At 41.0% G+C, this 461373-nt stretch carries 411 protein-coding genes, 2 tRNA genes, 1 pseudogene and 2 riboswitches (2 of these 416 running past the window's edge); of the genes and pseudogenes, 209 read left to right on the top strand and 205 right to left on the bottom strand.

The genetic code is table 11. From position 1 onward, the window contains the following. The 4 genes from GSQ84_RS07370 to GSQ84_RS07355 form a co-directional block, all read left to right on the top strand. Positions 1-1918: the 3' portion of a TonB-dependent receptor plug domain-containing protein gene (locus GSQ84_RS07370; RefSeq protein ID WP_158796609.1), read on the top strand. It extends 794 nt beyond the left edge of the window; 1918 of the gene's 2712 nt are visible here — the last part of the coding sequence; the start codon falls outside the window, past its left edge; the stop codon is at positions 1916-1918. Between the two features lie 5 nt (positions 1919-1923). Continuing rightward, complete coding sequence (locus GSQ84_RS07365) at positions 1924-2685, top strand: enoyl-CoA hydratase/isomerase family protein (RefSeq protein WP_158796608.1); 762 nt, start codon at positions 1924-1926, stop codon at positions 2683-2685. 2 nt (positions 2686-2687) lie between these two features. Beyond that, positions 2688-3563 (top strand): SDR family oxidoreductase, encoded by an 876-nt coding sequence (locus GSQ84_RS07360; RefSeq protein WP_158796607.1) that lies wholly within the window; start codon positions 2688-2690, stop codon positions 3561-3563. 67 nt (positions 3564-3630) lie between these two features. Further along, entirely contained in the window at positions 3631-3912 is a 282-nt protein-coding gene (locus GSQ84_RS07355) for an ATP-dependent Clp protease adaptor ClpS (RefSeq protein ID WP_158796606.1), read from the top strand. Here the strand turns inward: GSQ84_RS07355 and GSQ84_RS07350 are convergent. Continuing rightward, on the bottom strand, positions 3909-4514 hold the full coding sequence (locus GSQ84_RS07350) for a thioredoxin family protein (protein WP_158796605.1): 606 nt from the start codon (positions 4512-4514) through the stop codon (positions 3909-3911). The genes GSQ84_RS07355 and GSQ84_RS07350 overlap by 4 nt on opposite strands. 96 nt (positions 4515-4610) lie before the next feature. Between GSQ84_RS07350 and GSQ84_RS07345 the strand changes: the two genes are divergently transcribed. The 3 genes from GSQ84_RS07345 (at position 4611) to GSQ84_RS07335 (ending at position 8590) form a co-directional block, all read left to right on the top strand. Further along, positions 4611-7169 (top strand): outer membrane beta-barrel family protein, encoded by a 2559-nt coding sequence (locus tag GSQ84_RS07345; protein WP_158796604.1) that lies wholly within the window; start codon positions 4611-4613, stop codon positions 7167-7169. Positions 7170-7281: 112 nt separating this feature from the next. Then, positions 7282-7836 carry an NUDIX hydrolase gene (locus GSQ84_RS07340; RefSeq protein WP_158796603.1) on the top strand — a complete coding sequence of 185 codons (555 nt, stop codon included), beginning with the start codon at positions 7282-7284 and terminating at the stop codon, positions 7834-7836. Between the two features lie 7 nt (positions 7837-7843). Next, positions 7844-8590 (top strand): 1-acyl-sn-glycerol-3-phosphate acyltransferase, encoded by a 747-nt coding sequence (locus GSQ84_RS07335; RefSeq protein WP_158796602.1) that lies wholly within the window; start codon positions 7844-7846, stop codon positions 8588-8590. Here the strand turns inward: GSQ84_RS07335 and GSQ84_RS07330 are convergent. Together GSQ84_RS07330 and GSQ84_RS07325 are read right to left on the bottom strand one after the other, a co-directional pair. After that, entirely contained in the window at positions 8587-9339 is a 753-nt protein-coding gene (locus GSQ84_RS07330; RefSeq protein ID WP_158796601.1) for a LytTR family DNA-binding domain-containing protein, read from the bottom strand. The genes GSQ84_RS07335 and GSQ84_RS07330 overlap by 4 nt on opposite strands. Before the next feature lie 27 nt (positions 9340-9366). After that, on the bottom strand, positions 9367-10392 hold the full coding sequence (locus GSQ84_RS07325; RefSeq protein ID WP_158796600.1) for a sensor histidine kinase: 1026 nt from the start codon (positions 10390-10392) through the stop codon (positions 9367-9369). Positions 10393-10636: 244 nt separating this feature from the next. Between GSQ84_RS07325 and GSQ84_RS07320 the strand changes: the two genes are divergently transcribed. The 3 genes from GSQ84_RS07320 to GSQ84_RS07310 all read left to right on the top strand — a co-directional run bounded on the left by GSQ84_RS07320 (position 10637) and on the right by GSQ84_RS07310 (position 13397). Further along, positions 10637-10825, top strand: coding sequence for a hypothetical protein (locus tag GSQ84_RS07320; RefSeq protein ID WP_158796599.1), 189 nt, complete (start codon positions 10637-10639; stop codon positions 10823-10825). Positions 10826-11046: 221 nt separating this feature from the next. Beyond that, positions 11047-11424, top strand: a complete 378-nt coding sequence (locus GSQ84_RS07315) for a BlaI/MecI/CopY family transcriptional regulator (RefSeq protein ID WP_158796598.1) — start codon at positions 11047-11049, stop codon at positions 11422-11424. Continuing rightward, positions 11421-13397, top strand: coding sequence for a TonB family protein (locus GSQ84_RS07310; RefSeq protein ID WP_158796597.1), 1977 nt, complete (start codon positions 11421-11423; stop codon positions 13395-13397). Before GSQ84_RS07315 ends, GSQ84_RS07310 begins: the two co-directional genes overlap by 4 nt. Before the next feature lie 84 nt (positions 13398-13481). Here the strand turns inward: GSQ84_RS07310 and GSQ84_RS07305 are convergent, their stop codons facing one another. The 4 genes from GSQ84_RS07305 to GSQ84_RS07290 all read right to left on the bottom strand — a co-directional run bounded on the left by GSQ84_RS07305 (position 13482) and on the right by GSQ84_RS07290 (position 18712). Beyond that, positions 13482-14252 carry a succinate dehydrogenase/fumarate reductase iron-sulfur subunit gene (locus GSQ84_RS07305; protein ID WP_158796596.1) on the bottom strand — a complete coding sequence of 257 codons (771 nt, stop codon included), beginning with the start codon at positions 14250-14252 and terminating at the stop codon, positions 13482-13484. A gap of 23 nt (positions 14253-14275) precedes the next feature. Continuing rightward, positions 14276-16255 (bottom strand): fumarate reductase/succinate dehydrogenase flavoprotein subunit, encoded by a 1980-nt coding sequence (locus tag GSQ84_RS07300; protein WP_158796595.1) that lies wholly within the window; start codon positions 16253-16255, stop codon positions 14276-14278. 25 nt (positions 16256-16280) lie between these two features. Then, positions 16281-16961 (bottom strand): succinate dehydrogenase cytochrome b subunit, encoded by a 681-nt coding sequence (locus GSQ84_RS07295; RefSeq protein ID WP_158796594.1) that lies wholly within the window; start codon positions 16959-16961, stop codon positions 16281-16283. A gap of 218 nt (positions 16962-17179) precedes the next feature. Continuing rightward, positions 17180-18712, bottom strand: coding sequence for a trypsin-like peptidase domain-containing protein (locus GSQ84_RS07290; protein WP_158796593.1), 1533 nt, complete (start codon positions 18710-18712; stop codon positions 17180-17182). Positions 18713-18806: 94 nt separating this feature from the next. On the opposite strand from GSQ84_RS07290, the gene dapF reads away from it, so the two are divergent. After that, positions 18807-19619 (top strand): diaminopimelate epimerase, encoded by an 813-nt coding sequence (dapF, locus tag GSQ84_RS07285; RefSeq protein WP_158796592.1) that lies wholly within the window; start codon positions 18807-18809, stop codon positions 19617-19619. On the opposite strand, the gene GSQ84_RS07280 is transcribed toward dapF, so the two are convergent. The 4 genes from GSQ84_RS07280 to GSQ84_RS07265 all read right to left on the bottom strand — a co-directional run bounded on the left by GSQ84_RS07280 (position 19616) and on the right by GSQ84_RS07265 (position 25484). Beyond that, the gene (locus GSQ84_RS07280; RefSeq protein ID WP_158796591.1) at positions 19616-21874 is read right to left on the bottom strand and encodes a helix-turn-helix domain-containing protein; all 2259 of its coding nucleotides are present in this window, start codon (positions 21872-21874) and stop codon (positions 19616-19618) included. The genes dapF and GSQ84_RS07280 overlap by 4 nt on opposite strands. 103 nt (positions 21875-21977) lie before the next feature. Next, positions 21978-22676 (bottom strand): response regulator transcription factor, encoded by a 699-nt coding sequence (locus tag GSQ84_RS07275; RefSeq protein ID WP_158796590.1) that lies wholly within the window; start codon positions 22674-22676, stop codon positions 21978-21980. A 185-nt stretch (positions 22677-22861) separates the two neighbouring features. Further along, entirely contained in the window at positions 22862-24688 is a 1827-nt protein-coding gene (locus tag GSQ84_RS07270) for a sensor histidine kinase KdpD (RefSeq protein WP_158796589.1), read from the bottom strand. Between the two features lie 424 nt (positions 24689-25112). Further along, on the bottom strand, positions 25113-25484 hold the full coding sequence (locus GSQ84_RS07265; protein WP_158796588.1) for a DUF3127 domain-containing protein: 372 nt from the start codon (positions 25482-25484) through the stop codon (positions 25113-25115). Between the two features lie 71 nt (positions 25485-25555). On the opposite strand from GSQ84_RS07265, the gene GSQ84_RS07260 reads away from it, so the two are divergent. Then, the gene (locus tag GSQ84_RS07260; protein WP_158796587.1) at positions 25556-26761 is read left to right on the top strand and encodes a class I SAM-dependent RNA methyltransferase; all 1206 of its coding nucleotides are present in this window, start codon (positions 25556-25558) and stop codon (positions 26759-26761) included. A gap of 32 nt (positions 26762-26793) precedes the next feature. Here the strand turns inward: GSQ84_RS07260 and GSQ84_RS07255 are convergent, their stop codons facing one another. The 4 genes from GSQ84_RS07255 to GSQ84_RS07240 form a co-directional block, all read right to left on the bottom strand. Continuing rightward, positions 26794-27186, bottom strand: coding sequence for a helix-turn-helix transcriptional regulator (locus tag GSQ84_RS07255; protein WP_158796586.1), 393 nt, complete (start codon positions 27184-27186; stop codon positions 26794-26796). A gap of 63 nt (positions 27187-27249) precedes the next feature. Continuing rightward, a complete protein-coding gene (locus tag GSQ84_RS07250; protein WP_158796585.1) occupies positions 27250-29436 on the bottom strand; it encodes a peptidase domain-containing ABC transporter in 2187 nt (728 codons plus the stop codon). Further along, positions 29433-30632 (bottom strand): HlyD family secretion protein, encoded by a 1200-nt coding sequence (locus GSQ84_RS07245; RefSeq protein ID WP_158796584.1) that lies wholly within the window; start codon positions 30630-30632, stop codon positions 29433-29435. Before GSQ84_RS07245 ends, GSQ84_RS07250 begins: the two co-directional genes overlap by 4 nt. 80 nt (positions 30633-30712) lie before the next feature. Then, the gene (locus GSQ84_RS07240; RefSeq protein WP_158796583.1) at positions 30713-30967 is read right to left on the bottom strand and encodes a hypothetical protein; all 255 of its coding nucleotides are present in this window, start codon (positions 30965-30967) and stop codon (positions 30713-30715) included. 337 nt (positions 30968-31304) lie between these two features. Here GSQ84_RS07240 and GSQ84_RS07235 point away from each other — a divergent pair, with 337 nt between their 5' ends. The 7 genes from GSQ84_RS07235 to GSQ84_RS07205 all read left to right on the top strand — a co-directional run bounded on the left by GSQ84_RS07235 (position 31305) and on the right by GSQ84_RS07205 (position 37205). After that, positions 31305-31586, top strand: a complete 282-nt coding sequence (locus GSQ84_RS07235; protein WP_158796582.1) for a helix-turn-helix domain-containing protein — start codon at positions 31305-31307, stop codon at positions 31584-31586. A 29-nt stretch (positions 31587-31615) separates the two neighbouring features. Then, on the top strand, positions 31616-32269 hold the full coding sequence (locus GSQ84_RS07230; RefSeq protein ID WP_158797365.1) for an HD domain-containing protein: 654 nt from the start codon (positions 31616-31618) through the stop codon (positions 32267-32269). A gap of 77 nt (positions 32270-32346) precedes the next feature. After that, complete coding sequence (locus GSQ84_RS07225; RefSeq protein WP_158796581.1) at positions 32347-33603, top strand: putative DNA modification/repair radical SAM protein; 1257 nt, start codon at positions 32347-32349, stop codon at positions 33601-33603. After that, on the top strand, positions 33604-34368 hold the full coding sequence (locus GSQ84_RS07220) for a TIGR03915 family putative DNA repair protein (protein WP_158796580.1): 765 nt from the start codon (positions 33604-33606) through the stop codon (positions 34366-34368). A gap of 61 nt (positions 34369-34429) precedes the next feature. After that, entirely contained in the window at positions 34430-35455 is a 1026-nt protein-coding gene (locus GSQ84_RS07215) for a cell wall metabolism sensor histidine kinase WalK (RefSeq protein WP_158796579.1), read from the top strand. Positions 35456-35541: 86 nt separating this feature from the next. Beyond that, entirely contained in the window at positions 35542-36183 is a 642-nt protein-coding gene (locus GSQ84_RS07210; RefSeq protein ID WP_158796578.1) for a DUF47 domain-containing protein, read from the top strand. 11 nt (positions 36184-36194) lie between these two features. Beyond that, positions 36195-37205 (top strand): inorganic phosphate transporter, encoded by a 1011-nt coding sequence (locus GSQ84_RS07205; RefSeq protein WP_158796577.1) that lies wholly within the window; start codon positions 36195-36197, stop codon positions 37203-37205. A 72-nt stretch (positions 37206-37277) separates the two neighbouring features. On the opposite strand, the gene GSQ84_RS07200 is transcribed toward GSQ84_RS07205, so the two are convergent. Together GSQ84_RS07200 and GSQ84_RS07195 are read right to left on the bottom strand one after the other, a co-directional pair. Beyond that, on the bottom strand, positions 37278-38162 hold the full coding sequence (locus GSQ84_RS07200; protein ID WP_158796576.1) for an energy transducer TonB: 885 nt from the start codon (positions 38160-38162) through the stop codon (positions 37278-37280). After that, positions 38155-38733, bottom strand: coding sequence for an RNA polymerase sigma factor (locus GSQ84_RS07195; RefSeq protein ID WP_158796575.1), 579 nt, complete (start codon positions 38731-38733; stop codon positions 38155-38157). Before GSQ84_RS07195 ends, GSQ84_RS07200 begins: the two co-directional genes overlap by 8 nt. Before the next feature lie 135 nt (positions 38734-38868). On the opposite strand from GSQ84_RS07195, the gene GSQ84_RS07190 reads away from it, so the two are divergent. From GSQ84_RS07190 to GSQ84_RS07165, 6 genes are all read left to right on the top strand, one after another. Beyond that, positions 38869-39603: a DUF4197 domain-containing protein gene (locus GSQ84_RS07190; RefSeq protein WP_158796574.1), complete on the top strand. Its 735-nt coding sequence runs from the start codon at positions 38869-38871 to the stop codon at positions 39601-39603. A gap of 134 nt (positions 39604-39737) precedes the next feature. Then, positions 39738-40985 carry a DEAD/DEAH box helicase gene (locus tag GSQ84_RS07185; protein WP_174238634.1) on the top strand — a complete coding sequence of 416 codons (1248 nt, stop codon included), beginning with the start codon at positions 39738-39740 and terminating at the stop codon, positions 40983-40985. Positions 40986-41037: 52 nt separating this feature from the next. Further along, complete coding sequence (locus tag GSQ84_RS07180; RefSeq protein WP_158796573.1) at positions 41038-42318, top strand: replication-associated recombination protein A; 1281 nt, start codon at positions 41038-41040, stop codon at positions 42316-42318. 3 nt (positions 42319-42321) lie between these two features. Beyond that, on the top strand, positions 42322-43797 hold the full coding sequence (locus tag GSQ84_RS07175; RefSeq protein WP_158796572.1) for a DUF5687 family protein: 1476 nt from the start codon (positions 42322-42324) through the stop codon (positions 43795-43797). Then, positions 43794-44489 carry an ABC transporter ATP-binding protein gene (locus GSQ84_RS07170; RefSeq protein WP_158796571.1) on the top strand — a complete coding sequence of 232 codons (696 nt, stop codon included), beginning with the start codon at positions 43794-43796 and terminating at the stop codon, positions 44487-44489. Before GSQ84_RS07175 ends, GSQ84_RS07170 begins: the two co-directional genes overlap by 4 nt. A gap of 177 nt (positions 44490-44666) precedes the next feature. Then, positions 44667-45350, top strand: a complete 684-nt coding sequence (locus GSQ84_RS07165; protein WP_158796570.1) for an OmpA family protein — start codon at positions 44667-44669, stop codon at positions 45348-45350. 54 nt (positions 45351-45404) lie between these two features. Here the strand turns inward: GSQ84_RS07165 and GSQ84_RS07160 are convergent, their stop codons facing one another. Further along, positions 45405-45758 (bottom strand): hypothetical protein, encoded by a 354-nt coding sequence (locus GSQ84_RS07160; protein ID WP_158796569.1) that lies wholly within the window; start codon positions 45756-45758, stop codon positions 45405-45407. A 94-nt stretch (positions 45759-45852) separates the two neighbouring features. On the opposite strand from GSQ84_RS07160, the gene GSQ84_RS07155 reads away from it, so the two are divergent. Continuing rightward, positions 45853-46866: a Gfo/Idh/MocA family oxidoreductase gene (locus GSQ84_RS07155; protein ID WP_158796568.1), complete on the top strand. Its 1014-nt coding sequence runs from the start codon at positions 45853-45855 to the stop codon at positions 46864-46866. Beyond that, positions 46863-47651 carry a zinc-dependent peptidase gene (locus GSQ84_RS07150; protein ID WP_158796567.1) on the top strand — a complete coding sequence of 263 codons (789 nt, stop codon included), beginning with the start codon at positions 46863-46865 and terminating at the stop codon, positions 47649-47651. The genes GSQ84_RS07155 and GSQ84_RS07150 overlap by 4 nt, the downstream gene beginning before the upstream one ends. Here GSQ84_RS07150 and GSQ84_RS07145 read toward each other — a convergent pair. Together GSQ84_RS07145 and GSQ84_RS07140 are read right to left on the bottom strand one after the other, a co-directional pair. Then, on the bottom strand, positions 47646-48635 hold the full coding sequence (locus tag GSQ84_RS07145; RefSeq protein WP_158796566.1) for an alpha/beta fold hydrolase: 990 nt from the start codon (positions 48633-48635) through the stop codon (positions 47646-47648). The genes GSQ84_RS07150 and GSQ84_RS07145 overlap by 6 nt on opposite strands. Before the next feature lie 117 nt (positions 48636-48752). Then, positions 48753-51065, bottom strand: coding sequence for a TonB-dependent receptor (locus tag GSQ84_RS07140; RefSeq protein WP_158796565.1), 2313 nt, complete (start codon positions 51063-51065; stop codon positions 48753-48755). A 197-nt stretch (positions 51066-51262) separates the two neighbouring features. On the opposite strand from GSQ84_RS07140, the gene GSQ84_RS07135 reads away from it, so the two are divergent. The 4 genes from GSQ84_RS07135 to GSQ84_RS07120 all read left to right on the top strand — a co-directional run bounded on the left by GSQ84_RS07135 (position 51263) and on the right by GSQ84_RS07120 (position 55487). Next, positions 51263-51970: a TetR family transcriptional regulator C-terminal domain-containing protein gene (locus tag GSQ84_RS07135; protein WP_371416353.1), complete on the top strand. Its 708-nt coding sequence runs from the start codon at positions 51263-51265 to the stop codon at positions 51968-51970. A gap of 3 nt (positions 51971-51973) precedes the next feature. Further along, entirely contained in the window at positions 51974-53275 is a 1302-nt protein-coding gene (locus GSQ84_RS07130) for an AarF/ABC1/UbiB kinase family protein (protein ID WP_158796564.1), read from the top strand. Between the two features lie 144 nt (positions 53276-53419). Then, on the top strand, positions 53420-54874 hold the full coding sequence (locus tag GSQ84_RS07125) for an SDR family oxidoreductase (protein ID WP_158796563.1): 1455 nt from the start codon (positions 53420-53422) through the stop codon (positions 54872-54874). 220 nt (positions 54875-55094) lie between these two features. Then, entirely contained in the window at positions 55095-55487 is a 393-nt protein-coding gene (locus GSQ84_RS07120; protein ID WP_158796562.1) for a response regulator transcription factor, read from the top strand. Here the strand turns inward: GSQ84_RS07120 and GSQ84_RS07115 are convergent. Next, positions 55484-56254 carry a Ku protein gene (locus GSQ84_RS07115; protein WP_158796561.1) on the bottom strand — a complete coding sequence of 257 codons (771 nt, stop codon included), beginning with the start codon at positions 56252-56254 and terminating at the stop codon, positions 55484-55486. The two genes, GSQ84_RS07120 and GSQ84_RS07115, sit on opposite strands and share 4 nt — an antisense overlap. A gap of 140 nt (positions 56255-56394) precedes the next feature. Between GSQ84_RS07115 and GSQ84_RS07110 the strand changes: the two genes are divergently transcribed. Next, entirely contained in the window at positions 56395-57162 is a 768-nt protein-coding gene (locus GSQ84_RS07110) for a dienelactone hydrolase family protein (RefSeq protein WP_158796560.1), read from the top strand. Positions 57163-57186: 24 nt separating this feature from the next. Here GSQ84_RS07110 and hisS read toward each other — a convergent pair whose 3' ends face one another. From hisS to pdhA, 3 genes are all read right to left on the bottom strand, one after another. Further along, complete coding sequence (gene hisS / locus GSQ84_RS07105; RefSeq protein ID WP_158796559.1) at positions 57187-58593, bottom strand: histidine--tRNA ligase; 1407 nt, start codon at positions 58591-58593, stop codon at positions 57187-57189. Positions 58594-58664: 71 nt separating this feature from the next. After that, entirely contained in the window at positions 58665-60350 is a 1686-nt protein-coding gene (locus GSQ84_RS07100) for a pyruvate dehydrogenase complex dihydrolipoamide acetyltransferase (RefSeq protein ID WP_158796558.1), read from the bottom strand. 32 nt (positions 60351-60382) lie between these two features. Then, on the bottom strand, positions 60383-61378 hold the full coding sequence (gene pdhA, locus GSQ84_RS07095; RefSeq protein ID WP_158796557.1) for a pyruvate dehydrogenase (acetyl-transferring) E1 component subunit alpha: 996 nt from the start codon (positions 61376-61378) through the stop codon (positions 60383-60385). Positions 61379-61611: 233 nt separating this feature from the next. Here pdhA and GSQ84_RS07090 point away from each other — a divergent pair, with 233 nt between their 5' ends. Beyond that, on the top strand, positions 61612-62169 hold the full coding sequence (locus GSQ84_RS07090) for a C40 family peptidase (RefSeq protein WP_158796556.1): 558 nt from the start codon (positions 61612-61614) through the stop codon (positions 62167-62169). A 54-nt stretch (positions 62170-62223) separates the two neighbouring features. On the opposite strand, the gene GSQ84_RS07085 is transcribed toward GSQ84_RS07090, so the two are convergent. Then, the gene (locus tag GSQ84_RS07085) at positions 62224-62409 is read right to left on the bottom strand and encodes a hypothetical protein (RefSeq protein ID WP_158796555.1); all 186 of its coding nucleotides are present in this window, start codon (positions 62407-62409) and stop codon (positions 62224-62226) included. 113 nt (positions 62410-62522) lie between these two features. On the opposite strand from GSQ84_RS07085, the gene GSQ84_RS07080 reads away from it, so the two are divergent. Then, the gene (locus tag GSQ84_RS07080; RefSeq protein WP_254070800.1) at positions 62523-63452 is read left to right on the top strand and encodes an SPFH domain-containing protein; all 930 of its coding nucleotides are present in this window, start codon (positions 62523-62525) and stop codon (positions 63450-63452) included. Between the two features lie 91 nt (positions 63453-63543). On the opposite strand, the gene GSQ84_RS07075 is transcribed toward GSQ84_RS07080, so the two are convergent. From GSQ84_RS07075 to GSQ84_RS07060, 4 genes are all read right to left on the bottom strand, one after another. Next, positions 63544-65697: a carboxy terminal-processing peptidase gene (locus tag GSQ84_RS07075; RefSeq protein WP_158796553.1), complete on the bottom strand. Its 2154-nt coding sequence runs from the start codon at positions 65695-65697 to the stop codon at positions 63544-63546. A gap of 188 nt (positions 65698-65885) precedes the next feature. Then, positions 65886-66569 (bottom strand): hypothetical protein, encoded by a 684-nt coding sequence (locus GSQ84_RS07070; RefSeq protein ID WP_158796552.1) that lies wholly within the window; start codon positions 66567-66569, stop codon positions 65886-65888. 37 nt (positions 66570-66606) lie between these two features. Next, entirely contained in the window at positions 66607-67449 is an 843-nt protein-coding gene (locus GSQ84_RS07065; protein ID WP_158796551.1) for an isoaspartyl peptidase/L-asparaginase, read from the bottom strand. A gap of 5 nt (positions 67450-67454) precedes the next feature. Next, positions 67455-68330 carry a cyanophycinase gene (locus tag GSQ84_RS07060; RefSeq protein WP_158796550.1) on the bottom strand — a complete coding sequence of 292 codons (876 nt, stop codon included), beginning with the start codon at positions 68328-68330 and terminating at the stop codon, positions 67455-67457. 327 nt (positions 68331-68657) lie between these two features. Between GSQ84_RS07060 and cphA the strand changes: the two genes are divergently transcribed. Then, positions 68658-71288: a cyanophycin synthetase gene (gene cphA / locus GSQ84_RS07055; RefSeq protein ID WP_158796549.1), complete on the top strand. Its 2631-nt coding sequence runs from the start codon at positions 68658-68660 to the stop codon at positions 71286-71288. Between the two features lie 52 nt (positions 71289-71340). Here the strand turns inward: cphA and GSQ84_RS07050 are convergent, their stop codons facing one another. From GSQ84_RS07050 to fumC, 6 genes are read right to left on the bottom strand one after another with little or no spacing between them, the layout of a single operon-like run. Then, positions 71341-71799 (bottom strand): PA2169 family four-helix-bundle protein, encoded by a 459-nt coding sequence (locus GSQ84_RS07050; RefSeq protein WP_158796548.1) that lies wholly within the window; start codon positions 71797-71799, stop codon positions 71341-71343. A gap of 53 nt (positions 71800-71852) precedes the next feature. Continuing rightward, positions 71853-72401 (bottom strand): DUF1543 domain-containing protein, encoded by a 549-nt coding sequence (locus GSQ84_RS07045; RefSeq protein ID WP_216848887.1) that lies wholly within the window; start codon positions 72399-72401, stop codon positions 71853-71855. A 4-nt stretch (positions 72402-72405) separates the two neighbouring features. Further along, positions 72406-72846 (bottom strand): low molecular weight protein-tyrosine-phosphatase, encoded by a 441-nt coding sequence (locus GSQ84_RS07040; RefSeq protein WP_158796547.1) that lies wholly within the window; start codon positions 72844-72846, stop codon positions 72406-72408. Position 72847: 1 nt separating this feature from the next. Then, positions 72848-73648, bottom strand: a complete 801-nt coding sequence (locus GSQ84_RS07035) for a S1/P1 nuclease (protein WP_158796546.1) — start codon at positions 73646-73648, stop codon at positions 72848-72850. A gap of 11 nt (positions 73649-73659) precedes the next feature. Next, positions 73660-74157, bottom strand: coding sequence for a fumarate hydratase (locus tag GSQ84_RS07030; RefSeq protein WP_254070799.1), 498 nt, complete (start codon positions 74155-74157; stop codon positions 73660-73662). A gap of 1 nt (position 74158) precedes the next feature. Then, complete coding sequence (gene fumC / locus GSQ84_RS07025; RefSeq protein WP_158796545.1) at positions 74159-75556, bottom strand: class II fumarate hydratase; 1398 nt, start codon at positions 75554-75556, stop codon at positions 74159-74161. 138 nt (positions 75557-75694) lie between these two features. On the opposite strand from fumC, the gene GSQ84_RS07020 reads away from it, so the two are divergent. Further along, positions 75695-76906 carry a serine hydrolase gene (locus tag GSQ84_RS07020; RefSeq protein ID WP_158796544.1) on the top strand — a complete coding sequence of 404 codons (1212 nt, stop codon included), beginning with the start codon at positions 75695-75697 and terminating at the stop codon, positions 76904-76906. Here GSQ84_RS07020 and recG read toward each other — a convergent pair. The 4 genes from recG to GSQ84_RS07005 all read right to left on the bottom strand — a co-directional run bounded on the left by recG (position 76903) and on the right by GSQ84_RS07005 (position 81006). Then, positions 76903-79008, bottom strand: a complete 2106-nt coding sequence (recG, locus tag GSQ84_RS07015; protein ID WP_158796543.1) for an ATP-dependent DNA helicase RecG — start codon at positions 79006-79008, stop codon at positions 76903-76905. The two genes, GSQ84_RS07020 and recG, sit on opposite strands and share 4 nt — an antisense overlap. A gap of 14 nt (positions 79009-79022) precedes the next feature. Next, positions 79023-79403: a RidA family protein gene (locus tag GSQ84_RS07010; RefSeq protein ID WP_158796542.1), complete on the bottom strand. Its 381-nt coding sequence runs from the start codon at positions 79401-79403 to the stop codon at positions 79023-79025. Next, entirely contained in the window at positions 79403-79534 is a 132-nt protein-coding gene (locus GSQ84_RS28345; protein ID WP_371416352.1) for a DUF6728 family protein, read from the bottom strand. Before GSQ84_RS28345 ends, GSQ84_RS07010 begins: the two co-directional genes overlap by 1 nt. Before the next feature lie 131 nt (positions 79535-79665). Continuing rightward, complete coding sequence (locus tag GSQ84_RS07005; protein ID WP_158796541.1) at positions 79666-81006, bottom strand: OmpA family protein; 1341 nt, start codon at positions 81004-81006, stop codon at positions 79666-79668. 169 nt (positions 81007-81175) lie between these two features. Between GSQ84_RS07005 and GSQ84_RS07000 the strand changes: the two genes are divergently transcribed. Together GSQ84_RS07000 and GSQ84_RS06995 are read left to right on the top strand one after the other, a co-directional pair. After that, positions 81176-82471, top strand: a complete 1296-nt coding sequence (locus tag GSQ84_RS07000) for an aminopeptidase P family protein (RefSeq protein WP_158796540.1) — start codon at positions 81176-81178, stop codon at positions 82469-82471. A gap of 5 nt (positions 82472-82476) precedes the next feature. Continuing rightward, positions 82477-83136, top strand: a complete 660-nt coding sequence (locus GSQ84_RS06995; RefSeq protein ID WP_158796539.1) for a glycosyltransferase family 32 protein — start codon at positions 82477-82479, stop codon at positions 83134-83136. Between the two features lies 1 nt (position 83137). Here GSQ84_RS06995 and meaB read toward each other — a convergent pair whose 3' ends face one another. Then, positions 83138-84034, bottom strand: a complete 897-nt coding sequence (meaB, locus tag GSQ84_RS06990) for a methylmalonyl Co-A mutase-associated GTPase MeaB (protein WP_158796538.1) — start codon at positions 84032-84034, stop codon at positions 83138-83140. A gap of 176 nt (positions 84035-84210) precedes the next feature. Between meaB and GSQ84_RS06985 the strand changes: the two genes are divergently transcribed. The 3 genes from GSQ84_RS06985 (at position 84211) to GSQ84_RS06975 (ending at position 88080) form a co-directional block, all read left to right on the top strand. After that, positions 84211-85113: a glycosyltransferase gene (locus GSQ84_RS06985; protein WP_158796537.1), complete on the top strand. Its 903-nt coding sequence runs from the start codon at positions 84211-84213 to the stop codon at positions 85111-85113. Between the two features lie 57 nt (positions 85114-85170). Then, positions 85171-86991 carry an ABC transporter ATP-binding protein gene (locus GSQ84_RS06980; RefSeq protein ID WP_158796536.1) on the top strand — a complete coding sequence of 607 codons (1821 nt, stop codon included), beginning with the start codon at positions 85171-85173 and terminating at the stop codon, positions 86989-86991. A gap of 66 nt (positions 86992-87057) precedes the next feature. Then, positions 87058-88080: a glycosyltransferase family 1 protein gene (locus GSQ84_RS06975; protein ID WP_158796535.1), complete on the top strand. Its 1023-nt coding sequence runs from the start codon at positions 87058-87060 to the stop codon at positions 88078-88080. 10 nt (positions 88081-88090) lie between these two features. Here the strand turns inward: GSQ84_RS06975 and GSQ84_RS06970 are convergent, their stop codons facing one another. Next, complete coding sequence (locus GSQ84_RS06970; RefSeq protein WP_158796534.1) at positions 88091-89323, bottom strand: glycosyltransferase family 4 protein; 1233 nt, start codon at positions 89321-89323, stop codon at positions 88091-88093. Between the two features lie 179 nt (positions 89324-89502). On the opposite strand from GSQ84_RS06970, the gene GSQ84_RS06965 reads away from it, so the two are divergent. Continuing rightward, on the top strand, positions 89503-90345 hold the full coding sequence (locus GSQ84_RS06965; protein WP_158796533.1) for a glycosyltransferase family 2 protein: 843 nt from the start codon (positions 89503-89505) through the stop codon (positions 90343-90345). A 155-nt stretch (positions 90346-90500) separates the two neighbouring features. Further along, the gene (locus tag GSQ84_RS06960) at positions 90501-91490 is read left to right on the top strand and encodes a glycosyltransferase family A protein (RefSeq protein WP_158796532.1); all 990 of its coding nucleotides are present in this window, start codon (positions 90501-90503) and stop codon (positions 91488-91490) included. Positions 91491-91534: 44 nt separating this feature from the next. Here the strand turns inward: GSQ84_RS06960 and GSQ84_RS06955 are convergent, their stop codons facing one another. Beyond that, entirely contained in the window at positions 91535-92548 is a 1014-nt protein-coding gene (locus tag GSQ84_RS06955) for a glycosyltransferase (RefSeq protein ID WP_158796531.1), read from the bottom strand. A 146-nt stretch (positions 92549-92694) separates the two neighbouring features. Here GSQ84_RS06955 and GSQ84_RS06950 point away from each other — a divergent pair, with 146 nt between their 5' ends. Continuing rightward, positions 92695-93603 (top strand): glycosyltransferase, encoded by a 909-nt coding sequence (locus GSQ84_RS06950; RefSeq protein WP_158796530.1) that lies wholly within the window; start codon positions 92695-92697, stop codon positions 93601-93603. Between the two features lie 73 nt (positions 93604-93676). Here the strand turns inward: GSQ84_RS06950 and infB are convergent, their stop codons facing one another. The 3 genes from infB to rimP all read right to left on the bottom strand — a co-directional run bounded on the left by infB (position 93677) and on the right by rimP (position 98598). Next, a complete protein-coding gene (gene infB, locus GSQ84_RS06945) occupies positions 93677-96742 on the bottom strand; it encodes a translation initiation factor IF-2 (RefSeq protein WP_158796529.1) in 3066 nt (1021 codons plus the stop codon). A 152-nt stretch (positions 96743-96894) separates the two neighbouring features. Further along, complete coding sequence (gene nusA, locus GSQ84_RS06940) at positions 96895-98130, bottom strand: transcription termination factor NusA (RefSeq protein WP_090555589.1); 1236 nt, start codon at positions 98128-98130, stop codon at positions 96895-96897. Between the two features lie 3 nt (positions 98131-98133). After that, entirely contained in the window at positions 98134-98598 is a 465-nt protein-coding gene (gene rimP / locus GSQ84_RS06935; RefSeq protein ID WP_158796528.1) for a ribosome assembly cofactor RimP, read from the bottom strand. Positions 98599-98874: 276 nt separating this feature from the next. Between rimP and GSQ84_RS06930 the strand changes: the two genes are divergently transcribed. From GSQ84_RS06930 to GSQ84_RS06915, 4 genes are all read left to right on the top strand, one after another. Continuing rightward, entirely contained in the window at positions 98875-99717 is an 843-nt protein-coding gene (locus GSQ84_RS06930) for an Rpn family recombination-promoting nuclease/putative transposase (RefSeq protein ID WP_158796527.1), read from the top strand. 8 nt (positions 99718-99725) lie between these two features. Beyond that, a complete protein-coding gene (locus GSQ84_RS06925; protein ID WP_158796526.1) occupies positions 99726-99935 on the top strand; it encodes a hypothetical protein in 210 nt (69 codons plus the stop codon). Between the two features lie 121 nt (positions 99936-100056). Continuing rightward, a riboswitch (cobalamin riboswitch) is annotated at positions 100057-100255 on the top strand. Between the two features lie 104 nt (positions 100256-100359). Continuing rightward, entirely contained in the window at positions 100360-101169 is an 810-nt protein-coding gene (locus tag GSQ84_RS06920; RefSeq protein WP_158796525.1) for an NAD+ synthetase, read from the top strand. Further along, entirely contained in the window at positions 101166-103451 is a 2286-nt protein-coding gene (locus tag GSQ84_RS06915) for a TonB-dependent receptor (RefSeq protein WP_158796524.1), read from the top strand. Before GSQ84_RS06920 ends, GSQ84_RS06915 begins: the two co-directional genes overlap by 4 nt. 15 nt (positions 103452-103466) lie before the next feature. Here the strand turns inward: GSQ84_RS06915 and GSQ84_RS06910 are convergent, their stop codons facing one another. Continuing rightward, positions 103467-103901, bottom strand: coding sequence for a hypothetical protein (locus GSQ84_RS06910; RefSeq protein ID WP_158796523.1), 435 nt, complete (start codon positions 103899-103901; stop codon positions 103467-103469). A gap of 18 nt (positions 103902-103919) precedes the next feature. On the opposite strand from GSQ84_RS06910, the gene GSQ84_RS06905 reads away from it, so the two are divergent. Beyond that, positions 103920-104258, top strand: a complete 339-nt coding sequence (locus GSQ84_RS06905) for a phage holin family protein (protein ID WP_158796522.1) — start codon at positions 103920-103922, stop codon at positions 104256-104258. 92 nt (positions 104259-104350) lie between these two features. On the opposite strand, the gene GSQ84_RS06900 is transcribed toward GSQ84_RS06905, so the two are convergent. The 5 genes from GSQ84_RS06900 to panC all read right to left on the bottom strand — a co-directional run bounded on the left by GSQ84_RS06900 (position 104351) and on the right by panC (position 109002). Continuing rightward, positions 104351-105298, bottom strand: a complete 948-nt coding sequence (locus tag GSQ84_RS06900; protein WP_158796521.1) for a hypothetical protein — start codon at positions 105296-105298, stop codon at positions 104351-104353. Between the two features lie 10 nt (positions 105299-105308). Continuing rightward, on the bottom strand, positions 105309-105620 hold the full coding sequence (locus GSQ84_RS06895; RefSeq protein WP_158796520.1) for a hypothetical protein: 312 nt from the start codon (positions 105618-105620) through the stop codon (positions 105309-105311). Positions 105621-106369: 749 nt separating this feature from the next. Continuing rightward, positions 106370-107509, bottom strand: a complete 1140-nt coding sequence (locus tag GSQ84_RS06890; protein ID WP_158796519.1) for an acyl-CoA dehydrogenase — start codon at positions 107507-107509, stop codon at positions 106370-106372. 258 nt (positions 107510-107767) lie between these two features. Then, complete coding sequence (gene panD / locus GSQ84_RS06885) at positions 107768-108118, bottom strand: aspartate 1-decarboxylase (protein WP_158796518.1); 351 nt, start codon at positions 108116-108118, stop codon at positions 107768-107770. 44 nt (positions 108119-108162) lie between these two features. Next, complete coding sequence (gene panC / locus GSQ84_RS06880) at positions 108163-109002, bottom strand: pantoate--beta-alanine ligase (RefSeq protein ID WP_158796517.1); 840 nt, start codon at positions 109000-109002, stop codon at positions 108163-108165. A 149-nt stretch (positions 109003-109151) separates the two neighbouring features. Between panC and GSQ84_RS06875 the strand changes: the two genes are divergently transcribed. Both GSQ84_RS06875 and GSQ84_RS06870 read left to right on the top strand, forming a co-directional pair. Further along, complete coding sequence (locus GSQ84_RS06875) at positions 109152-109976, top strand: glycogen/starch synthase (protein WP_254070797.1); 825 nt, start codon at positions 109152-109154, stop codon at positions 109974-109976. A gap of 22 nt (positions 109977-109998) precedes the next feature. Further along, a complete protein-coding gene (locus GSQ84_RS06870; RefSeq protein WP_158796515.1) occupies positions 109999-111456 on the top strand; it encodes a DUF4270 domain-containing protein in 1458 nt (485 codons plus the stop codon). 71 nt (positions 111457-111527) lie between these two features. Here GSQ84_RS06870 and GSQ84_RS06865 read toward each other — a convergent pair whose 3' ends face one another. Together GSQ84_RS06865 and mutY are read right to left on the bottom strand one after the other, a co-directional pair. Beyond that, positions 111528-111956 carry a single-stranded DNA-binding protein gene (locus GSQ84_RS06865; RefSeq protein ID WP_158796514.1) on the bottom strand — a complete coding sequence of 143 codons (429 nt, stop codon included), beginning with the start codon at positions 111954-111956 and terminating at the stop codon, positions 111528-111530. 13 nt (positions 111957-111969) lie between these two features. Next, positions 111970-113019 carry an A/G-specific adenine glycosylase gene (gene mutY / locus GSQ84_RS06860; protein ID WP_158796513.1) on the bottom strand — a complete coding sequence of 350 codons (1050 nt, stop codon included), beginning with the start codon at positions 113017-113019 and terminating at the stop codon, positions 111970-111972. 215 nt (positions 113020-113234) lie between these two features. On the opposite strand from mutY, the gene GSQ84_RS06855 reads away from it, so the two are divergent. The 4 genes from GSQ84_RS06855 to radA all read left to right on the top strand — a co-directional run bounded on the left by GSQ84_RS06855 (position 113235) and on the right by radA (position 117709). After that, on the top strand, positions 113235-113537 hold the full coding sequence (locus tag GSQ84_RS06855) for an HU family DNA-binding protein (protein ID WP_041883022.1): 303 nt from the start codon (positions 113235-113237) through the stop codon (positions 113535-113537). 7 nt (positions 113538-113544) lie between these two features. Continuing rightward, on the top strand, positions 113545-114408 hold the full coding sequence (locus tag GSQ84_RS06850) for a M48 family metallopeptidase (protein WP_158796512.1): 864 nt from the start codon (positions 113545-113547) through the stop codon (positions 114406-114408). A gap of 252 nt (positions 114409-114660) precedes the next feature. Then, on the top strand, positions 114661-116211 hold the full coding sequence (locus tag GSQ84_RS06845) for an Rne/Rng family ribonuclease (RefSeq protein ID WP_158796511.1): 1551 nt from the start codon (positions 114661-114663) through the stop codon (positions 116209-116211). Positions 116212-116332: 121 nt separating this feature from the next. Continuing rightward, positions 116333-117709 (top strand): DNA repair protein RadA, encoded by a 1377-nt coding sequence (gene radA, locus GSQ84_RS06840; RefSeq protein WP_158796510.1) that lies wholly within the window; start codon positions 116333-116335, stop codon positions 117707-117709. Positions 117710-117732: 23 nt separating this feature from the next. On the opposite strand, the gene GSQ84_RS06835 is transcribed toward radA, so the two are convergent. After that, positions 117733-119706 carry a KUP/HAK/KT family potassium transporter gene (locus GSQ84_RS06835; RefSeq protein ID WP_158796509.1) on the bottom strand — a complete coding sequence of 658 codons (1974 nt, stop codon included), beginning with the start codon at positions 119704-119706 and terminating at the stop codon, positions 117733-117735. A gap of 410 nt (positions 119707-120116) precedes the next feature. Next, positions 120117-122933: a carbamoyl-phosphate synthase large subunit gene (gene carB / locus GSQ84_RS06830; RefSeq protein ID WP_158796508.1), complete on the bottom strand. Its 2817-nt coding sequence runs from the start codon at positions 122931-122933 to the stop codon at positions 120117-120119. A gap of 284 nt (positions 122934-123217) precedes the next feature. Here carB and GSQ84_RS06825 point away from each other — a divergent pair, with 284 nt between their 5' ends. The 6 genes from GSQ84_RS06825 (at position 123218) to GSQ84_RS06800 (ending at position 129882) form a co-directional block, all read left to right on the top strand. After that, positions 123218-123739 carry a hypothetical protein gene (locus GSQ84_RS06825; protein ID WP_158796507.1) on the top strand — a complete coding sequence of 174 codons (522 nt, stop codon included), beginning with the start codon at positions 123218-123220 and terminating at the stop codon, positions 123737-123739. A 108-nt stretch (positions 123740-123847) separates the two neighbouring features. Beyond that, positions 123848-124471 carry a nicotinamide riboside transporter PnuC gene (gene pnuC, locus GSQ84_RS06820; RefSeq protein ID WP_158796506.1) on the top strand — a complete coding sequence of 208 codons (624 nt, stop codon included), beginning with the start codon at positions 123848-123850 and terminating at the stop codon, positions 124469-124471. Then, complete coding sequence (locus GSQ84_RS06815) at positions 124468-124992, top strand: AAA family ATPase (protein WP_158796505.1); 525 nt, start codon at positions 124468-124470, stop codon at positions 124990-124992. Before pnuC ends, GSQ84_RS06815 begins: the two co-directional genes overlap by 4 nt. Before the next feature lie 49 nt (positions 124993-125041). Then, positions 125042-125188, top strand: a riboswitch (TPP riboswitch). A gap of 54 nt (positions 125189-125242) precedes the next feature. After that, positions 125243-127693, top strand: a complete 2451-nt coding sequence (locus GSQ84_RS06810) for a TonB-dependent receptor (RefSeq protein WP_158796504.1) — start codon at positions 125243-125245, stop codon at positions 127691-127693. A gap of 209 nt (positions 127694-127902) precedes the next feature. Next, complete coding sequence (locus tag GSQ84_RS06805) at positions 127903-128535, top strand: thiamine phosphate synthase (protein ID WP_158796503.1); 633 nt, start codon at positions 127903-127905, stop codon at positions 128533-128535. Positions 128536-128604: 69 nt separating this feature from the next. Next, a complete protein-coding gene (locus tag GSQ84_RS06800) occupies positions 128605-129882 on the top strand; it encodes an MFS transporter (RefSeq protein WP_158796502.1) in 1278 nt (425 codons plus the stop codon). A gap of 84 nt (positions 129883-129966) precedes the next feature. On the opposite strand, the gene GSQ84_RS06795 is transcribed toward GSQ84_RS06800, so the two are convergent. From GSQ84_RS06795 to GSQ84_RS06745, 12 genes are all read right to left on the bottom strand, one after another. Continuing rightward, positions 129967-131943: an alpha-L-arabinofuranosidase C-terminal domain-containing protein gene (locus tag GSQ84_RS06795; RefSeq protein WP_158796501.1), complete on the bottom strand. Its 1977-nt coding sequence runs from the start codon at positions 131941-131943 to the stop codon at positions 129967-129969. A 21-nt stretch (positions 131944-131964) separates the two neighbouring features. Then, complete coding sequence (locus tag GSQ84_RS27800) at positions 131965-132216, bottom strand: hypothetical protein (RefSeq protein ID WP_216848886.1); 252 nt, start codon at positions 132214-132216, stop codon at positions 131965-131967. 88 nt (positions 132217-132304) lie between these two features. Further along, positions 132305-133906, bottom strand: a complete 1602-nt coding sequence (locus tag GSQ84_RS06790; protein WP_254070796.1) for an alpha-N-arabinofuranosidase — start codon at positions 133904-133906, stop codon at positions 132305-132307. Between the two features lie 261 nt (positions 133907-134167). Beyond that, entirely contained in the window at positions 134168-135907 is a 1740-nt protein-coding gene (locus GSQ84_RS06785; protein WP_158796500.1) for an ABC transporter ATP-binding protein, read from the bottom strand. 90 nt (positions 135908-135997) lie between these two features. Further along, the gene (gene frr, locus GSQ84_RS06780; RefSeq protein ID WP_158796499.1) at positions 135998-136561 is read right to left on the bottom strand and encodes a ribosome recycling factor; all 564 of its coding nucleotides are present in this window, start codon (positions 136559-136561) and stop codon (positions 135998-136000) included. Between the two features lie 27 nt (positions 136562-136588). Further along, positions 136589-137296 carry a UMP kinase gene (pyrH, locus tag GSQ84_RS06775; RefSeq protein WP_158796498.1) on the bottom strand — a complete coding sequence of 236 codons (708 nt, stop codon included), beginning with the start codon at positions 137294-137296 and terminating at the stop codon, positions 136589-136591. A 38-nt stretch (positions 137297-137334) separates the two neighbouring features. Next, a complete protein-coding gene (gene nagA, locus GSQ84_RS06770) occupies positions 137335-138441 on the bottom strand; it encodes an N-acetylglucosamine-6-phosphate deacetylase (RefSeq protein WP_158796497.1) in 1107 nt (368 codons plus the stop codon). A 77-nt stretch (positions 138442-138518) separates the two neighbouring features. Continuing rightward, complete coding sequence (gene tsf, locus GSQ84_RS06765) at positions 138519-139355, bottom strand: translation elongation factor Ts (protein WP_158796496.1); 837 nt, start codon at positions 139353-139355, stop codon at positions 138519-138521. A 101-nt stretch (positions 139356-139456) separates the two neighbouring features. Next, the gene (gene rpsB, locus GSQ84_RS06760) at positions 139457-140281 is read right to left on the bottom strand and encodes a 30S ribosomal protein S2 (protein WP_158796495.1); all 825 of its coding nucleotides are present in this window, start codon (positions 140279-140281) and stop codon (positions 139457-139459) included. A gap of 18 nt (positions 140282-140299) precedes the next feature. Then, positions 140300-140686 carry a 30S ribosomal protein S9 gene (gene rpsI / locus GSQ84_RS06755; protein ID WP_090555613.1) on the bottom strand — a complete coding sequence of 129 codons (387 nt, stop codon included), beginning with the start codon at positions 140684-140686 and terminating at the stop codon, positions 140300-140302. Between the two features lie 16 nt (positions 140687-140702). Beyond that, on the bottom strand, positions 140703-141146 hold the full coding sequence (gene rplM, locus GSQ84_RS06750; RefSeq protein WP_158796494.1) for a 50S ribosomal protein L13: 444 nt from the start codon (positions 141144-141146) through the stop codon (positions 140703-140705). Between the two features lie 104 nt (positions 141147-141250). After that, entirely contained in the window at positions 141251-141607 is a 357-nt protein-coding gene (locus GSQ84_RS06745; RefSeq protein ID WP_158796493.1) for a hypothetical protein, read from the bottom strand. A gap of 105 nt (positions 141608-141712) precedes the next feature. Here GSQ84_RS06745 and GSQ84_RS06740 point away from each other — a divergent pair, with 105 nt between their 5' ends. The 4 genes from GSQ84_RS06740 (at position 141713) to GSQ84_RS06725 (ending at position 145214) form a co-directional block, all read left to right on the top strand. After that, on the top strand, positions 141713-141919 hold the full coding sequence (locus GSQ84_RS06740) for a YtxH domain-containing protein (protein WP_158796492.1): 207 nt from the start codon (positions 141713-141715) through the stop codon (positions 141917-141919). A 65-nt stretch (positions 141920-141984) separates the two neighbouring features. Next, a complete protein-coding gene (locus GSQ84_RS06735; RefSeq protein ID WP_158796491.1) occupies positions 141985-143406 on the top strand; it encodes an MBL fold metallo-hydrolase RNA specificity domain-containing protein in 1422 nt (473 codons plus the stop codon). Then, on the top strand, positions 143394-144497 hold the full coding sequence (locus tag GSQ84_RS06730) for a mechanosensitive ion channel family protein (RefSeq protein ID WP_158796490.1): 1104 nt from the start codon (positions 143394-143396) through the stop codon (positions 144495-144497). Before GSQ84_RS06735 ends, GSQ84_RS06730 begins: the two co-directional genes overlap by 13 nt. Before the next feature lie 18 nt (positions 144498-144515). Next, entirely contained in the window at positions 144516-145214 is a 699-nt protein-coding gene (locus tag GSQ84_RS06725) for a bifunctional 2-polyprenyl-6-hydroxyphenol methylase/3-demethylubiquinol 3-O-methyltransferase UbiG (protein WP_158796489.1), read from the top strand. Between the two features lie 3 nt (positions 145215-145217). Here GSQ84_RS06725 and pepT read toward each other — a convergent pair whose 3' ends face one another. Further along, on the bottom strand, positions 145218-146474 hold the full coding sequence (gene pepT / locus GSQ84_RS06720; RefSeq protein ID WP_158796488.1) for a peptidase T: 1257 nt from the start codon (positions 146472-146474) through the stop codon (positions 145218-145220). Between the two features lie 58 nt (positions 146475-146532). Here pepT and GSQ84_RS06715 point away from each other — a divergent pair, with 58 nt between their 5' ends. The 3 genes from GSQ84_RS06715 to GSQ84_RS06705 are packed head-to-tail and all read left to right on the top strand — an operon-like array spanning position 146533 to position 149636. Continuing rightward, positions 146533-147240, top strand: coding sequence for a hypothetical protein (locus GSQ84_RS06715; RefSeq protein WP_254070795.1), 708 nt, complete (start codon positions 146533-146535; stop codon positions 147238-147240). A 34-nt stretch (positions 147241-147274) separates the two neighbouring features. After that, a complete protein-coding gene (locus tag GSQ84_RS06710; protein ID WP_158796487.1) occupies positions 147275-149014 on the top strand; it encodes a M14 family metallopeptidase in 1740 nt (579 codons plus the stop codon). 1 nt (position 149015) lies between these two features. Next, positions 149016-149636, top strand: a complete 621-nt coding sequence (locus GSQ84_RS06705; RefSeq protein ID WP_158796486.1) for a rhomboid family intramembrane serine protease — start codon at positions 149016-149018, stop codon at positions 149634-149636. On the opposite strand, the gene GSQ84_RS06700 is transcribed toward GSQ84_RS06705, so the two are convergent. Further along, positions 149633-150601: a hypothetical protein gene (locus GSQ84_RS06700; protein ID WP_158796485.1), complete on the bottom strand. Its 969-nt coding sequence runs from the start codon at positions 150599-150601 to the stop codon at positions 149633-149635. The two genes, GSQ84_RS06705 and GSQ84_RS06700, sit on opposite strands and share 4 nt — an antisense overlap. A gap of 88 nt (positions 150602-150689) precedes the next feature. On the opposite strand from GSQ84_RS06700, the gene GSQ84_RS06695 reads away from it, so the two are divergent. Then, positions 150690-151724 carry a dipeptide epimerase gene (locus GSQ84_RS06695; RefSeq protein ID WP_158796484.1) on the top strand — a complete coding sequence of 345 codons (1035 nt, stop codon included), beginning with the start codon at positions 150690-150692 and terminating at the stop codon, positions 151722-151724. Here GSQ84_RS06695 and GSQ84_RS06690 read toward each other — a convergent pair. Together GSQ84_RS06690 and GSQ84_RS06685 are read right to left on the bottom strand one after the other, a co-directional pair. Next, positions 151705-151938: a DUF6358 family protein gene (locus GSQ84_RS06690; protein WP_158796483.1), complete on the bottom strand. Its 234-nt coding sequence runs from the start codon at positions 151936-151938 to the stop codon at positions 151705-151707. The two genes, GSQ84_RS06695 and GSQ84_RS06690, sit on opposite strands and share 20 nt — an antisense overlap. Position 151939: 1 nt before the next feature. Then, on the bottom strand, positions 151940-152254 hold the full coding sequence (locus tag GSQ84_RS06685; protein WP_158796482.1) for a rhodanese-like domain-containing protein: 315 nt from the start codon (positions 152252-152254) through the stop codon (positions 151940-151942). A gap of 167 nt (positions 152255-152421) precedes the next feature. On the opposite strand from GSQ84_RS06685, the gene GSQ84_RS06680 reads away from it, so the two are divergent. Together GSQ84_RS06680 and GSQ84_RS06675 are read left to right on the top strand one after the other, a co-directional pair. Beyond that, on the top strand, positions 152422-153552 hold the full coding sequence (locus tag GSQ84_RS06680) for a DUF4407 domain-containing protein (RefSeq protein ID WP_158796481.1): 1131 nt from the start codon (positions 152422-152424) through the stop codon (positions 153550-153552). 12 nt (positions 153553-153564) lie between these two features. Next, the gene (locus GSQ84_RS06675; protein ID WP_158796480.1) at positions 153565-154878 is read left to right on the top strand and encodes a M28 family metallopeptidase; all 1314 of its coding nucleotides are present in this window, start codon (positions 153565-153567) and stop codon (positions 154876-154878) included. On the opposite strand, the gene GSQ84_RS06670 is transcribed toward GSQ84_RS06675, so the two are convergent. The 7 genes from GSQ84_RS06670 to GSQ84_RS06640 form a co-directional block, all read right to left on the bottom strand. Then, positions 154875-155378 carry a GNAT family N-acetyltransferase gene (locus GSQ84_RS06670; RefSeq protein WP_158796479.1) on the bottom strand — a complete coding sequence of 168 codons (504 nt, stop codon included), beginning with the start codon at positions 155376-155378 and terminating at the stop codon, positions 154875-154877. The two genes, GSQ84_RS06675 and GSQ84_RS06670, sit on opposite strands and share 4 nt — an antisense overlap. Then, positions 155375-155938 carry a thiamine pyrophosphokinase gene (locus tag GSQ84_RS06665; RefSeq protein WP_158796478.1) on the bottom strand — a complete coding sequence of 188 codons (564 nt, stop codon included), beginning with the start codon at positions 155936-155938 and terminating at the stop codon, positions 155375-155377. The genes GSQ84_RS06670 and GSQ84_RS06665 overlap by 4 nt, the downstream gene beginning before the upstream one ends. Positions 155939-155975: 37 nt before the next feature. Next, a complete protein-coding gene (locus tag GSQ84_RS06660; RefSeq protein WP_158796477.1) occupies positions 155976-157805 on the bottom strand; it encodes a beta-galactosidase family protein in 1830 nt (609 codons plus the stop codon). Between the two features lie 8 nt (positions 157806-157813). Continuing rightward, entirely contained in the window at positions 157814-159664 is a 1851-nt protein-coding gene (locus GSQ84_RS06655) for a glycoside hydrolase family 2 protein (protein ID WP_158796476.1), read from the bottom strand. After that, entirely contained in the window at positions 159665-161902 is a 2238-nt protein-coding gene (locus tag GSQ84_RS28340) for a family 43 glycosylhydrolase (protein WP_371416351.1), read from the bottom strand. Beyond that, positions 161899-162084, bottom strand: a complete 186-nt coding sequence (locus GSQ84_RS06645) for a hypothetical protein (RefSeq protein WP_158796475.1) — start codon at positions 162082-162084, stop codon at positions 161899-161901. Before GSQ84_RS06645 ends, GSQ84_RS28340 begins: the two co-directional genes overlap by 4 nt. Positions 162085-162174: 90 nt before the next feature. Further along, positions 162175-163737, bottom strand: coding sequence for a glycoside hydrolase (locus GSQ84_RS06640; protein WP_158796474.1), 1563 nt, complete (start codon positions 163735-163737; stop codon positions 162175-162177). A 337-nt stretch (positions 163738-164074) separates the two neighbouring features. Here GSQ84_RS06640 and GSQ84_RS06635 point away from each other — a divergent pair, with 337 nt between their 5' ends. The 9 genes from GSQ84_RS06635 (at position 164075) to GSQ84_RS06595 (ending at position 174467) form a co-directional block, all read left to right on the top strand. Continuing rightward, complete coding sequence (locus GSQ84_RS06635) at positions 164075-166294, top strand: S9 family peptidase (protein WP_158796473.1); 2220 nt, start codon at positions 164075-164077, stop codon at positions 166292-166294. Positions 166295-166428: 134 nt separating this feature from the next. Then, complete coding sequence (locus GSQ84_RS06630; protein ID WP_158796472.1) at positions 166429-167652, top strand: polysaccharide deacetylase family protein; 1224 nt, start codon at positions 166429-166431, stop codon at positions 167650-167652. A 24-nt stretch (positions 167653-167676) separates the two neighbouring features. Next, complete coding sequence (locus GSQ84_RS06625) at positions 167677-168051, top strand: transmembrane 220 family protein (protein WP_371416360.1); 375 nt, start codon at positions 167677-167679, stop codon at positions 168049-168051. Between the two features lie 65 nt (positions 168052-168116). Next, entirely contained in the window at positions 168117-168812 is a 696-nt protein-coding gene (locus tag GSQ84_RS06620) for an EboA domain-containing protein (protein WP_158796471.1), read from the top strand. Between the two features lie 27 nt (positions 168813-168839). After that, positions 168840-169808, top strand: a complete 969-nt coding sequence (locus GSQ84_RS06615) for a TatD family hydrolase (RefSeq protein ID WP_254070793.1) — start codon at positions 168840-168842, stop codon at positions 169806-169808. 7 nt (positions 169809-169815) lie between these two features. After that, positions 169816-170700 (top strand): UbiA-like protein EboC, encoded by an 885-nt coding sequence (eboC, locus tag GSQ84_RS06610; RefSeq protein ID WP_254070792.1) that lies wholly within the window; start codon positions 169816-169818, stop codon positions 170698-170700. A 31-nt stretch (positions 170701-170731) separates the two neighbouring features. Continuing rightward, the gene (locus GSQ84_RS06605) at positions 170732-171892 is read left to right on the top strand and encodes a 3-dehydroquinate synthase (protein ID WP_158796469.1); all 1161 of its coding nucleotides are present in this window, start codon (positions 170732-170734) and stop codon (positions 171890-171892) included. A 12-nt stretch (positions 171893-171904) separates the two neighbouring features. Beyond that, positions 171905-173116 (top strand): metabolite traffic protein EboE, encoded by a 1212-nt coding sequence (gene eboE, locus GSQ84_RS06600; RefSeq protein WP_158796468.1) that lies wholly within the window; start codon positions 171905-171907, stop codon positions 173114-173116. Between the two features lies 1 nt (position 173117). Then, entirely contained in the window at positions 173118-174467 is a 1350-nt protein-coding gene (locus GSQ84_RS06595) for an alkaline phosphatase family protein (RefSeq protein ID WP_158796467.1), read from the top strand. Between the two features lie 562 nt (positions 174468-175029). Here the strand turns inward: GSQ84_RS06595 and GSQ84_RS06590 are convergent. Next, positions 175030-176148 (bottom strand): Fic family protein, encoded by a 1119-nt coding sequence (locus tag GSQ84_RS06590; protein WP_158796466.1) that lies wholly within the window; start codon positions 176146-176148, stop codon positions 175030-175032. Positions 176149-176779: 631 nt separating this feature from the next. Here GSQ84_RS06590 and GSQ84_RS06585 point away from each other — a divergent pair. Together GSQ84_RS06585 and GSQ84_RS06580 are read left to right on the top strand one after the other, a co-directional pair. Further along, positions 176780-177334, top strand: a complete 555-nt coding sequence (locus tag GSQ84_RS06585) for an RNA polymerase sigma factor (protein WP_158796465.1) — start codon at positions 176780-176782, stop codon at positions 177332-177334. Positions 177335-177493: 159 nt separating this feature from the next. Next, a complete protein-coding gene (locus tag GSQ84_RS06580) occupies positions 177494-178027 on the top strand; it encodes a redoxin domain-containing protein (protein ID WP_158796464.1) in 534 nt (177 codons plus the stop codon). Between the two features lie 41 nt (positions 178028-178068). Here GSQ84_RS06580 and GSQ84_RS06575 read toward each other — a convergent pair whose 3' ends face one another. Together GSQ84_RS06575 and GSQ84_RS06570 are read right to left on the bottom strand one after the other, a co-directional pair. Continuing rightward, positions 178069-178989 carry an AraC family transcriptional regulator gene (locus GSQ84_RS06575; protein ID WP_158796463.1) on the bottom strand — a complete coding sequence of 307 codons (921 nt, stop codon included), beginning with the start codon at positions 178987-178989 and terminating at the stop codon, positions 178069-178071. Positions 178990-179001: 12 nt separating this feature from the next. Then, positions 179002-179907 (bottom strand): NAD(P)H-binding protein, encoded by a 906-nt coding sequence (locus GSQ84_RS06570; protein ID WP_158796462.1) that lies wholly within the window; start codon positions 179905-179907, stop codon positions 179002-179004. Between the two features lie 385 nt (positions 179908-180292). On the opposite strand from GSQ84_RS06570, the gene GSQ84_RS06565 reads away from it, so the two are divergent. Both GSQ84_RS06565 and GSQ84_RS06560 read left to right on the top strand, forming a co-directional pair. Next, a complete protein-coding gene (locus GSQ84_RS06565) occupies positions 180293-183793 on the top strand; it encodes a glycosyl hydrolase (protein ID WP_158796461.1) in 3501 nt (1166 codons plus the stop codon). Continuing rightward, the gene (locus GSQ84_RS06560; protein WP_158796460.1) at positions 183790-184998 is read left to right on the top strand and encodes a glycoside hydrolase family 99-like domain-containing protein; all 1209 of its coding nucleotides are present in this window, start codon (positions 183790-183792) and stop codon (positions 184996-184998) included. The genes GSQ84_RS06565 and GSQ84_RS06560 overlap by 4 nt, the downstream gene beginning before the upstream one ends. Positions 184999-185001: 3 nt before the next feature. Here the strand turns inward: GSQ84_RS06560 and GSQ84_RS06555 are convergent, their stop codons facing one another. Then, a complete protein-coding gene (locus GSQ84_RS06555; RefSeq protein ID WP_158796459.1) occupies positions 185002-185295 on the bottom strand; it encodes an AraC family transcriptional regulator in 294 nt (97 codons plus the stop codon). Positions 185296-185396: 101 nt separating this feature from the next. Here GSQ84_RS06555 and GSQ84_RS06550 point away from each other — a divergent pair, with 101 nt between their 5' ends. Continuing rightward, complete coding sequence (locus GSQ84_RS06550) at positions 185397-185804, top strand: TolC family protein (RefSeq protein WP_158796458.1); 408 nt, start codon at positions 185397-185399, stop codon at positions 185802-185804. A gap of 93 nt (positions 185805-185897) precedes the next feature. Here GSQ84_RS06550 and galB read toward each other — a convergent pair whose 3' ends face one another. From galB to GSQ84_RS06485, 13 genes are all read right to left on the bottom strand, one after another. Beyond that, positions 185898-188333 (bottom strand): beta-galactosidase GalB, encoded by a 2436-nt coding sequence (gene galB / locus GSQ84_RS06545; RefSeq protein WP_158796457.1) that lies wholly within the window; start codon positions 188331-188333, stop codon positions 185898-185900. 9 nt (positions 188334-188342) lie between these two features. Next, the gene (locus GSQ84_RS06540; RefSeq protein ID WP_158796456.1) at positions 188343-190301 is read right to left on the bottom strand and encodes a hypothetical protein; all 1959 of its coding nucleotides are present in this window, start codon (positions 190299-190301) and stop codon (positions 188343-188345) included. A gap of 368 nt (positions 190302-190669) precedes the next feature. Continuing rightward, positions 190670-192484, bottom strand: a complete 1815-nt coding sequence (locus GSQ84_RS06535) for a glycoside hydrolase family 2 protein (protein ID WP_158796455.1) — start codon at positions 192482-192484, stop codon at positions 190670-190672. 67 nt (positions 192485-192551) lie between these two features. Beyond that, the gene (locus GSQ84_RS06530; RefSeq protein ID WP_158796454.1) at positions 192552-194501 is read right to left on the bottom strand and encodes a hypothetical protein; all 1950 of its coding nucleotides are present in this window, start codon (positions 194499-194501) and stop codon (positions 192552-192554) included. 123 nt (positions 194502-194624) lie between these two features. Next, a complete protein-coding gene (locus GSQ84_RS06525; protein WP_158796453.1) occupies positions 194625-197351 on the bottom strand; it encodes a sugar-binding domain-containing protein in 2727 nt (908 codons plus the stop codon). A 145-nt stretch (positions 197352-197496) separates the two neighbouring features. Next, positions 197497-200832 (bottom strand): DUF5107 domain-containing protein, encoded by a 3336-nt coding sequence (locus GSQ84_RS06520; RefSeq protein WP_158796452.1) that lies wholly within the window; start codon positions 200830-200832, stop codon positions 197497-197499. A gap of 16 nt (positions 200833-200848) precedes the next feature. Then, positions 200849-202207 (bottom strand): sugar porter family MFS transporter, encoded by a 1359-nt coding sequence (locus tag GSQ84_RS06515; protein ID WP_158796451.1) that lies wholly within the window; start codon positions 202205-202207, stop codon positions 200849-200851. A 212-nt stretch (positions 202208-202419) separates the two neighbouring features. Further along, the gene (locus GSQ84_RS06510) at positions 202420-203229 is read right to left on the bottom strand and encodes a GDSL-type esterase/lipase family protein (protein WP_158796450.1); all 810 of its coding nucleotides are present in this window, start codon (positions 203227-203229) and stop codon (positions 202420-202422) included. A gap of 271 nt (positions 203230-203500) precedes the next feature. Then, on the bottom strand, positions 203501-204391 hold the full coding sequence (locus GSQ84_RS06505; RefSeq protein WP_158796449.1) for an AraC family transcriptional regulator: 891 nt from the start codon (positions 204389-204391) through the stop codon (positions 203501-203503). A gap of 339 nt (positions 204392-204730) precedes the next feature. Further along, the gene (locus tag GSQ84_RS06500; protein ID WP_158796448.1) at positions 204731-205213 is read right to left on the bottom strand and encodes a hypothetical protein; all 483 of its coding nucleotides are present in this window, start codon (positions 205211-205213) and stop codon (positions 204731-204733) included. Positions 205214-205477: 264 nt separating this feature from the next. Further along, positions 205478-206155 carry a hypothetical protein gene (locus GSQ84_RS06495; protein WP_158796447.1) on the bottom strand — a complete coding sequence of 226 codons (678 nt, stop codon included), beginning with the start codon at positions 206153-206155 and terminating at the stop codon, positions 205478-205480. A 76-nt stretch (positions 206156-206231) separates the two neighbouring features. Continuing rightward, the gene (locus GSQ84_RS06490; RefSeq protein ID WP_158796446.1) at positions 206232-207086 is read right to left on the bottom strand and encodes an AraC family transcriptional regulator; all 855 of its coding nucleotides are present in this window, start codon (positions 207084-207086) and stop codon (positions 206232-206234) included. A gap of 231 nt (positions 207087-207317) precedes the next feature. After that, the gene (locus GSQ84_RS06485; RefSeq protein ID WP_158796445.1) at positions 207318-210050 is read right to left on the bottom strand and encodes a sugar-binding domain-containing protein; all 2733 of its coding nucleotides are present in this window, start codon (positions 210048-210050) and stop codon (positions 207318-207320) included. Positions 210051-210337: 287 nt separating this feature from the next. On the opposite strand from GSQ84_RS06485, the gene GSQ84_RS28195 reads away from it, so the two are divergent. The 4 genes from GSQ84_RS28195 to GSQ84_RS06470 are packed head-to-tail and all read left to right on the top strand — an operon-like array spanning position 210338 to position 215140. After that, a complete protein-coding gene (locus tag GSQ84_RS28195) occupies positions 210338-210463 on the top strand; it encodes a hypothetical protein (protein ID WP_256377522.1) in 126 nt (41 codons plus the stop codon). Then, positions 210414-210668 (top strand): hypothetical protein, encoded by a 255-nt coding sequence (locus GSQ84_RS28335; protein ID WP_371416359.1) that lies wholly within the window; start codon positions 210414-210416, stop codon positions 210666-210668. The genes GSQ84_RS28195 and GSQ84_RS28335 overlap by 50 nt, the downstream gene beginning before the upstream one ends. 10 nt (positions 210669-210678) lie before the next feature. Beyond that, on the top strand, positions 210679-212913 hold the full coding sequence (locus GSQ84_RS06475) for an alpha-N-acetylglucosaminidase (protein WP_158796443.1): 2235 nt from the start codon (positions 210679-210681) through the stop codon (positions 212911-212913). Beyond that, a complete protein-coding gene (locus tag GSQ84_RS06470; protein ID WP_158796442.1) occupies positions 212894-215140 on the top strand; it encodes a GH92 family glycosyl hydrolase in 2247 nt (748 codons plus the stop codon). Before GSQ84_RS06475 ends, GSQ84_RS06470 begins: the two co-directional genes overlap by 20 nt. Before the next feature lie 393 nt (positions 215141-215533). Here the strand turns inward: GSQ84_RS06470 and GSQ84_RS06465 are convergent, their stop codons facing one another. After that, entirely contained in the window at positions 215534-216220 is a 687-nt protein-coding gene (locus GSQ84_RS06465; protein ID WP_158796441.1) for a restriction endonuclease, read from the bottom strand. Positions 216221-216787: 567 nt separating this feature from the next. On the opposite strand from GSQ84_RS06465, the gene GSQ84_RS06460 reads away from it, so the two are divergent. The 5 genes from GSQ84_RS06460 to GSQ84_RS06440 all read left to right on the top strand — a co-directional run bounded on the left by GSQ84_RS06460 (position 216788) and on the right by GSQ84_RS06440 (position 221662). Next, positions 216788-217102, top strand: coding sequence for a transposase (locus GSQ84_RS06460; RefSeq protein ID WP_158796440.1), 315 nt, complete (start codon positions 216788-216790; stop codon positions 217100-217102). After that, the gene (locus GSQ84_RS06455) at positions 217087-217860 is read left to right on the top strand and encodes an IS3 family transposase (RefSeq protein WP_158797356.1); all 774 of its coding nucleotides are present in this window, start codon (positions 217087-217089) and stop codon (positions 217858-217860) included. The genes GSQ84_RS06460 and GSQ84_RS06455 overlap by 16 nt, the downstream gene beginning before the upstream one ends. 540 nt (positions 217861-218400) lie before the next feature. After that, entirely contained in the window at positions 218401-220113 is a 1713-nt protein-coding gene (gene ltrA, locus GSQ84_RS06450; protein WP_158796439.1) for a group II intron reverse transcriptase/maturase, read from the top strand. Positions 220114-220120: 7 nt separating this feature from the next. Then, positions 220121-220363 (top strand): IS3 family transposase, encoded by a 243-nt coding sequence (locus tag GSQ84_RS28190; protein WP_256377527.1) that lies wholly within the window; start codon positions 220121-220123, stop codon positions 220361-220363. A gap of 510 nt (positions 220364-220873) precedes the next feature. Further along, positions 220874-221662 carry a hypothetical protein gene (locus GSQ84_RS06440; protein ID WP_158796438.1) on the top strand — a complete coding sequence of 263 codons (789 nt, stop codon included), beginning with the start codon at positions 220874-220876 and terminating at the stop codon, positions 221660-221662. 384 nt (positions 221663-222046) lie between these two features. Here GSQ84_RS06440 and GSQ84_RS06435 read toward each other — a convergent pair whose 3' ends face one another. The 4 genes from GSQ84_RS06435 to GSQ84_RS06420 form a co-directional block, all read right to left on the bottom strand. Then, entirely contained in the window at positions 222047-222217 is a 171-nt protein-coding gene (locus GSQ84_RS06435; RefSeq protein WP_158796437.1) for a hypothetical protein, read from the bottom strand. A gap of 116 nt (positions 222218-222333) precedes the next feature. Then, on the bottom strand, positions 222334-222612 hold the full coding sequence (locus tag GSQ84_RS06430) for a GNAT family N-acetyltransferase (protein WP_158796436.1): 279 nt from the start codon (positions 222610-222612) through the stop codon (positions 222334-222336). Positions 222613-222855: 243 nt separating this feature from the next. Continuing rightward, positions 222856-223059, bottom strand: a complete 204-nt coding sequence (locus tag GSQ84_RS06425) for an aldehyde dehydrogenase family protein (protein WP_158796435.1) — start codon at positions 223057-223059, stop codon at positions 222856-222858. 404 nt (positions 223060-223463) lie between these two features. Then, positions 223464-224303 (bottom strand): AraC family transcriptional regulator, encoded by an 840-nt coding sequence (locus GSQ84_RS06420; RefSeq protein WP_158796434.1) that lies wholly within the window; start codon positions 224301-224303, stop codon positions 223464-223466. A gap of 88 nt (positions 224304-224391) precedes the next feature. On the opposite strand from GSQ84_RS06420, the gene GSQ84_RS06415 reads away from it, so the two are divergent. Then, positions 224392-225327: an NADP-dependent oxidoreductase gene (locus tag GSQ84_RS06415; RefSeq protein ID WP_158796433.1), complete on the top strand. Its 936-nt coding sequence runs from the start codon at positions 224392-224394 to the stop codon at positions 225325-225327. A gap of 11 nt (positions 225328-225338) precedes the next feature. After that, positions 225339-226439 (top strand): L-dopachrome tautomerase-related protein, encoded by a 1101-nt coding sequence (locus tag GSQ84_RS06410; RefSeq protein WP_158796432.1) that lies wholly within the window; start codon positions 225339-225341, stop codon positions 226437-226439. 60 nt (positions 226440-226499) lie between these two features. On the opposite strand, the gene GSQ84_RS06405 is transcribed toward GSQ84_RS06410, so the two are convergent. The 5 genes from GSQ84_RS06405 to GSQ84_RS06385 form a co-directional block, all read right to left on the bottom strand. Continuing rightward, positions 226500-227960 carry an aldehyde dehydrogenase gene (locus tag GSQ84_RS06405; RefSeq protein WP_158796431.1) on the bottom strand — a complete coding sequence of 487 codons (1461 nt, stop codon included), beginning with the start codon at positions 227958-227960 and terminating at the stop codon, positions 226500-226502. A gap of 42 nt (positions 227961-228002) precedes the next feature. Further along, positions 228003-229025, bottom strand: a complete 1023-nt coding sequence (locus GSQ84_RS06400) for an alpha/beta hydrolase (protein WP_158796430.1) — start codon at positions 229023-229025, stop codon at positions 228003-228005. 236 nt (positions 229026-229261) lie between these two features. Then, positions 229262-229939, bottom strand: coding sequence for an epimerase (locus GSQ84_RS06395; protein ID WP_158796429.1), 678 nt, complete (start codon positions 229937-229939; stop codon positions 229262-229264). Between the two features lies 1 nt (position 229940). Next, positions 229941-230504 (bottom strand): TetR/AcrR family transcriptional regulator, encoded by a 564-nt coding sequence (locus GSQ84_RS06390; RefSeq protein ID WP_158796428.1) that lies wholly within the window; start codon positions 230502-230504, stop codon positions 229941-229943. 153 nt (positions 230505-230657) lie between these two features. Continuing rightward, complete coding sequence (locus tag GSQ84_RS06385; protein WP_158796427.1) at positions 230658-231443, bottom strand: alpha/beta hydrolase; 786 nt, start codon at positions 231441-231443, stop codon at positions 230658-230660. Between the two features lie 340 nt (positions 231444-231783). Here GSQ84_RS06385 and GSQ84_RS06380 point away from each other — a divergent pair, with 340 nt between their 5' ends. The 4 genes from GSQ84_RS06380 to GSQ84_RS06365 all read left to right on the top strand — a co-directional run bounded on the left by GSQ84_RS06380 (position 231784) and on the right by GSQ84_RS06365 (position 234359). Further along, on the top strand, positions 231784-232752 hold the full coding sequence (locus GSQ84_RS06380) for a polysaccharide deacetylase family protein (protein ID WP_158796426.1): 969 nt from the start codon (positions 231784-231786) through the stop codon (positions 232750-232752). A gap of 10 nt (positions 232753-232762) precedes the next feature. Next, complete coding sequence (locus GSQ84_RS06375; RefSeq protein ID WP_158796425.1) at positions 232763-233314, top strand: ester cyclase; 552 nt, start codon at positions 232763-232765, stop codon at positions 233312-233314. A gap of 92 nt (positions 233315-233406) precedes the next feature. Beyond that, positions 233407-233880: an aromatic acid exporter family protein gene (locus GSQ84_RS06370; RefSeq protein ID WP_158796424.1), complete on the top strand. Its 474-nt coding sequence runs from the start codon at positions 233407-233409 to the stop codon at positions 233878-233880. 29 nt (positions 233881-233909) lie between these two features. Next, the gene (locus GSQ84_RS06365; RefSeq protein ID WP_158796423.1) at positions 233910-234359 is read left to right on the top strand and encodes a cupin domain-containing protein; all 450 of its coding nucleotides are present in this window, start codon (positions 233910-233912) and stop codon (positions 234357-234359) included. A gap of 108 nt (positions 234360-234467) precedes the next feature. Here the strand turns inward: GSQ84_RS06365 and GSQ84_RS06360 are convergent, their stop codons facing one another. Together GSQ84_RS06360 and GSQ84_RS06355 are read right to left on the bottom strand one after the other, a co-directional pair. After that, positions 234468-235934 carry a sigma-54 dependent transcriptional regulator gene (locus GSQ84_RS06360; RefSeq protein ID WP_158796422.1) on the bottom strand — a complete coding sequence of 489 codons (1467 nt, stop codon included), beginning with the start codon at positions 235932-235934 and terminating at the stop codon, positions 234468-234470. A gap of 1 nt (position 235935) precedes the next feature. Further along, complete coding sequence (locus GSQ84_RS06355) at positions 235936-238215, bottom strand: sensor histidine kinase (protein ID WP_158796421.1); 2280 nt, start codon at positions 238213-238215, stop codon at positions 235936-235938. Positions 238216-238614: 399 nt separating this feature from the next. Here GSQ84_RS06355 and GSQ84_RS06350 point away from each other — a divergent pair, with 399 nt between their 5' ends. The 4 genes from GSQ84_RS06350 (at position 238615) to GSQ84_RS06335 (ending at position 242039) form a co-directional block, all read left to right on the top strand. After that, the gene (locus GSQ84_RS06350; protein ID WP_158796420.1) at positions 238615-239355 is read left to right on the top strand and encodes a LytTR family DNA-binding domain-containing protein; all 741 of its coding nucleotides are present in this window, start codon (positions 238615-238617) and stop codon (positions 239353-239355) included. A gap of 511 nt (positions 239356-239866) precedes the next feature. Next, the gene (locus GSQ84_RS06345; RefSeq protein WP_158796419.1) at positions 239867-240886 is read left to right on the top strand and encodes a hypothetical protein; all 1020 of its coding nucleotides are present in this window, start codon (positions 239867-239869) and stop codon (positions 240884-240886) included. Between the two features lie 481 nt (positions 240887-241367). Beyond that, positions 241368-241631, top strand: a complete 264-nt coding sequence (locus GSQ84_RS06340) for a hypothetical protein (protein ID WP_158796418.1) — start codon at positions 241368-241370, stop codon at positions 241629-241631. A 3-nt stretch (positions 241632-241634) separates the two neighbouring features. Then, on the top strand, positions 241635-242039 hold the full coding sequence (locus GSQ84_RS06335) for a hypothetical protein (protein ID WP_158796417.1): 405 nt from the start codon (positions 241635-241637) through the stop codon (positions 242037-242039). 41 nt (positions 242040-242080) lie between these two features. Here GSQ84_RS06335 and GSQ84_RS06330 read toward each other — a convergent pair whose 3' ends face one another. The 4 genes from GSQ84_RS06330 to GSQ84_RS06315 all read right to left on the bottom strand — a co-directional run bounded on the left by GSQ84_RS06330 (position 242081) and on the right by GSQ84_RS06315 (position 246982). Further along, positions 242081-243217 carry an MBL fold metallo-hydrolase gene (locus tag GSQ84_RS06330; protein ID WP_216848885.1) on the bottom strand — a complete coding sequence of 379 codons (1137 nt, stop codon included), beginning with the start codon at positions 243215-243217 and terminating at the stop codon, positions 242081-242083. A gap of 170 nt (positions 243218-243387) precedes the next feature. Then, positions 243388-245004, bottom strand: coding sequence for a hypothetical protein (locus GSQ84_RS06325; protein ID WP_216848884.1), 1617 nt, complete (start codon positions 245002-245004; stop codon positions 243388-243390). Between the two features lie 173 nt (positions 245005-245177). Beyond that, a complete protein-coding gene (locus GSQ84_RS06320) occupies positions 245178-245891 on the bottom strand; it encodes a TlpA disulfide reductase family protein (protein WP_158796415.1) in 714 nt (237 codons plus the stop codon). A gap of 233 nt (positions 245892-246124) precedes the next feature. Next, positions 246125-246982: an AraC family transcriptional regulator gene (locus tag GSQ84_RS06315; RefSeq protein WP_216848883.1), complete on the bottom strand. Its 858-nt coding sequence runs from the start codon at positions 246980-246982 to the stop codon at positions 246125-246127. A gap of 69 nt (positions 246983-247051) precedes the next feature. On the opposite strand from GSQ84_RS06315, the gene GSQ84_RS06310 reads away from it, so the two are divergent. The 5 genes from GSQ84_RS06310 to GSQ84_RS06290 are packed head-to-tail and all read left to right on the top strand — an operon-like array spanning position 247052 to position 250675. Further along, positions 247052-247444: a DoxX family membrane protein gene (locus tag GSQ84_RS06310; RefSeq protein WP_158796414.1), complete on the top strand. Its 393-nt coding sequence runs from the start codon at positions 247052-247054 to the stop codon at positions 247442-247444. 8 nt (positions 247445-247452) lie between these two features. Next, positions 247453-248415 (top strand): polysaccharide deacetylase family protein, encoded by a 963-nt coding sequence (locus GSQ84_RS06305; protein WP_158796413.1) that lies wholly within the window; start codon positions 247453-247455, stop codon positions 248413-248415. A gap of 10 nt (positions 248416-248425) precedes the next feature. Then, positions 248426-248977: an ester cyclase gene (locus GSQ84_RS06300; protein ID WP_158796412.1), complete on the top strand. Its 552-nt coding sequence runs from the start codon at positions 248426-248428 to the stop codon at positions 248975-248977. Between the two features lie 11 nt (positions 248978-248988). Next, positions 248989-249606 (top strand): short chain dehydrogenase, encoded by a 618-nt coding sequence (locus GSQ84_RS06295; RefSeq protein WP_158796411.1) that lies wholly within the window; start codon positions 248989-248991, stop codon positions 249604-249606. 13 nt (positions 249607-249619) lie between these two features. Continuing rightward, positions 249620-250675: an SDR family oxidoreductase gene (locus GSQ84_RS06290; protein WP_158796410.1), complete on the top strand. Its 1056-nt coding sequence runs from the start codon at positions 249620-249622 to the stop codon at positions 250673-250675. Positions 250676-250754: 79 nt separating this feature from the next. On the opposite strand, the gene GSQ84_RS06285 is transcribed toward GSQ84_RS06290, so the two are convergent. Genes GSQ84_RS06285 through GSQ84_RS06275 form a run of 3 tightly spaced genes read right to left on the bottom strand, consistent with a single transcriptional unit; the run spans position 250755 to position 253611 of the window. After that, the gene (locus GSQ84_RS06285) at positions 250755-251453 is read right to left on the bottom strand and encodes a response regulator transcription factor (RefSeq protein ID WP_158796409.1); all 699 of its coding nucleotides are present in this window, start codon (positions 251451-251453) and stop codon (positions 250755-250757) included. Beyond that, positions 251450-252814, bottom strand: a complete 1365-nt coding sequence (locus GSQ84_RS06280; protein ID WP_158796408.1) for a sensor histidine kinase KdpD — start codon at positions 252812-252814, stop codon at positions 251450-251452. Before GSQ84_RS06280 ends, GSQ84_RS06285 begins: the two co-directional genes overlap by 4 nt. A gap of 35 nt (positions 252815-252849) precedes the next feature. Further along, the gene (locus GSQ84_RS06275) at positions 252850-253611 is read right to left on the bottom strand and encodes a peroxiredoxin (protein ID WP_158796407.1); all 762 of its coding nucleotides are present in this window, start codon (positions 253609-253611) and stop codon (positions 252850-252852) included. A 663-nt stretch (positions 253612-254274) separates the two neighbouring features. Between GSQ84_RS06275 and GSQ84_RS06270 the strand changes: the two genes are divergently transcribed. Both GSQ84_RS06270 and GSQ84_RS06265 read left to right on the top strand, forming a co-directional pair. Further along, positions 254275-254424 carry a hypothetical protein gene (locus tag GSQ84_RS06270; protein ID WP_158796406.1) on the top strand — a complete coding sequence of 50 codons (150 nt, stop codon included), beginning with the start codon at positions 254275-254277 and terminating at the stop codon, positions 254422-254424. A 248-nt stretch (positions 254425-254672) separates the two neighbouring features. Next, complete coding sequence (locus GSQ84_RS06265; protein WP_158796405.1) at positions 254673-254906, top strand: hypothetical protein; 234 nt, start codon at positions 254673-254675, stop codon at positions 254904-254906. A gap of 12 nt (positions 254907-254918) precedes the next feature. On the opposite strand, the gene GSQ84_RS06260 is transcribed toward GSQ84_RS06265, so the two are convergent. The 6 genes from GSQ84_RS06260 to metG form a co-directional block, all read right to left on the bottom strand. After that, positions 254919-255341 carry a helix-turn-helix transcriptional regulator gene (locus tag GSQ84_RS06260; protein WP_216848882.1) on the bottom strand — a complete coding sequence of 141 codons (423 nt, stop codon included), beginning with the start codon at positions 255339-255341 and terminating at the stop codon, positions 254919-254921. Between the two features lie 429 nt (positions 255342-255770). Further along, entirely contained in the window at positions 255771-256031 is a 261-nt protein-coding gene (locus tag GSQ84_RS06255; protein ID WP_158796404.1) for a helix-turn-helix domain-containing protein, read from the bottom strand. Positions 256032-256140: 109 nt separating this feature from the next. Continuing rightward, the gene (locus tag GSQ84_RS06250) at positions 256141-256875 is read right to left on the bottom strand and encodes a hypothetical protein (protein ID WP_158796403.1); all 735 of its coding nucleotides are present in this window, start codon (positions 256873-256875) and stop codon (positions 256141-256143) included. Positions 256876-257007: 132 nt separating this feature from the next. Beyond that, positions 257008-258279 (bottom strand): site-specific integrase, encoded by a 1272-nt coding sequence (locus GSQ84_RS06245; RefSeq protein ID WP_158796402.1) that lies wholly within the window; start codon positions 258277-258279, stop codon positions 257008-257010. Between the two features lie 247 nt (positions 258280-258526). Then, a tRNA-Arg gene (locus GSQ84_RS06240) sits at positions 258527-258598 on the bottom strand. A gap of 5 nt (positions 258599-258603) precedes the next feature. Further along, positions 258604-260712: a methionine--tRNA ligase gene (gene metG, locus GSQ84_RS06235; protein WP_158796401.1), complete on the bottom strand. Its 2109-nt coding sequence runs from the start codon at positions 260710-260712 to the stop codon at positions 258604-258606. Positions 260713-260752: 40 nt separating this feature from the next. Between metG and GSQ84_RS06230 the strand changes: the two genes are divergently transcribed. Beyond that, entirely contained in the window at positions 260753-261649 is an 897-nt protein-coding gene (locus GSQ84_RS06230; protein WP_158796400.1) for an LD-carboxypeptidase, read from the top strand. Positions 261650-261723: 74 nt separating this feature from the next. Here GSQ84_RS06230 and GSQ84_RS06225 read toward each other — a convergent pair whose 3' ends face one another. From GSQ84_RS06225 to GSQ84_RS06205, 5 genes are all read right to left on the bottom strand, one after another. Then, positions 261724-263202 (bottom strand): RagB/SusD family nutrient uptake outer membrane protein, encoded by a 1479-nt coding sequence (locus GSQ84_RS06225; RefSeq protein ID WP_158796399.1) that lies wholly within the window; start codon positions 263200-263202, stop codon positions 261724-261726. Between the two features lie 19 nt (positions 263203-263221). Beyond that, positions 263222-266374: a SusC/RagA family TonB-linked outer membrane protein gene (locus GSQ84_RS06220; protein WP_158796398.1), complete on the bottom strand. Its 3153-nt coding sequence runs from the start codon at positions 266372-266374 to the stop codon at positions 263222-263224. Positions 266375-267560: 1186 nt separating this feature from the next. Further along, positions 267561-268973: a RagB/SusD family nutrient uptake outer membrane protein gene (locus GSQ84_RS06215; protein ID WP_158796397.1), complete on the bottom strand. Its 1413-nt coding sequence runs from the start codon at positions 268971-268973 to the stop codon at positions 267561-267563. Positions 268974-268990: 17 nt separating this feature from the next. Continuing rightward, positions 268991-272017: a TonB-dependent receptor gene (locus GSQ84_RS06210; protein WP_158796396.1), complete on the bottom strand. Its 3027-nt coding sequence runs from the start codon at positions 272015-272017 to the stop codon at positions 268991-268993. A 401-nt stretch (positions 272018-272418) separates the two neighbouring features. Then, positions 272419-274902 (bottom strand): M14 metallopeptidase family protein, encoded by a 2484-nt coding sequence (locus GSQ84_RS06205; RefSeq protein ID WP_158796395.1) that lies wholly within the window; start codon positions 274900-274902, stop codon positions 272419-272421. Between the two features lie 98 nt (positions 274903-275000). Between GSQ84_RS06205 and murF the strand changes: the two genes are divergently transcribed. Then, a complete protein-coding gene (gene murF / locus GSQ84_RS06200) occupies positions 275001-276305 on the top strand; it encodes a UDP-N-acetylmuramoyl-tripeptide--D-alanyl-D-alanine ligase (RefSeq protein ID WP_158796394.1) in 1305 nt (434 codons plus the stop codon). 4 nt (positions 276306-276309) lie between these two features. Here murF and GSQ84_RS06195 read toward each other — a convergent pair whose 3' ends face one another. The 3 genes from GSQ84_RS06195 to GSQ84_RS06185 are packed head-to-tail and all read right to left on the bottom strand — an operon-like array spanning position 276310 to position 279378. Continuing rightward, positions 276310-276795 carry a gliding motility lipoprotein GldH gene (locus GSQ84_RS06195; RefSeq protein ID WP_158796393.1) on the bottom strand — a complete coding sequence of 162 codons (486 nt, stop codon included), beginning with the start codon at positions 276793-276795 and terminating at the stop codon, positions 276310-276312. Beyond that, positions 276782-278227 carry a regulatory iron-sulfur-containing complex subunit RicT gene (locus GSQ84_RS06190; protein WP_158796392.1) on the bottom strand — a complete coding sequence of 482 codons (1446 nt, stop codon included), beginning with the start codon at positions 278225-278227 and terminating at the stop codon, positions 276782-276784. Before GSQ84_RS06190 ends, GSQ84_RS06195 begins: the two co-directional genes overlap by 14 nt. Positions 278228-278229: 2 nt before the next feature. Beyond that, a complete protein-coding gene (locus GSQ84_RS06185; RefSeq protein ID WP_158796391.1) occupies positions 278230-279378 on the bottom strand; it encodes a hypothetical protein in 1149 nt (382 codons plus the stop codon). Positions 279379-279417: 39 nt separating this feature from the next. Here GSQ84_RS06185 and ruvX point away from each other — a divergent pair, with 39 nt between their 5' ends. The 8 genes from ruvX to GSQ84_RS06145 all read left to right on the top strand — a co-directional run bounded on the left by ruvX (position 279418) and on the right by GSQ84_RS06145 (position 287045). Then, positions 279418-279834, top strand: coding sequence for a Holliday junction resolvase RuvX (ruvX, locus tag GSQ84_RS06180; RefSeq protein ID WP_158796390.1), 417 nt, complete (start codon positions 279418-279420; stop codon positions 279832-279834). Between the two features lie 8 nt (positions 279835-279842). Next, complete coding sequence (locus tag GSQ84_RS06175; RefSeq protein WP_158796389.1) at positions 279843-280478, top strand: O-methyltransferase; 636 nt, start codon at positions 279843-279845, stop codon at positions 280476-280478. 3 nt (positions 280479-280481) lie between these two features. Next, a complete protein-coding gene (locus GSQ84_RS06170) occupies positions 280482-281195 on the top strand; it encodes a glucosaminidase domain-containing protein (protein ID WP_158796388.1) in 714 nt (237 codons plus the stop codon). Further along, positions 281195-282031, top strand: a complete 837-nt coding sequence (locus GSQ84_RS06165; RefSeq protein WP_158796387.1) for a glucosaminidase domain-containing protein — start codon at positions 281195-281197, stop codon at positions 282029-282031. Before GSQ84_RS06170 ends, GSQ84_RS06165 begins: the two co-directional genes overlap by 1 nt. 48 nt (positions 282032-282079) lie before the next feature. After that, on the top strand, positions 282080-282832 hold the full coding sequence (locus GSQ84_RS06160; RefSeq protein ID WP_158796386.1) for a hypothetical protein: 753 nt from the start codon (positions 282080-282082) through the stop codon (positions 282830-282832). 96 nt (positions 282833-282928) lie between these two features. After that, positions 282929-283933 (top strand): DUF3078 domain-containing protein, encoded by a 1005-nt coding sequence (locus GSQ84_RS06155; protein WP_158796385.1) that lies wholly within the window; start codon positions 282929-282931, stop codon positions 283931-283933. 101 nt (positions 283934-284034) lie between these two features. Then, complete coding sequence (ffh, locus tag GSQ84_RS06150; RefSeq protein ID WP_158796384.1) at positions 284035-285375, top strand: signal recognition particle protein; 1341 nt, start codon at positions 284035-284037, stop codon at positions 285373-285375. Between the two features lie 131 nt (positions 285376-285506). Beyond that, positions 285507-287045 (top strand): YifB family Mg chelatase-like AAA ATPase, encoded by a 1539-nt coding sequence (locus GSQ84_RS06145; RefSeq protein ID WP_158796383.1) that lies wholly within the window; start codon positions 285507-285509, stop codon positions 287043-287045. Between the two features lie 36 nt (positions 287046-287081). Here GSQ84_RS06145 and GSQ84_RS06140 read toward each other — a convergent pair whose 3' ends face one another. From GSQ84_RS06140 to GSQ84_RS06130, 3 genes are all read right to left on the bottom strand, one after another. After that, on the bottom strand, positions 287082-287261 hold the full coding sequence (locus GSQ84_RS06140) for a hypothetical protein (protein WP_158796382.1): 180 nt from the start codon (positions 287259-287261) through the stop codon (positions 287082-287084). A 95-nt stretch (positions 287262-287356) separates the two neighbouring features. Beyond that, the gene (locus GSQ84_RS06135; RefSeq protein WP_174238633.1) at positions 287357-287629 is read right to left on the bottom strand and encodes a hypothetical protein; all 273 of its coding nucleotides are present in this window, start codon (positions 287627-287629) and stop codon (positions 287357-287359) included. Between the two features lie 49 nt (positions 287630-287678). Next, positions 287679-288269 carry a TlpA disulfide reductase family protein gene (locus GSQ84_RS06130; protein ID WP_158796381.1) on the bottom strand — a complete coding sequence of 197 codons (591 nt, stop codon included), beginning with the start codon at positions 288267-288269 and terminating at the stop codon, positions 287679-287681. Positions 288270-288358: 89 nt separating this feature from the next. Here GSQ84_RS06130 and GSQ84_RS06125 point away from each other — a divergent pair, with 89 nt between their 5' ends. Further along, entirely contained in the window at positions 288359-290503 is a 2145-nt protein-coding gene (locus GSQ84_RS06125) for a S9 family peptidase (RefSeq protein ID WP_158796380.1), read from the top strand. Positions 290504-290896: 393 nt separating this feature from the next. Here GSQ84_RS06125 and htpG read toward each other — a convergent pair whose 3' ends face one another. Further along, complete coding sequence (gene htpG / locus GSQ84_RS06120; RefSeq protein ID WP_216848881.1) at positions 290897-292786, bottom strand: molecular chaperone HtpG; 1890 nt, start codon at positions 292784-292786, stop codon at positions 290897-290899. A gap of 157 nt (positions 292787-292943) precedes the next feature. Between htpG and GSQ84_RS06115 the strand changes: the two genes are divergently transcribed. Both GSQ84_RS06115 and def read left to right on the top strand, forming a co-directional pair. Next, positions 292944-294173: a pitrilysin family protein gene (locus GSQ84_RS06115; protein ID WP_158796379.1), complete on the top strand. Its 1230-nt coding sequence runs from the start codon at positions 292944-292946 to the stop codon at positions 294171-294173. A gap of 95 nt (positions 294174-294268) precedes the next feature. Beyond that, positions 294269-294829, top strand: a complete 561-nt coding sequence (gene def, locus GSQ84_RS06110) for a peptide deformylase (protein ID WP_158796378.1) — start codon at positions 294269-294271, stop codon at positions 294827-294829. Here def and GSQ84_RS06105 read toward each other — a convergent pair. From GSQ84_RS06105 to GSQ84_RS06095, 3 genes are read right to left on the bottom strand one after another with little or no spacing between them, the layout of a single operon-like run. Further along, a complete protein-coding gene (locus GSQ84_RS06105; protein WP_158796377.1) occupies positions 294826-295482 on the bottom strand; it encodes a hypothetical protein in 657 nt (218 codons plus the stop codon). The genes def and GSQ84_RS06105 overlap by 4 nt on opposite strands. 54 nt (positions 295483-295536) lie before the next feature. Then, the gene (locus GSQ84_RS06100; RefSeq protein ID WP_158796376.1) at positions 295537-295782 is read right to left on the bottom strand and encodes a NifU family protein; all 246 of its coding nucleotides are present in this window, start codon (positions 295780-295782) and stop codon (positions 295537-295539) included. Between the two features lie 32 nt (positions 295783-295814). Continuing rightward, positions 295815-296891 (bottom strand): Mrp/NBP35 family ATP-binding protein, encoded by a 1077-nt coding sequence (locus GSQ84_RS06095; RefSeq protein ID WP_158796375.1) that lies wholly within the window; start codon positions 296889-296891, stop codon positions 295815-295817. A gap of 117 nt (positions 296892-297008) precedes the next feature. Between GSQ84_RS06095 and GSQ84_RS06090 the strand changes: the two genes are divergently transcribed. Genes GSQ84_RS06090 through GSQ84_RS06080 form a run of 3 tightly spaced genes read left to right on the top strand, consistent with a single transcriptional unit; the run spans position 297009 to position 300446 of the window. Next, on the top strand, positions 297009-299150 hold the full coding sequence (locus tag GSQ84_RS06090; protein ID WP_158796374.1) for a transglycosylase domain-containing protein: 2142 nt from the start codon (positions 297009-297011) through the stop codon (positions 299148-299150). An 8-nt stretch (positions 299151-299158) separates the two neighbouring features. After that, on the top strand, positions 299159-299716 hold the full coding sequence (gene hpt / locus GSQ84_RS06085; RefSeq protein WP_158796373.1) for a hypoxanthine phosphoribosyltransferase: 558 nt from the start codon (positions 299159-299161) through the stop codon (positions 299714-299716). 43 nt (positions 299717-299759) lie between these two features. Beyond that, entirely contained in the window at positions 299760-300446 is a 687-nt protein-coding gene (locus tag GSQ84_RS06080) for a phosphatidylserine decarboxylase family protein (RefSeq protein ID WP_158796372.1), read from the top strand. Positions 300447-300807: 361 nt separating this feature from the next. On the opposite strand, the gene rplS is transcribed toward GSQ84_RS06080, so the two are convergent. The 5 genes from rplS to GSQ84_RS06055 form a co-directional block, all read right to left on the bottom strand. Then, positions 300808-301155 carry a 50S ribosomal protein L19 gene (rplS, locus tag GSQ84_RS06075; protein ID WP_158796371.1) on the bottom strand — a complete coding sequence of 116 codons (348 nt, stop codon included), beginning with the start codon at positions 301153-301155 and terminating at the stop codon, positions 300808-300810. Between the two features lie 164 nt (positions 301156-301319). Then, on the bottom strand, positions 301320-301592 hold the full coding sequence (locus tag GSQ84_RS06070) for a hypothetical protein (RefSeq protein ID WP_158796370.1): 273 nt from the start codon (positions 301590-301592) through the stop codon (positions 301320-301322). A 177-nt stretch (positions 301593-301769) separates the two neighbouring features. Next, positions 301770-302447, bottom strand: a complete 678-nt coding sequence (gene trmD / locus GSQ84_RS06065) for a tRNA (guanosine(37)-N1)-methyltransferase TrmD (protein ID WP_158796369.1) — start codon at positions 302445-302447, stop codon at positions 301770-301772. 10 nt (positions 302448-302457) lie between these two features. Then, positions 302458-302985 (bottom strand): ribosome maturation factor RimM, encoded by a 528-nt coding sequence (gene rimM / locus GSQ84_RS06060; protein ID WP_158796368.1) that lies wholly within the window; start codon positions 302983-302985, stop codon positions 302458-302460. Positions 302986-303074: 89 nt separating this feature from the next. After that, a complete protein-coding gene (locus tag GSQ84_RS06055; RefSeq protein ID WP_158796367.1) occupies positions 303075-303638 on the bottom strand; it encodes a 30S ribosomal protein S16 in 564 nt (187 codons plus the stop codon). Between the two features lie 160 nt (positions 303639-303798). On the opposite strand from GSQ84_RS06055, the gene GSQ84_RS06050 reads away from it, so the two are divergent. Continuing rightward, positions 303799-304317, top strand: a complete 519-nt coding sequence (locus GSQ84_RS06050) for a 5'(3')-deoxyribonucleotidase (protein ID WP_254070791.1) — start codon at positions 303799-303801, stop codon at positions 304315-304317. 379 nt (positions 304318-304696) lie between these two features. Here GSQ84_RS06050 and pfkA read toward each other — a convergent pair whose 3' ends face one another. The 4 genes from pfkA to GSQ84_RS06030 form a co-directional block, all read right to left on the bottom strand. Beyond that, positions 304697-305680 (bottom strand): 6-phosphofructokinase, encoded by a 984-nt coding sequence (gene pfkA / locus GSQ84_RS06045; RefSeq protein ID WP_158796366.1) that lies wholly within the window; start codon positions 305678-305680, stop codon positions 304697-304699. Positions 305681-305688: 8 nt separating this feature from the next. Further along, positions 305689-307401 carry a protein-disulfide reductase DsbD gene (locus tag GSQ84_RS06040; RefSeq protein ID WP_158796365.1) on the bottom strand — a complete coding sequence of 571 codons (1713 nt, stop codon included), beginning with the start codon at positions 307399-307401 and terminating at the stop codon, positions 305689-305691. A 332-nt stretch (positions 307402-307733) separates the two neighbouring features. After that, the gene (locus GSQ84_RS06035) at positions 307734-308183 is read right to left on the bottom strand and encodes a protein-disulfide reductase DsbD domain-containing protein (protein ID WP_158796364.1); all 450 of its coding nucleotides are present in this window, start codon (positions 308181-308183) and stop codon (positions 307734-307736) included. Between the two features lie 38 nt (positions 308184-308221). Next, positions 308222-308995, bottom strand: coding sequence for a biotin--[acetyl-CoA-carboxylase] ligase (locus GSQ84_RS06030; RefSeq protein ID WP_158796363.1), 774 nt, complete (start codon positions 308993-308995; stop codon positions 308222-308224). Between the two features lie 44 nt (positions 308996-309039). On the opposite strand from GSQ84_RS06030, the gene rsfS reads away from it, so the two are divergent. The 4 genes from rsfS to GSQ84_RS06010 all read left to right on the top strand — a co-directional run bounded on the left by rsfS (position 309040) and on the right by GSQ84_RS06010 (position 313391). After that, positions 309040-309414, top strand: a complete 375-nt coding sequence (rsfS, locus tag GSQ84_RS06025) for a ribosome silencing factor (protein ID WP_158796362.1) — start codon at positions 309040-309042, stop codon at positions 309412-309414. Between the two features lie 35 nt (positions 309415-309449). Continuing rightward, a complete protein-coding gene (gene ftsH / locus GSQ84_RS06020) occupies positions 309450-311540 on the top strand; it encodes an ATP-dependent zinc metalloprotease FtsH (protein ID WP_158797349.1) in 2091 nt (696 codons plus the stop codon). A gap of 58 nt (positions 311541-311598) precedes the next feature. Further along, complete coding sequence (locus GSQ84_RS06015) at positions 311599-312243, top strand: LUD domain-containing protein (protein WP_158796361.1); 645 nt, start codon at positions 311599-311601, stop codon at positions 312241-312243. Positions 312244-312308: 65 nt separating this feature from the next. After that, positions 312309-313391, top strand: a complete 1083-nt coding sequence (locus GSQ84_RS06010; RefSeq protein WP_158796360.1) for a 3-oxoacyl-ACP synthase III family protein — start codon at positions 312309-312311, stop codon at positions 313389-313391. A gap of 8 nt (positions 313392-313399) precedes the next feature. Here the strand turns inward: GSQ84_RS06010 and GSQ84_RS06005 are convergent, their stop codons facing one another. From GSQ84_RS06005 to GSQ84_RS05985, 5 genes are all read right to left on the bottom strand, one after another. Then, complete coding sequence (locus GSQ84_RS06005; RefSeq protein WP_254070790.1) at positions 313400-314905, bottom strand: tetratricopeptide repeat protein; 1506 nt, start codon at positions 314903-314905, stop codon at positions 313400-313402. 160 nt (positions 314906-315065) lie between these two features. After that, positions 315066-315809 (bottom strand): zinc ribbon domain-containing protein, encoded by a 744-nt coding sequence (locus GSQ84_RS06000; RefSeq protein WP_158796359.1) that lies wholly within the window; start codon positions 315807-315809, stop codon positions 315066-315068. Beyond that, positions 315809-316906, bottom strand: a complete 1098-nt coding sequence (locus GSQ84_RS05995; protein WP_158796358.1) for a Nif3-like dinuclear metal center hexameric protein — start codon at positions 316904-316906, stop codon at positions 315809-315811. The genes GSQ84_RS06000 and GSQ84_RS05995 overlap by 1 nt, the downstream gene beginning before the upstream one ends. Before the next feature lie 26 nt (positions 316907-316932). After that, the gene (locus tag GSQ84_RS05990; RefSeq protein WP_158796357.1) at positions 316933-317295 is read right to left on the bottom strand and encodes a TM2 domain-containing protein; all 363 of its coding nucleotides are present in this window, start codon (positions 317293-317295) and stop codon (positions 316933-316935) included. A 21-nt stretch (positions 317296-317316) separates the two neighbouring features. Continuing rightward, positions 317317-317616, bottom strand: coding sequence for a DUF2752 domain-containing protein (locus tag GSQ84_RS05985; protein WP_158796356.1), 300 nt, complete (start codon positions 317614-317616; stop codon positions 317317-317319). 78 nt (positions 317617-317694) lie between these two features. On the opposite strand from GSQ84_RS05985, the gene mfd reads away from it, so the two are divergent. Continuing rightward, positions 317695-321036, top strand: a complete 3342-nt coding sequence (gene mfd / locus GSQ84_RS05980; protein ID WP_158796355.1) for a transcription-repair coupling factor — start codon at positions 317695-317697, stop codon at positions 321034-321036. A gap of 7 nt (positions 321037-321043) precedes the next feature. Continuing rightward, positions 321044-321259: a DUF3820 family protein gene (locus GSQ84_RS05975; RefSeq protein WP_158796354.1), complete on the top strand. Its 216-nt coding sequence runs from the start codon at positions 321044-321046 to the stop codon at positions 321257-321259. Positions 321260-321270: 11 nt separating this feature from the next. On the opposite strand, the gene GSQ84_RS05970 is transcribed toward GSQ84_RS05975, so the two are convergent. From GSQ84_RS05970 to GSQ84_RS05960, 3 genes are read right to left on the bottom strand one after another with little or no spacing between them, the layout of a single operon-like run. Beyond that, positions 321271-322080, bottom strand: coding sequence for a phosphatidate cytidylyltransferase (locus tag GSQ84_RS05970; protein ID WP_158796353.1), 810 nt, complete (start codon positions 322078-322080; stop codon positions 321271-321273). Next, a complete protein-coding gene (locus tag GSQ84_RS05965) occupies positions 322077-322286 on the bottom strand; it encodes a DUF2007 domain-containing protein (protein ID WP_158796352.1) in 210 nt (69 codons plus the stop codon). The genes GSQ84_RS05970 and GSQ84_RS05965 overlap by 4 nt, the downstream gene beginning before the upstream one ends. Further along, complete coding sequence (locus GSQ84_RS05960) at positions 322267-323199, bottom strand: CPBP family intramembrane glutamic endopeptidase (protein WP_158796351.1); 933 nt, start codon at positions 323197-323199, stop codon at positions 322267-322269. The genes GSQ84_RS05965 and GSQ84_RS05960 overlap by 20 nt, the downstream gene beginning before the upstream one ends. A gap of 52 nt (positions 323200-323251) precedes the next feature. On the opposite strand from GSQ84_RS05960, the gene dusB reads away from it, so the two are divergent. Together dusB and apaG are read left to right on the top strand one after the other, a co-directional pair. Then, a complete protein-coding gene (gene dusB / locus GSQ84_RS05955) occupies positions 323252-324259 on the top strand; it encodes a tRNA dihydrouridine synthase DusB (protein ID WP_158796350.1) in 1008 nt (335 codons plus the stop codon). 31 nt (positions 324260-324290) lie between these two features. Beyond that, on the top strand, positions 324291-324677 hold the full coding sequence (apaG, locus tag GSQ84_RS05950; RefSeq protein ID WP_158796349.1) for a Co2+/Mg2+ efflux protein ApaG: 387 nt from the start codon (positions 324291-324293) through the stop codon (positions 324675-324677). Here the strand turns inward: apaG and GSQ84_RS05945 are convergent. After that, positions 324674-325369 (bottom strand): zinc metallopeptidase, encoded by a 696-nt coding sequence (locus tag GSQ84_RS05945; protein ID WP_158797347.1) that lies wholly within the window; start codon positions 325367-325369, stop codon positions 324674-324676. The genes apaG and GSQ84_RS05945 overlap by 4 nt on opposite strands. A 238-nt stretch (positions 325370-325607) precedes the next feature. Between GSQ84_RS05945 and GSQ84_RS05940 the strand changes: the two genes are divergently transcribed. Beyond that, positions 325608-326930 (top strand): DNA recombination protein RmuC, encoded by a 1323-nt coding sequence (locus tag GSQ84_RS05940; protein WP_158796348.1) that lies wholly within the window; start codon positions 325608-325610, stop codon positions 326928-326930. Here the strand turns inward: GSQ84_RS05940 and thiL are convergent. Continuing rightward, positions 326925-327965, bottom strand: coding sequence for a thiamine-phosphate kinase (gene thiL / locus GSQ84_RS05935; RefSeq protein WP_158796347.1), 1041 nt, complete (start codon positions 327963-327965; stop codon positions 326925-326927). The genes GSQ84_RS05940 and thiL overlap by 6 nt on opposite strands. Before the next feature lie 36 nt (positions 327966-328001). Next, positions 328002-328994, bottom strand: coding sequence for a quinolinate synthase NadA (gene nadA / locus GSQ84_RS05930; protein ID WP_158796346.1), 993 nt, complete (start codon positions 328992-328994; stop codon positions 328002-328004). 398 nt (positions 328995-329392) lie between these two features. Between nadA and nadB the strand changes: the two genes are divergently transcribed. Together nadB and GSQ84_RS05920 are read left to right on the top strand one after the other, a co-directional pair. Then, on the top strand, positions 329393-330979 hold the full coding sequence (nadB, locus tag GSQ84_RS05925; protein ID WP_158796345.1) for an L-aspartate oxidase: 1587 nt from the start codon (positions 329393-329395) through the stop codon (positions 330977-330979). A 9-nt stretch (positions 330980-330988) separates the two neighbouring features. Next, positions 330989-331498, top strand: a complete 510-nt coding sequence (locus GSQ84_RS05920) for a gamma carbonic anhydrase family protein (RefSeq protein WP_158796344.1) — start codon at positions 330989-330991, stop codon at positions 331496-331498. On the opposite strand, the gene GSQ84_RS05915 is transcribed toward GSQ84_RS05920, so the two are convergent. From GSQ84_RS05915 to GSQ84_RS05880, 8 genes are all read right to left on the bottom strand, one after another. Next, positions 331499-333133: an Ig-like domain-containing protein gene (locus tag GSQ84_RS05915; protein WP_158796343.1), complete on the bottom strand. Its 1635-nt coding sequence runs from the start codon at positions 333131-333133 to the stop codon at positions 331499-331501. A 143-nt stretch (positions 333134-333276) separates the two neighbouring features. Beyond that, a complete protein-coding gene (gene mnmG, locus GSQ84_RS05910; protein ID WP_158796342.1) occupies positions 333277-335139 on the bottom strand; it encodes a tRNA uridine-5-carboxymethylaminomethyl(34) synthesis enzyme MnmG in 1863 nt (620 codons plus the stop codon). Between the two features lie 140 nt (positions 335140-335279). After that, positions 335280-337148 carry an ABC-F family ATP-binding cassette domain-containing protein gene (locus GSQ84_RS05905; protein ID WP_158796341.1) on the bottom strand — a complete coding sequence of 623 codons (1869 nt, stop codon included), beginning with the start codon at positions 337146-337148 and terminating at the stop codon, positions 335280-335282. 200 nt (positions 337149-337348) lie between these two features. Continuing rightward, positions 337349-337798, bottom strand: coding sequence for an rRNA maturation RNase YbeY (gene ybeY / locus GSQ84_RS05900; RefSeq protein ID WP_158796340.1), 450 nt, complete (start codon positions 337796-337798; stop codon positions 337349-337351). Positions 337799-337808: 10 nt separating this feature from the next. Next, positions 337809-341123 (bottom strand): hypothetical protein, encoded by a 3315-nt coding sequence (locus GSQ84_RS05895; protein ID WP_158796339.1) that lies wholly within the window; start codon positions 341121-341123, stop codon positions 337809-337811. Positions 341124-341241: 118 nt separating this feature from the next. Beyond that, positions 341242-341433, bottom strand: coding sequence for a cold-shock protein (locus GSQ84_RS05890; RefSeq protein WP_037441187.1), 192 nt, complete (start codon positions 341431-341433; stop codon positions 341242-341244). 95 nt (positions 341434-341528) lie between these two features. Further along, positions 341529-342470 carry a hypothetical protein gene (locus GSQ84_RS05885; RefSeq protein WP_158796338.1) on the bottom strand — a complete coding sequence of 314 codons (942 nt, stop codon included), beginning with the start codon at positions 342468-342470 and terminating at the stop codon, positions 341529-341531. A gap of 274 nt (positions 342471-342744) precedes the next feature. Beyond that, positions 342745-345258: a zinc-dependent metalloprotease gene (locus GSQ84_RS05880; RefSeq protein WP_158796337.1), complete on the bottom strand. Its 2514-nt coding sequence runs from the start codon at positions 345256-345258 to the stop codon at positions 342745-342747. Between the two features lie 134 nt (positions 345259-345392). Here GSQ84_RS05880 and GSQ84_RS05875 point away from each other — a divergent pair, with 134 nt between their 5' ends. Both GSQ84_RS05875 and GSQ84_RS05870 read left to right on the top strand, forming a co-directional pair. Then, positions 345393-346724 (top strand): D-alanyl-D-alanine carboxypeptidase/D-alanyl-D-alanine-endopeptidase, encoded by a 1332-nt coding sequence (locus GSQ84_RS05875; protein ID WP_158796336.1) that lies wholly within the window; start codon positions 345393-345395, stop codon positions 346722-346724. Positions 346725-346761: 37 nt separating this feature from the next. Beyond that, entirely contained in the window at positions 346762-347949 is a 1188-nt protein-coding gene (locus GSQ84_RS05870; RefSeq protein WP_158796335.1) for an MFS transporter, read from the top strand. Here the strand turns inward: GSQ84_RS05870 and GSQ84_RS05865 are convergent. The 3 genes from GSQ84_RS05865 to GSQ84_RS05855 all read right to left on the bottom strand — a co-directional run bounded on the left by GSQ84_RS05865 (position 347939) and on the right by GSQ84_RS05855 (position 351216). After that, entirely contained in the window at positions 347939-349165 is a 1227-nt protein-coding gene (locus GSQ84_RS05865; RefSeq protein ID WP_158796334.1) for an alanine dehydrogenase, read from the bottom strand. The two genes, GSQ84_RS05870 and GSQ84_RS05865, sit on opposite strands and share 11 nt — an antisense overlap. A 69-nt stretch (positions 349166-349234) precedes the next feature. Beyond that, entirely contained in the window at positions 349235-349654 is a 420-nt protein-coding gene (gene tsaE / locus GSQ84_RS05860) for a tRNA (adenosine(37)-N6)-threonylcarbamoyltransferase complex ATPase subunit type 1 TsaE (protein ID WP_158796333.1), read from the bottom strand. A gap of 8 nt (positions 349655-349662) precedes the next feature. Further along, on the bottom strand, positions 349663-351216 hold the full coding sequence (locus GSQ84_RS05855) for a bifunctional response regulator/alkaline phosphatase family protein (RefSeq protein ID WP_158796332.1): 1554 nt from the start codon (positions 351214-351216) through the stop codon (positions 349663-349665). A gap of 104 nt (positions 351217-351320) precedes the next feature. Between GSQ84_RS05855 and GSQ84_RS05850 the strand changes: the two genes are divergently transcribed. From GSQ84_RS05850 to GSQ84_RS05820, 7 genes are all read left to right on the top strand, one after another. Further along, complete coding sequence (locus GSQ84_RS05850; protein WP_158796331.1) at positions 351321-352550, top strand: HD domain-containing protein; 1230 nt, start codon at positions 351321-351323, stop codon at positions 352548-352550. Between the two features lie 120 nt (positions 352551-352670). Further along, on the top strand, positions 352671-353750 hold the full coding sequence (gene lpxD, locus GSQ84_RS05845; protein ID WP_158796330.1) for a UDP-3-O-(3-hydroxymyristoyl)glucosamine N-acyltransferase: 1080 nt from the start codon (positions 352671-352673) through the stop codon (positions 353748-353750). Next, positions 353740-355152 (top strand): bifunctional UDP-3-O-[3-hydroxymyristoyl] N-acetylglucosamine deacetylase/3-hydroxyacyl-ACP dehydratase, encoded by a 1413-nt coding sequence (locus GSQ84_RS05840; RefSeq protein WP_158796329.1) that lies wholly within the window; start codon positions 353740-353742, stop codon positions 355150-355152. Before lpxD ends, GSQ84_RS05840 begins: the two co-directional genes overlap by 11 nt. Next, on the top strand, positions 355149-355934 hold the full coding sequence (gene lpxA / locus GSQ84_RS05835) for an acyl-ACP--UDP-N-acetylglucosamine O-acyltransferase (RefSeq protein WP_158796328.1): 786 nt from the start codon (positions 355149-355151) through the stop codon (positions 355932-355934). The genes GSQ84_RS05840 and lpxA overlap by 4 nt, the downstream gene beginning before the upstream one ends. Positions 355935-355942: 8 nt before the next feature. Continuing rightward, positions 355943-356560, top strand: coding sequence for an ATP-binding cassette domain-containing protein (locus GSQ84_RS05830; protein ID WP_158796327.1), 618 nt, complete (start codon positions 355943-355945; stop codon positions 356558-356560). Between the two features lie 151 nt (positions 356561-356711). After that, on the top strand, positions 356712-357272 hold the full coding sequence (gene efp / locus GSQ84_RS05825; RefSeq protein WP_158796326.1) for an elongation factor P: 561 nt from the start codon (positions 356712-356714) through the stop codon (positions 357270-357272). A gap of 234 nt (positions 357273-357506) precedes the next feature. Next, the gene (locus GSQ84_RS05820; RefSeq protein WP_158797346.1) at positions 357507-358073 is read left to right on the top strand and encodes a 5-formyltetrahydrofolate cyclo-ligase; all 567 of its coding nucleotides are present in this window, start codon (positions 357507-357509) and stop codon (positions 358071-358073) included. A gap of 3 nt (positions 358074-358076) precedes the next feature. Here the strand turns inward: GSQ84_RS05820 and GSQ84_RS05815 are convergent, their stop codons facing one another. Then, positions 358077-358847 (bottom strand): exodeoxyribonuclease III, encoded by a 771-nt coding sequence (locus GSQ84_RS05815; RefSeq protein WP_158796325.1) that lies wholly within the window; start codon positions 358845-358847, stop codon positions 358077-358079. Positions 358848-358868: 21 nt separating this feature from the next. After that, positions 358869-359588: a peptidylprolyl isomerase gene (locus tag GSQ84_RS05810; protein ID WP_158796324.1), complete on the bottom strand. Its 720-nt coding sequence runs from the start codon at positions 359586-359588 to the stop codon at positions 358869-358871. 91 nt (positions 359589-359679) lie between these two features. On the opposite strand from GSQ84_RS05810, the gene GSQ84_RS05805 reads away from it, so the two are divergent. The 7 genes from GSQ84_RS05805 (at position 359680) to GSQ84_RS05775 (ending at position 366239) form a co-directional block, all read left to right on the top strand. Then, positions 359680-360075, top strand: a complete 396-nt coding sequence (locus GSQ84_RS05805; RefSeq protein WP_158796323.1) for a hypothetical protein — start codon at positions 359680-359682, stop codon at positions 360073-360075. 80 nt (positions 360076-360155) lie between these two features. After that, positions 360156-360689 carry a heavy-metal-associated domain-containing protein gene (locus tag GSQ84_RS05800; RefSeq protein ID WP_158796322.1) on the top strand — a complete coding sequence of 178 codons (534 nt, stop codon included), beginning with the start codon at positions 360156-360158 and terminating at the stop codon, positions 360687-360689. Between the two features lie 9 nt (positions 360690-360698). Further along, entirely contained in the window at positions 360699-361508 is an 810-nt protein-coding gene (locus GSQ84_RS05795) for a hypothetical protein (protein ID WP_158796321.1), read from the top strand. A 118-nt stretch (positions 361509-361626) separates the two neighbouring features. Then, positions 361627-362454: a 4,5-DOPA dioxygenase extradiol gene (gene ygiD / locus GSQ84_RS05790; RefSeq protein WP_158796320.1), complete on the top strand. Its 828-nt coding sequence runs from the start codon at positions 361627-361629 to the stop codon at positions 362452-362454. Between the two features lie 100 nt (positions 362455-362554). Next, complete coding sequence (locus GSQ84_RS05785) at positions 362555-364897, top strand: prolyl oligopeptidase family serine peptidase (RefSeq protein ID WP_158796319.1); 2343 nt, start codon at positions 362555-362557, stop codon at positions 364895-364897. A 138-nt stretch (positions 364898-365035) separates the two neighbouring features. Beyond that, a complete protein-coding gene (locus GSQ84_RS05780) occupies positions 365036-365581 on the top strand; it encodes a peroxiredoxin (protein WP_090557719.1) in 546 nt (181 codons plus the stop codon). Positions 365582-365654: 73 nt separating this feature from the next. After that, entirely contained in the window at positions 365655-366239 is a 585-nt protein-coding gene (locus tag GSQ84_RS05775) for a carboxymuconolactone decarboxylase family protein (protein ID WP_158796318.1), read from the top strand. 94 nt (positions 366240-366333) lie between these two features. On the opposite strand, the gene GSQ84_RS05770 is transcribed toward GSQ84_RS05775, so the two are convergent. The 7 genes and pseudogenes from GSQ84_RS05770 to GSQ84_RS05735 all read right to left on the bottom strand — a co-directional run bounded on the left by GSQ84_RS05770 (position 366334) and on the right by GSQ84_RS05735 (position 375622). Next, positions 366334-367368, bottom strand: coding sequence for a macro domain-containing protein (locus GSQ84_RS05770; protein WP_158796317.1), 1035 nt, complete (start codon positions 367366-367368; stop codon positions 366334-366336). A gap of 2 nt (positions 367369-367370) precedes the next feature. After that, positions 367371-367961, bottom strand: a pseudogene (locus GSQ84_RS28000) (DUF4433 domain-containing protein). A gap of 198 nt (positions 367962-368159) precedes the next feature. Continuing rightward, positions 368160-370748, bottom strand: coding sequence for a phosphoenolpyruvate carboxylase (locus GSQ84_RS05755; protein ID WP_158796314.1), 2589 nt, complete (start codon positions 370746-370748; stop codon positions 368160-368162). Between the two features lie 306 nt (positions 370749-371054). Then, positions 371055-372602: a DHA2 family efflux MFS transporter permease subunit gene (locus GSQ84_RS05750; RefSeq protein WP_158796313.1), complete on the bottom strand. Its 1548-nt coding sequence runs from the start codon at positions 372600-372602 to the stop codon at positions 371055-371057. Between the two features lie 4 nt (positions 372603-372606). Further along, complete coding sequence (locus GSQ84_RS05745) at positions 372607-373671, bottom strand: HlyD family secretion protein (RefSeq protein WP_158796312.1); 1065 nt, start codon at positions 373669-373671, stop codon at positions 372607-372609. Between the two features lie 20 nt (positions 373672-373691). Then, complete coding sequence (locus GSQ84_RS05740) at positions 373692-375008, bottom strand: TolC family protein (protein WP_158796311.1); 1317 nt, start codon at positions 375006-375008, stop codon at positions 373692-373694. Beyond that, positions 375005-375622: a TetR/AcrR family transcriptional regulator gene (locus GSQ84_RS05735; protein WP_158796310.1), complete on the bottom strand. Its 618-nt coding sequence runs from the start codon at positions 375620-375622 to the stop codon at positions 375005-375007. Before GSQ84_RS05735 ends, GSQ84_RS05740 begins: the two co-directional genes overlap by 4 nt. Positions 375623-375869: 247 nt before the next feature. Between GSQ84_RS05735 and GSQ84_RS05730 the strand changes: the two genes are divergently transcribed. Both GSQ84_RS05730 and GSQ84_RS05725 read left to right on the top strand, forming a co-directional pair. Beyond that, entirely contained in the window at positions 375870-376052 is a 183-nt protein-coding gene (locus GSQ84_RS05730) for a hypothetical protein (protein WP_158796309.1), read from the top strand. Positions 376053-376065: 13 nt separating this feature from the next. Next, positions 376066-376623 (top strand): DUF2911 domain-containing protein, encoded by a 558-nt coding sequence (locus GSQ84_RS05725; RefSeq protein WP_158796308.1) that lies wholly within the window; start codon positions 376066-376068, stop codon positions 376621-376623. Between the two features lie 260 nt (positions 376624-376883). Here GSQ84_RS05725 and GSQ84_RS05720 read toward each other — a convergent pair whose 3' ends face one another. Continuing rightward, on the bottom strand, positions 376884-377354 hold the full coding sequence (locus tag GSQ84_RS05720) for a hypothetical protein (RefSeq protein ID WP_158796307.1): 471 nt from the start codon (positions 377352-377354) through the stop codon (positions 376884-376886). Beyond that, entirely contained in the window at positions 377351-377932 is a 582-nt protein-coding gene (locus tag GSQ84_RS05715; RefSeq protein WP_158796306.1) for an RNA polymerase sigma factor, read from the bottom strand. The genes GSQ84_RS05720 and GSQ84_RS05715 overlap by 4 nt, the downstream gene beginning before the upstream one ends. A gap of 188 nt (positions 377933-378120) precedes the next feature. Between GSQ84_RS05715 and GSQ84_RS05710 the strand changes: the two genes are divergently transcribed. Then, entirely contained in the window at positions 378121-378489 is a 369-nt protein-coding gene (locus GSQ84_RS05710) for a DUF6249 domain-containing protein (protein WP_158796305.1), read from the top strand. Between the two features lie 32 nt (positions 378490-378521). Here the strand turns inward: GSQ84_RS05710 and GSQ84_RS05705 are convergent, their stop codons facing one another. From GSQ84_RS05705 to GSQ84_RS05695, 3 genes are read right to left on the bottom strand one after another with little or no spacing between them, the layout of a single operon-like run. Next, positions 378522-378947 (bottom strand): hotdog fold thioesterase, encoded by a 426-nt coding sequence (locus GSQ84_RS05705; RefSeq protein WP_158796304.1) that lies wholly within the window; start codon positions 378945-378947, stop codon positions 378522-378524. Beyond that, the gene (locus GSQ84_RS05700; RefSeq protein ID WP_158796303.1) at positions 378944-379447 is read right to left on the bottom strand and encodes a DinB family protein; all 504 of its coding nucleotides are present in this window, start codon (positions 379445-379447) and stop codon (positions 378944-378946) included. The genes GSQ84_RS05705 and GSQ84_RS05700 overlap by 4 nt, the downstream gene beginning before the upstream one ends. Beyond that, entirely contained in the window at positions 379428-380642 is a 1215-nt protein-coding gene (locus tag GSQ84_RS05695; protein ID WP_158796302.1) for a HAMP domain-containing sensor histidine kinase, read from the bottom strand. Before GSQ84_RS05695 ends, GSQ84_RS05700 begins: the two co-directional genes overlap by 20 nt. 89 nt (positions 380643-380731) lie before the next feature. On the opposite strand from GSQ84_RS05695, the gene gltX reads away from it, so the two are divergent. From gltX to GSQ84_RS05660, 7 genes are all read left to right on the top strand, one after another. Then, a complete protein-coding gene (gene gltX / locus GSQ84_RS05690) occupies positions 380732-382240 on the top strand; it encodes a glutamate--tRNA ligase (protein WP_158796301.1) in 1509 nt (502 codons plus the stop codon). A gap of 243 nt (positions 382241-382483) precedes the next feature. Next, complete coding sequence (locus GSQ84_RS05685; RefSeq protein ID WP_158796300.1) at positions 382484-383608, top strand: hybrid sensor histidine kinase/response regulator; 1125 nt, start codon at positions 382484-382486, stop codon at positions 383606-383608. A gap of 17 nt (positions 383609-383625) precedes the next feature. After that, entirely contained in the window at positions 383626-387210 is a 3585-nt protein-coding gene (locus GSQ84_RS05680) for a response regulator (protein ID WP_158796299.1), read from the top strand. 24 nt (positions 387211-387234) lie between these two features. Next, complete coding sequence (locus GSQ84_RS05675; protein ID WP_158796298.1) at positions 387235-387606, top strand: two-component system response regulator; 372 nt, start codon at positions 387235-387237, stop codon at positions 387604-387606. Continuing rightward, positions 387607-388434, top strand: coding sequence for a protein-glutamate O-methyltransferase CheR (locus tag GSQ84_RS05670; protein WP_158796297.1), 828 nt, complete (start codon positions 387607-387609; stop codon positions 388432-388434). It abuts the gene before it with no gap. Next, positions 388416-388997: a chemotaxis protein CheB gene (locus GSQ84_RS05665; RefSeq protein ID WP_174238632.1), complete on the top strand. Its 582-nt coding sequence runs from the start codon at positions 388416-388418 to the stop codon at positions 388995-388997. Before GSQ84_RS05670 ends, GSQ84_RS05665 begins: the two co-directional genes overlap by 19 nt. A gap of 11 nt (positions 388998-389008) precedes the next feature. Further along, positions 389009-389377 carry a response regulator gene (locus GSQ84_RS05660; RefSeq protein ID WP_158796296.1) on the top strand — a complete coding sequence of 123 codons (369 nt, stop codon included), beginning with the start codon at positions 389009-389011 and terminating at the stop codon, positions 389375-389377. Positions 389378-389390: 13 nt separating this feature from the next. Here GSQ84_RS05660 and GSQ84_RS05655 read toward each other — a convergent pair whose 3' ends face one another. Continuing rightward, positions 389391-391070, bottom strand: a complete 1680-nt coding sequence (locus GSQ84_RS05655) for a Zn-dependent hydrolase (protein ID WP_158796295.1) — start codon at positions 391068-391070, stop codon at positions 389391-389393. Positions 391071-391185: 115 nt separating this feature from the next. Here GSQ84_RS05655 and GSQ84_RS05650 point away from each other — a divergent pair, with 115 nt between their 5' ends. Next, positions 391186-392019 (top strand): N-acetylmuramoyl-L-alanine amidase, encoded by an 834-nt coding sequence (locus GSQ84_RS05650; protein WP_158796294.1) that lies wholly within the window; start codon positions 391186-391188, stop codon positions 392017-392019. Positions 392020-393027: 1008 nt separating this feature from the next. On the opposite strand, the gene GSQ84_RS05645 is transcribed toward GSQ84_RS05650, so the two are convergent. Beyond that, positions 393028-394689, bottom strand: coding sequence for a glutamine--tRNA ligase/YqeY domain fusion protein (locus GSQ84_RS05645; protein WP_158796293.1), 1662 nt, complete (start codon positions 394687-394689; stop codon positions 393028-393030). Between the two features lie 79 nt (positions 394690-394768). Here GSQ84_RS05645 and GSQ84_RS05640 point away from each other — a divergent pair, with 79 nt between their 5' ends. The 7 genes from GSQ84_RS05640 to GSQ84_RS05610 all read left to right on the top strand — a co-directional run bounded on the left by GSQ84_RS05640 (position 394769) and on the right by GSQ84_RS05610 (position 399797). Further along, entirely contained in the window at positions 394769-395188 is a 420-nt protein-coding gene (locus tag GSQ84_RS05640) for a cobalamin B12-binding domain-containing protein (RefSeq protein WP_158796292.1), read from the top strand. A 2-nt stretch (positions 395189-395190) separates the two neighbouring features. Then, positions 395191-395967 (top strand): enoyl-CoA hydratase/isomerase family protein, encoded by a 777-nt coding sequence (locus tag GSQ84_RS05635; RefSeq protein ID WP_158796291.1) that lies wholly within the window; start codon positions 395191-395193, stop codon positions 395965-395967. Positions 395968-396142: 175 nt separating this feature from the next. Beyond that, positions 396143-397549 (top strand): sigma-54 dependent transcriptional regulator, encoded by a 1407-nt coding sequence (locus GSQ84_RS05630; protein WP_158796290.1) that lies wholly within the window; start codon positions 396143-396145, stop codon positions 397547-397549. Positions 397550-397559: 10 nt separating this feature from the next. After that, on the top strand, positions 397560-398606 hold the full coding sequence (locus GSQ84_RS05625) for an AI-2E family transporter (RefSeq protein ID WP_158796289.1): 1047 nt from the start codon (positions 397560-397562) through the stop codon (positions 398604-398606). Positions 398607-398678: 72 nt separating this feature from the next. Beyond that, positions 398679-398942, top strand: coding sequence for a YtxH domain-containing protein (locus GSQ84_RS05620; RefSeq protein ID WP_158796288.1), 264 nt, complete (start codon positions 398679-398681; stop codon positions 398940-398942). Positions 398943-398992: 50 nt separating this feature from the next. Then, positions 398993-399373, top strand: coding sequence for a phage holin family protein (locus tag GSQ84_RS05615; protein ID WP_158796287.1), 381 nt, complete (start codon positions 398993-398995; stop codon positions 399371-399373). Then, a complete protein-coding gene (locus GSQ84_RS05610) occupies positions 399357-399797 on the top strand; it encodes a hypothetical protein (RefSeq protein WP_158796286.1) in 441 nt (146 codons plus the stop codon). The genes GSQ84_RS05615 and GSQ84_RS05610 overlap by 17 nt, the downstream gene beginning before the upstream one ends. Before the next feature lie 43 nt (positions 399798-399840). Here the strand turns inward: GSQ84_RS05610 and aspS are convergent, their stop codons facing one another. Beyond that, on the bottom strand, positions 399841-401586 hold the full coding sequence (aspS, locus tag GSQ84_RS05605; RefSeq protein WP_158796285.1) for an aspartate--tRNA ligase: 1746 nt from the start codon (positions 401584-401586) through the stop codon (positions 399841-399843). A gap of 148 nt (positions 401587-401734) precedes the next feature. On the opposite strand from aspS, the gene GSQ84_RS05600 reads away from it, so the two are divergent. The 5 genes from GSQ84_RS05600 (at position 401735) to GSQ84_RS05580 (ending at position 406026) form a co-directional block, all read left to right on the top strand. Next, positions 401735-402298, top strand: a complete 564-nt coding sequence (locus GSQ84_RS05600; protein ID WP_158796284.1) for an RNA polymerase sigma factor — start codon at positions 401735-401737, stop codon at positions 402296-402298. Beyond that, on the top strand, positions 402282-402809 hold the full coding sequence (locus GSQ84_RS05595; RefSeq protein ID WP_158796283.1) for a hypothetical protein: 528 nt from the start codon (positions 402282-402284) through the stop codon (positions 402807-402809). Before GSQ84_RS05600 ends, GSQ84_RS05595 begins: the two co-directional genes overlap by 17 nt. Continuing rightward, the gene (locus GSQ84_RS05590) at positions 402806-404062 is read left to right on the top strand and encodes a hypothetical protein (RefSeq protein ID WP_158796282.1); all 1257 of its coding nucleotides are present in this window, start codon (positions 402806-402808) and stop codon (positions 404060-404062) included. The genes GSQ84_RS05595 and GSQ84_RS05590 overlap by 4 nt, the downstream gene beginning before the upstream one ends. 83 nt (positions 404063-404145) lie before the next feature. After that, on the top strand, positions 404146-404931 hold the full coding sequence (locus GSQ84_RS05585; protein ID WP_158796281.1) for a TerC family protein: 786 nt from the start codon (positions 404146-404148) through the stop codon (positions 404929-404931). Positions 404932-404970: 39 nt separating this feature from the next. After that, positions 404971-406026, top strand: coding sequence for a nucleoid-associated protein (locus GSQ84_RS05580; RefSeq protein ID WP_158796280.1), 1056 nt, complete (start codon positions 404971-404973; stop codon positions 406024-406026). Between the two features lie 19 nt (positions 406027-406045). Here GSQ84_RS05580 and GSQ84_RS05575 read toward each other — a convergent pair whose 3' ends face one another. Beyond that, positions 406046-407233 carry a class I SAM-dependent rRNA methyltransferase gene (locus tag GSQ84_RS05575; RefSeq protein ID WP_158796279.1) on the bottom strand — a complete coding sequence of 396 codons (1188 nt, stop codon included), beginning with the start codon at positions 407231-407233 and terminating at the stop codon, positions 406046-406048. A gap of 90 nt (positions 407234-407323) precedes the next feature. Here GSQ84_RS05575 and GSQ84_RS05570 point away from each other — a divergent pair, with 90 nt between their 5' ends. From GSQ84_RS05570 to GSQ84_RS05560, 3 genes are all read left to right on the top strand, one after another. Further along, complete coding sequence (locus tag GSQ84_RS05570; protein WP_158796278.1) at positions 407324-407659, top strand: tRNA-binding protein; 336 nt, start codon at positions 407324-407326, stop codon at positions 407657-407659. Beyond that, positions 407660-408133, top strand: a complete 474-nt coding sequence (locus GSQ84_RS05565; protein ID WP_158796277.1) for a nucleoside deaminase — start codon at positions 407660-407662, stop codon at positions 408131-408133. Between the two features lie 105 nt (positions 408134-408238). Then, positions 408239-408850: a superoxide dismutase gene (locus GSQ84_RS05560; RefSeq protein WP_158796276.1), complete on the top strand. Its 612-nt coding sequence runs from the start codon at positions 408239-408241 to the stop codon at positions 408848-408850. A gap of 174 nt (positions 408851-409024) precedes the next feature. Here GSQ84_RS05560 and GSQ84_RS05555 read toward each other — a convergent pair whose 3' ends face one another. After that, positions 409025-409957, bottom strand: coding sequence for a hydrogen peroxide-inducible genes activator (locus GSQ84_RS05555; RefSeq protein ID WP_158796275.1), 933 nt, complete (start codon positions 409955-409957; stop codon positions 409025-409027). Between the two features lie 57 nt (positions 409958-410014). Then, complete coding sequence (locus tag GSQ84_RS05550; RefSeq protein WP_158796274.1) at positions 410015-410944, bottom strand: GDP-L-fucose synthase; 930 nt, start codon at positions 410942-410944, stop codon at positions 410015-410017. Positions 410945-411087: 143 nt separating this feature from the next. Here GSQ84_RS05550 and trmB point away from each other — a divergent pair, with 143 nt between their 5' ends. From trmB to polA, 6 genes are all read left to right on the top strand, one after another. Then, a complete protein-coding gene (gene trmB / locus GSQ84_RS05545; RefSeq protein ID WP_158797344.1) occupies positions 411088-411738 on the top strand; it encodes a tRNA (guanosine(46)-N7)-methyltransferase TrmB in 651 nt (216 codons plus the stop codon). Continuing rightward, on the top strand, positions 411738-412064 hold the full coding sequence (locus GSQ84_RS05540) for an MGMT family protein (protein WP_158796273.1): 327 nt from the start codon (positions 411738-411740) through the stop codon (positions 412062-412064). The genes trmB and GSQ84_RS05540 overlap by 1 nt, the downstream gene beginning before the upstream one ends. A gap of 20 nt (positions 412065-412084) precedes the next feature. Further along, the gene (locus GSQ84_RS05535) at positions 412085-412426 is read left to right on the top strand and encodes a carboxymuconolactone decarboxylase family protein (RefSeq protein ID WP_158796272.1); all 342 of its coding nucleotides are present in this window, start codon (positions 412085-412087) and stop codon (positions 412424-412426) included. 5 nt (positions 412427-412431) lie between these two features. Then, complete coding sequence (locus GSQ84_RS05530; RefSeq protein WP_158796271.1) at positions 412432-412995, top strand: DNA-3-methyladenine glycosylase I; 564 nt, start codon at positions 412432-412434, stop codon at positions 412993-412995. A 1-nt stretch (position 412996) separates the two neighbouring features. After that, positions 412997-413692: a type II CAAX prenyl endopeptidase Rce1 family protein gene (locus GSQ84_RS05525; protein WP_158796270.1), complete on the top strand. Its 696-nt coding sequence runs from the start codon at positions 412997-412999 to the stop codon at positions 413690-413692. 103 nt (positions 413693-413795) lie between these two features. Beyond that, positions 413796-416609 carry a DNA polymerase I gene (gene polA, locus GSQ84_RS05520; RefSeq protein ID WP_158796269.1) on the top strand — a complete coding sequence of 938 codons (2814 nt, stop codon included), beginning with the start codon at positions 413796-413798 and terminating at the stop codon, positions 416607-416609. Between the two features lie 765 nt (positions 416610-417374). Here polA and GSQ84_RS05515 read toward each other — a convergent pair. From GSQ84_RS05515 to GSQ84_RS05500, 4 genes are all read right to left on the bottom strand, one after another. After that, positions 417375-418052 carry a metal-dependent hydrolase gene (locus GSQ84_RS05515; protein WP_158796268.1) on the bottom strand — a complete coding sequence of 226 codons (678 nt, stop codon included), beginning with the start codon at positions 418050-418052 and terminating at the stop codon, positions 417375-417377. Between the two features lie 26 nt (positions 418053-418078). Further along, on the bottom strand, positions 418079-418384 hold the full coding sequence (locus tag GSQ84_RS05510) for a YbaB/EbfC family nucleoid-associated protein (protein WP_158796267.1): 306 nt from the start codon (positions 418382-418384) through the stop codon (positions 418079-418081). 54 nt (positions 418385-418438) lie between these two features. Further along, positions 418439-419515 (bottom strand): NADH:flavin oxidoreductase/NADH oxidase, encoded by a 1077-nt coding sequence (locus GSQ84_RS05505; protein ID WP_158796266.1) that lies wholly within the window; start codon positions 419513-419515, stop codon positions 418439-418441. Between the two features lie 95 nt (positions 419516-419610). Beyond that, on the bottom strand, positions 419611-420759 hold the full coding sequence (locus tag GSQ84_RS05500; protein WP_158796265.1) for a M28 family metallopeptidase: 1149 nt from the start codon (positions 420757-420759) through the stop codon (positions 419611-419613). 490 nt (positions 420760-421249) lie between these two features. Here GSQ84_RS05500 and GSQ84_RS05495 point away from each other — a divergent pair, with 490 nt between their 5' ends. From GSQ84_RS05495 to GSQ84_RS05450, 10 genes are all read left to right on the top strand, one after another. Next, positions 421250-421954, top strand: a complete 705-nt coding sequence (locus GSQ84_RS05495) for a GNAT family N-acetyltransferase (RefSeq protein WP_158796264.1) — start codon at positions 421250-421252, stop codon at positions 421952-421954. 280 nt (positions 421955-422234) lie between these two features. Further along, entirely contained in the window at positions 422235-423455 is a 1221-nt protein-coding gene (locus GSQ84_RS05490; protein ID WP_158796263.1) for an argininosuccinate synthase, read from the top strand. Continuing rightward, positions 423445-424416 (top strand): N-acetyl-gamma-glutamyl-phosphate reductase, encoded by a 972-nt coding sequence (gene argC / locus GSQ84_RS05485; protein ID WP_158796262.1) that lies wholly within the window; start codon positions 423445-423447, stop codon positions 424414-424416. Before GSQ84_RS05490 ends, argC begins: the two co-directional genes overlap by 11 nt. Positions 424417-424488: 72 nt before the next feature. Then, positions 424489-425622, top strand: coding sequence for an aspartate aminotransferase family protein (locus GSQ84_RS05480; RefSeq protein WP_158796261.1), 1134 nt, complete (start codon positions 424489-424491; stop codon positions 425620-425622). Further along, a complete protein-coding gene (locus GSQ84_RS05475) occupies positions 425619-426584 on the top strand; it encodes an acetylornithine carbamoyltransferase (RefSeq protein ID WP_158796260.1) in 966 nt (321 codons plus the stop codon). Before GSQ84_RS05480 ends, GSQ84_RS05475 begins: the two co-directional genes overlap by 4 nt. Before the next feature lie 103 nt (positions 426585-426687). Then, the gene (argB, locus tag GSQ84_RS05470; protein ID WP_158796259.1) at positions 426688-427476 is read left to right on the top strand and encodes an acetylglutamate kinase; all 789 of its coding nucleotides are present in this window, start codon (positions 426688-426690) and stop codon (positions 427474-427476) included. A gap of 2 nt (positions 427477-427478) precedes the next feature. Continuing rightward, positions 427479-428297, top strand: coding sequence for a pyrroline-5-carboxylate reductase (gene proC / locus GSQ84_RS05465; protein WP_158796258.1), 819 nt, complete (start codon positions 427479-427481; stop codon positions 428295-428297). A 2-nt stretch (positions 428298-428299) separates the two neighbouring features. Beyond that, entirely contained in the window at positions 428300-429367 is a 1068-nt protein-coding gene (locus GSQ84_RS05460; RefSeq protein WP_158796257.1) for a M20 family metallo-hydrolase, read from the top strand. Positions 429368-429450: 83 nt separating this feature from the next. Next, the gene (gene argH, locus GSQ84_RS05455; RefSeq protein WP_158796256.1) at positions 429451-430782 is read left to right on the top strand and encodes an argininosuccinate lyase; all 1332 of its coding nucleotides are present in this window, start codon (positions 429451-429453) and stop codon (positions 430780-430782) included. Between the two features lie 24 nt (positions 430783-430806). Then, positions 430807-432060, top strand: a complete 1254-nt coding sequence (locus tag GSQ84_RS05450) for a pyridoxal phosphate-dependent aminotransferase (RefSeq protein WP_158796255.1) — start codon at positions 430807-430809, stop codon at positions 432058-432060. A gap of 63 nt (positions 432061-432123) precedes the next feature. Here the strand turns inward: GSQ84_RS05450 and GSQ84_RS05445 are convergent, their stop codons facing one another. Together GSQ84_RS05445 and GSQ84_RS05440 are read right to left on the bottom strand one after the other, a co-directional pair. Next, positions 432124-433704, bottom strand: coding sequence for a peptide chain release factor 3 (locus tag GSQ84_RS05445; RefSeq protein ID WP_158796254.1), 1581 nt, complete (start codon positions 433702-433704; stop codon positions 432124-432126). Positions 433705-433808: 104 nt separating this feature from the next. Continuing rightward, on the bottom strand, positions 433809-435356 hold the full coding sequence (locus tag GSQ84_RS05440) for a DUF6600 domain-containing protein (protein WP_158796253.1): 1548 nt from the start codon (positions 435354-435356) through the stop codon (positions 433809-433811). 410 nt (positions 435357-435766) lie between these two features. On the opposite strand from GSQ84_RS05440, the gene GSQ84_RS05435 reads away from it, so the two are divergent. Next, positions 435767-436474 carry an SAM-dependent methyltransferase gene (locus tag GSQ84_RS05435; RefSeq protein ID WP_158796252.1) on the top strand — a complete coding sequence of 236 codons (708 nt, stop codon included), beginning with the start codon at positions 435767-435769 and terminating at the stop codon, positions 436472-436474. 2 nt (positions 436475-436476) lie between these two features. Here the strand turns inward: GSQ84_RS05435 and nadD are convergent, their stop codons facing one another. Genes nadD through GSQ84_RS05420 form a run of 3 tightly spaced genes read right to left on the bottom strand, consistent with a single transcriptional unit; the run spans position 436477 to position 438516 of the window. Beyond that, positions 436477-437052 carry a nicotinate (nicotinamide) nucleotide adenylyltransferase gene (gene nadD, locus GSQ84_RS05430; protein WP_158796251.1) on the bottom strand — a complete coding sequence of 192 codons (576 nt, stop codon included), beginning with the start codon at positions 437050-437052 and terminating at the stop codon, positions 436477-436479. 15 nt (positions 437053-437067) lie between these two features. Next, positions 437068-437637 carry a guanylate kinase gene (gmk, locus tag GSQ84_RS05425; protein ID WP_158796250.1) on the bottom strand — a complete coding sequence of 190 codons (570 nt, stop codon included), beginning with the start codon at positions 437635-437637 and terminating at the stop codon, positions 437068-437070. Between the two features lie 15 nt (positions 437638-437652). Beyond that, positions 437653-438516: a YicC/YloC family endoribonuclease gene (locus GSQ84_RS05420; protein WP_158797343.1), complete on the bottom strand. Its 864-nt coding sequence runs from the start codon at positions 438514-438516 to the stop codon at positions 437653-437655. Positions 438517-438621: 105 nt separating this feature from the next. Here GSQ84_RS05420 and GSQ84_RS05415 point away from each other — a divergent pair, with 105 nt between their 5' ends. Then, positions 438622-439332, top strand: a complete 711-nt coding sequence (locus GSQ84_RS05415; RefSeq protein WP_158796249.1) for a hypothetical protein — start codon at positions 438622-438624, stop codon at positions 439330-439332. Positions 439333-439337: 5 nt separating this feature from the next. On the opposite strand, the gene rnc is transcribed toward GSQ84_RS05415, so the two are convergent. Genes rnc through GSQ84_RS05400 form a run of 3 tightly spaced genes read right to left on the bottom strand, consistent with a single transcriptional unit; the run spans position 439338 to position 441609 of the window. Beyond that, entirely contained in the window at positions 439338-440066 is a 729-nt protein-coding gene (gene rnc, locus GSQ84_RS05410) for a ribonuclease III (RefSeq protein WP_174238631.1), read from the bottom strand. A 23-nt stretch (positions 440067-440089) separates the two neighbouring features. Further along, positions 440090-441343, bottom strand: a complete 1254-nt coding sequence (fabF, locus tag GSQ84_RS05405; RefSeq protein ID WP_158796248.1) for a beta-ketoacyl-ACP synthase II — start codon at positions 441341-441343, stop codon at positions 440090-440092. Between the two features lie 29 nt (positions 441344-441372). Then, entirely contained in the window at positions 441373-441609 is a 237-nt protein-coding gene (locus GSQ84_RS05400; RefSeq protein WP_008508386.1) for an acyl carrier protein, read from the bottom strand. Positions 441610-441771: 162 nt separating this feature from the next. On the opposite strand from GSQ84_RS05400, the gene GSQ84_RS05395 reads away from it, so the two are divergent. The 3 genes from GSQ84_RS05395 to GSQ84_RS05385 all read left to right on the top strand — a co-directional run bounded on the left by GSQ84_RS05395 (position 441772) and on the right by GSQ84_RS05385 (position 443893). Continuing rightward, positions 441772-442191: an IPExxxVDY family protein gene (locus GSQ84_RS05395; protein WP_158796247.1), complete on the top strand. Its 420-nt coding sequence runs from the start codon at positions 441772-441774 to the stop codon at positions 442189-442191. 140 nt (positions 442192-442331) lie between these two features. After that, on the top strand, positions 442332-443762 hold the full coding sequence (gene pyk / locus GSQ84_RS05390) for a pyruvate kinase (RefSeq protein WP_158796246.1): 1431 nt from the start codon (positions 442332-442334) through the stop codon (positions 443760-443762). A gap of 43 nt (positions 443763-443805) precedes the next feature. Next, positions 443806-443893, top strand: a tRNA-Ser gene (locus tag GSQ84_RS05385). Positions 443894-444195: 302 nt separating this feature from the next. On the opposite strand, the gene GSQ84_RS05380 is transcribed toward GSQ84_RS05385, so the two are convergent. The 6 genes from GSQ84_RS05380 to GSQ84_RS05355 all read right to left on the bottom strand — a co-directional run bounded on the left by GSQ84_RS05380 (position 444196) and on the right by GSQ84_RS05355 (position 450175). Continuing rightward, the gene (locus tag GSQ84_RS05380; protein ID WP_216848880.1) at positions 444196-445038 is read right to left on the bottom strand and encodes an oxidoreductase; all 843 of its coding nucleotides are present in this window, start codon (positions 445036-445038) and stop codon (positions 444196-444198) included. A gap of 27 nt (positions 445039-445065) precedes the next feature. After that, positions 445066-445245: a PQQ-dependent sugar dehydrogenase gene (locus tag GSQ84_RS27995; RefSeq protein WP_254070789.1), complete on the bottom strand. Its 180-nt coding sequence runs from the start codon at positions 445243-445245 to the stop codon at positions 445066-445068. A 576-nt stretch (positions 445246-445821) separates the two neighbouring features. Beyond that, a complete protein-coding gene (locus GSQ84_RS05370; protein ID WP_254070788.1) occupies positions 445822-446973 on the bottom strand; it encodes a glycoside hydrolase family 76 protein in 1152 nt (383 codons plus the stop codon). A 255-nt stretch (positions 446974-447228) separates the two neighbouring features. Then, positions 447229-448698 (bottom strand): glycoside hydrolase family 30 beta sandwich domain-containing protein, encoded by a 1470-nt coding sequence (locus GSQ84_RS05365; protein ID WP_158796245.1) that lies wholly within the window; start codon positions 448696-448698, stop codon positions 447229-447231. 16 nt (positions 448699-448714) lie between these two features. Continuing rightward, a complete protein-coding gene (gene mgrA, locus GSQ84_RS05360) occupies positions 448715-449710 on the bottom strand; it encodes an L-glyceraldehyde 3-phosphate reductase (RefSeq protein ID WP_158796244.1) in 996 nt (331 codons plus the stop codon). 18 nt (positions 449711-449728) lie between these two features. After that, the gene (locus GSQ84_RS05355) at positions 449729-450175 is read right to left on the bottom strand and encodes a hypothetical protein (RefSeq protein WP_158796243.1); all 447 of its coding nucleotides are present in this window, start codon (positions 450173-450175) and stop codon (positions 449729-449731) included. 151 nt (positions 450176-450326) lie between these two features. Between GSQ84_RS05355 and GSQ84_RS05350 the strand changes: the two genes are divergently transcribed. From GSQ84_RS05350 to GSQ84_RS05320, 7 genes are all read left to right on the top strand, one after another. Then, a complete protein-coding gene (locus GSQ84_RS05350) occupies positions 450327-450932 on the top strand; it encodes a Crp/Fnr family transcriptional regulator (RefSeq protein ID WP_158796242.1) in 606 nt (201 codons plus the stop codon). Positions 450933-451072: 140 nt separating this feature from the next. Then, entirely contained in the window at positions 451073-451654 is a 582-nt protein-coding gene (locus GSQ84_RS05345; protein WP_158796241.1) for an RNA polymerase sigma factor, read from the top strand. A 94-nt stretch (positions 451655-451748) separates the two neighbouring features. Further along, the gene (locus GSQ84_RS05340; RefSeq protein ID WP_158796240.1) at positions 451749-452948 is read left to right on the top strand and encodes a FecR family protein; all 1200 of its coding nucleotides are present in this window, start codon (positions 451749-451751) and stop codon (positions 452946-452948) included. Positions 452949-453153: 205 nt separating this feature from the next. Further along, complete coding sequence (locus GSQ84_RS05335) at positions 453154-456483, top strand: TonB-dependent receptor (RefSeq protein WP_254070787.1); 3330 nt, start codon at positions 453154-453156, stop codon at positions 456481-456483. A gap of 17 nt (positions 456484-456500) precedes the next feature. Continuing rightward, on the top strand, positions 456501-458123 hold the full coding sequence (locus GSQ84_RS05330; protein WP_158796239.1) for a RagB/SusD family nutrient uptake outer membrane protein: 1623 nt from the start codon (positions 456501-456503) through the stop codon (positions 458121-458123). 24 nt (positions 458124-458147) lie between these two features. Next, positions 458148-459284: a SusE domain-containing protein gene (locus tag GSQ84_RS05325; protein ID WP_158796238.1), complete on the top strand. Its 1137-nt coding sequence runs from the start codon at positions 458148-458150 to the stop codon at positions 459282-459284. 56 nt (positions 459285-459340) lie between these two features. Next, a complete protein-coding gene (locus GSQ84_RS05320) occupies positions 459341-460513 on the top strand; it encodes a glycoside hydrolase family 76 protein (RefSeq protein ID WP_158796237.1) in 1173 nt (390 codons plus the stop codon). A gap of 105 nt (positions 460514-460618) precedes the next feature. On the opposite strand, the gene GSQ84_RS05315 is transcribed toward GSQ84_RS05320, so the two are convergent. Beyond that, a protein-coding gene (locus GSQ84_RS05315; protein ID WP_158796236.1) for a RagB/SusD family nutrient uptake outer membrane protein crosses the window boundary here: on the bottom strand, positions 460619-461373 show its final stretch. 868 nt of this gene lie beyond the right edge of the window; only the last 755 of its 1623 coding nucleotides appear in the window; its start codon lies off the right edge, out of view; its stop codon occupies positions 460619-460621.

The following is a 461373-nucleotide window of genomic DNA, read 5'->3' as shown; positions in this document are numbered from 1 at the left end:
AAACCTGGTGGAAAACCTGCCCTCAAAAGTTGGGATCAAAGCAGTCAACACATCCGGCCTCGGCGAAGAAGTGAGTGGTACCGTTACAGACAGCGAGGGCACTGAACTGAGCAGTTTTACCACCGATCATTTGGGGATGGGCAGTTTAATGATGAACCCGGAACCTGGAAAAACCTATACCGTTAAAGTAAAACTAAAAGATGGCACAGTACAGCAGGTACCTGTACCAAAAGCATTAACAGCAGGTTATACCTTTATGCTAAACAATACTGACACTACAAAAATAAGCGCCAGGATAATGATCAGTGAAAAACTGCTTGGTGAAGGAGAGATCAAATTGGTGATTACACAGAACAATACCGTGTATGCGGTGCTGAAAACAAAATCTACCAAACAGGTGACCACTTTTTCTGTGGCTAAAAAAGAACTCCCTTCAGGAATTCTTCATTTTACATTGTTCAATACAGAAAACCTGCCAGTGGCAGAAAGATTGGTTTTCGTGGAGAACCCTGCTGACCAGATTGAGACAGGCTTCTCCAATTTAAAAGCGGTTTATGGCAAAAGAGAAAACGTATCCCTTGATCTTTTAGCAAAAGACAATCATCAGCCCACACAGGGAAGCTTTTCCGTAGCCGTTACCAATATGTCTATCGTAACACCTGACGAGAATAATGAAAGTAATATCTTTAGTACTTTACTCCTTACCTCCGACCTGAAAGGATATATTGAAAAGCCGAATTATTACTTTCTTCCTGCCAACAAACAGCGCTTAGAAGATCTGGATAACCTGATGTTAACACAGGGCTGGACCCGATTCTTATGGAAAGAGCTGGATGGCGACCTAAGTAAATCTCCTGTTTACCCCGCTGAAAAAGAAATGAAAGTAAGCGGAACCATCACTTCCTTCGGCGGCAAACCTATAGCCAAGGGCAAGGTTTCTTTATTTTCCAGCTCACATGGATTGTTTATGGTAGATACCCTGACGGATGATAATGGACACTTTAGTTTTAACAATCTCTCTTTTGGCGACAGCATCAAGTTTGTTGTCCAGGCACGAAATGTGAAAAACAAGAAAAACGTGGAGATCAAACTGGATATTATCCCGGGACAGGTGATCACAAAAAACAAAAACACGGGAGATATAGAGGTCAATGTAAATGAAGCCATTCAAAGTTATATCCATCAGACCGAAGGTTATTTTAACCAGCTGACAAGCCGCGGTCTGCTACAGCATAGTCATCAGCTCAAAGAGGTAAATATTACAGAGAAGAAAAAGAAACAAGATTATTCTTCTAATATGAACGGGCCGGGAAGTGCAGATGCTGTAATCACAGCTAAAGATTTAAACAGCGGACCCGACTTCGAAAATAATCTGCAGGGTAGGGTTGCAGGATTGATGCTCAACAATGGCCGCGCTTCTCTTTCACGATATGGAGGAAGAAGAACAATGGAAGTTATACTCGACGGCGTACCAATGGCAGATCCCGATCAACGCTTGCCTGGTCCGCTGAAAGATATTAATACCGCTGATGTAGAGACTGTGGAAATATTGAAAAGTACAGCATATACTGCTATTTATGGTTCACAGGGTGGCGCTGGTGTAATAATCATCACCACAAAAAGAGGAGGAGACACCAGTTATTCCAAAGATGCGCCTGGAATTATCAGTTATAGACCTAAAGGTTATTATGCGATCAGGCAATTCTATTCGCCTCAATATACACCAGAGAACAAAGACCAGGGCACAGACCAGAGGTCTACAGTTTACTGGAACCCGCATATTTCTACGGCAGCAGACGGTACGGCGAAGTTCAATTTTTACAATACCGACCAGACAGGAACTTACAGAATTGTAATAGAGGGTATAAATAATGAAGGCCATCTGGCCAGAAATGTATATACTTACGAAGTAAAATAACCCATATGAATACCATCAACGTAACGATAAAAGACCGTCTGGCATTGATTACCCTTAACCGTGGCAAGTCTAATGCGCTGAACAGGGAAATGATCACTGAAATCACGGATATGCTATATAACATAGAAAACGATGCCAACATCGGTGGCGTGATCATCACCGGCAGGGAAAATTTCTTTTCTGCGGGATTGGACCTGATAGAACTTTACCGCTATAATGAGGAAGAGATCAAATCGTTCTGGCACCTCTTCCTGAATTTTACAGCGAAGATCACTGCTTTCAAAAAACCATTGGTTGCGGCCATTAACGGGCATTCCCCCGCCGGAGGATGTGTAATTGCCCTGGCCTGCGATGCACGCGTAATGTCCGAAGGAAAATATATTATCGGATTAAATGAAGTTCCGGTGGGGATCATCGTGACGGACAGTATTTTCCACTTATATGCCTTCTGGCTGGGCAAAGCCAATGCCAGCCGCAGTTTGCTGGAAGGAAAATTATTCAGTCCGGAAGAAGCTTTACAAATAGGTTTGGTGGATGAACTGGTTAACCCGGCAAGCATCATGACCGTTGCAGAACGCAGGATCAGGAAATATATGGCATTGGAGCCCAACACCTGGCAGCAGAGTAAACTGAACATCAGGAAAGAACTGATTGCGGCTACCTCGGTTGATCAGGAAGAAACTTTAAAAGCCGTACTTACCCAATGGTGGGCACCTTCTACCAGGAACCTGCTGAAAATGATTATTGATAACCTTCAAAAGAAATAAACATGTATAATCAACCCATGTTAAGAGACGATGCACTGCAGGGCAAAACCATTGTGGTGACAGGTGGCGGCACAGGTTTGGGCAAAGCTATGGGCACCTATTTTTTAAAGTTGGGTGCCAATCTGGTGATCACCAGCCGCAAGGCGGATGTATTGGAGAAAACTGCGGCGGAGATGGAAAAAGAGACCGGCGGAAAAGTACTTGCCCTGAGCTGCGACGTGCGCGACTATGCACAGGTAGAACATGTACTGGCAGAAACGATCAAGACCTTCGGACAGGTAGACTGCCTGCTGAACAATGCCGCCGGGAATTTCATTTCACCTACAGAACGTTTATCGGCCAATGCCTTTTCTACGATCATAGATATCGTTTTAAAAGGATCGGTAAACTGCAGCCTGGCATTCGGCAAACACTGGATCAAAGAAAAGCAGGCGGGTAATATTTTAAATATCGTTACCACCTATGCTTTTACGGGTTCGGCCTATGTTGTTCCTTCAGCCTGTGCGAAAGGCGGTGTGCTGGCCATGACACGTTCCCTGGCAGCAGAATGGGGGAAATATGGTATCCGCACCAATGCCATTGCACCAGGGCCTTTCCCTACAAAAGGCGCATGGGACCGATTACTTCCCGGCGATCTGGCAGAAAAGTTTGACTTCAAAAAAAGGGTGCCGCTCAAACGTATCGGTGAACACCAGGAACTCGCTAATCTGGCTGCATTTTTAGTCAGTGATTTCTCCAGTTACATTAACGGAGAGATAATTACGATTGATGGTGGGGAATGGTTACAGGGAGCAGGACAATTTAACGGCCTGGAAGCAATACCTGATGAGCTATGGGACAGCTTTGAACAAATGACCAGGTCGGCCAAAGGTAGCTAAACCGTTACCTCTGAAGCAAAAAATTTTTTAAAGCATTTTATTTTTGAAATTAGCTTATTTTTGTATCATGTCAACAGAAACAAAAGAAGAAACATTTACACTGGAAGAGATTTTAACGTCCCTTAAGACCTCTCATCGTTTGATTTTATGGAACGATGAGATCAATACCTTTGAACATGTGATTCACTGTATGACCAAATACCTGGATTATACAGAAACTCAGGCAGAAAAGATTGCCTGGGAAGTGCATAATAAAGGAAAATGCGCTGTACTGGAAGGGTCGTTTACAGAAATGGAAGTTTACCGCAAGATCCTTCAGCAGGAAGGCCTGACTGTAACGGTAGATTAAGACTGCTCCAGGTTTTCTACCAGTGCCGTTAGTTCCAGCTGTGTGGTATGTGTTCTGTCACGGGCATACCATAGGTGTAGCTTTTCCGACCATACATCATGTTCAGGGGTTGTTATCCGCCAGCCTTGCAGCAATTGCTGTAATATTGCCGGTCGTGGTCCCCATTTGCAGATCACTTCACCTTCAGTATCCATCACCAGCAATACCGGGATAGCCCTTCCTCCATTAGTGAGGTATTGATCCATCAAAGAAAGATGTTCATCCCTCAATATAAATCTTAAATCAAACTTTTTTGGCTCAATTTCAGCCATCTTTTTGAACAAAGGAACAATTTGTGCCGCATCTCCGCACCATCCTTCGGAAATTACCAGTAAAAGGTAGTTTTTTCTCAATTTTTGAATAGCTTCAACCAGCACTTCACTGAGTACAACAGACTTCTCTATTCTGTTCATCCTCTGCACATTCAGACTCGTATATTGTAGCATAGAGTCGCTATGATCAGTACCTGTGGTTTTGCCCTCTTTTAGCAGAAAGTCTATTAAATCTCTGTAATTTGCATAACTTAGCGCTTCATTCACAAAAATATTACTGTAATTGGCCATAATTCCGTTGTAATAAAATGGTTACCCCTCTGTTTTTAAATTTTATGGCCGTTACTTTGCACCCGTCAACTAGAAAACTAAAACGATAAACGCTACATGAAGAATTCAATTTATAAATTTATATTTATAACGCTCACATTTTGTACACTAGTCACGGGAAGCACAGTACACGCACAAACTCCAGGAACAGGCGCCGCCAGTGGAGCAAGTGTTACCCCAGGTACTGGTAAAATTACAGGAAAAGCCTTAGACGCCCAAACAAATGAAACGATTCCTTTTGCATCTATACTCATTATAGACAGAAAAACTAAAACAACAGTAAAAACTGGTCAGACAGACGTTAACGGAAACCTGGTTATTGGAGGCATTCCTGACGGCGTATTTTCCATCAAAATTAGTTATGTAGGTTATCAGAGTTTATCCAGAGATTCTATCTCAATCTCTAAAACACATCAGCTGATTAACCTGGGCACCATTAAAATGAAAGCTTCAAAAGGAAATGCCTTAAATGAAGTTAATGTTACTGCCAAAAAAGCACCTATCCAGCTGGGTATCGACAAAAAAACATTTGCTGTAGACCAGAGTTTGGTGAGTCAGGGCGGAGATGCCTCAGATCTGTTATCTAACGTACCATCTGTATCGATTGATCAGGATGGTAACGTAAGTTTAAGAGGATCTACCGGGGTTAAAGTATTGATCGACGGGAAACCTTCGCTGATCGCAGGTGGCGATATCGCTTCTATCCTGGCATCCATTCCTGCAAGTTCTATTGAAAGTGTGGAAGTGATCACTAATCCTTCTTCAAAATATGATTCTGAAGGAGATTCAGGGATTATCAATATCATCCTAAAGAAAAACTCTATCAGAGGTTTCAACGGTAACGTATCGGGATCTGCTGGTAACAGGGATAATTACAATGCAACGGCAGCATTGAGCTACCAGAATAATAATGTCAACGTGTACGGAAATTACAGCTACCGCTACGGAAGACGTGTGGGCGGAGGTTTCAACAATATTACTTATCTCAACCCTATCAACGATCTGGCTTACGCAGATCAGCTGACTAACTCTATCAGCATCGATAAAACACATAATTTTAAATTTGGTATTGATTATACCCTGGATAAAAAAGATGTCATCAGTCTTTCAGCAGGTTTCAACATCAGGGATAACGAAAGAAATGACCAGCTGAACATCAATGAATATGCTCCGGGAAGAGTTCCTCTGGAGTTCGATGACAGAACAAATGATAACAATGGAAGCGGTAACAGTCACGACTTTAACCTGGACTACAGCCATAAATTTAAAAAAGACCAGGAGCTGACCTTTAATTTTGGTTACTCCGGAGGAACAAACAATAACTTCCAACAGTACAATACCAATATCGCCAGCTTAAATGGTGTTCCTTACAATGATGCTGACCCATTAATGCAAACCAATGCAAATGATGGAACCAATACCAATTATAACATTCAGGCAGATTACAATATGCCCCTGGGTAAATTAGGTAAACTGGAAACAGGATACCGCAGTCAGATCAGGTTGTCAAACAGCAATATCGTTGCAGAAACTTTTGACAACCCATCAGGAGCTTATGTTCAGGATTATCAGTTGTCAAACAGGTTTAAAAGTAACGACCAGGTACATGCACTTTATGTCAATTACTCTAATCAGATTAAAAACTTTGGTTACCAGATTGGATTCAGAGGTGAAGATGCAAAGCTGAACACAACTTCTACAGCCTTTGATCAAAATGGTGTAGGAACACCTGAACCAGGACGTGTAGCCTATAACAGACTTTATCCAAGTATCTTCCTGACACAGAAATTTACGGGCGACCAGTCTTTACAATTAAGCTATACCAGAAGGGTAAACAGACCGAGACCATGGGATACCAATCCATATACCGATATTTCAGATCCTTTAACCTGGCGCAGGGGTAATCCAAACCTGCTTCCTGAAGATGTACACTCTTATGAATTAAGTTACAGCAGGTTCTGGCCTAAAGTAACGCTGATTGCATCTGCCTACATCCGTCAGACCAATGACCTGATCCAGAGAATACGCTCTACACCTGATAGTGCTGGTATAATCATTATTGTACCGGAAAACTTAGGTAAAAGCACCAACAGCGGATTCGAATTAATTGCTAAAGTAGATCTACTGAAAGCATGGAACTTTACAGCAAACGTAAACGGTTATCATAGCAGTATTGGTGCTATTGATGCAGGTACTGTTGAAGGTGTTAATTTCGAAGCGCTTGAGGCCGTTTCGGGTTATAGCTGGAATGCCAATTTAACGAATAACTTTACCCTGTCACGTAGCGTCACCCTGCAGTTGAGAGGCGATTACCAATCTTCTCAGGTACAATCACAAGGTACACAGAAAGCCAGATATGGTGTAGACGGAGGAGCGAAATACGACTTCCCGGGTAAAAAAGCATCCCTGAGCTTTAACGTAAGGGATATCTTTAATACCAGGAAATTTGGAGCAACGATACAGGATAGCAATTCCATCACAGACTTCCAGCGTTACCAGAAAGGCCCAATGGGTACCATTACCTTTGCTTATCGCTTTGGAAACACAAGTTTCACCAAGAAACCTAAAAAACAAGAAAAACAGGATGATCAAAAACCTGATGAAGGTTCATTCTAATCTGATATCAAAAGACAAACAACGGCTGCCCCTAAAGGCGGCCGTTCTTGTTTAACAATTGTTTTTTAATCAGCGCCTTTTTTTCCGGATCAGGAATTTCGTATCTTGCCGCATGGAAGAAATCAATCCCTGGACTATTGTTGACAGCCGGAAAATTTATGAAAACAACTGGATTGGCCTTACAGAACATCAGGTAATCAATCCTTCAGGTGGAAAAGGGATTTACGGAGAAGTTCATTTCAGGAATCATGCAATTGGTATTCTGCCACTGGATGAAGAAATGAATACCTGGCTGGTAGGACAGTACCGCTTCCCGCTAAAGGCATATAGCTGGGAAATCCCTGAAGGAGGTGGCCCGTTAGGACTGGAGCCTTTAGACAGCGCTAAAAGGGAGCTGCTGGAAGAAACAGGACTAACAGCCACAGACTGGAAGGAGCTTTTACAAATGCACTTATCAAATTCTGTGAGTGATGAGTTGGCTACCGTTTACATTGCCCGCGGCTTAACCATGGGAACTGCAGAACCGGAAGAAACTGAAGAGCTCGTATTACGTAAATTACCTTTTGAAGAGGCTTACCAAATGGCCATGGACGGAAGGATCACTGACAGTGTGAGTGTAGCTGCACTGCTGAAAGCAAAAATTCTATTACTGGAAGGCCGATTATAAAAACCCTATGAATAAATTTTTGGGATATATCTTTACTCCCGTATTTTACTTTTTCTTTTTACTGACATTGGTGGTATTTCAACCCATTCAATGGATCTGTTATCGCTTGTTTGGCTACAAAGCACATAAGGTATCCGTAGATTACCTGAACTTCTTTCTCACCTATTCCCATATATTTTTAGGATCATCAACTACTTTTATCAATGAGCAGCACCTGCCCGCTGGTCAGCCTATCATATTTATTGCCAATCACCAGAGCATGTATGACATTCCCGGGATGATCTGGTTCCTGAAAAAACACCATGTAAAATTCATTTCCAAAATTGAACTCACAAAAGGCATTCCTTCCATCTCCTTTAACCTGAAATATGGCGGCGGCGCCAATATTAACCGTAAAGACAGTAAACAGGCCGTATCTGAAATCATTAAACTAGGCCGCAGGATGAAAGAAAATAACTGGTCGGCTTTAATCTTTGCAGAAGGTACCCGGGCCAAAGACGGGCAAATAAAGCCCTTTCAGGTAGGCGGCATTGCAACATTACTAAAGGTAGTGCCCAATGCCCTCATCGTACCTATAGCCATAGAAAACTCGTGGAAAACTGTACGTTATGGCACCTATCCGCTAAGCTTTGGAGAAAAGCTGAGATGGACGGTGCTAACGCCTATTCCAACGGAAGGTAAAAATGCAGAGGAACTTACCGGACTAGCCGAAAGTGCGATCAGAAAAGCCCTGAAACAGGAAAAAACAGTTTAAATATTCTTATTCTCTATGCGTTTGAAAAACTCGTCCCGGTAGGTATCCCCAATAGGGATGATCTTACCGCAGATCGTGATCCTGCTTCTTTCAATACTCTCTATTTTATCCAGTGCAATGATATAGGATTTATGTACCCTGATAAATTGGGAGAAAGGCAATGTTTCTTCCATTTTTTTCATGTTTTGCAGGGTAATTACCCGTTCCGCCTTAGTAAAAATGGAGATATAATCTTTTAGTCCTTCAATATACAGGATATCATTCAGTTCAACTTTCTGGATCTTGTGTTCTGTTTTCACAAAGATGAAATCCTGAACGGATTGCTGCTGTTGCACAACGGGCGCTGCAGGGGCGGGTACGGGAGCAGCTACAACTTGTGGTTCGGCATGTGTTTTATGCTGCTGATGCACTTTTTCTACTGCTTTATAAAACCTGTCGAATGCAATAGGTTTCAGCAGATAATCAGAAACATTCAGGTCGTAACTTTCCAGCGCATACTGTGAATAGGCAGTGGTCAAAATATAACTCGCTTTATTATTAGCAATTTTAAGAAATTGTATACCCGTCAAATCCGGCATTTGAATATCCAGGAAGACCAGATCAATCCCTCCTGCCTGTACCAGCTGGAGGGCCTCAATTGCATTTTCTGTCCTCTTTACCAGTTCAAGAAAGGGAACTTTAGATACATAATCTTCAATAATATCGAGCGCAAGAGGCTCATCATCTACGGCAATACATTTTAGGGTCATGGTACGATTTTATTGATGGAGGCTAATTTATATATCAAGCATTAATTCACTGGTATAATGAGTAGCCGAATTTACAATATTTAACTTATATCTTTCAGGATAAAGTAACTGCAGCCGGCGTTCCACATTATTTAGCCCTATCCCACCCATTTGGTCTTTATTGGCATTGCTCTTTTTATTGGTGATACTAAAATGCAGTATTTTCTGGTTGGCAATGATATTGATCCTGATTGGATCTGAATGATCATTGGCCACGCCATGTTTAAAAGCATTTTCTACGAAAGCAATCAGGAGCAGCGGCAGGATCTGCTGGTTATCGATCTCGCCATTCAGGGTCATCTCTACTGCAGCGCCGTCCTTAAACCTTAACTTTTGCAGCTCAATATAACTCTGTACATATTCGATCTCCTTGCTTAAGGACACCCAGCTGTCGTTACTTTCATAAATCATATAACGCATGATCTCAGAGAGCTTCAATATGGCATCTGCTGTTTTATCCGATTTCTGATAGGCCAGTGAATAGATATTATTTAAAGAATTAAACAGGAAGTGCGGATTAAGCTGCGATTTTAAAAACTGCAGCTCCATATCCTTTTTCTCTGTTTCCAGGCTGCGGTGGATACGGATATTGCTAAACCAGTCGAGGGTAAATTTAATCAGACAGCTGGAGATAATAAAAAAACCAGAAATAAAAACAGACCACAGTACATAAGGGCCAAGCTCTTCATCTACCACAGTCCCTGTTTTAACATCCGTATGCTGCAGAAGCACATCTCTGTTCAATACGGCAAGAATGGTCTTTGCTACCGTCATTACCGCTATCAGCGCTATAATCGATAAAATATAGAGCCAATACTTTTTTAACAGCTGAGGAATAAACAGCGTATAATTGATATAGAATATAGAGATATTGATGATAGAAAAATAACCAACAGAAACAATCAGTTCATGGGCACTCAGCTTTTTGCCACTGAAGAATATGGCCAGACATATTATCGCTCCAAGAAATAGCCAATAGACCAGGTGTGCTATTAACTCTCTTTTATCTTTCATATAAACCTATCCTAACCATGCTGTAAAAATACTCGTTTGCTGCTGAACCAAAGTAATGAAAATACTATTTTTCACCGGTCACTTTCGACCAACTGGCATTTTTTTTCTACCAACGCTTAAAAATGTTATAATCTTCATTTTTCCGGTAATTAAGCTGTTGATCTATAATTATATCCCATTCGTATAAAACATTTTAGCAAGCCTGTTTTAATGATTCTATTTGTTTCATCAAAACGAAACGATTATGAAAACTGCATCTGTTAACTACCTCCATACGCTTATCAATAACAGGATATATGCCTCTCATCAAATTGAATTTAAAAAAATGAACAGCATTGGTACCGCTATTCAAAATAAATTATCTGCGGTATCTCCTTTTCTACTTCTTTTGGCGCCCGTGTTTGTCATGATCGCTGTTACCCTTTTCAAATAAATCAGGAGTTTTTATTGGCTCCTTAAAGAAACTTTAGCCTCGTAGAATTGGCTAAAGGATGTTTAACATCATATATTTAGTTTTTAGTTAATAGCAAAAGTAACGTCCGGATGGTCGTTACTTTTTTTTTGATAAAATATTTTGAAACTAAATAATTAGTTCATACATTTATAACTACATACTTAGTTAAACACACCAATAGAATATAACAACTTGTTAACATGGAAATTAAAGACCTGACAAAAGCCGAAGAACAAATCATGCAGATCATCTGGCAGATAGAGAAAGGCTTCGTAAAAGAAGTAATGGACTTCTTACCGATACCAAAACCAGCATACAATACAGTTTCTACGATTATCAGAATACTGGAAGTGAAAGGTTTTATCGGTCACGAAGCTTTTGGAAAAGCACACCAGTATTATCCGCTCATATCGAGGGAAGATTATAAGCGCCATGCAACCGAAAAACTGCTCGGCAATTATTTCGAAAACTCTGTAGAAAGCATGTTTTCCTTTTTTGTGAAGGAAGATAAAATGGATGTAAGTGATGTGGATGAAATTCTTAAAATGATTAATAAACTCAAAAACAAATCAAAATGACCTGGGCCTACTACCTCCTGCAAGTAAATATATACCTGGTTATATTTTACGCATTTTACAAGTTATTACTGGATAGAGAGACTTACTTTATACTGAACAGGGTTTACCTGATTGCATCTGGGATCCTTTCACTGGCCATTCCTTTTTTAAGACCGGAGTGGTTTGTGAAGCATGCGCAAAGCCCGCAGATCAGGATTAGTGTAGATCAGTTAAACATGATCATGTCCAGAGTAACCATAGCCGACGAAGCAGAACAGTTTAACTGGGGGCACCTGGTGGCGGGAATTTACATTCTCGGAACGGTGTTTTTTGCTCTCCGGTTTATTCTGCGACTGAGGGATGTAAGGAGGATGATTAAAATGAAACCTGAGGGCGTGGCTTTTTCCTTTTTCCGCAAAAAGGTAATTGACAGCCAGCTTCCGGGGCTGGAAACGATTGATAAACATGAAGATCTCCATGTGAGGCAGTTCCATACACTGGATGTATTGTTTTATGAGTTGATGGCTATTCTGGTATGGTGTAATCCAATAATCTATTTATATAAAGTAACCGTAAAGAATATCCATGAGTACCTGGCCGATGAAGAAGCGGCCCTTTACCAGGGAGACAAAGAGTCTTATGCGCTATTGTTATTGAGCAGGGCTTTTGGAATAGACCAGAATGTACTGACTAATACCTTTTATCATAAATCACTTATTAAAAAACGAATCTTTATGCTGAATAAACAACGTTCCAGAAAAACCGCCATATTGAAATATGGCCTGTTTTTACCTCTCTTTGCAGTGACTTTACTATTGTCATCTGCCACCATCAGGAAAAATGAAGAGATCAAAGCGGTAGCAGAAAAAATTGCCTCCCCGCTGCAGCTGACCGACCTGGTCGCGTCAAACGGAAATACGGTCTATCATCAAAATCAAACCGATGGATGGAGTAACTTTTATAAACATATCAGTAATACTGTCCAATACCCCGCACTGGCGCGCTATCATAAACTTCAGGGCAATAGTATAATTCAATTTACCGTTAGAAATGGACAAGTAAGCGGATTGGGTGAAGTTAGCGCATTAGGCCAGGGCTGTGAAGCTCAGGTAATGAAAGCGATCCTTGACTTTGATGACTTCAAACATATAGCGGATGGTAAATACAGTCTTAAGGTGGCTTTCCGCTTAAATGATTCAAAAGCTCCAATCGTCAATGCCGCTGACAGTTCCCCTAAAGGATATACCGCACTGAAAGAGATACACGTGAGTTCAAATGTTTCAACGGCTTTGGCTGAAGATGAAAAAAACAAGGTATATGATTTTACTGGTATTACTATCCAGCCTGGTTTCCCCGGAGGGATGGATAAATTTTATCTGTACCTGTCAAAAAACTGCAAATATCCTAAGGAAGCCCAGAACAACAATGTACAGGGTAAAGTATTCTTATCTTTTATCGTAGAAGAGGACGGGAAACTGAGTAACATCAAAGTTGAAAAAGGATTAGGCAGTGGAACGGATGAAGAAGCTTTAAGGCTAATGCAAGAAAGTCCAAAATGGACACCTGGGTATGATGGAAATGTGCCGGTAAGGGTTAAATACAATATTCCAATCCACTTTACGCTGTCGGTCGATGTACCCAAGAAAACAGAAAATATGATTAACCAAAAACCATCCGGCAATCCTGAGATCAATAGAATAGGAACGACTGATAGCCAGACTCAAAAGGCATACGCTGCAGTCCTGGATACAAAATCTACCTCAGAATTTAATGCCAGCTCAGCGCTGTGGGTTATAAATGGTGTAGTAGTAGACAGGTCAAAACTCGGTACAGTCGACCCGGCTTTAATCGAATCGATGACTATTCTTAAAGGTGAAAATGCCATGAACAACTACGGAAATGACGGTAAAAACGGGGTGGTAGAGATTAAATTGAGAAAAGAAAGAGTAATATACAAAGACCCGGTGATAAATGGCGATGTAATCAAAAATTAAATGACAACCAATAAAAGCACAAAAGCCCAGCTAAATTAGCCGGGCTTTTTGTGTTAAATCCTTGTCTCGTCGACTATAAATCTATTAAACTTCTTCCTCAGAAACAAATTTTGCTGAATAAAAATCTCTATTCATCCTTGCAATGTTCTCCAAAGAGATTCCTTTAGGACATTCAGCTTCACAGGCACCTGTATTGGTACAGTTACCAAAGCCTTCAGCATCCATTTGAGCCACCATACTTTGCGCACGACGGTATCTTTCCGGCTGACCCTGAGGCAGTAATGCCAGTTGAGAGATCTTAGCAGAAGTAAATAACATCGCAGAAGCATTCTTGCAGGTAGCCACGCAAGCACCACAACCAATACAAGCCGCAGCTTCGAAAGCAGCGTCTGCCTGGATCTTAGGGATCGGCAAGTTGTTCGCATCCTGTGCACTACCCGTATTCACCGAAATAAAGCCTCCTGAGGCAATAATCCTGTCAAAGGCAGTACGATCTACCGTTAAGTCTTTAATTACCGGGAAAGCCGCTGCTCTCCATGGCTCTACAACAATAGTATCGCCATCCTTAAAAGAACGCATGTGCAGCTGACAAGTGGTTACCTTATCTTTCGGGCCGTGCGGTCTTCCATTGATAAACATTGAACAAGAACCGCAGATACCTTCCCTGCAATCGTGGTCAAACACTACCGGTTCATCCCCTTTAGTGATCAGCTGTTCGTTTAACACATCGAACATCTCTAAAAAAGACATATCAGGAGAGATTTCTGATAATTTATAATCAACCAAATTACCTTTGGCTTTGCTATCCTTCTGACGCCAAACTTTCAGCGTTAAATTCATATTTCCTGTACTCATGGTATGGATATTTTGGTACTAGATTATTTATAACTTCTTTGTGCGATCTTGATGTTCTCAAATTTCAGCTGCTCTTTATGCAGTTCAAATTTCACACCTTCTTTAAATTCCCATGCAGCTACGTAAGCGTAGTTTTCATCGTCCCTTAAAGCTTCGCCTTCTTCTGTCTGATATTCTTCCCTGAAGTGACCGCCGCAAGATTCATTTCTGTTTAAAGCGTCAATACACATCAGTTCTCCCAGCTCAATAAAATCAGCCACACGGCCTGCTTTCTCCAACTCAGGATTAAACTCATTCGCTACACCTGGAACACGAACATCACTCCAGAAATCTTTACGCAATTGCTGAATTTCTGCAATGGCTTCGGTTAATCCTTTTTCATTACGTGCCATTCCGCATTTCTCCCACATAATCAAACCTAATTTCTTGTGGAAGAAGTCGACAGATTTAGTTCCTTTAATAGCGATAAACTTATCTAAAATGCCTCTCACACTTGCTTCAGCCTCAACAAAAGCAGGATGATCCAAAGGAATTGGTTTAGTAGCAATTTCTTTGGACAAATAAGAACCAATAGTGTAAGGGATAACAAAATAACCATCAGCCAGTCCCTGCATCAGTGCAGAAGCACCTAAACGGTTTGCACCGTGATCAGAGAAGTTAGCCTCACCTAAGGCATATAAGCCCGGTATAGTGGTCATTAAATTATAATCAACCCATAAACCACCCATGGTATAGTGAACCGCAGGATAGATACGCATTGGCAATGCATAAGGATCTTCACCTGTGATCTGTGCATACATATCAAACAGGTTACCATATTTCTCTTTTACCACATCATGTCCTAAACGCATACAGGTTTCATGATCCGGATTATGAATGTTGTGTTTGGTTGCTTCAATACGTCCGTAACGTTCTGTATTGGCCGCGAAATCAAGATATACAGCCAGTTTAGACTTACCTACACCATAACCTGCATCACAACGTTCTTTAGCAGCCCTGGAAGCCACATCACGCGGAACAAGGTTACCGAAAGCAGGGTAACGGCGTTCTAAATAATAATCTCTTTCATCTTCAGGAATGTCTGAAGCGATACGCTGATCATCTTTTTTCTTAGGTACCCAGATCCGTCCGTCATTACGTAGAGACTCAGACATCAAAGTTAATTTCGACTGATGATCTCCGGAAACAGGGATACAGGTTGGGTGGATCTGTGTGAAACAAGGGTTACCGAAAAATGCACCTTTTTTGTGTGCTTTCCAGGCCGCTGTAACATTACTTCCCATTGCATTGGTAGACAGGTAAAATACGTTTCCGTAACCACCACTGCCTAATAATACTGCGTGGCCAAAATGACGTTCCAGTTCACCAGTAATTAAGTTACGGGCAATGATACCACGTGCTTTATTTTCAATGACTACCACATCCAGCATTTCGTGACGGGTGTACATCTCTACTTTACCCATACCAATCTGACGCTCCAGGGCACTGTAAGCACCTAAAAGCAATTGCTGGCCAGTTTGTCCGGCAGCATAAAATGTACGCTGAACCTGTGTACCACCAAAAGAGCGGTTATCCAGTAATCCACCGTATTCTCTTGCCAGAGGAACACCCTGCGCCACACACTGATCGATAATACTTGTACTCACTTCAGCCAAACGGTGAACGTTAGCTTCACGGGAGCGGTAATCACCTCCTTTTATGGTATCATAGAATAAACGGTAAACGCTGTCACCATCATTCTGGTAATTTTTTGCTGCATTGATACCACCCTGAGCCGCGATAGAGTGGGCCCTTCTTGGTGAATCCTGGAAGCAAAAACATTTAACTTTATATCCCATTTCGGCCAGGGTAGCTGCTGCAGAAGCACCTGCCAATCCTGAACCTATTACTATAATCTCTATACTTCTTTTATTCGCCGGGTTAACCAGGGGCATTGAAGACCTTAGCTTAGTCCATTTTACGGTTAGTTCCCCTTCCGGTATATTTGAATTAAAATCTGCCATTTTTTTAGCGTTATACGTTCGAAATTTATTTAATAAGACCTGTATAAATTGCGACAGGCATAGCTGCAAAAAGCAAGGCTATGATGATAGAATACCATATTCCAACCTTTTTAATTACGGGAGAATATTTTCTGTGGTTCCATCCCAGCGTTTGAAATGCAGAGGCAAAACCATGTAATAAATGGTAAGCCAGGGATATCATGGCCAATACATATAAAACAACCACCCAAATATTCTGGAATGCTTCTTTCATAACGCCATAAAGATCATGGTGCCCATTGATATCTTCATTAGGAATACCGGTAAAACGTGATTTTACCCAAAACTGAGATAAATGTACAATCAGGAAGATCAGCAATAAGGTACCCAATAAACCCATTGAACGGGAATACCATTTACTATTTGCATTGCCATTGTTTACCGCATACTTGATTGGACGTGCTGCCTGATTTTGCAGCGTCAGGCGTAATCCCTGAACAATATGCAGCAATAATCCCAGCATCAGGATCACTTCAGATCCCCTGATCAGCCAGTTAGTAGCCATGAAATTTGCACCCAGGTTGAATGTTAAACCACCGTCATTCAAAAATATCAATGAATTGATAAAACAATGCACGATAAGGAATAAGATGAGGAACAGGCCGGTGATACCCATTATTAGTTTTTTTCCTATAGAAGAGGAAAAAGCGTTTCCGAAACTAGCCATTAGATTTTTATATTTGTGTCTATTCCTGCAAAAGTATTTAATAAATGACTTAATTTAAACACGATTGGGATTAAATAATGATAAATAAACTATTTAGAAACGTTCTACGTGCAGGGATCACTTAAATACGTATTTGTTTTAAAATGAATCGGATAAGTGCAAAAAAAAGCGGGAAGCAGTTTAAACCGCCTCCCGCTTCAGGGTCATAAATCAGCTACTTAATTAAAGCTGATCGTATAATTTCCGTTCGGTCCTACGCCCGAAATTGTGGTTTTACCATTTCTTGAAGTAGGCAGGGCTGCTTCTACATCCCTGGCACTGTTAACAGGCCTGCCGTTAACGGTAGTAACCAACCTTCCTTTTTCCATATCAAATGAATCGAACAGTTTACCTGGTTCAACAGCAGTTACTACTACCCCATATTTAGCTCCATAACGGGCTTTCAATGCAGGGGAAGCCGGTGCAAATGCAGCACCCAGTTTATCAATGGTAGTACCGGTTGTTTTTGCAGCCAGCACCGCTTTAGGCCTGCCGATACTAGCATCACCTCTCAGTGTTACAGCTACGTTCTGTTCCTTGTTATCCCTGGAGATCGTTAACTGAACTTTATCACCAGGACTTAAACGGCCTATCTTTTCCTGCAGGTCTGGAGAAGCAAATACTTCTTTACCATCAACTTTTTTAATGATATCACCTTTTCTGATTCCTGCAGCGGCACCGCCGCCGTTAGGCAATACATCATTTACGTATAATCCGCTTACGTCATTAATTTTCAGGTCTTCAGCCACGTCAGCATTCAGTTCCTGGAATGTAACGCCTACATAACCACGTTTTACCGCACCATATTTTTTGAAATCTTCCAGGATCTTTTTGGCCAGGTTTACTGGAATCGCAAAACCGTATCCTTCATTGGTACCTGATTGAGAAGCAATAGCAGAGTTGATACCGATCAATTCGCCGCTGGCATTTACAAGCGCACCGCCGCTGTTTCCCGGATTGATAGCAGCATCGGTTTGAATATAAGACTCAATGGCACTATTGGTTTTCGGCGTATACTTACCTGTACGCTGATATTCTTCATATTCTTCTTCAGTAGGCTGCTGTTGCTCCCTGCCCAGAATACCGATCTGACGGGATTTGGCACTCACGATACCTGCTGTAACTGTAGTTTGCAAGTCAAGTGGAAATCCTACGGCCAATACCCATTCTCCAACCTGAACATTATCTGAATTACCCATTTTTACGATAGGCAGGTCTGTAGCATCAACTTTAATTAAAGCAAGATCGGTATTGGGGTCCCTGCCGATCACCTTTGCTTCTACCTTACGTCTGTCAGATAAGATCACCTGTATTTTTTCTGCGTTCTCTACCACGTGGTTATTGGTAACAATATAACCATCGGGCGTTAAGATCACACCAGATCCTGAAGCAGCTTTTGGTGTACGGCGTGCTTTACCACGGCCGGCGCCACCGAAAAACTCTTCCATCATATCCATTGGGGAGCCACTGTCGCTGCTTTCAGAATTAAATGTGGTCCTGATATGAACTACTGCGGGTGAAACCGCTGCTGCTGCCTGAACAAAATCGACAGCGCCTGTGGAGGATATATTTGTTGGATTACTGGCAAAAAGAACATTTTGCTTTTCAGCCAGTGTTAGATTATTGTTTCCATGCTCCAACATTTTATAACCGCCAATTGCTGCTGCACCACCTATAAATGCAGCTAAAACTAATAATGCTAATCTTTTCATTTGTGCTATGCGTTTATTTTTTATGATTATACTCAAATTTAATACCATTACACCGATATTTGTATCAGCACAACATCACATAATTTGTTAAAAAATGTTAAATAACAAACCAGCAGATCAACTGAAAATCCACTTCTATAAATACCAGGGCGCAGGCAATGATTTCGTCCTGATTGACAACCGTTCACAAAGTTTTCAATATAAAGATAGTGATATCGTTTTAGAATTATGCCACAGGCGTTTTGGTATTGGCGGAGATGGTTTAATGTTATTGCAAAACCATCCTGATTATGATTTTGAGATGCTTTATTTTAACGCCGACGGCAAGCCGGGCAGCATGTGCGGCAATGGTGGAAGGTGTATTGTTGCTTTCGCAAAATACCTGGGGATCATTGACGGGGAAACTAACTTTTTGGCAGTAGACGGACCGCATTATGCCAAAATTTCAGCAACAGGTAACTGGGTTGACCTGCAGATGATTGATGTTGAAGATATCGCCATGGATGGTAGTGCTTATGTATTAAATACCGGCTCCCCGCATTATGTAGATCAGGTAACCGGCCTGAAAGAAATGGATGTATTTTCTTTAGGATCATCCATACGCAACAATGCGACTTACAAAGCACAGGGAATTAACGTAAACTTTGTTGAAGATAAAGGCGACCACCTGTTTGTGCGCACCTTTGAACGTGGTGTGGAGGATGAAACCTATGCCTGCGGAACAGGTGTTACAGCAGTGGCGCTGGCAATGGCCAAAGATCAGTCGCGCACCGGAAGCCAGAAAACAGAGATCAAAGTATTAGGCGGCAACCTGCGTATTGAGTTTGACTATGACGGAAAAAACTTCAGCAATATCTTTCTATGCGGACCTGCAGAACTGGTTTTTGAAGGAGATCTGAAAGCTTAATCCCTTTCGGCCAGATGTGCTGCAATACCGATTTTGATCTCCCCGAACGTATAACTGTTTCCTAGATGCGCCCTGATAGGCGCCAGGTTTAATGTTTGCAGCGTTTTGATCGCTTCCAGGATCTTATCCAGTTTTTTACTGCCTAAGATATCTTTCGCAGAAATCTCCTGTCTGGCCACATAATGGGCCAGGTGACCTTCTATGGTACCTACCACCATTTTTCTCTCTGTGGCAATTTCAGCAATACTTTTCCCTTTATTGAAAAGCTCCAGGGAAACCACCTTGGTATCTTCCCTGGGTTCTTTAACTACTGCCGGTTTTTTACTTCTTTCTTTTTTTGCAGTAAAGTCAAGCTTATTGGGCATTGCATATACCGTTTTCATTTGTGCTTCGCGTTCTGACTGGTTAAGGAGCAAACCCACATCTGTTTTGGTAAACTCTGTTCCATTAAGTGTAGACTGCAGCAAACCTGTAGCCTTTCTTATTTTCTTGAACTGCTCATAAAAAAGGGATTCCATTTCCAGCAGCTCCGTAAGGAATGCCGTCACTTGTTTATCCTGTTTAACCAGTTCCATCCGTTCAAAGATACGTCTGGAAAGATCCAGCAATAAAGGATTAAAATAATTTTCAGCAGCAAGGGTCCTGGCCAGCAAAGTTGCTAAGCCTTCTTCTGTACGATCGTGGCTTAGCCGCTGGATCTGCGCAAGGAACTTATTGGCATTCGCCTTAATCTCACTCAGGTCTTTTAACAGTTGTTGCGCCCATTTAACATGTTTCTGCTTCGCCGATTTATTGATATCCTTACTATAAGAATGGACATGTTCATAAACGTAATTGTCCAGCGGGGTCAGGTCAAAACATTGCAGCAGATAATTTCTCAGAAAAGCTTCGCTTTCCTGTTTGATCTGTATGTCCAGTTCTTCCTGTTTCTGTTTATTCTTAGAAAAGTGCGATACATTCTGATCCTGGCGAATACCCGTTTTAGAAATCTGTGAAGTAAGCACTAGTCCTTCCAGAGAGCGGAGACGCGACAGGGCTACATAAATTTGCCCCGGGGCAAAGGCATTGCCTATATCAATGATTGCTTTATCAAAGGTTAAACCCTGGCTTTTGTGTACCGTTATTGCCCAGGCTAGTTTGATTGGATATTGAATGAACTTGCCAATTACTTCTTCCTCGATCTCATTGGTTACCTTATGGTTGCTATACCGGATATTTTTCCAGGTATATTTTTCCAGAATAATCCGCTCCCCTTCACCTTCTGTTTCTACTTCGATGCTATCCGGTTTAAGATTGATCACGGTAGCAATCTTTCCATTAAAAAAACGGCGGTCGCCACTCTGGTCGTTTTTAATAAACATGATTTGCGCACCCAGCTTTAACTCCAGGATACGTTCTGCTGGATAGGAGTTTTCTGGAAATTCATCTTCTATCTTAGCCATGAAGAGGTAGGAAACACCTTCCAGTTCATCCAGACTTTTTCTGTTTAAGGTATCAGCACGCTGATTATGTGTGGTCAGTGTGATATATTTATCTTCCTTTGCGGGCAAAAAATCTGCCTTGTAATATCTTTCCAGCAGAGTGACATCTGCTTCTGTGATCTCATTGTTGCGCAGATTATTGAGCAGGTTAATGAATACGGAATCTGCCTGGCGGTAAATTTTTTCCAGTTCAATATAAACCGGGGGACTTTGCTGCAGGGCATGGGCATCAAAAAAGTAAGCGCTGTTATAAAATTCACCCAGAAGCTGCCATTCGTTAGTTTTTACTACCGGGGGCAGCTGATGAAGATCGCCAATAAACAATACCTGTACCCCGCCAAAACTGGCGTTATTTTTTCTGATGTAACGCAGCACCATATCAATGGCATCCAGCAGGTCTGCCCGCAGCATGCTGACTTCATCAATGATCAGCAACTCCAGGTCCTGGAATATCCTTCTCTTGGTGGTGGTCATCTGTAAATGACGGACAATAGACCGGGGTGTATTGTATTGCTGATTAAAAGGCTCTACCGAGGGCTGCTTCGGCAGGTAAGTCCCAAAAGGGAGCTGAAACAGGGAATGGATAGTTACACCCGCAGCATTGATGGCTGCGATGCCTGTAGGTGCGGCAATAACCGCTTTTTTATGGGTCAGTTCAATTAAATTCCTTAAAAAGGTAGTTTTCCCGGTACCAGCCTTCCCTGTAAGGAAGATGTGCCTGGAAGTATAATTGATAAATTTGGCCGCAATTTCTGCAGGGTTGTATTCGGACATAGCTGTGCACCGGTTTTACAGCAAAGGTACTAAAGATTAGAACAAATTAATTAATCATATAATTAATTACCTGTAAATAAACTATAAGTAAGGGTGTAATTTTTTAATTGACCAACAATTTATATCCTTTACCATGTACATTTAAAATCTCCACCTTAGGATCTTCGCGTAAATACTTGCGCAGTTTACTTAAAAACACATCCATACTTCTGCCGTTAAAATAATTGTCATCATGCCAGATGCTTAGCAACGCTTCCTCACGGGTCAGCACAGCATTCTGCTTTAAACAAAGCAGCTGCAGCAACTCAGCTTCCTTGGTAGATAATTTTTGCTGCTGTCCATTGTGCTGAATCAGTTGCGTTGTATAATCAAATGTGTAATTACCGATCTGGAACTGGGATTGAACCGGTTCGGCCGTTTTAGTTTCTTTGGAAGATGATACACGCTTAAGCAGCGCATTGATCCTTAACAGCAATTCTTCTATGCGAAAAGGTTTGGTGATATAATCATCCCCGCCTAAATCATAGGCTGAAGCCTTATCTTCCATCATGGCTTTTGCCGTGGCAAAAATAATAGGAACGCTTTCATTCATTTTGCGGATTTCCTTACCCAGGGCAAAGCCATCTTTTTTAGGCATCATGACATCAAGGATACACAGGTCAAAAGTATGTTTGTTAAACGCGCGCAGGCCTTCTTCACCATCAACACATAATACAATATCAAATTTACCCTTCAACTGTAAATAATCCTGCAACAACATCCCAAGATTAGGATCATCTTCAACCAATAGAATTTTTTTCATCAGAATATAATTGTTTTAGAAAAGTACTTATTGTTTTATCAGTAGTTCTTATTATTTTTAATTGCCTTCCATCTTCTTCTGGCGGATTTAATCGCTTTCTAGCTACCTACAGCGGTTTAACGGTAATGAAGCTTGCATTAGATATTTTATTAATATTATAGGAGGTAATCTAATACAGGACTCATTTAGTTTAAGGGTATAATAATTTCAAACACTGTTCCTTTATCTTTTTCACTATGGACTTTGATTGAACCACCTATCTGCGTAACAATATCCAGCACATAGTTCAGTCCCAGCCCAAAACCTTTTACATCATGCAAATTTCCTGTAGGGACGCGGTAGAACTGATCAAAGGCTCTTTTACTTTGTTCTTTAGTCATTCCAATTCCTTTATCTTCTACTTCTATCAGCAGGTTTTTACCGGAGGTCCTGGTACTGACTTTTATAAAAGGTAAACCTATGCTGTATTTATTTGCATTATCAATCAGGTTATAAATCACATTGGAAAGATGTAATTCATCACCTCTAACCACCGCACAATCGGCAGTTAGGTTTAAGCTCAGCTCTGCTCCTTTTTTCTGCAATTGCAGGCTCATGCTGTCCGCCACGGCACTGATCAGGTCATTCATATCAACGGCTTCTTCTTCCAGCTTCAGTTCTTTTTTCTCCAGCCGCGCAATGCTCAGTACCCGTTCAATATGATTCCCCAAACGTACATTTTCATCAAAGATGATCCCTGCCAAACGACTGATCCTGCTTTTATCTTCCAGAATTTCCGGATCTTTCAGTGCTTCACTGGCAATCATAATCGTAGAGACGGGAGTTTTAAACTCATGGGTCATATTATTGATAAAATCCGTCTTCATTTCAGAGATCTTCTTCTGTTTCAATATCGCGTACAGCGTATAGGAGAAAATGGAGATCAGCACCAGCAGTAAACTTGCTGAAGAAGCCATCGTTACCTTTAAATTACTGAAGATCACTGATTTTCTATCCGGGAAATTGATGTATAACATCCCGGGGTCCCTGATCACGTCGTTACTGAACAATATAGTTTTAAAAGTATTAGCAGGAAGGATATCTTCACTTTCTGAAGACACCTTACGGTAAAGGACAGAATCATGGGTTACGCTTTTTAGCCAGAAATCGTAATTCAGCTGAATATTTTTGTTACTGAGTTCTGCATGCAGCAAGGTATCGAGCATCCCTTTGGAAACACGTTCGCTCAGGGGAACATCCTGCTGACTAATTTCCCTTGCCGCTTCCTCTACTACATTAAAGTCGCCGTCATTGATCAGCCTTACGGTATCAGCCTGCAATTCCTTTAAAGCATTGTCGCGTCTTCTGTTGGCAATTTCATCTTCGATCCTGAACTTGACCCGCATATCGCCATTGATACTGGCCAGTGAAACCCGCAGCGGTTTTCCATCGTAGCGGCTGTAAACCAGGTAACGGATACTGTCAGGCAGCTTTTGCGGCTCAACGTCAAAAGTTTTAGCAGAACCAGCTCTGAAAGTTTTCCTGACATTACTGCCGATCATATTCAGGTCGGCATCGAAACCTACGTTCACATCCACATCGAGAGGAGTGGTAGCCTGATTGGCCAGCGCATTAAAATCAGTCTCTGAAATAATGGTTGGGCTCAGGTACATTTTCCTGATAATTCCATCCTGATAATTGAGTTCATCAATCATCTGTTTCTGCTGGTTATATTTTCTGGTACGGTCTTCTTCTTTATACTTCTGATCCAGGTCCATTAACCGACGTGTTCTGTCGCGGCGCTGGTTCTCGAGTTTTATCCGCCATTCAAAATCTTTTTTGGTGATGTGGTTAACCGCATTTAACCGTTGAACTTTACCGGCCACAGCACTTAAAGCCTGGTTTACCTGCTGTTCAAAAAGCTGTGATTTAAGTCGATATGCTTCCCTGATGTAATACAGCTGCATTACAAACACACCAAGCAAAGCTATGGTCATGAGGCCGGTAATCACCCAAAGGCTCTTTGTCTTCATTCTCTCTGGTCAAAAATAAGGAAGAGTGGGGGGATAACTTCTATTTTAACAATTTTTAACACTGTATTTTTCAAATAGTTGCGTGGATTACCAATAGACAGCCTCTCCGTAGCAACCAGGAATAATAAATAGCTAACCGCTAGTTCAGACTGAGTTTGTTTTGAGATTGTTTTGTTATAGTCCACGCATGGTCCACTCATAGTCCACTCATCTACCACTAATTGGGTGTATTGCGTGGACTATGAGTGGACCATGCGTGGATTAAGAGTGGTAGAAAACAGAATTATATCAAACTACTGACTGGTTTAGGAATCACCAAACCCACCACTAGCGCGAGAAATCAATACAAAATCCAGCGCATAAAAAAAGTGCCGGAAATCAATTCCCGGCACTCACAGTACAATTTGTTTTCCTAAAAAAGGTCTTAAAATGGCAAATCATCTTCCTCACCCGGCGCGCTGTTTAAATCAGCAGGCGGAGCATATTGTGGTGTAGATGGAGCACCAGCAGCACTATTTGTTAAGGCATTGATACGCCAAACTACTAAACTGTTGAAGTAAGAAACTTTTCCTGTTTTGTCTGTCCATGGACGACCGCGAAGATTGAAGGAAACTTCTACATCATCACCGGTTTTCAGGCTGTCAAACAAAGCAGTCTTATCTTGCAAAGCTTCAAATCTAATATATTCAGGATAAGTTGGGTTTTCCGCGTACTCAATAATGAGATCACGTTTTTTAAAAGTCTCGCTTACCTGTTGTAATGCACCGATCTCGTGCACTTTTCCTTTTAATTCCATAACAATACTCTTTTATTCTACTTACTAGTCCAAATCTCTATATTTTTATTGATAACTTTGCACAATAAATTATGCAAGTTTTCCACAACAAAAGTAAGGTTATTTTAACCTGTAATAAAAGGCTCTCTTCCTATCTGGTAGAAGAGGTTAAAGCACTTGGTTACGAAATCGTTAGAGATTTTCCTACAGGGGTAGAGCTCAATATCACTTTAACAGAGTGTATTAAACTGAACCTCAATTTAAGATGTGCCAGTCAGATCTTATATTGTATCAGCAGTTTTAAAGCGAATAACCCTGAAGAACTGTACCGCGAGGTAGTTGATATTGCCTGGGAAGACCTGATTGATTTTTCTGGTTATTTCTCCGTTACTTCTAATGTGGATAATCCAACGATCACCACCCCTCTTTTCACTAACCTGAAAGTGAAGGATGCTATTGTTGACCGGATTAAGGATAAAAAAGGCATTCGTCCAAATTCAGGATCTGATGCCAATAAAACCGTTGTTCACCTGTACTGGAAAGATGACGAAGCAGATATTTTCCTGGATACTTCGGGAGAGACACTAGCTAAACACGGTTACCGCAAGATTCCCGGAAAAGCACCTATGCTGGAAGCGCTTGCTGCAAGCGTAGTGATGAGCACTAAGTGGGACCAGAAATCTCCTTTCATCAATCCAATGTGCGGATCAGGAACGCTGGCGATTGAAGCTGCCCTGATGGCAACGAACCGCAGACCAGGTCTTTTCCGTATGAATTATGGATTTATGCATATCATAGGTTATGACGAACAAGTGTTTTTCGCAGAGCGACGTATCCTTAAGGATCAGGTGATTAAAAATATTGATCTGAAGATCGTGGCAACAGATATATCTGAAGATGCCGTAGATATCAGCCGTAAGAATGCACAAACCGCTGGTGTAGATACACTGATTACTTTTGAAGTGTGCGATTTTGCAGATACACAAGTACCGGAAGGTGGCCAGGGTGTAGTGGTTTTCAACCCGGAATATGGAGAGCGCCTGGGTGTTCATTCACAACTGGAGCTTACCTATAAACGTATCGGCGATTTCATGAAAAAGGATTGTAAAGGATATAACGGTTATATTTTTACAGGTAATCCTGATCTGGCAAAAAAAATCGGCTTAAAAGCTTCGCGCAAAATTGAATTTTACAATGGTAAGTTAGATTGCCGTATGATGGAGTATGAGTTGTACGACGGATCTAAAAGAGCAGACGAAGAACGTCCTCAGCCTAAAGAATACAAGCCGGAGAATTAAATTCCGGCTTGCATATTTTCTTATTGATGTTCTTATAAGAAGAATTGGATGGAAACCAACTCTCTACCGACTTGCCGAACGCCTTTTAAAATACGCTGTGTTTGACTGGCTGAAGGCTTTTTAGTTCCATTAATATACTGAGCTAGTAGGCTTTGGTTCATTCCAATTCTTTCACTCAATGCTTTCGCATTAATGACTTTGTAGAACTCAAAAAAGCTAGCTAAATCTGGCTTTAAATGAATTTCCTCAGTAGTATATGTGATGTTTTTATCTTCAAATGTTAGATTCACAGCATCGACTATGCCTTTTTTCAATTCATCTATATCCTGCCCCTCAGTAGCAATAAAATTTTGTCCAATAGAAGTGTAAGCACTAAAACCTTTATCTTCCTTGATAACTGTCATTGTGATTTTGGGCTTTTTCATTTGAATATATTTATCAAAAGCAACAAATAAACTAAATTTTATACTTAAAAGAAAATATAAGCTTTATTTATTAGATAGAGTCCCGGCTTGCTCAAAAGAAGGAAATTGTTTTTGCCACATCGCAGCATAAGCTGCTTTGTGCTTAATCAATTCACTATGGATTCCTTCCTCTACTAATTTTCCCTGATGTAATACCACTATTTTATCTGCATTCACCACTGTACTTAAACGGTGGGCAATTAAAATAATGGTTTTTCCTTTTGACCGCAGATAAGCGATGGTCTTAAAGATATACTCTTCTGCTGTAGAATCCAGTGAGGAAGTTGCTTCGTCCAGGATCAGGATCTCCGGTTCGCGGTATAAAGCCCGGGCTATAGCTAAACGCTGGCGTTGCCCTCCGGAAAGGTTTCCGCCGTTTTCCCCAAGGTAAGTATCAAATCCATTGGGCAGCTGCTCAATAAACTCCAGGATATTGATTTCCCCGCAAATGCGGATGATCTTTTTCATATCGGGCTCCATATCGCCAATGGCGATATTTTCTATGACATTTCCGGCAAATAAATGCATATCCTGCGGAACGACACCAACTATCCGGCGAAGACTTTCATTCGTAATATATTTAATGTCATAATCGCCAATCAGAATACTACCAGACTGCAAGGGGTAAATGTGCTGAAGCAGCGACAACAAGGTAGTTTTTCCTGATCCGCTTTCACCCACTACAGCTGTAATCTTCCCCTTTGGGATCATCAGGCTAAAATCTTCAAAAACGGTAACCCGGGTACCATAACGGAAGTTCACATTTTTAAACACAATATCCCCAATCATATCAGCGGTTAGCGCAGCCCTGTTCTCTGTAGTTTCCCTTTCCAGATCCATGATCTCAAAAAGCCTGTCGGCCGCAATCCTGGCATCCTGCAAAACCTTGTTCATCCCGATCAGGCTGACTACCGGACCTGTAAAATAACCGATGATCGCGTAAAAAGACAACAGTTCACCCGCTGTGATCAGGTTTGATATCACAAAAGCCGCTCCGGCCCATAACAGGATTACTGCAAACAGGCTGGATACAAACCCACTCGCATTGCCTGCCCATAAAGAATTGATGCCCGATGTATAAATGGTCCGCAATAAACTGACAAACCGGAGTTCCGTTTTTAGATTGGCAAAGCTTTCCAGCCCAAACCGTTTAATGGTACTTACTGCGGTTACCGACTCTACAAATTGGTTTTCCAGCTCAGCGGTTTTTTCCATTAGTTTCCGCTGTGTGCTTTTATTCACCTTGTTCGAGAAATAATAGATCACTGCATACAGCGGCACCACGATCAGCATGATCAGCGCCAGCTTCCAGTAATAAGTGAACATCAAGGCAAAGGAGAAAAAGAGAATAAATACGTTGACCACGAAACCTACCAGCACATCATTGATAAACGCCCTGATCTTAACGGCATCATTCATCCTGGAGATGATCTCCCCTACTCTCATCGTATCAAAAAACTGCTGAGGGAGCCTTAATAAGTGTTTATAATAACCTAAAATCAGCCTGGCATCTATCTGCTGCCCGGTCTTAATAGTCAGCAGTGTCTTCGCATGATTAATAAAAATCTGCAGGAAAATAATAGCGATCATCACCGTTCCCATCAGGTTCAGCAAATTCATATTACCATCGGGCAACACATTATCAACGATCTTCTGCAGAAAAATAGAAGTAGACAGTCCCAGAATCGTATAAAAAACAGAGCCAACAAGTACCTGCAGTAAAATAGAGCGATGTGGTTTCAGCAGGTAAAAAAATCTTTGTTCTATGCTAACCCTTTCAGAACCTGTGGTGAAATTATCCCGTGGCAGTAACAGGACCAGTACACTTGTCCATTTTTGTTTAAAATCTTCATGGCTCACCTTTTGAATTTCACCATAAGCCGGATCCATAATTTCCAGGTGTCTCTGTGTAATTTTATAGATCACCACATAATGCGCCATGTTATTCTGATTGACATGGGCAATTACCGGAAGAGGAACACTGGGCAGGTTTTCAAATGTTCCGCGTACCCCTTTTGCGGTAAATCCAATCCGCCCGGAAGCCTCTATCAGCCCCAGTATATTAGTCCCTTTTGAATCTGTAGACGCAAACTGCCTGATTCGGGCAATGGGCAGGTCGAGGTCATAAAACGCAGCTATTGAAGCGATACAAGCCGCTCCGCAGTCGGTCGCATCATGTTGTTTGATCTTAATCAGTTTCTTCTTTCTCATATCGAATTTCCCTGTGCGGATGCCGCCGTTTCATTTGGATTCAGCCAGTCATCAGCCTGATCATACAAGAGTTGGAACAGCGTACGGCGGGTTACAAAAAATCTTGCCTGTAAGCTCATTCCCTTTTTTATCTTACCGATATAACCATTCTTAAGTTCCAGCTGGTAATGATCAAGCATACATCTTACTTTAAAATAAGGCTGTCTGCCATTGTCTGAAAAGATATCACTGGAAATAGAAATTACCTTACCATCTACCATACCCCACTGATTATAATTATAGGCATCTACCTGAAACTTCGCCTTTGTGCCTACACGGAGTAAACCAATATCTTTTGGTAAAACATACGTTTCGGCAATCATTTTTGAATCTGGAGAGATCACCCCCAATAATTCATTTGCACTAACAAGACTACCGGGCTGTATACCCTTTAATTGCTGAACGGAACCAGTTAACGCAGCCCTCAGGGTATAAAACTCTTTTTGTTCCGAATATTGTTTACTTTCTGAATGTAACTCACGGGTTTGAATGCGAAGCGCATTTAGTTCCGTTTGCCATTTGCTGCCCTGATCTTCTCCAATCAGGGAGATCTCATTCTGAATGTTCATCAACTTAAGCTTCACCTCATCAAATTCAGCAGCAGAAATAGCATTGCGGTTAAACAGGTACAAATAGCGGTCGTAATTTATTTTTGCTGAGGCATAACGCGATCTTGCTTCTGCAATGCGCTGCATAAAAAAAGTATACTGCTGATGGTATATCCCCGAGCTAAGCTGCAACCGCTTCGACCAGTTATTTTTTTTAAAGGCTTCAATCAGCACCTTCAGATCTTCCACCTGGGCAAAAATATCTTTTTGCTGCAGTTTTACCTGGTCGTTCTTTCCTTCGAGTGATTCCCTCTTAATAGTGAGTAAAACCTGCCCCGCTTTGACATGTTTATTTTCGTTGACGAATACAGAATCTATCCGGCCGGAAACCAGTGGTTTAATATCATTACGCTCTTCTACAGAACGAAACAGGCCTGTGCTTTTTACATTTACATCTACCTTGATAAAAAACAACCCAAGAAAAACTATAATCAATACGAGCAGCAGGGTTTGGTAGATAACTTTGGTTCCGGAATTATGCGTGTGAAAGTGAAATTCCGCAGTATTTTCAATGAACTCCTGCGGAAAGATATATTTATCATGGTCCATGATTATAATTAAAAGCAAAAGGGAGAAATGTGAGTTTCTCCCTTAGCCGGTTTATGATTAAACAATAAAACCTGTTTGTCTTAAAGACCGCTTAAAAGACCAGTTAAACCACCTAAATTTAAACCGCCTAAATTTAAACCTGAACCTAAAAGGCTTGAAAGGTTACCTGTAACAGCTGAAATCGCTAACCCGCCAGTAGCTGTGTTAGAGATACCTAAAGATAACAGACCACCGATAGATAATCCGCCAGATAAACTACCTGAAATAGGAAGGCCTAATAATGAACCGCCATTAATTTCTGTTAATTCGTTTTGATTTAGTTCCTGAAGTTTCATACTTTAATAAGTTAATATATTTGTTTAATGCCTGATTTTCCCAGGTTCCGGCAATTCCTGTACAACTCCAAAATTTAATTTTTGAGCCCGTTCAATGAATAAAACGAGAAGAATGTTCCCCGGGATTTTTTTCCCCACCACTATCATACAACCACAGAGAATACATTAACCCTTTACGTTGTGCTGTTTTTATCAACCTTGAAGACGAAAAATACGTAAGCAAAACAACTTATAAAATGATGACTAACTGGCAATTAATTAATAATTGGCTAAACACAAATCCGTCAACTATGATATTTCGTTAGTTCAGTTTTAGTATAAAAGAAATTGTGATTATATGAAAGACCCAGTGGAGTTGAAACCGAAAATAGTAGCAGGTAACATCAGAAAAATCAGGGAATATAGAAACTATACTCAGGACTATCTGGCAGCGAAGCTGTCTATCTCTCAAAATGCGTATAGTAAAATTGAGTTGGGATACAGCAAGATAACGCTGGACAGATTGTTTCAGATTGCTATAATTTTGGAAATCGAAGTGATGCAGTTAATTTGTATAGACCACAGGACTACAGTAAAATTAGACCCTCCTTCTTCTGACGCTTCTTCTGCTGCGATGTAAGCTGTTTATAATATCTTTGCACCATGCAAATGGACGTAGAGAATATTATAAAAAGAACGATCAGTTTTGTTAAAGAAATGCTTGCAGGTGCAGAAGCCGGGCACGACTGGTTTCATATAGAACGTGTGTACCGAAATGCTTTATATATCAATGCGGAAGAACAGGGTCATCTGCTTACTGTTTCGCTGGCAGCTTTGCTGCACGATATTGCCGATAGCAAGTTCAATAATGGAGATGAGGAAGTAGGGCCGCAAATAGCTAAAGAATTTATGCAGCGCCTTGAAATCCCCGAGGAAGTGATTCTGCATGTTTGCGGAATTATCAAGAACATGAGTTATAAAGCCAGCCTTGGAGCGGTAACCTTCAGTTCTAAAGAACTGGATATTGTACAGGATGCAGACCGGCTGGATGCCATCGGAGCTATTGGAATAGCCCGGGCATTTACTTATGGCGGGTATAAAAACCGGCTGATGTATGATCCGGCGATTGCCCCCGACCTGAGCATGGATAAAGAAGTTTACAAAAATTCCACGGCCCCTACCATAAATCATTTTTACGAAAAACTGCTCCGTTTAAAAAACCTCATGAAAACTGATGTAGGATTAAAAATGGCAGCGGCAAGACATGAGTTTATGCTGGTTTACCTCGATCAATTTTACAGCGAGTGGGAGGGAAAAAGCTAAATAACATTCCTCAGAAGAATACTATTAACTAATATTATTAGTATAGTTATACTATATTTGTTAGCAAATCATGTATAATGTCTGAGCGTATTAGAGAAAAGCTGAATATCCTCGCCGATGCTGCAAAATATGATGTTTCCTGTTCGTCCAGCGGGGGCACCAGGAAAAATGATAATAAAGGACTGGGAGACAGTCATACTTCCGGCATTTGTCATACTTATACAGAAGATGGCAGGTGTGTTTCGCTGTTAAAAATACTGCTAACCAATCATTGTATTTTTGACTGTGCTTATTGCGTATCGCGCAAAAGTAATGACATTGAACGTGCTGCCTTTACGGTAGAAGAAGTGGTGGAGCTAACCATGAATTTTTACCGCAGAAATTATATAGAAGGGCTTTTTCTGAGTTCCGGCATTTTTAAAAATGCGGATTTTACAATGGAACGCCTGTTAAGGGTAGTGAAAAAATTAAGACTGGAAGAACGTTTCAACGGTTATATACACTTAAAAACTATTCCTGGTGCCAGTGACGAACTGATCAGGGAAGCGGGAATGTATGCCGACAGAATGAGCATTAACCTTGAAATGCCTACCGAAAGCGGATTAAAGTTATTGGCACCGGATAAAAGTCATCAGGATGTGATCAAACCCCTGGGATACGTTCAGCAACAGATCGTCCAGTTTAAAGAAGAACGCAAACTGATTAAAAGCGTTCCTAAATTTGTTCCGGCAGGACAAAGTACACAAATGGTAATTGGCGCTACTCCTGAAACAGATAAAGAAATCATGCATACTGCCGATGCTTTTTACAGGAACTTTTCGCTCAAAAGGGTATATTATTCTGGTTATATTCCCATCAGCAATGACAGCAGAATGCCTTTATTAGGAACCCAGCCGCCCCTGATCAGGGAAAACCGCCTCTACCAAACAGACTGGCTAATGCGCTTTTACGGGTTCCATGTGAATGAGTTGTTAAACGATGCAAACCCCCACCTGGATATAGATATCGATCCAAAATTGAGCTGGGCATTGCGCAACCTGCAAAATTTTCCAATAGATATCAATGTGGCATCTTATAATCAGATATTACGCATTCCGGGCATCGGTGTGGGTTCTGCCAAGAAAATTGTTCAGGCCAGAAAGTTTGGTAAACTCCGTATCGATCAGCTGAAAAAAATAGGCGTTTCATACAATCGTGCAAAACATTTTATCAAATGTGCAGACACTCCCTATCAGCTAAAAGATTACCAGGGCACACAGATTAAATCTTTTATTTTGGCGGAAAGCCAGAGTAAATACCTGAAACATGATGTAAACCAGCTTATTCTTTTTTAGATGGAAATCTATGTTTTTGACGGGAGCTTTGAAGGATTGCTTTGTGCAGTGTTCGACTGGTTTGAACGTAAGCCCGGAAAAATACAGCTAAAAACCGAAGCGGCTTACCAGCCCGATGCTTTTACTTCAGCCCTTTTTATACACAACGACCAGAAAAAGGCAGATAGGGTATGGAAGGGGATACAGGCAAAATTGCCTAAAGAATGGCTCCGTCGCTTTTATTGCGCTTATTTATCAGAATTGGATGAAGCTTATACTGCCCTGTTCGAATTTACCTGTTATCTTTTTACCAATGGGCCCGGAGCAGAGAAAAACTATGGCAATCCCTATGTACTTGATATCAGTCAGCTTGCCCGAAAAGTGGAGCGCGAGAAACACCGGATGGAAGCTTTCATACGTTTTCAGCATACGGCTGATGGCATTTTCTATTGCGGTATAGATCCCGATTTTAATGTGCTCCCTTTGATCATGACGCATTTCAAAAATCGCTATGCCGATCAGCAATGGATTATTTATGATATCAAAAGACACTACGGAATATTTTATGATCTGGAAAAAGTAGAAGAAATAAAAATGGATTTCAATGCCCAAAATAACCTGTTGAAATCCTCTTCTCCGGCACTCTCCGCTAAGGAAGGATTATATGCCGTGTTATGGAAAGACTATTTCCATAGCGTAAATATTCCCGCCAGGAAAAACACAAAACTCCATGTTCAGCATGTGCCAAAAAGGTACTGGAAATATCTAACGGAGAAACAACTTTAAGAACCGAATATTGAGTTTAGAATTAACATTAAATTGTAAATTTATCTCGTAAATTGCCTTCATGAAGTTAAGTGTCCTTGTTTTAATCACTGCTTTAGGAGTCGGCCTCTCTATAGCTCTAGTCAATTTTCACTTCCAGCAAAGCTGGTATTTTATGCTGGTATCCTTCGGAATCTCCTTCGTTACCAGTTTTATTCTGTTTTACTACCTGCTGGAGAAGTATATCTATTCCAAAATCAAGCTGATTTACAAACTGATACATAATCTTAAATTAGGTAAAGACCTGAAAGATGCCCTGGGAGAATATGTGAGTTCTGACCCGATCAATGATGTGGAACATGAAGTAAAAGAATGGGCCGGCGCTAAAAAACTGGAGATAGACCTGCTTAAAAAACAAGAGCAATTCAGGAAAGAATTTTTGTCGAATGTCTCTCATGAATTTAAAACACCTCTTTTTGCGATTCAGGGTTATATTGAAACCTTACAGGATTGCTTGCTTGATGATCCTGAAATGGCTGTTAAGTTTTTACAAAAGGCGGAAAAAAATGTGGAACGCCTTAGCTATCTGATCAATGATCTGGATTCTATATCTAAACTGGAATCAGGTGAAATACCAATTGATTATCAAAAATTCGACTTCGTTCTGCTGGCTAAAGAGGTAATAGAAGGCCTGGAAGACAAAGCGAAAAAAAGAAATGTCACCCTTTTCTTTAAGGAAAAGTATATGCACCCCGCGTTTGTAAATGCAGACCGCGAAAAGATAAGGCAGGTAATGATTAACCTGATCTCTAATTCCATCAAATATGGTAAAGAACAAGGATCAACAGCGATTAAGATCTTTGAACTGCATGATCAGTACCTTATAGAGGTAACAGATGATGGCATTGGAATTGATGAAAAACACCTGTCGAGGTTATTCGAACGTTTTTACCGTGTAGACACCCACCGTTCAAGAGAGGTTGGCGGCACCGGGCTTGGGTTAGCCATTGTTAAACATATATTAGAAGCCCACGAACAGATTATATCCGTAAGAAGCACTTTACAGATCGGAACTACTTTTGCATTTACGCTGCAGAAAATGGGATAGATTTAAATGCATATTGATTTAATGTTAACACTTAACACTAACTTAACATTGTAGTGCTACTTTTGTAACCATATTTAATAGTTAACATGAATAACATTTTTAAGTTCTTTACGCCCAAAGACAAAAAATTCCAACCACTCTTTGAACAGGCCGGAAGTAATATATTAAAAATCTCAGAAGTACTTTTCCTGGCTTTAAGCACAAAAGACCTTGAAAAGAGAAAAGAACATATCAAAGAAATAGAGCGACTGGAGCATGTTGGAGACGATATTACCCATTCTATTTTCCTGGAATTAAGCAAGAACTTTATTACTCCATTTGACAGGGAAGATATCCATGCCCTGGCCAGCGCCGTTGATGATATTGCTGATTATATCCATGCCTCTGCTACGAATATAGAATTATACAATATTAAAAATATTGGTGACGCCATGATCAAACTGGCGGAACTGCTGGTAGAGATGTGTACCGATTTAGACAAGGCTATCCGGGAATTAAGAAGCTTTAAGAACATCAGGGTGATTGCTGATGCTTGTGTACGTATCAATAGCGGGGAAAATCAGGCTGATTATGTTTGTAATCTGGCCATTGCAAGATTATTTGAATTTGAAACGAATGCGATTGAACTGATCAAGCAAAAAGAAGTTCTGCAAACACTCGAAATGGCAACAGATAAATGTGAAGATGCCGCGAATGTGCTGGAATCTATATTGGTTAAGAACGCATAAAATTATAAAAAATGGGCAATACCTTATTGGTTGTTGTAGTTATTCTGGCCATTGGTTTTGACTATATCAATGGTTTTCACGATGCGGCCAACTCAATTGCTACGGTCGTATCCACAAAAGTCCTTACGCCTTTTCAGGCGGTACTATGGGCGGCGCTTTTTAATTTTGCCGCTTATTTTTATTTTACAGATCATAAAGTGGCAAATACAATTGCCAAAACAGTTTTAGAGCAATATATCACACTCGAGGTAATCCTCGCGGGGCTAATCGCGGCGATTATCTGGAATTTATTTACCTGGTGGTATGGGATTCCTTCCAGTTCATCACATACTTTACTTGGCGGTTTTGCCGGTGCCGGTATGGCAAAAGCATTTAGCATGGGTGCCAGTGCAATGGATGCCATTAACCTCGCCCCCATTTTAAAAGTAGTTGCCTTTATTGTACTCGCCCCGGTGATCGGGATGTTTATCTCAGTTATCATTTCCATCATATTATTACACCTGGCCAAGAATGCCAGGCCATCTGTGGCAGAAAAGTGGTTCAAAAAACTGCAGCTGGTTTCTTCCGCAGCGCTAAGTTTTACCCATGGAGGTAATGATGCCCAAAAAGTAATGGGTATTATTTATGTATCCATGGTTGCTGCAAACGTATTGAAAACCGGGGATGCGATGCCGGAATGGATTCCTATCTGCTGTTATGCAGCGATATCTTTAGGCACCATGAGCGGCGGATGGAAAATTGTAAAAACCATGGGTTCGAAGATCACCAAAGTAAATGCTTTTGAAGGCGTAGCCGCAGAAACTGCTGGTGCAGTGACTTTAGGATTAACAGAACATTTTGGTATTCCCGTTTCTACTACACATACCATTACAGGATCTATTGTAGGTGTAGGGCTCTTAAAACGAGTATCTGCTGTAAGATGGGGAGTAACGGTAAATCTGCTTTGGGCATGGATATTAACTATTCCTGTGTCAGCTACATTAGCCGCCATCATTTTTAGCATTCTGCGCCTGTTTTTTTAAATCACAGCCGGTTTTAAACCGATAGTTACGATATTATCAATCCCTCTGAGTAATTATTCAGGGGGATTTTTGTTAAAAGGCTATGGTATAGCTAACCCGTGCATCAGCCGATTTTGGCTGCTCCCATTTAGGCCCTTCTTTGATCAGCCTTACAGCTTCTGCATCAAATTCAGGACTTGCGCTTTTCTCAACCTTAATCGCTGAGGGTTTTCCCTCTGCATCAATCAGGAAACTGAGCGCTACAAATTTCCCGGACTTGTCATCCTTACCAAATTTATTATTGTCACTCAGATAACTATCCAGATTTGCCCAGCCACCCACAGGAGTAGAAACAGCAGGGGCAATTGTAGCTACACGGGCATTTTTAACAACAACCTCATTTAAAACGTCTGCTGGTTTTGATACTGCTGTATCAGCAACATCATCTTTTTGTATATCGGCTGACTGAACAGCATTTGCAGCCATAGTATTATTTAAAACTTCTTTTTTCGGACGGATAATACCAGCAGATACAGGTTCCTGAGCTACAGCAGGTGTATTTGCAGCATAACTATCGCTCTTAGCAGAATCGACTGCCGCAGGAGTGGGTGTAAGGTTTACCTCTACGCTATGGGGTTTATTTTTAGACAACTGCTCACGGTTCTCACTGGCACGCATAAAGAAAAATATACTCACAGAGATAAACATCACCGCCGCCGCAGAAGCTACACTTAAGCGCTGCCAGGTAAAGACACTTTCTTTCTTGATGATCTGCTGCTGGGCAATACGCTCATACAATTGTTTTTGCAGCAGGGAAATAGATTGCTTGCGGCTGCGGGATTCTGTTAATCCGGCCAATGCCTGCGCAACAAAAGGATCTTCCAGTGCCTGCTTCTCCAGCTGGTGCATAGCCTGGTTATCAAGCTTGCCATCCAGGTAATCTTCCAGTAATTCTATATCTAACCAATTGTTATTCACTGCTCTTTTTCTCTATACAAATTTTGAGGTTCCGTTTTCCGTTTTGAATATAACTCTTTACTTTGAGCATTTCATAACCGGTGATCTCTGCGACTTCTTTATAACACTTCTCCTGCAGATAAAATAAGTCTACACTTATCTTTTGTTCTTCCGGCAGTGTTTCCATACACTTTTCCATTACTGTAAGCTGCCTCTCTTTTGTATCTTCAATATCCAGATGCACAAAATCGCCATTTTCCACAAAAGCATCTTCTAAAGATACCGTATTATGTTTTGCAGATTTACGTAATGCCATTAAACAATGGTTTCTTGTTAATACATGCAGCCAGCTTTTAAAATTCTGCACTTCATGAACCTTCAGCTTGGTGACCAGCTCCTCAAAGATCTGCATGACAGCATCTTTGCTGGCTTCTTCCTCTTTGAAATAATTGAGGCAAACCCCATAAACCAGGTGCATATATCTGTTATAAAGTATGCCCAATACATCCAAACTCCCGGTATGTCTATACTGGGAGATTAGAGCAGCATCGTCCTGTTCCTTGTTACCGGTTAAATTCTTTATAAATTTCAATAAGTAAAGATAAATCTTTCCAAGTATAAAAATATTTTTCCACTCTCTTATAGAACTCCCAAATTTTGACAATCATTCAGCAGACAGCAATTTTAGGCAGTTTTTGTGTAATATTGATTCGTATATAACACAACAATGAAGAAACTTAAATTATTACTCCTTGCTTTTTCTTTGCTCATTTGCAGTACCTACGCTGCGCACAGCCAATCCCAGCTGGGTAGCCTGTTAAATAAAATCCCAAAAGGCAACCCTTCATCTTCAGAAATGGGAACGGGCATCAAGCAGGCCCTGGAAGCCGGGATCTCCAGGGGAGCAGATCAGCTTTCCGCTAAAGATGGCTTTCTTGGAAATCCAGCAGTAAAGATCCTGTTTCCACCGGAAGCACAAAAAATTGAAAAAACCTTAAGAAGCATTGGGCTGGGTTCACTGGCCGACAATGTAATTACCAGTTTAAACAGGGCTGCAGAAGACGCCGCAAAAGATGCAAAACCTATTTTCCTTTCGGCCATTAAACAAATGACCATTGCAGACGCCACAAATATTGTCCTCGGAGATCAGAATTCCGCAACCGAATACTTCAGAAGGGTAACCACAGCACAACTGCTGGCCGCATTTACACCAGTGATTGCCGCAAGCCTGAATAAAGTTGGCGCTACTAAATACTGGAGCGATGCAACACATGAATACAATAAATTGCCTTTGGTAAAAAAGGTAAACACAGACCTTCCTGCTTACACTACGCAAAAAGCAATTGATGGTATGTTTGTACAGGTAGCAGTGGAAGAACTAAAGATCAGGAATAATCTGGGTGCCCGTACTACGCCTGTTCTTCAGAAAGTTTTCGGCTATGCTGATAAGAACAGAAACTAAGGAATAATTCATCATCTTAAAATCCTAATCAGGCATTCCGCTCTGATTCAATTATAACCAGAAAAAAAATATAGCTACTAATAGAAATAAAAGCTACTTTTATACAGAACAATTACGAATAACTTACAGGTATATTGGATTTTAAAGATTTTAATTTTAACCCTGATCTATTAGAGGGTTTATTAGCGATGGGTTTCAGAAATGCAACTCCTATACAACAGGAAGCAATTCCACTCATCCTTGCGAAAAAAGACTTAATTGCATGTGCCCAAACGGGTACAGGTAAAACAGGAGCTTACCTGCTGCCGGTCATGAATATGATCAGCCAGACGGAGAACCGCCATAACAATACACTGATACTTGCACCTACGCGCGAATTAGCGCAACAAATAGACTTGCAAGTAGAAGCACTTTCCTATTTCACCAATATCAGTTCTTTAACTGTTTACGGTGGAGGGGATGGTATTGCTTACGAACAGCAAAAACGCAGCATGCGTGAAGGGGTTGACATTATTATCGCTACCCCGGGAAGACTGATCTCTCATCTTTCTTCAGGATTACTGAAGCTGGATCAACTGCAGCACCTGGTGCTGGATGAAGCAGACAGAATGCTGGATATGGGATTCTATGACGACATCATGCGTATTGTAAGCTTTCTTCCGGAAAAAAGGCAGACGGTATTATTCTCTGCAACGATGCCGCCAAAGATCAGGAAACTGGCAGGCAGCCTTTTACATAATCCGGAACAAATCAGCATTGCGATATCAAAACCCGCAGCAGGAATCAATCAGCAGGCCTACATTGTGCATGATGCACAAAAAGTTAAACTGCTGACTGAACTGATGAAAAACGTAGAATATCCAAGTATTTTAATTTTTGCTTCCACAAAGGAAAAAGTTAAAAATCTGGGTAAGGTTTTCCGCGGACTGGGTTTCAAAGCTGAAGCTTTCCATTCAGACCTTGACCAAAAAGAAAGAGAAGGCATCTTATCAGAATTTAAGAATAAACGTGTGCCTGTACTGATTGGTACCGATGTATTGTCGCGCGGTATTGATGTGGAAGGTATTTCACTGGTGATCAATTTTGATGTACCGCATGATCCTGAAGATTATATCCACCGGATTGGACGTACAGCAAGGGCTGCAACAACAGGAACGGCAATCACTTTAGTTAACGACAAAGACAAACGTAAGTTTGCCAATATAGAAAAGCTGATCGACAAAAAGATCGACAGGATGCCTTTACCAGAACACCTGGGAGAAGCGCCTTCAGAAACAGTCGACAGTGCTCCACGAACAGATAGGCCCGATCATCAAAAGCCCAAGCGTAAGTTCTGGAAGAAAAAGCCAAAGGCTGCCGGAAGCACATCCGGATCAGAATAAGATTTCAGCAGGAGCAACAATATTGCTCCTGTTTTTTTTTATCTTTATTGCTATGCAAAACCTACCCCCATTAGCAGAACGTATGCGTCCGAAAAATCTGGATGAATATGTTGGCCAGAAACATCTGGTAGGGCCTGATGCAGTTTTGCGTAAGGCTATCCAAAGCGGGCAACTGCCTTCTATGATCTTCTGGGGACCTCCCGGAGTAGGAAAAACTACTTTAGCTTATATCATATCCCAGACGTTAGACCGTCCTTTTTTTAATTTGAGTGCCATTAACTCAGGCGTAAAAGATATACGTGAAGTAATCGATAAAGCCGCATTACTTAAAGACAGCCTTTTAGGATTGCCTATTCTCTTTATTGATGAGATTCACCGCTTTAGTAAATCGCAGCAGGATAGCCTGCTAGGCGCTGTAGAGCGGGGACTGGTTACGCTGATCGGTGCCACAACAGAAAACCCCTCTTTTGAAGTCATCTCCGCTTTGCTTTCCCGCTGTCAGGTATATATCCTGAAGTCGCTGGATGAAGATGAACTATCCGGATTGCTGCATACAGCCATTCGCGAAGATGTGCTGCTAAAAGATAAAAAAATTACTATCCAGGATCATGAAGCGCTGATCCGTTTGTCGGGCGGCGATGCCAGGAAATTATTGAATGTACTGGAAATTGCGGTGAACGGCATAGGCGGTAACAGCGTGGTGCTGACCAATGAAAATGTATTACAGCATGCACAGCAGAACCTTGCCCTTTATGATAAGGCCGGAGAACAGCATTATGATATTATCTCTGCCTTTATCAAATCGATCAGGGGAAGTGATCCAAATGCCGCTGTTTACTGGCTCGCCAGGATGATTGAAGGCGGTGAAGATCCCTTGTTCATTGCCCGGAGATTATTGATACTCGCTTCCGAAGATATAGGAAATGCCAATCCCAATGCCTTGCTGCTGGCCAACAACTGTTTCCAGGCTGTTAATGTGATCGGTTATCCTGAAGCCAGGATCATCCTGTCACAGGCGGTTACCTATCTGGCCTCCTCTGCCAAAAGTAATGCCTCTTATGAAGCGATTAACAAGGCACAACAGCTGGTTAAACAAACAGGAAACCTGCCCGTTCCCCTGCATATCAGGAATGCGCCAACTAAGCTGATGAAAAACATCGGCTATGGAAAGGACTATAAATACTCACATGGTTATGAAGGCAATTTTGCTGCCCAGGAATACCTGCCCGACCAGATCAGCGGTACAAAATTATATGATCCCGGCAGCAATCCCGCAGAAGATAAATTAAGAGAGAAATTGAAACAAAACTGGAAAGACAAATACAACTATTAAACTATGCTCTCAACATTCTTAAATCATCAATGGCTTGCCTTTTGGCGGTCCAGAGGTAAAGCCGGTACCATTGCAGCACAGCTCATTTTGGGTTTTGTACTGCTTTATATCATAGGGGTATCCATTTTGGTGGGCCTGGAGATGCAGGAAATTATTGAAAAATTGCTGCCGGGTAAAAGTGTGATGCTGGTATTTAACGGAATGATCTTATATTATTTCGCCATTGAGCTGATCATACGTCTGCAGATGCAGGAACTGCCAACGTTAGCTGTTGTCCCTTACCTGCATTTGAATATCCACAAAAGAAAGCTTGTTAATTTTCTTAACCTGAGGGCTCTTTTTTCAGCATTTAACATCCTGCCCCTCTTTGTATTCTTTCCTTTTTGTATCCTGCATATCGGCAGTAACGAAGGAAGTTTAGTCTGCTGCATGTACCTGCTGACTATATTGTCATTTACAATATTTAATAACTATGCGGCACTTTATTTTAAAAGGATATCTGCACAAAATATATGGGTTGTACTGCCCGGGTTGGCTATTATAGTCGCTATTGGCTTGCTGGAATACTTAAAGGTCTTTTCTATAGCTGCATTTTCAAATATCATTTTTCACGAAATAACAGTTTTACCGCCAGTCGCTATCGTTTTTCCCATCCTGGCGGGAATCATGTTTTTCATCAACGCACGGTTTTTAAGAAATAACCTTTATATCGAAGAACTAAAATCCGGCGAACAAAAGAAATCAAGTACCGATTATCCTTTTCTGGATAGGTTTGGTACAGCAGGTACATTGGCGGCAATGGAAATTAAATTGATCCTGCGTAACAAACGCCCGCGGGCAACTGTAGCTAAAGGACTTATATTCCTGATTTACGGTTTTATGTTCTACAAGCCACGTTTTATCGCATCCGCTCAGTTCCACATGATGCTTTTTCCGGCAATCTTCATGTCTGGAAGCACGATTCTCCTTTACGGCCAGTTTATGTTTGGATGGCAGGGAGCGGAATTTGATGGATTGTTATCAAATAAAGTCAGCATCAAAACATTTTTTAAAGCTAAATTTCTGCTGCTTACTATTTCTGCTACCCTGCTTACAATTTTGATCAGCTTTTATGGCTTGATGAGCTGGAAAATCCTGGCGGTACAATTTGCCGCCTATTTTTATAATATAGGCGCAGGCACAGTAATCGTGTTATATTTCGCAACATCAAACTATAAATTTGTAGACCTCAGCAAGGGTACCAGTTTCAACTGGCAGGGTGTAGGTGCATCTACCATGATTATGGCACTTCCCTTATTAATTGCCCCCTATGTCATCTATTACCCGTTTTCTTTAATTAGTCCTTATTTGGGTTTAGCCGCCCTTGGCTTAATTGGGATTGTGGGAATCTTTACCCGTAACTTCTGGACAGACTTTTTAGTCAGAGAATTTAATAAAAGAAAATATAAAATTGCCGCCGGCTTTAGAGAAAGATCATGATCATAGAAATAAACAACCTGAAAAAAATATATGCAGGCCGTACTGTTGTAGATATCGAAAAACTCAGCATTAACCCTGGCGAAACGGTCGGTGTGGTGGGTAATAACGGAGCCGGAAAAACAACTTTGTTTAGAATGCTGCTCGACCTGATCCGACCCGATTCCGGAGAAATATTGTCCAAAGGGATTAATGTAGCCAGCGATGATCAATGGAAAAGTTATACAGCCTCATACCTGGATGAAGGTTTCCTAATAGACTATCTTACACCAGAGGAATACTTTGTATTTGTTGGCAGCCTGCACCAGCTGAGTGTAAAAGACGTTACTGCTTATTTGAGCCAATACCAGGACTTTTTTAATGGAGAGATTCTGGAAAGAGGCAAATACATCAGGGATTTTTCAAAAGGAAATCAGAATAAGATCGGTATCAGCGCTGCTTTGATGCAGGACCCCGAATTACTGATACTGGACGAACCTTTTGCTAATCTTGATCCTACTACTCAAATGCGGCTCATCACACATTTAAAATCACTGAAATCAGGTAAGCTCACTACCCTGATCTCCAGTCATGACCTGAACCATGTTACAGATGTATGCGACCGCATCATTTTATTCGAAAAAGGAAAAGTGATCAAAGATTTGTATACAAATGAAAACACCTTAAAAGAATTGGAAGAATATTTTTCGCATTAACAGATGTACAGAATTTTGGTCGATAGTTCTTCATTATAGGTTAATCACACAAAATTTAACCAGATTAAAATTGCATTAAAAACGATTAACCTTGTGTAACAAGAATATATCATTTATACTTGCAGTTGGCATCAGCTTTGATTTGAAGCCTGTATTAACTTATAAATTAACATCATCATGACTTCAAAATTTAGAATAGCAGTATTCAGTATAGCTTTATCCATTGGTGCAATGGCATTTCAGGGCTGCGATAGTTTAACAAAAACACAAAAAGGGGCCGGAATCGGCGCTGCGGCCGGTGGCGTGCTCGGAGCCCTTATTGGAAATAAAGCAGGAAATACTGCTGTTGGCGCTATCTTAGGTGGCGCAGTAGGCGGTGTAGCCGGCGGATTGATTGGTAAAAGAATGGATAAACAGGCGGCAGAGATTCAAAATACGATCCCAAATGCACAGGTTGTACGTGAAGGTGAAGGTATCATCGTAAAATTTGACAGTGGTATTTTGTTCGATTTTGCGAGTGCAAATCTGAAAGATGCAGCTAAACAGAATATTAAATCGTTAGCCGGATCAATTAACGAATATCCAAATACGGATATTAAAGTTATTGGCCATACAGACAATAAAGGAACAGAAGACTATAATTTAGGTCTTTCAGAACAAAGGGCAGCATCGGTTAAAGCTTATGCAGTTGCACAAGGCGTTCCTGCATCAAGGATGACCACTGTAGGTAAAGGTTTCTCTGAGCCTATTGCAGATAACTCAACTGATGCAGGCAGAGCGGCCAACCGAAGGGTGGAAATCGTTATTGTTGCCAATGACCAATTGAAACAACAAGCGGCACAAGGTCAGTTACAAAACTAAATTGTCCAAAACACAACACGAAAAAGGCCGGAGCAAATGTTCCGGCCTTTTTGTTTAGATATCCTCTCTATATATATCATCAAAATAATTGATGGTTAGTGATTTCAGGAGCAGCTCCTGTTCCATCATCGCAAAAGATGGTACAGGTTTAACCAGCTTCCAGTGTGGCCAGCCGTCCTGGTCCAGTCCTTCCAGCTCATAAAATCCCATCTCACTCATTAAACGGCAGGTAGCAATATGCATCAGCTCTTCTTTCTGGCGTTTGCTGTACTTGCCTGGTCCCTTGCCTAATTCCTGAACGCCTATTAAGAATAACATTACCTTTAAATCGGGTATATCTGAATCAAATTCCTGTGCAATTTTTTGCTGCAGGATCTTCCACTTTGCATTAATTTCTGCTGGCTTCATGCACAAAGATAAAACTATAGGGTACTTTATGACAATATAATTCATACATAAGTTTTTGGATTCGCTATTTTTAACCCTTTAAACAGATCAGTTAATGGATACAATAATTTCAGCCGGCCTCATGGCCTACGGTATGTCAGGCAAAATATTTCATGCTCCTTTTATCAGCGCCCACCCGGGTTTTAAACTTCATGCTGTTACCGAGAGGCACCAGAAAAATGCAGATAAGGATTTTCCCGGTATCATTAGTTATGACTCTACAGATGAATTGATTGCTGATGAAAACATCAACCTGATCGTTATTAATTCGCCCAATTATACCCATTATGAATACGCTAAGCAGGCGCTGAATGCAGGTAAACATATCCTCGTAGAAAAACCTTTTACAGCCAGCGTTGCAGAAGCTGAAGAAATATTTAAACTGGCCGAAAGCCTGGGCAAAAAGGTATTTGTATACCAGAGCCGCAGATGGGACAGTGACTTTAATGCCGTGAAAAAAATTGTTGATGGCGGCAGGCTGGGCAAACTTTCAGAAGTACATTTCAGGTACGACCGCTACCGGGTAGAAATAGGCGCAAAAAAGTTTAAAGAAGAGCCTATGGCAGCAAGCGGCCTGCAGTATGATCTCGGCCCGCATTTGCTGGACCAGGCGATCAGCCTTTTTGAAAAGCCGGATGCTTTTCAGAAGATCTTAGGAAAAAACAGACCGGGTACCAAGATGGACGATTATTTTTCTATTCATCTCAGCTATCCGAATGATGTTAACGTATTTGTACATGCCAGTATGCTGATTGTTGATATACAACCCTCCTTTGTAGTACATGGGCAGCATGGAAGTTTTATCAAAGAAAGAGCCGACGTACAGGAAGAACAGCTGCTTAAAGGTATAAAACCTAACGATCCGGGTTTTGGCGTAGAAGCCAGAGGCAAAGAAGGAAAGCTAACATTAATCGATAAAAATGGCGATAGAACACAGGAACTGATCTCTTCAGAAACAGCGAACTATATAGACTTTTTTGAAGCCGTTTACCAGTCACTGCTAAACAATGCACCTTTCCCTGTAGAACAGCAGCAGATCCTCACACAATTAGCTATATTGGAATCATGATCCCCTATATCATCTTAGCCGCAGCATTTTTGGTTGCCTTATATTTCATCTTCAGGAAACCTAAGGCCAAACAACCTGTAGATGCAGCAACTGTGGCATCCGACAGACAGCTGTTACTGGAACATGTGGCCTATTATCAAAAACTAGAGCCGGATGCACGTCTTAAATTTGAAGCCCTGCTGCAGGATTTCCTCAGTTATGTACGTATTGAAGGCGTTGGGCTTACGCCAGATCCGCTGGATAGGTTACTGGTAGCCTGCAGTGCGATCATTCCCGTATTTGGATTTGGACACTGGAAATACCAGAACTTAAGTAGTGTTGTGTTATATCCGGATACCTTTAATCAGGAATTCCAGTTTGAAGGCGGGGAACGCAATATCTTAGGAATGGTGGGGACAGGTTATATGAACGGCCAGATGGTCTTATCACATTCTGCATTGCTGCAGGGATTTTCAGTGAGTGCAGGGAAAGAAAATACGGCCATCCATGAATTTGTGCACCTGCTGGATAAATCGGATGGTGCTACAGATGGCATTCCTGAAAACCTGATGCCCCATCAGTATATTATCCCCTGGGTAAAAATGATCCATCAGGAGATCAGCAAAATTGAACATGGTCATTCAGACATTAACCCATACGCAGTGACCAATGAAGCTGAATTCTTTGCCGTAGTTTCGGAATATTTCTTTGAAAAACCGGATCAGTTTAAAGAAAAACACCCCGAGCTTTACCAGATTCTGGCCGAAACATTCTTGCAAGACCCTGTAAAAAAGGAAGTTTTATAAGGCAGCCAACAGCGCATTCATAAATTCTGTGGGCACTTCCATATGCGGGATATGCCCACAGCCTTCAAATTCAATCAGTTTGGCCTTAGGTATCCTGGCAGCAGTTTGTTTGCCCAATACCTTATACTGTCCGTGCCGGGCCTGCTCCTGTGGGCTCAATAAACCTTTACCTACAATCGTTTTATCTTCCTTTCCAATAAACAACACTGTAGGCACTTTAATATCCTGAAATTCGTGTACTACCGGCTGCTCATAGATCATGGTAAAAGTCATTGCCGCAACTTTGGCATAACGTGGAAAATCAGCACTAAAGGTTACACCTGCACCAATATTTACAAGTTCATCATAGGCTGGTTTCCATGACGTGAAATAAGAGCTTTGGTAATACTTTTTTATACTGGCCGCGGTACCTTTTAACTCTGTTTTATATTCTTCTTCTGTAGTCACATAAGGAACAAACTCGCGGTAATCTTCCAGTCCGATAGGGTCTTCCAGTAATAATTTCTCTATAGTTTGAGGATATAACAGCGCAAACCTGGTGGCCAGCATTCCTCCCATAGAATGACCCAGGATATTGGCCTTTTGAATGCCGAGTGTGTCTAACAGTGCTTTATTCCAGCGGGCCAGCTGGTGAAAGCTGTAGTGGATAAATGCCTTGGACGATTTTCCGAAACCAATCTGATCAGGAACAATAACCCTAAAACCATGTTCCGTTAATCCCTTGATCACATTGCCCCAGTAATAACCTCCAAAGTTTTTACCATGAAATAAAACTACCGTTCTTCCATTTGCATTTTGCGTAGGTGCCACATCCATATAGGCCATCCGGATATCCTGCCCTTCCGTATGGATAGGAAAGTATTTTACAGGATAAGGATACGTAACCCCCTCTAAAGTAATAGAAAGTGTATCTGTCTTTTGGGCAGACAGGGAGAAGGATAAACAAAGCAAAAAAGCAGCTGGGACAAATAGTTTCCTGAACATATCAATTCAATTTCCTTGTTATAACATCCTTAAATAGCTAAAAGTTCTTCCATGTCCATAATTCATAAAAAAGCCCCGCTCCTGTATGGATGCGGGGCTGATATCACAATTTCTTGTTTACTTTTTAAGCGTGAAGGGAATGTTTACTCCAAAGGTGACGTTACGTCCCATATTATAAATTCCTAACGTAGGATCTTCTTCGCTTAACCTTCCTGGCTTGAAACGGCTTAAATGATCATAATAGGCCTTATCCAGCAAGTTTTTACCAGCCACATAAATCGTGATGTCCTGGCTTTTGCTCAACTTCAATGTAGTGCCAACCGATGCATTTAACAGGGTATAACCTGCACTGGGCGTTTCAAAACTATCAATCTTGGTCTGTTTAAAGAAGTTGTCTATACCTACAGAAACATAAGAATGTGAAGTTCCATTGATCTTAGGTTCAAAGCGCAGTTCATTTCGTAAGGTGGCTGCAGGAATAAAAGGCAATGATCCATGTGTAGTGGTATTGGTTGCCCTGGTATAGGAGAAACTATTTTCAAAATGGATAAAGCTAAGCGGGTGTAAAGTTAAGGAAGCTTCGATACCCCGTAAAAAAGCATTGTCCTGAACAAAATTATACACCGGATATTCGGTTCCGTTAACCAGTTTACTCTGTCCGTCTGTACTGTAGTAAATATAATTATTAATGATATTTGCAAAACCGCCCAGGCTGGTACTTACATACTGGTTCTGGTATTCAAACGAAGCATCCAGCTGATAACTTTGTTCCGGTTTTAGATTTGGATTACCGATCTCATAACGGAATGCGCCTTCATGTACTCCATTGGCGGATAGTTCAGCAATATTAGGGGCCCTGAAAGCACTTCCCAAATTGCTCTTAAAGCTAAAAGCATCATTAAATTCATGGGTATAACCAACGGCACCTGTTACGTGAGAAAATTTATTGGTAAAACCATTAAACTGCGACTCGCCATCAAATGCCTTGCCAGTCATCCCTCTATAGTCAAAACGTGCACCGGCATTAAATGTATCTTCTTTCCATGTCTTTTTAACATAAGCAAAAGCGCCAAATGCCTGAGAATCGTAATCCGGTATCAGTTGCTCCAGACCGGAAGTATTCAGACTGTGCATATATTCACCAGACACGCCAAATACGGGTGCCCATCCATGCTCCTCTTTCAGCGAATACTTGATATCATAACTGTAGGTATAACTGTTCAGGAACAAATTGGGTGCTTCACCCTCTGTATCCAGTTCCCTGCGCAGGTTATGCTGATAACCCAAAGTAGCCTTGATGCTGCCATTACCCAATAAAATATTACTGTTCATCGCTAATTTGTAATGACGAACATCCTGTTTAGGATAAGCCAAAGTCCTGTCCTTATCCTGTGCATTAGAAAAAGTATTCCCGTTTTCATCTACCAGCTGGCCGGCATCGTTCCTTACCGGGTCGTAGAAACCCAGATTAGTACGAAAGCTGGAAGCATCTAAATGTGCATAACCCCAGCTTTTATTCAGCCCTATCTGGCCTTCATAATCTGTTTCGTTGTATCCCGAATTCGGAACATATTCTGTAGGAGTTTTATAAGAATAAGCATTTTTATAAGAACCCCGAACTTTATAAGTAAGGCCGTTTTCATTGCCCTGGAGCATCAGCGAACTTCCTGTCTGCCCGTTATTGCTTGCATAATTGGTTAGAAACTCACCTCTTAGCGTGCCATCGGGAGCAGGTAATCCGTCAAGAATGTTAATCACACCTCCCAGCGCATCAGAACCATACATCAAACTCGCCGGGCCTTTTAACACCTCTACATGGTCGGCACTATACTGGTCAATTTCAATCCCATGCTCATCTCCCCATTGCTGCCCTTCCTGTTTTACGCCATCACTTACCGTAACCACGCGGTTATAACTTAACCCACGGATCACCGGCTTTGATATTCCCGGGCCTGTTGTGATTTGTGCAACGCCCGGTACACGGGAGATCGCATCAATTAAATTGGTGGAAGGATGGTCCAGCAGATCGGCTTTGCTCACCGAAGAAACTGAAGTACTGTTTTTACGGTTATCAGAACTGCCTCCGGTGCCCGTGATTACTACTTCCCTGCCTTCAATTACACTGGGCTGCAAAGCAAAAGCCAGCGAACCCGGATTAGCCAGGTCTATAGATTGTGTAAATGTCCTGTAACCGATATAACTTACCTGAACCAGGAAACGCCCTTTTGCAGGAAGGTTTTTAATAACAAATTCACCTTTACTATTGGTAATTGCGGAAGCACGCAGATCAGGAATGGATATCGTAGCCCCCGGAAGCGGATATTTAGTATCGGCATCGACAATTGTGCCCCTAAATTCCGTCACACTGGCAGCATAAAGCCCCGTGAATGCAAATAGCAACACAAATAAAAGTAAGTAGATTTTTCTCATTAGGGCATATTTTAGTAAAGGCAGAATAAAGGGATAACGGCAAACCCAAAATAGGAATAAATCAAAGATTTAACAGATAGATAAGCGCTTGTATTTCAGTTAAGCAGCAAAAGTAATTAAATATGTTTCAATCATGTAATTATAAAGTAACAAAGCTTTTATAATACCCCGGTTAGCTATAAAACGAATAATATGGCATGGTAACTGTGCTGTTACAAATGATCTTCTTTACCAAAATTCCAACACCTATGGCAACTGCTCAGCAAATAAAAAACAGCTATATAGATTACGTGCTCACACATGACGAGCAGCCTAAATCTGTTTACACTTTCGTTAAAAAATTAAAGATCACCGAAGCCGAATTTTATGAATTCTATGCGTCCTTCGAAAGCATAGAGAAAATGATATGGGTTGAGCTCACCGCAGAAACGATTGATACCATCCGCCAGCAGGAAGTATGGGCCCAGTACTCTTCAAGAGACCGGATGCTTTCTTTCTTTTACAGTTACATAGAATTGCTGAAAAGACAAAGGAGCTTTATTATTTACAGTCTTAAAAAACAAAGTACCCGCTTTTCCACTCCAGATGTATTATCTGGTGTAAAACCCATTTTCGAGAACTTTGCCGATGAATTAATTAACGAGGGATTGGAAAGCGGCGAACTGGCCGACCGTAAGTTTTTAACAAAAAGATATAAAGATGCGCTCTGGATACAGTTTGCATTTATCATTAATTTCTGGATTAACGATGACAGTGCCGGCTTTGAGAAAACCGACGAAGCGATTGAAAAAGGTATTAATGTAACATTCGACCTGTTTCAGCGCTCCCCGCTTGATAATCTATTTGAGTATGGGAAGTTCTTATCCAGGAATGGAAAGTTTGCAGATAAAATGAGGAATCAATAACACATGGACGAACAGAACAGTATTCCTGTCACTAAAGTAGAGCGCTCTGCCAAATTTGTAAAAACAGGATTTCAGATTGGCGGAAATTATATTAAACATTATTCTAAAAAACTTTTCAATCCAGACTTAGGTAGGGATGAGCTGAATGAGGACAATGCTACTGATATTTACAAATCACTAAGCGAGCTGAAAGGAAGTGCTTTAAAAATTGCACAGATGCTCAGTATGGATAAGAACATCTTGCCAAAATCTTATGTCGATAAATTTAGCCAGTCGCAATACAATGCGCCTCCCCTTTCAGGGCCACTCATTGTAAGAACTTTTACCAAAAACTTTGGTAAAACACCAGAGGCGATTTATGATAAATTCAATATCGTTTCTACCAATGCCGCTTCAATCGGACAGGTACATCAGGCAGAGCTGAAAGGAAAAAAGTTAGCCGTAAAGATCCAGTATCCTGGTGTGGGCGACAGCATCTCCTCCGACTTAAAACTGGTGAAACCTTTCGCCTTCCGCTTATTGGGGATGAGTGAAAAAGAATTGAATATCTACATTAAGGAAGTAGAGGAAAGATTGCTGGAAGAAACCGACTATGAGCTGGAGGTCCGCAGGTCTATTGAGATCACCAATGCCTGTAAAGATTTAAAAAATGTAGTTTTCCCAACCTATTATCCTGAACTTTCGGGTAAGCGGATCATTACGATGGACTGGATCAATGGACTTCATTTAAAAGAATTCCTTCAAACCAACCCTTCACAGGAATTGCGTAATAAAATTGGCCAGGCTTTATGGGATTTTTATAATTTCCAGCAGCATGAACTGCGTGCCGTACATGCAGATCCGCATCCCGGCAATTTTATGATTACCCCCGACGAAAAGTTGGGCGTGATAGATTTTGGCTGTATAAAGGAATTACCTGATGATTTTTATGTGCCTTTCTTTTCACTGATCTCTTCTGATGTGGTGAGCGACAAAGCTAAAACCATTGAGGCTTTCAGAAAGCTGGACATGATCCATGCAAGCGACAATGCCACACAGGTAGAATTTTATTACAAAGCCTACCTGGAAATGATACAGCTTTTTGCCAAACCTTACCTTAGCAGCACCTTTGATTTCAGTCAGCCTGAATTCTTTGAAAAACTATATGCTTACGGAGAAAAGATTGCTAAAATGCCCGAATTTAAACAGGCCCGGGGGGTAAAGCATTTTATCTACGTAAACAGGACTAATTTTGGCCTGTATCAAATCCTGCAAGAATTAAAAGCCGTAGTACATACTGATACTTATCAACCTCATATCAAATAATAATTTCTGTGCCTGTACTGATAAAAATTACAGGCACTTGCTCTTCAATTTACTAAATATAATGAAACCTGCATCAGCTTACGGTTTACAAAAGTCATGAAGAAGCTGATGCAAGCTTCATAACCATAAACCAAATATCCAACCATGAAAATACTCCTGACGGGTGCCAACGGTTATATAGGAACAAGATTATTACCCGTACTCTTAGAACAGGGGCATGATGTGGTCTGCATGGTACGCGATAAGCGCCGCTTTGCAGAAGAATCTGATTTTGGTGACAAGGTTAAAATTATTACCGGCGACCTGCTGAAACCCGAAACATTAAGCAGCATTCCCGAAGATATCCATGCCGCCTATTACCTGGTACACTCGATGTCATCCGGCGGAGAGCAGTTTTCCGAACAGGAATTTGAATCGGCACTGCATTTCGTAAAGGCAATCAAAAAAACTTCCTGCCGTCAGATCATTTACCTCACAGGGATTGTAAACGATGATGACCTCTCCAAACACTTAAGTTCAAGACTGGCTGTTGAAAAAGAGTTGAAAACTGCCGGTATAGCCTATACCATCCTGCGTGCGGCCATTATCATTGGATCTGGAAGTGCTTCTTTTGAAATCATCCGCGACCTGACAGAAAAGCTACCCGTAATGGTTACCCCAAAATGGGTGAACACCTTATGTCAGCCCATTGCTATACGCGATGTATTAGGTTACCTGAGCGGGATATTAATGGAAGAAAAAGCTTTTAACCAAACCTTTGATATTGGTGGCCCGGATATATTGACTTATAAAGAAATGATGCTCCAGTATGCCGCATCACGGGGATTGAAGCGCTGGATATTTACTCTGCCTGTATTAACACCAAGGTTATCATCTTTATGGCTTAACCTGGTTACTGCTGTTCCCTATTCTCTGGCAAGGAGCCTGGTAGACAGTATGAAAAATGAGGTAATATGTAAAGACGATCGTATTTCGGCGATCATTCCGAGAGCGTGTTTCAGTTATAAAAAAGCTTTAAAACTAGCCTTTGAAAAGATAGAGCAGCATTCCATTGTTTCCAGCTGGAAAGACGCTTTAAACAGGGGATATCTGGATACCTCTTTTATGGATCAGGTTAAGGTACCGCAAAAAGGAACCGTTGAATATAAAGTAAAAATGCCCTTTGAGCGTAAAGCCGAAGAAGTATTTGAAAACATATGGGGAATTGGCGGAACGAGAGGATGGTATTATCTCGACTGGCTATGGAACCTGAGAGGCTTTCTGGATAAATTATTTGGCGGTGTAGGTACCAGAAGAGGCCGTACCAGCAATACGTCATTACATGCCGGCGATGTACTCGATTTCTGGCGGGTACTGCTGGCCGATAAGAAAAATACAAGATTGCTGTTATACGCAGAAATGAAAGTACCGGGCGAGGCCTGGCTGGAATTTAAGATCATCCATTTTCATGGCAGGTCATATCTTTATCAGGTGGCTACCTTTCGTCCGAGTGGTTTATGGGGACGGATATACTGGTATTCCATGTATCCTTTTCATCTGGTGCTGTTTAAAGGTATGGCCAAACAGATTACCACTTATGTACCAAAGGAAAAGGTATAGTCGCCACAACCATACCTTTCTCTAACCTAAAAACTTATCTATAAGACAGTTTATATTTAAAAAGGTTTGAATCAGGAAGCAATTATTTTATCTCAATCAGATAAGTTCAGGGTTTAAATAGTAGAACTATGGCTAAGAAAGTCTTTTGTTTATAATATTTTTGAAACAACTAAACATAATCATTGTAGTTGGATATATTTGTATATAAACTGTTACTACTTTGGACAAACTTCCACCATCCTGTAAAAATGTACTTGTTATTGAAGATAATCATGCTATTCTGGATGTGATTACTTTAGTTCTGCAAAGTGAATCTTATAAAGTGACGGGTCTGAATAAGAGCGCCGATATGATGGTACATATCGAACAATTTAAACCCGACCTGGTAATTCTTGATATTATGCTGCCTGATGCCGACGGGAGGGATCTTTTAAAAGTCCTTCGTTCTGATCCTACTACAGCAGATATCCCTGTTCTGATGATCTCTGCAAGATATACGGAGCAGAATATTCAGCATGGGGAATTTAAGCCAAACGGCTTTCTGGCTAAACCGTTTGACATTGACGACCTCCTTGACAGAATAGAAGGTATCCTGGCAGGAAAAATCTATTAAGCTCCTTTTTTATGGTTTAAACTTTGCATCAGCTGTGTATACAGGTCATCGCTGGTTTCTTCACGGGGTTTTAGCTTTTTAACGGTAGCACGTTTACCTTTAGCTTTCGCCTTGATGATCTTTAGCAGTTCTCCTGTATATTCATCTTTAAAGCTTTCAATATCAAATTCTCCCGCATACTGCTTAATCAGCGCCAGTCCCATATCCAATTCTTTTTTAGTTACCGAAGCTGCTTTTGGAACTTCCAGATCTTCTGGTGAGCGGATTTCCTCCTGGAAGCGTATTTTAGTAACCACCAGGATATCATCTAAAGGATGAATGACACACAGATTTTCTGTACTCCTCAATACGAACCTGGCCACACCTGCTTTCTTTGATTTGGTCAGGGCATTCAGCAATAAAGCATAAGCTTTCTGTCCTTGTTTTTCAGGTTCTACATAATAAGATGTTTCGTAGTAAATAGGATTGATATCTTCGATATCTACAAAATTCTCCAGTTCTATCATTTTTGTTTTCTCCGGGCTGGCATCTTCGAAATCCTGGTCGTCAAGAATAACATAATTGTCATTGATCAGGTAACCCTTCACAATCTTTTCATAAGGCACTACCTTATTTGTATTTTCATTGATCCGCTGAAACTTAATCCTGGAATGGTCTTTACTGTCCAGCATATCCAGATCAAGATGGCTGTTCTGAACAGCAGAATATAGTTTCACAGGAATATTTACCAATCCGAATCCAATAGATCCTCTCCATAGCGTTCTCATAATCAATCAATTTATACTCTTGTAACAACGTCCGGTTTTTTTTGTTTTTGAGCCTTTAATCTTAAAAACCACATCAGGTCATCCTTCAGGCATCCAATTAAACATTGCTCACGTATCTTTGTTATACAAAAAAAGATCACATGAAGAAATTACTTACTCTTGCCCTAATGTTATTGGTTTCTGCCACTTACGCGCAGTTAAAACCCGTTGCTTATACAGATGGAGCACAAAAATTAAATGGCTTTTCTGCTGCACCCGGAAAATCTGACAAAAGAAAAGCAGGTGTTTTGGTGTTGCCTGCTTGGAAAGGAATTGACAAACATTCCAAAGATGTAGCTGAAGAGCTGTCTAAAATGGGCTATTATGCATTTGTAGCAGATATTTATGGAGAAGGTCATTATCCAACAGATACCAAGAGCGCTGGGCAGATGGCCGGATATTATAAAAAGAATGTAGCTGAATACCAAAAACGTATCAAACTGGCCATGCAGGAACTGATTAAATCGGGAGCTGATGCCTCACGCATTGTAGTAATAGGTTACTGTTTTGGTGGTACCGGCGCTATCGAAGCAGCCAGGGAGAACTTCCCTGTTAAAGGTATTGTTTCTTTTCATGGTGGTTTGGGCAGGGATAGTGCCAGGACCATCAATCCTATCGTACCAAAAATGCTGATCTTACATGGTGCTGATGATCCAAATGAGCCGCTTCCGCAGATACTGGCTTTTCAGCAGGAAATGAGAACGGCTAAGGCCGACTGGCAAATGATCTATTATGCCAACTCGGTACATTCTTTTACTGATCCTGATGCAGGTACTGACAATTCTACAGGAGCAGCTTATAACGAGCTCGCTGCAAAAAGATCATGGAAACACATGACGATGTTCTTTAATGAAATATTAGCCAATTAACCGGCTAATATTTCATCGTTATTGTTAGTTTTTATCTATAGCTTCCTGTTTAAAGAAAGCAACAATTGCATCCGCGGTCAGTTTCTGCTGATCGCCGGATTGCATATTTTTCAGTGTTAATATCCCGCTTTCCATTTCATCACTTCCAATCAGGACTACATAAGGGATAGATTTATCATCTGCATAGCTCATTTGCTTTTTAAGCTTCGCTGAGGAAGGATAAAGTTCCGCAGCCACATGAGCTTCACGCAGATGCTGTAAGAGCGGCAGCGCGTATAATTCAGCTGCAGCATCAAAATTACTGATCAGTACCTTGGTGCCAGCTGCTGCTGATTCCGGAAACAGGTCCAGTTCCTCCAGTACATCATATATCCTGTCGGCACCAAAAGAGATCCCTACACCGGTTAAGCCCTTCAGGCCAAACATACCCGTCAGGTCATCATAACGGCCACCGCCGCCAATACTGCCCATCGCTGCTTCATTGGTCTTCACCTCAAAAATACAGCCTGTATAATAATTTAAACCACGGGCGAGCGTAATATCCAGTTCAAGGTCGGGCTGCCTTTCCAGCGCACTATGGATCAGCAGACTATATACATAATTAAATACTGCTTCAATTTCAGCTATACCTTTCAGTCCCGTTGCAGATTTTGAAAGTACTTTCTTTAAACTTTTCAGCTTTTCCTCATTGGTACCTTCCAGCAAGATCACCGGTTTCAGCTGTTCCACATCGCTTTCTGTGAATCCCCTTTCCAGTAATTCTTTAGTAACCCCATCCAAACCAATTTTATCCAGTTTATCGATGGCTACGGTCATGTCTACAATCAGCTCCGGCTTGCCAATGATCTCGGCAATGCCCGACAAGATTTTACGGTTATTGATTTTTATCGTGAAGTCCGTCATACCCAGGTTACTTAAAGCTTCCTGATAGATCAGTACAAATTCTGCTTCATTCAGCAGGCTTTCAGAACCTACCACATCTACATCACACTGGTAAAACTCCCGGTAACGCCCTTTTTGAGGACGGTCTGCACGCCATACCGGCTGCACCTGGAAACGCTTAAAAGGTAAAGTAATGTCATTCTGGTGCATCACTACATACCGGGCAAAAGGAACGGTGAGGTCATAACGCAATGCTTTTTCGCTGATCGAAGAGATCAGGGCATTGGAGTTCATGGTGGCGAGGTAAGTAGCATTGGCTTTCGACAGGTAATCTCCAGAATTTAAGATCTTAAAGATCAGCTTATCACCTTCATCTCCGTATTTACCGGTAAGGGTAGATAGATTTTCCATCGAAGGAGTTTGTATTTCAGCATAACCATATTTTTTAAATACTTTTTTAATGGTATCAAAGATATAATTACGTTTCACCATCTCCTGAGGTGAAAAATCACGGGTTCCTTTAGCTAATGAAGGTTTAATAGTAGACATAGGCGCAAAAGTACAAAAAGTAAAAGGCATAAAAAAAGCTGCCGAAGCAGCTTTTTAATTATTTAGGGTGATTAAACCAATAATCTTACCGGTTCTTCCATCAATGCTTTAAAGGTTTGCAGGAATGCAGAACCTGTAGCACCATCAACGGTACGGTGATCACAGCTTAATGTTACTTTCATTATGTTACCCGGAACTACAGCACCATTTTTAACAACCGGTACCTGCGAGATACCGCCGATAGCCAGAATACAAGAATCTGGTGTGTTGATAATAGCAGTAAATTCATCAATACCGAACATACCTAAGTTAGATACGGTAAAGGTAGAACCTTCCCATTCTGAAGGCTGCAGTTTTTTAGCTTTTGCACGCTGTGCGAAATCTTTAACTTCAGCAGAGATACGGGATAATGATTTTCCATCAGCAAAACGCACTACCGGAACCAATAGTCCATCTTCGATGGCAATGGCTACACCAATGTTTACATGCTCATTGTAACGGATCACCTCTCCTCTGTAAGAAGAGTTCACATTTGGATGTTGTTTTAAGGCAACAGCCACTGCTTTGATCACTAAATCATTAAATGATAATTTAACCGGAGAAAATTCATTCATTTTGGTACGTGCAAGAATTGCAGCGTCCATATCAATGCTCATGGTTAAATAGAAGTGAGGAGCGGTAAACAAGCTTTCAGATAATCTTTTGGAGATTACTTTACGCATTTGAGATACCGGTTTCTCTGTATATTTTTCTTCTCCTACAAATGCAGGAAGAGCAGCAGGTGCTTGTTTATCTGCAGGTGCCGAAGCTTTTTCTTCTGATTTTGCAGGAGCAGCAGCAGGTTTGAAGTTTTCTACGTCTTTTTTAATGATACGGCCACCATCTGCACTACCAGAAACCTGGCTCAGATCGATACCTTTATCTTTAGCAATTTTCTTTGCCAGTGGAGAAGCTTTTAAGCGTCCGCCATCAGCAGCAACAGGCTCAGCAGTTTCTGCTGGTGCTACCTGAGTATCAACAGCGGCAGAATTTGTTTCTTTCACTGGTGCATCAGATTTGTCTGCTGCCGGTTTTGCCGGAGCATCACCCTGGCTTAATATTCCGCTGATGTCAGTTCCTTCAGGGCCAACAATAGCAATGATGCCGTTTACTTTTGCGGCAGCACCTTTTTCTACACCAATATGCAGTAAAGTTCCTTCCGCATAACCCATTACTTCCATCGTCGCCTTATCGGTTTCAACATCGGCAAGAATATCATCGTTTTTAACTTTATCACCAACTTTTTTATGCCATTCAGCGATAACGCCTTCAGTCATGGTATCACTTAACAAAGGCATGCGGACAACGGTTACACCCATTTTTTCCAGATCTGCATCTGTTAATGCGGCACCTTTTGCTTCAGCCTTTGGCGCTTCTTTTTCTTCAGCCGGTTGTGCAGCAGCATCCTTTGCAGGAGCAGCTTCTTCCTTTGCAGGGGCAGCAGTACCTTCAGCATCCAGAGCAGCTTTATAATCTTCTCCTTCTTTACCTATCACAGCAATTACTGCATCTACAGGAACAGCTTTACCTTCTTCTACACCGATATACAGCATAGTGCCATCCCAGTAAGATTCCAGGTCCATAGTTGCCTTATCGGTTTCTACTTCTGCCAGTACATCGCCACTTTTAACTTTATCGCCAACTTTTTTATGCCACTTAGCCATTACCCCTTCGGTCATGGTATCGCTCATTTTGGGCATTTTAACTACTTCAGCCATTCTATAATATCAATTGAAAATGCGTTCTAAAATTAATCGTGAATAAACGGATAGTCAGGTTGCATATATACATCAGTATATAATTCCTCTGCTTCCGGCCATGGAGATTCTTCAGCAAATTTAACAGCGTCATCAACAATCTGTTTCACTTTAGCATCAATCTCTTCAAACCATGCCTCATCAGCATATTTTTCTGTAACTATCGTATCCCTAACCAGCTCAATAGGATCTTTAGCTTTATATTCTTCTAATTCTTCCTTGCTACGGTATTTTGCCGGATCAGACATTGAATGTCCGCGGTAACGGTAAGTTCTCATTTCTAAGAATGTTGGTCCTTCACCGTTACGTGCACGCTGAGCGGCTTCATCCATTGCATTATGAACCGCAACAGGATCCATTCCATCAACAGGAGAACATGGCATATCAAAACCTAAACCGATTTTGTAGATCTCCGTCATATTTGTTGTACGCTCAACAGAAGTTCCCATGGCATAACCATTGTTCTCGCAAACAAAGATTACGGGAAGTTTCCATAACATCGCCATATTAAAGGTTTCATTTAATGCGCCCTGACGAACAGCACCATCACCCATATAACAAACGTTTAAATTTGTTGTGCCTTTATATTTTTCAGCAAATGCAATACCTGCACCTAATGGAATTTGTCCGCCAACGATAGCATGTCCGCCATAAAAGTTATGTTCTTTGCTAAACATGTGCATTGAACCACCTTTACCTTTTGAACAGCCAGTTGCCTTGCCGTACATTTCTGCCATAATACTATCAGCACTTACTCCTAAGGCCAATGCGTGTGCATGGTCGCGATAAGTGGTAATCATAGAATCTCCAGGTTGCAAAGCAGAAATTGCTCCGGCTATAACAGCCTCCTGACCAATATATAGATGACAAAAACCACGGATTTTTTGTTGTCCGTAAAGTTGACCAGTTTTCTCTTCGAATTTACGCATCAGCAACATAGACTCAAACCACTTCAGATAGGTATCCTTATTAATTTCTACTGCACTCATTTTTGGCGATTGATTTTTATTTATGAGAGCAAATCTACTTTTTTATTGTAATATATCGAAGAAATAGTACAAAATGCATGAGATCATTACATAGAAATGTTAACAAATGTTTTTTTTCCACAAATTACATTTGGATAACATACGTAAATTACATAGTTTTGAAAACGGACAAAAAGCCCTAAGTGGTGTACGTTTAAGTGTAAGTACGTTTTACCCAAACTTAAAAGTGTAATATGATAAAAAAGTTTTTGTTTTCTACCCTTATTGCCTTGTGCTCAATAACAGCTTTAAATGCACAAACAAAGCCTACAGAAACCAATAAGTTAGAAGCCGACCCTGATAATTTAGCTTCCCAGTATTTCTCCCAGGTAATGGGTGTTGCAGTAGATGCAACTTCGAACATCAAATTGTACAAATTCATTTATGAATGGATAGGTACCCCTTACCGCTTCGGTGGAAACACAAAAAAAGGAATTGACTGCTCTGCTTTTACAAAAGCGATCTACGATAAAGTTTTTAATACTACCCTTTTAAGAAACTCCCGCGATATCTTCAGCATGGTGAGCCCCCTTCAGAAAGAGGAACTAAAAGAAGGAGACCTGGTTTTCTTTAAGATCAGAAGCAACAGGATCACTCATATCGGTATTTACTTAGGAGATAACCGCTTTGCACATGCTTCTACTACACATGGTGTGGTAATCAGTAACCTCAACGAACCTTATTATTCCCGCTTCTTTTATAAAGGAGGAAGAATCCTGGAATCAGCGAAGAAAGACCTGCTCGAAGAATAATCTCTTCATCAGCACAAACCATACAGATCCTTCTAAAAATTTAGAAGGATTTTTTTATGCCTCATCTTTTGTGTTTTTTACCAGTCCTATACCAGAGAAAAAGAAGATGATACTGATGAGTCCTGTAACAAACAATCCTCTCCCCTGTATGCTATGGTTTACATAACCATAACCGGCATAGATTAAACCGATGATACCCAATATCGTTAAGACAGTTCCAAAAGTACGTTTTACGTTCATAGTTGATTAGTTAATTCAATGCTGTAATACAATATCTATGCCCGAGTTATTAATTTACAGGGAATATAGCTGCAGGATTGCGTATATTGATTGCGTTTAATCTAAATCATATAATGATGAGTTACGCTTTATTAATTTTTGTATTTATTGTAATTGTTGTTTTGTCCAGTTCTTTTGTGACGGTAAAACAGGGAACCATTGCGGTTGTAACCGTTTTTGGAAAATATAAACGTCAGTTACCCCCGGGGTTGAATTTTAAAATCCCCCTGATAGAAGTTATCCAGTCCCGGATCTCCATCCAGAACCGCTCTGTGGAACTTTCCTTCCAGGCCGTAACGCAGGATCAGGCGAATGTTTATTTTAAAGCCATGCTGCTTTATTCTGTGCTGAACCAGGAAGAAGAAACCATTAAAAATGTAGCCTTTAAGTTTGTGGATGCCACGAACCTGATGCAGGCGCTGATTCGTACCATTGAAGGCTCTATCCGGGCTTATGTAGCTACGCAAAATCAGGCCAACGTATTGGCGCAGCGGAATGAAATCGTAAAACATGTAAAGGAACAGATCGATAAGGTACTCGAAACATGGGGATACCACCTGCAGGACCTTCAGCTGAACGATATTACCTTTGATGAAGAGATCATGCGTTCCATGAGCCGGGTAGTAGCATCAAACAACCTTAAAGCCGCCGCAGAGAACGAAGGACAGGCGTTGCTGATCACCAAAACCAAAGGTGCAGAAGCAGAAGGTAACGCAATAAAAATTGCCGCAGCTGCCGAACGTGAAGCTGCACAGCTACGCGGGCAGGGTATTGCCTTATTCCGTGCAGAAGTTGCGCATGGGATGACAAAGGCCGCCCAGGAAATGGAACAGGCTAACCTGGATATTTCCGTAATCCTGTTTACTATGTGGACCGAATCTATCAAACACTTTGCAGAAAACAGCGATGGCAATGTGATTTTCTTAGATGGTTCTACAGAAGGGATGAACAAAACGATGAAGGAGATGATGTCTCTGCAGCTGAACAAAACCAGTAAAGGATAAATCCTTAGGAGGCAAAAAAGAAAAAGGCTACAGTGCATGATGCACTGTAGCCTTTTTTATACAATCAGATCTGATTTATTACTCCTTTCGATTAAATGCCTTTCTTCATTTCCATCCAGTCTGCCATTACATGCATGCTTTCATCCTCAAACAAATCATAGTTTTCATCTTTTTTGATCTTATCACCTTTTTTAACAGCTTTTAATCCTCTCGATTCTCTCAGCCTGTTTATTTTTTCCAGTGATTTTGTTTCCAGACTATCTCTTTCTGCTTTCAGTTTATTTTCATTCAGCGTAACTGAAGTTTCCTGATCGCGTTTTTTCATCTCTGCGATATCTTCAACCAGACCTTTATAATCTGCAGATTTTGCCATCCTTTCATCATGCAGTTTAACCAGTTCAGATTTAACTGAAGACAGGTCTGCTACAGGGATAAAGTTAGATTTTTCAATGGTATCCCAAGGCAAAGCAGATGGCTCTGTATCTTCACCAATTTTATCCATTGGATAATAAGATGGCATTACGATATCAGGCATTACCCCTTTATGCTGGGTGCTGCTTCCATTAACACGGTAGAACTTAGCCATAGTTAAATTGATCTGCCCAAGTTGCGGAACTCCCGACTGATCTCCTCTTACCGTTACGCCACCGGCAGGCCCTTTAACCAGGCTCGCTAAACGCTGTAACACCGATGGGTTAACCAGCTTATTCAGGTCGATAGACGATTGAACAGTACCTTTACCATAAGTTTGTGTACCGATAATTAATCCTCTTCCATAATCCTGTATTGCTCCGGCAAAGATCTCAGAAGCAGAAGCACTCAACCTGTCTACCATCACACCAAAAGGACCATCCCAGGCAACACCAGGGTGTTCATCCTGACTTACCTCTACATTTCCTTTGATATCTTTCACCTGAACCACCGGTCCTTTATCGATGAACAAACCTGTTAAATCAATCGCTTCTACCAGTGAACCGCCGCCATTTGCACGTAAGTCCATTACAATTGCATCAACTTTATCTTTGGTTTTCAATGTATCGATCAATAATCTTACATCACGTGTGGTACTTTTGTAATTCGGGTCACCTGCATTGGCTGCTTTAAAGTCAGCATAGAAACCAGGTACAGTGATGATTCCAATTTTAAAAGTTTTACCGTTCGACTGAATAGTTTTTACTTCTTTTTTAGCCGACTGATCTTCCATGATGATCTTATCCCTGGTCAGCTCGATAATTACCGGCTTGGCAGACATATCTTTCCCTACCGGAATAATTTTCAATCTTACTTTAGTTCCTTTAGGCCCTTTGATCTTGGCTACCGCTGCATCTATTCTCCATCCAACGATGTCTTCAAAATCACCCATTCCCTGGGCAACACCAATGATCCTGTCGCCAGAATTTAGCAGTTTACTTTTAAAAGCAGGTCCGCCGGGAAGGATCTCATCAATTTTCAGGATGTCATTCTCCATTTTCAAACGGGCACCAATTCCTTCAAAAGAACGGGCCATATCTTCATTGAACTGTTGTGCGTTAGTTGGGTTAAAATAACTGGTGTGCGGGTCGATGGTTTCTGTGAAAGCATCCATCACCATTTGAAACACGTCCTGGTTATTCAATTTAGCCGACTGTGATTTAAGGTTCTGATATCTTTTAGTTAAGGTTTCAACATTCTTAGCCTCAGCGGTACCAGCAATCTTTAAATTCTCCAGTTCGTATTTAACGCGTTTTCTCCAGATGTCATTTAACTCAGCTGTTGAAGCCACCCATGGCATCTTCTCACGGTCAAATACGTAAGTATCATTCTCGTTGAAATTATATTTATCCTTGATATGCGCCATGGCATAATCAATGGTTTCATTATATCTTTTGGAATAAACATTAAAAATATAAAATGGGGCGCTCAGGTCTCCATTCCTGAAATTGTCATCCAGTGTTTTTCTGAACTGCTCAAAATCCTTGATATCAGAAGCCAGAAAATAACTTCTGTAAGGGTCGAGCGCTTTGATATACTTATCTAAAACCAGGGAAGAAATGGAATCATTTAAAGTTAATTTCTTGTAATTGTAATTCTCAATCAGGGCCACAATTTCTTTAATCACCAAACTCTGCTGTTCATCGGGTTTAATATTAGGGATACCTTCAACCAGCCTTTGCGGTTTTGGAGAGGCATGGCAAGCTAACACAGCTGCAGTGAAGGTGACCAGTAATATTCTTTTTAACATCTCTTTAAATAATTTAAAATCCATTTTTATATTAACAACCAATATGATACCAATTTGTAAAATAAACAGAAAAGAGACAGGAATAATACTGTCTCTTTTCTGTAATCTTTACCAAAGATAAGTAAATAATCAAAAGACAGTGGCCATTTGAGCGTAAAAAAGCCACTTAACCCTCAGTTAAACAGCTTTTTCCGCAATAAAAAGAAGTGATTTTATAAATTCGCCCTGTTCTTTCTTTCGGCAATAGAATTTTTAGCCTGCTGAATCTGCCCCTTGTACTGGCTGATTTTTGATGCCCGGGCAAATAACTCGGCCCTGTTGATGTCTTTCATTGCCAAAGCATATTCCTTTTTCCTGATCTTTACCTGGGCCAATCCCAGAATAGAATCTATATAAGAGGCATTATTATTATTCTGGCGGGCTAAAATACCCTGCTGGGTATAAAACCACATAGATTGTGTCAGTTTATTTGCTGCAAGATAGATCTTGCCCAGCTGACCGTAAGAGGCCATCTGCCCGGTCCTGTTTCCAAAACGGGAATAACTTTTTAAGGCTACGTTCAAAATCACCTGTTCTGCTTCAGCATAATGCTCCAGTAAATAATGGATATTGCTTAAACGCAGCAGGGAAGCTCCATAACGTGAAAAATTCCCTGTATTGTTGTACTCAAATGCAGCCTTTCCAAATAAGGTTAAGGCATCATATAACTGACCGTTTTTTTCGTTCTTTTCAGCTTCATGGAAATAGTTATCTCCGTTAGCATCATCAGTACCAGAAACTGCTATACTAATTGATCCGCTCCCGAAATTCGGGTCTTGCTGAACAAAAGAAGTCGTCTGCGACATTGCCGGATAAGAAAAAATGAGGCATACGGCTGCGAAACAGAGTTTATACATATTACAAATATAAATCTTTTTTAAAGATTTACATCTTTTAGTTAAATACCTGTAAGTTACCATCAAAAGAAGCCCAAACCATGTAGGGATGAGAGTCGGTATGATAAACCTGTCCATCGGCAGTAATTCCGATCACACCTGCAAAACCATCTATAGTTTTAAGCTCGGTAAAAGATTTATCGCATGCTGCTTTTAAGGTAAAACCGTCAGTAACGCGGGTAACGATCCTGGCTGCTAAAGCTACACTGACAATGTCTTCACCCACCCCTGTACAGGAGATTCCGGCAAAATCATTTGCGAAGTTACCCGCTACCGTAGCAGAATCACTTACCCTGCACGGGATTTCAAAACCTTTACCTCCGGTAGAGGTACCTGCTGCCAGATGTCCCGATGCATCGAGCGCTACACAACCTACTGTTCCCAATTTATTTTGCTGGTTGAGTTTTAGTTCGTACTCTGACTGGCGCTGTGCCGTAATAGGGTTAAAATATTCGTATTTATTTTTCCTCGCAAAATCAATGGCACCTTCACCGCTTAAAACGCTATCTTCATAATTCAACAGCAGTGAAGCTACCTGGATAGGATGCTCCACATCCTGGATATTGATCACACCGCCAAATTTTTGCGTTTTGCCATTCATGATGGAAGCGCTTAACCTCACTTTGCCATCACTCTGGATCTGCGAGCCCAGTCCTGCGTTAAAAAGCACATTGCTTTCCAGTAAACTGATCGCATAGGATACAGTTTCCAGTGCGTTATGGCTTTGCAGATAGGTATAGGAAAGGGTAGCAATTTCCGCTAAAGCATCCTGTTTTGCCTTTTTTGTTACCTGGTTTGTAGCAGATTCACTAAAAAACCCTCCGTGAATAATTAACTTCATGATTTCTAAGCTGTAGGTATAACTTTAGGGTGATGGATCGTTAACTGATGTCCTGTAAGGTCATATATATCCCCATCGCACATTACATGTACCACCATATTCTTGATAGAAACAGGCTGCCCCATCTCTACATCGGTTAAATTGGTATCCAGCATATTTCGGCCATCAACCAGGATAACCATTCCGGAACCTATGGCTTCCATGGTATTTCCATTTGAAATATAGAGCCCTGTATCCTCTCCCAGGCCTATGCCCAGAATGCCAGGGCTGCTTGCCGTGGCATACAGTAACCTGCCTATACGGCCGCGCTGCACAAAATGGGTATCAACAATAACACCATCTATAAAACCTAATCCGGCAGTGATCTTCACTTCTCCTTTTAATAAGGCATCTTTACTACTGCCCTGATAGATCATATTTTTAGAACTTGCAGCGGCGCCTGCAGAAGTGCCGGCAATTACGATTTCTTCATTTTGATATTTGTCCAGCATGATCTGATGGATAGCCGTACCACCGAAAATAGAAGACAACCTCAGCTGATCGCCACCGGTAAAGATCAGTACATCCGCATCCTTTACACGTTCACAATTCAACACATCATTAGCCTGTTCCCTATTATTGATATTGAGGACACCAACGTTGTGCACATCCAACTGTGCAAAAGCCTTAATATATTCTTCGCCAACTTTTTCAGGAATCAGGGAAGCTGTAGTGATAATTTCAAAACGTGATGTTGTATTCTTTACAGATTCCGTAGTGATACGTTTTAAAATCCCCCGTTCAAAAAAATTCATATTCTGAGGCAGGCCGAATTGTGTTTCCGTAAAACTTCCGGTATTGATTGCACCACCTATAATAATGAGTTTGCCTTTAGGAGCCATTTTTCTGTTTTCTAATGCTAAAATTTCAAATATATGCTCCTTAGACCAAATATTACCATAATTTCATCAGAATCTACACCTCTCTGAACATTTTGATGCTTAAATCACAACATTTTTGACTGTAAATTATTCATTTTTATGAGATTATATTTTTATATTATACCTGCGTTAGAGGTCGTCTCACAGATCAAAATTAAAGACAAAAACTTAGCAGGATATAACATATCAACTATTTGAATTATCTTGTTCCTCATTCTGGTAAGTTGACAATATTTATTCAACTGAAGAACACAATTAACAGATCACGAAAAAACAATACGATATTATATGAAAATACTCGGCATTCAAGTGCTAAGGGGACCAAACATCTGGTCGATCAACAGAAAAAAGTTAATACAAATGAGACTGGACCTGGAGGATATGGAACAGCGTCCCACCAACTCAATTGACGGATTTGGTGATCGCCTGGAAAAAATGCTTCCAACTTTATTTACCCACAGGTGCTCAAAAGGTGTTCCGGGCGGATTTTTCGCCCGCGTGAAGGAAGGTACCTGGATGGGGCATGTGATAGAGCATATTGCCCTTGAAATCCAAACCCTGGCGGGTATGGATACTGGTTTTGGAAGAACAAGGCAAACCAAAACAGCAGGTATTTATAATGTGGTATTCAGCTATCTGGAAGAGAAAGCCGGTATTTATGCCGCTGAAGCCAGTGTGAGGATTGCAGAAGCGTTGATCGACAACCAGGAATATGACCTCGAAGCGGATATCTTCCGTTTAAGGGAATTGAGACAAATGGAAAGGCTCGGCCCAAGTACAGGCTCTATCGTGGATGAAGCCATCGCGAGGGATATTCCATGGATCAGGCTGAATAAAAGTTCCCTGATCCAATTGGGCTATGGCAAAAACCAGGTAAGGTTTAGGGCTACCATGACAGAAAGGACAAACAGTATTGCCGTAGATATTGCCGGCAATAAGGATGAAACCAAACGCATGTTAAAGGATTCGGCCATTCCTGTAGCCAAAGGTGTTACCATTTCTGAGATAGAAGACCTGGAGGATGCCATTAAAACGGTAGGATTCCCATTGGTATTTAAACCACTTGATGGTAACCATGGAAAAGGAGCTTCCATTAATGTAAAAACCACGGAAGCTGCCGTACTGGCTTTTGAATATGCAAAACAGTATTCCAGGAGGATCATCATCGAAAGTTTTATCACCGGTTATGACTTCAGGATTCTGGTGATTGACAATAAAATGGTAGCTGCTGCTTTGCGCGTACCTGCACATGTAACAGGAAACGGCATCAGCACCGTTCAACAGCTGATCGACAAGGAAAATGAAGATCCGCGCCGCGGTTACGGACATGAAAATGTTTTAACAGAAATCATTGTAGACCGTGATACGCTGGACCTGCTGGCCAAAAAGAATTATACGCTGGAAACGGTAGTACCTAACGGAGAGTTGGTTTATCTGAAATCGACAGCCAATTTAAGTACCGGCGGTACTTCAATTGATGTAACTGACCTGGTACACCCGCAAAATATTTTTATCAGTGAGCGCATATCCAGGATCATAGGCCTTGATATCTGCGGAATTGATGTGATGGCACAAAACCTGACACAACCGCTAACAGAAAATGGCGGCGTGGTACTGGAAGTTAATGCTGCTCCGGGATTCCGGATGCACCTGGCGCCAAGTGAAGGACTGCCAAGAAATGTTGCAGCCCCGGTAATTGATATGTTGTATCCTCCCGGTAAATCGGCAAGGATACCGATCATCGCCGTTACAGGTACCAATGGAAAAACTACCACGACAAGGTTAATTGCCCACATTGTTAAAAGCAATGGCACCAGGGTTGGATTTACTACATCAGACGGTATCTATGTACAGAACACCATGCTGATGAAAGGTGATACTACCGGACCGGTGAGTACGGAATTTATCCTGAGAGATCCAACGGTAGAATTTGCCGTGCTGGAAACGGCCAGAGGCGGTATTTTAAGGGCTGGACTTGGATTTAACCGTTGTGATATTGGCGTTGTGACCAATATTCAGGAAGATCACCTTGGACTTTCAGATATCCATACATTATCAGACCTGGCAAGGGTAAAAGGAGTAGTAGTTGGTGCCATTAAAAGAGATGGCTGGGCAGTATTAAATGCCGACAACGAGTATTGTGTTAAAATAGCGGAGAGTGCAGATTGCAAAATAGCTTATTTTAGTATGAATGAGAACAATCCTGTGATTGTTGAACATTGCAAAAAAGGCCGTACCGCAGCAATTTATGAGAATGGTTATATCACGATCAAAAAAGGCGACTGGAAAATACGGGTAGAGAAAGTTACCCATATTCCTTTAACCTTTGGCGGAAGCGTAGAGTTCATGATACAGAATGTACTGGCTGCTACTTTAGCTACCTTTTTATGCGGTTATAAAATTGAAGATATCCGCATGTCCCTCGAAACCTTCATTCCTTCAGCTGCACAAACTCCTGGAAGGATGAACATTTTCAAGTTCAAGGAATTTAAGGTCCTGGTAGATTTTGCACATAATCCAGACGGCTTTAACGGTATCAAGGATTACCTTAAAACCGTAGAAGCAACCGAGCATATTGGCGTGATTTCCGGAACGGGCGACAGGCGTGATGAGGATATTAAAGAAACTGCGCGGATTGCTGCAAGGATGTTTGATAAGATCATCATCTGTCAGGAAAAATACCTGCGTGGCAGACAACAGCAGGAAATTATTGATCTGCTGATCTCGGGCATACATGAAGTAAAACCTGATATAGAGATCATCATCAATAATAACGGGGCAGATGCACTGCAGTTCCTGGTGGCTACGGCAAAATCGGGTTCTTTTATTACTATTTTAAGTAACACGATAGACAATGCCATTGAAAAGGTAACCGAACACCTGGACAAGGAATTTGGCATTTACAATTCAAAAAATTAAGTCATAAAAAAACCGCAGCGTTCACTGCGGTTTTTTTTATTTTAAAAAGAGATTATGCTTTATTGGCGTCTCTTAAAGCTTTGATTTCATCATGTGAAGCTCTCAGCTCAGTCTTTTGCTCGGTGATCAATGCTCTTGTATCAGCAGATAATCCTTCTTCTTCCAAAGCAGATTTATAAGCTCTTTGTGCAGCATCTTCACCTGCTTCGCAGTTATTTAAGATAGTCTGACGATCGTGACCAGTAAAAACTGCTTTCACGTCCATCCATGCACGGTAAATTTTACCTGATGTGGTTGTACCTGTTTCCAGTTCAGTTCCAGTTCCCTGAACAGCAGTGGCCAAAGCCAGTTTATATTTATGGCTTTCACCAATCATTCTTACAAATAATGCTTTCAGATCGCTGTCCTCTGGTTGTAATTCTTCAATAGCTTTTTCATAACCAGCTACTCTGTCATTATTAATTTGGATCAGGTCGTTTAATGTTTCGGGGTTAATTGCAATATTTTCCATTTTTATAGTTTTTATAGATGTATGGAAACAACACTATACCTATAAAAATGTTTTTACATTTTTTGCAGGGGAAGATACCCTAAATGAAATTCATCACTTTCGGCTCCTTCCGCCGGGAATATGGAAAGTGAGAATTTTTCTTTGAGTGCTGGCGACAGTACATCTTCGATTTCAAAAACGTCATCTACGTCTACGCCATATTTATCATCAACATGAGATGGCGCCCCTTCAAAACCAGTATGTTGATAAAAAGCGGTTTCCTTAGCCCTTTTTATCGCCGCTGATTTTTCTTTTTCTATGACCAGCATCTTGTAATGCGGTTCTTCAAACTCACCAGGTTTGTAGCCGCCCAGATTAAGGAAAAACAGCTTATCACCACTATTATAGTCGCTATCTTTTTCTACTACTTCTATCCTGTATCCATCAACGCTCGTAACTTCCCGCCAGGCATCTACATGGATCTTTCCATCGGCTTCAGGCCAGAAATTCAGCACATCAGGAACAATACTATTTAAATCCTCTCCTATGGTAAACAGCACATCATGCTGTTCAGTATATCGTCCGGGTGGGGTGCAGCCCACTAAAAGCATATATAATTTCATTGCGTTAACGGCTTAGTTCTTCTATTAGTTTTTTTGCTCTTTCTTCAATGGTGAGGAATACCGGGTCAAATAACTGATCGTCATAATAAGGATCGGTTACTTCCAGGTCGTCTGTTAAAAATAGCCTTACCTTTTTGCGTTGCTCCTCATTTGCTGCCAGCTTTAGTACATCGCGCAAATTGTTCCTGTCCATCACCAGGATATGGTCGTACTCTTCCAGCATCTGCCTGTTAAAATGCTGCGCCCGCTGTTTGGAGATATCGTAACCATAACCTTTAGCCACAGCAATACTCCTTTTATCTGCCGGCTGCCCAACATGCCAGTTTCCTGTTCCGGCAGAAGCTACCGTCCAGCCTAGCTTTTTTTCCTCGGCTAAATGACGCACGATACCTTCCGCCAGTGGCGAACGGCATATATTACCTAGGCAAACCATCAGTATCTTCATCCTATCCGTAAATTGTATTCAGTATCTGGGCCAAACGTATACCACCTTTTAAAAGTTGCTCATTCATCAGATCTACAAACTCAAAATTATAGCGGTAGCTCAATTTATCATCAACTTTTGTTGCAGCATATATTTTGTTGGCCGCCAGATAAGATTCGTATACACAATCTTTCAAGGGCGTATGTTGCCATTGAGCCAATTGCTCTTTTGTAGGATGATTAATTGCTGCTGCATACTCTGTATAACTCAACTGCTGGTAATCAACCAGTCCCTCATCCCAAACGCGGTGCAGATTTGACTTCTGCCCAAACCAGGTCACGCTGATTTTATTACCGCCCAAATCATCTTTTCTTCCGGTATGCAGCGGCTGATGAATATCTCCAAGGAAATGGATCAATAAACGCATAGCCATTTTTTGCTGCCCGGCAGTCTGCTTTTTATCTTTAAGCTGGGCAATCAGTTCAGGAATCTTATTGTAAACATTAGCCTGTTTATCAGTATCCAGAAAATTAAACACCCCATGCTGATCCAGATCGGCAGGAAGGTTCACATAATGCCAGCTGCTCAGGTAATTGTAAGTACTGTCAGATTTAATGAAATCCGGCCAGTTACTGGCCATCGCAGGACTTTGGTTACCTAAAACCTCATACACCGCTTTACGTGCTTTTGCTGTTAAATAATAATCCGCAATCTGCCCTACTATTCTATGTCCCGTCATCCCCCATGCACCGGCATTCAATGGCAAATAAGCGATCAAAACAATCGCTATAAAAAGTTTCTTTACTAGGTTGATTTGAATCATTTGGTCAATTTTTATAAATCCTGGGGTATACACGTTATTTTTTGTTTCAGCACAAGGTCTACATCTCTCAAGTCACTCAGACTTTGCAGAAAAAGGTGTTTGGCATCTTTAGATTTTACAATAAAACTCTTTCTGTAGATACCGATATTAAAACATCCGGAAACTTTTTGTTTGTAATTCGATTTGGTGTAAGTCCCTTCCAGGAACAGGCTATCCTTCCTTACCTCATAAACTCCTTTGGCATATTCTTTCCAAACCCCGTTATTGTAACAGGGATCTTCATAGTAATTCACTTTAGAATGTGTGGTCATATCCACATAAAAAGAATCACAGGTAAACTTGAACTTCTGCTGCGTATAGTTTAACAGTTTTGCCGAATTGGCAATGCTGTCCTGGTTCCATACACCTTGCATAAATGTCTGTCCATTACCCTGAACGTTTGGGCGTCTCTCACAACCGAGAAACGCCATCAAACCAATCAGCATAATGAGATAATGGTATTTATTCATCTTATTTTAAACTACCTACCATATCTTCTGGTTTTACCCATTCTGTAAACTGCTCGCTGGTCAGCAAGCCCAGTTCTACAGCTGCTTCACGCAGTGTTTTATTTTCTTTATGTGCTTTTTTGGCAATCTTAGCCGCATTCTCGTAACCGATATGCGGGTTTAATGCCGTTACCAGCATCAGTGAATTTTCAAGGTGTTTTTTAATTTCCGGTAAATTAGGTAAAATGCCTACCGCACAGTTGTCATTAAATGATACACAGGCATCACCTATTAACCTGCCCGACTGTAATACATTAGCCGCAATAACTGGTTTGAAAACGTTCAGTTCAAAATGTCCGTTACTTCCGCCTATGCCTACAGTTACGTCATTTCCCATTACCTGTGCACAAACCATGGTCAATGCTTCCGGCTGTGTAGGGTTTACTTTTCCCGGCATAATAGATGATCCCGGTTCATTATCAGGAATAATGATCTCTCCTATTCCTGAACGTGGTCCTGAGCTCAGCATTCTCACGTCGTTGGCAATTTTCATCAACGCTACTGCGGTACGTTTGTAAGCTGCAGAAAGTTCTACCATCGCATCATGTGCTGCCAGTGCTTCAAATTTATTTGGTGCAGTCACAAAAGGAAGTCCGGTTAAGTCGGCAATTTTCTGTGCTACCAGTACATCATACCCTTTTGGGGTATTTAATCCTGTTCCAACAGCGGTACCACCTAAAGCTAGTTCAGTGATCATTTCCAGTGCATTTTTTACTGCCCTGATGCTATTGGTGATCTGTTGTGCGTAACCAGAAAACTCCTGTCCCAGGGTTAATGGCGTAGCATCCATAAAATGGGTCCTGCCGGTTTTTACGATATCTTTAAATTCTGTGGCTTTTGCCTGCAGTGTGTGCTGTAATTTTTCTAATCCCGGAAGCGTGATCTCTACAGCCTGTTTGTAGGCCGCAATGTGCATCGCTGTAGGATAGGTATCATTTGACGACTGTGATTTATTTACATCATCATTTGGATGCAGAATTTTCTTTTCATCAGCCAGGTCGCCTCCATTCAGTACATGTGCACGGTAGGCAATCACCTCATTTGCATTCATGTTACTTTGCGTTCCTGAACCCGTTTGCCAGATTACCAGTGGAAACTGATCATCTAATTTTCCTGCAATCACTTCATCACAGGCTGTCGCAATCCATTGCGCTTTATCGGCTGCCAATACGCCCAACTCCTGGTTAGCCAGTGCTGCGGCTTTTTTCAAATAGCCAAAAGCATGTATAATTTCCTTCGGCATCGACGCTTCCGGACCAATTTTAAAATTATTACGTGAACGTTCAGTCTGTGCTCCCCAATATTTATCAGCAGGCACCTGCACTTCGCCCATGGTGTCGTGTTCGGTTCTAAAATTCATTTTTTTATATTTTGTCTCAAAAATAAGCTTTATATGTATACGTGAATGTAACGACTCTCATAATCTTTAAAATTCTTTTTCGTTTAAAGCGTTAATATTGTTTATTTTTCCGGCTTCAAAAAACACATCTATCTATTCATGAATTATCGTACCATTCTACCCGTGGCTTTCCTGGCCACATTTCTTTTTAGTGCCTGTTCCCATGCCGAAAAAAAACTGCCGGCACCTACACTTGTCCGAACTCCAAATGATGATAAGGCCGACGAAAAGCTGCTTGCTTATAATCCTGCCAAAGGCGATAAATGGATTGCCGAGTTTGTACAGAACCTGCACAAAAAATATGGTTTTAATGGAAATATGCTGGTTGCCAAAGACAATAAGATCCTCTACGAAAAGGCAATTGGATGGGCCGATTACCTGCACCGCGATAGTTTAAAGATCAGTTCTGAATTTGAACTGGCCTCTATTACCAAAACCTTTACCAGTGTTGCCATTATGCAGCTGGTGGAAAAAGGAAAAATAAATCTGACCGACAATGTAAAAAAGTTCTTCCCTAACTTTCCCTATGAGGGGATTACCGTTAAGTTATTGCTTTCGCACCGTAGTGGGATGATGAACTACGTGTATTTTACAGATGGCATCTGGAAAGACAAGAAAAAACCAATGAGCAACATGGATGTGATGGACCTGATCGCTCAATATAAACCAGCACGGTATATCGCTCCCGATGTGAAATTCCATTATAACAATTCCAATTTTATGGTGCTGGGTTCAATTATTGAAAAAGTAACCGGAAAAAAATATGCGGATTACATGATGGAGAATGTTTTTAAACCTGCCGGAATGAAACATACCCATGTATATTCTACCACAGTTTATAAAAAAATACCGGTAGACGTAGTAGGGCACGACCGCACCTTTAAGTATTCTGTAGTGCAGAATTTCTTAGACGGACCTGTTGGTGATAAAGGAATCTATAGTACAGTGAATGATTTGGTCTTGTATGATAAGGCTTTAAAAAATGGCAGATTGCTGAAACAGTCAAGCCTGGATTCTGCTTATACCGGTCACAATAAAGCCGTGAACGGTCACTTTAACTATGGTTATGGCTGGAGAATGTTTGATGGTGAGAACGGACGTAAAGTGGTTTACCACACCGGCTGGTGGCACGGTTTCAGACATATTTATGTGCGCGACATACAGAAGAACATTGTTATCGTTTTCCTTGGAAACCTAACCAACGGCAGCTTGCTGCATTTGGATGAATTATACAAACACTTAGGTGTTCCCGTGATAAGAAAAGGTGCATATACAGGCACAGGTTCTATGCCTGGAACAGACGAAGATTAAGATATTTTATCTAAGGCAATACCCCTGCTTTTTTTATCTACGAAACGTTTGAGTAAAGCATTTTGAGGTAAAGAAAGCAGCGGGTCTTCCTGAAAGATTTCAATGACCGTATTTCTGGCTTCCAGCAGGATCTGCTGATCCTTCACCAGGTTGGCCAGTTTAAGGTCCATTACCCCGCTTTGCATCGTTCCTGATAAATCACCAGGCCCCCGCAGTTCAAGATCAATCTCTGAGATCTCAAACCCATTGTTGGTCATCACCATGGTTTCCAATCGCTTCCGGCCTTCTTTACTTAACTTTTGTCCTGACATCAGGATACAATAAGATTGTTCGGCACCCCTGCCTACACGCCCCCGCAGCTGATGTAATTGTGACAGGCCAAATCTTTCCGCATTCTCGATGATCATCACCGAAGCGTTCGGTACATTTACACCTACCTCTATCACAGTAGTAGCCACCATAATTTGTGTTTTACCTTCTACAAACCGCTGCATTTCAAACTGCTTATCCACGTTTTTCATTTTTCCATGAACAATACTGATCTGTAAATCTGGCAGGGGAAACTGATAGCGCATTTGCTCGATGCCCGCTTCCAGATGGAGCAGGTCTAATTTTTCGCTCTCTTTGATCAGCGGATAGACTACATAAACCTGCCGGCCTTTGGCAATCTCGGTTTTCATAAAGCCAAACATCCGCAGCCGCTGTCCCTCAAAAAAATGTTTGGTTTCAATAGGCTTCCTTCCCACAGGCAGTTCGTCGATCATGGATACATCCAGGTCCCCGTAAACAGTCATTGCCAGCGTTCTTGGAATAGGTGTGGCAGTCATCACCAGAATATGGGGCGGAATATTATTTTTGCGCCATAATTTAGCCCGCTGTTCTACGCCAAAACGGTGCTGCTCATCAATTACTACCAGTCCAAGGTTTTTGAAGATTACTTTATCTTCTATCAGCGCATGGGTACCCACCAGAATATCAATCTCTCCGGATTCCAGCTGCTGATGTAACATTACCCTTTGTTTTTTTGTACTGTTGCCGGTAAGGATATCCACACGGGCTACCTTTCCATCCAGCAGGGAAGCTATCGAATGGTAATGCTGACGGGCCAGAATTTCCGTAGGTGCCATGATACAAGCCTGGAATCCGTTGTCGTTAGCCAGCAGCATGCTCATCAGGGCAACTACGGTTTTACCACTTCCTACGTCTCCCTGTACCAGGCGGTTCATTTGTATGCCACGCTGTGTATCGATCCTTATTTCCTTGATTACCCTTTTCTGCGCTCCTGTCAGTTCAAAAGGCAAAATATCTTTATAAAAAGTATTTACCCTTTTCCCCACAGTACTAAACAGGTGTCCTTTGAACTTCAGTTCCCTGAATTGTTTACTGCTCAGCAACTGCAGCTGGATAAAGAACAGCTCTTCAAACTTTAGCCTGCGTTCGGCATGCTGTAAAGCCCCGCTGTCTTTCGGAAAATGAATATTTAACAGTGCTTCCCTGCGGTTAACCAGCTGATATTTTTCAAGGATATAGGAAGGGAGTGTTTCTTTTACTTCGGCCAGACACTGTTCTATAACCAGTGCCTGCATCTTCTGTATTCCCTTACTGTCCAGCGAAAACTTCTTCAGCTTTTCTGTAGAGTTATATACAGGCTGTAAGGTAAGGTTGCCCGTAACCGTAGTTGGACGAGGATAAGTTTCGAGTTCGGGATGGGAAATGCTGAAGGAGCCGTTAAATACCGCAGGCTTGCCAAATGCAATGTATACCTTACCACGCATCACATTTTCCTCCACCCATTTCAGGCTTTGGAACCAAACCAGCTCTATCGTGCCCGTCTCATCGGTGAGGCGGGCAACAATTCTCTTTTTATGTTTCTCACCGATCGTTTCCTTGCCGGTGATCCTTCCCAGGATCTGCACGTAAGGAAGATCTGGCGTTAGCTCAGAGACCTTATAGAACCGTGTTCTATCGATATAACGGAAGGGGTAATAACTCAGCAGATCAGCATAAGTAAATATACCCAATTCCTTCTGTAAGATTTCGGCGCGTTTAGGCCCTACACCTTTCAGAAATTCTATCGTGGTATCTAGATCAGAAGCAAACAAAATATTGGTTGGGATTATCCCTTATAAGCAATTACAGATATCTCCACATTTACTCCTTTTGGAAGTCCTTTTACAGCTACTGTTTCTCTTGCCGGGAAATCAGCTGTAAAATATGATCCGTAAATTTCATTTACCTCTGCAAACAAAGCCATATCAGATAAGAATATAGTGGATTTCAGCACGTGCGAAAATTCAAATCCGGCCTCTAATAATACGGCATTCAGGTTACGCATTACCTGTTCAGTTTCATCTTTAATAGATTCCTGTGTCAATTCTCCTGTTGCAGGATTGGTAGGGATTTGTCCCGATACATATAAAAATCCATTCGCTAATACAGCCTGACTGTAAGGACCTATTGGAGCTGGCGCATCTGTGGTATTGATTATTGTTTTCATTATATGACGTGAGTAAGTTTTAAAATAATGCCAATCAGAAAAATAGATATCGCCAGCACATTGATCACATGCATGATTTTGATATCTATACTGGTGGGCCTGGCGGGATCTCTCTTTCTGAAAAAGTACATATCACAAATGTATAAAATAAAGTCTCATTTGGCTATGTATCCCCGGCCTATACGATAGATAATCAAAAAAAAGGGCATAAAAAAAGGCCCCGATAAATCGGGGCCCGTTTTTGTATGTTGTTTAAGAAATATTAGTTTCTTGAAGTTTCAACACGACGATTTTGGATACGACCTTCTTCAGTATCGTTAGAAGCGATTGGATTAGCTTCACCAAAACCTTTTGTAGTCACTTGACTAGCGTTAACTCCAGAGTTAACTAAGTAAGTTTTTACAGAGTTTGCTCTATCTTTTGACAATTTCAAGTTATATGCAGCAGTACCTTCGCTTGAAGCGTAACCTTTTACTAAGGCTTTACCACCGTTTTCACGTAACACTGAAGACAATTTGTCTAAAGTAGGGTAAGAATCAGTTTTTAAAACTGAAGAGTTGAATTCAAATTGGATAGTTTCGAAACCAGTTAAGTTGCTAACAGGAGCAGCAGCTACTGGTACTGGAAGTGGACATCCTGAACCATCAACAGCAGTACCTGCAGGAGTTCCTGGGCATTTGTCGAATTGATCAGAAACACCGTCTCCGTCACTATCTTTTTTCAAATCTTCAACAGATTTTTCAACGTTAGTAACACGAGTTTTCAATGCTTCAACTTCTTGACGTAATGAAGGGTCTTTCAACTCATCATACATGATCGCCAATGGGTTAACCCATTCCAAATCCGGTTTGTTTTTCGAACCTAATGAGAATTCTAATCCAGCATAACCGTATGAGAATTTATCTTTAGTTGTTCCTTTTGCATAAACTCCATCAAAGTTATCACTGTCAATGAAGTGCATAGTGTAACCTAAGTTAAAAGCAACACGGTCAGAAACTTTGAATTTCACACCAGCACCAACTGGGATATAAGCTTCTTTAACGTATTTGTTGTTTCTGTCATCACCAGCGTGACCTTTCCAATCAACAACGCTTCCGTCTGCATAAGTAACTTTAGGAGCATAAGCAACTAAACCGTAACCAGCAGTAATGAAGAAGTTAACTGAATTTGCACGACGTAAGAAATCTACAGTAGCAACGTTAACAACACCACTAATGTCAGCTGCATAACCGATTGAAGTTTTGAAAGATGTAGTTCCAAACTGAGTTCCGTTTGGCTCATCTTTGTTAGTACCAGAAACTTTTCCGCGGAATAAGTTAGCCTGGATACCAAAAGCGTTTCCTAATTGTTTCTTAACAAAAACACCGTAACCTAAGTTAACGTCTTCGTTTGAGAAATCATTAGAACCACCGATGGCTAAGAACGGAGATAAAACACCACCGTTAACACCAACTGACCAAGTTCTGAACTGGCCTCTTCCACCAAACGTTTTGGCTGAAGACGAAGTAGCTGTAGAATCTGTTTGTGCAGACGCAAGAGTCGTAACTCCAATCGCTGCTACAAAAGAAACTGCTAAGCCCTTCTTTAAAGTAGAATAATTCATAATTTTTCTTTTTTAAGGTTAAACAAATTTAAACTGTATAATTTTTTTGTGTAGCAAAATTAAACAAAATTTTAATTCTCACAACAGCTATACAAACTCCGTTCCAAATTTAACACATTTTAAGATTTCGATATTATTGACTTTATTTGCCAATATAGTCAATCATTACATGAAGTACCAGGATATAGAAAACAGATTGTTCGTTGAAAACAGAATTAAGTTCCGGAAACTCCTAAAGAACAACTCTTTAGCTATCTTTCAATCCAATGATGAATTTCCTAAAAGTGGTGATCAGGACTTCCCTTTTAAGCAGAATGCCGACCTGTTTTACCTCTCTGGCATCGATCAGGAGCGAACAATTTTGTTGATTTACCCCGATTGTCCTAATCCTTTGTATCAGGAAGTCCTTTTTTTAAGACAGACAAATGAGCATATAAAAGTGTGGGAAGGGCATAAATACACCAAATTAATGGCGCAGGAAGCCTCTGGTATACAGAATGTTCAGTGGCTGGAAGATTTTGACGGCATTTTGAACAGTATCATCCAGTATTCAGAACATATATATCTGAATATCAATGAAAATGTTACATCCACCTATAGTATTGCTGACCGTAATATCCGCTTTATTGAGCAAATGCGGACAAAATATCCTTTACATCACTACGAAAGGGCCGCACCTTTGATGCGTCAGCTCCGCGATTGTAAGTCGCCGGAGGAGATTAAACTCATTCAAAAGGCATGTGACATTACCAAAGATGCCTTTATACGCGTGCTCCGGTTTACCCGCCCTGAGGTAGCGGAATATGAAATTGAAGCAGAAATTATTCATGAATTTATCAGGCAGCGGGCTACAGGACATGCCTATCCGCCCATTATAGCTTCGGGTGTAAATGCCAACATTCTTCACTACAGCAGCAACAATCAAGCGTGTAAAGAAGGCGACCTGATCCTGATGGATTTCGGCGCCGAATATGCAAATTACAACGCCGATTTGTCACGCACCATCCCTGTTAACGGCAGGTTTAGCACCAGACAAAAAGAAGTATACAACGCAGTTTTATCCATCATGAAGGAAGCGAAAAAACTGATGTTACCCGGCACTTCCGTGAAAGATTACAACCTGCGCGTAGGCGAGATCGTAACGGAACAACTGATCAGACTGGGACTATTAACTACCGATCAGGTGAAACAACAAACCCCTGCTTTCCCCCTGTATAGAAAATATTTTATGCACGGAATCAGTCATCATTTAGGCCTGGATGTGCACGATTTTGCCAATCGTTATACGCCCTTTAGCGAAGGAAATGTACTCACCTGCGAACCGGGGATATATATTCCTGAAGAAGGATTTGGCATCAGGCTGGAGAACGACATCCTGCTTACCGAAAATGGCAATATCGATCTGATGGCAACTGTCCCTATTGAAGCCGAAGAAATTGAAGAAATCATGAATACTAAAGCTTAATCCTGATGTCCATACCAAAAATCATACACCAGACCTTTAAGACTTCCAGTCTTCCTTTTATTACCCGCTGGCACATTGCAGGCTTCAGAAAAAAGAGCCCCGATTATGCTTATGAATTTTATGACGACGAAAGGATCGACCGTTTTCTTCTGGAAGAATTTGGCAAAGAAATCCTATCCTTATATAAAAGATTAAATATTGGTGCTGCCAAAGCAGATTTCTTCCGCTATGCAGTACTCTATAAAAAGGGAGGGATTTATGTAGATATTGACAGTGGTATTAACGGAAGTCTTGATGATTTTATCCGGCCGGATGATACTGCTATCATTACCCATGAAGGAGATCCTTCACTATTTGCACAATGGGCATTGATCTACAGTCCCGGCCATCCTTTCCTGGAAAAAACAATGCAGCTGGTCATGGAAAATATCCGCCAGAATAAGTATCCTCATGATGTACACAGCATGACAGGCCCTTTTGCTTATACAGAAGCCATCAATAACTGTCTAAAAAACAATCCTGACATTCCTCACCGCGTATTGGGTACAGATTACAATGGATTTTTGAAAGTGAAATATAAACTAGGGAAGTTCTTTCTTTATCAAAAAGGTGATCACTGGAAAAAGAAACAACTGACTACGCCTGTACTTAAGCCATTGGTTTAAATTACTGCCGGGTATATGCTGTTATAAAACGGTACAAATTAAAATCATTCTGCTCATAAGCCTCAGCCAGTTTTTGCTGCAAGTCTTTTTTAGAAATGTCTTTCATCCTGTTATTTTGTATCAGTCTGAAGGCTTTCTCTGCATAAAGAAATAGTTTTTTTTCGTTTTTCTGTTTCCCGGAAAGGCTAAGCCAATGCATTAATTCTGTTATCCCCTCCTGTTTATCCGCAGTAGTTTTAAATACCGGCACACTGTGAGTACGCTGATGAAGCATTTTTTTTAATTGATTAGCGAAAGTATCAGCCCCTTCACGGTCGCTCTTATTCACTATAAAAGCATCTCCGATTTCCATCAAACCAGATTTGATATGCTGGATCTCATCCCCGGCTTCGGGAACCAAAACAATAAGGGTAAGATCTGCCAGGCCTGCAATTTCAATTTCCGATTGCCCTACCCCAACAGTTTCTACAAAGATATAATCGAATGCCCCGCCTTTTAATACATCGGTCATCTCTATAATTTTAGCAGAAAGGCCGCCTACAGAACCACGTGCAGCAACAGAACGGATAAATACATTTGGTTTATTAAAATGCGCAGCCATCCGCACCCTATCGCCCAGTAAAGAACCCAGGTTAAAAGGAGAGGTTGGATCTACCGCCAGAACAGCAATCTTTTTATCCTGCCGGCTCAGCTGTTCAATCATGGCATTCACCAGTGTACTTTTCCCTGCTCCAGGTGGGCCGGTTATACCGATAACAGGGATATACTGATCAATTTCTATCGTGTTCAGTAATTCGATACTGCCCGGCAATTCATTTTCAACTAATGTTAAAGCCCTGGCCAGAGAAAGATAATCACCCTTTTTTATTTCAGATAAAAATTGCGGTATGGTATTCATTGATAAATCTATCTTTGTTGCAAAGAACCAGAATATATATGCTCCGGCAAAATAAATTTATTCATAGATCTTTATAAAAACAATATACACTGATGAAACCTGCATTAGCTTACAGCTTACAAAAAATGATGAACAAGCTGATGCAAGCTTCATAAACGATAAAAAAATACATACCCATGAAAGTAAGCGGCTTCACTTATATGCGGAATAGTTTCAAGTACGGATATCCCGTGATTGAGTCTATTAAATCTATACTTCCTATATGCGATGAGTTTATAGCTGTAGTTGGCAAATCAGACGACGGAACCCGTGAGGCCATCGTAGCTATTGGGTCTGACAAAATAAGGATTATAGATACCGAATGGGATGATGAACTGATTAAAGGAGGGAAAGTTTTTGCGCAGCAAGCTAACATTGGGCTAAAAGCTGTAACAGGCGACTGGGCATTTCATATCCAGTCGGACGAGGTTTTCCATGAAAATGACCTTGCTGAAATAAAAAAAGCCATGGAAGATAACCTGGAAGACAAAAAAGTAGAAGGTTTTCTTTTCAATTTCATCCACTTTATTGGCGACTACAAACATATTGGTACTACCCGAAAATGGCACCGACGGGAAATCAGGATCATTAGAAACGACCCCACCTATTATTCTTATAAAGATTCGCAGGGATTTAGGAGTTATCCCTCATTAACCGACTACCAGAACGAAACCAACAGCAGGAAGCTCCGTGTGAAATTACTGAATGCCCGTATATTTCATTATTCTTATTGCAGAAATCCCGATCTTTTGCTGGGAAAAGCCAAACGCTTCAGCAATTATTACCAGTCTGAAGAAAAAACAGCAGAGCGTTTCGCCGCTTATGATACCTTCGATTTTGAAACTGTAGCTGATATCCTGGCCCCTTTTAATGAACCGCATCCGGCAACTATGCAGCAAACGATTAAGAAGCAGGACTGGGTGTTTAAACATAATCCCAATAAGGTAGACCTCTCTCCAAGAAGGATGATGTTACACCGGATTGAAATGATCACGGGATGGAGAATAGGGGAATATAAAAACTATAAGTTGTTAAAATAAGCGCTTGACTGCTATACCAGTACAAAATTTGTACCTTCGCTAAATTTTCTCATTTTCATGAAGACTTATTTCCGATTACTTTCCTTTGCAAAACCTATAGAAAAGTTTGCTATACCTTATATACTGGCAACCTTACTAGCTATATTTTTCAATACATTTAACTTTGCACTGTTATCCCCTTTACTGAGTACACTTTTTTCTACCGGTAAACCATCTACAGAGACATTGGCTGTTGTTGGCAAATTAGATCTTTATGGTCAGTTTAAAAACTACATCGCCCTTACCATTGCCGACGTAGGAAAATTAGGTGCATTAAGAATTGTGTGCGCAGTTATTCTCTCCTCCGTATTACTATCTAATTTCTTCAGGTATCTATCACAGCGTTTTATGGAAGATTTAAGGGTACACACCTTACTCAATCTCCGCAAAACAGTATTTAGCAATGTGATGGACCTTCACCTTGGTTTTTTCAACAACGAGCGTAAAGGAGATATTATATCCAAGGTATCTTCTGATGTTCAGGTGGTACAATTTACAGTAACGAATACCCTGCAGGTGGTGTTTAAAGAACCTGTTCAGCTAATCTTTTATGTATTTGTACTCTTCAGTATTTCTTTAAAACTCACCTTGTTTTCCCTGTTGATTATCCCTGTTTCAGGGTTTATCATCAGCAAAATTGTTAAAAGATTGAAACAGCAGGCAACAGCAGCACACGAGTCTTTTGCGAAGATGATTGGATTTTTAGATGAAGCGTTGAGCGGGGTTAAAATTATCAAAGCCTTTAACTCTACTAACAGGATAAAAGAAAAATTTGATGCAGAGAACCGTTTTTATTCCAATTTAAACAGGAAAATGGCAAGGAGGCAGCAATTGGCCTCTCCCGTTTCCCAGGCACTAGGAATCTTAGTGGTAGTGATCATTGTGCTTTATGGAGGTGGATTAGTAATCAGCGGCAGTAAAGAATTTTCCGCTTCAGATTTTATTACTTACATCGCTATCTTTTCACAGGTAATGCAGCCCGTAAAAGCTATCAGTGACTCTTTTAGTGGTATCCATTCTGGTATTGCAGCAGGCGAAAGGGTGCTGGCGCTGATTGATACCAAACCCGAGATGGTGAATAAACCGGACGCAAAGCCAGTAACAGCATTCAACGAATCACTCGTTTTTGAAAATGTATCATTTAGCTACGGAGACAAAGAGGTATTGAGCCATCTTAATTTAGTGGTTCCAAAAGGAAAAACTATAGCGCTGGTAGGCCCTTCCGGAGGTGGAAAAAGTACATTTATGGATTTAATACCCCGGTTTCATGATCCAAAAAGTGGTGTGATAAAAATAGACGGAGTGGATTACAGAGATCTTACCGTTGAAAGTATTCGGGAAAAAATGGGTACTGTAAACCAGGAGTCCTTCCTTTTCAACGATACGATATTTAATAATATAGCCTTTGCAAAACCTGAAGCTTCAGAAGAAGAAGTGGTTGCAGCGGCTAAAATTGCCAATGCGCATGAATTCATCCTGCAATCTGCCAATGGCTATCAGACTTTTGTAGGCGACAGAGGAAACAGGCTTTCCGGTGGACAGCGCCAGAGGATCTGCATCGCCAGGGCGGTACTGGCAAACCCACCGATTATGCTGCTGGATGAAGCCACCTCAGCATTGGATACGGAATCAGAAAAACTGGTTCAGGACGCCCTGAATAAACTGATGCAAAACAGGACCTCTATTGTAATTGCCCACCGTTTAAGCACTATTCAGCATGCGGATACCATTGTAGTTATTGAAAAAGGTGAAATTGCCGAAACAGGAAGCCATATAGAACTAATGGCTAAAAATGGCCTGTACAGAAGATTAATTGATATGCAGTCGTTTGCAGATTAAAATAGTTTCCGTTACGATAAATTTCAAGACAACAGGCTCATGAACATCGCTTTTGACTGTGAACGGATGAAATATCCTCACACCGGTTTATTCGAATACTGTCATCACCTGGGCCTTGCATTAAAGGACTCTGCGGCGCTGCACGACCATATCAAGTACTATCTCCGCGACGGTGACCAGCAATATTTTGATCCTGCCAGTGAGTTCCTGGTCAGGAAGGTACTCCATAAGTTTATCTTTCCCAATTACAGTAAGGTCGATCTCTGGCATATCACGCATCAAACCTCAGTATACGTTCCTAAAAGCGATAAAATAAAGAAAGTACTCACTATCCACGATCTTAATTTTCTATACGAAGAAAAACCCGCCTGGAAGCAAAAGAACTATTTGCAAAAGCACCAGCGGAATATTGACAGGGCCGATCATATTGTTGCGATATCCAACTTTACAAAAAACGATATTCTTAAATACCTTCATACCGATGGAAAGCCTATCACAGTGATCTATAATGGCTGTGCCGATGTACCTGTGTTAAAAGACCTTAAACCTTCCTACCAGCCTTCCGCACCTTTTCTTTTTGCATTAGGTACAGTAAATGCTAAAAAAAACTTTCATGTTTTAATTCCTCTCCTGGTGAACAATGATATGGAATTAATTATCTCGGGAAGGATAGATCCTGCCTATCAGCAGAAGATCATGGACGAAGCGCAGAAATATAACGTAACCAGCCGGGTAAAAGTCACAGGACCTGTTTCTGATCAGGATAAAGCATGGTATTTTAAAAATTGCGAAGCCTTTTTATTTCCATCCCTGGCCGAAGGTTTCGGTATTCCTCCTATAGAGGCTATGAGATTTGGGAAACCAACTTTTTTATCCAGGACTACATCTTTACCTGAAATTGGCGGAACTGCTGCCTATTATTTCGATAATTATGATCCTGAACACATGCAGAAAGTATTTCGCGATGGAATGAACGATTACCAGCAAAAACAACCAGCAGCAGACATTATTAAACATGCGAGCCAGTTTAACTGGGAAACCAGTGCAGCGGCTTACTGGAAAGTGTACAAAGAAACCCTCACCAAATAAAGGACATTCATCATTTCTTTTGTGACGTAATATAATTTACAGCCTGTGTAAACTTCCGGAGCACCACATTCCAGTTATATTTATCAGTTACATATCTTTCTGCATTTCTTTTTAGCGATACCAGGTCGGTTTTATTTTCTATTAGCGCATCCAATGCCAGCCTGAAGCCCGAAAAATCCTCAAAGGTAAACCCACCCATACTTTCTTCAATATGGTCTTTAAGAACCGCAGAATGGCCATTGGCCACAACAGGAATTCCTTCAAGCATGCTTTCCAAAGTAACGAGAGATAAGCTTTCAAAAAGAGAAGGGATGATCAATGCGATAGCATCTTTTAAAAGAGCCTGTTTAATGTCTTCGCTTACAAAACCCAGACTGATGATCGCATCGTTTTCAGGAACATTCATGAATGCTTTCCCAACCAGTACCAATTTTACCTGATGACCTGTCAATTTTTTATACTTTAAAAAATAATCAATCATCATTTGACATCCCTTGCCCTTGTCAATTCTTCCGATATAAATAAAATAAGGTGCCTCAGATTTCAAAATATCACTGGATTGATATTCCTTTTCAGGATGGTACCGCTCAATGCCTACACCAGCGATGTCAGTATAAATATCACCGTTATCGAATAATTGATTAACAAAATTCTTTTCAGCTTTGGTATTGTACAGGATCACCTTAGGCAATTTAAAAAAACTTCTAAATCCAGGCAGATAGATTGCAGATTCATCATGTGCCGTAGGGATGAGTATCGATTTTTCAGGAGCTACCCTTAACCCGTATAACGTGGGAAAATATAAATAAGTAAAAAAAATAAGTGCGGTGTATTCTTCCTGATGTTGCTCCAGGTAATTAATCAGACCGGGAACAAAGGGCCCCTGTGCTTTGGCCAGGGCATAACTTTCCTTTTCCAGATCAGCGGGGCTCAATTGCTGGTCTACTTTTTCCAGCAAACCAAAAAATCTCAATATTTTATGCCAGGCAGACCTTTTACCTAATTTTTTGCTCAGGCGGCGAATTTCACGCTGGTCCCTTTCCTGAAGTGCAGGAAACCTCCTTACTGTAATGTCATTAACCAGGGTTTCCCCCTCCGGATATTCGTTAGCCCAGGTAGAATGGCTTTTAGCGCAGGAGGTCAGAATTTCGATTTCAAATAAGGGGGTCAGCTTTTCTGCCAGTATTCTGCAATGGTACTCGGCCCCGCCGTTTACCTCCAAACCATATCGCTGAACAATCATTGCGACCCTTTTTTTACTCACCATTTTATCCAAAAAAATTGACCTACAATAATACGCATTGGGTCATGACAATTGTCATCTCCATCCCAATAATCGTGATTTAACAAAAATTAACTTAAAATAGCCTTACCTTGGGCATTATTCAGGTAATAAAAGCTAAATGTCCCTAATAATAAGTTATGAATGACAAAGTTTCGATAATTACTATAAATTATAACAATAAAACAGGTTTACAGAAAACAATAAACAGCGTTTTTGAACAGTCGTCTACAAACTTTGAATTTATAGTTGTGGATGGAAATAGTACCGATGGAAGTAAAGAATTATTAGCACTTCACAGTGATCAATTTACAAAATGGGTAAGTGAACCTGACAGTGGCATTTATAATGCGATGAATAAGGGGATTAGTTTGTCAACCGGCGATTATTTACTGTTTCTGAATAGTGGTGATTATCTGGCGGGTAAAGATGTGATTGAAAAGGTAATTGGCATGATTGATGGAAGTTATGGCATATATTATGGGGATATTATTTTTGAAGAACTAAAGCAGAAAAAAAAGGTAGTGTTCCCGGAGCAGCTAACCTTCAATTTTTTCTTCGCTGCTAATTTATCACACCAGGCCAGTTTTATCAAAAGAAAGCTATTTGATGAGCTGTTTTATTACAATGAAAAATTCAAAATAGCGTCTGACTGGGAGTTTTTCATCTATGCCATTTGTAAGCAGAATGTTCCTTACAAACATTTACCGCTATTAACTACAATTTATGATGGTACGGGACTATCGTCAAATGCAGTTAACTACGAAGTCATGTACCAGGAAAGGAGAATTTCCCTTCAAAAGTACTTCCCGGCATTTGTTGAAGACTATACCCAAATTTCACAATTTCAGGACCGGAGAGTGAAACAGCTGCTTTTCATCAAAAAACATTCGGTAGCCTGGAAAGTACTTAAAGCACTGATCAAAGGAATATTGCTGTTTCTTCCGAAAATGACTGTCCCGGAAGAAGAAGACAAAAATTAAACACACAATAAAATGTAAAAATATAATCTTTTCTATACAAATACGTTAACTAGGAATACAAAATAAATTAAATTAATATATTTGCAACCTGCTTATCTGATTGGGGTTCATCTTGTAAATGTTCCGGATTAATGCCGGAAATAAACATGGTTATAATGAATAAAGGGATTTCTATAATTGTTTGTACTTATAATGGGGCATTGAGACTACCTGAAACAATTAAACATCTTGCAATGCAGTCGGCCATTCAACAGCAAATGATGGAAATCATCATTGTTGATAATGCGTCTACTGATAATTCTGCTGCAGTTGCCATAAAGGAGTGGAAGAAATACGACTTAAATAAAGCCCGCTTTGTGATCGCCACAGAAGCGAGGCCAGGAAAGATCAATGCGCTGGAATTAGGGGTTTCCATAGCTTCTTATGAATATTTTATCATCTGTGACGATGATAACTGGCTAAGCCCTCAGTATGCAGAAAAAATGCAGGCTATCCTGGAAAACAACCCGAATATTGGTGCCGCAGGCGGAACAGGAATTGCCGTGGCAGAATCAGGTAAACTACCCCACTGGTTTAAAGATTTTGAAGAAGGTTATGCCACAGGGAAACAAGGTCCCACCACCGGCGACGTAACAGCCAGGGGACATTTATGGGGCGCAGGATTGGGATCCCGTACAGCCCTTTACAAAGACACCTACAAGAACTTTCCCTCATTTTTAACCGGACGCTTTGAAAAGTCCCTGACAGCCGGAGAGGATGCCGAATATTGCCAGCGTTTAATATTACAGGGATACAGCCTTTATTATAGTGAGGATCTTATTTTCCAGCACTTTATGCCATCAGCGAGATTAACTAAAGAGTATACAAGAGCCCTTTTTAAGGGTTTTGCAGACAGCAACCAGGTACTCGATAAATATTATCTGGCTAACAAGCTCATTGCAAAGTGCAAGAAAAATAAGTTTGCCAGCATATGGATGCGCTTTACAGCTTACCTCAATGCAACGGTACTAAACCCATTTCAATATAAAGAAAAGCAGAAGGATATTCTTATCTTTTTATCCGGTGTTCAACCGAAAACAGATTCTATCATGGGAAAAATCAGGAAATTATACGAAGATAAATCGCGTACCAGTCTGAGACTTTAATTGAACTATGAACCCTGGCAGAATAGCATTAACATAAAAAAAGATTAAATAGCCTTTAGCTTTTTCAATACCCACTTTACCAAAAAAGGCTCCTGCAGATTTAAGACTTTATAATCACCGGAAACCATTCCAATATAGCTTACTAAGCGAAATGTTTTTTTAGGATTGCCCGCAAAAAAAAGCAATATATATCGTCTAAGCGTTTTAATGACAAAACTCCTCTCACTAACGCGTTTTTTTTCCAACTCCAAAATATACTCCGGAAAAACCTCTGCAACACAAGTACTGTAACAAACAGTTGTTCCATATGTCCATCTTTTCAGATAGTCGAAAGTTGTACGTTTGGCAGGTACAACATGAATTATCTTCAAATCAGGGGCAACACCGGCCGCAGCCCCCTTACTTATACAAAAAAGAATCATTTGTGTATCCTCACCACTACTCGTTTGTTCACCCTTTCTGCCAGTTAAAGAAAATTTATTCTGCTTTGCAAGTGACAGGTATTCCTCTAAATAAACCTTTTGAATACTTAATCCGGTACCATAAGGATAACAAGGCTGCCATAAGCGTTGATTGGAATAAGTAATGGCCCTTTCATGCCGATCCTGAAATGCTGTAAGAGCATAAGTCTCGAGTGATGGATCGATCCCACCAATAAAATTTACATCGACAGAACCAGGCCCCCAGGCCCCAACGTTAGGATAATTCTTATTGAGCCCGGCCAGCACCTGAATATAATTACGATCAGGAACATTGTCATCATCAAAAAAAACGATACATTCCCCGGCAGACTCCTCTATACCGGCCATCCTCGCATAGTTGAGCCCCTGTTCTTTAACTAAGAGAAGTTTTGTTTCCGGAACCCTGCTTAAAAAATCCCTGACATATTTCAGTTCAGTTATAGCTATTGTACTGTTATTATCTACGAGAATGATTTCCAGCTGTAATGCAGTACTGTCAAGTGTAGAAATGGCATCTAAACATCGGGAGAAAACTTTCTCATCAGGGTTATAAGTACAGATTATTATTGAATAATCAACTTTATAAGCTAAGGGCATACACAACAATTTAAAAATAGCACGATATAGGATAAGTTCAAAAATAAGGAGCAGAGCAGCTTTACTTTTGTTTATATTTGATCAAATATCGCCATTATATTATAAATATGGCCACATTAACATTCATTAACTAAACATCAACGTTGATGCCCAAAGTATCCGTCATCCTGCCAAATTATAACCATGCTGTTTATCTGACACAACGTATCGATAGCATTTTATCACAATCTTACCAGGATTTCGAATTGATTATATTGGATGACAACTCTAAAGACGATAGCACAAAAGTTATCGATACGTATAGAGGACACCCAAAAATCACTCATATTATATATAATGATGAAAATAGTGGAAGTACATTCAAACAATGGGAGAAAGGAATTGAGGTAGCCAATGGAGAATTCATCTGGATTGCAGAAAGTGATGATTGGAGCGAGAAGAACCTGCTTGAAGAACTTGTAACTGGGATAGAAAAAGATCAAAATTGTGTAATCAGTTATTGCCAGTCTTATTGTGTTTACGAAACAAATGTGATCAGCTGGGTATCACAGCACCCCTATCTTTCTGAACTAATGGAAGGCAGTGCTTTTATTAAGCAATACATGCTCATGAACAACACCATTTTTAATGCCAGCATGGTATTATGGAAGCGGGACCTATTTCCAAAAATCACAAAAGAATTTAAAAACTACAAGTTAAGTGGTGACTGGATATTCTGGATAGAATTAGCCAATCTGGGTAAGGTACATATCAGTGGCAGGGTGCTTAATTACTTCCGGAAACACGATAAGGATATAAGCGGAAAAGCTTTTAAAAGTGGCCTCAATTTTTTAGAAGCGCTAAAGATCATCAATTCACTTTATGAGCGCAATCTAGTCTCAAAAAAAGATTATCACGCTGCTTTTAAGATGCAGTTCAGAAATTACTATCCCATTAAAAACAGCCTGCCCCCGGAATTTAAGAAAGAAATAGATCTGTTATTCAAGCATCCGCTGACTGCAAAATCGTTGTATTATAAAATTCTGCTGAGTGCAGTATGGAGAAATATTAAATAATAACAGGCATAAAAAAACCCCGCTCATTCTTCTGTTTACAGATTCATGAGCAGGGTTATATTTGAATAGCTAATTACAGCTTCCTTTTTACTTCTACTTGTTCGTAAGCTTCAACGATGTCACCTACTTCAATGTTATTGAAATTGTGGATGTTCAGACCACACTCGTAACCTCTTGCTACCTCTTTAACGTCATCTTTATAACGTTTCAATGAAGCCAGTTCACCAGTGTAAACTACAACTCCATCTCTTACAATACGGATCTTGCTATTACGTGTAATCGTTCCGTCCAATACCATACAACCTGCAATGGTACCCACTTTAGTGATTTTAAACGTATCTCTGATCTCCACGTTGGCAGTAATTTTCTCCTGGAATTCTGGAGCAAGCATACCTTCCATCGCAGCTTTGATCTCATTGATCGCATCATAGATGATAGAATACAAACGGATATCGATTTGCTCAGCTTCAGCAAGTTTTCTTGCACCTGAAGATGGACGAACCTGGAAACCAATGATGATCGCATCAGAAGCAGAAGCTAACAATACATCAGATTCTGAGATCTGACCTACCGCTTTGCTAATGATATTGATCTGGATCTCTTCAGTTGACAGTTTCAGTAATGAATCCGCTAAGGCTTCAATTGATCCATCCACGTCACCCTTAACAATCAGGTTCAGCTCTTTAAAGTTACCTATCGCTAAACGACGGCCAATCTCATCCAGTGTAATATGTTTCTGCGTCCTTAAGCCCTGCTCACGCATCAATTGTAAACGTTTATTTGCAATCTCTCTCGCTTCAGACTCATTCTCTACAGCATTGAACTTATCACCAGCAGTAGGCGCACCCTGCATACCCAATACCTGTACCGGTACCGATGGGCCTGCCTGGTCTACTTTCTGACCGCGTTCGTTAAACAATGCTTTAACACGACCGCTATAACTACCAGCTAATATCGGATCACCTACTTTTAAAGTACCAGCCTGTACCAGTACTGTAGTTACAATACCGCGGCCTTTATCTAAAGTAGCTTCAATTACACTACCTGTAGCACGTTTGTTAGGGTTAGCTGTTAATTCTAACAGTTCAGCCTCTAATAATACTTTATCTAACAGCACATCTACGTTTAATCCGCTTTTACCCGAAATTTCCTGTGACTGGAATTTACCACCCCAATCTTCAACAAGGATATTCATGATCGATAATTGCTCACGGATCTTATCAGAATTTGCTCCTGGTTTATCAATTTTTGTGAAGGCAAATACCAAAGGAACTCCGGCTGCCTGCGCATGGCTGATTGCTTCCTTAGTTTGAGGCATCACTGCATCGTCTGCCGCAATAACGATAATCGCAATATCTGCAACTTTCGCACCACGTGCACGCATTGCAGTAAAGGCTTCGTGACCTGGTGTATCCAGGAAGGTTACTTTTTTACCTGTTGCCGTGGTTACCATATAGGCACCAATATGCTGGGTAATACCCCCGGCTTCACCAGCTACCACATTTGCTTTTCTGATATAATCCAGCAATGAGGTCTTACCATGATCCACGTGACCCATGATCGTAACTACCGGTGCTCTTGGCACTAAATCTTCCGGCTCATCTGCTTCTTCAATGATACTGTCACTTTCATCATCCGGTTTAACGAATTGTATTTCGTAACCAAACTCATCAGCAACGATCGTTAACGTTTCAGCATCTAAACGCTGATTGATCGATACGAACATACCCAGACTCATACAGGTACCAATAATTTTGGTAACCGGTACATCCATCATGCTCGCCAGTTCATTTGCCGTAACAAACTCTGTTACTTTTAACACTTTGGATTGTGATTCCAGTTCCATTGCAGCTTCTTCAGCTGAAAGGGCTACATCATCACGTTTGCCACGGCGCAGTTTTGCGCGTTGTGCAAACTTACCAGACTTACCGGCTCCGCTTAAACGTGCAAGCGTAGCTTTGATCTGATCTTGTATTTCTTTTTCCGTAGGTTCTTCTTTAGGACCTCCAGGCGCGCCTGGTTTGCTGTTTCTAAAGTTAGGCCTGTTGGCTGTATTGTTTGTATTGTTCCTGAAATCAGGTCTGTTGGTAAATGTCGGTGCTCCGGCAGGTCTTGCAGGGGCTGCCGCAGCAGGATGACCAGCTTGTTGTCCTGCAGGTGCCTGATGGCCTCCCGTTGACGGCTGATGTTGTCCTGGTGCACCAGGCGCTTTTTTACGCTTACGTTTCCTTTTCGCATCATTACTGTCAGCCGATGAGGCAACAGGTTGTGATTTACGCTCAGGCGTTGTCGGCAAGACAATTTTACCAATAATGTTTGGTCCGGAAAGTTTCACCGAACGTGCTTTGATCACCTCAACTTCGTCGGGTTTATCAGCTTTTGGTGTTACTATATCTTTAACCGGTTCTGCTTTAACAACTGGTGACTCCACAGGTTTAGGTTTTTCTTCTACTTTTACTTCTTCCGCTGGTTGAGCGACCTCAGCTTTAACTTCAGCAGGAGCTTCCACAGGTTTCTCAACCGGTTTAACTTCTTCCTGAACAGCTTTAGGTGCCTCCGGAATAACTTCTGCGGGTTTTTCTGCAGGAATAACCGGAGCGGCCACGTTTACGGGTGCTTCAGTTTTCACAGGTTCTACAGGAAGTTCTTCTTTTTTAGCAGGGCGGTGTTTTGAGTTCAGATCGTCAAGGTTTATTTTCCCTACGATTTTAACACCCTTTAATGTTCCTTCGTCAGCCTTTTCCGGCTCCTTCTCTGCTTCAGCTTCAACTTTAGGCTGTGCAGGCACTTCTTCCTTCGGTTTCTCAACAGGAGGAGGAGTATAAGAATGAAGGTTTTTGATTAAAATACCTTCGTTTTCAAATTCAACATTTTTTCTAGGTGCTTCAGCAACTTTTTCAGTTACTTCCGGCTCATCACGACGAATTTTACCAATGACAATTTGATTGGCTTCTTCCTTTACGATTTTATCACCCTGAAACTCCTTCAATAATGCATTATACATATCTCTGGAGAGTTTAGTAGTGGGTTTATTCTCAACAGAAAAGCCTTTCTTTTCTAAAAACTCAACGGCCGTAGCTATTCCTACGTTAAGTTCCTTAACTGCTTTGAATAAAATTATTGGTTTGTCGTCTGACATTGATCTCCTATTTTTTCTTAATTCTTATACAAAAGTAACGTTTATTCTTGTTTTTTCATTAGTACAAATTGTTTTTTATCGGTATAAAGATTGGGTCGGCTGACCCAATCTTTATCCGTATGTATTTGCTTTTTAATTGACCAAGTCAACGTTTACTCAAATTCTGACTGCAGAATACTGATGACTTCTTTAATTGTCTCTTCTTCCAGGTCAGTTCTTTTTACTAATTCATCTACTGATAAAGCCAGTACACTTCTTGCCGTATCACAACCAATCGCTTTCAATTCGTCAATGATCCAGCTATCGATTTCATCCGAGAATTCTTCGATATCCACATCCTCATCTTCTTCACCTGCTTCACGGTAAACATCAATCTCATATCCCGTTAATTTACCAGCCAGTTTAATGTTATGTCCTCCACGGCCAATAGCCAAGGAAACCTGATCAGGCTTCAGGTAAACCGAAGCATGTTTAGTTACATCATCCAGTTTTATGGAAGTGATCTTAGCAGGACTTAAAGCCCTGGTGATATACAATGATATATTATTGGTAAAATTGATAACGTCAATGTTCTCATTTTTCAGCTCTCTTACGATACCGTGAATACGGGATCCTTTCATACCAACACAGGCACCTACCGGATCAATTCTGTCATCATAAGATTCTACTGCAACTTTAGCACGTTCTCCTGGTTCACGAACAATCTTTTTAATGGTAATCAAACCATCAAAGATCTCAGGAACTTCGATTTCAAACAAGCGCTGTAAGAACTCAGGTGCGATCCTCGAAATAATGATCTTTGGTGTACTATTCATCATATCCACCTTTAAGATCACCGCACGTACAGTATCACCTTTTTTGAAATAATCTGCCGGTATCTGTTCAGTTTTAGGCATCATTAACTCATTGCCTTCATCATCCAGTACCAGTGTTTCTTTTTTCCAAACCTGATAAACTTCACCTGTTACGATCTCTCCAACTCTGTCTTTATATTTCTTAAAGATTTCATCTTTCTCTAACTCCAGTACTTTAGATACCAGTGTTTGACGAGCGGCTAAAATAGCCCTTCTTCCAAAGCTCTCTAAAGTAATCTGCTCAATGTAGTCGTCGCCAACTTCCATATCTGCATCTAACTGTTTCACCTCTGCCAGTTCAATCTCCAGGTCATCATCCTCAGAAAAGCCGTCTTCCATTACTTTTCTTGTGCGCCAGATCTCTAAATCACCATTGTCAGGGTTAACAATTACATCACAATTCTCATCAGTACCATATTTTTTACGCAGCATACTGCGAAATACCTCTTCCAGCACACTGATCACCGTAGGACGGTCGATGTTCTTGAATTCTTTAAATTCTTGAAATGAATCGATTAAATTAATATTGCTCATTTTTTATTTAAATGAAATTAAAACCTTTGTTTCTATTATATTATCAAAGTCAACACCAGTTTCAACCAGCTGTGCTTTTTTACCTTTTTCTTTTACTTTAGCTTCTATAGTAATGGATTTTTCATCCACAGCCAATAGCTTGCCTTCTTTAATCTCTCCACCAGCCAGCTTTACACTCAGGTCTCGTCCAATATTCTTTTGATATTGTCTTTTTAGCTTTAAGGGCTCACCTACACCAGGAGAAGAAACCTCCAGGTTATAAGCCTTTTCTATCGTGTTCTCTTCTTCGAGATGAAAACCAACATGTCTGCTGATCGCAGCGCAGTCCTGTATACTAATTCCTTCATCGCCGTCCACATGAATGATAAGCTTGTGGTTTGGCAACATCTTTACCTCAACCAAAAATAACTCCGGTCTGTCCGAAATTTTTTCCTCTACTAACTCTATGACTCTCTTCTCTACTTGCATAAACCAATTTGTGGATAAAAGAAAAGAGGGGACTCCTGTCCCCTCTCGCTCCTCTATAACAGCGCAAATGTAAGAATTTTATTTCAAAAATAAAAACAAATGCCTTATCTAAATCCGTAGGGTGGAATGCTGTATCTAATTTAAAAAATCTATAATGAAATTTAGAAAAAAAATAAAAAAATTCTACAGGTGACAAAAAGCTATAAAAACGTTCAAATATTAATTTTTAAGATATTATATTAATCTTTTATATTTGTGTTTGATTTTAAATAAACAATGAAACAGTTGGCCAGCCGCTTTATTGATCCGCTCAGTGATTTTGGGTTTAAGCATTTATTTGGGAATGAACCAAATAAGGATATCCTTATTAATTTTTTGAATGAACTATTCAAGGGAGAGAAAGTAATCACTAACCTGATCTACAGCCCGACAGAACATTCCGGGGATAATAAGGATTTAAAGAAGGCAGTGTTTGACATGCTCTGCACAGGGGAAAACGGGGAGAAATTCATTATAGAAATGCAAAGAGGGGAACAGCAGAATTTTAAAGACCGGGCCGTGTTTTATACCTCAAGATTAATCAACGAACAATTTAACAAAGGGAAAGAACACTCGAACTACGAGTTGAATGAAGTCTATCTGATTGCGATATTGGAATTCAATTTTGATCGTCGTTTACCTCTTCGTCACCTGCACAATGCAGCCATAACCAATATTGATACAGGAGAAATTTTTTATCCTAAATTAAGTTATAAATTTTTAGAATTGGCTAATTTTGTAAAGACAGAAGAAGAATTGGAAACGGATCTTGACCGCTGGTTCTACCTGTTAAAACATATGAATCAATTGGAAAAAATACCGGCTGTCCTGAACAAACGGATTTTTCAGAAAGTATTTAAAATCGCCGAAATAAGTAATTTAACTAAAAAGGAGAAAGCAATGTACGATTCAGATATAAAAGCAAAATGGGATTATGAAAATGTAATGGCCTTTGCAGAAAAGAAAGCAGAAAAAAAAGGAAAGCAAGAAGTAGCTCTTAAATTGAAACAGTTGAACTTCCCGATTGACAAGATATCGGAAGTCACTAATCTAACTGTCACTGAAATAGAAACATTATAATTAAAGCAATGTACGATTCAGGTATAAAAGCAAAATGGGATTATGAAAATGTAATGGCTTTTGCAGAGGAGAAAGCAGAAACAAGAGGGATTCAAAAAGGAGAACATAATAAAGCCCTAGATATTGCTATTAGGATGAAACTAGCGAATTTCCCTATTGATCAAATATCGGAATTCACTAAGCTTACAATTACTGAAATAGAAACTATCCAGCTGTAGCCATTATTCTGGGACATAACATTACATCAACCGTTACCACCAAAAAACGGTTGATTGTCCTTTGGAAAAATTCCAACAGAAAAATCACACAGCTACTTTAATCAATTCAATAAATTTAATTAGGTTTACTGCGTTATTTGGTTTTTACTGCATTCAGGTGCAGTTAAGATTAAAAGGGAATCTGGTGAAAGTCCAGAACAGTTCCCGCTGCTGTAAGTTCTATCCATACTTTAACATTCTTTGCCACTGTCTGCTTAAGCAGATGGGAAGGCGTTAAAGCAGAACGAGTCAGAAGACCTGCCAGACAACATAATCCAAATGCTTTCGGGAGAAAGGCTATAGGACGTAACTGGTTTTGTTTTACTCGTTCCATCTTGATGTGGCCCCCTGTTTCTTTGGATAATTATTTACAATAATTAAAAAAATGGATATATTTCAACAAAATCTGACAGGTTTTATCATTCTGCTGGTACTCGGGTTACGACATGGCCTTGATCCCGACCACATCACTGTAATCGATGGTTACACCTACCGCCTTCATGAAAAAAAGAGCCTCTGGTCGCGCTGGGTAGGTACGCTGTTTGCTCTTGGACATGGGGCGATGGTCATTGTCATTGCACTTTCATTGAGCATCCTTAAAAGTAAATTTAATATGCCTGTCTGGTTGGATATTTTGGTAGAGTGGCTTCCCCTGGTCATGTTACTAATGATAGGGATTTCAAATTTCATCTCATTAACCCAAAAAAAGCAGGTAAAGGTCACCAGTTTCAGGAAGATGTTACTGCCGAAATACTTCAATACACATCTAAATCCTTTTACGGTGATTCTAACAGGTATCATCTTCGGATTTATTTTTGATACTTCCTCCCAAATTGCCGCCTTTGGTTATGCTGTTTCGGCTTCAAACCAACTGATGTATGCCGTATTAGGCGGAGTTGTATTTTCAGTAGGATTGATCATGACCGGCACCTGCGACTCCTTTTTACTCAGCAAATTATTAAAAACCTTCGATCAGAAGAAAATACAAACACACCGGTTTAAACTCAACGTACTGATTACCATCATGTGTTTTGCTTTACCCATTTATAAAGTGATCAGTTATTTTTACCCTAAATTAGAATTAAATACTTTGCAAAATAATATAGTAGGCTTAAGTTTTATCGCCATCATCATGTCGCTCTACCTTGACCTGTACATTCGTTATAGGCGCAGTGTTAAAGCAGAAGTCATATGAAAAAATTGTTACTCCTGATCCTTTTATTGTCAGCCGTAAATGTATTATTCGCCCAGCAAAAGATTAAAGGAAAAGTACTGGATACACTGACCCGTGAACCTATTGAATCTGCCGTAATAACCGACATCAAAACACACAGCAAAGCAGGTACAGATAAAAACGGAAATTTCGTTTTAGAGACTTTTAAAGGGGATAGCATAGCTGTCTCCTATATCGGCTATCAGCCAAAGATGGTAAAAGCTGAACATGGAAAACTTATGCTGATCACGCTGGCCAGGGGAATGATTTCCCTTAAAGATGTCAATATCACCAATAGCAGTACTACTTTCGACACCTATAAAACCTTAACCAGCCTTGATTTAAATATGCAGCCGGTTAAGTCGGCACAAGACCTGCTGCGATTGGTGCCGGGCTTGTTCATTGCGCAGCATATGGGCGGAGGAAAAGCAGAGCAGATATTTCTGCGTGGTTTCGACGCAGATCATGGTACTGATGTAAATATTACTGTAGATGGTATGCCCGTGAATATGGTTACCCACGCACACGGACAGGGCTATGCAGATATGCATTTTCTTATTCCCGAAACGGTAGCGAACTATGATTTCGGCAAAGGTCCCTATTATACCGATAAAGGAGATTTTACCACTGCAGGTTATGTATCCTATAATACGAAAAACGTACTTAGCCAGGATATGGTAAAAGTTGAAGTAGGACAATTCAATACCTACCGTGCGGTGGCAATGATCAACCTGCTGAGTGAAAAGGCAAAAGAAAAAGGTCAGAGTGCCTATATAGCTGGCGAGAGTTTATTTTCAGACGGCGGCCCTTTCTCGCTCGCTGAGCATTTCACTCGCTACAACGTATTTGGTAAATTTAACACCAAAATAGGTTCTGACAGCAAACTAACAGCTATCGTATCGACCTTAAAATCAGATTGGCGTGCGTCCGGTGAAATCCCCGACAGGGCAGTTTCAGAAGGTTATATCGCAAACCGTTTTGGAGTAATAGATAGTGCGCAAGGCGGCCATACAGCCAGAACAAATGCGAGCCTTAAACTCATCACTGACCTCGGAAATAACTGGACCCTGGAAAATCAATTGTGGTACTCTCATTACTATTTTAACCTGCTAAGCAATTTCACTTTTAACTACTATTTTCCTGCAACCGGTGATGAGTTCCGCCAACGGGAAAGAAGGGATATGGGCGGTTATAATGGTAAGATCTCAAAAACTACCATAGTTAACAACACCACTTTTACCTCTACGGCTGGCGCTAATTTCCGTTACGACAATATTTCTCCTATTGAACTGGACCATACTGAAAACGGGCAGTTTTTGGATTACCTTCAATATGGGCGCGCTAAAGAACTCAATGTGGACGGGTATTTTGACGAAACAATACGTAATGGCAAATGGCTGTTTAATGCCGGCGTAAGGTTCGATTATTTCCATTTCAACTACCAGAATATGGTACCCGCTACAGATACCATTGCTTCCTCGCTTTTTAATAACGCCAGCCCAAATGCGCACAAGGTTGCTATCAGTCCGAAAGTCAATGTAGAATATACCTTTAACAATCAATTTCAACTGTATTTCAAAGCAGGTAAAGGCTTACATTCTAATGATGCCAGGGTAGTCATCGCCAACCAGGGTGTTCAGGATTTACCCTCAGCTTATGGATCTGACCTGGGGCTAAACTGGAAACCAATTCCCGATCTTTTTATCAATGCCACTGTCTGGTATTTATATCTTCAGCAGGAGTTTGTCTTTGGGCAAGACCTGGTAGACCAGCCAGCAGGACCTGTAAGGCCAAGCGGCAGAACAGTTAGGGAAGGAATCGATTTTTCCGCCCGTTACCAGCTTACCAAATGGTTGTTTGCAAACTTGAATATCAATCCTGCTAAACCTAAATACCTGGATAGTGCAAAAGGGCATAATTATGTAGAACTAGCACCCACGCTCACCAGTACTGCCGGATTAGACTTCAGGTTTAAAAATGGAATAAATGGCGGCATCAGTTACAGGTACCTTCACGACAGGGCTGCCAACAGCGATTACAGTTTAACGGCAAGGGGATACTTCATTACCGATCTTTCTGTAAATTACACACAAAAAAGATATGAATTTGGGGTTTCAGTAGAAAATCTACTGGACCGTAAATGGGATGAATCGCAGTTTGAATATGTATCGCAGCTAAAGGGGGAAACAGCCCCGGTTGACCAGGTAAGTTACACCCCGGGAGTTCCATTTTTTGCGAAACTTAAGGTCACGGTTTTTTTCTGATGATCAGCTCAGCTATCAGCGTTTAAGAATTGCCTGTTCCGGTTTAACACGGTGATTTAACTTCCCACTGAACAGCATCACAGCATTGTTGAATTTTGCATTCAGATAGGATACAACCTCATAACTTCTGCCTTTTACAAAAGGGGTCGATGGTTTAAAGACAACGGTGCTGTCTGTAAGACTAAGCTTACCAGGGAAGGGTAGTTCCATAGCGGATGAGTCATTTTCAGCCGGTTGTTGTACGATGGAAATCAGTGCTGAATATGCAGTATCGATATGCGGGATATTTCGCACCTGCAATAAGCCGGCAGGATCAATACCAGAAAACACAATGGCCGAGCTATCGGGAGAAAACTTGATCAAAAGTGGCTTATTATTTGCAGATGAACAGGAAACCAAACTGATCACGCAAAGCAACAGTAGCGGCGATAGAACAAAACATTTAAACATTTTATAAAACTAAACATAATGAGGATTATTATCGAAATTTTACTGATGGGGCTTGCTTTGCTGATTGGCGCCCATATCGTTCCGGGAGTTCACGTCGCCAGTTATGGAACAGCGATCATTGCCGCACTGCTGATTGCACTGGCAAATGCAACGATCGGGTTTGTTTTAAGAATACTCACTTTCCCCATTAATTTCCTCACCCTGGGGTTAATGTCATTCGTTATCACTGTATTGATGATTCTTTTGGTAGCCCACAATATGTCGGGATTTGCCGTTTCAGGATTTATTGCTGCAGCTATATTAGCTATTGTGGTGGCACTGATTAAAGCGATTTTTGGAGCCATCACTGGCGATTGATGACAAAACTACTTGTTCTATAAAATCAGAAAGGGTCCAAATATACTTATTACATATTTAGACCCTTTTTATAAATAAGTAAATAATGACTTTTAAGGACTTAACTTTCCGTTATGAGTACTGACCCCGGTATTTGTTCCGGTTTCCCCTAAAACATAACACCAATTTATGCCCGTTGCTGCCTGCACCAATGTAAAATAGAAAACTAAATTACCATCGTCCTGCAAGGCATAAAATGCATTATTCTGCAAGCTGGTCTGCCCACTACTATCGTATCTACCACTCGCCCAGTTTGAAGGACCACCATCTGAAAGTCCCTGATAAAGGACAAGATTACCATCGGGCTGAAAATAAAGCGTCTTTGATTTTATCGAATTTGCCTGTGTCTGACTATTCCATAACGCATTACCATCACCAACTTTATACAACACAAGATTTCCATCTGTCTGCAAAGTGAGCCGGTATAAATTATTAGGAGAATAAATTGATTGACCAACTGAAAGAGCAGGAGTGGTACTACTTGGATAAAACTTTGTACTTGGCACATTTGGATAAGCATAGCTATGAAGAACCATACTGTTAAGCCCACTTGGAAAACCAGCGCTAGGTACAGTTACAACGCCATATGACATACTGCTGTAAGTGATCGTAGTTCCCTGTTGAACTTTTAGATAAACGGGGCCATAAGTAGCCTGAGCTGGGATAGTTGCAAATAACGAAAAAGCTGGTAAATAATAGTCTTCCCCATGCCAATCTGCATCAGCAATACTCAATGGAGAAGAAATATTTTGATATGCACCGCTTACCTTCATAACCAAAGTAACTATACAGCTACCATCTTCTAAATTAGTTGTATTAGGAACAAATCCCCTTGCAAGACGATAGCTATAACCAACTTGTCCACCGGTACTTGGATTGATATAAAATGTCCCATCGGTCAACTCATTCGTTACAACAAAAGAAACGGTGGAAATACTCGCCTTTAAAACAGTAGTGGAAAAAAAACTGATTGCCACAAAAAAGAATATTATTTTTTTCATATTTGACGTTTTATTTCTTTTCAAAATTAAGTTTATATTCATTAGCTCTACTATACTGGCTATACACAGTATCTTTATTTAATTTTAACCCTCTTACAACATAATCATTGTCCGATGGATCAAATTTAATCTCACTAGGCGAAACACCTAATGTGATTGATAAATACTTAAGCACATTTTGTTCATTCACCTGGCCTACGGATGAAACAGGCACAACAGCTTTATTATCCGTTGCACCATCTTTTTTACAGCTATACAAACCCATTGACACAGCAAAGAGAAGGAGAGTAAATTTAGTTAATTTGATAGTTTTATATTTCATAAATTATTTAATTTTCACAAAAATACTACTATAGATAAATAATGAGAATATTATTTCGTAACAATATTGATAAAAAACAATTAAAGAAAACAAAACTCAAAAAACAACGCCTACACCCTTTTGTATTCATAATACCAGAATTAACAATCAATTAACTAAAGCATTATTTCTCCATAATCAACTACATCATATACTGACCTTATTATCAAGAAAATATTAACCTATACTATTCACATAAAAGCCTATTATGCATATTCCGTCAAGAGCAGTATATTAGAGATTATTAATAGCCAGATAAGTATGACTGATAAATTAGATACTATTTTCTACTTAAATTCAGAAACTAAGAATTTTCATAATTTCAAGACGAAGCTCCGGAATATATCGGCAGGGTCATGCCTGAGCACCGTTCGGGAACGCATTTGTATAAAGCCTTAAAGAATTCCTGTTGTACCCTTATTGAAGCCCATGCAACTCTACCCTAAGTATACTCAAAAAGTACCCTAACTATACCCTATGTATACCCCTGGGGGTATACATAGGGTATAGTTAGGGTACGGATCAGGTATAGATGGGGTACACATGATAGGGCTTCAATAAGACTACTAATGGGGAACATTAAAGCTCCTTACAAACGCGTTCCCAAACAAATCCAGGGCAACATCTAACCAGTAGCTATTGCGGGATTTGTCTGTTTACTGAAATTTCTATTTAAATGGGAGTTATCAGGATAGAAGCGTGGGTATTCACTATCTTAGTATTTCCCTGGAGATCACCAGTTGCTGGATCTCTGATGTTCCTTCGTAGATCTGAGTGATCTTTGCATCGCGCATTAAGCGCTCCACGTGATATTCTTTCACAAAGCCATAACCGCCATGCACCTGTACTGCTTCGGTAGTCACATCCATCGCTACTTTTGAAGCATATAACTTTGCCATAGAGCCGGCAAGCGTATAAGATAAACCCTGGTCTTTTAGCCAGGCTGCTTTGTACACCAGTAATCTCGCTGCTTCTATTTGTGTTGCCATATCTGCTAACTTAAAAGCTATTGCCTGATGATCAGAAATAGGCTTACCAAAAGACTTACGCTGTTTGGAATACTCCAGTGCCAGTTCGTAAGCTCCGGCTGCAATACCTAATGCCTGGGCAGCAATACCTATCCGGCCACCTTCCAGGGTTTTCATAGCAAATTTAAAGCCAAATCCATCCTCTCCAATTCTATTTTCTTTGGGTACTTTTACATCACTGAACATTAAAGAATGTGTATCTGAACCACGGATACCCATTTTATTTTCTTTAGGCCCTAACGTAAATCCTTCCATTCCTTTCTCTACAATAAAAGCATTGATTCCTTTATGTTTTAATTCAGGATGGGTCTGTGCAATAACCAGGTAAGTAGAGGCTGTACTACCATTGGTGATCCAGTTTTTTGTTCCGTTTAACAAATAGTGATCGCCTTTATCTTCTGCTGTAGTATGCTGTGAAGTGGCATCAGAACCAGCTTCGGGTTCTGAAAGGCAAAATGCACCGATCTGCTGACCGGAAGCTAAGGGTACCAAATATTTTTTCTTTTGAAATTCGGAGCCATAGGCTTCGAGCCCGTAACAAACTAAAGAATTATTGACTGACACGACCACAGAAGCAGAAGCATCTACCTTTGAAAGCTCCTCCATCACTAACACATAGGAAAGTGCATCTAATCCGCTTCCGCCAAATTCTTCTGACACCATCATTCCCAGAAAACCAAGTTCTCCTAGTTTCTTTACCTGCTCTGCCGGAAATTTCTGATGTTCATCCCTTTCGATTACCCCAGGCTTTAGCTCCTGCTGTGCAAAATCACGCGCAGCTTGCTGGATCATCAATTGTTCTTCATTGAGTTGAAATAGCATAATCTTTATATTTAAAAAAATACGTTTCACCAAATTTAGTATTTCCAATTGGGAAATACTATGGCTGCATAGCATTTTTAATAAAAGCTTGTTGCTAAAACGAAATCAATGACGAAATCTGCATAAGATTATAGCTTAAAAAACCGATAACTATCTTATCCAAGCTTCATTACCAGCAAAGCCGGCCGAAGGCAACTAGAAGAAATTCAAAAAACACTTCCGATAAACCAGCAAATGCCCTAATGAAAATATTTTGATTTACTTTAAAAGATGGTTGTTATCATCCGGAAATACGAGTATCGGATGGTACATTTTAGCTTCTTCAATTGGCAGAGATCCGTAAGACATGATAATTAAAATATCCCCTACCTGCACCAATCTGGCTGTCGCACCATTTAAACATACTGTTCCTGTACCCCGTTCACCTTTAATCACATAGGTCTCAAACCTGGCGCCATTGTTATTGTTAACGATCTGCACCTTTTCATTGGCAATGATCTGAGCGGCATCCATCAGATCTTCATCGATAGTGATACTGCCAACATAATTTAATTCTGCCTGTGTTACCCTAACACGGTGTATTTTCGATTTTAATATCTCGATAATCATAGAGCAAAGTTAGATAAAGTTTAATTGATTTGTTACACCTGTTGTCAGTCCAGCATCATGTTATCGATGAGTCTGGTCTCTCCAACCTTAGCCGCAACCAATGCAATCAACTGTTTGGCCCCCTTATTATACTCAGGAAGAAGAGTATCTGTATTGGCAATGGTAAAATAATCAAGCTCCACTCCGGTCGTACTATTGATGATATCAATTGCTTTTTGCAGCAGCTCTTCTATACTATAATCATTGAAATGATCTTTTACATACTGAAGTGCTTTGTTTAGCACTAATGCATTTTTTCTGTCTTCTGCCGACAGATGGATATTTCTGGAACTCATCGCTAGCCCATCGTCTTCCCTGATGATTGGGCAGGATATGATCTCCAGTGTCAGCCCAAAGTGAGCCACCATCTGGCGGATCATTAAGATCTGCTGGAAATCCTTTTGTCCGAAAAAAGCAAGGTCGGGATCTACCGCATCAAAAAGTTTTTTAACAATCTGCGTTACTCCCTGGTAATGCCCTTTTCTAAACTCCCCCTCCAGTAAAAATTCTGCATTCCCTAAATCGATGTGCCACTGCTCAGGAGCGGGGTACATTTCTTTCACTAAAGGCATAAAAACAAAATCACAGCCTGCTTCCTGTAACATTTCGATATCGTGTTCCAACGGACGAGGATATTTCTCCAGATCTTTGGGGTCGGTAAATTGTGTGGGATTTACAAAAATACTGCATACAACGATGTCTGCGTATTGCTGAGCAATCTTAATTAGAGAGACGTGTCCTTTGTGCAAAGCGCCCATAGTAGGTACCAATGCAATTTTTTGTTGAGCCAATTTGCGTGGCTCCAGCAGCATTTTTAATGCTGTTATTGTATGTATAACTTCCAAACCAGGTTTTATATTTCGGGTGCAATTTGGTTATTTAAATATTCCCAACAAAACATAGGGCCAAGATATTGATAAATTTGAATAAATTGCTTACCTTTGCCCCTTGATTATCTTTTCTTTAACATAAATATTTATTCACAAATATGGAGATGGCAAAAACGAAGCTACTGATTGTTACACACGAGATGTCGCCTTTCCTCGAACTCACCAAAATTTCAGAGATCACCCGTCAGTTACCACAGGCAATGCAGGAAAAAGGATTTGAAATCCGTATTCTGATGCCAAGGTTCGGAAACATCAATGAAAGAAGGAACAGATTACACGAAGTAATTCGTTTATCGGGGATGAACATCATGATTGATGATAATGACAATCCACTGATTATCAAGGTCGCCTCAATCCCGGCAGCCCGTATGCAGGTGTATTTTCTCGACAATGAAGATTACTTCCAGCGTAAGCATGTTTTCAGAGATAAGGAGAATAAGTTTTATGCAGATAACGACGAAAGAACGATCTTCTTCTGTAAAGGTGCATTGGAAACGGTTAAAAAATTAGGCTGGGCCCCTGACATTGTTCACTGCCATGGCTGGATGACTGCACTGGTTCCTGCGTATATCAAAACTTCTTACAAGAACGATCCGACTTTTAAAAATTCTAAAGTTGTTTATTCCGTGTATGAAAACTGCTTTACAGAAACTTTGAATGCAGACCTGCATAAAAAAGCAATCATGAACAACATGACTACAGACGACACTAAAGTGTTTGAAAATGCAGACGCCAATACATTACATATTGGCGCGATAACTTACTCTGACGCAGTGGTATTAGCAGATGAAAAGATTGATGAGAATGTGTTAAAATTTGTTAAAGATTCAAATAAACCAACTTTAGCCTTTAATTTAACCGAGAATTTCGAAAACTTCTATTCATTATATGAGGAAATTTCGACTGAAGAATTGGTTTCAATCGCATAACACAGGAATTATTAAATTAAATATGAAATTTTCAAAACTAGACTTATTGACCCTGTTGATAAGTCTTTTTCTTTTATCGTCTTGTAAAGACGCCAGTACAATTGGTTTAAATTTGGATGGTACCAGTAAGATTACAGGGACCCTTCTGGATACGGTTACAGTTACCTCGAATACGGTTACAGAAATTCCGGCATCAACTTATTCCTCTGCCGTAGCAATTGCCCGATACCCATTAGGTTATTTGAATGATCCGGTATTTGGTATCACAACTTCCAGTTTAGCTTTAGCTGTTAATTTACCTGCATCAGCGGCTTATAGTTTTGGTAAACTTCCCGTAATTGACTCTGTAGTACTGGTTATGCCTTTTTCTACAGACAGTGCAATGGTCAAGAACCGTGAGTTTTATGGTGACAGTACATCTGTATTTAATATCACAGTAAGCCAGCTGACTACCAGTTTAAAAACATACAGTACTTTCCTTGATAATCAGGTCTACCCTTCAGGCGACGTATTAGGTACTTTCACTGGTGCTGTTAAACCAAATACAAAATTTAAAGTAATCAGTGTTATTACCGGCGCACCAGATACAGCAGTAGTGGTAGAACCACAGCTCCGGATTAAATTGAACCCAGCTCTAATCCAAAGTAAAATCCTGGGTCTCGATTCTTTACTGCTGACCAGTGATTATAAATTTAACATGGCCTTTAAAGGATTAAAAGTTACTGCGACGACAACAAATGCGCACGGTGCCATGATGTTCCTGGATTTTACTACTACTGTTTCGAATTTGCAGATCTACTACAAGAACCAGGATGCAACGACAGCTACAAAAAGAGATACAGTAGTAGCTGATTTTCCAATTATCGGTACAAGTAACCCAATTGCTGCATCCGTAACGCATAATTATACCGGTACACCCGTAGCTACTCAGTTAGCTAACCCAGGTGTCTACCAAACAACCTACATGCAGGCAATGGGTGGCGTAAGAACTAAAATCTCATTCCCTTACTTAAGTAAGCTGAAAGCACAGATAGGTTCTAACATTGTAATCAATAAAGCAGAATTGGTTATCGACACTGCTGATCCTACCGATTCTATTCCTTTCAAATTCCCGGCGCGTATGTCTTTATACAGATACGACATAGCAGGTCAGCGGATAAATTTACCTGATAACAATCCTTATTCCAGCACCAATACTTCAGGAGATTTACGTCCTGTTACTTCCGGAATTCCATTTGGCGGGATGTTTTACCCTAGTAAAACTTATACGTTTACCGTAACGGATTATGTACAGGACATTATAGATGGAAAACAGATTGATTACGGCACATATCTGGCCCCTACTGCTTTTAGTGAGTTTGATATATACCCTACACCCAATACTGCGGGCAGAGTTGTAATTGGAGCAGGCTCCAATACCAATAACAGAAAAATTAGATTAAATATCTACTACGTTAAAACCGGTACGACTACCAAGTAGAAATCAAAACCCTTATAAACGAGAAAGGCTGCCTGGATGGGGCAGCCTTTCTCGTTTATAAATAATCTGAACTAAAAAGGCAGATCGCCTGATATACCTTCCTCATCAATATATTCGTTTTCGCTTTTAGGCGTAGAATTACTGTTGGTTACCGGTGTATTTTCAAAATCACTTTTGCGTCCCAGGATCGTGAAATTTTCGGCCACTACCTCGGTCACGTATTTTTTTATCTTTTCCCGGTCTTCAAATGAGCGGGTGCGCAGTTTTCCTTCTATGTAAACGAGCTTCCCCTTTTGCAGATATTTAGAGGCCACTTCGGCTAATCCTCTCCACAGCACAATGTTATGCCATTCCGTTTGCTCAATCCGTTTGCCTTCCTTATTATAGGTTTCTGATGTAGCCAATGGAAAGCTGGCAACGGTTACACCACCATCTAAGTGACGAACTTCAGGATCCTTGCCTAAATGTCCTACTAAAATTACTTTGTTAATACCTGACATGATTTGGAGTTTACTATTTGTTAAAATAGAAGTTAATAAATTTGGTTAGAATTTTTGGTTGGGGCAGTTCGTCAAAATCAGTCCAGGAGACCCATTTTGCTTCTGCGTTAATATTAAAGTTAATGATATAATTATCTAAAGCAAAAAACTGAACGTATATAATTTGGTGAGTGAGCAAATGTTTCATTTCCAGCAAAGGAAGCAGGGTTACAGCCTCACCAAAATTTTGTTTAACCTCTTCGATGAACGCTCCATTGAACATATCCGCCGGTTCAGTAGTCTCGATCCTGGGGAAATCATATAAGTGCTGCCAGATATCTTCCTTAATCCTTTTATTCACTAAAATTTCATCTCCCTGGCGGCAAATGAAATAATTGATAAAACGGGTTTTTACGGTTAGCTTTTTTAACTTCACAGGAAGCATGCCTATCAAATCGTTGTTTCTTGCATAACAGGAAAGCTGCAGCGGGCAGGAAGGACAATCCGGCGATTTGGGCTTACATTGCAATGCACCAAACTCCATGATCGACTGGTTATACAGGGCTGCATCTGCAGGTGGGATTAACGATTGTGCCAGTTCAGAAAACTGTTTCTTCCCTGGGGTACTATTTATTGGCGCTGTAATGCCAAAATACCTCGACAATAAGCGAAAAACATTCCCATCAAGTACAGCTTTTGCTTCACCGGAAGAAAAAGAAGAGATGGCAGCGGCGGTATATTCGCCTATTCCCTTCAACTTGATCAGCTCATCATAAGCCACGGGGAAAATACCACCGTGCAATTCTTCAATCTGCCTTGCGGTGAAAAGCATATTTCTGCCACGGGAATAATAGCCCAATCCCTGCCACAACTTTAGGATCTGCGTTTCGGTAGCAGCGGCAAAATCAGACACTGTAGGATAAGCTTCCAGAAAACGGTTAAAGTAAGGCAGCCCCTGCTCCACCCTTGTTTGCTGCAATATAATCTCCGAGAGCCATATCACATATGCTTCTTGTGTATCTCTCCATGGGAGGCTTCTTTTGTTGGTCAGATACCAACTGATGATCTCTTCCTGAAATGCCATAACCCCAAAAATACAGTCAAATCCATCAATTTATTCATTTATAATTTATTATTTATCTTCGGGAAAATAGAGTTACCAATAAAACTTGCAGTTCTCTGATACAAATTGAGATAAATAATTGATCTTTTATTTTCCTATCTCATTAAAAAGCAATACTTTTGCAACCCCAAATCACTTATAATATTTAAACACACAACAATTAATAATAGAAAAATATGACTAAGGCAGATATTATTTCCGAGATATCAACAAAAACAGGAATTGAAAAAGTAGACGTACAAGAAACCGTTGAGGCGTTTTTCAAAGTGATCAAAAGTAGCATGATCGGTGGCGAAAATGTTTACGTAAGAGGTTTTGGAAGCTTTGTTGTTAAAAAGAGAGCGCAGAAAACTGCTAGAAACATTTCTAAAAACACTGCAATTATTATTCCTGAGCATTTTGTTCCAAGTTTTAAACCAGCAAAAGTATTTGTTGATAAAGTGAAAAACAACTCAAAAAAACTAAGCGTAGAAGCTTAATCTGCTCATGATGAACTCTATCCGGTCTAAACAAACAATTATTATCAGTGTAGTTATTCTACTTGCAGTATTTTTGTTTACGAGAGATATTAAGGGTTTAGTGAAGCCAAAGAAGCAAGCAAGTGGTATGCCCGCGGGTGGCCAGCTCACTTCGGCGGGGAGTACAATTAATTTGACGGAGGTTTCTACCGCTGCCAAAAATTCAATTAATGCAAATCTGGCTGCAGAAATCACTACATTGGAAAATGCATATAAAACTGCATCTGATGATGAGCAGTTAGGCGATGCGAAGGTTCTTGCCCAAAAATGGGATGACGTTGAGCAAGCCACCCCAAGTGCATTGTATCTTGAAATCGTTGCCAACAAACAGCGAAACCTGACAAACTGGTTAGCTGCTGGCGGTGGATTGCTGAAAGCATTTGACAATACACAGGACAGTTTAATCGGTCCTGTATTGTTGCAGAAAGCCAACACAGCGTATACCAATGCTGTTGCGCTGGACTCAGCAAATCTGGAAGCCAGAACAGGACTGGGAATTACCATTGTTAACGGAATGGGTGCCCCAATGTCAGGAATAGCGATGTTACTGGACGTAGTTAAAAAAGATCCGAAGAACATGAAAGCAAACATGAGTCTAGGAACTTTTGCAATCAAATCCGGACAGTTTGATAAAGCTATTACCAGGTTTAACAGCATCATTGCCATTAAGCCTTCACCAGATGCTTATTTTTATCTGGGTACTGCTTATGAGAACCTGGGTAAAAACAAGGAAGCTGTTGAAGCTTACCTGAATAGCAAGAAGCTGGCGGCCAATCCAACTTTATCAACTTTCATTGATAAAAAGGTAGCCGAGTTGAAAAACAAAAACTAATAAACAAATTTTAAAAATATTTAAACCTCACAATTATGCCAAGCGGTAAAAAAAGAAAAAGACATAAAATGGCCACCCACAAACGTAAAAAGCGTTTAAGAAAAAACAGGCATAAGAAAAAATAGGTTTTTTTCTTCATGATCAACGAGTAAGAGATACCAGATTTGCTTTTGGTATCTCTTACTCGTTGATCTGTTTTTTTATATTCAGTCCATGTTTAATAAGGGATTTACCCTTTAAAATGTACAGCTTTTGGTAAAGGAATTAATTATCGATTCAACTCCCTCGGGGGTGACCATAGCTTTGATTGAAGATAAGCAGCTTGTAGAACTTCACAAGGAACTCATTAATACAAATTACGCCGTTGGCGACATCTATTTAGGCCGCATTAAGAAAATAATGCCGGGGCTAAATGCTGCGTTTGTAGATGTGGGTTATGAAAAAGATGCCTTTTTGCATTATTTCGATCTTGGTCCGCAAGTTCAATCTCTATTAAAGCTTACAAAAATTAAGCGGAATGGCACTGTTAGTGGAACATTATTAGACAATTTAAAGCTTGAAGCCGATATCAACAAGGCTGGCAAAATATCTGAGGTTGTCTCCAAAAACATGCTTATACCTGTTCAAATAGCTAAAGAGCCTATTTCAACAAAAGGACCGCGTTTAAGCTCTGATCTTTCTATTGCAGGACGGTACATCGTATTGGTCCCGTTTTCCAATGTAATTTCAATTTCCAAAAAAATTAAGAGCAATACCGAACGTAATCGTTTAAAAAAGATTATCGAAAGTATTAAGCCTAAGAATTTTGGAGTGATCATCAGAACGGTTTCTGAGGGCAAAGGTGTAGAAGAACTACAAAAGGATTTACTGGATTCAGTATCCAAATGGGAAACCTTTATTAAAAAGCTGCCTGATGCAGAACCTTCCAAACGTGTTTGGGGAGAAATGGACAGGACATCTACACTGATCCGTGATATCTTAAGTTCGGATTTCACCAATGTGTATGTGAACGATGCAGGTTTGTATGAAGATATCCGTTCTTATGTGCATGAGATCTCTCCTGAAATGGAGAAAATCGTAAAGCCTTACAAACACAAAGAACCCATCTTTGAGCATTTCGGTATCGAAAAGCAGATTAAGAATGGATTTGGTAAAACGGTGAACCTTGCAGGCGGTGCTTATCTGGTTGTTGAACATACGGAAGCGCTCCATGTTGTTGACGTAAACAGCGGGAACAGAACGGCCAACAAAGAGAACCAGGAAGACAATGCTTTGCAGGTAAATAAAGAAGCCGCAAAAGAAATTGCCCGTCAGCTCAGGCTGCGTGATATGGGCGGAATTGTAGTGATCGATTTTATCGACATGCACAAACCGGTAAACCGTAAAATGCTTTTTGATTACCTGAGAGAATTGATGACACTGGATCGTGCTAAACACACTATTCTGCCACCAAGTAAATTCGGCCTGGTACAAATTACACGTCAGCGTGTCCGCCCTGAAATGAATATTGTAACCAGTGAAGTTTGTCCAATGTGCCACGGCACCGGGGAAATTAAAGCCAGTATCGTTTTAATGGATGATATTGAAAGCAACATGAATTACATCCTGAGGGAGCAAAACGAAAAGAATATTACGCTTTGTGTACATCCATACATTGAAGCTTTCATTAAAAAAGGTATTTACTCCTTACAATGGAAATGGTTCTTTAAATTCGGACAAAAAATTAAAGTAAAGTCGGTTCCGTCTTACTTATTAACAGAGTTCCATTTTATCTCCTCTAAAGACGAAGAAATAAAATTGTAGATCTCGTGTTCAAAACATAATGACTAAGCCTGATTGCTGAAAAGTAGTCAGGCTTAGTCATGTTATGACAATTCTTTTATGATTAATTTAATACCTTTAAATTCGTTTAAAATCAAATCCATTGGCTAAAACTAAATCAGCATATTTTTGTCAGAGTTGTGGTTATGAATCTGCCAAATGGCTTGGCAAATGCCCTTCCTGTAATTCCTGGAATACTTTTGTAGAAGAGATCGTTGAAAAACCTGGCGCTAAGGTTCCGGCGTGGGAAACCACCGGATCTACCAAAAGATCCAATAAACCTAATAAGATTAACGATATCGTATCTTCTTCAGAGCAGAAGATCTCTACCAGCGACCTTGAGCTTGACCGTGTACTGGGCGGTGGCCTGGTGGCCGGATCGGTGATCCTGATTGGTGGAGAACCCGGTATAGGTAAATCCACGCTGATGCTTCAGCTTGCCCTGAATATTGCCGGAAAAAAGGTATTGTATATTTCCGGTGAGGAGAGCGAACAGCAGATCAAAATGCGCGCAGAACGGATTACCGACAGCCCTACAGCAGATTGTTATATTCTCACAGAAACCTCTACACAAAATATATTCAAACAGATCGAACAACTTGAACCGGATATCATTATCGTTGATTCCATACAAACCTTACATTCTGCCCATATCGAATCTACACCGGGAAGCGTATCACAGGTAAGGGAATGTACCGCAGAACTTTTACGTTTTGCCAAGGAGACAGATACACCTGTATTCCTGATTGGCCATATCACCAAAGACGGAGCAATTGCAGGGCCTAAAATCCTGGAACATATGGTTGACACCGTATTACAGTTTGAAGGCGACAGACATCATGTTTACCGTATTTTACGGTCGGTAAAAAACAGATTTGGTGCAGCTGCAGAGCTGGGTATCTATGCCATGCACAGTGGCGGATTAAGACAGGTATCCAATCCCTCAGAAATTCTATTGTCCCAGAGGGATGAAGAGCTAAGCGGTATCGCAATAGCAGCCACTTTAGAAGGCGCAAGGCCGATGTTAATTGAAACGCAGGCATTGGTGAGCACCGCGGCATTTGGAACGCCTCAGCGTTCTGCTACGGGTTTTGATACCCGAAGGATGAATATGCTGCTGGCCGTACTGGAAAAACGTTGTGGTTTCAAATTAAGCTTAAGGGATGTATTCCTGAATCTTGCCGGCGGTATTAAAGTAGAAGACCCGGCGATTGACCTGGCGATACTGGCTGCCATTATTTCTTCCCATGAAGATATCTTCATTTCATCCAAGATCTGTTTTGCCGCAGAAGTAGGTCTGTCAGGAGAGATCAGGGCGGTAAACCGTATTGAGCAGCGGATATCTGAAGCAGATAAACTGGGCTTTGAAAGGATATTTGTTTCTAATTATAACCTGAAGGGATTGATTACCGACCGGTACAATATTGAAATTACAGGTGTGAGTAAAATTGAAGATGTATTTGCATTGTTATTTGGATAACAATGCAAATACATCGTTTATGATTATCCCTGGGGTGCAGGAATGCGTTTTAAATGGATATTCGCTACCGGATAAACTACCAAGGGGATTTTCTCCAGAACAGTTTCACTGGTGTCCAAACCAAAAGCTTTGGTATCAGTCTGGGCAAGTTTCTTGATCGTAAAATAACTTCTCAGGATAAACCCATCTTTTAAGCTGAATTCATTTTCATAAGAAAGGAATTTTTCCATGATCACAAAGCGAAAATCTGCCGCCAGGTTAAACCTGTTCAGGGAATCGTATTTACTGGTAATGTCAATCTCTTTGTTGGCCACCATTTCCTGTACCACTTTCCTGAACAGCACATTGATCCTTGGATGGATACGGAAACCTAGGCGGAATTCAACACGGATAATCTTATCGTCATCCAGGTGCTGAACCATATATTCCATCGTATAGGGTTCATCCGTACGTTCAATATGAACAAACCAATAGACATCCGCCCGTTTTGGATTACGGCTGAAAATGGAGTACAGGATCTTCTGCTCTATCTGTTTCTCGTTATTGGCTTTGGTCAGATAAATTAAGTGTGTACAATATTTAGCGATGGATTGATCGTTACTTAACGCATTCAGCATCGGGATCTGCTCATTCAAATCAATGAAAGTTAAGAAACGATTGGTGATCTTACGGGCTTTGAACCAGACAAACATGGTAAAGATCAGGCCTACTTCAAATACCAGAAAGAATAACCTTTTTACAATTTTCACAGAGTTTGCTGTGAAGAACGACAGCTCTACAATACCAAAGATGCAAACGATGATCACCACCAGCCAAACCGGCCAGTGTTTCACATAACGCATAAAATAATACATCAGAATGGTGGTCATGAGCATGGCAATCGTGATGGAGAATCCATAAGCGGCCGTCATATTCTCTGATGTCCTGAAATAAAGGGATACCGCGATACAGCCAAAGCACAATAACCAGTTGATACTGGGGATGTAGATCTGACCACGTACATCGGTAGGGTATTTGATGGTAATCTTTGGCCAAAAGTTCATACTTACCGCTTCACTGATCAGGGTAAATGAACCGGATATCAGCGCCTGGCTGGCAATAATCGTAGCCATAGTTGCAATGGCAACTACAGGGATCAGGTATAAATGGGGAACGATCTGGAAGAATGGATTAATTCCGGTAAAATCCATGTTTGGTTTTTGCATTAAAACCCATGCACCTTGTCCAAGATAATTTAATACCAACGCCGTTTTAACAAAGATCCAGCTTACCTGGATGTTTTTACGTCCGCAATGGCCAAGGTCAGAATATAAAGCTTCTGCTCCGGTAGTACATAAAAATACCGCACCCAATAACCAGAACCCATTTGGATGTTCTACCAGCAGTTTGATGCCATAATAAGGACTTAAAGCTTTAAATATTCCAGGATATTGTATCACCTGGATAAAGCCTAAAACAGCGATCATTAAAAACCAGCATAACATAATCGGCCCGAAAGACGCACCGATCACCTTAGTTCCAAATTGCTGGAAAAAGAATAACAATACAATAATCGTGATAACGATCAGCAGGATCAGGTGATTGCCCGGAACAATAATATGAGAAAGCGCCGGTACGAGGCTCAATCCTTCGATAGCAGAGGTAACAGAGATTGGGGGGGTGATGATCCCATCGGCCAGCAGCGTACCAGCCCCGATAATTGCAGGAATAGCCAGCCATTTTCCATACCGTTTCACCAGAGCATAGAGTGAAAAGATTCCTCCTTCGCCTTTATTATCTGCCTGAAGCGTGATAAAAATGTACTTAAAAGTGGTTTGAAGCGTTAAGGTCCAGAATACACAGGAGATAGCACCCAATACTAAAGCCTGATTAACCTGCCCGCCTTCTTTTAATAAAACCTGAAAAGTGTAGAGTGGTGATGTTCCTATGTCACCGAAGATGATACCCAGCGTAACTAACATGCCAGCGGCAGATAGTTTTTTAAGATTGATGTTCATTGTTGAATTTTAGCAACTGTTATGTATAAAAGGAAGGGTCAAAATCTTAGGTAAAATGTAAAATAAGTGACACTTGATTTTGCTGCACCATATCCAATTCAAATGCCATAAAATAAATATACATTTAACTAACTAACAATCAGTCAATAAAAATTTAAAATCATTGAGTGTAACTTTTACACCCTTCCAAAATGGAAGGGTTGTTTTTCATTTTGGAAGGGAAAAGTATCACGCTTTGGCTTTCTGGGTGATATAAAAACATAAAATGTTGTGAAATTTTCAAAATGGCAGGGTAAATTCCAAAATAGCACGCTTGGGTAATGCCAAAATAGCCGACAGAATCCATTTAAAAACCGCTATACATAAAAAAGGCCCGCTTCATCAGCAGGCCTCTAATAAAAATATGATGATTACTTAGATAAGTACATCGATTTGTCTTTGTATAACTTTAAGAAGTAAGGATCTTCCAGATCTTTAATGAAACGGATAGACTCTCCTGTAGATTTCATTTCCGGGCCTAATTCTTTAGGTACTTCAGGAAATTTATCATAAGAGAAAACAGGTTCTTTAATTGCATAACCTACCAGCTTACGCTCAATAGTAAAGTCTTTCAATTTATTTACCCCTAACATGATCTTAGCAGCGATATTGATATAAGGAACATCGTAAGCCTTGGCAATAAAAGGAACTGTCCTGGAAGCTCTTGGATTTGCTTCTATCACATAAACTTTCTCATTTTTAACAGCAAACTGAATGTTCAGCAGTCCGATTACATTCAAAGCCCTGGCGATTTTCTTAGAGTAGGTCTCCATATCGTTCATTACTTTTTCAGAAAGACCAAATGGAGGCAATACTGCAAATGAATCTCCGGAGTGGATTCCCGCAGGCTCGATGTGTTCCATTAAACCTACAATATGAACGTCCTCACCATCGCTGATCGAATCAGATTCTGTTTCTTCAGCTCTGTCTAAGAAATGATCAATCAGTACCCTGTTACCAGGAAGGTCGCCCAATAATTTAACTACTGCTTTTTCCAGGTCTTCATCATTGATCACAATGCTCATTCCCTGTCCGCCTAATACATAACTAGGACGAACCAGTACCGGGTAACCAACTTCATTAGCTACAACGATAGCTTCTTCGGCATTTTCGGCAACACCATACTTAGGATATGGAATATCCAATTCTTTTAACAAGTCAGAGAAACGTCCGCGGTCTTCTGCTACGTCCATGTCATTGTAAGAAGTACCGATGATCTTTATGCCCATGCCATCCAGTTTCTCTGCCATTTTCAAAGCAGTCTGTCCGCCTAATTGTACGATCACTCCTACCGGGTTTTCCAGCTCAATGATCTCACGTACATGCTCCCAGAATACCGGCTCAAAGTATAACTTATCTGCCATATTGAAATCGGTAGAAACCGTTTCAGGATTACAGTTGATCATGATCGCTTCAAATCCGCTTTCTTTTGCTGCCAGTAAACCGTGCACGCAAGAGTAGTCAAACTCAATACCCTGACCTATACGGTTAGGGCCTGATCCCAATACAATCACTTTCTTTTTATCGGATGATATAGATTCGTTTTCGTCTTCAAAAGTAGAGTAATAATATGGGGTTTGTGCATTAAACTCAGCAGCACAGGTATCCACCATCTTATACACACGTTTGATGCCTAAAGATTTTCTGCGGTCATACACCTCATCTTCCGTTACGTTACCTAACAGGTAAGCGATCTGGATATCAGAGAATCCTTTTTGTTTCAGGGTAAAGAAGAAATCCTTTGGAATATTATTTAAAGAATAACGTTTCAGTTCAGTTTCCAGGAAAACCAGTTCCTGAATCTGTGACAAGAACCATTTGTCAATTCTGGTTACTTTACGAATAGATTCCAATGGAACGCCCATCGTCATCGCATCTTTGATCAGGAACAGGCGGTTCCAGCTTGGATGCTCCAAACCGTGCATGATGTCTTCTATGTTACGTACATGTTTGCCATCAGCGCCTAAACCTGCGCGACCGATCTCCAGACTCTGACAAGCTTTTTGCAGGGCTTCAATGAAAGTACGGCCGATGGCCATTACCTCACCAACAGATTTCATCTGCAGGCCAAGCTCCATATTAGCACCTTTAAATTTATCAAAGTTCCATCTTGGAACTTTTACGATCACGTAATCCAGCGTAGGCTCAAAATAAGCAGAGGTAGTTTTGGTGATCTGGTTCTCCAGTTCATCCAGGTTATAACCGATAGCCAGTTTAGAAGCTATTTTAGCAATAGGATAACCTGTAGCTTTACTTGCTAATGCAGATGAGCGGGAAACCCTTGGGTTAATTTCAATAGCAATGATATCGTCGTTATCAGGATTAACCGAGAACTGTACGTTACATCCGCCGGCAAAATTACCTATGGCGCGCATCATTTTTATCGCCTGGTTACGCATATCCTGGTAACACCTGTCGGATAAGGTCATCGCAGGAGCAACCGTGATCGAATCACCGGTATGGATACCCATTGGGTCGAAGTTTTCAATAGAGCAAATGATGATTACATTATCATTGCTATCTCTTAATAACTCCAGCTCATATTCTTTCCAGCCTAAAACCGCTTTTTCTACCAGCACTTCATGTGTTGGAGAGGCTTCTAAACCACGTTTAAGGGCGGCGTCAAATTCTTCTTTTTTGTGGACAAAACCACCACCTGATCCGCCTAAGGTATAAGAAGGACGAATAACCAGTGGATAACCTATTTCCTGAGCCGCTTCTTTACCTTCAAGGAAGGAGTTCGCGATTTTTGAAGGTGCAACACCTACGCCTATATCTACCATTAATTGGCGGAAGGCTTCCCTGTTCTCAGTTTTCTCAATTGCAGCAGTATCAACACCAATGATCCTGACACCATATTTTTCCCAGATGCCGCGCTCTTCTGCTTCGATACAAAGATTTAAGGCTGTCTGACCACCCATAGTAGGTAATACAGCGTCAATTTTACGTTCTATCAGAATTTCTTCGATAGAAGCCACTGTTAATGGTCTGAGATAAACGTGGTCTGCAATTACCTTATCAGTCATGATAGTAGCCGGATTGGAGTTTATAATAGAAACTTCAATTCCTTCATCTTTTAAGGATAATGCAGCCTGGGATCCTGCGTAGTCAAACTCACAGGCTTGGCCAATGATAATAGGTCCAGATCCGATGATCAATACTGAACGTATGGAGGTGTCTTTAGGCATAAGGCTTTAAAAAAGTCTAAAGTATTTATAAATAAATGCTGGTCTTGTAAGACCTGATAGCTGGCGAGATTTTCTGTGCTATAGTATAAAGAATCCCGACTCTTCTGTCGGGATGCAAAGATACAGTTTTAGGCGACATAAGTTTCAGATTTTAAAAAAAAGAAATGATTAAGCAATTCTGTTAAAAAAACGCACTCATATGACGCTAAACTAGTTATTTTTGCAGCGTGCAATTCACCCTTGTTTTGCACGTTATTATTCATTATTCTCTATAATCATATCAAATGAAAAAATTATTATTCACAGTTTGCGCAGCAGTTATTCTATTCAGCGGATGCGGAACTGTTCAGTCTATTATTAAATCCAGTTTTCCTTATACCACTAACCTGATCATCCCTGCCACAGTAGTAAAAGACAAAGTTACTTCCGCTTCCAGTATTGCAGGAAGCTTTGATGAATCTGTTGGTAATATCAATGGCAATAAATATATTAAAGAAGTAAGAATGGCCTCCGCAAGGTTAATTTCTACCAATCCGAGAGACAAAAGCATGGGTATGTTCAAGTCGGTAAAAATATTCCTTTCTACCGGAAATAGCGGCGAGGTCATGGTAGCGTCACGAAATGATATTTCTGAACATATTGGCTCAGAACTGGTACTAGACATAGATAATTCACGTTTTCTAGACAAATACGTAAAAGGCAATGTAATTAAAGTACGTATGGAATATGTGCTGAGAGACGGCCTTGATCAGGACGTAAGTGTTAAAACCTCTTTAGGTTTCAGCGCTGCGCCAAAAAACAAATAAAAGCATCCTCTGCAATTTATTGCATTGAGGGTATTCTTCATAAATAGTTTGTTTGGTTTATTATCCGGTAGGGACGTTCATCCCTGCCGGATTTTTTATATTTAGCGCATGGTATCATTGATTGACGCGGTCAGGCAGAGTTTGACAACTTTTTTTACCCAGACCAGCCCCCTGGAATGGTGCGGCGTAATCACCGGAATATTATGTGTGTGGCTGGCTGCAAAAAACAATATCCTGAACTGGCCTATTGCCCTGGTGAGCGTGATCATTTATATTTTTATTTTTTATAAAAGTAAACTGTATGCTGACATGGGCCTTCAGTTCTACTTTTTAGCCATGAGCAGTTATGGCTGGTATTTCTGGACTAAAAATAAAAACAATGCGGAGGCCGATACACCGGTATTGATGATCACGAAAAAGGAAATCGCTTTATCAGTGGTCAGTATCATTGCTTTTACAGCGATCCTGGGTTTTGTACTACGGCAAAATACCGATGCGGCCTTTCCTTTTATAGATAGCTTTTGTACAGCCTGTAGCCTGGTAGCACAATTATTGCTGGCAAGGAAAGTATTGCAGAACTGGCTGATCTGGATATTTGTGGACATCATCTATGTGGCGGTATATATCTCCAAAGGATTGTATGCTACATCGATTATGTATGCCCTGTATGTTTATATCGCCTGGGTAGGTTATAAAGGCTGGAAGAAAATTTATGTGGAAGAACTAAAATGATAAAGAAGATCGCTATTGTAGGCCCGGAAAGCACGGGTAAATCTACACTGACCAAAAGCCTGGCCAAACATTATCAAACGCTTTGGGTAGCAGAATTTGCGCGTTATTATTGTGCTGCACTGACAGGTCCTTGTACCATGCAGGATGAGACCAATATGTTCCACGGGCAGGTAGCCCTGGAAGAATCTGTGCTGGCCATGGCAGAAAAAGACTTCATCTTTTGCGATACCACCTTTTTAACCGTAAAAATATGGAGTGATGAAATGCTGGGTGAAACCCCGCAAATTGTACTGGATGCGCTAACAGAAAGAACTTACGACCTTTACCTATTACTTGACATCGACCTGCCCTGGGAAGAAGATCCGCTGCGCGATTTTCCGCATATGCGTGAACATTTCATGGCTACCTGGTATAAAGAACTGGATAACCTGGGTGCCAATTATGTATTGATCAGAGGTATTGAAGATCGGCTGGATAACGCCATCACAGCCATAGATGTCTTTCTATCGCAACAAAAATAGCTTAAAGAGCAGGCTGAATTGATTTTCCTAAATTAATTTATACATTTGCCGATATCAAAAGGGGTGCCTTGTTTTGTAAAAAACACAAAGACAGGCTGAGAACATACCCATTATCTGCGAGCAGCGTTAAATCCTGCTGAGCAGATATGCACCTGATCCGGGTAATGCCGGCGGAGGGATTGGAGTTATGGAGTTTAACTAAACTGTAAGTACCCCTACTTACAGCAGGTTTTACTAAAAACATTAAAAGTTGAAAAAATTATTACTCTCAGCAATAGCCGTATTGCTCTTGCCTTTGTTAACCAAAGCGCAATTCACTATTTCCGGATCCGTGACCGAAAAAACGAGTCAGGCTTTTTTACCCGGAGCCAGCATTATCATCAAAGGTATAGCTAAAGGCACTACTACCGATAACCATGGAAAATTCCAGCTGAACACGATTAAAGCGGGCAAATATACCCTCAGCGTAAGTTACGTCGGTTATGAAACACAGGAAAAAACTATTGACGTCAGCAGTGACCAAACGGTAGATTTTAGTCTTGTTCCTTCTGCTTTTTTAGCGGATGAAGTAGTGGTGATGGCCACCAGAGCAACGGAAAAATCAGGTACAACCTATAAAAACGTCAGTAAATCTGAGATTGAAGCCAACAACTTTGGTCAGGATCTTCCTTTTATCATTAATAATACCCCGGGAGTGGTGGTTACTTCAGATGCAGGAGCGGGTGTGGGTTATACAGGAATCCGTATCAGGGGAAGTGATGCAACCCGGGTAAATGTCACCGTAAACGGTATCCCTGTAAACGATTCTGAAAGTCAGGGTTCCTTTTGGGTAGATATGCCCGATTTTGCTTCTTCGGTTGAAAGTATCCAGATCCAGCGCGGTGTAGGAACATCTACCAATGGGGCAGGTGCTTTTGGCGGTAGTTTAAATATACAGACTGCTGCGCCGGAACTGACACCTTATGCAGAGGTGAATAACACTTACGGATCTTTCAATACGCTAAAGAATACAATCAAATTAGGAACAGGACTGATTGATAACAAATTCAGTTTTGATGGTCGTTTATCCAGGATACAGTCCGACGGTTATGTAGACCGCGGGGCCTCCCTGCTCAAATCTTATTTCCTATCGGGTGCTTATCATGGAAAAACCGACCTGCTGCGCTTTGTGGTCTTCTCCGGAACGGAGAAAACATACCAGTCCTGGAATGGTGTACCACAGTCGCGCCTTGACGGAGATGTACCAGGAATGGAAGCCTATATTGCAAGAAACGGTCTGGATGCAGCAGACGCCGCTAACCTGTTAAATTCTAACAGCAGAACTTATAATTCTTTCACCTATAAAGATCAGAATGATAATTATGCGCAGGACAATTACCAGATGCTCTATGCCAAACAGTTCAATGATAAGTTCTCTTTTAACGGGGCACTCCATTATACTTACGGTAGAGGGTATTATGAAGAGTATATGAAAGACCAGAATTTTTCAGATTACGGATTACCCAACCCGATTATAAATGGAGCACCGGTAACAGCCACAGACCTGGTACGCCGGCGCTGGCTGAACAATGATTTTTACGGGGCTACGTATAACTTTAATTATAAAGCTGCTTCCAATTTAAACTTTACTGTAGGCGGTGCTTATAATCAATACCGCGGCAGACATTACGGACAGATCGTTTGGGAGCAGGTAGCTTCTACATTGAATAATTCCGATCATTATTATGACGGTGACGGTGATAAAAATGACTTTAACATTTTTGCAAAAGCTACTTATACGCCTGTAGAAAAGCTGACTATTTTCGCTGATATGCAATACAGGGCAATCAAATATGATATTACAGGGGATGACAATGACCTGCTGCCTTTCAATATCCACGATAAAAAGAATTTCTTTAATCCTAAATTAGGCGCAACTTATACCATCAACCCGGGAAGTAATTTTTATTCTTCTTTCAGCATTGCCAATAAAGAAGGCGACCGCGACGATTATGTAGATGCAAATCCGGGTACGCTGCCTAAGCCAGAGCGTTTATACGATGCCGAAGCAGGATACCGTATCAAAGGCACAGGTTTCAGTGCCGGCTTAAATGTGTATGGCATGTTCTACAAAGATCAGCTGGTGATTACCGGTAAACTGAGTGATGTAGGGGCCAGTATTCGTCAGAATGTTCCAAAAAGTTCAAGAATAGGCGTAGAATTTGACGGCTCTTATACGTTAAGCAGGTTTTTCCAGTTGAATGGTAATGCCGCTTTCAGCAGAAACAAAATAGAGAACTTCACGGAATACCTTTCCAACTATGACAATAACACGGTGATTGAAAACAATTATAAAAATCCTGACATCTCTTTTTCTCCTGATGCAGTAGTATTTGGCGAAGTAGTGTATAAACCAGCAAAGGGATTTGCTATCGCCCTGCAGAGCAAATATGTGAGCAAGCAATACATGGACAATACACAAAGTGAGAGCAGAAAGCTGAACGGATATGTTGTTGAGAATGCACGTTTGGGATATGACTTTAGTTTCAAAGGCGTGAAGAATATGAATATTGGTTTACTAGCCAATAATATTTTGAACAAAAAATATGAAAGCAACGGTTATACTTACGGATATCAAAGCGGTGGCAGCCGTACAGACGAGAATTTTTACTTTCCGCAGGCAGGAACTAACTTCCTGCTGTCACTGAATGTTAAATTCTAACATCTATCTTTACCCGATGAACCTGTTATAGTTTTTAAAATACTATGCCAGGTTCATTATGTGAAATTATACAATGAAATTATCATAAGCAGTCAGCTTACAAACCGCAATGAATAAGCTTATGATAGCTTCATAACTATTAAATCGCCGGAGGCAGCCAGAAGGCAATAACAAACTATAAATACTACTGATAAAACAGATATATTCTAATGAAAAAATTCATCGAAAAGCTACACTTTATTACACACGATATCGCTCAGCATACTCACATCGAACAGGCACAAATTGCCTGCGAAGCAGGAGCAAAATGGGTTCAATACCGCTGTTTAACCAAAGATGATGAATCCCTTTTGAAAGATATTCATGCAATTGCGGAAATCTGTGACGATTGGGGAGCTACCCTTATCGTAACCAACCACATCCACCTGAACAGAAAAGCAGATATACAGGGTTTTCATATTGAAGATATGGATGCCGACTTTGTTGCCCTCAGAGAGCAACTCGGAGAAGACATCACCATTGGTGGTTCTTCTAACACGGTTGAAGGTTTGATCAGACTGGCTGCTGAAGGAGCTGACTATGCAGGCTGTGGCCCTTTTAGTATTACCACTACCAAACCTAATAATTCACCTTTACTAGGATTGTCCGGTTATGAGACTATCATCTCTATATTAAAAGAAAAAGGAATTGACCTGCCGGTACTGGCAGTTGGCGGGGTAAAACTGGAAGATGTAGCAAAACTGATGGAAACAGGCATATTTGGTATTGCTGCTTCGTCTGCAATCAATCAGGCACCGGACATGAAAACCGCTTATGAGGATTTCTATAACGAAATCATGTAGCATTATTTTTATACTAAAAAGCCTTAGCTCTAACAGTTAAACCTTACCTTTACTGCAAATCATTCGCCCTTGGACAGCCCCAAAATCGTAGAAAAAAAAGATCCATATGCGGCCCTGCGTTTCAGGGAATTCAGATCATACCTTGGTATGCGTTTCTTCTTCACCTTCGCTTATCAAATGCAGGCCGTAATTATCGGTTTCCATATTTATCATTTAACAAAAGACCCACTTTCACTAGGATTAATAGGGCTTTGCGAAGCGATCCCAGCTATAGGTATTGCCCTTTATGGTGGATATATAGCCGATAAATCGGAAAAAAGAGGACTGCTCTTAAAAATCTTCTGCTGTGTTTTCCTGAGTTCGTTTATTATGCTGATCGCCACATCAGCAAAAATGAGCCCCTATATTCCGGTCGGCTATATCATTCCGATCATGTATATCTGTGTTTTCTTTATCGGAATTGCCCGCGGATTTTTTAATCCCGCTACTTTTTCCCTGATGGCGCAAATTATTCCTAAGGAATTGTATCCCAATTCCACCACCTGGAACAGCTCTACCTATATGACCGCCTCTATTGTCGGGCCGGCGGCAGGTGGATTAATTTATGGTTTCTTTGGTATTACCGCTACTTATGTGGTTATCCTGCTGTTCATCGCCATTGCTTTAGTTTGTATCTTCTTCCTGAAAAAACACCCCGCAACTTATATCCCTAAAGAGAGCATTATGAAAAGCCTCAATGAAGGTGTTCAGTTTGTCTTTAAAAATAAAATTATGCTGGGTGCAATGAGTTTAGACCTCTTCTCTGTATTTTTTGGCGGTGCCGTGGCCTTATTACCGGTATTTGCCAATGATATTTTAAAAGTAGGATCTGAAGGATTAGGCCTGATGCGCGCTGCATCATCGGCTGGATCTGTTTTAACCATGCTGGCTATGGCCAGAATCTCTCCAATGAACAGACCATGGAGAAACCTGCTGATCGCCGTAGTTGGTTTTGCTACCAGTATCATCTGTTATGGATTATCAAAAAATTTCTATCTGACCCTGGTATTCCTGTTTTTGGAAGGTGCATTTGATAGTGTAAGTGTATTGATCAGGTCTACCATAATGCAACTGCTTACCCCCGATCAAATGCGGGGCAGGGTATCTGCAGTAAACAGCATGTTTATTGGCTCTTCCAATGAGATTGGCGCGTTTGAGTCGGGCTTAACGGCAAGATTGATGAGAACTGTTCCTGCAGTAGTATTTGGCGGTTGTATGACCATTGTAGTTGCTGGTATCACTTACACCAAAACCAAAAGCCTTTTGGGCCTGACGCTGGATGAAATTAATGCGAAACCGGTTAACTAAATTTATAATTTTACCGCCGGCCAGCCATTTATCCAATTGAATTCCTAAAACATACAAATAACAGGGCGGTGATAGTTTTCATAATTATTTCATTGGTATACGTACAATATTGAACGAATAAGGCTGTAAACTAAGGGCAACTCCATTGTTCTTAACGGCTAGAGTTTGTTCCTTAGGGCTAAGGTTAATAGCATTGCTGAATGAGTTTACCGCATTCAGGTTTGCATTTTGCATCAACGTCAATTTACCTTTTGAAGCGAGTTTTTTGCCATCTACTTTGATATCCCTGGTTACAGGAGATGAGGAAGTATTAATCACTTTAACAATCAGTTCATTGGTTTTCCGTTCTATCACTGCAGAAGCATAGATGCTATCCTGTCCTTCTATTAACTTTCCGTCTTCCAGAATGCTCACTACATCAGTTCCTTTATTCAAAGAATATAATTTCTGCACATAATAATTAGGGGTACCATATACTTTCAGATTGTCTACCCAGATCATATCTGGTGTCCATTGCCAGCCATCTATCTGTGCAAACAGAGGAGCGTAAGAAGCCATATGTACCACATCAGCATTTCTTTCCAGCCCGGTCATAAAAGCAGCTTCTGCCATTCCGCATTGCCAGGCATTCCTGTTTGTTGGAAGTGCGATACCTACACTTTGGGCTGCATATTCTCCGGCAAATACTTTGGAGCCATTTTTATCATAATTGTCATAACGGTTTGCATTTTTCAGAAACCATTCCGGTGAACGGTAATAATGTTCATCAATGATGTCTGCTTTCATTTTCCGCAGGGAGGTATTGAGCAGATCAAAGCGCTCGCCATTCGGATCTGTCCCTGAACTGTTCACCAGCTTAATTTCAGGATACCTGCTTTTCAAAGCTTTTGTAAATAAAGCCAGGCGCTCTAAATATTGCGGGCCCCAGTTTTCATTACCTATACCCATCATCTTTAAATGGAAAGGTGCAGGATGCCCCATATCAGCCCTGATCTTACCAAATGGTGTAGTTATGTTCCCATTGGCAAACTCTATCAGGTCGAGCGCATCCTGTATATAAGGCTCCAGTTCATCCAGCGGAACTAGTTCTGCAGTGTTAAACTGACAGGCCATTCCGCAGTTTAGAATAGGCAAAGGCTCTGCGCCTATATCCTCAGACAACTGGAAGTATTCGTAAAAGCCTAAACCAAAAGTTTGGTAATAATCTGGCGCAGGGCGGTGTTTAAATTCAGTATTCCAGCGGTTGATGATCAGCTTGCGGTCTTCTACCGGCCCTATGGTTTTTTTCCATTGGTAACGGGTAGATAAATCGCGGCCTTCAACAATACATCCACCGGGAAAACGGATAAATCCAGGTCTCATATCTGCCAGCATTTGAACCATATCGCCACGAAGACCACCTTTTCTGTGTTTCCAGGTATCTCCGGGAAACAGGGAGATCATATCCAGATCAATCTGTCCTGTACCTTCAAACCAAAGGTTAAAGCTGGCTTTCTCTACAGTTTCATTTGCAATGAAGCTTACCGACTGGCGCTTCCACTGGTTATCACTTCCTTCTGGGTTCAGCACGCCGCTTCCCAATACTTTACCGGTACTGTCTATCAGTTCCGCATGCAATTTTACTCCCGGAGAAGTCTGCCTGTAGAAAACAGAGAAATCATAAGACAAGCCCTTTTTAACACCTATTCCCTTAAAACCTTCGTTTGTTATACTTAGATCTCCCTTGTTCACTGCCGTAGATTTTACACGCAGAAAACGGGGGTTATTGACATCCTTTTCCTGCCTGTTTAAAATCAGCAGGTCGCCTTCTTTTAATTGAGTGCCCTGGGTAGTCCAGCCCATCAGCGGAGCAGCAAACTCAAAAGACCTGTTTTTAATTAACTCTGCATAGATACCGCCATCTGCACCCATGTTGATGTCTTCAAAAAACACGCCCCACATTTCAGGCTGCACCTGTGCAGTGATCTGGCTGGGATTAACAGTGATTATCTTTTTTTGTGCCCTTACATTCAGTAAACTGAATACGGCTAAAGCTGTAATAACAATTGGTTTAAAGTTCATCTGTATTGATTTTATATCAGCTTAGTTCAAAGCTTTTAATCCTTCTGTGGTCATTCTTATGCGCTGCATGGTGCCATCTGTGTTATAATTCAGCCGGTCTATACAGACAGACCTTCTGAAGCTTCCCCCGTTTGTTGGGATAGACCCGTTATGATAAATGAAGTAGGACTTCCCTTTAAAATCGATGATCGCCTGGTGATTGGTATTGGAATTTCCTGCTATTTCATTCAGGATCCCTTTAAAAACCCAGGGGCCTGTCACCTTACGGCTCATGGCGTAAGCGATCTTTTCCGGGAACTGGTAGGAATAGGAAAGATGATATCCGTTGTTTATTCATGCTGTCTCTTAAAAAATTGATCAATTAGTTTAAATCCAGCGTGGCCAATGAAAACGGAGGAAGTTTTACTTTCAGTTTTCCGTCTTTCAGGGCTGCTCCTTTAAAAATAGCTGGTTTAATCAGATCAGGTTTTTCAAATGTATTGTGATCATCTATTTTAGCCGAAGTCAGTATTCTGCCTTTTACTGATTTATACTGCCGCCCGGTAATATCAATTTCTATTTCCTCACTTTTACTGCTGTTGATATTCACAACCGATACGTGTATTACTCCTTTGGCATCTTTAGAAGCCGATACAGAAACGGAAGGTAGTTTCTCCCCACCAAATACATAGTCATCTGTTTTAACTTCTACAGGAAGTAAAATTGCATCCTGATGCACCTTGTACATTTCCATCACATAATAAGTAGGCGTAAGGATCATCTTTTCCTTACGGGTTAATATGACTGCCTGTAAAACATTTACACATTGCGCCAGGTTGGCCACCTTCACACGATCACTGTGGTTATTAAAAATATTCAGTGTGGAACCTGCAATCATAGCATCACGCATGGTATTCTGCTGATATAAAAATCCCGGATTTGTACCCGGCTCTACATCATACCATCCTCCCCATTCATCAACCACCAAAGCAATTTTTTTAGACGGATCGTATTGATCCATAATAGCCGTATGTTTCCTGATCAGTTCATCCATCCGCAAAGCAGTTTTCATGGTTTCGAAATAATTCTGCTCAGTAAATCCCGTTGCGGGACCTTTCTTCTCCCAGCTGGGGAAGGAATAAGAATGCAGGGCGATGCCGTTCATCATATTCAATGGAATACCTTTCATCAGGGTTTCCGTCCAGTGGTAATCATCCACATTGGCACCTGAGGCAATTTTAAATAAATTATTTCCCGACATGAAAGTCGAGTACTTGCGGTATTCACCTACGTAATACTCCGGTGTCATATTTCCACCGCATCCCCAAGCCTCGTTCCCTACGCCCCAGAATTTAACATTCCATGGTTTCTCCTGTCCATTTTTAACACGCAGATCAGACATCGGGCTTTTGCCGTCAAAATTTACATATTGCACCCAGTCGGCCAGCTCCTGTACCGTCCCGCTTCCGGTATTACCTGCCAGATAAGGCTCTGCTCCCAACAATTTACACAGATTCAGGAAATCATGCGTTCCAAAACTATTGTCCTCGGTTACGCCTCCCCACATGGTATTAACTACAGTAGGGCGTAGACCTTTTGGCCCTACACCATCTTTCCAATGATAACGGTCGGCAAAACAGCCGCCCGGCCAGCGGAGGTTCGGAATATTAAGATTTTTTAAAGCCGCAATAATATCATTTCTTACCCCCGCAGTATTTGGAATGGAAGAACTGTCCCCAACAAAAAAACCGTCATAAATAGACCTGCCCAGATGTTCTGCAAAATGCCCATAGATATTTTTACTGATAGTGCCAGACGGCCGATCTGCATGTAAAATAACCGTCGTTTGCTGTGCAAAAAGCACGTTGATACTGCCAGCTGTTAAAGCGGCCAGACAGCTAAGCCGGAGGAGAGTTTTTTTGAAGATCATAATCCCTTTAATTTCATCATTCAAGGTTTCGCCGTATAATCCTGGCTTTGACATCCTGTAACAGGATAGCTTTTAATTATCTGGGCTAATTTATATTTGGTATTTTTTTGAATTGATTGCTCAATTATAAGCCTAATGTAGGAAAAAATCATTAATCGTCAACTTAACATTTAAAAAATAATAAATGTAACATTCCAATCAGCTGAATCCTTTTAAATACGAACTAATAAGCGATGATAAAAAGTTTACATACACAAAAAAGGGGCTGATCATAATGAATGAACAGCCCCTTCTTAAACGGATATTACTCCTGGTTTATCTTTCTCCTACCTGCTGGCGCCACATGGCATAATACAGGCCTTTCTCTGCAAGGAGTTCTGTATGTTCTCCCTGCTCAATGATATGCCCTTTTTCCAGCACATAAATCCTGTCAGCATGGCGTATCGTAGATAACCTGTGTGCAATAAGGATAGTAATATGATTGGTATGATCAGATACTTCCCTGATCGTACCTGTAATTTCTTCTTCTGTTAATGAATCCAGTGACGAAGTGGCTTCATCAAAAACCAGGATATCTGGTCTGCGAAGTAAAGCGCGGGCAATAGAAAGCCTCTGTTTTTCACCTCCGGATACTTTAACCCCTCCTTCACCGATCACCGTATCCAATCCTTTGTCCGCACGTGACAGCAGACTTTGACAGGCAGCCTGTTCCAATACATTCAGACATTCCTCATCGGTAGCCCCCGGACGAACAAACTGAAGATTTTCCCGGATTGTTCCAGAAAACAGTTGTGTATCCTGTGTTACAAAACCTATTTTCTCTCTTAACAGATCAAGATCGATTTCCTTACTGGTGATGTTATTGTATAACACTTCCCCCACAACCGGCTGATACAAACCAACCAACAGCTTAACCAGCGTAGTTTTTCCTGATCCTGAAGGACCAACAAAAGCGATGGTCTCTCCATCTTTTACCTTAAAACTGATCTCATTCAGGGCATTTGTTTTACCTGTAAGGTGCCTGAAACTCAAATCAGAAAATTCAAGGGATTCAATTTTATTCAGTTTTTTAGGATTTAATGGTTTCTGGTCAATCGGCGTACTCAGGATATTCTTAAAGTTACCAAGGGAAACTTCAGCCTCCCTCCAGGAGAGGATTACATTGCCCAGTTCCTGTAAAGGACCAAAAAGGAAAAATGAATAAAACAGAAACGAGAAATACTGTCCTGCGGAGATCGTATTTTCAAAGATGAGGATCAATAACACGACAACCATAATACTTCGTACCAGGTTAACGGTAGTGCCCTGTACAAAGGCCATGCTTCTTACATACTTTACCTTTCTCAATTCCAATCCCAGGATCTTGTAAGTTGTTTTATTTAAACGCTCTATTTCCTGACTCGCCAGGCCTAAACTCTTTACCAGCTCGATGTTTCTCAGTGACTCAGTAGTAGAACCCGCCAGCGCTGTGGTTTCAGCCACAATCTTTAGCTGTATAGTCTTTATTTTTCTGCTCAGGAACCAGCTTACAAAGCTGATAATCGGAATAGCCGTAAAATAAATTAACGTTACTTTATAACTTACGGCTACAGAATAGACGATAACGAAAACCATCCCGATCAGACTTACAAACAGGATACTGATAAAAGCGGTGATAAATTTTTCACTGTCGAGTCTTACTTTTTGAAGAATACCCAGTGTTTCACCGCTGCGCTGATCTTCAAAAACCTGGTAAGGTAATTCCAGTGAATGTTTAAGTCCGTCGGCATACATCTGTGCGCCCACTTTCTGCACCACGATACTGGTAAAATAATCCTGAAAGTTTTTCGCGATCCTGGATACCATGGCAGCGCCCACGCCGAGGCCCACTAAACCCAATACACCCAATACAAACTCATGATGGCTCAGGACATTTTTCTTTTCTATAAAACGGTCGACAATACGACCAGTGATGTAAGGATCGAGCAGGGAAAACCCGATGTTGATAGCTGCCAGCAGGAGTGCAAGGCAAACTATCCATTTATAATTCTTAAGATACTGTACTAATAGATTCATTTGGAGATAATAAAAGCACGAAAATAAACAAAGGGAATCTAGCAAAAGCTACATTCCCTTTAAATTACGATTACATTATATTTCTGGTTGTTAAACCGTCATTACATCTTTTTCTTTTGCTTCAGCATGTTTATCTACTTTCACAATATAAAGATCTGTGATTTTCTGAACTTCTGCCTCACCAGCTTTGATGTCATCATCAGATACGCCTTCACCTTTGAGTTTTTTAATTTTCTCATTGGCATCCTTACGGATATTACGAACCGTAATACGACCACGCTCTGCTTCTTCTTTAACCTTTTTTACCAGGTCTCTTCTGCGTTCTTCAGTCAGCGGAGGTACACCTAAACGAATAACGATACCGTCATTCTGCGGGTTGATCCCGATGTTTGCTTCCATAATAGCACGCTCAATAGGAATGAGCATGTTTTTTTCCCATGGCTGAACTAATATAGTTCGTGCATCGGGTGTATTGATACTTGCTACCTGGCCCAAACCTGTTGCACTGCCATAATAGTCTACCATAATTCCATCCAGCATACCTGCTGAAGCCTTACCTGCACGTATTTTGGTCAGTTCAGATTCACAGTGAATAATTGCTTTATCCATTGTTGCCTGAGCATCCTGTAATTGTTTTTTTATGAGGTCATTCATAATTTAGTTTTCAAAAATATATTTTTATTAAACTTTAACCAGGGTACCGATTTCTTCTCCCTGTGCAATTTTCATAAAGTTTCCTGTTTTGTTCATATCAAAAACGATAATCGGCAATTCATTCTCCTCGCAAAGTGTAAAAGCGGTCATATCCATTACGTTTAATCCCTTTGCATATACCTCTTTGAATGAGATTTCGGAGTAACGTGTTGCATTAGGGTCTTTTTCAGGATCGGCAGTATAGATACCATCTACACGGGTTCCTTTAAGTACCACATCAGCTTTAATTTCAATAGCGCGCAAAGCTGCTGCAGAGTCTGTAGTGAAGTAAGGATTACCGGTTCCGGCACCGAAAATAACCACACGGCCCTTTTCCAAATGTCTTACTGCTCTTCTGCGAATAAAAGGTTCACAGATCTGTTCCATTTTAATGGCTGTAAGTAATCTGGTTTTTAATCCTACTTTCTCTAGTGCATCCTGCAAAGCCATACTATTGATCACTGTGGCCAGCATTCCCATATAATCTGCCTGAGCACGATCCATACCTGATTTTTCTGCACTCAGGCCTCTGAAAATATTACCGCCGCCAATAACAATAGCAACTTCCAGGCCCTGGGCATGAACAGCTTTGATTTCTTCAGCGTATTGTTTTACAACTGCATTATCAATACCATATTGCTTTTCGCCCATCAGCGATTCTCCGCTTAACTTTAGTAGGATCCTTTTATACTTCATGACTCCAAAAATAACTATTTGTTTTAATTAATTAAGATCTATTGTTCAACTCCTTCCAGAAATACCTTTTGCAGGGCCAAATCATCTGATAACAGCAATAAAGTGGCAGCCTTTCCGGCCTCCAATGCTCCCAGACGATCCTCCAGATGGAGAACACGTGCCGGATACAATGAAGCCATATTTAAGGCATCATAAAGAGGTATGCCGCAAAACTGTACACAATTCTTCACGGCGTCATTTAAAGTAATGTTAGAGCCTGATATCGTACCCTCACCCGTTACATATCTACCACCTTCTAATCGGTGTTCATAGGGGCCTATATTACAGGCAGTAACCGCATCCGTGATCAGGAACAATCTTTCCTTCATCAGCGTGTAGCTCATTTTGACGATCTCAAAATCAACATGGGAACCATCGGCAATAATACTTGCCATAGCCAAAGGGTGATTGAACACAGCAGCTGGCAGGTTTGGATTTCTATGGTGTATAGAAGGCATGGCATTAAAGAGATGCGTGGTGGTTGTAAAACCAGCGCTGAAAGCCTGATTGGCCTGCTCGAAATTTGCATCACTATGTCCCAGGGAGAGAACGATCCCCTGATCAAGCAGGTAATTAATTACCTCATCATCCTGCAGTTCGTGGGCAATGGTCATCATTTTAACTACACCATCTGCCTCTTCGACTATTCTTTTCACCTCATCGAGGGTAGCCTTATGCACGTATTTTTCAGGATGGGCACCCAATCTTTTAGGGTTCAGATAAGGACCTTCCAGATGGAGGCCTAAAAAACCTTTGGCATTTGGACGATAAGCTTTAGCAGCAGCAATGGCCTCATAAACAATGTCCATGGTATTGGTAGCTACACAGGCCAGGAAACCAATTGTACCTTTACTGATCAGATCAGCATCCATCTGCTCCAGCGTTTCAGCTACCGGGTAAGCGGAGAAAAGGTTTCCGCCGCTTCCGTATAACTGCAGGTCGATAAACCCGGGCGAAACGTAACATCCTTTTGCATCAATAATTTCATAACCTGAAGGTACCGGACCAGTGATCAATTCCCTGATCAGTCCGTCGGCTATCAAAATAGAAGAACCTGTATCCAGTTGTGTACCGCGAAAAAATTTACAATTTGTAATTGCTATCATATGCATTGGGATTTGCTAAATATAGCGCAAAAAAAAGTCCCTTAAAATAAGGGACCTTTTTAATTATCATGAAGGAACTATGATCCTAATTGAACACGTTTAAATGCTGTAACCGTTAAACCGTTAGCAGTATCATTTAAAAATTTACGAACATCTTTAGAAGAATCCTTAACAAATTCCTGGTTTAATAAAGTGCTGTCTTTGTAGAATTTATTCAATTTACCAGCAGCAATTTTTTCAACCATTTCTTCAGGTTTACCTTCAGCACGGATTTGCTCTTTAGCAATTTCCATTTCACGTTCGATCGTGTGTGTATCTACGTCAGCTTTATCTAAAGCTACCGGGTTCATTGCAGCAATTTGCATCGCTACATCTCTACCTGCTTCAGCAGCACCGTCTACAGCCTGGTTTAAAGCAACCAAAACACCTAAACGATAGTTACCGTGGATATAAGGAACAACTTTATCACCTGATACAGTTTCAAATTTAGAGATACCTAATTTCTCTCCCATTTTACCTGTGTTTTCGATGATGATATCAGAAACTTTCTGACCATCAACTTCAAGAGATAATAATTCTTCCAGGGAAGCAGGATTTTTTTCAACTGCTAAATCAGTGAATTTATTTGCCAGGGCAATGAATTCAGCATTTTTAGCTACGAAATCTGTTTCACAGTTTAATTCAACTACAACACCGCGTTTTCCATCAGTGGTAGCTTTTGCAATTACAACGCCTTCGTTAGAATCACGATCCTGACGACTTGCTGCAACTTTAGCACCTTTTTTACGTAAGTAATCAACCGCAGCTTCGAATTCGCCATTGGCCTCTATTAATGCTTTTTTGCAATCCATCATACCGGCACCGGTTTGTTGGCGTAATTTGTTTACATCTGCTGCAGAAATTTGTACTGACATTTTATTTTCTTTTTAAGTTTTTATCTAAAAAATTATGGGTTGTATATTGTTGTTGTAAGTATAACCCGCAACGCACAACATACAACCCAAGAATATATTAATTAAGCTTCGCTTGTTCCTTCTTCAGTTTCAGCGTTTTCTTTTCTAGCTCTTCTTGCGCCTGGTGCAGCAGCTTCAGGAGCGTCAGCAGCAGTTTTAGCAGCTACAGCTTCTTTTTCAGCTTCATCATCTTTTTCACGTTTGCGCTCATCTAAACCTTCTTCAATTGCTTTGATGATTACATCGGTAATTAAAGAGATAGATTTAGTTGCATCATCATTCGCCGGAATAGGGAAATCGATGTTAGACGGATCAGAGTTAGTATCTACCATTGCAAAAGTTGGAATGTTTAATTTCAACGCTTCGCTAACAGCGATATGTTCTTTTTTAACGTCAATTAAAAAGATAGCAGCTGGTAAACGGTTTAAATCCGCGATACCACCTAATAAGCTTTCCAATTTGATACGCTCACGCTGAATCATCAAACGCTCTTTCTTAGACAGAATAGAGTAAGTACCGTCTTTAGTCATCTTGTCGATGTTAGACATCTTTTTGATGGACTTACGTACAGTCTGGAAGTTAGTTAACATACCACCTAACCAACGTTCAGTTACGAAAGGCATGTTTACTTTTTTCGCTTGTTCAGCAACAATTTCTTTAGCTTGTTTCTTAGTTGCTACGAATAAGATCTTACGACCTGATTTTACAATCTGTTTGATTGCTGAAGCAGCTTCTTCAGTTTTAGTTAAAGTTTTGTTTAAATCTATGATGTGAATACCATTGCGTTCCATAAAAATATATGGGGCCATTTTGGGATTCCATTTGCGGGTAAGGTGACCAAAATGTACACCTGCATCCAATAAGTCTTGATATGTAGTTCTTGCCATTGTGTTTGTCTCTTAGGATTAACGTTTACTGAATTGGAACTTCTTACGTGCTTTCTTGCGACCTGGTTTCTTACGTTCAACCATACGCATATCACGGGTCATTAACCCTTTAGCACGTAATGCTGGTTTTTTCTCAGCATCTAATTCGACAATAGCTTTAGCGATCGCTAAACGAACAGCTTCTGCCTGGCCTTTAATACCGCCACCTGCTACGTTTACTTTTACGTCATATTGACCGATCAGTTCTGAAACTTCAAAACTCTGGTTAACGATGTATTGTAAAGGTAGTGTTGGGAAATATACTTTGTGATCTTTACTGTTTACAGTAATGGTACCGTTGCCTTCTTTCATGTAGATTCGCGCAACAGCAGTTTTTCTTCTTCCTGAAGTATTAGTAACTGACATTTCTTTCTTCCTTTAATTAAAGTGTAATGGTTGTTGGTGATTGTGCTGAATGAGGATGCTCAGAACCTGCATAAACAAAAAGATTGGTGTATAATTTAGCACCAAGTTTTGTTTTAGGGAGCATACCTTTAACGGCTTTCTCGATAACACGTGTAGGATGTTTCGCCAATAACTCTTTTGGAGAAATGAAACGCTGACCACCTGGATATCCAGTATACGAAGTATACGTTTTATCGGTTAGTTTATTTCCGGTCAACTTAATCTTGTCTGCATTGATAACGATCACATTATCGCCGCAGTCTACGTGTGGGGTGTACTCAGGCTTGTTTTTACCACGGATGATCATTGCGATCTTCGATGACAAGCGCCCCAAAATCTCGCCTTGTGCATCAACAACAACCCACTGTTTGTTAACAGTTTTAGCATTGGCAGAGACAGTTTTGTAACTTAACGTATTCACTTGCTTGTATTTAATTTGTTAAACAATTATTTATTCTCCCTAAGATTTAGGGACTGCAAAGATAGATTAAAATGTGTAATTATCAAATGGTTACTCATCTTTTTTTACTCTTTTTTTGCCCTGCTCAAAAAGAGATGGAAAAGTAATAGCAGCGTAAAGAGTATTCCAGCAGCGACCAGCCCTACCGTAGCCCCCGGATAATAGCTGTGTTCAACCGCATCCAACAGCAGCTGAAGCGCACTATAACCTATATATAAAGCAAACAACAGCGTTATCGCACCAAAAAACCATTGAAAGACAAACCATTTAATTTGTTCCCGATCCAGGCTAAGCAATGTGAGCCAGTTAAAAACGATGACTGAAAGCAGTCCGGAAACTACCCAGTAACCAGCATTCTGCAGATAGCTCAGGAAATAAACAACTGATAAAATCAGGTTGAGATAGGATAAATTCTTCAGCATAACTTTATCATTGACGCAAATACCGCCCCAAAACTGAATAATTTCCAATAAATGAAGAACTATTTTATAACGGCATTGTTATACTCACACTAAAAGACAGTTATTATGACAAAAGAAACAAAAATTGTTGCAGGTATACTGGCAGGAGCTGCCCTGGGTGCCGCGGTAGCTTTAATCTTATCTTCTGATAAAAGCGATGACGTAAAAGATAAATTAGCAGACTGGTTCTCTGATCTGCTGGATGCTTCTAAAGACAAATTAGCAGATGCTGCTGATTCTGTAAAAGACAAAATCTCTAAAGTAAGAGCTTAATTATAAATAATGCCGGTGAAAGCCGGCATTATTATGATACCTTCCTCCCTTACTCATTATAAAGAATGAAAATCACTTTTCATGGTGCTGCGCGTGCAGTAACCGGTAGCAAACACCTGGTTACCTTAAAAAACAACACACAAATATTATTGGACTGCGGCCTGTTTCAGGGTATGGGGGATAGTACAGAAAAACTGAACAGCTATTTTGGGTTTAACCCAAAGGCCGTAACATATGTTATTCTTTCCCACGCCCATATTGATCACTGCGGATTATTGCCACGTTTAGTAGCAGAAGGATTTAAAGGGACCATTTACTGTACCCCGGCAACAATGGACCTCACCAGGATATTGTTAATGGATTCGGCAAAGATCCAAACCCAGGATACCGAATATGCAAACAGGCACCTTGCCCATGGAGAAGAAATCGAAGATCCCCTGTATACAGAAGAAGATGTCGTAAAAACCTTAAGCCAGTTTAAGATCGTAGACTATAATCAGGATTATAAAATTAGTCCGGAGGTTACGGTAAGGTTTACCGACGCCGGCCATATTGTAGGCAGTGCGGCAGTACACCTTGTACTGAAAGAAGGAAAGGAAATTTCCAGACTTACTTTTAGCGGCGACGTAGGCAGGTATGGAGACCTTTTATTGAAAAGCCCTCAGACATTCCCGCAGGCTGATTATATCATTATGGAATCTACCTATGGCGATTCGCTGCATAAAGACCTGGAGCCTATAGAGAATATGCTGCTGGAGATCATCAGGGAAACCTGCCTGACAAAAAAAGGCAAAGTAGTTATTCCTGCATTCAGCGTAGGCCGTACACAGGAATTGTTATATGCACTTAACGGTCTCGAACTGAAAAATAAACTGCCGGATATTCCTTTTTATGTAGATAGCCCTTTGTCTATTCAGGCAACACAGGTTTTAAAGAACCATCCTGAAGTTTACAACAATGGCGTAAAGGAAGTGCTGAAAGTAGATGAAGATGTATTCAGCTTTAAAGGACTGAAATTTATTGAAAGCGTAGAAGAATCAAAGGCACTGAATAATGATCCCCGTCCCTGCGTAATTATCTCCGCATCAGGCATGGCAGAAGGAGGCAGGATCAGGCACCACATCCGTAATACCGTTGGCAATGCTAAAAATACCATTTTAATGGTTGGTTATGCTTCACCCGATTCACTTGCAGGCAAATTGATGGCAGGCGATAAAAATATCTATCTGTTTAGAGAGCATCTCCAGGTAAAAGCGGAAATAAGGTCTATCAAATCGATGAGTGCACATGGCGATTATGAAGACCTGCTTCACTTCCTTTCCTGTCAGGATCCTGCCTTAGTGCAACAACTGTTTTTGGTACATGGGGAATATGAAGTGCAGCAAAAATTTGCACAACGTATCAAAGAACATGGTTTTAAACATGTGACCATTCCTGAATACCACCAGGAATTTGATTGTAAAAAAGAAACTGAATGGAGTATTTAGATACTTTTTTTGGATACCCTGTTCCTCAGTTCCTCCAGAATATCATACTGGGGGTTTTTGCTATCGCTATAGGCCTTATCCTGAAATTTATCATCCTTAAAATATTCAAATTCTTTTCCAGATACTGGGCCGCCTTCCAGATAGATCTGATCATTAAATACCTCAACGGGCCAGCAGAAATTTTCATCCCCTTGTTGTTGTTAAATATATCGCTGAGCCTGATGACCATGAATAAGGTTATTAGTGCCCAGCTGAGCAGAGTCCTGGAGATATCCCTGACCGTATCTTTCGCCCTGATCCTGATCCGTACCATTACGGTGCTTGAACAGCTCTTTTATCATAAATATGATCTGAACAAGGAAGACAATCTTAAGGAGCGGAAGATCAGGACGCAATTACAGTTTATCAGAAAATTTGTGATCTCCCTCATTGTCCTGATCACTATTGCTATGGTATTGCTGAGTTTTGAAAGCATGCGAAAAATTGGCACTGGTCTGTTGACAGGAGTTGGTGTAGGCGGTATTATAATCGGTTTTGCCGCACAAAAATCATTAGGAAACCTACTTGCCGGCTTTCAGATTGCTTTTACACAGCCTATTCGTATGGATGATGTGCTGATTGTAGAAGGAGAATGGGGGCGCGTTGAAGAAATCACCTTAACCTATGTGGTGGTAAATATCTGGGACCAGCGCAGGCTGATCCTTCCCATTACCTATTTTATAGAAAAGCCTTTCCAGAACTGGACACGTGTATCGGCACAATTGTTGGGAACAGTTTTCCTTTATCTGGATTATACCACCCCTATCCCTCCTTTAAGAGAAGAACTCACTAAAGTACTTATCGTGCATCCGCTATGGGATAAACGGGTAAACGTGGTACAGGTAACCGACAACAAGGACCATACCATAGAAGTGCGTTTTCTAATGAGTGCAAGAAACTCTTCGCAGGCATTTGACCTGCGATGTGATGTCCGCGAACACATGATCGCTTTTATCAGGGACAACTACCCGGGTAGCCTGCCTAAAACCAGACTGGAATACAAGGGCCAGCCCGATGAAATCCAGCCCTCCCATCCACTGCCTGAAAATTAATTTTGGTATATTTGCCCTATGGATGTTTTTGGAAGCGCATTACAGGATCAGTTTACCAATCAGACCACGGAAACCCTGTGGCTAAATAATTCCTATGATGAACCGGAGGAAATGCCGGTAGATATTTTTTTCCGTACGGAAGATGAGATGCCCGATATTGAACTGGAAGCACTGGATATGTGTGAAGGAAAGGTACTCGATGTAGGCGGAGGCGCAGGAAGTCATGCGCTGATCCTTCAGGAAAGGGGATATGAAATCACAGCACTCGATATTTCGACGGTGGCTGTAGACATCATGAAAAAGCGTGGCGTAGTAAATGTCATTGAGGGCGACATCTTTAACTATACGACTGAAAAATTCGACACTTTACTTTTCCTGATGAATGGCATAGGCCTGACTGGAACACTGGAAGGATTCAAAAAATTCCTGAATCATGCAAAGTCGTTGCTGAACGAAGGTGGTCAGCTGTTGTTTGACAGTTCTGATATTACCTATCTATATGAAGACATGGAGATGCCTGCCGATAAATATTATGGCGAAGTATCTTACCAGTACGAATACAAAAACGAAAAAGGAGAATGGTTCAACTGGCTGTATATTGATCCGCAGCTCTTAAAAAAGATAGCCAGGGAATCTGGCTGGGAATGTCATTTATTATTTGACGATGGCCAGGACCAGTACCTGGCAGAAATGCGGTTAGCTGGTCCTGAGCAATAATCTTTAATTAGTTTTCTCTTCCCAGATCTGCGCCAGGTTCACGATAGTCTGAACGGCTTTCTCCATATCCTGTACCGAGGCCCATTCCTGCCTTCCATGAAAGGCATGTTCGCCAGCAAATATATTAGGACAAGGTAAACCCATTAGGGACAACCTTGATCCGTCTGTTCCGCCCCTTATACTTTGTTTTTTAACCGGAATACCAGCCCTTTCAATCGCAAGAACCCCATATTCTAGCACCTGCGGATACTGGTCGAGCACCTTTTTCATGTTCCGGTACTGTGCTTTGATCTTCAGTTCATAACTGGCACCGGGGTAAGCGGTCATAACCTGTTTAATCAAACTTTCCAGTGTACGCCCATGTTCAGCCAGCAAATCGTCATCAAAATCACGAATAATAAACTGTGCTTCTGCCTGCTCTACACTTCCCTGTACACTTACCGGATGTAAAAAGCCCTCTTTATTAGCTGTAGCTTCTGGCGTAAGCCTGTCTTTTGGCAAGGCGCTGATCACATCACCCAGAATTTTAATGGCACTTTGCATTTTACCCTTTGCAAAACCTGGATGTGAGCTGATCCCATGGATGGTTAAAACAGCGCCATCAGCAGAAAACGTTTCATCTTCAATAGAACCGCAGGTTTCACCATCAATCGTATAAGCGAAATCGGCCCCCAGTTTTTTTAGATCTGCTTTATCCACACCGCGGCCAATCTCTTCGTCGGGCGTAAACAATATTTTAATAGTTCCATGTTTTAATTCAGGGTGCTGTACCAGGAAAGCCGCTGCTTCCATGATCTCTGCCAAACCAGCTTTATTATCTGCACCTAAAAGTGTAATTCCGCTGGCCGTGATGATATCATTTCCTATCTGTGCCTTCAGGTCGGGATGTTCGGTCATCTTTAAAACTACCGAATGATCGTCTGGAAGAACCAGGTCTTCTCCCTGATAATTGGTATGAATAATAGGTTTAACGTCCTTACCGCTGCAATCCGGAGATGTATCCATATGAGAGCAGAAACAGATTACAGGAACATTTTTTTCTGAATTAGAAGGGATAGTAGCGTATACATATCCATATTCATCCAAATGTGCGTCAGCAATTCCGATTTCCAGTAATTGGGCCACCAATACTCTCCCCAAGTTTTTTTGTTTATCTGTAGAAGGGATACTTGATGATGCCGGATCTGACTGCGTATCAATTTTTACATATTCAATAAATCTATTTTCTAAAGCGCTATTATTATTCTGATATTTTAGCATATTTTTAAAACGTAATTTCTTCAAATATCATATTTTACTTTTTAACAATCTCAATAACTTGAAAAGGATCATTTTAATAACGCTTTTACTCGGATCTACAGTTGCTTCCTTTGCCCAGTCTAATTTTTACCAGTTTGCCATAGGCGGAGGGGCAGGCGTTACACAATCTTTTACAGAAGTGCCAAAACATGCTACCGGTATTGCAGGATACGGCACCATTGATTACCTGTTTACACCTTTTACCAGCCTGGGACTGGAGTTTCAAAAGGGGGAAATCAATGGCGGAAACGTGCAGACCGATCCACTCAACAGGCAGTTTATCAATTCCTATCAATCCTTTTCCATCAATGGCAAAGTATCTATGGGCGAATTTATGCAGGATCATTACAGGGGCAGCAATAACTGGATCAGAGGAATATATGTAGGGGCCGGAATCGGGGTCATTAAAAACAGTCCTGTTTATACGGTGCATTCGGTTGAAGATCCTGATTACGTTTATTCTATGCAGGCAAGCTCCAGTGAAGTTTATTTTCCGCTGAATATAGGGATCAACTTTTTCTTCCCCGACCATGAAGGTTTTTACCGCTATGTGCTTAATGTTAACTATCAGGGCAATCTTACCCTGGGTGAGGGCCTCGATGGTTATGACGATTCGAAGGTTACTTTTCAGGGTGGTAAACCAGATATTTACACCTATTTCTCTGTGGGCGTAAAATATAATTTGGGGCGAATGGGCTTGTCAAAAAAGACCTTCAGACAATATTAATATAGTAAATTTGCCCATCAAATTAAATATGCAGATGAAGCTTTATTTACTATTCTTATTTTTTCTCCTTCCCCTTGAAATATTTGCACAGCAGACTCCTTATGAGCTTGGCGATAAAAACCAGACTGCTACCTATGATCAGGCGATCAGCTTTTACCAAACGCTGGCCAAAACCTATCCCCAGGCAAAACTCCTTTCTTATGGAAGTACAGATTTTGGTAAACCACTCCATTTACTGGTTCTGTCGAAAAATAAAGATTTTGATCCTGCTTCCATCAGAAAAAGCAACAAAAGGATATTATTAATTAATAACGGTATTCACCCTGGCGAACCGGAAGGCATAGACGCTTCCATGATGCTGGCCAGGGACATGCTAAAAGGCAATCATTTACCTGACAATGTGGTCATTTGTATTATCCCTATTTACAATATTGGCGGTGCACATAACCGCAGCAGCACATCAAGGGCTAACCAGAATGGTCCCGAGAGTTATGGCTTTAGGGGAAACAGCAAAAATTATGACCTGAACAGGGATTTCATCAAAACTGACTCTAAAAATTCTGCTGCCTTTCAGCAGATCTTTAACCTGTGGCAGCCTGAAGTTTTTGTAGATACGCATACCAGCGATGGCGCCGATTATCAGTATACCATGACGCTGATCCCTACACAGAAAGATAAATTGAACCCTATCCTGGCAGCTTACCTGACGCAAACAATGGTACCCGCCCTTTACAGGGATATGAAAAAAAAGGGAATTGAACTGATCCCCTATATCAACTCTGTAAAAGAAACCCCTGAAGCAGGCATCACCGGCTTTCTGGAGTCCGCACGTTATTCTACCGGTTATGCTGCCCTGCATAATGTGATTGGTTTTATGCCTGAAGCCCATATGCTCAAAGCTTTTGATAAAAGGGTTGAGGCTACTTACCAGCTGCTTCAAACTTATGTTGAACTGGTGAGCAGGGATGCCGTGATTATCGGAGAAAACAAACGCAAAGCGGATGAAGCCGTAGCCAAACAAAAAGAATTCCCTCTGAGCTGGAAATTGAATGAGGACGCTTACGATTCGATTACCTTTAAAGGATTTGCAGCTAAGTATAAACCAAGTAAAGTAAGCGGAGCAGACAGGTTATATTACGACAGAAATGAGCCTTATACCAAAACCATCAAATACTGGAATAAATTTGAACCACAGGTCACTGTAGAAAAACCGGTTGCTTATATTATTCCTAAAGCCTGGGACAGGGTGATTGAACTGCTAAAATTAAATGGGGTAAAAATCAAACAGCTGGCCAATGATACACAGCTGGCGGTAGACAGCTATTACATTGCAGATTACAAAACCTCTCCAAGACCTTACGAAGGTCATTACCTGCATAGTGCCATCCAGCTTGACACCAAAGAACAGACCTTACAGTATTATCAGGGAGATTATATTGTATACACGGATCAGCCGCAAAACCGCTACATCATGGAAACGCTGGAACCACAGGCAACAGACTCTTTCTTTACCTGGAATTTTTTTGACTCTATTCTGGATCAGAAGGAATATTACTCTTCTTATGTATTTGAAGATACCGCAACGGGATTATTGCAGAACAATCCCGATTTGCAGCGCAAACTGGATCAGGAAAAGTTAAAAAACCCGTCCCTTGCGAAAGATCCGGCAGCACAGCTGAATTTTGTATACAAGAATTCAAATTATTACGAAAACACACATTTGCGCTATCCAATTGCTAGATTGCGCAACAATATTAATATCAAGACAAACTAACATGATAGAATATCTTCACAATACCCCGGTTGCCTCCATCATCTTCATTTTTACACTGGTGACCAGTATTTATGCCCTGAACGACCCTACCCTTTATGGCAAATTCATGCTCCATCCCTATAGTGTTTACCGCAAAAAGAATGTATATACCTTAATCACCAGCGGTTTAATCCACGGCAGCTGGATGCACCTGATCTTTAATATGTTTACTTTTTATTTTTTCGCTTTTACACTGGAATCTACAATTGGTAGCGTACAATTTGGCCTGGTATATTTTATTGGATTGGTTTTAAGTGATATCCCTTCGGTCTTTAAACACAAAAACGATTTCCACTACCATAGCCTGGGCGCTTCGGGTGCAATTTCGTCCGTACTGTTTAGTTATATCCTGTTCTATCCGTTAAATACCCTGATGATCTTTCCTTTACCGATCCCTATCTGGGCAGCACTATTTGGCGTGTTATACCTGGTATACAGCTATTACATGTCAAAAAGTTCAAGGGATAACATCAACCATGACGCACATTTATTTGGCGCCATCGCAGGTGTCGTTGTAACAATTATCCTGGTACCCGGTATCGTACCTCATTTCCTTTCGGCCATTACCGGAGGAAGAGGTTAACCCGCTACAGGAAGGGAAGGCGGATTAAAATAACTGGTGGGCGCATTGGGATCTTTCCTGATCTCCATCAGCAGGTTACCCCAGGGTTTCCAGAAATTCTCCAGTACTTGGGCATAGGTTTTATGCTGCCAAACATCAAATAAAGGTTTGTTGGTAGTTCCTCTAAGCGGCATGGCATCAATATAGATAGAGCCTTCAACAGGCATGATAGTATACTCCGGTAAACGGTTAAATAGGTAAGCAGAATAAAAGAAACGGGCACAAAGTTCTTCAAACTGTTGTTCGGTTAGCGGCTGTTTGCCAATCTGGTCTAAGATTTCCTGATGGTATCTTTTATTGGTACCATTATCCTGCAGGCAGGCGATGATCCCAAAGTCTTTGAGTTTCAAGGAAAAAGTAAGGGTATTGATTTCATCCCTGAAACTAAAAGGGATATCATCTTTTTCCAGTGGAACGATCACCAGCGACCAGGGCGAAAAATCTTCAAATTCTACATTCAGGTAAATACTCTGGATCATCGTATGAAGGTTCCCGAATTTATGCATCAGCCCCTGCGACATATTCAATCCGTCGCTGCTCAATTGCTGTTGCCCTACAGCCGCATGCATCTCAATATAAACCAGGCTGTACAAAAACTTACCTATCCATTGAAAAAGCTCAACTTCTTTTAATTTGGATACTTCGGCATATCCTCCTGCAAAGGCAGCTGAAATCTTATCCTCCAGCGGAGTAATAAAATGAGTAAGCAGCTCCTCGTTTACAGGTACTTTTAGCTCATTATAAGACCTGATGGTTTCGTCGAGCAGCATGATCTGTTCCTCTCCGCTAAAATTAGCCACTTTAAGCAGCCATCCCGGCAATACGGTAGTCTGTACGATAGGTGTTTTAAAAGTATCCCCGCTCAGAAAGCAGTTTTCATATTTAAAATCAAAGTTTTTAAACGGTTGATAGATTGAGCTGACCATATGAAGAGCAATATTAGGGATATTATTTTTACATTAGGTGTGGCGCTTACTTTTTTAACTTTCCTATTACCAAAAGCTATTTACACCCATGCAGGCATCCCATATCGCATTCAACCTTGAACTGAAACATCCTTTTGCCATATCCAAATTTTCCAGGACCAGCACGCCGCTGCTGCTGTTGAAGTTGACCTACGAAAATATAAACGGTTATGGCGAAGCATCCATGGTTCCTTATCTGGGTGAAAGTTATAGCACTGCAGAAAGTTTCCTGGCAAAAGTAGAGTGGAACCGTTTTGTCTATCCTTTCTCATTTCAGGAAATTGTTGATTACCTGGACAGTCTGGAATCAGGTAATCCGGCAATCAAGGCGGCGATAGAAATTGCACTGAATGATATCAATGGGAAGATCCTGCAAAAGCCATGTTACAAGATCTATGGTGCCGACCCTGCAAAGATGCCGGTAACGTCTTATACCATTGGGATTGATCAGCCAGAAGTAGTGAAAGAAAAAGTAGCCGATGCAGAAGGTTTTAAGGTGCTTAAAATTAAACTGGGCACAGAGAATGACAGGGAATTGATACGTACCATCAGAAGTTTAAGCAGCCTGCCCCTTTATGTAGATGCCAATCAGGGATGGACAGACCGGAAAAAAGCCATTGAACTGATCTATTGGTTACACGACCAGGACGTAGTGGTGATTGAACAACCCATGGATAAAAAGGATCTGGATGGAAATGCCTGGTTAACCGCCCGCAGCCCTATTCCTATCCTTGCGGATGAGGCCGCACAGCGCCTGGCAGATATAGATGGCCTAAGGGGAGCTTACCATGGTATTAATGTGAAACTGATGAAGAGCGGAGGGATGTTTGAGGCGCATCAGATGATACTTAAAGCAAGATCTTACGGCATGAAAGTAATGATTGGCTGTATGAGTGAAACCTCTATCGCTACACAGGCAGGAATAGCCCTGGCACCCTTATGTAATTGGGCAGATCTTGACGGGCCTTATTTGACTAAGAATAACCCTTTTGAAACACCGAAATTGGAAAATGGCAGGTATATACTAGAAGACCTTCCAGGTTTAGGGCTGAAAGGTCTTTCTTCTAATTTGTTTCTTCCTTAACAGGAAGGTTAGCATTGATGCTCTTTTCTTTATTTCTTATGCCGGTTCTTACTTCTTTGACAATTTTAACTTTCAAATACAGGAAAAACAAAGCTGTAACGATCAGCAATCCTACGATAGGAAAATTGTGCGCTGTGTAGGCCCATTTCAAACCAATTACAGATATCACTATACCAATGGTATAGAAGGTATTTAAAGCAATTTTTCCTTTCATCTTAGTAAACAGGCATGCTTGGATCAAATTCCTGTCTCCAGGCAAGTATACCACCTTTTAAGTTATATACATTGGTAAATCCGCGTTGTTCCAGTTGCATTACTGCTGCTGCACTGCGCTGACCACTTCTGCATTGCATAATTACAGGTTTATCTGTAGCAATTTTATCGATTTCGATCAATAATCCTCCTAAAGGAATATTTTCACCATCAAGGTTAGAAGTTTCATATTCGAAAGTTTCTCTGACATCGATCAGTTGAAAATCTTCGTTATTGTCTATTTTTTCTTTCAGTTCTTGTACAGTAACTTCTTTCATAAGTATATATTTTTTTATGGATTATTCATGACCCATATTAATCCGCCAAATATAAAACTTATCTCTAACTTAAATGCCAAGCAGAGGTCAAATTTATTGTTCTCTTAAAAACTGTAACAACTCGGCGTCCCCGTAGTTTAATAGTATTCTTTCTTACATTTGTTATTATGGATTCCTTGACCAAGTTCTTCTGGTTTTGTTCTGGCATACACCAGTCTACCTTAGAAAAACACCCTACTGAACACAACAAATACGTCGGCATTGGCGCGACGATATTCTTTACCGGTTTATTTGCTGCATTATCCGGCGGTTACGCCATGTACTTCGTTTTTAAAGGAGATACCGCGGCGGCAGTATTTGCCATATTTTTTGGCTTGCTCTGGGGACTGGCCATTTTTAATATGGACCGCTATATTGTTTCCAGCATTGATAAAAACTCCTCCTCTACAAAGCAGATTGCTCAGGCCACACCGCGTATATTACTGGCCATCATGATTGGTATGGTGATCTCCCGTCCTTTGGAGCTCAAAATATTTGATAAGGAAATCAGGGAACGCCTTAAGGTGAGTTACCTGAACAACCAGCGTTCAAAGATCGATACACTCAATAAAGCTTTTACCAATAAGTATACCATAGAGCTGGGCAAACTGAAAGATTCCAAAACACAAAGGGATTCGTTAGCCAGCGGAATCAGATCCGACCGTCAGAAACTCAATTTTGAAGTATTTGGCACCAAAACAGAAGAAACATCTGGTGTAATGGGTTATGGCCCCTATGCAAAAAGAAAAGAGGAAGAACTGAAGCAGCGGCAGCAGAACCTGGATTCCCTCAATTCAGAAGTAAAAAAGCTGGATGATTTTGTGGACAGCAGAAAACAGTTTGACGGGCTTTTATCAGAAAGATTATATACGGGAAAAGAACTGGACAGCCTGACCAATATTGCCGGTTTTGCCGATCGTAACTGGGCACTGGGCCAGCTCAGCTTTAATACCAATGGCACCAGGGATACCACCACGGCACTGGCAGTTAGCTTTATCGGCCTCTTGTTTATCTTCTTTGAATGTCTTCCTGTATTTGTAAAGATGATGGCCTCCAGAGGAGTTTACGACAGATCTGTTGAAAACATAGAAACCAGTCAGATCCATACTTCAGAAAAAGATAAAGATTATGAAATTGCTGTTACCGATGGCGTGCATGATACCAGGGTTTCCTCAGAAATTGAGAGACAGAAAAGGATATTACGCCGCTCAGTACAATCTGATTTGACTAACCCGGATAAAGAAAACGATGAAACTTAAATATAAAAAACGATGAAATACTTTTACTACCTCTTGATTTTACTTTTTATCACACGGGCAGCCTCAGCCCAGGATATTGATAAAATCATCACGAAACCTTATGTAGATAATCTGATTAAAACCCTCAGCAGTGATGATATGCAGGGCAGGGCTACCTTCAGCCCCGGAATTGATAAAGCGGCAACTTTTATTGAAAGTGAGTTTAAAAAAATCGGGCTGCAGCCTTTAAGCGGCGCAAGCGGTTACCGTCAGACATTTTACAAATACCAATTGGTACCTTCAAGTTCGGAAGTAAGCCTGAATGGAAAAGCTGTTGATCATTCAGACATCCTGGTGCTCAGCAACAACTCAGAAAATGTAAGTTTTAATGCCACCAACAGTGACGGCTGGATAAAACTGGATACCACAAAAAAATTTAAGGCGCAGTTGCGTCCATTGTTGAATAGTAAAAAACGTCAGTTGATTTTAGTGGACAGGAAGTTTGCCGCAGACTTCAACCAGGTCAAGGAATATTTTGCTAAAGGCGCTGCAATGGATGAAAAAGACCTGCACCAGGCTAATCCTTCTGCTGTGGTTATGGTATTAGCTTCAGATACTGTGGCAAAGGAGTTTAATGTTTCCCTGAAATATAATCTCAAAAAACTAGCCCTGTTTAATGTGGCGGGAATCATACCCGGCAAATCAAAAGCTAAAGAACTGGTTGTTTTCTCCGGTCACTATGATCACCTGGGCTTCCTTAAACCGGTAGGTCAGGACAGTATCGCTAACGGTGCTGACGATGATGCTTCGGGCACTACAGCCATGATCTCCCTGGCAAAGTATTACAAGAAATTAAATAATAACGAGCGTACCCTAATTTTTGTGGCATTTACGGCTGAAGAAATTGGTGGTTATGGCTCACAATATTTCTCGAGACAGTTGAACCCGGACGATGTAGTTGCCATGTTTAATATTGAGATGATCGGTAAAGAAAGTAAATTCGGTAAGAATACAGCCTTCATCACCGGTTATGAGAAATCTGACTTTGGAAAGATCCTGCAAAAGAACCTTGAAGGAACGGCCTTCACTTTCCATCCTGATCCCTATACGGAACAGAATTTATTCTACAGAAGTGATAATGCAACCCTGGCTGCTTTGGGCGTACCTGCTCATACCATTAGTACAGATCAGATCGATATTGATAAATTGTACCATAGTGTTAAAGATGAATACAGCACGCTGGATACGGAGAACATTTTAGCCACGATCAGGGCGATTGCCAAAAGCGCGATCAGCATTGTTAATGGAGTGGATACCCCAACAAGAATCCCAAAACTGCCTAACTAAATTAATACAGGCAGTTCCATTACATAATCATTCATAAAGAAACCGTTGCCAATTTCTACGTCGACGGTTTCTTTTATAGTAAAACCCGCCCGCTCATAAAAATCTTTAGCTTTGTTATAGCGGTTTACATTGAGCTGTAAACTTTTAGCACCGGCATCCTTAGCCTTATCCCTTACTTCGTTGATTAAAAACTTACCCAATCCCCTTCCATGGGCTTCCGGTAAGACGTATAACTTGTGCAGTTTAACAATCCGCTCTTTTTCTTTTTCTATGATCCCGTAAGAAGCAAAAGCCAGGTCTTTAGATCCTTCCGAAGCAATTAAAAACAAATGCCCTTCAATGAATTGCTCCGTTAAAGCCGCCACGGAATAAAACTTACCCAGCATATAATCTATCTGCTCCTTCCCTAAGATGTGCAAATAAGTAGGCCCGTAAGTAGTGGTGCCTATGGCCTGAATGGATAAGATATCTTTTTCGGTTCCTTTTCTTAAACTGATCATAACTGTTCGCTTAAAAACACATAGTCAGTAATGAAGGTAAATTCTACAAATCCATCCTTCACCACTTCAAACTCCCGTTCATCCTTTTGCATCAGATTTGTTGCCTCAAAATAAGAAACTACATCGATCAGAAAAACACTCCCGGCCGGTTTCCATACGCTAAAGCCCGTTTTGACAGCATAGGACTTCTCCGTAGGGCTGAAAAGTACAATATTGATCTTTGGCAGATAAAACGACAGATCTGCCAGCTTTTTCTGATCATCGATAATATTTACAGCAGGATATAATTCCGAGATCAGGTAATTTAATACCGTATTGTACTCATCTCCGGGGCCCATAATAGATTTCGTGTTCTCCTGCGGACTAATACCTTCTACAGGATTCAGGACTACATCTACTTTTAAGCCCAGGCTGATCACCTTTTCATAAATGGCACTATTGACAATCAGGGTAGGACTCCATTCCAGAATCTGACCCAGATATTCTTCATCAAAACTACCCAGATCATGGATATATAAAGCAGGCTCTTGTTTTTCTCTTACGATGTGATGCGATGACATCCTGCTAAGGTATTAATGTTTAACGAACCGATAATAATTATTTTTTAACAGCATCCAATATAGGATGTTCCAGACTATGCAGTTCCTGCTGTTCCGGCTGCAGCAGCTCTGCTACTATGATTTCATTATTCCCAATCTTAAGCCATTCTGCCGGCATATAGAGGGTTTGCTGAGGGCCAATACCCCAATAGCGGCCCAAGTTATGCCCATTTAGCCAAACCACGCCTTTGCCCCAGCTGCTCATATCCAGATAGGTGTCGGCCACCTGACCCAGTTTAAAAATTCCTTTTTTGAGCATAGGCGTATTGCCGGGCTGCACAACTGGCTTAAACTGAACCTTTGAAATATCAGTAAAAGGAAGGCTGTACATTTCCCAGTTTTTCACTTCATTACCTGCAAAAACCACTTTTTCTGTTATTCCTTTTTTATTCTGCAGCAGGAATTTTCCGAAGTTAATTCTTCCCAGATTTTCCACCAGGATATCCAGGGTGATCTTTCCTTTAGGCAAGGTAAGCATCAGGCTATCCTGATTTAATCTTCTGTCAAGCGTCCCCACACGTTTTCCATTGAGCATAACCATGGCATAATCCCTCAGGTCTTTCAATTTCAGCATCCCTGCTTTTCCGCCTGTTAACGTAGTACGGTACCATACAAATCCGTAATCCTGTTTCAGGTCTTCAAAGGTTAAGGGCGAAATATTTTTTACAGGCGCCGTTAGCAGGTCACCTATTTTAACTGATGAAGAAAGGCTGATAGAAGGTATCGCCATTACAGGTTTTGCGGTAGGTACATCTGGCAATACCTCTCCGGCAGGCAGGTGTTTTTGAATTACGTTTCTAAACTCCATGAACTTACTGGTGGCATTACCAGCTTCATCCAGCGGTGCATCATAATCGTAACTGCTGGTTTGCGGCTCATAAGGACTGGTTGTTTTATAATTTGCCCCGTTCATAAACCCCCGGGTTGTACCCCCATGGAACATATACATGTTAATGGAAATACCCGCAGCCAGAACTGAATCCAGCTTCCCGCTATATTCAGCGGCGGGAACAGTATGGTGAGGTGCTCCCCACCAGTCAAACCAGGCAGGATACCATTCTGCAATAAAGAATGGGCCTTTCCCGTCATTTAATCCTTTGATCAGTTTTTTCACCTTTCCGGGATCATCCAGGCCATTTACAGCCGGCAATAATCCTGCTAAATGATCATTGGCAATATCACCAGCGGGATCACAGGTGTACAGCAGGCCATCAAAACCCGCTTCCCTGAAGAACTTTTCATTGATCGCCAGGTATTCTTTATCACTGCCATAAGAGCCATACTCATTTTCTACCTGTACCATCAATATATTTCCGCCATGATTAACCTGCATCGGTGCCAGCTGTTTTCCAACCTCTTTAATATAATCCTGGTATTCCTTCAGGTATTGGCTTTCCTTACTCCTAACGATTAAATCTTTTTCATTTTGAAGCCAGTAAGGATAACCGCCAAACTCCCACTCTGCACAAACATAGGGGCTGGGCCTGAGGATTACCCAGAGGCCCTCCTCTTTCGCCATTTTTACAAATTCAACGACATCATTATTTCCGGTAAAATCAAATTTCCCTTTCTGAGGTTCATGTAAATTCCAGAATACATAGGTTCCAATCGTATTTAAGCCCATTGCTTTAGCCATTTTCATCCGCTGACGCCATGCTTCTCTTGGAACACGCGGATAGTGCATCTCACCAGAAATGATCACAAATGGTTTTCCATCCAATACAAAGGAAGAATCGCTTAACGCAAAAATATGTTTCGCCTGCTGGGCAAAGCTTTGCTGAAAGCTAAAAAATAGTATTGCCAATAATATATATCCTTTGAATCTCATCGATTATTTTAATGCTGCTGTTCCTTTTTAATTTGTTCATACCAGGCTTTCATGATATAAAATGCTTTCTTCTTATTCCCTTTGTCATCATAAAGGCCCTTTCTGTTCCAGCCATCCTGGTATAAAGGGTTATTACGTTTGGGCGACCTGAAATCTGCCAGTATCCATGGCGATATCCCTACAAATTTTGCTGGCATACGTTTAAACATGGCTACCTGCTCTTTAAAATACCATTCCTGATATTCTTCGCTAAAACGGGTGAGCGAATCTGCATGAAAGCCGCCTTTAGCATCTCCTCCGGTTTCACTTACAAAAAGTGGTTTGTTATAAGGCGTATCCCAATTGGTGGTCCTGCATTTATCGGGCAAGCCGCCATACCATCCCAGGTATTCATTGAAAGCTACCAAATCTACAAACTCCCCTAGCGGATCATCTACTATATTCTTGTCCTTTAAAGCACTATAATTAACTTCCAGCGCGGCTGAAACCATGCGGGTATTGTCCAGTTCCCTGGCCCTGGTAAGCAGGTTATGCATAAAATTAGTCCTTACCGGGCTGATGGGTGTTTCGTTTCCTACCGACCAGATAATCACACTCGCCCTGTTATGATCGCGGGTGATCATTTCTTCCAGCTGAGCTTTGGCTTTGCCCAGCACTTCGGGATTTCCAAAATCTATAGTCCAATAAACAGGAATCTCCGACCAGACCAATATCCCTAAAGAATCTGCCAGTCGGGTCATGGTTTCATCATGCGGATAATGTGCCAGCCTGACCATATTACAGCCTAGCTCACGCGCCTGGCCTAATAACTGCGCCGCATCCGCAGCACTATATGCACGTCTTACTTCCTGCGGGATCTCCCCGTGAATACTGATACCGCGCATAAATATGGGTTTGCCATTGAGCAATACCTGTGTACCGTGAGCAGCGATGGTCCTGAAGCCAATTTTATCTTTTGTCTGATCATTTTTAGTTTTTATGATCACAGTATATAGTTTCGGCGTTTCCGGCGACCATAACTGGAGTTTTGGCAGTTTAAAATGTAGGGCAGTAAGCTGTCCTTCTGCTGCAAACACTTTTTTATATTTTAGTTCCGGCAATTCAATTGTGATCAGCTCTCCTTTAGCAGGGGCACGGTTTAATTTCACCCAGCCTTCCACTTCGGGGGTTTTATCCGGTGCTTTACCCGAGGTGTCTTTTTTCAGTTGCACTACAAAATCCTGAATAAAATCTGTAGGCACTTCCATCAGTTTCACTTCCCGGGTAATCCCCCCATAGTTCCACCAGTCGGTATTGAGCGTAGGTACCTCATCGGCATACCTTTTATTATCAACTTTCACCACCAGGAAATTCCCCTTTTCCTTTAACAGGCTTTCGGGCACTTCAAAATTAAAGGGCGTAAAACCGCCTTTATGCATACCCAGTTTTTTACCGTTCAGGTATACATCTGCGCGATAATTCACTGCTCCGAAATACAAAAAGAATTTATGTTCTCCGAAAGCTTTTTCAAGGTCAAACGACTTTTTATACCATACTGTTCCCTCATAAAACAGGAATTGTGGCTCCTGATGGTTCCAGTCGCCGGGTACCTCAAGGCTGTATTTTTCTACATAACCATGTTCTTTTTTTTCTGTTTTATTGACCTGAACATCGGTATTCCAGTAGGCATCAGGATTGTTCTCTTTCAGCTCTTTATACCGGTAATCATAAAACCCGGTTTCATAAGGATCAACAATGTATTCCCATTTCCCATTTAGGCTCAATGATTTTCTTGCCCCTGTATTGCTGATCAGATTAGATTGTGCGAGCGTGATCAGGCTCCAAAACGATACGAATATGATTAAGGATAGCTTCTTCATTTATTTATGGTTTAGTTCATCAAATACAGTTAAATCCCAGTCTGAAGACCAGTTGATGGTGATATCATCACCCTTAAAGCGAATTGGCAGCCACAGGTACCTTCCGTCAATTGCATTTTTTGGAGTCCATTTATCTGCCATAAAAATAAAGGCATCTTTTTTTCCTGCAACCGGTAAAACACAAGTACTCTGCCCGCCAAAGGTTAGTTTCGCTCCAGCACCTTCACAAGGGTTACCATGATAAGTCCAGGGACCCCAGATAGAAGTTGCGGTAAACCATCTTGCCTCATTAGGCTTCCAGCCAGTGCAGGCAGAGCCTATCATATAATAAAGGCCGTTTCTTTTAAAAAGGGCAGGTGCTTCAGTTTGTTCTCCAATATAGATCCTTACAAATTTTCCGGTATGGCCGGTATAATCTGGTGTAAGTTCTGCCAGCTGCAAAGTGAGGTTCTCTTCAGAAGAGAAAACATGGTAAGCTTTTCCGTCATCGTCAACAAAAACTGTCATGTCCCTTGCCATTTGGCCCCCGGGCTGGTCGCGACAAAAGATGGTATCGGTCTCTGTTAAGAGTTTATTGCAATTCACCTGATTCTTTAAGGCTGTACCAACAGGATAAAAAGGCATTTTTCCGGCGTTAGGCCGATAGCTTTTGATGAAAGTATAAGGTCCTGTCACGTGATCGCTGGTCGCTACGCCGGCGCGTGCCGCAGCATAACCTTTACCGGCCAGCTCCAGGTGGAACCACATCACATATTTTTTAGTCAGTTTGTTATAAACAACTTTCGGCCGTTCCAGCACGCATCCTCTCGTGATATCACTCTTTGGATCTGCTGAAACTTTCAGTGAAATGCCTTCGTCTTTCCAGTTAACCAGATCTTTGGACGAATAACAGTGCACGCCTACCTGGGCACTATTTCCCAGATCTCCGGCAACTTTGTGTTCACCAAACCAATAATATACGCCTTTATCATATAACATACCGCCGCCATGTGCATTGATGTGTACGCCATTGTTATCGGGCCAGATCTGTCCTGGCTTAAACGAATTGATCGTTTCATACCGCTTCATAGCTTCTACATAATAATAATCGGCATACGTAAGCGGCTGATCAACCTCCGTATGCTGAGGAAAATGACCCACGCTATGCTGCAGCAGGAAACCTTCATTAGTACCCGGCAAAGACTGATATGGCGCGCCAGAAAGGCTTTCCAGCATTTTTTCTGCTGCTTTAAAATAGACCTTTCCCTCTTTCTGATCCGTATAACGGGAAAGTTCCAGCAGGGCAGACGATAGTACTGCACCGGCAGAGGCATCACGCAAAGCGTTTGGAATATTCGGTGCATTAAAATCCCAGTAAGGGATCTTGTCTTTAGGCAAATTCGGATGGTTCAGGATAAAGGAGGCAATATGATTGGCCTGATCCAGGTATTTCCGGTCTTTGGTTTCACGGTACATTAAGGTATAACCATATAAACCCCAGGCCTGTCCCCTTGCCCATGCAGATTCATCAGCATACCCCTGGGCCGTTTGTCTTTTTTGTACAGCTCCTGTTTCCGGATTATAATTCACCACGTGATACGAACTATAATCAGGTCGGAAATGATTTTTCATCGTGGTATTGGCATGGGTAACCGCAATTTTATAATAACTGGAATCTCCCGTTTCACGGGTAGCCCAGAACAGCAGTTCCAGGTTCATCATGTTATCAATGATGACGATAAAATCACTTTTTTTACTGTTCCAGGATCTGATACAGCCTACTTTAGGATCAAAACGTGTAGCCAGTGATTTGGCACTATTGAGCATAATCTGTTTGTACTCAGGTTTAGGATCAATTTTCAGGGCTGTGCCGAAACTGCAATACATCATAAAACCAAGGTCGTGCGTGCCGGTATTGTATTGTTCTTTTGCCAGCAGGCCAAGCATACGGTTGGCTTCTGTCAGCAAAGCAGGGTCTTTTGTTTTTTCATACAAGGCAAGCAGTGTTCCGGGGTAAAATCCACTGCACCACCAGCCGGAATTGCTGGTTTCCAGTTTCCCGCTTTTGGTGTTAAAGGTTTTAGGAAACTTGTCTGGCTCCAGCTCTTTCATCATGATCTTATACTGCGCTGTGCCAGCCAGATAATTGGCATCGACCTGTTTTACCAGTTGTTCATTGGGCTTAAAGACCTGCGCCATCCCTGAAATACTAAATAATAGCAGTCCTAATACAGTCAGTACCGTGTTTCGTTTCCTCATTTGTTATTGAATTGATTAATTGATAATTCCAGCACCTGTACAGGTGTGGGTTTAACATTGGCTTTTCCAGTGGTGAGATCATTGACGGCAAAACCGTCATCCACAGTGATGATCTGTTCACTTGTCTGCAGGCATGCCAGCATGAACAATCCTAAAAAAATACCCTTTACACTAAATTTCATATCTGGTTATGACATTATTAACTAAAGTACTAAATAGATTTATAAAGGCGAAAAATGATGTTGACTCTCAACAAACAACCAGCATAACGCTTAGTCCATTACAATCGTAGCAATAGAGCGTGCAGGAAGAGAAATGTCTTTTAAATAAGATTGCACAGGCATCGCTTTCATATTCAGCTCATCTCCATCGGCAGTCAGATAAATCAATACTTTTTTATACTTTTTCTTTCCTTTTTTTAAATCCAGCTTCAGCTTAACCGGGGTAATACCTTCATTGACACTCACCACCACTAACTTATTATTTTTATCTGTAAAGGCAGAAACAAGTAAGTTCTTGTCAGACTTCGTTTCAATCCGCTGCATACCCGGACGTACAAACAGGCTGTAATGACCCATTGCCCATAAGTTTTTAGTAGCCTTAAATTCGCCGTCTTTAAAATCAGGATTTGGATGAAGCGCAATCAGGTAATAGCGGGTATCAAAGTTGGCATCACCGGGTTCATAAGCATTCCAGAACTGCCAGGCTGTGGCATTCCCAATAGTTAGATCTGCATGGATTACTTTAGATAAAAACAAGGCGCAATCCATCGCACTGCGTTTTCCCTTAGCTCCTTCCCTGAATCCATCGGCAAGCATGGAATATTCAGACTCCCAATACTCCACACCATAACGTTTAGCCGTATCGGCCAATTTTTTTCTGGTAGCCAGCAAAGTACTGTCATTGGATTCAGTAAAATAACTGTGCCCTGCAATTACCCGGGGTACATGGGGAAGTCCGCCCAGATTTAATGGGCTTTTCGCCTCAAAAAACTGCTGTATCTGATGGGATGCTCCTTTTGATCCTCCATATAAATAATTGAGCATTCCGGCTTCAGCTATTAAGATCTTACTATCCAGCTTCTCTTTACTTAAAGCGAGGTCCAGTTGCTGTGTGATTTTATAAATATCTTCATTTTTCCAGGGCGAACCTTCCTGATCGGCTTCCATATATTTATGCGACCAGTCCCACTGCGGTTCATTCACAGGACTTACATATTGAAAATGTAAACCCTGCTGATCAAAATGTTTGATCACCTGAGCCAGGAAATCAGCGTAAGCGGCATACTGATCTGTTTTCAGATTAGCAGTATAATTCTTTTCTGTTTTATAGCCCAATCCATTTTTTGTAAACTGTACCGGAGGCGAATTAGAAAATGCGATCAGCGTTTCTACCCCATAATCATGTGCCTTTTTGAGGAAAAACTGATATCCAGATTGTTTGTTCCAGTCGTAAGTTCCATCAGGCTTTAAAAAACTTTCCGTCCGTTTTCTGAAATCCTTTATACCACTGCTCTCCCCCTGTTCGCTGGTACCAGCTCCAATGTTAAACCGCCAGGATGAGAGGCCTATTCCTTCCGGATTTCCATTTTTATCCAGCTTTTTGCTAAACAATAGTGACGCAATTTTCTCCTTTTTCTCAGCAGGCCAGAATTTACCTATCCCTTCAGAGAACCAGCAGCCCGAAGCCCCAATATTATTGATGGTCTGCGCCGACCGGCTGAAGTCTATCCTTACATGTATGACGGTATCCGCAGGCTGATCTGCTTTTACCAATATAGCTGCTGAGCACAGCAGTACAATCAATCCTGTTAGTTTTTTGTAGCAAATCTTCATGTTCTTTTTAAAATGATATTATACTGCAGTGGCTAAGTATCAGTAAAGCTTTCGTCGGCAAGTGCTGCAAGCGACGATTAAAATCAGCTGAGCACAATGATTGTAATTATACTTATATTTTTTTCAGCAAAAAAGCTGGAAATTAGCTAACTGTAACCTTCAATTAGGATCTAAAGAACCGCCTGAGGAGCATCTTAAACAATTGTCTTTTTTAGCAACAAAATTTTAATACTTTCACCGTGTTATTGTAATAAAACGACTACCTGCTCAATTTGCCTGATGATATCAAAAAGTCGGTATTTTTTTTAATTTCAATCTCCTTATACTAGAATGTCACATGGCGATAAGGCTTAACCTCTATCAAATTGCAGTTGCAATTGTTTTTTTATTCATTTTTCAACCTGCAGATTTGCAGGCACAGTCAGATGGCCCCGTACGCTGGACCAAAGATGGCAATCACTTTTACCAGATCGCTGAAGGTGCTATCGTGGAGATTGACGCGCAAAATCCAGCCAGTAAAACAGTGATCATCAGTAAAGAAATGCTTACTCCATCAGGAAAAGAACCTTTGGTGATCAAGCATTTTTCATTTTCAGGCGATGGCCATAAAGTATTGATCATGACGAACACCAAAAAAGTATGGCGTTATGAAACCCGCGGCGATTATTGGATATACGATATGGCTGCTAAAACTTTAAACCAGGTAGGAAAAGATCAGCCGGCTTCGTCATTGATGTTTGCCAAATTCTCCCCCGACGGCGAGAAAGTAGCTTTTGTAAGTGAACACAATATTTATGTAGAAATCATATCCACCGCAGCAGTTAAACCGCTAACTACTGATGGCACTAAAAAACTGATCAACGGTACTTTCGACTGGGCATATGAAGAAGAATTTTTCTGCCGTGATGGTTTTAGATGGAGTCCGGATAGCAAGCATATCGCTTATTGGCAGATTGATGCCAGTAAAACCAAAAACTACCTGATGATCAACAATACGGATTCCATTTATCCATTTGTAACACCTGTTGAATATCCTGTTGCCGGTGAACCTCCATCTCCATATAAAATTGGCGTGGTGAGTGTTTCAGGAGGAGCTACCCAGTGGATGGATATTCCAACTGATCCTGTTTTACATTCTTACGTTCCACGAATGGAATGGGCCGCCAATAATACTGAATTGATCATACAGCATTTAAACCGTCAGCAAAATCAAAGCAGGCTGATGCGCTGTACGGTTTCAAACGGAAAATCAACTACCATTTATATGGAAAGTGATCCGGCCTGGATCGATATTTTACCCTTGTGGGATGATGATTATAGCAATGGAGGATGGGATTGGCTCAACAACGGATCTGAATTTCTCTGGGCGAGTGAAAAAGACGGCTGGCGTCATCTATATCGGATCAGCCGCGATGGAAAAAAAGAAAAGCTGATCACTTCAGGAACATACGATGTGATGAACATCAGGGCTATTGATGAAAAATCAGGTTATATCTATTTCCTGGCTTCACCAGTAAATGCCACTCAAAAATACCTATACCGCACTAAATTAGATGGCAGCGGTAAAGCGGAACGTCTTTCTCCGGCAAATGAAAGCGGTACACATGAATATGATGTTTCTCCAAATGGCAAACTGGCACTGCATGCTTTCTCTAATTATTATACGGAGCCGGTTTCGGAAGTGGTTTCCCTGCCCGACCATAAAGCGTTGAATGGTGCCGAAAATGTAAATAATGCTTTGGCTAAAGCAGATCCATCTAAATCTAACGTTGAATTTTTCAAAGTAAAAACCCAGGATGGTGTTGAAATGGATGGCTGGATGCAAAAGCCAGATCATTTTGATCCATCCAAAAAATATCCTGTTGTTTTTTATGTCTACGGAGAGCCCTGGGGACAGGAAGTAAGGGATGAATATGGGGTTAACTACAATTATTTATACCAGGGAGATATGGCCAAAGATGGTTATATCTATGTTTCTATAGATAACCGGGGCACTCCTGTGCCTAAAGGCCGCGAATGGCGAAAAGCTATTTATCGCAATATTGGCTTATTAAACATTCGCGACCAGGCTATGGCTGCAAAAGAGGTTTTAAAACGCCCTTACATCGATACCAGCAGGGTAGCTGTTTGGGGCTGGAGTGGCGGGGGCTCTTCTACCCTCAACCTGATGTTTCAATATCCAGAAATCTATAAAACCGGAATAGCCATAGCAGCGGTAGGCAACCAGCTTTCTTATGATAATATTTATCAGGAACGTTATATGGGAGTACCCATCAGCGAAGAAAGCCGTTCCTATTTTATCAAAGGTTCTCCTGTTACTTACGCTAAAAATTTACGCGGTAACCTGTTATATATTCATGGTACAGGGGATGATAATGTACATTATCAAAACGCCGAACTCCTGATCAATGAGCTGATCAGGTACAATAAGCAATTCCAGATGATGTCTTATCCCAACCGTACCCATGCCATCTCAGAAGGAGAAGGTACAAGTTTACACTTGGCTACTTTGTTTACCAATTATTTAAAAGAACACTGCCCTCCGGGAGCCAGATAATATTAATTAATAACAATGGAATATTCAAAAAAGTATACTGTAAAATTTGCCTGATACCATTACAGATAAAATAATTGATGCCCCGATACTGGATGTAGAGGTTTAATTCGAAAAAAAATCAAATTCTGATGAACATGAAAAGCGATAGTCTTAAAGTAGTGATGTTATGCAGTCTATGCCTGCTTTATTTATTTAAGACTCCCGCTTTTGCGCTGACCGACAGTATTCCTCGAAAGGCCGCAGGAGAAAAGGTAGTTTACCTGAAGCTGAAACTTAGCTCCATGGCTGCTGTAACAGTTTCTAAAGCTCCATTAAAGTACAACAAACACCTGGCCCTGAGTTTTACACTGGACGACGGTTACCGGTCGGCCTTTTTAACTGCCTATCCGCTGTTACATGGCGGCCGCATTAGCCCTCCATTTCCTGATGAATGGAAAAATGATGAAGGCGGAGACGGAAGTTATTCTGCCGGGCTGTTTTTCTCGGATGGCTGTGCCCATGCAATACCTTTTCGCCTGGGCATTGCCATCAATGCTGCTGGTATTGGGGAGTTGCCAGTAAATAGGGGGCATTTATCCTGGCCGGAAGTACATACACTCTATCAGTCCGGATGGGATATCCTTAACCACGGTTATCATCATGCCACCAAACATGGGACAGATTATGAGAATGAAGTGCTGCAAAACGTTTCCCTGGTTAAAAACAAGCTGGGGTTTACAATGACACAGTTTATTGTACCAGGTGGGGAAGGTGATAAAGATTATCAAAAAGCATATGAACAGGCAGCACTCAAAAACGGATCTTTTTCCGTTGCTTCTGTTAATGGGGCCGAACCGCTCATTCCGGTTAAAGATACCGTTAACCTAACCTCCCTGATTTACAAACGCGATTTCATGAGCAGCGGAAATATTCCCCTGGCTACAGCCAAACAACGCTTAAGCCTGTTAGATTCGCTGATGCGGTTAACTGAACCGGCATGGCTTCATGAATTTACCCATGGCGTGGGGAACAGTAACCTTTGGTCACTAAGTGTGGTTTTCCCTGAATTTAAATATTACATGACCACCATTGCCGGGAAGTATGGTCAAAAAGGAACAGATAAGTTATGGATGGCCCCATGGCAGGAGGTTTATGAATATATCTGGCTTAGAGACCGTGTAAAAATAGAAACTACTCAAAAAGGTCAGGAGCTGATCATTAAAATGATTTTACCCGAAATACCAGATACGTTCAGGCATACCGCAATTTCTTTAAACATTCAAACGACATCCTCATTCGACCTGATTTCACAAAGCTCTAACCTTAGTGTTTCTTACCATGGAAAAGGGGATAAAAAGCTGATCAATATTAATTTATAAAACTTATCATTGTATAACTACTCAATGTTGCCTATGTTATTGATGATTATAAATATTATTTTCTGCCTGTCATTTGTGGTTTTTGCCTATTTAAATTTAAACGACATTGATCCCTGGCTTTGGGTGCCGATCTATCTCAGCGCAGCCGTTTGCTGTGGAGAGGCTGTTTTTGGCCATTTTTACCCAATGATATATCTATTCTTGATTGCCTTTTACCTGATCTATGCTATTATCCTCTTTTTTGCAGAAGATGGCGTTCGCGATTGGATCACAAAATATAAGCGGCCGAGTATTGTTGAAAGCATGCAGGCTACCAAACCTTATATTGAGAAAACAAGAGAGTTCTTCGGGTTATTGATTATCACCGGAGCATTGCTGATCAATTATTTCTCCTCCTGATTTCATTTTTCTGACAAAATCTACTGTTAACTAGTTATAACCGCTATTATATTTTATAATTGTGTATGTTTCATTATGATGTAGAAAAGCTAAAAGCTTCCATTGAGGAGATAATCATAGAAAATATTACTGATGAAGCCAGGATATGGCTTCAAATGAAAGTTGCGTCACATCAAACCAGTGTTGATTTCAATGGTACTTTTGCAGCCATCCCAAGACGGACAGGTAAACAGGCAATCATCCTCAATAATGATCAGCAGAAAACCCTCTCCGCATGTAGAAACAACTTCTCTATTGAAAACTGGACTGTAGACAGATTAACCAGAATATGGCTGTTGCTGGAATTAAATAGCACCGATCAGGATCAATACCACCGCAGCATTGAAAGTCTGTTTATGGCTGCAGAGATGAATGAGCTGGTTGCCTTATATTCATCCTTACCTTTACTGGCCTATCCCGAAATTTGGGCACAAAGATGTTCAGAGGGTATAAGAAGTAATATCGGCAATGTTTTAGAGGCCATTATGTATAACAATCCATATCCTTCCGAAAACCTATCACAGCCTGCCTGGAACCAGCTGGTGTTAAAAGCCTTTTTTACCGAAAAACAACTGGATCAAATCATAGGACTTTACGATCGTGCAAACGAGGAATTGGCTTATACTTTAGTCGATTATGCAAAAGAAAGAGAAGCCGCAGGACGTGAAGTAAATCCTGAGTTGTGGCTTCTGGTAGATAAATTTATAGATATACCCAAATAATTTTAAGATATGTGTTGCAGTAATTCAGTGGAAAACAGAAATGAAGAACCGGCCGAGCCTGTGTTTTTTGATATCAGCGCAGTAAAAGGAATGCGGTTTTTTGATCCTCATGTGCACATGACTTCAAGGACCACAGACGATTATCAGGCAATGGCAGATGCTGGCGTGGTGGCGCTGATAGAGCCTGCTTTCTGGCTTGGACAGCCGAGAACCGGCATTGATAGCTTCAGGGATTATTACAGCAGCCTGATAGGCTGGGAAAGGTTCCGTTCTTCTCAATTTGGCATCAAACATTATTGTACCATCGGGTTAAATTCCCGGGAAGCCAATAACGAAGCCCTGGCCGAACAGGTGATGGAAATTCTGCCCTTGTTCGTTTACAAAGAAGGTGTAGTAGGCATTGGGGAGATCGGGTTTGACGACCAGACACCTGCCGAGGAAAAGTATTACCGGCTGCAGCTTGAACTGGCCAAAGAGGCTGGTTTACCCGTACAGATACATACCCCTCACCGGGATAAGAAAAAAGGGACACAGCGTAGTATGGACATTGCTTTAGAGCATGGTCTTGATCCGAAGATGATCATCATCGACCATAATAACGAGGAGACTGTAAAAGAAGTGCTGGATAGAGGCTTCTGGGCAGCTTTTACCATTTATCCTTTTACTAAAATGGGCAATGAACGCATGGTTGATATCGCGAAACAGTATGGTCCGGAGCGCATCATGATTAATTCTGCTGCCGACTGGGGAATCAGCGATCCCCTGGCTGTGCCTAAAACCGCAGCATTAATGAAGGTACGTGGATTAAGCGACCAGGACATTGAACTGATCACTTATCGCAATGCGATCACTGCCTTTGCACAGAGCGGGCAGATTGATGAGGCCGATTTTGCCGCAGTAAAAAATATAGACCAAAGCGTGAAGTTTGAAGGTAATTCTATTCTGCGCGGAGGTCAGCAACCCCGAATTGATAAATCATCCATTATTATTAGCTGATCGCCTTTTGAAAAAAGTATTTATCTATTTACAACTGATGAGGCCAGCCAACATCATTACCGCTGTGGCCGACATCTTAGCCGGAATTGCCATTACCACTGTGTTTAACGGCACTTTTTTGCAGTCATGGTCTTCGATCCTGCTCCTGTGTGTTTCAACGGCCTGTTTATACGGTGGGGGAATAGTTTTTAATGACGTTTTTGATGCTGACCTCGACAAAATAGAACGTCCTGAACGTGCGATACCTTCCGGAGCGATTTCTATAAAAGAAGCCGCTATTTTAGGTACAGTATTGTTAAGCCTCGGTATCATTTTAGCTTTTTTAACGAATGCTAATGCCGGGTTAGTCGCTTTAGCTATTGCTTTTTGTGCGTTGGTATATGATCAGTGGGCCAAACATCATCATTTTTTTGGCCCATTAAATATGGGTTTATGCCGCGGCCTGAATCTTTTGTTAGGGATCAGTATTGTTCCTGCGGCAATAAACAACTGGTATATACTGGCTATCGCTCCTGTTGTTTATATCTTTTCCATTACTATGACCAGTCGCGGAGAGGTGCATGGCGGCAATAAGACTAATTTATACATCGCAGCATTTTTGTATGCCGCAGTGATAGGCTTTATCGCCTATTTCTCTTATACCAACGGCCGCCTACTCTGGTCGCTTGTTTTTTTATTGCCCTTTGCCTGGATGATTTTCAAACCTCTTACTAAAGCAATAGCGGAACCCATTGGTAAAAATATAGGACTGGCGGTTAAAGCCGGGGTTTTATCCTTAATTTTAATGGATGCATCCTGGGCAGCGACTTTCAGTTCTTTATATCCTGCACTGGTTATCTGCTGTTTACTACCCTTATCCATTTGGCTCTCAAAGTTTTTTGCAGTTACTTAATTTTCAACACAACCTACCATTTTTTGTATCCATGGAACATTTGCAACAGTCTTTTACGATAAAATACAGCTATAACGTCTTCTTTACTTCCTCAATGTTTGCGATTGACAATGAGCTATTGAGTGATTTTTTATCGGCCTCACCTATTTCAGCTACGACAAAAAAAATCCTTTTCGTTATTGACCAGGGTGTAATAGATTATCATCCCGCTTTAATAGGCAAGATTAAGGAATATTTTATCAGGTATAATAGGGTACAGTTAGTCCAGCACCTGCTGATTATTCCAGGTGGTGAACTGGTAAAAAATAACACCCGCTATTTTGATGAGGTGCTGGAAGCCGTCGACAAATACGGAATAGACCGCCATTCCTATATCGCTGGCATTGGTGGTGGCGCTCTGCTGGATATGGTTGGTTATGCGGCAACCGTAGCGCACAGAGGCGTAAAACATATCCGGATACCTACTACCGTTCTTTCCCAGAATGATTCTGGCATTGGTGTAAAAAACAGCGTCAATTATTTCAATAAAAAAAACTTCCTGGGCACTTTTTCTACGCCGGATGCTGTTTTTAATGACGCTGCATTTTTAACCACTTTAACAGACCGCGACTGGCGTTCTGGAATTGCAGAAGCTATTAAAGTTGCGCTGATCAAAGATGCCGTATTTTTTGAATGGATAGAAGCGCATGCCCATGATATGGCGAGTCGCAAGCTGGAGATAATGAATTACCTGGTATGGAGGTGTGCACAGTTACACATGGAACATATCGCAGGGGATGACCCTTTTGAAAGAGGCTCTTCACGGCCGCTTGATTTTGGCCACTGGAGTGCACATAAACTGGAATACCTCACCAATTTTAAAGTGAAACATGGCGAAGCAGTAGCCATGGGTATCGCACTGGATACCGTGTATTCAAATCTTTCCGGACGGTTATCTTTTGATGCGCGTGAAAGGGTAATTCACTTGTTACTCCTTTTAGGTTTCGAAATTACACATGACCTTTTGCAGGTTAGCGGTGATAATAGTCCTATCCTGCTAGGCTTGCAGGAGTTCCGTGAACATTTAGGCGGAGAACTGACCATTATGCTGCTAACCGCTATTGGAAGAGGTGAGGAAGTGCATGAAATTAACACAGAAATATTGAAACAGGCTGCAAAAATTTTAAAAGACATACAGAATGATCCACACTAAAATAATGAGCTTATGAATCTGGGCACAGCACATCTAACTTATTGTACAAATATCCATGCAGGAGAAACCTGGCCTGATACTTTTTCAGCTTTGCAGTTTAATTTCCCTGTGATCAAAGCACAACTATCTCCGGATAAACCCATGGGAATTGGTCTGCGCCTTTCCAATATTGGCAGTATCGATCTGCTGAATGATGAGATTTACTTTCAGGAGTTTCAGCAATGGCTAACAGCCCACAACGCTTATGTATTTACTATGAACGGATTCCCTTACGGCAATTTTCATCATGCCCATGTTAAGGACCAGGTTCATGCACCAGACTGGACTACAAACGACCGGTTAACATATACGTTACGCCTGTTTGATATACTGGCTAAATTGCTGCCTGAAGGAATGGAAGGGGGAATTTCTACCTCTCCCTTAAGTTATAAACCCTGGCATACGGCAAGCGATGAAAGAAAAAAAGTAAAGGAGATGGCTACAGCAAATATTTTAAAAGTAGCCGCAGCGCTCTATCGTATGTTTGAATCGACCGGTGTTATCCTGCATCTGGATATTGAACCTGAACCAGATGGCTTTTTAGAATCCGGAGAAGGGTTTATCAACTGGTTTGAAAATGACTTACTGGCTATTGGGGTTCCAGTTCTTTCGGAGCAGTTAAATTTAACTGCTGAAGAAACAACTACAGCCATTAAACAGCATATACGTCTGTGTTACGATGTGTGTCATTTTGCGATTGGCTATGAGCCACATGCTGAAGTTATTGATCAGTTAGCAGAGAAAGGTATAAAAGTGGGCAAGATACAGATCAGTGCAGCTTTAAAAGCCGCTTTACCATCGTCTCCCGATGACAGGGAACCTATTGTACATGCACTTTCAAAGTTTACAGAAGCTACTTATTTACATCAGGTGATTGCTAAAACCAACAGCGGAAGCCTGATCAGATATCCCGACCTGCCGGAAGCGCTGGCAGATAACCGCAATCCGGGGGTAATTGAATGGCGCGCACATTTCCACGTTCCCATTTTTGCTGAAGATATGGGCCTGGTAAAATCTACCCAGGCAGATATTGTCGAAGTACTGAACAAGTTCAAAGAAAATCCTTTTACACAGCATCTGGAGGTAGAAACCTACACCTGGGAAGTTTTACCGGAAGACTTGAAAGTTCCATTAACGCAATCTATTACCAGGGAACTGGATTGGGTAATCAAAAGATTAGTATAACATGAATAAAACGGTTGTAATAGATGTGGTGGGCTTATCTTCATCAGTCATTGGACAGTACACCCCATTCCTTCAGCAATATTGCAGTGAAAGACACCTTAATTTTATACAGCCAGCTTTGCCGGCACTAACGACATCAATGCAATCAGCTTATCTCACAGGAAAATTCCCCTCAGAGACAGGCATAGTTGGTAACGGATGGTATGACCGGGTAGATTGCGAGGTCAAATTCTGGAAACAGTCTAATAAGTTAGTGGAAGGGGAAAAGATCTGGGATAAAGCAAAAAGAGAAGATCCGTCTTTTACCAGTGCGATGTTGTTTTGGTGGTACAATATGTATTCTACCGCAGATTATTCTATTACACCGCGTCCTAATTACCTTGCTGACGGCCGTAAGCTGCCCGATTGTTATTCGCACCCTGCTGATTTAAGAGACCAATTACAGGATAAACTCGGGCGATTCCCTTTGTTTCAGTTCTGGGGTCCCGGAGCAAATATCAAATCCACACAGTGGATCGCTGATGCGGCAAAGATGACGGACGATCTCCATGACCCAACGCTCTCGCTGATCTATCTTCCTCACCTTGATTATTGCCTCCAAAAGTTTGGGCCAGATCTTCCTCTTATTGCCAAAGAACTTCTGGAGATTGACAGGGTGGTGGAGCAGCTGGTTAATTTTTACCAGCAGAAAGGCGCACGTGTTATCCTGCTTTCAGAATATGGCATAACTCCCGTTAATAACCCAATCCATTTAAACCGCTTGTTCAGACAGCACGGTTTGTTACAAATCCGGATGGAAAGAGGGCTTGAGTTGCTTGATCCGGGTGCATCCAAAGCTTTTGTTGTAGCAGATCATCAGATCGCCCACGTGTATATCAATGATAAAAGTGTAACGGAACAGGTAAAAGCACTTCTGAAATCAGTGTCGTCAGTTGAACTGGTGCTAGACAGGGAGGAACAGGTTAAACATAACATCAACCATGAAAGAGCAGGAGACCTGGTTTTAATGGCTGATGAGAAAAGCTGGTTTACTTATTATTTCTGGCTGGACGATGCTTTGGCACCTGATTATGCCCGTGTGGTAGATATCCATAAAAAACCAGGTTATGATCCCGTTGAGATGTTCATGACCTCAAAGGCAAGAGCCGCTTATAAATTATTAAGAAAGAAAGCTGGATTGAGGTATGTGATGGATGTGATTCCGCTTGATGCTACTTTAATCAAAGGTTCACATGGAAGGATAGGTTTTTCAAAAGAGTATCAACCGGTTATCATCACAGATCATCAAATTGACCATCCACTCATTGCTACTGATGTATTTGATATCATCTGGCAGCATTTAACCTCCTAAATACATGTCAACATTTTTAATTGTTTTAAAAATCAGGAGGATTGTTTGAACCATACTCTTAAAAATCAACATCATTCCATTAACTTATAACGTCCTGACAGATGGGTTTGCTGAAGAAGTATTAAAAATCACGACCAATAGAATTGACCAGGCAGATCACATCAAATTATATTGCGGGGAGCAAACCGTCTTCTACCGATATCGGCGGGATGAAAAAGCAGATTTAACCCTGAGAAAACCCAGTGAAAACGCACTCAGAATGCAAACACCGAGTGTGTTTTCACTGGGTTTTCTATTGTCCGTCTCCACGCGGAGAAAGGATCTGCATCATTGGCTATCCGGAATTTGAATTAAGATTATTTACTTCTATAAAACCTAGTCTCATGCATTCGATAATCAAGCGGCTCTTATTATACCTGTTTATTGCTTTATAAATACAGAAGATTATGATCAATATTTCTGTTGTTGGTATCAACCTCCGGGATATTGGATTCGTAAACAATTATCATTTTATGCCTACCCAATCGTCGGCAAACGATCCAAGTAATATAACGCTATCAAATTATTCTGAGAGAATGCGATAAAGTTCCAGGTTTAAATAGTAGCTATTTCCTTGTATTATTCTTTTTTCCAAAACTCCCATTTCTGATAATTTGTCCAGATATTTTCGGGCCGTGTTTTCTGCAAATAACTTTCGGTCAGTAAGATGCTTTACTTTAGTATATGGTTGACTGAACAATGCATCTACGAGACTTTCCGGTCTGCTAATTTCATTGTCATCCTTAATTGCTTCAAGAATTGCGTCTTTAGCAGATATAATATCATTTATCTTATAATAAGTAATATTAGCTGTTACCTCTAATGCCTTTAGCATATACAGTAGCCATTTCTTCCAACTCCCTCTTTGGGTTATACCGGATAAACCTCCATAATATTCTTCCTTATTGTCAATAATATAGCGACTTAGAAATAATATGGGATAATCCAACAGCCCTTTTTTAGTTAAGTAATGAATATTAAAGATCCGTCCGGTTCTTCCATTCCCATCCCGGAAAGGATGTATGGCCTCAAACTGAAAATGTCCTATTGCCATTTTTAAAAGAGGATCTAAGGGATATTTTTTATCATCGTTTAAAAATTCCAGCAGGTTTTGAAGCTTTGCCTCAATAATTCCTTTACCTCTGGGCGGCGTAAAAAAAACAGTTCCCGCGTTAGGCCCACTACCCCCTTCTTTGATGTAGACCTGTGCAATTGGATTTCTTATTCCGTCACTGAATTGACTTACAATTCTATACATTTTTACAAAGTAGTTCTCGTCGAAATCATTCTGTTTGAGATGATCATAACCTATCCACAAGGCCTTTCTATAATTTAGGATTTCCTTTGTAGGTCCCTGTGGTTCTTTAGCGAGATTTTCACTATAAGCTTTATATAACTCGTCATCGGTTGTAAAAATATTCTCCACAGCACTTGATGCTTTCGCCTCCTGTAAGCTTATTGAATTGATTAGCATAGCCTGATTTGGGATCGCTATACTTCGTCCCTGTAATCTCGCTAAAGCCGCTTTAGAGTCACCTAGCTGACGATAAATATCTAAATCTTCATATAATTTCTTATCGATTGGCAATTCAGGAAGATCATTCCAGGGTTTACTTCTATCGGGATTTATTATATAAGGCATATACAAATATACTAAAAAGCTGGCCTTAAAAAATCTACTTTTTAAGGCCAGTTTCGTTTTTGACCTTAAAATAAGGTCGGAAGTATAGTCTAACCTTAAATTTAAACATATTTTAAGGTTAGCTCACATTTTCACCTTAAAATTTATTCAAAATGCCTAAAGAATTAAGCCCCTTGTATTTGGGCCAATTAGTCCATAATTAAGTAGGAATTTATTCCTGTTTACCATTACAGTATCCTAAGTTAATCGATTATCATGATGTTTTACAATTTCCTAAATAAATCCCGGCTTACTGTAAAGGAAAAAACACAATAAATTCAGGTTAGTAATAGTAAAGGGCATGTGAATCTTCCTGGGCTTATTATTGGACTAGCTGCCGTATTTTACGGATTTCAAGAGCTTTATTTAAAATTATTTACTCACCAGGGAGTGTTCAGCAAAGGCGTTATATTGTTATTAATTGGACCTTCATTTCTATTATTTACATATTTTCAATATACAATAGAAAGACATCAGTATGAAAAGAACGCAGGCTTTCGAGCCTATAAATTTGAAAACGGCTATTTTGTAAAATATCTTTTTTGGGTGATTATTTAACGAAATTGGTATAAAGCAACTAAAGAATAATTGGATGCAAATCGTAACAGACACTATTTTACTGGAGATGCTAAAAAAGGAGGAAGATATTTCCTTCAAAATGCTTTATAATTTAAGTTTTGATTCCGTTTCAAACTTCATCAGGCTGAACTCAGGAACCAAAGAAGATGCTGAAGATGTTTTTCAGGAAACAATAGTGATCTTGCTTGAAAAGTTACGGACCACGGAATTTAAACTAAGCGCCGGCTTGAAAACCTATTTGTTCGCTATTGCTAAAAATATTTGGTTCAAGCGTTTACGGGAAAGAAAAATTAGCCTGGTGCATAGCGTTGTGGAGCAGGAAATGATTGTGGAAAGTTTTGAAACTGAGATTTATCCCGAGCAAACCAATGAACAAAAAATGGAAGTTTACCTGCAAAATATTACCACCCACTGCAGGTGGATTATTCGGTCCCTTTTCTACCTGCAGTTCCCTATCGAGTCGCTGATGGAAACGATGGGCTGGAAAAATAAGCACACTGCCAATAATCAAAAGTACAAATGTGTTCAGATGATTCGTAAAGAAATGCTAAAGCAGGAAAAGGCGTAATTGTATGCCAACGGATGTGAAAAGCCGTTGCTAAATGTACCATATATCTTGTTCATTAATTTTTTATTCGACGGGTGATTTTGTTGTGATTTTGATATTAATGTATGAAAGCTTTACTAAAAGTCTTTCTGTCTATTATTTCAATTTAAATAAAAAATCATGAGTATTCAACTTTCACAAGTAGCCCCATTATTTAATATTCCGGATGTGGATGGCAAGATCGTTAGCCTGGATCGATATAAAGGTCAAAAAGTATTGTTGACTTTTTACCGTAACGTCGGTTGCCCGATATGCAATTTGCGATTTCATGAGCTGGAAAAACAGTCCGCTTTTTTCAGGTCGAAAAAATTGGCGCTCATTTCTATTTATGAGAGTACAAGTGAGAATATGAGAAAATTTCTTGAAGGGGAAAGTTATTATTCAGTAATGATACCAAATCCCGACCTCAGCCTTTATAACAGGTATCAGGTAGAAAAAAGCACAGGCAAGTTTTTTAAAAGCATGCTCCATGGTATAGCCGGAAAAGTTAAAGCCGGGAAAGCACTCTTTAAGGAAAAAATTGCCATAGACGGTAGTTTCAACAGAGTTGGTGCGAGTTTCATTATTGACGAACAGGGAAAGGTTCTGTTATCTTACTACGGCAAATATGTAGGTGATGAACTTCCCCTAAGCGAAATAAAAAAAGTAATATAATGAATAATCTGCTCGGAATAATAAAGGTGATTATTACGCCGTCAATTAAAAGAGAGTCTGAATTCCAGAGGGGCAAGATTGGTTTTTGTCTTGAATAACTTATTGAAAGATTGCGGATGTTCAAACCCCAGTTCATAAGCAATTTCGCTTACTGAAAGATCGGTGGTGGATAATTTTTCTTTGGCTTTCCCGATCAATTTTTCATGAATGTGCTGCTGTGTATTCTTACCTGTCAGATCTTTAAGCAGTCTTCTTAAATAATTAGGTGACAGGTTTAATTTTTCTGATATGAATTGAACAGTTGGAAGCCCTTTCATAATTAAGTTTTCATGCTCAAAATAATCGTTTAGCAGACTTTCTAAGCGCTCCAGAATTTGATGATGCATTATTTTACGGGTGATAAACTGACGTTGATAAAATCTTTCGGAATAATTCAGCAATACTTCCAGTTGGGAAATAATAATGCTTTGACTTAATTTATCAATATTTGATTGGTACTCTTGCTGGATATTCTCTATAATACCTTTTAAGGTCGTTTCTTCTTTTTCTGAAAGGAACAAGGCTTTATGTACCGAATAATCAAAGTATTCGTATTGTTTAATGGTTTTGGCCAACGGTGTGTTCCAAAAACAATCAGGATGAATGAGTAACATCCATCCTGATTGTTTTATTATTTTATTTTTCTCCGGCTCAATTCCGAATACCTGATTGGGTGAAATAAAAAACATTACACCATTGTCAAAATCATAATCCAACTGACCGTATTTCAATTTTGCATTCAAGCCTCTTCTGATAGCAATATAATAAAAATCACATACATAATTTTCCATTCGGGTTTCTGATGAACATTCTACGGAACTGTAATCTATTATGCTTATTAACGGATGCTGAGGTTGTGGAAAACCCTTTAACCTGTGAAACTCGCTAATAGTTTTTACGCTGCGTGTTTGCTTGCCTGCCATATTACAAGATAGTTATTGTTGATCAAATACTTTCGCAAAATCTTTTGCAAAGTCCTTAAATTTTACTTTACCCAAAACCGGCTTATGGCGGTAATAATCTTCAAACACTATACCGCCGCGGTGAGATGCGTACATCTCTGCCAGACCTTTACAGATTTCTGTATTATAACCGGCACCCAACATTCCATTTAGTAATTGTTCATCCGAAATAATAAGCCATTTCAAATCTGGTTTACCAATGGCCTCGCCAATCGTTTTTGCTATCTCATTGGGTGAAATTTCTTCGCTGGCTATATAACGGATTTCTTTTCCGTTAAAGGGCAATTTCATTTCTTCTGCAATGGTAGCGGCAATATCTAATGGTGATACCCATGGTTCTTTCTTGTCACCTCCATAACTTGAAACAAATGCAGATCTTTCTTTGATATGATGAATTGACATGAAAAGATTGGTGTAAAAAGATGCAGGACGCATAAATTTAATAGACACCTCATCAGGAAGTTGCCTTAAAATATGCTCCACATCATGATGAACAACAAGAGAGCCGAATCCTTTTGGCGCATGTGCGCCGAAACTGCTTAAATGTACAATACGCTTTAGCCCCGACCGCTCAATAGCTTCTTTATAATTATAGCCAATTTGCCGCATACCGGCATTAAAGTCAATGGTGTTATCTGATAAACTGCCTATACTTTCCCATGCTTCCATCAAATAAACAATATCCGCTCCTTTAAAAGCTGCTGATAAGAAATCTATATCCTGCATGCTCCCGATCGCCGCCTTTGCACCTAATGCTTCGATAGCTCCCTGCCGATCAGCCTTGCTGCTGATAACGGTTACCAAATGACCTTCCCGTACTAATTCCTGTGTAAGCGGTTTTCCGATGTTACCTATAGAACCTGTTATTACAATTTTCATATCTCTATTTTTTTTAATGCAAATTTCTGCATCCGTTATCAAGTGTAAGTAGCCAAAAAGTGCTTTATTGTAGCTTAAACGTTCCTGTTTATTACCTGAAAAACGTTTCACGTCTATATTTCCGAATTAATATATTGATGTTCTAATTCCAGAACAATTCGACCATATCAATTCTCTGATTATTAATTAAACATTTTTAAAAATGATAACACTAAACGATGCTCTAAATCATATGGAATCGTTTGGTGAAGGCCATCCTGAAAATCGGATTTAGGTTAGTATAATGCAATATTTTTCAATAAAAGCCAGGGAATGTTGTAATTCTTTAGTTTTATTCGAATATTGAATATAACCAAATCTGATTTTCAGTTTAGAATGATCCAGTATGATGAAAATTCTCTTTGCCTTTACATTTTTGCTACTCATCAGCATTTCAACGCCCTCAATTGCTCAATCCGAATTAAAAGCAGGCTTTTCGAACCCACCTGCCTCAGCAAAAGCCGAAACATGGTGGCATTGGCTTGATGGCAATGTTTCAAAAACTGGCATCACTTCAGATCTCGAGGCTATGAAACGTGTCGGAATAGAAAAGGCAGAAATATTTAATGTTTCTTCAGATTATCCACAAGGCCCGTGCCTTTATATGAGCAAAGAATGGTTAGACATGGTTTATTTTGCAGCCATTGAGGCAAAGCGATTAAACATGCACCTGGGCTTTCATAACAGCGCCGGATGGTCGTCAAGCGGCGGCCCGTGGATTAAGCCAGAATTTGCGATGCAAACTGTGGTATATAGCCAGACTCAATTGAAAACCGGAATAAAGTTTGATCACCGGCTGCCACAGCCTTTAACAAAATTCAATTATTACAAAGATATCGCTGTCCTTGCGTTTCCAACCCCAAAAGGAAACTTTCGGATTCATGATCTGGAGCTTAAATCACTATCAGGTAACCTGTTCAAAACAAATGTCGAGCCCGAGAAAAGACATGTTCCGGATTCGGCTTCAATTGCAAGATCAACAATTATTGACCTGACGTCAAAACTTTCTGCCAATGGAGAATTAAACTGGAACCCGCCAGCCGGAGAATGGACGATACTAAGAATAGGCCATACGCCAAATGGAACAGAAAATCATCCCGCAGTAGCAGGTGGAAAAGGATTAGAATGTGATAAAATGAGCAGCACAGCACTTGACGCTTATTGGGCAGGCGGAGTTAAACCAATACTGGACAAACTTGGCCCCCTTGCAGGTCTCGTAGTGACGGATTGTTTAGTTGATAGTTATGAAGTAGGCTGCAATAATTGGACGTCCGCTTTTCGGGAAGAGTTTAAAAAAAGACGCGGGTACGATTGCTTAACCGATTTACCAACGTTAGCAGGGTATTATGTGGAAAGCAACGATGCTACCGAACGGTTTCTCTGGGATTTTAGAAAAACAATAGGGGATCTTATTGCTGATAAATATTATGGACACTTTAGTGAGTTATGCCACGCAAACAAATTGAATTTTTGCGTAGAACCGTATGGAGGGCCATTTGACTCGCATGCATCAGGCTCGCGGGCCGATGTGGTAATGGGTGAATTCTGGCTGACTAAACAGTTGTTTTTAGAATCTCCACGGATGGCAGCATCTATAGCACATATCTATGGAATTCCAGTTGCGGGGGCAGAATCATTTACGGGCTTCGGCGGCTGGACCAATTTCCCCGCTACAATGAAACCTGTAGGAGATAAAGTATGGGCCGAAGGTATTAACCGCTTTATTTTTCACTCTTATGTACATCAGCCCTGGAACTATGCGCCTGGTTTAACAATGGGCGGTTATGGCATTGAATTAAACCGGATGAATACCTGGTGGGAACAAAGTAAGCCCTACTTCGCTTATGTAGCACGTTCACAATTTTTATTACAGCAAGGGCATAGTGTGGCAGACGTCCTTGTGTTTACCGGAGAGTCTGAGCCAAATAATGGAATTATCAGAACAGACATAAAAAACACTGGTTATGATTATGATCAGATTGGTGCAGATGCATTTTATTCACTGAAGGTGATAAATGGCCAATTATTTACACCACATAGCGGGCCATACAAGATGCTCGTTTTGCCGGATACAAAGTGGGCCACCCCCGAATTATTGCTTAAAGTGAAATCACTTGTTGATGCGGGCGCCATGGTGGCGGGTTCCCAGCCGGAGAAATCTCCGAGCCTATTGGGTTATCCGCAATGTGACAGTCAGGTATCAAAACTCGCATCAGAGCTGTGGACGGAGAAAATTAAATCTAAAACATCGGCTGCCGATATCGCTCATTTTTTGTCGGATGCACATGTTCCGCCTGATTTCGGGGCGAGTGGAACGGGTAGCGACCTGATCTTCATTCACCGCATTTACGACAACAAGGATATTTACTTTGTGGCAAACCCACAAAATTTCGCCAGGACTGAATCTTGCCGGTTCAGAATATCCGGCAAAGTCCCTGAGCTTTGGGATCCCGAAACCGGTTTGATTACCGATATTCCTGTTTGGAAGCAATTGCCCGGCAATATTATTGAAATACCTGTTTCCTTTTCATCCCATGAATCTGTCTTTGTTGTTTTCAATAAATCCGCTGACTTGAATACCCATTTCACCCAAGTCAGCTATAAAATTGAATCCCAAAAGGCGAAACCTTTACCCGGACTTCGAATTGTTAAAGCAGAATATGGAAAATTCCTTCCCGAAGGTATAGTTGACGTTACCCCAGTAGTAAACAATAAGATTTCGAAAAACGGATTACATTTTTCTGCCGGAAATTGGCTGTCGGCCTCTGATCCGGCTCCCGGCTCGTTAAAGGAATTGAGACTATTATACTACATTAACGGTCAGACTCACACCGCAACATTGCTGGAAAATGAAGAGTCAAATTTAAGCGAGGATACCACCGGTTTTAAGCTTGTTCGTGCTCTATATGGAAAATTTGGTTCGGATTTTAATGAAATACCGGTTGACAATCCGGTTTATAATGTTAAAGACAAAATTAAGGAATTGGTGAAATCAGGAAGATATACCTTTATCGTAACAGATAGCTTATTTAATGAAACATCGAATGTTAAAGATAAAGAAAATGAACTGCACCTGACTTACGAGACTGATAATGAATCTTTTGACCTGGAAGCTGGAAATGGTCATAAGGTAATTCTGGAAGAACAACAGCCTAAACCAAAACTATCATATGCGAATAATACCATAACGTTACTAACCCCATCACCAGTAAAATTTACTTACCTCACAAATCTGGGTGAAAGAAAATCTGTTGCTGTACAAAAGGTATCAGGCCCGATAAACATCACCGGGCCGTGGAATGTGACTTTTTCACGCATTAGGGAGCAACGCATTGATACTACCTTTAAACGGTTAACGTCTTGGTCGTTATGCTCTTCTGGATATATTCGGTATTTTTCCGGTACGGCGACTTATAAAAAGGATATAGTTCTCCAAAAAGATCTGCTTAGGCCAGACAATTTAGTGGAGCTTGATCTTGGCAGTGTAAGAGAAATGGCTCAAGTATTTTTAAATGGAAAGGATCTGGGGATTTTATGGAAAGCACCGTTCACCATGGAAATAGGCAAATACCTGCATGCGGGGACTAACCATTTGGAGATCAAAGTGACAAACTTATGGAAGAACCGCCTTATCGGAGATGAACGCTTTCCTGATGATCAACGCACAAATAACGAAAACAAATGGCCAGACTGGATTTTGGATTCAACAATTCATCGTAATTCGAAAAGAATGGCGTTTACTTCACATAAATATTATAACAAAGATTCTGAATTACAATTATCCGGGCTACTGGGACCGGTCGTGTTAAGATCTTATAAACGTATAAAAATTACAAATACAAGATGAGAACAAAAAACAAACAGTTTTTTCTAGGGCTTTTTGCCACAAGTGTTGTATTAATTACAGGAATAATTCCAATATATGCACAGCAACCTGTAAACCATTACGATGTTGCAGCTTACGTGTGGCCTGCTTATCAGCCTGATCCGAGATTTAAAGACATCGGCGTATTTAAGGACGGAAAAGGAGAATGGGAAAGTATATACAGTGCCAAGCCGAAATTTGCAGGCGATAAGCAACCGGAAGTACCGCTATGGGGTTACGTTAATGAGGCCGACCCAAAAGTGATGGAAAAAAAGATTGACGCGGCTGTATCCCATGGCGTAAACGTGTTTATTTACGACTGGTATTGGTATGATGGAAAACCATTTTTAGAAAACGGGATAGACAAGGGGTTTTTAGGTGCGAAAAACAGGAATAAAATGAAATTTTATTTAATGTGGGCCAATCATGATCATTCCAGTTACCTGGATAATACAACTGACGACAAAAGTAAAATATATTGGCATGGCGGGATTGACAGACCTACCTTTAACATAATGATAGCGCATATCATTAAAGATTATTTCAGCCAGCCAAACTATTATAAAATCAATGGGGAGCCGGTTATCAGTATTTATGAACTGGCAACATTCATTAACGGGATGGGCGGCATACAACCAGCTAAAGACGCGCTGGCGTATTTTACACAAAAAACAAAAGAAGCAGGTTTCCCTGGTTTGCATTTACAAGGTGTTTTATGGGGGGCAATACCCAAAGGCATTTCGGCAGTGCCGGGTGATTCAAGTGTCACACAAAATAATACAGTGTTAGAGCTGGGCTTTAAAAGTCTCACAAATTATCAATGGTGCCATTACGTGCCACTTGACAGATATGATAGATGGGGCACTAAAGCAATAGAAGGCTGGGCTAAGTTTAGCAAAGAGTTTACCGTACCGTTTTTCCCGCATGTATCCATAAGCTGGAATAATAACCCGCGCTTTCCGAAAGCTTTACAAGGTATGGTTACTGATGCTAACCCTGCAGATTTTAAACGCTTCTTATTACAGGCTAAAGAGTATGTAGACAGCCATCCAAATCAGCCAAAGTTAATAACTATTAATGCCTGGAATGAATGGGCGGAGGGTAGTTATCTTGAACCGGATAAGGAACATGGTTATGGTTATCTTGACGCAGTGAAGGAAGTGTTTGGAAGTGGCAAATCCAAATAATTTTTAAAAATGTACTTTATATTGACTTGGGTTCATGCCCGTATGCCGCTTAAAAAATTTACTAAAAAAAAACTGGTCGCTAAAATTAAGGTACTCAGCTACTTTTGCAACGGATTGCCCCATGTCTTCTAACAAAATCTTGGCTTCGGTAATTACCAACTCATCAATCAATTCGCTACAGGTTTTATTGGTAATTTCCTTTAACGTTTTGCTTAAGTGTTTAGGTGTAATAAACAAAGTGTCTGCATAAAACTGAACCCCTCTTTCTTCCCTGAAATGAGAATAAACCAATTTCACGAAAGATATTACAATATTTTCCTTACGGCTAAGTTTTGCAGATTCACCTGGCCGGTGCTTTCTTAGAATGCCTGCCCGCTCAACATCAGACCTATTGTAAAATGGCTCGACCGAACATATTTGCAAATGTAGTTGGCGGTTTAACACAGCCTATTTTTAACAATGGGCTTAACAAGCAACGGTTGCGGGTAGCTAAAGCTCAATATGAACAATATGTGCTCACCTTTCAGCAAACAGTTTTAGGTGCCGGTCAAGAGGTTTCAAACGCACTCTACAACTATCAATCTGCAAAGAATAAAATTATTACCCGTAACCAGCAACTGGATGCATGGAAAAGGGCTGTTGATTATAACAGGCTGCTTCTAAGAGGCGGATATGTTACTTATACTGACGTGCTCACTTCCGAACAAGGCTATCTCTCCGCTCAGTTGAGCGGCATTGGTGATAAATTACAGCAATTAACATCTATAGTAACCCTCTATCAGAGCCTGGGCGGTGGATGGAAATAAAACAGATGATGTAAGTAATCGCCATCGAGGTGCAATTGGTAGTTATTACCGGAATTTATTTCGCACAGTAATTACACGTGAGTAAGCTAAATATTACATCTCTTTTATAATTATCATGGCCTTTTTCAATCCATCAGCGGTAGCGGTAAAAATAACATTGCCGGGTTTTTCTTTAGATTGTATAATAGCCAATGCCAAACCGTTAAACGCCTTACGATAATTAGCTTTAAAAGGGTCATGGCTAACCGGGTCACCGTTATCAACACTAGCTATGGCTGCGTTTCCGCTAATTTTGAAGTTTACCAGGTTATTTGCGTCAGGTACAAGGTTGCCATACTTATCTAAAATTTTCACAGTAATAAACGATAGATCTTTGCCATCGGCATTAATGATACCCCTGTCTGCAAGCAGTTCAATTTTTGCAGGTTTGCCTGCAGTATGTATTTCGCGGGTTAATACTATTTTCCCGTTTTTGCGGGAGACAGCCTTTAACGTACCCGGCTCAAATTTTAAACGCCACATTACATGCAGGTCATCACCGGTTTTCTTTTTTATGCCTACGGACTTTCCATTAACATACAATTCCACTTCATCCGCATTGTTATAGTAACACTTGATATCAGCTGTTTGGCCCGGCCTCCAGCTCCAATGCGGAAAAATGTGTAATACCGGTTTGCTGGTCCACTCGCTTTGATACATGTAATACACATCCTTAGGGAAACCAGCCAAGTCGATAATACCAAAATATGAGCTGCGTGAAGGCCATGAATAAGGTGTTGGCTCGCCCAGGTAATCAAACCCTGTCCAAATGAACATTCCCGAAAGGAAATCATATTTCTTTATTATGTTCCAGGTTCCTTCTTGTGTTGTGCCCCAAAACGGGCGAACATTGTCATAAGCAGATACGGTATTATCTGCATTGAACTTCCAGGGCATATTTTCCTGCGGCCAAACCCTTATACTGTCTGACGGCGTTTCATAATACCCGCGTGTGGCTAATCCCGAAGTTGTTTCGGATGCAATAAATTTTTTGCCGGGATAACGGTCATGAAATGTCGCATAGTCGATAGCATGGTAATTATAACCGATCAGGTCGACAGCACCTGATTTAATGATTTTATTAGAAGTATCCGGCTTATCATTTGCAGAGGTTATAGGTCTTGTTTCATCCAGATTATGTATGATCGCTGCTAGCTCGGGTGCTATACGCAGGGCGCTGCTATCGCATTCTTCCGGTATTTCATTGCCAATGCTCCAGATCATCACGCTTGGATGGTTACGATCACGCAAAACATGGTCATGCATGTCGCGTTTATGCCATTCTTTAAAATAAAGATGGTAGTCATATCGGTTTTTTGCCACTTCCCAGCAATCAAACGCCTCATCCATCACTATAAAACCCATTTTATCGGTAAGTTCCAACAGTTCAGGTGCCGGCGGGTTATGCGAGGTGCGTATGGCGTTGCAACCCATAGCTTTTAACAATTGTAGTTGGCGTTCCAATGCACGGTAGTTGACCGCCGAGCCTAAACTGCCCAGGTCATGGTGATTGCATACGCCTAATATTTTTAAATGCTTGCCATTTAGGGAGAATCCTTTATCCGCATCGAAGTTGAAATAGCGAATCCCAAGTGGGGTAGTATAACTGTCAACTACCAGATTATTGGCAATCACCTGTGTTACCGCTTTATACAAATAAGGATGATCAACCGACCAAAGAACAGGGGTTTTTACAGTCATAGATTGACCGGCATCAATAATAGAATCTTTTAGTTTGTCTTTTGCTACAATAAGCAAGCTATTGGCAACTGCTTTTCCGGCGACATCATAAATAAATGTTTTTAAAGTGACGGCTGATGCGCTGCCACTATTTTTCAAACGGATTTTTAAATTAACTTTTGCCAATTGCCCGTTGACTTCGGGAGTAGTGATGTAAGTCCCCCAATGATCTACAGCTATTTTATTAGTGGTAACCAGCCAAACATTGCGGTAAATACCTGACCCGGAATACCAGCGACAACTACGCTGAAAAGAATTATCAACCTTTACAGCTATGGTATTTTTACCACCGAAATTGAGGTAAGGGGTTAAATCGTATTGGAAGGAGATAAAGCCGTTGGGCCTGAAACCGAGTTGATGCCCATTGATCCATACGGTGCTATTTTGATAAACACCATCAAAATCAATATAGATCAATTTACTTTTTGCCGATACCGGCACAGTAAAGGTTTTACGGTACCAGCCTAAGCCCGCTGGCAAGGCACCACTTTCGGCAGTTGCCGGATTATTCTTGCTGAATGTGCCTTCTATGCTCCAATCATGTGGTAAATTAAGCACACGCCAATTAGCATCGGTAAATCCGGGCTGCTGTGCGCGTGGAATATCTCCCAGATGAAAACGCCAGTCTTTGTCAAAATCAACAACTGTCCTCGCATTTTGGCCAAAGCCATTCAATGTAAATAACAAGGCAATAATAAACAGGCAAAATGATTTGCACACATGGGCCTTTGGAGAAAAAGTTAATAACATTGCAGTGATTTAATGACTAGTGATAGGATCCACCTTAATATTGTCGAACAAATTACGGTTGTATGTACTTGCAATAAATGCCATTCCTATTGAATGTGAAGTGTCTGAAACGGTGGTCAATTTTTTACCATCTATAAGACCAACAATTTGGTTTCCTTTCATTTCCAGGCGAAGATGGTGCCAGGCACCAGGGTCAAACAGCTCAATTTGCCCGGATGTTAGGGTGGTGTGTTGCCAGTTAAGTTGCCACCTGCCATCGCTTGTTAAAATCCAGCGATAGCCAAGCATTCCTTTGGTATATTGCATGCCACCATAACGTCCGCCTATTTCAACATCACCGCCATCAATCAATACATCTCCTTCAATGGCATAATCTTTCCAGTTTATATCACCAAATATTGAAAATGGTTTCAACGCCCAATTGTATTGGCCAAACCACATAATTCCCTGTTTAGGAACGATCTGGGCTAAGCAGATGCCACCTTTTGGTGATTGACAAGTTTCAAAAGTACCTTTCTGATCAGAAATATACCTTGGTGTTTCTCCCGCTGAGTACGATTCAAAATTCTCTTTATAGGGGAATGGAAACGGCTTAGCCTCCGGCGGAGTGCCATGCGAGCCTTTTCTTTGCCCTGTAGTGCTGGTTAATGTATAAATCGCGTCCCCTTCCAGTTCAACTTCCACCGAGCTTTTAGTTAAACGCAATGGCTTTTGTTGAATAAATTGCTCTTTTGCAGTTGACTTCCATAAATAAACCGGCCCTTTCTTTAGCCCTTCACCGATATTGAGTCTTACTTTCTTCTTGTCCCCAGTTACTATAATAACCGACCAATCGCCGGTTTTTGGGTTCTGCAAAGCCACATGGCTGCCACGCCAGGTAGCAGTGTCAAGTTGTCCGCAGGCGCTGTCCATATATACCCATCCTGGTTCAGCAAATTGAGTGGTATGGGCCACGGCCCATATTGAGGGCCAAACCGTATAGTGGCCGCTCCATGGCTGATCGGCTTGCATGGCGCCCGTACTATACTCGGCCATTGCGTCGTACATTCCATCAATAGGGGCCCAAATTTCGTATTTGGTGATACGGTCAAGGGCATATAATTTGTTCATTAACCTCGCAAGGTATAGGCCCCCCGGTCCTCCCCATTCTTTCCCGGAATTACTCCATTCCTCGGTCGCCCACAAAGGCTTGCCCGACTGTTTTGCCTTTTCTGTTGTATTATGACTGTCTTTACGTTTTTGATCGATGTTCCAGGGCCCATGTCCGTCTACATAGTGATAGCCAATTGCGCTAAACACATTCTTGTAATCAGGATTTTTTTCAAGCTCATCAAATATTTGCCAATCACCGTTATCATCAGGGCCAATCAGCTTTACCTTTGAAAAGCCGTGGGCATCTAATGTGGGCCGCAAGGTTTTGGCCACCCAATTTAAATCGGTTCCCATTTCGTTTTGAGACGCAGACACCCAGTCTACCTCCATATGATAGTCTTTTCGGGCAACCTCCAAAAAGGAAACAAACCAGTCTGCAGAAGCTTGAGAAAAACGATCTCCAACCCAATTGGGATACGCCCAGGGAAGGCCATTCAATATGATGTTCGGGTTGCGTTTACGAGCTTCCGACATCAGCCAAAACTCATAACCCCTGGGTTTGGGGTTGGTCAATTCTTCGCGTGTGATAGCATGAGAAGGCTCACTTCCGGCTGTGGAATTCTCGCCACCGCCTATTTCAACTTTAAGGTGCTGAAAACCTGCGCCAAATTTCGGCTTAAATAAATAATCAAGAATTTCGGAACGTTGCTTTTCGGGATAATCGACTGTATTGCGGGTAGATGCGCCCGCACTCACAGCCCCAATCCCCTCAAAAACCCTTCCCTCATCAGTTGCCTTTAATGAAATGGTTGTTTGTGCCTTAAGATCCAACGTAGCAGCGAACATCAGCGCAAAGCAGAAAACTATTTTTTTCATTCGTATAAATTGTTTTTTACGTGGTATAATTTGTTTTCAACAAACAGTCAGGAAAGCTACACCGTTTTTGATGTTGAAGTTATCCTAAACTGGCTTATTCAGTCTCGTTTGTGAGCGTAGCTCATGATCGTTTCATATAAAAAAATAAGATAAAAAGATTGTTAATCGATTTTATTTACCTCAAACTTGGCTAACAAATCAATGTAAAAAAATAGACATTCTTCCGTTAAAGATGGACTTTAATACAGCCATTTTGATATCTAAAATTTAACGGTTACACCTGAATTAACTACATAATCCGCAAAACCTGCATCACCATTTGTATCAATAGCTGTAAAATCTGTCTGCCTTATATCAGAAACGCTTTCTTATTGAGACATCTTGTAGCTTTCTTTGATAACAGCTTCATTTACTGCTTTTACCTGCTCTATCTCCATTTTTTCAACAGCCCGGTCATATGTTAAAACACCGTTTATTTCATGCTCCACATCGGTTGTTTGAGTATAAACAGCCACGCTCAGTCCTTTATATTTCATCAGCTGTTCAACTTCGTCCAGCAGAAATACATATTTCTCAGTTAATCTTGCTTTGGTCGGTTCATAAGCATAAGCATTGTTAGCCACCGGCCACATGTGCCCCCGCACAAATAAACCCACACCTCCAAACTCACCCAATGATGCTGCCCGGTGTTCTTCGGGTTCCGAAGCGCCGTAAGGGCCGATATAAATATGGGTATCCACATAATCGCCATTCTTAGGGTCGCCATAAGCTTCCTGATAGGGCGGATTATTATTAAAACCCGAATTGCCGTTAACCAGTCTTGAGGGGTCATACTGCTTAACCCAATTGGTTATGTTTTTAACATCAAAAGCGCCCCAGTTTTCATTAAAAGGCACCCAGGTAATGATGGATGGCGAGTTATAATGTTCATCTATAACTGCTTTCAATTCTTTTCTAAACTCCTTTCTCGTTTTTAAAGTATCTTCATTTTGGTACCAAATTGCGGGCATATCCTGCCATACTAAAAGGCCAAGCTTATCGGCCCAATAGTAGAAACGTTGCGGTTCAGTTTTCATGTGTTTCCTAATGAGGTTGAATCCCGCATTTTTCGTAAATTCAATATCAAATTTAAGTGCCTCTTCAGTGGGGGCAGTTAAAACGCCATCCGGCCAATACCCCTGGTCAAGCAGACCAAGCTGCATGATGAACTTTCCATTGATCAGAGGTCTGGTAACACCATTAACTTTGCCTAACTTAATATCACGCATCCCGAAATAGCTTTTAACTTCGTCAGTTATCTCTCCCTGGGCATTTGTTAAGCTGATCTTCAGATCATATAAAAAAGGCTTATCGGGCGACCAAAGTTTTGGATCTTTAATGGGCAGGTAAAAGTAAGTGTCGGTTACTGATTCTGCTTGCGAAACTACTTTACTCCCATCAAGTGCTACTGCAGCAACCTTTCCTCCGCCTTCGGTTTTTACCAGCACTTTTAAACGGCTGTTGGTTAGGTCGGGGAGCAAACGGATGTTATCAATGTGAGTTTTATTTACCGGCTCTAACCATACGGATTGCCATATTCCGGAGCAGAAGGCATAATCGCCCCGCGGGCCACTTTTTCCCGACGGTACCCTGCCATCATTCAAATCCTTTGCGGCAACTACCAATGTGTTTTTGCCGGTTGTTAAAAATGGGGTAATATTAAAACTGAAAGCATCATAATTCCCGGCATGTGCGCCTACTTTATGTCCGTTTACAAATAAGGCAGCATGGTGGGCTACAGCATCAAAATGGATGATTACCTGTTTATTTTTCCAATCGGAAGGTATCTCAAAACTACGCCGATACCACATATTGATCTCTTGTTTACGCTGGATGCCGGAAAGTAAAGATTCGGGACAATAGGGAACCCTTATTTTTTCTGTTTTATCACCAAAAAAAACAGGTTTAGCCGGATCTGATGCATCAGCTGCATCTTTTCCTCCCAGGTAATCCCACTTGCCGTTGAGGCTCAGCCAATCGCTGCGCTGCAACTGTGGCCTTGGGTACTCCGGAAACGGAACAGCAGCGTCCTGGGCCGCTTTTGTCCATCGCGTTGGCAATATAGCTTGTTGGGCAAATGAACTATTAAAGCAATTAATGGAAAAGAAAAAAAAAGATAAAATGAAAATCTGGGCTTTATTCATAAGTATTATAGTTATGCGCTTTTTAAGTATAGTCAACTTAATTTTATATCTCAATGTCTGCCAAGGATTAATGATCAACCGGCTCTACCCGAATGTTGTCGAACAAATTATGATCATAAGTGCTGGCTATAAATGCCATACCTTTAACATGTGAAGTATCTGAAACTGTGGTCAATTTTTTACTGTCTATTAAGCCGGTAATTTGGTTGCCTTTCATTTCCAGGCGAAGATGGTGCCAGGCGTTAGGATCAAACTGATCGATTTGCCCGGAAGTTATCGTGGTGTGTTGCCAGTTGAGTTGCCATCGGCCGTCACTTGTTAAGATCCAACGATAACCGAGCATCCCTTTTTCATAAAGCCTGCCACCATAGCGCCCTCCTATTTCAACATCGCCGCCGTTAATCAATACATCACCTTCAATAGCGTAATCCTGCCAATTAATATCACCAAACACAGAGAATGGCTTTAGTGCCCAATTCATAAAAGCAAACCACATAATTCCCTGTTTTGGTACAATCTGCGTCAGGCAGATACCGCCTTTTGGTGATGGACAAGTTTCAAATGTGCCTTTTTGGTCAGAAAAATAACGGGGCGTGACCCCAGGCGAATAGGATTCAAAATTTTCGGTATATGGAAATGGGAATGGTTTAATTTCCGGAGGCGTACCATAAGAGCCTTTTGTTTGCCCGGTAGTACTTGTTAAGGTATAAATTGCATCTCCTTCCAATTCAACTTCTACCGAGTTCTTATTTAAGCGCAAAGGCTTTTGTTTGATAAACTGCTCTTTTGCAGTCGATTTCCATAAATAAACCGGCCCCTTCTTTAACCCTTCACCAATATTGAGTTTCACTTTTTTCTTATCTCCTGTGACTATAATGACCGACCAATCCCCTGTTTTCGGATTACGCAATGCTACATGGCTACCACGCCAGGTGGCAGTGTCAATCTGTCCGCAGGCACCGTCCATATATACCCATCCCGGTTCAGCGAACTGAGTGGTGTGGGCCAGCGCCCAAATAGCAGGCCAAACCTCGTAGTGACCACTCCAGGGCTGATCAGCCTGCATCGCGCCGGTACTTGGCTCAATAATTTCATCATAAATCCCATCAATGGGGCACCAGATCTCGTATTTTGTGATAAGGTCACGGGTATATAATTTGTTCATTAACCTTGCCAGGTAAAGCGCGCCCTTTCCTCCCCATTCTCTTCCGGAATTACTCCATTCCTCGCTGGCCCACAAAAGTTTCTCTGACTGTTTGGCTTTTTCTGTTGTATGATGGTTGGCTTTCTGATCAATGTTCCAAGGTTCACGTGCATCTACATAGTGATAGCCAATTGCACTGAATACATCCTTATATTCAGGTTTTTTTTCCAGTTCATCGAATATTTGCCAGTCACCATTGTCATCCGGGCCAATCAGCTTTACCTTTGAAAAGCCATGGGCATCTAATGTTGGGCGCAAGGTTTTAGCCACCCAGTTTAAATCGGTTCCCATTTCGTTTTGAGAGGCAGAAAGCCAGTCTATCTCCATATGATAGTTTTTCCGGGCAACCTCCAAAAAAGAAACAAACCAGTCAGCAGATGCCTGGGAAAAACGATCTCCGACCCAATTAGGAAAAGCCCAGGGAAGACCGTTCAGGATGATGTTCGGGTTACGTTTACGGGCCTCAGACATCAGCCAAAACTCATAACCCCGGGGTTTCGGGCTTGCCAATTCTTCACGCGAGATTGCATGAGATGGCTCACTGCCGCAGGTAGAATTTTCGCCACCACCTATCTCTACCTTAAGATGCTGAAGACTTGCCCCAAACTTTGGCTTAAATAAATAATCAAGAATTTCAGAACGTTGTTTTTCAGGGTAATCGACCATATTCCGTGTGGAGGCTCCGGCGCTCACAGCCCCAATCCCCTCAAAAACCCTTCCCTTGTCATTTGCTTTTAAAGAGATGATTGTTTGTGCTTTAAGATTTAACATTGTGGCGCCGATTGCCACAAAGAAGAAAATTATTTTTTTCATGTTGAAAAAATATCTAACATCAGATGATTTATAGTTGATTCTATTAATATCAAATATGGAAAAGAATTTATTATAAAAAATAGACATTGTTCTGTTAAAGATGGACTATATTATTATTAATAGTTAAAACAATGCAACCAAATCATCAGCTGTTATTTTTTGCCCCGGATGAAACTGATCGGATGATACATAAGCCAGCAGACTGGAATATAGCTGCTTGGCCTCTGGTTTGTCTATTATTCTAAGGTCGCTCATACAAATCAACAACTTACCTTTACCCAAAGCAAATTCAAATATCAACCCCAACTTGTGGTTGCGGTTGATATTATCTATTACCTGTACAATTGGACGATAATTTTTATCGGTTTTATCCAGTATGAGCGGATTACTCGAATTAATAATGCTCCACCATTGCCAATCCGTGTGAAAATCAGTAGGGAAGTACTTAAATAAAGCATGGTTGGGATTAGTTAGAATGCCCATTGTACCGGGAGATAACTTTTCCTTATCCCGATTAGCCCCTCCGTTGAACATCTCGTAATTCCAAAAGTCCGGAGTAAATAAGCCGCCGACAGAACGATCGATAATGTCCCTCTTTTGAGGAAAGAGCACTACGTTTGCACCATTTTCAATAGCTTTTATACTGGTTGAATCTAAAGAACTTCTTACCAAAACGCCATTCGGAACAGAAACATCTACTTTTGCAGGATAGACCCACAGACTATAGGTATTTTCATAATTCGTTCCCGGTAACGCAATTCTCAAAGTAAGTTTTTGAGCAGTATGTAAAATAGAAAGGTTAATATCCAAAGCATTAATACTGGCAAGTTCTCCCTGATTAATATCTTTATGTGTTTTTCCCTGCGAAATAATTTGCTCCCGGCCATCAGTAAGCTTCCATTCAACCGCTTGATTTTTTAGTAAAGCGGCGCCATAATTGGAAACTTTGATCATCGCTGTTAAATGCTCGTCATTTTTCCAGCAGTATTTTCTTGTAACCAGTAAAGGCACCACGGCATTGTTGAATTTTCTGAAATCTTCCGGGGTTATCAATCCCTTTGAATCCATAAAAGCGTCCAGTATTCCTATCAAAGCGGTACCCTGACCGGGATAATCCTGAAGATCTAACATCTGGAAGCCACCGAAGCCCTTGGTTCTTAAGGACATTTCAATGTCTGCTTTATAACAAATTACACTTAAAGACCCGGATGCACGTGAAAACTCTTTATCCAATTGACCCATCCCAGTCATATTTAACCGTTTATGAAATATTTCAAGATTGGTTGGTTTTAATACCCCGGTATATTTGCTGATTTCGTCAAAATTGGGATATACCTGATACTGGCCAATTTCGTGCCCAATAACAGGAATAGGAGATTTAGAGATGGCCGTTTCGTAGTTTTCATGAAGCGAAGGATACAACGCATTGACTGCCCCTCCTTTCCTCATGTCGGCGTAAGAAAAAGATCCCCGCACCGGTGTCGTAAATGCAGTATCAGGGTTTTTCCCTACCTGCATCGTTACCGTAAAATCCTCTCCGGGAATGTAGCCTTTTTCACCTATATAGATATTCGAGCCGAAAGCATATAAATGACGGTTATCTTTCGATTTAAAATTGTTCAACCAAACTTTCATCAATTCGGTATCACCGGTCAGCTCGTTACCTGAAGAAAGCATGACAAAACTGGGGTGGTTGCCAAATTCCTTCAAAATGTGGTTGCCTTCTTTCAATAAAAAAGTATTTAAAACAGTGTTCTTTTTATCGACATTTCCCCAAAAGGGCAATTCAACCTGCATATAGATTCCTTCCAGGTCGGCCGCCTCAAATGCTGCTTCGGGAGGCGTCCAGCTATGAAACCGGAAATGATTGATCCCATAGGATTTTGCAATGCGAAATTCCCTGAGCCACCCGGCAAGTTCCATCGGTGGATAGCCGGTTAAAGGAAAAATACAATTGTCTATGTTGCCCCGTAAGAACGTAGTGAGATTATTAATTGAAAATTGGGTACCTTTTGTCTGAAAACTCCGCATACCGAAGCGAGTTGTCCTTTCTTCTGGCGAGGCCACTTTCAGTAATTCAGCCTTTAAGCTATAAACGTTTGGTGTAAACTCACTCCATAACTGCATTTTATTGCCTAAATAATAATCAAAATGAAGTTGGTTAGCACCTGGTTTCAAGGCTATTTTAAATACTTTGCCGGGGAATCTGCCTGCACCTGCAGTGGTAGAAGCAACACTTAATTTCAGTTCACTATTTATTAAACCTGATGTTGAATTATAGAAGCTGATTTGCACCCCTACTTTTTTTTGTTTTATGTTTGGATAGGTTTGCAAATCCTTAACTTGTATTTTATTCAGCGACTGAAGAAAAACTTTACCGATTATACCATTCCAATTGGTCTGTGTGTTATCAGTCCATGCATGAGAAGATTGGATCGCGCCAGGAACAGCCCGGTTGCTGTTATCTATCAAAATATTTATGTTATGCTTTCCTGGTGTAAGCAACATCGGCAATTGATATTGTTGGCTGGTCATTAAGTTATCTGAAGCGCCCACAAATACACCGTCAATCCACACTTTAGATGGTTTCGTCCTTTCCAGATAAAGCAAGGTGCTTCTGCCTTTCCACGACGGAGGTATGATAACTTGCCTTTGATACCATGCCCATCCCTCAAAAAGGTAGGCTGACGATAACCGGTCTGTATTCGTTGTGTTGTGGTTAACAAAGCCTTTTTTGTTTTCATCAAGTGTCCCGGGCAGGAAAACGTGATCATTATAAGCAACAACAGGATGATTGTCTTTGATGCCATGCATGCCGGTATCCAGGGCTAAATCCCATTGACCAGCCAAATTAATTTGGTAGGGTGCTGATGTTTTTTTGTTTTGAGAATAACTTTTAGTAAATAACAAAAAAGAAAACAAGAACACAACGTGTGCTGTAAATATCCGTATAGTCATTGTATACACTATGTTTGATCAAATGAATTCTTATTGATTAACCGACCTCTAAAACTTGTTTGAATTTATGAATGAGGACCAAATAAATTTTAGCTCCAATATGTGAAGAGTTCTCTTTCAAAATTGAAGCTAAAACTGTAGCAGCCATCTCAAAATTCTTAAGTCCTAAATAGCCAAGCGCCCCGATAAACCGGAAATGTAAATTATTCCGTTTTTTTAAATCGTCATCAAATATGAGCAGGTCGGGAAGTGAAACGGCAAAGTAATCCAGCCTAATTTCTTCATCTTGATGAAGGTTTGAATAATCGACCAACTTATTAAAGATCTTATCCGCCTTATCGAGCTGTCCTAACTTTTCCCAGGATAGCCCTTGATAGAGTATCTTATCCGGTTGCTGATCATTATAAAACATTGCCGCACTCGGTTCCGACAGGCCATGGGTAGCCATTTGCCAATATAGCGTTGATTCTTCCTTATTATTTAACCCCTGGTACGCGCAACCCAGCCAATAAAAAATATCATTTTCCTGTGCGCCGTAAAGTTTTCCTTCACCCAGGTTTGCCGGGTAACTTTGGGCCATTTGTAATTTTAATATGGCTTCATCATACCGGTTGTTAAGAATGTCGACCTTAGCCATTTCTATCAGGGAAAAGACATATTGACCAGTTACTTTTCCTTCACCGCCTTCCCATGGGTGAAAGCTTCGGCTATTGAGTAAATTAAAAGCCTTTTCATAATCGCCTAAAAAATTGTGCAAAGCGATTACCTCTAAATAAAGGTCATCTCGCCTTAGAACAACCTCCGGATACTTTTCGAGATGCGAAAGGCGGTACTCCTGAGCGTAATTCAAGCGTTTATATAGTTGATCTAATTCCATTAAAATCCTTCCGTCAGTTGGATCAAGTTCAAAAGCTTTTTTAAATAAGGACAATGCTTTCTCAAAATCTTTTTCCTTATTAAAAGCCGCAATCGCCAGATTTCTTAATACGGTAGGAAAGGAACCATCCAACTCATACGATTTTTCCCAGGCAGATATCGCCTCGCCATATTGCCTTTTGTCATACCAAAGATTCCCTAAATAATAGCCAGCCTTTGCATCTTTTAAATTTTGTTTTTGTGCAAATTGCAATATACTTATATCTTCCAACCTATTTGGAAAACACGTTCCGGGATCTGCACCGGCGGCATGCTCAAGAAAAGAAAAGCTTATATCTGCATCCCCATTTTTAAACCAATAATAGGCTAAATAATAATTGACCATCGGGTCTGAACCATTGCCATCACCCCTATGTTTAAGGAGCGCTATCGCTTCTTCAAATAATCCTAAGGCTGCAAATTCAATGGCATATTCGATCAGATTATGCTGATTCCTTCGGCTGACTAGCAATAACCTGTCGATAATTTCTTTTGCTTTAACATCTTCATTTGTTTCGTAGTAGCAATAGTGTAATTCAAACAGAACACTGATATTAAAATGATCCCTCTTTAGGGCATACAGGGCCATATCTATGGCTTCCGCCAACCTATTCAATTTACGAAGTGTGTGTACTTTTAATAAGTAGCCTTTACCATTTCGTGCGTTTTTATCCAGCGACCAATTGATATGTTCAAGCGCGGGTTCATAGTTTTTATTAATGATGTCAATCTGTGCAATATAAAAATAAGCACTATCCTGCCACGCACCTGACCAGGTTGCTTTAAAAAATGCATCATAAGCCGCGGCCGTTTTCTGCTGATACATTAATGCTACGCCGAGGTTATAAAATGGCTCCGTATCATACGGATTTGGATTTAGGCGTGTAGCTGTTTCGATAGCGGTATGAAAATACTTTTCGCTTTTTTGGAACTGGCCTCTTCTAAGATGAAATCTGCCAAGCGCGTTATTATTTCTTGTATCTCCGGGGGCTCTTCTCAACGCTTCCTCATAGTAAGGAACAGGGCTGTACGTTGCATGGCGATATTGTTCAAGGTGAGTTCCTGTGAGGAAAAGTTCCTCTATACTATCTATTTCATCTGGTAGTAAAGCCGGTTTAGCCGGAGATGGAATTTCGTCCTGACTGTTCAGTTCTTGCTGATAACGGACGATTTCCCTGCCATCCGATTCAGTAACGGTTAATAATAAGCCGGTACTGGTGATGCCAGTGTTATCTATGATTTTGCGATATCCCTTTTCAGGCGAAATACTTAATGTTTCCCTGAGTAGCTCTATGCCCTCATGCACCAATATCACCTCAAGGTTGTTTTTAACCGAGGTCGCGAAGACGTCAATCTGTATGTTTGAGTTGGTTACGTCCAAGCCTATCAGAATATCTTTAGTCGCATTTTTTAGCATGCCTACGTTACGGTAAGGCAAAAAATATTGGGTAAATGTTTTTTCCTCAAATGGCATTATCCAGGAAAAATCCGGTTGATTATCGGTGTAAACACCCGTCATCAATTCAATGTAAGGGCCATCTTCATCTGTCAGGTTCCTGTCCCAGGCTATTCCAAAATCGCCATTCCCCCAGGTCCATTGTTTTTTACCGGGGCTTATATGGTGATCTGCAATGTGAAGCATCCCGGCTTTTTTTTCATGATCATAACCACCAACAAAGTCATAAACCGAATTAACGGCCATATAAGAAGTGGGGACCGGGATGTTTTTATAACGTGATATATCGGTACCGGGCGAATAATCAACTTTATAGTAAGTTCCGGTTGCGATGGGAAAATCAGAAACATCTCTCCTCCCATGGTCAAACACCGCATTCACATCAGGCGGAAATATAGACTGATAATAATCGTTTACGCTAAGTGCAGGGTTAGCCCACCATAAAAATGTTTGCGGAAGACTTGTCCTGTTAAAAAGTTGTGCTTTAATTTCAAGGTAGGCTTTGTCCGGGTAAAGCGTAAAGCCTGCCATACCTTTCGTATGAAACATTTTTTCAACCTCGCTAACCCACACTGTTTTACTGCCGTCCTCATTTTCTTCAACTACATAATCAATAGGATCAAAAGTACTGGGCCTGTGGTGTTGCGGCCAGTTAAACTCAATACCGCCAGATATCCAGGGCCCGCATAAACCAACCAATGCAGGTTTAATTACCTGGTTATAATAAATAAAGTGGCGCGCTGCTATTTTATCATAGGCCATGTGCACTCTTCCGCCCAATTCGGGCAAAATCATAATTTTTAGATATTTATTTTCTAAAAACAGTGCTTTATATTCCTGATCTATTTTTTCGTCGGATATTGTTTCAATAATTGGATTGGGATACACTACACCGCTGCTACCCTGATAAACCCGGTTTTCAAAAAACATCGGATTTTTATCAGCAACCCCCGTTTTATACGTAGGTATCAATATTTGCTCTTGCCAAATATCTACATTCATAATTTGCTTGTTCTTATTAATGTCCTATAAAGTTTTGCTCTAATTGTTCTAAAGTTTGGCCTTTGGTTTCTTGAACTTTTATCTTGATAAATAAAAATCCGAGGAAACAAATACCTGCGTACAGGTAGAATACATTGTAGGTTCCCAATTTTTCTGCTAAGGTTGGGAATGTGAAAACCAAAATAAAATAAGCTATCCAAAGGCTTACTATAGCTAGTGAAGAAGCTTTTCCCCGAATAGAATTAGGAAATATCTCTGAAATCACAACCCAGGTAACCGGTGCAAGCGAAATGGCATACATGCCAATTGCGAGCAACACGAAAATGGAGATTAAGCCAGTTGCCGCATGTTCTTTAAGTAAAAAAGCCAATACAACGTAAATGACGGATAAACTCAACGACCCGATCATTAAGAGCGGCCGCCGGCCTAACCTGTCAACCTGCCACATCGCTAGTAATGTAAAAACGGTATTTACTATACCGATAACAACCGTTTCAAACAACTGCCTGTCCAGGTTGGCGCCTACCGATTCAAAAATGGTTGAGGTGTAATTGAAAATTACGTTAATGCCGCAGAACTGCTGAAAAACAGCCAGCGTGATCCCTACCAATACCGCCGGTCGCACCGCTTTGGCAAAAACAGAATGACTAGTAGAACTGCCTGATAAATTTTTCGTTTTAGCGAAGTCGCTTAATGTAGCATCGACAAAATTCTGCGACCCGATTTTTATTAGAATTTTAGATGCCGCCTCTATTTTTCCGTTATTTATTAACCATCGGGGACTTTCGGGTAAAAACAAAACCCCAAGTAAAAAAAGCGTAGATGGTATTACCCCTAAACCGAACATCCACCGCCAGACATCGGGGCCTTTATCGGCCAGCATATAGTTAACCAAATTGGTTATCAATATTCCTAGAACGATTGTTAATTGGTTGATAGCAACGTTTCTGCCCCTTACGCTTGCCGGCGAAGTTTCGGCTATGTAAAGGGGGCTAAGCATAGAGGCCATACCCACCCCGATCCCCGCAGCAAAGCGCATGATAACAAACTCAGTCAGGTAATTAGAAAATGCCAAGCCTATCGATGAAATGGCAAAAATGGAAGCAGCCATTATTAAACCAGGTTTACGCCCGTATTTATCAGCAAGTTTGCCAGCTATTACACACCCAACTATACATCCTAGCGCCAATGAACCGGTTAAAAACCCCTCCCACCAGGATGACAAATGAAATTGCGCCTTTAAAAATGGCAGTGCTCCTGAGATCACTGCGAAATCAAAACCGAAAAGATAGCCTCCGAGCGCTGAAATAAATGATATCCTGAGTATATACGAATGGTTGAATTTTGGGAGCTGGTTAGTAATATTTGCGGGCATATTGCTATAGAAATTAAACGCAAAATCTCATCTGCGATTTTTTAGGTTCTGTTTTATAAAAATAGAGAATACTGAAAGGGCTGACAATGGATTATTTAAGGCTAAAACTGGACAATATTATTTACGGCTTCGTTCCTGAACTACGCTAATAAAGGGAGGGTATGAAAATGGGCGGGACAATTGAAAGGCTGGATTATCTTAAGCCCCGCATATTAATTGGTTGTCGGTATTCCGAATAGTTCACCAATCAAAGCTGCTACGATCATGTGCCCTTCTTTATTGATATGATTACTTTGCGCCATAAAAGAAGTAAGACTTTTACCTTGCTGTTTAATTTCTTTAAATTTTTTATAGGGGTTTACCACAGGCACCCCAAATTCGCGTCCCAACTCAAGAATTTGCCTGGTGTGTTGTGCTAAAGGTGCATTTTCATCTAAAATATCTTCCGAAATATCAGGAGTTGGGGTCATTAAAACTACCTTAATATTTCTTTTCAGAGCCATCCGGATCATAAATTCCCAGGCTTTTTTTGCCTTTTTTAACCCGATTGGCCGGTCATTTAAAGCGTAGTCAATAAATATCAGATTGGGCTTATGGGATAGTACGTCCCTTTTAAATCGCTTTGCGCCTTGTACAGCGTTCTCCCCGCCGATAGATGTTTTGATAACATTGACAACTGCGGTTGGATAGCTCGCCGCGATCTTCTTTAATATTAGTAATGGATACGAATCAAATGTATTTACCTCAGGCGTTTTAAAGTATCCGCTGGGTACACTATGACCGTGAAAAACTATATTTATAGTATGGTTGTTCGGCCATTTCTTTTCCAGTTCTTTGATCAGCTCCTTTAAATAAGATGAATCAATATTGGATACTGTATCCTTACTTTCTGATATGGTTATAGTGCGCAAATTTTTCTTCAAGAAGTTACCTGCTGAACATTTTCCATACAGAGGAAGTAAAACTAATCCAAAGTTAACCAGGTAAATAAAAAATGTTGATTTGAATACTGATTTAATCATTACAAAAAATTTATTAACTTATTTTCATATCTTCTTGGTCTACCACGCTTTATTTTTCATTATTTCAAACTTTAAACGATAATGTAATTTTCGTAAAAACACTATGGACTAAAATGGATAGAATAATGAAATCAATGGACAATATCATGATGAATCAACCATCTGAAATCAAACTTTTTAAATATTCAAAGAAACTCAATATGCAGCATTCGGATTGACAGCAAAGTAAAATTGATAATCTCAGATCAAAATTATTTTTTGAGATGATATACTATTTGACAGCTTTTCGCGACTCTCGGTATTCTTTAGGCGAAAAACCCATCGTTTTCCCAAAAAGCCTCGTAAAATAATAAGGATCGCTAATGCCGATTTTTGATGCAATCTCCTTTACCCGAAAATCTGTAAACTGCAAATACTGACAGGCCTTTTGAATTTTTAATTGGTTAAAGTACTCTATCGGGGAAAATCCGGTCCGATGTCTAAATCTGGCAGAGTAATGGCTTGCAGAATAATTAACATTGGTTGCAAGATCTGAAAGCGTAAGGTTTCGGTTTATATTTTCTTGCATATACACGATGGAGTTTTCTAAAAAATTATCCGTCTTCTCTACCAGATTTATTGAAAATTTATCATTGAAAAGAAAAGTAGCCAAAAACTGAAGAAATAAAATATTGACATAGGTCAGGTTATCTAAGCTATATCCTTTTTCAAGATTGGCATATAACTGATCAAAAAACGCAATTCTTTCTTCTAAAAATTCAATCTTATTTTTAAACGAAGATTCTTTTGTGACAATATATTGTACAATGGCATCCGCCTGCTCCCCTTTAAAATGACACCAGTAAATTGTCCAGGGATCTTTTTCGTCACTTTTATAATAATGGGAAACGTTACAGGGTATTACAAAAAAATCGCCTGGAACCACAGTGTAATTTGTCTTATCGATAGTTACTTTTCCTTTTCCTTCTACACAATAAATCAAAATATTCTGATCTGTTCCCAATGGTCTTTTACGGTAATGGAACTTGGCATTTGGATAATAGCCTATATCGGTGATATATGCTTTATTTATAATGGTATTAAAAAGACAAAATTTATGGATAATCAATTTGGGAATTACAATAGCCCGCTGTCCATCAAAACCATCTTTCTTATAATTCATCGTATATGAGTATGTAAAATTGGAGTACCTTACATTTTAGTAAAGTTACTTTGGTCATCTCATGTCATTGTTTAAAATTAGATGCCGTTTCGGTGTAGTCTTTTTTGATATTTCAAATTTATCCGATACAGCTATTGGGAAAATATATCTTCTGATATAACGTATGTATTTTTTGATACAAGCCGACCTACCGATACTTATGTTTGCCTGCCAGTAAATGTGCCAACAGCTGCAGGCAAAGACTGCCCTTGCGCTTTAAAAGAAAAACAGCATAAAAAAATAAAGAAAGTGTTGCTTATTCGTTAGGTTTTTCCGGTAGATTACTGATGATAGTTTGTTTTATCTTTTTATCTCAATAAGTAAAACCCAGGCGTCAAATACGGATTTAATGAAGGAAATCATGATTGAGGGAACAATCAGGTATACACCTTTTTCAAGCCCGAGCAACATTAATATTCCAGCGCCGACATAAGGTAATACAGCAAGCTGGTCAATAAATAAGTTAAGCAAATGATGCTTTTTATAGTCCTTTATCGTTTTTGTGTAGATCCGGAGATCAGCTTTGGTGACTAATCCCCAAACTATCATCCCTAAAACTGTAAATTCAATACCAGTAAGTTTAAAAGAGGTTTGGGGCACCAGGAGCAAAATTGAAAAGATCAGTATCGATAGCAATAGAATAAGCGATACTGACGCCTTGACCGTTAATATTGGTGTTTCCAATATGTCTTTCAGATTGATGGAAATGCCTACAAAGATAAGGCCGGTGAGGGCAGCTGCCGCACCTGTTACAGCAACATAAAAATCATTCCACTCTTTCATAAAAATACAGTTTACTTGATATAAAGAAGTCTTTTTGTTTTTAAATCTCGTTCATTACAGCCAGTAGGCTTAAGTTAGTTTCCCGATTTTGTCAATGTGAGTCCGGCAGGTCAACTTTAACAGTTTTAATTTCTTTCCTATTTTTGATTGTAATTAGTACCAGCGGGATACAACAGGCATTTAAGATGCTTAAAGAATTTATTTGATTGAGAACAGAATTGCAGCTTCAGCAAATAAGGAGCGTCTATTTCATAACCAAAAGCCCTATAAATTGACCTGGCTATAACCTAAGCTTTTTAATAGTTTTCGCATTTCAACTTTGAACTGGTGGTTTCCTGTAAGATAAAACGAAGTATGCGAAACGCAATAGCCCCGATTCATTAACCAGTTGACCATTTCATTTTGGTCCGGCACTATCGTTAAAGGTGTTGTGAAATACTCTTTAAACAATTTACTTGTGCTTAGGCAACTGATCAATGCCGCACCATCAAAACGGCTATCAGGCAGGGTCAGTTGCTGCAATGCGAGCAGGTGAGCCAAACTGGTGGCATCTCCAAGTCCGACAATTAAGTTTGCCGGATGCGGTGACGTATGCGTTCCGTCTGTCATTAGGTAATTCAGATGATCGCCTGCTTTCATGTGTTTGGCCCAATTACTGTCTGTGCCTTCCTGAGTAATTTCGATAAATAATGAACAGGTAGCAGTTTCCGCGTCCCAACCAAATGGTATGTAATCGCGAAAAAAGAGATCACCCGGGGCTAATTTTATATAGGGTACCTCACCCCATTCTGTCATATCAGTTTCTGGCAGATGCAGATCGATCTCTATGGTTGCACCATCTTCCCAGCGGCGTATGTCGAGCACTATTCCGCTTTTAAGCAACTGCGGTTTGATGATTCTTTCTGCCGTTTTGCTGATCTGTTTTAAAATAGACGTTTTCATGTAAGTCAATTTGATGATTACAAAGAAACTGGCTTTCAAGGACTAAAGAAATAGCCGGATCGGTGTAATGATAGGACTATTTTCGGTATTGATCCCGAAAGGCAACGGCAGATAATCCCGTTATTTTGCGAAATGAACGTGAAAAGTAAGAGTGATCGGAATAGCCTAAATGGTGAGCAATTTCCTTTACCGTTTGTTGGCTGTAATACAATAATCGCTTGGCTTCCATCATAACTTCCTGGTGTATCCAATAACTTACCGGGAAACCGGTTGTCTTTTTAAGCGCCTCACTCAGGTAGGCCTCAGAGACATTGAGCATTGCCGCGTAGTCTGACGGACTTTTTTTCAGGCACAGGTTTTTGACCAGCAAAGCTTTGAACTGACTTGTCAATTGTGTCAGCCTCGAAGCTTTTATATTCACGCCAGAATAGCCAACATAACAGCCTGCTGCGGTTGCCAAAAACGATTGTAAAAGAGCGTGAATAGATGAAATTTGAAAAACATCCTCATCGATTTGCAAATATTTTTCCTGGATCAGTATCATCAGATCGTTACACTGCTTGCTTTGCATCTCGCTTAAGGTATATGGCTGCTGGAGTAACAAGCTGCTTTCAAATACATTTCTGCATTCAGCCGTAATCAGCGCAGTATCTACTGCAATGAACCAACCGTTGACAACATCTTTTAAGATACGGTGATGAACCTGTAACGGAAGAATATAGTATAATTGATTCCCTGTTAATCTAACTTCATTAAAATCGACCATCATTAGGTCCGAACCATTTTCCTGTATAAAAAAATTATAATGGTCATCCCGGTGTGCCTTAAGTATTTCAGCATAGTCCTTAATGATTTCGCCCTGATTTAATCGCTTTAAGTGAAAACCAAGATTGGTTCTTTCTTTTAATAGATGTACCGGAATCTTACTCATTAATCAAAAATATGAATTTCAAATTTATATTTCGATCCTATAATGCCAATGCTTTATTTCGTTTTCTATTGCCTTTACTATTTTTACGCGAAACCCGGGCTTGTTGGCAAATTGTTCTGACACATTCCGTTGCCTCTAATCAATTTTCTAATATCACCCAGACCTTCGGAATTTAAGATAGCTATTGATAATTAAATAAACCTGATTATAATGATGATGATACTATTGTAGTCATTTTTTCGATGTTGATTGAGATAGAATCTCCCCTAATGTTGAGATGTTTAAACTTTGGGTAGGTTTGAATGAATCCGAACTCACATATCGATAGAGGCTTTTAAGGAACGCACGCGTTTCAGGCAAATTCTCGTCCCTGAGGTTTAGCGTACAAACCAGCAGAGTACCCTTTCCTACCCTGGCCTCAAAGACATTCCCCAATTTGTTATTACGGGCAAAATTATCAATCACCTGGATTAGCGGACGGAAACTTGCAGAAGTATTGTTCAGTATCATAGTCTGTGATCCCTGGATCAATTTCCACCATTGCCAGTTACTATATTCATCAGTAGGGAACAGAGAAAACAGAGGATTTTTGGGGTCGCACAAAATACCCATTGTATTGGGATTATTATGAAACCAGATAGGGCTCCAAAACACGGGCAAAAAGGACCCTTTTAGAGATCGTGCTGAATCAATACTGGGTAATAAAACTACTCTTTTGCCTTCAGCCAACGCCATACGGGTGCCCTCGTCCCAGCTATGTCTTAATATGACGTTATTTGGCAACGTCGCTGGTTGGGTGTCCGGGTACACCCAAATGTCCCAGGTATTAACGATGGAAGTATTCTTCAGTGAAACCGTCACTTTGAACTTACCCGGCGCAGTTATTTTGTTGAGGGCAGCATTGATTTTGCCCAGTTCCGTTAGTTTACCCGTTACGACATTAATGCCTACAAACGACCCGTTCGCGATAATTTTGCCTTGCTGGTCACTGATCATCCATTCAGGTTTTGCGCCGATCAAATCGTGCGACCCAAAATGGGCTAGTTCGGCACTGGCCGAAAAAGTTTCGGTATTGGTATAAGTTCTTTTGGGCATACGAAGAAGCGGAACAGTGGGACCGCAATAACGCTTATGCTCCTCGGGTGTAACAAATCCCTTGGAATCCCAGAACGGATCAAGCAATCCTACCAAAGCTGTACCTTGTCCGGGATAATCGTGAAGATCAAGGAGTGAAAAGCCGCCATAGCCGGGGGTACGCAGCAAATTTTCAATCTCTTCCTTATAAAGCAAAACAGCTTGAGAACCGGTAGATTGTAAAAATTGATCTGCTTCGTCCAACATTCCATTAGCTTGAAGTTGGTCCCGGACAAGTTTGAAGTTGTCCGCTCTTAATACTCCCGTGTATTTACTTATTTCGTGGAAATCAGGATAAAATGTCCACTGGCCGATTTCATGCCCAATCATCGGAGTATCTGGATGGATGGCTTCTTTAGCATCATGCATTGTGTTTGGCCCATAAATTCCCCTGCCAGTTACGTCTTCCGTCCACTGTCGGTTAGATGTAACCTGAGCACATGCAGCTGAACTATATAAATGACGGGAATCACTTTTAATAAGCGTATCAACCCATTCTTTCAAGATCTTGTCAGGCCCACCAAATTCATTCCCAATCGTCATCAAACAAAAGGAAGGGTGATTTCCATAGGTATGGACAATATTTAATAATTCTTTCTTAACAAAATCATCTTTTCGAGGATCTTCGCCAACATTAATATCGGCTAAAGGACCTTCAGTCTGAATCATCAAACCCTCCTGATCCGCTGCTGTGAAGGCGGCCTCGGGCGGAGTCCATGAGTGAAACCGGATAAAATTTAATCCGTAAGATTTTTCAATCTTAAAAATCCGCCGCCATGAAACAACGTCTGTTGGTGGATAGCCCGTTAACGGATAAATAGCGCAATCCAGGGTACCGCGCATCATAAGAGGACGCCCGTTCATAGCGAACTGAGTGCCCTTAATATTTAGTTTGCGCATGCCGAAGGAATTATTTTTTTCGCATTGAGCTCCGCCTGTTTTCGTAGAAAGAGTGGTTTTCAGCATATAAAGGTTGGGAGAAAATTCATCCCATAACATCGGGTGACTTCCCATAGGAACTTCCGACTTGACGACAAACTCCCCCTTGGGAGCTAAAACAGACACAGAAACAGGCTTACCGATCATTGCTCCATCTGCGCCTGTAACAGAAAAACGTATATCACCCTTTCTTATTGAGCCTGTGATATTGCTGATGTGAGCCTCAACTTTGATCAACTTGTGATCCACGTCCGGATAAATCTCAACGTCGCTCAGGGTAACCAAATCGGTGGCACACAACTTAATCGCGCCTACGATGCCATTCCAATTGGTCTGGGTTCCTTCGTAATTAATTGAAACGAAAGGGCCAAGATCAAATTTTAGGGAATTATCCACGCAAATTGTCAGCCGGTGCTTACCTGGCTTGATATTAATGCCCAGATCATAAATTTGAGGGGCAGTCAAATTATCGTGCGTACCATAATCCTGTCCATCCAGCCAAACGTGTGTTACCCAGTGGTTTCGCTCAAGGAAAACTGTAACATGTTTGCCTTTCCATGAACCGGGTATTTCGATCTCACGTTGGTACCATGCAGGCCCAATGTAGACATTCGGTTGATAAAGTCCTTCAAGCGTGGGCTTCCTAGAATTGGGAAGTCCAGCTTTTGCCTCCGCTGTTGTGCCGGGCAGAGCAATTTCTGACGGGCCGCTGCCCATTGGTTTCAATTTATCTCCGTACCATTTTTCAATTAATCCGGCCTTCGCTTCGTCGCGGCTAAATAGCCACTTTCCTGAAAGATTTATTTCTGGTTGTAGGATGCTCTGACCATTTACGCTAGTTGCAAAAATAAATAATACAATATGCGATAGAAGAATGCAAATTTTTTTCATTCGTTATTTTGATAAAATAATATTTTTAGTCACACACCGAACAGAACAACCAATTCATCATTTAAATTGTGGATGCTCATTCCTTAATTTATCTACATTAAAGTTGAGATGGTAAAATAATATACGAATCTAGGAATGAAATGGCCTGCGCAAATGGACGAAACAGTTGTAATAATGGATTATATTATGATCCATAAGTGTACCAGGTAACGACATCGCCGTAAAATGGATAGAATAACGAAATAAATGAATAATTTTATGGGAACATTAAATAATCTTACAATTTCATGGATACGCTGCCCACACAAGGCCTAAAAGATGCCAGTATTATTTACTGCGCACAGCAGTCCGATGGATCTGCTGATGCATTTGTTTCCGGATGCAAACATACCGGTATTTCAAATGAGCATTAATTATTATGCCTCAGGCGATTATCACTTTCAGCTTGGCCGGCAGCTTAGATCCTTACGGGACAAAGGCATTTTGATCATTAGCAGCGGCGCGTTAATTCATAACCAGCAGTTAGCAAGACCAAGGGATTTTTCAACGGAAAAAAATTTTGCCTCCAGCGGATTCAATTTATTATCATTATCGTACTTTAGTGATCATACGATTTAAATTATACAGTTTGATTAATAAAAGCGCAAAGTCCCTTATTTGTTCTACTATTTTAGCCGTTTCTATAATTAGCACTTCAGGCGTCTTTGCTGCATCTGAAGAAGTTAAAACTACGGAAACCACTACCCCAGCCACAAGATCAGCACACGATCTAGTGGTTAGAATTCTTCCGGAACATGTACACGATTTTGTCTTCGAAGAACTTAAATCAAATAAAGATATATTTGAGATAGAGCCCGGTAATCACCATGTAACCATCAGGGGAAATAATGCCAATTCTATGGCAGTGGGTCTTAATTATTATCTCAAATACAACTGCCATACTTTTGTGAGCTGGAGCAAAGGCGACCGGATTAACGCCCCGGCGCAACTTCCGTTTCAATTTGAAAAAATAAGAAAAGAAGCCCGGGTAAAAAACCGGTTTTTCCTCAATTATTGCACTTATGGCTACACTATGCCCTGGTGGACCTGGAAAGATTGGGAACGGCTCATCGACTGGATGTCGCTGAATGGGATCAACATGCCACTGGCTATCACAGGACAAGAAGCGGTTTGGTACAAGGTATGGAAAAAATTAGGTTTAACAGATGACCAGATCCAAAGTTATTTCACGGGCCCGGCTTATCTGCCCTGGCACCGTATGGCCAATATCGATGGATGGCACGGCCCGTTACCGATGAGTTGGATAAACGGACAGGCATCGTTACAAAAAAAGATACTTGCCCGCGAAAGGGAAATGAACATGACACCGGTATTGCCCGCTTTTGCAGGGCATGTTCCGCTTGCCCTGAAGGATAAATACCCGCAAATCAAAATAACCAGCTTAGGTTCATGGGGAGGATTTAATAGTAAATTCAGCAGCTATTTTCTTGATCCTTTCGATCCTCTTTTTAAAGAAATTCAGCATGCTTATATTGAAGAACAGACCAAAGAGTTTGGAACAGATCATATTTATGGGGCCGACCCTTTTAATGAGGTAACTCCGCCAAGCTGGGAACCCAAATACCTGGCCGATGTATCCCGTAATATTTTTGAGTCGATGGTAGAAGCAGATCCGAGGGCATCGTGGTTTCAAATGTCGTGGCTGTTTTATGTGGACCGTAAGAACTGGACAGACGAAAGGATCAAAGCATACCTGGAGGCAGTACCTACCGGTAAACTGACCATGCTGGATTACGTTTGTGAGGAACAGGAAGTATGGAAGTTTACCAATTCCTTTTATCAGCAGCCCTACCTATGGTGTTACCTTGGTAATTTTGGTGGCAATACTATGCTTACCGGCAATTTAAAAGAGGTAGAAAAACGCATGGAGAATGCCATGAATAACGGAGGTGCTAACCTTACCGGGATCGGATCGACCCTGGAAGGTTTTGATGTGAATGCCGTTATGTACGATTATGTATTTGAAAAAGCCTGGTCGGACGGCCCGGTTTCAGTAAATAAATGGGCAGATCATTGGGCAGCAATGCGGGGAAGTGCCATAAACCCTCAGGTACGCACCGCCTGGCAGCAACTGGCTGACTCGGTTTATATCAGCAATGCCGGCAGTTTAGGTACATTGACAAACGCATTCCCGTGCCTAACCGGATCAGGCAACTGGACAACCAAATCGGTTATCAAATACAAAAATGCCGAACTGTTAAATATATGGCAAAAATTACTTGATAAAAATGCAGCCGGCAATGACTTCTATGCATACGACATTACCAATATCGGCAGACAGGTGCTCGGTAATTACTTCACCGTAATCCGTGATCAATTCAATAAAAGCTACGAGCAAAAAGACATTAAAGGCTTAAAGCAGCACGAGCAGGAAATGATGACCCTGTTTGATGAGCTTGATGCACTGCTGGCCACCCAATCCTCTTTCCTGTTTGGAAAATGGGTAAATGACGCTATGCAGCTTGGCGCAACATTGCCGGAGAAAAAATATTACGAAAGAGACGCACGCACTATCGTCACGGTGTGGGGCGGCGAGACACATGACCTTAATGATTATGCCAGTAAATCATGGTCGGGCCTTATGAAAGGCTATTACAAACAACGCTGGAAGATCTTCTGTAAAGACGTGATTGGTGCTGTAGCGCACAACCAAGCTTTCGAACCCAAATTAAACATAGAAAAAATTCATGCCTTTGAAAACGAATGGGTTAAAAAGGAAGAAAAATATCAAACCAAGCCTGTCGGAGACGGCTATACCATTAGCAAACGCTTAATTAATAAATATGCAGCAAAGATCAAATAAAAAATATAAAGCGATAATCAGCTCATTTCTTGTAGGCATGCTAATAATCGCCGGTCATAGCTACGGACAAAATAAAACCAGCTATGTTGATCCTTTGATCGGCTCAGGAGGACATGGGCACGTTTTTGTGGGCGCCAGTGTGCCCTTTGGCGCGGTACAGGTTGGGCCGGACAACAGGTACCAGGGCTGGGACTGGTGTTCAGGTTATAATTATGGCGACAGTGTGCTGATCGGCTTTTCTCAAACACATTTAAGCGGAACTGGTGTAGGAGATCTGGGCGATGTACTGATCATGCCTTATACCGGCCCCGTTAGATTGGACAAAGGCACGAAAGGGAATCCGCTGGCAGGTTATGCCTCGCGGTATAGTCACAAAAAGGAAACAGTGCACCCCGGATATTACTCCGTGAAGCTCATGGATCATGATATTGATGTAGAATTGACGGCATCGGAACGTGTAGGCTTTCACCATTATTATTTCCCGGAAAACAAGGATAAGCATATTATTATTGATTTAAAGGAAGGAATCGCCGACTCCACGCTTACTTCCTCCATTCAGCAAACAGATCCCTATACTTTTGTAGGTTACCGCATTAGCACAGGCTGGGCGATCAAACGAAAAGTATTTTTTGCCATAAAGAGTTCCGTGCCTATAACCAGCTTTTCTGTTTATAATGAAAGCAGCCTTTTACCTGGCAAAAGTGGGACAGGAAATGCGATAAAAGGCCTGATCAACCTGTCAGCGAATAGTTCGGCGGAGGTACAATTAAAAATAGGCATATCTCCGGTAAGTACAGAGAACGCACTGGCTAACATCGTTGCGGAAGTGCCAGGCTGGAATTTTAAACAGGTGGCAGATGCAGCAAAGGCGAAATGGGAAGCGCAGTTAAGCAAGATCGATTTTCAAACTAAGGATGAAACCGCAAAGAAAATATTCTACACCGCGCTTTTCCATACTATGATAGATCCTTCATTGTATAACGATCATAATGGGGATTATCGCGGAACAGATGATCAAATTTATCACCATGCTTCCTATGCTAACTACAGCATTTTCTCGCTATGGGATACTTACCGGGCAACAAACCCGTTGTATACTATCATACAGCCCGAACGGGTGGGTGATATGGTGAATTCGATGATCAACATTTCCAAGCAGCAGGGCTTTCTACCCATTTGGCCTTTAATGGGTAACGAAACATTCTGCATGTCGGGAATCAGTAGTTTACAGGTAGTAGCCGAGGCTTATTTGAAAGGAATCAAAGGCTTTGATCCAGAGGAGGCCTATGCAGAAATAAAAAGGACTACGCAATTGGATAGCCTTGGAATGAATTATGTACGCAACAAACAATTTATCCCGGCAGATAAGTTAGTACGTTCGGTTTCCAAAGGATTGGAATTTGCCATCAGCGATGGCAGTATCGCATTAATGGCAAAAAAAATGGGTCATACTGCTGATACAAAATATTTCAGTGAACTGGCTCAAAATTACAAGCTCTACTATCATCCCCAATCAAAATTCTTCCGCGGTAAAAATGCTGATGGCGCCTGGGAAACGGGTTTTTCAGCCATGAATACCTTGACTACTGATTATTCCGAAGGAAATGCCTGGGAGTATTTGTGGCTAGTTCCCCAGGATGTAAAAGGACTCATTAAATTATTAGGAGGCGAGGATGTATTTAGGAACAAGCTTGATTCTACATTTACCCTCCCTATGGATGAGCAGGCTGAAAAACTGGGCGATATAACCGGACTGGTAGGGCAATATGCTCATGGAAACGAACCAGGGCACCATATTCCATACCTGTATGCCTATATCGGTGATCAGTGGAAAACCGCAAACAGGGTGCGGCAGATTATGAAGGACTTTTATACCGACCAACCAGACGGCATTATTGGAAATGAAGATTGCGGACAAATGTCGGCATGGTTCATCCTTTCTTCCATGGGTTTTTATCCTGTATTTCCAGCTGGTGGAAATTACGTTTTAGGCAGTCCTGTAGCAGACAGGGTTTCCATGAATTTGCCCGGAGGAAAGGTTTTTAGCTTAATTGCACACAACAACAGTGCAGTAAACAAGTATATACAAAGTGCCAGGCTCAATGGAAAGCCTTATACTAAAAGTTATATCATGCATGCCGATATTATTGCAGGCGGTGTACTGGAATTAAATATGGGTGATAAACCCAATAAGGCATTTGGCAAATTGATGGCAGACAGGCCTTGAATAAACGATATATTGCTTTCACAAATGTCTCGAAACTGCATATCCAAACTATAATGAGGATGGCCAAAATTGGCATATAGATTCGATCAAAAAGAAAAAAGTTCAGTAGTTTTAGGTAATACATAGCTTTTGTGGTTGCGGAGGCTCAGGTTTCATCCTATTTTGTTGAAGATTTGCAGATGGTTTATTGAGGTTATTGATCGTGGAGGGGCATTTTAAAATGGTGGTGAACGGATTTCAAACCAATCTGATAATATTCAATAAACCCAGACTTTAAAGTTCTAACAATTTTTTCAAAGGGCTTATCCTAATCTCGCCGTATTTTAAGACGGGGGGAAGCATATCTATACTAAGTTGAATAAAATAAATTCATCTAAATTTAACAATATATACCTATAAGCTATTCATATGACAGGATCCTGTATAATATAACCTGCTGTTAATAATTCTCTTTGGAGAAAAATCTATATTTGATTGGATAAGCTGGGCCTCCTTCAGCCGTTGATAAAAGTCCTTACCGTTTACTAATTCGATACCAAACCTCTTTGATAATGAGTGGCAACCCGCTTGATATTCACCTGTACTGATAAATATTCCCTGATTTATGTTATTTACTAGTAATGCCCCTAAAAATGCTCTAATTTGCTCGATTTTAATTTTATTACGATACCGCTTCACCTGTACTCCAATAATATTCTTATCCTTTATTAGAAAAACGTCAATGCCAGCATCTCTAGAATAAGCAGTACAGACTGCGGAATAACCAAAATCCCTAAACACATCTGCAATAAGTTGCTCAAACTTGTATGGATGAATACTCCATCGCTCCTCATAACGTGCGACGAGGTATGATCGCAATACTGACATCGGAGTAGAGAGGTCAGCAACATCAAGATTTTTGATAACACCACAGCATTCGTAAAAATTCTGCCAGAGTTGCCAATCAGAGTCTGTATAATACAATTGTGATATCTTCCACCAGCCACAGATCATACACTGCCCAAGATAAGCGTTTTCCTTTTCAAATGAATTTTGTCTTAGTGCAAAGTATTCATCATCAAGCCCGTGAACAGACTGCATATTTCGCACGTACGATCTAAAATCCAATTTTAGTTCTTCAAATGATATATTGAATGTGGAATCTATATAATTAAAGGTTAGTGCATTTCCACAGTAGATACACTCTTGATTGTGTGGATGGTCAGTAGAATATTTTGGATTCTTATAAGTGTTATATATCGTCTTTTGCATTCTAAGAACAAGCTGTATTTAATCTTATTGAAGATACAAAAATTTGGAATTATATGAAGTCAATGCTACGACTAATTATAGGGCGTGAAGGGGGATTTTGAAATGAAGGTAAACGGATTTCAAACTTTTCTAATGATATTGGATGAATCTTAAAATTTACATAACATCCAATGCTTTGGCAAAAAAAGGCTTACCCTAAGCGCACTGTTCTATAGGAATCGCAGAACGTATTATTAATTCAAATATAATAATTTATTTTAAAAATAAATAAAAAACTATTTGATTGCTTTTGATGTAATTTCGCCAGTACTTATTTTAATATTTAACTTTATGCCCTGGACTTGCTATATTTGAGTAGACACGGAGTTAAGGGATTTACATACCTTAACAGAAATTATGTCACGAGAGAGAAAAGCATACCCGAAGGAGTTCAAACTGATGAGTGTTGAACTGAGTTACACCCGCCCAGATCTAACGACCCTTGCAAAGGAATTGGATATCAACGTCACCTTATTATATAGATGGCGGAAGGAATTTTCAAGTAAGCAAGGCAGTAGTTTCCCTGGTAATGGGAAAGTTATCCTCAGCGCAGCCGAGCAAGAAGTGGCTAATTTGAAAAAAGAACTGCGTGAAACGCAAATGGAGCGTGATATCCTAAAAAAGGCTATCAGCATTTTCTCCAAGGGCGACAACAAATATTCAGGTTCATAAAGGATCACAGTAGGATATTTTTAGTTGAGAAGATGTGTTCAGTATTAAAAGTTAGCAGAGGGGGATTTTATAAATGGACAGTAAGTAGACCTTCCAAAAGAAGTATTGAAAATCAAAAACTCGAAGCAGAAGTACTGCAGGCTTTTGAAAACAGTAAAAAAATATACGGCAGTCCCAGGATCACCCTAGAGCTCCACAAAAAAGACATTAAAATTTCCAGACCACGAGTGGCCCGAATAATGCAAAAAGCTGAACTCAGAAGTATTGTGAGAAAAAAATTCAAGATCACCACCGATTCCAGTCATAAATTTCCCGTCCCGGAAAATGTACTTGATCGAGATTTTAAACCTGGAGTGTTAGGAGCAGTTTGGGTATCTGATATTACTTATATCAGAACAAAAAAAGGATGGCTCTATCTAACCACGGTAATTGATCTTGGGGATCGAAAAATAATAGGCTGGGCCTTAAGTATGACAATGAAAGCTATTGATACAGTGATACCTGCCTTTAAAATGGCACAAGCCAGACGACCGATTACTGGGGAACTTATTTTTCATTCTGATCGTGGAGTTCAGTACGCTTGCAATGAGTTCAGTTGTTTACTGGAAAAAAATCCATTCATCATCAGGAGCATGAGTAGGAAAGGAAATTGCTGGGATAATGCAGTCGCTGAGAGCTTCTTTAAGGTGCGACCTGCAAAGGGTCGGATTGGATTGTTACACGCTGTGAAGTGTTGTAACCTACCTTTCTACAGGTAGTTGCCTAGTCGGCAAGCGTCACGAGTAATTGAGACGTTTGGGCACAGATGACAACGTAACAAATTGCGAAAAGCAAACCTCTGACACCGCAAGGCTACGGAGGTGCGGAGAGTTCTACATTCCGTATAGTGCAAGGCAAGGACGGTATGGTTAAATTAATTGAACAAGTGATAAATGCCGTTAAGGTCAACAAGCCAAATAGGACTGATAGGCTTCAGCCAAAAGGCAAAGAAGTGAGGTCAAGAGTTTTTTGAATGCTCTTGCGTAGACAAATGAAACTTCCGGCGAATAGCTTGAACCTAACCCGTCAAAAGTCAATCCGATCAACAGGGAAACCCCGTCGTTCGCCTTAAAAGGCAAGGTAACCGTAAGGAAGCCCTATGGATAGCGGGCATAGGAGGAGACAAGAAGCGAATGATAGCCTGTAATGGGTTATATAAGGGATGCAAAGATCGCCCTATGATGAAAGTCAGCTGACGTGTCTCTGGTAATTACTGGTAATAAAACATGTGAGAACTTACAATTTAAGAAGCAAAGCAAATGACTGCGAACATAAACATAGCGGGTGCGGCTCCTACACAGTTGAAATGGCAAGGCCTTAATTGGCCAAAACATTGCGCGGTGGTCAAAAAGCTCCAGGTTAGAATTGCCAAGGCAGTACAGGAAAATAGATATGGCAAGGTGAAAGCCTTACAACGTCTGTTAACCACTTCTTTATCAGCTAAAGTATTGGCTGTAAAGAAAGTTACACAAAATAAGGGCAGAAATACTCCGGGGGTCGACGGGATCATCATAAAGAGCCCCGGTGAAAAATCAGCATTAGTACGACAGCTGAAACGACGTGACTACAAGCCAAAGCCATTAAGAAGGGTTTATATTAAAAAAAAAGACGGAAAAAAGTTACGGCCTCTATCGATTCCCACAATACTGGATCGATGTCAGCAGCAACTATATTATTTTTCTGTTAACCCTGTGTCCGAAACCATATCAGATGCTAATAGTTACGGCTTCCGACCAGAACGCAATTGTGCTGATGCGATAGAACAATGTTTCATTGTATTATCACAGAAACACTCTTCACGTTGGATACTGGAAGGTGATATCAAAGGCTGTTTCGACAATATTAGCCACGAATGGATGCTCAAAAATATCTGTATGGATAAGAGTATCTTGAAAAAATGGCTTGAAGCAGGTTACATTGAAACGAATAAACTGTTTCCTACCTCCTCAGGCACTCCTCAAGGTGGTATAATTTCACCATGCCTATCCAACTTTGTTTTGGATGGAATTGAACAACTTTTGGATAATGTTTTTGGCTCAAGAAGACCCGGAATAAATGTGGTCCGCTATGCGGACGACTTTATTATAACGGCAAGCACGAAGGAGATACTAGAAGAAAAGATTAAGCCGTTATTGGTAAAATTCCTTCACGAGAGGGGATTGGAGCTTTCAAGCGAGAAGACAAAAATCACCCCTATCAATGAAGGGTTTGACTTTTTAGGACAGAATATTCGCAAATATCCATCAGGCAAGGGTAGGGAAAAACTCCTCATCAAGCCATCAAAGGAGAGTGTGAAAACATTTCTTAAGAAAGTAAGGACGATAATAAGTAAAAGCGGATCTATGAACCAATTATCACTTATTGGAATCCTCAACCCAATTATCCTTGGATGGGCAAACTATCATCGGTCAATCGTAGCCAAGGCCACGTTCGATAAAGTTGATCATGAAATCTGGTTAAAACTTTGGCGGTGGGCCAAGAGAAGGCACTCTAAAAAGGGAAGTAAATGGGTTCTTAGGAAGTACTTTACCACAAAGGATCTTAGGAGATATCGTTTTAGTGTGAAAGATAAAAGTAAAAAAGCCATTGTAGAACGTTCCCTAATTAAAACTTCCGACACCTCAATCATTCGTCATATCAAGATCAGAAGTGAAGCGAACGTTTTTTCTAAACAGTATGATGAATACTTCGAAGTAAAACGCTCCGCAAAACTAATGAACAGCAAAACAGGTATAAAAATGGTAATCTCGCTTTTTAAAAAGCAAGGCAATCGATGTGTTTGTTGTGGTGAACTGATTACAATGAGGCATAAATGGATAGTGCACCTCTTAACCAGCAGGTTAAATGGTGGAGATTACAATATTAAGAATCTCAGTATTATCCATTACAAATGTCACCGAATGGGGTTCAAAACGAAGTTTGTGTATAAACTACCGGTCACTTTGAACAAAAGTGATTTGATAATTGCCTGAGCCGGATGTGCTGAAAGGTGCAAGTCCGGTTCTTAAGGGGGAAAGGGGCAGTAATGCCCCCTACCTACCTGCCACACTTAAAGCTGAGTGTGTATATCAGCATAAGTTCACTGACAAAGAGCAGGCAGCACTTATCGTATTTGAATATATCGAGACTTGGTACAACCGTAAAAGACTACATTCTGCACTGGGGTACTTGTCCCCAGAAGAATTTGGGAGAAACTTAAATAAACAAAATATTGCCGCTTAACTAAATGTCAACTTTAATGTTGCAATTCCAGCCTCCGCCTGCAACGATTTAACACACAACTTCTAATACTTTTTCTAATAACGAAAATGATCCGGTACGACAGACCGGATCATTTTGTTTGTGAAATTTCGTTAAACACTATTGCTTGTAGATTGAGGTTAACCATGACCACCTTTTGCGATGTCCAATTGCCGCTTTGCGGCAGTTCTTCTTTTGGTGATAATGCTGTTTGGCGCTTGCGCCGAAATAGTGTAGTCTCATTTGTCATAATCTCCAAGCTATTGTCACTATAACACTATTTGTTGAGGTACTTGAAAATTAAAATCTGCTATTGCTTTTCAGAAAAAATCAATTTACTTTTGGGTGTGCTTGTTGGTAAGCCTGCTCGTCCGTGCAAAGATTTCATCATCCATCGGTTAGATAATATAACTTATACCAGGCTTATTATAGAACAACAGATTACGGACGCAAATTTTCAGATAATCGGCTTGGTTAACATAAGGATATATTATGAACCACATCGATTTTTTTAAACTTCAAGCAAAAAATCTCCATCGAGATTACAAAACCCAAAAAACTGTTTTAGATCAGAATGGCCATTCATATTTGGAATATGAACCAAAATTCTTTGACATCGATGCCATTTTCGAGGACTACGAAATCGACAACGAAAATTTCGGTCTGATGAGTGCCCAACACCTCGTAGCAAAAATGCTTAGGTTTAATAAATGGCCGGATTTAATAAACGCAACCAAGCCTGAACTGGAATTAGCAAAGCTGAAATTTATTAACCAAAATAAAATTCCTTTAGTGGAATGGGACATTCAAGTCGCGGGTGTCGAACGCGAGCATGATATAGTTTTCGACCCTTATGATGAATTAGATTACTATAAACATTGTCTTAGTCATTACGATGAATCAGTCGTATTTTATCCCACCTATCTTTTAGAAAAGAGTTTAGCCGAAATGGCTGATAATGAAAACGGCGAACCGCCGATAATCTATGACCCTGAAACAAGCATAAAAATTACATACCTTCCGTTGAGCGATGATGATCGTGCCGAATTTATTGCGGAAGCAAATAGCGAATTTGACCGAATCGCAGAACGTATGGAGCCGCAAAATCCGAAACAAACCCGTAAACTCTGGGATGCCGATAGTTATGTAAACGAATTGTTTAACGAAATAACTTTGCCGATTGACCGCGATTATGCATTATCATTGATTGGTGCTTTCCTGGTCGGGCACGTTGCCAACTTAGCTGCACAAGCAGATGAAATGGTTGCCGGGATGAATTAGCATAAGCTATCTTGTAGTTGCTTACTGGAATAAGCTTAATCACCCTCAATATAATATTAATGTTGAGGGTGATTAAGCTATTGAAACAATTTAGACAACGGTTCAACAGCAATGCAAATGGTTCTTTATAGTTAACTATTTGTACTCATTACTCATGCAATATTTTCGCAATCTGTATGGCAGATAGAATTTGTTCCTTGTTTTTCTCCCAAAGCTCGTATAATAATAGGCTGATAGAATCGCCGAACTTAACGATATCGTCCACCAATTCCCGATCAGGAGTATCGATCGCCTTTTTTAATTCCATCCGCTCGGGTATCTTGGTATTAGGATTTTTGAGATCTCGCTCAATATTCAGCGTATCACATACCCTATTCAGATAATCTAGAAGCCGGCTTTAAACGCTGCGACCACCGCTGGGTTATTAATTGCAATCACATTTTCACGCTGAAACTGGTAGCCGTCGTCAGATAGGCATTTGATATCCTGTTTCAGATAAATCTGGTAAATTTGCTCATTATAAGAAGCATTAATTACATCAATAGCTTCGCTCATGTTTCAGTGGCTTACGGTTTGGTTAATCTACCATTTTTGTAGATAATGAATATAAAGCATTTTTGAGGAATTAGCTATCCCCATATACCACCTGTTAAAGCAAATCTATTGGTGAATTAATCATTACGGATTATGGATGCATCAGTTTGAAAAAGGTCTTTAGTTCTATCAAATTGACCTTTGACGGCAAATCCAGATCTCTCCAAAACTTTCCGGGCAGCAAAATTTTCCCTATCTGCCACTGCAGCAATCACATCAATATCCTGCTTATTAATAAGTTTAAGAACCTCCGGCAAAATTTTGCTCATCAGGGAACCTCCCTGATATTCGCGTTTTATATAAAACTCAACGAAATAGGGGTATGAATTTAACTGATAATATTCCCGAACGAGCATTGGTTTTGGGAAGAATGGTTGCAGAATAATGGAATTACCTCTGTTTTCAATTATCACGAAGTTGGATTGCGCAAACTTATTGCTTTCCTTGAAAATGAATTAAAGATTTGGAATATAACCGAAAATTCAAATAAGCTTGAATTTGCTCCAAATGAATGGAGAATATTAGCTTACGAAGCCAAATAAATTACTCATTACTCATCTAACAGTGCATTAACGGCATCATAAAGTTGTTGAAGATACTTAGCCGCGCTCAGCCAGGTTTGTTTTTGAAAAAGCCTTAAAGCTGGTTTTTGCCGCCTGAATAGCGTCATTGATATCCTCTACGTTTCCTAATGCAAGCCGTCCGATAACTTCCTTATTAGATGGATTGATCAGATCTGCAAACTCTTTCCCTTTCGATTCAACGAATTTTCCATTGATATAATGGGTGCTTATGGTTTTCATAATATTGATGTTTAATAGATGAATTCTTTAGTAATAATTTTCAGCGACTGTTAGTGCTTGAATAATTACTTTACAAAAGTACCCTTAAGCAACTTTGCAAGGTTTCATAGAAAGCTCATGTTCACTTTCATAAAAAGTTCATTTATCAATCCTGGAGATGGATGATGATATATACAGGTCTTAGAGTGCCTGTTAAGGGCCTTTAAAAAATGCCCTTAACAATTCAGGCGCCAGATTTCCGCATTCATGGCATCAGTTGTCCGTGTCAGCTCATAAGTTTTTGAGCGTGATTGAAATTAATCTTTCTTTAAAAAAAATATTTGCGTACAGGAACTCAATGCCGCTTAACTATCGGGTATGGATTTAAATAAGGAGGGAAAATGAAAATTTGAGCTGCTCAAAAACTAAGAAGCGTACTGCCTCCTGTAAACAGAAGGACTTAATCCCTTGTACTTTTTGAAGATGCGGTGAAGGTGACTTTCATCTGTAAAAGAAAACTCGCGAGCGATTTCGCCAATCCTCAGGTCACTGTGTAAAAGCCTGTTTTCTATCAGCCGGAGTTTATAACGGGTGATATAATCCTGCATGGTTTCGTTGGTATGTGTTTTAAAATACCGCCCAAGATAGGATACGGAGATTCCGAAATGATTACTGATCGATTCTGCCTTTATTTTATCGGGTTCATAGATATTGGTTTGAAGATACTGGATGATATTCAAGGCCTTCTCAGCAGAATGTTCGGTCATTTGATCAGGCAGCGACTTGGTAATATTCCTGGCAACAATGACGATCAGCGTATTAACAAGCTGGTGGATCAGTTCCCTGTTATAAATATCATGACTCAGGTGTTCCCGGATAATTGCGTGTACAACAGGGTTTACGAATTCCTTATCAGATTGGGTTTTGAGGATACAGCCCGGCGTATGATTTGCATTGAGCAGAATGTATTCGAGGCGCTTTACATTGTCACCATGCAGAATATGGTTTTTAATGTAAATGTTGTTAAATCTCAGGAAGAAAAATTTGGTAGTAGTTTCCACATCAAACGAATGGCAATCCTCTGGGGTGATTAAAAACATATGGCCTGCACGGTAAGCAAATTTGTTCTTATTAATGCATTGCATCCCAGTTCCCGAAACGATGTAAACCAATTCGAAAAAGTTATGCTCATGCTCTTTTTTCGGGCACTCGTCCAGTTCTTTAACAACAATTTCAAACGGTTCGTAGAGATTTTCCCTGATCATGAAGCAAAAGTACAAAACTATAGAAAACAAGTACAAAGGATCGTGTAATACCTATGTATAATTTTGCATTATCAAGATAACAATAAAAATGAAAGCAATCATATTAAAAGAATTTGGCGGGGTAGAAAACCTGCAGATCGCTGAAATAGCAGCACCGGAAATAAAAGAAAACGAAGTATTGATCAGGGTAAAAGCCATCAGCATTAACCCGGTTGATGCTAAATCGCGCGCAGGAAAAGGCGTAGCTAAAATATTAAAGGATGAAGATCCAATCATCCTGGGTTGGGATATCAGCGGGGTCGTTGTGGGATCGAACTCAGCAAAATTCAAAGAACAAGACGAAGTGTTTGGAATGGTCAATTTTCCCGGTCATGGAAAGGCATATGCAGAATACGTAGCCGTCCCTGCCGAACAACTTGCCATCAAACCAGCAAACGTTTCTCATGAAGATGCGGCTGCCGCAACGCTTGCTGCACTTACTGCCTGGCAGAACCTGACAAAGTTTTACGAGGTTAAAAAGGGTGACCGCATATTAATACATGCAGCATCCGGTGGTGTAGGACACTATGCGGTACAAATGGCAAAACATTTAGGAGCCTACGTGATCGGCACATCATCAGCCTACAACAAAGACTTCGCAATGAGCCTCGGCCTTGATGAATTTATTGATTATAAATCACAAAAATTTCAGGAAATGGTCAGTAATATCGATATGGTACTGGATACCATCGGTGGGGATAACATTGACCCATCGCTGGACGTCACCAAAAAAGGTGGTACGGTGATCAGTATACCATCCGGACTGAATGAGGCAGTGAAAGAGAAAGCGAAAGAAAAAGGGATCAATGGTATCAACACGATGGTGGTGTCCAGCGGAACTGATATGGAAGCAATTGCCCGCTTATTAGCCGATGGTTCTGTAAAGTCTCACGTAACCGGTATTTATACCTTTGATGAAATGGACAAGGCGCACCTTCAGATAGAAAGTGGCTCAACCAGGGGTAAAGTTGTTGTATTAGTTTAAAAATCATTAACATGAAAAAAACAGCATTGATAACCCTTGCATTTTTGGGCTTAGGTACTTATAATTCCGCAGCGCAATCAACTTCGAAAACTTCCGGCAAACTTATCGATGTTTTCCAGTCAGCAAAAGTTTGGAACGGGGTAACTGTATCTGACGATGGCCGCACATTTGTATGTTATCCTGATATTGAAGGCGAAGGTGGTTTAAAAATAGCCGAATTAAAAAAAGATGGCACGCCGGTTCCTTACCCGGATGCCGGATGGAACAGCTGGAAAACAGGCGACAGAACCGAACATAAAATAGTAAGGGCAAATTCGGTACGGATCGGTCCGGATGGAAATCTATGGATAGTCGACACCGGCCAGCCCGGAATGGGTGACCGTTTCCTGCCCAGAGGCAGTAAGTTAATTGCGGTTGATCTTCATACCAATAAAGTTGTCCAGATGATCCCGCTCGATGCTGTATTAAAGCCGAAAAGTATGGCAGATGACCTGAGAATATATGGTTCGCACATTTATGTGACTGATGCGGGCGAGCCTGCGCTGATCATACTGGATAAGGTAACCGGAAAAGGCAGGCGGGTTTTGGAAGATGAAGTATCTACAACGGACAATATTCCGATGAAAGCAGAAGGCCAGATCATGACGGAAAAGAGCGGTAAGCGGGTGCATATAAACGCCGACCAGTTAGAGATCTCACCTAACGGGAAGTATATGTACTTTCAAGCGGCTTCCGGTCAATTATATAGGGTCGAAATGCAGTTCCTCAATAATCCGGAATTAAGTAAAGCGGAATTGTCTGCCAGAGTTAAAAAATGGTATGATACCCCATCCACCGGCGGTACAGCAATCGACTCAAAGGGGAACATCTATATTTCTGATGTGGATCATTCGAAGCTGTTTAAATTAACGCCGGATGGTAAAAGGGAAGAAATCCTTTCCGATTCCCGTTTGATCTGGTGTGATGCATTATGGATAGACAATAAGGGCTATTTATGGTTGCCGGTTGGCCAATTAAACAGGCTGGCTGTTTTCCAAAACGGCCATGCCACTACTAAATTTCCGGTGCATATTTATAAGTTAAAAATAAATGCTAAACCATTCAGGATTTAAGAACATAAAAAAGGCTGCTTGTAAATTTAACAAGCAGCCTTTTTTATGCTAATTAATGTTTTACATCGCTATTGCCTTTGTTTCTGTAAACGCGGCGAGTCCTGCTCCGCCAAATTCACGGCCGACACCACTTTGTTTGTATCCGCCAAAAGGGCTGTTGAAATCAGTGGCTGCACCATTGATACTGAAAGTACCGGTACGGATCTGTTTGGCGATCTCCAAACCTTTTTCCTTGTTACTGGTCCAGACAGAACCGGCCAGACCGTAAGGTGAATCATTAGCTATACGGATGGCATCTGCTTCCGTTTCATAAGGGATGATCACGATCACAGGGCCGAAGATCTCTTCACGGGCAATGCGCATTTCGTTGTTTGCATTGGTAAAAACGGTCGGTTTAATGTACCAGCCTTTTTCATATTGAGCGCCTTCTGGCTTGCCTAATCCACCGGTAGTAATCGTTGCGCCTTCCTGCACCCCAAGTTCAAGGTAAGAGTTTACGCGGTCGTACTGTGCCTTATTAAAGATCGGGCCCTGGAAAGTTTCCATGTTATTTGGATCGCCTACCGGAATCGAAGCAACCATGGCGGTCAACGCTTCGCTAATTTCCGCATAGCGGCTTTTCGGAGCAAGGATACGGGTTTGTCCTACGCAAGCCTGGCCGTTGTTGCCAAATGAATAGTATTTCAACATACCGGCGGTCATTGCTATATCCGCATCTTCCAGAATGATTGCAGCTGATTTACCGCCCAATTCGAGGCTGTAACGTTTCATTTGCTTACCTGCGATAGATGCAATCTGCTGTCCGGCACGGGTAGAACCTGTAAATGCGATCTTATCAACGCCCGCATGACTTACCAGGTATTCGCTTACTTCGCGGCCCGCAGGTACGATGCTCAGCACGCCGTCAGGTAAACCTGCCTGTTTGAATAATTCGCCTAAAGCGATGCCGTCAAGTGAGGTTTCAGGGGTAGGTTTGAACACAACCGTACAGCCGGCCAAAAGCGCCGGGATGATTTTTACCAGGGCTGATTGTTGTGGCGCATTCCAGGGAATAATAGCGGCGACAACACCTACCGGTTCCCGGCGGATAACATTGGTGCCACCTGATGCTGCGGGCTGGGTTGATTCCCATTCAAATGCTTTGGCAGCGCGTAAATAAGCGTTTGTTTGTTCGGCAAGCGCTTGCTGCAGCATGCCGGTAAACCAGATCGGTGAACCATTTTCCGCAGTAGTCAACGCGGCGAGTTCCGCTGTATGCGTACTATGTATCTCATTAAATTTTGTAATCAATGCCTGTCTTTCTTCAGGTGTAGTTTTAGGCCATGGGCCTTGGTCAAACGCTTTTCGCGCTGCGGCTACAGCCAGGTCAATATCTGCCTGCTCAGCCAGTACTGTGTAGCCGGTTATGCTTTGATCATGAGGTGACACGATGTCGACCTTGTGATCTGTTGATGGGTTAATCCATTCGCCGCCGATGAATAGCTGGTCGTATTTACGGCCGATTACTGTTGTAGTTTCCATTGTATTTATTTTTAGATGTTTTTTGGTTATGATGTAGTTGTTTTATTGTTTTTCAGTAAATTGTTTCTCAACGAATTTGGATACCGCTTTCATAGTCGCGATAGATTCCGGCATATTCCACTCCCAGTGGAAACCATGCCACATACCTTCCTGTACCAGTAATTCTGATTCTATACCTGCATTTTGTAATTTCCAGTACATCCGGATACTGTTACTTTCCAAAAGGTCACGGGTACCAGTGGTAAATACAGTTGCCGGGAAGTTTGCAGGAATGGCTGCGTAGATGGGTGATACCAAGGGGTCTTTTGCATCAGCGCCACCCAGGTAAAAGTCTTTGGCAGACCTTATAGCCAAGTCCCTGGTCACCACATCTCTTGTGTCATTCGCTACCGGGCTGTCGCCATTGCCGGATATATCAGCAGCTGGTGTAAAACAGATCTGGGCTTTCATCATCGGCAGGTGTTCCTGGTTGATCCGCTGGATCATCGAAAGGATCATTTCGCCGCCGGCAGAGCTGCTAACACCCAGCATTTTTTTCGGATCGAACTGCTTGATCAGCTCTTTGTATACGGCCAGGCTTTGGTTGATCGCCACCGGATATTTAGCTTCAGGGGCAACGGAATAGTCTATGGAATATACTTTCATCCCCAGTTTAGCCGCAACCAACAGGGCAGAACGGTCACGGGCCGTGCCCAGTGTAAATCCTCCACCGTGGATATTAAAGGCGATAACGTCTTTATAGATCGGGTTGATAACCGGTGGAGTAACGATCAGTACCGGAACGCCTGCGATCTTGGTGCTGTCTATCTTCAGATTGAACTGTTTGATCATTTTGGCTTCCTGGATCATTTCACCGGCTTCAAATTTATTTCTGCCTTCTATGATCTGCTTATCGCTGATCGGGAACCACGATGGGATAGTGTAATAGGTTGTTTTCTTCAAAAAGGCTACGGCTTCCGGACTTATGGAGGTTTCCTGGCCCGGGGTTAACTGGACCTTGTGGCTGCAGCTGCTGGCAACCAGCAATGCGGCTGCTGACATAGAATATAAGATTGCTTTTTTCATGATATTTGTTGTTTTAAATGTTAATTATTAATTGACCAGTCACTCTAATGTTGTTTCCAAAAAAATGCTTTTCAACCGTTTACCTTATTTCCTTTTTTAGTATTTAAAAGTAGTAAGATGTATTTTCAGGTCATTCATTTATTTAGGTGAATGACCCAAAACGGCCGTTAAGCTTTATATATTTCCGTTTAAATCAATTCCCCATTTTTCTTAAAACCGGGAAATGGATTGATTATTTATTTTGCCAGGATCGCAATGTCTGTTCCTTCGATAATATTTTTTTTATACCCCCACTGGGTAATATGGATCATCGCTAAGCCCACTTCCTCCAGCGTGTTAAATCCCTTGGGATAAATCAGCCTCCCGATTGGATATAACCAGTTGATATACTTATAGTAAGCATGGCTGTGTTTTAAGCCCTTCATGGGTTTGATGAATCCGGGCCTGAAGGCAAATGCCTCTTTAAATGGCAATTTCATCAGGTCGTTTTCGGTTTTCCCTTTAGTCCTAGCCCAGCTGCTTTTCCCTTGTTCGGTACTGTCTGTTCCTCCTCCTGAAACATAGCAAAAGGTCATACCGCTATTTAGCTTGCTAAGCGTTTCCCCCATTTTCATGGTCAGTGTGTAAGTGTACTTATAGTACTCCGCATCACTTTTACCTACTGAAGTAACACCCAAACAAAAAAAGCAGGCATTATAGCCGATCAGCTGATCTTCTACAGCAGACAGATCAAAAAAGTCTGCATGTATTATCTCTTTTAATTTAGGATGGCTGACACCCAGTGCTTTTCTATTGATGACCAATACAGAAGCTACATTGGGATCTTGCAGGCAAACCTGCAGAACGCCTTCACCAACCATGCCGCTTGCACCGGTAATGATCGCATTCACTTTATTATTGGTTATATTTTCCATTTTAAATGAAGATCATCGTTAATAAAAGCTCCAGGGCTTCATCCACATTATTTTGCAATTCTGCCGGGGTAAGCTTAGCTTCCAGCAGGTATTGATGCAGACCGTAAATCTGGCTGCCAACCAATTGAATGATCAGTTCCACAGGCAGGGGCTTAAGTAACTTGGCATCTATTGCTTCCTGCAGCAGGCCCAGGTGTAATTGCGTCTGACGTTCCAGCTCTTCCTTGCTTACCAGCGATAAATGCGGGGAAAAATGAAATTGCTGGATGTAATAAAACTCCTTATAATTTTGAAGTGACCATTTGATGGAATCGGCAAAGAGATATTTAAAACGGGTGCGGATATCCTTGGTTTTTTGCTGGCGTAAGGCTAAAGCATTGTTCAGGTCATTTTTTACATGAACATATAAGGCAACCGTTAATTCATCCTTGGTTTTAAAATAATGGAACAGGGTACCATTGGAAACGCCGGCCTCAGCTGCTATCTTGCTGGTAGGTGTTCCGTGGAAACCATATTCAACAAATAGCTTCAGTGCTGCGGATAATATTACTTCTGATTTTTCCATTTAATTAACTGACTGATCACTCTACAAAAATAAATATTTTATATACTGCTCCAAAATTATTTTGTCAATTTAAGGTCATTTCAAATTGAATGCTTCGCTTTTAAAATTAAGTAATTATTAGTCAACCACTTATTGATATCGTATACGTACAGTTTATTTTACTGGACTGTGAATAGCAGCATCAATAATCAACTTGGCCACTTCTTCAGGGTGAGATTCGTATACCGAGTGACTGGCCCCATCCACTTCAACTGTGGTGCTTTTCGCGCGTTTGGCATACATCCGTTCCAGGTCAGGATTGATGATACGGTCTGACTTGGCAACCATATACCAACTTGGCTTTGTTTTCCAGGCGGGGTTCTGGATGATGGCATGAAACACAACATCTGCTGCAGGCATCTGTGCGTTGGCTGCAAAATCCGCTGCGCTCTTGGAAAGGTCGGCAGCAAAGTCGGCGGCAAAATTATCAGGTGCGATGTAGTCAAAACCATCTGTGCCTTTTTGCAGTGATTTGTAGGCGGAAGGATAAAGCTTACCATTTCCGCCCTCGCTTTCCCCGCTATCGGGTGCATGGGCGGCTATATAAACCAGGCCGGCTACATGCGCATCATTACCCGCAACAGTGATAATTGCGCCGCCATAGCTATGGCCAACTAAAATGCAGGGGCCGTCCTGCATCGCGAGTATGCGTTTTACGGCTGCCACGTCCCCGTCGAAGGATGTAAGCGGTTGTTGGGTGATGCTGACTTGATAGCCTTTCTTTTTAAGGATCTCGTACACCGGCTTCCAACCGGAACCATCTACAAAAGCGCCGTGTACCAGCACGATATTTTTAATTCCGACAGGTTGCTGGGCCGCGGCATGCTGATAGCTGAAGATGCAGACGATAGACAAGCTTAATAACAGGTAATTCCTGAGTTTAAAGATCGGGTTTTTCATGGTAATGCGTTTTGAACTTTAAAGGAATGATATGCAAATCAATACACAAAAAATAAGTTCCCGAGGTGTACATATTCCCGGGGCAATCAAAGTAAATAAGATTTAAACACGTCCGTACAAGTTCATGCTCAATGGATTTCCCGTTGCTTTAGGTTTGAGGTTTACAAGCAACGCCGATTCAAAATCGATCTTAAATCCAGACAATTAATTCCCGACTGGTTTTGTACCGTTCAGGTTCCGTTTTGTCCAGCTGGGCTTGTTTCGCAAATCTTTTTCTCCGATCGCGTGGTTGTCCGCATCAAATAAGCCATAGAAGAATTCAATAATAAATTACAGCCTTATGCAAACCAGAAAAGATTTTATCAAGAACGCGGCAATAGCCGGGGCAGGCGCTTTAATGCTGCCCAACCTGCTTTCTGCCCAACCAACAACGCAAACAACTAAAGAACAACCTATGAAAAATTCAAAATGGCCGGATGGCACCCGCTTAGTAATTTCAGCTACAATGATCATGGAGGCCGGTGGCCAGCCTGACGTTGGTTTTGACAGCCCGTTCCCGAAGAACCTGGAAAACGGCTTCAAAGATCTTCCGGCTACCACCTGGTTCAATTATGGCTACAAAGAAGGTATCCCAAGATTACTGGATCTTTGGGACAAACACGGCGTTAAAGTAACCAGTCACGTGATCGGCCAGGCAGCTTTAAAAAGTCCTGATCTGGTTCGTGAAATCGTTAAACGTGGTCATGAAGTATCGGGACACGGCCAGACCTGGAGCCCGCAATACACCCTAAGCTACGATGAAGAAAAGGCCTTCATGAAGAAAGCGCAGGATACCATTAAAGAAGTTTGCGGGGTAACAACCGTAGGTTATAACTGTAACTGGCTCCGCCGCAGCCCGAACACGGCTCCGATTGTGCAGGAATTAGGCGGCTATTACCACACGGATGACCTGAGCCGCGATGAGCCGTTCCTGATCCCGATCAATGGCAAAAATTTCGCGGTAGTGCCTTACACGCTACGTTGTAACGATATTCAATTGATCGCCGGTCAATTCTTCACTTCAACACAATTTTTGGAGACCTTGAAACTGGAGTTTGATCAAATGTATAAAGAGAGTGCCAATCGTAAACTGATGATGTCATTCAGTGCGCATGACCGCATTAGCGGAACACCTCAGCAGATCAATGTGATCGATCAGTTCATCACTTATGCGCTGCAACATGAAGGAGTGAAATTTATGCGTAAGGACGATATCGCGAAAATGACGCTGGCCGATAAAAATGCATTGGTAGATACTGACTTTGTTTAATAACAGCCTCATGGAAAATTATAAAATATACGCACAATTGGCCTTCGCAGGCCTGTTGTCGCTTACCATCATCCGTTCTTCAGCACAGGAAGCCCCCGGGGACGTCCCTGTGCCAAAATCAATTACAGTTGATAAAAGCCTGTCAAAAGCCGAGGCTGACCAGCTGATCCATACCGGCAGGATGTTATATGCCTTCTGGAACACAGGTAAAGAATATTATCTTAAACAAGCGGTCTCTGAGGATTTTAAAGACAATACCCTGCCTAAGGGAAGACCGCAGGGCTACCAGGGAATTCCTTTCGCGTCGAAGAATTTCCGGAAATCAGTTCCCGATCTGAAATGCAGCATTGAAGACCTGATCATTACTAAAGACAAGATCGTTTGCCGCCAGATTTACACCGGGCACAATACCGGCCCGACAAACGGGCATCCCGCAACCGGGAATGCCATCCGTTTTTTTGCCATTGATATTTTGCATGTCCGCAACGGAAAAGTTTATGAAGACTGGCACCTGGAAGACAATGTAGCCTTCCTGGTCCAGGCGGGTGTTATTAAACTTTAACTATCTGCCAACCTGGGCAGGATACAATTCTTGTGCGGGTTGGCCTATTTTTTTATTACAGCAAATCGCCCATGTTTTACCCAACAGGAGCCATGTCAAAGCGGGACTCGATTTACCTGGTCAAATGTCTCATCGGGGCTGCAATATGCTGCGGATTATCATTCTATTTCCCGCAATACCCGCTATACTGGGCGGTGATCTCTGTGGTATTGGTTATATCTCCAAACAGGAGTAACCAGTTCGCATTTAATTATATGAAAGCAAACCTGCTTGGTGCCGTAACCGGGCTTGGTTTATTTTTCTTAAATCTGCCTGATCTGGTTACCATCCTGTTAGGCGTAACCATAGTGATCTTTCTCGGCATTGTATTAAAGATGATGAACAGTATGCGGATGGCATTGACAGGTTTTGTTATCGTAGCCATACAGGGCCAGCAAACCAGGCATTGGTATATCGCCCTCGAAAGGGTTTCCTGCGTCGTCAGTGGCTGCCTGATTGCGGTGCTGATCACGATGCTTTTTAACCTGCGAATTAAAAAAAGAGATAGCGGACGGAAGCCCGGCTGATCTGCCTGAACCTATTTTAAACGATAACTATGAAAAACACCTTCTGGCTTTTAGGAGCAAAATTAACCATAACCCTGGATGATATTTTAACTGGTTCCGGCTATGATGTGATCACCGGAATATTTGCGCCCTGCAGTGAAGTGCCGCTGCACCTGCACACGGCCTATTCAGAAACCATAATTGTACTCGAAGGGGAACAAACTATTTACACCCCGGGCAGTGAAGCCGTTTTGAAACCGGGCGATCACCTATTCATTCCTGCAGGAACGCCGCATGCCATCGTTTCATCGGGTCTGCAGCAATCCAAAGCGCTGACTATCGCCTCACCGGGTGGCTTTGCAAAACTGATCAGGACAGCCGGCATACCGGTAAATACCGATGGCAGTACGCCGGACAAGCCATTTGATATGCCTTTGTTTATGAAAGTGTCCGCTGAATTAGGTGATCAACTGCTCGGCCCGCCAGTTACACGCCCATGATACTCATGATCGCATTGAAATTGGTTCAGCTGGTTATGGTCATTTTGATCTTCACCTGCAGGGCTAAAGAAACGGACCTATATTAAACCGGAGCCGTAACAGTTGCTGTTACGGCTTTACAATGCCTAACTTTTTGATCCTGGAGTTGAGGGTCGAAACGTGGATGTCGAGCAGCTCAGCAGCCCCCCCGCCTCCGGATATTTTCCAGTTGCAGCTTTGCAGTACGGCCAGAATGTGATCTCTTTCGTTTTCAACCATCGTCTTTACTTTACTTTCGGGGACACCGTTTCTCATTCCCGGCAGATCAACTTTTTCCATGCAGCTTTGCAGTACGGCCAGAATGTGATCTCTTTCGTTTTCAACCATCGTCTTTACTTTACTTTCGGGGACACCGTTTCTCATTCCCGGCAGATCAACTTTTTCCAGTTTAGGTCCGGGCGAAACCAGGATGGTGCGAAAAATGATATTTTCCAGCTCCCTGACATTTCCGGGCCAGCCATAGTCTTCGAGGCTTTTTAAAACCGTATCCGAAACACCGGTTATATTTTTCCCGGTCTGTTTATTATAAATTGCGATAAAATGTTTGACCAGCAAAGGAATATCCGAACGGCGTTCCCGCAGTGGCGGCGGCGTGATCTGGAAAAGATTCAAACGGTAAAAAAGGTCCATCCGGAATCTCCCGGCAGCGATCTCATCTTCCAGGTTACGGTTTGTAGCAGCGATCACGCGAACGTTCACCCTTTTAATTTTCCCGCCGATGGGTTCCACTTCTTTTTCCTGCAGTACCCTTAAAAACCTGACCTGCATTTCCAGGGGCAATTCTCCGATCTCATCTAAAAAGATCGAACCGCCGTCCGCCTGCTCGAATTTACCTGTCCTTTTTTCAACAGCGCCGGTAAAGGCCCCTTTTTCATGACCGAATAATTCGGACTCTACCAGGGTAGGCGGAAGTGCGGAACAGTTAACCACAACAAAAGGACCTGACGCACGGTTACTTAACTGGTGAATATCTTTGGCAATCAGTTCCTTTCCCGTACCGCTTTCCCCACAGATCAGGACAGAAATATCGGAGCCGGAAACAATGTTGATCATCTCATACAATTCCTGCATCACTTTACTTTTCCCGACCATGCTTTTCAGTTCCGAAGAATTCGGCACAAAAGGTGATATGCCAGCTTTTCCCTGTTTGATCACCGGGTCCTGGTTTTGCCGGTGTACATAAAGGGCTACGTCGATCATCACCAGCACATCTTTTTCGCGGAAAGGTTTGACTAAAAACCCATAGGGCCTGGTCGATTTGGCCTCCTGCAGTACCTGCTTGTTGGAGTTAGCCGAAAGATAAACGAATGGAATATTTCTTTGACTTAAAGACCTGGCCAGGTCAATGCCGGTCAGGTTTCCCTGCAGGTGGATGTCCAGTAATACCAGGTCGGGCGTATCTTTTTCAATGGACTTTAAAGCAATGGCTACCGATCTGGCTATGGAGCTTACGATATAATTCGCCCGGATCAATATCCTTTCCAGGCTGTGCGCTTCTATAAACTGGTCTTCTACGATAAGTATCTTGGCCTTCATGTTAGCCCTCTCTTTCTTTAAAAATGGATGGTTCGGCATAATTCTCCTCTGTCAGGTCGTATGGAAAAATGATCCGGATATGGGTGCCGCTTTGTGATAAAAAGGTCAGCTCCGCATTGATATCATCGCTTAACCCCTGCATGAGTTTTAAGCCCAACGAACTTTGTTTTTCTAACTCTTCGTCCCGGCGGAAGCCAATGCCATCGTCTGAGATCAGCAGCATAACGTTGTCGCCCTCGCACAGCAGCGAAATACTGATCTTCCCGTTCTGTTGCCTCGGAAAAGCATATTTGATCGCATTGGTCACCGCTTCATTCACAATAAGCCCTAAAGGCATGGCCTGCAAAATATTCAGCATAACCGGTTCAATATTCAAGTCAAAATGCACACGGGTTTCATCCAGGAAACTATCTTTCAAATATGTAACCAGTTCAGGGAGGTATTCAGCCATATTTACGGACTTCACATCTTCTGCCATATAAAGTTTCTGATGGATCAGTGACATGGCGTAGATGCGGTGCTGACTGTTTTCGATCGCTTTCAGTGCGTCATCCTTTAAAAATTCAGCCTGTATTTCAAGCAGGCAGATCACTGTATGAAGATTATTCTTCACCCGGTGATGAACTTCTTTTAATAACCATTCCTTTTCGGAAAGTAAACGTTCCAGCTGCTCGTTTTTATGGGTAATAATTCTCGCTGCCAATTGCCTTTGCCGGCTTTGACGATAAAAAATCAGGCCTATGGCGATGGAGATTACGATACCTCCGATAGTGACATCCCGAATGACATTGGCTTGTTTTAATTTTGCCTCCTGCAGCTGGCCTTGCTGTTCCAGGATCATGATCCGCTGGTTTTTTTGGCCGGACTCATATTGAACGAGCAGTTTTTGTGTTGCGGCTACCTTTTTTTGCTTGTACAGCGTATCATCATAAAGTTTGTTTTTGCTCAGGTGCCGTATGGCCGACAGGTAATTGCCTGCGGCAGAATCTGCCAAAAAAGCAATATACTCGGTATAGCCTTTTGTACTTATTTCCGTAAAGCCATTTTGAAGTTTTAAAGCCTGTTCAATCAAAGGCCGGGCCTTTGCATAATTTTTACTTTCAATATAAAAAAACGCCAGTCTGCGGTAAGCATACTCTGTCAAGGCGTTCCGTGATTTATAAAGATTGAACTCTTTTAAAAAACACGCCTCCGCTTCAGGGAACATTTTTAGTTTTAAATAACAATCAGCGAATGAACTGGTGATAACCACTTCATCATTGTCCTTCGGTGCCGGGAATCGCCTGAGGGTATTTTGTAAATAAGAGAGGGCGTTTACAAACTGGTGCTTGTTAATGTAAACATCGGCAATTGCCGCGATACTGTAATAAACGCTTCCGAAACCACCGTTTATACTAAAGGAATTGAGGGAACGTTCGAAAAATTCCCGGCTTTTATCATACTGTCCCTGGTCTTTAAAGGCCGTAGCCAAAGCATAATAGAAATCTCCCGCCATCAGGGTATCACGTGTAGCGTTCATCGTATTTACAGCCTTTAACGCGTATTCGAGGTATTTGTCCGCATTACCGTTGATCATATACAAGATCCGGTACTGCCTGTAAACATAATGGAGTTTGGCGTACCCGATGGCCCGGTATTTACCAACCAGGTCATTTAATTCTTGCTGGGCAAGAATATACTTCCCCTCCATAATATGCACCTCAGCCGTGTAAAGATCCGTTTGCAGGATGGCTTGTTTGTTACCAAGTTTGATGGCCAGTTCCCTGGCCTTTGCAACATAAAGCATCGAATTTTCAGCGTTTTCCAGATCCGCCCCCACACTGGTATTGGCATAGGAAAAACTGAGTTGTAAAAGCAAGTTTAAACGGCTGGTATCGCTCAGGGCTGGTAATAACACGACAGCATCTTTAAAATTATTTTGCCACAGGTAAACATCTGCCGCCCGGCATGCTGCATCGCTAAAACCTTTGATATCATGGTATTTAAGGCTCAGTTTTTGGGCTTGTAACGCATATACCAAACTGCGGCTCAGGTCTGCCTTGATCTTATAAGGTTTATTAAAATATAAATTACTGAGGTCGATCAGGATTTTGATCTTCGATGGGGCAAGCGGCGATTCGGCAAGGTTGTTCAGCAGCAGCGTTTCCTGTGACGCCATTATTCGTGGCGGTTCAGGATAAAATTGGGCCGCCGCCGTCAGCGGGCCGACAAATATTAACACCCAAAATACGGCATGCAAAACTGCTTTAAAATGACTATGTTTTTTTGTTTGCTGATCCATTCACTAAAGCTTGTGCTTCATTGATTTTACATAATGATAAGAAAAATTTGCCCAATACCCGAGCTAATTATATCAGTCCTTTTTACCTTCCTTTTTTCATCGGGACTACTGGTTCTTTTTATTTAAATATCAATACCAGAAACTGGAAAATTGTCGATATATCAATAGTTTCAAAGATAGCGATTTTGTATTTATCTGAAATTCAATAATTTATAGAGTGGTATACTTCTTGGAATACGCCGTTCGTCATAATTACAATTTCATGACGATTGTTTTTTCAAAGACAGGCGCCCGCGTCCCCTGATTAGCTGTCCGGACCTGTCCGATCGTCGTTAACTGTAATGAGTTGCGCTGTTGAATTAATTGTACCATTTACCATCTATCTTTAATAACAGAATTATGAACGACATGATCGAATTAACATCTTCCAAAAGATTTCAAGGCATCGAAAGCAGCCTCCTGAATACACTTCAGGGAAATGGTTATACCCATGATTTCAGGCTTCAAAAGAATAACAAGTTGCTTTGCCTTCAAAATAATAAGATCTTTACTGGGGAGAAAGTTAAAGTGGGTCTTGCCGACCTTTGCTATGACTACAATACCCATGACTGTAAATATGTGCATACCATAGATTCCGCATGCGGCATAAAAGGTTTGTTGGTAGCCGAAAAAATATACCTGCCCGACCGGGAGATCATTGGCAAAGTCATTGAAAAATATAATGCATTAACCAAAGTCCCGGATATGGATAATATCTTCCCGGGATTTAACTTGCTGGCCAGAAAGAACCCTGCCGAGGACCGGATCCTCGTTCGTTTTAAAGATAAGATCATTCCTGTTTTACATAATGACATCGCCTTGTTTTTTTTAGAACATGAATTGGTGCAGCTTGTAACCTTTGATGGCCGGTCTTACTTTGTTCAGCGCAGCCTGGAAGACCTTGAAAAGCACTTGGGCATTAATTTCTACCGGGTCAACCGTCAGTCGCTGATCAATAAAGCTGCTATTAAAGACCTTTCCACAAGCTTTACCAGGACGATAACCATTAACTTAAAATGCCAATGCCCGCATAAGATCGTGGTTAGTAAACTTAAATCCAGCAATTTCCTGGACTGGCTGACCCTGAATCCGGCTGCTTAACATTATCCGGCACCTTTTCGTTAATGACACCTGATGATCCTGTAACCGGGGACAAATTTGACTCCCTTACGTATAACCTGCAATTATTTTACGGTGAAGTATCCATAATAGCCGTTGATTTCTATAAAATTCCTGTTGAGCAATGCCTCAGGTTTACTGCCGGCCGGGATGTTGACCGGCTGGATTGACCCCCGGTTTAGTTCCCGCCTAATTTTCAGGATGTCCCCTGCGGTTTTGTCCGCTTGACCCAAGTAAAGTTTTTTTTGAAATGCTTAGTATAGAATTTTAGTCTTTGAAATCTGCTTGAAGAATTTAAATAACTGCCTTAATCAGAACAATAACTATAAAAGATACCATGTCTTGATAGCTATAGACAGCCGAATCTGTAAGCAAATGAATTAGCCATTTTACCCCAATAAAATCGACAGCTCATTCGTCCGTGCAGAAAAATATACTGTACGGAAAATGGGATTTTAAACAGAAGCGATAAAACGCTTAATATTCTCCAACTATGAAAAACACAACTTTATTGATCTGCATAACGGCCCTTATCCAAACCAGCGCTATAGCACAGACCTTACCAAAAACGAAAGAAGAAAAAGCAGACTCCGTTAAATCCGTTTACCTGGATGATATTGCCACCCGGTACCCGATACTCAGGCAGGGAGCCATTTCTACAGAAGTACTCGCAACCGGAAATTCAAACTCCGAACTTTATGGAAATCCTTTATATAAAGGAAAGATTCAAATCGTCAGGGAAAGAGCGAATTTTAATGTACCTATCAGTAAATGGGTAAAAAACTCTTTGCTGGGTTCAGTGAACTACCTCGAACAGCATTTCGAAATCAACCATGTACAGGATTTTAACCCACAGGTTCCTATCTATAATCAAAGCTTTAACAAGCGGACAGTTGGTGTTTCGCTGACCTATTCGCGGAATGACTCGCTTTTCAATACACCGGTAATCTACAGCGGAACCATTGCTGGTTATACCGATCAGTTTTCCTCGGTCCAGCGATTAAATTATGCCGGAACGATTACTTTCCCGTTAAAGCATACGGCAACTACCAGTTATTCCCTGGGTCTGGTCGTTATCATCGATCCATCCACGCCAAGCCCGGTATTGCCGATATTCAGCTACTGGCATAAATTCCAAACCGATGATCTGGAACTTTATATTGACCTGCCTACACGGGCTTTGATCCGCAAACAGCTTTCAGCAAGAGCCTGGGCAACCTTTGGTACAGAACTCAGCGGCAGCTTTGCGTTTTTTAAACTTGATCAGCCGCAGGTTCCGCACGATGATACTTATTCCACCCTGGAACTAAAAACCGGGCCATCTTTCGAATACAAGATCTCGCAAAAAGTGATCATCGGCGTAAACGGCGGCTTATTTTCAACCCTGACTGCCAGGATGTTTGAGCGTAACACTAACCCCAATGATTATTTTATCAGGAACAGGAATAACAGTGTCCCTTATGCCAATATCACGCTGTCTTTTCTGCCGTTTTTAAGGACCAGTAAAATATAACTGAGATCTGGCAAATGCTTAAGGCCAGCGATAAGGAAAATTCTCAGCGGCCCGCAGCCAAATTCGCTACAGGCCGCTTATCCGGCTAAATCCGATTTTTTTATTTGTAAAACAGACACATCAAGTCTATCAACTATACAGTTATGCTGATTGATTTTGCTTTTAAAACATCTATCCGGGCACGGTAACCGGAATCTGCAAAAATTAACCTGATCTTACAAAGAACACTCTCATAGAGATGTTAACCTAAGTTAAATAAAGTTAAGCCATAGGCACTAACTCCCTGAATGAGAGCTATTAAAATAACGACTGTATTCAGCGGAGTAAATAGAATGGTCAGCTTTGATTTTGTCCGCCTGGGGCAGGTTTAATCGTTTTTAAAAAGCTTATTCCTGAGATTTAAAAGTAAGCAGTTAGCGGCTGCGAGCCGGCGAATGAACAGCCTGCAGGCAACTGGGTTAGTAATAAGTGATCAGACCATATGAAATTACACTCCGCAAGCATGACGCAAAGGATCATCGAGCTGCACCATTCCGGCTATGACCTGGATTTTCAACTCGATGGGGATGATTTCATCTGCCTCCAAAGCAATGAGCGCTTTAATTTTTTGCAGGTAAACGTTTGCTGGTCAGGGACGGATATCGATATGAACGGCAAAGTGGTCCGGTTTATTCATTCCATCGCCTGCATAACCGGCCAGAAAGGGATCTTTTTATGCACCGAGATCTTTAAAAGAAATGTATAAAGTATGAACGAGGCAAATGTGAATGACCACCAGTTAAATGAGGGCCACCGCGACCTGGTCAGTTTTGTACTGGTAGGACACCTCAACAGTAAACTTAAAAACCTGAGCAAGGATAATGGTTATCATCGATACATAGTGGAAGAAGATTACACTATGCACTACCATTCAATTGATAATTTTGTCATGTCCACTTGCAGCCATAGTAGTCTGACCAGTTTTCTTAATCTTAAAAAAGCCCTGAAAACCTGGACGGCCTTACCCGCCCCCTACAGGCTGGAAGTCATGTTGAATTTCAGGGAACATATGGTTGAGCTTTATCCGGCCAAAAAGCGGCATTTTAAAATGATAGTTTTTTGCCGGGTGTTTATGCACGAATTCTTACCCATCCTGTCCACTGGCAATAATTAAAAAGGGCGTACCATTTTCCGGTACGCCCTTTTGGCTGTTACTTAGTTGATCCCCCGCCACCATTCCGGGAAGCTGAGCGGAATATGATCAAGATCCACGGCCTGGCCAATCATGGGTGTGACCAATAACAGGTGGTGCTGCCTGGCTAACGCCGTAATGCGCTTAATCGGTTCATCCCAGGCATGATTACTTTCGGTGAACTTCGCCCAGTGAACCGGTACCATCCTTACCGTTTTCAGATCGATCGCAGCCTGCATACTTTGCTCCGGCTGCATGTGGGTATATTTATAGTTCTGATCATACTGCCCGCATTCGATCAGTGACAGGTCAAACGGGCCATAGGCCTGGCCGATCGCTTTGAAATGTTTATCATAGCCGCTGTCACCGCTGTAATAAATATTGAAAGAGGTGCTCCTGATTACAAAGGAGGCCCATAAACTGCGCCTGATCTTGGTGCCCCTACCTGAATTATGATGGGCCGGGGTAACCGTAATTTTCAGGGAACTGTCGATCACGACCAATTGGTTCCAGTCCTTTTCAACGATCTGGTCTTCCCGGTATCCCCAGCGCCTGAAATGTTCACCGGTCCCGAGCCCGCAGATCACCTTTTTAACTCTCGGCTGCAAGGCTTTCACGGTAGGGTAATCCAGGTGGTCCCAATGATCATGGGAGATCAGCAGGACATCAATGTCCGGAAAATCTGCCGGCTGGTAAATACTGGTGCCTTTGTAGGCTTTATTGATAAAACTTACCGGGGAACCGTTCTTGCTCAGCACCGGGTCGATCAGGATACGCTTGCCATCCAGTTGGAGGTAAGACGAAGAATGTCCCAGCCAAACTAATACGTTTTCCCGTGGATTCAATCCCCTGAGGTCAGTTTTCATGGTGGGGATGCTGTCCTTCGGCGTACTTCTTTTATCCTTTTTGGTCATCGAATCCCAGAAAGCTTTCCAATAGCTAACCCCTTCACTCAAATCGGGGCGGTTTGTTTGGTTCTGGAACTTGCCGTCCCTGAAATTTGGGGACCGCTTGATAGAGTCGAGTCGCGCACCCTCCGGGATCTGTCCGAAAGGCTTGGTATTCATGATCAGACAACCGGAAACAACGGCAAGAAGAACCACGCAAAGAATAATGAGTAAAATCAAACTGATTCTGGAATGCATAATAATGCTTTTCATTAGGGTTATAATTTCGATGTTACTGATAATGGTGATGCCCTAATTATAGCTGCCCTTTTTTATGATGACAATTAAATTCATTTATATTTCCATAACAACAAATTATCATGCAAACGCCTCGGAAAAAAAGCTTGAGGCGCTTGCATGGTGCAGGGAAATTTTAAACAGGGTTATTCTATCGTAAATTTCTCCCAGATACTTGCTGTAGAACGGTCACAGATCATCGGTTTAGTGCCATCTTCCTGGGTTACAAATTTGCCATTATTCCCCCTGAGTGAAACAGAGCCGTCGCTGTTGGTAATGTAGTCAAACTGTTCCCAGGGGCCAACGCTCGCCCGGTTGCAGGTCAACGCAGCTACACCATTTTCGGAGGAAACATATTTTCCCATACTTTGCAGCGCTACTTTACCATTCCCGGCATCTACAACGGTGAATGTTTCCCAAATATCTGCCCTGGCCGTATTGCAATACATCGCGCCGTTGCCATTTTCTCCGCTAACGTAAAGTTGGTTATATCCTTTAATATGAAGGGACTGCCCGATAGGCGGCAGGTGCGCACCGCCGCCGCCGATTACCGGCTCGGTAGGACGCAGCGACGTTAGCGGGATCAATCCTTTCAGCATATTGCCGCCGTCTTTGGTCAGGCGCAGGTAGTAATCCGAAGAGCAGTGGATACCATCTTCATCAAGGCCTAAAATACCGGAACCGGCAGGAACCATCGAAGCATCTTCGCCCGCTTTGGCGATTTGGTTACCTTCCCCGTATTCGTCGAACATGGAAATGTAGATACCCTGCGCGCCCACTCGGATCATGTTATAAAACTGCCGCCACATAAAATCACCATGCACCCGCTGGCGTGCGGAAAGATCACCCGGCTCCACACAGGGTTGATAAGCAATGCCATTAGCCTTACAGTAGGCCATATCAGGTGTGTTGACATTGGTGTAATAACTATCTGATTCCTGGATCGTACCGATCGCACCGATCATCCATGGGGAGATCATGTTCAGGGCCTTGAAAACAGCATCGAAGTTCTTTGGGCCTGCAACCGTATAGTCACGCCATTCATGCGGTACCCCGCCGATCACGTAACATCCATGGCTTTTAAACCAGTTGATCACATCAACTTCTGCCGCCGCCGTCATCGTCCGGTCGGGGAATCCCAAACCCCAGATGCAAACCACCGGTTTGCCGCCCTGGCGGGCGTAAGCCGAAGAAGTGATATAAGCAGACATTTTCGAGGTCCAGTCCGTTTTGATCTCTGTTTGGAAATTGTCCCAGCCGCTGATATCATACATAATATAGAATTTGCGGCCGTGCGCCTCGGCAGCGGTTTTTACTTTGGCCGTAATGCCGTCCCTGATCGGCCCTTCACTGCCGTTCGGGTTAAAACGCTGCAGGGCTGCCACGTCAATGTTGTTTTCCTGCATCCAGCGGAAGTGGGTATCTACGGTCTGCTGGTCCCAGGAAGAAAATAATTTTGCCGGGCTGCCATTACCTAAATTAGCATAAGCCGTTTGATAGGTATTCGTGTATTCACGTACATCCGGCCAGGATTTATTGGCTGTGTTGTTATTGCCGGGCAGGCCGTTGTCCTTTGACCAGTGCCACCAAAAAGTAGAAAATGGAGAACCGTCGTTGGCGCAGCTGAACCAGCCCTGGTAGCCAACGGTAACCTTACCCACCACATCGCCTGTGGTGAGTAAGCTTAATGCGTTATTACTTATTGCCAGATTACCGGCTGTTAAAGATGGTTGTACCAGGCTTTGCTTCGAACAGGCCGTCAAAAAGAGGAGTGCGATGAATAGTTGTTTTTTCATGTTAGCATATGTTATGCACCCTTATACGTTTGAAAGCCTGATGCTGACACACTGCACATCGCGCAACCAAGCCGAAGCGGACAATTCCGGGTCGGAAGCGGACATATTGTTTCCGGAGGCGGACAAAATTGAACGGAGGCTCATTTTACATTTTTCAACGCGCCGATAACGCCGTCCAGCTGCGCTACATTCGTCCCGTCATAAGTGGTCAGGGAATAAGCGATATTACCGGTCTTGTCAATCACCATACTGGTGGGATACCCGCTGATGCCGTACTCCTTAATAATGTCGGCGCGGCCGGCCAGGATATTGAATTTAAAATCCTTCCGTTTCAGGAACGCTTTTACCTCATCAGGGCTGTTATAGGTCACCGCTACAAAAAAAACGCTGTTATCATCCTTATATTTGGCTACCATGTCATTCATTTCCGGCATTTCCGATATACAGGGGGCGCAGCTGGTGAACCAGAAATTCAGGACCACCATTTTACCTTTCAGCGCTTTCAGGTCGATCGGATGGCCGTTAATATCCGTACCTGCGAAAACCGGGGCCATCGAGCCCATGGTTACTTTTAGTTCTGAAGCTGTTAATTTAATACTGATCACCTTACCATTTTTCATATCCGGAACAAAAGTAAATTTCCCGGATTTCATACTCTCCATAAATAGCTTGGGATCTATTTTTTTACCGGCCGTATCCAGATAAACGGTATTGGAATCCGGGTGCAGCATGGTATGGCTGGTCGTATCTTTTGCGGTTGTGGGCGGAGCTATTTTAGTAACTGAAGCGTGGCAGCTTGAAAAAATGATGCAGGCTATCAGCGCTGCGGCGATAAGGGTAATGCTGGTTTTCATGATTCTCTGATTTGATGGTAAAGTTACCGGGAGACCGTGCACGCTTTTGTTAATCCAAAATGAATTAGTGTTAAACAGTGTTAAAAGCATATGCCTGTCAAAAATAACGGAACGCCGTTTTGACACAACTTTATTGAGCTGAAGCGGACAATATTAAGGCTGAAATGGATAATAGTTCACCGGGAAATTACCAGTGATTTTTTGAAATGGAATAAGGAAGCTATAACAGTTGATTATTCGGCTATCGCCCTTTGCTTTCTAAAAGCGGTCGGGCTCAGGTCCTTATATTTCTTAAAGATCCGGTTCAGGTGGCTTTCATCTGTGAACCCAAATTCATCGGCGATCTCGTTGATCCGCATATCGGTATACAACAGCCGTGTTTCCATCAGTTTCAGTTTGTAGTTAATAATGTACTGCTGCAGGTTCTCGCCGGAATGTTTACGGAAATATTCGCTGATATAGGTCGGGGAAATATTAAAATGCGCGGCGATCTTTTCTGCCTTCAGATTTTCCGGCTGGTAAATATGCTCCTGTACATAAGTGACTAAAGACATGGAGGTATTGGAACTTGGCCCGCTTGCGGGCACACTGTCCTGCAGGGTAATATTTCTTGCGGCTACTGTAATGATCGTATTAATAAGTTGGGTAATAACCTCATCATGGTTCGCATTATTATTGATGACCTCCCGGTTAAGCGCCTCCACCAGTGATCGGATCAGCGGCTTGTCGGTCACATTCTTTAAGATGCAGCCCGGCAAATGGTTATGTACATGAAAGATAAATTCCATTTTTTTGATCCATTCCTTACCCTGCGTTCTCAGGTAACTATCGTTGAAACGGATAAAGAAAAATTTGGTGGTTTCCTGCACCTCAAAGCCATGGCTATCCTCCGGGAAGATCAGGAAAAGCTTATTAGGCGCATACGGCAATTTGTTCTGATTAATGATCTGTACCCCTGTCCCCTCCAGGATGAATACCATCTCGAAAAAAGTCTTTTTATGTTCACGGGCAATGTAATTATCTGTTTCCCTGAGTTCTAAGGCAAATGGCTCGTAAAGATTCCTGATCTCCATACCTGTAAAGTTACACATCAAACCCATGATTGTACAATTTTTTAGTTCAGAATCGGCGGACCTTTGATTTATCAAAACGAAAACAAAATGAACAAATCAGCATACCTCATCACCCGCATCGCCATTGGCACCAGCTTGTTGGGCCACGGCCTGGTACGCCTGCCAAAGCTTAACACCTTCAGTAACTGGATGACCGGGTCATTTAAAGCTTCCCTGCTGCCGCAGGTGATCGTACTGCCTTTCAGCTATGTGTTACCATTTGCCGAGTTCGGTATCGGGCTGTTAATCATTACCGGTTTGTTTTACCGCCAGGCACTGATCGCCGGGGCTGCAGTGATGACGCTGCTGATCTTCGGCTCCTGCCTGATAGAAAACTGGGACGCCATCCCATCGCAGCTGATCCACATCGCGTTTTTGGCGTTACTGCTGCAATTTCTGCCTGATAATACCAACACACAACATAATCACCTATCTAAATAAACAATCCAATGACCACACGTAAAGATTTCCTGAAAAGCACTGCCCTGTTAGGTGCAGGAACGCTTTTGATCCCAAAAACAATTTTTTCACAAACACCAAAATCAACACCTATGAACACAGAAAATTCTAAATGGAGCGATGGCACCAGGTTGGCCATTTCCATATCGATGCAATTTGAAGCAGGCGGCGAACCCGAAACCGGTTTTGACAGCCCGTTCCCGCCAAACCTGGAAAAAGGATATACCGATCTTCCGGCAAAAACATGGTTCCACTATGGCTACAAAGAAGGCATACCTCGTATGTTGGATCTTTGGGATAAACATAATGTAAAAGTAACCAGCCATACTATTGCCAGCGCCGCCCAGAAAAGCCCCGATCTGGCTAATGAGATCGTAAAAAGAGGCCATGAGATCTCAGGCCACGGATTTTACTGGAGCCCGGAATATACCATGGGCTATGAGGAAGAAAAGAAATTCATCAAGGATAGCGTGGACCTGATCAAAAAGATCACCGGCCAGACTACGGTAGGTTACAACTGCAACTGGCTGAGAAGAAGTCCGAATACCATCAAAATCCTACAGGAATTGGGCTTTATCTATCATATCGACGATCTGAGCCATGACGAACCTTTTTTGATCCCGGTTGAAGGCAAAAAATTTGCGGTAGTCCCTTATACACTGCGTTGCAACGATATCCAATTACTGGAAGGCCGTTATTTTTCATCGGCGCAATTTTTGGAAACGCTGAAACTGGAATTTGACCAGTTGTACAAAGAAGGTGCAACTAAAAAAAGGATGATGTCCTTCAGCGCGCACGACCGCATCAGCGGCACACCCGCTCAAGTAAATGTAATGGATCAGTTTCTGACCTATGCTTTGCAGCATGAAGGCGTAAAATTTATGCGCAAGGACGAAATCGCCCGCATGACCCTGAATGATAAATCTTCATTGGTAGATCCTGATTACCGTTAATATGAAAATCATGAAAGCATCAAAATTGATACGTGTGATAGGTGGTGTGCTATTCCTGACGATGCTGGCTGCCCCGGCGGCCAGGGCACAGGAAAACGCCGATATACCTGTTCCGAAATCCGTCACCATCGACAAAAGCCTGTCCAAAGCCGAAGCGGCGCAACTGCTAAAAACCGGTAAACTGCTTTACGCCTTTTGGAATACGGGTAAGGAGGTATACCTGAGCCAGGCCGTTTCGCCCGAATTTTTCGACAACACCCTACCGGTAGGACGCCCGCAAGGTTACCAGGGTATTTTATTTGCCTCTAAAAATTTCCGCACCGCGGTGCCGGATCTGCAATGTAGTGTGGAAGATCTGATCATTACCAAGGGCAAGATTGTTTGTCGCCAGATCTACACCGGGCATAACACCGGACCGGTAAACGGCCACCTTGCCAGTGGAAATGCCATTAAATTCTTTGCCATTGATATCCTGCATGTTAAAAATGGCAAGGTTTATGAAGACTGGCACCTGGAAGACAATTTAACTTTCCTGCAGCAGGCAGGAGTTGTAAAACTATAATCAAAATAAAAATGAAAATCATTTTAGTAGGTGCCAACGGCACCATAGGACAAGCCATCACCAAATCGTTATCCGATTTAAATGCCGAGATCATTGCAGTAGGCCAAAACTCGGGCGAGCTACAGGTAAACATCACTTCAGAAGAATCCATAAAAGCGCTTTTTGAAAAAGTAGGTCCCTTTGACGGTTTGATATCCGCGGCAGGTTCGGGCTACTACGGCCCGCTGGAAAAAATGAGTGCAGGCGAAGCCATTAAAGGCCTTGGTAATAAACTAATGGGACAGGTTAACCTTGTACTGATCGGCAAAGACTACATTAATGCCGGCGGCTTTTTTACCCTGACCTCGGGCAATCTTGCGGAAGAAGGCAATGTCAACAGTGCCAACCTCGGCATGATCAATGGCGCCCTGAACGGCTTTGTTGTAAACGCGGCACTGGAAATGCCAAAAAATATCCGGCTGAACGTGGTGAGCCCATCAGTATTAACCGAAAGTGTTGCCAAATATGGTGAACCCGAAAACAGGGAGTCCATTCCGGGTGAGGAAGTGGCGGCCGCCTATAAGCAAACCGTTACGGAAAAGATCAACGGGCAGGTACTGAAAGCCTACGGTAAATTAAAAACTGTTTAATTACAATTCTATCATGAAAAACACAGCATTGATCAGCGGCGGTAACGGCATTGTTGGCCGTAACCTGGCTACTTACCTGGCCGCCACAGGTGAATGGAAAGTGATCGTCACTTCCCATTCACCGTTAAGCTATTCCGGCGATTTCGAGTTCCTGCGCCTCGATCTGACCGACCCGGCGGCAGTGGAACAGCAAAAGGATAAATTAAAGGACGTAACGCACGTTTTTTTCGGTGCCTATATCGAAAAACACACCCTGAAGGAGCAGACCAAAGTAAATACCGAATTACTGGAAAACCTGGTCATTGGTATCGAACAGATAGCCCCCGGCTTTAAACACGTTACCTTCATTCAGGGCGGTAAAGCCTATGGCGCACACCTGGGCAAATACAAAACACCGGCCAAAGAAACTGATGCCCGTCATTTTCCGCCTAACTTTTACTATGACCAGGAAGACTTCCTGAGGAAACAAGCTGAAGCTAAATCCTGGAGCTGGACCGCCTTAAGGCCCGACATCATCATTGGCCTGGCTATTGGCAACCCGATGAACCTGGGTACATTAATCGCGGTTTATGCGACTATGTGCAAGGAGTTGAACGTGCCGATGCGTTTCCCGGGCTCGGAAAAAGCTTATGATGTATTAGTGAATGTAACCGATGCGGAACTATTGGCTAAGGGAATGGAATATGTGGCGGTCAATAAATCGGCACATGGTGAAATCTTCAATCTGACCAACGGTGATATATTTCGCTGGAAAGAACTATGGCCCAAATTCGGTGCCTATTTTGGTGTACCGGTAGATGAGCCGCAGACATTTTCCCTTGCGACCTATATGGGTGATAAAGATGAATTGTGGCGTCAGATGAATGCCAAATACCAATTAGCCGGACATGAACTCGGTAAACTGGTACAATGGCCTTTCGGTGATTTTATTTTCAATAACCTGCACGATGCCTTCTTTGACGTAAGTAAACTTCGCCGGAACGGCTTTCAGGAAATGCAGATGGACAGCTTTGAATCCTTCAAAAGGGTATTTGATCAGCTCCGCGAAAACCGGATCATACCGGCGTAAATTTTTGTTTTCATGATTGGGCCGCCGGCGAGAGATTTCCGGCGGCTTTGTTGATGGATAGAATCTTTACTTGGAGTTGTTAATCAATCAGTTTATAGCCAAATCCGCGAATATTCTGTATCTGGATAGCGGGGTCACCTGATAAATACTTTCGCAGGCGTGTGATATAAACATCCATATTACGTGCATTAAATAAAGTGTCATCACCCCATATCGTGATCAGCGCGGTTCTGCGTTCCAACAGCGCGTTTTTATGATCGATCAGCAATTTTAAAAGGTCTGCCTCCCGCTGTGATAAACTGATGGCTCGTCCCGCACCGGACAGTTCCAGCCGGTGATAGTCAAAATGGTATTGTCCTATCTGTCGGGTATGGTCAGGCAGCCCGGCGTCACCATCGTCGCCCTGAACCGTTGCACGGCGGTGGAGGGCCTTCAATCTTAAGATCAGTTCCTCCATGACGAATGGTTTTTTGATATAGTCATCGGCACCGATCTCCAATCCACGGATCACATCCGCTGATGTTGATTTGGCGGTTAAAAAGATCAGTGGTATCGTTTGATCTACCTTACGAACATCCTCCGCCAAGGAAAATCCGTCTTTTCGGGGCATCATTACATCTACCACCATCACGTCAGGTTTATCGGACTTGAAAAAACTCCACCCCTCTACGCCATTTTTAGCAATGGTGATCTCAAATCCCCGGCTATCCAGGGTTTCTTTAACAATAGAAGCCAGCACGATCTCGTCTTCAACCAATAATACCCTGATCTTGCTCATAGGAAAGGAAAGTGAATGGTAAATGTAGTCCCTGTTTTCAGTTTGCTTTTAACCGAAATAACGCCGTTCAGGTTACTGACCAATTGCTTCACGTAGCTCAGGCCGATGCCGTAACCCTTAACCTCGTGCAGGTTGCCTGAAGGTACGCGGTAAAACTTATCAAAAATAAATGGTAGGTATTGAGGCTCTATCCCCGGGCCGTTATCTGTCACTTCCAGTTCCCAGCCCACCTCCGACGAGGTCAACCTGATGGTGACCTTCATTTTGTCATCCCCGTATTTTAAAGCGTTGTCCAGCAAATTGGAAAGGATCGTATCGATGATATGACTGTCGGTAACGACGTTCCTGATCGCTGAAAGACGAAAAAGATCTATCGTAGGACCGTCATCGCTGCGGAACCTTTCGATGACCACCCGGAGCAATTCAGGCAGATCCACCGTTTCCGGGCTTACCGGCTTGTCGCCACTCTCGTAGCGCGCGATATCCAGAATCCGGTCAACATTATGTTCCAGTTTAACCAGGATCTCCGTATTGATTTTGAGGTAACGTTCCGCCTTTTCAGGTTCATGGATATCGCCATAGCGGTACAAAGCCTCATGGGTCGATTTTAGAATGGAGATTGGTGTCCGCAGTTCATGCGTCATATTGCTGATAAAGTCATTTTTAATATGATCCAGTTGCATCTGCCGGCGGATAATGATCCACATATAGCAAAGGCTTCCCGCTGAAAAGAGGATCAGGATCAGGGAGATCATCGCCGGGATGATGTTTTGCTTCAGCACCAGTTCGTTGGTATGACCGATCAGCGCTTCGACCATCGGGCTGTTATTTGAGAAATTGATAAAAGCGGCGATCTTACCGGGAGGAATGGTTTGCTGGTTCTTCAGTAAAACCAGTACAAAAGGCAGGTCGATATTGCGCCTGTGCAGCTCCGCTTTAAAAACACGGGTTAGTTCCTTCAGGTCCATCGAATTCATCAGCGCAGCGGACATGAACTGTGTTTCTGCCAGCATCACTTTCACCCGGTCCAGGCTCGATAGCTTTAAAGGAATAGCCTGTACCTTTGCCATATAGCGCTGGTCGTTTTGATCCCCCTGGTGAACTTTCAGGTGTGTTCCGGTATCTGCCGGAATGGATTCGAGCATTGCGATATAAGGCGCGCCGGACTTTAAAGTTGCGGGGAGCTCACTGCGCCCCACCTGGTAATTCTCAATGCTTTTCTGCAGGGCGTCCTGTAGCAGCTTATTCAGGTTACTTTCCCCGGTTTGATAGGTATTATAGACCCAGTAGCCCTGAAAAAGCAGGATACCTCCGGCCGTAAGGGCGGCGATAAGCAATAAAAATGTGAGCCTTTTTTTCATTCCGGTATCTTTACAAATATAACGCTAAACAGTGATTAAAGGTCGGCCTCAATAGCCGCGGAAAGATCTGCCTTGATATCATCTTTCATATTGACCGCGTGCGTGATCAGCCCGGCTTTATTCACTACCAAACTGGTCGGCCAGCCGCTGATCCGGTATTTCTGATCCGTAGGCTTGGTACCGGCGATGATATGGTAAGCGAATTCATGACTTTCCAGGTAAGTTTTGACCTTTTGCGCATCGTTAAAGGTTAGCGCGAGGAAAACCACTTTTGCAGGATCATATTTTTTAGTCAGTTCATTTAAGTCCGGCATTTCTGCGTTGCAGGGTGGGCATGAGGTATACCAGAAATTAAGCACTATTACCTTTCCCCGCAGCTGAACTGTTGACCATTGTCGGCCACCGATATCCGTTAATTGAAATTCAGGTGCCATTTTACCAACCAGCACTTTAACCGCCGAATCAGCCTTCGCATTCTGGGCCGCGATCTGTTTCATATTTTCCTCGCTTAAACGGAAGATATGTATTACGCCCTGTGCCTGGTCTTTGGCGTCATGTCCGAGCATCAGCGCGCCGTTCCAGGATCTGTCTACGCTGTCAATCTTATCTTTGGCAATCAAACTGCCATCCGGCATCATGTAAGTGACCGGGGCCGTTACGGCTGGTTTCTTCTGGTTGACCTTGGTATCAACTTGTGCTTCAACATTAGTAAAGAGCAGGCTCAAAACTGCTGAAAATAATATGCCTTTGATTGGATTGGTACCGCCTTTTCGGGCGGCTAAACTGTTGGTGATCATGTCCTTTATTTATGGAAGCGGTCTGATTGTTCGTTTGCTTCAGGGGACAAAGTTACCGGGCGGGAAGGTTTTGAATGTTAAAATAAGAATAGGGAGTGTTAATGATTGTTAATGGTTTTAATTGCTCCCAAAACTTTGCGATATTTTGTGTTGTTTAGTTTTCTTTAGTTCCTTTTTGTTACTCGTAGTTACAATCGAAATAAACGAGGAACAAAACACACTTTAAGGAACAAATGAGCAAAAAAAAGCCCCAAATATTAGGTTAATATAAAATATACCAATGGGCTTATTTTCGCAAGTAACTGATAATTTGAAAGTTAATTAAAATGATTTAAATTTTGTTCAAATATTTCATAACTAATTTAAAATCAATTAATTATGCTCGGCTATTTTCCGATACATATTATGAAGCTAATTAACTGATAGATAGTTAGCTAAAACTGGAGACAAACGAGTAACAAAAAAATCAAAACAACACAAAGCATTGATAAACAAACAGATAACAAACCTTGTATTTCAGCCAAATTTGCACGTTTTTAAATTAAAAAAAGAATTTAAAAAAACATACTTGCATAATGCGAGAAACAAAAGAGTCGGAAATACGATACCTTCAACCACACAGTTGAAGAACTGGAAAATTCAAAAGCTAAACTGATTGAATCCGTGAAATTACAGCTTACAGCAAATTATCAGAAGGAGATAGACAACCTGAATGAAAGACTAAAAGCTAATGAAGAACTTCGTTTGCAAACCGCTAAAGACCTTGAAAAAGTTTATAAAGAGAAAACGGAGTTGCTAAATGGCCAGTTATAACTGCTAAAAATCATCGTGCCTATTACTTTTTATTGGCAGGCACAAAAAGAGCAATAAAAATCGCTGTTCTGAAATTTAAAACAGGTCAATTAAAAACCTTATGATCTGCTCATCTGACCAAAACTCCTTCTATAATTATTAAAACACAGTTTATAAGGCTATAGCAATTCAAGGCACTTGCACCACGAATTTCTACAGCCCTTTTAATAATTTATACCGAGGGATCGACTGCTATTGAGAGAAAAAAAATGAGTTATGTTAGTAAAAACAATAATGATCCAATTGTTAAAAAAGATGGATACGAGGTCAATATTGAGCATCCCAAATCAAACGAAATCTTTAAAGAGAAAATAAAATCACCCTGTAAAAAATCGCAAAAAACCTATACCGTTACCGTGACTTACATACAATTAACTGATGAAGAAGCTAAAATCAAGCGGGCTATAATTGAAAGTATTTTAAAGAAAGGGTTTAGAAAATAAGATCATCATTATTTATACTCTCTTACTTAATAACTTTTCCAACACCTTTACTTTCCTTTGTGAAGGCAATTTCTCTCCTTTCTCCCAGACGCCTATAGTCGTTCCATCTACTCCTAGAATCCTTCCCAATCGTTTATAGCTAAACCCATTCCTCCATCGATAGGCCATTAAGCGTCCTGATAGCGTACTTTCATCAAATTCAATTGGACAATACCCTAGAAATTCAATAATTTGAGGGATGAAGTTTACTTGCGGCGTACTTCTATTATTTTCCCAATACGTAATACAATCAGTGCTTATATTGAAAATTATTGCTACTTCACTTTGCAATAACTTTAGTTCCATTCGTTTTTTCTTAATATGTTCGCCAATTGTAATTGGATTCTGTGGAAATGATTTTGGCTTGGGTTTATCATGCTCTTTCTCATAACGCAAACAAGGCAACGCATGTATGAAGTTGCGTTGCCCTGTTTCATGGGCTTTGTATCAAGCACGACGCGGTTATTCAAAGATGTACATCTTTTTGTAAGGAGGACAATTTCAAAGATCCAGATTATACCTATCCTCGTTATTATTCTTTCAAGAAGTATATCAAACTACCTGATGTCTTATAAAACGGCTCATACCTAATGTACCCTATCTCATGTAGCTCTTTAATACACTTGTGGTAGGTGGCAAATGAAGATATCTTTGATAATTTCATTAACTCCCTTCGTTTGACAGGGACAGGATGAATGCATCCGCAGTTTTTCCAACATTGACAAATAGCTGCAAATAGGCTTATATGTGAGATAATAATTCTGCGGTCATCAACTGCTTTTTTAAAGAACTGACTCATTGGTGCTTCCTGTTTCATAACAATCATTAAGATTTACCCTCCAGCATTCTGACAATATCTTCAAATTTATAGTACATGGTACCGCCAATTTTTGTGTAAGGAAGAGTATTGTTGACGCGAAGCATTTGAAGTTTTCCAGAGGATATCGATAACATTTTGCGTACTTCAGAATTTTTAAGCCACCTTTTACTTTCACCAGGTGTGGCTGACAACATTTGTTTAATCTCCTTTAGTAGGTCTACCTTGAACCGATCAAGATCTTCCTTCGTGATAATTTCCACAGACATAAATTTCCCTTCTTTTAAGTGATAGCACAATTGCTACTTCAAAATTGAGTTAGAATGCCCGAATTTGAGTGACCAGCGGAATTGTTTGGTCATGATTAGGGAGGATAAGTTAAGATATATGATCTTTTCGGATAATCTCAAAGATTTGGTTTTCTTCTGAAATCTCTGACCCCTTAATCAACTTACCATCTTTGGTTGCCGGAAAATAGTTTCTTAAAGTATCCAGCGATATTTCCTTTCCTCCATGGTGAAAGTATTTACCTATCATTTTGTACCATGGACTTTGAGATTGGGCTTTAGCAAGTTTCTGCCCGGATGGAAGCTCCAGTTGCTGAATGAGCTTAATCAAATAAATAAATGCCGGTAAAGCGCCTTCAGGAATATTGATCTTTTCAATTGCATCAAATTTAGTTGCCAATTTAATCTTATCTTTTAATTGAGAATTGAGCAGTTCTTGCGCTAATAATTTTTCTTTTATACCTTTTTCTATATCCCAATTACCTTTTCGCATCAGGACCTCTCTGAAAGATTTTAGGATATCCAGGTTATTTAAGGTTCGTACCGCATTAGTATAGAAATCTTTACGATCGTAGTTCTCAATTCTCTTATCTAGCAGATCCAGTACATATAATAAGAATTGGTATCCCTCAGCGGGAAACTGTTTTATAAAAAAATGCTGGTGGTAAGAAAAATAGGCATCATACTCGCTCTCTTCAATTTCATTTAGCTTTTTAAAAAAGAAATTATTTTCTAACCTTTTATTTTGGATAACAGGATTGCCTATTTCATAACGATGGGGGTTAAAATCAAAACGCCCTCTAAATTTAAAGTAAGACTTTTTCATATATCGCTTTTTTACTTAACGACTTACCAACCCAAATAATACTTTGAATAATTAATTTCTTAATAATTTACTCAATCTGTAATGATAAAAAGCCAGTTGGAAATAAACACATAAGATAATTTAGAGTAGGGATCAATTATATAGTTTGATAATCTTTACATGGCTCAGAGTCTCTATCTTGTCTAACTCTACCTTATCTAGTTTATTTTTCAATATAGCCATGTCTTTTGCAATTTTACTATCTAAAACTTTTGCATAATGTTCTGTTGTTTTAATACTGTTGTGTCCAAGCATTTTGGAAACAGTTTCGATAGGAACTCCATTTGAGAGCGTAACAGTAGTAGCAAACGTATGTCTGGCCATGTGGAAGGTCAATACTTTAGCAATCCCGCATAAATCAGCTATTTCTTTCAAATAGCTATTCATCCGTTGATTAGTATAAACCGGAAGTAATATAGATTTATTTTGACATAAGGGATGATCTCTATAACAATCAATAATATCAATAGCAGATTTTAATAAGGGAATGTGAAATGGTGTTTCGGTTTTCTGTCTGCTTGAAAATATCCAAAGTTCGCCATCATCTCCAACTTTAATTTCAGAAGGTTTAAGTTTTTGAACATCTGCGTAAGCCAGCCCTGTATAACAACAGAAAATGAAAATATCTCGTACATTCTTTAATCGTTCGATAGCGAGTTCTTTATTCTCAATAAGACCTAGTTCCGCTTTTGTTAAAAAAGTGCGGGGACTGGGTTTTGCCGTTGATTTATAATGCTGAAATGGATTCATTGTAATCCATCCGTTTGCCATTGACAACAATATCATTTTTTTCAAATGTTTAACATACTTATCAGCAGAGATAGGAATACATTTACATTGAATTCTGAGATACAAATCATAATTTTTTATAAAGTTAAAATCCACTTTTTTAATGCTGATATCGGGATGATTGAACTTCCATTGTAAAAATTCACGCAGATGCTTCAAGGAACTTTTGAATGTTCTAATGGTATTAATTCCGAAACCATGTCCTATTAAACTTTCAGCATTCTCATTATGCTCCTGGAAAATTTCCAATAACATTCTCGAAGTAGCACCTTTCCCATCAAATTCATTTCTCAGGAGATCAGCTGTGAGCTCCATATTGACATCAATCATGTGGGTGTGAATACGTTTGATCTTTGAAAGCACACTATCTAAGTGGGCATTTAGCTGCCTGGCTTCCTCTTTTGTTCCCCGTGCTCGGCCACGCCTTGAATCCCAGGATCCGGGTTCAATTTCTCTTCCAAGAGAGGATTCAGATCGTTTTCCGTTTAATGTTATCCTTAGATAAACAGGCAATGTACCTGATTCATAGTTCCGTGGCTTCTTTAGATAAAAAAGCAGATTGAAATTGCTACTCATAATTTAAATCAAAGATGTTTACAAATTTACATTTGTGCCTCTTGATTATCAACATGTTCAACCACTGAACATATTGACTAACAGCAACTTACAAGGTTCCTGGTGAGTCAGACTTAAGATTTGATTTTACTCACCGATTTACTCACCAGAATACTGGAAAAAGTTGACCAAATCGGTTGTTTTTCAAAAAATAAAAGCCCGCAAAATGCATTTTGCGGGCTTTTGGTGAATTTTATTAGTTATCAAGTGGTCCCGACGAGAATCGAACTCATATCTAAAGTTTAGGAAACTTCTATTCTATCCGTTGAACTACGGGACCATGTACTACCTGATTACGCTTCCATTGCTATGATTTTGTAAAGGTGCCACAAAAGTAAGTTTTCCATCTGAATTTTCAGACATTAAAATCATTCCCTGTGATAAAATTCCTTTAATTTCTCTCGGAGCCAGGTTAACGAGCAAACTTACCTGCTGTCCAATCACCTCATCTGGTGAGAAATACTCAGCAATTCCTGAAACGACCGTCCTTTGATCTATTCCGGTATCTAAGGTTAATTTGAGCAGCTTTTTAGTTTTGGCTACCTTTTCCGCAGCAATTATCGTGGCTACACGGATATCCATAGTACTAAACTGATCAAAATCAATGTTTTCTTTAACCGGTGCAACTACTATATTGGCTAATATATTATCTGCTTTACTCTGATTGAGTTTATCAATCTGAGCCTGCACTTCCGCATCTTCAATTTTCTCAAACAATAAAGCAGGTTCGTTTAATTGATGACCATGGCTTAATAGATGCATTTTACCTGCATCTTCCCATGAATGTCCGCCATAATTTAGCATTTTCATGAGTTTATCAGCTGTAAACGGCAGAAAAGGTTCAATTAAAATTTCCAGGTTAGCCACGATCTGCAAACCAATATTTAAGATGGTACGCACCCTGTCTTCATCAGTTTTGATCACTTTCCAGGGTTCGGTATCGGCCAGGTATTTATTGCCTAAACGCGCTACGTTCATCACTTCGGTTAATGCTTCCCTGAACCTGTAATTCTCGATTGAAGCACTGATCTTAGCCGGGTAGGTAGCCAATTCATCGATCACCTGCTGATCCTGTTCAGTAACCCCCATTAACATCGGTACCTTACCACCAAAATATTTTTGTGTAAGCACTACTACCCTGTTGATGAAATTACCCAAAACAGCAACAAGCTCATTGTTATTTCTAGCTTGGAAATCTTTCCAGGTAAAATCATTATCCTTGGTTTCTGGTGCTGTTGCCGTTAAAACATAACGCAATACATCCTGTTTATCTTTAAAATCAACAAGGTATTCATTTAACCATACGGCCCAGTTTTTAGAGGTAGAAATCTTATTTCCCTCTAAATTCAGGAACTCATTAGCAGGAACATTATCAGCCAGGATATATCCACCATGTGCCATGAGCATAGCAGGGAAAATAACACAATGAAATACAATATTATCCTTACCAATAAAATGTACCAGCTTGGTGCTTTCATCTTTCCAGTAATCTTCCCAGTTACCTTGCTCTACCCCATTAGGGTTAATATAATACTCTTCCGCCCTCGGGTTCCATACATCCAGCGTAGCATAGTCGAACAATTCCTTTGTAGCAGAAATATAACCGATAGGTGCATCAAACCAAACATACAACACTTTACCCGCAGCATCCTTTAAAGGAACTTTCACTCCCCAGTCCAGATCGCGCGTCATTGCCCTTGGTTGCAGGCCGGCATTCAGCCAGCTCAAACACTGCCCGTAAACATTTGGTTTCCACTCTTTGTGGCCTTCTATATATGCTCTTAAACGTTCCTCATAATTTTCTAAGGGAAGAAACCAGTTTTTAGTTTCTTTTCTTACAGGTGGTTCTCCTGATAATGTTGACTTCGGATTGATCAGGTCGGTCGCATTCAATGTACTTCCGCAATTCTCGCACTGATCTCCATAAGCATGCTCAAATCCGCATACAGGACATGTGCCTGTAATATATCTGTCGGCTAAGAACGATTGTGCTTTTTCATCATAGTATTGTTCCGTTACTTCTTCTGTAAAAAGCCCCTTTTCATAAAGCGTTTCAAAGAAATCAGATGCTGTCTGATGATGCATCTGAGATGATGTACGGTGATAAATATCAAAAGAAACACCAAACTCCTTAAAGGAATCACCTATAATTTTATGGTATTTATCTACAACAACCTGAGGGGTTACCCCCTCTTTTTTAGCTTTCAGTGTGATAGGAACACCGTTCTCATCAGACCCGCAAATAAACTTCACATCCCTTTTATTTGAACGAAGGTAACGTACATAAGTATCTGCAGGTAAATAAACACCTGCTAAATGCCCGATATGCACCGGGCCATTCGTATAGGGCAATGCCGCCGTAACGGTATATCTTTTTATTTTACTGTTATCCAAAACTATTTTTATTATTTTGCCAAAGATAAGTGTTTTACCAATGATTAAACAGCCAGCCTACTTAAAAAAAGGAGACAAAGTTGCTATTGTCTGTCCTGCGAAAAAACTGAAAAAGGATATTGGTCCTTCAATCAGCGTACTGGAGGACTGGGGGCTGAAAGTGGTTGTAGGAAAAAGCGTTCATGCGGAATACCACCAATTTGCCGGTGATGATCAATTGAGAACTGAAGATTTTCAGGCTGCACTGGATGATACCGGTATTAAAGCCATTATTGCTGCCCGCGGCGGATATGGTACGGTACGTATTATCGACGAACTGGATTTTTCCATATACAATCAGCATCCTAAATGGATCATCGGATTTAGCGATATCACCGTATTGCTTTCTCACAGTACGACGTTAAATACCCAAAGTATTCATGGACAGATGCCAGGCGTTTTTGAGGGAGCCAGTATGGAATCTTTGGAAACACTCAGAAAAGCATTATTCGGTGAAGCCCTTGATTATACTTATCAAAGCGATCATCTCCAACGCCCAGGGGAAGCCGAGGGAATATTGATAGGAGGAAACCTCAGCATCCTGATATCGCTGGAAGGTTCCGTTTCACAAATGGATTACCAGGATAAAATACTTTTCCTAGAAGATGTAGGTGAACACGAATATGCTATTGACAGAATGTTTCGCACGCTGAAGCGCTGCGGAAAACTGGCGGGATTAAAAGGATTGGTAATCGGTGCTTTTAATGGCATTCAACCAGAAGATATTCCTTTTGGACAAAGTCCGGAACAGATTATCATGGAGATTGTCCGGGAATATGATTACCCCGTATGTTTTGGCTTTCCGGTAGGACATATCCAGGATAACAGGGCATTGGTTTTAGGAAAAACAGCAAAACTGGTAGTTGAAAAAAACACAGTAACCTTAAACTATCTGTAACCACAACAAGCAGCTAAAAACAAACCCGAAGAGCCTTTTAGCAACTCCGGGTTTAATCATCTAAATAGCTTAATTTAATTATTTGTCATCAGGTTATTATACAGCAGTTCATCTCCTGATATCGGCCAGATGTATCTAGGATCAGTAGTAGGTATTGCAGGCACACTGCCTTTAGCCGGAATAGGCGAAAGCGTCCGCATCAGATCAATATTGCGTAATCCTTCACCCAAAAACTCTATGTTTCTTTCCTGCAAAATAGCACTGACCAAGGCATCGCTACTGGCAAAACTGCCTGCTGTATAGGTTGTTGAGGCATCCGAGCGGTTACGCACAGCATTGAGTAAAGCAACGGCCTGTGGGTCTACACCACTTACATGTGCTTTAGCCTCGGCCAGGTTAAGCAGCACTTCTGCATAACGGATAACCGGTGCATAATCAGCATAGGGGTCAGGCTGGGTATATTTAGCCGTATAGGTCCTGTTTGTACTGGTATTGGTAAAAAGCAATTCGGTTCTTCTTTTGTCTGTAGCTTTCCAGTTAGGATCTGCAATTACCCCGGTTGGGTTAAGATAAAATTCTGCCAGCCCTGGCGTACCGCCATTCTGATAAAAGTAATACCCCAATCCATTTTGAGTACCAGGTCCTTCTGTAGCGCTAAATGGCATAGAAAAGATAGATTCAGTTGTGGTATAAGGCGTGCGGAAAACACTGGCCACATCAGCGGCAAGGGCGTGATCGACCCCTCCGGTGGAAGAACCACCGGCAGCAGTAAACGGAGCCGTTGCACTAACAATTTTATTGGCTTCTGTAATGACGTCGCTGTAACGCGCCATCGTCAGGTAAACACGCGTTTTTAAAGCAATCGCAGTATTACGGTGTGCCCTGACCACGTTATTTACATTGGTGCTATAACTCAGCGGCAAAGCGGCTTCAGCATCATTCAGGTCTAAGATAATCTGATCATAGATCTGGCTAACTGTACTTCTTGCTAAATTCAGGTTACCATAAGATGATATCCCGTTTAGGCGCAAAGGTAAGCCCGGGTGACTGCCATTCCCATCAACATACGGACGCGCATATAACTGCAGCAGGCAATAATAACTTATCGCCCTGACAAACTTTGCTTCACCAACATATTGCTTTCCTGTAGCATCCCCTACTACCGAAGTTCCTTTCGCGGCCATACCATCGATAAACAAATTGGCATTATTAATCGCAGCATATCCAGCCGCCCACAAACCTGTCACTTCCTGACTGGTAGTGTTTACGTTCTCGCTCCATGTATTTGAAGCAGTAACCTGGTTATTGGAAAAGTTGATCCAGTTATCGGCTTTCACATCATTGTATACCTGAAATCTGCCACCCAAAAGACGGCCATCCCTTAAACTATTATATAAGCCCAGTACCTGGCTTTGTATACGATCTGACGTAGAGAAAGGCTGATAATTCTGGTCGGAAACCTGGGTTTGCGACACCGGATACAATAAATCCTTTTTGCAGGAGCAGTTCAATAGTACTCCAAAGCCTAGTATTAATAGATATTTCTTTTTCATTGTCTTCGAAAATTAATGGTTAAAACTTAACAGACAAACCTGCTGTAACAGTCCTTTGGTTACCTGCAGTATTCCTGTCTATCCCCTGTCCGGTGCTGCTGCCGGCGCCATTAGATGAAACTTCAGGATCAGGACCCGGATAACCTGTAATCGTGAATAAATTATACCCGGTTAAGTACACTCGCAGATTAGACAGCCCAATACTATTTGAAATGCGCTTAGGAAGGGTATAGCCCACATTAATGCTCTTCACTTTCAGAAAATCACTTCTAAACACATTTGATGAAAGTGGTAGTGATGATCCATTTGAAACGTTATCTCCCGCTACTACCCTTGGAATATCAGTTACCTGCCCTGGAGTGGTCCATCTGTCTAATATATCTACAGAGTTATTCCAGAAACGCTGATCCAGCAAACCGGCATTAGTACCATAATAAGTCCAACCGCCTAACTGATAGGTTAGCATAACATTTAAATCGAAGCTTTTGTACCTGAATGTATTGCTGAATCCTCCGTATATTTTTGGCGCAGACTGTTTGTAGTTAACTGCATCTGCACTTTGTGTAATTGCAGGTGCCTGGGTACCATCTGTATATTCCCATTGAAATCCGTTTGCCGGCGGAACTTTCTGGTACAAGACTTCACGTCCGGCCTGATTCAGAAATATTCTGCGGCCAGTAGCAGGATCAACACCTACAGTACGGACAATGTATAAGTCACCAATAGGATGCCCAATCTCTGTAATATTTGTAGTTTCTAACCCACCTGTTGACGTAGTTAGCCTGGTAATTCCGTTTGCCAGAGCAGTAACTTCATTGTGGTTAAAGGCCAGGTTAAAAGATGGTGTCCAGGAGAAATCCCTGCTCTGGATAGCCGCAGCACTCAGCGTTAACTCCCATCCGCGGTTATACATTGAACCAATGTTTACAGAGGGATTGCTTGGTAAACCTGATGAAGGTGCTACAGGAACCTGCAGGATCAGATCGTCAATATTCTTTTTATAATAGGTGACATCGGCAGTAATCCGGTCATTTAAAACACCAAAACTAGCGCCTACATCCAGTGTTTTAATGTTCTCCCATTTTAAAGCAGAATTACCTGTCTGGTTAAACACTAATGTCCCCGCTCCATTATAAAGAGATGTGCTATACAGACCATAGGAATCATAGGAACCTAAACCATTATTTCCCACCTTACCGTAACTGGATCTCAGTTTAAAGCTGCTGAATATTTTGTCTGCATCGATATCGTTCCAGAATTTTTCACGGGCAACCTGCCATGCAACCGCTCCTCCAGGGAAATATCCCCTTTTATTGTTTAATCCAAATTGAGAAGCTTCATCTCTTCTTAAAGTAGCACTTAAATAATATTTCTTGTCAAAATCGTAATTCAGACGCCCGAAGAAGGAAGATATATAATTTTCCTCGTAAACCATATTTGTGGGGGCATTTGTACTATATCCCGCCTGTACAACGTCAAAAGCAGGATCTGAAATCACTGTACGGTCAATACCAAAACCCTTGCTTGTAAAACGGTTTTGCTCATTCCCCAGCAAGAGACTAAAATTATGCTTTTCAGCAAAAGTATGATCAAACTGCAGAGTATTGTCCCAAACCCAACTCTGATTTTTTGTATATCCCGCAATAGCTTCACCATTGGGATTGGCATCACCTTGAATTGGATTTTGATAGATATCCATATCGTTGTCCAAATAATCAATACCATATTGAGTCTTAAAGGTAATCCATGACACGGGCTTTACCTGCAAATAAACGTTGGAAGATACCTGGCTCAACTCATTGTTTGACCGGTTAAGATCTACGATCGGTAAAATATTATAATAACTGATACCTATGCCTTTATTGGCACCCAATCCGACAGCATTACCATTCAGATTATAACTTCCATCTACGTTTTTTGGACTAACATTTGGCGGCAGCACCAGACCAATACGTCCCAGCCCCGCTGTACTGAAGGCATCCCCCATAGATCCCGATCCGATAGCAGAAAGATTCCGGCTGTCCGCGAAATTAATTTTAGCGCCAACAGTTACATACTTATTAATTTTATGGTCTACATTGGCCAGCATTACCTTCCGTTGAAATTCATTTCTGACCAGCAAACCTTCCTGATCGCTGTAATTCGCAGAGAAATAGTAACTGGTATTTTCATTAGCCCCGGATATACTGGCTGACGTGTTATAGGATGTTCCGGTTCTATAAATATAATCCAGCCAGTTGGTATTGATCACATTCCCGCTGGCATCCTTTGAAGTCGCATAATAAACATTTGCTGAGGGATTAGCAGGATCATTATTAAAAGTTCCTGCATTCTTTAATCCTTCATTTTTAATCATGGTGTATTGTTCCGCATCGAGCATTTTTGGCAGGTTGAAATTCTTGCTTACACCCACCCAGCTTTCCAGCGTTACTACCGGCTTTCCAAGTTTACCTTTTTTGGTCGTAATAAATACAACGCCATTAGCTGCGCGGCTACCATAAATAGCAGTAGCTGATGCATCTTTTGCAATATCAACACTCTCAATATCATCCGGATTGATGCTGCTTAGCGGACTTGCTGCAGCCGCAGTTCCACTGCTGACGTCTGCACTATAACTTGGTACACCATCTACTACAAATAAAGGCTGTGAACTATAGGAAATAGAATTTGTACCCCTGATACGAATAACCGGCGTAGCATTTAATAATCCGCTGGGTAAACTTACCTGGGCACCAGATACACGCCCGCCTAGTGACTGCTGTATATTTTGAACGGGCTGTTGTGCAACGTCGCTGCCTTTTACAGAACCTATACTCCCTATGTTGTCCCTCCTTACCTGCGTTCCGTAACCAATTACGACAACATCGTTCAGCAGGCTTGCCGATCCCTCTAGTACCACATCAAGATATCCTCTCTCAGGAATCAAAGTCTGGCTGGTAAAGCCGATAAAACTAAAAACCAGTGATTGTCCGCGGGGAATTTTAATGGTGTATGTACCATCAGCTCCCGTTTGCGCTACTGTTTTGGTTCCTTTAACGGCTACACTTACGCCTGGCAGCGGAAGCCCATCTTCTTTTCCGGTCACTTTACCGGTAATGGTTCGGGTTTGAGCATAAGTATATGAACCTATGAACATCAAAACGCATAAAAAAGCAAGTAATTTTCTTTTCATCTTTGGAATTAATTAATAAAAACATAAAATAACATCGTTTTAAAACACAATACTTTCCTCTATTGAATGCGATCCGCATTCCGTGCTGTGATAGACGTATTCAAAAAAATGGTTTGTTTAAACGAGGGCCAGACTAAATACCGCTCTAAATAGCATTAAACTATACCTGACAAGGATAATTTAAATAATGTCTGACCGTAAATGTTGAAATTTTGTGCACGAGACGCACTTCCCCCTTTAGATGCCCGAAAATGAGATACTCTAATTTTTTCGAATACCAACATCACGAACAAACTTTGCAGAATTTTTTTCATAACATGTTTGTTTATATTTTATAAATAGTTAATATTTCTAATATAATAATTTCTATACAGTACAATAATAACCAAAGTGCACAAAAATAATTTATGACAATAAAATGACTTATACAACACAATATAAAGATATTTTAGAATAAAAATCCTTATCTCTCTATAAATAAAAGTTTTACTTACTATCTCATATGGCGTTATTTTGAGAAGATCACGCAAAAAGTAACCAATCCATCAAAAAAACCACTTTCCTAACTGGAAGCGCTGTTTCTATTATTGCGAAAAAAAATAATCAGGATTAATATTCTGGTTCTGTTCTGCAGCTAAATTTGGGTTTGAGTTAGTTTTCAGATGTTGGTACAGACCTTAAGGATATGTAATCAGAATAAGGAATAACAGCTATTCTAAGCACTATCACGCTAATTCCGTCAAATACGTTAGTACCTAATAATCCGGGAAGCTTTAGTCTTTGCAGGAATACCATCTTTACCATAACTAGCATCTAGCGCTAAACGGTGAAGATCGGGGCACTTACGGTCCTCAGCTGCAAATTCAATCACACTTTCATTCAGGATCGCTTAAAGCAAGCCTGCAGGAGCCGCAGTATATTAACTGTATATTGGTATGGATCTGTTATGTATACCATCTAATAAGTAATGCCATTGTTGTACTTCCAGGTTTTTATGCTGCTTGCGCCACATTTGGTAAAACTTCAGCATTTCTATCTCAGAGATAAACTTTACAAAACACATGGGTAATAAAAAAGCCATCAAGTAAAAATGATTTTTTTACTTGATGGCTTGAATCTCCATCATTGAAGAGTTATTTTTTCAGTGGCTTACTTTGGAAACCCACTTTTTGCAGCTGCTGATCTACTAGTATCCTGGATTTTGGGCTACGTTAGGATTCACATTGAGTTCACTTTGCGGAATTGGTAATACCCTTCTGGTATCGCCATATTTAATCACGCCAGTACTGTACTCAGCACCTCTGTTGATATCCAATTTCAAACGGTTAAGGTCATAGAACCTATCGCCTTCAAAGGCCAGTTCTTTTCTTCTTTCCGTTATGATATCGGTCAACTGCTGCGCTCCGGTAGAAGCATAAACCAGGGATGGGTCTCTTTGTGCTACCAGTGTATTCAGATAAGTAGTCGCATCACCAGATCCCAGTCTGTTTGCAGCCTCAGCAGCAACCAGGTACACATCAGATAAACGTAGAACCTTTTTATCATTAAAATCACCGGTAACCACGGGATATTTATTGACGATATAAGCCGGGTTTTCACCACCTGTTTTCTGACGAACGCCAATTAAGATCAAAGCTTTACGCACATCTGTCGCGCTGTAAAGATCATATACCGATTTAGTGGTCAAAAGGTCTCCATAAGAGGTTCCGCCCTGCACGTAAATATTTGACAGCTCATCATAACTGTTGTTATTTACCGCATCAGATACCACTTCAAACAACGTTTCCTGTTTGGTACCTGAATCATGAGGAGTTGCAGCAGCCCAGTATCCGGCAAGATCGGCAGCACCAACCAGGCTAAAGCCGCTGGCGGTAATTACATCTTTTGCCTCGTCCAGTGCTTTTTGGTAATCTCCTTTGTTTAAATTCACTTTAGCAGCTAATCCACGTGCTGCGTACTTTGAAAATGTACCTGAACCATTATAAGCAGTCATTAAGCTATAAGCCTGATCCAGATCTGAAAGGATCTGTGTGTAAGCCTCAGCTACCGTATTTCTTGTTGGCAAAGCTTTTGGATCGTAATGTAATACGATCGGAACACCTGGTGAATTAGGATCATCAGTATAGGGTTTACCATAGGCACGAACCAGGTCAAAATAAACCAGCGCCCTGATGGCATAGGCCTCACCTTTGATCTGATTTACCGTAGCACCGCCAGTCAGCGCGGCATCTATGATGTTATTGGCCCTTAAGATCGTGCTGTAAGCATCTGTCCATACGCCGGCCACATCCCCGTCGTTGATCACAACGGTATACGTGTTTTCTGAAATATACCTGCCTGAATTGGCAGAAGATACAAAAACGTTATCGGCCAGCAGGTCACCAAACACAGGTAATGTCCTGCCATATAAATTGGAACTTCTTAAATTTGCGTAGGCCCCTGTTAAAGCTAATTGCAGATCTGCCTCAGTCTTTACTGCATCGCCTGCCGCAACACTGGTATATGGTTTTTGATCCAGGAAATCCTTTTTGCAGGACCCCAATAATAGGGAAGCAATAATGCCCCCGGTGATGATATAGTTGTTTCTAAAATTTTTCATTGCCGAATTGCTTTTAATTAAAATCCTACGTTTAGGCCCACTGTAAATACTTTTGGTATGGCAATATTGAAGTTACCCTGGCTGATCACCCCTTGTTCAGGATCAAAAGGTAAATTTTTATCACGTACCCACGTCAACAGGTTAGTACCTCTAACATACACCCTCAAACTTGACAGTTTGGTTTTAGTTAGGATCTCTTTAGGAAACTGATAAGCAGCTGTTAACTCTCTCAGGCGTACATAGTCGCCTTTGTATAAAAAGCGGCTCGAAGCCCTGCTGGAGTTGTTGGTATTATTGTAAATATAGATTGGCGTGTTGGTGATATCGCCGGGTTTTGACCAGGCATCCAGTTGGCTTGCCACCCTGTTGAAAGAGGTATTGGCACCATCACTCTGGGTATATCTTGCCCAGGCATCCTGTACATAATTACCAAAATTGTAATACAGCATACCATCAAGGCTAAATCCTTTATAGCTAAAGCTGGACGTAAAACTACCAAACACTTTTGGCGAGGCAGATTTATTGGCCACTAAAGCAGCGGCATTGTAATTAGAGGTAGTAGTTGTCCTGCTGGCATCGGTATACCACAACGGGCTTCCATTAGCTGGATTTACACCCGCCCATTGGCGAAGGTAAAAGGTTTGTACATCCAGGCCTACCCGATTGATATATGCACCGCTGATGATATCTTTTCCATCTACCAGCGACAATACTTTGTTGACGTTGTGGGCAATATTAAAACCTGCCTGCCATTTGAAATCACCTGCAATCACTGGGGTTCCTGAAACAGAGAACTCTGTACCGCGGTTTCTCATCGATCCAACATTGTTGGTGAAAGAGCTAAACCCGGTCGTCAGGGAAGTAGGCTGGTTCAACAATAAATTGGTGGCATCCCTGTTGTAATAATCAAAAGTAAATGATAAACGGTCTTTCAATACCGAGAGGTCCAGACCAAGGTCCAATTGTTTATTGGTTTCCCAGGTTAAGTTGTTGTTACCTACCGAAGTTGGTGCGGTTCCACCCAATCCATTGTAGTTATAACCATAACTGTATAACTGACGCCAGTTGTAATTACCAATATTGGCATTACCGGTTAAACCATAAGAAGCACGCACTTTAAGGGTATTGATCCAGGTCAGCTGTTTGATAAAATCTTCCTGCTGGGCATTCCATGAACCACCAACCGACCAGAAGTCGCCATATCTGTTTGCAGCGCCGAAACGTGACGAGCCATCCCTACGGAAACTTCCTGAGATCACATATTTTCCTTTGTAAGAGAAATCTGCCAGGGACAGCAAAGAAGCTACGGTATAGTCTTCATTCGAACCCGATGCTTCCAGAGGTGTAGCCCCGCCCGAAGGAACGTTGATGGCAGTGTTTGCAGGGAAACCTGTTGCGGTTACACTGGAATAATAATATTGTGATTTTTGAGCTTCGTAACCTGCTTTAACATTGGCTACCCAAGTATTATCATGGTTAACATCCAGGTGATAATCTGCTAAGTTACTCCATGTCCAGTTGAAATAACGGGTATAATAACGGGATGATAATCCCCCATAACCCTGACCATCACCATAAGTAGGGTTCCAGTAATTATTTTCTTCCAGATTGTTATAGTCAACCCCTATTCTTGAGGTAAATTTCAGGTTATCCAATATTTTATATTCACCTGAAACCGTTCCTAATCCTTTTAGCTGATTTAATGCACTGGTGTTGTTCGCTGCATTGTACAGCGGATTATAATTATTTGCAGGGAACGTTACCGGATCTATATTATAAGAGCCATCTGCATTGTAAGGATTAAGGAAAGGCAATAAAAACTGGCTTGCGCTGATCGGGTTAGAGAAAGCGCTACCGCCCGAAGGTGAATGCTGCCCTGTTGCGCCAATGATTAACGTCGTAGAAAAGGACAGCTGGTCATTGACTTTAGTTTTCACATCCATATTCAGGGAATACCTGTTAAAATCAGATGCAATGATTGTTCCCTGCTGTTTGAAGTAACCGCCAGAGATATGGAACTGCGTATTATCGGTTCCCCCGCTGATCCCCAGGTTATACTGTTCCTGTCTGCCGTTACGTTGAACCACATCCAGCCAGTTGGTGTTTACTCCTGTTCCCGCACCCAATGTATTATTCACATAATCATTTACATTGCCACTGGTTATACCATTAGCGGTGGCAAAAGAAGGATTGTTTAAAATTCCCTCTGCGGTTAATGTTCTCCACTGATCTGTGGTTAAAGATTTTCCGGCATCAGGAAGTTTTCCCGGTTTGGTAGATCCGAACTCAGCATCCAAAGTAACTTTGGTCTTTCCTGCTTTACCCTGTTTGGTAGTAATAACGATAACCCCATTTGCCGCTCTTGATCCATAAATAGCGGATGCAGAAGCATCTTTTAATACGTTGACTGACTCAATGTCATTCGCATTTAAACCGGCTAAAGCATTCGCTGTTGTAGTGTTTCTGGAAAGGTCTCCCGAATTAATGATAATACCATCAATCACATACAGAGGGCTCGCATTAGCGGTAATGGAACCAATACCACGAATCCTTACATCCTGAAGTGCGCCTGGCTGGCCCGAAGAGCCCGTTGATTGTAACCCTACAACCTTACCCTGAAGCGATTGATCCAATGAAGTGAAATCTTTGTTTTCCAGATCACCGCTTTTTACCTGGCTAACTGCTCCGGTAACGCTTGACCGGGTTTGTGATCCATAACCATTGATCACCACTTCACCCAATTGTTTTGAATTTAAGGTTAAGACAACGTCTATAACTTTAGTTGAGCCTAACTCAACTTCTTTGGCATCGTATCCAATAAAAGAAAATAAGATAGTTGAACCCTGAGGAACATTGCCGATGCGGTAAGTTCCGTCGCTGCCGGAGGTAGCCCCTAAACGGGTTCCTTTAACTTTGACATTCACGCCTGGAATTGGAAGTCCGTCATCCTTACCACGTACTGTACCAGATACTGTTCGATCTTGTGCCATCGCTGAAATAGCAATACACACCATTACGAACAAACTTAGTATAAGTTTTTTCATAAATTAATTTTTAGGTTAGTTAATAATTAGGGCTAAATATATATTTTTTGAGAATCCGAATTAATTGTGAACAAGAATGAATGAAAATTTTGACAAACTGATGATGAAACATAGACAATATTTAAAATATTGTAAAAACAAACTAATTATTGCGTCATTATTACATTTATTATAATTACATGTTCGTTTTAAACTACTGAAAAACAGACATATAAAAGAAAATATTTTAGTTATTTAAAAATTTTTTCCAACAATCTGACGTAAAAAAAGCAGCCAGCTTAACTGACTGCTTCCTGCTTTTTAACATGAAATAATTGAATATTTTGTAAAAAATACGCTACATAAGTCTCTATTTTAGAGACAAATACGGATTTTATCCTACAGACTTACTAGTATTTATATTAATTGATTAAAAATAATGCATTGGTGAAGAGTTGTTTTCCGCTTTCCCAGAAAGATCTGAACAAAACATCCCCCGAAAAGTAGATGATATTTCCACGCTGCGCGGGCTGAACGCCAAAGATTAATCCGCTTGATAATTTTTTCTGAATGTTTTTACCAACTACACCGGCAACATATGCATTCGATTTGAGCATGCCAACATTCCATCCTGCTTTTAAGGGTTCATAAATTTTATCATCTGTTTTCAGCGTATAATAAAAATCACCCAGCGCCAGCGTTAAAGGATGGCTTTTATCGAGGCTTACTTTATAGATGGCACCAGGAATAGCATCGGCAAGGTTATCATGGTCCTTTTCCCTATACATGCGGGACACATTTCCACTGTCTGTGGGAAGTGAGAATTCCTTCTTTTTGATGTCAAAAGGTTTTATACCGATAACACTGGAAATGGCATCTTCCATTAAAATAACTTTTCCTCCCCGGTTAATCCAATCTTCTAGTTTTTCTATATTGTTACGCATATATTCTCCATCTGGTAAGATCAGCACTGTTGTAGTTGACAAGTCCAGATAGCCAAGGTTACGCTCCGGGATGATATTAAGCGGATAATGCAGCTCCTGTTCAAAGAAGTGCCAAACCTCGCCAACTGCTTGTGCAGAAACATGATCACCCGAAACCAGGGTTACTTTAGGTGCAGGGATCACCGGGTAAACCGTAGAACCAAAATCTTTCCCTTTCTCCACGTAACCAGTGGAGATAGAAGTAAATGTTGTATTAAATTCTTTCGAGACAACAGCTATTTTAGCTGTTATATCTTTATTGATACCTTCATTTTCCAGACGGTAAACCAATAGCGAGCCCTCCACATATACCTTACCGCCAGTAGTAAAACCCTGTTCTGCCATGCGTACCTTAACATTGGCCCGCTGCAGGGCAATCAGTACCCGGGCATCTTCCAGTCCGTTCCACGGTAAGATCCAGGCATACGGTTTCAATGCCGTAACCGGATTGCCATTTTCTTCCTCTATTTTGCTGAAAGCACCGCTTACAGATTCCTTACAGGCATAAGCATTTAAACCATAGGCATAAGGTAATGCCCAGGCCGTAATATCATAGGTATTGGAATCTGTAACTTTTGTCTGCGGCTCAAAAAGGACATCGGCCAGTACCGCTGCTGGTTGTTTCATATTTATAACCAGATCATTCCTGCCCAATTTAAAGCTAACGGTTTTTTTACTTTGAAAGCTAAGGCCACTCAGGGTCTTTTCGCCACCGAAAGCATAGTCGATATGATTTGCAGTCAGCAGATCAGCCATTTTTTTTAGCCTGCTTAAATTATCGGCCTTTACCACATATGTTTTATACTGCCCGGGAGAAGAAGTCATTGCCTGCTTAAAGTACTGCTTAAATTCTGTCACCAGCTTAGCAGAATAGTTAGACACAGTTTCCAGGGTAGCCATGCTGGTAGTATAATGATGATTGATCCTGTTGGCCAGGGTCAGCGTATCCCCGCTCGCAGTTACGACTGCTAAGCCGGCACCAATTCCTCCCTGCTCATAAGTCATTCCAATGGCACCATTGTATAGGGGATAGGTATCACCATAAGAAGGATATAAAAGATCAAATCGTTCTTTGGTAAAGTATTGCCATCCATTTTCATCAAAATATTTGGCATTGTTCTTTCCTGCAATTACCTGGAACTCTCGCTGAAAAGGGGTAATATCCTGGTGAACAGGTTCTGCTGCCGGTGCAAAGTAATAAGGATTGTTATAGCCCTGCTCATGAAAGTCTACATGTACTTCCGGCATCCATTGGTGATATAAAGCCAGCCGCTGACGGGTTTCAATCTGGCTTTGCCAGGCCCAGTCGCGGTTAAGATCAAAATAATAATGGTTTACCCTTCCTCTTGGCCAGGGCTCACTATGTTCCCTCGCATCAGGATTCGCGTTAGGCTGAGCTCCCGATACAGAAGTAAAATAATTAACAAACCGTTCTCTTCCATCAGGATTTAAGCAAGGATCGATAACCACCACTGTATTTTTCAGCCAGTCGCTGGTTTGCGCCACTGTTCCGCTTGCCAGTGTATATAACACCTTCATAGATGTTTCCGATGAACTCGCTTCATTACCGTGCACATTATAACTTAGCCACAAAATTGCTGGCTGCTTATCATTTCCGATAGGATCACCAGCCCTGCTTAGCGCAAGGTTATTCTTTCTGATCTCGTCCAGGCGGTCCATATTCTCTTTAGAAGAGATCACCGCTACCATCAGTTCCCTGTGTTCATACGTTTTACCATAATCAATTAGCCTGATCTGCTGGTTTTCAGCAGCCAGGTATTTAAAATAGGCGATGATCTGGGTATGCGGGGTAAACCTGCTGCCTAATGGATAACCTAAAAAAGCCTCAGGAGATTTGATCTGTGCATTGGCCACGCCTAGACAAAAAAATAAGAAGAAAAGTGAGAGTAAGGTTTTTTTCATCGGAGAGCGTAATTTAATTTATACCAAAGTACTAAAGAATATTTTTTGTTTGTAATGCTTAATGTAATTTTACGCTATTCAATAACAATATTGTACCTATGTCCCAGACCCAACTTATATATCAGCATTTTCTTTACTATCCTGTCATTTGCACAGACACCCGGAGCATTAGCAGGGATTGTTTGTTCTTTGCCTTAAAAGGTGAAAATTTCGACGCGAATACCTTTGCTGAACAAGCTTTGAACCAGGGTGCTGCTTTTGCCATTATAGACAACGCAGCTTACCGGGTTAACGATCGCTGCATTTTAGTAGAAGATGTACTGACCGAACTACAGGATCTGGCAAGGTTACACCGCAGCGAGCTGCGCATTCCTGTAATCGGCCTTACGGGAAGTAATGGCAAAACAACAACAAAGGAACTGATCAACGCTGTTTTGTCTGAAAAGTATAGGACCTACGCTACTAAAGGCAATCTGAACAACCACATTGGCGTACCCTTATCTATCCTCTCTATACAGGATGATACAGAAATTGCCGTTATTGAAATGGGTGCTAATCATCAGAAAGAAATTGAATTGTTATGCAGTATTGCCCAGCCTACCCATGGATTGATCACGAATATCGGAATGGCACATCTGGATGGTTTTGGTGGCTTTGAGGGCGTGAAAAAAGGAAAGGCAGAGTTATTTCAATACTTAAAAAAAGAAAGTGGTACCGCTTTTATTAACCGCGATAACCCATACCTGATAGAAATGAGTACGGTAACCGCATTGGACCACCTCGTATATTATGGTACTGAAGGAACCAATTTTATTACAGGGGAACTTCTTGAATCTGATCCGCTGATAGCGCTCAACTGGAAGGGAAGAGATGAATCATTCCGGGTAAATACCAATCTTACAGGGGCCTATAATTTTGAGAATATTCTGGCGGCTATTTGTATCGGGGCCTTTTTTAATCTTAATGTTGACCAGATCAACAAAGGACTGGAGGGTTATATGCCTAAAAACAACAGGTCGCAGCTGACCAAAACAGCTACTAACACAATCATCTGCGACTTTTATAATGCAAACCCCAGCAGCATGGCCGCAGCGCTTAAAAACATAGCAACACTTCATGCCAGCAATAAAGTGGCAATTATTGGCGACATGTTTGAATTAGGTAATGAAGCTGAAGAGCAGCATAAAATAATTGCAGCCCTGACACAGGACTTGAAAATGGACAGTTTGTTATTTATAGGAAAACAGTTTTATGGTTTAAAAGATAGCTATAAAGGTGATTTTTTTGCTACTCCAAAAGAAGCTGAGGCCTGGCTACAAGCCCATCCCATTAAAGATAGCCTGATCCTATTGAAAGGATCGAGAGGAATGGCTTTAGAACAGCTATTGCCGGCCCTGGATTAAATTCTTATTGAGTTTCACCAACTTCAGAAACGAGGATACCGGCATCGCTAACCTCTTTTAAAGGGTTATCACGCATGTTCTGCTCGATCTCTATCATGTAATTCCCTCCCTGCGCGAAATGGTATCCGGTAAGCAGGGGCAGCGTATAGGTATATAAGTTTCCGGAACCTTTACCCAGCCATTCACCATCGGTCTCTGCCAGTTTATATTCATAACGTCGGGTAACTTTTGGCATGCCCGGCCCACTGAGATGCATTAAAACAAAAATATTGGCATACCGGTAATCTGCGGTATGCCTTAATTTAAATTTCAGGTTATAAGCTTTTGTTTGATCTTTAATGATGACAATCGCTTTCACCTTTTGGATATAACTCCAGTTCCTCTGGGGCATCTCCTCATTCGTGTCAATCAGGTTATTGGTATGACATCCATAAATTCCCACTACGAGAATGCAGGATATTATCCATACAAAAAGATTAATTCTCTTCATTCTTTGGCTTATCCGTTGGTTTGTTACGTCTGCGGTTATTCCTGCTTCTGTTATTTCTGCTGGCAGATGGCGATTTAGCCACCGTTCCATCTTCTGCTTTCACTACATCCTGCACGCTGTTAACTTCAGGAGCTTTCTTTACTTCCGGGCCTTTCTTCACTTCAGGGTTTCTCCTCGCTTCAGGAGGCCTTCTGTTTTCAGCAGGCTTTTGATTTGGAGTAGGCTGAGCAGTCCGCTGTGCAGGTTGTCCTGCCTTTACAGGACGCTCTGGTCTGTTGTTTACACTGCCCGGTTTATTCTTGTTGTTATTGCGGTTATTTTTGTTCCTGGGTTTATCATCCAGCCTGGTCAAACTATCCTGGCCAACTACATTTTCATAATCAGGGATTTTTTCTACAATAGCAGATGTTGGCAATTCTACAGCCTCATCTTTTAGATTGCTTGGTTTTTGTCCCTTTTTATTCATCGCCATGATCTCTTTCACACGATCTACTTTCAAAGGGATCCAGTCTTCCTGATTAGGATAGCTAAACCACATCAACTTCTTAAAAATATCCGTTTTCTGATGACGTGCGGTGCCTACTTCTGTTTGCAGGTTTTCTACGCGGTCTGGTATATCTTTCAACGCATCCAGGTAAGTATCCAGCTCATAGTTTAAACAGCATTTCAATTTACCGCATTGTCCGGCCAATTTTAATGTATTTAAAGAAAGGTTCTGATATCTGGCTGCAGCAGTAGATACAGTCTTAAAATTGGTTAACCAGGTAGAGCAGCAAAGCTCACGTCCGCATGAACCGATACCTCCCAGTCTTCCGGCTTCCTGTCTCATTCCAATCTGGCGCATTTCAATCCTGATACGGAATGTTTCTGCCATCTTTTTGATCAGTTCCCTGAAATCTACCCGCCCTTCGGCAGTGTAAAAGAAAGTAGCTTTGGTTTTATCCCCCTGGTAATCCACATCACTGATCTTCATGGACAAACGCAGGTCGAGCGCTAACGTACGCGCCTTATGCATCGTTTCCCATTCCAAATCTTTCGCCAGTTTCCATTTATCTACATCAGCTTCTGTAGCCTTGCGATAAACTTTACGGGTAACCTGGTCCATAGGGGTTTTACGGCGTTTCATTTGCATACGCACGAGTTCACCTGTTAAAGAGACGTGACCAATATCATAACCGCCCGTAGATCCTTCTACGGCGATTAACTCACCTATTTCCAGGTAAATATTGTCATTGTTCAGGTAAAATTCTTTTCTGGCACCTTTGAATTTAACTTCGATTACCTGAAAAGGTTTATAATTTGAGGGCATGTCCAAATTAGACAGCCAATCGTAAACTTCCATTTTTTGGCAGCCTCCGGTAAGGCATGAGCCATTACTTTTGCAGCCAGAAGGGGCGCAACCGCCACCTGTAGAACAACTTCCACATCCCATAACTAATTGTATATATGTTGAGTCCCTTTCGGGAGCGTTTTAAACTTAATAAGTTTTACCAATTGTAAAGATACATCTAAAAATAGTATTTTCGGATTAGCATTCCGTTCTATATGGTAATGAGCCTGCTCCAGCTCAGTAATAATTGCGGCCGCCATGGTGAGGTTCAGTACATGCTTACTTAGCCTATATGCAGTATCTAAAGCCCTTACAGGTAGTTTTACAAGGCTATCTGCACCACTCAGAATGAGACTGCACTCCCTTAAAAAACTAATGCCGTACTTTAAAAAATTCTTTTGATTTTCCCTACCCCAGCCTGCTGCCTGCTCTACAAAAGTGATCAGCTCCGGAACCCTGTTTCCGTAACCCATCCGCAGCCATTCTGCAAATATTTCTGCATTGTCATTATGCACCTGGGCAGCCAGCGACTTCGCTTCAATCAAATTTCCATCTGCAAGAAAACTATAGGAAGCAGCCTGATCGGCTGATAGATTATGATTTTCAGTCAGGTAGTTTTCTATAGTAACACCGGAAAGCTTAGGAATTTTTACAATTTGCGTCCGCGAAAGAAGTGTGGATAATATATGTTCCTGGTTATTTGCCACCAGCAGGAACAGCGTATTTGCAGGCGGTTCTTCAATGATCTTCAGTAAAGAATTACCTTCTTTCTCCAGGTATTCAGGCAGCCACATAATCAGCACCTTTGTATCTGCTTCAAAAGCTTTATAACTTAGCTTTTTTATGATATCATGACATTCGGCGATATTGATATTGGCCTGTTTGTTTTCTGCGTTGAGCTGCGAACGCCAGATATCAAGATCCGTATAAGGATCATTCAGCAGCATGGTTCTCCATTCTTCTAATACATCCACGGCTATTTTAACATCTTTCGAAGCAAAAAATGGATAGGAGAAATGAAGGTCGGGATGGATATACCTTTCGTACTTCCTGCAGGAAGAACAAGTACCGCAACTATCAGTAGCTGTTTTACTTAAACAGTTGATATATTGCGCATAGGCGATGGCAAGAGGCAATGCCCCGCTACCTTCAGGCGACAGAAATAACTGGGCGTGGCTCACCCTGTTTTCTGCAACAGTCTGTATCAGCTGCTGCTTTATTTCCTCCTGTCCTATGATGTCTTTGAACTGCATTTGGTGCAAAATAGTAAATTTATAACAATCTTTGCAGCTATGTCACGTATTATCGCATTTGATTATGGCACCAAACGTATCGGCATTGCCGTTACAGATCCCCTGCAAATTATTGCTACAGGGCTTGATACCATACACCCAAAGGATATTGTTAATTATTTAAAAAAATACCTGCTGACAGAGCAGGTAGAAGCCTTTGTGATCGGCGATCCAATACAGATGGACGGGACACCTTCAGAATCTGCACAACATGTGAAAGGCTTCTCAACCATCTTAAAAAAGAACTTTCCACAGATCCCGCAGCACTGGATTGACGAGCGCTTTACCTCAAAGTTAGCCCATCAAACCATCATGCAAAGCGGCCTGAAAAAACAAGACCGCAGGAACAAAGAACGTGTGGATACGATAGCCGCCACGATCATTTTACAATATTTCATGGAAGAACACCGTTTATAAGAGACTAAATGAGCCTGATTAAAGAAGACTTACAAGATTTACTGTTAAAATTCTGCGAACCTGAAAGTGAGTTGCTGCAGCGGATTGACAGAGAAACACACCTCCGGGTTTTAATGCCGAAAATGCTTTCAGGGCATTACCAGGGCCGGGTATTAAGTATGTTAAGTAAGCTCATCACCCCCAAAAGGATTCTCGAAATTGGTACTTTTACCGGATATGCAACCCTTTGCCTGGCTGAGGGACTGGCAGAAGACGGACTGCTGTATACTTTAGATATTAACATCGAACTTGAAGACAGAGTACGAGGATATTTTGCCGAATCACCCTATAATTCAAAAATAAAATATATTTTGGGCGATGCCACCCAAACCGTAAATGAGATTAATGAGGTATTAGACCTTGTTTTTATCGATGCGGATAAAAAAAATAATGGTTTCTATTATGATCTTATCTTTGACCGCGTAAGGCCCGGCGGGTTAATCATCATAGATAATGTACTATGGAGTGGAAAAGTACTGAACGACCAGCAAGACAAGCCTACCAGAAATATTACTACATTTAATGATAAAGTTGCCTTAGACAACAGAACGGAAAAATTAATCTTACCCGTGAGGGACGGTTTATTTATCGTCAGAAAAAAATAAAGAATGAAACTAAAAAACCTACTGCTTACCTGCCTGATCCTGATTACACTTGGTTCAACAGCACAAAGTCAAACCGTACAGGAATATGTTGAAGAACATACAGACCATGCCCAGGAGTTAATGAGAGAATATGATGTTCCTGCAAGTGTGATCCTGGCCGTTGCCATTCATGAATCCGCTGCCGGCAAAAGTAAAGTTGCCCGTAACCTGAACAATCATTTTGGAATTAAAGGAACGAACAGCAATACAGCAATCAATTCTTCCTACCGCGATTATGAAAATGCAGATGAATCGTATGATAATTTTGTAGAAGTTTTACAGAACAGCTCTACGTTCAGTAAATTATTTGATAACTGCGACCAGTATGATTATGCGGCCTGGACTAAAGGTATTCAGCGTGGAGGTTATGCCAGCAGCAGACGATGGGCTAACCAGGTGTTGGCTATCATCAATAAATACGAGTTGTATCAGTATGATGAAAGACCACAAGATTATGTAGAACCTGTAAAGGCAATTGATCACGCAGAAACAAGGAAACACCATAGCCATTCACGGTCTTCCAGACACCATAGGGCTTCTTCTAAAACTTACAAGGTGAAAAAAGGAGATAACCTGAATAAACTGGCATCATCACACGGTACCACTGCAAAAGCATTGATGCGTAAGAACGGATTAAAAAGATCAGCATTAAAACCCGGGCAGAAAATAAGATTTTAATGAAAAAACTACTTTTACTATTTGTCATAGGAACGATCACTCTTTCTTCGTGTAAAACGAGAAAGTATCGCCGTAATAATAAGGAGATCGAGAAAGAAGCGACCAAAGCAAATCCTAATTTTACAGATTATACCACAATAAGTTACATTGCTACCTATAAGGATGTAGCTATTGAGGAAATGAATACCTATGGGATTCCGGCAAGTATCACACTGGCACAAGGTATTATAGAATCAGGAAGCGGCAATAGTAAACTGGCCAAGTTTGCCAACAATCATTTTGGCGTTAAAGTAACCTCTGAATGGAAAGGAAAAGGTTATTATAAAGATGACGATAAAAACAATGATTGTTTCAGGGTTTATAAAGACGCAAGAGAATCGTATAAGGACCATTCTGCCTTTTTAAAAAGAAAGCGTTACAGTGCTTTATTTGAGCTCGACAAAAATGACTATGTCAACTGGGCCAAAGGTTTAAAACAAGCCGGTTATGCAACCAATCCAAAATATCCGGACTTGCTGATCACGACCATTGAAAAATATCAATTGCATCAATATGACCAGCCAGAATCAGAAACGGATAAGCTGAAACGTGAGGATAAAGTGTTTACACAAATCAATGCCGATATTCCAAAAGAGGCGAAAAAATTTACACCGGTAGAAACACCGCCGTCCAATCAGGTAATCAATACCACGAGCCCTAATTATGTAGTCCAGAAAGGTGATACCCTTTACAGTCTCTCAAAGAAGTACAATATGACAGTGGATGAATTAAAGTCCCTGAATAATCTGACTGAAGGAGGAATAAAGATCGGACAAACACTGATTGTAGTTAAATAATGTTAATAACGTCGATTTAGCTCTGCCTATTCGTAATTTTGCTGGTCAATGAAATTATCCACACTGTTATTTTTCTTTTCCATCTGTTGTGGAGTAGCCTCAGCCCAGAAAAAGCCTGTCCAGGGATTCGTTATAGATAAAGATTCCAAGCAGCGCCTGGCCAAAGTATACATTTATAATTCCCATAGCGATGAAGGCCTGATCAATAACAGCAAAGGAGAGTTTTCTACACAGGCTTCGGTTGGTGATACACTGGTTGCTGCATTGCAGGGCTACGGTGTAGATACGATTGTTTATAAAGGAAATAACGCGATTTTTTTCCAGTTAAAGCCATTGGCGATACAGCTGCGGGAAGTAGCGATCGTGGGCAGCTCTATTACCCCAAGGGAAAAGTACGAGAAGACACTTAGAGAATATAAATATGCAACCGACCTGGGCAGTTCCAGAGATCTGCTGAGCGTAAACTCACATGGTGCAGGATTAGGGATAGACGCAATTTATAATCTGCTTAGCAGAAAGGGAAGAAATGCAAGGCACCTTCAGGCTATTCTGGAAAGAGACTATAAAGAACAGCTGATAGATTACAGGTTTAACCCAACTTTTGTAGGCAAAGTATTACGAATTAACGGAGCTGAGCTGGTAGATTATATGCAACAGTACCGCCCAAGTTATGATTTCGCCATAACGGCATCAGACTATGCTTTTATCGTATTCCTGAGAAACAATTACATGACTTACAAGCGAAATCCAAGAGCTTTCAGGTTACAGAAACTTCCGCAGCTAAAAATCGATAAATTGTAAATATTGAGGCTATATTTTTGATAAATCCAATACGATTACAAATATTTTTATTTCAATTTAGAGTTCTATAAGAACATTTTTCTTTTCTTTGTACTAATGAGAGGTTTATATGTATGCTTATTTTTATTATTTGCAGTTTCAGCACAGGTAAGTGCACAGGAGATAGATACTATTCCAATTAATACCAAAGATCTTAGTCTGCCGTTAAAAAAAAGCCCTTTACCTTCATTAAGGGACCCTATTATATTTAAACCTGTTGATCTTAGCCCTGTAGTAATCAGTTCCAAAGTCAATTACTGGAAAACCCAGACTTCCATTGGATTTAACATTAACCAGGCTGCATTTAGCAACAACTGGACAGGTGGCGGTGTAAATTCACTGGCCATAGGTGGTTTATTAAATTACAAGGCCGAATATGTTAAAGATACCTGGAGTTACTCTACAGAAGTAGACTTACAATACGGAAAAGTAAAAAATAAGGCACAGCTGGAACAGAAGACAACCGACCGTATTTTCTGGGACAATAAAGTGGCGTTACAGCTAGCTAAAAAGTGGTATTTCTTTGGTTCCATAGATTTTGAATCTCAGTTTGATAATGGTTATACATATGGCACTGACGCAAACGGGCAACAAAATGAAACGCTGATCTCCAAATTCATGTCTCCGGGTTATTTCACCGAATCAGTGGGTGTTGAGTATAGACCTGCAAAATATTTTTCTGCAAGGTTTAGTGCTGCAACGTTAAGACAAACCCTTGTATTAGCCAATCAGGAGCTTTTTGATGCGGATTCCACAAAGACATCTAATTTTGGTGTTCCTGTAGGGCATGAGTTCAGACAAGACCTTGCTGCCCAGATCGTAGGGAATTTTGATAAGGATATTGCTAAAAATGTAAATCTTAAATTCAGGTATGCGTTATTTATGCCATATAATGATCTTAAATTTACTTCACATCGCCTTGACGTCACGCTTACAGCAAAAGTAAACCGCTTTATGAATGTTTCTATCACTGGCGTAGGGTTATATGACCGGAACTCAGCACCAAAAATACAGGGGAGCCAGGCACTGGCCATGGGGCTCACATTTGTGTTCCCGAGGTAAATAGCATATCGGCAAATTAAGGTTGATTGTTATTAAAAATGTTTGCAACTTTGCATATCACACCACTACTCATTAAGTAATTGACTATCAATTAATAAAACATGTTTGAGAATTTACAGGATAAACTAGACCGTGCGTTTAAAGTTCTAAAGGGACAAGGAAGCATTTCAGAGATCAACGTGGCTGAAACCATGAAGGAAATTCGTAAAGCTTTACTGGATGCCGACGTAAATTATAAAACTGCCAAAACTTTTACCGACGAGGTAAAAGAAAAGGCCCTAGGTTTGAATGTGCTTACGGCGGTTTCTCCCGGTCAATTGCTGACTAAAGTGATGAACGATGAGCTTACTGCGCTGATGGGCGGTGAGGTCACAGAATTAGACCTGAAAACAAATCCTACAATCATATTGATTGCCGGCCTCAACGGTGCAGGTAAAACTACTTTCTCAGGAAAGCTGGCCAACTATCTGAAAAGTAAAGGAAAAAAACCTCTGTTGGTAGCGGGTGACGTTTATCGCCCTGCGGCAATAGATCAGCTGCAGATATTGGGAGAGCAGATCGGTGTTCCGGTTTACGCCAATAAAGATTCAAAAGATCCTGTAGCTATTGCACTGGAAGGTATTGCACAAGGAAAAAAAGAACATAACAATGTGATCATCATTGATACTGCAGGTCGTTTAGCGATTGATGAGCAGATGATGAACGAGATTGCAGATGTTAAATTACATACTAAACCGCATGAAATCCTGTTCGTAGTTGATGCCATGACCGGACAGGATGCGGTTAATACGGCAAAAGCTTTTAACGACAGGCTTGACTTTACCGGCGTTGTGTTAACCAAACTGGATGGTGATACACGCGGTGGTGCTGCTTTATCGATCAAATCTGTAGTAAACAAACCCATTAAGTTTGTAGGTACAGGAGAAAAGATGGAAGCCCTGGACGTTTTCTATCCTGACAGGATGGCTTCACGTATTTTGGGTATGGGTGATGTGGTGTCACTGGTTGAACGTGCACAGGAGCAGTTTGATGAAAAAGAAGCCGCTGAACTTCAAAAGAAGATCCGTAAAAATAAATTCGATTTTAACGACTTCTACAACCAGATACAACAGATCAAAAAAATGGGTAACATGAAAGATCTGATGGGCATGATTCCTGGTGTAAGCAAAATGATGAAGAATGTAGAGATTGAAGATGATGCTTTCAAAAATGTAGAAGCGATTATCCAGTCGATGACAAAATATGAACGTGAAAACCCAGACAGCATTCAGCAAAGCAGACGTTTGCGCATTGCAAAAGGATCAGGAAATAAAGTAGAAGAAGTAACAAAACTGATTAAACAGTTTGAAGATATGCGTAAGGTAATGAAACAGTTTTCTAATCCTGCTGCAGCGGCAAAAATGATGCGCGGCATGCCTAAAATGCCACAGGGAAGAATGTAGTTTTTCCTTGATTTAAAATCCCGGCCTTTACAGTCCGGGATTTTTTTTGCCTTTTTTTTATTTAAAACACAGCTAAATTAACAACTTATTTAATAATAAATTAAATTAGCATTGTATTTCTTAAAAATGATATGCTAATTAAAACCTACGCAAGCGCAGTTTTTGGCGTGAACGCTTTAACGATAACGATTGAAGTCGGCATTGGAAGTGGCAACAAGTACCACATTGTCGGACTGCCCGATAACGCAGTTAAGGAAAGCCTGAGAAGAATTGAAAGTGCCATTCAGTCTTCCGGGTTTCGAATGCCCAGACAAAAAATTGTGGTGAACCTTTCACCCGCAGATATTAAAAAAGAAGGAACGGCTTATGATCTGCCTATAGCTATAGGAATTTTAGCCGCTTCAGGGCAGATACCGGATAAAATGGTAGATCAGTTCGTTCTTGCAGGAGAACTGTCTCTGGATGGAGGATTACAGCCGGTAAAAGGCGCGCTCCCGATCGCTGTACAGGCTAAGGCAGCTAGATTTAAAGGATTTGTTTTGCCGGCAGATAATTCAAGGGAAGCAGCTGTGGTAGACGACCTGCTGGTTTACGGCATGCGAAGCCTTGCAGAAGTAATCTCTTTCTTTAATGAAAAGGAAGTTCACCAGCCGGTATTGGTTGATGCCAGCGAAGAGTTCTTAAAAAAACAGAGTCTTTACGAACAGGATTTTTCTGACGTAAAGGGCCAGGAAAGTATCAAACGCGCACTGGAGATCGCTGCTGCCGGTGGACACAATATGATCCTGATTGGTCCGCCGGGGGCAGGTAAAACAATGCTGGCCAAAAGGCTCCCCACAATTTTACCCCCACTGAGCTTACAGGAGGCACTGGAGACCACCAAGATCCACTCTGTGGCTGGAAAACTGAAGGCAGCAGATTCATTGATGACAGAACGTCCATACCGGAGTCCGCACCATAGCATTTCTCATGCGGCACTTGTTGGCGGCGGATCAAACCCGCAGCCGGGAGAAATCTCCCTGGCCCATAACGGGGTGTTGTTCCTGGATGAACTGCCGGAATTCAAACGTTCTGTACTCGAAGTGATGCGCCAGCCACTGGAAGACAGAAAAGTAACGATAGCCAGAGCGCGTTTGAGTGTGGAGTATCCGGCAAGTTTTATGCTCATCGCTTCCATGAACCCCTGTCCATGCGGGTTTTATAATCATCCTGATAAAGAATGCAGCTGTTCTCCCGGTATCGTACAAAAATATCTAAGCCGGATTTCGGGGCCCTTAATTGACAGGATTGACCTGCATGTAGAAGTAACCCCCGTTAATTTCAATGAACTTTCCTCTTTAACACCGGCAGAAAGCAGTGCAGTGATCAGGGAAAGGGTAATTAAAGCCAGGGCTATACAGGATGAACGGTTTAGTAACCATGATAATCTGCATTACAATGCGCAAATGAGTCCCAATATGGTTAGGAAGTTATGCCGGATAGATGATGAAGGAAGGACACTGATCAAAAAGGCGATGGAAAAACTGAATTTGTCTGCCCGTGCTTACGATAGGATTTTAAAGGTTGCCCGTACAATCGCCGATTTATCCGGAAGCCCGGAAATAGAATCAGAACACCTTGCAGAGGCAATTCACTACCGCAGCCTGGACAGGGATAACTGGGCAGGTTAATAAAAAACCCCGCTCATGGCGGGGTTTAAACTATTACTAATAATAGCGATAATATCTGTGGTGATTTCTCATGTAAGGTCTGCGGTGATGATAGTGACGGCCATTGTGAACATAACGACCTGTTCCTATTCTTACTGAAACCTGCGCCTCTGCGCTTGCAAATGTGAACGTTAGCATGGTTACTACCAGTAGTACCATTAATTTTAAATGCTTCATGTTTTTTTAGTTTAAAAATTAATTAACCTCAAATGTTACAAATTGTTTGGTTATTGTTTAGACGACATAAAAACGTTACATTACACTTATCACTGTTAATCAATATCCCCTAATTCCTGGTCCTCATCTTCTTCTTCCTCTTCTTCAGGAACATAGGCAGAAATCTCTTTACCTATGGCATTCACCTCTTCGTCTTCCCCAAATAAAGGCAAAGCAGTATCAGGATCAAGTTTAAGCCATTGTGATTCTGTATCTTTTAGAATCTGCAGGTATTCTTTTCCGTCTTTAAAAACTACATAGGTATCATTTCCTTCAGGAAATATAGCATAATCGATATTTCCGATTGTGATGTCAAATGGTTCTTGCATAATAATCTTATTCTTCAAAACCCCTGTTTGGAGTTCGGCTTCAAATATACTAATTCGTAGTTTTTAGCTTGTTAATAAATTCGATAAACTTTGGGTCCCCATAATTTGCAGCTCCGGATTCATGGTAAGAAATCCGGCCCTCTTTATCAAAAACTACCGTAGTAGGTATAGATCCCTGGAAAAGCACATCAGGAATTTCACTGGCAATGGCATATACGGGCAGTCCATATTTTTTTCTGTTCATGAACTGCTGTGATTTGTTCAGGTTTCCATCGGCATCTGCCAGAATGAAAACAATTTGATTGTCGCCTTTAAATGTTTCATATAGCTTATTTACTGCCGGCATTTCGGCCAGACAGGGAGGACACCATGTAGCCCAGAAGTTAAGAAAAATGATCTTTCCTTTTAAATCCCCCAGGTCAACCGTATTTCCTTTGATATCTTTAAACCTAATGCCGGAAAGATCCTGTGGAAGAGCAGTATCCGTTTTGCCCCGATGTGTAGTATTGGGTTTGAAAAATCCTATTTTCATTAATCCCTCTAAAACCATGGCTTTTGCAGAAGGCACAAAAACCAATGCCAGGAAAAGAAAAACCAAGACTGCATTAAAAATATTTTTACGGTTAAGCATTCTCTTCATACCACTATTTCGTTTATAAAATAATTGCTATTTTGCAGTATCGAACATTACAGGCACATCTGACAATCTAAATCATAACCTCTCCAGTCATGAATAAATTTATTCCCACTGTGCTTTTGCTGAGTTTAGCGCTGGCCTGTACAAACAAAGATAAGAAAATGAAGAACTATAAATGGCCCGATGTGAAAGCTCCGGTAGCTGAAATCAAGCCTAAAGAAAGGATCATACATGGCGATACCGTAACGGACAACTATTACTGGATGATCGATTTTAAGAAAGGTCCCGACAGTACTCAGGTGGTTGATTATCTTAAAGCTGAAAACGCTTATCTGGATACCATGATGAGCGGAACAAAAACGCTGCAGGCCGATCTTTTTAAAGAACTTAAAGGCCGCATCAAAGAAAAAGATGAATCTGTGCCCGTGTTTAAAAATGGGTATTTCTATTACTCGAGAACGGAAGAGGGAAAACAGTATTCCAAATACTGCCGCAAAAAAGGGATTTTAACAGCGCCCGAAGAGGTGTTGCTCGATATTGATGAGTTGGCAAAAGGCCACCCCTATTATTCTGCAAGAGGGTTCAGCATCAGCCCCGACAATAAGTTGCTGGCTTACGGTGTAGATAATGTATCCCGCAGACAATATACCATTCAGGTTAAAAACCTGGAGACAGGTGCTTTGCTTAAAGATATGATCCCCAACACCGAAGGGGATGCTGTCTGGGCAGCCGATAACAAAACTATCTTTTATACGGCAAAAAATCCCGTTACCTTACTCAGTGAGAAGATACAGAAGCACAGCCTGGGTAATGAAGCGGATAAAGATCCCGTGGTTTATGAGGAAAAAGATAAATCCAATTATATCGGTGTATCCAAATCAAAATCGGGAAAATATATCTTCATCTATTCACAGGCTACTTTATCGTCGGAAGCCAGGGTGATTCCTGCAAATGAGCCTAACGCCGATTTTAAGGTCTTCCAGCCAAGGGTTAAGGATGTACTTTACAGCGTAACGCCACTCGCAGATAGATTCCTGATACTAACCAACTGGAAGGCCAAAAATTTCCGCCTGATGGAATGCCCGCTGGATAAAACGGATAAAGAAAACTGGAAAGAAGTTATCCCTCACCGTACAGATGTGCTACTGGAAGATGTGGATGAATTTAAAGATTTCATTGTGATCTCTGAGCGTAAAAATGGGCTGGTACAACTCCGCATCAGGAATGTAAATGGCTCAGAACATTATATCGATTTTCCAGATCCGGCCTATACTGCCGTAACAGGTTCCAATCCTGAATATGACAGCAAGACCTTACGTTATATTTATACCTCTATGACTATGCCAGTCTCTACCTACGACTATAACATGGAAACAAGAGCAGGTAAGCTATTAAAAAGACAGGAAGTAGTTGGAGGATACAATTCGGAAGATTATGTAACAGAACGTCTGTATGCAACAGCCAAGGACGGAACAAAGGTGCCTATCTCTCTTGTCTATAAAAAAGGCCTTAAAAAGGATGGCAAAGCACCACTATTACTTTATGCTTATGGATCTTATGGTCATAGTATGGATGCAGCTTTTTCCAGCAATAGCCTGAGCCTGCTAAACAGGGGTTTTGTTTATGCGATAGCCCACATTCGCGGCGGTCAGGAAATGGGAAGACAGTGGTATGAAGATGGAAAACTGATGAAGAAGATGAATACCTTCACCGATTTCATTGATTGCGGTAAATATCTTATTGAACAGAAATTCACCAGTCCTGAGCATTTATATGCACAAGGCGGCAGTGCCGGAGGTTTATTGATGGGTGCCGTGATTAATCTTGCCCCTGCGCTATGGCATGGAGTAATCGCCCAGGTACCCTTTGTAGATGTAGTGAATACCATGCTGGATGAAAGTATTCCCTTAACCACGAATGAGTTTGATGAATGGGGAAATCCTAAAGAGGAAGCGGCTTACCATTATATGAAAAGTTATGCTCCTTACGAGAATATAGAAAAGAAGGCTTATCCAAACCTGTTGGTCACCACAGGGCTGCATGATAGTCAGGTACAATATTTTGAACCAGCTAAATGGGTAGCTAAGCTACGTGCCACTAAAACGGATAAAAACGTATTGCTTTTAAAAACAGATATGGATTTTGGTCATGGTGGTGCATCAGGAAGGTTTGATTACCTGAAAGATATTGCATTGAATTATGCCTTCCTGTTTAGTTTGGAGGGGATTAGCGAGTAGAGATATTACGAGAGTTCATCTGGCTTCGCTGAAAAAAGGGATGTGCTATTTAAAGGCTGCCAACCGCTGAAACGCGCTTGAAGGCCTTCAAATAGCACATCCCTTTTTTTAGATTATCCAACAGGATCATCTGGTGTCGTCCATATAACAAATAGCTTAAGATCATCTGTAACATCGTGCTCTGCATCATGCTTAACACACAATGCCGGGAGGAATCCCCAAAGAAGAAACTATAAAAAAACCGCTATGCTGTATAACGGCCTAGAAATTTTGCAAGCGTAGCGCCGCAAAGGTTTCAGCCGTTATACAGCATACCGGTTTTTTCAAAAGAAGATGATCCCATGGATAGGATCACCCTTAAAATTTGTGCTTAGATCAGTTTAAGCATTATGATTAGATCAGCTCCACGCTACGGTTAACAAAAGCAGTTAACTCAGCTCCTGTCAGCATTCCCTGAGAAAGCAGTGCCAAATCTACTGCCTGTTTAGCCAGTGCGCTTTGCTCTTCAGCATTTTCAGTTTGCAGGATGCGGTTAACCAGTTTATGGTTTCCGTTGATCGCTACTTTATAGCTATCCGGCATATTGCCATAAAAACTCATTCCGCCACCCATTTGTGCCATATCTTTCATACGGCGCATAAATTCATCCATAGTTACTGTAACCGGAAATTCTTCAGGATTAAGGCCAACAATCTCGACCTGGAAACCTGGTTTAACGATTGCTTTTTCAAAAACCTCTTTCACTTTAGCCGACTGCTCTTCAGTCAATACAGATTCAACAGACTCATCTTTTTCAATCAGTTTGCTGGCAACACTCGAATCAACACGTTTTAACAACGTCTTATCCAGCTTTTGCTCTAAAGAACTTACAAAGTGGTTGTCTATCGCTGAATTCATTAGCAATACATCATAATCCTTTCTATTAGCAGCCTGGATAAAGCTATCCTGTTTAGCAGGATCGTTAGTGTATATATAAACAACCTGACCATTTTTATCTGTCTGGATAGGTGCCACTTTTTCGCGGTACTCTTCCAGTGTATAATTTTCGTTTTTAGTGTTGGTCACTAAAGCGAAGTCTTTTGCTTTATCATAGAACTTCTCTTCACTTACCATTCCATATTTTACAAACAGACCAATATCGCTCCATTTATCTTCATATGATTTACGGTCTTTATTGAAAAGCTCACCCAGTTTATCAGCTACTTTTTTAGTGATGTAACTGTTGATCTTTTTTACATTGCTATCGGCCTGTAAAAAGCTTCTTGAAACGTTCAGAGGAATATCCGGTGAATCAATTACCCCATGTAATAACATCAGGAATTCAGGAACAATATCTTTTACCTCATCGGTAATAAAAACCTGGCGGCTGTACAATTTGATTTTGTTGCGTTGCATATCAAAATCGTTCTTCACTTTCGGGAAGTACAATACACCAGTTAAATTAAATGGATAATCTACATTCAGGTGAATCCAGAACAAAGGATCTTCAGAAAAAGGATACAATTGTTTGTAGAAGTCCAGGTAATCCTGATCTGACAAATCTGCAGGTGCCTTGGTCCAGATTGGTGCAGTGGTATTGATAATATTATCAACCTGTACATCTATCGTTTTTGGTTTTCCCTCTTCATCCTCACCATCTGGTTCCTGTTCTGTCTTGGTACCAAACTTAATTGGCACGGGAAGGAATTTACCATATTTATCAAGGATCTCTTCTATTTTATGTTTGCTCAGGAATTCTTCAGATTCAGCATTAATGTGCAGGATAATATCTGTACCGCGTGTAGTACGTGATCCGTCAGTAATCTCATAAGAGGTACTTCCGTCACACACCCATCTTGCAGGTTCTGCACCTTCCTGGTAAGAAAGTGTTTGAATTTCTACCAGATCAGATACCATAAAAGCAGAATAAAAACCTAAACCAAATTTACCAATGATCTCATTGGCATCTTTAGCGTCTTTAAATTTCTCTACAAATTCACTTGCACCAGAAAAGGCAACCTGATTGATATATTTTTTAATCTCTTCGGCTGTCATTCCCAATCCGCTATCGCTGATGGTGATTGTTTTTTTCTCTTCATCCAGCGCAACTTCAACAAGGGTTTCCCCAAGTTCGCCATTGTATTGTCCTAAGGCCGCTAAACGCTTGATTTTTTGTACCGCATCAACTGCATTTGAAACCAGCTCGCGCAGAAATATCTCATTATCCGAGTAAAGGAATTTCTTAATAATAGGGAAAATGTTTTCGGTATGTATGGAAATACTCCCTTTTTCTTCTATGCTCATATGTTAACTCATTTTTAAGTACATAACACTCTTATCAAGGGATGTTCCAATTTGATTTTAGTTGTCAAATTGACAGTAAGAATAAAATATTTAGCTGCAATTATAACGGATAATATTACAATCCGTTAGCAAAGTTCTTCTGTATCTTTGTACCCCAATGGAATACAATGTACATACCCTGCCTAACGGCATCCGCTTACTTCATGTTCCCTCAGCATCTGCGATCTCTCATGCCTGTATTATTGTAAATAGCGGTTCAAGGGATGAGAATGAATCCCAATCAGGATTGGCCCATTTTATTGAGCACCTGGTATTTAAACGGACAGAGAAAAGGAATACTAATCAGATTCTGAACAGACTGGAAAGCGTTGGAGCAGATTTAAATGCCTATACCACGAAGGAATATACGTGTATTCATGCTTCTTTTTTGCATCCTTACCTGGACCGGACACTGGAGCTCTTTAACGATATCGTATTCCACTCCACCTTTCCAGAAGAAGAACTGGAAAAAGAAAGGGGCGTAATCTTAGACGAAATTGCTTCTTACCTGGACCAGCCAGAAGAGGCTATATATGATGACTTTGAAGATCTGGTTTTTGCAGGTCATTCTCTGGGTAGAAACATTTTAGGTAGTACAGAAAGTGTAAACAAGCTTAACCGCCAGGATATAAGTGATTTTATGACGGCGAATTATCATACGGATAAAATTGTAATTGCTGTACTGGGTAACTATAGCCTTCCCAAAGCCGTTAAAATATTTACAAAATATTATTCGGAGATCCCGGAAAACAGCCACCAGCCGAGCAGGAAAGCTCCTGCCATAGTTCCGGTAATTAACAGGGTCGATGAAAAACCAATTATGCAGGCGCATACGGTAATCGGCACACAGGCGTATTCCCTGCACCATCCTTTTAAAGCTGGCTTGCTCCTGCTGAACAACTTATTGTGCGGCACAGGAATGAGTTCAATTTTAAATCTGCAGATCCGGGAAAAACATGGTATTGCCTATAGTATAGAATCTGGCTATAGCCCATTGAGTGATACGGGCATTTTCACGGTATATTTTGGAACTGATAAGGAAAAGGTAAACAGGGCATTGTCACTGATCTACAAGGAATTTAGGAAGATCAGGGAAAATCCGCTAACTGAAGTGCAGCTTCAAAAGGCTAAAAACAAGTTTATAGGTCAAATTGCCCTCGGGGAAGAAAATAGAATTGGCCTGATTATTTCTATGGCCAAAAGTTTGATCGATTATAACAAAATTGATAGCCTTGAAACTGTTTTTAAGAAAATTGAAGCCGTAACCACTAAAGATATGGCGACAATTGCCACAGAAATACTGGATGAAAAAAATCTAAGTGTTTTAACTTTTTACCCTTTAGGCTAATATTCGTACTTTTGTAGTTCTTCTGGTACCTTTAAGGTGCTAAAAGTTGAACAAAGACATAAAATGCCATAAAAGGCCATTAAATTTATATATAAATGAAATTACCAATTGTAGCTTACGGGGATCCGGTTTTAAGAAAAGTATGCGTAAGCATTGATGAAAACTATCCGGATTTAAAAAAACTGATCAGCGACATGTTTGAGACAATGCACGCGGCAAGCGGTGTAGGACTGGCCGCCCCTCAGGTAGGCTTGCCCATCCGTCTGTTTATTGTAGATACAAGCCCCGATGAAGAGGGTAAAGATGGTTTTAAGAGAGTTTTTCTAAATGCAAAGATCCTGGAAGAAACAGGAGAGCCATGGGCATTTACCGAAGGTTGCCTGAGTATCCCGGAAATCAGGGAAGATGTAATGCGCAAACCTAATGTACTGGTTGAATATTACGATGAGAACTGGAAAAGACATGAAGAACTGCTTACAGGCATGCCAGCACGTGTTGTACAGCATGAATACGACCATATTCAGGGAAAACTATTTACAGATACGCTAGGACTGCTTCGTAAAAGGTTGCTGAAATCAAAATTAGATGCGATTTCCAGAGGTGAGATTCGTGCCGAATATAAGATGAAATTTCCTCAGCAGCGCAGAAAACGCTAGTTACTACTGCTGCTGCTATTGCTTTGTCTGCTTTTGTCTCCGTTAAAGATTTGCTGCATCAATGCACCCCAGGCAAAAGGATTTAAGAGTGGATTGGTAGTCCCAAGGTTTTTATTCAGCTCTCTCTCCTGATCCATTCTGAAATTGGAGGAGGAAATTTCTCCCCCATCTCTTGGAAGACTACGCATCAAGCTGTTCACTGAACCTCCGGAAAGGTTCTTCCTGGCAATTTCCATATCATCATCTGCAATTTTCAAAGCCAGGAAATCTTTAGTGAATTCTTCTACCGTAGCCCATGGATAAATCCGTACCGCAGGAAGATAAACGATATCAGATTTCATCTTCACCATCTTGGTATATTTACTCTCAGTGATCCCCAAAGGAATAGTTATCGTTTTGTCGTTATAACCAATGGCATTGTAAACCAGGGTGTCACCCGGATGGGCTACAAAAGAAAAATATCCTTTATAATTGGCTCCGTAGCGCTGCTCCTTGTTGGATTTATTGGTGATGGTCACGTAGGGCACTACAAAGCTACTGTCCTGATCTGTTATAATTCCTGAAAATTGGATCAGTTTCTTTCCTGAAGGAGCTTGTTGCGCAAACAATCCTACAGCAAAGAAGGCCAATAACAGCGTCAAAAGGTATTTCATCAGGCAAAAATAGCTGTAATTACCACAGCGATTAGTTAAAGTTTGTTAAATGGACTAAACCGGTTCCGACAAATTAATCGCTTCAACAGCTGTAATTTGCGGAACAGCCTTCATAATTGCCTGTTCAATTCCTGCTTTCATGGTCATAAAACTCATTTTACAGGATCCGCAGTTACCCAATAATTTTAATCTGACTACATTATCTGATGTAATCTCTTCTATAGCGACATCACCTCCATCTGCAATCAGATAAGGACGAATGGTTTCTAATGCTTGTTCAACTTGTTGTATAGTATCCATGATCAGTTTTAAAATATAAATTTAGTAATTTTTTAGCAATTCGCCGGCTGTGCATTGTTTATTGAGACTTGCTGGGCAATCTTTCCTGCGATTACTGAAAATGCGATGGACGTTTGACTCTCTTTATCCATTGCAATTGGCGTACCATTATCTCCGCCAGCTGTAATTCCCTGAACTAAAGGTATCTCTCCAAGGAAGGGAACGCCAAAAGATGCCGCCAGTGCCTTGCCTCCATCCTTGCCAAAAATGTAATATTTGTTATCAGGCAGCTCTTCAGGAGTAAAATAAGACATGTTCTCAATCACCCCCAATACAGGAATATTGATGCTTGGCATTTTGAACATTGCCAATCCTTTCCTGGTATCTGCCAGTGCCACCTGCTGTGGCGTAGTTACAATTACCGCCCCCGCAATAGGAAAACTTTGGGTAATCGTGATGTGTATATCCCCGGTTCCGGGAGGAAGATCAACGATCAGATAATCAAGCTCACCCCAGTCGGCATCGTTAAAAAGCTGTTTAATGGCATTGGAAGCCATTGGCCCCCGCCACGGTACAGGCTGGTCCGGATCTGCAAAAAAGCCAAGCGACAGTAATTTAATCCCATACTTCTCTATAGGCAGGATGAGTGTTTTTCCCTCAGGAGTCTCCCTGGCACTCGGTTTAGCCCCTACTAAGCCAAACATGGTAGGGACAGAAGGCCCATAAATATCTGCGTCAATTAAGCCTACTTTCGCCCCATCCGCAGCCAGCGTTACCGCGAGGTTACTTGCCACTGTAGATTTACCTACCCCACCTTTTCCCGAAGAAACTAAAATTATATTTTTAATTGCCGCCAGCTGAGAGGTGTCATTAGGCTTTGTCACCCTTGACGTAATATTTATATTGATCTCTGCCTCTTTGTCTACAAAATACTTAATTGCATTCAAACAGGCATTTTTAAGCATGTCTTTCATTGGACAGGCAGGAGTAGTCAATTCAAGGGTAAAACTTATTTTTTTATCTTCGATAGTCAGGTCCTTAATCATATTCAAAGTCACCAGATCTTTTTTAAAATCAGGGTCTTCAACATTTCTCAAAGCCGCCAAAACTTGTTCACTGCTAATGTTCATTGTTCAAAATTAACAAAAGGAAGGTACAATTAATTGACTTTAGGCTTTTTAAGTGTAATTTTAACACGAAATAAACATTTGCATTTAACGTTAAGCATTAAAACTTTATTCTACCGCATGCGTCTTCCAAAAATAAACGTCCCTAGAAAATATATTAAAGTTGCTGCATGGATTTTTGGGATATTGCTCTTAGCGGGTATCGTAACAGGCTTTGTAGCTTATAATAAGCGGGAAGCCCTGCTCCAGAAAATGATCGCGAAGGCCATTGCAAAGGCCGATAAAGATTACGGATTATCCATTAAGATTGGCGAAGCCGGCTTCAGCGGACTAAGCACCGTACACATGAAAAATATATCAGTGGTACCCAAAGACCGGGATACCCTGACTACTATAGCCGATATTACTGTCGGGGTAAAGCTGTTCCCCCTACTATTTGGCAACGTAAAACTGGGAGAGGTTAACCTCAACACAGGGAAAATGAGTATTGTATTAAAAGACAGTACCACAAACCTGGATTTTTTCTTGAAAAGAAAGAAAAAGGACAAAACAGACAATGCAAAAATTGATCTAAGCTTAATTGCCCACGATATCCTGAACCAGGTACTAGATAAGATCCCTGATGATCTCCAGCTGAAAAACATGTTGTTTACCCTGAATGATAACGATACGGCGAGACTGAGTTTCCTCACCAGTGCAACGATCAATAACGGGGATTTGAACTCTACCATCAATGTCAATAACAACGAAGCCACCTGGCACGTGAACGGGAAAGTTAATCCCGGTAAAAATAAAATGAACGTGCTCTTCTTCGCAGATAACAAAAAGGTAGAATTGCCATACCTGGAAAAGAAATTGCATGCTACACTGAGCTTCGACACGATTAGAACAGAATTGAAAAGTGCAGAATACAGTGGCGATGATTTTAAGATCACAGGCTCCTGGTCTGTAAAAAACCTACTCATCAATCAGCCCAAGGTTGCAGCAAATGACATCGTTGTTAAAAGCGCAAGGATTGATGCAGAATTGCTGGTTGGTGCTAACTATGTAGCTTTAGATAGTGCTTCAACCATTTATCTGAAAGATGCTGCAATACATCCCTTTTTAAAATATACCCTTTCCCCGGTTAAAATCTACGAAGTTAAGCTTCATGCTGATGAGCAGGATGCACAAGCGTTGCTGAATTCTTTTCCGCAAGGCCTGTTTGAGTCGCTGGAAGGATTACAGGTACAGGGAAAGGTTAAGTACGACCTTAATTTTTATCTGGACAGTAGCATACCGGACAGCCTGAAGTTTAACTCTACACTGACGCCATACGGTTTCAAAATTCTTAAATGGGGCAAAACAGACCTGCAAAAGATCAATCAGCCTTTTGTATATACCCCATATGAACATGGTAAACCGATGCGCGATATTACTATTGGCCCATCCAACCCAAATTATACTCCGCTCTCGGCGATTTCGAGCAATTTTAAAAATTCATTACTGACCTCAGAAGATCCTTCATTTTTCACCCACCACGGTTTCGTGGAAGAATCTATCCGTAAGTCTTTCGTGATCAATTTTAAGAAAAAGAAGTTTGTAAGAGGAGGCAGTACCATTTCTATGCAGCTGGTAAAAAATGTATTTCTAAGCCGCAATAAAACACTGGCCCGTAAAGCAGAAGAAATCCTGATTGTCTGGATGATTGAAAATAACCACCTGATCAGTAAAGAACGAATGCTGGAAGTTTATTTCAACATCATTGAGATGGGAAAAAACGTCTATGGCATCGGTGAAGCCTCCAGACAATACTTTGGGAAAACACCTGCAGAATTGAGCATTGGTGAAGGTATCTTTCTGGCTAACATTGTACCTAATCCTAAAATTGCGATGTTTAAGTTTAATGGCGACGGAAGCCTTAAAGAGTATATGCTGCCCTATTTCAAATATATGGGCAGAATAATGTCTAAACGCGGATTAACACCTGCTGATACCAGCGGATATGGATTTTATAATGTAAGGTTACGCGAAGGCCTGCGTCAGTACCTGCTTCCTGATTCAGCGAAAGTAGATACTTCTGCCGTTGACCCTGATGCAGATACAGATGTGATGCCTGCCCCTGTTAAGATGCAGGATAAAAACAAAAGTTTTTTTGATAAGCTGTTTGGACGGTCTAAAAAAGACACCGCCACTGTTGTTGCCGATACCCTGAAGAAAACAAAGAAAGAGCTGCGAAAAGAACGCAGGGAAAAACGCAGACAGGAAAAAGAATTAAATTAAATCACAGCATGAGCACAATTGAGGTTGGAGATAAAATGTTCAGCAGATTCATACCGAACGATGACATCAATAAACGCACCCGCTTAATTGGTATACAGTTAAATATTGATTACGAAGACAAGTGCCCTGTTTTCATCGGTGTTTTGAACGGCAGCTTTTTATTTATGGCCGATCTGCTTAAAGAAGTAGATGTTCCCTGTGAAGTAGGCTTTATCAAAATTTCTTCCTATGAAGGAACAGAAAGTAAAGCTGTCATCAAAGAAGCTTTTGGATTACCCGATAATTTGCATAACCGCCATGTGGTGCTCGTAGAGGATATCGTAGACACCGGTTTTACCCTAACCTATTTATTGGAAAAGGTCTATTTGCAGCAACCAGCTTCTATTCGCGTTTGCACCTTACTCTATAAGCCAGCCGCCATACAGACATCCATTAAAGAATTGGAATATATCGGATTTGAAATCCCCAATAACTTTGTTGTTGGTTACGGGCTTGATTATAATGGACTGGGAAGAAATCTTAAGGATATCTATTCCCTGGTTCAGGATGGTGATTCCCTACACTGATTCCGGTAAATTTTTCACAAATTTGTAAAAACACATTTTAACAATGACAATACACAAAGAAGGTTATACAACTATAGCAGTTTCATTGCTTTTTATCTTCGTCCTGAACGCTGTAATTGACTACCGCTTTGCTGACATCTTCTGGTTAAGATGGGTGGCTTACATCGCTTCATTCGCTTTATTCATCACCGTACTGCAATTCTTCAGGAATCCATCAAGGAAATTCGAAACCGGCAGGAATCTCGTGATCTGTCCTGCCGATGGAAAGGTTGTAGTAATTGAGGAAACTACAGAAGCCGAATATTTTAAAGATAGAAGATTACAGGTTTCTATTTTTATGTCTCCTGTAAATGTACATATCAACAGAAATCCCATATCCGGTGTTGTTAAATTTTTCAAATATCATCCTGGAAAATATCTTGCCGCCTGGAACCCGAAGTCATCAACTGAAAATGAGCGCACCACAGTGGTTGTAGAGCACGAAAACGGAACACCGGTACTGTTCAGACAAATTGCCGGTGCATTAGCCAGACGGATTGTATGGTACCTTAAAGAAGGTGATCAAGTTGAACAGAGTAAGGAATTTGGCTTCATTAAATTCGGTTCCAGGGTTGATATTTTTCTTCCTATAGGCACTAAGGTCAATCTGGAGTTAAACCAGATGGTTAAAGGCGGTATTACGGTACTGGCTGAACTGGCCGAACCAGTTGCTAAACTTAAAATCGTATAAGCTTTTACAAGCTTCGCTTAAAAACAAGTATGCCCTTTTGTTGCTGGAACCTTTGCCTGAAGAGGCAAAATTCCTAGGCAGCAAAAGGGCATCTTTGTTTTTTTTAAGATCATCTGTAGCAACGTGGCTTATAAAATCCCCCAAACAAATCCACTAACAAGATACAGATAGGACTGATTATCCGTTACAGGAGCCTCACAGTTCATTGCTATAAAAATTCATCCAGACTAATTAGTTATCAAGTAAAGCCGCACAGAAGTCATGGATATTCATTGCAGTAGCTTTATAGCCAGTTTTTTAACCACAAAAAAGCCTCCCCGATATCATCAGGAAGGCTATATTTTTTGAAGAGTTATTAAAATTAAACTCTTTTAGACTTGATACGAGCAGCTTTACCAGTCAATTCACGCAGGTAGAATAATTTAGCTCTACGCACTTTACCGTGACTGTTAACTTCTATTTTAGCAATGTTTGGGGAATTGATAGGGAAGATACGTTCCACACCAACACCGTTAGACATTTTACGAACTGTAAATGTCTCATTAGCACCTACGCTGTTACGTTGTAAGACCACGCCTTGGTAAATTTGAATACGTTCTTTATTACCTTCGCGAATTTTATAGTGAACACTCACTGTATCTCCTGATTTGAATACAGGAAACTCGTTCTTTGCGATTACCTGCTCTTCAACAAATTTTACTAAATCCATGATTTTAAGCTATTAAGCCGACTTTTTGTTGTTTAAAATCGGACTGCAATATTAGGAAATTTATTTTATAAAAAAAAGTGATTTTTATTTTTTTCCACATAACACCGCAAATTCCATAAGAATTATATTCAAGCCTTCCAGGTAACCCAACTCTTTTGAGTCACTTATTGTGCCTTAAACAATTCAGCAAGGCTTTTCCCTTTCATTTCAACGTTTTCCAGCGCGCCGCTTTTAACCCCAAATAATATTTCCATTAATTTAACTTTTTCGTAAGGAATGTCCTGAGGCTCGCCAACCTTGATCCTACGATAATTATGAAAGGTGTTCATAGAAACATCAAGGATTTCAGGTATAACCTTCATTGCGAATTTATACTCTTTAACAGTAAGCTTGTCTAAAAAATCATTAATCTTATATTTTTCAACATTTTTGTTCATACACTTTGAAATTATTTACAACCTATTAGAATACCCGAGAACGCCCTCAGGAATTAATTTCGTAAATATAGAAACAATTTCATTTAAAAATAAAATAAACGAGAAAAAATTATTTTAAACAGAAAAGAAGAAGTGTATCCGGAAAGTTACATGTTAAAACATTAAAACAGGGGAAGATTAATCTTCTAAAATATCCGGTCTAAGCCGCTGAGTGCGCGCCAAAGCTTGTTCATGCCTCCAGTTATTTATTTTAGACTCATGACCACTCAATAAAATTTCCGGAACAAGGTGCCCTTTCCAGTCAGCCGGACGTGTATACACAGGCGCGTCGAGTAAGCCTCCCTGGAAACTATCCGACAAAGCAGAGGTTTCGTCGTTCAATACACCAGGTATTAACCTGACAATCGCATCTACCAATACCGCGGCAGGAAGCTCGCCGCCGGATAACACATAATCCCCGATAGAAATTTCACGCGTCACATAAATATCCCTGATCCGCTGATCTATTCCCTTATAATGTCCGCAGAGAATCATGATATTTCCCTTGCCCGACAGCTCATTGGCAATAGTCTGGTTCAACGTTATTCCGTCAGGGCTCATAAAGATAATTTCATCATATGTCCTTTGCTCCTTTAAAGCCTCTATACAGCGCGCAAAAGGCTCAATGGACATCACCATACCACTCCCGCCGCCATAAGGGTAATCGTCTACGCTACGCTGCTTATTGGTAGAATAATCCCTCAGGCTGTGCACTACAATTTCGGCAATACCTTTTGTTTGCGCCCTTTGCAGTATAGAATGTGCAAACGGACTCTGCAGCAGATCTGGTAAAACAGTGATGATGTCAAAACGCATAATGATAATATTAATTTGAAAGGTAAAGATCCAGTAATCCGTCAGGAAGGTCAACCAGCAGCGTACCTTCATCCTCATCAATTTCAATGATCATATCGTCATTCAAAGGGAACAGGATTTCTTTATTCTGATAAGAAACAGTAGCGACAAATTGCTGGGGATATTCATTGATTTCAATAATCTCGCCTAGTTCACCATGTGTTTTATCGGAGGCAATGAAACCTTTCAGATCATTGTAATGAAAATCATCATCGCTCCTGTCCGGCTGTTTAGTTAGCGGAAGATAAATCTTCTTCCTCACCAAAGGCTGCGCCTTATCGATATGATCAATATCATCAAAGTACATATAGCCCGTATTATTGGCCTGCAGTTTACAGGACGCAACAAAAAAAGGAACCATCTTACCATTCATATCAGCAAAAATAACATCCAGATCCAGCAGATCAGGTTCATCATATTCAAAGTAAAGCTGTACTTCCCCCTTTAATCCCTTTGTTTTGGTAATATAACCGATATAAAATGCCTCTTCGTGTGTCATAATTGATCTAATCAGATATTCATTAAATAAAAATAGCGAAGAAAACCTTCAGGGAAGGATTCTTCGCTATCATTAAGAATTACAAAATACTATGCTTGTTCTTCCGTGTTTTCTTCTGTTGCAGGAGCTTCTACAGCTTCAGCAGTTTCTTCTGTTGATTCAGCTGTTGCTTCTTCAGCAGCAACTTCTTCAACTGGTGCATTTTTGATGGCAAGAGCCGCGCCACGATCAGCGTTTTTCTTAGTCTCAGCAGCAAGGGCAGCTTTTTTAACTTCATCTTTAGATTTAGTCAGGCCGTCTTTTTTACCTTCGATTTTACCATCTTTAGCTTCTAACCATGCTGCAAATTTAGCATCAGCCTGTTCAGTAGTTAAAGCACCTTTTTTTACACCGCCTTCTAAGTGTTTCATGTATAAAACACCTTTGTAAGAAAGAATTGCGCGACAAGTATCCGTAGGTTGTGCACCTTTGTTAACCCAGTCTAATGTTTTTTCGAAATTGATTTCGATAGTTGCAGGATTGGTGTTTGGGTTGTATGAACCTAAACGCTCAATAAATTTACCATCTCTTGGTGAGCGTGAATCTGCTACCACTACGTGGAAAAAAGGTTTTCCTTTTTTACCGAATCTTTGCAATCTGATTTTAGTTGCCATTCTTTTATAAGTTTATGTATTCAACATAGTTCCCGGAGCTTCATGCTTGCGGGGACGCAAAAGTAAGTAAAATACTAATGATTAGCAAGATGCCTGAATTTTAAATTCAATTGTTCTGAATTTACCTTCTAATTGGAGATATTTACCCTAAAAAAGAGAGATGAGAATAGCTATAGACATGGATGAAGTATTAGCCGATCCGATTAGTAAATTTATTAAACTCTATAACCGTGACTATGGAATCCCTATTGACACGATTATTGATCCGGGGAATGAAATCTATCACCATGTACCCGAGCATATTAACCATAAATGGTTTGACTATATCAATGAAAGAGGGTTTTTTAGGGATCTGCCGGTTATTGAAGGCAGTATTGATGCATTAAAAAAACTTCAGGAAAAGCATGAGGTATACATCGTTTCTGCTGCTATAGAATTTCCCAAATCCCTGGAAGATAAAATTGACTGGCTGGGAGAACATTTCCCCTTCATATCCTGGAAAAACATTGTGTTCTGTGGTGATAAAATTATTAAAGCTGATGTATTAATTGATGACCGTATTAAAAATTTCTCAGGTTTTGACGGAAGGAAACTGCTGTTTTCATCACCGCACAATATGCTGGTCACAGATTATGAAAGGGTAGATACCTGGCAGCAGGTACTGGAAAAGCTTTTATAGCAGCCTGTAAAGGATAATTATCTTATTTTAAAATGATGGTATTGTATTCCGGCTGAAACCTTTGTTCGCTATGTTCACAAAATTTCTAGGCCGTCATACAACACCATCATTTTTTTAAGCTTCTCCTATGGGATCTTCCAGGCAGCCATGCTATAAAGCACTTTATAATGTATAATCCCAAAAAAAACCTTGTACTTTTTAAGCTTCTCCTATAGGATCTTCCGGGCAGCCTTGCTATAAAGCGCTTTATAATGGATAATCCAAAAAAAACAGGTGTACTCTTTTGTTGCCTCGAAATTTTGCAAGCGCAGCGAGCGAAGGTTTCAGCAACAAAAGAGTACATCTGTTTTTTCAGCGAAGCCAGATAAATCCTTTTAACCTATAAGGAAAGGATCTCTACCAATTTCAACCAAACCGGAGTTACGGCTTCTGCATCAATATGTTTAATGGCATGGTCAAAAGGAGTAAATGTAATTTCTTTATTCACCTGCCCTACCATGTCTCCTTTTTGTCCGTTTAACAAACCTTCTACAGCAGCAACACCAAAGCGGCTTGCCAGCACCCTGTCCATACAACTTGGTTTGCCCCCGCGCTGAATGTGTCCCAGTACGGATACCCTGATATCATAATTCGGGAAATTCTCTTTCAGGACTTCTCCTACATTAAATGCTCCCCCAACTTCATCTCCCTCTGCAACAATAATGATTTTAGAAGATTTATCCTTACGGCCGATCTCCAGTCTTTTAATCAGACCTTCAACACCCATATTGGCTTCAGGGATCATGATGGCTTCTGCACCTACACCAATTCCGCTGCGTAAAGCAATCAAACCAGAATCACGCCCCATTACTTCAACAATGAAAAGCCTGTCGTGAGATTCTGCCGTATCACGTATCTTGTCAATTGCATTCACTACAGTATTGATTGCCGTATCGTAACCAATAGTAAAATCAGTTCCTGCAAGGTCATTATCAATGGTACCAGGCAAGCCTATAACCGGAAAATCAAACTCGGAAGTAAACAAGTGGGCTCCGGTAAAAGTTCCATCCCCGCCTATCACTACCAAAGCATCAATTTCGTGAGCTTTCAGCTGATCATAAGCTTTTTGTCTTCCTTCTTTTGTTCTGAACTCATCACTACGAGCTGTTTTCAGAATAGTCCCGCCGCGCTGTATAATATTAGCAACAGACTTCCGGTCCATAGGCATGAAATCCCCGTTAATCAGGCCTTCATATCCTCTTAATACGCCAGAAACATTTAATTCATAATAAATTCCAGCCCTTACTACTGCCCTTATGGCAGCATTCATTCCAGGAGCGTCTCCGCCTGAAGTTAATACTGCAATGTTTTTAATCTTGTTCATTCTTATTATTATTTCTTGGATGCTTTAAATTTATCAAGGCCACTTTGTAAATAAGCAGCAAATTGTTCTGCGTCAAATATTGCGCCCTGAGGAGCAACCAATGGAACCAGGTCATATCCGCCTAACACATAAAAAGGCTGAGAATTTGAATTGTAATTTGACGCCTGGAAATCACCGTTCCAACGGCCCAGATCGTCGGTAGTTGTCCGCAGGATTTTTGAATAATGCACTTTTTCAGCAGGCATCTTAACAGAACGCTCGTCGACATATAATTGTATCAGTACATACTCATCTTTAATCAAATGGCCCACCTTTGGATCTATCCAGACTTTATCTTCCATTTTCCTGCAATTTACGCAGGCATGTCCTGTAAAATCAATTAGTATAGGTTTATTTACCTTTTTAGCGTAGGCCAATCCTTCATCCAGATCAAAAAAAGCATTAAAGCCATGTGGCGGATGCAGCACATCATTGTATTTAACAACTGCAGGAAAATCAGAACTCCCCTGTGAAGGACCGCCGGTATTACCACCTAAAATAAAATCCTGTGTGTTTAAGGGTGGTGCTATACCGCTTAAAATATTTACTGGCGCTCCCCATAATCCAGGTACTAAATATATAGCGAAAGAGAAAGAGAATACGGCAAAAAACAATCTTGGTACAGAGACAAAAGGAACATCACTATCATGCGAAAACTTAATCTTTCCAAGAATGTACATTCCCATGAGCGTAAAGATCACGATCCATAACGACAGGAAGATCTCCCTGTCAAACCAATTCCAGTGCCATACCAGATCGGCAGCAGATAAAAACTTCATCGCCAGTGCCAGTTCCAAAAAACCCAGACAAACCTTTACGCTGTTTAACCAGCCGCCGGACTTAGGCATACTGCTTAAAAAACCAGGGAATATCGCTGAAAGCGTAAATGGAAGCGCTAATGCTAATGCAAAACCAAACATCCCTATCGCAGGCGCAAGAATATCGCCTTTAGAGCTCGCCTGCACAAGCAGGGTACCGATAATTGGCCCTGTACATGAAAACGAAACCAACGCCAGGGAAGCAGCCATGAAAAATATGCCGCCTAAGCCTTTACTGTTATCTGCTTTCGCATCTATTTTATTGACAAAAGAACTGGGTAAAGTGATTTCAAAAGCACCAAAGAAAGAGATCGCGAAAACAACCAGCAGGATAAAGAAAGCAAAATTAAACGTTCCGCTGCTGCTTAACTCATTCAATTTGGTCGATCCAAAAACAATAGTGATTAGTAAACCAAAAGCAACATAAATGATGATGATGGAAATTCCATAGATGAGCGCTTGTCCGATTCCTTTTTGCCTGCTGCCTGCCCTTTTGGTAAAATAACTTACCGTTAGCGGTACCATAGGAAAGATACACGGCATCAAAAAGGCGATAAAGCCGCCTACAAGTCCCTGTATAAAAGTATCCCAAAAAGTTTTTTCCTGCTCAGTCTGATGTCCCGGCTGAACCAATTTACGCTCAGATCCAGTCTTTGCTACCTCCTTGTGCGTCGTATCTTTCTTTGCCGTATCTTTTTTAAGCGCAGCATTTCCGGCACTATCCGCTGCAGAGCCTATCTCAGTAAATTGAATATCATCACTTACTGTGGTAGAATCCTTTTGCTGGACAAATGCAAAACTCTGACCAGACTGCAGGAGAAACAGGGACAGTACCAGGCCAAAAATTAGAATTAACTTTTTCATTAGAATATATTTCATTTTATCGGTTATGAAGCTTGCATGAGCTTATTCATTTCTTTTTAAGAGCTGTAAGCTCATGCAGGTTTCATTTATATAGAATTGTTTTTGGTAATCAAGCTATTATGAATCAGCTCCATTTACTTTTGTACAAGCAAATCCGGAGCGATTTCATTTGTATGTTATACAAGGCCGTGAAATTACTTATAATTTCTTGTTTAAAAAGCTTTGAAGCAGCCATCATCAATATTTTACTGTATATCTATATTCGGCCAGCCCGGGACAAAAAAAAGAGTGTCAGGAATCCCCCAACACTCTGCTATAATTCATTTGTTCAACTACTTAACGGCTAAAGTGAATTTTATTTCGTCAGGAGGAAGACATCTGGATTCATCACAAACCATAAATTCAATTGTACCGCTTACTGTGGTTTCAGGTTTATTCAACTTAATTTTTTGCTGAAATACTACTTGTTTTTCAAAATAGCCCACATTCATATCAAAAACTTTTTCAAATTTCGAAAGCGGCTTAGGCTCTGCTGTAATTCCCACTTTAGTATAATCTTTCGAAGGATTAAACTTTATCGTGGTTTTTACCGGGCCTCCTGGTTTTACATTTTGAGAATAAATATGCCATCCGTCCTGGATGGTGGCCTTAACATAAACGATTGCTTCTGTATTGCTGATCTTCTTCTGTGCATAAGACCATGTTACAGGGTTCTCAATCTGGGCAGAAACACCCAGAACGGTAAACAGTAACATTGTACATACTAAGATTACTTTTTTCATGGCTAAAATTGTTTGGTGTATGTTTTTGATTTTGTGATTTATGACTGAATAAACTCTATTTCCTTAAAATTATACGATAATACTCCCTTTTCTGTTTCCAGGCTTAAAAGCCCTCTTTCACTTACGTCGATGATCTTACCGGTAATCACTTCGCCATTTTGTCTGTAATTCGCTTTAACGTTAAACCGATAAAGATAATTCAGATAATCCTGCCGTAAATTAGAGTAGTTTCCAGCCCTTAATTTCAAATAAGCTACCTCAATATGACTGCAAATTTGTGCTAAAAGCGATATTAAATCAACATCTTTTTGTAAAATTTGACAGATAGAGCCTGCACGGCTTACTAAATCGTTTTCAAAGACTTGCTGATTTACGTTGATACCGATCCCTATAATAGAAGCTTTGATCCTGCTGCCCGAAATTATATTTTCAATGAGTATTCCACCGAGCTTTTTATCACCAAAATAGATGTCGTTGGGCCATTTAACGGATAAACACTCTCCTATCAATGCCCCCAGTGCTCTTTGTATAGCAATGCTCACCGCCATATTTAACCTGAACTGATCTCCCGGCGCAAGGAACACCGGATGAAGAAGAATACTGAAAGTGAGATTTTTTCCTGGTTCGGCATGCCATTTACTTTCAACCTGCCCTCTTCCCTGAAATTGATTCTCTGCCATAATAACAGTTCCTTCGGGTAATGGCTCGGAATTTGACACCATGCTTTTCATAAAGTTATTAGTAGAATCAACTGCTAATAATTTGATAAGATTTTGACCAACAAATAATGTTGAAAAAGTGTTATTTTGCAATAGTTAAATTTATAGTGGTTATTTATCAAAAATAAAACATTTTAATGTTAAAAAAGAAATTAGTAAACCTTTCTACCTACCTTTCAGAAATAGCCGTTCATGGCATGCAGGAAAAAAAGGGACATGATATTGTCCGTCTGGACTTAAGAAACTTAAACAGCTCTGTATCAGATTATTTTATAGTTTGCAATGCAGACTCTTCTACGCAGGTAAAAGCAATTGCAGATAGTGTAGAGGATGAAATTTACAAAAGCACACAGGCTAGTCCCTGGAGGAAAGAAGGGCTAGAAAACGCGGAATGGATAATTTTAGATTATTTTGACGTTGTTATTCATATATTCAAAACAGAAAAGAGAGATTTTTATGGGATTGAAGATTTATGGGGCGATGCTCAGACTACTTCTTACCAAAGCGCATAACCAGTTACAACATTATACATTTTTTTGAATCAATGATGAAAGAGAAAGAAAATACAAAACCCAAATTAATAAAGAGAATACCTAATATTCCAAAAAAGCCCCAAAAAGGTTCGAATTTTAATATATTCTGGGTTTATGCTGCTATCATTTTAGGCCTTGTCCTGGTTTCCGTATTATTTACCAATGATACCAACAAAACTGTCACTTATAGAGAATTTGAAACCAACATGCTCGCTCCCGGGGATGTTCAGAAGATTATCGCTTATAAGTATGAAGATCTGGTTAGGGCCGATGTTTTTATCAAACCGGATCGCCTGAACCAGGAGAAATACAAAAAATACGAAACTAAAAGCAACTTCGGTTCAACCGGCGGCCCTACAGTATCATTCACTGCCGGATCAATGGATGCACTGGATGCTCAGTTAAGGGAAGCACAAAAAACCATTCCTGTAGAGAATCAAATCTTGGCAGAAAAAGAAACCAGACAAAGTACTTTTAACTCCTGGTTCTTCACAGTGATTATCCCTATCTTATTATTTATAGGATTCTGGATCTTCATCATGCGCAAAATGGGCGGCGGTGCAGGCGGTGGCGGCGGTCAGATATTCAATATCGGAAAATCTAAAGCCACTTTGTTCGACAAAGAAAGCCAGGTAAATGTAACGTTTAACGATGTTGCCGGTCTGGAAGAAGCCAAACAGGAAGTAATGGAAATTGTAGATTTCCTTAAAAACCCTAAAAAATATACCAACCTGGGAGGTAAAATCCCTAAAGGAGCGCTTTTAGTAGGCTCTCCGGGCACAGGTAAAACATTACTGGCTAAAGCCGTTGCAGGTGAAGCGCAGGTTCCTTTTTTCTCTTTATCAGGATCAGACTTTGTTGAAATGTTTGTCGGTGTTGGTGCCTCCCGTGTAAGAGACTTGTTTAAACAGGCGAAAGATAAGGCCCCATGTATCATCTTTATTGATGAGGTGGATGCAATTGGCCGTGCCCGTGGAAAAAACAGCATGATGGGCGGTAATGATGAGCGTGAGAATACGCTGAATCAGTTGCTGGTTGAAATGGATGGTTTTGGAACAGACTCAGGAATTATCATTCTGGCAGCAACTAACCGTCCGGATGTACTGGATAGCGCATTGCTTCGTCCGGGAAGGTTCGACAGACAGATTTCTATCGATAAACCAGATTTAGTAGGCAGAGAGCAGATCTTTAAAGTTCACTTGAAACCGATTAAAACAGATGTTGTTGTTGATGCTAAAAAACTTTCTGCACAAACTCCTGGTTTTGCAGGTGCTGAGATCGCCAACGTTTGTAATGAAGCAGCGCTGATCGCAGCCAGAAGAAATAAGGAATCCGTAGATATGCAGGATTTCCAGGATGCTATTGACCGTGTAATTGGCGGTTTGGAAAAGAAAAACAAGATCATCTCTCCTGAAGAGAAACGTATTGTTGCTTACCATGAAGCAGGACATGCCATCGCAGGATGGTTCCTGGAACATGCTGATCCACTGGTAAAAGTATCTATCGTTCCACGTGGCGTTGCAGCATTAGGTTATGCGCAATACTTACCTAAAGAACAGTTTTTGTATACTACAGAGCAGCTTACTGATGGAATGTGCATGACCTTAGGTGGCCGTGCAGCAGAAGAAGTGGTTTTTGGTAAAATATCTACAGGTGCGCAGAATGACCTGGAGAGAATTACTAAACTGGCCTATGCTATGGTTACCATTTATGGTATGAACAGTACCATTGGTAATGTGTCTTTCCATGATCCGCAGAACGAATACAACTTCAACAAACCTTATTCAGAAAAAACTTCTGAACTGATCGATATTGAAGTGCGTACCTTAATCAGCGATACGTATCAAAGAACAATCCAGCTTTTGGTTGACAAAAGAGAAGGATTGGAAATGCTTGCACAGAAATTGATTGAAAAAGAAATTCTGTTCCAGGCAGATCTGGAAGAAATACTGGGTAAACGTCCTTTTGATAACCGTACTACTTATGATGAATTTGTAAACGGTACAGGAGATCAGAAACCTGCTGCTGAAGGCTTGCTTCATGATGGTGTAGGGGAAACGTTTGATCCTGCGGCACCTGTTGCTCCGGCACAAACTGAATCATAATAATTAATTTTATGGAGCTATCACCTGGTCAAACAGGTGATAGCAAATCCATTTTTTTATGCAAGAGAATATTTCCTCCAAAGAGTTAATGCTAAAAAAGATAAGGAAAGCTCTGCTCGAAAAAAGAGACAATCCTTATCCTAATCTAGAAGAAACTCCCCTTTACAAACCTACTTCAGAGATTCCAGAAATTTTATTTGCCGAACAGCTCACTGCTGTATCCGGCAATTTTATTTTTTGTGAGGATGGCGTAGAATTTATTGAAAACATCCTGGAGCTGGCAGACAAGTTCAAATGGAGGAAGATCTACTGCTGGGAACCCGAACTGCAGGAACTCCTGTCTACTTACGAATTCCCTTTTTACAAGACCGACAAGGACTTTGAAATGGCCGAGGTTGGAATAACCCTTTGCGAAGCTTTAATTGCCAGGAACGGCTCTATTTTAGTCAGCAATCAAAACGAAGCCGGCAGGAGGTTAAGTATCTTTCCCCATCACCATATTGTTATCGCAAGGACCGGCCAGATGGTAATGGATCTTAAAGATGGATTTAAACTCATCAAAGATAAATATGGCAGTCAAATCCCTTCTATGATCAGTACAATCACAGGCCCTAGCAGGACTGCTGATATTGAAAAAACACTGGTACTGGGTGCTCACGGCCCCAAAGAATTATTCGTTTTTTTAATCGACGATTTCTCATAAAATTTTTATTATCAAGATATTTATCCTAATTTTATACTCGATACCAAAACAGTATACGGTTCAAAATGAGCAATAATAAGCGTCTATATTCAGTAATAGCAGGTACAGGAAGTTATATTCCGGATAACATAATTTCAGGAGAATCCTTCTTAAAGTCCATTTTCTATGAGAATGGGGCCATTATTGAAAAAAATATTGCTGATATCATCAGCAAATTTTCAGAGATTACTGAGATCATGGAACGTCGTTATGTTGATGATCATCTCCTCAATAGCAACATCGCCACCATTGCTGCTCAAAAAGCAATAGCTGACGCCGGCATTGATAAAGAAACACTGGACCATATTATTTTCTGCCATAACTTCGGGGATATAGAAAAAGGAAGCAACCGCATGAACATGCTCCCTTCACTGGCAGCCAAAGTTAAGCAGCAGCTGGAAATCAATAACCCTGATTGTGTAGCTTATGATATTATTTTCGGTTGCCCGGGATGGGTACAGGGAACCATACAAGCCAATTATCTCATTCAAAGCGGAGACGCAAAACGTGTACTGGTTATCGGAGCAGAAACACTGTCGAGGATTATAGATCCGCATGATCGTGACAGTATGATCTTTTCTGATGGGGCAGGAGCAGTAATTTTTGAAGCTGCTGAGGCTGAAGAACCCACAGGTATCGTTTCCCATAAAACACAAACTTTTGCCGGTAATTATTCTTCACTGCTGATCATGGGCCCCAGTGGCAACCCGACCATACAGGACGGTAATACATACCTGAAGATGAACGGCCGCAAACTATATGAGTTTGCAGTTGTTAATGTCCCACAGGTTGTAAAAATGGCAATAGATAAAGCTGGCCTGCATATCAACGATATCAAAACTGTTTTTATCCATCAGGCAAACGGAAAAATGGACAATGCCATTATGAAAAGGCTGTTTAAACTATACGATCTGGATACAGTCCCTGAAAACCTTGTGCCTATGACCATCTCCTGGCTGGGAAATAGTTCTGTAGCAACTATTCCAACCCTGCTGGACCTGGTATTAAACGATAAAGTAGAGGGCTACAAAATTAAAACAGGAGAATACGCTGTATTTGCTTCTGTAGGCGCAGGAATGCATATCAATGCATTTGTTTACAAATTTTAATTCAAAGGCTAATTTCCTACATGCTTAAGGCCATCTTTGGCCTGAGCTTCTATACTGTTCGCATACTCATGATCTTTCATATTAATAGCCTGGTTAAAGTATGCCTTAGCTTTGGCACTGCTTTTTTTTCTGGCATAGATCTTACCCATATTCAACGCCGAATTTGCGGCATAATAATATTTTAAACCCTTTCCATAATTTACTGCGCCCTGATAGTCAACCAGAGCAGTATCATCTTTATCCAGTGCCTCAGCTATCCTACCTGAACGGTAGCAAAACTCAGCTTTGTCCTTCATAGAAGAAAAACTGTTTACCCGCTCGTCTGCTAATATAGCTGCCGCTTTATTAAAGTACCCTCCGTCAAACAGCAGCCTGGCGGTTAACAAATTATGGTTAGGCGTAGGAGCAAGGGCTTCGTTCATCGCCTGCTTATCCCTCTCACCATAAGTATAACCTTCAGCCTTTACTTTAGCCGTGTAAGCTTTATAAGCCCCGGTATCACCATTTAGCAACGCAACCCACGACAAGTGAAGGTTTGCATCCTTAATGTAATTACAGCCTTTATTTAAAGCCAGGAACTTTTTAAAGTTAACCGTTGCAGAATAGTCCAGTTTATTGAGCTTTGCCGTACCCATTAACAGCTCCAGATAAGGAAAGGGCTGATAGGCATCTCCTGTCGGGCGGTTTGCCAGAATAGCAATCGCCTCATCATTATGTGCATTTCTCGCGCAGACATAGGCCTGTAGATAAGCTTTCAGCAAACTACTGTCGGCAATTCTCGCTGTGTATTTCATTGTTTTTGCATAAGCATCAGGCGCATGTACAATGTCAGACAATACAAAAGAATAGTAAAATACCACCTCTTCATAAAAAGGTTCATAAGTAGAACGGGGAAGCCCCTGTGCCAGGTTATCCAGCATAGCGATACCTTTCTGTACATCTCCTTTGATACCAAAAGCAGACAAAGCCGTTTTAAGCAATCCATCAGGAAGGTTTCCTAAAAAAACATTGATCAGCCCGATGCCTTTTGCATTAAGACGAAATCCAGGGTATTTTTTACTGTTTTCCTGCAATTCAGAACTGGCCTTTTTGATCTCCCTCGCAGCAGTAAAATATTCTCCGTAACGGCTCCTCAACAGGGCCCACTGCAGGTTAATCTCCGCCTGGGCGTACAAGTAATAGGGAGAATTACTGTCCTCATCCTCAATCAGGTCAAGCCGCTTTGATTTTTCTTCTTTGAGTCTTTCAAAATCATCTTTGCTTTCCGTAGTAATCAAATAAAAATAATCTACATAGTTCTCCAGCAATGGAACAATGGCATTTTTTGGATGTGCTCTTTTTTCTGTGACAATGAGCTGGCGGGCAGCATTTAATTTGAGTTCAAATATCAGCTGGTAAGCCTTTAAACAATTGGCATTAAAATCAAAGTTAGCATGGACAGTGCAGGGCAGGAAGATAAAAAGACAGATGATTGGATATTTCAACAGTAGGATAACTCTACTTTTAGCAGGCATAAAATAATGGATTTCTAATCGTAACAATATCCAATAACGATTGAAGTCTGTGTATTGTTTTGATGGAAAATAATTCTGTACAAAAAACGGCCAGATTTGATCTGGCCGTTTGATATTTTTAAGATAATCAAAGTGATTATCGTTTTTTTCTCTATTCGTATTAAGCCGGAACAGCTTCCTGAGTTAATGCCTCATCAACCAGGATCCTTCCGCAATGCTCACATACGATGATCTTTTTACGCTGACGGATATCTAACTGACGCTGTGGCGGGATTTGGTTAAAACAACCAGAACATGAATCACGGTCGATCGTAACAACAGCAAGTCCGTTAACGGCATTACTTCTTAATCTTCTGTAAGCGACCAATAAACGATCTTCAATTCCAGCTTCAGCTTTCTCCGATTTTTTGCTTAAAGCAAGTTCATCTTTTTCAGTTTCTGAAGTAATGGTCTGTAATTCTCCTTTTTTGATTTCCAGGTCGTTTTTTCTCGATTCCAGGTCACCTAAAGCTTTTTCATAGATCTCAGTTTTGGATGCAATTTCAAATCCATGCTCTCTGATTTTCTTTTCACAAACCTGAATTTCCAATGATTGGATCTCCACTTCCTTTGTTAAAGCATCGTATTCACGATTGTTTTTTACCTCTTTTAATTGAGTATCATATTTCTTGATCAGGTTCTGAGATTCCTTGATCATGTTTTTACGTGTTACAATGGCATCCTCAGTTTCATCCAATTCAGCCTTGAATTTTTGTATACGCGTTTCCAATCCAGCTACTTCATCCTCTAAATCAGCCACTTCCATTGGCAATTCACCACGGATCTGACGTATTTTATCAATTTTTGTATGCAGGGTTTGTAATTCGTATAAAGCTTTTAGCTTTTGCTCTACAGTTTGTTCCATTAAATGAAATAATTTATGGGGTTTGTGTTATGCTCCGTTAAACGGATTGCAAAGTTAGGAAATTTTTCCCGAATAATATCAATCAACAATTCAGATGTAAATTGTTCACTTTCAAAGTGTCCGATATCGGCAATGATCAATTTTCCATCTGCATCAAAAAACTCATGGTACTTAAAATCTGCGGTGATGAATGCATCTGCTCCGGCAGCTATCGCATGCTGCAGTAAAAAACTGCCCGAACCACCACATACAGCAACTTTTTTTATCTTTTTACCCGTTGATTTGGTATGCCTGATTAACATAGCGTTCATCCTGGATTTTACAAAACCCAGGAAATCTGATGCTTCCATTTCCTGTTCCAGCCAGCCGATCATGCCGGCACCAACGGTATTTAATTTATTCTCCAGCGGATAAATATCATAAGCCACCTCCTCATAAGGATGGTTTTCCAGCAAAGCCAGCAAAATTTTACGTTCATTCTGCATAGGAAATATCATTTCAATCCTGGTTTCATGCTCATGGTGTTGTAAACCCTGCTCACCAACAAAGGGATTCGTTCCCGGACCTGCTTTAAACGTTCCGGTGCCATCTGCATTAAAACTGGCATCGCTGTAATTGCCAATATGGCCTGCTCCCGCAGCAAACAAAGCCTCTCTTAGTACAGGAAGCTGCGCCGGAGGACAAAAAGTGACTAGTTTTTTTAAAACTCCTGATTTTGGATGAAGAATCCTGGCCTGCTGTAAACCCAGCCGATTGCAGATCACTCCGTTTACACCGTTATGCACACTATCCAGGTTGGTATGGATCGCGTATAAAGCAATATTATTTTTGATGGCTTTCAATACCACGCGTTCCACGTAATTCTTACCGGTCAGCTTTTTTAAGCCTTTAAACACGATAGGATGATGGGTAATGATCAGGTTGCAGTTTTTTGCAATCGCCTCATCAACTATTTCTTCTGTACAGTCCAGTGCTACCAAAGCAGCTACAACCTCTTCATTTACATCACCTGTCAGCAAACCTGAATTATCATAATCTTCCTGATAATTCAGCGGTGCATAGTCTTCCAGGTATTTGATCAACACAGCTAATCTCATGGCGTAAATATACGATCCGGCTTCGGTTATTGAGTGATCGTTCCCATTTTTACTAACTGTAAACTTTCAAATACCATTTTTTGGTTATATTCAAATGCCAGTGTTTTATAATTAACCATATCGATAATCGTACCGATAAAACACAAGCCTGCAGTGAAGAAATACAGGATTCCCATTCCTATCTGATTTACCAGAAAACGTTGTAAACCAGGAACAAAAAAGCTGAGTACACAATACAATATCATATCGTCAGGGCTTCTTCTTTTACTGTAGTAAATCATCAAAAACCCATTTAACTGCTGCTCATTAAACCCCGTAGTAGTGGTTTGCAAATAGGAAAATTCCTGTGGCGAGATGCCCGGAAGCATCATAAATGGTGAGTTGTACATAATTCTTTCTCCTTCTTATCTTTAGTTCTTTATTCTTTTCCATTCATACTTACCCAGCGTTGCAATTCTGAAGCCAATAATCAGTACTGCCGGTATGCCAAGCCAGTGAAAACGCAGGCTTTCTTTGATATTTCCATGGAACAGTTGGGTAATTGACCTTCCTAATCCACAGCCCGGGCACCAGCGCCATCCCAGGTTGGCCAGGGGACAAAAAGTAAAATGATATTCCTGATGGTGATCTATCGGTTTGGCCAAAGCTAGCAAGCTTAACGCCGCAATCCATAAAATCAGTTCCAGTGGAATAGGACTTAACCTGTTCATCTTCCCGGTTTTAAATTTTAGATTCATTAATGGCGCCATTGTTACAGTTTAGCAAATCATAAATATTACCTTTGTTGTGTGAACATTCGCGACCTGATCAACAGATATAAAACTGATGAGCGCATCGAAGCGCTGGCAAAGACCCTCAACTCGGGTAAAGGTAATAAACTTCAACTAAAGGGACTGGTAGGATCTGCTGATGCCGTTGCTGCCGTTGCCACTTATTTTCTATTGCACCAGCCTCAGTTATTTATTCTTCCCGATAGGGAGGAAGCCGCCTATTTTATGGCCGATCTGGAAAGTATCCTGGAAAAAGAAGTGCTTATTTTCCCTTCTTCTTTCCGTAAAGCATTCGACTTTACACAGGTAGACACAGCCAATGTACTCGCCAGGGCAGAGGTGCTCAATGAACTCAATCATGATTCGGCATATGGCAAGATCGTGGTGACTTATCCTGAAGCCCTTGCAGAGAAAGTGATCGACAGAACCGTTCTGGAGAAAAACACCCTGGAAATTAGCCTGGGTGTAAAGCTGGGTATTGATTTTATCAATGAATTTCTGATCGATTACGACTTTGACCGCAGCGATTTTGTCTATGAACCCGGACAGTTTTCTATCCGTGGAGGTATTGTAGATATTTTCTCTTTTTCTCACGATCTCCCTTACAGGATCGAGTTTTTTGGAGATGAAGTAGAAAGCATCCGCACTTTCGAAATTGACAGCCAGCTTTCTGTAGAAGATGTAAAAAGCTTCACGATCATCCCCAATGTGCAGTCCAAATACCTTACTGAAAGTAATATTAACCTGCTGGATTATATCCATAAAGACACACAGCTCTGGTTTAAAGATGTAGAATTTACCTTAGATATAGTCAAAACCGGTTATAAGAAAGCAGTAGAATTATGGAAAGCGCTTCCTGCAAAAGAAAAACAGGAAAACCTGGATTGGATAGATCCTAAGTTTGCCTTTTCTGATGAAAAGATGATGGGGGATATCCTGCATGATTTTTCCGTCATAGAGTTTGGCAAACAGTTCTTCTATAAAACAGAAAATGTGATCCTTTTTGATACCAAGCCGCAGCCCTCCTTCAATAAGGATTTCCACCTGCTGATCAACAATATCAAAGAAAACGAAAAAAATGGTATCTATAATTTTATATCCAGCTCTTCCACCAAACAGACAGAGCGTTTATATGCCATATTAGATGATATTGATAAATCGGCCAAATTTGTTCCTGTAAATATTCAGCTCAGAGAGGGCTTTATTGATCCGAAGCAACAGATCGCCTTTTATACCGACCACCAGATATTCGACCGTTTCTATAAATATAAATTAAGAAGGGGTTATCAGCGCAGTCAGGCTATCACCATGAAGGATCTCAGGGATCTAAAACCCGGAGACTTTGTTACGCATATCGATCACGGCATAGGTAAATACGCCGGGTTGGAAAAGGTAGAAGTGAATGGTAAAACGCAGGAAATGATCAGGCTGGTATATGCCGATAATGATCTGCTCTATGTAAACATCAATTCGCTGAACCGTATTGCAAAATACAGCGGTAAAGATGGTACTGCCCCTAAAATGAATAAACTGGGCACAGAAGCCTGGGATAAACTAAAAAAAACTACTAAAAAAAAAGTTAAGGACATTGCCCGCGACCTGATCAAGCTCTATGCCCTGAGAAAATCGCAGGTAGGTACCGCTTTTGATCCAGATGGTTACCTGGAAACCGAACTGGAAGCTTCCTTCATTTATGAAGATACACCAGATCAGATGAAGGCAACCAGCGATGTGAAAAAAGATATGGAGGCCCCGCATCCAATGGACAGGCTGGTTTGCGGTGATGTTGGCTTCGGAAAAACAGAGATTGCTATCCGGGCCGCTTTCAAAGCAGTAGCCAATGGTAAGCAGGCAGCAGTTCTGGTGCCTACCACCATCCTCGCCTTACAGCATTTTAAGACCTTTTCAGGCCGTTTAAAGGAATTTCCATGTACTGTAGACTATATCAACCGTTTCAAAACAAATAAGCAGATCAAAGAAACACTGGCTAAGGTAGAAGAAGGTAAAGTTGATATCATTATTGGTACCCATCGTTTGCTAAGCAAAGACGTCAAATTCAAATCCCTGGGCATCATGATCATTGATGAAGAACAGAAATTTGGGGTTACTGCCAAAGAAAAACTACGTGCCCTGCGTGTCAATGTAGACACGCTGACGTTAACGGCAACACCTATTCCGAGAACGCTGCACTTCTCCTTAATGGGGGCAAGGGACCTTTCAATTATGAGTACCCCGCCGCCTAACCGTCAGCCGGTAAATACAGAACTGCATGTATTTAATGATAAACTGATCCAGGAAGCCGTACAATTTGAACTTGACCGCGGGGGACAGGTATTTTTTATCCATAACCGGGTAAATGATCTTCCGCAGCTGGGCGGGTTGATACAAACACTGGTTCCTAAAGCACGTATCGGTATTGCCCACGGACAACTGGACGGCGATGCCCTGGAAGATGTAATGCTTGATTTTATCAATGGTGAAAAAGATGTACTGGTGGCAACTACGATTATCGAAGCCGGACTGGATATTCCTAATGCCAACACGATCATCATTAACCATGCACATATGTTTGGTTTGAGTGATCTTCACCAGATGCGCGGACGTGTAGGACGGTCCAATAAAAAAGCTTTCTGTTACCTGCTAAGCCCTCCTTTATCTACGCTGACTTCAGAGGCAAGAAAAAGACTGAGTGCCATTGAAGAGTTTTCTGATTTGGGCAGCGGTTTTAATATCGCTATGCGCGATCTGGATATCCGCGGAAGCGGAAACCTCCTTGGTGCGGAACAGAGCGGCTTTATTGCTGAAATAGGATTTGAAATGTACCATAAGATCCTGGATGAAGCCATTCAGGAATTAAAATCTGATGAGTTTAAAGATCTCTTTAAAGATGACAAGGAACGTCCTTTTGTAACCTTTACACAAATTGATACCGATCTTGAGCTGTATATCCCGGATGACTATGTAACGAATATTACAGAGCGTTATAACCTTTATACAGAGCTTTCCAAACTGGACAATGAAACACAATTGGTGGCTTTTGAAACTTCCTTAAAAGATCGTTTTGGCAGTGTTCCTAAACCTGTAAAAACGATGTTAAACGTACTTCGTTTGCAGTGGGCAGCAAAAGAACTGGGCTTTGAAAAGTTAAGCTTTAAAAAAGGGGTATTAAGGGGTTATTTTATTTCCAACAAACAATCCAATTTCTTTGATTCTCCAATGTTCCACAGGATCCTGTCTTTCGCACAGCAGCATCCACGCATGTGTAACCTGAAAGAAGTAAAAAATACGTTGCGTATTGCTTTTGAAGACCTCAAAACTGTTGATGATGCGATCACTATGCTGCAAACGGTAGCCCAATAAAATTAATATGAACCCTCAACTGCTAACTGAACTGGTCACGCTGAAAATGCCCTTCGGTAAATACAAGGAAAAGCTGATCTGCGACCTGCCAGAAACTTATCTTGTTTGGTTTCACAGTAAAGGTTTTCCCCCGGGAAAATTGGGAGAGCTACTCGGTACAATGTATGAAATCAGGCTGAACGGTCTGGAATACCTGCTCAAACCACTTCGTAATTCCCGTTAAAAAAGCCTGATCTAGTTAAAGATCAGATATAAATAAACGTATACAATAGGTGCCGCAATCAGCAGACCGTCAAACCTGTCCAGTAAACCGCCATGTCCCGGTAAAAGCGTACCCGAATCCTTGGCTCCAAGGCTTCTTTTAAGCATCGATTCTACCAGATCGCCCAATGTTCCGAAGCTTACAATTAAGACCGCCATACCGCCTAAAACAAGGAAAGAAATCTCTTTAAAGAACAGGGAGACGATAAAAGAAACCAGCACGCTGGTAAATACCCCGCCAAAGAAACCTTCCCAGGTCTTTTTTGGAGAGTGGCGCTCAAATAATTTATGACTTCCCAATTTCCTTCCAAACAGGTAAGCACCGGTATCACTTGCCCATAACATCAGCAAAAAAGAAAGCGGCAAATGAAAATTATAAGTATTCCAATCGTTGATAAAACCAAGGGAATAGAAAAAGCAGAAAGGTACAGTTACGTAGATCAATCCTACAAAAGTGTAAGATATATTGGCAAAAGGAGATGGAGCTTTTTTATACAATTCCAGTAAAAATACAATGAATACCAGGGGTATGAGCAATAACAGATACTTGGTATTCAAAGGTATGAAATGATAAACAGCTACCAGCAGAAAGATCACTGTTCCTGTCATCAAACCCGTTTCCCGATGCGGTTTAGCGTCCGCCGTCCTGATCAGTTTATAAAATTCTGCCAGTGCCAGTACACTCAATAACAGGTAAAAAAAAGTAAAAGTATAAGCACCCAGAAAAATGGAGCCTAACATCACTATCGTAAAGAAAAATGCAGTTATTGCCCTTGTTTTCATTCCGTATCCGTGGATTGAATATAAGCTTCTGCAGCATCAAAATCCTTTTTATTTACCAATACTTCAATGATCCCGAAAGTTTGGTAAGAAGAATCTTTTTTATTCATGATCACTGCTGCAATATCGTTTTCTATCAAACCCTGTTTGATGATCTCTGCTGTAACAGGATTCTCTGTGGTATATACCTTAGTCCAATTGTTCTCCATGGTGATGATGGGTTTTATCTTTTAAATACTTTAATAAAAATATGCTCAAAATTAAGCTAATAATATATCCGTACCATGGAAAATTTGAAGTATTATCCGCTTTATCCAGAGGAATATGGTGTAACTGTAAATACCATGCCTGGCAGACTGCATAACCATTGTTTAAAAAGTGTGCAAACATGGCATACCATAAACTGCCTGTCCATAGATAAATATAACCGAACATCGCTCCCAGAAACATTCTGGGAAAAAATCCAAAAAACTGTAAGTGAATAGCACTGAAAATAAAAGCAGAGAACCAGATCGCTACATGAGGATTATGATACATCCTGTAAAATGACCGCTGCACAGCACCTCTAAACAATAATTCTTCTCCTATCCCTGGTAGTAATCCAATAATGATCAGATTAATGATAAAATCCCCTATATTCCTTATATTAAGTAATAAAATCGTCATTTTCATGGCCTCATCTTCCTTGCCCCTCATCCAGCTTTCCATAGGTTTCAAAAAACCGGGCAAGACCATTTTTTGGTTAACCAGGCCTACCCATTCCACAAAAGGTGCAGAGCAAACCATGATCAGCAACACTAAAAACAGGAGGGAAGCTGACGGTCTTTTGAATTCGTAAAAATTAGTCAGTCGGGTCTTTTCCGCTCTTGCAAGCAAAATAGGCGGGGCTATAAAGGTGATTACCGTAGTTAAAAGCTGTGAAAGTTTAAGCCCTGTAGCGAAAGCAGGATCGCCTCCGGTTAAGGCCTCCGTGTTGTGAAATACTTCCGCCCCATACATTCCATACAACACAGCAATACTTAACAGGCTGCCAATAATTAAACCTATCAAAGCATAACTCGCTATTATAAGTAACTGTATATAAGGACTATTTTCTTCTGTTGCCGGTGGAATCAAATTCATTATTGAGGATTTTTGTACCTTTGTACCTTAATTTTGGATTGAAGATAGAAAAATGTCTGTAAAGATAGGAAATATTGACCTGGGAGATTTCCCTTTATTGCTTGCACCAATGGAAGATGTAAGTGATCCCCCTTTCCGTTTTGTTTGTAAACAGAGCGGGGTGGATATGATGTATACCGAATTTATCTCTTCCGAAGGACTGATTCGTGATGCCGCTAAAAGCCGTCAGAAGCTTGATATTTTTGAATACGAAAGACCTATCGGGATACAGATCTTTGGCAGTGATATTTCTTCTATGCGTGAAGCAACAGAAATTGCCACACTGGCAGGACCTGATCTGATAGACATCAACTATGGTTGTCCTGTTAAACAGGTAGCCTGTAAAGGTGCCGGATCTGCCTTATTACAGGATATCGATAAAATGGTAAAAATGACAGATGCTGTAGTGAGAGCTACCAGCTTACCTGTTACGGTTAAAACCAGGTTAGGCTGGGATGATAATACAAAAAATGTAGATGAAGTAGCTGAAAGGCTTCAGGATATAGGTATACAGGCTTTAACGATACATGGCAGGACCAGATCTCAAATGTATAAAGGTGAAGCCGACTGGAGAATGATCAGGGATATCAAAAGAAACCCGAGGATTAAAATTCCCATTTTTGGGAATGGCGATATTGATAGTCCGCAAAAAGCGTTAGACTGGAGAAGGGAATTTGAAGTGGATGGAATTATGATCGGAAGGGCAGCTATAGGTTACCCCTGGATCTTCAGAGAGATCACCCATTTCTTTAAAACCGGGGAAAAACTTGCCGGACCTACCGTAGACGAAAGAGTATCCGTTTGTCGTACACACCTGGATAAATCGATCGCCTGGAAAGGACCTAAAGTGGGTATATTTGAGATGAGACGCCATTATGCAAATTATTTCAAAGGATTACCAGATTTTAAAAACTACAGAATGTTATTAGTTAAAGAAGATAATATTGAAATTATTCATGCTATATTGGACGAAGTGTCAGATAAATATCAGCACATCATACCAGAAGATGAAATGGCTTGATTTTTGAATAATTCAATCAAATACTGTTAAAATGGTTACAGCAATCACACAAGGCGTCAAGATTTCAGTAAATACTGTTTATCAGGAAGAATATTCCAATCCTGAGAAGGAGCATTTTATGTTCGCTTATCAGATCACTATAGAGAATTTATCCGATTATTCCATTCAGCTTATGCGCCGTCAATGGTTCATATTTGATTCCAATGGAACCCAGAGAGAAGTTGAAGGAGAAGGAGTTGTAGGCTTACAGCCATTGATAGAGCCAGGAGAGAGTTATTCTTATGTTTCAGGCTGCAATCTTTCTACAGATATGGGATCGATGTCTGGTACCTATTTAATGCAGCGTATGGTAGATAAAACTGAGTTTTCAGTTGATATTCCTGAATTTCATCTGGTAGTCCCTTATCGCTTAAACTAATTCCTGCTTCTGCCAAACAACATCGATGCATAATACAGCAGATTGGCCAATGCGCCTAATGCTGCTACCACATAGGTCATTGCCGCCCACCACAAAGCATCTTTGGCCTGTGAATTTTCTTCTGAAGTATGCATCACCGCATGGTTATTCTTTAACCAGATCAATGCCCTTTTACTGGCGTCAAATTCTACAGGAAGCGTAATGATGCTGAAAACAGTGATCAGTGCCAGCCCAATCACCCCAATTCCTAATACAATAGGATTACCGGTAAAACTAATCAATAGAATCCCGATGATCAGCACCCATTGCAGCAGATTAGAAGAAATACTGACTACAGGTACCATATCAGATCTTAACTGCAGCCAGTGATACGATTTTGCATGTTGTACAGCATGCCCGCATTCATGGGCTGCAACTGCCGCCGCGGCAACACTTCTTCCATAATATACATCGGTACTTAAGTTAACTGTCTTATCTGCTGGATTATAGTGATCTGTTAACTGACCATCTGCATTCATTACACGAACATCATATATGCCATTATCATGCAGCATTCTTTCGGCTACTTCATGTCCCGAAAACCCGGAATTTAATTGCATCTCTGCATACCTGGAAAACTTATTTCTAAATTTCCACTGCACAAAAATACTTGCCATCAGCATCGGAATAATAAAAAATAAATAGCTTCCCATCTTGTAATATATCTTTTCTCTTAGCTGTAAATCAAAAATTGTTCCCATAATGTCCTGTAAGAATGATTAATTAAAAAATGTGCTTTAAAACTATAATATGCCCTGTTACCTTTAAAACAACAATATCCCCATACTCAGTACATCTGTATGGTATTCAAAGCATCGTTTCATCTCTTAGTGTACTAACTTATTTGTTAAAATGGTTTATAATATAGATTTTTGATAAAAATATTAGTAAATGAACATTTTCATTATTGTCTTACTCCTGATTGTAGTTGTCGCCCTTTTCTTTATTTTATTCAGGAAATCCCCTGTTGATCATAATCACGAAGGGATGCTGAGTTTAAAAGAAGCAGAACATCAGAAAACATTAACCTATTATCGTGAAGAAAAACAGCGCATGGAAGATGAGCTGGCGGATCTGCGTATCGTGTTTATGGACGAAAGGAGCAGGGCGGTAAAAGCAGAGGAAATGCTTAAAGCACAATTGGAAAAGCAAACACAGCATGAAAAATATGTTGCCGAAATACAGCAAAAGTTTAAACTGGAATTTGAACATATTGCCAATCAGATCCTGGAAGAGAAAACAACAAAATTCACCTTGCAGAACAAAGCTAACCTTGATCTCATTTTAAGCCCTCTGAAGGATAATATCAAAGCATTTGAGGAAAAGGTCGACCGTGTGTATAAAGCGGAGTCAGATGAGCGCAATATCCTTAAGGGGGTCATCTCACAATTGATGGACCAGAGCAAGCAGATTCAGGAAGATGCAAATAATCTCACTAAAGCGCTTAAAGGCGACAATAAAAAACAAGGCAACTGGGGTGAAGTGATATTGGAAAGGGTATTGGAACGTTCAGGTCTAGTAAAAGACCAGGAATACCGCATACAATCCAGCTTTAATACCAGTACAGGTAACCGTGTACAGCCGGATGTAATCATCGACCTGCCGGATGATAAACATATCGTAGTGGATTCAAAGGTTTCCCTTATCGCTTATGAAAAATATGTCAGTGCAGAACTGGAAGAAGAAAAAGAAATCTACATTAAACAGCATCTGCTTTCACTGAAAAATCATATACAAGATCTTTCGGGAAAAAATTACCAGGCTTTATACCAGATCAACTCTCCCGACTTTGTCTTGCTTTTTGTCCCTATTGAATCTTCATTTGGCATAGCTGTTCAAAAAGATGCAGAACTGTTCAACTATGCATGGGACAGGAAAGTAGTCATCGTGAGCCCTTCTACCTTACTGGCTACTTTACGAACCATTTCCAGCATATGGAAACAGGAAAGACAAAACAGAAATGTGCTTGAAATTGCACGTTTAAGCGGTAGTATGTATGACAAATTTGTTGGTTTCCTTGCAGATATGGAAAGTATAGGCAGAAATATCAGGCAGAGCCAGGATGCTTATGATAAAGCCTTCAGTAAATTATCCTCAGGCGCTGGTAACTTATCTAACACAGCAGACAAAATAAAAAAACTGGGTGCAAAAACTACGAAACAAATTGATCGTAAATTCCTGGACCCAGCTTTATCAGAAGAAGAAATCTTATAATTTAAAGGCATTCCATCCCTGGGCTTTCAGCTCATGGACTACATTTGATTTTGAGATCATTTTACAGCCTGATGCTTTATCTGTCATGTGACCAATCACACTGATATCCACATCATGTTTTAATTTTGTATAATCTTCCTGTTTAATCGTAAACAGCAATTCATAATCTTCACCACCATTCAGGGCACAAACCGTAGGATCAAGTCCCAGCTCCCTTGCAGTTTCATACGTCATTGGATCAATAGGAAATTTATCTTCATACAGTGTACAGCCCTTATCCGACTGTTTACAGATATGCATAATTTCCGAAGCCAGGCCATCAGATACATCGATCATTGACGTAGGAACTATTTTCATCTGTGCCAGTAAATCTACAATATCCCTTCTGCCTTCAGGTTTTAACTGTCTTTCAATGATATAATCTTTTCCTTCCAGATCTGGTTGAACGTTTGGATTTTCCAGAAAGATCTGCTTTTCCCTTTCCAGGATCTGCAGGCCTACATAAGCGCCTCCTAAATCTCCTGATACACAAACCAGATCACCCTCATTAGCTCCGTTCCTGTACACAATATCTTCCTTAGCGGCAAAGCCGATGCTGGTTACACTGATCACCAATCCCTGTTTACTGGAAGAAGTATCCCCTCCAATTAAATCAATATTGAATTTGTTGCAGGCCAGCTCTATTCCTTTATAAATTTCTTCTACAGCTTCCAGCGGAAATTTGCTCGATAAGCCTATGGAAACCGTGATCTGGGTAGCTACTCCATTCATTGCGTAAATATCGCTTAGGTTGACTTGTACGGCCTTATAACCCAAATGCATCAGCGGTACATAGGCCAGGTCAAAGTGGATACCTTCCAGCAGCAAATCTGTAGATATCAACATTTCTTTATCACCGCCATGCAGTACAGCAGCATCATCGCCAATGCCCTTAATACTGCTTTCGTGTTTTATTTTAAAATTATCTGTCAGGTGCTGAATTAAGCCAAATTCACCTAATTCTGCCAGATCTGTACGCTCTTTATTCTCAAACATAATTTTTTATTAAAAAAATGGTGTAATCATTCAGGATTACAATCCGTAACGTGCTGATATCTCCAGCATTCTCTCAATGGGCTTCCTTGCTGCTTCAATAATGTGTTCCGGAACCGTTACTTCCGGTGTTCCGTTCTTCAAACACAGATACAGTTTTTCCAGTGTATTTCTTTTCATATACGGACAGTCATTACAGGCACAATTGTTATTAGGCGGTGCAGGAATAAACGTTTTTAACGGGTTTGCTTTCTCCATCTGGTGGATAATACCACTTTCTGTAGCTACAATAAACTCCTGCGCAGGGTTATTGATTGAGTAATTCAGCAATCCCGTAGTAGAGCCAATATAATCTGCCATTTGCAATACTGCTTCTTCACATTCCGGATGTGCAATAAACTTCGCATTCGGGTGACGCTGCTTTAACTTCGTTATTTTCTCCCTTGAGAATATTTCATGCACCATACAGGCACCATTCCACAATACCATGTCCCTGCCAGTTTGCTTGGATACCCAGGCGCCTAAATTCTTATCCGGGCCGAAGATAATCTTCTGCTCTTTTGGCAGGCTTTCTACAATCTTCACTGCGTTGGTAGAAGTACAAACAATATCACTCATGGCCTTCAGCTCAGCTGTACAGTTTACATAAGTAATCACCAGGTGATCCGGATATTTCTCTTTAAATTTTTTAAACAAATGTGGGGGACAACTATCTGCTAATGAACAACCTGCCTTTACGTCTGGCAATAAAACCGTCTTCTTAGGCGAAAGTATTTTAGCCGTTTCTGCCATAAAATGTACTCCGGCAAAAACAATGATGTCTGCATCTGTTTTCGCAGCTTCCTGTGAAAGCCCCAAACTATCTCCTAAATAGTCGGCAACATCCTGTATATCAGGTTCTTGGTAGTAATGTGCTAGTATTATCGCATTTTTTTCTTTTTTTAACTTTTCAATTTCTGCAAAAAGATCAAGTGTTGGGTCGATACTTTCTTCTACAAATCCTCTTCTGTTTAATTCTTCTAAGGTATCCATTTTCAACGTTTCAATAATTAATAATTATTTAATATAAATAGACTTCTATTGTTTATTAGTGTGTTAGTAATGTTTGTAACTCCGGCTTTTAAATTCGTTAAATTGATTTGTTCTATAGTTACCAACAAGTAAACGAAGTTTTGAACTAAAATAAGCGCTGATTTACAACGACATATTTTTCATATCAAAAACTTATCCATATCCATATGTTTATTAGTTAGTCGGGGGTAAAAAGTTAATAACTCATGCAAAGTTGCTTAAAAATTACTTAAAATATTGTGTGTAATTCTCATTTTCCCTTAGCTTTAAACATTCTTAAATAGTTCCTCTATTTATATAGACAAGTAATTAACATTTTTCTAACGTTGTTAACAAGACGGTGGAATTAGTAAAAATCAATGAGAAAAGTAGATTTTTTAGTCATAGGGTCAGGTATAGCGGGTTTAAGCTTTGCACTGAAGGCAGCGAAGCACGGGAAGGTAATTATCGTTACCAAGTCTAATGAGGATGAATCCAACACAAAATATGCCCAGGGCGGGGTGGCTGTAGTGGTCAATAAGGACGATTCTTTTGAAAAACATATCCATGATACATTGATTGCAGGAGATGGTTTATGCGATCCTGAAATTGTGGAAATTGTGGTCAAAGAAGGGCCTCAGCGCATTAAAGAGATCATTGACTACGGAATTAATTTTGATAAGAACAACGCTGGAGTATATGATCTGGCTAAAGAAGGCGGCCATTCTGATCATCGTATTTTACATTATAAAGACGTAACGGGTTATGAAATTGAGAGTGTCTTATTAAGGCAGATTCATGAAAATGACAATATAGAGATATTAACACATTACTTTTGTCTGGAGTTAATTACCCAGCATCACCTCGGTGAGTTTGTTGACAAGAGCTCTAAAGATATTAACTGTTTTGGTATATATGCCTTTAACACAGAGCTTAACGATGTGGAAAAGATACTAGCAAAGGTAACTGTGCTGGCATCAGGAGGAGCTGGTCACGTATATTCCAGCACAACAAATCCGGTAATCGCTACAGGTGATGGTATGGCTATGGTTTACCGTGCGAAAGGGAAATTGAGGAATATGGAGTTCATTCAGTTCCATCCAACAGCTTTATATAACCCCGGAGAGTATCCATCCTTCCTGATTTCGGAAGCTGTAAGAGGCTTTGGAGGGGTATTAAAACGTAAGGATGGGATAGAATTTATGTATGAATATGACGAAAGAGGATCCCTGGCGCCACGTGATATTGTTGCCCGTGCTATAGATGCAGAGATGAAAAAATCGGGTGAAGATTTCGTTTATCTGGACATCAGACACCGTAAAAAAACTGACATACTGGCACACTTTCCAAATATCTATGCGAAGTGTTTATCTATTGGAATAGACATGACCAAAGATCTTATTCCGGTTACGCCTGCTGCGCATTATATGTGTGGAGGAATCCTGGTAGATGATTACGGGCGGTCTTCTATTAATAATTTATATGCCTGCGGCGAATGTTCTTCTACAGGTTTACATGGTGCAAATCGTTTGGCGTCAAATTCTTTGCTGGAAGCTCCGGTATTTGCACATCGTATTTTCTTAGATGCAGTAGAGCAATTTAAATTGAACACTATTCCTGACCATATACCTGAATGGAATGATCATGGTGTGGTGCAGTCTGATGAAGATATCCTGGTTACGCACAATCTGCGTGAAACACAAAAATTAATGAGTGATTACGTAGGGATTGTTCGTTCTGATTTTAGATTAGACCGTGCTATGCGCCGGTTGTTTTTACTACATGAAGAAACGGAAGCATTTTATAAAGCCAACAAAGTTTCAGTAAAATTATGCGAGCTGAGAAACGTGATACAAGTAGCTTTTGTGATTATAAAATCGGCTATGGCGAGAAAAGAAAGCAGGGGATTACATTATACTACCGATTACCTTGGTCATGCTGAAACATTAAATGATACTATATTTTAATTGATTTGTATGCCGGTTATATTACCTGTAAAAGATAAAACCCCTCAATGGGGCGATGATTGTTTTATCGCCCCTAATGCTACTATCGTAGGAGATGTTACCCTGGGAAACAATTGTTCTGTCTGGTTTAATGCAGTGATCAGAGGAGATGTAAATACTATAACCATTGGTAATGATTCTAATATCCAGGATGGTGCAGTGATCCACGCTACTTATCAGAAAGCCGCTACCTATATTGGTAATAGGGTATCTGTAGGGCATAACGCTATCGTACATGGCTGTACCATCAAAGATCGCAATTTAGTGGGTATGGGCGCTATTGTAATGGATCATGCAGTAGTAGAAGAGTATTGTATCATTGCTGCGGGATCTGTAGTACTGGAAAATACGATTTGTGAAAGTGGCTTTTTGTATGCGGGAACACCTGCAAAAAAAATAAAGCCCATTACTGATCAGCAAAGGGCTTTATTAAATCAGCTGCCTGATAATTATATCATGTATGCCGACTGGTTTCGTTAGTTAGTTTTCTTTTGGCAGGGTAAGGGTCTCATTCCTGTCCCAGTTTGCACGTATGGAAAGTTCCTTTGGTTCATTCCATACCTTTTCAGGTTGTACACCCAGTTTTACATTTCCCGTGTCCCACTGGCCATTTTTATTGGTGTCGTAAATGATACGGATAAAATATTTCCCTGACCTGTAATTGGCAAAAGTAACTGTAGTATCCCGTGATACGGTAATATTATTGACCACTTTTTTGGCCTCGTTAAACACTTCCAGCAAATATTGTTTGTTTGGTTCGGGCACAACAATCTTGGTGATCAGGGTTCCGTAATCGTCACCTTTTGCCATTTCAAATTTTTTCTTAATCTCTTTACTTTCCGTTTTGAAAATAGCTGTAAATGCACCTGGTTTAAAGGTAATGTCGTAGGCGCTGTTGGCCTTCCATTTATAGCTGAAATTATAGGTCAGAAAGTCTATACTGTCCCTTTTAACAACGAAATCAGTCTGCGGTACAGAATCCTCCAGTAAGATGATTTTAGTTGGATCTACGGCTTGTATAGGGATACCAAAAGTAAATTGAAGCGTTTTATGCGGATTGAGCAAATTGCCTTCGATATTATCCGTAGGAACCACAGTACGTTTGTATTCATCTTTTTTTCCACGGGTTAATTTAACAGTCTGTAATAGTTTTCCGTCGTTAGTTACACTTACTTTAACAGAGTCAAATCCAAAGTCTGTTAACCATACTTTTGCTGAATCCCCGGCTTTTGTAAATTTAACTAGTTTATCAGCATCCAGTTTTGCCGGGTCCAGAATCGTAATTCCAGGTTTTTTCAGTTTCTGATTCAGGGATAAGGAGATGCTTCCATCAGTATTTAACTTCCTGTCGATAACTTTAAATACAGTCGCGTTTTCCTTAAACAGTACCATATCCATGTGCTGTACGTTTCCTTTTAAGACCAGAGGCTCGTTTATAAAACCAACTTCGTCAGAGCTTTGTTCGTAGATCTTATCACTGTTTCCGTCTTTGAGCACATATACTTTATAGGTATTGGCACGCAGGTTATTGATCTTATAATTTCCACTGCTGTCTGTTACGGCATAAATAGACGCTCTCTTTTTTCCAAATAAACTATCTCTTGACAAGGGGAGGATCATGGCCACTGCATCCAATACAGGTTTTCCTGTCCAGGCATCTCTGATCGTTCCGGATAAACTTAATGAATCCAGATCATTACCAGTGGAAAATACATAACTGAAATTTTTAAGGATATTACCTTCGTTAATATCTACAATGGCTTTACCAAAGTTCAGGGTGTAGGTTGTATTTTTTTCCAGTGAATCTGCGATGGTGATTTCCAGGATTTTCTTTTTTACTTTAAGCGTAGGCATTCTTGCCAGGTCTGGCGATATGGAAAACTGCTTCGCCTGATCAACCAGTTTAAAATATTCATCGAAAGTAATGTCAACTTTTTTAGCCTTAAAATTTCTTGATAAATCTGGGGGAGTGATATTTAATACTTTTGGCGGTGTTTTATCTTTTGGTCCGCCTTTAGGACCGGGTCCTATACTTGCACAGCCAGCAAATAGCAAGATAATTGAAAATGCAATAGATAATTTTTGTATTAAGCTAAATAAGTTGTTTCTGGCCATTTATATGCGATATAATGAACTGCAAGATGTTTTTATATAATATGTCTAAGAAAATTTAAAAGTGGCTTATATCGCTTTAAATGAAGTCACTTTTAAATCTCTTTATTTCTATATTAATTTTCTGTAAATCAATGGGTTAACGGTTATCTTCCTATATGGACCATTAAAACTGAAATATCAGAAGGGGAAACTCCCGAAATTCTTGATGCTTGTCCTAATGTTCTTGGTTTTATCTTCAATAACTTTTCACGTGCTTCTTTAGAAAGAGAAATTAGCTGTGAATAATCAAAATCCGGGTTGATGTCTTTATCTTCCATCTTTTGCATCTTATTTACAATTTCCTGTTCCTTCAAAAAGTAACTTTCATATTTTATTTTGATTTCTGCCTGCTCTATGGTATCCTGATCAAACTTAGAAAGATGCTCATTGAAACTAACGCTCACTTTTCTGATATCGTCTATATTGACCTGAGGCCTGCTTAACACACTAAATATTTTAACATTTTGTGTCAAGGCACTGGAATTTAAATTTTCCAGCATTTCATTGGCTTCGGTCATATCAATTCCTTGTTTTCTTGTAAAGGCTACAATGTTGTCAGAATTGGCAATTTTATGATTTACCTTTTCTAATCGTTCATCACTAATCAAGCCTAAAGCGTGTCCAATAGGGGAGAGTCTGATATCCGCATTATCCTGACGAAGCAACAATCTGTGTTCTGCCCTGGAGGTAAACATACGGTAAGGCTCTTCGGTACCTTTAGTTACCAGGTCATCAATCAATACGCCTATATAAGACTCTGATCTTTTCATAATCAGTTCTGCTTTCTGATTAATTTTCAAATGGGCGTTAATTCCGGCGATAAAACCCTGACAGGCAGCCTCTTCGTATCCCGTGGTGCCGTTAATTTGGCCTGCAAAGTACAGATTATCAATTAGTTTGGTCTCCAGTGTTAAACCTAATTGGGTAGGCGGAAAGAAATCATATTCTACCGCATATCCTGGCCGGAACATCTTGGCATTTTCAAACCCTGGAATTTGTATCAGTGCTTTGTACTGCACATCTTCAGGTAGAGAAGTAGAAAATCCGTTGACATAAATTTCGCAGGTATGGAATCCTTCTGGTTCTACAAAGATCTGGTGTCTGTCTCTTTCTGCAAAGCGGTTAATTTTATCTTCAATAGATGGACAATATCTTGGGCCCAATCCTTTAATTCTACCGGTAAACATTGGAGATCTGTCAAAGCCTTCTTTTAATGTTTCGTGTACATTACTATTGGTATAAGTAATCCAGCAGCACCTTTTATCAGTTGGTCTGTCTATATCCGTATAGGAAAATCTTCCTGGGTTTTCGTCTCCCCATTGCTCTTCCATCAGACTATAATTTAACGATCTTCCATCCACGCGTGGGGGAGTACCCGTTTTCATTCTTCCAGATTCGAAGCCTAATTGTACCAATTGTTCTGTAATTCCAGTGGCCGCTTTTTCTGCTGATCTGCCTCCACCAAATGTTTTTTCTCCAATATGAAGTAGGCCATTTAGAAATGTACCGTTCGTCAATACTACACTTTTCGAACGAATCTCTGAGCCTATTGAAGTTCTAACGCCAACTGCTTTATTGTCTTCAATGATCAGAGAACTTACCATGTCCTGCCAGAAATCGATGTTATCTGTACGCTCTAAAGCGAGTCTCCATTCTTCTGCAAAACGCTTTCTGTCGATCTGTGCACGGGGACTCCACATGGCAGGACCTTTGGATAAATTCAGCATTCTAAACTGCAAGGTTGTCTTGTCGCTGATTATCCCTGAGTATCCTCCCATGGCATCAATTTCTCTTACAATCTGACCTTTTGCTACTCCACCCATCGCAGGATTGCAACTCATTTGGGCGATAGTTTCCATGTTCATGGTCACCAATAAAACAGAAGATCCCATATTAGCTGCGGCTGCGGCGGCTTCACAACCGGCATGTCCGGCACCCACAACTATTACATCATATTCTTTAAACATCTCGTTTTTTCTTTATGTTCCACGTGAAACAGCGTGTTTAATTCCTGTCTGGCACGGCCTGTTGTTTCACGTGGAACGTTTGTTTTTGTTATGGCTTTGCGCCCTTGTCTGTTGCGCTCCTGCGCTCAGAAGGGCTTAAATTAATTCGTTTTACTTTGCTTTTCTGACAATTCTAACCAGCGTTCCATTGTTTTTTCCATTTCATTATTCAAGGTTTCAATGGCCTTTGTTACATTTTGAATTTCCTGATAATTGGCGCTATCTATGGATAGGAGGGATTCAGTTAGCGTTTCTATTTCTTTTTCACTCTCTGCGACCTTTGTTTCCATTTCCTCTAGTTCCTTTTGTTCTTTAAAACTTAGTTTATTAGCCGGGGCAGGGGCAGACTGCGTTTTAACCGATATAGACTCAGTTTTATCTTTTGGCGTATCCAGGCTAATGCGGTATTCTGAGTAGTTTCCATTGTAAATATTTACCTCTCCATTACCTTCCATAATGAATAATTGCTCACTCATTTTATCTAATAAATACCTATCATGAGATACTAAGATCAATACACCAGGAAAGTTTTCCAGAAATTCTTCTAAAACATTCAGCGTATCAATATCCAAGTCATTGGTGGGCTCATCCAGGATAAGGAAGTTTGGATTTTGCATCAACACTTTCATCAGGTGTAAACGTTTTTTCTCTCCTCCACTTAACTTTTCCACCATTCCATGTTGTTTTTTGATAGGGAATAAGAACAGCGTTAGCAGCTGCGAAGCAGAAATCGTTTGGCCATCTGCCATTTTAATATATTCAGCATCGGCGGTTACAATATCGATTACGCGGTCTTTTTCATTAAAAGCTAAACCGCCTTGTTTGTAATAACCATATTGTGTGGTTTCTCCCGTACTTACTTTACCTTTTTCTGGTTCAAGAAAACCTGTAATGATATTGAGTAAAGTAGATTTTCCGGTACCATTTTTTCCAGCTAAGCCAATACGGTCAGAGCGTTTAAAAGTGTAACTGAAATCATTAATGATTTTTTTATCATCAAATGCCTGTCCGATATGATCCAATTCAAGGATCTTATTTCCCTGACGGGCCATTTTTACATTCAATGTGATATTTTTGTTATCTGTTCGCTGTTTGGTTTTACTATCGAGATCATAGAACGCATCGATTCGGGCCTGAGATTTAGTTCCTCTGGCCTGGGGCATCCTGCGCATCCATTCCAATTCCTTCTTTAGTAAATTTTTGTTTTTATGAAAAGTACTTTCATCTGCAGCTTCTCGTTCTGATTTTTTCTCCAGGAAATAAGCATAGTTACCATTGTAATTATAAATCTTTCCGCGATCCAGTTCAACGATAGTATTACATACATTATCCAGGAAATACCTATCGTGCGTTACCAGTAAAATTGTTTTATTTCCGGAGGTCAATAATTTTTCCAGCCATTCAATGGTATCAATATCCAGGTGATTAGTTGGCTCATCCAATACATAGATTTCAGGATCTTCGATCAGTAATTTAGCCAGGGCCAAACGTTTTTTCTGTCCACCGGATAATGTAGAAATTTTTTGCTGCAAATGATTTATACCCATACGGCTTAAGATCGTTTTGATCTCATGTTCATATTCCCAGGCATTATGCTCGCTTAACTCTTCGTATAACCGGTTCAGTTTTTTTTCATCAGGATTGGGATCTTCAATCAATTCCTCATATTCTTTGATCAGCTGCTGCTGTTTATTTTCCAGCGAAAAAATAAAATCACTGATAGAATAGCCATCAGGAAAGGAGGGTTCCTGATCGAGAAAACCAATCTTTACAAATTTATTCTTTACAATTTTTCCCTCTAAAGGATTAAACCGTTCGGCTAATAATTTTAATAATGTACTTTTCCCGGCTCCGTTGATCCCAACAAGCGCTACGCGCTGTCCGGTCTGGATGCCTAAAGTTAAATTTTTAAATAACCATTCATCATGGTAGGCATGGCCTAAGTTTTCTGCTGCAATTAATGTGCTCAAAGTATTTTTTTAACGAATTATCAGATAAGAAATTACCTGCAAAAGTAAACATAATTTGCCGGTATAGTGTTGATGTACTGAGGCCTGTAGGTATAAAGTAATAAATTACTTATGATTGACAGGATATGAAGAAAATTGGTACTATAAATGGATTTTTATTGTATTTAATATATTGGTAATCAGGGTTTTGATGTAATTTTCTATGAAATAACCGGCTTTTCTGTAGTCAGTAGGGCAAGATATTGATCTTCTTTTTGCGTCATCAGTGTTTTCGCGGCCTTGCCTTTGTCTTTATAACCCAGCAGGTGGAGGGTTCCATGTACCATTACACGGCATAATTCATGCTGTACTGTGCTCTTAAATTGCTGTGCATTTTCCTGGATACGCTCTATGCTGATAAATATATCTCCCATAATCGTTTTAAGCTGTTCTGAGTTATCAAATGTAATTACATCAGTATAGGTGTCATGATTAAGGTATTGCTTGTTCATAGCCAGTAAATACTCGTCAGAACAAAGAATGAAATTAAGCTCTTCCAATTGATAACCTTCGGCGATAATGGTCTCATTAATCCAGTTTCTTACCTTCAGCTTATTTTTAAGTGTATAGGTGACCTCCTCTGAAAAAAAATTTATGTTTGCCTTAGCCATAACCATTTGTTTACCGGGGCGAATTTAACAATTTAAAATAGTCTGATATTTTATTTTTGTAATAGTAATTTAACGAAGGAGGTGTTTTTTGTAAAAAATCGTCTTCGCTAAGCTGTTTATTTCTAAACTCCTGTAATTTTTTTGGGTAAGAAGGAGGAAGGTCTCTAGCTGCCGTACTTTCCCTTTTACTATCCTGTTGCTGCTCTCTTTCGGCTTTATCTGCATCCAGTAATTTGACAGATAAGGCCTGTTGGCGTTTCATGGTTTCTTCTTCCAGTTTTTTATTGATCAGATCGGTTTCTGTGCTTTTCATGTCCTTAACCAGCTGGTTTAAATTCCCCATACTTCCTTTTCCGTCTTTATTTTCTTCCCGGTTGAACTGCTGTAAAGCTTCCCTGATGAGCTGCTGTTGCTGGGCCATTTTTGCAAACTCTTCACTCATGCGGCCTTTGGGAACAGTTCCTTTATTGCCGTTCTGCTGCATTTGTTGTTTTGCCTGCTGCATATTTTTATTCAGCTGTTCCTGCATTTGCCGGAGCTGGTGCATAGAAGGTTTGCCTTTACCTTTTCCTCCCTGTTTAGCATTTTTTTGATTTTTTTCCAGTTGCTCTAAGGCTTCATTGAGCATCAACGCAAGGTTATTGATACCTGTCATGGTATATTGCTGGTTTTTATTCGCTTCGGCGGTATGTCTTTCAGCAAGATTATCCAGGCTTTTATCCAGGTTAAAATTAATCTGTTGCATTTCATCACGCACAGGGCTTTGTATTTGCGGAATCCTTTTGCTGAGCGAAGAAAGGCTGTCGGCAATGGTTTTCATATTGTCTTTGATCTCGCGCTGCTGTTGTACCTTTTGCACGTATGCAGGGTCACTGGAGGAAAGCTTTTTCAGCTCCTGCATCACTTTTTCCTGGTCAAATGAAGTCTGTAAAATGTTCTGCAACAAACGGCGCAGTTCTTCTGTGTTGAGATTGCTTTCCATAGCTGATGACTGCTCATTTTCTTCTTCCATTTTCTTTACCAGCTGCTGCATTTGTTCGGCTGCCTGCTGCTGTTTTGCAGCTGCCTTTTGCTGCTGCTGCTGTTTTAGGTTTTCCAGGCTTTGCTGCTGCAGCTGTGCAATCTGCTGCATTTCCTGCTCCCGTGGCTGAAAAGAATTGGGATGGTCCAGGGCCTGGTTTTTATCACTCAACTCTTTCATCTCTTTTTTAAGTGTTTCGAAATCCCTGGTGGATTTCTCCTGTTCCTGCTGCAGGTCTTTGAAGCTGGTTTTTTGCTGACTTGTTTTTGCGCCCAGTTCTTTCTGCGTTTTAGACAATGCACTGAGGCGGTTCATTTTATCCTGCAAGTTCTGCTCGAATTCCAGCTGTTTATACAATTCCAGCATGCGGTCCAGCTCATTCTTCAAAGATTTATTGTCCATGTTCATTTTAGACAACTCGTTTTGCGCCTGGTCTTTATTATTTTGCGCCACCAGTTGCTGTAATTTCTCCAGCAAGGCTTTGGTTTTGGCATCAAGTACATTATTGAAAAGATCATCTATTTTCTGCTGTTTATCTGCCAGGTCGGCCTTTAACTGGGTATTTTCATTCAGGTCATTGGTATTTTTCTTTTTTGCCTGTTGAATTTCCTGTACCATTTCCTGCAGTTTTTTCTGCTTGTCCAGCAACTGGCTGATTTCCTTTTTATCTTCAAAACTGAGGTCTTTCTTATCGGGCAGGCTTTGGCCTAATCTTTTGCTGTCTTTTTCTACCTGTGCAGCCATTTTAATGGCAGCATTCATTTGCGATTTCAGGGTATTGCTTTCTGTATTCAATTGTTTTGCCAGCTGCTGCCCGGAAGGGGGGCTAAATGTTTTCAAAACCGAACGCGTTTTTTTGGGGCCGTTTATAGCATCGTTATCTATTACTTCCAGGTAATATTCTACAGATTGCCCTGTTTTAATGTCCAGATTTTTAATGTTCCAGAAATAAAAAAAATTATTCTCCTGCTGTGAACTTTTAATCGGAATAGCGCTGGCCAACTGTTTTTTTATCAAATCGCCTTCTTTTATAGTGCAGATGAATCTTAACGCACTAAAGCCATGGTCGTCACTAATCTTTCCGGTGAAATATCTTGCCTTACTGCTCATCGAATCTATTGTTTCATTCACTTCGATCACCGGGGGAAGATCTGCAATGACTTCAATTTTATGGATGATAGAGTCTTTGTTGGCAGAAAAATTATTTTTAGGCACAACCTCGTAATTTTGGCTCTTTCTAAGCTGCGATCTGAAGCTGGCGATGTTGTTCGTGGTCTTTAAGGTAAATGGTCGCTCTCCGAGTTTAAAAATAAGGTTCTCTGTGTTTTCTGTATGGATGTTCCATGTTACGGTTGTTCCTTCCGGCAACAACAAATCACCTGTATTAGGGATCACTTCATTTTTTTTCTTTAGATAGGCAGGATATACCAGGCTCGCTTGCATATTAATTACCGCAGGACGGGGTTTAACCGTGATTTGATAGGTTCGAGAAGCGAAACCAGCGGCACTAAAATGAAAAGTCTCAGTTTTTTGCAGGTTTTTAAACAGGAAATGGAACTTGCTGATATTGTCTTTTTCCAGTTTAAAGGTATTTTGTCCTTCCTGAAGATATACCTCCTGAGGAAGCTGGTCGCCTTCCAGTTTAAGGTTAAGCAACAGGTCGTCTCCCTGACTAACGGTCATTTGCTGATGTCCCAGGTTAAAATTAAACGAGGCTACAGGTAGGATCTCTTTATCATACTGTACAAAACTTTTGGTTCCTTCCCTTAACATCACGGGGGCAATGAGGGCAATTGTTATAATCAGGGCAATAGGGACCAGCAAATATTTAATATATTTTTTATTCTCCTCCAGGTTAACGGCCCTGCTAAAAGGTATAGGTTTTAAATCTGTAATTTTTTGTTCTATTCCAGCCAGAATCAGCTGGTTATTAGTTGGAGAAAGGTCGGACAGCTGTTTCAGCTGCAGGGTGTTCAGCAATTTATCGCTGATGTGCTGGAAGTGGTTTCCAATCAGCAAGGCTGATTCTTCCAGACTTAGATTTTTTCTTAACCTGAAATAGGCCAGCGCAGGGCGGATGATACTCACTACCACGGCAGCACAAAGAACAAGCAGGTAAGAAAAGAAAAGGATAGTTTTGATCAAAGGAACGGGGCGTAGTTCATAGATCAGGACAAATAGCAAAAGATAAAGGCTTAACAGTAAGATAAGCGTATAAATGGTGCCCCGCAGCAGTTTATTGAGATAAAACTTGCGGGTGAATTCATTAATTTTTGAAATTAAGAGTTCATAATTGCTGTCCATTTAACAAATAATAAACATAAAGATAGAAAAGCTTTACGAAGGAGGCCAAATTAGCAGGCATAAAAAAAGCTTCCTGATATCTCATCAGGAAGCTTGTACGAATTATGGTTATAATAATCTAGATTACTTTAACATTGATCGCATTCAAACCTTTTTTACCGCTTTCAACATCGTATTCTACTTTGTCGTTTTCACGGATTTCATCGATAAGGCCTGTTGAATGTACAAAAATTTCGCTATCGCCATTTGCTGGTACGATAAATCCGAAACCTTTAGTTACATTAAAAAATTTTACTGTTCCTTCTTGCATTGTATTAAGTATTAATAATTAAGTGTGCAAGGTAGTAATTATTTTTTTATAATATGCAAATGCTTCATTTTTTGATGAATATAATTTTTTAAGATTTATTTTGACCCTTTTCTGCCGCCTACTGATACGGTAATTTCACTGGCATGAGGCATCCCAAATGTGCTTCCAGGTTTAATTATCAATAAATTCTGAAGGTAAACGCTAATTATCCCTTCCAGAACTTTTTTGCGTTGTTCCTTGAGTTCAGACATATTGGTATAAAAATTTCCCAGGCGCAGTTTCCCTTTTTCATCCACCAGAACGGTAAAATCATAGCCAAACTCTTTGTAAGCATTGGGAATTACTACATGGTACCGTGGATAGAGGTAAGCAAAAGATTGCGTTTTACCGTTCATCACATCTACAGTATTTACAAGCTCTACAGATATTCTATTGTCACGGGGCGTCAGCGTGGCAATCTGTCTGCCTGCAAAAACGCTGTCGCGGTTGCCGGGATTCCGGTTGGCACGGGCCACCAGGCTGGCGATAAACAAGGTATCTGCTTTACTTGGGCGCTGTAATTGTGCTGCCGTGGTGTGCAGTACATTTTTGATGTAATCATCTGCATAAAAAGTCATGTTTACATCAGATCGTATATCATCGGCAATCTCCTTTTTCGTAACCTGCAGACGCTGAAAGACAACGCTGTCTTTACTGATCAATTTAAACCTGAAATATTCTTTGGCGAAATTATAAACCTCAGCATGATCGTGCGTCAAAAAAAATGGCTGCATGATCTTCTTTCCGGGATCATATGCTTCAACGGTATCGGGTTTTTTAAACCGGATGATCCAGCTGGGTTCCTGCTGAAAACCCATGGAATCAAAGGAAAGACCCTTACTAAAACGGCGTTTTACTTCGGTATACCTGATTCCCCTGATGGTACTCAGGTCTAAGGGGGCTTTTGGTTGTGCTGTTTTTTTGGAGGAACTGCTATTACAGGCTGTGAAAAATAGGCCAAAACTTACGACAATTGACAGGGAGGTAAATGCTCTCATATACAGACAACGCTTTTTTTCCTGTAAATATATCAGCCTTTCTTTGCTAATCATAGGCATTTGAGTTATTTGTTCAATCTTCCCTACGTCTGATCTCAGCTGGGATTAGCTTTAAGTCAATCCAAAATTTATAAAAGGTCAAACCAAATTGAGTCCATGTATTTGTTGTAGAAACTTGGACTAGAGTTGGACTCAATATGGACTAGATATGGATTGAGTAAGAATCAAACCAGGCTAAACCCAGGGCAAGGTTTAGTCTGGTTTAACTATTAATTTATTTTTTGGGATACAGGATATCGCTAATTCTTATCGCCAGATCATCATAATGAGCTTTGGTGATGGAATCGCCTGTAACCGCTCTTGATTTTACGGTAAGCAGAAGGGACTTTAGTTCTGCCCTTACCAACGGCCTGATATCAGATAAAGATATGCTTACCGGGGTATTTCCTGAACTGGCATTTCCTTCGTTCGCCGCGGCTGTTGTTGGTTCCAGGTCTTTAGTCATTAAAAGGGCCAGTCTGTCTACATAAGAACGCTGTAAATTCCTTTTAAAGGCATCTGGTCTCCCTGCAGGAAATATACCTGTATGAAGGTCATTAAATAGCTCGGGCAAGGTATAGGCAAGTGTGGCTCCGTTTTTAGTTTCATTATCCAGCAATCTGGCTATACGGAAAGGAGACAGCAAACTGCCCAGGGTACGGGTTTGAACACTTTTGATTCCGCCTAACACCAATCCGTTATCAAATTTATTCAATTCTGCCGTATTGATCAGCCACAGGGGAGTGGTAAAAAGCTGAAGATTAAAAAAAGTAATCGCTTCTTTCTGTTTAGCCTTTGGCAGATAAGTGTATACTGTGCCACTCTGGTCGTAGGTTTTAAAATTCTCGCTCATGCCGCCTACGTTGGCTGTCACATGTCCCATATAACGGTTAAACTGTCCCAGGACTTCACTGTAGATTTCTTTCAGATCGCTGTAGTCTTTTCCCTTTTCGTAAGTCCATTTTTCTATGTTCGGAAGGATGCGTTTTAAATTGGCAATTCCATAGGTGCTGGCTTTCATGGCATTATCACCCAGGTCTTCACTTTGCAGACGCGGGTCAAGGCTGGTACCCTGACGGCCGTAGAAATATAAAGGATTTCCAGCTTTTGCTATGGTCCATACATCCAGTTTTTCGCGCTCCTGTTTAGGCGTTAAATTACCCGGAAACCAGGTATATCCCCATTTAACAGACCATTTATCGTATTCTCCGATAGCAGGGTGAAGTTTAGTTACGCCATCACCTGGTTGGGCGATATAATTAAAACGGGCGTAATCCATAATGGATGGTGCTGTTCCGTGTTTATCAGTGAAAGTTTTTGAACGTAGCGAATCTACGGGATAACCATAACTGGAGCCAAAATTATGTGGTAATCCAAGGGTATGGCCAATCTCATGTGAAGACACAAAGCGGATGAGTTCACCCATTTGCTGGTCGTCAAATTTGGCTTTTCTTGCAGCGGGATTAATGGCTGCTGTTTGTACAAAATACCAGTTTCTCAGCAGGTTCATCACGTTATGATACCAACCGATATGGGTTTCCAGGATCTGTCCGGTGCGCGGATCAGAAATATGCGGGCCATAGGCATTTGAAATGTCCGAGGCGAAATAACGCACCACAGAGTAGCGGGAATCATCTACGCTAAAATCAGGATCTTCTTTTGCACTTGGTGCTTCTTTACCGATGATCGCATTTTTAAATCCGGCTTCCTGAAAGGCCACCTGCCAGTCGTTAATCCCCTGAATCAGATAAGGAACCCATTTTTTCGGTGTCGCAGGATCAATATAAATGATGATTGGTTTAACAGGCTCCACGAGTTCGCCACGCATATAAGCAGCAGTATCTTTGGGAACCAGGTTCCAGCGGTGGATATAGGCCGTGCGTTCCGCCTTTTGGGCGTTTGTGCCATAGTCTATTTGCGTCTGGCCAAAATAACCTACCCTTGCATCTGTCAGCCTCGCCTTTGCCGGTATTTTAGGCAACAACAGCATAGAGGTGTTAAATTCATAAGTAATTGCGCCTATGCTGTTATCAATAGGTGATTCCCCGGTTTTATAGGTCTTGGTAGTCACCACTTCAATATTCAGCGGAAATGTTTTTATCGTATCAATATAAGAGCGTGTCGGGTCAAGGACAGTGGATTTATAGGCTTTTCTCAATGCTTCTGTTGCGCTAATGGCCATGATATCCCCGTTATAGAAATCAGTTACATCGATGATCACCCCTGTGGTATCTTTGTTGTAGGCTTTGATATCAAAGCTGGCCATAATGGTTGACAGATTTGAATTTTTAACCGACTGGTACATATCTGAAGTGCTGTCTGCGCTTACAGAATAACTTGGTACACGTAAAAAAATCTGTTTTCCGCGGCGTTCCCACTGCCATACCTGGTCATTCAGCTCCTCTCCTCCGTACTGCTGATTACCAACAGACACGCCAGAAGGAACTTTATTGAGCCGGGATACTACAAGCATCTCGCGGTTAAGCAGGGTATCGGGAATCTCGAAGAACCATTTATCATCAACTTTGTATGTTTTAAACAGGCCATTCTTTGTTCTTGCCTTGGCTGTGATCACATCTTTAAAATGTTTAATCTCGTCTTTTTTTGCCGGGGGCGGAGGTTGCGGCGCAGGAGTGGTTGTCGCAGGTACATTTTTTTTAGACTTTTTTTGTGCATATACAGTATTACTGCCTAGCGCACAAAAAACACACATACCGGCTACTGCCAGTAATCTTGTTTTTGTATTCATTCTTTTTGACTGTGATTTAGTTTTGGATTGAGGGGCTAAATATATTGATTGTTAGAACACATTTTAAAAATTCAGTTGATCATTTAGATAAAATAATTGATACATTACGGTAAGATTAGCCGCAATACACTAAAATGAGACAAAATCAATCCCCTTACAGCAAATGCTTTTATGGTTTAGCGGTCTTGCTGCTGTTTATTCTGGAAAGTTGTTCTGTAAACCGGCAGATGGCTGGTAAAGTAAATGGTTTATTTAAAAATTCAGTCGCCTTAAATGATCATCTGGTAGGATTTGCCTTAGCTGATCTGGATAATGGGCAAGTGATCTATGAAAAAAATGCCGACAAATATTTTGTTGCGGCCTCCAATACCAAGCTGTTTACTTTTTATGCAGGACTGAAATTAATACCTGATTCCATTCCTTCCCTGAGATATATTGAAAAAGGAGATTCACTGATCTTCTGGGGAACCGGCGATCCTTCGTTCTTCCAGCGACGTCTAAAGGGAGTTCAGGCGGCCAATTTTCTGAAAAACAGCCATAAGCAGTTATTCTTTTCTCCCGGAAGGTATACAGGTAATTTTTACGGACCGGGTTGGGCATGGGACGATTACAATGATTATTACCAGGCAGAAATTACAGAGCTGCCTTTAATGGATAACCTGATCGAGGCAAAAAATACCAACGGAAAGTTAAGTATTGTACCTATTGTATTTACGGATAGTTTTAAGGTGGATAGCCTATCTGCAGAAAAAGCTTTTTACGCGGTGAGGAAGTTTAACCAGAACAGGTTTAACTATCCTGCTGTCACTATGGCTGCGAACTACGACCAGTTCATTCCTTATAAAACCAGTACAGCAACTACAGTACGGTTGTTAAATGATACGCTTCACGTTCCTGTCCAGGTGTTGCACATGGAGATGCCGGCTTCTGCAAAGTCCATTTATAACCTAAAATCTGAAGAAGTGTTGCGTGAAATGCTGCAGCCCAGTGATAATTTTATTGCCGAACAGCTGATGCTGGTTTATGCGAACCAGCTTCAGGGACCTTTAAATGCGACGGCAGTTATTCAATTTGTCCAGGAAAAGTATTTGGCTGGTTTACCTAATAAACCAAGATGGGTTGATGGATCGGGCTTGTCCAGGATGAACCTGTTTAGTCCGGCCGATATGATCGCCATCCTCCGGATGATAGATAAAGAAGTAAACAACAGGGAAAAACTATTCGGGATGCTGCCTGCAGGAGGCAAATCAGGGACGTTGAAAAGCACTTATCCTAAAACGGATCATCCTTTTATCTTTGGAAAAACAGGAAGCCTCTCCGGGGTGTATAACCAAAGCGGTTATGTGCTGACCAAAAAGGGAAGGGTACTGGTCTTTTCCTTCATGAACAATAACTTTGTTGGCCCTGCTGCTGATTCGAGGAAAGAAATGGTAAAAATCATGACTTACATTCACGAAAAATTCTAAAAGAAAGTATCGGGTTTAATGTTATTTTTGTTCGGATATGCAAAAATCCGCTGAATCGATTTACACTTTACAGTTTGGACTGGTCTGTTTAAGCTCCTTCCTTTTTTCTTCCAGCTTTAACATGCTGATCCCGGAATTGCCAGCTTACCTGACTGCCATGGGCGGGGCTTCTTACAAAGGATTGATCATTGCCTTGTTTACGCTCACTGCGGGCTTCTCCAGACCTTTTAGCGGAAAGCTGACCGATACGATCGGCAGGGTACCTGTGATGGCTGTAGGCTCTATTGTGTGTTTTATTTGCGGTTTCCTTTATCCGGTATTAACTACCATAGCGGGATTTTTATTCCTTAGACTGATCCATGGATTTTCTACAGGTTTTAAACCAACTGCCACCGCCGCTTTTGTGGCCGACCTGGTGCCGAAAAGCAGACTGGGCGAAGCGATGGGGATCCATGGTTTATGTTTTAGTACCGGACTGGCCATAGGCCCTGCAATAGGGAGCACTATTACTGATCACTTCTCTATAGATATCCTGTTTTACTGCTCTTCTTTATTTGCGCTGTTGTCCATTGTGATACTGGCTAATATGAAAGAATCGTTACAGGAAAAACAACGGTTCAGCTTTTCGCTTTTAAAAATCAAAAGAAAGGACATTGTTGAATGGAGGGTGATACCAGCTGCGCTGATTACCCTACTGAGTTATGTAAGTTATGGGGCGATATTAACTGTCATAGGCGATTGGAGCAAATACCTGGGGACCAACAATAAAGGGTTATTTTTTGTGGTATTTACGGTTACGTCTTTGTTGATCAGGTTCATTGCGGGCAAAGCATCCGACCAATACGGCAGGGTGCTGATCCTGAAAATATCCATTGTGATCATGTCCGTTTCACTGGTGTGGATAGGTTTAGCAGGTTCTTCATGGTCGCTCATGGGTGCCTCGGCTTTATACGGTATTGCTACAGGAATGTTATCCCCTGCAGCTTATGCCTGGACGATAGACCTGAGTGATCCTGAACATCGCGGAAAAGCAATGGCCACCATGTACATTGCGCTGGAGGCAGGTATCGGACTGGGGGCTCTGCTGGCTGGATGGCTGTTTGTGGATGATATCACTGCCATACCTGTAGCCTTTTTTATTTGCACAGGCGTTACCTTAAGCGGGTTAGCCTATCTTCAATTTATATGGAAAGCACCAAAAAAGGTAATCACCCTTACTGATTAGCGGCCACCAGTAGTTCTATATCTTTACAAGGCAGGTTAAATCTATTGGCCAGGTCTTTATTGGTCAGGTGTCCCTGGTAAATATACAGTGCATCCCTGATACCGGGTTTATTCCATACTACATTCATCAGCCCACCCATTTCACCTATATCCACCAGAATAGGGGTAAAGATATTTGTTAAGGCATAAGATGCTGTTCTTGGCACTCTGGAAGCGATATTAGGAACACAGTAATGGATCACATCATGTTTTCTAAAAATAGGGTCTTTATGGTTAGTCACTTCAGAAGTTTCAAAACAGCCGCCCTGATCTATACTTACGTCGATCACTACAGAGTCCGGTTTCATGCGGGCTACGGTTTCTTCCATAATAATACAGGGGCTTCGGCCATTGGTAGCCCTGATGGCGCCTATAACCACGTCGCAGGTGGTAACGGCTTTTCCCAGTACTATAGGTTGCATCACAGAGGTGAACACACGGCTGCCCAGGTTATTCTGGAGCCTGCGCAGGCGGTAGATAGAGCTGTCAAATACTTTAACCTCTGCACCCAGGGATAAGGCTGTACGGGCAGCATATTCGCCCACTGTTCCGGCACCGAGGATCACGATCTCCGTAGGAGGAACGCCGGTAAATCCACCGAGCATCAATCCTTTGCCACCGGTTACGCTGCTTAAATACTCGGCAGCAATAAAAATCGATGTGGCACCTACAATCTCGCTCATGGCGCGCACAACGCTTAAAATATTTCCTTCATCCCGCAGGTTTTCAAAACAGATGGCATTGATTTTTTTATCCAGCAGGGCTTTCAGGTAACTTTCTTTTAGTGCGCCCATTTGAAGGGCAGAGATCAGCGTCTGGCCTTTATGCAGTAATTCAATCTCTTCTACGGTTGGCGGGGCAATCTTAACGATGATATCGGCGTCAAAAACGTCCTTCTTGTTAAAAGTGATAATGGCACCCTGTTCACTGTAGTCATTATCAGAAAAATTAGCACCTGTACCGGCACCACTTTCCAGTAACACTTTATGTCCGTTGTTTACCAGCAGGGCAACAGACAAAGGGGTAAGGGCGATCCTGTTTTCCTGGAATGATATCTCTTTTGGGATGCCAATATAGAGGCTATTACTTTTCTGTTTTAACTCAGAGAGTGTCTCTTTAGGTTGTAGTAACCCTTTTTGAGCAATGGAGGCCATTTCTTCCCGTAATCCTGTAGCCATTTATCTAGATGATTTATTTGATTGAAATTAATAAAAATAAGATGAATTCAAGCATTTAAAAATAAAATCTCAGGACACTATACTAAAGCTGAACGCCCTCGTATCTGGAGAAAGAATGGCGATTTCTACCTTGGCATAACTTTCCGGAAGGATCTCGGCCACCAATTCCGGCCATTCGATGAGACATAAGTTACCGGAATAAAAATACTCTTCGTAGCCGATATCATAAGCTTCCTGTAAATTTTTGATCCTGTAAAAATCGAAGTGATAAATCACTTCATCGGCTGCGGCGTATTCATTAACGATAGAAAAAGTAGGGCTGCTCACCATATCCTCTACGCCTAATTCCGCACAGAGGGCTTTGATGAAAGTAGTTTTCCCGGCGCCCATTTCCCCTTCAAAAATGAATATCTTTTCTTCTCCTGCAAAATTAAGCAGCGCTTTTGCAGCACTGCTTAATTCGGTAAGGTCATGTATTTCAATACGCATGGGGTAAATTAGCGTGAACTGTAAGTGGCAATTGGAATGATCATCTCCTCTAAGGAGATCCCGCCATGCTGGAAGGTCTCGTTGTAATAATTCACAAACTGGTTGTAGTTATTCTGGTAAACAAAATAACGGTCTTCTTTTGCGAAAATATAGTTAGAGCTGATATTTATCTTCGGTAACTGTGCTTCATGAGGGTTTTTAATCAGGAAAACCTCTTTGGCATTATAATTCAGGTTTCTGCCCTGTTTGTAGCGCAGGTTAGTGTTCGTATTTCTATCGCCGATTACTTTACTTGGATGTTTCACCCTGATTGTTCCGTGATCGGTAGTGATGATCACCTTAACCTGTTTCTGCGCCAGCTTTTTAAGCAGTTCCAGTAAAGGGGAGTGTTCAAACCAGGATAAGGTAAGTGAGCGGTAAGCCGCATCATCATTTGCCAGTTCCCTGATCATGGCCATATCGGTACGGGCATGCGACAGCATATCCACAAAATTGTAAACAATAGCGTTAAACTCGTTCTGCATCAGGTTATTCACCTGCTCTGAAAGGGCTTTACCATCGTCGTAGGTAAGGATCTTATGGTAACTAAACTTACATTCTTTGCGCACACTGCGTTTGATCTGATCGGCAAGGAATGCTTCTTCATGCATATTCTTTCCACCTTCATCATCATCATTCTGCCACAGGGAAGGAAAGCGTTTTTCCATTTCAAGGGGCATCAGGCCAGAGAAAATTGAATTTCTGGCATATTGAGTAGCTGTAGGCAGGATACTGGAATAAGTATCTTCTTCATCCAGCCTGAAATGTTCGGTGATCAGCGGATTAATGATCTTCCATTGGTCATAACGTAAATTATCAATCAGGATAAAAAATACGGGTGTGGTAGAGTTGATGTGCGGAAAAGCTTTTTTCTTCAGCAGCTCATTAGATAGCAGCGGCGCTTTTTCCTTACCGTTTACCCATCCCAAATAATTGTCTTCAATGAATCTTGAGAACTGTGTATTGGCTTCAGACTTTTGCATGGTTAAAATCTCATGCATCTGCGGATCATCCAGTTTTTCTAATTCCAGTTCCCAGAAAACGAGTTTTTTATAAACTTCAACCCATTCTTCATAGCTCAGTTTCTCATTCAGCGTCATACCCAACCGTCTGAAATCCTGTTGGTAAGACATAGATGTTTTAGCGCTGATCAATCTTTTGTTATCTATAATCTTCTTGATCGTGAGCAGTACCTGTTTAGGGTTTACCGGTTTGATCAGGTAGTCGTCAATTTTAGAACCAATTGCATCTTCCATCAGGTTTTCCTCTTCACTTTTAGTGATCAGTACCACAGGAATATCGCTTTTGATATTTTTGATAGCAGAAAGGGTTTCGAGACCGCTCATGCCGGGCATATTTTCATCCAGGAAGACCAGGTCGAAATGCTCTTTTCCAAAAGCTTCCAGTGCGTCATTTCCATTGGTGAAAGTGGTAACGTGGTATCCTTTTTCGTTTAACAGTAATATATGCGGTTTTAATAGATTAATCTCATCATCGGCCCATAGAATCTTGGTTTCCTGCATTATTGTATATATAAGGTGTAAATAAATCCTCAAAAAGAGAGATCTCTTTCTTAAGTACGGATAAAAATAGCAATTTTTGTACCGTATAAATTATTTTCCAAAGATTGAACAAAAAGAAAATCATAAATGATCCTGTATACGGATTCATCAACATCCCTTCAGAGCTGATATTCGACCTGATATCGCACCCTTTTTTTCAGCGACTCAGGTATATTAAACAGCTGGGAATGACGCATTTAGTGTACCCTGGCGCTTTGCATACCCGTTTTCATCATGCCCTTGGTGCCATGCACCTGATGAGCCTTGCGATAGAGGTTTTAAGGGGTAAAGGACATGACATTTCGAAGACAGAAGAAGAGGCTGCCACAATTGCCATATTGCTGCACGATATAGGTCATGGACCTTTTTCCCATGCACTCGAACATTCACTGGTAAAGGGCATCCAGCATGAAGATATTTCCATGCTGATGATGGAAAAACTGAATGTAGAATTTGAGGGGAAATTAGGGCTTGCCATAGAAATATTTACGGGCAGGTATCCCAAAAAATTCCTTCATCAGCTGATCTCCAGTCAGCTGGACCTGGACAGGATGGACTATCTGAACCGGGACAGCTTTTTTACCGGCGTAAGTGAAGGGGTGATCAGCTTTGACAGGATCATCAAGATGTTTAATGTGGCAGATGACCATCTGGTGATCGAAGAAAAAGGGATTTATTCCATAGAGAAATTTCTCATTGCACGTCGCCTGATGTACTGGCAGGTTTACCTGCATAAAACAGTAATTGCCGGAGAGCAGCTGCTGGTTAAAATTTTAAAGAGGGCAAAAGAGCTGGCCGGTGAAGGACAGGAAGTATTTGCCACCCCTGCTTTACAACACTTTTTAAAAAATGAAGTTCTGGCAAAAGATTTCTTTGAATCGGACCTTCATTTACAGCAATTCGCAAAACTGGACGACCAGGATATCTTTACTTCAGTGAAGGTTTGGAGGGAACATGACGACAGGCTGCTTTCTTTGCTGTGCCAGATGCTGGTAGACAGAAACCTGTATAAAATTGAAATCAGTAATGAGCCGCCCGATGAAAATCGCGTGCAGATGATGAGGGAAAACGCAGAAGTCAGTCTGGAAATTAACCAAAACGACGTTTCATATTTCGTTTTTACGGATGTAATTAGCAACCGCGCCTATAATACCAAGGCAGGAAACAGTACAATTAACATTTTAATGAAAAATAATACGACAACTGATATTGCTAAAGCGTCTGATCTTTCGAACCTGGAATCGCTCGACAGGACCGTTAGAAAGCATATACTTTGCTATCCGAGAATAATTTAGCATTATTTAACAAAATAATTCATTTATTATCCCGTTTTTAGCCTTCGATTACGAGCAGCCCGACAAAATTAGCTTGCAGGGTTTATTTGTTCATATCAATTTAACATTTAACTTTGTAGAATGCAATTTACTGCCAAGCAGATAAGCGACTTTTTAAGTGGAACGATTGAAGGGGATGAAACCGCTAAGGTGACAGAACTTTCTAAAATAGAAGATGGCAAAGAGGGGTCCCTATGTTTTCTATCGAATCGTAAGTACGAACACTTTATTTATATCAGCAATGCTTCTGTAGTCATTGTAGGTGAGGACTTTTTTCCTGCGCAGCCAGTGACCTGTACGCTGGTTAAAGTTAAAGATCCGTATAGTGCATTTTCAGTTTTACTTGAAAAGTACAATGAGGTAATGAACACTTCCACCAAATCGGGAATAGAGCAACCCTCTTTTATTCATCCTTCTGCAAAAATTGGCAAAAACGTATTTGTAGGTGCTTTTTCGTATATTTCTGAAAATGTGGAGATTGGCGATTATACAGAAATATCTGCACAGGTATTTATTGGGGCCGATACAAAGATCGGGTCGCACAATACTTTCCATCCAGGGGTTAAAATTTATAACAGAACAGTAATTGGTGACAGAGTGGTGGTCCATTCCAACACCGTTATTGGCAGTGATGGTTTTGGCTTTGCGCCTCAGCCTGATGGAACGTATTCTAAAATTGCCCAGATAGGCAACGTAGTGATAGAAGATGACGTAGAGATAGGTGCCAATACGGCTATAGACCGGGCTACCATGGGTTCTACGTTCATTAGAAAAGGAGTAAAACTGGATAATCTAATCCAAATTGCACATAATGTGGAAGTGGGTGAAAATACCGTAGTTGCCGCACAGGCTGGTATATCCGGAAGCAGCAAAGTGGGCAAAAAATCTGTCGTGGGCGGTCAGGTAGGTATAGCCGGGCATTTATCACTGGCCAACGGCACCCAGATCGGTGCACAGGCAGGGGTTAACTTTAGCATTACAGAAGAAAATAAACAATGGCATGGTACTCCCGCTCAGCCGTTAAGGGACTGGATGAGGGCTTCTGTATTGTTCAGGCATCTTCCGGGGCTCGAGAAACGTATGACAAAAGTAGAGGCCGAATTAAAAAATGAAGCCGAGAATAGCATAATTAGTACTACACACAACAATAATGAACGTTAAACAAAAAACCATAAAAAGTGAGGTTTCTGTACAGGGGGTAGGCCTGCATACCGGAGCCAATGTTACTTTAACTTTTTGTCCCGCTCCGGAAAATCACGGATTCAAATTTCAGCGCACGGATTTGCCTGGGCAACCCATCGTAGATGCGGATTGTGATAATGTTTCAGATACCGCCAGGGGCACAACCATCACACAGAATGGCGCCAGCGTCAGCACGGTAGAGCATGTCATGGCTTCACTGGTAGGGATGGACCTTGATAATGTCCTGATGAAACTCGATGGGCCTGAATCGCCAATTATGGACGGAAGTGCCATTCTTTTTGTGGAAGCGCTGGAAAGTGTAGGTGTAGTACAGCAGTCGATAGACAGGGAATATTTCCAGATCCCCCACAATATCATTTATACAGAGGCCGATAGAAAAGTAGAGATCGTGGCGATGCCGCTGGATGATTACCGGTTTACCTGTATGATTGATTATAATTCTCCTGTATTGGGCAGCCAGCATGCGGTAATTTCCAGCATCGCTGAATTTAAAGATGAGATCGCTTCCTGCCGTACTTTTTGTTTTTTACATGAATTAGAATACCAGTTACAGAATAACCTGATCAAAGGCGGAGATTTAAACAACGCCATAGTGATCGTGGATAAGGAAGTAACCAGGGATGAGCTGGACCATCTCGCCAAAATATTTAACCGCGAGAAAATAGAAGTAGCACCACAGGGTATCCTGAACAATATGGAGCTGCGCTATCAGAATGAGCCGGCAAGGCACAAACTGCTGGATATGATCGGCGACCTTGCATTGGTAGGAATGTACCTTAAAGGCCATATTATGGCTGCAAGGCCTGGGCATGCGGCAAACATCGCCTTTGCCAAAAAAATTAAAGCTGCAATCAAAAAAGAGAAAAATAAAAAGGTACAGAAAGTTTATGATCCTTCTGTAAAACCACTATATGATGTAGTACAGATTATGGATATCCTTCCTCACAGACCTCCGATGCTGTTTATTGATAAGATTTTAGAATTATCGAAAACACATGTGGTTGGTGTGAAGAATGTAACCATGAATGAAGATTTTTTCAAAGGTCATTTTCCCGGCGCCCCTGTTCTTCCCGGAGTAATCCAGATTGAAGCTATGGCGCAAACCGGCGGTATCCTGGTATTAAGTACTGTACCTGATCCGAGAAATTACCTGACGTATTTCCTGAAGATCGATAAAGTGAGGTTCAGGGCCCAGGTAACACCTGGGGATACTATCGTTTTCAGATGCGACCTGATGGAGCCAATCCGCAGGGGCATTGCACAGATGAAAGGCGTGGGCATGGTAGGAGATAAAATAGTTGTAGAGGCAGAGATGATGGCCCAAATTTCAAAAGTAAAAGAAAGCGAACGCGTATCATGATACAACCTCTAGCATATATACATCCGGAAGCAAAGATTGGAGAAAATGTAACCGTAGAGCCGTTTTCGGTAATTCATAAAGACGTTGTTATTGGTGAAGGTACCTGGATTGCATCCAACGTAGTGATCATGGACGGCGCAAGAATTGGAAAGAACTGTAAAATATTTCCGGGATCGGTGATCTCTGGTGTTCCGCAAGACCTGAAGTTTGCCGGAGAGGTAACCACTGCAGAGATTGGCGACAATACCACGATCCGCGAATGCGTAACCATCAACAGGGGAACCAAAGATAAATGGAAAACCGTGATCGGCAGCAATTGCCTGATCCAGGCTTATTCCCATATTGCACACGATTGTGAAGTGGGAGATCATTGTATCTTCTCTAACAGCACTACACTGGCAGGGCATATTACCATTGGCAGTTATGTGGTTCTGGCAGGTCTGGTAGCCATCCATCAATTTGTTAAAGTGGGGTCGCATGCCTTTATTACCGGTGGTTCATTGGTAAGGAAAGATGTTCCTCCTTATGTTAAAGCTGCGAGAGAGCCTCTATCCTATGCAGGAATTAACTCTGTTGGATTGAGAAGACGTGGTTTTTCTTCCGAAAAAATTAATGAGATACAGGAAATTTACAGGGTTTTGTTCGTTAAACATAACAATGTAACCAAAGCCCTGGACAAGATAGAAGCAGAATTTGCACCTACAGAAATCCGTGATGAAATCGTTGATTTTATCAGGAACTCTAACAGAGGGGTAATGAAAGGCTTCGGAACAGCAGGCTAAAAAACATAATGACGATCGATTTAAAGGATGCCGGCAGAAGGTTTAACCAGGAATGGATTTTTAGAAACTTCAGTTACCAGTTCAGCGCTGCCGGTAAATATGCTATCCTGGGCCCTAATGGCTCAGGGAAATCGACCTTATTAAGTGTAATCCTGGGTAGTTTGGCGCCCTCTGAAGGCACGATCACCTATACCAATGGAGCAGAAGTTCCCATCGAAAAAATCTATACGTTGGTCAGCTTTGCTGCGCCTTACCTGGATCTGGTAGAGGAGTTTACCCTGCAGGAGACCATAGATTTTCATTTTAGATTTAAAGCGTTTTATCCCGGCCTGGATGCCGTAAAACTAATGGATATCCTGGGCCTGGTTAAAGCGCAGGATAAAGCTTTAAAGTATTTTTCTTCCGGTATGAAACAGCGGACCAAGCTCGCACTCGCCTGTTGTACCAATTCCCCTTTACTCTTTCTGGATGAACCAACTTCAAACCTCGATCAGCAGGGAATGGACTGGTATCATGAATTAATCAGGGATTTTACTGCTGATAAACTCGTTTTAGTGGGGTCTAACCAGGAAAATGAATATTCCTTTTGCGATAATTTAATAAAAATAACCGATTATAAGGGTTAATTTTCCTACCGATTGCAAGCAGAATGTCACGTATGATGCCCGTATTTCGCTTTATAAATAATATTTAATTTTTCTATTGTAGAATCCACAAATAGTTTTTACCTTTGCGGCACGAAATAGCGCTGCTGGTTTAAGCAAAATTTTCAGACAAATGGCAAAAGCATCAGAAGTAAAAAATGGTAATATTCTTCGTTTCAACGGAGAGCTGATTCAGGTAGAAGAACTGATTCACCGTACTCCTGGAAATTTAAGAGCTTTTTACCAGGCCAAGATGAGAAATATCAAAACCGGCAAGTTAGTGGAGTATAGGTTTCGTACAGATGAAGAGGTAACGATTTGTCGTGTAGAGACCAGTGATTACCAGTACCTGTATGAGGATGGAGATTTCCTCGTGGTAATGGACATTGTTTCTTTTGAGCAGTTTAATATCCCTAAATCATTATTCGGGGAGTCGGTTAAGTTCTTAAAAGAAGGAATGAATGTAGTAATCGCATTTGAGAGTGATGAGCCGATTCTGGCCAATATCCCTCAAAATGTAGAACTGGAAATCACTTATACTGAACCTGCTGTTAAAGGGGATACTTCTACCAGTGCCATGAAATATGCTACTGTAGAAACCGGTGTAGAAATTAAAGTGCCGTTGTTTATCAACCAGGGCGATAAAGTAAAGGTTGATACCCGTACAGGCGATTACGTAGAAAGAGTTAAATAAAGAGTTTTCATAGTTTAGTTTTAGGTTTAGGTTGATTTTGGCTTCGGAGTGGTTCCCGAAGCCATATTTTTTTATGGCTTTTTTTTAGCAGTGCAGGGTTGTTTCATCGGTAGTGTTCATTGTTTTAAAATGCTTTATAGCTGCCTATAGTGGTTTTGGCGCTAAATAGTTTTTAAACTTAAGTTTATGATTGGTTGCACCAGGATGTTTATCTTGCGGCAAATGCAGCATCATATGAATAAAGCAGCGATCAGGAAAGAAGCAATGGCACGCAGGATGGCACTCAGCCTGGATGAGGTAATTGGATTAAGTGAAAAACTGCTGCAACAGTTCTCTGCTTTAAATTTTGAGAAGATCTGCACCATTCATCTTTTCCTGCCCATACAGGAGAAAAACGAACCGGATACCTTTATGCTGGCCCGGTGGCTCAGGGAAAATCACCCGGATATCAGGATCATCGTTCCGAAAGCAGATTTTACCACTTCACTGATGACCCATCATCCTTACAGGGGCGAAGAAGAGCTGCAAAAAAGCCTGTTCAATATTCTGGAACCCATACTGGATGACGAATATACCGGAAAGATCGATATGGTGATTGTTCCCTTGCTGGCCTTTGACAGCAGAGGGTATCGCGTAGGTTATGGAAAAGGCTTTTATGACCGTTTCCTGGAAGGGCATGACGTCCTTAAAGTTGGTCTTTCCCTGTTTGAGAACGTGGATACCATTTCAGATACCCACGTGAATGATGTGCGTTTGAACCTATGCCTTACGCCCGAAAAAACTGTTTATTTCAATAACTAGGAGTTACGCTTCCAGTTCTACTACAATCGGGCAGTGATCTGAATGGATCGCGTCAGGCAGTATTTTCACACTTTTTACCCTTTCCAGCAAAGGGGCAGTAGCCAGATGGTAATCGATGCGCCAGCCCAGGTTCTTACCTCTTGATCCGGCCCTGTAACTCCACCAGGTATAATGATGCGGATCTTTATTGAAATGCCTGAACGTATCGATTAAACCGCTTTCCAGGAACAAACCCATCCATTCCCTTTCTTCTGGTAAAAAACCTGAAGAGTTAGCATTTGATTTAGGGTTATGAATATCTATCGGGGTATGGCAAATGTTATAATCACCGGAAATGATCAGATTTGGATGCGTTTCCCGTAACGTACTAATGTAGTTTTGAAAGAATGACATAAATTCATACTTTTTAACCTGTCTCTCGTCGCCGGATGATCCGGATGGAAGATATACACTCATCAGGGAGAACGTGTCAAAATCAGCCCTTAAAATGCGTCCTTCTTTGTCTATCCATTCTTCTCCGCAGCCATATTCTACATGGTTTGGTTTAATCTTCGTGAGGATAGCTACGCCGCTGTAGCCCTTTTTTTCTGCGGAGAACCAGTAATGATGGTAACCCAGCTGTTCGATCAGGGCAATGATTTCAGGAATTTGTACCGGCATGGCCTTAACTTCCTGCAAACAGATCATATCAGCATCCGATGCTTTTAGCCAGCCAAAGAAATCCTTGGTAGATGCCGCACGGATTCCATTCACATTGTAAGAAATTATCTTCATTCGTATTTATTTTTTTATGATTTATTGGTTGAGCGCAGGCCTGTCTTTTTCATCCATCAGGTACAGTTCTTTTTCGAGCCTGCGTGCCTGCCTTCTTTTGAGCAGGGTAACAGTCATTTTTATATCGGTTAATGGACGGTTGTTCTTATCTCCTGGTACAACTGAGATGCTATCCACCATGGGCAGGCCGTTAACTACTTCACCAAACACAGTATATTTTCGGTCTAAATGAGGGCTGCCGCCAATTCTTTTATAGACTTCGCGCTGCCACTGCGGAAGTTTAAAATGAAGCCTTTTAATTTCTACGCTATCCAGCAGTGAATCTGTGAATTTTTTCCCTTCTACAATATAGAACTGACAGCCGCTGGAAGCCATTTTTGGATTGTCGTCCCTTGCGGCGCCAAGAACGCCTTTTTTGTGAAAAAGGCTATCCCGAAATTCTGCCGGGATCGTATAACCCACATCTCCGTTACCCAGCTCTATACCAGGAGCTGCGGTTTTAGAATCAGGATCTCCGCCCTGTATCATAAATGATTTGATTACCCGATGGAAGAGCACACCATTGTAAAATCCTTTTTTTACCAGTTTTACAAAGTTATCACGGTGCTGCGGGGTTGTATTGTATAACATGATGATACATTCACCATAAGACGTTTTTACTCTTACATACTGATGTTTTGGTTTGGCAGCAAAAGCAGAGAGCAGGCACAGGGATAACAGGAGCGTTAAAATTTTTCTCATTGACAGGCTATTTTTGGCTAAGTTATCAAATTTATTACTACGTTTGTTAGTAATGACTTCCACTGGTCAGCTAACACGGCCTCACATACGGATGAAACTGAAACAAAAATTAGCTTTAGGATTGTGCATCTTTTACCTGGTTAGCGTAATTGGTGTTGCTTTGAGCCTGCATTTTTGCGGAGGTGAGTTGTCGGCCGTTCATTTTACCCAGTTAAGCAGCCCAAAGGGATGCGGGATGGAGAAGGCGGCATCAACCAGTAGCTGTTGCAAAAATACGTCTGTAGATGCGAAAATAAAAGACTGTCACCAGTCGGGCGTAAAAACCGAATTGCCAAAAACTTTTAGTGTGCATTGGTTTCTGCCTCCTTTTCTTTCAGACATTTTTGATGTCATTTTACCCAAGCTGTTTTCTAAGGTGGAAAATAAGGCGCCGCCCTTTTCTTCGCGTATTGCATTACATGTATTCAACTGCGTTTTCAGGAATTAAATCAGGAATAAATTAACCCCCTTACCAGGCTTTCTGGTACCCTTAATTTATTGCTATTTTTTATTTCAAATTCATTTCATATGAAAACGATCAGTTATTTGATTCTTTTTTTTATCCTCACCGGAGGTAATACTTTCGCACAGCAAATTTCAAAAGCAGAACTACAGGTTAACGGATTAACCTGTTCCATGTGCTCCAAAGCCACAGAAACTTCATTGCGAAGTTTAGGCTTTATCGAAACGGTTACACCCAATCTGAACAAAAATATTTTTGTACTCACTTTTAAAACAGGCCAGCAGGTAGATATCGACCAGATCAGGGACAAGGTTCAGGATGCCGGGTTTTCTATAGGCGATCTTTCTGCAACATTCAATTTCAGCAATATGGCTATTGACAGCGCCGGCCTGGCAAAGTCGGACGGACAGGTTTTTCAGTTTGTTAATGCCAAAAATCAAACCCTCAACGGAGTAGTTACAGCGCGCATACTGGATAAGGATTTTATTACCTCTTCGGCATTTAAGAAAAAAGCTGCAGAGCTAAAGTCGGCTACTTACCTGAGTGGCAAAGGTATAGTTGACGGACGTGAAACACGTATATTTCACCTGAGTATCTAAACCTCAGGCATGAAATATTTATTGATAACAAGCCTGGCCTTTGTGCTGGGCTTGCACCTGCATGCAGACGCCCAGGAATTATTTGTTTTTACAGAGCCTGCAAGTAACATGGCGGCAAAGTCAATTGGTGTAAGGTTAACCAATGAAGACATGCTGAACAGCGGATCAACCTACCGCACCATACCAGAGGTAATGGTGAGTTTTAACAAACACCTGATGGTACATGGGCAGGCTTTTTTATCTGACTTTGATGGAAATTACCGGCTGGAAGGAGGAAGTGTGTACGCTAAATATCGTTTTCTTTCTATAGATGACAGTCAGCGGCATTTCCGTGTCTCAGCATTCGGACGTCTAAGTACCAGCAGCAGGCCTACCTATACAGAAGATATTAACCTGGAGGGAGATAACAGCGGTGCCCAGGCAGGGCTGGTGGTTACACAGCTGCTGCATAAACTGGCCTTATCAGGCAGCCTGAGTTATATCAAGGCATTTGATCCGGAGAGCCGCAGGATAACTGGAATGCCACAGCCCGATCAACTGATCAGTTATAGTTTATCATCCGGATATCTGGTTCTCCCAGTGTTGTATAAAAGATACGATCAGCCGAATTTCAACATCTACTTTGAAATGCTGGGTAAAACAAATCCGGCAGATGGTAAATCCTATCTCGACTTTGCACCTGCTATACAAACCATACTGAATAGCAGAACAAGGATCGATTTTGGCTATCGGTTTCAGGTTGCGGGCGGTATCCCCGGACGGTACAATAAAAGCATGTTTCTTCTAAGAGCGGAATTTAATTTCTTTAATGTTTTATAAATAATGCCTTTTTGAAACACCATGCACTGCGTTTTCTTAACATACATCAAATGGGAATAATTTAATTCGCTTTATTTTTGTATTGCTGATCATTCAATTATTGTATTAGCAATAGCTTATGGCAAACTTGTCAGAAATCAAGAATTTAACAGGAAACCTTCCAGTTCAGGACGAACTAATGCCCGCTTTTTTTATCGGTCATGGTTCTCCTATGAACGGAATTGAAGATACGGAATTTAGTAGTAAATGGGCAGAAATAGGACGTACCGTTCCTGTCCCGAAAGCAGTGATTGTAGTTTCAGCACACTGGTTTACCAAAGGAACAGCTGTTACGGCAATGAATTTCCCGAAAACTATACATGATTTCGGGGGATTTCCGCAGGCCTTGTTTGATGTGCAATATCCTGCACCCGGAAGTCCTGAGCTGGCAGCAGAAACAGCTAAAATGATTACCAGTACGAATGTTGAACTGGATCACGACTGGGGACTGGATCACGGTGCCTGGACGGTATTGGCCCATATGTTCCCGGAAGCCAATATTCCAATCCTTCAGCTCAGTATAGATTATACCAAAGACCCAAAGGCGCATTACGATCTGGCGAAGGAACTGTATCAGCTCCGCAGAAAAGGGGTGCTGATCATGGGCAGCGGTAATATCGTGCACAACCTGAGAATGCTGAACTGGGAAATGATCAATGGAGGCGGCTATGATTGGGCATTGGAGATCAACGATCAGTTTAAAAGCCTGATCATGAATAGTGACCACCAGCCTTTAATGAATTATCAGAGTTTGGGTAAGGCTGCCCTGATGGCGATACCTACACCGGAACATTATCTTCCTTTGTTATATACCTTAGGATTGAAAAACGACAGGGAAGAGGTATCTTTATTTAACGATAAAGCCATTGGCGGATCGTTAACCATGACTTCGGTAAGGATTGGCTAATCTGTAACATTTATAAAATCTGCGTTGTTTTGGTTTTAAGGGAAGCTTTTTATCTTTAAATTGCAGGTATCCCTAGCCTTTAGTCAGGAAACCAACCAAAATGAAGAAAATAATTATTGCTCTCTTATTTGCAGCAACGGGTGCCCGTGCGCAGCAGGTACCTACGTTGACCGTAGAAAAAATTATGCGCGACCAGAAATGGATGGGCACTTCACCTTCAGATTACCGATGGTCTGCTGACAGCAGAAAAGTATATTTTACCTGGAATCCTGAAAATAAAGATAAAGCCCATTTATATCAGGTAGCTGTAAGCTCAGGTAAACCTGTTCAGGCCGATAGTACCAATGCCGACAGGGAAGTGATGCCCGATTATACTTATAATGCTGCCCATACTTTGGGTGTAAGCGAAAAAGGGGGAGATCTGTATTGGTATGAGCTGAAAACCAATAAAACGCACCGGCTTACCCATACCGCAGAGCATAAAAGCGATCCTTTTTTCCTGGCCAATGGTGATCTTGCTTTTCAGCAGGATGGAAATATATTCACGATCGATCTGAAAACGAACGAACTGACACAGCTAACGAATTTTGTAAAGGGAAAAAAAGCTGAAGATCAAAAGCTGAACCAGCAGGATGCCTGGCTTAAAAATGAGCAAAGTGAGCTTTTTGATGTGATCAAAGAGAAAAAGAAGAAGGCTGCCCGCGGAGAATCAGGAGGGCTGGTTCATCAAAAGCCATTGAAAGCATTATACCTGGGTGATGAATCACTGCGTAATGTAATCGTGAGCCCTGATGCCCGGTACATTAGCTATCAGCTGATGGCGAGGAACACTGACCACAAATCAACCGCTGTTCCCAGTTATGTCACTGCTTCAGGATATACTGAAGATATTCCCGGACGTACCAAAGTAGGTACACCACTTCCATCTTTTGAAAGCTTTATCTATGATCAGCAAAAAGATTCGGTTTACAAGGTGCAAACTGCGCAGATACCAGGGATAAAGGACCTGCCAGATTATCTGAAAGATTACCCAAAAGAACTGGAAACTGCCAAAACGAAAAATGCCGACCGTAAGGTTAATTTATCCGGCCCCATCTGGAATACATCCGGCAGTGCCGCCCTGGTAGTTGCAGAATCTCAGGATAATAAGGATCTCTGGATATTGAAATTAGAACCCTCGACAGGAAATCTGACACTATTAGACAGACAGCGTGATGAAGCCTGGATTGGTGGTCCTGGTGTTGGTGCCGATGGCGTGAAGTGGATTGACAATGATCATTTCTACTTCCAGAGCGAAGCCAGCGGATATTCTCACTTATATACTTATGACCTGCCCAAAGGGACAAAAAAACAGCTCACCAGTGGTAAATGGGAGGTTCAGCAAGTGCAGTTATCCCTGGATAAAAAGACATTCTATTTTACTGCCAATATGGAACATCCGGGTATCACTCATTTTTACAGTGTGAGTGTAAATGGAGGAAAACCGGTAAAACTGACCAGCATGAAAGGCGGCAACCGGATTACACTGTCACCTGATGAAAAATGGCTGGCCATAGATTATTCTTATATGAATAAACCATGGGAATTATACATTCAGGCCAACAGACCTGGCGCAAAGGCTGTTCAGGTAACTGAAAGTGAATCTGCAGAGTTTAAAGCTTATCCATGGCGAGAACCGGAAATGGTTACTTTTAAAAACAGGTACGGAGCAGATGTATATGCCAGGGTTTATCCTGCGGCACATCCCTCGGCTACTCATCCTGCTGTTGTTTTTGTACATGGCGCAGGTTATTTGCAGAATGTACATTACTGGTGGAGCCAGTACCCTCATGAATACTTGTTTAACAACCTGCTGGCCGATAATGGTTATACGGTAATCGATATCGATTATACAGGAAGCGCAGGTTATGGCAGAGACCACCGTACCGGCATTTATCGCCATATGGGAGGCAAAGACCTGACAGATCAGGTAGACGGCGTGAAATTACTGGTAGATAAATATCATGTAGATCCTAAACATGTAGGTATATATGGCGGTTCTTACGGTGGTTTCATTACCCTGATGGCGCTATTTAAAGAAGGTGATGTGTTTACATCTGGCGGGGCATTAAGGTCTGTGACCGACTGGGCGCATTATAACCATGGGTATACGTCAAATATCCTCAATGAGCCTTTTAATGATGAAATAGCCTATAAACAGAGTTCCCCTATTTATTTTGCTGACGGACTGAAAGGCAATTTGCTGATGTGCCATGGTATGGTAGACGAAAATGTTCACTTTCAGGATATCGTCAGGTTAAGCCAGCGTTTAATAGAATTAGGAAAAAACAATTGGGAGCTGGCTGTATTTCCTGTAGAAGACCATGGCTTTGTACAGCCGTCCAGCTGGACAGATGAATACAAGCGGATCTTTAAATTATTTGAAACTACCCTCAAGAAGTAATAGAGGATATCTAATTGATAAGGCATATATATAGTTTCTGTCTATATGCCTATCAATATTAAATATCCGTTATCTTTTTTGTTCTATTGATAAAACAGGCTTATTGGCGTACTTTTGCAAAACGAAAAAAACAATATTATGATAAACATAGGTGAACAATTCCCGTCGTATTCAAAGCCAGCTGTAGTAAGTATAGAAAAAGGAAAAGAGTTTGAAACATTAACTTCTGATTCCTTAGTAAATGAGAACAACCAATGGACATGTATGTTTTGGTGGCCAAAAGATTTTACTTTTGTTTGTCCTACCGAAATCGCTGAATTCAATGCTAATTTCGGTGAGTTCCGTGACCGTGACACAACTTTGATCGGTGCTTCTACTGATTCAGAAAACGTGCATTTGGCCTGGAGACACAATCATGATGATTTACGTGGTTTAAAATTCCCAATGCTTGCTGATACTTCAAAATCATTGGCTACAGCCTTGGACATTTTAGAGCCAACTGAAAAAATCGCTTACCGTGCAACTTTCATCATTGATCCACAAGGAATTATCCGTTGGGCCAGTGCAAATGACTTAAGCGTTGGACGTAATGTAAAAGAAGTATTAAGAGTACTTGATGCTTTGCAAACTGACGAACTTTGTCCTTGTAACTGGGAAAAAGGTGAAGCTACATTAACTGTTTAATCTTATCTCTTTATAGAAAAGTCCCTGTAAATGCTTTTTGCAGGGACTTTTTTTATATTTTAATCTCTAAAAAATGAGCGAAATCACTGAAACTATACAAGAATTATTAGCTGTTGTAGGCTTAGATGCTGAATACAGGAATGATACCCTTGGCCTGCTGGAAAAAGGTAACTCCAGATATGTAAGGGACCTTAAATTAAATTTCACCAGCACATTCACCTCTGCACACTTATCTGAAAAGGAATGTGCATTGGTAGCGTTGAGCATAGCTGTAAATAACAATAATAAAGTACTGACCGAGTTTTTTGAGAAACAGTCTATTGAAAAAGGCGCTACAGCAGAAGATGTTGCTGAAGCTGCGGGTTGTGCTTCTTTATTGGCTTTAAATAATGTTTTTTACCGTTTCCGTCACTTTACAGGAAAAGAAAAATATACCCAGATCCCTGCCCGCGTGCGCATGCAACTGATGAGCAGCCCGGTAACAGGAAAAGAATTCTTTGAATTAATGAGTTTAGCCGTTTCTGCCGTTAACGGATGCGAAATGTGTGTAAATGCTCATGAGAAATCTATTCTTGGCTTAGGCGCTACAGAAGAACGTGTATTTGATGCTGTACGTATCGCATCTATCGTTACTTCTGCTGGTAAAGTCCTTTACTAGGTCTATTTCATTTACGAATGGTGTAAACCGGCTGATAAAAAAAAAGCGAAGAGGAACAAGTGTTCTTCTTCGCTTTTTTGTTAAAAAAATCATCTTATAAATTATTATTGCTTAGCCTTTCTATGGCTAAATTGACAAATCTTTCATTTGAAAAAAGCGTCTTTTTCCTGTCGCTCCACTGGTAAAGATATGCTGAAATTTTATCGGGTGACTTCGTATCGTACTGTTGAGCTATAAAATCAATTGTTGACAGAAGTTCTAATCCAAATGATGAATAAAACCCGGTAAGAAATTGCTTAGTGCGTTCTACAATCTCTCTTAAATGTAGGTTAGCAGGCTCATTTAAATAGTTAATAACATCATTTTCTGAGTCTCTCATAATACCAAGTTCCTCAAATGGTTTTTTATCTTTGGAGCTATAGCCTGTAATGTAACTACCGTTTAGATAATAAAGTACATGTTTTACTTTTCCAGAATAAGGGCCATAAAAATTAGGTTGAAAATCTAATTTAAAAATGTCCTGTGCCCCAAAACGTTGAAGGAAGTATGCAATCTTTTCTGATGCAAATTCAGATACAAATTCACCGTTATTAACCAGATCGAATAACACAGATAATAACATCGCCCTTGCAGGAGTTAATTTAACACGTTCTTTTTTCAGTACTTCCTGAATGGTTGTTGTAGGCTGGTATATGTAAATATTACTATCAACTTCAGATAGATATTGTTGCATGAGCGACTTAACTTTATTCCATTCTAAACCTCCGTTTCCTGCTCCTAAAGGAGGAATAGCAATTGATTTTATATTTCTTTTCTGAATGGCTAAAACCAGTTCTTTTAGACCAGTCTCAATATAGCTGTATTCTGATGGTTTTCTCCAGTCCGTTTTTGTTGGAAAATTAATAATTGTTTTTTTTCCATTCAAAAGTGATTCTTCTTCATTAATCAATAACTCGCCGGTATGAAATGTTTTATTCTTACATGCCTTTTCATAGGTCTTATAGTTAGATGGGAACTGTTTTTTAAATTGTAAAGCAATCCCTTTGCCCATAACCCCTACAGTATTAACCGTATTAACCAGTGCTTCTGCGGGGCTTTCTAATAAGTTTCCTGTTACAAACTCTATCATGATCAAAAGTAATATTCCTGTCTAACAATTATTTTTTTTTCTTCGACTCCTAATTCAATTAATTTCTCCTTTGAAGCTTGATTATATACAGCGTAACCTAATATCGCAGCAATTGGAACATCATCTTCTACCAAAAATTCAGCTTCCTTTTTTCTTTTTAAATCCAGGTCTTTGTCATCCTTCCAATATTTGGCTTTAATAGCGTCAATGTCAATGATATTTTCGATAGCCGCAATATGGCTTTGATCATATGGTAAACTTAAACCATCAACAGCATGGCCGTCAGTGAATATAAACTGCAGATTATGCTTAATCATTTGTTCTACACTGCTGATACAATATACAATATTTTCAGCTAAAGTTGCATTGACTTCATTAAAACCATGTTAAATCACATATAACATCGGCATGCGGGTTCCGAAATAAAATGGAATAAAACTTCCTAATTTCTGACCATTGCTTAGCTGAAAATTTTGACGGTTTGAAATTAAACTGCTATCACCGATAGAACGATACAAAGGGTTTTTATTTGGAGATGAGATATGAGTAATTCCCTTTATAAGGATATGCGGTATGTTGTCTATGTGCACCATCCTGTATAAATATCTTTTACTTAAATCGGGCATAGCAATACTTTAATTTACCAACTGACTTTAAAACGAAAAGCGATATAAAAGTGAATAAAAATAGTAGAATTCTTTTAATTAAAGTCGGCGTTTTATTTAAGATAAAATACAAAGAGAGACTAGTATAATGCTAGTCTCTCTTTGTATTAATTTGTGACAAGGTGTTTAAGCAGAGTTTCTTCCTGCATTTACAATACCATATACCGTTCTGATAGCCAATTTCTCATAAGACGGAATTTCTTCTTCACTTAATGATTCCTGCAGTTTCTCCAGCGCAAAATGCTGGATCAGCACCAATGGAAGAACAATCTTTTCGCGCACGGCAATAGATCTTTTTTCTACAGGGTAGTTTTCCATCAATACCGAATGTCCTGCTAATTTCAGCAGCATACTTTTTGAAAGCTCATATTCATCATTCAGCATTTTCCAGAAATCACCAAATTCAGGATCATTGGCAAAATGTGCCGTGATAGAAAAATCAGATTTACTCATCGACATCATACAGTTATCAATGATCGTTTTAAAATAACCCGATTCGTGATACATGGTGGTGATGTTGTCCCAGTTCCCTTGAGCTTCCTGGTTCTTTAATGCGGTACCGATACCATAAAAGCCAGGGATATTCTGTTTCAGCTGACCCCATGAGGTTACAAAGCTGATGGCTCTTAAATCTTCCAGGCGTAATTTTTCTCCTGAGCTTCTTTTAACAGGTCTGCTGCTGATGGTAATTTTAGACAGCAGGCTCAGCGGAGAGAACCTTTCCAGGTAAGTTAGGAACAAAGGGTGTTTTCTAAGCGCCACGAACGAATTAAAACTTTCCCTGGCCATTACATCCAGTACATCTTTATGCTGCGGGTCTAGCAGGATATTATGTTTTTCTTTCATTCCAGCCGATATGCCGGCATTAATCAGCTGATCGATGTTGAACCCAGCACTATCAATAGATCCATACTGAGAACTGATCGTTTGGCCCTGTATCGTTAATTGGATATGTTTATTAGCGATTTCTTTACCCATAGAAGCATAGAAAAGATGTGTTTTTCCTCCTCCTCTTGATGGAGGGCCTCCACGGCCGTCAAAAAATGCCAGTTTGATGTTATGGTTTAATGCAGTAGCCGTTAACGCTACTTTGGCGTTAAAAATAGACCAGTTGGCCATCAAATAACCGCCGTCTTTTGTTCCGTCAGAAAAGCCAAACATGATGTCCTGTTTGTTGCCCCTGTTTTCCAGGTGTTTCCTGTAAAATGGATGTGCATACAATTCCTGCATCACTTCAGCTGCACTTTCCAGGTCGTTTACCGTTTCAAATAAAGGAACGAAATCAATGGTCAGGTCGTCTTCTTCCCATCCATTCCATAAAAATAATTCTATCAGCTGAAGGATATCGCTCGCTTTCTGGCAGTTACTGATAATATAACGGTGGCAGGCCAGTTCGCCATTGCTTTCCTGTATCTTTTTGATCTCTGCGATGGTTTGCAGCGTGTCTTCAGTCAGTGCATCCGGCTTCTCTGTATAATTTACTTTGGCACTTTTAAAAGACAGGTGTTTGATTTTCTCCTGTTCTGATAATTCGTCATAATTTTCAGGGAATAAAGAAATGATTGGCTTGCTTTGTCTGCAATAAGCATGTACGGCCTTTAAAACACCGCTATCCTGTCTGATGTCCAGTGATGCAAAATGACTTCCGAAGAGTTCTACTTTGCGCAACAGATCATCTACCAGGTCGGCAAATAAACCGTCATGTGATTCAATCAGCGTAGATTTGATCTGGTTAAGGTTCTCAATCAGGAAAGCAGAGATGTTCTTCGGAACAATATTATTATCAAAAGCATTCTGATACAGGATATCCTGTACTTTATAAATGGTTTCTTCAACTCCTCTGAAAGTAATTCTTCGTTTCAGTTTTCTCAGGTCCCTGTAATAACAGCGGAAGAGGATCTGACGAAGCATTTTTGATACCTGAAGCGTATGTTCGGCATGTACATTAGGATTCCCGTCCCTGTCGCCACCCGGCCAGAAACCCAGTTCTATAGCTTTTTTGGAAGGGATATTATATTCTTCAAGACTGCTGTCTATCTCAGATTGTACATTGGCCGCAGCAAAATAAAATACATTTTCCAGGTACCACGACAAACTCAGTGCTTCATCTACCGGGGTAGGTGATTTTTTATTGAAAAAAGGTGTTTTACCTAATTGCTGTAAAAGCTGGTTGATGGTAACAATATCATTCACCTTTATGGCCGACGTTAGGTCGGTAATAATAGAAAGCACACTGCCCGGATAAAATTGTGTAGGGTGGGCTGTCAATACCAGGCGAAGAGAGAAATCTTCGATCAATTGTGCAGTCTTTTGATGAAGTTCTGTATTGTATTCGCTCTTTTTCAACATTGAGCGGAGTGAACTCTGGCCTTCTGAGGTGTTCAGTTTGCTGAAAGAAGCGTCTTCTACGGCATCAAATAACACCACCTGACGTTCAATATATTGGATAAACCGGAACAAAAGGTCTATAATATCCTTAGGGGTACTGGCCTGTGTATACTTCTCAAAAAAGACATTAATGATCTCTGCGGGGGTCTGTTTATTCCTTACGCCATCTTCACAATATTTAATAAAAAGGGGCAGGAGAGTACCTGTATCCTTGATTTTATAAAAAGGGAGAGTCAGGAACAGGCTGTTGTATAATTCGAACCTGGAAACAACTTCGTTGTTGAATATAGATTCTTTCTGACCTGTAAATCTTGGTTTCTGCGTCATACGTAAAGGTAAATTTTTCGCGCTGAAGCTAAGAAAAATGACTGTAAGATCTATGGAATAATGTTAATAAATTTATTTTGGTTTGCTAACAAATAAACTATAAATTGCTTTCAGAAAGGTTTTTCGACACATTTAAAGGTATAACAAGTTGTTGTGTAGCAACGATCGCACGAAATTGTATTTTTTTTGGAAAATGAACAGGCTGTCTCAAAAGGACAGCCTGTTTTTATTTAGAGATTTTTTACCGGTTTAATACAGTCATCAACCCGATCAGTTGCTGACTATCCGGTTGATGAAGATTATATTTTAATGGACGTCGGCCGGAATTTCGACATTCTTTTTGAACTTCTGTAAGTACAGTAATGGAATCGAACATAACATTACCATACCTGCCACCCAATACGCATCGCTATAGGTTAACAGTAGTGATTGTTTGACTACTGTCCCTTCCATTGCTTTTATAGCCATGGTTTGCGAATCAAGAATAGAGAAACCTTTGCTCATGAAATTGCTCACAAAAGCATGCATGCGGTCTACATATGCAGGGTTATTAGGGTCAACATTCATCAACAGGTTATTACGGTGCATACCTTCACGGGTATGGATCAGCGTTGTTAAGGCTGCAATACCAAAAGATCCGCCCAACTGTCTCATCATATTATTCAGACCAGAACCCTGTCCAATTTCAGCACCTTTCAAGTCTTGTATGGCCAGTGTGGTTAATGGAACAAATAACAGTGCCATACCTACTCCCCTGATTACCAGCGGCAGGAAGAAATCGTTAGTGCCCGATGCCAATGTTGATTTACTTAACATGTGGCAGAAAACAAAGAACGAGAACATCCCTATAGTTGCCATGAATTGTGCGGGGATCCCTTTTTTCAGGAATATACCTACAAATGGCATCATGAGGATAGTACATACACCTCCGGGAAATAAGAGCTCTCCTGTTTGCAGGGGAGAGAAACCCAGTAAGTTCTGACAGAAAATAGGGAACACAAAAACAGATCCGTATAATCCAAAGCCCAGAATAAACGAGGTAAACATACCTACCGAGAAACTTCGGTGCCGCATGATCTTAAAGTTCACAATAGGGTGATCGGTTGTCATTTCCCTCCAGATGAACAGTAATAAGCCCACTACTGCAGTAACGCACAATACGGTGATATAACCTGTAGCGAACCAATCCTCGGTTTCACCTTTTTCCAGTACAGTCTGTAAACTTCCCACAGCAACCGCCAATAATCCGATACCCCACCAGTCCACTGGCTGGCCCTGCCCGGTCTTGGGCGTGACTTTTATATAGGTGTACGTACAATAGGCGGCGAGAATCCCGACGGGAATATTCACGTAAAAGATCCATGGCCAGGTACTGATATCAAGAATATAACCTCCAATAGTCGGGCCTACTGTAGGACCTACAACGGCTCCAAGTCCAAATAGTGCGGTAGCGATACCCACGTCTTCCCGCGGCCAGGTTTCCAGTAAGATTGCCTGTGCAGTTGATATTAATCCCCCTCCGGCAATCCCCTGTAAAATACGGAACGCTACCAGTTCTTCCAATGATGTCGCATTACCACAGAGAAAAGAAGCTATGGTAAAGACGATGATTGAAGTAAGGAAATAATTTTTTCTTCCGAAGCGACTTCCCAGCCAGCCCGACATGGGCAGGACGATTACGTTCGCAACGGCATATCCAGTAGATACCCAGGCCACATCCTCTAAGGTTGCGCCCAGGTTACCCTGAATTTGTGGTAAGGCCACGTTTACAATAGTGGTATCAATCAGCTCCAGCAAGGAAGCTGTGATCACTGTAAACGTGATTACCCATTTTTTTAAACCTACTTCGGCCATTTTATTAATCTTTTGTGATTACTGATACATTTACGCTCATTCCTGGACGTAATTTTTTCAGTATTTCTGGTGTAGCTTTAATTTTGATTTTGATAGGGATACGTTGAACAACTTTTACAAAGTTACCTGTTGCATTATCAGGAGGAAGTAATGAACCTTTAGCACCTGTTACCGGTGAAAAATTATACACTTCACCTTGAATTGTTTCATCAGGATAAGCATCTACAACGATGTTTACTTTTAAACCTGAGTGGATCTCTTCCAGCTGTGTTTCTTTGTAATTCGCTGTTACGTACAGGCTGTTTTCGTTAACGATAGAGAATAACGACTGACCAGCCTGAACAAGCTGTCCTTTTTGAATACTTTTCTTACCTACAATACCGGTAGTAGGAGAGATGATATTGGTATAAGACAATTGCAGTTTGGCAAAATCAACATCTGATTGATGCTGGGTAACGGTATTGCTGCTCACTGCTAATTCTGAACGTGTAGCACCTACTTGTTTAACGGCAGCAGTATATTGATCTTTTGCAGCATTATAGGTGGCCTGTGCAACATCTCTTGTTGCTTTAGTCTGGTCAAACTGTTGTTGTGTGATTGAACCGTCTTTGATCAGGTTAGCGTAACGGTCGAAATCTTTTTGTGCCTGCCATAATTTTACTTTAGCAGATTCAATGTTTGTTTTAGCAGTGCTGGTATTGGCTTGTATCGCTACGATTTGTGATTCCGAAACACCAACGCCTGCGCTAGCACCTTTCTGACCGGCCATTGCCTGCTCTAATTTAACTTTGTAATCTTTGTCATCCAGGGTTACTAATGTATCACCTGCTTTTACCAAAGTATTTTCTTCAAATCTGATATCTTTCACATAACCACCAACACGGGCAACTACCATACTGATATCGCCATCAATCTGCGCATCATCTGTGTCTACGTGTTTACTAAAGTATATATATTCTTTTACGCCAAATATGACGCCTATAACTATTAGTACAGCTAATATTATAGGGACAATTTTACTTTTCTTTTTAGTTTCAATTGTCGGTTCCGTTGTCGATTCTGTTGTCATTACTAGAGTGGGTTATGATATTATTGAGAAATTTTTCCTGTTGATTTTAATAAAGTGTAGTACGCTAAACCTGCATCGGCTTTAGCTATTTCAAGATCGATCTGAGCTTGTAACAATAACGTTTCGGCATCAATCCTGTCTGTTGCAGAAGCTACATTGTTTTTGTACTTCGATGCGAATAACCTGTCATTTTCACTGGCTTGTTCGATAGACGTTTCCAGGATCGTGATTTTGTTCTTGGCTACTACATAGTTCTGGTAGTTCTTGTTGATTTCCGTTCTCACCTGATCAGATTGAATAGTCTTCTGGATATCAATCTGTTTTTGCTGAATCCTTGAATCTGACAGTTTATGTTTGTTGGTCCACAGTGTTCCAATGTTCCAGGAAAGATTTGCCATCAATGATACCGGTGCCAGGTAATCGTTACCACCAGGAAAAGGGTTAACGACTGTGCTCACGTAATAACCCGATGCGCCAACACCAAAAGTTGGCCTCATATTGGCCTTTACGTTTTTAATGTCAATCTCTGCCATTTTATTTTGAAGATCAAGTTCTCTCAGCTCCTGACGGGTACTCATTCCCTGATCTAAATAATTGCTTAAAGGTGCTACCGGAAGATTTTGGCTGTCAGGATCAGAAATTTCGATCTGCGTATCTTCAGGTAAGCCTAAAAGGATGTCCAGGTTATAATTAATGATTTTGGCATTACCTTCTAAATCAACTTTGGTCAGGTTTACGTTTGCAAGTTGCAGTTGAAACCTTAACACATCATTTTTGGTTACAATTCCCTGTTCAAAAAAGCGTGTTGCTTGTTTCAGTTGACTGTCAATAGAAGTTAAGTTTTGCTCCACTACTTTGTGGCTTTGAGACAGCTTGTATAAAGAATAATAAGTGTCAATTGTTGCATATATTGCTTCTTCTCTAACTTTTTCTGCATCCAGGTGGGCTACTTCCGACAACAATTTGGTGTTTTGTCTGGCTAGACGTTGTTTACCACCACCATAAATAGTCTCACTTACGGATACGGTACCCAGATAAGCATCCAATCGTCTCGGTAAAGCTAAATTATCAGTTCCAAAGCTCAGTGTGTGGTTACCTGCAAATTCAAGGTGATTATAAAGCACGCTGGCAGTAGCAGTAGGAAGAGCCTCATCTTTAACTACCTCGATTTTCGCCAGTGATTCGTCAATCTTGTTTTGCGAGAGCTTTAAGTTCTTACTATTATCGATCCCAAGCTGGATCGCCTCCTGTATCGTTAATTTTTTTACGTTTTGAGCGTAGAGCATGCCAGGCAACAGGAGAGCGAAGCAACTCAGTTTAATTGTTTTGTGCATCATTTTTGGGGTGTTAAATAAGTGGAGACGAGGTCTTCCAAGTGAGTAATCAGACGTTTGGAAAGGATTTCCCTGTCCTCAGGGACGGTAATGTCCAGGCCTGTTCCTTCGGTAACTTTTGGGGTAGTAGCCACACTGGTTACTGTACCTAAAATTGTAGCGATGAGCATCCTTTTGTCAACAGGCCTGAAGGAATGGTCTTCTATACCCTCGTCTATGATTTTTTCTAAAACGTTTAAGTTCTCTGTTAATGCATCTTTCAGCTTGCAGTACATTTCAGGACGCTGTGCAAGAGACATTTCCCGGTGCATCATCTTGTGAAAAGAAATGTTGCTAAGGACCCTTTTGCTGTAGTTTTCAATTACTTTGAACATTTTCTGCATCGGGGTAATCCGGTATTCATTAATACTGAGTAACTGAGAGGTGAAATCAGAGATCCGTTTATTCATGATCTCCAAGAAAACCCCTTCTTTTGAACCGAAGTAATAGCTGATCATAGACATGTTGGCGCCTGCTTCCTTTGCGATCTGACGGGTAGAGGTTCCCTCATAACCCAGCTCAGAAAACAGATTTTCTGCGGATGCTAAAATGCTTGCTCTTTTGTCTGGCTTTTCCATTGTTGATTTGATGGCACAAAACTAATCAATCGATTGATTAGTTTTGTGATTGAATTCCATTCGTTATCATAATTGACAGTTTTCTGACACTAACAGTATAAATTGGCATTGTTCGAGCGGATCAGTCTTGTAATAGTATACGTTGTTTTAAAGTAAATGGTTTAAGCGCTCAGGAGGCAACTATATTGATACTTTCTTATTTAAAATAATTCAATACCTTTGGCACATAAGCATTAATTATACTGAAATGATTAAACAAGAGAATACTAAGAGTTTTGATTGGGTTTATTACGTAATAGGCCTATTTTTTGGTGGATTTACCGGAGCAGTGATCTCAGGTAGTTTTGGATGGACAATTTTAAGTGCGATTTTAGGATTTATCGGATCGGTAATTTTCGTAAAAGCGATCGTAGAAGGCCGTGAATATTAATTACCGTCTACAGATGAAGAAGTTCAACCTGCTCCTTGTGATGGCATTATTTTGCCTTGCTGCCAATGCACAAGTTAAATTCCCGGCACTGGATGCCAGCCCGGCGGATATTGCTTATTTTCCTTTAAATGCCCCTTTTGCAAAAAAAGGTGACGCATCCACTCCATTAATCAAAGTGATTTATTCAAGACCTTCAGTAAAAGGACGCGAGATCTTTGGTAAACTGGAAGCTTATGGCGCTGTATGGCGTGTTGGTGCAAATGAGAATACTGAAATCAAATTCTATAAAACAGCTACAATAGGCGGAAAATCTATTCCTGCCGGCACTTACAGTCTGTTTGCTATTCCTCAGGCAGATAAGTGGGTGATCATCATCAATAGCCAGACCGATAGATGGGGTGCCTATACTTATGATGAAACTAAAGATGTGGTTAGGGTAACCGTACCTGTTGTTCCATTAACAACTTCTTTAGAAGCTCTATCAATGACCTTTACCCCAAAAGAATCGGGTGCAAACCTGGTTATTGGTTGGGACAAAACTTCAGTTGAAGTTCCTGTAACGATCAAATAATTTAAAAAAAATATACGCTAAACAATAAAAGCCAGACGACTGTCTGGCTTTTATTGTTTAGGATTTGCTGCAGCATATAGGCTTACACTGAGTTTATACTGTATTTAATTTGTTATGCTCCACGCATAGTCCACGCATTCTCTACTAATAGTGTACTCCAAGCATATGAAAGAGTGGAGGATGAGTGGACTATGCGTTGAGAATGAGTACTAGTAAACAAATCAATCTCAGATTGAACACCCAATTCTAAACGAAAAAACTCAAATCTTCTTTCTTCTCAGCAAACCATCCAGGTAAAGTAAGCCCAAAATAACATCAGAGAAAATAAATGCCCTGATGAGCGTTGGGGTGAAATATTGTTTCATATCTACATTAACCCTGAACGTTGTTTTTGGAAGGGTAAAATTAATTTGTGAAATGATACCCACCATAATAGCTGTAATCACCAGTATAAAAAAGGCAGCGATCCCGTAAATAATCCTGTGGTCTACTTTGGTTTTTAAAGAAACAGGTGCCATTTCCAGCTCTACCAGCTCCATGATTTTTCTATTAAAACCCATAGAAGGTTCATCAAGGCTAATTTCGCCGATCTGCTGATGGATAGCAATCAATTCCAGGTAAACAGACTTATAGTCTTCATCTTCAGCTATTTTAACTGCTGTTTCCGATCTCAAGGCCGCGTCCTGGTTGCCATCAATATAATCCCATATTTGTTCTTCTATAGTTGTCATATCAGTTCTTTAACCTCATCTTTTAATAAATATTGTAATTTCTCTTTTAATTTTAACCTGGCCCGGTGTAGTTTAACCTTTACCGAATTGGGTGTAAGATGTACTGTTTTTCCTATTTCTTCAAGGCTTTGCTCACCTTTATAAAAGAGGGTAATGATGGCTGCATCGTCGGCAGAAAGGCTATCTATCGCCTGGTTCAGATAAAAATAAGCAGATCTTTTCTCTGCATTCATATCATGTGTATCTGCAATCGGGTCTGCCAGCTGCACTGGGTTTTCGTCGTCACTTAAAGATACGGTTTCCGGCTTCTTTTTGCGCAGGTGTGTCATGGCAGATGTATAAGTGATCGAATACAGCCAGGTAGAGAATTTTGAAGTCTGCCTGAATGTACCTAAGGCACGGTAAGCTTTAATAAAACAATCCTGTGCCACCTCTTCCGCATCCTCCCTGTTTTTGGTGAAACGTAAAGCTAAGGTAAAAACAAAGCGCTGATGACGTTTTACCAGTTCGGAGTAAACCGCGGTATTGCCATTCAGCACTGCTGAAATTAAAGCTAAATCTGTTTCTTTCTCCTGCATCTGTGAGTTGAGACGTGATGAACGACAAGTAGGTTACATTATAATTAAAAATAATTTAGGCGTATAGCAAAAGGCGAGGAATTAGATTATTTTTAAATATAGTGTAACCTGTTTAAAATTGCTGTAGTCATAGTACCAGAACCGCAGTTCAGTAAACAAAATTATTCAACTATATAAAATTTAAGAAAATGCAACAAGACCTGGTTTTTTTCGTCCCTATAGTCCTTTTTATCACAGGATTCGCAATGATATTCGGTATACGATATCTGATCAATAAAGAAAAGATGGCCATGATTGAGCGTGGCATCAACCCCAATGAGGGGTTATCAGCACCTAAACCTTTTTTGAGCCTGAAGTTTGGTTTGTTAATGGTAGGATTTGGCCTTGGCCTATTGGTGGCGCTCTTAACAGTAAGCAGTCTTCATATTGATTCGGAAAGTGCAGCTGCAGTATACTTTGGTTTCCTGTTTGTCTTTGGTGGTTTGGGCCTGATCGTATCCTATGTGATAGAGAAAAAATGGATGGACGAGCTGGAAGAACGTAAAAGAATAGGATAATTCGTCCTGTAGGCATACCCTAAAAAGTATGTCTACTTTATTTTTTGAATGATGGCAACAGTTAAACGGCTGATGCAATTCATTTTTCCGCGCTCATCATAGATCTTAATCTCCCATACCTGGGTTTTTGCGCCAATATGCAGGGGCTTGCAGATGCCGGTTACCCTTCCGCTTTTAACAGGGCGTAAATGATTGGCGTTAATTTCAAGTCCTACCGCCTGGAAGCGTTCAGGATCAATACACATGGAAGCAGCTACGCTGCCTAATGTTTCGGCAAGCACCACCGAAGCACCTCCATGTAAAATACCTGCCGGCTGATGTGTACGCTCATCCACAGGCATCGAGGCGGTTAAGGAATCTTCTCCTACTGCCGTAAACTGGATATCCAGTAAGCCACCTAAATGATTCTTAGGCCGGTTATTTAATTTCTCAGGGCTAAATTCGCCGAACCAGATCATAGATATTTATCTTTAATCACCTGTATATGGTGAATAAGGTGCCCGGCTGTGGCGTAAAGAATGGCACGAACCGATATTTTCCGGTCTGATGCCGTACCTATACGGTCTAACTCTTCTTCCGTGAAGGAACGAAAAAGATATAAGTTTGCTTTTCTGAGTAAACCGAACTCTTCAGACAAACTCAGCAGGCTCCTGTCAGAGAAATTAGTATTTGCCATATACCCATCCTGATCAAAACCAGGTAAAAGCTGTTGCTCACCGCGGGCGATAGCAGTTAAGCGGTAAGCAAAGATCCTTTCCGTGTCAATAATATGGCCTGTCATTTCTTTGATGGTCCATTTCCCCGGCTCATAAGCATAATCCGCTTTGCCGGAGATTTCACTAAGAAATTCGGGAAATTCTGTAGCCTGACGTTGTAAGAGTTCAATTATATCTCCGCTAACGAGCGAAATGTAATTGGAAACGTGTCCTGAGTATTCGTTAGGTTGAGGTTGGTTCATAAGTAATACTGCTTTTTAGGATGATACGAAAAGTGGTTCCTTTGCCCAATTCAGAATCTTTCACAAAAATCTGGCCGCTATGGTAGTTCTCTACAATACGTTTGGTTAAGGATAAACCTAATCCCCAGCCGCGTTTACGGGTAGTATATCCCGGCTGGAATACGGCATCGAATTTAGATCTTGGAATACCTTTTCCCGTATCGGTAATGTCTATAAATACTTCTTCTTTGGCCAGGTGTTCAATAATATTAACGGTGATGCTGCCTTCATTCTCGATGGCATTGGCTGCATTTTTAAGCAGGTTTTCTGTTACCCAGTCAAATAGGGGTACATTGAGCAGGGCACGGACCTGATCGTCGCCTGTAATGCTAAAAATCACCTTATCAGATGTTCTCAGCTGAAAATATTGTATAAAGTTACTGATCACGGTATACACCACATGATCTTCCAGTACTGGTTTAGAACCAATTTTAGAAAACCTGTCGGTGATGACTTCCAATCTTTTGATATCGTTTTCCATTTCCGCAATCAAGGGGTCGTCTTCCGCATCAAAACGCGATTTCATCAGTTCTACCCAGGCCATCAGGGAAGAAATAGGGGTGCCCAGCTGATGGGCAGTTTCTTTTGCCATACCTACCCACACCTGGTCCTGCTCCAGCCTTCTTGAGGAACTGAAGGCCACATAGGCCGTCAGCAGAAACAGGGCAATTACGCCCAACTGTATATAGGGAAAGTAACGGAGTTGTGTAAGGATAAAAGAATCCTTATGGTAAATATTCCATATTTTACCATCCAGGCCAATAATGGGGGTTCCCGGATGCTGCTTTTTCATTTTCCGCAGTTCACGTTCAAAGTAGGCCCTGTCGTATGTTTTTTTGTTCTGCTTTTCTACATCATAATTGGTTTTGGTAGAATCCAGCCCCTGGTAAGAATTAATGATACCATCACCATCGGTCATAATTACCGGCAGTTTGGTGTTTTTGGTAATGGTTTCGATCACATCGGTAAAGCGGTCATCGTCATACATCACCAATGATTGTTCGGTTACTTTAACATATAACTGAAACTGCACCTGTTCTTCACGCTCCATTTTTTTTACAAAAAAATCGGTATAAACAACAGAGGCCGTACCAATAATGATTGCAAAAATCAGGAGGAAGAATTTCCAGCGGCGTTTTTTTTCGTAGGGATTCATAGAATATGCTGGCAAATTACAAAATAGCATTCAAAAGACATCAATAGAAACGGTAAGCACTTAAAAAATATATCTTTGTCAATTATTATATGGAAAAGAAAGTTAGAGTAAGATTTGCCCCGAGCCCAACAGGAGGCCTCCATCTAGGCGGTGTACGCACGGCTTTATTTAATTATTTGTTTGCCAAAAAACACAATGGCACATTTATCCTTCGTGTGGAAGATACCGATCAAACCCGTTTTGTTGCGGGAGCGGAAGAATATATCGCTTCCTGCTTAGCCTGGTGTGGTATTCATCCCGATGAAAGTCCTGAATTGGGTGGTGAATTTGGCCCTTACCGTCAGAGTGAGCGTAAACCTGGCTACCGGAAATATGCAGAACAGCTGATTGCAGATGGATATGCTTATTATGCTTTTGACACGCCTGAAGAATTAGATGCCAAACGGAAAGAGATTCCTAATTTTCTTTATGGACAGGCTTCCAGAATGGGAATGAGAAACTCCCTGACACTTTCTGAAGCAGAGGTTGCTGCACTACTGGCGCAAAATATGCCGCATGTGGTCCGTATAAAAATGCCCGAAGATGAAAATGTTTCTTTTGTTGACATGATCAGGGGCCATGTAAGTTTTGACACCAATCTGGTAGACGATAAAGTGCTGCTTAAAGCTGATGGAATGCCTACCTATCATTTGGCTGTAGTTGCAGACGACAGGGCAATGCAGATCAGCCATATTTTTAGAGGTGAGGAGTGGCTGCCTTCGGCACCTATACATATTTTATTATGGAGATACTTGGGCTGGGGAGATGAAATGCCGAAATGGGCACACTTACCACTCATTTTAAAACCTGATGGAAACGGTAAACTGAGCAAGCGTGACGGAGACCGTTTAGGTTTCCCGGTGTATGCACAAAGCTGGACCGATCCTAAAACGGGAGATACAACCAAAGGGTTCAGAGAACTTGGATTTATGCCTGAAGCTTTCGTGAATTTGCTGGCTATGCTGGGATGGAACGATGGAACCGATAAAGAAATATTTACGCTTCCGGAGCTGATAGAAAGTTTTTCTATCGAAAGGGTAAGTAAAGCAGGCGCGAAGTTTGATTTTGAAAAAGCAAAATGGTATAATCACGAATGGATCAAACTGACTGCTGCGGAAAATCTGCTGGCCGTGGTAAAAGAGGAATATGCTGCTGAAGGAATGGTTTTAAATGATGACAACTACACCTTAAAGGTTATAGATCTGATCAAAGACCGGTGTAACCTGTTAACTGATTTTGTAACACAGAGTAAATATTTCTTTACTGCCCCTGCTGAATACGATCTTCCTGCTGTAAAGGGCAAATGGTCTCCGGAAAAAGCTACATTTTTTACAGCTTACCTAAACGGGCTGGAGGATAATCAATCCGCTCCGGAGCTGGAAGAAAAATTTAAATCATTGGCTGCTGAGCATAACCTAAAGCCAGGTGAATTAATGCTTCCTTTCCGCATTATGCTGGTTGGCGGTAAATTTGGGCCGGGTGTATTCGATATAGCCTTTGCTCTAGGTGTGGCAGAAACTAAAAAAAGGATCTCTTCGGCACTTGCAGCATTCGAATAAGTTAAAGAGTTTAAGTTAATTTGGTACAACAATTGAGGATTAAAATTGTTGTGCCGAATTAATGGTCATTTTGACCTATAATATGTTTTAACCCGCGGCGCTTTAATTGGATCACTTTTATCGCTGTTTGTTTAGGCTTGTTATGATCGTTACAGTTTTATTCTTTAAAGTTGTATAACTTTGGCCCAGCCTATTACACGTTAATCAGTAATAGTAAAGGTTGATTACTATTTATTCATTATAATGATCCTAATTGTAGACGATACGCCGGAGAACCTGATCTCTTTAAAAAAAGTTCTCGAAAAACACAATTTTGAAGTCGACACTGCCTCTTCCGGAGAAGAGGCGCTGAAAAAAGTATTAAAAAATGCTTATGTACTGATCATTCTTGATGTTCAGATGCCTGGTATGGATGGATTTGAAGTTGCAGAGGCAATTTCAGGTTACAGCAAGGCCAAAGAAACAGCTATTATTTTCTTGTCGGCAGCTAATACAGGGCTTAATTTTATTACCAAAGGTTATTCATCAGGCGGGCTCGATTATATCACCAAACCTGTAGATATGAACATTCTGCTGCTAAAGGTGCAGACGTTCTACAGGATCTATGAGCAGAGCAGAAAGCTGATAGAAATTCAAAAAGCTTTACTGGAAGAGATAGAATTCAGGAAAAAGGCCGAAAGAAAAAAAGATGAATTTATCAGTATTGCCAGTCACGAATTAAAAACGCCGCTCACCAGTGTGAAAGGTTATGTGCAGTTACTGGAGAGAAGTATTGATAAGGGGGATATTCCCACAGTAAAAAAACATTTGCAAAAAGCACAATTACAGCTGGACAAGCTAAATGAGCTGATTGCCGACCTGCTGGATATTTCCAAGATCGAAAGCGGAAAGCTTAAATTTAATAAAAAAAATTTCGACTTCAATCTATTGCTTGATGGGATCGTAGAGATCATCCACCAGTCAAACCCGGACTTCAGGATCATCAAAACGGGAGTGATTTCAGAAGAGATTTTTGCAGATGAAATGCGTATTGAGCAGGTGATTGTAAATTTTCTGACCAATGCCATCAAATACGCGCCGGGTACCACGGAAGTCCATATTAATGTTTTTACGGAAGGCGACCGTCTGATTGTTTCTGTACGTGATTTTGGTATAGGCATACATCCTGATCAGCAAAAAAGTGTGTTTGACAAGTTCTTTAGGGTAGAAGAAACGGCCATTCATTTTCAGGGATTAGGAATTGGCTTGTATATTTCAGCAGAAATTATCAGAAGACACGAAGGCACAGTCGGCGTGAAAAGCACCTTTGGAGAAGGGTCAGAGTTTTATTTCAATATCCCATTAATTTCAAGTACTGAAACAGATTAAATATATTTCTTTTTATTATGCAAAAAACTTTAAAAAATAACCTTCGAATCGGTCTCGGGCTATCTTTATTGTTGCTATTTATCAGCTCTTTCGCCTCATATATCAGCATCAGCAATTTAATCAAAAGTTCCAAAATGGTGTCCCATAGCAATACGGTGATCACCAACCTGGATGAAATTATATCTACCTTAAAAGACGCGGAGACGGGGCAGCGGGGTTATTTGTTAACCGGGGACCAGATCTTTCTTGAGCCTTACCGGGGGGCAAAATCACAGGCCGTTGTTTTACTGGACAAAGTACAAGACCAAACGTCCGATAATCCGGTACAGCAGCAAAGCATCAGCAGGCTTCGTGTCATCATAGAGAACCGGCTGAATATCCTGGAGAAAACGGTGGATATGAAAAAGGCCGGTGGCTCGGTGAATGTTGGGGATCTGCTTACAGGCAAGGAGTACATGGATAATGCCAGGAAGATCATCAAAGGAATGGAGGCTGAAGAACAGCGCCTGCTGGCCCTGCGTACGGCCGACCAGAACCAGCTTGCTTCCTACACGCCTATGCTGATCATCTTTGCTGCATTTCTTGCGATCTTAATTACCGTATTCTTTTACCGGAGGGTTTCTTCTGATTTTAATACAAGGGTACAGCTACAGTTAGAATTACAGGAGAAAAACGATGAAATAGACCACCGCATACAGGTAATTAAAGGTGTTGCCAGCCAGATTTCTAACGGAGATTATGCGGTAAGACTGGATGAAGAATCTGAAGATGGCCTTGGAAGCCTGGCCGGGTCACTGAATGCAATGGCGGCCTCCCTGGCTTATTCTTTTTCTTTACTGGCAGATAAAGAGTGGCTGCAAACAGGTATTGCGAGCCTGAATGATAAAATGGTTGGTGAAAAGAATGTCAATACACTGGCTACTGATATTTTAGAAAACATTATACAGCATACCGATGCACAGGTTGCCGCTTTTTACCTGCTGGAGGATGACCGTTCATTGCACCTGACCGGAAGTTATGCTTTGGAAATTGATGCAAAAAGAGAAGTATTAAAATCGGGTGAAGGATTGGTGGGGCAGGCTGCCAAGTCGGGTAAACAAATTCTGCTGAATGATATACCAGAGGGCGAACTGTCTATCAGTTATGCCTCGGGAAGTACCAGACCCAGAAATATCGTTGCGGTACCTATCATCAGGGACCGTATGGTGGTTGGTGTAATGGAAGTAGGCTCGCTGAATATCTTTACACCACTGCAACTGGAGTTTTTTAACAGCATTTCAGGTAATATCGGGGTTGCGGTTCACGTTGCGCAAAACCGTAAAAAACTGCAGGACTTCCTGGAAGAAACACAAACGCAGGCCGAGGAACTGCAGGCACAGCATACAGAGCTGGAAGGTTTAAATGCAGAGATGGAAGCACAGACGCAGAAATTACAAACTTCTGAAGAGGAACTTCGCGTACAGCAGGAAGAATTGCTGCAAAGCAACCAGGAACTGGAGGAAAGAACCATGCTGCTGGAAGAACGAAACCAGCTGATCCAGGAGCATAACCTGGAGATCCAGCGCAAGTCTGAACAGCTGGAGCAAAGTACTAAATACAAGTCGGAGTTCCTGGCAAATATGTCTCATGAACTGCGTACACCGCTGAACTCTATTTTATTGCTTTCTAAATTGATGTCTGATAATAAGGAGCTTGATCCTGAATATATCGAATATGCGGAGGTGATCCAGAGTTCTGGTCAGGGGTTACTGGGCCTGATTGACGAGATCCTGGATCTTTCCAAGATTGAAGCCGGCAAAATGAAGCTGGAACTGGCAGATATTAGTCTGAACGAGGTTTCTACCGATATGCGGTCCCTTTTCAGCCCGATTGCAAAAAATAAAAATCTGGAACTGCAGATTGAAATGGATAAAGACCTGCCTTTGATACATACCGATAAAATGCGTTTAGAGCAAATTCTGAAGAACTTGCTGTCAAATGCCATTAAGTTTACCTCCAAAGGTAAAGTAACATTGAGTATAAAAAATAACCCGGTGCAGGAAATAATCCTGTTCCATGTAACAGATACCGGTATAGGTATTCCCGTTTCCAAGCAAGGGCTGGTATTTGAAGCCTTTCAACAGGCAGACGGATCTACCCGCAGAAGGTTTGGCGGTACTGGTTTGGGGCTTTCTATTAGTCGTGAGCTGGCTAAATTGCTGGGTGGTGAGATTGAGCTGAAAAGTGTAGAAAATGCAGGAAGTACATTTACCCTTTCCTTGCCCGTACATGGTGTACTGATCAATGAAGAGGAACCCGTTCATCAGGAAAAGGAGTCTGATCCGGTATATGCCGACCGGCCAATCGTATTACCTGAAAGGTTTACCGTTGACCATATTCCGCAGGAAATTGAAGACGACAGGGATCATATTTTACCCGGAGATAAGGTAATCCTGATCATTGAAGATGATACCCCGTTTGCTAAAACACTGCTGAGTTTTACCCGCAAGCGTAATTACAAGGGAGTTGTTGCCGTGAGGGGGGATATTGGTGTGGAAATGGCCAATCAATATCAGCCGGTTGCTATTTTACTGGATATCCAGCTTCCAATTAAGGATGGGTGGCAGGTAATGGAAGAGTTAAAGGCAAATCCTTTAACACGCCCTATACCGGTTCATATCATGTCTTCGCTGGAGGTAAAAAAAGAAAGCTTACTCATGGGGGCGGTTGATTTTATCAATAAACCCTTTGCTTTGGAGCATATGCAGCAGATCTTCCAGAAATTAGAATATGCATTAAGCCGCCATCCGAAGAAAGTACTGATCGTAGAAGAAAATCAGCAGCATGCGAAAGCATTGAGCTATTTCCTGAGCAATTCCAATATCCAGACTGAAGTAGTGAGTAATGTTTCGCAGAGTGTAGATGCTTTACAAAAGAAAGAAGTAGACTGCGTGATCCTGGACATGGGTATTCCAGATAAGAACGCCTATTTAACCCTGGAAACGATTAAAAAGACTGAAGGACTGGAAAACCTGCCTATCATTATTTTTACCGGGAAAAACCTGTCAAAAGGGGAAGAGCTGAGGATTAAACAATATGCTGATTCCATTGTCGTGAAAACGGCACATTCTTATCAGCGTATCCTGGATGAAGCTGCACTTTTCCTGCATTTGGTAGAAGAAAAGAGGGTAGAAGATAAAAATAAAAAACCTGTAGAAGGTTTAAGGGGATTGTATGAAGTGCTCAATAATAAAACGGTACTGATTGCAGATGATGATGTAAGGAATATCTTCTCGCTAACCAAAGCATTGGAGCAGCATAAGATGAAAGTGCTGGCTGCGACGGACGGAAAAGAAGCGCTGGAGATACTTAAAAATAACCCTTCAATAAATATTGTGCTGATGGATATGATGATGCCGGAAATGGATGGTTATGAAAGTACCAAAGAGATCAGAAAAATTCCTGCGTTCAAACATTTACCTGTGTTGGCTGTTACAGCAAAAGCAATGATGGGTGACAGAGAGAAGTGTATTGCTGCGGGTGCATCTGATTATATTTCTAAACCGGTAGATGTTGATCAGCTGATTTCACTACTGAGGGTGTGGCTTTATGACAAAAATTAAAAAAATTATCCTGTTTTAGTTGATATGGAGAATAAGAAAAAAGTACTGATCATAGATGACGATAACCGTAATATTTTTGCTTTAACAGCGGTGCTGAAAGCAAAAGGGTATCAATGTCTTTCAGCTATTGGCGGAGAAGAGGGGATACAGTTGATGGAAGAGCAAAAAGATATTGCCGTTGTACTGATGGATATGATGATGCCGGGTATGGATGGTTATCAGGCCATGGCCAGGATGAGCCTGGACCCGGAGCTGAAAGATATACCCGTGATAGCCGTTACCGCACAGGCGATGCTTGGCGACCGGGAGAGATGTTTAAATGCAGGTGCCGTTGGCTATGTTTCTAAACCCATCAATGTAGATAGTTTGACGGATTTGCTGGTAAAATATATATAGATGAACCTGGAATTACCTGTAATTAGTGATGTGCAAGTGGAGGTCTTACTGGCCGACCTCCTGGAGCAGTATGGATATGATTTTACAGGATATTCTAAAGCATCTATCAAAAGAAGGATATTGCGCCTTTATTCATTGGACAAAGCGCTGAGTTTTGCCGAATTCAGGTACAGGATTAATAATGATTCTTTTTATTTTAAACGTTTTGTAGAGCAGATCACCGTTAATGTGACCGAAATGTTCAGGGATCCTGTGTTTTTCAGGACACTCAGAGACGTTGTACTTCCTAAGTTAGGCACTTATCCCTTAATCCGGATCTGGCTTGCCGGCTGTTCAACGGGTGAAGAGGCCTATTCGATTTCTATTATTCTGAAGGAATTGAATTTGTTGCATAAATCCTTGATCTATGCAACAGATCTGAATCCATCGGTATTGGAAAAGGCAGCACAGGGAATGTTTGCTATGAGCCAGATGAAACAATATTCGGAAAATTACATTTTATCCGGGGGTACAGAGGAGTTTTCCAGTTATTATACGGCAAATTATTCGCTGGCGAAGTTTAGTGAGGAACTGAAAAAAAAGATCATTTTTTCCACGCACAACTTGGTTTCAGATCACTCTTTTAATGAATTTCAATTGATCTTGTGCCGTAATGTGCTGATCTATTTTGACCGCGATCTGCAGCATAAGGTGTTACGTCTATTTGATGATAGCCTGGAGGGCCTGGGCTACCTGGCCCTTGGGACAAAGGAAACGCTGGATTTCTCGCCAATCTCACAAAATTATAAAAGGGTCCCTGCAGAGAAAATATGGAGGAAGGTGAGCTGATGGGAAAGTGTGATGCGCTAATTATTGGCGGCTCCGCAGGAAGCCTTGATGTATTACTGAAGGTGCTGCCCCTGCTTAGCACTTCGCTGAGCTTCCCTGTGATCATTGTGATCCACAGGAAACACGGTACAGATTCGCTTTTACCCGAATTACTTTCCGGCCGGACCAGATTATTCGTTAAGGAAGTAAATGAAAAGGAGCCTATTGTTGCGGGCACCGTTTATATCGCGCCTTCCGATTACCATACACTGATTGAACAGGACCGCACTTTTTCCCTGGATTATTCAGAAAAAGTCAACTATTCCCGTCCGGCGATAGATGTTACTTTTCAGACTGCCGCTGAGGTATACCGCGAAAAGTTAGTCTGTTTGTTGTTATCCGGATCTAATGCTGATGGGGTAAACGGGCTGAAAAGTGTTAAAGCCTGGGGCGGAACTGCTATTATTCAGGATCCCGCCACCGCACAGGTTGCTTATATGCCAGAGCAGGCTTCTATACACGTAAAAATAGATTCTATTTTACGCATTGAAGATATGGCAGAATTTATAAATTTGTTGTCCTAAAAGGATTTGTAATGATTGAGCAAAAAAAAGTGTTCATTTTTGATGATAATACTGACATACTGGAATTGTGTACTTTTATTCTGGAAGATGCTGGTTATGAAATTAAAACCTCTTCTACTTCAAATAATATCATCGACCAGGTTTCAGCCTATATACCGGATATTATTTTCATGGATAACTGGTTGCCTGACGTAGGAGGTATTGAGGCCACCAGGGAGCTAAAAACGCATGAGGTGCTAAAGAATATTCCTGTAATCTATTTCTCTGCTAACAATGATGTGATGTCTCTCGCAGATCAGGCCGGAGCTGATGGCTATTTATCAAAACCGTTTGATATTCAGGAGCTGGAAAATATTATTTTGAAACATCTTCCAGCTTAACCCATAGGGTTTACTACATTCCGAGTATATCTACTCCCTGTTCAAAAACAATGTCCACAGGGATTCCTTTTTTGCTTAGGCGGTCCAGATCCGACTGCAACTCCGGAGTAATATTTGCATTCTCTTTCTGCGCTTTTTCTACAGCAGCTTTATCTCCGTTGCCCTGAAGGGTTAGAATAACATTACTTAGGGCATTCATTGCAGTCTCAAATTTAACGAAGTCCACTTTATAGGTTCCGTTTGCATTGCGTATAAATGCTGCCTTTTGTTTGAAGAAGTTGAAGCATTGCATGTTTGCCTGTCCATGTGCATCGGACGCGCCGAAACGCACAGAGCGCAGGATACCTGCCATAAAGGTTGTATAGTAGGCTTTTACATCACCGGTAAGTTCTCTCTTTTTCAGCAGTCCTGTAACCATATAGATACCGAGTATATCCGCTTTGCCTTCTTCCAGCCAGCTGAACTGTTCTTTAAGGGCTGTTTTTACAAATCCTTTACCCGTAATAGTCTTTTTGATACCTAAGCCATGAGCTACTTCATGAAACATAACATTCGTGAAAAAGGCATCAAAATTTACATATTTCTGCTGGTCTTTGTCGATCAGTTCTTTAGAAACCGGCAGCAGGATCTTATCAAATTTTGCTTTCATGGCATTTTTCAGCTGTGCCCTGCGCGTACCTTTTTGCTGCTGGATCACCTCATCATTGGGTAAGTTGACAGCAATGGTTTTAGAGCCTGCGTTACAATTTCCTGCGTAATAAACCACATCGTAGGCGTTTAGCTCTGAATCTGTGCCCGGCGTATCCTTTTTGTATTTTGCTGCTACAGGAAGCCCTTTTTGTAATTCGGGCAGCAGGCTTACGTATTTGGCCAGGCGCTTGCTCCATACTTTGTCTTTTACCAGCACATAAGCCTCAAAGGAAGTACGGGCATTGAATAGCTTGTCTTCATAATTTTCAATGGGCCCGATAATGATATCCAGCGTATTGTTTTTCATATCCAGCCAGGCGTAGTCGCTTGGACCGTACACATCCGAGGTTAAGGCATCGGCCCGAAGGTTAAGATATTTTTTAAATCCAGGGTCATCTGCCTGTAATGCCGCTTGTTTAAGCAGGGCTGAAGCCCTTTGTAATTCAGCAGCAAACAACACATGATAAGGAACAGCAGACAGGTTTCCTTTGGCGTCTTTCTGAATGATGCTGTAGGGATTGAATTTATCTTTCAGGCTTGATTTTTCAAGTTCGGATTTGGTCATTCCGGCAGGATAAAAAGTACTTCCCTCAGGTCTTGTTCCGGTTCCTGAAATAAAAGGTTTGTCGTTATTTAACCTGTCCCAGGGGCCATAGTTTATTTTTATAAAATTTCTTGTTCTTTCATCTTTTGTAGCAGCAATCAGGCTGTCGCGCTGCGGATAGGTTTGTTTCCAGAACAGCTCGTCCATGATTCCGGCTGCTTCTATCAGTAAAGGAAGTACTTTTCGCTGATTTGCGCTCAGTGCGTTGAGGTTCGTTGTGAGTTTTACAGGCTCATAAAGGCCTACCCTGCTGTGTACATAAACCTGTAAGCTATCCTTGGCTACGTTTGGTTTTTCCGTTTTATTCGTCTTTTTTTCGGAAGTGTCAGTGCAGGATCCCAGGCCTGCGATAATAGAGCATCCTACAAAAAATAAGGAAGCTTTAGTGAAATTGTTCATGGTAATTTTTTATAACGCAACTAAATTAGGAAAAATTATAAGCCGGGCATAAAGTTTAACTGTTTCCGGCTCATTTATATAAATAGTAGTAATTTAACCGTTTATATTTACTGCTATGAAACAACATTTTAATTGGAAAAACAAATGGATGCTCTGTGTTCCTTTATTTTTTCTTGCTGCCTGTTCCACAAACAAATATGCGGCTACAAATAAGATTTACAAAGAACAAGCCAAAACCTTTGGAAATACCTTAAAAGCTGATCCGCCGGAAGGCCAGGTAGTGGATTCTGTCAGTCTGGATCAGCAATCCTTTATCGGATCTGTGAATTTTGGTATCCGAAAGCCCAATTATGTGATTATCCATCATACGGCACAAACTTCAACCGACCAGACGATAAAAACATTTTTGCTGAAATCTACTGAAACCAGTGCACATTATGTGATTGGAAGAGACGGCAAAGTGGTGCATATGGTGAACGATTATTTAAGGGCCAATCACGCTGGTGTTGCCAGGTGGGGAAATGAAACCGACCTCAATTCATGTTCTTTAGGCATTGAACTGGATAATAATGGAGACGAACCTTATTCTGATGCCCAGATCAATAGCCTGATGGCGCTTTTAACTACGCTGAAGAAGAAATACAACATCCCTACGCAAAATTTTATCGGACACTCTGATATTGCTCCAAAACGTAAAACCGACCCGAATAAGTTCCCATGGAAGGTGCTTGCGGGCAGGGGCTTCGGATTGTGGTATGATGATGTGCTGCAGATCCCGCCGCCGGAGTTTGACACGGCTATCGCCCTGCGCATCATAGGTTATGATGTTCGGGATATGCATGCTGCTATTATCGCTTTTAAGCGTCATTTCGTGCAAACTGATATCAGTCCTGTATTGACGCAGTCTGATACAATGATCCTGTTTAATTTGTATAGGAAATATATGTAGTTGGAGATCTGTTAGATCATCTGGCTTCGCTTAAAAAATGGTGTATGCTCTATTTCGGCTGCATAATGCGGCGCTGCGCTAGCAAGACGCTAGGCCGAAATAGAGCATACACCATTTTTTTTAAGATTTTACTATAGGGATATCCCAGCCCACCGTGCTACAAAGCGCCGTAAATTTCCAATACCCCCAGGTTATAGGTTTCTATACAAAAGACGAAATACAATATCTCTTGTTATAGATTCCTTATAGGAGCCATTCAAATTTTCCGATCTTTCTATTTTACAATGCTGCAGGCCTTTGTATAAAAGACTAAATACTGTATTCTTTGCTATAAATTTCTTTATAAGATCCAGTTGATACATGATTTTCGTAATCACAAGGCTACATTGCTCTAACAAAAAAATAAATATTCCCGTGTTATAGATCCCTTCATAAGAGCCATTTAAATTTTTTCCGATCTTCCTATTTCACGATGCTGCAGGCCTTTGTATAAAAGACTAAATACTGTATTCTTTGCTATAAATTTCTTTATAAGATCCAGTTGGTATTTGATCTTCCTATTTTACAATGCTGCATGCCTTTGTATAAAAGACTATATACGGTATCCTTTGCTATAAATTTCTTTATAAGAGCCACTTGGTATTTGATCTTTCTATTTCACAATGCTGCAGGCCTTTGTATAAAAGACTAAACAAGATATCTCTTGCTGTAGAACTCTTCATATGAGCCGTTTAACTGTTCTTCTTTCTCTTTTACCAGGCGATAGGTTCTCCGAAAAGAAACTGGAAAAGATATTCCTAATTTAAGATTTCGTCATGAGGTTCATTACAATTTTGCGATCTGCAATGCCACTGCGCTATAGGCTCCATACAATGGATGATCTACAAAAAAGGTGAGTGTACTGTTTTCCGACCTAGCGTCTTGCAAGCGCAGCGCAGCATTATGCAGTCGGAAAACAGTATACTCACCTTTTCAGCGCAGCCAGGTGATCTTTACTGGCTATTAATTCTATTTTTTAGCTTTTGCCCAGGCATCTTTTAACCCTACTGTCTGATTAAAAACCAAATTGTCAGGTGTAGAATCTTGATCCAGGCAATAATAACCTTTACGGATAAACTGATAACGTGAATCCAGATCGGCATTAGCCAGATACGGCTCAATGTATACCTGTTTAATTACCTTCTTGCTGTCAGGGTTCAGGTAATCTTTAAAATCCCCTTCTTCATTATCAGGCGATTCTACAGAGAATAATCTATCGTAAACCCTGATTTCAGCAGTTTTTGCATGAGCAGTACTTACCCAGTGAATAGTTCCTTTAACATGAATTTCACTGGTATCTTCCCCGCTTTTAGATTCAGGGATGTAGCTGCAATGAATTTCAGTAACATTTCCTTCAGCATCTTTTTTGAAATCATCGCACTTTACGATATAGGCATTTTTTAAGCGCACCATGGCACCCGGTGCCAGTCTGAACCATTTTTTTGCAGGTTCTTCCATGAAATCCTCACGTTCAATCCAAAGTTCATTACTGAAAGGAATTTCCCTGGTACCGCCTTTGTCTTCTGCTTCAGGATTATTCTCACCAATAAGGGTTTCTGTTTTTCCTTCTGGATAATTGGTGATGATTAGTTTAATCGGGTCAAGCACCGCCATTACCCGGTTAGCTGTTTTATTTAGGTGCTCACGGATACAAAATTCCAGTAAGCTGAGTTCTATCAGGTTTTCTCTTTTGGCAATACCTATTCTTTCACAAAATTCGCGGATACTTTCCGGGGTATAACCTCTTCTTCTCAGTCCGCTGATGGTTGGCATGCGGGGATCATTCCATCCGTCCACTACATTTTCATTAACCAATTGCAGGAGTTTACGCTTGCTCATCACCGTATAGGTCAAGTTTAAACGTGCAAACTCATATTGATGGGAAGGGAAAATATTCAATTGGGCAATAAACCAGTCGTAGAGCTCACGGTGAGAAACATATTCCAGTGTACAGATAGAATGGGTAATTTCCTCAATGCTGTCACTCTGGCCATGTGCGAAATCGTACATTGGGTAGATACACCATTTATTACCGGTGCGGTGATGTTCTGCATGTTTAATACGATAGATAATAGGATCACGCATGATCATATTAGGGCTGGCCATATCAATTTTTGCACGCAGGATGCAGGTTCCGTCTTCGAAGTCGCCGGCTTTCATTTTGCGGAACAAATCCAGGTTTTCCTCAACGCTGCGGTTCCGGTAAGGACTATCGGTACCCGGTTCTGTAGGTGTTCCTTTTAGCGCAGCAATTTCATCGGCTGTGCCATTGTCTACATAAGCGAGTCCTTTTTCTATCAGCGTAACGGCAAAATCATAAAGGGCATCAAAATAATCTGATGTGTACAATTCATTTTTCCATTCAAAACCCAGCCATTTGATATCTTCCTGCTGACTGTCTACATATTCTGTTTTCTCCGTCACAGGGTTTGTGTCGTCGAATCGCAGGTTGGTGTAACCGCCGTATTTTTGGGTTAACCCAAAATTCAGGCAAATCGCCTTAGCATGACCGATATGCAAATATCCATTAGGCTCTGGGGGGAAACGGGTAACTAAAGTCTTGTATTTTCCGCTATTTAAATCGTTTTCAATGATCTCTTCAATAAAGTTCAATGATCTTTCCTCACTCATAAAAACTGTAAATTTATGGTCAAAGTTAACATAAAAGAGCTAATTTACTTACATTTACGATAGACTATTGGTATATTTTATGAGCAAAACATTAGATCGGCCTATACGGATTTTAGTGGCGAAGGTTGGCCTCGACGGGCATGACCGGGGGGCAAAAGTGATCGCCTCTTCCCTGCGTGATGCAGGTATGGAAGTGATTTATACAGGCTTACGGCAAACTCCGGAAATGGTTGTCAATACAGCTTTACAGGAAGATGTGGATGCCATTGGTGTTTCTATCCTGTCGGGTGCACATATGACGGTTTTCCCGAAAATTATGGAGCTAATGAAGCAGAAACACCTGACTAACGTATTGCTCACCGGCGGTGGGATCATCCCCCAGGCAGATATGGTTAAACTCCAGGATATAGGTGTAGGCGAGCTGTTCGCCCCTGGCACCACTATGCTGACTATTGCAGATTATATCCGTAACTGGACAATTGAAAACAGAAATTTTTAAACATGACCTATCAGAATATTCTTTCAGAAATCAAAACCAACATCCTCTACATTACCATCAACAGGGAAAAAAAACTAAATGCGCTGAATAAAGAAACCCTTGCTGAACTGGCAGATGTAATTGCCTATGCCGAAGAAACCGGGGAGGTGAGGGCTGTACTTTTAACCGGTGCCGGCGAAAAGGCATTTGTAGCGGGTGCTGATATTTCGGAATTTGCAGCTTACAGTACGGCAGAGGGCGAAGAGCTTGCCCGTGTTGGACAGGCTAAAGTTTTCAATGCAATAGAAAACTCTTCCAAACCCTTTCTTGCTGCGATTAACGGATTTGCACTGGGCGGCGGGCTAGAGCTAGCGATGGCCTGCCACATCAGGGTGGCTGCTGAAACCGCCCGGATGGGATTGCCGGAAGTAACACTGGGCTTAATTCCCGGTTATGGCGGTACGCAACGGTTAACTCATTTGGTAGGGAAGGGGAGGGCACTCGAAATGATTACTACTGCCGAAATGATTACCGCAGAAAAGGCAGAAAAAATCGGTTTAGTTAATCATGTGGTACCTTTAGCAGAACTAATTAACAAGGCCGAGGAAATATTAAATAAAATTAAGGAACGAGCTCCTTTAGCCATAGCTTCAGCGATAAAATCAGTCAATGCCGCGAAAGATAAAGATGGGTTTGAAACAGAAATCAAAGAATTTGGTAATTGTTTTGGTACAGAGGACTTTAAGGAAGGAGTGAATGCTTTTCTGGAAAAACGAAGGTCTGAATTTAAGGGGCGCTAACTTTCAGATTATAAATGGATTAACTTTTGACGTATGGTGATTTATGGGGTTTTACGATCAGTTACATCAAAAACATGGAATTAAGGGGAATATAATATATGTATGTAGAAAATAATACCCATCTAAAATATTTCTTTATATTTATCATCAAATTAGTTTAGAATTTGTTGTTAATATGAAAAAAATACTAATAGTAGATGATGAGGTTAATATAGGATTATTATTATCAAAATTCTTAATCAGAAATGGCTTTAGTGTGAATACAGCTACTAGTGGGCTTTCCGCGAACGACTATCTGAGCAAGGATCATTATGACCTGGTACTGTGTGACTACAGGCTGGAGGATACTGATGGCAAAGAGATGCTGATTAAAATAAAAGAAAGTTATCCGGAAACCGGTGTAATTATCATTACGGGTTATTCAGATATTAAGCTGGCTGTTGAATTGATTAAATTAGGCGCTTATGACTATATTACTAAGCCTTTATATCCGGATGAAATTTTAAATACCATAAATAAGGCAATCGATACACAGATTGCCCTTAACGATTCTCTGCATGAAAATGCAAGGGCAGAGGTTAATAAAGTAAAAACACCAAAACCGGTTTATAATCCGGTTGATAACTTTGTTGCAGGACAAAGCCAGGCGTCTAAAGAGCTGTTGAAACAAATTCAGCTGGTGGCGCCCACTTCATACAGTGTTATTCTTACCGGGGAAAGCGGTACCGGGAAAGAGTCTGTTGCCAAGGCGATCCATTTGAACAGCCCGAGAAGGGATAATCCTTTTGTGGCCATGGACTGTGGGTCTTTAACTAAAGAACTGGCAGGGAGTGAATTTTTTGGTCATGAGAAAGGATCTTTTACAGGGGCACTGAATACAAAGATCGGACATTTTGAAATGGCTAACGGGGGAACCCTTTTTCTGGATGAGGTCGGAAATTTATCTTACGAAATTCAGGCTGCATTACTGAGAACCGTTCAGGAAAGAAAAATCAAACGGATAGGAAGTACAAAAGAGATTGACCTGGATGTAAGGATCATCGTGGCAACAAATGAAAACCTATCCAGTGCGATACAAAAAGGCAGGTTCAGGGAAGATTTGTACCACCGTTTCAATGAATTTTCAATTAACCTTCCGCCGCTGAGCCAGCGGGGAAAAGATATTATGATCTTCGCGAAAACATTCCTTGATTTTGCTAATGAAGAACTGGGCAGGGACGTACAGGGTTTTTCTAAGGATGTAGAGGAATGCTTCCTTACCTATAACTGGCCTGGAAATGTCAGGGAACTGAAGAATGTGGTAAGAAGGGCTACGTTGCTGACAGAATCGGATGAAATCCAGCTGAAGGCACTTCCTTTGGAAATCTCTACAGATGCGAAGGTAACGGCTATTGAAAATACCATTCACCGCACACATGAAAAATCAAGGGATTTAAAGAATGCAGCGTCTGAAGCAGAGTATGAGGCCATCCTGAAGGTTTTAAGAGAGGTAAACTTTAACAAAACAAAAGCAGCGAAAATTTTAAACATCGATAGAAAAACACTTTATAATAAGATGAAAGCTATTAACTTAGATACTTAATAGTCTTCACATGTCAATGTTCACCTACAAGCAGCGAAATAACATTAATCTGGTCATTATTATTGCACTTGGCTGCTTGATTGCTTATTCGTTACAGGGAATTTTTGGCTCCATTTTAAGTACACTGGTCTTATATACGATTATGAGACCAGCCTTTCTTTATCTGGTAGAGGTTAAAAAGTTCAACAGAAGCTTGTCGGCCATTATTTTGCTGTTTATCTCCGTCATCGTGATTATCCTGCCGTTCTACACGCTGAGCAGTATGGTGATTGAGAAGATCGGGGAATTACAGAATGACCATTTGTATTTTCAGCGGATGCTGTTTAAATTAAAACACCTTGTTCCTGTAGGTACCGATGCCCAGCATTTGCTGGAAGACGGCCTTAAAAAAGCAGGCGTATGGGCAACAGAGTTGTTCCCCTCACTGATCTCGGGCGCTTTTAATATCGTTCTTGGCTTACTGCTTATGTATTTTATGCTGTATTTCATGCTGGTAGAGAATGAGCAATTTGAATCCGCACTGGTCAAATACGCACCTTTCAGAACACAAAATGCCCACCGGTTTGCACTGGAAATGCGCAATACCACTTACGCTAATGTATTGGGACAGGGTTTGATCGTTATTGTACAGGGATCTTTAGTTGGCCTCTCTTTTTTTATTCTGGGTTACAGCGACCCGGTTTTCTGGGGAGTAATCACCGCCTTTATTTCTTTTGTGCCGATACTTGGGCCGCCCGTTATATTTGTTCCTGCTGCTTTGCTTCAAATAGCCGATGGTCATAATTTTGCCGGCTGGGCGATGCTGATCTTTGGCTTCTTAGTCATTATTAATATCGATAATGTGCTCCGGTTTATGATCGCCAAGCGGGTAGGAAACATCCATCCGATTATCACTGTTATTGGCGTGGTGATAGGAATACCGCTTTTTGGTATCTTAGGGCTCGTTTTTGGGCCGCTCTTACTGTCTTATTTCATCCTGCTGATCAAAATATATGAGACCAGCGCGATGGCTTCTGAAAGATTGGAAAGAATTAAAACAATTTCTGAAGCTGAGTAGTTATAAGAGTCGACACCAATATTATAGCGCTTTTAGATTTAAAATCAATTATTAAACATAAAAATTAAAGTCATGAATGATAACTCAAAAGTATTAATAGGACTATTAACCGGTTTGGCGGCAGGTGCAGCATTAGGATTGTTATTTGCCCCTGAAAAAGGAAGTGAGACCCGCGACAGGTTAAATCAGTCCCTGAAAGATCTTGGCGATTCCATTAAAGACAGGGCCGCTGATGAGATTAATCATTTAGCCAGCCTTAAAGATAAAGTGGTAAGTTCTGTGAAGAACAAAATTAACGAAGATGAGGCATTTGTAGATGATGTTGAACACGCTTAGTTTGTTCGCTGATTCACTTAATAATGCCCAAAGTATAAAGATTAACACTCATGGAAGATAAGAAAGAAAAGAGTATCGAGGAAATATTCACGGAGGCCAGAACTTACGTGGAAACCCGTGTTGAATACACCCGTCTGTTCGCTATTAAAAAGGGATCGAAGGTATTTGCTGACCTGGTGACCACTGCTATTGTAGCGGTTTGTTTTACACTGGCTTTTATCCTTGGCACTGTTACCCTTGCCTTATTCTTGTCTACTGTTTTCCATAGCTATACCGCTGGATTCGGTGCTGTTGCTGTGTTGTATATTATTATGGCCCTTATCGTCTATCTTACCAAGGATAACTTTATTGAAAAGGCAATTGTGAACGCAATTATCAAAAGACATTTTAGAAAATTTGAGGAGGACGAGGAAGATGAGCAAAAAGTATAATTTCAATAACCTGGAAGACCTTAATCACAGGTTGCTTAGTCTTAAGGTTGATTATAAACTGCAGGAAACCATGCTGATTGCCGATGCAAAAGGTTATGTAAAACAATTTACATTTGGCGCCCTGATCAAAAGATATGCTACGCCATCTGCTTTTTTAAAAGCTGATGATAAATTGAATATCAGCAGCAAGCTGATGTCAATGGTATTGCCTGTGTTGATGAACAGTACGCTTTTCCGTGGCTCTGGCTTTATTACAAAAACCCTTGTAGGCTTAGCCACCAGTAAAGTAGGTAAAACGCTGGATGCCGAGCATTTGTCTGCGATATATAATTCCGTAACCGGATTATTCAAGTCGAAGAAAAAGAAAGTAAAATCTGCCGCTTATCTGGATTACGGAATCCCGCCCGATAGCGAAACTTTTTAATAAAAAAAAAGAGGAAGCCAATGACTTCCTCTTTTTTTATGCCTTATAAAGCGCTTTTTATTTTTAACTCTTTGAGTTGTTTCTCATCAATTGTAGATGGGCTGTCAATCATGACGTCTCGCCCTGAATTGTTTTTAGGGAAGGCAATTACATCCCTGATACTGTCCAGGCCTGCAAAAATTGAACATAACCTGTCGAACCCAAATGCGATGCCACCATGCGGAGGTGCTCCAAATTCAAAAGCATCCATCAGGAACCCAAATTGTTTCTGTGCTTCTTCAGCTGAGAAGCCCAGGTGTTTAAACATCAGCGCCTGCAATGTTCTGTCGTGAATACGGATAGAACCGCCGCCGATTTCTGTTCCGTTCACCACCATATCATAGGCATTGGCCCTTACCTCGCCCGGTTGTGTATCCAGTAAGGCAATATCTTCAGGTTTAGGTGAGGTAAAAGGGTGGTGCATCGCGTGGTAACGTTCAGATTCTTCATCCCACTCTAATAGAGGAAAGTCAAGTACCCACAGGGCGCTGAATACGTTTTTATCGCGGAGACCCAGTCTGCTTCCCATTTCCAGACGAAGTTCGCTCAATTGTTTGCGAACCTTGTCTTTTGTTCCTGCCATGATCAGCATTAAATCGCCAGGCTGGGTTTGTAAAACTTCAGCCCATGTTTTGAGGTCGGCCTCTTCGTAGAATTTATCAACCGAAGATTTGATCGAACCATCTTCGTTATGTCTTGCGTAAATCAAGCCTGTAGCGCCGATCTGAGGACGTTTAATAAAGTCGGTCAGCTCATCCATCTGTTTCCGGGTGTAATGTGCACAGCCCTTCGCATTAATACCTATCACCAGTTCTGCATTGTCAAACACAGGGAAGTTTTTTCCTTTTACCAGGTCGTTCAGTTCTACAAAACGCATATCAAAACGGGTGTCCGGTTTATCCGAACCATACCAGCGCATCGCATCTGCATATTGCATTCTTGGTACTTCAGGAAGATCAAAATCTTTTACTTCTTTAAATAAAGTACGGATCAGGCCTTCGAAGGTATTCAGGATATCCTCCTGTTCAATGAATGACATTTCGCAGTCGATCTGCGTAAACTCAGGCTGTCTGTCTGCACGCAGGTCTTCATCCCTGAAACATTTTACAATCTGAAAGTACCTGTCAAAACCCGAAACCATTAAAAGCTGTTTAAAGGTTTGCGGCGACTGTGGCAGGGCGTAAAATTCGCCGGCATTCATGCGGCTTGGAACCACGAAATCGCGGGCCCCTTCCGGAGTAGATTTAATTAAAACCGGGGTTTCAACTTCAATAAAATCCAGGGCATCAAGGTATCTTCTTACAGATTGTGCCATTCTGTGACGCAGAACCATGTTATTTCTAACAGGATTTCTTCTTAAATCCAGGTAACGGTATTTCATCCGGAGATCGTCTCCGCCATCCGTTTCATCTTCGATCATGAAGGGAGGGATTTTAGAAGCGTTCAATATCTCAAGAGCAGTGATTTTTAATTCCACTTCTCCGGTAGGCATCTTCAAATTTTTATTGGAACGTTCAACAACCAGTCCGCTTGCTTTAATCACAAACTCACGGCCTAAACTACGGGCAGCTTCGCAAAGCTCACGGTTGTCATCCATATTAAACACCAATTGGGTGATGCCATAGCGATCACGAATGTCAATAAAAGTCATTCCTCCCAAGTCTCTGGATTTCTGCACCCAACCGCACAGAATTACGTTTTCGCCTAAATTATCAATGGTCAGCGCTCCGCAAGTTGTTGTTCTTAACATTTTTTCAATCGGATTAAGCCGCAAAAATATTCATTTTGAGCCATATATTGCAATACTTGTTGATTTAGCATTTGTATATTCATTTTTTTTTCATTGTAATGCAACGTTTGCTAAAACGTCGTGTCTTTTATAACGAATACGAAGAACATTGGAAACAGTATACATCGATAAGAACATAGACCTCGTGGATGCTTGCCGAAAGGGAAGCCGCAAAGCCCAATTTGAGTTATACAAGTTGTATGAAAGAGCTATGTACAGCGCAGCCCTGAGGATAGTAAATCATGAGGCGGAAGCTGAAGATGTATTACAGGAAGCATTTTTGGAAGCCTTTACCCGTATAAGCGATTTTAGGGGAGATACTACTTTTGGCCTTTGGCTAAAACAGATAACCATCAATAAGTCGATCAATTACCTGAGAAAGAGAAAAGCCGAGTTTGTTAGTGTAGACGGACTGGAAATTGCTGATGAAGTAGCGGAAGATCCCAGAGAACTGGAATGGAAAGTGGAAGAAATAAAAACTGCAGTGCGACTACTGCCGGATGGATACAGGGTGGTTTTAACACTTTATCTTTTTGAGGGATATGATCATGAGGAAATTGCCCATATCCTTAAAATATCGGAAGTGACTTCCCGTTCACAATTAATGCGGGGAAAAATGAAGTTAAAAAATATGTTAGAAAAGAAAGGAGCAAGAGATGCGTATAAAAATTGAGGATTTCATTGAGGAGAACAGAAAGGCATTTGATACTGATGCGCCTTCATCAAAGCTCTGGGAGAAAATTGAACAGGAGCTGGATAAAAAAAACAAAAAAAAAACCGTTAACATCCAATTATGGATTGGCGTAGCTGCGTCTTTAGTTGTACTGCTGAGCTTTACTTTCTTTTATCTCTTTCCGGCAAAAAGAAACAGGCTTAATGTGGCCGACGTGAATCCGGCATATGGAGATACGCAGGTAAAGTTTGCAAGTTTGATTGAACAGAAAAGGGACAGCCTGGAGATTTACGCTCCTTCAAATCCTAAGTTGTATCAGAAGTTCAGCAGAGATCTTCAGAAGCTGAATATAGACTATGAAGGATTGAGGAAAGAGCTGCCATCAAGCCCAAATCAGCAACTCGTGGTAAAAGCCATGATGAGAAACCTGGAAACGCAGCTGCAGTTAGTGAGTCAGCAGTTATCCATTATTACAGAGGTTAGTCAGTATAAAAAGGAGAATAGAATATGAAAAAGTTAATTGTTTGGTGTGTGGTGTTGTGTTCATTTGGTCGGGTATACGCACAGGATTCAGTAGTTGAGGCCAGGAGCACAGTTGATACCAGAGTGGCAGTGAATACAATGGTAAAAGTACATGTGCAGGCTGATCCAGACCAGAATGATGACAGCCGGGTAAAGAATATCAGCAAAACTTTTCCTGCAGATCAGAATGATAAAATTTCACTGAGTAACCAGTATGGGGCGATGGTGATCAAAGTTTGGGATAGAAAGGAAGTAAAAATTGATGTGACGATCAGGGCTAATTCTGGAGGTGATACCCAAAAGTTAATTGACCAGGTGAATATTGTGGCCGGAAAAAGTGGGGATTTGATATCCTGTAAAACGGATATCGACAATGAAAGACGCTGGGGTGGACGCAGTAAATCAAGAGAACTGAAAATCGACTATGTTGTTTATCTGCCTGCAGTGAATGCACTTACCTTATCACAGCAGTTTGGCAATGTAACAATGGGAGATTACTCCGGGCCGGTTTCTGCGAATGTTCAGTATGGTAATTTTGACGCAGGAAACTTGTCGAGCTTAAATAATTATGTTTATGTTCAATATGGTAAAACGACTATTGCGGGGCTGAATAAAGCAACCATTAAACAGGAATATGGTGCAGGATTATCTATTGGTACTGCCGGCACACTGGATGTGGATGCGCAATATGTAAATGTGGCCATCAGTACTATTCGTGGAAATGCAGTGATCAAACAACAATATGGATCGGGCCTGAAGATTGGAACGGTTAATAATCTGGATTTAAATGTAGAATATGCCAATGTCAATGTAGGTGCTATCAGGGGCAATGCCACGATTAAACAGGAATATAATGACCTGACCATTGCTTCGGTAGGCAAACTTAACCTGAGAGCAGAGTATGCAGGGGTAAATATCGGTACTTTGAGAGGAGACGGGCATTTTAACCTGAGTTATAATAAATTGAATATAGCTACTGTTGGTACAGGCTGTAAAAGCCTGACGGCAGACGTGGAATATGTAGACGTAAACCTTGGCTTTGCTGAGGGTTACAATGCAAATTTTAACGTGGTGAAAAGTTACGGGGGCTTCAGATATGGCAGTAATGTAAGGGTGAGTTCAACAGGAAGAAGAAATGAGGACGATGATTCTTCTACAAAAAATTATTCCGGAACAATAGGGAGTGGTGGCAGTTCAGAAGTAAGAATAAAGGCTGAATACGGATCAGTTGTGTTTAAATAGACCTGCTGTAAAAACCAAAATTTAAAAAGCTTGTTGATTATTCGGCAGGCTTTTTTTATATTACCTCTACAGACGCTCATTATATGGAATATTTTACTACCGCTGAAGCATGGATCTCCCTGCTTACACTTACGCTTTTAGAAATTGTACTGGGAATAGACAATATTGTTTTTATCTCTATTCTTTCGGGCAAACTCCCTGCAAATCAGCAGCAAAAAGGCAGGCAGCTGGGATTGGGCCTGGCCATGATCACCAGGATTTTGCTACTGTTGTCACTGAGCTGGGTAATGAGCCTTACTGCACCCTTGTTTAATATTGGTGAATGGCTCAACCTGGATAATAAAGAGTGGCTGGAGAAACTGGCTATTTCAGGACGTGACCTGATCCTGCTATCCGGAGGAATGTTCCTGATCTATAAAAGTACGCATGAGATCCACTTGAAACTGGAAGGCGAAGAAGATGAGGAAGGCAAGGTTAAAGTTCACTCTTTTGCCGGTGTGATTGCGCAAATACTGGTTTTGGATATTGTTTTTTCCCTGGATTCGGTAATCACGGCCATTGGTATGGCAGAACATGTACAGATTATGATTGCTGCGGTGATCATTGCGGTACTGATCATGATGGCTTCTGCCAATGCGATCAGCGGATTTGTAAATAACCATCCTACCGTGAAGATGCTTGCACTTTCCTTTTTGCTGCTGATAGGTGTTTCACTGCTGGCAGAAGGCCTTGACCAGCATATTCCCAAAGGATATATTTATTTTGCCATGGCTTTTTCTATTCTGGTAGAGATGCTGAATTTAAAAATGAAAAAAAATTCAGCCAAGCCTTTGCAGCTCCGCAATAAGGCGAGCGAGAAAAAATTATAACTTTGAGGCCCTTAATCAGGCTAAAAACAACAGCGAATTATGATTACTTTTTTTGAAGCTTCTCTGGCAGAGCTTTCTATACATAGAATAGGCAATAAAGCACAGGATGAATTTTATGTGCTGTCGGAAGCTTCCCTGCAGATACAGGATGAACACCTGAAGAACCTGCTTATACAATATTTTTTGAGTCCCTATGAAAAGGTGAATGAGATCTACCGTCTTTTTCATCCCAATGACGACCTGAACCTGAATGAGGTGTATCACTTTGTGGAGCAGATTTTTGAAAACGGACAGAATTTTCATAAAAACAGTGAGCAGCTGGCTAAATATCTTTACGAGATCTCCAATCACCCTAAAATTAAAGCAGGAGAGTTGTATGTGGTATATTTTGAAAATGTACAGATAGAGGGCGACCTGCATGATGCCATTGGTATTTTCAAATCTGAAACCAAGGAGACCTATTTAAAGGTTTATCCTGACCAGGCAGGTTTTGCGCTGAGTTATGAGGAAGAGGCGATCAATATCAATAAGCTGGATAAGGGCTGCCTGATTTTTAATACAGAAAAAGAGGAAGGTTATAAGGTGGCCGTTATTGACCAGACCAACCGCAGTGCAGAAGCCGTTTACTGGAAGGATGAGTTCCTGAAGCTGAAAGTGAGAAATGATAATTACAACCAGACAAATAATGTGCTGGGGGTATATAAAAGTTTTGTAACGGATAAACTCGACCAGGAGTATGAGATCACCAAGGCGGATAAAATAGACCTGCTGAACCGCTCCATGAAGTATTTCAAGGAAAAGGAGAGTTTTGATCTGGATGAATTTTCGCAGGAAGTGATTGGAAATAAAGAAGGTATAGAATCTTTTAAAAACTATAAAAAGAGTTATGAAGATGAATTTGATACTTCCATAGCAGACAGCTTTGATATTTCAGGTGCTGCAGTAAAAAAACAGGCAAAAGCTTTTAAAAGCGTGTTAAAACTCGATAAGAATTTCCATATCTATATTCATGGGGATAAGGAATTGATAGAGAAGGGATTTGATGAAGACAAATCGATGAATTATTATAAGGTATATTTTAAGGAAGAAGAGTAGCTCTTCTTCCTTGTATAGGTTACAATACCCTCAATAATAATCCTTTCAGATATTCTCCTTCCGGGAAGGAGATCCTTACCGGATGATCTTCCGGCTGATGAAATTGTTTGATGATCTGTACTTCCCTGCCGGCATCCAGCGCAGCCCAGGCAATGATCTGTTTAAATGTTTCCAGGTCTACTGCTCCGGAACAGGAGTAGGTAGCCAGTATCCCGCCGCTTTTAAGCAGCAACATACCTAAACGATTAAGGTCTTTATAGGCCCTTGCCGCCCTGTCAAGGGCAGAGCGTGAAGGCGCATATTTTGGCGGGTCCAGGATGATGACATCAAACGTTTTTCCTTCTTCTTTAAAAATACGGAGTTGTTTATTTACGTCCGACTGAACGCTGGTCTGCTGATCTTCGGTAAAGCCATTCAAACCAAGGTTATGTTTTAACGTTTCTATGGCCAGTGCCGAACTGTCTACACTGGTCACGTGGTTTGCTCCTTTTTTCAGGCTGTTTAAGGTGAAACCTCCGCTGTAGCAAAAGCAGTCGAGAACATCTTTTCCACTCGTATAAGCGGCCAGTATTTCGCGGTTATCCCGCTGATCGCAATAAAAGCCTGATTTTTGTCCGTCAGCAATATTGATATGGTAACGGACACCATTTTCTTTCACTTCAATAAATTCCGGAGGTGTTTCGCCCCAAAGTAAACCTTGCGAAACTTCCAGGTTCTCATGTGTCCTGGCCGTAGCATCACTTTTATCAAATATCCCTGTAGGGTTAAGCTCTGTTCTTAAAACATCGATGATATCATCTTTTACGTTTTCTATTCCTGCACTCAGGATCTGCAGTGAAAGGAAGTCGGCATATTTGTCTACAATGAGCCCGGGAAGATAATCAGCTTCGCTGAAAACAAGACGGCAGGTATTGGTATCGTTATTATCCAATACATGTGCCCTGGAAGCGATAGCCTGTTTAAGTTTTGCTTCGTACCATTGTTTGTCAATGATCTTCTCCTCGTCCCATTCCAGCAGTCTTACGGCTACCCTCGACTGATTGTTGTAGTATCCATAGGCCAAAAAAGATTTGTCGGCTCCAAAAACTTTTACCACTTCACCATTGAGCGGAGCCCCTTTCACTTTGTCTATTGCTCCCGAAAATATCCAGGGGTGCCTTTGGAGTGCGGCTTTTTCTTTGCCTTTCTTTAATAAAACATCAATCATGCCGCAAAGGTAGTAAAAAGGCTTAGGCAATAAAGGGCAATTTATCTGCTGAAGATTCGTAATTTTATCTCAATTTGTTTTTTTAATCGTATGGAAGAGATCAATTGGAGTGATTTTGAAAAAGTAGAATTGAGGGCAGGCACCATTCTGGAGGTAATGGATTTTCCAGAAGCCCGGAATCCCGCCTATAAAGTAAAAGTTGATTTTGGGGAATATGGAGTGAAAATGAGCAGTGCACAGATTACCGCTCATTATACCAAAGAAGAGCTTACAGGGCAGCAGATTGTGGGGATTATCAATTTTCCAAGAAAGCAGATCGGCAAGTTTATGTCAGAATTTCTGGTTACCGGTTTTGCAGATGAGCATGGGGATATCGTATTAACAACGCTGAAGGGCAAAGTTCCCAACGGCAGTAAAATGGCCTAAATGAGTTATTATAGTTTTTCGGGCGAGAAAGACCTGCAGCAGGAAGATGAACATTATATGTTGCTGGCATTGCATGAGGCGCAAAAAGCATTTGAGAGTGATGAAATACCTATTGGTGCCGTCATTGTATGCAAAGGAAGGATTGTAGGCCGTGGTTATAACCTGACAGAGCAGTTGAACGATGTCACCGCACATGCAGAGATGCAGGCTTTTACGGCTGCCAGCCAAACCCTGGGAGGGAAGTATTTAAAAGACTGTACGTTGTATGTTACTATAGAGCCCTGTGTGATGTGTGCAGGAGCGGCCTATTGGACTCAGATAGGCAGAATTGTGTATGGGGCTGCTGAAGAAAAGAGGGGCTTTACTACTAAAAGCAATAATTTGCTTCATCCTAAGACTATTCTGAAAAGCGGGGTGCGTGCTGCAGAATGCGGAGCGCTGATGACACGGTTTTTTGCAGATAAAAGGGGTTAATTTGACAAACCCTTGAATAAAACAAAAATAAGTATTGAACAAAACCAAACCTCATATGTTATATTTGTTCAAGAATAAAATTTTAAAAACTTAAAAACATAATTTATGGCTTTTGAATTACCTGCGTTACCTTACGCAACAGATGCACTAGAACCGCATATCGATAAACAAACCATGGAAATTCACCATGACAAACATCATCAGGCTTATGTTACTAATTTAAATAAAGCTTTAGAAGGTAAACCTGAGGCTACACACAGCATTGATGATATCGTAAAAAATATATCTAAATTTCCTGCTCCGGTAAGAAATAATGGTGGTGGTCACTATAACCACTCTTTGTTCTGGGAAGTAATGGGCCACGGTAAAGGTGGTGAGCCAACAGGAGAATTAGCTGAAGCGATTAAATCTGCTTTTGGTTCTTTCGCTGATTTCAAAACTAAATTTGCTGAAGCTGGTGCAACCCGTTTCGGTTCTGGATGGGCATGGTTAAGCGTTGGTGCTGATCATAAACTGGTTGTTTCTTCTACACCTAATCAGGATAATCCTTTAATGGATATCGCTGAAGTAAAAGGTACACCAATCTTAGGAATGGATGTTTGGGAACATGCTTATTACTTAAAATATCAAAATAAACGTCCTGATTATATTGCTGCATTCTGGAATGTAGTAAATTGGGATGCTGTTGCTGAACGCTTCAAAAAAGCACAAGCATAGTTTTTAGGAGCTTTTTCAAGCTTCGCTTAAAAAAGAGTAACCCCTTTTCAATGCCTTCAAGCGCGTTTCAGCGGTTGGCAGCATTGAAAAGGGGTTACTCTTTTTTAATAGATTTTCCTGTAGCATGGTGGCTGGTAAAACTGGCTGGTAAGACGAATTATTGCAGGCGTATTTTTATATGCCTACGATATCTTTACTTTTTTTTTGCTTCATTGCTTTTGGGATCACTGCAAGGATCTCTTCCCGTAGTGCGTTCAGCATTCTTTTTTTGATGTAGTTCTTGTGGGTTACCAGGCTGATTTCCCTTACAGGCTCCGGTGATTTAAAAGAACGCACTTTACTGAGTTGTTTAGGGGTTAGGTCTACTAGCGCCAGTTCAGGAAGCAGCGTTGCCCCGTTGTTCATGTCTACCATCCGAATCAGGGTTTCTACGCTTCCTGTATTGTAAGTTAATCCCTGTATGCGGTTGTCTTTGGTCGACCTGCAGATATTCAGCACCTGTGAGCGCATGCAATGCCCTTCATTGAGCAGCCAGATGTTTTCATCCTCCAGGTCGTTGGCGTCTATATTCTTTTTCTTGAACAGCTTGCTGTTTTTGCTGATGTAGGTGACAAAGGTTTCGTAATACATCGGGATTTCCGAGATGGAGTTATCCGCAAGGGGTGTAGCCAGGATACCGCAGTCCAAAACACCTGTTTTCAAGTGATGGATGATATCTTCTGTGGTGTATTCCCAGATAAGTAGTTTAAGATCGGGATATTTCTCCATCATGGAGGCAATTACCTGTGGAAGGAGATAGGGGGCTACGGTAGGTATGATGCCTACTTTTAACTCGCCAACAATATCCTGCTGCTGACTGCTGATGATTTCTTTGATTTTCTGGCTTTCCTGCAAGACCAGGCGGGCCTGCTCTATGACCTGAGAACCAATTTCAGTAGGGATAACAGGCTGTTTGCTTCTGTCAAATATTTTTACATTTAACATTTCCTCCAGCTTTTGCACCTGCATGCTCAAAGTGGGCTGTGTAACGAAGCATTTTTCTGCAGCTCCTACAAAACTTCTGTAAGTATCTACAGCTACAATATATTCAAGTTGCACTAAAGTCATATAGCTAAAATTTATTCTCTTTTGCAAAGATATAAATTTTAGCTATGATCTATGAGGTTAAACGTGTTTGGCTAAAAAATCCTGATAAGCCAGGTGAATGCCTTCTTCCAGCTCTATCTGATGTTTCCATCCTAACTGGTGCAACTTAGATACATCCATTAGTTTACGTGGTGTACCATCTGGTTTAGTACTGTCAAATGTAAGTTCTCCTTCAAAACCTACCACTTTTTTGATCAGTAAAGCGAGGTCTTTGATGGTTAAATCTACACCTGTACCGATATTGATCAGGTTAGGTTCATTGTAAGTTTCCATTAAGAAGTAACAGGCATCAGCCAGGTCGTCTGCAAATAGAAATTCGCGCATTGGTGATCCCGAGCCCCAGATAACCACTTCAGGAGTGCCATTTGTTTTTGCTTCATGGAATTTACGGATCAGTGCCGGCAGTACGTGAGAGTTCTGAGGGTGGTAATTGTCATTGTATCCATATAGGTTGGTTGGCATTACGGAAATGAAATTACTGTCATATTGATCGCGGTAAGCATCACACATTTTAATCCCTGCAATTTTAGCAATTGCATAAGGCTCATTGGTTTCTTCGAGCAGGCCTGTCAACAGGTATTCTTCTTTAAGGGGCTGTGGAGCTAGTTTTGGATAAATACAGCTGGAGCCTAAAAACATCAATTTTTTGACGTCATTTTTATAGGCCTGGTGGATTACATTGTTCTGGATAGCGAGGTTTTCATAAAGGAAGTCGGCCCTATAGGTGTTATTGGCTACAATTCCGCCTACTTTAGCTGCGGCAAGAAATACATAGTCGGGTTTTTCAGTACTAAAAAATTCTGTTACAGCTTGCTGATCCCTAAGGTCCAGTTCTGCTGATGTCCTGGTAATCAGATTGGAGTACCCTTCTTTAACCAATTTACGGTAAATGGCTGATCCAACCATACCACGGTGTCCTGCAATATAAATTTTAGCGTTCTTTTCCAATGTTGTTGTAATTTTAAGGTTTCTGCAAATATTTCGTAAATATAATTATTATTTATTTGTGCTCAGGATCTGATCTGCAGGATGAATTGAAACCGGGGTAGCTAAAAGAAGATTAAATTGTATTTTTGCATAAAAAAATAATAGTGGGCAAAGATAAGTTAAGGAAATTTTCCGAAATAGATACCTTTCACAATGTTTATCAGATGGAAGAAGGGAAGGATCTGCAAGGCAAATGGGCAGTACAGCATTTTAAAAATAACAATCCGGTAGTACTCGAGCTGGCTTGTGGTAAAGGAGAGTATTCAGTGAATATGGCTAAATTCTTTCCTGAAAAGAATTTCATAGGCATAGATTTAAAAGGTAACCGTATCTGGCGGGGAGCCAGGACGGGAGTGGATGAAAACATCAGCAATCTTGCTTTTTTAAGGATACAGATAGAAGATATTGCTGCTTATTTTGGAAAAGACGAAGTCGATGAAATATGGATTACTTTCCCCGACCCTCAGCCACAGGACAGCAGGGAAAAGAAAAGATTAACTTTTCCCGGATTTCTGGAAAAATACCGAGGCCTGTTAAAACCAGGAGGAAAGATCAACCTGAAAACTGATAATGATGGTTTATATGCCTATACGGTGGAAGTTGTAGAAAAGGAGAACCTGGTCTGCCATAAAAAAACAGATCAGCTTTATCATTCAGAACTTTATGACGACGTATTAAAGATCAAAACCCACTACGAAAGAATTTACCTTAAACAGGATAAAAATATCAATTATATACAATTCTCTCTGGAATAATGGAACAGTCATTTTATGATCAGGTTTATGAAATTGTAAGGCTCATTCCAAAAGGAAGAGTAACTTCATACGTGGCAATTGCAAAAAGTCTGGGTGCGGCAAAATCGTCCAGGATGGTAGGTTATGCAATGAATAATGCGCATGGCTTACATCCGCCTGTACCTGCTCATAGAGTAGTAAACCATAAAGGACTGCTTACCGGAAGGTTTCATTTTTCACCGCCGGAATTGATGCAGCAGCTACTGGAAAATGAAGGCCTGATCATTGAAAATGAACAGGTGAAAAACTTTAAAACATATTTTTGGGATCCTGCAATTGAATTGTAGGGAAGAATTTAAATGATAACATGGGAAGGTTAGTAGAAGAATTTAATGACTATCGGACTAAAATGAACGATAGGATAATGGAAACCGCAAATACCAATATCAAGCGTTTTTTTGCTTTGGATACCACTACTTATGCAGAGGGTGCATTGGATGTGAAAAGTAAAGAAATGATGGGTTTAGTGGCTTCGATGGTATTGCGCTGTGATGATTGTATAAAATATCATTTAGAAAAATGCTTTGATGCCGGTGTAAATAACGCAGAGATCAATGAGGTGTTTATGATCGCAAACCTGGTTGGAGGTTCTATTGTGATCCCGCATTACCGCAGGGCCGTTGAGTACTGGGATGAATTAAGTTTATAATTCCGATGGCCGCTGAACTAAAACGCTGCAGCTGGTGCGGAAACGACCCGTTGTATATCAAGTATCATGACGAAGAATGGGGGAAACCGGTTTATGACGACCATATCCTGTTCGAATTTCTCTTGCTGGAAGGTGCTCAGGCCGGCCTGAGCTGGATTACGATCCTCCGCAGGAGAGAAGGATACAGAAAGGCTTTTGCCAATTTTGATGTACAGCAGGTGGCGGCATTTACAGAGGCAGATTTTGATCGTTTGATGGGCGATCCGGGGATTATCAGAAATAAACTGAAGGTCAATTCTGCCATCACCAACGCAAAACTTTTCATTGGGATACAGGGAGAGTTTGGTTCTTTTTCTGCCTATTTATGGAACTTTATTCCCGGTGGAAAACCTATCCTGAATAAGGTTCGCGATTTAAGCGGATTGCCAGCCAGAACAGAGATCTCCGATGCGATTAGTAAGGATATGAAGAAAAGAGGTTTTAAGTTTTTCGGAACTACGATCTGTTATGCGTTTATGCAGGCTACAGGTATGGTAAATGACCATGTTGAGGGTTGTATCGCCCGCTAGTATGCTAACTTTCCTTGCCAAGTGCCTGAATTACCTGAAAGATCCTTACCTGGTTAGCATTCCTAAAAAAATAACTTCCCCTTTCACTGTCATATTTATGCTTTCTGCTATTTGTATCATTGCAGGCGTATTTGCCGGTGTGTTTGCAGATCTGCTGGTTCACCTGAAACTGGTTCCCGCACCGGGACCATCTATTCTTGATGATAAGGAAGTATCTCCCTTTCATTTTTTCATAGGTGCAGTGCTCATTGCGCCAGTTACGGAAGAGCTAATTTTCAGGGCACAGTTAAAACGTTTTACAGGAGCAATTTTTTTTATCGCTTTTATGTGCGGGGTGCTTTTATGCGCTATCACAAAAAATTACTGGGCTTTCCTGATCAGCCCTGTTATATTTATCCTGCTTTTTATCATTTACCGCTTTACTATTGCAGGCAGCGTAACCCGGAAGTTTACCTTTTGGGTACGGGCTTTTCCGTGGTATTTCCATTTCACATCAATTTGTTTTGCTTTGGTTCATCTAAGTAACTTCCAGAAGGGGATTACCTTACTGCCTTTAGGCATTTTATATACTTTGCCTCAGTTGGCTATTGGCCTGGTACTCGGCTTTACCAGGATGAATTACGGATTAAAATATTCTATAGCCATCCATGCGCTGTATAATCTGTCCTTTGCTATTTTACTGCTTTCGAAATACTAAACCTATATCCCGATTAGGTTTCATACACTTCAGATGTTAACTTTGGACTTGAACTTTGGAGACGTCTTCAGGGTTCTTTATTGATCAATTACAAAAGCTTAAAATGAAGAAACTTTTCCTGCTTGACGGTATGGCGCTAATTTACAGAGCGCATTTTGCATTGAGTAAAAGTCCCAGGTTTACCTCTACAGGTATCAACACTTCCGCAGTAATGGGTTTTGCCAATACACTGATGGAAGTCCTTAAAAAGGAAAAACCAAGTCACATTGCTGTCGTTTTTGATACGGACGCGCCTACAGAAAGACACACAGATTTTGTGGCCTATAAAGCCCATCGTCAGGCTATGCCCGAAGATCTGGTAGCTGCGCTTCCTTATATTTTTAAACTGATAGAGGGTTTTCATATTCCGGTGATCACCAAAGACGGTTTTGAAGCCGATGATATTATTGGAACACTGGCTAAGGAAGCAGAGAAAGCAGGTTTTACCGTTTTCTGTATGACTCCTGATAAAGATTTTGGCCAGCTGGTTTCAGAGAATATATTTATTTACAAGCCTGCCAGAATGGGCAATGACATGGAGATCCTGGGTGTCCCTGAGATCCTGGCGAAATGGGAGATAGAAAACGTAGAGCAGGTGATCGATATCCTTGGTTTATGGGGTGATGCCGTAGATAATATCCCGGGCATCCCTGGTATCGGGGAGAAAACAGCTAAACTGCTGATCAAGCAGTATGGTTCTATGGAGAATATCATTGCCAATTCCCACGAGCTGAAAGGCAAACAACGTGAAAACGTAGAGGCTTTTGCCGAACAGGGCATGGTATCCAAAAAACTGGCGACTATCATTCTGGATGTTCCTGTAGAATTTGACGAGCAGTCATTATTATTAGAAGAACCAAGTCGTGAATTGCTGGAGCCTCTTTTTGCTGAACTGGAGTTCAGGACACTGGGCCGCAGGGTATTTGGTGATGGGTTCAATATTGGAGATGCTAAAGCCAGCGGATCGCAGCAAACAGATCTGTTTGGTAATGTAGTTGATGAAACCCAGAGCAAGCCAAAAACTTTCGATCAGCTGCCTAATTTGTTTGAACAGCCTCCGGTAGGACGCACCATTCAGGATACCAAACCGAATTATCAGCTGGTAGATACAGCCGAAAAACGCAAAACCCTGATTGATCTGTTGCTGCAACAGGAGAACATTTCATTTGATACAGAAACTACCGGTACAGACGCCAATATTGCCGAGCTGGTAGGTTTATCTTTCTGTATTGAACCCGGAACAGGATGGTACATTCCAGTTTCTGCCAATCAGGAGGAAGCACAGTTAGTAGTAGATGAATTCAGAACTGTACTGGAAAATGAAGCGATCGCTAAAACAGGTCAGAATATAAAATATGATATCCTTGTACTTAAGTGGTATGGTGTTCATATCAAAGGGAAACTCTTTGATACCATGCTGGCGCATTACCTGATTGATCCCGATACCCGCCATAATATGGATGTGCTTTCGGAAAATTATTTAGGTTATACACCTATTTCGATCACTTCTTTGATTGGGCCGAAAGGGAAAAATCAGGGCACGATGAGAGATGTGCCAATTGAAACGGTAGTTGATTATGCTGCTGAAGATGCCGATGTGACTTTACAGCTGGCCAATGTCTTTAAACCGATCCTGAAAGAACTGAATGCAGAAGAACTGCTCACCAATATTGAAAACCCGCTGGTTTATGTTTTGGCGGATATGGAGAAAGAAGGGGTAAGAATTGATATGGATACGCTGATCAGTTATTCTGCTGAACTGGAGATCGATATCCGCAGATTTGAGCAGAGTGTTTACGATAAAGCAGGTGTAGTGTTTAACCTGGCTTCGCCAAAACAATTGGGGGAGGTACTTTTTGATAAGCTAAAGCTCGATCCCAAAGCGAAGAAAACCAAAACGGGGCAGTATCAAACAGGTGAGGATGTTTTATCGGCCCTTGCCTATAAAAGTGATATTGTAAAAGATATCCTGGATTTCCGTCAGCTGCAGAAGTTAAAATCTACCTATGTCGATGCGCTTCCGCAATTGGTGAATCCTAAAACAGGCAGGGTACATACCAGTTATAACCAGGCCGTAGCGGCTACAGGAAGGTTAAGTTCTAATAACCCAAACCTTCAAAATATTCCTATCCGCACTGAAAGGGGCAGGGAGGTGCGTAAAGCATTTATTCCAAGGGATGAAAATCACGTGTTGCTTTCTGCGGATTATTCACAGATAGAACTGAGGATTATCGCTGATATCAGTAAGGAAGAAAATATGCTGTTTGCCTTTAACAATGGAATTGATATCCATACTGCTACAGCAGCGAAAGTTTATGGGATTACGATTGAAGAGGTAGATTCTACCCAGCGCCGTAATGCGAAAGCCGTAAACTTTGGTATTATCTATGGCCAGTCGGCATTTGGACTATCACAGAATTTAGGTATTCCACGTAAGGAAGCTGCCGAAATGATAGAGCAATATTTTGCGCAGTACCCCGGAATTAAACAATACATGTCTGATACAATGAATTTTGCGCGCGAACACGGATTTGTGGAAACGATCATGGGTAGAAGAAGGTATTTAAGGGATATCAATTCGGCTAATCAAACCGTAAGAGGTTTTGCAGAACGAAATGCGATTAATGCCCCTATACAAGGCTCTGCTGCGGATATGATCAAGATAGCGATGATCAACATCCATAAAGATATACAAGATCAGGGGCTGCAATCAAAAATGACCATGCAGGTACATGATGAGTTGGTGTTTGATGTCTTAAAAACAGAAGTAGAAGCGATGAAAAAGATCATCACTCACCGAATGAAAACAGCTATCAAAACAATTGTTCCGATTGAAATAGAGATTGGAGAGGGGAATACCTGGCTGGCTGCGCACTAAAGATTATCTCTATTAAAAAAAAACATATATGCTCTATTCCGGCTGCATAATGCTGCGCTGCGCTTGCAAGACGCTAGGCCGTCATACAGCACACATGTTTTTTTTAAATAGATTTTTCGTGGGGATTTATCATGAAGTACAAACCTCGGGAAAGATCAAACGGCTCTAACCTGGGAAATTATCAATGGTTCCGTCTATGTGAGATATCAAGCCATTCTGCATACAAAAGAAACGTACTCTGTTTTGGTACCAGTACTCGTCAATGAGTTCCAGTGGGGGATTTGTCAAGCTACCCTGTAATTGGATGATTTAAAAAAGAAACCTACTTTATTTTGGTATCAGTACTTGTCAATGAGTTCCAGTAGAGAGCTTGTCAGGCCACTCTGCAATTGATGATTTAAAAAAGAAACGTAATTATTTTGGTACCAGTAATTGTCAAAGGGCTCCGGTAGGGGACTTGTCAGGCCGCCCTGCAATTGATGATTTAAAAAAGAAACGTAATTATTTTAGTGCCAGTAATTGTCAAAGGGTTCCGGTAGGGGATTTGTCAAGCCACTCTGCAATTGATTTAAAAAAGATATACTCTGTTTTAGTACCGGTACTTGTCAAAGGGCTCCAGTAAAGAATTTGTCAAGCCACCCTGCAATTGGATGATCTTTAAAAAAAAGGGATGTGCTCTATTCCGGCCTAGCGTCATGCAAGCGTAGCGCAGCATTATGCAGCCGGAATAGAGCACATCCCTTTTTTCAGCGAAGCCAGGAGATCTTACAACTCTATTGTCTCACCAATCGCTGGTAATAACAAAGTTTTCTTTTCTCTTTCAAATTTAGCTTTTGCTTCTTCCATATCAATTTCAATAGTGGGAAAAGTATTGTAATGAACGCCCAACACTTTATCACAGTTGATATATTTAGTCGCGATGATCGCATCATCTACATCCATGGTGTAGTGACCGCCAATTGGTAAAATAGCATAATCTAGTTTATACAATTCAGCAAGGATCTTCATGTCATAATTCAATGAAGTATCACCAGCAAAGTAGATCACTTTTCCTTCCAGTTCCAATACAAAACCGGCAGGATTACCACCATAACTTCCATCGGGCATTGAGCTGGAGTGGGTAGCCCAAACCATGCGTAGTTTTCCGAAATCGAACTTACCTACACCATAATTCATGGCATTGATATTAGTAAGGCCTTGTTTTTGTGCCCAGCCTGCAACTTCAGGAGTAGCAATAATCAGCGCTCCTGTTTGTTTACCCATAGATACCAAATCAGCAACATGGTCACCATGTCCGTGACTTACCAGGATATAATCTGCTTCAATAGCACTTGCATCAACAGCAGAAGCATGAGGATTAGAAGTAATAAAAGGATCAAAAAGGAATTTTTTTCCGTCTGCTTCTAAAAGAATGCACGACTGTCCGTAAAAAGTATATTTCATCGTTGAAAATTGTTTTGTATGATTGATTAGTTGCCAAACATTCCGCCTAATCCACCCAACATATCCTGTGTGGCCGACTGCATTTCTGCTGCGCTAACGTTTTCTGCCTGTTGTAGGACCTTATTGATTGCTGTTAAGAGTAATTCTTCCAGTTCTTCTTTATCCGCTCCTTTAAAGAAATCTTCGTTGATCTCTATTGCGGTTATCGTTTTATTGGCCGTAGACGTGATTTTTATCGCACCGCCTTCAACTTCTGCAAACACAGAAACTGTATCTAAACGTTTTTTTATTTCTTCGGCTTTTTGCTGAGCAGCCATTAATTTATCGAACATATGATCTTTGTTTATAGTTAGAACGAAATTAAGACAAATTTCGCTTAAAAGGTATTAAGCTTTTTTTCTCGGTTTCGCCCTTTCGTACTGTTCTGGCCATTTGATCTCATCATTTAGCTCATCGGCAGCATGTAAAGGGAAATAAGGATCACGTAACAATTCCCTCGCAAGAATGATCAGGTCGGCTTTTCCATCCTGAAGAATTTCTTCAGCCTGTTTAGCCTCGGTAATTAAACCTACGGCACCGGTTAATACGCCTGTTTCTTTTTTAATGGATGCAGAGAAAGGTACCTGGTATGCTGGTGAAAGAGGTATTTGCTGATAACTGACATTCCCTCCTGAAGAACAATCAATTAGATCTACCCCTTTATCTTTAAGAATTACCGATAATTTAACAGACTCTTCAGGTGACCATCCGCCTTCTGCCCAGTCTGTCGCCGATATACGGACAAACAATGGGTTTTCTGCAGGCCATACCTGTTGAACAGCAGCTATAGTTTCCAGTAAGAAGCGGATCCTGTTTTCAAAACTACCGCCATATTCGTCTGTACGCTGATTGCTTAAGGGAGAAAGGAACTGATGGAAAAGGTAACCATGTGCAGCATGCAGTTCAATTACCTGGTAGCCGGCTTCAATTGTTCTTTTTGTAGCCGCAATGAAATCTGACTTTATTTTTTCGATCCCTTCAGCAGTTAAAGCCAAAGGAGCTTCATTACCTTCTGTATGAGGAATAGCACTGGGTGCTACGGTTTTCCATCCGCCATCTTTTTCGGTGATTTGTTTGCTGTCTCTCCATGGCACATCAAAACTTGCTTTTCTGCCGGCGTGTGCCAGCTGAATACCAGGGATGGAACCATTTTGAAGAATAAATTCGTTGATGCGTTTCAGGAAAGGAATATGCTCGTCAGACCAGATGCCAAGGTCGCCCGGAGAAATCCTGCCTTCAGGTGAAACTGAAGTAGCCTCCTGAATGGTCAGTGCTGCGCCGCCAACAGCCCTGCTACCTAAGTTAACCAGGTGCCAGTCATTAGCAAAGCCGTCTTTAGCTGAGTATTGACACATAGGTGAAACTACGATCCTGTTTTTTAAGGTAACGTTTTTTATAGTAAGTGGAGAAAATAATATAGACATGCTGATATGTTTTGTATACAAATTAAGCGATAGTGAGATGAATTTGTTTTAATCTATAGACATCGATATATTATATGACAGAAATTAGATAATAACTACTTCATCAGGGCCGAATTAAAATCAATAAAGAGATGATACAGGTCTTTAAACTTTGTCAGCGGGAGCGTAGCCTCTACATCGTAAATATCATGATAAGCCCTTATTCCTCCTTCGGTATAAATAAAAAATGCCGGTACACCTTTTTCTGTAAAATAATAATGATCACTGTTTGCCGCTTTGCCGCGGGAGTTAATTTTAGGCAGGTACTGATGCTGATCGTTCAGTTTTTTCAGCAAGTTAAACTCTTTCTTGTGTAAAGTAGCATTAACCACTGTGATCCCTTTTTCTCCTGTCCCCACCATATCTACATTGATCAGAAATCTGATTCTATCCAGGGGAATAAGGGGATGCCGGATAAACTCAGCAGATCCAAGTAGTCCTGCTTCTTCTCCTGCAAAGCAGATAAAGCCAATACTGTAGGGCTGCGGATGTGAAGCATAGTATTTTGCCAGGGTAAGTAGCAGCGTAATTCCGCTGGCATTATCGTTGGCTCCAGGGAAATAGGTTTTTGCGCCCATGCCGCCCAGGTGGTCATAATGTCCGGTTATCAGTAGCATGGAATCAGGATGTTTCGTTCCCTTCACTATACCGCATATATTGCTGGTCTTAAATTCAGGAACAAATACATTTTCAATATTCACGTCTACAGTTTGCGGCTTTTCTGAGAGTGATTTTTTATTGATCTGTAAAAGGGTATAGTCTTCTGCTTTCTGTGCGACCGACCAGGTTAGTTTGTTCTGCATCGTTATGATCAGCCGCTTTGCTTTGGAAATATAAGTAACGCTGTCTGTTTGTACTTCCTGTACACCTTTGTTCTTCTGCCCGGAACTGGCTGGCTCTACAATAAAATCCTTTCCCGGAATTAGCTTTTTGCCATTTACCGCTACCTCCATTTTTCCGGGGAAAGTATTTGCAGGGTAAGAGAAATTTTGCCTGAAACTGTTGCCTTTCATTGGTTGAAGGCCTATTTCTTTAAATTGGGTACTGAGATAATCTGCGGCCTTCGCCATGCCGTTTTTGGTATAACCTCTTCCCCAAAGCTTTCTCGAAGTGAGCCGATGGAGCGTTTTTTTTGCCGCGGGAAGATCTTGCGCAATGGCAGCAGAGGTAAACATAACTAAAAACAGGGTCATTAATCTTCTCATGGGAGGCAAATAGAATGCACGTAAACTTAACAAATAATAAAATGCTGTAACAGCTATTGGCTTAACATCCGTTCATTATAACAGCGAAATATAACACAGATTTAACATAAACGGACTGTCGTTTTTTTAATTATGCCTATTTTTGATTGATCATAGAAACGTGGCATGGGAGTTGATTCAATGTAAAAAAATAAAAAACGTATTGCACAACTCAATATTTATTTAAACCTTTACACCTTCAGTAATTTAAAGCGGGATCTTATACATAAAATGACACAGCAAGGCACAAATAAACTTTCTATTGTAACAGCAAAAAATATTGCTGCAAGGAGTTTGTATATTGAGCGTTTGCAGCCTGTTATTTATGTAACCACAAGCCGGCAAAATTATACACCCCGCATTTGAGTTAAATCTATACTCAATCATAGAGGTAGTGTCCTCTTTCAAAAACCAATTAATTAGAATATTTATTTTTTTTCGTTAACCATTAATGAATATAAACGATTTTATAGTGCAGGTTGCACTTCCTGAACATCGTGTTTTTGCAGAAGAGATCTGTGAAGAAATGGCAGAATCTGCTAAAGCACGAGGTACTGGTATCGCTAAACGCTCTCCGGAGTATGTTGCAGGCAAGATGTCTGAAGGGAAATCCGTTATTGCTTTTCATCAGGATGGCTCATGGGCCGGTTTCTGTTATATTGAAACATGGAGCCATGGTCAGTTTGTGGCCAATTCCGGATTGGTAGTGAGCCCTAAATACAGAAAAGTAGGACTGGCACATACGATCAAACAAAAGATATTTGAATTATCACGTCAAAAATATCCCAAAGCTAAAATATTTGGTTTAACTACAGGTCTTGCGGTAATGAAAATTAACTCCGACCTGGGTTACGAGCCAGTGACTTATTCTGAGTTAACACAGGATGAAGAGTTCTGGAAAGGCTGTCAAAGCTGTGTGAATTTCGAGATTCTGAAAAGTAAAGACCGCAAGAACTGTATGTGTACAGCGATGCTTTATGATCCCGCTACTCAAAAACATGATGTAGCAAAGAAGTTTGCTGAAGAGTTACAGAAAAAACCGAAATTATATGAAAGGTTTATGCGGATTAAACAAAGGCTGGTGCTTAAACCGAAGGCAGATGAAAAAGGCGGATTAAAATCAATCCTGTATTTATCATCCCTGTTTTTCAAATAATCTTCTCTGATGGTAATTCAATGCTTATGCATAAATTTGAAAGACCATAAGTTACAGATCGTCGTTTAACATATAACTTATATTTTATTATAGTACTTATGTAGCTTTGTCATTCCTGTTCTCCAAAAGAAAAGGTTTGGAACAGGCAGGCTGGATAACTTTAAGAACAAAATATTCAAATGGAACCTGTGTAAACAAGCTTCATGACAATTAAATAAAAATAATAACTCAATGAAACCTGCGCATGCAAGCTTCATTAGCATAAAATAATAAAGACTCAATGAAAAAAAAGGTAGTTTTAGCTTTTAGCGGAGGTTTAGATACTTCATTTTGCTGTATTCATCTTGCACAGGACCGCGGTTTAGAGGTTCATTCAGTGATTGTTAATACAGGTGGTTTTTCGGAAGAAGAATTAAAAGAAATTGAAAAAAGAGCATATGCTTTAGGCGTAGCTTCTCATGCTGTAGTAGATGAAACTGCAAATTATTATGCAGGCTGTATCAAATATTTGGTATTTGGTAACGTTTTGAAAAATGCTACTTATCCGCTTTCTGTAAGTGCAGAACGTGTATTCCAAGCCACAGCTATTGGCAATTATGTTAAAAAGATTGGTGCTGAATATGTTGCCCATGGTAGTACAGGTGCGGGAAATGACCAGGTGAGATTTGATATGATCTTCAATATCATCATTCCTAACGTTGAAATTATTACCCCGATCAGGGATTTGAAATTATCGCGCGAAGCGGAAATAGAATATTTAAACAACCATGGTGTTGAATATAGTGCCGCTAAAGCCAGATATTCAATCAATAAAGGTTTATGGGGAACTTCTGTAGGAGGAAAAGAAACCCTTACTTCAAATGAAACCCTTCCTGAAGAGGCCTGGCCTACACAGGTTTCTGAAACAGAGAGCCGTAAAATTGAACTTACTTTTGAAAAAGGTGAGCTGACAGGAATTGACGGAGAAAAATTAGTACCGGTAAAAGCGATACAAAAGCTGCAGGCTATAGCCCAGGCTTATGGAATTGGACGTGATATTCACGTAGGTGATACAATTATTGGAATTAAAGGACGTGTTGGTTTTGAGGCTGCGGCACCAATAGTGATCATTAAAGCACACCACACGCTCGAAAAACATACTTTGACAAAATGGCAGCTGTCATGGAAAGAGCAACTGGCTTCTTTCTACGGAAACTGGCTTCATGAAGGACAGTTCCATGATCCGATTATGCGTAACATCGAAGCTTTCCTTACAGATACACAAAAAGTGGTGAGCGGTAAAGTCTTTGTAGAGTTGCTTCCTTACCGTTTCCATATCATCGGTATTGAGTCTAACCACGACCTGATGAGTAATAAATTTGGTAGCTACGGGGAAATGAACAATGCCTGGAGCGGAGAAGATGTAAAAGGGTTCTCAAAAATATTTGGTAACCAAGTAATGATCTGGCATAAAGTGAACGGTGAGGAAACCGATAAAACCACAGGTAACGATGAAAATTAAGGCAGGTATAGTTGGCGGTGCCGGATATACCGGAGGAGAAATGCTGCGTCTGCTGATCAATCACCCTGAGGTAGAAATTGTATTTGTCCATAGTAACAGTAATGGTGGTAATCTGATCTCGGATGTACATACCGATCTGCTTGGAGATACTGATCTTCGTTTTACAGAAGAACTTTCTCCCGCAATTGATGTGCTTTTTTTATGCGTTGGACATGGCGATGCAAAGAAATTTCTTGATGCCAACCCTATTGCTGCAGGAATAAAAATTATTGACCTGAGCCAGGATTTCAGGTTAACTGAAGCTGCTGGAAACAAATGGGTATACGGATTGCCTGAATTAAACAGGGAGCGTATTAAAAAGGCAGATTTTATTGCTAACCCAGGTTGTTTTGCCACTGCCATTCAGTTAGCGCTATTGCCATTGGCTGCAAAAGGACAGTTAAAAGGCGAAGTACACATTAACGGGACTACCGGCTCAAGTGCAGCAGGACAGGGCTTAGCTGCTACTTCTCATTTTAGCTGGCGTAACAATAACCTTTCAGTTTATAAGGCTTTTGAACATCAGCATTTACATGAAATCGGACAAAGTCTGGTTCAGCTGGATGCTGATTTTGATGGCACCTTGAATTTTATCCCGCAGCGCGGAGATTTTACGAGGGGAATTTTCACTGCCGTATATCTCGACAGTGAATTAACCGCAGAAGAGGCACAGGCAGTTTACGAAGATTATTATGGCGGACATCCTTTTACTAAAGTTAGCGCTAAAAATATTGATCTGAAACAGGTTGTGAATACCAATAAGGCAATTGTACATATTGAAAAACATGGAGGAAAACTCTTAATCCTGAGCATGATAGATAATTTGCTGAAAGGTGCAAGCGGACAGGCGGTACAAAATATGAATTTGATGTTTGGATTAGATGAACGGCAGGGATTGCGATTGAAGGCTAGTGCTTTTTAATTGACTGCCATTTACTAAATCTATTTATTCTTATTGATAACCACCCGGCACATCCGGGTAAAAGCTAAAAAAATGAACTTATTTGATGTATACCCTTTAAACGATATTGAAATTGTAAAAGCCCTGGGCAGTACTGTCTGGGCTGCTGATGGTCAGGAATACCTTGACCTGTATGGTGGCCATGCTGTAATTTCTATCGGCCATACCCATCCGCATTATGTAAAACGCTTAACAGACCAGCTGAACAAAGTTGGGTTTTATTCCAATTCTATTAAAATACCATTACAGGTAGAGCTGGCAGAAAAATTGGGAAAAGTTTCAGGAAAAACAGGTTATCAGCTATTCCTGTGTAACTCTGGTGCAGAAGCCAATGAAAATGCCTTAAAGCTGGCCTCTTTTCATAACGGCAGAAAAACAGTTATTGCTTTTCATGGTGCCTTTCATGGAAGGACCTCATTGGCGGTCTCCTGCACAGATAACCCTAAGATCATTGCTCCTGTAAATGAAACCGATAATGTAGTATTCCTTCCTTTTAATGATGATGATGCCCTTAAAAATGCATTTGCTGAGTTTGGCAACGAGGTGAGTTCTGTTATTATAGAAGGTATTCAGGGTGTTGGCGGTATCAGGGAGGCTTCTGTAAGTTTCCTTCAATTGATCCGTAGCCTGTGCGATGAGTACAATGCGGTTTATATTGCCGATAGTGTACAATGCGGTTATGGCAGAACGGGACATTTTTATTCTCATGATTACGCTGGCGTAGATGCTGATATCTATACCATGGCTAAAGGAATGGGTAATGGTTTCCCTGTCGCAGGGATCTCTATTGCACCGAAATTCAAACCATGGTTTGGTATGCTGGGAACTACTTTTGGTGGTAACCATCTGGCCTGTGCTGCGGCTTTAGCTGTATTGGAAGTGATAGAGCAGGATAACCTGATGAAAAACGCTGAAGAGGTAGGTAATTATCTGATCGCAGCATTGAAAGAGATAGACGGGGTTAAAGAGGTGAGAGGACGTGGGCTGATGATCGGAATTGATCTTCGTGAAGAACTGTCATCTGTAAAAAAGAACTTATTATTTAAACAACATATCTTTACAGGAGAGGCAAAGCCTAACGTCATCAGGTTACTTCCTGCGCTAAACCTGAATAAAGAACAAGCCGACCATTTTTTAGAAAACTTTAAAATTGCTTTAAAAGGATGAACCAATTCACCTCAGTAAAAGATGTTGCAGACATCGACCAGCTGGTAAAAGATGCCCTCGCACTAAAAGAAAGCCCTTATGGGCATCAGCATTTAGGAAAAAACAAGACCCTTGGACTTGTATTCCTGAATCCAAGTTTGCGTACCCGTTTAAGTACGCAAAAGGGCGCTATTAACTTAGGAATGAGCGTGATGGTCATGAATATGGATAAAGAGGGCTGGGCGCTGGAAACTGAAGATGGAGTGGTAATGAATGGAACTACTGTAGAACATATCCGTGAGGCAGCAGCCGTAATGGGACAGTATTGTGATATTCTGGGCTTGCGCTCTTTTCCAAAACTCACTAACAGGGACGAAGATTATAACGAAGACTTTTTTAATAAATTTATTAAATACTGTGGCGTACCGGTAGTAAGTCTGGAAAGCGCTACGCGCCATCCGCTGCAAAGCCTGGCCGACCTGGTTACGATCAGGGAAACCTGGAAAGGTGAAACCAAACCTAAAGTTGTACTGGCCTGGGCACCACATGTAAAAGCATTGCCGCAGGCAGTGCCCAATTCTTTTTCAGAGTGGATGTGTAAGGCACAGAAAGAAGGAATGCTTGATTTTACTGTTGTACAGCCAGAAGGTTATGAACTTTCTGAAGATTTTACACCAGGTGCCAATATCATGTACAATCTGGAAGAAGCATTACAGGGAGCAGATTATATCTACGTTAAAAACTGGTCGAGCTTTAAGGAGTATGGTAAAGTACTTACCTATCCTGAAGGCTGGATGATGAATAATGAAAAATTAAAAGGAACAAACAATGCGAAAGTTATGCATTGCCTTCCTGTTAGAAGAGATCTGGAATTGTCGTCAGAAATTCTTGACGGACCCAACTCACTGGTGATCCATGAAGCAGGAAACCGCTTATGGGCAGCTCAGGCAGTTTTGAAAGATCTCTTACAAAACCTATCTTAGGCAGATATGCTCCGTAGTTTGGTCTGCGGAGCATATAGCTTTCGTTTCTACAGATAAAAAACCTGAAAGGGTTTCCTTGTCCACAATTTCTAAAAAAAAGATAATGAAACAGCTAACTATTATAAAGATAGGTGGAAATGTAATTGATAATTCTGAGAAACTGCATCAGTTTTTGCTGGATTTCACTGCATTGCCCGGAGATAAAATTTTGGTACATGGGGGTGGTAAAATTGCTACTGAATTAGGTGTATCTTTAGGAATTGAGCCTAAAATGGTAGATGGCAGGCGGATTACGGATATTGAAACCCTTCGGATTGTAACGATGGTATATGCCGGGCTGATCAATAAGAATATGGTAGCGCAGCTACAGGCTAAAGGTTGTAATGCGATAGGCCTGAGCGGTGCTGATGGAAATGTGATCAAGGCGGTTAAACGCCCGGTTGGGAAAATAGATTACGGTTTTGTAGGTGACCTGGACGAATCTTCCGTATCGGTGAGCACCTTAGATAGTTTGTTGAAAAGCAAGCTGGTTCCTGTATTGTGTGCCATTACGCACGACGGGGATACCCAGCTGTTAAATACCAATGCAGATACGATTGCATCGGCAGTAGCCGTAGCCCTGTCCGGCACCTATGAAACAAGGCTGGTATATTGTTTTGAAAAGAAAGGTGTACTGCGTGATGTAGAGGACGACCTTTCTGTAGTGACAGAAATTAAAAGCACTGAATTTGAAAGCCTGAAAGAGCAGGGAGTAGTTTCGGGAGGAATGATCCCCAAGTTGCATAATGCTTTTGAGGCGATCAGACAGGGTGTAAAAGAAGTTTATATAGGTAAAGCCGATGAACTGGCACAAATTGACAGTCACGGTTTTGGTACCAGGTTAATCAATTAGATATGGGACAGTTTACAGGAAAAATAGCAATACTGGGAAGCGGAAATATTGGACTTTCACTAGCCAAAGGATTGGTTAAAGCCAATTATGTACAGGCTGGTCAGATCAGTTTAACAAGAAGAAACGTTAGCAAACTGGCACCTTATGCTGAATTAGGTTATCACGTAAGCGCAGACAATGCGGCTGTAGTAGCGGCTGCGGAGGTGATTGTGCTGGCTGTGCTCCCTCAGCAGCTTAACCTGCTGATGGAAGAAATTGCATCGGTTATAGATATTAAAAAACATGTGGTGATCTCCGTAGCTTCGGGAGTAAGCTGTGCAGATATTCGCAATAAGCTGAAAGAGGGGCTGGAAGTGATCCGTGCGATGCCGAATACGGCTATTGCTATTGGTCAGTCTATGACCTGCGTAGCTACAGACAATGCTTCTCCGGAACATACTGAAGAGGTATCAAAGATGTTTGAAACAGTAGGTGCTGTGGTAAAGATCAATGAAGACCTGATGACTGCTGCAACGGCATTATGTGCCTGCGGGATCGCCTTCTTTTTACGGGCTATCCGTGCAGCTTCGCAGGGTGGGGTAGAAATAGGGTTCCACGCTGATGAAGCTTTGAAAATGGCCGTTCAAACAGCAAAGGGAGCAGCAGACTTGTTATTGCAGATGAAATCGCACCCGGAACAGGAGATCGATAAAGTGACTTCTCCAAAAGGATGTACCATTGCCGGATTAAATGAGATGGAACACAATGGGTTCAGCTCATCCCTCATTAAAGGCATTAAGCTTTCGGCAATTAAAGCCGGGGCATTATATACAAAAGAATAATTATGATAGAAACACTGCAAAAGGATAGTTTAGAATTGTTAAAGAATTTGATCAGCATTCAGTCTTTCAGTAAAGAAGAAGATGGTACAGCTGATCTGATCGCACAATTTTTGCAGGAACGACAAATTAAAATATACCGCAAGCTCAATAACATCTGGGCTTACAATAAACATTTTGACGCTGCTAAACCTACCCTGCTTTTAAATTCGCATCATGATACCGTGAAGCCAAATTCTGGTTATACCAGAGATCCTTATGAACCGGCAATTGAAAATGGCAGGTTATACGGTTTGGGTAGTAATGATGCGGGCGGCTGCCTGGTTTCCTTAATCGCTACATTCCTTTATTTTTATGAGCAGGAAGATCTATCTTACAATATTTGTCTGGCTACCACCGCAGAGGAGGAAATCTCAGGAAATAACGGATTGGAATGTGTACTCCCTGATCTCGGAGAGCTTGAGTTTGCGATTGTAGGGGAACCAACAGAAATGAATTTGGCCATCGCTGAGCGGGGCTTGCTGGTACTGGATTGTACCGTTACCGGTAAAGCAGGACATGCAGCGAGAGAAGAGGGAGATAATGCGATCTATAAAGCGCTGAAAGATATTGACTGGTTCAGGAACTACAGGTTTTCAAAAGTATCTGAAGTTTTTGGCCCGTTAAAAATGACGGTCACCATCATTAATGCAGGTTCTCAGCATAATGTGGTACCCGCTACCTGTACTTTTACTGTTGATGTACGCGTTACGGATGCTTATACCAATGAAGAGGTACTGAAAATCATCAGAACTAACGTAGATTGTGACGTAAAGCCTCGTTCTATCCGGTTAAAACCGTCCTCTATTGATAAAGGTCATCCTTTAGTGCAGTCGGGCATTACCCTGGGAAGAACCACTTATGGATCACCTACTACTTCAGATCAGGCATTGCTGAGTATTCCTTCAGTTAAAGTAGGCCCGGGCGATTCTGCGCGGTCGCACATGGCTGATGAATATGTATTTGTTGATGAGATAGCCGAGGGAATTGAATTATACATCAGCATGCTTAAACCTGTGATTAACGGGAAGTAAATATGCCCAACCGGGTAATTATTGTATTTTTGCCCGGACCGGTTCCCGTTTAGGAATATGATAACAATAGAATTTATACAAAGATGAAGATCTGGCAAAAGAATATAGAAGTAAACAAAGATATTGAGAGTTTTACAGTTGGTAAAGACAGGGAACTGGATTTACAAATGGCTGCTTTTGATGTTTTAGGTTCTCTGGCACACGTAGAAATGCTGGAAAGCATTGGCTTGCTGACGGCGCCGGAGCTTGCTGAAATACAAACAGCACTTAAAAAAATATATGCTGAAATAGAAGCCGGTGAATTTAAAATCGAAGATACGGTTGAAGATGTGCATTCACAGGTAGAATGGCTGCTTACCCAAAGAATAGGAGAAGCAGGTAAGAAAATTCACAGCGGACGTTCCCGTAACGACCAGGTTCTGGTAGACCTGAAACTATTCTTCAGAGATAGAATTGAAGAGATGGTAGGCAATTCTGTCACGCTGTTTCAGCAGCTGATTACCTTAAGTGAAACACATAAAGATAAATTACTGCCGGGTTATACCCACTTACAGATTGCAATGCCTTCTTCCTTCGGGTTATGGTTTGGTGCTTACGCAGAAAGCCTGGTAGATGATATGGAGATGATGCTGGCTGCCTGGAAGATCTGTAATAAGAATCCATTGGGTTCTGCTGCGGGTTATGGTTCTTCATTCCCCCTGAACAGAACAATGACTACCCAACTTCTTGGTTTTGACAACCTGAATTATAATGTTGTTTATGCCCAGATGGGTAGGGGTAAAACGGAACGTATACTGGCACAGGCCATGTCCTCTATCGCAGCTACGCTGGGTAAGATGGCAATGGATGTTTGTTTGTTCATCAATCAGAACTTTGGATTTATCAAGTTCCCGGATGAGCTGACTACGGGGTCCAGCATTATGCCGCATAAAAAGAACCCGGATGTGTTTGAACTGATCCGTTCACGCTGTAATAAAATTCAGGCCTTGCCTAATGAAATTGCCATGATGACCATTAACCTGCCTTCAGGCTATCACCGCGACCTGCAGTTATTAAAGGAAAACCTTTTTCCTTCTATAGTTTCGCTGAACGAGTGCCTGGAAATGACAGCTTATATGTTACAGTACATTGATATTAAAAATGATATCCTGGCAGATAAAAAATACGCCTACCTGTTTAGTGTAGAGGTAGTAAATGACCTTGCTTTAAAAGGTGTTCCTTTTAGGGAAGCTTACCAGATTGTTGGCGAAACCATTGAAAATGGCACCTTTGAACCGGGAGAAACCGTAAATCATACACACGAAGGCAGTATCGGCAATTTATGCAATCCTGAAATTTCAGCCATGATGGAAACCATCCTGGAACAGTTTAACTTTGAAAAAACCAAATCAGCAATTCAACAGTTGCTGGCTTAATTCTAACCACTAATAAAAAATAAAATGAACGTATCGGTATTAGCAAATTCACTTATTGGCTCAGAAATCATCAAGATTGCACATGAGGTTAATGAATTGAAAAGCAAAGGTGCTAACATTGCAAATCTTACCATAGGTGATTTCGACCCGTCGATTTTCCCTATACCCTCAGAACTTAAAGAGGAGATTATCAGTGCTTACCATCACAATCACACCAATTATCCTCCTGCTGACGGAATTCTGGCTTTACGTGAAACGATCACAGGTGTATTAAAGGACAGGTATAATCTTGACTTTAACAGCAATGAAATTTTGGTTTCAGGTGGCTCACGTCCCTTGATCTATGCCACTTACCTGGCATTGGTAGATCCGGGAGATAAAGTGGTTTACCCTGTACCATCATGGAACAATAACCATTATTGCCATCTTTCTTCTGCTGAAGGCATAGCTGTAGAAACCAGTGAAGAAACCAATTTTATGCCTACGGCTGAATTGTTAAGGCCGCATATCAAAGGTGCTACTTTACTGGCGCTTTGTTCTCCGCTTAACCCTACAGGTACAATGTTCACCAAAGAGCAGCTGGAAGATATCTGCGATATGGTAATTGAGGAAAATAATTCAAGAGCCGAAGGCGAGAAACCATTGTACATTATGTATGATCAGATCTATTCGCTGCTTACTTTTGGTAAAGAACATATTAATCCGGTTAGCTTACGTCCTGAATTAAAAGATTATACCATCTATATCGATGGGATCTCTAAATGTCTGGCTGCAACGGGAGTTCGCGTAGGCTGGGGATTCGGACCGGAAGTAGTGATCAGTAAAATGAAAGCGCTGCTTACACACATTGGCGCCTGGGCACCTAAAGCTGAGCAAGTTGCGGTAGCTAAATTTTTCTCTGATGCGACATTGGTTGATCAGTTTTTAGGAACATTCAAGAAACAAATTCAGGATAGCCTGGATGCACTGTACAATGGTTTCCAGGAGTTAAAAGCTGATGGGTTTGCTGTAGATGCAATTGTGCCTATGGGAGCGATTTATCTGACGCTTAAAATCGATTATATCGGTAAAACTACCCCATCAGGTGAGGTTTTAAAAGATAGCATTGATGTTAATTCTTACCTGGTTAAAGAAGCACTGGCAGCATTTGTGCCATTCTCCTGCTTTGGTACTGACGAAACTAAGAGCTGGTTCCGTGCATCGGTTGGCGGCTGTTCTTTAGAAGATATAACAGCAATGATTCCAAGAATTAAATCGGCATTGAGCAAGTTGAAATAAACTCATTCATTAAACATGAAAAAGGCTTCCGGGATATCCTGGAAGCCTTTTGTTTTTTCATCTCTATTTAAATTCTGATGTTTTGTGAAATTCGATATCCGGGTAATCCCTTTTGGTCATGTTGATCATGAAATCATTGTCTGCAAGAAACACAGGGTTGCCATCTTTATCCTGGCCGATATGCATTTGTTTACGTTTTACAAATTCTTCCAGTTTCTTTTTATCGGTTGAGGTTACCCAGTTAGATCTGGTATAACTTAACATGCGGAAATGTGCTTTAGCGCCATATTCATGCTCTAACCTGAATGCGATAACCTCAAATTGAAGTTCACCTACAGCACCAATAATTTTCCTGTTTCCAGGCTGCTGGGTAAACAGCTGAGCAACGCCTTCTTCAGTAAGCTGTTGTATGCCTTTTTCAAGCTGTTTGGTGCGCAGAGGGTCTCTGTTCTCAACTTCCTTGAATATTTCGGGAGAGAAGCTCGGAATGCCCTTAAATTGCAGCTGTTCTCCTTCTGTTAATGTATCTCCAATTTTAAAGTTCCCGCTGTCATATAATCCAACCACGTCACCAGGCCAGGCTTCTTCCACAATGCTTTTCTCATTGGCCATGAAGTCCATAGGATTGGAAAATTTAAGTTTCTTGTCCTGACGCGTATGGTAGTAAAATTTGTTTCTTTCAAACTTACCGGAGCAAACCCTTAAAAAGGCAATACGGTCACGGTGTTTAGGATCAAGGTTGGCGTGGATCTTAAAAACAAATCCTGAGAAGTTTTTCTCCTCTACCAATACTTCCCTTTGTTCGGCTTCCCTGCTTTTAGGGCTTGGTGCGATGTTAATAAAGGTGTCAAGTAATTCTTTAATCCCAAAGTTATTGATGGCGCTACCAAAAAATACAGGGGCAAGGAGCCCTTCTGTATACATATTCTGATCCAGTTTGCCATAAACACCTTCTACCAGTTCAAGATCGCTTTTTAAACCTTCCAGTTCGGCTGGTTTTAAAAAGTTGTTCAGGTTCTGATCATTCAGGTCGCTCACTTCAATAACCGGATCGGCAATTTTTGTTTTATCCGGTTCAAAGAGGTTAAGGTGTTTATTGTATATGCTATATACCCCTTTAAATGTATGTCCCTGTCCGATTGGCCATGATAGCGGGCATAAGCTGATATTCAGTTTGTTCTCAATTTCATCCAGCAGGTCAAACGCATCTTTACCCTCGCGGTCCATCTTATTAACAAAGATAATCACCGGTGTATTACGCATCCGGCATACTGCCATCAGTTTTTCGGTTTGCTCTTCCACACCTTTTACACAGTCTACTACAAGAATTACACTGTCGACCGCTGATAAAGTACGATAAGTGTCTTCTGCGAAATCTTTGTGACCCGGCGTATCCAGAATATTGATGCGTTTATCTTTATATTCAAAGCCCATCACAGAAGTAGCCACGGATATCCCGCGCTGTTTCTCAATCTCCATAAAATCTGAAGTACTGCTTTGATTGGCCTTATTGCGTTTTACAGCACCAGCGGTATTAATTGCCCCTCCAAACAACAGAAACTTTTCAGTTAGGGTTGTTTTTCCGGCATCCGGGTGACTGATAATGGCAAATGTTTTTCTTTTTTCTATTTCGGGGTGGATCATAAAAGGGTAAGCGTGTTGCTTAATGAGGCTGCAAAGATAAATATAATATATAAAATAAAAACCGGCCATTGTGGCCGGTTTTATGATTTGATAGCAATTCTATACTAGTTAGCTCTTGGCTGAGGTGCAGGTTCAGCCGGACGCTGTTGCTGGCGTTGCTGCTGCTGTTGGCGTTGTTGGTTCTGCTGCTGCTGACGTTGTTGGTTTTGTTGTTGCTGGCGCTGCTGGTTTTGTTGCTGCATCTGCTGTTGACGTTGCTGCTGCTGTTGCTGTTGTTGGTTTTGTTGTTGTTGCCTTTGCTGCGCCTGTTGCTGGTTCTGCTGTGCCTGCTGTTGTTGTTGCTGGCGCTGCTGATTTTGTTGATTCTGTTGCTGTTGTCTCTGCTGCGCCTGTTGTTGAGCTTGTTGCTGATTTTGTTGTTGTTGTCTCTGCTGAGCTTGCTGTTGGTTTTGCTGAGGATTGTTGTGCTGCTGGTTTTGTTGCTGCTGACGTTGTTGCATTTGCTGCTGCATCTGTTGCTGACGTTGTTGTCCAATCCTCATTTGCTGACCATTACGCTGTTGTTGGTTTTGCTGTTGCTGTCTCTGCTGTGCTTGTTGTTGAGCTTGTTGCTGATTTTGCTGCTGCTGCTGACCTTGCTGTTGCGGCTGTGGATTTTGTTGCTGAGGATTTTGCTGCTGACCTCTGTCACCAGGATTTCTACCACCTACGGCTGGTTGGGTCTGACTGTTACCAGGTCCCGGGAATTGTCCGCTTGTTCTTCCTGTAATAGTTCTATTTGGCTGTCCCTGTCCCTGTCCCTGACGGCGTGGATCTCCATTGTTGTTATTATTCCTTCCTGGTTGTCCCGGAGTTCCATTGTTGTTTCTTCCTTGTTGTCCTGGAGCAGCATTATGGTTACCTCCTCCGGCTCCGCCTCTTGGACGATAGATATTTATCGTATTATTGGTAACATTAGGCCTGCCAGGGGTATTAGTCGGTGCCATATGATAAATCGTTACATCTCTGTGCGTTCTCCTTCTGATATCATCCGCTCTTGGACCAGTGAAGTAGGAGTTTCTGCCCCGGTTGCCGTACCTGTTATTAATGATAATCGTACGGTTATATACGTTCGCATTCCTGTTGTAATAACGGTAATAACCACCGCTATAGATATTAACCTGAGGAACAAATACCCACCAGTTATTCGGGGTGTCGTAATCATCACTTCCATCGTAATCTGGTCCCAATGGTGCCCAGCCGTAAAAGCCGCCGCCAGTTCTCCAGCTTACCCATGCAGGTCCCCATACTGTATCCGGGATCCAGATCCACTCATTGTAATGATTAAGCACCCATCTTCCATAATGAAATGCCGCCCATCCCCAATCGTAATCAGACACCCAGGTATTTCCATATTCAGTCATAGCCCAATGGCCGTTTGTATAATAGGGCTTAAAAGTGCTCATGTCTACATCTGGTCTCCAAACGTATCCATAATCAGGATCTTGCGCCCATGTACCATAAGGAGCCAATTCATCATAGAAAGTTTCCAGTGAAACATCTCCATTATCGCCGTTGTCTCCGTTATCCTGAGCTTTCGCTTTTTGTGTGAACCCGCTTAAAATGAGCATGAGCCCTAATATAATTGCAGGTAATTTGATTAACTTTTTCATCTTGTGCGTTATTAAATAGCCTAACCCGGTTATATCACTAGGAGTACTAAAATTTGGAATAGTTTAATGCTCAGATTAAAATTCCATTAAAATAGTTTCAACACCCTAAATACTTACTTGTTTTATACAATTGTATAATCAATTCGCAGGCGTAACAGGCAAGTTACAAAAATTATAGTCTCAGAACAAATTTGACGATCAAAATTTGCTTGTGATGACTATTTTAGACTTATTTTCTCTTTCCAAGTATTTATTCTTTTCTTTTGTAGTTCTGAATGATGCAGCCTGCATAAGTCTGCGCTAAAATAAGTCATTAGTGAAAATCACCATGATTTTAGGCTTGTCAAAAGCTAGCAATAGATGATGATAGCTTCATCACTGATATTACCTGATAAAAGAAATATATTTTAATGAAAAAAGGCATATTATACCTGATTCCCGTTCCTTTGGCTGAAAATGCCTCAGCAAAGTCGTTTACACCTTACCTGATCGATACGATCAATGCCATCGATACTTATATCGTTGAAAATGAAAAAACAGCCAGAAAATTCTTAAAAGAAGCTGGTTTGAAAATGCCACAAAGCGAATTGACTATTCATGACTATGGCAAACACAAAAGGAACGACTCTATGGTTCCTTATTTTAAAGAATTAATGACCGGGAAAGATGTAGGTCTGATGAGTGAAGCAGGCTGCCCTGGAGTAGCAGATCCAGGATCGGAAATTGTTTCTGAAGCCCACAAGCGCGGTATACAGGTAGTACCGCTGGTAGGTCCGAATTCTTTGCTACTGGCTTTAATGGCATCAGGATTTAACGGGCAAAAGTTTATGTTCCATGGTTATCTGCCAATTGACAAAGTAGAGCGGGTAAAAAGTATCAAGGAATTAGAAAGGGTAGCAGAAAAAGAAAAACAAACCCAGCTTTTTATCGAAACGCCTTTCCGGAATAATCACTTATTTGATGATATCATAAAAAATACTGCTGCACAGACTTTGCTTTGCGTAGCCTGTAACATCACAGGAGAAGATGAATTTATCAAAACACAATCCATTGGCCAATGGCGCCAGGAAAAAATAGATCTTCATAAGAAGCCAACAATATTTATTTTGTACCGCTAGATTTAACGGTACATATTTTTACTGTCCATAAATACAATCACCTGATCAGGAACAAGAAACTGGATATTCTTATTTTCTTTTAGCGCTTTGCGGATAAAAGTAGAAGAGATTTCCATTTGCGGTGTTGCTGTTAAGGTGATTGAAGGGTGGTTTTCCCATTCGTCCAGCAGAATACCCGGTCGGGGATAAATATACAGCTGATAGTTCTTTAGCAGAACTTCATAGTTTTTCCATTTTTTCAAAGAAGCTAGGTTATCGGCACCCATGATCAGCACAAACTCCCTTCCGGGGTATTTTTCGTGCAGATAAGTTAGTGTATCAATGGTATAAGAAGGCTGTGGGAGTTTAAACTCAATGTCACTTACCGTTATCTTTTCGGCCAATTCGGTGGCCAGCCGGGCCATTTCCAGTCTGTCGTACATATTGGCAAGGCCCTTTTTATCCTTTAGCGGGTTCTGCGGTGATACCACCAGCCAGACTTCATCTATATCCGTAAAATTAGCCATATAACTGGCTATAATCAGATGACCTGCGTGGACAGGATTAAAAGAGCCAAAGAATAAACCTGTTTTTGCCATTCTTTTGTGCAAATATTATTTACTGATAAAATCAGAAACTAGTTTTTCTGCTTCTTTACAAGCGGTTTCAAGGTCAAAGTTTTTAAGGACTACATCAAACTTGTCCGCATATTTTAACTCTTTTTCTGCTTTAATAAATCTTTCCTGAAGTTTTTCCTGGCTATCTGTACCACGGCCGCTCAGGCGCTCTTTTAAAACTTCAAGGGAGGGTGGCTGAACAAAGATGGCTAAAGCATTCTCTTCGTACTTGCGCTTAAGGCGCAAGCCCCCTTCCACATCAATATCAAATATAACATGTTTGCCTTCATTCCAGATCCTTTGAATCTCTGAACGTAGCGTACCGTAAAAAGTACCCTTGTAAACTTCCTCAAATTCAACAAATTCATGGTGGGATACCTTATGTAAAAACGCTTCCTGGGAAATGAAATAATAATCTTTTTCATGTTCTTCATCACCTCTCGATTCCCTGGTTGTTGCAGAGATAGAGAAGCTCAGTAATGGAAACTTCTTTAGTAAATGTTTAACTATAGTGGTTTTCCCTGCACCTGAAGGAGCTGAAAATATAATGAGTTTACCTTGTATCATTTTTTTGCTGACGTCTTAAATCACGTTTAACAACTGTTCCTTAATTTTTTCCAGCTCTTCTTTCATGCCTACCACCAGTTGCTGTATCTGTGCATCATTCGCTTTTGCGCCCATGGTATTGATCTCTCTGCCTATTTCCTGCGAAATGAAGCCTAGTTTTTTACCGTTTGCATCTTTACTTTTTAAGGTCTCGGTGAAATAATCACAGTGGCTCTTCAAGCGTATTTTCTCTTCGGTGATATCCAGTTTGTCGATATAATAGATCAATTCCTGCTCTAAACGGTTCTGATCTACATTTACTTTTCCTGCATTTTCTTCTAGGAATTGATTTAACCTGGCCCTGATCTGTGGAATCCTTAAAGGTGCCAATACCTCAATCTGCGCAAAAAAGCCGAGTATATTGGTGATCCTTAACTCTAAATCCTGTTTTAAAACGGCGCCTTCGGTTTCCCTGAACTGGTTAAAATTGGCTAAGGCAGCGTTAAATGTACTCTGTAAAATGTCCCATTCGCCTTCATTGACCACTTCTTCTGTATAAGTGATCACATCCGGAAAGCTGAGTACGGCCTGGAGCAGGTTACTGGAATTGGCGCCTAAATCGATGTTGATGGCTTCCAGTTGTTTATAATATTTACTTAATAATGCGGCATTGATGGTAGCCCCTTTCAGGTTCTCTTCGCTGCGCTCAATGTTAATGGAAACATTTACTTTACCACGTTCAATCTCCTTGCTGCAGATATTACGTAACAGCAATTCTTTGTCTGCATATGCCCTTGGCAGCTTTAAATTTAGTTCCAGAAACTTACTGTTTAAGGATTTTATTTCTACGGCAAACTTGGTATTTTCCTGATCTGAAGAAGCCAGGCCATAGCCTGTCATTGATTTTATCATGTGCAAAGATATAATTTAAACACTATTTGGTAGCATTGGATACGCTAGATTAGTAAACAATAGTTAAATTTACATCAAATACATCAGAGCTCAATGATTCGCACGATTTTAAAAACTGTACTCATTTCCGTAATTTTTCTCAGTATAACGTCCCTGGTTTATGCACAGGATTTTGAATTGAGCGGGGTGGTGCTGGAAAAAGGATCTACCAACCGGGTAGCACTGGTAGAGATCACCAATCTGCGAACTAAATATGGCGTAGGGAGTAATGATCTGGGTATTTTTCAAATTAAGGCACAGGTAGGGGATACGTTATATTTTGTAAAACATGGTTTTGCAGATGTAGAACTGGCTGTTTTGTCTAACAGGGATATGATCGTATACCTGGATATGGGCACTACGTTGAACCAGGTAAATATTATAGGGCAAACGAAAAGGGCCGACATGGACCAGGTAAAACAGGATTATGTAGATAAAGGATCATTTTTTGCCGGCAAACCACCTTTGCTTTCTTATTTCTTTGCTCCTTTAACGGCTTTTTATGAATTGTTTGGAAGAACGCCCAAAAATGCAAAACGGTTTGGAAAGTACTATAACAATGAAGTTCAGCAGACCCAGATTGACCAGTATTTTAATCAGCCGCTCATACAGAAGAACACCGATCTGCAGGGAAAAGAACTGGAAGATTTTATGTTAAACTACCGTCCTGATTATAAAAAAGCACAGCACTGGACGGAGTACGATTATACGAAATACATTAAAGATTCCTATAAACAATACACGGATACGCTAAAGAAAAAATAGGAATGTTAAATGGATAGGGCTTCACAAGCTTTTTCTGCGGCTTGTTTCTCTGCGTTTTTCTTGTTGTAATCTCTTCCAACACCAAAACTTTCGCCTTCAATTACCGCCTGAATGGTAAAAAGCTTCGTGCTTTCTCCTTCGCCATTCTGAACCATATCAAAAGTAATATCTTTTGCATGGCGCTGGCACCATTCTATCAGTTTACTCTTAAAGTTTGTTTCAGTAAGTTCGAGGGTATGGATGTCAATGTAAGGTTTTACAATACGTTTTAGCAGTAATTCCTTGGTGAAATTGTAACCTTTATCCAAATATACAGCACCGATGAGTGCTTCAAAAGCATCTCCCAGCATGGAGTGATGTTTGGTCTGCATATTGACCATTTTCTGGTCAAAGATGATCAGCTGATCGAATCCCATTTTGCGGGCAAGCTGATTTAAATTTGCCCTGTTAACGATCTTGGACCGCATTTCAGTTAGAAATCCTTCTTCTTTATACGGATAATGTTTAAACAGTAACTCAGCGATAACAGAACCCAGAATAGCATCCCCTAAAAACTCCAGGCGTTCATTACTGCTCCGGCTTCCATTTTTCAAAACTTTCGCCACAGACCTATGCCTGAACGCCATTTTGTATAAAATGATGTTTCCAGGCACAAAGCCTAACATATTTTTCAGCTTTTTTATAAACTCCTTATCCGGAGATATATAAAGCTTATAGAGGTCGAATATGGGCATTAATTTATCAAATCGATTTACGTTTACTCTTCGTATTTTTTGAAAATGACCGATGCGTTGTGTCCACCAAAACCAAAAGTATTGCTCAATGCAGCACGCACTAAACGTTTTTGTGGGGTATTGAAAGTGAAATTCAACTTCGGATCAAAATCAGGATCATCAGTAAAGTGATTGATGGTTGGAGGAACGATATCGTTTTGTACAGCCAGAATAGCAGCTATGGCTTCAACAGCACCTGCAGCACCTAATAGGTGACCGGTCATTGATTTCGTAGAACTGATATTCAATTTGTATGCATCTTCACCGAACAGGTCAACGATAGCTTTCGTTTCACTGATATCTCCAAGAGGTGTAGATGTACCGTGAACATTGATATAATCAATATCAGCAGTAGTCATTTTAGCATCTCTCATTGCATTGGTCATTACCATCTTAGCACCCAGTCCCTGAGGATGTGGAGCGGTAATATGGTTTGCATCTGCACTCATTCCGCCGCCAACTAACTCCGCATAAATTTTAGCACCGCGGGCTTTCGCATGTTCTAATTCTTCCAGAATAATGGTTCCTGCACCTTCGCCGGCAACAAACCCGTCCCTGTCCTTGTCAAAAGGCCTGGAAGCAGTTGATGGATCATCGTTACGTGTAGAAAGTGCATGCATTGCATTAAAACCGCCTATTCCAGCTTCATTAATAATGGCTTCCGACCCTCCGCTAATGATTACATCGGCCATATCAAGACGAATGTAATTAAAGGCATCGATCATTGCATTAGTTGAAGAAGCACAGGCAGATACGGTGGCAAAATTAGGGCCACGCAGACCGTATTTAATAGAAATATGGCCGGTAACGATGTCAATAATCATCTTCGGGATAAAGAAAGGATTAATGCGGGGAGTTCCATCACCTGCAAAAAAGTTCCTCATCTCATCCAGAAAGGTTTTTATTCCACCAATACCAGAACCCCAGATAACACCAATGCGGTTTGTGTCCAGTTCGGAAAAAACTAATCCCGCATCTTTAACGGCTTCATCTGTTGAAACCATCGCATATTGTACAAATGGATCTAATTTGCGTGCTTCCTTTTTTTCCAAAAAGTCTTCAACGTTGAAGTTTTTAAGCTCGCATGCGAATTTTGTTTTGAACTTTTCTGTATCAAAACCTGTAATAGGCGCAGCGCCGCTCACACCATTTAACAAATTATCCCAGAATTCTGGGATAGTATTGCCAATTGGAGTGAGCGCACCTAAACCTGTAACGACTACTCTTTTTAATTCCATTTATACGGATTATACGGAGACCGTATGTTCTACTTTACGTTTTTCTCTAGATAGGCAATTGCTTGACCAACTGTACCGATAGTCTCAGCCTGATCATCAGGAATAGCTACATTGAATTCTTTTTCGAATTCCATGATCAATTCTACAGTATCCAAAGAATCTGCACCTAAGTCATTAGTGAAAGAAGCTTCTGGGGTAACCTCGCTCTCATCCACACCTAATTTTTCAACGATAATAGCCTTAACTCTTGAAGCAATATCAGACATAATGTTATAATTTAATGGGTTAAATAATTCAGTGCAAAGAAAAATAAATTCTAACACATTTCAAATGTTTTTATTTCTCTGTCAATTTTAATGTTTTTATTTGAAATGGGAAAGCAAAATTAGTTTTATAATTTCGTATCCTCAAATCTTATTCGTCTTGCTTTGAACAAAACCTATTTAAAACTTTCATTAGACCTCGATTTTGTACTGATTGCTATAACGGCTTCTTTGAAGGATTATGTCTTTTGTCATCAGATCAATACCAGGCTAAACCTGAATTTTGAAAAGGTAGATGACCATGAAGTTTTCTTCAATATTGACGAGCCTCCGCATGCTTTTTCAAAATATTATTTTTATGTAGAGCAGGGAGACAACGAATTTTTCATCCTCAATAACCGAAACAGTGATGGCTTTTTGATCCCTGAAATGAAAAAAGTAGATTTTTTTATGATCATTCACACTTACATCGACAAAGAAGATTTGAATTATATCCTTACCGGATTGAATAAACTGCCTGATATTCAGGTTGCTGCGCAAATTGATCCGCTAAAACTCAAATCAAAAGAGAATTTGATAATGTAAATTTTATATACAAGGTGTATTAAATACACTATATTTGAATCCAACATTATTAGTTAAATAACAAAATTAACCGACTAACATTGGTTTTTATAGCTAAAACCCCCATTTTTGTTGGTCAGTAACAAATAAAAGTAATTCAAATGAAACCCTTTCATTCCAGAACAAAAATTGTAGCCACGCTAGGTCCTGCCTCAGCTAAACCAGACGTTTTATATAGCATGTTCAATGCCGGATTAGACGTCTGCAGACTTAACTTCTCTCACGGTTCACAGGCAGATCACCAGGAAGTCCTGGATACTATCCGTGCAATCAACAAAAAATACAATTACAACGTAGGTATTTTAGCAGATTTACAAGGTCCTAAAATCAGGATCGGTATGGTTAAAGAAGGTGGAATACATTTGGTTAACGGAGCACGTACCATCATCACCACCAAAGAATGTATTGGTAATGAAGAACGTATTTACATCACTTATACTTCTTTCCCAAAAGATGTGCATCCTGGGGAAATCATCCTTTTAGATGATGGAAAATTACAGATGAAAGTGGTTGAAACCAACCGTGAAGATGAGGTGATCTGTGAAGTTGTTCACGGCGGTATCCTGACTTCAAGAAAAGGTGTAAACTTACCAAATACTAAAGTTTCTATCCCTTCTTTAACCGTTGAAGACCGTAAAAACCTTGAATTCGTTCTGGAAAATGATGTAGACTGGATTGGTCTTTCTTTCGTGCGTAATGCAGCGGACATCATTGAATTGAAAGAAATCATCAAAGCAAGAGGTAAACATGCAAGGGTAATCGCTAAGATTGAAAAACCTGAAGCTATTGCCAATATCGACGAAATCATTGCCGTTTCTGACGGTATCATGGTTGCCCGTGGAGATCTTGGTGTTGAAATGCCAATGGAAGAAGTTCCTTTGTTGCAGAAAATGATCGTTCAGAAATGTATTGCCGCTTCTAAACCAGTAATTATTGCTACTCAAATGCTGGAAAGCATGATCACTACACCAAGGCCAACACGTGCTGAAGTGAATGACGTAGCTAATTCGGTTTTGGATGGTGCTGATGCAGTGATGTTAAGTGGTGAAACGTCTGTAGGAGAGTTTCCATTGATCGTTATCGAAACCATGCAAAAGATCATTCAGAACATTGAAACCAATAATTATCCTTTCCATGTAGAAAAACACCTTAAACCAAAATCTCAGAGTTTCCTGAGCGATGCGGTATGTGATTCTGCTACATTTTTGGCAAAACAAACCAGTGCTGTTGGTATCGTTTCAATGACTGTAAGCGGTTATACTGCTTTCGAAATATCAAGTCACCGTCCAAAAGCATTGACTTATATCTTCACTAACAATCAGCAATTGATCAATACTTTAAGCTTAGTATGGGGTGTTCAAGCCTTTTATTACGACAAGTTTGAAAGCACTGATGAGACCATTTTAGATGTAAATGATCAGTTGGTAAAAATGAAATTAGTTAAAAAAGGAGACGTTTTAATCAATACCGCTGCTATTCCAATGGAAAGTAAAGGCAAAACAAATATGTTAACCGTTACTGTTATTGATTAATTTGAGCTAATCTCAAAAAATATATTACTTTTGCAACCCCAAAGGAGAGGTGTCCGAGTGGTTGAAGGAGCACGCCTGGAAAGTGTGTATACCTCAAAAGGGTATCGAGGGTTCGAATCCCTCTCTCTCCGCGACTAAGCAAAGTAAAACACACAAAAGCGCTTTAAACACATGTTTAAGGCGCTTTTTTATTTTAGAAGGTTTCAGAATCACACAAAAAATGCAATTTTCAGGTGCCCCTTTAGGGAAATGTAAAACAGGGCACCGAATTTCCTCGTAATCTATTGTAAATCAAGGTTTCTATAGTTGGATATCTTGATAAAAATGGCCATAAAAAGTACTTTTATTCACCCTAAAAGTTATTGCAATGGACAAAACATTTGGCATTTTATTTTACCTGAAAACCTCAAAAACCAAAGTAAATGGTTTGGGTCTATTTATCATAGTCCGTAGCCACACTTACCACTGTCCATTCTTCTAACTCTTTTAACTGAGATTCTAGTTCTGCACGGGTTAATTTAATGGCGTCGCTACCCAATAAAAGTCGGAAAGGAACTTGTTTGGCCGCTACTACCTTAATTATCGCTTCGGCTGCTTTTCGTGGGTCTCCTGGCTGCGTTCCACTGCTTTTATCGTTTTCTTTTCTTCTTGGGCCAACGGTTTCTTCATAATCAGCGATAATTTCTTTGGTGCCTTTTAACGACCGACCGGCAAAGTCCGTCCTGAAAGCACCTGGTTCTATAACGATAACGCGGATACCTAAGGGCCCAACCTCTTTGCGCAATGCGTCAGACATGCCTTCAATAGCAAATTTCGCAGCGGAGTAATAACCAGAACCCGGTGCAGCAAAGCGGCCACCAATAGATGATAAATTTAGGATAGTGCCTGTTTTTTTTGCCCTCATGCCAGGAAGTACGGCTTTGATCACGCTGACAGTTCCAAAAAACATAGTGTCAAACAAAGTCCGCGTATCGGCGTCATCACCTTCCTCCACAGCACCGCGGTAGCCATACCCCGCGTTATTTAACAATACGTCTATACTGCCGAATTTTTCTTCAGCAAGTTTAACTACTGATAAGATTTGTGTTTCATCAGTTATATCCAAGGAAAGCGCCAGTGAGCTGTCAGGATACTTTTCACCTAACTCTTTAAGGTCGTCCTTCTTTCTGGCAGTGATCACTGCATTATAACCCTGTTTCAATACCGCTTCGGCAAAGGCTCTTCCCAGTCCGCTTGAGCAGCCTGTAATGAGCCATGTTTTAATTTTGTCTTCCATTTCTTATTTTTTATACGTTTAGAAAATTTATTGGTGTTCAATCCGGTACAATTTTTCCTGATCGGTTATTGCATATACAGCGTTGTCTGTACCTTGAGTGATATCCCTGAAGCACTCTGCTTCACTAACCAGTAATCTTTCCTCACCGGTTACTTTGTTGTTAGTGATCACCAACCGCGCAATATGCATGCCGCTTAATGCACACACAAAAAGATTATTTTCTCACTCTGGAATACGATTTCCATTATAAAAGGTCATGCCACTGGGTGAAATTACCGGGTCTCAATAGTAAATGGGTTGCTCCAGGCCAGTTTGTGCTGGATGGCATTCCCTATAGGTTGCCAGCCATAATTTGCGCCGGGATTGATAATATTAATTAGTCTCCGCCGCGGGGCCGAGTTCGCCTTCCCATAGATCGATTAAACAGAATAATATTGTTTTAAAAAAAGCAGCTATTCGATTATTCATGGTCTTATTTAACAACTGCGCTTAGTATTAGCACTTCATATTTAATGTTCATCTTTCATCAAACCAATCTTATTTAACAAACTGCTGCCAACACTATAGGTAGCATTGGTAATAAACGGAGTAACTGTTTTTGCTTAGATAAAGCTGCTTTAAAGAGGTTCCCGTAAAAAAGGGTGTTTCTATCCCGGGTTGGAAAGTCGATCAATACGACGTCGTATTGACCTGCGCTATCTACCTTTGGTTTAAGCGGTGGCAAGAACGCTAATGTGCTGTTCAATGAGCGACTTTGGTTAATATTATCTTTAATCAAATAGATTATTGATGATAATAGTAAATACCATTCATCATGGCAACGCCACAGGTAGTCTCAAAAGCATTGAGTACACCTTCAGGCGTTCTGGTACTCCATATGTTCCACATGAGTCCCTGTGAATTCCGGATTGACCAGGCCTGAGAAGCATTTGCATCCAGCCAGGCGCCATAATTACCTGCAGTGCCTGTATTTTTTACAAACAGGCAAGCCCAGCGTGCAAAAATACTTTTCATTCCCTGAGTATCACCATTGTCGTTCTCATCATTCAGGATTCCCCCTGATGTGTTACACATGCTATTGCGTGCGTAATCCATCGCTTTCGAACCCATTTTTAGATAATTAACGGCAGGGTAATCTGCACGCAGAAGATCACAGGCTCCTATAAAAGTTCCCTGAGTGTAAGAAAGCGCTCCTTGTGTAATGGTACCGGTTTTATCGATAGCGCCTTTTACCTCACCTGTTGATGCATCATATAGTTTTAAAACCATCCAATCCATAATCTGCTTGGCTTTGGTTTTATAAGTTGTATCACCTGTAGCTTGATACAACAGCATTGCGCATATCGCCGCAGGTGCATTTACACAAGTGTTTTTCGTTTGGTTATCCGTAGTCCACCATAAACCGCCACCCAAAGACTGCGTATCCCAGGCACGGTTCCACATCATGTTAAAATTGTTCTTTGCCATGTCCAACATGCCACCGTCGTTGGTTATCTTAAAAGCCCTGATGCACATCAATGAACCCCAGACCACATCGTCATTGTAAATGTTGTTAGACCAGAGTAAGCCATATCCATCTCTTACGCCGTTATACAGATAAGAGATCTGGTTTTTCAAATCCGTACTTGGATTGATGTTGTAAGCATCAATCAGCATTTCGATCGACTCTTGCTGTGTCCAAAAATCCATGCGGCCGGTATGGTTGTCATCTTTCCAATAATAAGCTTTGTAGGATGTACCATAAGTGCCATATTGATTGTAAAAGTGATTATTGTAAACCTGCATGGCTAACAATGCTTCACTTTTGGCCGGTAATACAACGGCAGTCTGGGCGGTAATATTTGATTGAGCAATCACTCCCTTTATTGGAGCCTGACTGGCAGACTCATCTTTCTTACAGCCGATGGCGATAGTTAAAGCACCTAATGCTATCATAGCAAACAGCTTTTTTGTGGTGTTAATGTTTTGGCCGGATGGGTACATCAGACCACAAAAACTATTGTTTTTCCCCTTCATACTTACTTTAATTATTGGTTATATCTGGTTAGCATTTTCAGCCAATGAAAGGTAAGTAGTTTTTGAGAAAAAAAAGTAAAGTTAGACTGTTTATTTGGATGAAATTGTTAAATATTGGATTCATCATCCAATGTTTAACAATTTCATCCAAATAAAAATATCTTTCACATTCAATTATTGAATAACCACCGTTGCAATGGAATGTGCAAGGCTTTTCGTTTTCGCAGCTTTACCCTTTATCCACAGTGAATAATCAATATCTGCATCAGTTTTATTCATTACTACCACAGCCAGTTTGCCATCGGTGTTCATATAAGCAGTGGTCAGCAGGTTATTGCGGCTGGATGAACTTGCTACACGTTTCGCTCCCGGGTGTATAAATTTAGAGAACTGACCCAGGTAATAATAGGCATTGGTGTAAATCAGCTTACCTGTTGTGGTGTCATAATGAATTGGTGCCATACAGAAATTACCCACGTGGTTAGGGCCTCCTTTTTCATCAAGAAGAACATTCCAGTCGGTCCAGGCTACTGTACCTATGTTAAAATCATTGATCATCGATTGTCCATATTTTTCTCCAAAACTCCAGTCGGTAAATTTCGCGGGATCAAAATCTGCAGCACAGCCTTCAGTAAGCATTAAAGGCTTATCAGGAAAAGTCTGGGCTACCAGTCTTTCATTCTCGAAGTTCATTCCTGCGCCTTTTGCAGCGATATCTTCATACCAATGGTAGGCAACGCCCCATACATATTTGGCAGCTTCAGGATCTTCCAGTACAGTGCTAACGCGCTGGTACATCAGGTCGCGGTTATGGTCCCATATCAGGAGCTTCCTATCACCATAACCTGCTTTTTTCATGGAAGGGCCTAAAAAATTCTTGATGAAATCACGTTCTTCCTCGGCGGTATAAATGCACGATTCCCAGGTTTGGCTGGCCATTTCCTCGTTCTGTACAGTTATGCCCCATATTGGAATGCCTTGTTTTTCATAGGCACTAATGAACTTGCCGTAAAGATTGGCCCAGCTTTGATCATACTCTGGCTTTAATTTACCACCATGTAAAACCTCATTATTAGTCTTCATCCAGGCAGGGGGACTCCATGGAGAAGCAAAAAGAGTCAGTTTTCCGCCGGCAGCAGCCAGTACTTCTTTGATAAAAGGTACACGATATTTCATATCATGACTGATGTTGAAAGTATTCAGGGCCACATCCCCATCTTTTACATAAGCATAGGTGTCACTCGAAAAATCGCAACTCTGGATATTGGTACGTCCAAGAGTATAAGCTATTCCTTTATTTTTATCATAATAATCGGTGAGTAATTCCTGTTGTAAACTCTTCGGCATTTTGTAAAATACCTCTGCCGAAGCATCTGTCAGAGCCCCGCCAATGCCAAGCATCGTCTGAAAGGTTTTCGAAGGATCGACAAAAATGGTGATCTCCTTTTCAAGGGGCTGCGGGTAATCGGAAAATTGAAGCGTTTCGGTTTGACTAATCTTATCGTCTGTATTTTTAGCCGTTACATACACTTTGGCTGTCTTGCCATCAACAGCAAATGAGGATGTATTTTGTGCACGGGCAAAACCCGTTGATAACAGGGAGAGGACAACGCATAACGTTGTCCTGTAAACTTCTCTTTTCATATTTGGTTTGGTTAATTTAGGCGAGTATAGTATCGATCAGCTTAATCTCTTCGTCTGTAAAAGAAGTATTAGATAAACAGCCAATCGAATCGGTAACTTGCTCAGGCCTGCTTGCGCCAATTAATACTGACGTGATGCGCTTATCCTTAAGTATCCAGGAAAGGGCCATTTGCGCCAGGTTTTGTCCGCGCTGTTCTGCCAGTTCATTCAGTTTAACAGCTTTGGCTATCTTATCATCTGTGATGGCGTCCTCATCAATAGCGCCATTACCACGGTGCATTGCAGCCCTTGATCCTTCAGGAATACCTTTCAAATATTTATTGGTGAGCAACCCTTGTGCAAGTGGCGAAAATGGAATGCAGCCCACACCTTCATTGCCCAAAACATTGAGTAAACCTCCTTCAACCCATCTGTCGAACATCGAATATTTAGGCTGATGAATTAAACAAGGGGTGCCTAAATCTTTCAGCACAGCAATGGCTTTCTCTGTTTCTGAAGCACTATAACTTGATATACCTACATATAAAGCCTTTCCCTGGCGAACCAAAAGGTCTAATGCGCCCATAGTTTCTTCTAAAGGGGTTTCAGCATCAGGGCGATGGTGGTAGTAGATATCTACATAATCCAGTCCCATACGTTTTAAACTTTGATCAAGACTTGCCACCAGATATTTCTTTGAACCCAGGTCGCCATAAGGGCCTTCCCACATTCCCCAGCCGGCTTTAGTTGAAATCACCAGTTCATCCCGGTAGCGTTTAAAATCATCTTTATAGATATGTCCGAAAGTTTCTTCTGCCGAACCGGCAGGAGGGCCGTAATTATTGGCCAGGTCAAAATGGGTAATGCCACTATCAAAAGCTAATCGCAGGATGTTACGGGCATTTTCAAGGCTGTCGATGCCACCGAAATTATGCCACAGACCGAGTGATACGGCTGGTAGTTTCAGTCCGCTATTGCCGCAACGGCGATATTCCATGTCCTGGTAACGGCTTGGTTTGGGTAGATAAGTCATATTATTCTTTATAATTGATTAATTCGTGTACAGGTCGAATGCCTTCAGCATAATTTCCAGATCGGTTACTCCTCGAAAGCCACTAAAGCCTACCGAAAGCTTTGTTCCGTCAGGCAAAATCAAAGGCTGTCCGCCTTCCCATCCTATTAGGTCAGGTGCGTCAATGCCGTTGCTGTCTTCTTCAACCTCTTTATTAAAAACCATTCGTTCATATTCGCCGGTTTTAACGCCTGTTAGCCAAACCTGGCTGGCCTTAGTCCAGGCTAATTTATAAGACGAACGTAAGCGTGCTTTATCGGTGCCAAATAACTTTCCATAAACAGTTCCGTCACTGGCAATGATACAGACAGCCAGGTTCCCGTTAGAAATCGACCGGTCGGCCTCCTCCTTCATATAAGCTGGTATCAGCTTTTCAATTTCAATAAAAGCACTGTTGATGATGGCATCTAAATTCTGTTCGCCCATGTGAATGTAAAGGTTTATTGTAGTTATCGGATAATTTAATCCTGTAAATTTGAAGCATCTTTCCTGAAAATCCATTGAACTGGAACAAGAAATGAAATTATTACGGGCGAAGATTAGTTGCTATAACCAGATCAAAACTTACATTTGAATCATGTTTCAAAATATTAATGAATATGCGGCACGCTCGGTAAGTTTAACGCCGGAAGAAACTGTCCTTTTTAATTCCATATTGGAATACCGAAAAGTACCTAAAAGGACCCGCATGCTGCAAGCCGGCGATGTTTGCAATTTTGAAGCATATGTAAATAAAGGTTGTATACGCGAGTACATCATAGACGGGAATGGGGCTGAGGTTACCTTACAATTTGCTATTGAAGATTGGTGGGTAAGCGATTTGGCCAGTTTCCAGGACCGGTCTCCCTGTGATATGTACATTGAAACCCTGGAGGATTGCGAATTGCTGATCTTAACCCGCGACTCGAAGGAACAACTGCTGTCCAGTATACCTAAGTTGGAACGGATGTTTCGATTGATGCTGCAGCGGCATCTTACAGTTATGCAAAAGCGTTTGTATAAAACAATTTCCAGAACTGCGATGGAAAAATACCTGGAGTTTGTTAAGCGGTATCCCACTATCCCACAAAGGGTACCACAACACTACATTGCTTCGTATCTGGGTATTTCGGCAGAATTTTTAAGTAAACTAAGGACAAAAAATGCCAAAAAATCAGAAGAAGTACCGCAGAAGCCTGAATAAGGGATTTCTGATTCTCCGGAAAAGCTTGTTACCATGCTCAATTCAAATATCATCTGACTGTATTATTATTATAAATATTTTGTCAAGACAAAAAATAATTTGTTAGATTTAACTCACCAAATATATTTATTTTGCGAAAGGTGAATAACAAATTTATTGACGGGAGCAGTATTAAAGAGTTAATTGCAGGCAATGAGTCTGCATTTACAACGATCTATGATCTTTACAGTGAAAAGGTTTATAGAATTGCATTTCGTTTTCTCAAAGACAGAGCGCAAAGTGAAGAGATCGTTCAGGAAACTTTTATTAGCCTTTGGCTGAGTAGAGAAAAACTAGATGCTGATGGCAACATCTGGCTTTATTTATTTGTCATTGCAAAGCGGCTTTCATTGAATACTTTAAGACAAATCTGCAAATCAACAGACCTTGCTGAAAAACTATTCCACTCTGTTGCAGAGGGGCACAATAATACAGAAGAAGAAATATTTGTGCGTGATCTGGAGCAATATGCAGAAAGGATTATTGAAAAATTACCCCGTCAGCAAAAGCTGGTGTTCAAGCTGAGCCGCGTGGATGGGCTCTCTTATAAAGAGATTGCCGAACAACATAATATCTCCCCAAATACGGTAAAAAACCACATGGTTGAGGCTTTAAAAACATTAAGGTCCCACCTTAATGCGGTTGATTTTGTTTATCTCAGCCTATTATTTTTCCGTCGATAATATTTTTTTATTTTTCAACTAGTCCTATCGCCTGTTTGGCGTGTTCTCTACTTATAAAGCCAGCCTCCCCGGTTGGACACTAACCAAATATAATATGAAAAAAGAAACGTTACGCCGTTTATTACGGGAGTACCTCGATAACACAATCAACAGTGCTGATGGTAACGATTTGTTAAATTATTTAAATAATGCCAGTACTGATGAAGTCACAGATCTTATAGAAGAAGGATTACTGAGGCTGGATGAGGGGCCTGTATTCAAAGGAAAACAGTCCGACGATGTGCTAATTCGTATTAAATCAGATCCAAGATTTACAAAAACTGCAGCTGTCCCTGAACCTGAAATCATTAAATTTTATCAAAAATCCTGGTTGCAAATTGCCGCGGCAATTTTAATAGTTTCAACCTTAGGATTATTTGCAGTCCGCCACAGCCGTCCAACAAAAATTCCAGCTCAACTCGCTGCAAATCCATCATCTGTTATTGTGCCAGGTAGTAAAAAAGCAACCCTGGTTATGGGTAACGGACGCGTTATTTTGCTTGAAGACGCAGGAAATGGCGTACTGGCCAAAGCTGGTGGTAGTAGCGTAGTTAAAACACGAAGCGGAGAAATTGTATACCATGGCAAAAATACTTTGCAGGCTGCAGATAATAAAGAAAACTATAATACATTAACTACTCCCAAGGGTGGCGAATACCAGGTTGTTTTACCGGATGGCACCAAAGTTTGGTTAAATGCAGCATCTTCCATCAGTTATCCTGTAGCCTTTACTGGTAACGAGCGCCATGTTAAACTAACTGGCGAAGCCTACTTTGAAGTCACAAAAGATAAACATAAGCCTTTTTATGTAGATATCAACTCGGTAGAGGTTAAAGTGGTGGGGACCCACTTTAATATTTCGGGCTACAGTGATGAAGAGCAGATTACAACTACGTTATTAGAAGGATCTGTACAAGTCACAAAAAATAAATCGCAATTATTCATCATTCCCGGGCAACAGGCTGTGGTTAATTACAGCTCTGATCATATTGCTGTGTCTGCAGCCAATATTGATGATGTCATGGCCTGGAAGAACGGATATTTCACCTTTAACGATGAGAATATCAGAAATATCATGAAAAAGGTTTCACGCTGGTATGATGTGGATATTGATTATCAGGGTACCATCACAGATCAAAATTTTGGAGGAACATATTTCCGGTCGAAAAGTATTGTTGAACTGTTACATCATCTGGAAAGAGTTGGAAAAGTTCATTTTAAAATCATAGGGAGGAGGATAACTGTTATGGAGTAATTCATTCAAAACGGTTATCTGTAAACATAATTAACCAGGAGCGTTCGAACCGCCCCTGGTTATCCGCCCAAGGGCTTTGCCAGATAATCCCAATCAATTGTAGCTAACACGATTAATCAAATAACCAAGCAACCAAATGTATAAAAATTTTACCGATTTCACCTATAGGAAGCTCCCTTGCTATATGTATAAACCATTGCTCATCATGAAATTAACCCTTGTTTTGCTCACAGCGACCATCTTACAGGTCTCTGCAGCAACGTACGCACAGCAGGTTACTTTAAAAGTCAAGAACGCGACGATTAAAGAGGTTTTTGAAAAGATTCAGACCCAAACGGGTTATGACTTTTTGTATAATGCAGACGATTTAAAGCAGTCGGGACCTGTAACTTTAAATCTCCAGAATATGAGCTTAAAACAAGCCCTGGATGTCTGCTTTGCTAACCAGCCTTTGGTGTACAGCATTGAAAATAACTCCATTCTAATTACTAAAAAACCTGTAACGCCAGGTATTAAGGCTACGAAAAAGGTGATTACAGGTAAGGTCACCGATGATACCGGAGGACCTTTAGTTGGAGTAAGTATTAAAGAAAAAGGTACTCAAAATGGGGTTAGTACAGATTCCAATGGAAAGTATGCAATCTCTGTGGCTGATAAAGACGCTGTCCTTGTATTTTCTTTTATTGGTTTTGTAGTACAGGAAATGCCGGTTTCAGATAGTAATTCAATCAATGTTAAACTGAAGGAAGACAATAAAAATCTGAACGAAGTGGTAGTAGTGGGTTATGGTACACAAACCAAAATGTCGTTAACAGGTGCTGTAAATCAGGTAACGGCAAAAGATATTGAAGATAAGCCGGTACTGAATGTATTGCAGGCCTTACAGGGAGAAGCACCAAATTTAATCATCCAGCAAAATTCACTTGACCCTGGTAGCACTCCTAACCTGAACATTCGTGGGGTAGGTACTACAGGTGACAACTCGCCGTTGGTAGTAATCGATGGTATTGTTGGTGGAAATATCAACACGCTAAACCCAAATGATGTGGCCAGCGTTTCCATCTTAAAAGATGCCGGATCGGCTGCCATCTATGGATCTCGTGCGGCTAATGGGGTTATTTTGGTAACTACCAAAAGCGGTAGCGTTAATCAGAAACCGTCAATAAGTTTTAATAACAGTTACGGCATTCAGCATCCGGATGTGCTCCTCAAAAAGGTAGACGCCTCGGATAATGCCTATTATAAAAATGAATCCCTGGTTAATTCAGGTTTACCACCTGCCTATACCCCAGAGCAGATCCAGCAGTTAAAGGATCAGGGTAATGGTACCTGGGATGCACAACATGTGCTGAGAAATGCGCCCTTGCAATCTTATAATGTAGCGATTAGCGGAGGTGGCCCTACCAGTTCTTACTTTATTTCTGGTGGTTACCAGGACCAGGGAAGTAATATTGATGGTAACGGTGGTTCAGGAAGCGCCTTTGGTTATCAGAAATATAATCTGCGTATGAATCAGACTTCCATTATCGGGAAGTTAAAAGTGAACCTGATCTTAAGTTATAGCAAAACACAGAACAAAACAAACACGGCAGGTGATAATAATATTTTTGCAGATGCTGACCGTGTGCCTTACAATTATAGCTGGCAGGACGCTCAGGGACGTTACCTGACTAATCCTGTAGCTTCACAATTCAATGTATTGGGCTCAATAGAGCAGGGTGGTTACAACTTAACCAATAATGATGAGTTTTTTGGTACGCTAAACGGACAGCTGAGCATCACCAAAGACCTTAAATTAACCGGAATAGTAGGTGCTACGGTTACGGATAACAGCGATTATTCGAGAACACTACAGGTTAATAATTACCCTTCGGGTGTTTCAGGGGATAACCTGCCGGTATTTGACAACAGTTCTAAACAGCTTTTGTTAAACTCTCAGGTATTCATGGAATACAACAAACAGATCAACGACCATAAATTTAAAGTGCTGTTAGGCATATCCAATGAGTCGTATAGTTCATCTGGTTTTCAATTGCAGGAGCTATATACAGATCCGCAATTGGGTATCCCTACTACGGGAACTATCCTGGATGCCTCCAGTTCTTACAATAGTAACAATGGCCCCAATAATATAACCTCAGCAACCAGTCTGGATTCCTTTTTTGGGCGTTTAAACTATTCCTATAAAGACCGCTATCTCCTGGAAGGCGATTTTAGGGAGGATGGGTCTTCAAAATTTGCAGCAGGCCATAGATGGGGCTTCTTTCCATCTATTTCAGGTTCATGGGTAGCTTCAGAAGAGTCGTTTATGAAATCGATTAAGAATGTAGTAAATACCTTAAAGTTCAGGGCTTCTTATGGTGTTTTAGGAAACCAGAATGTAAATGCCTATCAATATCAAACCACCTATTTCCCGTATCAGAATGCCTATGGTTTTAACAATTCCGTGGTAGGCGGATCGGGTTATAATTTAGGTAATCCAGATTTAACCTGGGAGCGGGCGGCTACGCTGAATATTGCGATGGATGCGGCTTTCCTGGATAACAAATTAAATGTATCATTCGATTATTTTAATAAAGTAACCAAGGATATCCTTGCCCCGCGTTCGGATGTTCCGGCACTTTTTGGTGCGGGTTTCCCGGATTATAATATCTCTAAAGTTGGAAACCGCGGATGGGAAGCTACTGTAGCTTATACCTTCAAAACAAATGAGTTTACGCATAACTTCAGCTTTAATATTGCCAATAGCAGCAATAAACTGCTGGCGTTTAGCTATGGTGCTACCCAACAGATCAATAATCTTGGCGAATATTCATTGCTGAGAGAAGTAGGCGGCCCTGTTACACAATATTATGGATATAAAGTAGCAGGCATATTCCAGACCGAAGCAGAAGTACAAAGTTCTGCAAAACCAACGGGACTTACCCTTGCACCTGGCGACCTGAAATATGTTGATCAAAACCACGACGGTGTGATTGACCAGAAGGATATGGTGCCACTGGGCAATCCCTTTCCAAAATTCACTTTTGGTTTTACCTACAGAGTTGCAGTAAAAGGATTTGACCTTTCCATATTTATACAGGGAGTGGGTAAACGGACAGAATTTATCAGAGGTGAAGATATGGAACCCTTCCATTACAATTATGGAAATACCCTCTTTGAAAATCAGACTGATTTCTGGACCCCATCAAATCCAGGTGCCAAATATCCAAGACTTGCCGCTATCGGATCTGATTCCAATACCAACAACTGGAGAGATGGCTCAGATATCTACAGCCTCAATGCGGCTTATGCACGGTTAAAAAATGTTAACATCGGTTATACCTTCCCTAAAAAAATGACCAGAAAAGCAGGGATAGAAAAACTGAGGATATCTGCTATAGGACAAAATCTATATACGCTAACTAAGCTGAAATTTATAGATCCTGAAACTTCAGAATTTGATAGCAACACAGGATTAGGTGCTGCTTCTAATAGTGGACGTGCTTATCCATTGCCTATTTTCTATGGAATGGGATTAGACTTGACATTTTAACACATAAAATATATATCATGAAATATTTTAAAAAATTATTCTTTGCAACGCTTGCCCTGCTTGCTGTAAGCAGTTGTAAAAAGCTCGATCAGACACCTGAAAATAAATTTACAGACTTAAATTTCTGGACAACCAGTTTAAACGTTAATGGCGCATTAAATAACAATTACAGCCTGATGTATACCAGCGCTCTTTATTTTTTTAATGATGACATGTCTGATAATGCCTATAGCACTAATGACCCAATTGCAAGCGGAAGTTTTAATGCCTCCACAACAAAATTTCTTTCCGACTGGACCTATTACTATTCGGGAATAAATTCCTGCAACCTGTTTTTGGCTAACGTAGACCAGAATAAAACCCTGACTGCTGATGTGATTGCCGGCATGAAAGGTGAAGTGCGTTTTATCAGGGCCTGGCATTATTTTAATTTAATGAAATGGTGGGGCGATGTGCCACTGATCACCGGAGTGATCACACCAGACCAGGCCAAGGTAATTGCCAGAAGCCCAAGGGCCACTGTATTAAATTTTGTTCTTACTGAACTGGAAGCCGCGGCCGCTGTTTTGCCGTCAAAAGATAAGTATACAGCCGCTCAGAATGGCAGAATTACGAATGGTGCAGCCTTGGCATTAGAAGCCCGCGTGTTATTATATGAAGGTAACAGGATGGCAGATGTAGTTACCATTTGTGAAAAACTAATGAATAATCAGGCTACCTATGGCAGTTATGCGCTAGCCAGTGATTACGGCAGCTTGTTTAGCAATGCAACAGTTAATAAAACAAATACAGAGTCCATGCTCTCTCTGCAATTTGTATCCGGAACAGCAGGCAGGACATGGGCAGACGACTTTGACTTTGCACCTATATCTACTGGCGCCCGTGTTAACAGTCTGGCACCAACCCAGGAGCTCGTGAATGATTATATCATGGCGAATGGAAAACCCATCACGGATGCTGCTTCAGGTTACAACGAAAATAACCCTTATGTGAACAGGGATCCAAGGCTAACCGCAACAATCGTTTATGATCAGTATAAATGGCTGAACCCGGATGGTACTACACAGATCATCTACATTAAACCTGGTTCCGATCCGAATAAACCACCTTTAAATGAGTATGCCATTGGAAATGAAGCTGTTTCTGCATCAGGTTATTACTGGAGAAAATATTTTGATCCCAATCACCTAGCAGGTTTTGTTTCAGGTTTAAACCTGCACCTGATCAGATGGGCAGAAGTGCTGCTGGATTATGCGGAAGCTGAAAATAGTCTTGGACAAATGAATGCCACGGTATGGGATAAAACGATCATGGTGTTGAGACAAAGGGCTGGTTTTACTGACCCTAATGCTTTGGCCTACCCAGGTAACAATACCGATATGGTGAATATCATTAGAAGGGAAAGAAGGACAGAGTTAGCGATGGAAGGTACCAGGACAGAAGATATCCGTAGGTATAAACTTTCTGAAACAGTATTAAACGGTTATGCTCATGGTGCCAAATTTGGCGATCCAACTGTAGATAATGGTTATATCAGGGTTCAGTTACGCAAATTCGATCCGGGAAAGAACTATTTGTGGCCTATACCACAATCTGAGATCAATCTTGATAACAACCTAACCCAAAATCCAGGCTACTAATTCATAACCATTAATCGAAAAAAAATGAAGACATATATAAAATTAAGCTTTATGGTTATGTTGGTCGCCATTGCTTTTACTTCCTGCAAAAAGGATGTTAAGCCATTGGATACTAATGTTAATCCTGTAACTACGTTAAATGCACCGGCAGATCAGACCAGCATCAGCCTGCAGCCTGCAACAGGGCCAAGTGTAGTCTTTCAATGGGCTCCCAGTACAACTCAGGACCTGGTGTTGTATGAAGTGGCTTTTGATAAAGCAGACGGTGATTTCAGTAAGCCCCTCTATAAAGTGCTTTCTGATGGTTCTGGTCTCCAGGCCCAGGCAACAATTACCCAAAAGATCCTGAATACCGTTGCATCCCTGGCTGGTATTCAGTCGTCCAGCAGCGGAACATTTAAGTGGGCAGTTATCGTTTCCAAGGCAACCAATGCTAAAGTAAGTACAGCCAGTCATATTATCCAGGTAACAAGGCCTGCTGGTTTTGCCGTACTTCCTGCCACACTTTTTCTAACAGGAACAGCTACAGAGCAGGGTGCTGATGCAACCAAAGCTTTAGCCTTTAAAAAGACAGGTGACGGTATTTTTGAATTGTATACTTCTTTACAGGCAGGTACATATACCTTAATTGATAAAACCACGGGAACGCCCACTGTATACTCTATACAAAATACAAATAGTGTTCAGTTAGGCGGAACTACAACGGTAAGCGGCAGCAAAAATGTTTACCGCATTTCAATAGATCTCAGTACGGCTTCTGCTACACTTACGCAGATTATATCCGTAGGTTTCTGGTCTGCTCCAAACAATTCGATATCGTTTAAATTACCTTACATTGGAAACAGTCAGTGGGAAATTGATAATACACCGATAGCGATCCCGCAAGAGTCATATGGAGCTGACAGCCGTTATAAGTACCAGTTTGTTGTCATGAATTCTGCTGGCGTACAGTCTACAGAATGGTATGGAAGTGTGAACTCTGATAATTCAGATCCCAACAGCAGTACCGCTTTATCTTACTGGTATATGTATCCTGTAAACAATTCGCAATTTGATTTTTGTTACAAACTCGACCCATCTGTAAATAATAAGAATTGTAATGTCAATGTGAACTATAGCCCGACAATACCTAATTACACCAACAGCGTTACTATAAAATAAATTATTAAAAGCGTTGCAGCATGAAGTTGTAACGCTTTTAATTCATCTAAAAAATCATGAAAACCAAATATTCTAATTACTTCACAGCTGTACAGTTGTTTGTTGCTGCACTGGTTCTAAGTGCATGTTCCAAAAGCAGTGATCCTGCTGTCACCCCAATAGGTCCTGTTACTCCGGTAAGTAATGTGAGTTATAATTATGCTTTACTCAGTGATTCATTGCAGGCTGGCACTTATGTAGCCTTTATCTCGGCAGACCGCAACTATTTTATCCAGAACAATAGCGGAAATAATACCTTCAATTATTGGCCTAATGCGCATATGCTGGATGTTTTAACAGATGGATATTTAAGAACTAAAAATGCTGTTTACACGCAGCGTATGAAAACATTGCTGACTGGTATAAAAACAACCAATGGCGGGGCCTATCCTAATGAATTTTATGATGACATGGGTTGGCTTGCCAATGCAAGTCTCAGGGCATACAAAGAAACTAATGACGCCGATTATTTGAGCGTCGCCCAGCTCTTATATACCGAAATAAAAGGCGGCTCCAATACCGTTGCAGGAGGTGGAATCGCCTGGCAAAGAACACAGTTATATTATAAAAATATCCCTTCAACCGGTAATGCCACTATTCTGGCTGCCAGGTTATATGAACTACAGGGCAAAGCTGAAGACCTTACGCTGGCCAAGAGCCTCTATGACTGGATGAAAGCTACCCTGGTAAATGCTACCTCAGGTGAGGTGCTGGATGGAATTAACAGAAACCAGGATGGGGAGGTAGACAATTGGGTGTTTACTTATGATCAGGGTTTGTTTATTGGTTCTGCTATTGAGATGTATACGATTACCAAAGATCCGGCTTACCTTCAGGATGCTATCCGTACAGCTAATAATGCAATCGTTGATCCGAATTTAACAGTAAACGGAATATTTAAAAGCGAGGGACAAGGTGATGGTGGACTGTTTAAAGGAGTAGCTATACGTTACCTGACATTGCTGGCGGAATTACCCGATCTGGATGCTACCGACAAAGCCAAATATGCCAGTTTCTTACAAAAGAATGCACAGTCTCTTTATGTTAAAGGAATTGCCAGGCCATCCCTGATGATCAGTCCGGATTGGACGAAACTTCCTTCCGGAAGTACAGATCTGACTACCCAGTTAAGTGGCGTAATCATGATCGAGGCAGCAGCGAAATTAAAAGCAGAAGCTATTATTCAATAAAAGCACATTAACTAACAGCTTGCCGCTTTAGCATAAGTTAGCCATAAAAAAAAGTCCTTCAAACTTAAGTTTAAAGGACTTTTTTTTAAAATTTGTTGCGAATTACTAGTAACCCGGATTCTGTACTAAATTTTTATTTGCAGTAAGCTGTCTGTTTGGAATAGGATAAACATTCAGATTTTTATTATTGCTTGGGGTATGGTCCCACCATGCTGCGGTAACGAATTTACCGAACCTGATCAGGTCCGTGCGCCTTTTACCTTCAAAAATAAATTCTCTTCCACGTTCTGCTAACAATTCATCCATCGTTAATGACCCTGTGGTATATGCTGCAGCCTGCCAGTCGGCATCAGCGAAGGCCCTTTTCCTGCAGGTATTGATCAACGTTACAGCATCACCCGTGGCAGTACCTCCATTTTTGCGCATTAAAGCCTCAGCTTTATAGAAATAAATATCAGTTAAACGGTAAATCACCCAGTCATTACTCCAGTAATTGGCATCCGTAGAAGGGCCTGATCTATATTTGTTAAAACGAGCCCCGCTGTTTTCTTCACCTGTAGTCATGCTTGACACAGTAGAACCTTCACTGTTCCGCTGAATATTATCTACGAAAACCAGCGGCTGATCTTTATATTCGTAACTGCCTGTAACCGGTTTTTTGGGGTCTGTAAAATAATACTGCGGGCCAATGAGCATCCAGGTAGATTTTCTAAGGTCATTGTCTGCAAAGGCATCATAAGCGCTTGGAATAACTACTACACCATCATTTCCATTAGCATCGCCGCCATAAATATACTTTTGATTGAAGTGAAAGAAATCACTATTCCAGCCAATCCTGGTAGTAGTTAGCTGATAATTAT

It is taken from the genome of Pedobacter sp. L105 (assembly GCF_009765875.1).
Classification (GTDB): Bacteria; Bacteroidota; Bacteroidia; order Sphingobacteriales; family Sphingobacteriaceae; genus Pedobacter.
This window is presented reverse-complemented; position numbering and strand designations above follow the sequence as displayed.

Bases quoted from the DNA above. Each gene is read 5' to 3' on its own strand.
- GSQ84_RS06530 (WP_158796454.1), bottom strand. From the start codon at position 194,501: ATGAAAAAAATAATTTTCTTCTTTGTGGCAATCGGCGCCACAATGTTA.
- GSQ84_RS06865 (WP_158796514.1), bottom strand. From the start codon at position 111,956: ATGTCAGGTATTAACAAAGTAATTTTAGTAGGACATTTAGGCAAGGAT.
- rpsI (WP_090555613.1), bottom strand. From the start codon at position 140,686: ATGTCAGTTACTAATACTTCAGGAAGAAGAAAAACTGCTGTTGCGCGA.
- GSQ84_RS07040 (WP_158796547.1), bottom strand. From the start codon at position 72,846: ATGAAGATACTGATGGTTTGCCTAGGTAATATATGCCGTTCGCCACTG.
- GSQ84_RS05530 (WP_158796271.1), top strand. From the start codon at position 412,432: ATGGCCGCTGAACTAAAACGCTGCAGCTGGTGCGGAAACGACCCGTTG.
- GSQ84_RS06960 (WP_158796532.1), top strand. From the start codon at position 90,501: ATGAATAAAGGGATTTCTATAATTGTTTGTACTTATAATGGGGCATTG.
- GSQ84_RS07145 (WP_158796566.1), bottom strand. From the start codon at position 48,635: ATGTTCAGGAAACTATTTGTCCCAGCTGCTTTTTTGCTTTGTTTATCC.
- GSQ84_RS07155 (WP_158796568.1), top strand. From the start codon at position 45,853: ATGGATACAATAATTTCAGCCGGCCTCATGGCCTACGGTATGTCAGGC.
- GSQ84_RS06655 (WP_158796476.1), bottom strand. From the start codon at position 159,664: ATGAAGAAGCTATCCTTAATCATATTCGTATCGTTTTGGAGCCTGATC.
- mgrA (WP_158796244.1), bottom strand. From the start codon at position 449,710: ATGACTTATCTACCCAAACCAAGCCGTTACCAGGACATGGAATATCGC.
- GSQ84_RS05970 (WP_158796353.1), bottom strand. From the start codon at position 322,080: ATGAAAACAAGGGCAATAACTGCATTTTTCTTTACGATAGTGATGTTA.
- GSQ84_RS07035 (WP_158796546.1), bottom strand. From the start codon at position 73,648: ATGATTCAAATCAACCTAGTAAAGAAACTTTTTATAGCGATTGTTTTG.
- GSQ84_RS06895 (WP_158796520.1), bottom strand. From the start codon at position 105,620: ATGAAATATAAAACTATCAAATTAACTAAATTTACTCTCCTTCTCTTT.
- GSQ84_RS05795 (WP_158796321.1), top strand. From the start codon at position 360,699: ATGAAATATTTATTGATAACAAGCCTGGCCTTTGTGCTGGGCTTGCAC.
- trmD (WP_158796369.1), bottom strand. From the start codon at position 302,447: ATGCGTTTTGACATCATCACTGTTTTACCAGATCTGCTGCAGAGTCCG.
- GSQ84_RS07165 (WP_158796570.1), top strand. From the start codon at position 44,667: ATGACTTCAAAATTTAGAATAGCAGTATTCAGTATAGCTTTATCCATT.
- GSQ84_RS05705 (WP_158796304.1), bottom strand. From the start codon at position 378,947: ATGATCTGGTTCGGCGAATTTAGCCCTGAGAAATTAAATAACCGGCCT.
- GSQ84_RS06320 (WP_158796415.1), bottom strand. From the start codon at position 245,891: ATGAAAACCAGCATTACCCTTATCGCCGCAGCGCTGATAGCCTGCATC.
- GSQ84_RS06305 (WP_158796413.1), top strand. From the start codon at position 247,453: ATGACCACACGTAAAGATTTCCTGAAAAGCACTGCCCTGTTAGGTGCA.
- GSQ84_RS05815 (WP_158796325.1), bottom strand. From the start codon at position 358,847: ATGAAGATAATTTCTTACAATGTGAATGGAATCCGTGCGGCATCTACC.
- GSQ84_RS07010 (WP_158796542.1), bottom strand. From the start codon at position 79,403: ATGAAAACAATAATCAATACCACAGATGCGCCAGCTCCAATAGGTCCT.
- GSQ84_RS07250 (WP_158796585.1), bottom strand. From the start codon at position 29,436: ATGAGAAAGAAGAAACTGATTAAGATCAAACAACATGATGCGACCGAC.
- GSQ84_RS05495 (WP_158796264.1), top strand. From the start codon at position 421,250: ATGAATATAAACGATTTTATAGTGCAGGTTGCACTTCCTGAACATCGT.
- GSQ84_RS07340 (WP_158796603.1), top strand. From the start codon at position 7,282: ATGGAAGAAATCAATCCCTGGACTATTGTTGACAGCCGGAAAATTTAT.
- GSQ84_RS06850 (WP_158796512.1), top strand. From the start codon at position 113,545: ATGATGAACTCTATCCGGTCTAAACAAACAATTATTATCAGTGTAGTT.
- GSQ84_RS06540 (WP_158796456.1), bottom strand. From the start codon at position 190,301: ATGAAAAAAATAGTTTTCTGCTTTGCGCTGATGTTCGCTGCTACGTTG.
- GSQ84_RS05865 (WP_158796334.1), bottom strand. From the start codon at position 349,165: ATGGCTACAGGATTACGGGAAGAAATGGCCTCCATTGCTCAAAAAGGG.
- GSQ84_RS06015 (WP_158796361.1), top strand. From the start codon at position 311,599: ATGCAAGAGAATATTTCCTCCAAAGAGTTAATGCTAAAAAAGATAAGG.
- GSQ84_RS05445 (WP_158796254.1), bottom strand. From the start codon at position 433,704: ATGATCCACCCCGAAATAGAAAAAAGAAAAACATTTGCCATTATCAGT.
- GSQ84_RS06975 (WP_158796535.1), top strand. From the start codon at position 87,058: ATGAAATATCCTCACACCGGTTTATTCGAATACTGTCATCACCTGGGC.
- GSQ84_RS06970 (WP_158796534.1), bottom strand. From the start codon at position 89,323: ATGATTGTTCAGCGATATGGTTTGGAGGTAAACGGCGGGGCCGAGTAC.
- hisS (WP_158796559.1), bottom strand. From the start codon at position 58,593: ATGTCTACTATTAAACCTTCATTAGCTAAAGGAACCCGTGATTTTTCA.
- GSQ84_RS07140 (WP_158796565.1), bottom strand. From the start codon at position 51,065: ATGAGAAAAATCTACTTACTTTTATTTGTGTTGCTATTTGCATTCACG.
- GSQ84_RS06295 (WP_158796411.1), top strand. From the start codon at position 248,989: ATGAAAATCATTTTAGTAGGTGCCAACGGCACCATAGGACAAGCCATC.
- GSQ84_RS05370 (WP_254070788.1), bottom strand. From the start codon at position 446,973: ATGATAGCATTAGGTGCTTTAACTATCGCCATCGGCTGTAAGAAAGAT.
- GSQ84_RS05720 (WP_158796307.1), bottom strand. From the start codon at position 377,354: ATGACAACTATAGAAGAACAAATATGGGATTATATTGATGGCAACCAG.
- GSQ84_RS05590 (WP_158796282.1), top strand. From the start codon at position 402,806: ATGAAAAAGTTAATTGTTTGGTGTGTGGTGTTGTGTTCATTTGGTCGG.
- GSQ84_RS07000 (WP_158796540.1), top strand. From the start codon at position 81,176: ATGAAGTACCAGGATATAGAAAACAGATTGTTCGTTGAAAACAGAATT.
- GSQ84_RS07215 (WP_158796579.1), top strand. From the start codon at position 34,430: ATGAAGTTAAGTGTCCTTGTTTTAATCACTGCTTTAGGAGTCGGCCTC.
- GSQ84_RS05610 (WP_158796286.1), top strand. From the start codon at position 399,357: ATGAGCAAAAAGTATAATTTCAATAACCTGGAAGACCTTAATCACAGG.
- GSQ84_RS05490 (WP_158796263.1), top strand. From the start codon at position 422,235: ATGAAAAAAAAGGTAGTTTTAGCTTTTAGCGGAGGTTTAGATACTTCA.
- GSQ84_RS06855 (WP_041883022.1), top strand. From the start codon at position 113,235: ATGACTAAGGCAGATATTATTTCCGAGATATCAACAAAAACAGGAATT.
- GSQ84_RS06665 (WP_158796478.1), bottom strand. From the start codon at position 155,938: ATGTCATCGCATCACATCGTAAGAGAAAAACAAGAGCCTGCTTTATAT.
- GSQ84_RS06330 (WP_216848885.1), bottom strand. From the start codon at position 243,217: ATGAAAAGCATTATTATGCATTCCAGAATCAGTTTGATTTTACTCATT.
- GSQ84_RS05885 (WP_158796338.1), bottom strand. From the start codon at position 342,470: ATGAGAGCATTTACCTCCCTGTCAATTGTCGTAAGTTTTGGCCTATTT.
- GSQ84_RS06365 (WP_158796423.1), top strand. From the start codon at position 233,910: ATGAAAAACACCTTCTGGCTTTTAGGAGCAAAATTAACCATAACCCTG.
- pyk (WP_158796246.1), top strand. From the start codon at position 442,332: ATGAAACCCTTTCATTCCAGAACAAAAATTGTAGCCACGCTAGGTCCT.
- GSQ84_RS06930 (WP_158796527.1), top strand. From the start codon at position 98,875: ATGAAACAGTTGGCCAGCCGCTTTATTGATCCGCTCAGTGATTTTGGG.
- GSQ84_RS06520 (WP_158796452.1), bottom strand. From the start codon at position 200,832: ATGAATGTAGATATTTGGCAAGAGCAAATATTGATACCTACGTATAAA.
- GSQ84_RS06620 (WP_158796471.1), top strand. From the start codon at position 168,117: ATGTTTCATTATGATGTAGAAAAGCTAAAAGCTTCCATTGAGGAGATA.
- GSQ84_RS05335 (WP_254070787.1), top strand. From the start codon at position 453,154: ATGAAATTAACCCTTGTTTTGCTCACAGCGACCATCTTACAGGTCTCT.
- GSQ84_RS06375 (WP_158796425.1), top strand. From the start codon at position 232,763: ATGGAAAATTATAAAATATACGCACAATTGGCCTTCGCAGGCCTGTTG.
- lpxA (WP_158796328.1), top strand. From the start codon at position 355,149: ATGATACAACCTCTAGCATATATACATCCGGAAGCAAAGATTGGAGAA.
- dapF (WP_158796592.1), top strand. From the start codon at position 18,807: ATGTTAAATAACAAACCAGCAGATCAACTGAAAATCCACTTCTATAAA.
- GSQ84_RS05730 (WP_158796309.1), top strand. From the start codon at position 375,870: ATGATTAAACAAGAGAATACTAAGAGTTTTGATTGGGTTTATTACGTA.
- GSQ84_RS07060 (WP_158796550.1), bottom strand. From the start codon at position 68,330: ATGGCTCCTAAAGGCAAACTCATTATTATAGGTGGTGCAATCAATACC.
- GSQ84_RS05715 (WP_158796306.1), bottom strand. From the start codon at position 377,932: ATGCAGGAGAAAGAAACAGATTTAGCTTTAATTTCAGCAGTGCTGAAT.
- GSQ84_RS06705 (WP_158796486.1), top strand. From the start codon at position 149,016: ATGATAGAATATCTTCACAATACCCCGGTTGCCTCCATCATCTTCATT.
- GSQ84_RS06980 (WP_158796536.1), top strand. From the start codon at position 85,171: ATGAAGACTTATTTCCGATTACTTTCCTTTGCAAAACCTATAGAAAAG.
- GSQ84_RS28340 (WP_371416351.1), bottom strand. From the start codon at position 161,902: ATGAGGAAACGAAACACGGTACTGACTGTATTAGGACTGCTATTATTT.
- GSQ84_RS05645 (WP_158796293.1), bottom strand. From the start codon at position 394,689: ATGAGTGAGGAAAGATCATTGAACTTTATTGAAGAGATCATTGAAAAC.
- GSQ84_RS05625 (WP_158796289.1), top strand. From the start codon at position 397,560: ATGTCAATGTTCACCTACAAGCAGCGAAATAACATTAATCTGGTCATT.
- GSQ84_RS06905 (WP_158796522.1), top strand. From the start codon at position 103,920: ATGAGGATTATTATCGAAATTTTACTGATGGGGCTTGCTTTGCTGATT.
- GSQ84_RS05620 (WP_158796288.1), top strand. From the start codon at position 398,679: ATGAATGATAACTCAAAAGTATTAATAGGACTATTAACCGGTTTGGCG.
- tsf (WP_158796496.1), bottom strand. From the start codon at position 139,355: ATGTCAGTACAAATTTCTGCAGCAGATGTAAACAAATTACGCCAACAA.
- GSQ84_RS07310 (WP_158796597.1), top strand. From the start codon at position 11,421: ATGACCTGGGCCTACTACCTCCTGCAAGTAAATATATACCTGGTTATA.
- GSQ84_RS06510 (WP_158796450.1), bottom strand. From the start codon at position 203,229: ATGATTAAATCAGTATTCAAATCAACATTTTTTATTTACCTGGTTAAC.
- proC (WP_158796258.1), top strand. From the start codon at position 427,479: ATGGGACAGTTTACAGGAAAAATAGCAATACTGGGAAGCGGAAATATT.
- fumC (WP_158796545.1), bottom strand. From the start codon at position 75,556: ATGAATTTTAGAACCGAACACGACACCATGGGCGAAGTGCAGGTGCCT.
- GSQ84_RS06490 (WP_158796446.1), bottom strand. From the start codon at position 207,086: ATGAGTAAGATTCCGGTACATCTATTAAAAGAAAGAACCAATCTTGGT.
- GSQ84_RS06315 (WP_216848883.1), bottom strand. From the start codon at position 246,982: ATGTGTAACTTTACAGGTATGGAGATCAGGAATCTTTACGAGCCATTT.
- def (WP_158796378.1), top strand. From the start codon at position 294,269: ATGAAATTACCAATTGTAGCTTACGGGGATCCGGTTTTAAGAAAAGTA.
- cphA (WP_158796549.1), top strand. From the start codon at position 68,658: ATGAAAATACTCGGCATTCAAGTGCTAAGGGGACCAAACATCTGGTCG.
- GSQ84_RS07365 (WP_158796608.1), top strand. From the start codon at position 1,924: ATGAATACCATCAACGTAACGATAAAAGACCGTCTGGCATTGATTACC.
- GSQ84_RS06635 (WP_158796473.1), top strand. From the start codon at position 164,075: ATGGCGATAAGGCTTAACCTCTATCAAATTGCAGTTGCAATTGTTTTT.
- GSQ84_RS05615 (WP_158796287.1), top strand. From the start codon at position 398,993: ATGGAAGATAAGAAAGAAAAGAGTATCGAGGAAATATTCACGGAGGCC.
- GSQ84_RS07160 (WP_158796569.1), bottom strand. From the start codon at position 45,758: ATGAAGCCAGCAGAAATTAATGCAAAGTGGAAGATCCTGCAGCAAAAA.
- nusA (WP_090555589.1), bottom strand. From the start codon at position 98,130: ATGAGCAATATTAATTTAATCGATTCATTTCAAGAATTTAAAGAATTC.
- gltX (WP_158796301.1), top strand. From the start codon at position 380,732: ATGGAAAAGAAAGTTAGAGTAAGATTTGCCCCGAGCCCAACAGGAGGC.
- GSQ84_RS06565 (WP_158796461.1), top strand. From the start codon at position 180,293: ATGATGAAAATTCTCTTTGCCTTTACATTTTTGCTACTCATCAGCATT.
- rnc (WP_174238631.1), bottom strand. From the start codon at position 440,066: ATGCCCATATTCGACCTCTATAAGCTTTATATATCTCCGGATAAGGAG.
- GSQ84_RS07020 (WP_158796544.1), top strand. From the start codon at position 75,695: ATGAATTATCGTACCATTCTACCCGTGGCTTTCCTGGCCACATTTCTT.
- GSQ84_RS06495 (WP_158796447.1), bottom strand. From the start codon at position 206,155: ATGAAAACGTCTATTTTAAAACAGATCAGCAAAACGGCAGAAAGAATC.
- argB (WP_158796259.1), top strand. From the start codon at position 426,688: ATGAAACAGCTAACTATTATAAAGATAGGTGGAAATGTAATTGATAAT.
- GSQ84_RS07175 (WP_158796572.1), top strand. From the start codon at position 42,322: ATGCTCTCAACATTCTTAAATCATCAATGGCTTGCCTTTTGGCGGTCC.
- GSQ84_RS28195 (WP_256377522.1), top strand. From the start codon at position 210,338: ATGGATACGCTGCCCACACAAGGCCTAAAAGATGCCAGTATTATTTAC.
- GSQ84_RS06710 (WP_158796487.1), top strand. From the start codon at position 147,275: ATGAAGCTTTATTTACTATTCTTATTTTTTCTCCTTCCCCTTGAAATA.
- GSQ84_RS06685 (WP_158796482.1), bottom strand. From the start codon at position 152,254: ATGAAAGAAGTTACTGTACAAGAACTGAAAGAAAAAATAGACAATAAC.
- GSQ84_RS05890 (WP_037441187.1), bottom strand. From the start codon at position 341,433: ATGCAAGAAGGAACAGTAAAATTTTTTAATGTAACTAAAGGTTTCGGA.
- GSQ84_RS06350 (WP_158796420.1), top strand. From the start codon at position 238,615: ATGAACGACATGATCGAATTAACATCTTCCAAAAGATTTCAAGGCATC.
- GSQ84_RS06290 (WP_158796410.1), top strand. From the start codon at position 249,620: ATGAAAAACACAGCATTGATCAGCGGCGGTAACGGCATTGTTGGCCGT.
- GSQ84_RS06910 (WP_158796523.1), bottom strand. From the start codon at position 103,901: ATGTTTAAATGTTTTGTTCTATCGCCGCTACTGTTGCTTTGCGTGATC.
- GSQ84_RS07080 (WP_254070800.1), top strand. From the start codon at position 62,523: ATGATGAGTTACGCTTTATTAATTTTTGTATTTATTGTAATTGTTGTT.
- GSQ84_RS05400 (WP_008508386.1), bottom strand. From the start codon at position 441,609: ATGTCTGATATTGCTTCAAGAGTTAAGGCTATTATCGTTGAAAAATTA.
- GSQ84_RS28335 (WP_371416359.1), top strand. From the start codon at position 210,414: ATGCATTTGTTTCCGGATGCAAACATACCGGTATTTCAAATGAGCATT.
- GSQ84_RS07130 (WP_158796564.1), top strand. From the start codon at position 51,974: ATGGACGAACAGAACAGTATTCCTGTCACTAAAGTAGAGCGCTCTGCC.
- GSQ84_RS06155 (WP_158796385.1), top strand. From the start codon at position 282,929: ATGAGAGGTTTATATGTATGCTTATTTTTATTATTTGCAGTTTCAGCA.
- GSQ84_RS06410 (WP_158796432.1), top strand. From the start codon at position 225,339: ATGAAAAAAACAGCATTGATAACCCTTGCATTTTTGGGCTTAGGTACT.
- GSQ84_RS05515 (WP_158796268.1), bottom strand. From the start codon at position 418,052: ATGAAATATACTTTTTACGGACAGTCGTGCATTCTTTTAGAAGCAGAC.
- GSQ84_RS06605 (WP_158796469.1), top strand. From the start codon at position 170,732: ATGGAACATTTGCAACAGTCTTTTACGATAAAATACAGCTATAACGTC.
- GSQ84_RS05540 (WP_158796273.1), top strand. From the start codon at position 411,738: ATGGAACAGTCATTTTATGATCAGGTTTATGAAATTGTAAGGCTCATT.
- rpsB (WP_158796495.1), bottom strand. From the start codon at position 140,281: ATGGCAAGAACTACATATCAAGACTTATTGGATGCAGGTGTACATTTT.
- GSQ84_RS06215 (WP_158796397.1), bottom strand. From the start codon at position 268,973: ATGAAAAATTTTAGAAACAACTATATCATCACCGGGGGCATTATTGCT.
- GSQ84_RS06560 (WP_158796460.1), top strand. From the start codon at position 183,790: ATGAGAACAAAAAACAAACAGTTTTTTCTAGGGCTTTTTGCCACAAGT.
- GSQ84_RS05840 (WP_158796329.1), top strand. From the start codon at position 353,740: ATGAACGTTAAACAAAAAACCATAAAAAGTGAGGTTTCTGTACAGGGG.
- GSQ84_RS06740 (WP_158796492.1), top strand. From the start codon at position 141,713: ATGACAAAAGAAACAAAAATTGTTGCAGGTATACTGGCAGGAGCTGCC.
- GSQ84_RS06265 (WP_158796405.1), top strand. From the start codon at position 254,673: ATGAGTTATGTTAGTAAAAACAATAATGATCCAATTGTTAAAAAAGAT.
- GSQ84_RS05535 (WP_158796272.1), top strand. From the start codon at position 412,085: ATGGGAAGGTTAGTAGAAGAATTTAATGACTATCGGACTAAAATGAAC.
- ybeY (WP_158796340.1), bottom strand. From the start codon at position 337,798: ATGGCTAAGGCAAACATAAATTTTTTTTCAGAGGAGGTCACCTATACA.
- GSQ84_RS05570 (WP_158796278.1), top strand. From the start codon at position 407,324: ATGGAAGAGATCAATTGGAGTGATTTTGAAAAAGTAGAATTGAGGGCA.
- fabF (WP_158796248.1), bottom strand. From the start codon at position 441,343: ATGGAATTAAAAAGAGTAGTCGTTACAGGTTTAGGTGCGCTCACTCCA.
- GSQ84_RS07225 (WP_158796581.1), top strand. From the start codon at position 32,347: ATGTCTGAGCGTATTAGAGAAAAGCTGAATATCCTCGCCGATGCTGCA.
- nagA (WP_158796497.1), bottom strand. From the start codon at position 138,441: ATGATAGCAATTACAAATTGTAAATTTTTTCGCGGTACACAACTGGAT.
- GSQ84_RS07245 (WP_158796584.1), bottom strand. From the start codon at position 30,632: ATGGACCATGATAAATATATCTTTCCGCAGGAGTTCATTGAAAATACT.
- GSQ84_RS05555 (WP_158796275.1), bottom strand. From the start codon at position 409,957: ATGACTTTAGTGCAACTTGAATATATTGTAGCTGTAGATACTTACAGA.
- GSQ84_RS06360 (WP_158796422.1), bottom strand. From the start codon at position 235,934: ATGAAGGCCAAGATACTTATCGTAGAAGACCAGTTTATAGAAGCGCAC.
- GSQ84_RS05560 (WP_158796276.1), top strand. From the start codon at position 408,239: ATGGCTTTTGAATTACCTGCGTTACCTTACGCAACAGATGCACTAGAA.
- GSQ84_RS07005 (WP_158796541.1), bottom strand. From the start codon at position 81,006: ATGAATTATTCTACTTTAAAGAAGGGCTTAGCAGTTTCTTTTGTAGCA.
- ltrA (WP_158796439.1), top strand. From the start codon at position 218,401: ATGACTGCGAACATAAACATAGCGGGTGCGGCTCCTACACAGTTGAAA.
- GSQ84_RS07210 (WP_158796578.1), top strand. From the start codon at position 35,542: ATGAATAACATTTTTAAGTTCTTTACGCCCAAAGACAAAAAATTCCAA.
- GSQ84_RS07135 (WP_371416353.1), top strand. From the start codon at position 51,263: ATGGTAACTGTGCTGTTACAAATGATCTTCTTTACCAAAATTCCAACA.
- GSQ84_RS07125 (WP_158796563.1), top strand. From the start codon at position 53,420: ATGAAAATACTCCTGACGGGTGCCAACGGTTATATAGGAACAAGATTA.
- thiL (WP_158796347.1), bottom strand. From the start codon at position 327,965: ATGTTTGAGAATAAAGAGCGTACAGATCTGGCAGAATTAGGTGAATTT.
- GSQ84_RS06115 (WP_158796379.1), top strand. From the start codon at position 292,944: ATGGAATACAATGTACATACCCTGCCTAACGGCATCCGCTTACTTCAT.
- efp (WP_158796326.1), top strand. From the start codon at position 356,712: ATGGCAAAAGCATCAGAAGTAAAAAATGGTAATATTCTTCGTTTCAAC.
- GSQ84_RS06160 (WP_158796386.1), top strand. From the start codon at position 282,080: ATGAAATTATCCACACTGTTATTTTTCTTTTCCATCTGTTGTGGAGTA.
- GSQ84_RS07085 (WP_158796555.1), bottom strand. From the start codon at position 62,409: ATGAACGTAAAACGTACTTTTGGAACTGTCTTAACGATATTGGGTATC.
- GSQ84_RS06100 (WP_158796376.1), bottom strand. From the start codon at position 295,782: ATGGATACTATACAACAAGTTGAACAAGCATTAGAAACCATTCGTCCT.
- GSQ84_RS05565 (WP_158796277.1), top strand. From the start codon at position 407,660: ATGAGTTATTATAGTTTTTCGGGCGAGAAAGACCTGCAGCAGGAAGAT.
- GSQ84_RS07240 (WP_158796583.1), bottom strand. From the start codon at position 30,967: ATGAAACTTCAGGAACTAAATCAAAACGAATTAACAGAAATTAATGGC.
- GSQ84_RS06585 (WP_158796465.1), top strand. From the start codon at position 176,780: ATGCAAATCGTAACAGACACTATTTTACTGGAGATGCTAAAAAAGGAG.
- GSQ84_RS06070 (WP_158796370.1), bottom strand. From the start codon at position 301,592: ATGAACAAAAATGTTGAAAAATATAAGATTAATGATTTTTTAGACAAG.
- GSQ84_RS05940 (WP_158796348.1), top strand. From the start codon at position 325,608: ATGAACATTTTCATTATTGTCTTACTCCTGATTGTAGTTGTCGCCCTT.
- GSQ84_RS07065 (WP_158796551.1), bottom strand. From the start codon at position 67,449: ATGAAGTTAATTATTCACGGAGGGTTTTTTAGTGAATCTGCTACAAAC.
- GSQ84_RS05580 (WP_158796280.1), top strand. From the start codon at position 404,971: ATGATTACTTTTTTTGAAGCTTCTCTGGCAGAGCTTTCTATACATAGA.
- rsfS (WP_158796362.1), top strand. From the start codon at position 309,040: ATGTTAAAAAAGAAATTAGTAAACCTTTCTACCTACCTTTCAGAAATA.
- GSQ84_RS05630 (WP_158796290.1), top strand. From the start codon at position 396,143: ATGAAAAAAATACTAATAGTAGATGATGAGGTTAATATAGGATTATTA.
- frr (WP_158796499.1), bottom strand. From the start codon at position 136,561: ATGAATGACCTCATAAAAAAACAATTACAGGATGCTCAGGCAACAATG.
- GSQ84_RS06300 (WP_158796412.1), top strand. From the start codon at position 248,426: ATGAAAGCATCAAAATTGATACGTGTGATAGGTGGTGTGCTATTCCTG.
- GSQ84_RS06675 (WP_158796480.1), top strand. From the start codon at position 153,565: ATGAAATACTTTTACTACCTCTTGATTTTACTTTTTATCACACGGGCA.
- GSQ84_RS06580 (WP_158796464.1), top strand. From the start codon at position 177,494: ATGAGTATTCAACTTTCACAAGTAGCCCCATTATTTAATATTCCGGAT.
- GSQ84_RS07110 (WP_158796560.1), top strand. From the start codon at position 56,395: ATGAAGAAATTACTTACTCTTGCCCTAATGTTATTGGTTTCTGCCACT.
- GSQ84_RS06275 (WP_158796407.1), bottom strand. From the start codon at position 253,611: ATGATCACCAACAGTTTAGCCGCCCGAAAAGGCGGTACCAATCCAATC.
- meaB (WP_158796538.1), bottom strand. From the start codon at position 84,034: ATGAATACCATACCGCAATTTTTATCTGAAATAAAAAAGGGTGATTAT.
- GSQ84_RS05960 (WP_158796351.1), bottom strand. From the start codon at position 323,199: ATGAATTTGATTCCACCGGCAACAGAAGAAAATAGTCCTTATATACAG.
- GSQ84_RS05525 (WP_158796270.1), top strand. From the start codon at position 412,997: ATGCTAACTTTCCTTGCCAAGTGCCTGAATTACCTGAAAGATCCTTAC.
- GSQ84_RS06415 (WP_158796433.1), top strand. From the start codon at position 224,392: ATGAAAGCAATCATATTAAAAGAATTTGGCGGGGTAGAAAACCTGCAG.
- GSQ84_RS05750 (WP_158796313.1), bottom strand. From the start codon at position 372,602: ATGGCCGAAGTAGGTTTAAAAAAATGGGTAATCACGTTTACAGTGATC.
- GSQ84_RS06405 (WP_158796431.1), bottom strand. From the start codon at position 227,960: ATGGAAACTACAACAGTAATCGGCCGTAAATACGACCAGCTATTCATC.
- GSQ84_RS06165 (WP_158796387.1), top strand. From the start codon at position 281,195: ATGAAAAAACTACTTTTACTATTTGTCATAGGAACGATCACTCTTTCT.
- GSQ84_RS06670 (WP_158796479.1), bottom strand. From the start codon at position 155,378: ATGATCAGTTTAAGAAAAGGAACCGAAAAAGATATCTTATCCATTCAG.
- GSQ84_RS05895 (WP_158796339.1), bottom strand. From the start codon at position 341,123: ATGGACAGCAATTATGAACTCTTAATTTCAAAAATTAATGAATTCACC.
- GSQ84_RS05435 (WP_158796252.1), top strand. From the start codon at position 435,767: ATGAAAAAAGGCATATTATACCTGATTCCCGTTCCTTTGGCTGAAAAT.
- GSQ84_RS07180 (WP_158796573.1), top strand. From the start codon at position 41,038: ATGCAAAACCTACCCCCATTAGCAGAACGTATGCGTCCGAAAAATCTG.
- GSQ84_RS05575 (WP_158796279.1), bottom strand. From the start codon at position 407,233: ATGATTGATGTTTTATTAAAGAAAGGCAAAGAAAAAGCCGCACTCCAA.
- GSQ84_RS05500 (WP_158796265.1), bottom strand. From the start codon at position 420,759: ATGAGAAGATTAATGACCCTGTTTTTAGTTATGTTTACCTCTGCTGCC.
- ruvX (WP_158796390.1), top strand. From the start codon at position 279,418: ATGTCACGTATTATCGCATTTGATTATGGCACCAAACGTATCGGCATT.
- GSQ84_RS06590 (WP_158796466.1), bottom strand. From the start codon at position 176,148: ATGCCTTATATAATAAATCCCGATAGAAGTAAACCCTGGAATGATCTT.
- GSQ84_RS05710 (WP_158796305.1), top strand. From the start codon at position 378,121: ATGCAACAAGACCTGGTTTTTTTCGTCCCTATAGTCCTTTTTATCACA.
- eboE (WP_158796468.1), top strand. From the start codon at position 171,905: ATGAATCTGGGCACAGCACATCTAACTTATTGTACAAATATCCATGCA.
- GSQ84_RS06790 (WP_254070796.1), bottom strand. From the start codon at position 133,906: ATGTCAAAGCCAGGATTATACGGCGAAACCTTGAATGATGAAATTAAA.
- GSQ84_RS05330 (WP_158796239.1), top strand. From the start codon at position 456,501: ATGAAATATTTTAAAAAATTATTCTTTGCAACGCTTGCCCTGCTTGCT.
- GSQ84_RS05660 (WP_158796296.1), top strand. From the start codon at position 389,009: ATGATTGAGCAAAAAAAAGTGTTCATTTTTGATGATAATACTGACATA.
- GSQ84_RS07070 (WP_158796552.1), bottom strand. From the start codon at position 66,569: ATGTATAAACTCTGTTTCGCAGCCGTATGCCTCATTTTTTCTTATCCG.
- GSQ84_RS07050 (WP_158796548.1), bottom strand. From the start codon at position 71,799: ATGGAAAATATTGCAATTAACCCCGAAACATTAAACGACCTGATCCAA.
- GSQ84_RS06080 (WP_158796372.1), top strand. From the start codon at position 299,760: ATGACAATACACAAAGAAGGTTATACAACTATAGCAGTTTCATTGCTT.
- rplS (WP_158796371.1), bottom strand. From the start codon at position 301,155: ATGGATTTAGTAAAATTTGTTGAAGAGCAGGTAATCGCAAAGAACGAG.
- GSQ84_RS06135 (WP_174238633.1), bottom strand. From the start codon at position 287,629: ATGCAAGAACCATTTGACATCACAATCGGAAATATCGATTATGCTATA.
- GSQ84_RS05650 (WP_158796294.1), top strand. From the start codon at position 391,186: ATGAAACAACATTTTAATTGGAAAAACAAATGGATGCTCTGTGTTCCT.
- GSQ84_RS05745 (WP_158796312.1), bottom strand. From the start codon at position 373,671: ATGACAACAGAATCGACAACGGAACCGACAATTGAAACTAAAAAGAAA.
- GSQ84_RS06190 (WP_158796392.1), bottom strand. From the start codon at position 278,227: ATGGGATGTGGAAGTTGTTCTACAGGTGGCGGTTGCGCCCCTTCTGGC.
- GSQ84_RS06875 (WP_254070797.1), top strand. From the start codon at position 109,152: ATGGCAAAAACGAAGCTACTGATTGTTACACACGAGATGTCGCCTTTC.
- GSQ84_RS06735 (WP_158796491.1), top strand. From the start codon at position 141,985: ATGAAAATCACTTTTCATGGTGCTGCGCGTGCAGTAACCGGTAGCAAA.
- GSQ84_RS06255 (WP_158796404.1), bottom strand. From the start codon at position 256,031: ATGTCTGTGGAAATTATCACGAAGGAAGATCTTGATCGGTTCAAGGTA.
- lpxD (WP_158796330.1), top strand. From the start codon at position 352,671: ATGCAATTTACTGCCAAGCAGATAAGCGACTTTTTAAGTGGAACGATT.
- GSQ84_RS07300 (WP_158796595.1), bottom strand. From the start codon at position 16,255: ATGGCAGATTTTAATTCAAATATACCGGAAGGGGAACTAACCGTAAAA.
- GSQ84_RS05685 (WP_158796300.1), top strand. From the start codon at position 382,484: ATGATCCTAATTGTAGACGATACGCCGGAGAACCTGATCTCTTTAAAA.
- GSQ84_RS07190 (WP_158796574.1), top strand. From the start codon at position 38,869: ATGAAGAAACTTAAATTATTACTCCTTGCTTTTTCTTTGCTCATTTGC.
- pepT (WP_158796488.1), bottom strand. From the start codon at position 146,474: ATGCTAAAATATCAGAATAATAATAGCGCTTTAGAAAATAGATTTATT.
- GSQ84_RS27800 (WP_216848886.1), bottom strand. From the start codon at position 132,216: ATGAGCCGTAAGGTGACAGGCCCCTGGGTTTTTAAAGGGATCCTGAAT.
- nadA (WP_158796346.1), bottom strand. From the start codon at position 328,994: ATGGATACCTTAGAAGAATTAAACAGAAGAGGATTTGTAGAAGAAAGT.
- GSQ84_RS05700 (WP_158796303.1), bottom strand. From the start codon at position 379,447: ATGAACCAACCTCAACCTAACGAATACTCAGGACACGTTTCCAATTAC.
- GSQ84_RS06035 (WP_158796364.1), bottom strand. From the start codon at position 308,183: ATGAAAAAAGTAATCTTAGTATGTACAATGTTACTGTTTACCGTTCTG.
- GSQ84_RS07315 (WP_158796598.1), top strand. From the start codon at position 11,047: ATGGAAATTAAAGACCTGACAAAAGCCGAAGAACAAATCATGCAGATC.
- GSQ84_RS06920 (WP_158796525.1), top strand. From the start codon at position 100,360: ATGGATATATTTCAACAAAATCTGACAGGTTTTATCATTCTGCTGGTA.
- GSQ84_RS07330 (WP_158796601.1), bottom strand. From the start codon at position 9,339: ATGACCCTAAAATGTATTGCCGTAGATGATGAGCCTCTTGCGCTCGAT.
- GSQ84_RS06440 (WP_158796438.1), top strand. From the start codon at position 220,874: ATGAACCACATCGATTTTTTTAAACTTCAAGCAAAAAATCTCCATCGA.
- GSQ84_RS06090 (WP_158796374.1), top strand. From the start codon at position 297,009: ATGCGTCTTCCAAAAATAAACGTCCCTAGAAAATATATTAAAGTTGCT.
- GSQ84_RS05450 (WP_158796255.1), top strand. From the start codon at position 430,807: ATGAACGTATCGGTATTAGCAAATTCACTTATTGGCTCAGAAATCATC.
- GSQ84_RS05735 (WP_158796310.1), bottom strand. From the start codon at position 375,622: ATGGAAAAGCCAGACAAAAGAGCAAGCATTTTAGCATCCGCAGAAAAT.
- GSQ84_RS06505 (WP_158796449.1), bottom strand. From the start codon at position 204,391: ATGAATTATAAGAAAGATGGTTTTGATGGACAGCGGGCTATTGTAATT.
- GSQ84_RS05380 (WP_216848880.1), bottom strand. From the start codon at position 445,038: ATGGAAGACAAAATTAAAACATGGCTCATTACAGGCTGCTCAAGCGGA.
- GSQ84_RS06230 (WP_158796400.1), top strand. From the start codon at position 260,753: ATGATTAAACAGCCAGCCTACTTAAAAAAAGGAGACAAAGTTGCTATT.
- GSQ84_RS06815 (WP_158796505.1), top strand. From the start codon at position 124,468: ATGATAAAGAAGATCGCTATTGTAGGCCCGGAAAGCACGGGTAAATCT.
- GSQ84_RS05740 (WP_158796311.1), bottom strand. From the start codon at position 375,008: ATGATGCACAAAACAATTAAACTGAGTTGCTTCGCTCTCCTGTTGCCT.
- GSQ84_RS05780 (WP_090557719.1), top strand. From the start codon at position 365,036: ATGATAAACATAGGTGAACAATTCCCGTCGTATTCAAAGCCAGCTGTA.
- GSQ84_RS05675 (WP_158796298.1), top strand. From the start codon at position 387,235: ATGGAGAATAAGAAAAAAGTACTGATCATAGATGACGATAACCGTAAT.
- GSQ84_RS06900 (WP_158796521.1), bottom strand. From the start codon at position 105,298: ATGAAAAAAATAATATTCTTTTTTGTGGCAATCAGTTTTTTTTCCACT.
- aspS (WP_158796285.1), bottom strand. From the start codon at position 401,586: ATGTTAAGAACAACAACTTGCGGAGCGCTGACCATTGATAATTTAGGC.
- GSQ84_RS05945 (WP_158797347.1), bottom strand. From the start codon at position 325,369: ATGGGAAGCTATTTATTTTTTATTATTCCGATGCTGATGGCAAGTATT.
- GSQ84_RS05365 (WP_158796245.1), bottom strand. From the start codon at position 448,698: ATGAAAAGAGAAGTTTACAGGACAACGTTATGCGTTGTCCTCTCCCTG.
- GSQ84_RS06195 (WP_158796393.1), bottom strand. From the start codon at position 276,795: ATGAAGAGAATTAATCTTTTTGTATGGATAATATCCTGCATTCTCGTA.
- GSQ84_RS06125 (WP_158796380.1), top strand. From the start codon at position 288,359: ATGAATAAATTTATTCCCACTGTGCTTTTGCTGAGTTTAGCGCTGGCC.
- GSQ84_RS06245 (WP_158796402.1), bottom strand. From the start codon at position 258,279: ATGAGTAGCAATTTCAATCTGCTTTTTTATCTAAAGAAGCCACGGAAC.
- GSQ84_RS06965 (WP_158796533.1), top strand. From the start codon at position 89,503: ATGAATGACAAAGTTTCGATAATTACTATAAATTATAACAATAAAACA.
- gmk (WP_158796250.1), bottom strand. From the start codon at position 437,637: ATGATACAAGGTAAACTCATTATATTTTCAGCTCCTTCAGGTGCAGGG.
- GSQ84_RS06550 (WP_158796458.1), top strand. From the start codon at position 185,397: ATGGCTCGACCGAACATATTTGCAAATGTAGTTGGCGGTTTAACACAG.
- dusB (WP_158796350.1), top strand. From the start codon at position 323,252: ATGTCTGTAAAGATAGGAAATATTGACCTGGGAGATTTCCCTTTATTG.
- GSQ84_RS07260 (WP_158796587.1), top strand. From the start codon at position 25,556: ATGCAAGTTTTCCACAACAAAAGTAAGGTTATTTTAACCTGTAATAAA.
- nadD (WP_158796251.1), bottom strand. From the start codon at position 437,052: ATGGCAAAAACAGGTTTATTCTTTGGCTCTTTTAATCCTGTCCACGCA.
- GSQ84_RS06795 (WP_158796501.1), bottom strand. From the start codon at position 131,943: ATGAACTTTAAACCAATTGTTATTACAGCTTTAGCCGTATTCAGTTTA.
- GSQ84_RS06690 (WP_158796483.1), bottom strand. From the start codon at position 151,938: ATGAAAGGAAAAATTGCTTTAAATACCTTCTATACCATTGGTATAGTG.
- GSQ84_RS05595 (WP_158796283.1), top strand. From the start codon at position 402,282: ATGCGTATAAAAATTGAGGATTTCATTGAGGAGAACAGAAAGGCATTT.
- tsaE (WP_158796333.1), bottom strand. From the start codon at position 349,654: ATGCGTATTGAAATACATGACCTTACCGAATTAAGCAGTGCTGCAAAA.
- GSQ84_RS06250 (WP_158796403.1), bottom strand. From the start codon at position 256,875: ATGAAAAAGTCTTACTTTAAATTTAGAGGGCGTTTTGATTTTAACCCC.
- GSQ84_RS05680 (WP_158796299.1), top strand. From the start codon at position 383,626: ATGCAAAAAACTTTAAAAAATAACCTTCGAATCGGTCTCGGGCTATCT.
- GSQ84_RS06285 (WP_158796409.1), bottom strand. From the start codon at position 251,453: ATGAGCAAGATCAGGGTATTATTGGTTGAAGACGAGATCGTGCTGGCT.
- GSQ84_RS05475 (WP_158796260.1), top strand. From the start codon at position 425,619: ATGAACCAATTCACCTCAGTAAAAGATGTTGCAGACATCGACCAGCTG.
- panD (WP_158796518.1), bottom strand. From the start codon at position 108,118: ATGATTATCGAGATATTAAAATCGAAAATACACCGTGTTAGGGTAACA.
- pfkA (WP_158796366.1), bottom strand. From the start codon at position 305,680: ATGAACAAGATTAAAAACATTGCAGTATTAACTTCAGGCGGAGACGCT.
- GSQ84_RS06870 (WP_158796515.1), top strand. From the start codon at position 109,999: ATGAAATTTTCAAAACTAGACTTATTGACCCTGTTGATAAGTCTTTTT.
- GSQ84_RS06380 (WP_158796426.1), top strand. From the start codon at position 231,784: ATGCAAACCAGAAAAGATTTTATCAAGAACGCGGCAATAGCCGGGGCA.
- mnmG (WP_158796342.1), bottom strand. From the start codon at position 335,139: ATGTTTAAAGAATATGATGTAATAGTTGTGGGTGCCGGACATGCCGGT.
- GSQ84_RS06345 (WP_158796419.1), top strand. From the start codon at position 239,867: ATGAAAAACACAACTTTATTGATCTGCATAACGGCCCTTATCCAAACC.
- GSQ84_RS06385 (WP_158796427.1), bottom strand. From the start codon at position 231,443: ATGAAAAACCCGATCTTTAAACTCAGGAATTACCTGTTATTAAGCTTG.
- GSQ84_RS06335 (WP_158796417.1), top strand. From the start codon at position 241,635: ATGAACGAGGCAAATGTGAATGACCACCAGTTAAATGAGGGCCACCGC.
- GSQ84_RS07220 (WP_158796580.1), top strand. From the start codon at position 33,604: ATGGAAATCTATGTTTTTGACGGGAGCTTTGAAGGATTGCTTTGTGCA.
- GSQ84_RS05880 (WP_158796337.1), bottom strand. From the start codon at position 345,258: ATGAATACAAAAACAAGATTACTGGCAGTAGCCGGTATGTGTGTTTTT.
- GSQ84_RS07305 (WP_158796596.1), bottom strand. From the start codon at position 14,252: ATGAGTACAGGAAATATGAATTTAACGCTGAAAGTTTGGCGTCAGAAG.
- GSQ84_RS05460 (WP_158796257.1), top strand. From the start codon at position 428,300: ATGATAGAAACACTGCAAAAGGATAGTTTAGAATTGTTAAAGAATTTG.
- GSQ84_RS05635 (WP_158796291.1), top strand. From the start codon at position 395,191: ATGACCTATCAGAATATTCTTTCAGAAATCAAAACCAACATCCTCTAC.
- GSQ84_RS06205 (WP_158796395.1), bottom strand. From the start codon at position 274,902: ATGAAAAAAACCTTACTCTCACTTTTCTTCTTATTTTTTTGTCTAGGC.
- GSQ84_RS05355 (WP_158796243.1), bottom strand. From the start codon at position 450,175: ATGGGCGAACAGAATTTAGATGCCATCATCAACAGTGCTTTTATTGAA.
- GSQ84_RS07350 (WP_158796605.1), bottom strand. From the start codon at position 4,514: ATGGCCAATTACAGTAATATTTTTGTGAATGAAGCGCTAAGTTATGCA.
- GSQ84_RS05585 (WP_158796281.1), top strand. From the start codon at position 404,146: ATGGAATATTTTACTACCGCTGAAGCATGGATCTCCCTGCTTACACTT.
- infB (WP_158796529.1), bottom strand. From the start codon at position 96,742: ATGTCAGACGACAAACCAATAATTTTATTCAAAGCAGTTAAGGAACTT.
- pyrH (WP_158796498.1), bottom strand. From the start codon at position 137,296: ATGAAGTATAAAAGGATCCTACTAAAGTTAAGCGGAGAATCGCTGATG.
- GSQ84_RS06145 (WP_158796383.1), top strand. From the start codon at position 285,507: ATGCTAATTAAAACCTACGCAAGCGCAGTTTTTGGCGTGAACGCTTTA.
- GSQ84_RS06950 (WP_158796530.1), top strand. From the start codon at position 92,695: ATGCCCAAAGTATCCGTCATCCTGCCAAATTATAACCATGCTGTTTAT.
- GSQ84_RS06140 (WP_158796382.1), bottom strand. From the start codon at position 287,261: ATGAAGCATTTAAAATTAATGGTACTACTGGTAGTAACCATGCTAACG.
- GSQ84_RS06660 (WP_158796477.1), bottom strand. From the start codon at position 157,805: ATGAGATTCAAAGGATATATATTATTGGCAATACTATTTTTTAGCTTT.
- GSQ84_RS05990 (WP_158796357.1), bottom strand. From the start codon at position 317,295: ATGTACAACTCACCATTTATGATGCTTCCGGGCATCTCGCCACAGGAA.
- GSQ84_RS07325 (WP_158796600.1), bottom strand. From the start codon at position 10,392: ATGAAAGATAAAAGAGAGTTAATAGCACACCTGGTCTATTGGCTATTT.
- GSQ84_RS07265 (WP_158796588.1), bottom strand. From the start codon at position 25,484: ATGGAATTAAAAGGAAAAGTGCACGAGATCGGTGCATTACAACAGGTA.
- GSQ84_RS06400 (WP_158796430.1), bottom strand. From the start codon at position 229,025: ATGAAAAAAGCAATCTTATATTCTATGTCAGCAGCCGCATTGCTGGTT.
- GSQ84_RS07320 (WP_158796599.1), top strand. From the start codon at position 10,637: ATGAAAACTGCATCTGTTAACTACCTCCATACGCTTATCAATAACAGG.
- GSQ84_RS07360 (WP_158796607.1), top strand. From the start codon at position 2,688: ATGTATAATCAACCCATGTTAAGAGACGATGCACTGCAGGGCAAAACC.
- GSQ84_RS06420 (WP_158796434.1), bottom strand. From the start codon at position 224,303: ATGATCAGGGAAAATCTCTACGAACCGTTTGAAATTGTTGTTAAAGAA.
- GSQ84_RS06040 (WP_158796365.1), bottom strand. From the start codon at position 307,401: ATGAAAAAGTTAATTCTAATTTTTGGCCTGGTACTGTCCCTGTTTCTC.
- GSQ84_RS06470 (WP_158796442.1), top strand. From the start codon at position 212,894: ATGCAGCAAAGATCAAATAAAAAATATAAAGCGATAATCAGCTCATTT.
- GSQ84_RS07275 (WP_158796590.1), bottom strand. From the start codon at position 22,676: ATGAAAAAAATTCTATTGGTTGAAGATGATCCTAATCTTGGGATGTTG.
- GSQ84_RS05670 (WP_158796297.1), top strand. From the start codon at position 387,607: ATGAACCTGGAATTACCTGTAATTAGTGATGTGCAAGTGGAGGTCTTA.
- mutY (WP_158796513.1), bottom strand. From the start codon at position 113,019: ATGGCATTTCAGGAAGAGATCATCAGTTGGTATCTGACCAACAAAAGA.
- pnuC (WP_158796506.1), top strand. From the start codon at position 123,848: ATGGTATCATTGATTGACGCGGTCAGGCAGAGTTTGACAACTTTTTTT.
- GSQ84_RS06105 (WP_158796377.1), bottom strand. From the start codon at position 295,482: ATGAAATACCTTTTGACGCTGTTATTGGCCTTCTTTGCTGTAGGATTG.
- carB (WP_158796508.1), bottom strand. From the start codon at position 122,933: ATGCCTAAAGACACCTCCATACGTTCAGTATTGATCATCGGATCTGGA.
- GSQ84_RS05920 (WP_158796344.1), top strand. From the start codon at position 330,989: ATGCCGGTTATATTACCTGTAAAAGATAAAACCCCTCAATGGGGCGAT.
- GSQ84_RS06395 (WP_158796429.1), bottom strand. From the start codon at position 229,939: ATGGAAAATATAACCAATAATAAAGTGAATGCGATCATTACCGGTGCA.
- rimM (WP_158796368.1), bottom strand. From the start codon at position 302,985: ATGACACACGAAGAGGCATTTTATATCGGTTATATTACCAAAACAAAG.
- GSQ84_RS06625 (WP_371416360.1), top strand. From the start codon at position 167,677: ATGTTGCCTATGTTATTGATGATTATAAATATTATTTTCTGCCTGTCA.
- GSQ84_RS05965 (WP_158796352.1), bottom strand. From the start codon at position 322,286: ATGGAGAACAATTGGACTAAGGTATATACCACAGAGAATCCTGTTACA.
- GSQ84_RS06925 (WP_158796526.1), top strand. From the start codon at position 99,726: ATGTACGATTCAGGTATAAAAGCAAAATGGGATTATGAAAATGTAATG.
- GSQ84_RS07045 (WP_216848887.1), bottom strand. From the start codon at position 72,401: ATGAAATTATATATGCTTTTAGTGGGCTGCACCCCACCCGGACGATAT.
- GSQ84_RS07170 (WP_158796571.1), top strand. From the start codon at position 43,794: ATGATCATAGAAATAAACAACCTGAAAAAAATATATGCAGGCCGTACT.
- GSQ84_RS06570 (WP_158796462.1), bottom strand. From the start codon at position 179,907: ATGAAAATTGTAATAACAGGTTCTATAGGTAACATCGGAAAACCGCTT.
- GSQ84_RS06985 (WP_158796537.1), top strand. From the start codon at position 84,211: ATGAAAGTAAGCGGCTTCACTTATATGCGGAATAGTTTCAAGTACGGA.
- GSQ84_RS05785 (WP_158796319.1), top strand. From the start codon at position 362,555: ATGAAGAAAATAATTATTGCTCTCTTATTTGCAGCAACGGGTGCCCGT.
- GSQ84_RS07030 (WP_254070799.1), bottom strand. From the start codon at position 74,157: ATGAATAAATACCATTATCTCATTATGCTGATTGGTTTGATGGCGTTT.
- GSQ84_RS05480 (WP_158796261.1), top strand. From the start codon at position 424,489: ATGAACTTATTTGATGTATACCCTTTAAACGATATTGAAATTGTAAAA.
- GSQ84_RS06640 (WP_158796474.1), bottom strand. From the start codon at position 163,737: ATGAAGATTTGCTACAAAAAACTAACAGGATTGATTGTACTGCTGTGC.
- GSQ84_RS06745 (WP_158796493.1), bottom strand. From the start codon at position 141,607: ATGCTGAAGAATTTATCCTATCTCAACCTGATTTTATCAGTTGTTTAT.
- GSQ84_RS06730 (WP_158796490.1), top strand. From the start codon at position 143,394: ATGGAGTATTTAGATACTTTTTTTGGATACCCTGTTCCTCAGTTCCTC.
- GSQ84_RS06210 (WP_158796396.1), bottom strand. From the start codon at position 272,017: ATGAAAAAACTTATACTAAGTTTGTTCGTAATGGTGTGTATTGCTATT.
- GSQ84_RS06825 (WP_158796507.1), top strand. From the start codon at position 123,218: ATGAAAAAATTATTATTCACAGTTTGCGCAGCAGTTATTCTATTCAGC.
- GSQ84_RS06630 (WP_158796472.1), top strand. From the start codon at position 166,429: ATGAAAAGCGATAGTCTTAAAGTAGTGATGTTATGCAGTCTATGCCTG.
- GSQ84_RS06500 (WP_158796448.1), bottom strand. From the start codon at position 205,213: ATGAAAGAGTGGAATGATTTTTATGTTGCTGTAACAGGTGCGGCAGCT.
- GSQ84_RS06890 (WP_158796519.1), bottom strand. From the start codon at position 107,509: ATGCTATTTCAACTCAATGAAGAACAATTGATGATCCAGCAAGCTGCG.
- GSQ84_RS07100 (WP_158796558.1), bottom strand. From the start codon at position 60,350: ATGGCTGAAGTAGTTAAAATGCCCAAAATGAGCGATACCATGACCGAA.
- ftsH (WP_158797349.1), top strand. From the start codon at position 309,450: ATGAAAGAGAAAGAAAATACAAAACCCAAATTAATAAAGAGAATACCT.
- GSQ84_RS06225 (WP_158796399.1), bottom strand. From the start codon at position 263,202: ATGAAAAAGAAATATCTATTAATACTAGGCTTTGGAGTACTATTGAAC.
- GSQ84_RS06435 (WP_158796437.1), bottom strand. From the start codon at position 222,217: ATGAGCGAAGCTATTGATGTAATTAATGCTTCTTATAATGAGCAAATT.
- GSQ84_RS06955 (WP_158796531.1), bottom strand. From the start codon at position 92,548: ATGCCCTTAGCTTATAAAGTTGATTATTCAATAATAATCTGTACTTAT.
- GSQ84_RS07075 (WP_158796553.1), bottom strand. From the start codon at position 65,697: ATGGATTTTAAATTATTTAAAGAGATGTTAAAAAGAATATTACTGGTC.
- GSQ84_RS06280 (WP_158796408.1), bottom strand. From the start codon at position 252,814: ATGAAAAAAAGGCTCACATTTTTATTGCTTATCGCCGCCCTTACGGCC.
- rimP (WP_158796528.1), bottom strand. From the start codon at position 98,598: ATGCAAGTAGAGAAGAGAGTCATAGAGTTAGTAGAGGAAAAAATTTCG.
- htpG (WP_216848881.1), bottom strand. From the start codon at position 292,786: ATGAGCATAGAAGAAAAAGGGAGTATTTCCATACATACCGAAAACATT.
- GSQ84_RS07270 (WP_158796589.1), bottom strand. From the start codon at position 24,688: ATGAAGACAAAGAGCCTTTGGGTGATTACCGGCCTCATGACCATAGCT.
- GSQ84_RS05875 (WP_158796336.1), top strand. From the start codon at position 345,393: ATGAGACAAAATCAATCCCCTTACAGCAAATGCTTTTATGGTTTAGCG.
- GSQ84_RS05325 (WP_158796238.1), top strand. From the start codon at position 458,148: ATGAAGACATATATAAAATTAAGCTTTATGGTTATGTTGGTCGCCATT.
- GSQ84_RS06175 (WP_158796389.1), top strand. From the start codon at position 279,843: ATGAGCCTGATTAAAGAAGACTTACAAGATTTACTGTTAAAATTCTGC.
- GSQ84_RS06000 (WP_158796359.1), bottom strand. From the start codon at position 315,809: ATGGAACAAACTGTAGAGCAAAAGCTAAAAGCTTTATACGAATTACAA.
- GSQ84_RS06355 (WP_158796421.1), bottom strand. From the start codon at position 238,215: ATGGATCAGCAAACAAAAAAACATAGTCATTTTAAAGCAGTTTTGCAT.
- GSQ84_RS06835 (WP_158796509.1), bottom strand. From the start codon at position 119,706: ATGAACATCAATCTTAAAAAACTATCTGCCGCTGGCATGTTAGTTACG.
- GSQ84_RS05995 (WP_158796358.1), bottom strand. From the start codon at position 316,906: ATGAGATTAGCTGTGTTGATCAAATACCTGGAAGACTATGCACCGCTG.
- GSQ84_RS05855 (WP_158796332.1), bottom strand. From the start codon at position 351,216: ATGCAGGAAACCAAGATTCTATGGGCCGATGATGAGATTAATCTATTA.
- GSQ84_RS07090 (WP_158796556.1), top strand. From the start codon at position 61,612: ATGATAAAAAAGTTTTTGTTTTCTACCCTTATTGCCTTGTGCTCAATA.
- GSQ84_RS05985 (WP_158796356.1), bottom strand. From the start codon at position 317,616: ATGAACAGGTTAAGTCCTATTCCACTGGAACTGATTTTATGGATTGCG.
- GSQ84_RS05510 (WP_158796267.1), bottom strand. From the start codon at position 418,384: ATGTTCGATAAATTAATGGCTGCTCAGCAAAAAGCCGAAGAAATAAAA.
- galB (WP_158796457.1), bottom strand. From the start codon at position 188,333: ATGTTATTAACTTTTTCTCCAAAGGCCCATGTGTGCAAATCATTTTGC.
- GSQ84_RS28345 (WP_371416352.1), bottom strand. From the start codon at position 79,534: ATGTACTTTTTCAGAAAGAGAGATCCCGCCAGGCCCACCAGTATAGAT.
- GSQ84_RS06695 (WP_158796484.1), top strand. From the start codon at position 150,690: ATGCAGGCATCCCATATCGCATTCAACCTTGAACTGAAACATCCTTTT.
- GSQ84_RS07280 (WP_158796591.1), bottom strand. From the start codon at position 21,874: ATGTCCGAATACAACCCTGCAGAAATTGCGGCCAAATTTATCAATTAT.
- GSQ84_RS06700 (WP_158796485.1), bottom strand. From the start codon at position 150,601: ATGGTCAGCTCAATCTATCAACCGTTTAAAAACTTTGATTTTAAATAT.
- GSQ84_RS06805 (WP_158796503.1), top strand. From the start codon at position 127,903: ATGAAAAAATTCATCGAAAAGCTACACTTTATTACACACGATATCGCT.
- GSQ84_RS05640 (WP_158796292.1), top strand. From the start codon at position 394,769: ATGAGCAAAACATTAGATCGGCCTATACGGATTTTAGTGGCGAAGGTT.
- GSQ84_RS06390 (WP_158796428.1), bottom strand. From the start codon at position 230,504: ATGGAAAAATCAGAAGTAATATTATCCGCAGCACTGAAGCTATTTGTT.
- GSQ84_RS07290 (WP_158796593.1), bottom strand. From the start codon at position 18,712: ATGAAAAGATTAGCATTATTAGTTTTAGCTGCATTTATAGGTGGTGCA.
- GSQ84_RS05820 (WP_158797346.1), top strand. From the start codon at position 357,507: ATGAATAAAGCAGCGATCAGGAAAGAAGCAATGGCACGCAGGATGGCA.
- GSQ84_RS07150 (WP_158796567.1), top strand. From the start codon at position 46,863: ATGATCCCCTATATCATCTTAGCCGCAGCATTTTTGGTTGCCTTATAT.
- GSQ84_RS06310 (WP_158796414.1), top strand. From the start codon at position 247,052: ATGAACAAATCAGCATACCTCATCACCCGCATCGCCATTGGCACCAGC.
- GSQ84_RS06185 (WP_158796391.1), bottom strand. From the start codon at position 279,378: ATGCAGTTCAAAGACATCATAGGACAGGAGGAAATAAAGCAGCAGCTG.
- GSQ84_RS06340 (WP_158796418.1), top strand. From the start codon at position 241,368: ATGAAATTACACTCCGCAAGCATGACGCAAAGGATCATCGAGCTGCAC.
- GSQ84_RS06010 (WP_158796360.1), top strand. From the start codon at position 312,309: ATGAGCAATAATAAGCGTCTATATTCAGTAATAGCAGGTACAGGAAGT.
- GSQ84_RS05695 (WP_158796302.1), bottom strand. From the start codon at position 380,642: ATGAATCCCTACGAAAAAAAACGCCGCTGGAAATTCTTCCTCCTGATT.
- GSQ84_RS07235 (WP_158796582.1), top strand. From the start codon at position 31,305: ATGAAAGACCCAGTGGAGTTGAAACCGAAAATAGTAGCAGGTAACATC.
- GSQ84_RS05655 (WP_158796295.1), bottom strand. From the start codon at position 391,070: ATGAACAATTTCACTAAAGCTTCCTTATTTTTTGTAGGATGCTCTATT.
- GSQ84_RS05320 (WP_158796237.1), top strand. From the start codon at position 459,341: ATGAAAACCAAATATTCTAATTACTTCACAGCTGTACAGTTGTTTGTT.
- GSQ84_RS05505 (WP_158796266.1), bottom strand. From the start codon at position 419,515: ATGTCTATATTATTTTCTCCACTTACTATAAAAAACGTTACCTTAAAA.
- GSQ84_RS07255 (WP_158796586.1), bottom strand. From the start codon at position 27,186: ATGAAAAAGCCCAAAATCACAATGACAGTTATCAAGGAAGATAAAGGT.
- GSQ84_RS06430 (WP_158796436.1), bottom strand. From the start codon at position 222,612: ATGCTCGTTCGGGAATATTATCAGTTAAATTCATACCCCTATTTCGTT.
- GSQ84_RS06785 (WP_158796500.1), bottom strand. From the start codon at position 135,907: ATGAATCTATTAGTACAGTATCTTAAGAATTATAAATGGATAGTTTGC.
- GSQ84_RS05415 (WP_158796249.1), top strand. From the start codon at position 438,622: ATGATTCGCACGATTTTAAAAACTGTACTCATTTCCGTAATTTTTCTC.
- GSQ84_RS06680 (WP_158796481.1), top strand. From the start codon at position 152,422: ATGGATTCCTTGACCAAGTTCTTCTGGTTTTGTTCTGGCATACACCAG.
- GSQ84_RS06915 (WP_158796524.1), top strand. From the start codon at position 101,166: ATGAAAAAATTGTTACTCCTGATCCTTTTATTGTCAGCCGTAAATGTA.
- argC (WP_158796262.1), top strand. From the start codon at position 423,445: ATGAAAATTAAGGCAGGTATAGTTGGCGGTGCCGGATATACCGGAGGA.
- GSQ84_RS07345 (WP_158796604.1), top strand. From the start codon at position 4,611: ATGAAGAATTCAATTTATAAATTTATATTTATAACGCTCACATTTTGT.
- GSQ84_RS07230 (WP_158797365.1), top strand. From the start codon at position 31,616: ATGGACGTAGAGAATATTATAAAAAGAACGATCAGTTTTGTTAAAGAA.
- polA (WP_158796269.1), top strand. From the start codon at position 413,796: ATGAAGAAACTTTTCCTGCTTGACGGTATGGCGCTAATTTACAGAGCG.
- GSQ84_RS05725 (WP_158796308.1), top strand. From the start codon at position 376,066: ATGAAGAAGTTCAACCTGCTCCTTGTGATGGCATTATTTTGCCTTGCT.
- GSQ84_RS06465 (WP_158796441.1), bottom strand. From the start codon at position 216,220: ATGCAGTCTGTTCACGGGCTTGATGATGAATACTTTGCACTAAGACAA.
- GSQ84_RS05775 (WP_158796318.1), top strand. From the start codon at position 365,655: ATGAGCGAAATCACTGAAACTATACAAGAATTATTAGCTGTTGTAGGC.
- GSQ84_RS06005 (WP_254070790.1), bottom strand. From the start codon at position 314,905: ATGCCTGCTAAAAGTAGAGTTATCCTACTGTTGAAATATCCAATCATC.
- GSQ84_RS06050 (WP_254070791.1), top strand. From the start codon at position 303,799: ATGAGAATAGCTATAGACATGGATGAAGTATTAGCCGATCCGATTAGT.
- GSQ84_RS05665 (WP_174238632.1), top strand. From the start codon at position 388,416: ATGGAGGAAGGTGAGCTGATGGGAAAGTGTGATGCGCTAATTATTGGC.
- GSQ84_RS07335 (WP_158796602.1), top strand. From the start codon at position 7,844: ATGAATAAATTTTTGGGATATATCTTTACTCCCGTATTTTACTTTTTC.
- GSQ84_RS06645 (WP_158796475.1), bottom strand. From the start codon at position 162,084: ATGAAATTTAGTGTAAAGGGTATTTTTTTAGGATTGTTCATGCTGGCA.
- GSQ84_RS05915 (WP_158796343.1), bottom strand. From the start codon at position 333,133: ATGGCCAGAAACAACTTATTTAGCTTAATACAAAAATTATCTATTGCA.
- murF (WP_158796394.1), top strand. From the start codon at position 275,001: ATGTCCCAGACCCAACTTATATATCAGCATTTTCTTTACTATCCTGTC.
- GSQ84_RS06170 (WP_158796388.1), top strand. From the start codon at position 280,482: ATGAAACTAAAAAACCTACTGCTTACCTGCCTGATCCTGATTACACTT.
- GSQ84_RS05340 (WP_158796240.1), top strand. From the start codon at position 451,749: ATGAAAAAAGAAACGTTACGCCGTTTATTACGGGAGTACCTCGATAAC.
- ygiD (WP_158796320.1), top strand. From the start codon at position 361,627: ATGGCAAACTTGTCAGAAATCAAGAATTTAACAGGAAACCTTCCAGTT.
- GSQ84_RS05975 (WP_158796354.1), top strand. From the start codon at position 321,044: ATGAACCCTCAACTGCTAACTGAACTGGTCACGCTGAAAATGCCCTTC.
- GSQ84_RS05870 (WP_158796335.1), top strand. From the start codon at position 346,762: ATGCAAAAATCCGCTGAATCGATTTACACTTTACAGTTTGGACTGGTC.
- GSQ84_RS05805 (WP_158796323.1), top strand. From the start codon at position 359,680: ATGAAACTGAAACAAAAATTAGCTTTAGGATTGTGCATCTTTTACCTG.
- GSQ84_RS05420 (WP_158797343.1), bottom strand. From the start codon at position 438,516: ATGACAGGCTATGGCCTGGCTTCTTCAGATCAGGAAAATACCAAGTTT.
- ffh (WP_158796384.1), top strand. From the start codon at position 284,035: ATGTTTGAGAATTTACAGGATAAACTAGACCGTGCGTTTAAAGTTCTA.
- GSQ84_RS06725 (WP_158796489.1), top strand. From the start codon at position 144,516: ATGGATGTTTTTGGAAGCGCATTACAGGATCAGTTTACCAATCAGACC.
- GSQ84_RS07295 (WP_158796594.1), bottom strand. From the start codon at position 16,961: ATGGCTAGTTTCGGAAACGCTTTTTCCTCTTCTATAGGAAAAAAACTA.
- GSQ84_RS06425 (WP_158796435.1), bottom strand. From the start codon at position 223,059: ATGAAAACCATAAGCACCCATTATATCAATGGAAAATTCGTTGAATCG.
- apaG (WP_158796349.1), top strand. From the start codon at position 324,291: ATGGTTACAGCAATCACACAAGGCGTCAAGATTTCAGTAAATACTGTT.
- GSQ84_RS06370 (WP_158796424.1), top strand. From the start codon at position 233,407: ATGTCAAAGCGGGACTCGATTTACCTGGTCAAATGTCTCATCGGGGCT.
- pdhA (WP_158796557.1), bottom strand. From the start codon at position 61,378: ATGAGTGCAGTAGAAATTAATAAGGATACCTATCTGAAGTGGTTTGAG.
- GSQ84_RS06575 (WP_158796463.1), bottom strand. From the start codon at position 178,989: ATGGCAGGCAAGCAAACACGCAGCGTAAAAACTATTAGCGAGTTTCAC.
- GSQ84_RS06595 (WP_158796467.1), top strand. From the start codon at position 173,118: ATGAATAAAACGGTTGTAATAGATGTGGTGGGCTTATCTTCATCAGTC.
- GSQ84_RS07205 (WP_158796577.1), top strand. From the start codon at position 36,195: ATGGGCAATACCTTATTGGTTGTTGTAGTTATTCTGGCCATTGGTTTT.
- GSQ84_RS06095 (WP_158796375.1), bottom strand. From the start codon at position 296,891: ATGAACATTAGCAGTGAACAAGTTTTGGCGGCTTTGAGAAATGTTGAA.
- GSQ84_RS06535 (WP_158796455.1), bottom strand. From the start codon at position 192,484: ATGAATAAAGCCCAGATTTTCATTTTATCTTTTTTTTTCTTTTCCATT.
- GSQ84_RS06460 (WP_158796440.1), top strand. From the start codon at position 216,788: ATGTCACGAGAGAGAAAAGCATACCCGAAGGAGTTCAAACTGATGAGT.
- GSQ84_RS06995 (WP_158796539.1), top strand. From the start codon at position 82,477: ATGTCCATACCAAAAATCATACACCAGACCTTTAAGACTTCCAGTCTT.
- GSQ84_RS07355 (WP_158796606.1), top strand. From the start codon at position 3,631: ATGTCAACAGAAACAAAAGAAGAAACATTTACACTGGAAGAGATTTTA.
- GSQ84_RS05440 (WP_158796253.1), bottom strand. From the start codon at position 435,356: ATGAAAAAGTTAATCAAATTACCTGCAATTATATTAGGGCTCATGCTC.
- GSQ84_RS06130 (WP_158796381.1), bottom strand. From the start codon at position 288,269: ATGAAGAGAATGCTTAACCGTAAAAATATTTTTAATGCAGTCTTGGTT.
- GSQ84_RS06515 (WP_158796451.1), bottom strand. From the start codon at position 202,207: ATGCCCGCAAATATTACTAACCAGCTCCCAAAATTCAACCATTCGTAT.
- GSQ84_RS06220 (WP_158796398.1), bottom strand. From the start codon at position 266,374: ATGAAAAGAAAATTACTTGCTTTTTTATGCGTTTTGATGTTCATAGGT.
- GSQ84_RS05770 (WP_158796317.1), bottom strand. From the start codon at position 367,368: ATGATAGAGTTTGTAACAGGAAACTTATTAGAAAGCCCCGCAGAAGCA.
- GSQ84_RS05350 (WP_158796242.1), top strand. From the start codon at position 450,327: ATGTTTCAAAATATTAATGAATATGCGGCACGCTCGGTAAGTTTAACG.
- hpt (WP_158796373.1), top strand. From the start codon at position 299,159: ATGAGCACAATTGAGGTTGGAGATAAAATGTTCAGCAGATTCATACCG.
- GSQ84_RS06485 (WP_158796445.1), bottom strand. From the start codon at position 210,050: ATGAAAAAAATTTGCATTCTTCTATCGCATATTGTATTATTTATTTTT.
- nadB (WP_158796345.1), top strand. From the start codon at position 329,393: ATGAGAAAAGTAGATTTTTTAGTCATAGGGTCAGGTATAGCGGGTTTA.
- GSQ84_RS05830 (WP_158796327.1), top strand. From the start codon at position 355,943: ATGACGATCGATTTAAAGGATGCCGGCAGAAGGTTTAACCAGGAATGG.
- GSQ84_RS05810 (WP_158796324.1), bottom strand. From the start codon at position 359,588: ATGAGAAAAATTTTAACGCTCCTGTTATCCCTGTGCCTGCTCTCTGCT.
- GSQ84_RS05800 (WP_158796322.1), top strand. From the start codon at position 360,156: ATGAAAACGATCAGTTATTTGATTCTTTTTTTTATCCTCACCGGAGGT.
- argH (WP_158796256.1), top strand. From the start codon at position 429,451: ATGAAGATCTGGCAAAAGAATATAGAAGTAAACAAAGATATTGAGAGT.
- GSQ84_RS06055 (WP_158796367.1), bottom strand. From the start codon at position 303,638: ATGGCAACTAAAATCAGATTGCAAAGATTCGGTAAAAAAGGAAAACCT.
- GSQ84_RS07115 (WP_158796561.1), bottom strand. From the start codon at position 56,254: ATGAGAACGCTATGGAGAGGATCTATTGGATTCGGATTGGTAAATATT.
- GSQ84_RS05755 (WP_158796314.1), bottom strand. From the start codon at position 370,748: ATGACGCAGAAACCAAGATTTACAGGTCAGAAAGAATCTATATTCAAC.